Origin of the sequence: Pedococcus badiiscoriae, from assembly GCF_013408925.1 — a bacterium.
GTDB classification, from domain to species: Bacteria; Actinomycetota; Actinomycetes; order Actinomycetales; family Dermatophilaceae; genus Pedococcus; species Pedococcus badiiscoriae.
Genome location: NZ_JACCAB010000001.1, coordinates 570,751 through 1,021,318, shown reverse-complemented (window position 1 = coordinate 1,021,318; position 450,568 = coordinate 570,751). Strand labels below are relative to the sequence as shown.

Sequence of the window (450,568 nt, the reverse complement as noted above, 5' to 3'; positions counted from 1 at the left end):
ACCCCTGACGGTCGCCGCCTGCTCGGGTGGCACGCCCAAGTCGGCCGCATCGAGCGGTGCATCGCACGGCACGCCGTCGTCGACCAGCGCCACGACACCGCCGACCAAGGTGACCGGCGCCGGGCTGCCGGCCGACTTGCTGGCCGTCATGACCTCGGTGTACCTGGGCGGCAAGGTCCCGGCCACGGCGGCGGCCAGTGCCGTCCTGGCCAAGCGAACCCCCGGGAGTGTGGCCCTGGCCGTCACCGGCGGCGTGGGCACGTGGCAGGGCGTGCCGATCGCGGTCGTCGCCCACCAGAATGACGTCACCCTCCTCGTCAAGGACTCCTCCTGGAAGGTCGTGGGTGGCTGGTGGCCCTCGCTCAAGGCGGCCATGGTCCCGACCGCGCCGACGCGCATCCTCGCGGTCGGCTCCGACGCGCGTCCGAACCAGACCCCCGACAAGTGCCGTGCTGACGCCCTGCACATCATCGGCGTGGACGCGCGAGGCGTTGGTGGCATCGTGGGGATCCCCCGCGACTCGTACGTGCCGCTGTCGACGGGGGGCACCGACAAGATCAACGCCGCGCTCGTCTTCGGCGGCACGAACGGCATCGTGCGGACGATCGAGAACACCACGGGCGTGAAGATCGACGGGTACATGCTGACGGGGTTCAAGGGTTTCCGCGCGATCCTCGACGGGGTCGGGGGCATTCCCTACGTCTCCAAGGTGATGCTCAAGAGCGACGGCGGGACCCTGCTGGTCAAGGTGGGGCGCAACCTGCTCGACAGCTCGACCGGCCTGGGCCTGGCGCGCGAGCGACACAGCCTGCCGAACGGCGACTTCGGTCGGTCCGCCAACCAGAATGCCATCCTGCTCGCGGCCATGGCGGTCGCCAAGGCCAAGGGACCGGCCGGACTGCCCAAGCTGCTCACTGTCATCGGTGCCAACGTCAAGACCGACATCAGCGCGACCATGGCCCTCAACCTCGCGTCGTCGGTGTTCCGCACGACCGCGGCGGTGCCGAACCAGGTGGCACAAGGTGGCGTGGCCACCAAGGGTGGCGCCTCGGTGGTGGTCCTCGACAGCAGCGCCAAGGCCCTTTTCGCCGACATGGCGAACGCTCGCCTCGGTGGCTGAGGCGCCGCCCGGCGTCACGGTGCGCGCGGCCCGGACCAGCGACATCCGGACCATCCGCGAGATCGTCCGGCCGCACTCCGACACCCGGGTGCTGGTGTCGAAGGACGCCGTGACCTACTACGAGGCGCTGCAGCAGTTCCGGGTGGCGGAGCTGGACGGCGTCGTCGTGGGCTGCGGGGCCCTGCACGTCATGTGGGAGGACCTCGCCGAGATCCGCACCCTGGCCGTCCACCCGGACGCCAAGGGGCGCGGCATCGGTTCGCTGCTGCTGGAGGCGCTCATGACCGACGCGCGGGAGCTGGGCGTCGAGCGGTTGTTCTGCCTCACCTTCGAGGTGGACTTCTTCACCCGTCACGGCTTCGAGGTCATCGAGGGGCAGGCGGTCGAACCCGAGGTCTACGCTGAGCTGGTGCGCTCGTACGACGAGGGCGTCGCCGAGTTCCTCGACCTCGAGCGGGTCAAGCCCAACACCTTGGGCAACACCAGGATGCTCCGCACCCTCTGACGTCCCCCCGGGACCCTGCCCCCGGATCGATGTAAAAACGCCGGGGGATCCCGGCGTTTCTACATCGACCGCGGGGAAGGGACGTGGCGGCTCATCCTGATCCGCACCGATGCGGCCAGGACGAGCAGCAGCAGCGCTGAGATCACCCCGAACCCGAGCTGGGGGACCAGGGGCAGGGCGATGCCGATCCCGCCACCGATGACCCACGCGATCTGCAGCACCGTCTCGGACCAGGCGAACACCCGGGTGCGTACGGACTCCTCGATGTCACGCTGCACCACGGCGTCGCTGCTCAGCTTGATGAGCTGTGCGCCGAGGCCCGCGACCAGGCCCAGGACGAGCACGGTGGTCAGGGAGTAGAAGAGGGCTGCGGCCAGGGCGCCCACGACGTTGACGATCAGGGCCGCCGCGATGATGAGGTCCGGCCGCAGCCGGCGCAGGGCGTTGCCGATGACGGTGCCCAGGGCGTTGCCGAGGCCGGCGGCGCCGACGACCAGGGCCAGGACGAACGTCCCGCTGTGTCCGGGCAGCGGGTGCTGGCGCATCAGGAAGGCCATGAAGAGGGTGAGGAACCCGGTGAGCAGCCGTGCGCCCACCGCGCTGCAGAGCGCGGTTAGGACCGGGATGGGCAGGGCCGCCACCCGCGCCCGCAGTCGCTGGAAGAGGCCCAGGCGGCGACCGTCGTGCCGCCGGACGGGCACGGGCCCGGAGTCCTCGATGTCCTGCTCGCCGCTGCTGGAGTCCACCCGCGACGGCAGCCGGATGGCCAGCACGGTCCCGACGACGTAGATGACGAAGGCCAGCCGCAGCGACCACTCGGGGCCCACCCGGGCAGCGGCGCCCGCGAGGCCGCCACCGACGGCCATGCCGGCCACCCCGGCCAGGGCGTTGCGGGAGTTGGCGTTGACCAGGCTGAACCCTGGGGGCAGGAGCCGCGGCACCGCCGAGGCCCGCGTGACGCCGTACGCCTTCGAGGCGACCAGGCAGCCCAGGGCGGCGGGGAAGAGCCACACGGAGTCGTTGGCGACGGCGCCCGCCAGCACCCAGCACAGGAAGGCGCGCAGCGCGAGGGTGGTGCCGATGGCCCAGCGGCGGCCGTGCCGGAACCGGTCGAGGAGCGGACCGATGAAGGGGGCGAGCAGGGCGAAGGGAGCCATCGTGAGGACCAGGAACTGAGCCACGTGGCCGCGGGCCTCGTCGGTCGGGATGGCGAAGATCGTCCCTGCGAGCGAGACGGTGAGGGCGGCGTCACCCATGAGGTTGACGAAGTGCAGCTCGACGAGGCGCGCTAGGCCACTCTCGCCGGCGCCGGCCGAGTGCGTGTAGGCGCGGGCCCGACGGGCGCCCGCCCTGCTGCCCCGACCGGCCAGCCTGGCGCCGGCCATCGTGCCTCGACCCACCACGCGCCCGGTGCGAAGGGCCCCGGTGCGCAGGGTCCGGGCGGTCCGCCTCGCGGCGCTCGGTGTGCTACCCGCACTCGACGCAGTGGTGCCACTCGACGCGGTGCTGTCACTCGACGCGGTGCTGTCACTCGACGCGGTGCTGTCACCCGGCGCGGTGGGGGTCATCGCCGGTTCAGCTCGCCTCGCGCGATGCGGGTAGTCGGTAGCGGCCGCCGGCAAGTGGCTCGACCAGGCCGTCGGCGACGAGCGAGTCGAGGCACCGCTCACGCTGGATCTCGTTGTCGGACAACGACTCGAGCGCGGACCGTGGCACGGGCGTGTGGCTGGCGCGAAGAGCAGCGAGCAACGCCCCGCGCAGCTGGCGGTCCGTGCCCTCCCAGGCCTGGCCCTTGCGAGCCGGACCTCGGTATGCCGGTCGGCCGGCGACCTGCCAGGCGCACAGGTCCGCGACGGGACAGGCCGAGCACCGCGGTGACCGCGCGCTGCAGACCAGGGCCCCGAGCTCCATGAGGGCCACGCTCCAGGTGCGGGCCGTGGCGGCGTCCGCCGGGACGAGGTCGGCAGCCACGGTGAGCTCAGCCCTGGTCGGTGAGGGCGCGGCATACTCCTGGCCGGTCACGACGCGCGCGAGGACCCGACGCACGTTGGTGTCGACGACGGTGGTCCGCTCGCCGAAGGCGAACGTGGCGACGGCGGCCGCGGTGTAGGTGCCGACGCCGGGCAGCGCCAGGAGCTCGGCCTCGGTCGCGGGCACGGTTCCCGCATGGCGATCCGTCATGGCCACCGCGGCTGCGTGCAACCGCAACGCCCGGCGGGGGTAGCCCAGCCGTCCCCACGCCCGGACCGCCTCGCCGGGCGAGTCCGCGGCGAGGTCAGCCGGCGTGGGCCAGCGCGACATCCACTCGCGCCAGACGGGTTCGACCCGGACGACCGGGGTCTGCTGGAGCATGACCTCGGAGACGAAGATGCCCCACGGGGTGCAGTCGGGCCGACGCCAGGGCAGGTCGCGCGCGGCCACGGCGTACCAGTCCAGCACCCGGTGGTGCAGCTGCTCGGGACTGGCGCCGGTGTTCACACGTAGCGTTCGAGGATGCTCGACTCGGCCAAGCGGGACAGTCCCTCGCGGACTGCGCGGGCGCGGCCTTCACCGACGCCCTCGACGTCCATGAGCTCCTCGAGGTTGGCGGCCAGCAGCTTCTGCAGGCTGCCGAAGTGCTCGACCAGCCGGTCGACGATGGCGCCGGGCAGGCGCGGCACCTTGGTCAGCAGGCGATAGCCACACGGGCTGACGGCCGAGTCGAGGGAGTCGCCGCCGACGGCGAACCCGACTGCCTTGGCGCCGGCGGACAGGTCGAGCAGCTCGGTGGAGGTGAGCTCCTCGAGCGCGGCCATCGCCTCCTCGAGCGTCAGGTCGGCCCTGGTGACGGGCAGGTAGTCGCGGATGACGAGCTCGCGGTCGTTGCCCAGACCGCCGGTGAGCTCTTCGAGCTGGAGCGTGAGCAGGCGTCCGTCGACCCCCAGCTCGACGACGTAGCCGGAGATCTCGTCGCGGATGCGTCGCACCATCTCGAGACGCTGCAGCACGCTAGCGACGTCGCGGACGGTGACGAGGTCCTCGATCTCGAGGGCGGAGAGGGTGCCGGTCACCTCGTCGAGACGCGCCTTGTAGCGCTCGAGCGTCTGCAGGGCCTGGTTGGCACGGGACAGGATCGCGCTGGAGTCCTCGAGGACGTGCCGCCGGCCGTCGACGTAGATGGCGACGATCCGCATCGACTGGCTCACCGAGATCACCGGGTAGCCGGTCTGCTTGGCGACCCGCTCGGCAGTGCGGTGCCGCGTGCCCGACTCGCTCGTCTCGATCGAGGGGTCGGGGACCAGCTGGGTGGCGGCGCGCAGGATGCGCGAGGCCTCACGGTCCAGCACGATGCCGCCGTCCATCTTGGCCAGCTCCCGCAGGCGGGTGGCCGAGAACTCCACGTCGAGCGGGAAGCCGCCGGTGGACAGCTGCTCCACTGTCCGGTCGTGGCCGAGGACGATGAGCGCACCGGTGCGCCCCCTCAGGATGCGCTCGAGTCCATCACGCAGCTCGGTGCCGGGTGCCACGGCGGCGAGGGTGGCGCGCAGCACCTCGTCCTCGCGAATGTCCACTGGTAAAACCCCTTTGGTGCCGCTGGCGTCGGTCTGGCGCGAGTCTAACTGTGCCCGGGCAGCAACGCCGCGCGCACCGCGGTCCGAATGTCGTCGCACTCGACCACCTGCATGCCCTCGGGCAGGGGAGCGGTGCCGAGGACGCCAGACGGGACGTAGGCGGTGCGAAAGCCCAGGCGCCCCGCCTCCGCCAGTCGACGAGGTATGCCGGTCACCGGCCGGATCTCGCCGGCCAGTCCCAGCTCACCGAAGGCGATGGCATGGTCGGGCAGCGGCTGGTCCTTGACCGCGCTGGCCACCGCGAGGGCGATCGCGAGGTCGGAGGCCGGTTCGGTGAGCCGCACGCCACCGACGGTGGAGAGGTAGACGTCGGCGTTGCCGATCGGGGCCTGTGCCCGCTTGGCCAGCACGGCGATGATCATCGCGACCCGAGCGGAGTCCAGCCCGCTGGTGGCACGCCGAGGGGTGGGGATCTCGCTCTTGGCGACCAGCGCCTGCACCTCGGTCATCAGGGGTCGACGGCCCTCGAGCGTCACCGTCACGCAGGTGCCGGGCACGCTCAGGGTGCCGCGCGACAGGAAGAGGCCGCTGGGGTCGGCCAGCCCGACGATGCCCACGTCGGAGAGGTCGAAGCAGCCGACCTCGTCGGTGGGGCCGTAGCGGTTCTTCACCGCGCGCACGAGCCGGAGCCGGGAGTGCCGGTCACCCTCGAACTGCACGACCACGTCGACGAGGTGTTCCAGGACGCGCGGACCGGCGATCGACCCGTCCTTGGTCACGTGCCCGACGAGCAGGGTGGCGATGCCGCGGGCCTTGGCCACCTGGATCAGCGACGCCGCGACCTCACGGACCTGCGTGACGTTGCCGGCGGCCCCCTCGACGTCGCCGCTGGAGACGGTCTGCACCGAGTCGACGATCACCAGGTCGGGCTGCACCGCGTCGATCTGGCCGAGCACGGTGGCGAGGTCGGTCTCGGCGGCGAGGAACAGCGAGGAGGCCATCGCCTCGATCCGCTCGGCCCGCATCCGGACCTGGGCGGCCGACTCCTCACCGGTGACATAGAGGACGGTGCGGCCGTCCCCGGACCGGGCGGCGCGGGCGGCCACGTCGAGCAGCAGGGTGGACTTGCCGATCCCGGGCTCGCCGGCCACCAGCACGACCGCGCCGGGCACGAGTCCGCCACCCAGGACGCGGTCGAACTCACCGACTCCGGTGCTCACCGCCTCGGCGCGTCGCGCGTCGACCTGACCGATCGGGATGGCGGGTCGATCGACGCGAGTGGCGGCCGTCGTGCGCAGGGTGACGGCGCCGATCTCGCTGACGCTGCCCCAGGCCTGGCACTCCCCGCACCGGCCCACCCACTTGACGGCCGTCCAGCCGCACTCGGAGCAGCGGAAACCGCTCGACCTGGTCGACGTCTTGGCTGCCATGGCCGACAACCTACGGGGGGCCGCCGACAGCGCGGTCCCGCCCCGCCGACAGCGCGGTCCCGCCCCGCCGACCAGCGGGCGCGGGGGCGCGGTCAGCTGCCCGCGACGCTGCCCTCGACGACCTTCTTCAGGCCGTCGAGCATGCCCTGCCAGTTCCGCGAGAACTGCTGCGCCTGCTCCTGGGTGGAGCACCCGTCCTGGGTCAGCTTCACCGAGGTGCCGTCCCCCGAGGGAGCCAGGTCGTACGAGACCGTGTGGTAGTTCTCCGGCACGTCCTCCTCGCCCATCAGCGGGCTGTAGTGCGTGACCGAGAGCCGGATGCCCGGGTCGACCTCCAGCACCTCGCCCTTGTCCCGGTACGGCTTGCCGTCCATCTCGCCGCTCCACGTGATGGGGCCGCCGATCTCCCAGTCGGACTCGACCCGCGAGCCCATCATGTACTGCGCAATCTGCTCCGGGTCGGTGAGCGCTGCCCACACCCGGTCGGGTGCGGCGTCGACCTCGACGCCGGCGGTGGCTTCGTAGCCGGTCATGACAACCTCCATTGGCTCGGGACCTGCCGTGCCTCCCCACCCTGCCGCACCCTCAGAACCGGCGCCACCACAGGTTGACGGCGTAGTCGACCCCGCTGCCCTCATGCTCCGCGAGGATCCCCTCCGCGGCCGTCTCGGGGAACTCGATCCGCAGCACCGACTCGAAGTCTGCGCGCGAGTCGAACGACCAGTCGATCACCAGGCGTTCACGGGACCAGCCCTGGCGTGCCCAGAAGCGTTCCACCGCAACGGGATCGTAGGACGGATGGGTACGCGTGAACCACCTGCCGAAGGTCGAGCGCGTGGGGTCGTTGTCGACGACGAAGGCCGTGCCGCCGGGTCGCAGGACCCGCTCGAGCTCGCGCAGGCCAGGTTCGCAGCCGGCCCCGAAGAAGTAGGCCCACCGCGCGTGGGCGATGTCCACGCAGGCATCGGCCAGCGGCAGGGACTGGGCAGCGCCCTCGAGGACCCGCACGCCCGGCATACCCGAGATGCGTTGCTCGGCAAGGGAGACCAGGGGTGGGTGCGGCTCGATCCCCACGACGCTCACGCACCCGAGGGAGGCGAACCGGGGCAGGTGGAAGCCGGTCCCGCAGCCGACGTCGAGGAGGTCGGCGCCGGCGAAGGGTTGCAGCGAAGCCATCGCGGCCTCGATCAGCCCGGCGCGGTCGACCCCGAGGTTCTCGACCTCGTAGACGTCGGGGAAGTCCCAGATGTTGGGGCTGCGGGTCGGCTCCGGCCGCGGCTCGGTCGGCTCCGGCTCGGTCGGGTCGGGCCCGTCCGAGGTCGGGCTCATCGGGACTTGCGGGACTCTTGCGCAGCCAGCGTCGCGGGATGCACCAGCAGCGGGAGCATCTTGCGGGAGTAGGCGTTGCTGGCGGCCTTCACGCTGGCCAGGTGCGCCTCGCAGCGGATCTCCAGCTCCCCGTACGCCTCCTCGCCCATCAGCTCGACGAGCTCGCCCCGGTTGCTGCGGAAGACGGGCTCGCGGCCGACGTGGGCCTCGGGGTTGGAGGAGCAGTACCAGTCGAGGTCGTGACCACCGGGTCCCCAGCCGCGGCGGTCGTACTCGGTGATGGAGACCTCCTGCCAGCTCGACCCGTCGGGCAGCTCGACCTTGCGGTAGGTACGACGGATCGGCAGCTGCCAGCACACGTCGGGCTTGACCGTGTGGGGCGCCTTGCCGGTGAGGACGCCGTGCTGGTGCAGCGCGCAGCCCGCCCCGGCGGGGAAGCCCGGCCGGTTGAGGAAGATGCAGGCGCCGTCGACGACCTTGGTCTTGAGGGCGTCGTCCTCCGTCTCCGTCCAGGCCGACGCCTTCGTGGAGCCGGGATGCAGCTGCCACTCGTCCTCGCCGAGCTCCTTGACCACCTTCTTGACCCGCTTGATGTCGTCGTCGTCGGTGAAGTGGGCGCCCAGGGTGCAGCAGCCGTCGTCCGGTCGACCGGCGTAGATGCCCTGGCAGCCGCTGCCGAAGATGCAGGTCCAGCTCGAGGTCAGCCACGTCAGGTCGCAGCGGAAGCGCTGTCCGGTGTCGGCGGGGTCGGTGAACTCCACCCAGATGCGGGCGGTGTCGAGCGGGGTCTCGGGCACGTCGCAACCTTACGTCGCGCCCAGCCGATAGCGTGCAGCCATGCGTCTCGGGGTCATCGACATCGGCTCCAACACCGTCCACCTGCTCGTCGTCGACGCGCACCGGGGCGCCCAGCCGCTGCCCGCCACGTCGCACAAGATCGAGCTTCGGCTCTCCGAGCACGTCACCGACAGCGGTGACATCGCCGAGTCGGGCGAGGCCGCCCTGATCGAGTTCATCCAGGAGTGCCTGACGGTCGCCGAGGACCAGGGCGTCGAGGAGGTGATGGCCTTCGCCACCAGCGCGATCCGCGAGGCACCGAACGGTGAGGACGTGCTGGCCCGGGTGCGAGCGCGGACCGGAGTGGCCCTCCAGGTGCTGTCCGGCGAGGACGAGGCGCGGCTGACCTTCCTGGCCGCGCGCCGCTGGTTCGGCTGGTCGAGCGGCACGCTGCTCGTCGTGGACATCGGCGGTGGGTCGCTCGAGCTCGCTGCCGGCATGGACGAGGACCCCGACGCCGCGGTGTCGCTGCCCCTGGGGGCCGGGCGGCTGACGCGCGACCTCCTCCCGGGTGACCCACCCACGGCCGAGGTGGTCCGGGACGCCCGCAGGGCCATCCGGCTGCGGCTCGCCGCGGCCGTGCGACCGCTGGCCAAGGCCGGCGCCGCGGACCGTGCCGTGGGCACCTCCAAGACCATGCGTTCGCTCGCCCGGGTCACCGGCGCGGCGCCGAGCAGCGACGGCCCGTATGCCGCGCGGAGCCTCGAGCGCAGCGCCCTCGCCTCGGTCGTGGCCGAGCTCAGTGGGATGACCGCCCACCAGCGGGAGCGCTTGTCAGGCGTCTCTGCCAGCCGCTCCCGACAGCTGCTCGCGGGCGCTCTCGTGGCTGAGGCGGCGATGGACCTACTCGGCCTGGAGCGCCTCGAGATCTGCCCGTGGGCACTGCGTGAAGGCGTGATCCTCAGCAGGCTCGACGCGATGCGCTGACGCCTGCTCGGTAGGCTCGGTGCATGGCCGGAGCCGTGTCGATCCCAGGAGCCTCGGTCGCCCTCTCGACCGCCTCGGTGTATCCCGACACCTGTGCCTCGGCCTTCGCCACGGCGGCTCGGCTCGGCTATGACGCCGTCGAGGTGATGGTCTGGACCGACCCGGTCTCGCAGGAGGCGGGGGCGCTGGCCGCGCTGTCCCGGCTGCACGGCATACCCGTCGTGTCCGTGCACGCGCCCACGCTGTTGCTCACCCAGCGCATCTGGGGGCCGGACCCGTGGACGAAGGTCGACAACTCGATCGCGCTGGCCCAGGAGGTGGGCGCGTCGACGGTGGTGCTGCACCCGCCGTTCCGCTGGCAGAAGGAGTACGCCAGCGAGTTCGTCGAGGGCGTGGCGCTGCGCGAGCACGAGACCGGGGTGGCGCTGGCCGTCGAGAACATGTTCCCCTGGCGCGCCCGACAGCGGGAGTTCGAGGCCTACCTGCCGCACTGGGACCCGGTGCCGCAGGCCTACGACCACGTGACCCTCGACCTGTCGCACACCTCGACGGCGGGCTCCGACGCCATGGCCATGGCCGCGGCACTCGGGCCGCGCCTCGCGCACGTCCACCTCGCGGATGGGCTCGGGTCCCTCAAGGACGAGCACCTCGTCCCCGGACGTGGCACCCAGCCCTGCGCGGAGTTCCTGGAGATGCTTGCGGTGCAACGGTTCTCCGGTTCCGTCGTCGTGGAGGTCGGGACCCGCAAGCTGACGGCCGAGGAGCGCGAGGTCGACCTCGCTGAGGCCTTGGCTTTCGCCCGACTGCACCTGGCCACCGCGTCGGCGGTGGGCGCGCCGTGAGTCCCCGTGGCCGGCGACCCGGAGGCGTGGACACGAGGCAGGCCATCGTCGAGGCGGCCAGGGTGGACTTCGCCGACCAGGGGTACGACGGCACCTCGCTGCGCGGCATCGCCCGCCGGGCGGCGGTCGACCCGGCCCTGGTGCACCACTACTTCGGTGGCAAGGCCCAGCTCTTCGCAGCGGTGATGGACATCCCGGCCGACCCGGCGGCCCTGATCGGCGCCGTCGTCGACGGGCCCCGGGACCAGGTGGGCGAGGCGCTGGTGCGGACCTTCCTGGGCGTGTGGGACTCCCAGGAAGGTCGGCAGCGATTCCAGGCCCTCATGCGTGCCGCGGTCAGCCACGAGGAGGCGACCCGGATGCTGCGTGAGTTCCTGACCCGCGAGGTGTTCGGCAGGGTGCTCGGGGCGCTGGCAGCCGACGGCCACCGCCCGGCCGACCTCGAGCTGCGGGCAGGCCTGGCGGCCTCCCAGATGGTGGGCCTGGCGATGATGCGCTACATCGTCGAGTTCCCCGCCGTGGTGGACGCGGACCACGACGAGCTGGCCGCCCTCGTCGGCCCAACCATCCAGCGCTACCTCGCTCCGTAGCCCCCGCTCCTTTAGGCCACGCTCCTTAGGCCTTTGCTCCCCAGGCGACCGGCCGTCCGGCACACCGGGGTCTTGTCCAGGGGTCATCCCAGGAGTACATTTCATCGCATGATGAAAAACGCCATCGAGATCACGGACCTCCGGGTGGTGCGCGGCGGTCGTGAGGTGTTGCCCGGCCTGACCATGTCGGTCCCCGCGGGGCAGGTGGTCGGGCTGCTCGGCCCCAGCGGTAGCGGCAAGTCGACGCTGATCCGGGCGGTCGTGGGGGTCCAGGTCGTGGAGTCCGGCGACGTCATGGTGCTGGGGGAGCCCGCAGGCTCGCCGTCGCTGCGCCACCGCATCGGGTACGTCACCCAGATCCCCAGCGTCTATGACGACCTGTCGGTACGGGCCAACGTGCGCTACTTCGCCAGCATCCTGGGCGTGGCGATGTCAGCGGCCGACGAGGCCATCGAGGCGGTCGACCTCGCCGACCATGCCGACTCGCTCGTGGGACGACTCTCCGGGGGGCAGCGGTCGCGGGTGTCGCTCGCGGCGGCCCTCGTCGGCGACCCCGAGCTGCTGGTCCTCGACGAACCCACCGTCGGGCTCGACCCGGTGCTGCGGCGTGACCTGTGGCAGCTGTTCAAACGCCTTGCAGCGCAAGGACGTTCGCTGCTGGTCTCGAGCCACGTGATGGACGAGGCGAGCCGTTGCGACCGGCTGCTCCTGCTTCGCGAGGGCCGGATCCTCGCCGACGAGACGCTGCCTGAGCTGCTCGCCCGCACCGGAGCCGATGACGCCGAGCACGCGTTCCTGTCCCTGATCGACCGCGCCGAGGAGGCCGCCCGATGAACGTCCACCGCACTCTCGTCACAGCCGGCCGGGTCCTGGCCCAGCTGCGCGCCGACCACCGGACCATCGGGCTCATGCTCGTCGTCCCCTGCGTGCTGATCGGCCTGCTGGCCTGGATCTTCAACGGCACCCCGGTCTTCGACGGGCTCGGGGCGCCGCTGCTGGGCGTGTTCCCCTTCGTGGTGATGTTCATCGTCACGAGCGTCGCGACCTTGCGCGAGCGGACCTCCGGGACCCTCGAGCGCCTGCTCACCACCCCGATGGGCAAGGGCGACTTCATGTTCGGCTACGCCCTCGCGTTCGGGGTGATGGCGATCCTGCAGGCCCTCATCGCCACGGCGTTCGCGGTGTACGTGTGCGGCCTGGACGTCGCCGGACCCTTGTGGCTGCTCGTGGTGGTGGCCGTGCTCGACGCCCTGCTCGGGACCGCGGTGGGCCTACTCGCGAGCGGTTTCGCGCGCACCGAGTTCCAGGCGGTCCAGTTCATGCCGGCGTTCGTGCTGCCGCAGTTCCTGCTGTGCGGGCTGCTCGTGGCCCGCGACGGTCTCCCCGACGTCCTGCGCTGGCTCTCCGACGTGCTCCCCCTGTCGTATGCCGTGGACGCCATGAAGTCCGTCACCTCCAGTGCCACTCCCGGAGCCGCCGTCGCCGGTGACGCGGCAGTCATCGGTCTGTGGGTGCTCGTCGCCCTGGTCCTGGGCAGCCTGACCCTGCGTCGCCGCACCGCCTGAGCGGGCGGGGCGCCTGGTCAGGGGCAACGTCAGGGGCAGCGTCAGGGGCGGAGTCAAGGCAGGTCAGGGCAGGTCAGGGGCGGGACCCGCGACGCGGCATACCTGCGGGGCGGTTAGCCTTGTCGGCGGTCGTGACCTCCGCGACCACCGCTAGGAAGGACCGCCGTGGACGCCAGTGACCTGCTGCGCAACAGCCTGCTCCAGCTCTCCAAGAGCGGCGCCGTGCGACAGACGATCGAGAAGGCGCCGGTGAGCCGCAGTGTCGTCCGGCGGTTCGTCCCCGGCGACCGCACGGGGGATGCGGTCAGCGCCACGGCCGAGCTGCGTGCGACCAACCGGCTGGCGACGATCGACTACCTGGGGGAGGACACGACCGACCTCACGCAGGCGATCCGCACCCGTGACCACTACCTCGAGCTGCTCAAGGCGCTCTCGGACGCCGACCTGTCCCAGCACGGCATGGGCGAGGTGAGCCTCAAGCTCTCCGCCCTGGGCCAGTACCTGCCGGGCGACGGCCACAAGATCGCCCTCGACCACGCCCGCGAGATCTGCCAGGCCGCGGCGAACGCCGGCACGACGGTGACCCTCGACATGGAGGACCACACCACGACGGACGCGACGCTGGAGTCGCTGCGCGAGCTGCGCCAGGACTTCCCCTGGGTCGGGGCCGTGATCCAGTCCTACCTGCACCGCAGCGAGGCGGACTGCCGCGACCTGGCCCACGAGGGCAGCCGGGTGCGGCTGTGCAAGGGGGCGTACAAGGAGCCGGAGTCCGTTGCCTACCAGAGCAGCTCGGACGTCGACCAGAACTACGTGCGCTGCCTGAAGATCCTGATGGCCGGCTCCGGCTACCCCATGGTGGCGAGCCACGACCCGCGGCTGATCGAGATCGCCGGCGCGCTGGCCGCGCACCACCAGCGCGACGCGGACAGCTACGAGTACCAGATGCTCTACGGGATCCGGCCCGAGGAGCAGAAGCGGATCGCCGACCGGGGCAACCAGATGCGGGTCTACATCCCCTACGGCGAGGAGTGGTACGGCTACCTCATGCGCAGGATGGCCGAGCGCCCCGCCAACGCGATGTTCTTCCTGCGCGGCCTCGCCACCAAGAACTGACCCCGCCCCGCCGCATACCCACCGGTTCGATGTCAACGCGCCGGAGAATCCCGGCGCGTTGACATCGAACGGCTGAGAGACTGCCCTCATGGGAACTGTCGCAATCCTCGGGGCCGGCGTGATGGGCGAGACGCTCCTGTCCGGGCTGATCCGGTCGGGTCGTCGGGTGGACGAGCTGGTCGTGACCGCTCGGCGCCCGGACCGGGCGGACCAGCTGGCCGAGCAGTACGGCGTGCGTGCCATGTCCAACGTCGAGGCGGCGGAGGTCGCCGACACCCTGGTCCTGGTCGTCAAGCCGCAGGACATGGGTGGCCTCGTCGAGGAGATCCGCGACCACGTGTCGCCGGGCAACCTCGTGGTCAGCCTGGCCGCTGGCATCCCCACCGCCTACCTCGAGAGCCGGCTGCCCGCGGGGGTCGCCGTCGTCCGCGTCATGCCCAACACCCCGGCGCTCGTCGACGAGGGCATGGCCGCCGTGAGCCCGGGGCGCAGTGCGGACCCGGCGCACCTCGAGGAGGCTGCCGAGCTCCTGCGGTCCTGCGGCCGGGTCGTCCAGGTCGCCGAGAAGCACCAGGACGCCGTCACCGCGATCAGCGGCAGTGGCCCCGCCTACATCTTCTACGTCGTGGAGGCGATGATCGAGGCGGGCGTGGTGCTCGGGCTGCCTCGCCCCACCGCCACCGAGCTCGTCGTCCAGACGCTGTTCGGTGCGGCGACGATGATGCGCGAGACCGGCCAGCACCCCACCGTCCTGCGCGAGCAGGTGACCTCGCCCGGGGGCACCACGGCTGCCGCGCTGCGCCAGCTCGACGACCACAAGGTCCGGGCCGCCTTCATCACGGCGATGGAGGCCGCCGCGACCCGATCGCACGAGCTCGCGTCCGGGAATGACTGAGTCGAGCGTGGCCGCAGACTCCGAGGCTGCTCCGCTGCTGTCCGCGTCGCTCGCCGTCGTGGCGGTGGAGCCGTCGCTCTGGCGGGTCGTCCGCGGCGTCCGCCTGGCCATGCTGCTCGACACGCCCCTGGCGTACGGCAGCACCTTTGCGCGTGAGGTCGCGTTCCCCGACGAGCTGTGGGTCCAACGGATGGACGACAGCCACGCGTGGCTGGCGTTCGAGGGCGAGCTGCCCCTCGGGTCGGTCACCTCCTTCCGCCCGCCGGACTAGCCCGACGACGAGACCCGGCTCGTGGCGATGTGGGTGGCCTCGCACGCCCGCGGCCGGGGCGTGGCGGACGCGCTGGTCAACGCCCTGCTCGAGCACGCCCGCGGCGCCGGCCTGCGGCGGGTCGCGCTCGACGTGGCCGACGACAACGACCGGGCGATCGGGTTCTACGAACGTGTCGGATTCACCCGCACCGGGCGGGTCGGTGCCCTGCCGCACCAGCCCCAGGTGGCGGAGTTCGAGATGGAGCACGTCCTCGACGAGGTCCCAGCCGTCTCTGGGTGAACACCCAGCAAACGCCCTGACCCAACCCGCGCTGATCGTGCGAGAGTGGGTCCATGAGCGACATCACCGTGCGGTCTTTGGGTGAGGACGAGTGGGAGCAGTACCGATCGGTGCGGCTCAGCGCGCTCGAGGACTCACCTGACGCCTTCGTGGCCAGCGTCGAGGAGGAACGCGCCTACGACGAGGACTTCTGGCGCACCAGGATGCGGCGCTCGCAGCGACTCATCGCGGAGCAGGATGGCACTGCGGTCGGAGTGGCGAGCGTCGGTCAGGCCCGCCACGAGGGTGAGCGGGACAACGAGAAGGTCGCGGAGCTGTTCGGCCTGTGGGTCGCGCCCAGTGCCCGGGGAACCGGGGTCGCGACGCAGCTGGTCCAGGCGGGGGCGGATGCCGCCCGGCAGCAGGGGCGCAGCCACCTCGCCTACTGGGTGGGGGTGGACAACGGTCGCGCGGTGGCCTTCGCCAGCGGCTTCGGCTTCCGGCCCACCGACAGCCGCCGGCCGATGCGGGTCCAGGGTGCCGGCGACCCCGAGGACGAGGTCGCCATGGTGCTTCCCCTCGGCGAGGACCGCGGCGTCCCCAGGTTCTGAGGTCGTTCTGAACCCCCGTGTGCCGCAAGGTATGCCGCGCGGCCGGCCGCGCGCACACCTCACGTCCCCTGGATCAGGGACGGGCGGCGAGGCGGTCGAGCAGGTCGGTCGGTCCGCTGACGATCAGGGTGTCGTGGGCCGACACCTTGGTCTCCGGGACCGCGTAGGTGAAGTCGGCGCCCGGTGACTTCACGCCCACGACGGTCACGCCGTACTTGCTGCGGATGGCGCTCTGCGCCAACGTGAAACCGATCGACTCCAGGGGGGGCTTCATCTTGACGATGGCGAACCCGTCGTCGAACTCGATGTAGTCCATCAGCTTGCCGTTGAGCAGGTGCGCGACGCGGCGACCCGTCTCGGCCTCGGGGGAGATGACGTGGTGCACGCCGATGCGGTCGAGGATGCGAGCGTGCTCCGGCGAGAGCGCTTTGGCCCAGATCGTCGGGATGCCCGCGTCCACGAGGTTCATGGCGCACAGCACCGACGCCTCGACCGAGGACCCGATGCCGACGACCGCGATCTGGAAGCTGCGCGCCTTGAGGTTGGCGACCGACTGGGGCTGGCTGGCGTCGGCCTGCACGATGCGGGTCACCTTGCCGAGGAACGACTCGGCGAGCTGCGGGTCGCGCTCGACGGCCACGACGTGGTGTCCCAGCCGCTGGAGCTCGATGGCCACGGCACCGCCGAACCGGCCCAGGCCGATGACGAGGACGTCGTCCTCGTAGAGCTTCTTCGCCACTGCGGTCCTCCGGGGCCTGGTGATGCTGAGACCTCCAACGCTAGCGCGTCCCTGCAGGCGGGACCGTGGTGTCCGCGATCGGCTCCTGCCCGGTAGCGTCGGGTCATGCCCTCACAGGTGCGGGTGGTCTGGGACCCAGGCTTCACTGCCTACGACTTCGGGCCGGGTCATCCCATGAACCCGGCCCGCCTCGACCTGACGGCGCGGCTCTGCGAGGCGTTCGGGGTGTTCGACGCGGACGACGTCGAGGTGTTCTCCCCGGCCGTGCCGGACGACGAGGTCCTGGCCACGGTGCACAGCGCCGACTACGTCGCCGCCGTCAAGGCCGCGTCCGCCGACCCCTCGTCGGCCGACCCGGCCTACGGGCTCGGCACCGAGGACGACCCGGCCTTCACGGGCATGCACGACGCGAGCGCCCGCGTGGTCGAGGGGACGCGCCAGGTGTGTGCCGACGTCTGGGAGGGCCGGACCCGCCACGGCGTCAACTTCTGCGGCGGGCTCCACCACGCGATGGCCGGGAACGCCTCCGGCTTCTGCATCTACAACGACGTCGCCGTGGGGATCCAGTGGCTGCTCGACCACGGTGCCCAGCGCGTCGCGTACGTCGATGTCGACGTGCACCACGGGGACGGGGTCGAGCGCATCTTCTGGAACGACCCCCGGGTGCTGACGATCTCGCTGCACGAGTCCGGGCGGGCGCTGTTCCCCGGCACCGGCTTCGCTCGGGACATCGGAGGCCCGCAGGCGCAGGGTGAGGCGGTCAACGTCGCACTGCCGCCGGGGACCGGTGACTCCGCCTGGCTGCGCGCGCTGCACTCCACGGCGCTGCCCCTCGTGCGGGCCTTCAAGCCTGACGTGCTGGTCACCCAGCACGGCTGCGACACCCATGCCCAGGACCCGTTGGCCCACCTCGCGCTGTCGGTCGACGCCCAGCGGATGGCCGCGGACGCGCTGCACCGCCTTTCCCACGAGGTCTGCGACGGCCGCTGGGTCGCCCTGGGCGGCGGCGGCTACGAGCTGGTCCAGGTCGTGCCGAGGACGTGGACGCACCTGACCGCCATCGCCGCGCACCGGCCGATCCCGCTGACCGAGCCGGTGCCGCAGGAGTGGCTCGACCACGTGCGACAGGCTCTGGGCCGCGAGGGCCCCCGCCGGATGGGCGACCTCGACCCTGCGGACGGACCGATCTGGCACCAGCCCTGGGACATGGGATACAACCCCCACGACGAGGTGGACCGGGCGATCATGGCGACCCGGGAGGCCGTCTTCGCACTGCACGGGCTGGACCCCTGGTTCGACTGAGGGGAGTGACATGATTGTGATTTCCGAGGTCATCGCGGCGTGTCGGCTGGACAAGTCCAACCAGTTTTCTCAGTTGGCTTCCCCACGAGTCACATCAGCCCCTACAGTTCCTCTTGCACGAGCGTAGAGGTCCGCCGGACGGGAAGCCGGCGATGCGCGCGTGTAGAAGATCGAGGTAATCATGTCCAACGAGCGACAGCTCGCCGAGGTGCGGTTCCTGACCGTCGCCGAGGTGGCCTCGATCATGCGCGTGTCGAAGATGACGGTGTACCGCATGGTGCACGCAGGAGAGCTTCCCGCCATTCGCGTGGGACGGTCATTCCGGGTTCCGGAGGACGCCGTGCACAAGTACCTGCGCACGTCCTACGTCGACACCGCCTGATTGGTGCTGACCGCACGTCGACGGGGTGGGTCGGGACGACAGTCCCGGCCCACCCCGCCTGTGTGGGTCCGTGTGGGTGCCCGGGCAGAGGTGGGTTTGGGTTGCGGGGACGTGGGCCGCTAGAGTGTCGTGACAGTTCGGCGTGGTGCGTTGGTTCGTTGCCCCGTCCGGCAACACCGACCACGACCAAGAGGACACCATGGGCTCTGTCATCAAGAAGCGCCGCAAGCGCATGGCGAAGAAGAAGCACCGCAAGCTCCTTCGCAAGACGCGCCACCAGCGTCGCAACAAGAAGTGATCGAGGGCCCCCGCACAGCGGGGGCCTTTTGTCTGCCGGGGAGGGCGGTTGGTGTGCGCGGTGGGGGTGGGCGGTCGGCTGCAGATGTGACGAGGCACGCGTCCACGGATGGTGCTTCCCTGCCAGCCGTGGCACCCGTCTCGGTAGGGTTGGCACGGGTCGCGAGCCTCGCGACCATCGGACCCACCGGGAGTGATCGTGGCTGATGTCGTCCTCGTGACGGGCGTCTCGCGGTATCTCGGCGGGCAGTTCGCCAGGGCCCTGACGCAGGACCCGTCGGTCAAGCGCGTCATCGGCGTCGACGTCATCCCGCCGCCCGGTGACATCGGCCGCGCCGAGTTCGTGCGCGCGGACATCCGGAACCCGATGATCGGCAAGATCATCGCGCAGTCCGAGGTCGACACCGTCGTGCACATGAACGTCATCGCCACGCCGACCCACGCCGGTGGCCGCACGTCGCAGAAGGAGATCAACGTCATCGGCACGATGCAGCTCCTCGCTGCATGCCAGAAGGCGCCGAGCATCAAGCGGCTCGTGGTGAAGTCGTCGGCGGCCATCTACGGCTCCAGCCCGCGTGACCCCGCCATGTTCACCGAGGACATGGGCCCGAAGTCCTTGCCCAGAGCGGGGTTCGGCAAGGACTCCGTCGAGGTCGAGGGGTATGTCCGGGGCTTCTCGCGTCGCCGTCCCGACGTCGAGATCTCCATGCTGAGGTTCGCCAACATCATCGGCCGCGGGATCCGCACGTCGCTGACCGACTACTTCGCTCTCCCCGTCGTCCCTGTGCCGTTCGGGTATGACGCCCGGCTGCAGTTCGTGCACGAGAGCGACGCCATCGGCTCCCTGCTGCTCGCCACGACCGGCCCGAGCACGGGGATCACCAACGTCGCGGGCGACGGCGTCATCACCGTGAGCCAGGCGGCGGGGATGGCCGGCAGGCCCATCATCCCGGTGCCGATGCCCGCGGCCGGCATCTTCGGCAACCTGGTCAAGCGGTCCGGCCTCGCCGACTTCAGCGGCGACCAGATCCAGTTCCTGGCCTTCGGCCGTGGCCTCGACACCCGCCGCATGCGTGAGGTGCTGGGGTACGAGCCGGAGTACACGACGCGGGCGGCCTTCGCGGACTTCGCGCAGGGTGTCGGCCCGGTGATCCCGGGCGCGGGGATCTTCCGGTCGGCCGTCACCGGCGCCGCTGAGACAGCCGTCGGCGCGATCAGCCACGTGTGGGCTGCAGGGAGGAACGACTGATGGCCTCGACGCCGAAGAAATCGGCCAAGCCCACCGCCCGCAAGGGTGCCCTCGCAGCCGGCGCCGCCCGCGCCTCCGGGGAGCGGGCCAAGCGGCGCAGCACGCCACTCATCGCGTCGACCGGCGCCGAAGCGCGCGTCGGCGCAGCCACCACGGCGTCGGCCACTCCTACGACGAGTCCCAGGACGACCACTTCCACGACCACCACCACTGCGACGACGAAAGCCCAGGCCAGCGTGGCGACCGGCGGGAAGCACCGGCCCCGACCGGTGGCCAAGGCGGTGCCCACCCGCAAGGCCGTCTCCCGTTCCGGAGCTCGCACTCCCGCAGTCGCCAAGCCGCCCCGCACGCCGCGGGCGGGGACCGGTGCGCGCAAGGCGAGCACCCGGCATACGGCGGAGCCGAAGGTGCGCGCGCTCAAGGCGGTGACCGACGAGACCGTCGTGCCGGTGGCGGTCGCCGAGCCCCCGACGTCCAGGAGCGTCGCGCCGGGCATCGAAGAGCTGCTGACGGCGGGGATCGCCGCGGTCCGGGTCGCCGCTGAGGCGGCGGGCATCTCCTCCGACGACGTCGAGCGTCATCTCGCGTCGCTGCTGTCGTTCGTGCGCCGACGGGTGACCGGCGACTACACCGTCGACGAGTTCGGCTTCGACGAGGACTTCACCAGGCACTTCTACCTGCCCGTGCTGCGACCGCTCTACCGGTCATGGTTCCGCGTCGAGGTGCGGGGCATCGAGAACATCCCCAGTGAGGGTGGCGGCCTGGTCGTGGCCAACCACTCGGGCACCATCGCCATGGACTCGCTGATGACCCAGGTGGCGGTCCACGACGAGCACCCGGCGCACCGCCACCTGCGGATGCTGGGTGCCGACCTCGTCTTCCAGACCCCGGTCGTCGGCCAGCTCGCCCGCAGGTCCGGTTCGACGCTGGCCGCCAACCCCGACGCCGAGCGGCTGCTGTCCGGCGGCGAGCTGTGTGGCGTCTGGCCCGAGGGCTTCAAGGGGGTCGGCAAGCCGTTCAGCGAGCGCTACAAGCTGCAACGCTTCGGCCGGGGCGGTTTCGTCTCCGCCGCCCTGAAGACCGGCGTGCCCATCATCCCGTGCTCGATCATCGGTGCCGAGGAGATCTACCCGATCATCGGCAACATGAAGACGGTCGCCCGGCTGTTCGGTGCGCCGTATGCGCCGATCACGCCCACCTGGCCGCTGCTCGGCCCGCTGGGCCTGATCCCGCTGCCCAGCAAGTGGATCATCGAGTTCGGCGCGCCGGTGGAGACGGCCGACCTCGGCCCCGGCGCGGCCGACGACCCGATGCTCGTCTTCGACCTCACCGACCAGGTCCGCGAGACGATCCAGCAGACGCTCTACTCGCTGCTCATGCAGCGGCGCTCGGTCTTCTTCTGACGGGGCCCGCGGCTCAGGGGAGGGTGAGAGGGCTCAGGGGAGGGTGAGGGTGACGCCCGGCAGCGTGACCGGGCCGAGCGTGCTGCTCGGGAGGGTGGCGCTGACGCCTCCGGTGCCGAGGCTGACTGAGGGCAGTGGCACCGTGACGGGGGCCGACGGGACGATCGGCACCGAGGCGGTCACGGTGGGCAGCTTGATGGTCGCCCCGTGGGTCGACAGGCTGGCGCTCCCACCGCCCCCACGGACGACCACCCCGGAGCTGCTGGACCCACCGGACAGGACGCTGCCACCGGGTGCGGTGACAGCGGTGCTGGGCACGGTGATGCCGGTGGACGTGCCACTGGTGGCCGACCCGCCGGGTCCGGACGTGGCCGCGGATCCCGGTGACGCACCCGAACGGGACGCCGTCACCGCACCCGGCAGCGAACCAGGCCCGATCGTCGACGCGAGGTTGGCGGTGCAGTTGCCACACAGCGCGACCCGTCGCGCGGTGCTCTCCTGCGTGTCGCGCAGCAGTGCCTCGAGCCGACCGAGCTCCAGCTGGGAGCCGGCCGGCACCTCGCTGCGCAGGGCGTCGACCTGGGGCAGCGCCCGCGCCGTGAAGTCGCGCATGGCGAGCAGCGCCTGGGGGTTGCCGGTCGCGGCATACGAGGTGTCGAGGGACTGGCGGCCCTTGCGGACCGAATCGATGGCCCCGCCCAGCGCGACGTTGATGTCGGTGGCGTCCTGGTGCTGCGTCTCGGCGAGCTGGCGGGCGTCGGAGATGTGTCCCTGGGCCTGGTCCAGGTAGGTCTGGCCGCGGTCGAAGTCGTTGTCGGCGAGGCGGACCTCGACGCCGTTGACCCAGCTCTTCACCGGGTACAGGGCGTCACCGGGCACGGCGCTGCGCGAGACGGCGCCCACGACGCCGCCCACCAGGAGCAGCGAGGCGGCAGCGCCGGCGACCAGGCGGGGCAGGCCGCGACCCACCACGACCACCACGGGGGTGGTCCTCGCGGCGGCGCGGCGGGCGGCAGCAGCCCGTGCAGCGACCGGGCTGGGCGCGGGCATCATCGCGGCCTCGCGCATCAGGCGTTCGCGCAGGGTGGTCACGAAGGTGGCGTCCGGCGCCGGGATCGTGGGGACCAGGTCCACGAGGTGGCGGCTGGTCTCGACGAGCTCGACGAGGTGTGCGTCGGTGATGCGCTCGCCGTCGAGGGCGGACTGGAAACGGTCCGCCGCGCGGTTCAGTACTGGCATGCCGGCATCTCCCTCCCCAGCCCTGCGATCTTCCCGGTCACATCGGTACCGAACGTGGTCGTCCCGGTGAGGTGCGTCCGGGTCATGACGGTGCCGTTGCTGATGTCCCGAACAGGTGCGTCGGTCATCGTGCTTCGGTCTGAGAACGAGCGTCCATCGCGGAAGTTACGCTGCGCCGCGTAGCGAAATCCTCGCCGCTCAGATGTCGACATCGGCGAGCTCCCGGTGCAGGGCGCGCACGGCGCGCAGCTGGAGCTGCTTGACGGCACCCTCGGACTTGCCGAGGACCTTGGCGGTCTCCGCGAGGCTCAGCCCCTGGAGGAACCGGAGCACCACGCACTCGGCCTGTTCGGGCTTGAGCCCCTTGACGGCGGCCAGGAGGCGCTGGTCGCGCAGGCGGTCGAGGACCTCCTGGTCGGGCGCGTCCACCCTGCGGTCCGCGTCGAGCATGTCGGCGGTGGTCACCTCCATGCGGAACCGGGCCGACTTGGCGTTGTCGGTGATCAGGTTGCGGGCGATGGTGATGAACCAGGCGGCGATGTCCCGGCCCTGCCAGGAGAAGGAGTCCATCCGGCGCAGCGCGCGCAGGAAGGTCTCGGAGGTGATGTCCTCGGCCAGCTGCTTGCTGCCCACCCGCACGTAGACGTAGCGGTAGACCACGTCGACGTAGCGTTCGTAGAGCATCCCGAAGGCCTCGCCGTCGCCCCGCTGGGCGAGCTCGACGAGGGCCGAGATCCGTTCGAAGTCCTGGGGGGCCTCACCCGGGCCGAAACCGGCGCGTGCGGCCGAACCGCCAGAGCCGCCCTGGTCACCCCGGCCGCCATGGCCGTCGGACAGCGTCCCGGCCTCTCCGACGATGCTCAGCGCGACGCGGAGGCTGCTGAGGAAGTCCGCTGTGGCGGGGCCGAGGCCGTGGTGGCCGTGGTCACCTGCTCCGGCGTAACCCATCGCGGGACGGCTCGTTGCCCAGGTCGCACCACCGAACGCAGACCCGAAACCGGCGCCGAAACCAACGGGCGAGCCCAGCCCCCGGGCAGCACGGGGCACCGCGAGGCGACTCGCGGTACTGCGCGGTGCACGAATCCGGATGAGGACCTCCTGAAGGGAACAGTTTCCCCGATATCGGCCGGATTGTCAGGGGGATGTGTCAGGAGACTTCCACCACATGGGGGCAACGGCCATGCGGCATACCCTGCAGGTATGCCCCAGGACTCCACTGACTTCACTGAAGCCACTGCGGCCCCACGCATCACCATGGTCAGCAAGCCGGGGTGCCACCTGTGCGACGAGGCGAGGGCCGTGATCGAGCGGGTGGCCGCCGATCTGGGCGTGGGCTGGGTGGAGCGCTCGATCGAGGACGACCCCGCGCTCAAGGAGCAGTACTGGGAACAGATCCCCGTGACCTTCGTGGACGGCCGCCAGCATGACTACTGGCGCGTCGACGAGACCCGGCTGAGGAGCGCTCTCACCGGTCCGCAGTGACCTGGCTCACGTGCTCGATGAGACGGTCGCTTGTGACTTTGTGCATCCGTTCACAAAAGCGTAATCTGGCGAGGCTCCCATCCGCCCCAGCCAGGCGCGGACTGCCCGTGATGAGAAGGAGCCGGAAGAGACTGTGTCTGCCGACCCGAGCGCCCGTCGGGGTATACCCGACGCCACGGTCGCACGGCTACCCGAGTACCTGCGTGCCCTGACCGGGTTCGCGGAGCGCGGGATCACGTCGGTGTCCTCCGAGGAGCTGGCCTCCGCGGCCGGTGTCCGCAGCGCCAAGCTGCGCAAGGACCTCTCGCACCTCGGGTCCTACGGAGTGCGCGGGGTCGGCTACGAGGTGGACCACCTCGCCTACCAGATCTCCCGCGAGCTCGGCCTCACCCAGGACTGGCCGGTCGCCATCATCGGGATGGGAAACCTGGGCCACGCGCTCGCGGCCTACAGCGGCTTCGCGACCCGGGGCTTCCGGGTGGTCGCGCTGCTCGACCAGGACTCCGCCCTGCTGGGGCAGCAGATCGCCGGCATCACCGTCCAGCCCATGCACGCGCTCCCGTCACTGGTGGCCGACCAGGGCCTGGCCATCGGGGTCATCGCGACGCCCGCGGCCTCCGCGCAGCACGTCTGCGACCAGCTCGTGGCAGTCGGGGTGCGCTCGATCCTGAACTTCGCCCCGTGCGTGCTCGCCGTGCCCGACGACGTGGACGTCCGCAAGGTCGACCTGTCGACCGAGCTGCAGATCCTGGCGTTCCACGAGCAGCGCCGGGCCCTCGCGGCCGAGGGCGCGCTCGACCCCGTGGCCGAGGCGGTCGGTCGATGAGCCTGGTCATCCTGGGGCTGTCCCACCACACCGCGCCCCTGCCCCTGCTGGAGGCGATGTCGCTCGACGCCGACGGCCGCCGCGCCCTGGCGGCCGGCCTCACCAGACGCGAGAACCTCTCCGAGGCGATCGTCGTGTCCACCTGCAACCGCACCGAGGTGTATGCCGAGTCGACGACCTTCCACGGGGCCGTCACCGACATCGCCGATGCGCTCACGGAGTTCACCGGCGTCGACCGCGAGGAGCTGCGCGAGCACCTCTACGTGCACTACGAGGACCGCGCCATCGCGCACGCCTTCACGGTCGCCTGCGGCCTGGACTCGATGGCCGTCGGTGAGGCCCAGATCCTCGGCCAGATGCGCATCGCCCTGCGCGAGTCGCAGAAGGCCGGACACGCAGGCCCGGCCCTCAACACGTTGTTCCAGCAGGCGCTGCGGGTCGGCAAGCGCGCCCACACCGAGACCGGGATCGATGCGGTGAGCGTCTCCCTCGTGGAGGCCGGCCTGGCCCGCGCCGAGCGGGAGCTGGGGTCCCTCAGCGGGTTGCGGGTGCTCGTCGTGGGTGCCGGAGGGATGAGCTCGCTGGCCGCCACGACCGTCGCCCGCCGCCACGCCGCCGGACTGACGATCGTCAACCGGACCCTGGCCAAGGCGGTCCGCCTGGCGGAGCGCACCGGGGGCACCGCCCGCCCGCTCGACGACCTCTCGGTGGCCCTGGCTGCCGCCGACGTCGTCATCTCCTGCACGGGCTCGACCGGGGTGGTCGTCGACCTCGCGACGGCCGGCGACGCCCAGGTGGCTCGCGCGGGCCGTCCGCAGGCCTACATCGACCTCGCCCTGCCCCACGACGTCGCCCCCGAGGTCGCCTCGCTGAGCGCGGTCACCGTCGTGGGACTGGCCGCCTTGGGCGAGGAGCTGTCCGGCGGTCAGACACCGCCGCAGGTGGCTGAGGTCGCGGACCTGGTCATCGGGGAGGTCGCGGCATACCTCACCTCGCGCGCGGCCGAGACCGTCGCCCCCACGGTGGCCGCGCTGCGCTCGCACGCCGCCGACGTCGTCGCGGGCGAGCTCAACCGACTCGACCAGCGGCTCCCCGACCTCGACGAGGTCACTCGCGCCGAGGTCCAGCTCGCCGTCCACAGGATCGTCGAGAAGCTGCTGCACACGCCGACCGTGCGGATGAAGGAGCGGGCCGTGGGGGGCGAGGGCGCCGACTACGCCCAGGCCCTGCGCGACCTGTTCGACCTGCGCCCCGGCGAAGCCGTCACCGCGTCCGTGCCGCCGCCCGGCCGGGGAGGTATGCCGTGAGCGCACCATCCGTCGCGCCGCTCACCCTGCGGCTGGGCACCCGGCGCAGCGCCCTGGCCACCACCCAGTCCACCTGGGTGGCGGACCTGCTGCGCGCCCGGGGCCACGTCGTCGAGCTCGTCGAGATCATCACCGAGGGCGACACCTCGACCGCCTCGCTCGCCTCGATCGGCGGGACCGGGGTGTTCGCCGCTGCGCTGCGGCGGGCGCTGCTCTCCGGTGAGGTCGACCTCGCCGTGCACTCGCTCAAGGACCTGCCGACCACTCCCGAGCCTGGTCTGGTGGTGGCCGCCGTCCCGGTCCGTGAGGACCCGCGCGACGTGCTCGTCTCCTCGGGCGGTCGCACCCTGGGCGAGCTCGGCGAGGGCGCGGTCATCGGCACCGGTTCGCCGCGCCGCGTCGCCCAGCTCGCGGCCCTCGGGCTCGGGCTGTCGTTCAAGGACATCCGCGGCAACGTCGACACCCGTGTCGGTCTGGTCAGGGACGGCGCCCTCGATGGCGTGGTCCTGGCCCGGGCCGGCCTGGCCCGGCTCGGTCGCCTGGCGGACGTCGCCGAGGCGATCGACCCGCTCCAGATGCTGCCCGCACCCGGCCAGGGTGCGCTCGCCGTCGAGTGCCGGGCCGATGACCGCGCCACCCTCGGGGCCGTCGCCCCGCTCGACGACCCCGACACCCGGGCCTGCGTGACCGCCGAGCGTGCCGTCCTCGCCGCGCTCGAGGCCGGCTGCTCCGCACCGGTCGGCGCACTGGCCGAGATCGTCGAGGGTGAGGACGGGCTCGAGCTCTCGCTGCGGGCCTTCGTGGGTGCCGTCGACGGGTCGTTCGACCTGCGCCGGTCCCTGGTGGGAGGCGTCGACGACGGTGAGGCCCTCGGCCGCCGGCTCGCCGCCGTGCTGCTGGAGGACGGTGCCGACCTGCTCCGGGGACCCGAGGACCGCCCGCCTGCCCGGCCGGTGCCAGCCGGCACGGGTCCCGCCAGCGCCGTCACCGACGCACTGACCCCAGACCCAGCCGAGGCGACCGGACCTGTTCCGCTCGCCGCCCCCGACCGCCACCCCGAACACGACAGCACGGAGCGTGCCCTGTGAGCCCCACGCGCTCGACCCAGCCCACCACCCACCCGACCCCTCGCCAGAGCCGGGTCCCGGGACGCGTCGCCTTCGTCGGCGCCGGCCCCGGCGACTCCGGACTCATGACGGTGCGGTCCCTGGAGTTCCTCTCCGCGGCCGACGTGGTCGTCATCGACCAGGTCGCCCGCGAGGACTTCGTCGCCCGCTACTGCCGGGCCGATGTCGAGATCGTCGACGCCGGCCACGGTGACCACGGCCAGCCGCTGACCCACGCCATGCGGGCCAAGCTGGTCGTCAAGGCCGCCAAGTCCGCGACCGGCGGACTGGTCGTCCGGCTCATGGACGGCGACCCGGGCACCTTCAACGGCCTCGCCGAGGAAGCCCTCGCGTGCCAGAAGGCCGGCATCGGGTTCGACGTCGTCCCCGGCGTCAGCGCCGTCTCGGCCGTCCCGGCGTACGCGGGCATCCCGCTGACCTCGAGCAGCTCGGCGGCCGTCCACGTCATCTCCGCGAACGACCGGCACGTCGACTGGGCCGCCTCAGTGGCCGAGTCGGTCACCGTGGTCCTGCTCGGCCAGCCCGACGACCTCGGGGTCGCGCTCGCGAAGCTCCTGGCGGCCGGCAGGGCGGCGGACAGCCCGGTGGCCCTCACCGAGCGTGGCACGACCATCCGCCAGGCGACCCGGGTCACCACCCTGGGTGAGGTCTCGAAGGTCATGAAGACCCTGGAGTTCCCCGCCCTGGCCGTGGTGGGCACGACCGTGGCACTGCGCGAGAACCTGTCCTGGTTCGAGACGAAGCCGCTGTTCGGCTGGAACGTCCTGGTGCCTCGCACCAAGGAGCAGTCCGGCGCGACCATCGCCCGGCTCGAGTCCTTCGGCGCGACCGCGGAGGTCGTCCCGACGATCTCGGTCGAGCCCCCGCGCACGCCCCAGCAGATGGAGCGCGCGGTCAAGGGACTCGTGACGGGCCGCTACGAGTGGATCGGGTTCACCTCGGTCAACGCGGTCAAGGCCGTGCGCGAGAAGTTCGAGGAGTTCGGGCTCGACGCCCGGGCCTTCGCCGGGCTCAAGATCGCCGCCGTCGGCGGCGTGACCGCCGAGGCCCTGCGCGAGTGGGGCATCGTGCCCGACCTGGTGCCGTCCGGTGAGCAGTCCGCGAACGGCCTGCTCGAGGACTGGCCCCCGTTCGACGAGGTGCTCGACCCCATCAACCGGATCTTCCTGCCCCGGGCCGACATCGCCACCGACACCCTCGTCGCCGGTCTGCAGGGCATGGGCTGGGAGGTGGACGACGTCACGGCATACCGCACGGTGCGCGCCGCGCCGCCGGCCGCCCACATCCGTGAGGCCATCAAGGGCGGGCAGTTCGACGCGGCCGTGTTCACGTCCTCCTCGACGGTGCGCAACCTCGTCGGCATCGCCGGCAAGCCGCACCCGTCCACGGTGATCGCGTGCATCGGCCCGGCGACGGCCAAGACGGCGGAGGAGCACGGCCTGCGGGTCGACGTCCTCGCACCCGAGGCGTCGTCGGACTCGCTCGTCGACGCGCTCGCGGACTACGGCCTCGGGCTGGCGGCGGCTGCGGCCGAGGCCGGCGAACCGGTCGTGCGTCCCAGTGCCAAGAAGGCGGCGTCCCGCCGCCGGGCGAAGTAGCCGTCGCGGATGGCTGACCACACCCACCCGACGGGGCCGGTGATCCGGCCCCGTCGGCTGCGTCAGTCGGCGGCCATGAGGCGTCTGGTGGCCGAGACCCGCCTCGATCCTGCTGAGCTCGTGCTGCCGATCTTCGTCCGCGAGGGGATCGAGTCCCCCCAGCCCATCTCGACGATGCCGCGCGTCGTCCAGCACACGCTGGAGTCGCTCGTCGACGCCGCCCGCGAAGCCGCGGACGCCGGGGTGGGCGGTCTCATGCTGTTCGGCGTGCCGTCGGTCAAGGACGCGGTGGGCTCCGGCGCCGACGACCCCGACGGCATCCTCAACGTGGCCCTGCGCGCCGTCGTCGACGCAGTGGGTGACCGACTCGTCGTGATGGCCGACCTGTGCCTCGACGAGTTCACCGACCACGGCCACTGCGGCGTCCTGGACGCCTCGGGCCGGGTGCACAACGACGCCACCCTCGAGCGGTATGCCGCGATGGGCCTCGCGCAGGCCCGCGCCGGCGCCCACGTGCTGGGGCTGTCCGGGATGATGGACGGCCAGGTCGCCTACGTCCGCGACGCGCTGGACGCCGAGGGCTTCACCGACACCGTCATCCTCGCGTATGCCGCGAAGTACACCTCTGGTCTCTACGGCCCGTTCCGCGAGGCGGTCCAGTCCTCCCTCGTCGGAGACCGCGCGACCTATCAGCAGGACCCGGCCAACGCGACCGAGGCGCTGCGCGAGCTCGAGCTCGACATCGCCGAGGGCGCCGACATGGTCATGGTCAAGCCGGCGACGCCCCACCTCGACATCGTGGCGGCTGCCGCGGCCATGTCGACCGTGCCGGTGGCGGCCTACCAGATCTCGGGCGAGTACTCGATGGTGGAGGCCGCCGCGGCCAACGGCTGGATCGACCGCGACCGGGCGATGATGGAGTCCCTGCTCAACATCCGCCGCGCCGGGGCCCAGGTCATCCTGACCTACTACGCGGTCGACGCCGCCCGGCTGCTGCGCCCCTGACCCGTCGCCCGGCAAAACGGCAGTTGCGTCCGCTTCCGCCCAACTATTGCTGGGCGGAAGTGGACGCAACTGCCGTTTTGCGGGGTCAGTCGCGCATGCTGAGGGCGACGCGGATTCGAGCGAGGAGCACCTGTGGGCGGGTCAGGTCGTCCCATGTCAGGCGGATGACGATGTAGCCAAGCTCGCGAAGCCGGTCCTCGCGCAGCTTCTCGCGCACCAGCGCTTCCCGCCCCTCAGCACCGCCGTACTTGACGGCGCCGTCGAACTCGATCACGCACCGCTCGCCGACGAGGAAGTCGACGCGTGCCACGACGTCGCCGAGTCGGTCCCGGATCTCGGCCTGGGACCGCACCGGCACATCGAGTGCGCGGAGGATGATTCGAGTGCGACTCTCTCCGGGCGACTCGCACAAAGGATCGACATCGGCAAGCATCGAACGCACCCGTCGTCGGCCCCTGAGGCCGCCCAGCAGTCGCTCGGCTGCTTCATGAAGGTCCTCCGTGGTGCACGCCTCGCTGTGCGTTGCTGCGTCCGCGGCGACGAGGCCGCCTTCATAGGACACCGAGGCGGTGGTGACGACTGCGTCCGCAACGTCGAGAAGGGGCAGCCCCAGGAAGCGGGTCGGCGCCACCAGTGCCCGCAACCGCATGAGACGAAGCCCGTTCCACGTGGTCGTCTCCGCGACGTCTGCGGCCAGGACAACCAACGCTCGGTCGACGTGCCAGAGCGGGAGTCCGTGGAGGGCGAGTGCGGAGTGATGACTGGCGGTGTCTTCCGTGCTCCTCGAGCGCATCACCGACATGACGGTGAGCCGGTACCGCTCATCCTGTCTCGAGTGGTGCCACACCCCTCCCTCGACGAACGCCCCACGACGAAGGCGGACCAGCGCGCCCTCGCGAAGCCAGCGCCGCAGGTCGCTGCCGGAGATGCCGAGGGAGGCGAGCTGCGCGCTCGCGACGACTCCGGACTGGGCGCTGAGGAGGGCGCGCACCCTCGAGTCAGGGATGGCCGGGACGACGGAGGTCTGCACCTTGGCACCCTGGACTGCGCAAGGGAACGACGAGCTGGCCGGCACGAGGGCCTGGGGACGGACCGCGCCGGGGACCGGACCTGTGGACATACCCCACGCAAAACGGCGGTTGCGCCCCGTTCCGCCCAGCTGTTGCTGGGCGGAAGCGGACGCAACCGCCGTATTGCGGAAGCTGCTGGGTGCTGGGGTGGTCAGGCAGCCTTGGTGAGCTGGATGTCCAGGTTGAGCTTGACCTTCTCGGAGACGAGCACGCCGCCACCCTCGAGGGCGACGTTCCAGCCGAGGTCCCAGTCCTTGCGGTTGATGTCGGCGGTGGCCTCGAAGCCGGCCTTCTCGTTGCCCCACGGGTCGGTGGCCAGACCGGTGAACTCCAGGTCGAACGTGACCGGCTTGGTCACACCCTTGATCGTCAGGTCGCCGGTGAGCGAGTCAGGCGTGACCTGGGTCGAGGTGAAGCTCATGGTGGGGTTGGTCTCGGCGTCGAAGAAGTCGCCGGACTTGAGGTGGGCGTCGCGGTCCGCGGAGCCGGTGTCGACAGAGGCGATCTGCGCCACGGCGGTGACCTGCGAGTCGGTGATGTCGTCGCCGACCTTGACGGTGCCCTCGAACTCCTTGAACTGGCCGCGGACCTTGGTGACCATGAGGTGACGGGCCACGAAGCCGATCTCGCTGTGCGAGGCGTCGACGGTCCAGGTGCCGGCGGGGAGGTCGTTGATGCTTGCCATGAAAGTCTCCTGTTGCTGGGTCTGCGGCCGGGACGGTCCTGGTCGCTTCATCTCTTCGAACGTAGCACGGTTCATTTATATTTCAACTAACCGTCCACCTGTCATACTTCCTGCTCATGAGCACCCCATCGGGTGAGCCGCAGTGGCTCAGCGAGGACGAACAGCGGGCCTGGCGCGCCTACCTGCGGGGGAGTCGCCTGATCGAGGAGGCCCTCGACCGTGACCTCCAGTCCCACGGTGTCCAGCTGACCGAGTACGAGATCATCTCGATGCTGTCCGAGAGCCCCGCGCGACGCCTGCGCATGTCGAGCCTGGCCGACCTGGTCGTGCAGTCCCGCAGTCGCCTGACCCACACGGCCTCCCGGCTCGAGAAGCGTGGCTGGGTGGTGCGCGAGTCCTGCCTCGACGACAGGCGGGGTGTGGAGCTGGTCCTCACGGACGCGGGGTGGCAAGCCGTCCAGGACATGGCGCGGGTGCACGTGGCCAGCGTCCGGCGCGCGGTCATCGACCCGGTGCCGGCGCCGCTGTTCAAGGCCCTCGGCGAGGCGATGGACGTGATCCGGACCGTGCTGGCGCCTGGCGGCGACGAGGGTGAGCATCCCGCGGTGGCCCGCGAAGCCGTCGCCCTCGAGGCACACGGCCCGAACCAGACACGGATCCCGCAGGCACAGACCCAGGGACAGACACAGCCGCAGACGCAGGCGTAGGCCGCCCCGGACCCCAGGGGAGCAGGCACTCAGGTACGGCTGGGAGACTGGTCCCATGACGGCATACCCCTTCGACGCACCCGCCTCGCAGGCGCTCCTCGAGCGAGCCCTGGCGGTCACGCCCGGTGGGGTGAACTCGCCGGTTCGCGCCTTTCGCGCCGTCGGTGGCACGCCGCGGTTCATGGTGTCCGGCAACGGCCCGTACCTCACCGACGCCGACGGTCGCGAGTACGTCGACCTGGTCTGCTCGTGGGGGCCGATGATCCTCGGCCACGGGCACCCGGCAGTCCAGCGGGCCGTCAGCGACGCCGCGGCGCGGGGTTTCTCGTTCGGCACCCCCTCGGAGAACGAGGTCTCCTTGGGTGAGGAGATCGTGCGCCGGGTCGCTCCCGTCGAGCAGGTGCGCCTGGTGTCCAGCGGCACCGAGGCGACGATGAGCGCCATCCGGCTCGCGCGTGGCTACACCGGCCGCTCCCTCGTCGTGAAGTTCGCCGGCTGCTACCACGGCCACGTCGACTCCCTCCTGGCGCAGGCCGGGTCAGGGGTGGCGACCTTCGCGCTGCCCGACTCGGCGGGGGTGCCCAAGGAGATGGCCGCCGAGACGATCGTGCTGCCGTTCAACGACCTCGACGCCGTGGAGGCGGCCTTCGCCCAGCGCGGTGAGGAGATCGCGGCCCTGATCACCGAGGCGTCCCCGGGCAACATGGGCGTCGTCCCGCCGGCGCCGGGCTTCACCGAGGGGCTGCGCCGCATCACCGCCGCCCATGGTGCGCTGCTCATCTCCGACGAGGTCATGACCGGCTTCCGCTGCAGCCCGGCCGGCTGGTTCGGTCTCGAGGCAGGGGAGCAGGGGTATGCCGCGGGCGCACCCGACCTGTTCACGTTCGGCAAGGTCATGGGTGGCGGTTTCCCTGCGGCCGCGTTCGGCGGCCGGGCTGACGTGATGGCGCTGCTGGCACCCGTCGGCCCGGTCTACCAGGCGGGCACGCTGTCCGGTAACCCGGTCGCGACCGCCGCCGGGCTTGCCACCCTCCAGCAGTGCACCCCGGCTCTGTACTCCCGGCTCGGGGAGGTCGCCGACGCGCTCACCGCCGGGCTCCACGAGCACCTGGGCGCGGCAGGCGTCCCCCACGTCATCCAGCGGGCCGGCAGCATGTTCAGCGTCTTCTTCAGGGACGGCGCCGTGCGCGACTACGACGAGGCCCGGGCCCAGCACGTCCCGGCGTTCGCCGCGTTCTTCCACTCGATGCTGAGCCAGGGGGTCTACCTGCCGCCGAGTGCGTTCGAGTCCTGGTTCGTCAGCGGAGCGCACGACGAGGCTGCCGTCGACCGGGTGCTCGCGGCGATTCCGGCAGCGGCGTCGGCAGCCGCAGCGGCGTTTGCGACAATCGACTCGTGACCAGCCCCACCGACCGCACCGTGGTGCACCTCCTGCGCCACGGGGAGGTGCACAACCCCGACGGCATCCTCTACGGGCAGCTCGACGGCTTCCACCTGTCCGACCTCGGGCACGAGATGGCGCGCGCCGTCGCCGACCACCTCGCCGACCACGACGTCACCCGGGTCGTCGCGTCCTCACTCCTGCGGGCCCAGGAGACGGCCACGCCCGTCGCCGAGGCGCACGGCATACCCATCACCACGGACGACAGGGTGATCGAGGCGGCGAACTCCTTCGAGGGCCAGCGAGTCGGCCAGATGCGCCCGGTGGACTTCGTCAGGCCGGCGCACTGGTCCAAGCTGGTCAACCCGCTCCGTCCGTCGTGGGGTGAGCCCTACGACCAGATCGCCGCGCGCATGACCGCCGCGATCGACGACACCCGGGCCGCCGCCCGTGGCCACGAGGCCGTGATCGTGTCCCACCAGCTGCCGATCTGGACCGCCCGCAACCTGCTGATGGGCAAGCACCTGTGGCACGACCCGCGCAAGCGCGAGTGCCGGCTCGCCTCGCTCACGACGCTGACCTACCTGGGCGACGACCTCGAGTCGGTCACCTACTCCGAACCGGCCGTGTCGTTGCTGGCCCAGTCCCACGGCGGCACCGGATGACCCACCCGCGTATGCCGCGGGCGGCCGTCCTGCTCGCGGCGCCCCTGCTGGTCCTGTCCCTGTCGGCCTGTGGGAGCGACCCGAACTCGATCGCGGCGCAGGCGAAGTCGGGCAACCGGCAGGGCTACATCTCCGGGGACGGCAACGTCGAGACCATTGCCGCGGCCGACCGCCAGCAGCCTGTCGACCTGACCGGGACCACCCTGGACAACGCGCGCTGGTCGTCGCGCGACGTGCTCGGCAAGGTCGCCGTGCTCAACCTCTGGGCGTCCTGGTGCCCCCCGTGCGAGGCCGAGGCGCCGGACCTCAAGAAGGCCGCGGACGCGATCAGGGCCTCGGCCAAGCCGGTCGTCTTCATGGGGATCAACTACCGCGACAACCCCGACTCGGGACGGTCGACGGCGAAGCGCTGGGGGATCCCCTACCCGTCCCTCGACGACCCGGCCGGCACGACCATCCTCGCCCTGCAGGGCAAGGTCACCTCTCCTCCCACGACGATCGTGCTGGACCGCGCCGGACGCATCGCCGCCCGGGTCAGCGGACCGGTCACCGCGTCCACCCTCAGCGGGCTGGTCGACGACGTCCTGGCCGAGAAGTAGAACGCCTCGCTGATGACGGCTGACGCGGCGAACGCGGTGACCTCTGGGGCCCTGCCGGTGGCGATGGCGGTCGCCCTGCTCGCCGGTCTGGTGTCGTTCGCGTCGCCGTGCGTGCTGCCGCTCGTGCCCGGGTTCCTGGGCTATGTCACCGGCCTGTCCGACGAGTCGCTCGCGGAGCGCAAGCGCCACCGGATGGTGCTGGGCGCGCTGCTGTTCGTCCTCGGCTTCACGGTCGTCTTCCTCACCACCACCATCGTCATCGCCGGGCTCGGAGCTGCCCTCATCGAGCACCGCGAGGTACTGATGCGGGTCGGCGGGGTGCTCGTCATCCTGATGGCCCTGGTGTTCGTCGGTGCGGGTTCGCAGCGTGAGCTCAAGCTGCACCGACGACCCGCGGCGGGGCTCGCGGGGGCACCCCTGCTCGGGGCTGTCTTCGGACTCGGCTGGGCGCCCTGCACGGGGCCGACCCTGGGTGCGGTGCAGGTCCTGGCCACCGCCACGGGCGACCAGTCGGCCGTGACCCGCGGGATCGTGCTGGCGCTGGTCTACTCGCTCGGCCTGGGCCTGCCGTTCCTGCTCATCGCCGCGGGCTACGAGCGGTTCGGGCCGGTGTCCGCGTTCCTGCGCAAGCGGCAGCGCGTCATCCAGCTCTGTGGTGGGGCTCTGCTGTTCGTCGTCGGCCTGCTGCTCGTGAGCGGGCTCTGGGAGTCACTCACCCGGTACGTCCAGACCACCCTCATCAGCGGCTTCCGGACGGTGATCTAGGTGACCGACACGATCACCCAGCCCCGGCTGGGCCTGCTCGGGTGGCTGCGCTGGATGTGGCGGCAGCTCACCAGCATGCGCACCGCGCTGTTCCTGCTGCTGCTGCTGGCCGTCGGCGCGGTCCCCGGGTCGATCTGGCCGCAGCGCAGCATCGACGCCGCCCGCACGGCGACGTACATCGCCGACCACCCCACGACCGGCCCGTGGCTGGACAGGCTGGGCTTCTTCGAGGTCTACGCGTCCCCGTGGTTCGCGGCCATCTACCTCCTGCTGTTCATCTCACTGGTCGGCTGCGTGCTGCCCCGCAGCAAGGTCCACTGGAACGCGATGCGGTCGAGCCCGCCCAGGGCGCCGGCCAAGCCGGCCAGGCTGGCTGCGAACGCCACCGTCGAGCTGACGGCCCCACCGGCCGAGGTCGTCGACGCGGCGCGGGAGGCCCTGCACGGCAGGCGGTTCCGCACGGTCTCGCACGACAAGACGTCGGTGAGTGCCGAGAAGGGCTACCTCAAGGAGACCGGCAACCTGGTCTTCCACCTGTCGCTGATCTTCGTGATCGTCGGCGTCGCCATCGGGCACCTGTTCGGGTGGAAGGGTGACGTCATCATCCCGGTCGGGCAGACCTTCGCGAACACGCTCGCGCGCTACGACACGTTCAGCCCGGGCCCCTGGGTCGACCCGAACAGCCTGTCCCCGTTCCAGCTCACCGTCGACAAGCTCGACGCCACCTTCGAGGAGACCGTCACCGGTCGCGGGCAGTTCGGCCAGCCGCGGGACTTCACGGCCCACGTCACCACCAAGGCCACACCCACGGCCCCCGCCGTGAAGTCCACGATCAAGGTCAACCACCCGCTGGAGATGGACGGCGCCGGGGTCTTCCTGCTCGGCAACGGCTACGCGCCCGTCATCACGGTCCGCGACGCGGCCGGGACCAAGGTCTACAGCGGGGCGACCCCGTTCCTCGCCCAGGACAACAACTACAAGTCCGTCGGCGTGGTCAAGGTGACCGGTGCCCAGCCCAAGCAGCTAGGCTTCTCCGGGCTGTTCCTGCCCACCGCCACCGTCGACAAGGACCTCGGACCGATCTCCCTCTTCCCCGATGCCAAGAAGCCTGCGCTCGCGCTGACGGTCTACGAGGGTGAGCTCTTCCCCGGTGGACGCCCCCAGTCGGTCTACCTCCTCGACACGGTGAAGATGACCCAGCTCCGCAACGCCAAGGGCGAGCCGTTGCGCATCTGGCTCGAGCCCGGCCAGACCTACCAGCTGCCCGGGGGCCGGGGCAGCATCAGCTTCGACGGGGTCCAGCGGTTCGCCGGGCTGTCGATCAGGCACGACCCCGGTAAGTTCGTCACCCTCGGCGCGGCGTTGCTCGCGCTGGCGGGCCTGATCGCCTCGCTGGTGATCCGTCGGCGGCGGGTGTTCGTGCGGGTTTCCCCCGGCACCGGCCCCGGTCGTACCGTGGTAGCCGTCGGAGGCCTGGCCAAGGGTGACGACGACGGGCTGCAGGAGGTGGTGGACCGGCTGGTCGCCGCCCTGGAGGCCAGATTTCCCACCGGTCCCGGCACCGACCCGGCGCTCGAACCCGAGCTGGACAGCAGATTGGACGCACGAGGATGACGAACGAAAACCTGGCGGGCTACGCCAACCTCAGCCTCTACTCCGCCATGGCCGTCCTGACCGTCGCCATGGTGTGCCACGCGATCTACCTCGCCGCCCTGCTCCCAGCCCGTGACCGCCTGCGAGATGACCTCACCCCTGCAGTTGCCGACCGCGAGGCTGAGCTGGTGGCGGCCGGCGCCGGCCCCGGCCGCACGCAGTCCCCGGTGGCGCCCACCCGGCATACCGGGGGCGAGCTGTCCCGCCGGGCGCTCACCGCGGCGGGCATCGCGTCCACGACCACCTGGCTGGGTGGTTTCCTGCTCCTGCTCTCGGTCGTCCTGCGAGGCCTCGCGGTGCACCGCTGGCCGCTGGGCAACATGTTCGAGTTCGCCGTGATGGGCTCGATGTTCACCGTGCTGGCGTACTCGATCTGGTCGACCCGGCGCGAGCTGCGGTGGCTGGGCGTGTTCATCACCGGACCGGTGCTGCTCGTGCTGGGGATGGCCGTGGCGGTCTGGTACACCGAGGCGGCAGAGCTGATGCCGTCCCTGCGGAGCTACTGGCTCGTCATCCACGTCACGGTGGCCACGCTCGCGACGGCGGTCTTCACGATCGGCGCGGCCCTGAGCCTGGTGTACCTGCTCAAGGACGCGTTCGAGCGGTCCGGCCGTGCCACCGTCCTCGACCGTTTCCCCGAGACGCCCGCCATCGAGCGCACGGCCTACAGCCTGCACATCGTGGCGTTCCCGCTGTGGACCTTCACCCTCATCGCCGGCGCCATCTGGGCTCGCCAGGCGTGGGCGTCCTACTGGAACTGGGACCCCAAGGAGGTGTGGACGTTCGTCATCTGGGTCGTCTATGCCGCCTACCTGCACTCGCGGGCGACCAGCGGCATCAGCCGCCAGACGGTGTCGTACATCGCGCTGGCCGGGTATGCCTGCATCATCGTCAACTTCGCGGTCGTCAACGTCTTCTTCGTCGGCCAGCACTCCTACTCCGGGCTGTAAGGATTCATCGAGTCATGCTGCGTTACTCCGTCCTTCGCCTGCTGCTCTTCTTCGGCGTGCTGACCTTGCTGTGGCTGCTCGGGCTCCGTGGCCAGGACCAGCAGTGGATGCTGCTCGTCCTCAGCGCCCTGATCTCCATGGTGCTGTCGTTCTTCGTGCTCGCCCGGTTCCGCGAGGAGAGCACCACGGCGATCGCCGAGCGTCTGCAGCGACGCGTCGAGGCCAAGCAGGCGGGCAAGCCGGCCGTGCACGGCGTCGACGAGGAGGCCGAGGACGCCGAGGACGACCGAGGGCCCGCCGAGTACCGCTAGACCGGTCCGCGGGGCCTGCGACCCCTCCGAGCCAACCTCTGCTAGCAGACTTTGGCTCACTCAGCAGACGTTGCAGCCTGCGCTGAGCCGGCGAACCTCTGCTAGCAGAAGCTAGTGAGCGCTGACGGCGACGCCCACGGCCAGGAGCACGGCATACGCGATCTCGAAGAGGCCGGTCGCGGCCAGCACCGGCACGAGGTCACGCCCGGTGGCACCCGACAGCAGGGACCTGACCGGCTTGGCGACGATGCCGAAGGCGAGCAGCCCGAGCAGCGCCCACGGCTGGTCGAGCGCGACGGCCAGCAGCGCGACGGCCGCGACGACGAGCAGCAGGACGTAGAGGGCGCGGGTGCCGCGGTCGCCGAGCCGGACGGCCAGGGTCAGCTTGCCGCTCTCACGGTCGGTGGGGATGTCGCGCAGGTTGTTCGCGACCAGGATCGCCGTGGCGATGGCACCGACCCCGACGGCGCACGCGAGGCCGGTCCAGGTGAGCCGGTGGGCCTGCGTGTAGAGCGTCCCGAGCGTGGCCATCAGGCCGAAGAACAGGAAGACGTAGAGCTCGCCCAGGCCGCGGTACCCGTAGGGGTTGTCGCCCCCGGTGTACTTCCAGGCGGCGACGACGGCGAGCGCCCCCAGCGGGATCATGATCCAGGCCTGGCTGATCGCGACGAGCGCCAGGCCGACGAGGGCGGCAGCCCCGAAGAACGAGAACGCCATCAGCTTGACGTTGCCGGGATCGGCGAGGTGCTGGCCGACGAGGCGGACCGGGCCGACCCGCTCACCATCGGTGCCGCGGATGCCGTCGGAGTAGTCGTTCGCGTAGTTGACGCCGACCTGCAGGCCGAGCGACACGAGGACGGCGAGCAGCGCCAGGCCGAGACTGGCCCGGTCGAGCGGGATGGCTGCGGCGGTGCCGGCGACGACGGGTGCGATGGCAGCGGGGAGGGTGCGCGGGCGGGCGCCGGCGATCCACTGGTTCAGGGTGGCCATTCGGGTGGTGTTCTCACTCGCGATCGTGCGGTCAGGGTCGGTGCTGCGCGCGGTGGTGGGTGGCGCTCAAGTGGCGCGGATCCCCTCTCCGGGCAGGCGGGTGCTCAGAGCCTACGGAGGAAGTCCGGGTCGTCGTCGGGGCCACGCGGGGGCGGCGGCTGGTGAGATGGCCCACGCCCGCGCGGGCCGCGTCCCGTGCTCCCTCGCTGCGGTCGTCCGGCGATGAACCAGCCGATGGCCCCCAGGGCCGGGAAGAGCAGGATCAGCAACAGCCACAGGAGCTTGGGCAGGCCTCTGACCTGCGCATCGTCGGTCTGGATGCAGTCGACGAGGGCGTAGATGGTCACGGCGAGCGTCAGCAGCCAGGGCAGCAGCCGGATCATCTCTCCATGGTGTCACGGGCCGTCGGCGAAGCGTGCGGCGACTGCCGCCCGGTCCGGCTTTCCGGGCCCGCGCAGGGGTAGCGCCGCCAGCACCAGGAGGCGTCGGGGCAGTGCGTGGGTCGGGAGTATGCCGCGCAGCAGCTCGCGGAGCTCGTCCAGCGTGGGTGCCGTCCGGACCGGGCCGGCGGGGTCCTCGCGCAGCACCACCGCCGCGCTGACGGCCTGGCCCCACTGGTCGTCGGGAGTGCCGACGACGACGGCCTCGATGACCCCCGGCAGGGCTGTGAGGGCGTCCTCGACGAGTCGCGGCGCGACCTTGAGGCCGCCGGTGACGATCAGGTCGTCGAGTCGGCCGTCGACGTGCCAGCGCCCGCCGTCGCGGTGGCCGAGGTCATCCGTGCGGAACCACCGCTGCCCGTCGGGGCCGGTGCCGAACGCCTCCGCCGTGAGGTCCGGGCGGCCGAGGTAGCCGGTCGCGAGGGTGGCGCCCCCCAGGTGGATCCGTCCGTCGTCGTCGACGCGGACCTCGGTGCAGGACAGCGGGACCCCGTCGTAGACACAACCGCCGCAGGTCTCGCTCATGCCGTAGGTCGTGACCGCGCGGATCCCGGCCGCGCGCGCCCGGGCCAGCAGCGCGGGTGGGCTGGCGGCACCCCCGACGAGCACGGCGTCGAACCCGGCCAGGGCCGTGGCAGCGCCGGCGTCCTCGAGGAGCCGGAGCAGCTGGGTCGGGACGAGGGAGGTGTATTGGCGAGGGCCGCCGAAGCCCGCGGCCGCCTCCACGAATGCGGCGGCGGTGAACCCCTCGGACAGGTCGACGAACCCGGGCTCGGTGCCCGCCGCGAGGCACCGCAGCAGCACCTGCACGCCGGCGATGTGGTGCGGTGGCATGGCGAGCAGCCAGCCGCCGGGGCCGCCGAGTCGTTCGTGTGTGGCCGTCGCGCTCGCGGCCAGGGCGGTGCCCGGGAGCATGGCGAGCTTCGGGGTGCCGGTGGAGCCGGACGTCCCCACGACGAGCGCCGTCCCGTCGTCGGGGAGGTGCTCTCCGGCGGCAGCGCCGACGCGACGAGCCGCGCCCGGCAGGGGTGGCGGGTGGCCCCCCGCGGCATACGGGAGGACGGCGAACTCCCCGTCGAGGGCCTGACGCAACGTCGGCAGGACTGCCACCGCGGCCCGGCCGGCGGCGATGGCCAGCGGTCGCAGCGACGTCACCCGGTCAGGTTAGCCGCCGGGTGGACGCGCCCGACGCGCGGCGGGACGATGGATCACAGGAGGTGCCATGGACGCCGACTTCGCGGCATACATCGAGCGGGTGCGGGCTCACCGCGGCGAGCTGCGAGACTCGGTCGCGGCGGTGGACGAGGCGCTGGCCTCGCCGATCGCCCGCGGAGGCGCCTGGCGCGAACGGGTCCGGGCGGCGCTCGCGGAGCTGTCCCACGACTTCCGGGACCACGTCGACCTGACCGAACGACCCGGCGGGATCTATGACGGGGTGCGACGCGGGGCTCCACGGCTGATGAGGGCAGTGGACCGGCTGATGGGCGAGCACGAGCAGTATGCGGAGGCGATCGGCGGCTACCTCGCGGTCCTCGAGCACGGCGGCACGATCGCAGACCTTCCTGCCTTCCGCGAGGAGGTCACCACGCTGATGGGCCAGCTGGTCCGCCACCGGCAGCGCGGGGCCGACCTGGTCTACGAGGCCTTCGAGGTGGACCTCGGCGGCTCCGGCTGACGTTCGCACCAAGTCGGTGGAGGCCGCGGGCCCGGTGGGGCAGCATGGCCACCCATGACCTGGACCGTGCCGGCGCCGTTCGTCGCGAACCGAGCTGACGACACCCAACGGGAGTGGGCCCGGTCGCTGGGCTCGGTGGCGGCACGACTCGCGCAGGAGTGGTCGCTCGAGCCTGCCGGTGACCCGATGTGGGGCTATGTCTCCGTGGTGTGGCCGGTGCGTGGGCCGGCGGGGCAGTCCTGGGTGCTCAAGCTGGGGGAGGACGACCCCCGGATGCGTGCCGAGGGGCTCGTGCTGCGTGCCTGGCAGGGCCGCGGTGTCGTCGGGCTCGTCCGGCACGACGCCGAGACGCGCGCGCTCCTGCTGGAGGCTCTGGACGCCGGCCGCGACCTCGAGGGCGAGGCGGACATCGACGCCGCGACGCAGGTGATCGGTGGCTTCATCGCGGGCTTCGCCAAGGTGCCCGCCCCGCAGGGGGTGCCGAGCCTGTCCGAGGAGCTCCGGCGGATCCGCGCACACGTCCACCGGCGTCGCGACTTTGCCGTGGAGGGGCTCACCCGACGCGACGTCGACGGCGCGCTGGACACGCTCTCGGCGGTGGCTGCGCAGATCGATGCCCACGGACCCTGGCCGGCCATCCACGGCGACCTGCACTACTGCAACGTCCTGCACACCCGGGCCGGCGATCCCGACCCCGGCTGGCGGGCGATCGACCCGTTGCCGTCAGCCGGGCCGGCAGAGCTCGACGTGATCGCGGCCATGCGCAACCGGTGGCAGGACGCCCTCGCGACGGGCGACCCGGAGCGCGCCCTGCGTCGCCGGCTGGACCAGCTGGTCGAGGTCGCGGGGCTCGACCTGGCGCTGGCCCGCGCCCTGTGCCAGGCCGTCGCCGTCGACAACGTCTCGTGGATCCTGCTGGAGACGCCGCTGCACCAGGACCGGTTCCTCGACCCGTACCGCGTCATGGCGACCTGGCACTGAGCCGCGCCGGGTCGCCGGACGCTCAGAAGTACCAGGGAAAGGGGGACCAGTCAGGGTCCCGCTTCTCGAGGAACTGGTCGCGCCCCTCCACTGCCTCGTCGGTCATGTAGGCCAGCCGGGTCGCCTCCCCGGCGAAGACCTGCTGGCCCATCAGTCCGTCGTCGAGCAGGTTGAACGCGAACTTGAGCATCCGCTGCGCCTGCGGGCTCTTGCCCATGATCTCCCGAGCGACCTGCAGGGCGTCGGACTCGAGCTCGGCGTGCGCGCTGACGAGGTTGACCGCGCCCATCCGGTGCATGTCGTCGGCGGTGTACGTGCGCCCGAGGAAGAAGATCTCGCGGGCGAACTTCTGGCCGACCATCTTGGCGAGGTAGGCCGAGCCGTAGCCACCGTCGAACGAGCCCACGTCGGCGTCCGTCTGCTTGAACCGGGCGTGCTCGCGGCTGGCCATGGTGAGGTCGCAGACGACGTGCAGCGAATGACCACCGCCTGCCGCCCAGCCGTTGACCAGGGCAATGACGACCTTGGGCATGGTGCGGATGAGTCGCTGGACCTCGAGGATGTGCAGCCTGCCGCCCTCGGCCTTGACCCGACGCTCGTCGACCGTCTCGGCCGTGTCCCCGGCGGCGTACTGGTAGCCCGAGCGACCGCGGATCCGCTGGTCACCGCCGGAACAGAAGGCCCACTTGCCCTCGCTGCCGGTCCCCTCGGGGCCCGGGCCGTTGCCGGTGAGCAGGACGACCCCGACATCCGGCGTGCGGCGAGCGTGGTCGAGCGCCCGGTAGAGCTCGTCGACGGTGTGTGGCCGGAAGGCGTTGAGCACCTCGGGTCGGTCGAACGCGATCCGCACCGCCCCGACTCCGCGGGCCCGGTGGTAGGTGATGTCGGTGAACTCGAACCCCTCCACGGCATCCCACGCGCCGGGGTCGAAGGTCTGGCTCACCACACGCTGCTCGCTCACCTGCGCGAGCCTAGCCGCGCCCAGCGTGAGGTATGCCGCGCGGTTGATGCTGGGCGAAGAACTGGCTGTGGATGACTGGATTTTCGAACAAATGTTCGAATAGAATGGCAGGCATGGGGACAGTGACGACAGTCGAACGACCGGTACCGGTCGCAGCTGTCGCGCGTTCGCCGCGTTCGGCGCCGTTGGTGGTGCGAGCGATGCACGACGTCCTCGATGCCGGGTGGGCTGACGACTGGGGCCTCCCGGTGGGCACCGACCTGGGCGCGGCCCTCAGCGAGGTGGACCGCCTCCTGGCGAGGGTGCAGTCGCTGCGGCTGGCAGTGCTGTCGGCCGCCGAGCGGCACCAGGTCTGCGAGGGGGCTGCGCACACCGACACGGGTGCCTGGGCGGCGACCGTGACGTTGCAGGAGCCGGCTGCGGCGTCGCGTGACGTGGCGTTGGCGAGCAGGCTCGGTGACGACCTCCACGAGACACGGCAGGCGCTCTCGGCCGGGCACCTGTCGGCGGAGCACGCCCGCGTCATTGCCACCTCGACGGCCCAGCTGCCGGGTTCGCTCACGCCCGACCAGCGCGCCACGATCGAGCGGACGCTGGTCGAGGAGTCGCGCCACAGCGACCCACGACGGCTTCGGGCGATCGCTCGGCGAGCACTCGGTGCGGTGACGGCCGACCGGGACGAGGTCGTCCTCCATGAGGACCGCCTCCTGCGTTCCGAGGAGGAGGTCGCCCTGGCCGCGACGAGACTGACGATGCACGACAACGGGGACGGCACCACGACCGGACACTTCACGGTGCCCACGCTCGCGGCAGCGGTGCTGCGCAAGGCCGTGCAGCAACTGTCCTCCCCCCGCCGGCGCCGGGCCCGGCCATCCGGAGCCACCGGTGGCTGGGCTCACGAGCACGGTCTGAGCCTCGTCGAGCTGCTCGAGCACCTGCCCACCGACCGGCTCGCCGGGAAGGTCACGGCCACGGTGGTCGTCACGCTCGACCTGACGACACTTCGCGAGGGCGTGGGGCACGGCCCACCTCGACACCGCCCACGACGTGTCGGCGAGCGAGGCTCGCCGGCTCGCCTGCAACGCGGGCCTGGTGCCGGCTGTCCTCGACGGCGCGTCACTCCCGCTCGACCTCGGTCGCGCAGAACGCTTCTTCACGGAAGCCCAGAGGGTCGCCCTCGCCACGAGGTACGACGCGTGTGCGGCCTTCGGGTGCGATCGACCGTATGCCTGGTGCGAGCTGCACCACGAGGACCCGTGGCACCGCGGCGGCAAAACCGACCTCGCGCTCGCCGTCCCCCTCTGCGGCCACCACCATCGACGCGCCCACGACCCCATCTACCACCATCGGGTCATCACCGATGCGGCCACCGCGCGCAAGACGGTGGCGTTCGTCCAACGCAAGTGAACCGCGCGCAGCCCTTCTAGGCTGGGGTGCATGGCCCTTCGTTGGTACACCACCGTCATCGACAGCCACGACATCGCCGCCCAGGCGCGCTGGTGGGCGGAAACCCTCGATTTTCGGATCGTCTACGAGGACGCACATGAGGTGGCGGTCATCCCCAAGCACATGAGTGAGGACGTGATCGAGGACGGCGCGACGTGGATGCGGCAGGCGCAAGGCCTGGTCTTCGTGCCGGTCCCCGAGGGCAAGACCATCAAGAACCGCCTGCACATCGACCTCGCGCCGCACACGAGCCAGGACCGGGACGCCGAGATCGCTGCCCTGCTCGAGCGGGGCGCGACCCTGGCCGATGTCGGCCAGGACGACGACGTCACGTGGACGGTCCTGGCCGACCCGGAGGGCAACGAGTTCTGCGTGCTGTCCAGCCGCGACCGCTGAGGCCGCGATTGGCGCGTCCGCGGGTCAGGCGGCCTCGGCGAGGGCTTCCTCGAGGTCCTTGGTGATGTCCTCGGGCTTGGTGGTCGAGCCGTAGCGCTTGATGACCTTGCCGTCGCGGCCGACGAGGAACTTGGTGAAGTTCCACTTGATCTTGCTGCCGAGCAGGCCGCCCTTCTCCGACTTGAGCCAGTCGGAGACCGGGTGTGCCTCGTCACCGTTCACGTCGACCTTGGCGAACATCGGGAAGCTGACGCCGTAGTTGCGCTGGCAGAACTCGCCGATCTGGGCCTCGTCGCCCGGCTCCTGTCCGCCGAACTGGTTGCACGGGAAGCCCAGCACGACCAGGCCCTGGTCCGCGTACTCGCCGTAGAGCTTCTCCAGGCCCTCGAACTGGGGGGTGAAGCCGCACTCGCTCGCGGTGTTGACGACCAGGGCGACCTTCCCGGCATACGCGGACAGCGGCTGCTCCTCGCCGGACAGGGTGACTGCGGAGAAATCGGACAGGGTCGGCACGGGTGTCCTCTCGTCTGACGGTTTCAGGGCACCGTCGATGAACTGTTGTCGATGGGGATTCGTAGCACAGAGGTGGGCGGATTCCCGTCTCGCCCCCTTTTTCCCAGGAGGTCCGCATGAACACACTCAAGCAGTGGTGCGTGGTCGCCTCAGCCGCCGGGCTCGGCGCCGTCGCCGTCCTCGGGGCAGGCGCCGTGGCCTCGGCCGGCGACGGCAACCACGGCTCCTTCACGATCACCGAGCGGCTGAGCGGGTACCACGAGACGCCGCTGGCCCTGTCCACGAGCGGGCAGGGCTCGATCAGGCTGCGGATCGACCCCGGTGCCGGCACGATCGCCTACACGGTGCGCTACGCCAATCTCGAGGGCACCGTCACCCAGTCGCACATCCACTTCGGCTCACCGTCACAGACGGGTGGCATCAGCGTGTTCCTCTGCAGCAACCTGGGCAACGGACCTGCGGGCACCCCCGCCTGTCCGACGACCAACCCGGGAGAGGTCAGCGGGACGCTGCGGGCGGCCGACGTGATCGGACCCAGTGGCCAGGGCATCGCTCCGGGGGAGTTCTCGGAGCTGCTCGCGGCGATCCGGGCGGACTCGACCTACGCCAACGTCCACAGCACGAAGTACCCCGGTGGCGAGATCCGCAACCAGCTGAGGCCGCACGACCATCACTGACCGCAGGAATCGCGCCCGGGCCGCGACCAGCGGTCCGGGCGCGTCTGGTGCAATGGAACGCATGACCACCCCGGCGTTGCCTCCGCTCGAGGCGCTGCTGGCCGGGATGCGCGTGGTCGCGATCCCGATGCGGGTGCGGTTCCGCGGCGTCACCGTCCGCGAGGCTGCCCTGGTGCGCGGCCCGTCGGGCTGGGGCGAGTTCTCGCCCTTCCTCGAGTACGGCGCGCAGGAGTCCTCGCGGTGGCTCGCCGCAGCGGTCGAGGCCGGCTGGGGCCAGTGGCCGGCAGCCAGGCGCGCCGACATCCCGGTCAACGCGACCGTTCCCGCCGTGTCGCCCGACGAGGTGGCCGGCGTCCTGGCGCGCTTCCCGGGCGCGGGGACGGCGAAGGTCAAGGTCGCCGAGGCGGGCCAGGACCTCGAGGACGACGTGGACCGCGTGGCCGCGGTCCGCGACGCGATGGGACCCGGCGGGCGGATCCGGGTGGACGCCAACGGGGGCTGGTCCGTGGCCGAGGCGACCGACGCGCTGCGCCGGCTCTCGGCATACGGACTGGAGTATGCGGAGCAGCCCTGCGCGCAGGTGAGCGAGCTGCGCGAGCTGCGGGTGGCATTGGCACGCAACGGGATCGACGTCCTCGTCGCCGCCGACGAGTCGATCCGCAAGACGGAGGACCCGGCGCGGGTGGCCCGTGAGGAGGCTGCCGACGTGGTCGTCGTCAAGGTGGCGCCGCTGGGGGGCGTCGAGCGCGCGCTGGAGGTGGTCGCGGACTGCGGGCTGCCGGCGGTGGTCTCGTCGGCGCTGGACACCTCCGTCGGGATGGCCGCGGGAGTCGCGCTGGCGGCAGCCCTGCCCGACCTGCCGTTCGCCTGTGGCCTCGGCACGGTCGCCCTGCTCGAGGGGGACGTCTGCACGGACCCGCTGGCGCCCCGCGCGGGTGTGCTTCCCGTCGGCCGGGTCGAGCCTGACGAGGCCCTGCTGGCCCGGTGGGCGGCAACGACCGAGCGTGAGCAGTGGTGGCGCGAGCGGGTCGCGGCCGCGCACGGTCGGCTCGTGGCGCCGTGACGCGCACGCGGGCCCGCCTCGGCATAAGGTCGGGTCCGTGAACATCGTCTTCGTCGAGCCGGGGTTCCCCGCCAACCAGCGACGCTTCGCCCTCGCGCTGGCCTCCGTGGGGGCCAACGTCATCGGGATCGGCGAGTCCGACGAGTACACCCTCGACGACGAGCTCCGCGGCGCGATGAGCGGCTACTACAAGGTCGGCTCGGTGACCGACCTGCGGGCGATGACCGAGGCGGTGCGCTTCATCCAGTCCCGGGTCTGGGTGGACGCCCTCGAGGCGACTGTCGAGGCGCACACGATGGTCGCCGCGCAGGTCCGCGAGGCCACCGGCATACCCGGCACCTCGGTGCGCACCACCTGGCTCTGCCGCGACAAGCCCTCGATGAAGCAGGCGCTTCGTGAGGCGGGGGTGCCGACGGCTGCGTCCGCCGCGGTCGACCACGCCCACGAGGCGTGGAGCTTCGCGGAGGCGGTCGGCTACCCCCTCATCCTCAAGCCGCGTGACGGGGCCGGCGCCAAGGACACGACGCGGGTCGACAACGACCACGAGCTGGCCCACGCCCTGACCGAGTTCGGCTCGCACGGGGCCGCGTCGATCGCGATCGAGGAGTTCGTCGAGGGCCACGAGGGCTTCTACGACACCATCGCCCGGGACGGCCGCGTCGTCCACGACTGGACCACGCACTACTACCCCAACGTCCTCGAGGCGATGCGCAACCGCTGGATCTCCCCGCAGTTCGCCACCACCAACCGGGTGGCCGACTCGCCCTTCTACGCCGAGGTGGCGCAGATGGGCGCTCGCGTCATCGAAGCCCTCGGCATCGGGACGAGCGCCACCCACATGGAGTGGTTCCACGGCCCGAAGGGACTGAAGTTCTCCGAGATCGGCTGCCGTCCGCCGGGGGTCGGGTGCTGGGACCTCTACTCCGCGAGCAACGACGTCGACGTGTACCGCGAGTGGGCCCACGTCATCGTCCACGGCGGTCCCGAGCAGCCGATGCGGCGTCCCTACTCGGCTGGGATCATCGCGCTGCGACCCGAGGCCGACGGGAGCATCACCGGCTACAGCGGCATCGACGAGATCCAGGGTCGCTACGGCCAGTGGATCATCGACGGCCACTTCCCGCCGGTGGGCCACCTCACCCAGCCGGTCGAGGCGGGGTACATGGCCAACGCCTACGTCCGGATGCGCCACCCCGACTACGACACCCTGCGCGCCATGCTCGACGACGTGGGCCGCACTATCCACGTCCACGCGGGCTAGTCGCCGCCCCTGATGCGCACCGTCCTCCTCGGGCCGCAACGGTTCATGACCACGGCCGGCACCGCCCTGCGTTCGCTCGGCGTCGACGGCCCTGTCGCGACCATCAACGCGGGGTGGGAGGAGCGCGAGGACGTCGTCGACGAGCTCGACACGGTGCTGGGTGGGGACACCCGCCACCTGCGGCTCTACCACCGCAGCCTCGACGTCATCACCAAGGACGAGGTCTTCGGCGCCGCCGCGCTCGCCTTCCGCGACCGCCACGACGCCCTCCTCTCGCTCTACCGCCTGCGCCTCCAGAACGCCATGGACGGCGTGTATGCCGTGCAGCGCCGCACGCGCGAGGCCGAGGGGCGGGCGCGCGGCGAGGCCACGGCCTACTCGGCCCTCGACGACTCGATCGAGGTGGTTCGCCACGTCGACCAGTGGTACGCCGCCCAGCTCAAGTCGCTGTACGCCGAGCTCGACGCCGCCTCTCCGATCGATGCCAGCAGCGTGATCGGCTGGCACCGTGGTGAGCTCGCCGACCTCTTGGGCCAGGCGGCCGCGGTGGTGCTCACCGGTGGGCACGTGGGCACCCTGCTGCGGACCCTGCGGCTGTTCGCGATCCGCATCCCCGACGAGGTGCCGGTGGTCGCCTGGTCGGCCGGCGCGATGGCCCTGACCGAGCGGGTGGTGCTGTTCCACGACCACGGGCCGGAGGGCAACACCGAGGCCGAGGTCTTCGACCGCGGGCTGAGGCGGGTCCGCGGCCTGGTGGCGCTGCCGCATGCCCGTCGCCGGTTGCGCCTGGACGACCGGGACCGGTGTGCGGTGATGGCACGCCGGTTCACCGACCAGCACTGTGTCCTCCTCGACGACGGCACGGCCCTCGAGCTCACGGCCGACGGTGGTCTGCCCCTGGGCGCTCGGATCCTGGGGATCGACGGCGCGATCCACGAGCTGGGCGCGCCGAACGGGTCGCACGGCGCCAACGGCAGGGGGGCGGTCTCGTGAGCGAGGGACGGCTGGCCATCAACCGGCTGCGCGAACGCCTGCCCGTGGACGGCGCGGCGATCGACCGGTTCGTCGCGCGGTACGGGGCACCGATCATCGAGGGCGAGCGGGCGACCTTCCTCTTCCGGGGGGAGGTCGACGAGGTGCGGGTCCGGCACCGTGTCGTGGGGCTCGCCGACCCCATGCCGATGAAGCGCCTGCCCGACACGGACCTGTGGGCGGTGACCACCGAGCTGCCCACCGGCTCCCGGGTGGAGTACCAGCTGGAGACGCGCCATGGCGACCACTACGAGACCTTCAACGACCCACTGAACCAGCGGGTGGCCCACTCGCCGATGGGGTCGAGCTCGGTCTGCGCCGCGACCGGCTACGAGGTGCCCGACTGGGTGCACCACGACCCGGAGGCCCGTCCGGGAGAGCTCGTCGAGGACACCCTGCGCTCGAAGGCGCTGCGTCGAGAGCAGCCGGTCAAGCTCTACCTGCCGGCCCGGTACAACCCTGCCCTGCGGTATCCGCTGCTCGTGGTCCACGACGGCACCGACTACCTCGACTACGCCGCCATGAAGACCGTGCTGGACAACCTCATCCACCGCCTCGACGTCGCCCCGCTGGTCGCCGCGTTCGTGCCACCCCGGGACCGCCTGAGGGAGTACCCCAACTACGCACCGCACGCCCGGTTCATCGCCCGCGAGCTGCTCCCCACCCTGGCCGAACGCCTGCCACTCATCGACGACCCGCACGCGCGGGCCCTGATGGGGTCGAGCTTCGGTGGCATCGCGTCCCTGTCGACGGCGGTGCGGTACCCGGGGGTGTTCGGGTCGCTGTTCCTGCAGTCCGCCTCGCTGGTCTTCACCGACATCGGCACCGACCACGGCGGGGGGCCGGCCTTCGACCCGGTCGTGAAGTTCGTCAACCGCTACCGGGCCAAGCCCACCGCGCCGGTCGAGCGGATCTTCATGAGCTGCGGCACCTACGAGCCGCTGATCACCCCCAACCGGTCGATGGTGCCGGTCTTCCGCGGGGCCGGGATGACGGTCAAGTACGTCGAGGCGCGGGACGGCCACAACTGGGAGGACTGGCGGGACCGCCTGCGGGACGGCTTGTCCTGGCTGTTCCCCGGACCACAGAAGTTCGTGTACGAGTAGCCGCACCCGACGAGATGGAGCACCGCATGAAGGTCACCGAACGATGGCACTCCGATCGGATGGGCCGGGACATCACCCTGGTCCGCTGGGGCCACTACGGCGTGCCCGTGCTGCTCTTCCCGACCGCGGGCGGGGATGCCGAGGAGGTGGAACGTCACCACCTGGTCGGCAGGCTCGCACCGATGATCGAGGCGGGCAGGATCAAGGTCTACTCCTGCGACAGCGCGGCCGGTCAGGCCCTCCAGCGCAACGAGGGATCGCCGGAGCACCGCATGTGGCTGTTCAACCAGTACCACCAGGCGGTCGCCGAGGAGGTCGTCCCGGCCATCCACGCGGACAGCTCTCCCCAGGCCGTGATCGTGGCGGGCGCCTCGATCGGTGCGTTCAACTCGTTCGCCATGATCTGTCGCTACCCACACCTGTTCGGTGCTGCCATCTGCATGAGCGGCACCTACCACGTGGAGCGGTTCATGGAGGGCGCCGACACCACGCAGGACTGGTACTTCGCCTCGCCGCTGCAGTTCCTGCCCGGGCTCGAGGGCCCCACCCTGGAGCTGTTGCGCCGCCGGTACGTCGTCCTCGCCTCCGGCAGTGGCCGGTGGGAGGACGTGGGTGAGTCGTGGGCGGCCGCTGATGCGTTGGGCCGCAAGGGAGTTCCCAACCGGGTCGACGACTGGGGCGACCGCTACGACCACGACTGGCCCACCTGGTGGGAGATGCTGCCGCTCTACCTCGACGACCTCGTGCCGTGAGTGCCGCGTCCCTGGCTGAGCGCCTCGCCGCCGCGGTCGACGCTGGTATGCCGCGGGTCCGCGACGACCTCGCGCGGCTGGTCGCGCTGCGATCGGTGGCCAACCCGGCGATCGAGCCGCAGAGCGAGTGCCGGGCCGCTGCCGCGCTGGTCGGCGAGCTGTTCACCGAGGCCGGGATCGACGGCATACGGGCGCACGAGACGCCCGACGGGTCGCTCGCCGTGGTCGGGCGCTCGGGCGGCCCTGACGGGGCGCCCCAGGTGCTGTTGTACTCGCACTACGACGTCGTGCCGGTCGGCGTTCCGGCTGACTGGCAGACGCCACCGTGGGAGCTGACCGAACGCGAGGGTCGTTGGTACGGCAGGGGATCCGCCGACTGCAAGGGCAACCTCATGGCCAGCATCCTGGCGCTGCGGGCGCTGCGCGAGGTCCTCGGCGAGTGGCCGGTCGAGGTGGCCGTCGTCTGCGAGGGTTCCGAGGAGCAGTCCAGCGGCGGCCTGGAGGCGCTGGCCCGGGCGCACCCAGAGCTCGTGCAGTGCGACGCGCTGCTGCTCGCCGACACCGGCAACGTCGAGGTCGGCCTCCCCACCCTCACGACCTCGCTGCGCGGCACCGGCAGCGTCCTGATGACCGTGCGCACCATGAGGCACCCGGCGCACTCCGGCATGTTCGGCGGCGCCGCGCCGGACGCGCTGCAGGCGCTCCTGACGGCCCTGGCCAGTCTGCGCGACGCGGCGGGCGAGACGACGGTCGACGGGCTCGACCACAGTGGCGTGTGGGACGGGGCCCCCTTCGACACCGCCAGGTTCCGCACCGATGCGGGGCTGCTCGAGGGGGTTGAGCCGTTGACCGGCACCGGGACCGTGGGGGACCTGTTGTGGGCGCGACCGGCGGCCACCGTGCTGGCGATCGACTGTCCACCGGTCAGCCAGGTCACCGCCGCAGCCCAGGGCGAGGCCCGGGCGGTGGTCAACCTCCGGGTGCCGGCCGACACCGATGCCGCCGCGGCCCAGGGGCTGCTGATCGCCCACCTGCGGGCACACACCCCGTTCGGCGCGCAGGTGGAGATCAAGCCGGTCTCGCTGGGGCACGGGTTCCGCGCGAGGACCGACGGACCGGCCTACGCGGCGATGCGCAGGGCGATGCGGACGGCGTTCGGTCGGGACGCCGTGACCACGGGACAGGGTGGCTCGATCCCGCTCGCGACCGCCCTGGCGGAGCTCGTCCCCGACGCCGAGATCATGCTGCTGGGCGTGGAGGAGCCTGCGGCGCGGATCCACGCACCCGGCGAGAGCGTCGACCCACAGGAGCTGCGGCGGACCGCGCTCACGCAGGCCCTGTTCCTCGCCGACCTGGGCGGCCTGCTCGAGCCCGGGGCCGCAGCGGACTGATCGGTCCACAGCCTTCCCCGACAGGATCCTGAGCCCACAGGCGCCGGACGAGCGGTGTGCGTGGGTTCCTGCGGCGCGGCAGGGTCGTCGCATGGTGGGGGACCCGGACGAGATCAGGGCTCTGGCGGTGCGGCTGAGAGCCGAGGCCGAGCAGGTTCGCAGGCTGGCGTGGCGGGTCGCGCTTGCCCGTGAGGTGACCTGGCGGTCGCCGGCGGCGACGCTGTTCCGCGAGCGCGCCCAGGAGCGTGCGCATGCGCTGCAGCACGCGGCACGCCGGCTCGACGAGGCTTCCCGGCGGGTACAGGCCCACGCCGACGCCGTGGAGGCCGCCCGGGTCGAGCTCCTGCGCGGAGCGGCGCTCGCCGCCGACCTCGCCCGCGCCACGAGCACGCCGGTCTCGCGGCCAGTGGGGAGCTGGTGAACGGGAAGCCGATCCGCGTCCGGGGTGGGTCGTCCGGGACTGCCGTCGGGCTGGACTCGCTCGACGCGGCCGCCGGTCTGTTGGCCGACGTGGCACACGAGGCGGCCGTCGTGGTGTCGCACGTGGCCGCCGTGGCGACCGACCCGGATCTGGTGGCGGGCTCGGTGCTGAGCCCGCTCACCGGGGCGTGGGCCGACGCCGCACTCATCGAGGCGGTCGGGCCGCTCGGACTCCCGGGCGAGATGGCCGCCCTGCTCTCGCTGTCCGTCGCCCTGGCTGCCGCTTCGAGGTCCTACCGGCAGGCCGAGGAGGCGGCGGCCCGCACCCTGGAGCTGGCGCAGGACACCGTCATGTACGCCGTGGGCGCGTGCGCCCCCGCGATCGTCGTGGGCGTGCTGGCGCTCGATGCGCTGGGCGTCGAGGTGGCCCGTCTGCTCGACGAGGCCGTCTTCGCCACCCCCGCCATCGCGGATGTGGCCGGAGGCGCGGAGGGACTGGTCGCCGGGCTGCGGTCGGACCCGCTGACGCGCCCCTTCATCGCGACGCCCCCGCGCACCGAGGGCCTCACCGCCGGGCAGGACTACGAGGTGGCTGTGCGGGCACTGGCCGACGGGGCCGCGCTGTGGGGGTTGTTGTCCGACCGTGGTCGCGCGCGGGTGACCCCGCAGGCCTCGCCCCGCGCCGGAGCCCGCGTCCCGCGCTCGCTCGAGGACCTCGCGGCTGACCAGCGGAACGTGGGCGACAGCGAGGCGTATGCCGGGCACGTCCGGGTCATCGAGGTGCCGCGGGCGCAGGGCTCCGCGTGGATCGTCGAGATCAGCGGCACGCAGGTCTGGGACCCGGGCGCCGGACGCAACCCGTTCGATCTCACGACGGACGTGCGCACCATGGCCCAGGACGGGACGGTGCTCGCCGAGGGAGTCCAGCAGGCCCTGGAGCAGGCGCAGGCCTCATCCGCGCGGGCGTTATCCGCGCAGGCGTCGGCCGCGCAGCCTTCCACGGTGCCGACCCCGGGCCCCGTCATGCTCGTGGGTCACAGCCTCGGCGGGATGGCAGCAGCCGGACTCGCCTCCTCGCCGCGCTTCACCCAGGCGCAGCCGGTGACGCACGTCGTCACCATGGGCTCGCCCGTCGGGCGCATGCCCATCCCGGCAGACATCCAGGTCCTCTCGCTCGAGCACCGGCAGGACGCCGTGCCTCGGCTGGACGGGGTACCGAACCCCGATCGAGCCACCTGGGTCACGGTGTCGCGCGAGCTGGGTGGCGGCGAGGACCCGACCGATCCGGCCGGGCTGGACCGGGCGAGCGAGGCCCATGACACGCGCCTCTACGTGCGCACCGCAGCCCTCGTCGACCAGTCCACCGATCCGGGGCTGGCGGCGTGGCGCAGCGGCGCGAGCGACTTCTTCGCCGGCGACACCCACGGCCCTCCCGTCGTCCGCGACTACACCGTCGAGCGGATCACGTGATGAGGGGCCTCGCGCCGTGCGGGCGGGTGACACAATCCCAGGCGTGAACCCGTCGACCGCGCTCGCGACCGTGCTCGTCGACGAGCTCGTCAGGCGCGGAGTGCGGCACGCGGTCCTGTGTCCCGGATCGCGGTCGGCGCCGCTGGCCTACGCACTGCAGGAAGCCGAGCGGGCGGGACGGCTGACCCTGCACGTCCGCGTGGACGAGCGGTCCGCCGGGTTCCTCGCCCTCGGTCTGGCCAAGCTCACGCGGGTGCCGGCGGTCGTCGTGACCACGTCGGGCACGGCTGTCGCCAACCTGCACCCTGCGGTGCTCGAGGCGCACCATGGCGTCGTGCCGATGGTCGTGCTCACGGCCGACCGGCCGGTCGAGCTGCGGGGGACCGGCGCCAACCAGACCACCGTGCAGCCCGGCATCTTCGGCGATGCCATCCGGTGGTCCGTCGATGCAGACGCCCCGCGCCGGACCACCGGCGAGGTCGCGCGGTGGCGGCAGGTCGCCGCCGACGCAGTCCGCCACGCCACAGGTGCCACGGGTGCCACGGGTGTCGGGGAACCTGGACCGGTCCACGTCAATGTCCAGCTGCGCGACCCGCTCGTCCCGACCGACGACGAACCCTGGCCCGAGCCCATCGACGAGCGGCCGTCCGAGCCAACCGAGCCAACCGAGCCAACCGAGCACACCGAGGCCGTCGTGGCCGCCGCTGGGTCGGCGACGACGATCGACGTCTCGCGTGAACCCGCGCGGACCGTGGTCCTGGTCGGGGACCTCCCCGAGCCCGGCCAGTTCGAGGCTGCCGTCCGGTGGGCCACGGCCCGGGGCTGGCCCGTCCTCGCCGAGCCGTTCGGCACCCACCCGAGGCGTGACGTCATCCCGCACGGTCCGCTGGTCCTGTCCGACCCGCGATGGCTGGACTCGCACGCCCCGCAGCGGGTGATCGCGGTCGGACGGCTGACCCTGTCACGGCCGGTCGCGGCGCTGCTGCGCAGACCCGGTGTCCGGGTGGAGGCCGTGGGCGCGCACGCCTGGATCGTGTCGCGTCCGGACGTCCAGCAGGTCCACCCGATCTCGGTGTTCGACGCTCCGGTCGAGGAGGTGCACGGTGGAGGCGGGACGGCACCCCGCGACGAGGTCTGGAGCGAGGCCTGGCGCGCCGCCGGAGAACGGTTGGCCGCTGCCCTGGCCGAGGACGAACCGCCGTGGAACAGTGGCGCCGCCGTCGCGGAGGCCGTCCTGGCCGGGCTGCCGGTCGGTGCCACGCTCTTCCTCGGCTCGTCGAACACCGCCCGCGACGTCGACCTGTCGGGCCCCCGCCGGGGTGAGCTGCGAGTGGTGGCGAGCCGCGGGCTCGCGGGCATCGACGGCTGCGTGTCGACCGCAAGCGGCCTGGCCCTGGCGGACAGCTCGCCGACCTATGCACTGATGGGCGACCTGACCTTCCTGCACGACTCCAACGGGTTGCTCGTCGGTCCGCTGGAGCCTCGTCCTGACCTCACCGTGGTCGTCACCAACGACGACGGTGGCGGCATCTTCACCCTCCTCGAGCCGGGCGAGCCCGCGCGGGCTCGCGACTTCGAACGGCTCTTCGGCACCCCGACCGGCGTCGACCTGGCCGCGCTGTGCGCGGCCCACGACGTCCGGCACGAGCAGGTCCTGACCCGTGACCAGCTCGTCGACGCCCTGGCGGAACGGCCGTCCGGACTCCGGGTCCTGGAGGTGAGGGTGGACCGTGGCGGCCACCGCGACCTCCACGACCAGCTGCGCCAGCGCGCCGCCGCCGCCCTCCAGGCCTGAGGCTCGGGCCCGCTCAGCCCGCGGTCAGGGCGTCGCGCATCGGCACGAGCTTGGCGTCGGACTCGGCGACCTCGCTCTCGGGGTCCGAACCCGCGACGATCCCGCAGCCCGCGAACAGCCGCATGGACGTGGGGTCGTCCCGCTCGAAGGCTCCGCAGCGCAGGGCGATGCCCCACTCCCCGTCACCCGACGCGTCCATCCAGCCCACGGGACCGGCATACCGCCCTCGGTCCATGGACTCCAGCTCGGAGATGAGGTCGTCGGCCACGGCCGAGGGCGTGCCGCAGACCGCCGCGCTCGGGTGCAGTGACGCGGCGAGGGTCAGCGACGTCGCCCGGTCGGCGAGGACGCCCGCGACGTCGGTCGCGAGGTGCATGACGTTGGACAGGTGCAGGACGAACGGGGACTCGGGCACGTTGGTCGAGGAGCAGTGCGGCCGCAGGGCGTCGGCGACCGAACGGACGGCGTACTCGTGCTCCTCGAGGTCCTTGCTGGAGCGGGCCAGCGAGGCGGCCAGCGCGAGGTCGTGCTCGTCGTCTCCGGTGCGGCGGATCGTCCCGGCCAGGACCCGCGACGTCACCAGGCCCTTCTCGAGGCGGACCAGCATCTCCGGGGTCGCGCCCACGAGGCCGTCGACGGCGAACACCCACGTGGTGTCGTAGCGCTCGGCGAGCCGCGCGAGCAGCCACCGGGCGTCGATGGGCCGCTCGGCGCTGACGCGCAGGTCGCGGGCCAGGACGACCTTGTCGAGGTCCCCGGCGGTGATGCGCTGCACGGCTCGCTCCACGGCCCCGGCCCACTGGGCGGGTGGAAGCGCACCGTCCGCGAACGCCACACCGGACGGCTCACGCGGCTGTGACTGCTGCGGTATGACGGGTGTCGGCAGCTCGTCGCCGGTCCCGATGGTGGTGACCCACCACCGACCGTCCCGGGCACCCACGACCACCTCGGGCACGACGAGGGTGGCTCCGGACGGTGAGCCAGCGGCATACGAGATGGACCCGAAGGTGACCGGACCGGTGCCGGGCAGGCCCACCTCGTTGCGCAGGACGGCACCGTCGACGACCTCGCGCCACCAGGCCTCGGCCCGCTCGAACCGGTCGGGCCCGACCGCCGTGAACTCCAGGGCCCGACCCCATCCCACGAGGCCCTCGCCACGACGTACCCAGCTGAACAGCTCGGCCGGGTCGGCGCGGTCCGGGAGCAGGGAGAGCAGCCTGCCGGGGTCGTGCAGCGCCACGGTGCGGGCGACCACAGGAGCACCGTGGGGTCGACTCGCCGGCTGGGGCGTCGGAAGGCTGGTCATGTCGGGGGCAAGCCTACGGCGCGGCCCCCCGACGACGCCGGGAGGTGGCCGTCGGGGTGGATGGCGCCCGGATGGGAGGATGGCACCATGACCCGCGCCAGCCTGGAGAAGGATCCCCGCGACGTCGCCGCGATGTTCGACGACGTGGCCGGCAAGTACGACCTGACCAACGACGTCCTCTCCCTCGGTCAGGACCGGCTGTGGCGACGGGCGGTGCTCAAGGCGGTGGCCGCCCGACCCGGCGAGACGGTCCTGGACATCGCCGCGGGCACGGGGACGAGCAGCGAGCCGTTCGCCGACCACGGTGTCGACGTCGTGCCGGCCGACTTCTCGCTCGGCATGCTGCGGGTGGGCAACCGGCGCCGGCCCGACCTGGGTTTCACGGCGGCCGACGCGATGCGACTCCCCTTCGCGGACAACAGCTTCGACGCGGTGACGATGTCGTTCGGCCTGCGCAACGTCGCCGGCGTCGAGGAGGCCCTGGGGGAGTTCCTGCGGGTGACCAAGCCGGGTGGTCGCCTCGTGGTCTGCGAGTTCAGCCAGCCGGTCAACGGGGCGTTCCGCAAGGTCTACAGCGAGTACCTCATGCGGTCGCTGCCCCCGATCGCCCGCAAGGTCAGCAGCAACCCCGAGTCCTACGTCTACCTCGCCGAGTCGATCCAGGCGTGGCCGGCGCAGCGCGCGCTGGGGGAGCGCATCGCCGCCGCCGGCTGGGGTGAGGTCGGCTGGCGGAACCTGACGGGTGGCATCGTGGCGCTGCACCGAGCGGTCAAGCCTGCGGGCGCCGGTCCAGCCCGGGAGGCCGGGTAAGGGTCGCCTCACTGGTGACCGGACGGCGAGTCGGGAATAGACTCCGCAGTTGAAGTTCGTGAAGACGTTCACAAGCGTGTGAGGCAGGCGTGACAGACACCATCAGCGAGGCCGTCGGAGGCAGCTCCGCAGCCGGGGCACCCACCGAGACCGCCGACGTCATCGTCGTCGGTGCCGGTCCCGCGGGATCGGCCACCGCGGCATACCTCGCGATGGCGGGGCTGGACGTCCTCGTCCTCGAGAAGACGAGCTTCCCGCGCGAGAAGGTGTGTGGCGACGGGCTCACCCCCCGGGCCGTCAAGGAGCTGATCACCCTCGGCATCCCCACCCCCGAGGACGAGGGCTGGATCAAGAACCACGGCCTGCGGATCATCGGCGGCGGCATGCGGTTGTCCCTGCCGTGGCCGGATCTCGCGAGCTTCCCGCCCTATGGCCTGGTCCGCACCCGGCAGGACTTCGACGACATCCTCGCCAAGCACGCCGTCAAGCACGGCGCGCGCCTCCGCGAGGCCACCAACGTGACCGGCCCCATCCTCGACAGCAAGGGCGCCATCGTCGGCGTCACCGCCCGCGCCATGGACGAGAAGGGCCGGGCCACCGGACCCGAGCTCCGGTATGCCGCGCCGCTGGTCGTCGCGGCGGACGGCAACTCCTCGAGGTTGTCCCTGGCGATGGGTCGCGAGAAGCGCGAGGACCGCCCGATGGGCGTGGCCGTGCGCACCTACTACACGAGCCCCCGCCACGACGACGACTACCTCGAGTCCTGGCTCGAGCTGTGGTCGACCGACGACAACGGCAAGAAGGTCCTGCTCCCTGGCTACGGCTGGATCTTCGGGGTGGGGGACGGCACCTCGAACGTCGGCCTCGGGATCCTCAACACCTCCAGCGCCTTCGGCAAGACGGACTACAAGGACGTCATGCGCCGCTGGGTCGCGACGATGCCCCAGGACTGGACCTACAACGACGAGACCATGGTCGGCCCGATCCGCGGCGCCGCGCTGCCGATGGGCTTCAACCGGCAGCCGCACTACGACAACGGGCTGCTGCTCGTCGGCGATGCCGGCGGCATGGTCAACCCGTTCAACGGTGAGGGCATCGCCTACGCCATGGAGTCCGGCCGCCTGGCCGCAGAGGTGATCGCGCAGGCGTTCGCGCGCGGGACCGACGCACAGCGCGAGCGGGTGCTGCAGTCCTACCCCAGGGTGATGGCGGACGCCCTCGGCGGCTACTACACGCTCGGTCGCTACTTCGCGAAGATGATCGGCAACCCCGAGATCATGCGGCTGGCCACCAAGTACGGACTGCCCCGCACCACCTTGATGAAGTTCCTCCTGAAGGTCATGGCCAACCTCGCCGAACCCCACGGGGGCGACGCGAGCGACCGCCTCATCACGGCCCTGTCCAAGATGGCTCCGGACGCATGACCCGGCGTGCAATCCCCGGCGCCGCCCCTAGGATTGGGCCGCACCGCACGGATGTGAGCGGGGCCACAGCCGGCAGGGACGACGGCAGCAGCACCCAGGACCGAAGCGATCACAGAAAGGGAGTGGCACGGCGATGAGCAACCCCTACGTCCCGCTGCTTTTCCTGTTGGCCATCGGTGGCGGGTTCGCCGTCTTCTCGGTCGGCGCCGCCGCGGTCTCCGGACCCAAGCGCTACAACCGCGCCAAGCTCGACGCCTACGAGTGCGGCATCGAGCCGACGCCGCAGGCGGCCGGTGGCGGGCGAGTGCCGATCAAGTACTACCTGACCGCAATGCTCTTCATCATCTTCGACATCGAGTCGGTGTTCCTCTACCCGTTCGCGGTGGCCTTCAACCAGCTCGGCCTGTTCGCGCTCGTGGAGATGGTGCTGTTCATCCTGACCGTGTTCGTGGCCTATGCGTACGTGTGGCGTCGCGGCGGCCTCGAGTGGGACTGACCAGGGACTGAAGAGGGACTAGGACCAAGCAATGGGAATCGAAGAGAAGCTGCCAGCCGGCTTCCTGCTGACCACGGTCGAGCAGGTCGCGGGCTACATGCGCAAGAGCTCGGTGTGGCCGGCCACGTTCGGCCTCGCCTGCTGCGCCATCGAGATGATGGCCGTGGGCACCCCCGACTACGACATCGCCCGGTTCGGGATGGAGCGGTTCTCCGCGACGCCGCGCCAGGCCGACCTGATGATCGTCGCCGGCCGGGTGAGCCAGAAGATGGCCCCGGTCGTCCGCCAGGTCTACGACCAGATGCCCGAGCCCAAGTGGGTCATCTCGATGGGCGTCTGCGCCAGCTCCGGCGGCATGTTCAACAACTACGCGATCGTCCAGGGGGTCGACCACATCATCCCGGTCGACGTCTACCTGCCCGGGTGCCCGCCCCGCCCCGAGATGCTGCTCAACGCGATCATCACGCTGCACGAGCAGATCCAGGGCTCCAAGCTCGGCGTCAACCGCGTCGCCGCCGCCCGCGCGGCCGAGGCGGCGGCACTGTCCGCGACGCCGACGCACCAGATGACCGGCCTGCTCGCGCAGGGCGCCGGCAGCGGTCACACCCACGCCCACGGCCACCTGCACGGCACGGACGTCTCCCACGGTGGTGTCGCATGAGCGACGACCCGAAGGACGCACCCGTCGAGGACCCCAAGCAGGCCACGGCCAACAGCGACATCGACGGCACGAAGGCCGAGGACGCCGCGGCCGACAAGGGCGACGGCCCCGAGCACCCGGCGCCGGTCGCCGCCGCCTCGACGGTCGGTGTCCAGCCCGGTGAGGTGGTCGAGCGTGACAGCGGCGAGCGCCTCCCCGCGGCCCCCGGCACGACGCCCGACCCCGTCGTGGTCGGCGAGCGACGCGGCATGTTCGGCTCGGCCGACACCGGTGACACCTCCGGCTACGGCGGCATGGTCAGCCCGATCCTGTTCCCCGGCGCGGCAGTTCGTCCGTACGGCGGCTACTTCGACGCCATCGCGGACCAGCTCGAGCGTGGCCTCCTGGGCGGCACCGCCTCCTACGCCGAGGCCGTCGAGCGGGTCGTCGTCGACCGTGGCGAGCTGACCCTCTTCGTCCGGCGTGAGCACCTGCCCGCCGTCGCCCGCGTGCTGCGCGACGACCCGTCGCTGCGCTTCGAGATGTGCACGGGCGTCTCCGGGGTGCACTACCCGCATGAGGCCGGCCGTGAGCTCCACGCGGTCTACCACTTCCTGTCGATCACCCACGGTGGACGCCGGGTCCGCGTCGAGGTCACCGCACCCGACGACGACCCCCACATCCCCTCGATCGTCGAGATCTACCCGGCGAACGACTGGCACGAGCGCGAGACGTGGGACATGTTCGGCATCGAGTTCGACGGTCACCCGTCACTCACGCGCATCCTCATGCCCGACGACTGGCCGGGCCACCCGCAGCGGAAGGACTACCCCCTCGGCGGCATCCCCGTCGAGTACAAGGGCGCCACCGTCCCGCCGCCGGACCAGCGGAGGTCTTACAGCTGATGACTGCCAACTCACTCAAGGACAGGGACATCTACGCCACCTCGGGCGCCGACACGGCGGCCGCGGCGGGAGCCCACGTCTTCAACGCCACCGGCGGCGACTGGGACCAGCTCGTCGACGAGGCCGCGGCCCTCCACGAGGAGCGGATCGTCGTCAACATGGGTCCGCAGCACCCGTCGACGCACGGCGTGCTCCGGCTGATCCTCGAGCTCGACGGCGAGACGGTGACCGAGACCCGCGCGGGGATCGGCTACCTGCACACCGGCATCGAGAAGAACATGGAGTTCCGGACCTGGACGCAGGGCGTCACGTTCTGCACCCGCATGGACTACCTCACGCCGTTCTTCAACGAGGCCGCGTTCTGCCTCGCGGTCGAGAAGCTGCTCGGCATCACCGACCAGATCCCCGAGCGCGCCAGCGTCATCCGCGTCCTCATGATGGAGCTCAACCGGATCACCTCCCACCTCGTCGCCCTGGCGACCGGTGGCATGGAGATGGGTGCCACCACCGTCATGACGGTCGGCTTCCGCGAGCGTGAGCGCATCCTGTCGATCTTCGAGATGGTCACGGGCCTGCGCATGAACAACGCGTTCATCCGCCCCGGTGGCGTCGCCCAGGACCTCCCGCCCGGTGCCATCGACAAGGTCCGCGACACGATCCCGTTGGTGCGCAAGGGACTCGGTGAGCTCGAGCTCCTCCTCAACGAGAACCCCATCCTCAAGGGCCGGACCGTCGACGTCGGCTACCTCGACCTCTCGGGCTGCATGGCGCTGGGCATCACCGGCCCGATGCTGCGCTCGACCGGTCTGCCGCACGACCTGCGCAAGCTCGACCCGTACTGCGGCTACGAGACCTACGACTTCGAGGTCATCACCCGCACCGAGGCCGACGCCTACTCGCGCCTGCGGATCCGCATCGACGAGATGTACGAGTCGCTGAAGATCGCCGAGCAGTGCATCGACCGGCTGCAGGCCGGGTCGGGCCCGGTCATGGTCGAGGACAAGAAGATCGCCTGGCCCGCGCAGCTGGCCATCGGCGGAGACGGCATGGGCAACAGCCTCGACCACATCCGCGAGATCATGGGCACCTCGATGGAGTCGCTCATCCACCACTTCAAGCTGGTGACCGAGGGCTTCCGGGTGCCCCCGGGCCAGGCGTATGCCGCGGTGGAGAGCCCCAAGGGCGAGCTCGGCTGCCATGCCGTGTCCGACGGCGGGACGCGCCCCTACCGCGCGCACTTCCGGGACCCGTCGTTCAACAACCTGCAGGCCACGGCCGTGATGTGCGAAGGCAGCCAGATCGCCGACGTCATCGTCGCCGTGGCATCCATCGACCCTGTGATGGGGGGAGTCGACCGGTGAGCGGCGACAACTACGGGATCCAGCTGGCGGCAGGGCACCTGACCGTCCCTGCGGAGTCCAAGGAGCCGTATGCCGCGGACGTCCTGGCCTCGCTGCACGAGGACGCGGCGCTGGTCGTCGCCCGGTACCCCCAGAAGCGTTCGGCGCTGCTGCCCCTGCTGCACCTGGTGCAGTCGGTGGACGGCTACGTGACCGGCCGGGGCATCGACTTCTGTGCCGACGTCCTCGACCTGAGCACGGCCGAGGTGTCGGGCGTCGCGACGTTCTACACCCAGTACAAGCGGCACCCCAACGGCGAGTACACCGTCGGCATCTGCACCAACACCCTGTGCGCCATCATGGGCGGCGACCAGATCTGGGACGAGGTGTCCGAGCACCTCGGGATCGGGCACGACGAGACGACGCCGGACGGCAAGGTCACCCTCGAGCGGGTCGAGTGCAACGCTGCGTGCGACTTCGCTCCCGTGGTCATGGCCAACTGGGAGTTCTTCGACAACCAGACACCCGAGTCCACCAAGGCACTCGTGGACGACCTGCGCGCAGGCAAGGACGTCAAGCCCAGCCGCGGGCCGGACAAGGTCTGCTCCTTCAAGCAGGTCTCGCGCGTCCTGGCCGGGTTCCACGACGGCCTCGCCGACCAGGGTGTCGGGGCCGGTCCGGCCTCGCTGGTGGGCCTGGAGATCGCCAACGAACGCGGCTGGACCGCGCCCGACGGTGGCGCTGCCAAGGCCGACAAGGGCGCTGCCAAGGCCGACGGCAAGAGCACCGGGAAGGACGAGGCATGAGCACCACGCTGACCCCGATCCTCACGAAGTTCTGGGACGACCCCCAGTCCTGGACCCTCGAGACCTACGAGAAGAACGAGGGCTACCAGGCGCTGAAGAAGGCGCTGGGCATGAAGCCCGCCGACCTCGTCCAGATGACCAAGGACTCCGGCCTGCGTGGCCGTGGTGGTGCCGGCTTCCCGACCGGCATGAAGTGGGGCTTCCTGCCCCCGCCGGACGGTGGGCCGCGCTACCTCGTGGTCAACGCCGACGAGTCCGAGCCGGGCACCTGCAAGGACATCCCGCTGATGATGGCGGCGCCCCAGTTCCTCATCGAGGGCTGCGTCATCACGTCCTACGCCATCGGCTGCAACCACGCCTTCATCTACCTGCGCGGCGAGGTGGTGCACGTCTACCGTCGCCTGCTGCGCGCGGTCGAGGAGGCGTATGCCGCCGGACACCTGGGCAAGAACATCCACGGCTCGGGCTTCGACCTCGACATCACGGTCCACGCCGGTGCCGGTGCCTACATCTGTGGCGAGGAGACCGCGCTGCTCGACAGCCTCGAGGGTCGTCGCGGCCAGCCGCGCCTCAAGCCGCCGTTCCCCGCCGTCGCGGGCCTGTACGCCCGCCCGACCGTCGTCAACAACGTCGAGTCGATCGCCTCCGTGCCCCCGATCCTGCTGCACGGCGCGGACTGGTTCTCGGGCATGGGCACGGAGAAGTCGCAGGGCTTCGGCATCTTCAGCCTCTCCGGGCACGTGAAGCGTCCGGGCCAGTACGAGGCGCCGCTCGGCATCACGCTGCGCGAGCTGCTCGACATGGCCGGCGGCATGCGCGACCCCAACAAGAAGCTCAAGTTCTGGACGCCCGGTGGCTCGTCCACCCCGCTGTTCACCGACGAGCACCTCGACACCCCGCTCGACTTCGAGTCGGTGGCCGCGGCGGGGTCGATGCTCGGTACCCGTGCGCTCCAGATCTTCGACGAGACGACCTGCGTGGTCCGCGCCGTCGACCGCTGGACCGACTTCTACAAGCACGAGTCCTGCGGCAAGTGCACCCCGTGCCGTGAGGGCACCTGGTGGCTCAAGCAGATCCTCGGCAGGCTCGAGCACGGAATGGGGTCCGAGGAGGACCTCGAGAAGCTGCTCGACATCTGCGACAACATCCTCGGCCGCAGCTTCTGCGCGCTCGGTGACGGCGCCACGAGCCCGATCACCAGCAGCATCCAGTACTTCCGCGAGGAGTACCTCGCGCACCTGACGCACGGCGGCTGCCCGTTCGACCCACGAGACTCCACCCTGTTCGCGAAGGATGCGGTGTCCGCATGAGCGTGACCACGAGCCCCAGCGCCGGCGGCAACGCCGTCAGCACCGGGGGCGACGCCTCGATCCCCGCACCCGTCGACCTGGTGAACCTCACCATCGACGGTGTGCCGGTGTCGGTGCCCAAGCACACCCTGGTGATCCGCGCCGCCGAAGAGGTCGGCGTGCAGATCCCGCGGTTCTGCGACCACCCCCTCCTCGAGCCGGTCGGCGCCTGCCGCCAGTGCCTCGTCGACATCGCGACCCCCGGTCCCGACGGCACCCTGCGGGCGATGCCCAAGCCCCAGGCCTCGTGCACCATCACGGTGTCCGAGGGCATGGAGGTCAAGACGCAGGAGACCTCGGCGGTCGCCGACAAGGCGCAGCAGGGCGTGATGGAGCTGCTGCTCATCAACCACCCGCTGGACTGCCCGGTCTGCGACAAGGGTGGCGAGTGCCCGCTGCAGAACCAGGCCATGAGCAACGGCCGCGCCAGGTCTCGCTTCGAGGACGTCAAGCGCACCTACCCCAAGCCGATCAACATCTCCTCCCAGGTGCTGCTCGACCGTGAGCGCTGTGTCCTGTGCGCCCGCTGCACGCGCTTCTCCGACCAGATCGCCGGTGACCCGTTCATCGCCCTCGTCGAGCGTGGTGCCCTGCAGCAGGTCGGCATCTACGAGGAGCAGCCCTTCGAGTCCTACTTCTCGGGCAACACCGTCCAAATCTGCCCCGTGGGCGCCCTGACCGGCGCGGCCTACCGGTTCCGCAGCCGTCCGTTCGACCTGATGTCGACCCAGAGCGTCTGCGAGCACTGCGCGTCCGGGTGCTCCATCCGCACCGACCACCGCCGCGGCGCGGTGCTGCGCCGGATGGCCATCAACGACCCGGCCGTGAACGAGGAGTGGAACTGCGACAAGGGTCGCTGGGCCTTCCAGTACGCGAGCACCGGTGACCGGTTCGACTACCCCCTGGTGCGTGACGAGTCCGGCGAGCTCCAGGTCGCCTCGTGGCCCGAGGCCCTGGCCGTCGCGGCCGAGGGTTTGCGCGGGTCCAAGGGCGTCGGGGTGCTGACCGGTGGACGGGTGTCCGCGGAGGACGCCTACGCCTACGCCAAGTTCGCCCGCGCCGTGCTCGCCACCAACGACGTCGACTTCCGCGCCCGGCCGCACTCGGCCGAGGAGGCCGACTTCCTGGCGTCGTCGGTCGTCGCGACGGGCCCGGATGGTGGCGCGGTCACCTACGCCGACCTCGAAACGGCCAAGACCGTCGTCCTCGTGGGCTTCGAGCCCGAGGAGGAGAGCCCGATCGTGTTCCTTCGCCTGCGCAAGGCGAACCGCAGGAACAAGACCGCCGTGTATGCCGTGGCGCCCTTCGAGACGCGTGGCCTCGCCAAGCTGGGCGGCACGCTGATCCCGGCGGCACCCGGCACCGAGGCCGAGGTGCTGCGCGCCCTGGTCGACGGCGTGACGGGGGACGGAGCGGCCGCCAAGGCTGCCCAGGCCCTCGAGGAGCCGGGCGCCATCGTGATGGTGGGCGAGCGACTCGCCACCGTCCCCGGTGCGCTGTCCGCGGCTGCGGCCCTGGCCACGTCCAACAACGCCCGGCTGGCCTGGGTGCCGCGCCGTGCCGGTGAGCGCGGTGCGCTCGAGGCGGGCGCCCTTCCCACCATGCTGCCCGGTGGCCGCCTGGTCGCCGACGCGGCGGCCCGTGCGCAGGTCGCCGAGGCCTGGGACGTCGTCGGCCTGCCGGACGCGCCCGGCCGCGACGCCGCCGGCATCCTCGAGGCCGCCACGACCGGAGCGATCAACGCGCTGGTCATCGGTGGCGTCGACGCGGCCGACCTGGCCAGCGCGCACGCCGAGGAAGCCCTGGCCAAGACGTTCGTCGTCTCGCTCGACTTCCGGCCCTCCTCCGTGACGGCAGTCGCCGACGTGGTGCTCCCCGTCGCGCCGCACGCGGAGAAGGGCGGGACGTTCGTCGACTGGGAGGGCCGCCCCCGCACCTTCGAGGCAGCGCTGACCAGCGCCGCCCAGTCCGACTACCGCGTCCTGGACATGCTCGCCTCCGAGATGGGCTCCTTCCTCGGCGCGCGCACGCTGGCCGAAGTCCGTCGCGAGATGGCGGCGCTCGGACCGGCCACGGGTGAGCGCCTGCCCGCCCCGTCGGTCCAGGTCGGCGACCTGCCGAGCGCCGGGGCCGGCGAGCTCGTGCTGGCGACCTGGCACCACCTGCTCGACCGGGGCTCCCTCCAGGACGGCGAGCCCTTCCTCGCGGGGACCGCAGCCAAGGCCCTCGCGCGGGTGTCCTCCGCGACGGCCGAGTCGTTCGGCCTCGTCGACGGCGACACGGTCACCGTGTCCACGGCAGCGGGCTCCGTGTCGGCGCCGGTCGCGGTGACCGAAGGCATGGTCGACCACGTCATCTGGCTGCCGACCAACTCCGACGGCTCCACCGTCCGGGCCGCCCTGGGGGCGGTCGCCGGTGACGTCGTCACCGTCACGAAGGGAGGCGCCCAGTGAGCACCCTGACGTATGCCGCACAGGCCCTCACCGGCATACCGCACGACGTGGTCGGCCTCGGCGCCTCGGCGCCGTTCGTGGACAACCCGACCGCGAACTTCAGCGACACCCCGTGGTGGCTGCACCTGGTGAAGGCGCTGCTGGTCTTCGTCTTCCTGCTGATCAACACCCTGCTCGTGATCTGGTTCGAGCGTCGCGTGATCGGCCGGATGCAGCAGCGTCCGGGCCCGAACCGCACCGGACCGTTCGGTCTCCTGCAGACCCTCGCCGACGGCGTGAAGCTGGCCCTCAAGGAGGACCTCACGCCCAAGAACGCCGACAAGGTCGTCTTCGCGCTGGCTCCCGCCATCGCCGGGGCGATGGCCTTCGTGTCGTTCGCGATCATCCCGATGGGGCCGACCGTCTCGATGTTCGGCCACCGGACGCCGTTGCAGCTCACCGACATCCCCGTCGCCGTGCTGCTGGTGCTCGCCGTGGCCGGGGTCGGTGTGTACGGCATCGTCCTGGCCGGCTGGTCCTCCGGCTCGACCTACCCGCTGCTGGGAGGCCTGCGCTCCACAGCCCAGGTCATCTCCTACGAGATCGCGATGGGGCTCTCGCTCGTCGCGGTGTTCCTCTACAGCGGGTCCATGTCGACCTCGCAGATCGTCGGCGCGCAGCGGGACCTCTGGTACGTCCTGCCGCTCATCCCGAGCTTCCTCGTCTACGTCGTGACCATGGTGGGCGAGACCAACCGGCTGCCCTTCGACCTCGCCGAGGGTGAGGGCGAGCTGACCGGTGGCTTCCACACCGAGTACTCGTCGCTGAAGTTCGCGATGTTCTTCCTCGGTGAGTACGTCAACATGTTCACGGTCTCCGCGCTCGCGACGACGATGTTCCTCGGTGGCTGGCAGGCCCCTCCCGGCATCGCGGCCATCAACCACGGCATGTTCAACCACGGCTGGTGGGGGCTGCTCTGGTTCGTCGTCAAGCTGTGGCTGTTCATGTTCTTCTTCGTCTGGCTGCGCGGCTCGCTGCCCCGCGTCCGGTACGACCAGTTCATGCGGTTCGGCTGGAAGTTCCTGATCCCCGCCACCCTCACCTGGGTCGTCATCGCCTCGTTCATGAAGGCCAGCCAGCTGGGCTTCATCCACGGACCGAGCGTCAAGCTCGGCAACCGCCAGTACCCCCTGCTCAGCGTCATCTTCATCGTCGTCCTGGCCGGGGCCGTGCTGCTGGGGACGTGGCTGCGTGACAACCGCAAGATCGAGCAGGAAGCCATCCGCAACACGCCACCGCCGGAGGAGATCGATCCCTTCGCCGGCGGCTACCCGGTGCCCCCGCTGCCCGGCCAGCGGCTCAGGGAGCCGTCCCTGGTGCTCGCGGAGCGGGCAGCCGGCAACGCAACCGACAAGGAGGCCACCCGTGGCTGACGACAAGAAGAAGCCCGGGTTCCTCGCGGACCTCTTCGCCCCCGTCGGCGGGTTCGGCGTCACCTTCGCCACCATGTTCCGCAAGCTGGAGACCGAGGAGTACCCCGAGGAGAAGCGGCCCACCCAGCCGCGCTTCCACGGACGCCACCAGCTCAACCGGCACGCCGACGGGCTCGAGAAGTGCGTCGGGTGCGAGCTGTGCGCGTGGGCCTGTCCCGCGGACGCGATCCTCGTCGAGGGCGCCTCGAACGACGACTCCGAGGGCGGCACCGGCCGGTTCTCCCCCGGTGAGCGGTACGGGCGCGTCTACCAGATCAACTACCTGCGCTGCATCTTCTGCGGGCTGTGCATCGAGGCCTGCCCGACCCGGGCGCTGACGATGACCAACTTCTACGAGCTCGCGGACAACAACCGTGCCGACCTGATCTTCACCAAGGAGCAGCTGCTCGCCCCGCTCCAGGAGGGCATGCTCCCGGCGCCGCACCCGATGGTCGAGGGTCTCGAGGAGCGCGACTACTACCAGGGCAAGGTCGTTCGATCCACGCCCGAGCAGCAGGCCTGGGTGCAGGCGCACGAGGCCGAGCCCCAGGAGGGTCTGGCCCCGAGCGGCGACCCCGTCGAGGGAGTGGACACCGTGACCACCGGACAGCCCGGCCGCGACACCACCGGGGCGGTGCGCCGATGACCATGTCCAACTGGCCAGGCTCGTCGACCTTCCGGGCCTCGCTCCTTCGTCGCTCGTGTCCTCAGGGGGTCCTCGCATGACCGGCCTCGGTGAGCAGATCATGTTCTGGGTCCTCGGGCCGATCAGCGTGCTGGGCGCGCTGGGCCTCATCTTCGCCAAGAAGGCCGTCCACGCCGCCCTCGGCATGGCCCTGGTGATGATCAACCTCGGCATCTTCTACATCGCGCAGCAGGCGGAGTTCCTCGGCATCATCCAGGTCTTCGTCTACACCGGCGCGGTCATGATGCTGTTCCTCTTCGTGCTGATGCTCGTCGGCGTCGACTCCTCGGACTCCCTCGTCGAGACCCTCAAGGGCCAGAAGTGGGCGAGCCTGCTGCTGGTCTTCGGCCTCGCCGCGCTGCTCTTCGCGGCCGTCGGCCGCGCGCAGTTCGGTCCGATGAAGGGCCTGTCGGCCATCAACAAGGCCCCCGGCAACGTGTCGGGCGTCGCCCAGCTGATCTTCGGCAAGTACGTCTGGACGTTCGAGATCACCTCCGCCCTGCTCATCACCGCCGCCCTGGGTGCGATGGTGCTGGCCCACCGTGAGCGGATCGGCACGAAGCCGAGCCAGCGTGCGTGGTCGGAGCGACGGGTGCTGGAGAACCGCAACGTCGCGGGTCTGCCGGCCCCCGGCGTCTACGCCCGCAGCAATGCGGTCGACACCCCCGCCCTGCTGCCCGACGGTTCGCCCAGCGAGCTGTCCGTCTCGCGCGTGCTCACCGCCCGCGAGCAGAACGTCGCCCCCGCGCGCCACGTCGAGTCCGAGCACCACATCGAGCACGAGCTCGAGGAGGGGTCGCAGCGATGAACCTCGTCAACTACATCTACCTCGCGACCCTGTTGTTCGCGATCGGCGGCGCCACCGTCCTCATGCGGCGCAACGCCATCATCGTGTTCATGGGGGTCGAGCTGATGCTCAACTCGACCAACCTGATGTTCGTGACGTTCTCCCGGATGCGCGGCAACCTCGACGGCCAGGTGATCGCCCTGTTCGTCATGGTGGTCGCCGCCGCCGAGGTGGTCGTGGGCCTGGCCATCATCATGGCCATCTTCCGTGCCCGCCGGTCGGCCTCGGTCGACGACGCCAACCTGCTGAAGCTGTAGAAGGAGCCACCAGGTGACCTCCCTCGCCCATCTCGCCACCGCCGCCACCACGTCGGAGACCGCTGCCACAGCGGCCACCGGCGTCACGGCATACGCGTGGCTCTTGGTGGCCCTCCCGCTGCTCGGCGCTGCCGTGCTGCTGTTCGGTGGCCGCGCCACCGACAAGTGGGGGCCGCTGTTCGCCGTCGCGATGTCGTGGGCGGCCTTCGTCGTCGGCTTCGTCGTCTGGATCTCGATGCTCGGCCGTCCCGCCGGGGAGCGGAACGTGCACCTGCACCTGTTCAACTGGGTGCCCGCCGGGTCGTTCAACCTCGACGCCGGGATGCTCGTCGACCAGCTGTCGGTGACCTTCGTGCTGCTGGTGACCTTCGTCGGGTCGCTCATCCACGTCTACTCCCTCGGCTACATGGAGCACGACCCGGACAAGCGCCGGTTCTTCGCCTACCTCAACCTGTTCGTGGCGGCGATGCTGCTGCTGGTGCTGGCGGACTCCTACCTGCTGCTCTACGTCGGCTGGGAGGGCGTCGGCCTGGCGTCCTACCTGCTGATCGGGTTCTGGAACCACAACCCCGCCTACGCCACCGCCGCCAACAAGGCGTTCGTCGTCAACCGCGTCGGTGACTTCGGCCTCTCCGTCGGCATCATGATCATGTTCGCGTCGTTCGGCACGGTCACCTTCGCGGGCGTCCAGCAGGCCGCCGGCCACGGTGCCAGCCAGGGCGTGCTCACGGCGATCGGCCTGATGCTGCTGCTCGGGGCCTGCGGCAAGTCGGCGCAGTTCCCGCTGCAGAGCTGGCTCGGCGACGCCATGGCCGGCCCCACGCCGGTGTCCGCGCTCATCCACGCCGCGACCATGGTCACCGCCGGTGTCTACCTGGTGGTCCGCAGCAGCTTCATCTTCAACCACGCGCCCAACGCCCAGCTGGTGGTCGCGGGGGTCGGTGCCATCACGCTGGTCTTCGGGGCCATCGTCGGCTGCGCCAAGGACGACATCAAGAAGGCGCTGGCCGCGTCGACCATGTCCCAGATCGGCTACATGATGCTGGCCGCCGGGCTCGGTCCCGTCGGGTACGCCTTCGCGATCTTCCACCTGCTGACCCACGGCTTCTTCAAGGCCGGGATGTTCCTCGGCGCCGGCTCGGTCATGCACGGCATGAACGACCAGGTCGACATGCGCCGCTTCGGCGGCCTGTCCGGCGCCATGAAGATCACCTGGGTGACCTTCGGGCTCGGCTGGCTCGCGATCCTGGGGGTCCCGCCCTTCTCGGGCTTCTACTCCAAGGACAAGATCATCGAGGCCGCATTCATCGGTGACGGCTGGCGACCCTGGGTGTTCGGTGGTGCGGCGCTGGTCGGTGCTGGGATCACCGCGTTCTACATGTCCCGGCTGTTCTTCATGACCTTCCACGGCAAGAAGCGCTGGACCGACGAGGTGCACCCGCACGAGTCGCCGCTGACCATGACCGTCCCGATGATGGTGCTGGCGGTCGGGTCCGGCCTGCTCGGGCTCGTCCTGTCCATCCGCGGGACCTTCACCTCCTGGCTCGAGCCGGTGGTCGGTGCGCACGAGACCGGCAAGAACCCGGTCCTGCCGGTGTGGTTGCTGATGACCCTCACCCTGCTGCTGGTGGCCGGGGGGATCGCCCTCGCCTGGATGCGCTACTGGCGTGACGAGGTGCCGCTGGTCCAGCCCGCGGGCTCGCTGGTCACCCGCGCCGCGCGCCGCGACCTCTACCAGGACGACGTCAACGAAGGAGTCTTCATGCGACCCGGTGTCCACCTCACCCGGGCGCTGGTCTTCGCCGACAACCGCGGCGTGGACGGCGCGGTTGGTGGCCTGGCCGCCCTCGTCGGTGGCACGTCCAGCCGCCTGCGTCGCCTCCAGAACGGCTTCGCACGCTCGTACGCCCTGACGATGCTCGCCGGCGTCGTCGTGATCCTCGGTGCCATGTGGGTGATCCAGTGATGACGAACTTCCCCTGGCTGACCGTGGTCGGGCTGATCCCGCTCATCGGTGCTGCCGTCGTGGCCGGGCTGCCGGTCGGGCTGACCGACCGCGCCAAGCACGTCGCCCTCGGCTTCTCGCTGGTCACGCTGGTGTTCGGCATCGCTGCCGCGCTGCAGTTCGACAACGGCTCGCACGCGCAGTTCCAGCTCACCGAGCAGCACCAGTGGATCCCGCAGTTCGGGGTGTCCTACGCCCTCGGCGTCGACGGCATCGCGCTCGTGATGATCCTGCTGGCCCTGGTGCTGACGCCGGTCTGCATCCTGGCCGCCTGGAACGACGTGCCCGAGGGCGGCAAGCGCGAGAAGAACTACTTCGCGCTGATGCTCGTGCTGGCCACCTTCATGGTCGGCGTCTTCGCCGCCACCGACGTGTTCCTGTTCTACGTCTTCTTCGAGGCGATGCTCATCCCGGTGTACTTCCTCATCGGCTCCTTCGGGGGGCCGCGCAGGCAGTATGCCGCGGTGAAGTTCCTGCTCTTCTCGCTCGCGGGTGGGCTGGTCATGCTCGTCGGCGTGATCGCGCTCTACCACTACGGCCCCGGCGGCTCGGACGGCTTCCTCATCTCGAAGCTCACCGGTCTGTCGCTGGGGGCGACGCCCGAGCGGCTCATGTTCGTGGCGTTCTTCATCGCGTTCGCCGTCAAGGCCCCGATGTGGCCGGTCCACACCTGGCTGCCCGACGCCGCGACCGAGGCGCGCCCCGCCACGGCCGTGCTGCTCGTCGGTGTCCTCGACAAGGTCGGGACCTACGGGATGATCCGGTTCTGCCTCCAGCTGTTCCCGGAAGCGTCGCGGTGGGCGACCCCGGTCGTGCTGACCCTGGCGGTCATCTCGATCCTCTACGGCGCACTGCTCGCGATCGGCCAGACCGACATCATGCGACTGATCGCCTACACCTCGATCAGCCACTTCGGCTTCATCGTGCTCGGGATCTTCGCCCTGACGAGGACCGGTGGGGCCGGGTCGACGCTCTACATGCTCAACCACGGGTTCTCGACGGCCGCGCTGTTCCTCATCGGGGCCATGCTGGTCGCGCGCCGCGGCAGCAAGCGGATCCCCGACTTCGGTGGCTGGCAACGCCTGACGCCGGGCCTGGCCGGTGTCTTCCTGGTGGCCGGGCTGTCGGGCCTGGCCCTGCCGGGACTGAGCTCGTTCATCTCCGAGATCATGGTCCTGGTCGGGACGTTCCAGCGCTACCCGGTGCCCGCGGTCATCGCGACGGCCGGCATCGTGCTCGCGGCGCTGTACATCCTGCTGATGTACAAGCGGATGATGACCGGTCCCGTGCCCGAGCTCGACGCCCCGGTCCGGGACATCACGCTGCGCGAGAAGCTCGTCGTGGCGCCGCTGATCGCGGCGTTCCTGGTCCTCGGGTTCTACCCCAAGCTCGCCCTGGACACGCTCAACCCGGCGGTGAGCACCACGCTGAAGTTCGTCGGCGTCACCGACCCTGCTCCTACCGCCCACACCTCCGCTGCTGACGGGAGCACGAAGTAATGCCCGCCATGACGGTCCTGTCCACGCCGATGCTCGTGAGCGCCTTCCAGGCGACCCACGTCGACTACGGCGCCATCGCCCCGATGCTCATCGTCGTCGGGGGGGCCATGGTCGGTGTCCTCGTCGAGGCCTTCGTCCCGCGGCGGCTGCGGCACCCGGTCCAGGTCAGCCTGGCCCTCGTCACGCTCGTCGCGGCGTTCGTCGTCCTCGTCACGGTGTCGACGGGGGCGAGCCACCGCGGTGGCACGCTGGCCCAGGCGGTCATCATCGACGGCCCGGCGCTGTTCCTGCAGGGCGCGATCCTGGCCATGGCTGTGCTCGGTGTCCTGACCATGGCCGAGAAGTTCGGCGGCCAGGGCGCGGACGCGTTCACCCCGATGGGTGCCGCCGTCCCCGGGTCACCGCACGAGGCGGCAGCCCTTCGGGCCGGGCTCGCGACCAGCGAGGTCTTCCCGCTGACGCTGTTCTCGGTCGTCGGCATGCTGCTCTTCCCCGCGGCCGGTGACCTGCTGACCATGTTCGTCGCGCTCGAGGTGCTCTCGCTCCCGCTGTACCTGCTCTGCGGACTGGCGCGTCGTCGCCGGCTCCTGTCGCAGGAGGCCTCGCTGAAGTACTTCCTGCTGGGTGCCTTCAGCTCCGCCTTCTTCCTCTTCGGAGCAGCCCTGCTCTACGGCTACGCCGGTTCGCTGTACCTCGCCGACATCGCGACGGCTGTCAGCGCGGCCAACGGGGCCTTCGAGGGGCTGCTGCTTCCCGGCGTCCTGCTGGTCCTGGTCGGCCTGCTGTTCAAGGTCGGTGCGGTGCCGTTCCACTCGTGGACCCCCGACGTCTACCAAGGCGCTCCCACCCCGGTGACCGGTTTCATGGCGGCCTGCACCAAGGTCGCCGCCTTCGGCGCGATCCTGCGCGTCGTCTACGTCGGCATCGAGGCCAACAGGTGGGACTGGCGCGGCGGGATGATCGCCGTCGCCGCCCTGACCATGGTGGTGGGTGCGGTCCTGTCCGTCACCCAGACCGACGTCAAGCGGCTGCTCGCCTACTCCTCCATCGCGCACGCGGGCTTCATCCTCGTCGCCGTGCTGTCCTTCGACCGGACCGGTGTGTCCGGCACGATGTTCTACCTCGTCGCCTACGGCTTCATGACGATCGCCGCGTTCGCCGTGGTGTCCCTCGTGCGCCAGGCCGGCTCCGAGGCCTCGCACCTGTCGCAGTGGGCCGGCCTGGGCCGCAACCACCCCGTGGTCGCGGGCGTCTTTGCCTTCCTGCTGCTGGCTTTCGCGGGGATCCCGCTGACGTCCGGCTTCGCCGCGAAGTATGCCGCGTTCTCGCCCGCCCTCAACTTCGGCGGCCGCTCCGGGGTGGCCCTGGTCATCATCGGCGTGGTGAGCAGCGTGGTCACCGCGTTCGTCTACGTCCGGCTGATCGTGCTCATGTACTTCACCGAGCCGCCGGCCGGGGACGCCGTGGTCGCGGAGACGGCCTCGCCGTTCACCACCATCGCGATCACCATCGGCACCCTCGTGACCCTCTTCCTCGGGGTGCTCCCGTCTCAGGCGCTCGACCTCGCGGAGCGGTCCTCGCAGTTCCTCGTGCGATGACGCCTGCCGTCTTCGTCCTGCCGGGCACGTCAGAGGAGCTCTCGGCGCGCCTGCAGGCCGGGCTCGACGAGGTCGACTTGCTGCTTCGCCGGGAGGTCGACCACGACGACCCGTTCATCGCCGAGGCCAACACCCACCTGATCGAGGCAGGTGGCAAGCGGTTCCGGCCGCTACTGACCCTGCTGGCCTCCGAGCTGGGCACCGGCATCAACGGTGACGTCGTGGCCGCGGCCGCAGGGGTCGAGCTGACCCACGTCGCGTCGCTGTGCCACGACGACGTCATGGACGAGGCGCACGTCCGCCGTGGCGCCCCCAGCGCCAACGCGAAGTACGGCAACTCCACCGCGATCCTGGTGGGCGACATGCTGTTCGGCACCGCGTCGTCGATCATCGCCGACCTCGGTGCCGATGCCGTCAAGATCCAGGCCGAGACGTTCGTGCGGCTGTGCGCCGGTCAGATCCGTGACGACCGGCCCAGCCCCAGCGGCCAGGACCCGGTCGACTACTACCTCGGGGTGCTGGCCGACAAGACCGGCGTGCTCATCGCGACCGCGGCCCGCTACGGCGCGATGTTCTCCGGGTGCGACCAGCGCACCGTCGAGATCATGCGCGAGTACGGCGAGCGGCTCGGCATGGCCTTCCAGCTCGCCGACGACCTCATCGACGTCTCGTCGGATGCCGAGGACCTGGGCAAGACCCCCGGCACCGACCTGCGCGAGGGCAAGCGCACCCTGCCGGTCCTCTACGCCCTCGCCTCGACGGACCCGGCCGACGAACGGCTGCGTGACCTGCTGCAGGCGGAGCTGCGCGACCAGGGCCTGCTCGACGAGGCGCTCGGCCTGCTGCGCGCCCACCCGGCGATGGAGCGGGCGCGCGAACACACCGCCACCGTGGCCCGCTCGGCTCAGGACGTCCTCGACCCGCTGCCCGACAGCGAGGCGAAGACGGCCCTGCGTGCCCTGGCGACCAGCGTCGTCACCCGCGTCGGCTGACCCGCAGTTCCCGCCCCGGCCCTGACAGTCGTGGATAGGGTCGCGGGTGTGACCCTCTCGTGGGACGCGGCGACAGCGGCCGTGCAACCTCCGTTCGCCATCGTCGACCTCGACGCCTTCGACGCCAACGCCGCCGACCTCGTGCGGCGGTCGCTCGGCAAACCGATCCGGGTGGCCTCCAAGTCGGTGCGTTGTCGCGCGCTCCTGTCACGGGTGCTGGCCAAGCCGGGCTTCGCCGGGGTGATGGCGTATGCCGTGCCCGAGGCGCGCTGGCTGGTCGCGCAGGGACTCGAGGACGTCTTCGTTGCCTACCCCAGCGTCGACCGGGCTGGCCTGGCTGCCCTGGCCTCGGACGCGCGGGAGGCCGCACAGATCACCCTGACGGTCGACTCCCGCGAGCACGTGGAGCTGCTCGCGGGACTGGATCGACCGCACGGGCTGCGGGTCGCCCTGGACGTCGACGCCTCACTGCGGATCGGCCGCCTGCACCTGGGCGTCCGGCGGTCGCCGCTGCGAGAGCCGGCCGACGTGGTGGCGGTGGCTCGCGCCGCGGCGGCCGCTGGTCTGTCCGTCGTGGGGGTGATGTTCTACGACGCCCAGATCGCCGGGCTACCCGACTCCTCACCCGCGGTGCGGTTGGTCAAGCGACGCTCCGCGCAGTCCCTGCTGCGCAGGCGCGCCGAGGTCGTCGCTGCCGTGCGCGAGGTGGCCGACCTCGAGTTCGTCAACGGTGGGGGGACCGGTTCCCTGCACGTCACCGGTCGCGACCCGTCGCTCACCGAGCTGGCGGCCGGGTCCGGGCTGTACGCCCCGACCCTGTTCGACGGCTACGACGACTTCACCCCGCGGCCCGCCGCGGCCTTCGCCCTGCCGGTCGTCCGTCACCCGGGCCCGGGGTTCGTCACCGCGTTCGGGGGTGGCTACGTGGCGTCCGGTCCGCCGGGGTGGGCGCGGGTGCCCGCGTCGTTCGGGAGGTCGGATGCCAGGCTGGTCAGGTCCGAGGGGGTGGGTGAGGTCCAGACGCCGTTGCAGGGCAACGGAGTTCGCGACCTGCGGCTGGGAGACCGCGTGTGGTTCCGGCATGCCAAGGCGGGGGAGATGTGTGAGCGTTTCGACTCCCTCCACCTGGTCAGCGGGGATCGGCTGGTCGAGACGGTGCCGACCTACCGTGGTGAGGGGAAGAACTTCGGATGACCACCTGGACCAACTGGGCCGGCAACCAGTCGTGCCATCCGGCGGAGGTCGCCGCGCCGCGCCGCCCGGACGAGGTGGTGGCGGCGGTCGAACGGGCACACGCCCGCGGCATACCGGTCAAGGCACTGGGGGCCGGGCACTCGTTCACCGGAGTGGCTGCCACGGACGGCCTCCAGCTGAGCCTCGACGGGCTGAGCGGCATCACGCACGTGGACCGGGAGCAGCGCAGGGTCAGGGTGCTGGCGGGGACCCCGCTGCACGTCCTCAACCCGGCGCTGCACGCGCTCGGCCTCGCGCTGCCCAACCTCGGCGACATCGACCGGCAGTCGGTCGCGGGGGCCATCTCGACGGGCACCCACGGCACAGGCATCCGCCTACAGGGGATCGCTGCCGCGGTGTCCGGACTGGAGCTGGTGCTGGCCGACGGCTCCGTGCTGGCCTGCTCGGCGGAGGTCGAGCCGGAGGTCTTCCAGGCTGCGCGGGTGGGCCTGGGGGCGCTGGGCGTGATCACGGAGGTCGAGCTCCAGTGCGTGCCGGCCTTTCGCCTGCACGCCAAGGAGTTCGGCGCCGACCTGTTCGAGGTGCTCGAGCGCCTCGAGGAGGACGTCGAGCGCCATGACCACGTCGACATGCACTGGTTCCCGTTGACCGACCGGGTCCTCGTCAAGCACAACGACCGGGTCCCCGACGGGGAGACCGGCACCCCGCTGCCGCGCTGGCGTGCCGCCCTCGACGACGACCTGCTGTCCAACCGGCTCTTCGAGCTCACCAACCGCGGTGCGTCGCGGTGGCCGGCCGTGGTCCCCCGGCTCAACGCGGTGAGCGCGCGTCTGCTCGGCGCGCGCGAGTACACCGACGACTCGTGGCGGGTGTTCGTCGCCGAACGAAAGGTGCGGTTCAGGGAGAGCGAGTATGCCGTGCCCCGCGCCGCGGTCACGGAGGTCGTCCTGGCCGTGCGGAGCTGGCTCGAGCGACATCGGGCGCCCCTGACCTTCCCGCTGGAGATCCGGTTCATCGGGGCCGACGACATCTGGCTCTCGACGGCATACCAGCGGGAGAACGCGTACCTCGCGATCCACCAGTACCACCGGATGGACGACCACGGGGCCTTCGCGGCGTTCGAGGCCATCGTGGCCGAGCACGAGGCTCGACCGCACTGGGGCAAGCTGCACACCCTCGGCGCCGATCGGCTCAGGGAGCTCTACCCGCGGTTCGACGACTTCGTGGCCGTGCGGGACCGGCTCGACCCACAGCGACGGTTCGCCAACGCCTACCTGGACCACGTCCTGGGCCGATGACATGACTCTGCAGCCCTACACCGCCGACGAGAAGTCGGTCCTGCTCGCCGCACTGCGCAGCCACCGCGACGTGATGCTCTGGAAGCTGGAGGGCCTGTCGGACGAGGAGGTGCGCCGTCCGATGGTGCCCAGCGGCACCAACCTCCTGGGGCTGGTCAAGCACCTCGCCAACGCCGAGTACGGCTGGTTCTGCGAGACGTTCGGCCGGCCCACCGAGCCGCTGACGGACATCTCGCAGGACCCCGAGGCCGACATGCGCGCTGCCGCGGGCGAGACCACCGAGGAGATCGTGGCCTTCTACCGGCGGGCCGCGGCGGCGTCGGATGCGGCGATCCACGAGCTGGCACTGGAGGACACCGGCACGGCCTACACCGGTCGGACCGTCAGCCTCCGCTGGGTGCTCGTGCACATGATCGAGGACACGGTCCGGCACGCGGGCCACGCCGACATCCTGCGCGAGCTGATCGACGGTGGCACCGGCCACCACGTGCCTCGCTGACGCGGGTCAGGGCAGGACGGCCTCGACGTCCGGCCGGCCGCGCCGAGGCAGGTTGCGCAGCGAGTCGTAGCTCAGCACTGCCAAGGCGACCCACACGATGCCGAAACCGATCCAGCGGGTCCCGGACAGGTGCTCGCCGAGGAGCAGGACGCCGCACAGGAGCTGGAGCACCGGCGTGATGAACTGCAGCAGGCCGATGGTGACGAGCGGGACGCGGCGTGCGGCGGCGGCGAACAGCAGCAGTGGGATGGCGGTCGCGACTCCGGCGGCGACGAGCAGCGCGGTGTGCACGCCCCCATGCGTGGTGAAGGTGGTGTCTCCGCGAGCTGTGAGCACGGCCAGCATCACGAGGGCGACGGGCGCGAGCACCGCCGTCTCCGCGGCGAGCGAGTGCATGGCCTCCAGCGACGCGCCGACCTTCTTCTTCACGAGTCCGTAGAGCCCGAACGACATCGCGAGGCTGACGGGGATGAGCGGCACCGATCTTGCCGCGATGCTCAGGTAGATGGCTGCCAGGGCACCGATGGCGACGGCCACCCACTGCAGGGGGCGCAGTCGTTCGCGCAGCACGACGACCCCGAGTGCGACGGTGACGATGGGGTTGAGGAAGTAGCCCAGGGCGGCTTCGGTCGTCTTGCCGCCGATCACGGCGGCCACATAGATCACCCAGTTCGTGGCGATGAGTAGAGCTGCGGCGGTGACCCCGAGGCCGAGGCGCGGCCGCTGCCACAGCTGACGGGCCCAGGCCAGGTCGCGGCGCACGAGCAGGACCAGTGCGCAGAGCAGCAGCGTCCAGAGGATGCGGTGCGACAGGATCTCCCAGGCCCCGGCCGGCTTCAGCGCAGCGAAGTAGAGGGGGAAGGCTCCCCAGATCGCATAGGCCAGCAGCCCGTAGACCGTGCCACGCCTCTCGTCGTCGCGCGGCACGTCAGGCGGGGGCCGCGGAGCGCGTCACGCCACGGTCCAGGTGTCTCGCCCGTGGATGAGCGCGTCGATGTCGGCGTCGGTGGGGCGCCCGCCCGCGGTGTCGATCGCTGCGTCCACCTGGGCCCGGACGAGGTCGTCATAGGTGGGCAGGCTGACACTGCGGAAGATGCCCATCGGGACGTGCGTCATCGCGGGGGAGTCGAGCCGCGACAGGGCGAACGCCTGCGTCGGGTCCGGCGCGGCGGCATCGTGCACGACGACGTCGCGTCCCTGGGCCTGGGCCTGCGGGACGAACTCCATCGCACCTCCCTCGCCGCGCACCAGCACCTGGCGGTCACCCTCCGGCCCGACGCCGACGGGCTGCCCGTCGGCGAGGTGGACGATGCGCGCCTCCTGCTCGGACTGGTCCTTGATCAGGTCGAACGCGCCGTCGTTGAAGATCGGGCAGTTCTGGTAGATCTCGACGAGGGACGTGCCACGGTGCTCGGCCGCCGCGCGCAGGATCCCGGTGAGGTGCTTGCGGTCGGTGTCGGTGGTCCGCGCCACGAAGGTGGCCTCGGCGCCGAGCGCCAGGGACACCGGGTTGAAGGGGTTGTCGACCGAGCCCATGGGCGTCGACTTGGTGATCTTGCCGACCTCGGAGGTGGGCGAGTACTGGCCCTTGGTCAGGCCGTAGATCTGGTTGTTGAACAACAGGATCGTGAGGTTGACGTTGCGGCGCAGCGCGTGGATGAGGTGGTTGCCACCGATCGACAGCGCATCCCCGTCACCGGTGACGACCCACACCGACAGGTCCGGGCGGCTCGTGGCCAGCCCGGTGGCGATGGCCGGGGCCCGGCCGTGGATCGAGTGCAGGCCGTAGGTGTCGAGGTAGTAGGGGAAGCGGGAGGAGCAGCCGATCCCCGAGACGAACACGGTGTTCTCGCGCTTGAGCCCGAGCTCGGGCAGGAAGCCCTGCACGGCGGCGAGGATGGCGTAGTCGCCGCACCCCGGGCACCAGCGCACCTCCTGGTCGGAGGTGAACTCCTTCTTGGTCTGCTTCGGGGCGTCGTCGGCGAGGCGCGGCACACCGGCGGTGCCGCTGCGGACGCCCATGGACGGCATACCCAGGTCGGTGCTCATGGATGTCCTCCCTTGGCGACCACACGGTCTGTGGTGGCGTCCGTGCTGTCAGGGGCGATGGTGTCGTCGCCGGAGGCGAGCGAGACGATGGCGTCGGCGAGCTCGACGGTGGTGAACGGCAGCCCGCGCACCTGGGTGAACGAGTGCACGTCCACGAGGAACCTGGCCCGCAGCAGCAGGGCGAGCTGGCCCATGTTCATCTCCGGGACGAGGACCTTGTCGTAGCGCCGCAGCACCTCTCCGGTGTTGGCCGGGAAGGGGTTGAGATGACGCAGGTGGGCCCGGGCGACCTTCGCGCCGGTGTTGCGGACGCTGCGCGCGGCGGCGGCGATCGGCCCGTAGGTCGACCCCCAGCCGAGGACGAGGACGCGTGCCTCACCGCTCGGGTCGTCGACCTCGAGGTCGCCGATGGTGTCGGCGATGCGTTCGACCTTGGCCGCCCGCAGGCGGGTCATCAGGTCGTGGTTGTCGGGGTCATAGGAGATGTTGCCGGTGATGTTGGCCTTCTCGATCCCGCCGATGCGGTGCTCGAGGCCGGGGGTGCCCGGCACGGCCCACGGTCGGGCGAGGGTCGCCTCGTCGCGCAGGAACGGGTGGAAGACCGGCTGCCCCGAGTCGTCGGTGTCGTTGGGCTCGGTGGCGAACTCGACGGTCAGGTCGGGCAGCTCGGCCACCGACGGGATCGACCACGGCTCAGAGCCGTTGGCGAGGTAGCCGTCCGACAGCAGGAAGACGGGCGTCCGGTATGCCGTCGCGATGCGCACGGCCTCGAGGGCGGCGTCGAAGCAGTCGGCGGGTGACTTCGGGGCGATGATCGGCACCGGTGACTCGCCGTTGCGACCGAACATCGCCTGCAGGAGGTCGGACTGCTCGGTCTTGGTGGGCAGCCCCGTCGAGGGACCGCCGCGCTGCACGTCGACGATGACCAGGGGGAGCTCGAGCGAGACACCCAGGCCGATGGTCTCGGACTTGAGCGCGACACCCGGTCCGGAGGTCGTGGTGACCCCGATGGCGCCGCCGAAGCTCGCGCCCAGCGCCGCGCCGATGCCGGCGATCTCGTCCTCGGCCTGCAGGGTCGTGACGCCGTAGCGCTTGAGGCCCGAGAGGGTGTGCAGGATGTCGGAGGCCGGGGTGATGGGGTAGGACCCGAGCACCAGCGGGATGCCGGCCCGGTGTGCGGCGGTCACCAGGCCGAGCGCGAGGGCGGCGTTGCCGGTGATGTTGCGGTAGGTGCCGGGGCTCATCGCGGCGGGGGCGATCTCGTAGGACACCGCGAAGTCCTCGGTGGTCTCGCCGTAGTTCAGGCCCGCCTTGAGGGCAGCGAGGTTGGCGGCCAGGATGTCGGGCTTGGAGCCGAACTTCTTCTCCAGGAAGGACTCCGTGCCGGTGGTCGGCCGGTGGTACATCCACGAGAGCAGCCCGAGCGCGAACATGTTCTTGGCGCGCTCCTTGTCCTTGCGGGACAAGGAGTCGAAGGCCGCGAGCGCCTCCACCGTGATCGACGTCAGGGCCACCGGGTGCACGTGCCAGGACTCGAGGCTGCCGTCCTCGAGGGGGTTGGCGGCGTAGCCGACCTTGGCGAGGTTGCGCTTGGAGAACTCGTCGGTGTTGGCGATGATCGTCGCGCCCCGGGGCAGGTCGCGCAGGTTGGCCTTGAGCGCGGCCGGGTTCATCGCCACCAGCACGTCAGGGGCGTCGCCCGGGGTGAGCACGTCGTGGTCGGCGAAGTGCAGCTGGAAGCTGGAGACGCCGGGCAGGGTGCCCTGGGGCGCGCGGATCTCCGCCGGGAAGTTGGGCAGCGTGGACAGGTCGTTGCCCAGCGCGGCGGTCTCCGACGTGAAGCGGTCCCCCGTGAGCTGCATGCCGTCGCCCGAGTCCCCGGCGAAGCGGATGACGACGCGGTCGAGCTTCTCGACGTTCTTGCTCATGCGGTCCTGACGGTCGGAGACGAACAGTTCACGAGGACTGTCGCCCCGCAGCGCCGGTGGCGCTGAGCCCCGCGCACGGCTGAGCGCAGCCTGCCCGTCCATCGTACGTCGCCGTGAGTGAGGTAAACCTGACCACCCCGCTTTTGAGACACCAAACGTGGCGTTATGGATCCCGACCCCACCGGAGCGCCGGGAGGTCGCGGGATGGTGGTCGTCAGGCCGTGACGGTGATCTCGTGGATCTCGTCGTAGGGGTGGCCCGCCCGCTCGTGGATGCGCTGGACGGCGTCGGCGTCCGGGGCCTCGGACAGGCAGAACACGTGGCCGGTCTTCGGATCTCCCCAGGCCTTCTGGAAGTCGACGTTCTCCTCGCCCTGGATGGCGACGTCAGCGCGGTGGGCCTCGAGGAGGGCCTCTGCGGTGACCCCTGGCATGTTGGTATGCACGTCCATGAACTGACCCATGGCTACCCTTCCCTGTTTCCTGAGCTGGTGCGGTCACGCTACGCCGGGGCAGGGACCCTTCGGATCCGTCAAATTGGTGGCAGCGCGGACTGCCAGGCATCCCACACCCGCAGGAGGGTCGAGTGGTGCGCCTCCCGCACCAGCTCGCGCGCGACCGCGGCCTCGAGCTTGCGGCCGTCGTGGTGGGACCGCGCCGACGTGGCGCCCTTGTTCCCCGACGACGACTATCACTTGCAACACCTGGCCGAACCAGGCCACGTCGCCGACGTCATCCTGCAGCTCGTCGCGGGGCTCGACGCACGAGCCTGAGCTCAGGCGGCGCGGAAGGCGTGGCGGAAGGCGTGGCGATCCATCGGCCACGTGGTGTGGGTGCGCCCGTCAGGGGCGGTCCAGGTGCAGACGCCCAAGGGGTCCATCTCGACCCGCCAGCCCGCATGGTGCTTGAAGCCGTGGTGGGTCGCGCACAGGGACTGCAGGTTGGTGACGATGGTCGGGCCGTCGGGATGTCGCACCACGTGGTCGAGCTGGCAGCGGCGGGCGGTTGTCGCACATCCGGGGAAGCGGCAGGTGCCGTCGCGCGAACGCACGGCTCGTGCGACGCGGGCACCGGGTCGGTACGTCTGTGGGTCCTGCCAGCGGACAGCTCCCGTGACGGAGTCGCTGCGTGACAGGCGGATGGTGACGTCGGGGTCGGAGAGCAGGGCTGCCACGTCAGCCGGGAGCAAGGAACCAAGCAGTGGGACCTCGGTGTGCGAGGACACGAACCACAGCGTGCCGGCGTGGTCGTGGAGGACGCCGTCGTCGAGCTCCTCACACCCGCCGAGGTCCTCGTAGACGCCGGGACCCGCGGTGGAGCCGCTCTCCGCTGAAGGCCCGTCATCACCGGGATCGGCGCCGGCCGCAAGGCACTGCGCGGAGACGCCGAGGGTCCCCGTCCCCCCTCGCTCGACGCCGACCGGGACGACCAGCTCAACAATGGTGCGGATCGACGCGTTGGCCCCGACCAGGTCGGACAGGGCGTCGGCCCGCGCGGCGCCCATCGGCAGGCCCGGCTGCGCGCGCGAGTATTCGGCGGCCAGTCCGTCCACGGCACTCCAGACGCGCATCGCCACCGGGGTCGGCAGGTCGGCCACGAGGCGGGTCATGCCTGCGCACTCGCCGGGGCGCACCCTGACCTCGCTGCGGCTTCGCGCCAGCCGGGCGAGCTCCTCGGCGTCGTGGGGCGCACACCGGTCGGCGCTGCGGCGGGCGCGTCGGCGCAACGCGGCGCACGTCAGCTCGGTGGCGCCTGCCTCGAGCACGCGCGACTTGAACTCGTGCAGCCTGGTCACAGGCACGGCGCTCGACTCCGTGACCACGGCGTCGACGCGGTAGGGCTCGAGGTCGCCGGACCAGGCCAGCTCCTGGATCCGGGGCAGGGCGCACACGAGCCGTCGCGCGCGGTCGATGCGCGTCGACATGGTGCGTGGTGACACGTGGAGCAGCGCGGCCAGCGACCCGGCCGCGAGGGCCTGACCGGAGAGGTGGCAGGACCGGCCTCCGATGGCACGGGCATCGTGCGCGAGCCGCTCCATGCGCTCGTCGCACCGTCGGGCCACGGTCTCCATCGCAGAGTGCTGGCGGGCCAGGACCGCACTGGCCACCCGCTGGGTCGCGAGGACGAGCGCCTCCGCCTGCTCCACCGGCAGCTCGGCGATCTCGTCATCCGTGAGGGTGAACAGCACGGCCGCGAGCGCGGCCGGGTCGGCCGCCTGCACGTGGTCCACGCTCTCGAACATGTGTCCAGGGTATCGGTGACCACTGACAACCCAAGAGGTCGCGGGGCCCGAAAAGCACTGGGACGAAAGGAGATCTACGACGAGACCGAGGTGAACAACACCCTGCGGGCCTGGCACGACGACGTGGCCGCCCTGCGTCGCTACCTGGTCGAGGAGGGCTTCGTCGAACGTCGCGACGGGCGCTACTGGCGGGCGGGCGGCACGGTCGGCGAATAGCCGACGACCAGTTTGTCCCAGGCTTCGTCGGGTGGTGGCTGGCTGACCCGCCTGCTGCCAGACTCTGGTCATGCTGAGGCTGGATGACCTCTGGGTCTGGGACTCCTGGGTGGCCGACGACGGCGACCTCTACCACCTGTTCTTCCTCCAGGCGCCGCGCGCGCTCGAGGACCCGGGCAAGCGCCATACCTCGGCGACCGTGGGCCACGCCACGTCCCCCGACCTCGTCAGCTGGACCTACCTGGGCGAGTGCTTCGGGCCGGATCGCAGTGGTGCCCAGCGATTCGACGACCTCGCGATCTGGACGGGCTCGGTAGTCAACGACGGTCGGCGCTGGCGGATGTACTACACCGCCGTCTCCCACGCCGGCCACCACGTCTACGACCAGCGCATCGGCTGCGCCGTCTCCGAAGACCTGCACCACTGGCAGCGTGGTGGCCCCGACCCCGTCGTGGGCGTCGACGGGCGCTGGTACAAGAACCTGTCCAACACCCCGGCGCCCACCGAGGGCCCGGACCTGGAAGGGTCGAGCGAGACCTGGCGCGACCCCCTGGTGTTCGCCGACCCCGATGGCGACGGCTGGCACATGCTCCTCAGTGCACGAGCCCGGGACGCGGCACGCAACGACGACGGGGTCGTCGCCCACGCGACCAGTCCCGACCTCGAGACCTGGACGCTCGGGCCGCCTCTCTGCGAGCCGGGGGCGGGCTTCGGCCAGCTGGAGGTGCTTCAGAACAAGCAGGTCGACGGCCGCTGGGTCCTCGTCTTCACCTGCCACCCGCAGGAGATGACTCCGGAGCGGATCGCGCGGACGGGAGAGTTCTGCACCTGGTCCGTCCCCGGCCCGGGACCGCTGGGCCCGTGGGACATCGATGCGGCCCGCCCGTTCACCCCGGAGCCGGACCTCTTCGCGGCGCCGCTGGTCCAGCAGCGCGACGGGTCGTGGGTGCTCGTCGGGTTCCGCAACCTGGAACCGCAGGGGCTCGACGGGTTCGAGATCATCGACCCCATCCCAGTCACCCTCGACACCGACGGCTACCTCGTCGCGCGCTGACCTTGCCGCCCAGCCGAGGTATGCCGTGCCGCCCGGCCCCGGGCGCGGCGGTGAATGACCGGCGCCCACCCGCGCACCGTGCGCTGGGGCTCCCTGCGCGGAGGCCCACGTGCCTCAGGACCCCGTGCGGCCGTCGGCGAGCTCGCGCAGGATGTCGAGGTGTCCGTTGTGGCGGGCGTTCTCCTCGACGAGGTGCAGCATCACCCAACGCAGGGTCGGGCGCTCGCCGGACCGGAACGGCGTGGCCGACCGGTCATCGAGGGCGAGCCCGGCGATGATGGCGTCGGTGCGGGCCGCCTGCTCGGCGTACTCCCGCAGCGTCTGGGCGAGAGGCGTGGTGGCCCCGAGACTGAACTCCCGGTCTGGCTCCTGCTCGGTCCACGGTCCGAGGTCGGGGCCACCGACGAACCGGTTCTCGATCCACGAGTGCTCCACCCATCGCATGTGGTTGACGACCCCCCCGAGCGTCATCAGCGGCGACGTCTCCAGCAGGGCGCGGCCCACCTGCTCCTCGGCGAGGTCGCGACACTTCTCGGCTGCCGTGTCACGGGTGTACTGCAGCATCGTGAGCAGGGTCGTGCGCTCGTCCCAGGCATGGGGGGTGTCGGTTCGCGTCATGGACCGACCCTGTCGCAGTGTCCGACGATGCGCCACTGACTAGTTCAGGTTGTACCCGTGCTCCGGGGAGGGCGGCACCACCCGGAGAGTGGCCGCCAGCTGTCGTTCCCGCCGGACCAGCCGGAGCCCGAGTCGCAGCCGGGTCTCGGTGTCGGGGGCGGCCAGCAGGCGCTGGCGCTCGCCGAGGTCGAGCCCGACCGCCGCACCCACGGCAAAGGACAGCTCCGCCGCCTCGGCGGGCCACTCAGGTTCCTGCGCGCCCACCGTCCGGGCGTACTCGTGCAGCGCGAGGCGCAGGGACTCGGCGAGGCCGGCGACCTCGCCGGGGTCACCACTGACCTCCTCGAGCACGGTCACCTCACCCATCAGGTATGCCGTGCCGGCACCGGCCACGAGCCCGTCGAGGTGGAAGCGCTGGACGCCCGTGCTGAGGACGACGTAGCGTCCGTCGCCGACCGACGCGGCAGTCCTCACCCGGGCCACACAGCCGACCTCGTGGAGGTCATGCACGGAGTCGGGGCCGACCTCGTGGCCCTGGCGGATCGCCACGACGCCGAACTCCGGCACGTCCATAGCGTTGACCAGGTCGCTGAGCAGCTCGATGTAACGAGGTTCGAAGAGCTGGAGCGGCAGTGCGGCCCCAGGCACCAGGACCGTTCCGAGGGGAAACAGCGGGAGGCGCGCCATGTCGTCACGGTAGGTGCCCACGACTCGGCGCAACACCCCCTCGCGGGGACGGGCCACTAGGCTGCCAACCGTGTCGCCCTACGTCGTCATCGCCGCTGTGGTCGCGGTCGGCCTGCTGCTCTTCGTGGCCGCGATGGGCGCGAGGGCGCTGCTGGCTCCCCGGGCGCCGACCCGGGCCAAGCTGACGACGTACGAGTCCGGGGTCGACCCGGTGGGCCGGGACTGGGCCCAGACGCAGGTGCGCTACTTCGTCTACGCGTTCCTCTACGTCATCTTCGCCGTCGACGCGGTCTACCTGTTCCCCTGGGCCCTCGTCGTCCGCGGCAGGCTCGGCGCGGTGTCCCTGCTCGAGATCGCGGTCTTCATCGGCATCCTGCTGGTCGGGCTGGTCCACGCCGCGCGGCGTGGCCTGTTGAGGTGGCTCTGATGGCCACCGCCCAGCCGACCCCGCTGCCGACCTCGCAGCCGACCCCGCTGCCGATGCCGCGGGTGGGGCCGGCCACGGACCTCGCGCCCCAGCCGATCCGGGTCGTGCTGAACTGGGGTCGCCGCTACTCGCTGTGGGTCTTCAACTTCGGCCTCGCCTGCTGCGCCATCGAGTTCATCGCGGCGTCGATGGCCCGGCACGACTTCATCCGGCTCGGCGTCATCCCGTTCGCGCCCGGGCCGCGGCAGGCCGACCTCATGGTGGTGTCGGGCACCGTCACCGACAAGATGGCCCCAGCCGTGCGCCGGCTCTACGACCAGATGCCCGAACCCAAGTACGTCATCTCCTTCGGCGCCTGCTCCAACTCCGGTGGCCCCTACTGGGACTCGTACTCCGTCACCAAGGGCGTCGACACGATCATCCCCGTCGACGTCTACGTGCCGGGCTGCCCGCCCAGGCCTGAGGCGCTCCTGCAGGGAATCCTCAAGCTGCAGGAGAAGATCGCCTCGGAGACGTTGTCCACCAAGGGAATCCGGGCCAAGTATGCCGGCCACCGCCTCGCGTCGGCGGGTGAGGTCAGCCGCCCCCTGGTGCAGCCCCCGACCAAGGACGTCCCGTGAGCGACCCCGCCGCGCTCGACCCCGCCACGCTCGAGCGCGTGGAGGTCGAGCCGGCCGACTGGGTGGCGACGATCACGGCCGCCCGGGACGCGGCCTACACCTTCTTCGACTGGCTCACGGCGGTCGACCAGTCCGACGACGCGCTCGCTCCCGGCCTCGATGTCGTGTGCCACCTCATGAACGGATCCTCCCCGAGGGCGTTGCGGCGCAAGCTGTTTCGCACCCGCGTCCCCGACGGCGCCAGCCTCGGCAGCCTGACGGGGGTGTTCCGGGGGGTCGCGTGGCACGAACGCGAGACGCACGAGATGTTCGGGCTCGAGTTCGACGGCTTCGACGACGGCACCGGTCTCGGGCTGCGCCCGCTGCTGCTCCCGGACGGCTTCGAGGGCACGCCCCTGCGCAAGTCCTTCGTGCTCGCGGCCCGGGCGTCCAAGCCGTGGCCCGGGGCCAAGGAGCCGGGGGAGTCCGAGCACGCCAAGCCCACCGGTCGACGCCGCGTCTCCGCTCCCGGCGTGCCCGACCCCGAGTGGGGGCCGCGATGAGCGACGCCGTCGAGGTGACGCTGCGCGCGGTCGGGGTGCTGGCGGCCTTCCTCGTGCTGCCCCTGCTCGTCGGCCAGACCGAGCACAAGGTGATGGCGCACATGCAGGGCCGGCTCGGCCCGATGTATGCCGGTGGGTTCCACGGGTGGGCGCAGCTGGTGGCCGACGGGGTCAAGTTCGTGCAGAAGGAGGACATCACTCCCGCTGCCGCCGACAGGCGCATCTTCCGGTTCGCCCCCGCCGTGGCTCTCGTGCCCTATCTCGTTGCCCTGGCTGCGATCCCGCTCAGCCCGGACGTCGTCGCCGCGGACCTGCCCGCGTCGGCCGTGTTCGTGCTGGCCGCCACCGCGGTGGGCATCCTCGGCACCCTCATGGCCGGCTGGGCCAGCGCCAACAAGTACTCGCTGCTCGGTGCCATGCGCGCGGCGGCGCAGCTGCTCTCCTACGAGCTGCCGATGGTGCTGGCCGTTGCCAGTGTCTGCCTCGCGGCCGGTTCACTGTCGCTGTCGGGCATCGCGGCCGCCTGGTCGCCCTGGTGGCTCGTCTTCCAGCTGCCCGGAGCCGTCGTGTTCCTCGTCGCGGCCGTCGCCGAGCTCCAGCGTCCGCCGTTCGACATGCCGGTGGCCGACTCCGAGATCGTCTTCGGCGCCTACACCGAGTACACCGGACTGCGGTTCGCGTTCTTCCTGCTGGGCGAGTACGCCGGCATCGTGGTCATGTCACTGCTGTTCGCGGTGCTCTACCTCGGCGGCTGGCGCGGCCTGTTCAGCGACCAGCTCGGCTGGCTGTGGACCCTGCTCAAGGGGTTCTGCATCGCGGTCGTCGTCATCTGGCTCCGGGTGGCCTGGCCGCGACTGCGCGAGGACCAGCTGCAGCGGCTTGCGTGGCTGGTCCTGGTCCCGCTCGCGCTCGCCCAGCTGGCGATCACGGGTGTCTGGGTGGTGACCACCGCATGAGCCAGCAGGCGAAGAAGCCGGGAGGCATCGGCATACCGGGGATCCTCAAGGGTCTGGCCACCACGGCTCGCACCATGTCGAAGCCGGCCCACACGGCCGAGTACCCCGACGCACCACCGCACCTGCCGCCGCGCAGCCGCGGGGTCATCGCCCTGCTGGAGGAGAACTGCACCTCGTGCATGCTCTGTGCCCGCGAGTGCCCGGACTGGTGCATCTACATCGACTCGCACAAGGAGACGATCCCGGCCACGACCCCCGGCGGCCGCGAACGCCAGCGCAACGTGCTGGACCGGTTCGCCATCGACTTCAGCCTCTGCATGTACTGCGGCATCTGCATCGAGGTGTGCCCCTTCGACGCGCTGCACTGGAGCCCGGAGTTCGAGTACGCCGAGCTCGACATCCGTGACCTGTTGCACGAGAAGGACCGGCTCGGGCAGTGGATGCCCACCGTGCCCCCGCCGTCGGCGCTCGACGAGCACTCGGCCGAGGCCGCCGAGATCGGGGCCACCACGCGCCCCGGTCGTCTCGTCCGCACGACGCCGGCCCGCCCCCCGGCCTCACGGGCGACTCCGGCCGGGCAGCAGGCCGAGTCAGCGCCGGACACAGCGCCGGAGACCCCGCCGGAGACCGCGCCGGAGACAGGGGAATGACCGCGCTGGACGTGGCCTTCGCCGCAGCGGGGCTCATCACCGCGGCCAGCGGGCTGCTCGCCGTGACGACACGCCACCTCGTCCATGCCGCCCTGTGGCTGGTGGTCTGCCTCGGTGGCGTGGCCGGCTGCTACCTCGTCCTCGGGGCCGAGTTCGTGGCGCTGGTGCAGCTGCTGGTCTACGTCGGAGCGATCGTCGTGCTCGTGCTGTTCGCCCTCATGCTCACCCGCGCACCCATCGGGCCGAACCGCGAGATCAGCACCAGTCGCCTGCACCGGGTGCTCGCAGCTCTTCTCGGCGCGGGGGTCACGGTCCTGCTGGCAGCCGCCCTCCTGCCCATCGCCGGACCGCCGGTCGAACGCCACGTCAGCTCGACCACGGAGGTGGCCCAGCAGCTCTTCGGCACGTGGGTGTGGCCGTTCGAGGTCCTGTCCCTGCTGCTGCTCGTCGCCCTGGTCGCCGCGATGGCGGTGTCGCGGATGACCCGCCCCGTGCAGGCCGATGACGAGGCGGGGGCCGAGCGCGAGGCCCGGGAGTCCGCATGATCCACCTCGCCGGGCCGTACCTGCTCGCCGCCCTCCTCGCCGGCCTCGGTGCCTATGGGGTCCTGGCCCGACGCAACGCCGTGCTGGTCCTGATCGGGGTCGAGCTCATCCTCAACGCGGCGACCCTGCTGCTGGTGTCGGTCGCCTCCGCGGGTGCCGACCGCTGGGCGGCCGGAAACGTGCTCACGTTGTTCGTCATCACGATCGCCGCAGCCGAGGTCGTCGTCGCACTCGCCGTGGTCCTCGCTGTCTACCGCCTGCGGGGCGACGTCGACCTGGCTGACTCGCTTCCTGGCGATGCGGGTACAGGCATGCCGCCGAAAGGAACGGTCGACGACCGGGCCACCAGCGAGGTGATCCGGTGACCTCCGCCGCCGTACGGCTCGTCGTCCTGGTCCCGGCCGTCGCGGCTCTCGTGGGGCTGGCGCTGGCCCGTCGCGACGACGTCCGCCTACCCCGTGCGGTCGCCGTCGGAGCATCCCTCCTCTCCGTGCTCGCCGCCCTGCTCGAGGTCGTCGCCGTCCATGGCTCGACGAGGGTGACGGTCGTGCACACGATGCCGGGCCTCGACGCCGGGGAGCTGCGGGTCCCGTTGCAGCTGCAGGCGACTGCGGCGACTGCCCTCATCGCCCTGGTGGTCGCCGTCGTCGGCTGGGCGGTCCAGGCCTTCGCCGGCTGGTACCTGCGCGAGGACGACCGCTACGGCATCTTCGCCGCCACTGTCTCGCTGTTCACGGCGGGCATGCTCCTCGTCGTCCAGTCCGCCGACCTCGTGCTCACCCTCGTGGGCTGGGAGGTGATGGGCTGGTGCTCCTACCTGCTCATCGGCCACTGGAGCCGCAAGGAGTCCGCGCGCCGCGCCGCGCTCAAGGCCTTCCTCGTCACCCGGCTCGCGGACGTCGGGTTCGTGCTCGGGGTGGTGATCCTCGCCGCGGGTGCCGGGTCCACGGCATACCCGCAGGTGCTCCAGGTGTGGGCCGGGTCGGACTGCCGGGACGCGGGGCTGTGCGCGGCGCCGAATGCGACCCTGCGCACGGCCGCCATGGTGCTGCTGGTGATCGGGGTGCTCGGCAAGTCCGGCATGGTCCCGTTCCACGACTGGCTGCCCGACGCGATGGAGGGCCCGACCCCGGCGTCCGCGCTGATCCATGCCGCGACCATGGTCGCCGCCGGCACGTTCGTCCTCGCGCAGCTGTTCGACGTCCTCGCCGTCAGTGACGGGGCGCGCTGGCTGCTCGCCCTGAGCGCCGCCGTCACGATGGTGTATGCCGCCGTGCTGGCGTTCGGGCAGAGCGACCTCAAGCGGCTGCTCGCCTACTCCACCCTCAGCCAGGTCGCGCTGATGCTCTCGGCCCTGGCGGTCGCACCCGCGCACGAGGGACCGGGCGCAGGCGTGCTGCACCTGTACTCGCACGCCTTCTTCAAGGCACTGCTCTTCCTCGCGATCGGCTGGCTGAGCGTGACCGTCGGGGGGACCGCCGCGGCGACGATGCGCGGCGGGCTGCGCGGACACCTGTTCATCCGGCCGGCGATGTTCGTGGGCCTGCTGGCGCTGGCGGGGGTGCCTCCGCTGGTCGGCTTCGTGTCCAAGGAGCACGTCCTGGCGGCGGCCGGGGCCGGCGCGGCCGACGGCCAGGTCCGCGCGTGGGTCGTCCTCGTGGCCGGCCTGCTGACCGTCGCGCTCACCGCCGCCTACTGCATGCGCGCGTGGCTGGTCCTCGACGACCTGGCTGCCGCGGACATCGCACGGCACGAGGCCGACACCGCCGGCGCCCCGGTGCGTGCGGCCGTGACGATCCTGGCCATCCTGACGGTGGTCGGCGGGCTGGTCGTCCTCACGCCGCTGCTGCACCTCGGGGGTCACGTCGGCTGGCTGATGGCGGTGCTCAGCGTCCTGCTGCTCGTCGGTGCGGGCCTGGCCATCCGGTCTCTCGCGCGCGGCACGGATCCTGCCGTGCGGGTCGTCGGCGCACGGATGTCGTTGTTCGACAACGGCTTCGGCGTGGACCGCCTCTACGTGCACTACGTCGCCCGCCCGGTGGTCGCCCTGGCCCACCTCGTGGTGTTCCTCGACCGCGAGGTCGTGGACGCGTACGTGCGTGGCGCCGCCGCGGCGGCCCGGCTCGGTGGCACAGGCGGCCAGCACGCCCACCGGGCTGAGCGCGCTGCGTCCGGGCTGGCCTGGGTCGTCGCCGGCGTCGTCGCGGTCGCCCTCGCCGGGGTGGTCCTGTGGTGATCCTCGTCAGCCTCGTGGTCCCGGCGGCGGTCGCCGTCTGGCTGCTCACTGGTGGTCGCGGCGTCTCCCACCGCTCCGCCAACCGGCTCGCGACCGCCGCAAGCGTGGTCGCCCTGGCCGCGGTCGTGATCGCCGTGGTCGTGCGCCCCACCGTCGACCGTGGCTGGGTGCCGTCGCTCGGCCTGCGCTGGGAGCTCGCCGTGGACGGCATCAGCGCCCCGCTGCTGCTGCTGACCGCGGTCCTCGGGGTGGGCGTCGTGCTGCACACCCTGGACCGGCCCCCGCAGGGTGGGACCACCGCGGCCTTCCACGCCTGCCTGCTGCTCGTCGAGTTCGGTGCGCTGGCGACGTTCTACGCCCGCGACGCGGTCCTGTTCTTCGTCGCCTTCGAGCTCGTCCTCGTGCCGATGTGGGTGCTGATCACCCGGTTCGGAGACGCCCACGACCCGGCAGCTCGCGCAGACGCAGGGGGTCGCTTCATCCTCTACACCGCGTTCGGCTCCACCCTCATGCTCGTCGGCATCCTGGCGCTGGTGACCAAGGCGGGCACCTCCGACCTCGACGTCCTCGCCCAAGGCGGTGGCCACGGCATCTCCGTGGGCACCCAGACCCTCGTCGCGGCCCTGCTGGTCGCCGGGCTGGCGGTCAAGGTGCCGGTCTTTCCGCTGCACACCTGGCTGCCGCCCGCACACACCACGGCGCCCACAGCAGGATCGGTGCTGCTGGCGGCCGTGCTGCTCAAGATGGGCACGTACGGCCTCGTCCGCCTGCCGCTCGCCTCACTCCCCGAGGGCTTCTCGAGGGTGGCTCCGGTGCTGGCCGTCCTCGGCGCGGTGGGCATCATCTGGGGAGGCCTCGCCTGCCTCGTCGAGCGCGACCTCAAGCGGCTCATCGCCTACTCCTCGGTCGCTCACATGGGATTCGTCGTGCTGGGACTCTCGAGCGGCACCCGCACCGGCCTCCAGGCAGCCTTGTTCGCCAACGTCGCGCATGGTGTCATCTCGGCCCTGCTCTTCGTCGTGGTCGGTGGGCTCAAGGAGCGGTGGGGCGACGCCGACCTCCAGACGGCTCGGGCTGCCCTGCGCGAGGTCAGCCCACGGCTCGGCTTCGCCCTCATCGTCGGGCTCGCGGCTTCCCTCGGACTGCCCGGCCTGGCCGGCTTCTGGGGGGAGTTCCTCAGCGTGTATGCCGCGTGGTCACCCGCCGACGACCGTCCGCAGGGCCTGTTCCGCGCCCTGGCCGTCGTGGCCGCCCTCGGCACGGTCCTCGCCGGCGCCTACGCGCTGCGCGTCGCCCGCACCGTCTGGGCCGGTGAGCGAACCACCCCGTTCATCGAGGACAGCCGCGCCAGCGAGTGGGGCGTCATCGCCGTCCTCGTGCTGGGCGTGCTGCTGCTCGGTATCGCGCCCGGACCGCTGCTGGCCATGACCGGCCGCGCGGTGAGCACGATCATCGGAGCCGCACCGTGATCGCCCCGACGGCGGCCTCGACCAGCCTGGTGACCTTCGACTGGCTCGTCCTGGGGCCGGTGGTGGTCCCGGCCCTGGGTGCGGTGGCCGTGCTGGTCGCGGACGTCCTCGCCCCTCGTCTGGTCCGGGTGCACGCCACCGTGGGGCTGCTCGCGCTCGCCGCCGGCCTGGCTCTGGCCATGCCAGGTGCGCTGCGCGCGGGGGACGCCCCGCTCCGCACGCTGTGCCTGCCAGCTCCCGACGGTGCGTGCCTCTTCGAAGCCGGACCGCTCGCCAGCGCGCTGCAGCTGGGCGCCATCGGGTCCGCCCTGGTGGTGCTGCTGCTGAGCTGGCCCGGCACGGACCCGCGAGAGCACCTGCGAGGCGGGCCGGCCGTTCTCGTGTCCCTGGTCCTGGCAGCCACGGCCGGGGCGGCCGGGGTGGCCGCCGCCCACGACCTCGGCTCCTGGCTGGTCTGCCTCGAGCTCGCCACGCTGCCCGCCATCGCGCTCGTGGCCCTTCGTGGCGACGTCCACGCCGGTCGCGGAGCACTGGCCCTGTTGACCACTTCGCTGGTCTCGTTCGCGATGGTCGTCCTCGGCGCGGCCCTCTGGCTGGTGTCGACCGGCGAGGCCGTGTTCGCCCCCGGGGCTGCCGCCGACGCCCTGGCCCACCCGCAGCGTCGGGTGGTGCTGCTCCTCGCGGCCCTCCTCCTGCTCGCAGGCCTGGGCTTCAAGCTCAGCCTCGCCCCGTTCCACGTCTGGACCCCGCAGGCGTACGCCGGGTCCACGGAACCCGTTGCTGCCTTCCTCGCGGCCACCTCCAAGGTGGCGGCACTCGCCGCCCTGCTCGTCCTCGTGAAGGCGCTGGTCGGTGCCGGTGCCCCCGTCATCGTCGCCTTCGGTCTCCTGGCGGCGGTGTCCATGACCCTTGGCAACGTCCTCGCGCTGGTCCAGGACGACCCCGTGCGGCTGCTGGCGTGGTCGACGGTCGCCCAGGCGGGGTGGGTGGTGCTCCCGCTCTCCGCCCTCGACGGCAGGGCCGCCGCTGCCTCGGGCGGCTACCTGCTGGCCTACGTGGTCGCCACCCTGGTCGCCTTCGTGGTGGTGCACGTCGTGACGTCGACGCCGCGCCTTGGGGGAGCCGTGGACCACGGACGCACGCTCACGGCATACACGGGCCTGCTGCGGGCCCATCCGCTGCTCGGCGGGGCGCTGGGACTGGCTCTGCTCTCTCTCGCGGGGCTGCCCCCCGGTGTCATCGGGCTCATCGCCAAGGTGGTCGCCCTGCGGCCGGTGGTGGGGCAGGGGCAGTGGGTGCTGGCCGTCGTGGCCGTCCTCAACGCGGTGATCGGCGTCGCGGTCTACCTGCGCTGGTTCGCCGTGCTGCTCCGCGATCCGCAGGAGGGGCCGGCGCAGCCCGTCCTGCGCACGATCCCGCGCCCCGCGCTCGCCGCCCTGGTGCTGGCCGGGCTCGCGCTCGTGGCCACCAGCGTGATGCCCCAGCTGCTGCTGGGCCTGCTCGGCTGAGGGTCGGCAGCCGCGCTCCGACGCGCTCCGACACGCGCCGCCGGGGAAGGCCAGCCCGGGAACGCCAGCACTGGAGGGAGCGTTGAGGCTGACATGCACAACCATTTCAACGGGCTCAAGACAGCAGCCCTCTTCGGGGGGATCTTCGCGCTCCTCCTGGCCATCGGTGGCCTCATCGCGAGCTCCACCGGCAGACCTGGCTTCATCTGGCTGTTCGCCCTGTTCGGCGTCGGGATGACCGCCTACGGCTACTGGAACTCCGACAAGCTCGCGATCAAGGCGATGCACGCCTATCCGGTGAGCGAGGCCCAGGCGCCGGTGATGTACCGGATCGTGCGCGAGCTCTCCACCGCCGCGGGCAAGCCGATGCCCAAGCTCTACATCAGTCCCACCGCAGCGCCCAATGCCTTCGCCACCGGCCGCAACCCCGAGCACGCTGCGGTGTGCTGCACGGAGGGGATCCTCGGGCTGCTCGACGAGCGCGAGCTGCGAGGCGTCCTCGGACACGAGCTGATGCACGTGTACAACCGCGACATCCTCACCGGTTCGGTGGCGGCCGCGGTGGCCGGCATCATCACCTCGGTGGCCCAGATGCTCATGTTCGCAGGCATCTTCGGCGGTGGCGGCAACGACGAGGACCGCCCGAACCCCATCGCGCTGCTGGCGATGGCCCTGCTCGCGCCGTTCGCGGCGATGCTGATCCAGATGGCGATCAGCCGCACCCGCGAGTACGACGCGGACGAGGACGGCGCCAAGCTCACCGGGGACCCGTTGGCACTGGCGTCCGCCCTGCGCAAGCTCGAGGTCGGCGTGGCCCGGGCGCCCCTGCAGCCGACACCGGCGATCCAGAACTCCAGCCACATGATGATCGCCAACCCGTTCCGCCCGCAGGACGTGTCGCGGTTCTTCTCCACGCACCCGCCGATGTCCGAGCGGATCGCCCGGCTCGAGCAGCAGGCCTACGGCTTCCGCCAGCGCTGAGGCGCCCTTGCTGACGCGCACGTCCCGTGCTCCGGGACGCGCACGTCCCGTGCTCCGGGACGAGCCCGTCCCAGCCCCCCGCACGACTCGCGGAGGGCTGGGAATGAAAGTCCAGGCGATACGCGTTACCATGGTCGCAGTTGCAGTTCCTCGTGTGAGTGGGCCCGCCGGAGCGCGGGCCTTTTCCGTAAGCGGTGTATTCCGTGTCGTGGTGATGTCGCAGCTGGTGGTCCGCATCCGCGGCCACATCGGCCAATTAGGAAAAGAGTTATCCCATGGCACAGGGAACAGTGAAGTGGTTCAACGCTGAGAAGGGCTTCGGCTTCATCGAGCAGGACGGCGGCGGCGCCGACGTCTTCGTTCACTACAGCGCGATCGAGTCCGGCGGCTACCGCTCGCTCGACGAGGCACAGCGCGTGGAGTTCGACATCACGCAGGGCCCGAAGGGTCCCCAGGCGGAGAAGGTCACGGTCATCTGACCTGCTTCACCCTCTGAACCAGATCGAAGCCCCCGGCCCTGCGGCCGGGGGCTTCGGCGTTCCCAGCGGCTGGTTGAATCGAGCACATGCCCGCCCTCACCCGCGCCGAAGCCCGCGAGCGATCCACCCTCATCGACGTGACGCGGATGGAGGTCACACTCGACCTCGACCGGGGTGCGGAGAGCTTCGACTCGCGCGTGCGGATCACCTTCTCCTGCACGACGCCCGGGCAGTCCACGTTCCTGGACGTGTTGCCCTCCGAGCTGCGCTCGCTGGTGCTCAACGGCTCGCCGGTCGACGTGTCGGGCCTGCGTGACGGGCGGATCGAGCTCACCGGTCTGAAGGCCGAGAACGTCCTCGAGGCCGACGCGGTGATGACCTACAGCCGAGACGGCCAGGGACTGCACCGGGCGGTCGACCCGGCCGATGGTGAGCACTACGTCTACGGCCACCTCTTCCTCGACGCCGCACCACGGGTGTTCGCCTGTTTCGACCAGCCCGACCTCAAGGCGCCCTACGTCGTCACCGTCGCCGCCCCGCAGGGGTGGATCGTGCTCGGCAACGGCGCGGCGACCCAGGTCGGGCCCGGGAGGTGGGAGCTGGCGCGGACGCAGCCACTGGCAACGTACTTCGTCACGGTCTGCGCGGGGCCCTACGCCTCCGTGCGCGACGAGCACGACGGCATACCGCTCGGGCTGCACGCCCGGGCCTCGCTCAGGGAGCACCTGGAGCGGGAGGCGCCGCAGATGCTCGAGGTGACCAAGGCGAGCTTCGACTACTACCACTCGCTCTTCGGGATCCGGTACCCGTTCGGGGAGTACCACCAGGTCTTCGTGCCGGAGTTCAACGCGGGCGCGATGGAGAACCCCGGCTGCGTGACGTTCCGCGACACGATGATCTTCCGCGGGGCCGCCGCGCGCGACGAGGTGCTCTCCCGCACCAACACCATCACGCACGAGATGGCCCACATGTGGTTCGGGGACCTCGTCACGATGCGGTGGTGGGACGACCTGTGGCTCAACGAGTCCTTCGCCGAGTACATGTCGCACCGCACCTGCGTGGACGCCACGGAGTTCACCGACGCGTGGATCGACTCGACGATGGCCCGCAAGGCTTGGGGGTATGCCGCCGAGCGCACCCCGTCGACGCACCCGGTCGCCGGGGGAGCCGCCCTCGACACCCAGGCGGCGCTTCAGGACTTCGACGGCATCTCGTACGCCAAGGGAGCCGCCACGCTGCGCCAGCTGATCGCCCACATCGGTGACGAGGCCTTCATCGCCGGGGTGTCGGCGCACCTGCGCGAGCACTCCTTCGGCAATGGCACGCTGGCGGACTTCCTGGGGTCCATGGAGCGCGCGTCCGGCCGGTCGCTGGCAGCCTGGAGCAAGGCCTGGCTGCTCACGGCCGGGCTCGACGTGATCTCGGTGGACCCGTCGACAGGTGTCATCGATCGGACTGTGCCGGAACAGTTTCCCGCGGATCGCCCCCACACGATGGACGTCGCGGGGTTCACCGACGGCGTGGAGGTCTTTCGCATCCCGGTGACCGTGACCCAGGACCGCACCACGGTCGAGGCGTTGCGTGAGGCCCCGTCAGCCGACCTGGTCGTGCCCAACGCCGCCGACCTCACCTGGGCCACCGTGACGCTCGACCCTGCCTCTGTCGAAGCGGTCCCCACGGCTCTGGCGGCGGTGCCGGACCCCCAGGCCCGGGCTGTCGTCTGGATCGCCCTCCTCGACGGCGTCTGCCTCGGGACGGTCGACCCGCGCGTGCTCGTCCGGACCTTCGGCAACGCCTGGCCTGCCGAGGACAACGGCTCGGTGCTGAGCCGGACCTCCCTCGCCCTGCTGTCCCGGTTCATCCCGACCTTCCTGCCGCCGGACGAGCAGGCCTGGGCCGAACGGGTGGTGGCGGACGCGGCCGGGCAGCTTCTCCGGTCCGCCCCGCTGGGGTCGACGCGTGCCCTCGTGGCCGCCCGGACCGTCGCCCGGTCGACGGACGACGAGTCCCTGCTGCGCGCCTGGGCCGCAGGCCTGGAGCGGCCTTCGGGGCTGGAGGCGGACTCGGACTTCGGCTGGATCGCGGTGCGGAACCTCGCCTCCCGCGGTCAGGTCGACCGCGGCTTCGTCGAAGCGCGGCGCGCCGAGGACGACACCCTGCAGGGTCGGCTCCACGCGTTGTCCGCGACCGCGGCGCTGCCGGATCGGGAAGCGAAGGCGTGGGCCTGGGCCGAGCTCACGACCAACCGGACGCGCTCCAACTACGAGCTGAACGCACTGGCGCAGGGCTTCTGGCTCGCCGCGGACCTCGACGTGGTGCGCCCCTACGTCGAGCGGTACTTCGCTGAGGTCCCCGCCATGACCGCCTGGGTCGGGGAGGACGCCCTCGCCCGGGTCGCGACCCTGGCCTACCCGGCGCGGATCGTCGAGGCGACCACCGCCGAGCTCAGCGCTGCGGCGGTCGCGAGCGGCCGGCTCAGCGTGGCGGTGCGCCGGAGCGTGGTCGACGCCGAGTCCGAGCTCCGGGAGGCGCTGCGGTCGCGGGCGACCTTCGGCTGAGGGCCCCCTGACGAGCCCCTTCTCGGCGTCTGTGCAGGTCAGAAGGCAAGTCCGAGGACAAGTCGTCCTGCGCTCAAGTGCGCGCGACAGCGGTTTCGGGGATACCATCGTCGGTGGCGAGGGCTTTTGCGATGTCAGTTGACGTTCACCTCCGTCTACGGAGGCATGGGTGGATATCCCAGGATGAACCGACTCAACGAAGGTGACACGCTAGGCGGCCGGTACGAGCTCGGGGTCCGGATCGCCTCCGGCGGCATGGCCGACGTCTGGGCCGGCACCGACACGGTCCTGCGGCGCACCGTGGCCGTGAAGGTCATGCGTCCCGACACCGGCCACGAGGAGCTCTTCGCGCTGCGGTTCCGTGACGAGGCCGTCCATTCGGCCGCGCTGTTGCACCCCAACATCGCGACGCTGTTCGACTACGGCGAGGACGACGGACTGGCCTTCCTCGTGATGGAGCTCGTCAAGGGTGAGCCGTTGTCGTTGCTCCTCAAGCGCCGCGGCCCCCTCGACCCGGCGGAGGTGCGCTCCCTCGTGGGACAGGCTGCGCTCGCCCTGGGCGTCGCCCACGAGGCCCGCGTGATCCACCGCGACGTGAAGCCGGCCAACGTCCTGGTGCGCCCCGACGGGCTGGTGAAGCTCACCGACTTCGGGATCGCGCGCGCTCTGGACGCCGCTGGTCACACCAGGGCCGGCGAGATGCTCGGCACGCCGCACTACCTCAGCCCCGAGCAGGCCATGGGTGCGGCCGCGACCGGCGCCAGCGATCTCTATGCCCTGGGTGTGGTCGCCCACGAGATGCTCTCGGGCAGGAAGCCGTTCGACCGGGGTACCCCTGTCGCCACTGCACTCAGCCACGTCACCGAGCCACCCCCGCCACTGCCGGACGGCGTGCCCGAGGACCTCGCGTCGCTGGTTCGTGACTGCCTGGCGAAGGAACCCGCGGACCGTCCGGCCAACGCGCGCGAGGTCGCCTCGCGTGTCGGCATCGGCGACCACGAGATGGCCGGGCTGGCGCTCGGCCTCGCCAGCGCGCTCGACAGCTGGGCCGAGGACGACGCGCCCGACACGGACGGCTCGGTCATCCGTTTTCCCGACCTGGGTGGCCCAACCCTGGCCATCCAGAGCGAACCGGGCGCCTAGCCCCGTCAAAGCCAGGTGTGCCGCCGTCCCCGGCCGGGGACGGCGGCATACCTGCGTCTTGGCGGCGGGTGAGCCGCCAAGGGCTCAGCGGTAGTTGGTGAACTGGATCGCGAAGTCCAGGTCGTCCTTGCTCTTGAGCAGGGCCTGCACGGCCTGCAGGTCGTCGCGCGACTTGCTGGTGACGCGCAGCTCGTCGCCCTGGATCTGCGACTTGACCGACTTCGGGCCCTCGTCGCGGATGATCTTGCCGACCTTCTTGGCGTTCTCCTGCGAGATGCCTTCCTGGAGGCCGATCTCGAGGCGGTACTCCTTGCCGGACAGCTGCGGGCCGCGCTCCGGGATGTCGAGGTGCTTGAGCGAGACCTTGCGCTTGACCAGCCAGGTCTGGAAGACGTCGAGGACGGCGTTCGCGCGCTCCTCGGTGTTCGCCTTGATGATCACCTTGTCCTCCCCGCTGGCCTCGATCGAGGCGCCGACGTTCTTGAAGTCGTAGCGGGTCGCCACCTCGCGCGCGGCGCTGTTGAGGGCGTTGGCGACCTCCTGGTGGTCGATCTTGCTGACGATGTCGAACGAGCTGTCGGCCATGGTGGCGAGTCCTTCCTGGCCGTCACGCGACAGTCGCCCGGTGGGACGGCTACCGGTTTCGGCATTCGTGGGTGTCCTTGCTATCCTTCCACGCGCACCCAGGCAGGTTGCCCGAGCGGCCAATGGGAGTGGACTGTAAATCCATCGCGAAAGCTTCGAAGGTTCGAATCCTTCACCTGCCACCCAGTGCACGAGAGGGCCCCTGACCAGCATGCATGCCGGTCAGGGGCCCTTCGCCGTTCTAGACCGCGTCCGGCTGCCGGCGGTCTTGAGCGGACTTCTACGGTGGAGGTTGTAAGGGCGCTTGGCGACCAGAGCCCACGGCAGCCCGATGTCGTCGGCCTCTCCTGATCACGCGACAGGGAGGCGGTGACTCAGCTGTCGGCGACGTTCATCGCGACCACGACCTTGCCGGCCCTGGTGCGGCCCTGCTCGACGTACGCCATCGCCTCGAGCGTCTGCTCGAACGGGAACACGGAGTCGATCACCGGCCGCAGGGCACCGCTGTCATAGAGGGCCCCGAGGGTGCGTAGCTGGGACCCGCTGGCGTGCATGAAGAAGAACTCGTAGCTGACGCCCAGGGCCTTCGCCTTCCTGCGCACCTTGCGGCTGATGGCGTTCATGACCAGGCCGAGGATGCCCGGGCCGCCGAGCTGCTTGGCAAACCCGGAGTCCGGGGGACCGGCGACGCCGATCGCACGCCCGCCGGGTTTCAGCACCGTGAGCGACCTGGCGAGGTTGTCCCCGCCGAGGGAGTCGATCACGAGGTCGTACCCGGACAGCACCTCGGCGAAGTCCTCCTGGGTGTAGTCCACGACGACGTCCGCGCCGAGGCTCCTGACCAGCTCCACGGTGGCAGTGCCTGTGGTGGTCGCAACGGTGGCCCCGAGGTGCTTGGCCAGCTGGACGACGGTGGAACCCAGACCGCCGGCGCCCGCGTGGACGAGGACCTTCTGACCGGGCTGGACCTCGGCGCGCTCCACGAGGATCTGCCAGGCGGCCAGCGCCACCAGTGGGACCGCAGCAGCCTCCTGGAGAGTCAGGGACGCGGGCTTGGGCGCGACGTCGTCCTGGTCGATCGCGATCAGCTCGGCGAAGGTCCCGATCCGGTAGTCGCGCGGACGGGCGTACACCTCGTCACCGACCTTGAAGTCCCGCACCTTGGTGCCCACCTGCGTCACCACACCCGCCACGTCGTGGCCGAGCGTGAAGGGCCGCTTGTGCTTCAGGAGCTGCTTGAACTCGCCGTTGCGCACCAGCTTGTCCAGGGGGTTGATGCTCGCCGCGGCAGCGCGGACCAGGACGTCGCGTTCGCCGACCCCGGGCTCGGGCACGTCGGCGGCGCGCAGGCCGTCCTCCCCGTACTTCTCGACGACGAACGCCAACATGTCAACCACCTTCGCAGTGTCTCGCTCCGCTGGGAGCGCCATGGAAACGTCATCAGTTCATCACAGTACGACCATAATAACAAACGCACCGAGGCGCCTCAGGCGTTGGCGAGCATGGCGTGAGCGGACCGGATTCCCTCCTCGAGAACGGCGTTGGAGAGTCTCCGGTCGGACACCGCACGCGCAAGCTGCATGGTGCCGACCATCATCGTGAAGAGAGCTAGGGCGGTGCCGCGCGCGGAGTCGGGGTCCTCGGGGGCCAGGCGGACGCTGATCTCGTCGAGGATCGCCTTTGCCCCCTTGGTGTACGCCCGCTTCGCCTCCGTGTCGGTCCGGCCGATCTCGTCGAGCAAAGCCGCCGAGGGGCAGCCCGCCTCGGGGTGCTCACGATGGTCCCGCGACAGGTACCAGTCGACGAACGCCTCCAGCCCGGCTCGTCCCGGCGGGAGCTCCGCGAACTCCTTCGCCTGGCGTCCGAGCTCCTCGCCGACCACGGTCGCCACGAGGGCGTCCTTGGAGTCGAAGTGCGCGTAGAAAGCACCGTTGGTCAGGCCGGCATCAGCCATCAGGGTGGCGATGCCGGAGCCGTCGATGCCGTCCTGCTTGAAGCGACGGCCGGCGGTCTCGATGATCCGCTTCCGGGTCGCTTCCTTGTGCTCCTTGTTGTACCGCGCCAAGGGGTGCTCCTGTCCAGGTCCACGCCTGCCCGGGCGGGCATCAGTTCCATTGTAGGTCGATCGACAGTTATAACGCGAACGTCGGTCAGCCATTCCTTGCCAGGCGCCCGGCAAGGAATGGCGAGGAGTCAGTCGGCGAGGAACGCTGCCGCGAGGGGTGCGAACTCCTCGTGGAACTGGAAGATGCCCCCGTGGCCCGAGTCGGGGTAGATGACCAGCTCGCTGCCCTTGATCCGGCGGTGGAGGCCCTCGGAGAGCACCGACGGCACCATCCGGTCGTGATCACCGTTGGCGATCAGGGTCGGCTGGGTGAACCGGGAGAGGTCCGAGGGAGCAGAGCGCCCGTACCTCTGGATCGCCTTCAGCTGGGTCTGGAAGGCCCTGACCCCGATCGGCTTGTCGCGGTCCGCGGTGCGCTCCTCCAGCCTTTTCACGAACGCCTTGCCGGCTGCCTTGCCGGCCGCGTTGCGGTTGAAGAACAGGAACTCCTTGGGGTCCGACCGGGTCAGGGTCGCGCGCAGGATGTCCCAGTAGGTCACGCCGACGACCTTGTCCATGTCCTTGCCGCCGCGAGGTCCGGTGCCGGTCAGGACGAGCCTGCGGACCAGATCGGGATGCTTGACGACCAGGTCCTGGGCGATCATGCCGCCCATCGAGAACGAGAACACGTCGACCTTGTCGAACCCCAGGGCAGTGATGAACTCGTAGGCGTGGTCGGCAGCTTCCTCGATCGTGTCGGGGACCCTTCCCGGCGAGGCGCCGACGCCCCGCTGGTCGAAGGTGATGACGTGTCGGCTATTCGCGATCGCGTCGACGATCCGCGGGTCCCAGTTGTCCAGGGTCGCCGCCAGGTGCACGAAGAAGACGACCGGGATGCCGCCCCTCGGGCCGAGCTCACGGTAGGCGTACGTGGCGCCCCGGGTGGTGACGGTGCGGGCCGGCGCTGCGGCATAGGAAGTGATGACGGGTTCGTTGCTGCTCATGGACAGGACTCCTTATTGACTGATGGACGTAAGATTACGACCGACAGGCAAAAAGAGCAAAGAGCGCATCAGTGCCGGCGCTGCACGGACCATGGCGCCAGAGCCCCCGGGGGCTGGCGCTCAGTGCTCGAGTCGACTCAGCTTGAACACGGCGATGGCCAGGCCGACCAGGAGCAGGGCCTGCGCCACGACCGCGCCGGGGGTGGACCTGAGCTGTTCGTCGTAGACGACCACGCCCAAGGCCACGCTCAGCAGGGGATCGACGGTGGCGATGATCGGAAGGCTGGTGTGCAGCGGTCCGGCCCGGAACGCCATCTGGGCCATGAGCAGACCGGCGGCCCCGCAGGTGAGGAGGACCAGGAGCTGCCAGCTCGTCAGCATCGACCAGAGCCCCTTGGTGGCCAGGACCTCGGTGACTGCCTTGATGAGCACCGCGGTGAACGCATATAACGTGCCCACCGCGGTGGCCAGCAGGGCCGCCCGGCGCCCGGAAGGAACGCGCCGAGCCACGACCACGCACGAGATGGCGAGCAGTACCGCCAGGCCGCCGGAGATGGCTGCAGCACCTCGGTCAGGGGCCTGGTGCTGGAGGTGGGGTGAGGATGCGCCAGACACGGTCAGGAAGCCGACGATCGCGAGCACCAGAAGCGCCCCCCACCGCAGTTCGCGATTCGTGACCCGGGTACGGGTGGTGAGGTGGCTCATGAGCAACGAGGTGAGCAACGAGGTGACGAGGAGCGGCTGGACGACGGAGACAGCACCGATGTGCAGTGCGAATGCCTGCAGTCCGAGCCCGCCGGCATCTGCTGCCATGCCGCCGAGCCACCACGGGCTGCTGACCGTCGACGCGACGAAGCGACGCGCACGGGCCGCGGATCCTCCCCGGGTCGCCGGAAGCGTCGCCGCGCTGTGATGCTTCAGCACCGTCGAGACGGCGAAGAACACTGTGGACGCCAGGCTCGCTGCGACCACCAGAGGGTAGTTCACGGCGACCAGCCAGGGCCCACGTCGACCATCAGCCTCGACGGGGGCGAAAGGGTCCTAGTCGCAGACCGCAAGTGAGCATCCTTCCCTGGACAGCACCGTCGCCATGACCGACAGGATTTGGTGTCGGCTGCGGGCCGTCAGACTAACCTTTCGTCTCCCCATCTTCGGTCCGCACGCCAGATTCCGCGAGTCAGAGTGGCCCACGATCATGGCCTTCGCACTCCAGCCTCTCGGGCGGAGTGCCGCACGCCGCGTCCCCGTTCGCCGCGTCCCCGTCCGCCACGTCCGCGTTCGCCACGTCGTCAGTGGACCGAGGCGAGCAGTGCGCCGACGCCGACGAAGAGGCCACCGAAGATGCGGTTGAGCCGTAGCTGTCCCTCCGCGCTGCGGGTCAGCCGTCGCAGTCCGCGCGCGGCGACGGCGAAGACGAACCACATCACGAGGATGTCGACGACGACGACCGTGGCCGCCAACACGCAGTACTGGGTCGCCAGCGGGCGGTCTGCCCGGATGAACTGCGGCGTGAAGGCAAGGAAGAAGACGACCGCCTTGGGGTTGGTGAGGTTGACCAACAACCCCTGGCGCGCCATCGCCCAGGGGGACACCGGGGCACCAGGGTCCTCGGGGTCCACTGGCTGGGGCTGGGCGCGCAGCTGCCGCACGCCGAGCAGGACCAGGTACGCCGCGCCGGCATAGCGGATGACCGTGAAGAGCAGCGGCGAGCTGGCCACCAGGACACCAACCCCCGCGGCGACGACGGCGATGTGCACCAGCAGGGCGAGCTGCTGGCCGAGGATGCCCCAGATCGAGCGCGCCCAGCCCGAGCCGATGGAGTTGGACATCGTGTTGACCGCGCCCGCGCCCGGAGTCAACGAGATCAGCACCGCTGCAGCGAGCAGGGTGAACCACACGGACCAGGACACGGCGGCACACTCTAGCCGCGTCGTGCTGCGACGGGTGCCCTGCTGACGGCGACGCGTACGGTGGCGCGTGGCAGTGGCGCCCGCCGCAGGCCGGAGGGAGGCGTCGTGCGGGTCGTCGTGATGGGCGCTGGAGGGTATGTCGGCAGTCGCCTCGTGCCGGCCCTGCTCGCCGAGGGACACACGGTCACGGCGACCTTCACCGACATCTCATCGGCCGGGCGCTTCTGGTGGTCGGACCAGGTCGATGTCGTCGAGATGGACGTCCTCGACAGGCCTGCGGTGCGAGCGGCGTGCGTGGGCGCCGAGGCGTTGGTCTACCTGGTCCACGGCCTCGGTGGTGACGACTTCGCGACCTGCGACCGCGAGGGCGCCTACAACGCAGCGCACGCTGCCGTCCGATCGGGACTCGAGCGCATCGTCTACCTCGGCGGCCTGGTCCCCGACGTCCCCGAGGGTGACCTGTCACCGCACCTGCGGTCACGGCTCGAGGTCGAGCAGGTCCTCACCGACTCCGGGGTGCCGACCCTGGCGCTGCGCGCCGCGATGGTGGTCGGCAGCGGTTCGACGTCGTTCGAGATCATGCGTCAGATGAGCGATCGGCTGCCCGTGCAGGTGCTGCCCCGCTGGATGGACACCCACGTCGAGCCCGTGGCCGTGACCGACGTGCTCACCGCACTGGTCGGTGCCCTGAAGGCCCCGCCACGCAGCCGCGCCTTCGACCTCGGCAGCGGCGAGCGGATGGCGTATGCCGCGTTGCTGCGGCTCTACGCAGACCGCGCCGGTCTGCGGCGGATCCAGGTGAGCGTCCCCGGCCTGCCGACGGGCCTGGTGTCGAGGCTCGCGCCGATCCTCACGCGTGCGCCGGCTCGCACGGTCCAGTCGCTGGTCGAGAGCCTGCGCCACGACATGGTCTGTCGGGGGCAGGACTTCGTCGACGAGCTGCTGCCGCCGGGCCATGCGCTCACCCCGGTCGAGGAAGCGCTCGACCGAGCCCTGGCGGTCCCCGACGAGGACGTGCCCGACCGCGATCGCGACATCATCGGCCCACTGACGTCCGACCCGCCCTGGGTCGGCGTGGTGGTCCGCTGAGTCAGGAGTCGGGCGCGCTGAGTCAGTTGTGCCCGGCCTTGAGCCGACGCTCGAGGTTGCGCGCGAACCCTGCGCCCATCGCCGCGATGACCGCCTGCATCGACGCCTGGACGGCCGGCTTGGCGAGCCTCGGGAACGGCAGGTCGACGTCGACGCGCAGCTCGATTGAGAGCCGGGTCCCGTCACCGCGGTCGGCGAGGACGTACACGCCCTCGACACCGGCGCGCTCCTGGCCCCGTGGAGCATGGGTGTAGGTGATCCGCTCGCGCGGCGTGAAGTCCATCCGCTCGGTGAAGGCGACCCCGATGCTCTTGCCGAGAACCTCGATGGGCGCGAGCTTCCATAGCCAGGTCTCGCCGTGGTCCTCGATCGACCGCACCATCGGCGTCAGCTTCGCGACCTGGCTGGCGTCGGTCAGGACCGCCCACACGGCGTCCCGGGGGTAGGCCACGTCGGCGGTGGACCTCTTCGAGGCCGAGAAGACAGACATGCACCGAGTGTGGTCCATGCGCACCCGCCCGGCGCGCCGGACTGACCGCGCCGCGACAGACTGGTCGCATGGTCGAGCAGAACTGGGCGGGCAACGTCACCTATCGCGCCCAGGAGATCGCGCGACCCACGAGCACCGCAGAGCTCCAGGAGCTCGTCGGCTCCGCCGAACGGGTCCGGGCCGTCGGGTCGAGGCACTCGTTCACGGAGCTGGCCGACACCGACGGCATACTCGTCGGGCTGTCCGGGCTGCCCGAGGAGGTGACTCTGGACGAGACGGCTCGCACGGTGACCGTGGGCGCCGGCCAGGACTACGCCACGGTGGCCACCGCGATCGAGGCGCGGGGCTGGGCCCTGGCCAACCTGGCATCCTTGCCGCACATCTCGGTCGCCGGTGCCGCGGCCACCGGCACCCACGGTTCGGGTGACGGGCTCCGATCCCTGGCCGGGGCAGTCGCAGCAATCGAGCTGGTCGGGTCCGACGGCGAGCTGCGCACGGTGGCCCGCGGTGACGAACAGTTCGAGGGCAGTGTCGTCGCCCTGGGGGCGCTCGGCATCGTCACCCGGCTCACGCTCGACGTCGAACCCAGCTACACCATGCGCCAGGACGTCTACACCGGCCTGCCCTGGCCCGTGCTCGAGGCGGAGTTCGACGCCATCACGAGCAGTGCCGACAGCGTCAGCCTGTTCACCCGGCTCGATGAGCGCGGGGTGCTGCAGGTCTGGCGCAAGAGCCGGTCGCACGAGAGCCCCGCTGACCTGCACGGTGCGCCCCGCCACCCCGGGCCGGTGCACCCGCTCGACGGTGCCCCGACCGAGGCCGTCACCGACCAGAGCGGGGAGGCGGGGCCCTGGCTCGACCGGCTGCCGCACTTCCGCGGCGGTTTCACCCCCAGCCGCGGTGAGGAGCTGCAGAGCGAGTACCTCGTGGACCGCTCCGTGGCGCTGGACGCACTGGCGGCCCTGCGGTGGCTGGAGCCGCGCATCGCTCCCCTCCTGCAGACTGTCGAGATCCGCACGGTGGCCAGCGACGAGCTGTGGCTGAGCAGCTCCTACCGACGAGCAACCGTGGGGTTCCACTTCACCTGGCACCTCGACGAGCCCGGCGTGTATGCCGTGCTGCCAGCCATCGAGGCGGCCCTGCTGCCGCTGGGGGCCCGCCCGCACTGGGGCAAGTGCTTCGTGGCGGCGGCCGAGGACCTCGCCCCGTCGTACCCGCGCTGGGATGACTTCCGGCGGCTGCGGGCCACGGCCGATCCGGGCGGCAAGTTCGGCAACGCCTTCCTCGACAGGGTGATCGGCACAGCCCAGGCCCTGTGAGAGTCTGGCCAGCGTGAGCGAACCGGCACCAGGGAGCGCCCGGCGTGGGCGTCCCGGCTACGACCAGGAGACGGTGCTGCGCCGCGCGGTCGAGCTCTTCAACGACCAGGGCTATGAAGGCACCAGCATGGGCGACCTCGCCCGGGAGCTCGGCTTCACCAAGTCCGCCATCTACCACCATGTCCCGAGCAAGACCCACCTGCTGTCCCTCGCCCTCGACGAAGCCCTGGACGCGCTGACGCAGGTGATCGAGGAGGCGAGCAGCGGCGTCGCCGGGCGCACGGCATACGAGCGGCTCCGACAGGCGGTCCACCGGAGCGTCCAGGTGCTCGTCGAGCACCAGCCCGCGGTCACCCTGCTGCTGCGGGTCCGTGGCAACAGCGAGGTCGAGCTCGACGCGCTGCGCCGCCGCCGCGAGATCGACGCGCGGCTCGCCGCGCTGGTCAAGGAAGCCATCGACGAGGGGTCGCTGCGCACCGACGTGCCACCGGCGCTCGTGAGCCGGTTGCTGTTCGGCATGGTCAACTCACTCGTCGAGTGGCACCGCGCGGGTGGTGGGGTCGACGGGGCACAGCTGTCCGAGGCAATCACGACGATCGCGTTCGACGGGCTGGCGATCGGGCCGCCTCACCAGTCGATCTCGCCGCCTCACCAGTCGTAGAAGCCGCGCCCGCTCTTGCGACCCAGCTCACCGGCGGCCACCTTGTCACGGAGCAGCTGAGGGGGTTCGAACCGCGGACCCAGCTCGCGAGCCAGGTGTTCGGCGATGGCGAGGCGGACGTCGAGGCCGACAATGTCTGTGGTCTTGAGCGGCCCGACCGGGTGCCGGTAGCCCAGGGTCATGGCGGTGTCGATGTCCGCGGCCGTCGCGACGCCCTCCTCGACCATCCGCATGGCCTCGAGGGCGATGGCGACGCCGAGCCGACTGCTGGCGAAGCCCGGGGAGTCCTTGACCGTGATCGCCGTCTTGCCCAGTGCGGCGACCCAGCTGCCGGCCAGCCCGACGAGTGAGGGCGTGGTCCGGCTGCCCACCACCACCTCGACCAGGTCGCTGGCGGGCACCGGGTTGAAGAAGTGCAGACCGATGAACCGCTCGGGGGCCGTGAGCCCGGCGGCGATGGCGTCGATCGACAGCGAGCTCGTGTTGGTCGCCAGGACCGCCTCCGGCGCGACCTGCTCGACCCGTCCGAAGACGGAGCGCTTGAGCTCGACGTCCTCGGGAACGGCCTCGATGACCAGGTCACTGTCGCCCAGCAGCCCGCCGTCCGCGGTGGCGGTCAGCCGGGCGGCGACCTGGGCGACGGTGCCGTCGAGGACCCCGCGGTCGGCGGCCTTGGCCAGGCTGGTGACGACCCGCTCCCGGGCGGAGTCCGCCGCGTCGTCGTCGCTCTCCACCACCGTGACGGTGCACCCCGCCGCGAGGAAGGTGTGGGCTATGCCAGCGCCCATCCGTCCACCACCGTAGACACCGACGCGGGTGGGCAGGCCGATGGGGGAGTCGGTCATGGGTGCTCCGTTCGTTGCAGGAAAGCGTTGGAGGTCAAGGACGCTCGAGCAGGAGGGCGCTGCCCTGGCCCACGCCGACGCACATGGTCGCGAGGCCGCGGTGGGCGCCCGCGCGTTCCAGGCGGCCGAGCAGCGTGACGACGATGCGGGTGCCGGAGCAGCCGAGCGGGTGGCCGAGCGCGATCGCGCCGCCGTCGGAGTTGACCACATCCTCCGCGAGCCCGAGGTCACGGATGCACGCGATCGACTGCGAGGCGAAGGCCTCGTTGAGCTCGACGGCCTCGAGGTCCTCGACCGTCCACCCGGCCCGCGCGAGTGCCTTGCGGCTGGCGGGCACGGGGCCGATTCCCATGATCTGCGGAGGAACTCCCGCGCTGGCCGCCGCGACGACCCGGGCGCGCGGCTGCAGGCCGTGCTCGACGATGAACCGCTCGCTCGCGACCACGACGGCGGCAGCACCGTCGTTGAGGCCGCTGGAGTTACCGGCCGTGACGAGCCCGTCGGGTCCGTGCAGTGGGCGCAGCGCCGCGAGCCGCTCGAGGCTGGTGTCGGCCCGCGGACCCTCGTCGGTGGTGAACTCGCCGTCCCCGACCGGGACTGGCACGGTCTCCGCCTCGAACCGGCCGTTCTTGATCGCGTCCAGCGCCCGCTCGTGTGAGCGAAGCGCAAAGGAGTCGAGCTCCTCCCGGGTCAGGTTCCACTGCTGCGCGACGCGTTCGGCGGTCTGCGGCATGGTCAGTGTGGTGTCGGCGTCGAAGCGCGGGTTGGTGAACCGCCACCCGATCGAGGTGTCGAAGGTTGCTCCCGGCCGCGCGAACGCCTTGGAGGGCTTCTCGGTCACCCAGGGCGCCCTGGTCATCGACTCGACCCCGCCGGCGACCACGACGTCGGCGTCACCCGCGGCGATCATCTGGCGTGCCGTGGCGATCGCCGTGAGCCCCGAGGCGCAGAGCCGGTTGACGGTGAAGCCCGGCACCGACTGGGGCAGTCCCGCGAGCAGGAGCGCCATCCGCGCGACGTTGCGGTTGTCCTCACCCGCCTGGTTGGCGGCGCCGAACACGACCTCGTCGACGAGCTCGGGGTCGACGCCCGACCGCGCGACGGCCTCGCGCACGACCAGCGCCGCGAGGTCGTCGGGGCGCACGGAAGCCAGCCCCCCGGCATACCGGCCGATCGGGGTGCGGACTCCGTCGACGATGAAGGCCTCGGTCATGCTCTGCTCCTCGGGGACTGGTGCACGTCAGGCATCGAAGTCGACGGTCACGGCGTCGCTGACGGGATAGGACTGACAGGTGAGGACGAAGCCCTGCTCGACCTCGGCCTGCTCCAGGGCGTAGTTGCGCCGCATGTCGACCTCGCCGACCCGCACGAGGGCCCGGCAGGTGCCGCAGACCCCGCCCTTGCAGGCGAACGGGAGATCCGTGCGGGAGGCCTGGGCCGCATCCAGGATCGACTGGCCGCGCGGCATCGGGGTGGTCGAGCTCAGCCCGTCGAGCACCACCGTGACGTCGCTGGTCTCGCCCTCGACGACGGCGTCGGCACGGTGCAGCTCCGGTGGCGGCTCGTCGACGTAGAAGAGCTCGAAGTGCACTCGGTCCTCGGCCACGCCCACTTCGGCCAGCACCTCCCGAGCGGCGCCGATCATGGCGAACGGTCCGCACAGCCACACGTCGTCGATGTCCTCGACCGGCACCAGCAGTGCGAGCAACCGGCGCAACCGGTCGGCGTCGATGCGTCCGGAGAACAGCTCGACGTCGCGGGGCTCGCGGGACAGCACGTGGATCAGCTGGAGGCGGGACCCGTGCCGGTTCTTCAGGTCGGCCAGCTCCTCGGCGAACATCACCGAACCCGTCGTGCGGTTGCCGTAGATCAGGGTCACCTCGGCGTCGGGGTGGCCGAGCATCGTGCTGGCGATGGAGAGCATCGGCGTGATGCCGGACCCCGCAGCGATGCACAGGTGCCGACCGCCGGACGACGGGTCGGCCCGGAAGCTCCCGGACGGCGTCTGCACCTCGATCTCGGTCCCCGGCCCGACCTCGTGGACCAGCCAGCGCGAGAAGAGTCCGTCGGGGATCTCGCGGACGCCGATGCGCGGTCGATCGCCGACAGCGGCGCAGATCGAGTAGGTGCGGCGGTGCTCCTGCCCGTCGATCGTGCGCCGCAGCGTCAGCGACTGACCCGCCTCGAACCTGTATGCCGCGGCGAGCTCGGCGGGCACGTCGAAGCTCACGGCGACCGCGTCGTCGGTGAGCTGCTCGACCGAGTGGACCGTGAGGGTGTGGAAGACGGGGGCGGTGCGACTCCGTTTCGGCAGGAGCAGCGAGCCGGTGGAGGTGGTCACTCAGATCTCCTTCACGTGCTCGAACGGCTCGAGGCACGACGAGCAGCGGTAGAGCGCCTTGCAGGCGGTCGGCCCGAACTCGGACGTCAGCTCGACCGATCCGGAGCCACACTGCGGGCAGTGGAGCGCGCGCCGGATCGGCTTGAGGGACAAGGCGACCGGCCCGGAGCGCGCTGGCGCCGGACCAGGGGCGGACAGCCCGTGGTCGACCAGGGCCTGCCGACCGCGGTCGGTGATCCAGTCGCTCGACCAGGCCGGCGAGAGGGACACCCGGATGCTGACGTCGTCGTAGCCCGCCTCGCCCAGCACCCGCACGAGATCGTCCCGCATGGTCGCCATGGCAGGGCAGCCGGTGTAGGTGGGGGTGATCGCGACCGTCACGGCCCCGGTGTCGGACACCTCGACAGAGCGCAGCACCCCGAGGTCGTCGAGGGTCAGCATCGGCATCTCCGGGTCGGTCACCGTGCGGGCCACGGCCAGCGCGTGGCTGGTGGGGGAGGTGGTCGGGCGCACGGTCACCACTGACCCATGGGGTGGGCCCGGGCGACGACCTGCAGCTCGCCGACGATCCGGCTCAGGGCCTCCGTGTGCATGCCGTCGCGGCCCTGGCGCCCCTGGATCGCGGCGAGCGGGGCGGCGGTCGGCTGCTCGACGCCGCTGAGGGCGAACACCTGCGCGAGGACGACGGACACGTCGTCGGCGACCGCGGCGGGGTCCACGCCCACGCCGGCCTCAGCCACGCGGGCCTCGACCTCGTGTGTCGTGAACTGCTCGGCCTGCAGCGGCCACACCTTCATCAGGGCGGCGTCGAGTCGCCGCCGGGACTCCTGCGTGCCACGGGCCAGGGTGAGGAACCACCGGCCGGCGTAGTCACGGTGGTAGGTCAGCTCCTTGACCCCCTTGGCCGCGACCGCGGCGAGGACGTGGTCCCGGCTCTCGACCAGTCGCTCGAAGAGGGCGATCCGCGCGCTCGAGTTGAGCAGCAGCTTGACGATCGTCACCGCGAAGTCGCCGTTGTCGAGCTCGACGAGGCGCACGTTGCGGAACTGCCGGGCATCGCGGAAGAACGCCAGGGCATCCTCCGGCGGCACCGGCGACCCCTCGGGCAGAGCCGGCACGAGCGTGGGGTCTGCCGCCGCAGCCCGGGCCAGGAGCAGCCGGGCCTGGCCCAGCAGGTCGAGGGCGATGTTGGACAGCGCGATGTCGTCCTCGAGGTCGGGAGCGCGGCTGGTCCACTCGCAGAGCCGTTGCGAGGCAATGAGGGCATCGTCCGCGAGCATGAGGCAGTAGGTCCCGAGGTCGGTCGCGTCGACCCCGTCGGGGATCGTCGTGTCGACCCCGGCCAAGGGGTCCTCGAAGTCGGTGCCGAAGGCCCAGTGCGAGGGGTCGCCACCGAGCAGTCCGTCGTAGACGGAGCCGTGGGCGTCGTTCGGGTCCGGCGCAGGATGGGACGGCTGGTGGACGAGGTCGTCGGCCACCGACTGGATCGCGTCCAGCCCGTTGGGCTGCGGGGTCTGGGGCTGCGGGGACTGGGGCTGCGGGCTCTGGGGCATGGGTCAGCAGCTCACATGTGGGGGACGGAGTCGGGGATCTCGTAGAACGTCGGGTGCCGGTAGACCTTGTCGCCACTCGGAGCGAACATCGGGTCCTTCTCGTCCGGGCTCGAGGCGGCGATGTCCTTGGACTGCACGACCCAGATGCTCACGCCCTCGTTGCGACGGGTGTAGACGTCGCGCGCGTGCCGCAGGGCCATCTCGTCATCGGCGGCGTGCAGCGACCCGACGTGGACGTGGTTGAGCCCGCGCTTGCCGCGCACGAAGACCTCGTACAGCGGCCACTCCGCGCGCACTCGCTCGTCGGCGCTCATGCCAGACCCTCCTCGCGCACCGAAGTCTGCTGCGCGGCATACGCGGTCGCGGCCTCACGGACCCAGGCGCCGTCCTCGTGGGCGGCGCGGCGGTGCGCGATGCGCTGGGTGTTGCACGGGCCGTTGCCCTTGACGACCTGCATGAACTCGTCCCAGTCGGGCTGGCCGAAGTCGTGGGCCTGACGTTCCTCGTTCCAGCGCAGCTCGGGGTCGGGGAAGGTCACGCCGAGCACCTTCGCCTGCGGCACGGACATGTCGACGAAGCGCTGGCGCAGGTCGTCGTTCGTGTTGCGCTTGATGCCCCACGCCATGGACTGGGCCGAGTTGGGCGACTCGTCGTCCGGCGGCCCGAACATCATCAGCGCCGGCCACCAGAACCGGTTGACGGACTCCTGGACCATCGCCCGCTGCTCGTCGGTGCCGCGCATCATGGTCATGAGCAGCTCGAACCCCTGCCGCTGGTGGAAGGACTCCTCCTTGCAGATGCGGATCATCGCGCGGCCGTAGGGCCCGAACGAGGTCCGGCACAGCGGCACCTGGTTGCAGATGGCCGCGCCGTCGACGAGCCAGCCGATCGTCCCCACGTCGGCGTACGACAGCGTCGGGTAGTTGAAGATCGAGGAGTACTTCTGCCGTCCCTCGATGAGCATCTCGGTGAGCTGGCCACGACTCACGCCGAGCGTCTCGCAGGCGGAGTAGAGGTAGAGCCCGTGGCCGGCCTCGTCCTGGACCTTGGCGAGCAGGATCGCCTTGCGGCGCAAGGAGGGGGCCCGGCCGATCCAGTTCCCCTCGGGCTGCATGCCGATGATCTCGGAGTGCGCGTGCTGGGCGACCTGGCGGATGAGCGTCTTGCGGTAGCCCTCGGGCATCCAGTCGCGCGGCTCGATGCGGTCGTTGTGGCTGATGGTCGCCTCGAACCCGGCGAGCAGGTCGGCCTCGCCGCCCGTCCCGGCCGGGGCAGTGGTGGTGTCCGTCATGCGACCCTCCGCAGTGAGGTGAATAACTGACCGAACGGTCTGTAATAGTGTCGCAGGTGCCGTCCGGCTTGCGCAACCACCGTATGCCGCGTGGCTGGGCGACGCCCGCGCGACTCCGGGGCCGCATTACTCGCGAGTCACCCGTGATCGGTGGCAGGCTCGGCAGCGTTCCGCTGTCCGACGTCGCCGGGAGGCCCAACCGATGTTCTCGCGCATCGCCATCGTCAACCGCGGCGAGGCCGCCATGCGGCTCATCCACGCGGTGCGCGACCTCAACGCGCAGGCCGGGCCCGACGGTCACCGGATCGAGACGATCGCGCTGCACACCGAAGGCGAGAAGCGGGCCATGTTCGTCCGCGAGGCCGACCACGCCTACAACCTCGGCCCGGCGGCCAACCGCCCCTACCTCGACTACGCCGTCCTCGAGAAGGCGCTGCGCGAGACGGGTGCCGATGCCGCCTGGGTCGGCTGGGGGTTCGTCGCCGAGGACCCGGGCTTCGCCGAGGTCTGCGCCCGGATCGGCGTCACCTTCATCGGCCCGAGCCCGGAGGCGATGCGCAAGCTCGGCGACAAGATCGGTTCCAAGATCATCGCCGAGGAGGTCGGCGTCCCGGTGGCCCCGTGGAGCGGCGGCGGGGTCGACACCCTCGAGGACGCCAAGGCCGCCGCAGCCCGGATCGGCTACCCGCTCATGCTCAAGGCGACCGCGGGCGGCGGCGGGCGCGGGATCCGGATGGTGGCCTCCGACGCGGATCTCACCGACGCCTACGAACGCACCCGTGACGAGGCCCAGCGTGCCTTCGGCTCCGGGGTCGTCTTCCTCGAGCGCCTCGTCACCGGCGCCCGCCACGTCGAGGTGCAGGTCATCGCCGACGGCCAGGGCACGGCCTGGGCCATCGGCGTCCGCGACTGCTCGATCCAGCGCCGCAACCAGAAGGTCATCGAGGAGTCGGCCTCCCCCGTCCTCGCCCCCGAGCAGGTGGCCGAGGTCAAGGCCAGCGCCGAGCGGCTCGCCGTCGCGGTGGGGTATGCCGGGGCCGGCACCGTCGAGTTCCTCTACCACCCGGGCGAGAAGTTCTTCGCCTTCCTCGAGGTCAACACCCGCCTGCAGGTCGAGCACCCCATCACCGAGGTCACCACCGACACCGACCTGGTGAAGCTGCAGATCCACGTGGCCGCCGGCGGTCGGCTCGAGGGGGAGCGCCCGCGCGAGGAGGGCCATGCGGTGGAGGCGCGGCTGAACGCCGAGGACCCCGACCGCGACTTCGCCCCGTCGCCCGGACGGATCGCCCTGCTCAACCTGCCCTCGGGCCCGGGGATCCGGGTGGACACCGGGGTGGGAGAAGGGGACTCGATCCCCGCCGACTTCGACTCGATGATCGCCAAGATCATCGCCGTCGGACGCGACCGCGACGAGGCGCTGGCCCGGTTGCGTCGCGCGATGGGCGAGACCACGGTCGTCATCGAGGGGGGCTCGACCAACAAGAGCTTCATCCTGGACCTGCTCGACCAGCCGGAGGTCATCGACGGCAGCGCCGACACCGGGTGGATCGACCGGGTGCGCGCCGAGGGTCGGCTCGTGTCCCACCGCCACTCCGGCGTGGCCCTCGTCGCCGCGGGCATCGAGGGATACGAGGACGAGGAGGAGGTCGAACGCATCCGGCTGCTCGAGACCTCGCGGGGCGGGCGACCCCAGGTGCAGCACCGGACCGGCCGTGCGATCGACCTCAAGCTGCGCGGCACGGCATACAAGGTCACGGTGTGGCGCATCGGGCCGCACAAGTTCCGCGTGGCCCTGGCCGCGGGTGCCACCGAGAAGACCGTCGACGCCGACCTCGACCGCCTCGACGAGTACACCAGCCGCCTGACGATCTCGGGGCGCACCCACCGCCTCATCACGGCCACCCACGGTCCCGTGCAGCTCGTGGAGGTCGACGGGGTCACCCACCGCGTCAGCCGCGACGAAGGGGGCGTCCTGCGTTCGCCGGCGCCGGCGCTCGTGGTCGCCACGCCCGTCGCCGTCGGCGCGCAGGTCGCGGCGGGCGCTCCGGTGCTCGTGCTCGAGTCGATGAAGATGGAGACGGTCCTGCCCGCGCCGTTCGCGGGGCGGGTCAAGGAGCTCCTCGTGTGGGCGGGCAGCCAGGTCGAGACCGGCACCCCGCTGGTGCGGCTGGAACCGGTGGGCGACGGCGACGAGGCGGCTGACGCAGGGACGGGCGACGAGGCTGTCGACCTCGACCTGCCCGAGGACCCGACGACCGGGGACGGCCCCGCGGCCGTGGCTGAGCAGGCTCGTTCCGCGCTCGCGGCGATGCTCCTGGGATACGACCTCGACCAGCGCGACGAGGGCAGCACGCTGGCGACCTACCTCGCCGCGCGGGACGAGCTCACCGCCACGGGTGTCTCGCAGGTGTCCGCCGAGGTCGGCCTGCTGGAGGTCTTCGCCGACCTCGCCGAGCTGAGCCGCAACCGGCCGGCCGGCGAGGAGGCCCACGTCGAACACCGGGTGCACAGCCCGCGCGAGCACTTCCACACCTACCTGCAGAGCCTCGACCCCGACCGCGGGGCGCTCCCCGAGCAGTTCCGCGCCAAGCTCTCCAACGTGCTGCGGCACTACGGCATCGACAGCCTCGAGCGCACCCCCGAGCTGGAACAGGCGGTCTTCCGGGTCTTCCTCTCCCAGCAGCGATCTGCCCCCGACGTCGCCCTCGCGACGTCGCTGCTGCAGAGCTGGATGGCCGAGCCCTGCCCCGAACCGCCACTCGACAGCGCCGCGCGCGAGGTCCTCGACCGGCTCATCGTGGCAACCCAGCTGCGCTTCCCCGTGGTCGGTGACCTGGCCCGCAGCGTGCGGTTCCGCTGGTTCGACCAGCCCCTGGTCGACGCCGACCGGGCCAGCATCCTGGGCGGGGTCAGCGACGAGCTGACCGCCCTGGAGGCGATGCCGGAGAGCGAGGAGCGCGCGCGCCGGATCGACGCCCTCGCCGCCATCCCGGAGCAGATCGTGCAGTTCCTCGCCGAGCGGCTGGAGCGTGGGGTGCCGCAGCGCGAGCCGATGCTGGCCGTCCTCATCAAGCGCCACTACCGCGACCACGACCTCACCGGGCTGCGCGAGATCTCCGTCGGGACAAGGCCTTTCGCGATCGCCGACTACACGCTCGACGGCCGCCCCACGCGGCTGGTCACCAGCGTCGGCCGGGTCGACGAGCTGACCCCCGAGGGCGAGCTCGGGGCCGCCGTGGCGGCGCAGCTGGACCAGGCCGCGGCCGGGGCCGACGGGGTGGTCGACCTCTACCTGTCCTGGCCCGACGAGCCGGAGTCGCCCGAGGACGCCTCCGAGCACCTGGGTCGCCTCCTTGCCGGTATGCCGTTCGCGCAGCGGGTGCGCCGGGTGGCCGTCGCCGTGTGCCCCGGTGCCGGACGACCGGTGGCGTACTTCACCTTCCGACCCGAGGGCGACGGCTCGATGGTCGAGGACCGCCTCGTCCGCGGGGTCCACCCGATGGTCGGGCGCCGGCTCAACCTGTGGCGGTTGCGGGACTTCGACGTGACCCGTCTCGATGCCCCGGACGACGTCCTGCTCTACCTGTGCACCGCGCCCGGCAACGAGGCGGACCAGCGGCTGGTCGCGCTCGCCCAGGTCCGACAGCTGGTCGTGGTGCGCGACGAGCAGGGGCGCGTGACCGCGCTGCCCCATGCCGAGCGCGCCATCGCCAACTGCCTGGAGGCGATCCGCCGCGCGCGGTCGGCCCGGGGAGCCGACGGCGCCCGCCTCGACATGAACCACGTGTGGGTCCACATCTGGCCGCCCATCGAGGCCGACCTCAACCAGCTCACCGCCCTCCAGGCCAGGATCGCCCCGCTGACTGCCGGTGCGGGCATCGAGGAGGTCCTGGTGCAGGGCCGGATCGCGACGCCCGACGGCGCGAGCGCCCCGCTGGCGGCACGGTTCCACTACCAGCCCGGATCGGGCGTCGTGACCTCCGTCGAGGAGCCGCCCACCACCCGCCTGAAGCCGCTGGACGACTACGCACAGAAGGTCGTCCGCGCCCGCCGGCGCGGGGTCGTCTACCCCTACGAGCTGCAGGCCATGATCGCCGGCCCCGGTGGCACCGCCACCGAGTACGACCTGGACGACTCGGGTGTGCTCGTGCCGGTGGACCGGCCCTACGGCCTCAACAAGGCGGGGATCATCGCCGGTGTCATCACGACTCCCACCGAGCGCTATCCGGAGGGCATGACGCGCGTGCTGCTGTGCGGCGACCCGCTGAAGGCCCTCGGCGCCGTGTCCGAGGCCGAGTGCGCCCGCGTCATCGCGGCACTCGACCTCGCGGAGCGGATGCGCGTCCCGGTCGAGTGGTTCGCCCTCTCCGCCGGCGCGCGGATCTCGATGGACTCGGGCACCGAGAACATGGACTGGGTCGCGAAGGCGCTGAAGCGGATCGTCGAGTTCACCCAGGACGGCGGCGAGATCAACATCGTCGTCGCCGGGATCAACGTCGGCGCGCAGCCCTACTGGAACGCCGAAGCCACCATGCTCATGCACACCAAGGGCATCCTGGTGATGACGCCGGACAGTGCCATGGTGCTGACCGGCAAGCAGTCGCTCGACTTCTCCGGCGGGGTGTCGGCCGAGGACAACTACGGCATCGGCGGCTACGACCGGGTGATGGGGCCGAACGGTCAGGCGCAGTACTGGGCGCGCGACCTCGCCGACGCGTACGGGGTGCTGATGGCCCACTACGAGCACACCTACGTGCACCCCGGCGAACCCGGTCCACGCCGCGCGAAGTCCACCGACGACATCGCCCGGGACGTCACGACCTACCCGCACGTCATGCCGGACTCGGGCTTCACGACGGTGGGCGACATCTTCTCGCCGACCACGAACCCGGACCGCAAGAAGGCGTTCGACATCCGCATCCTGATGGCCGCGGTGGCTGACCAGGACCACGCGACCCTGGAGCGCTGGGCCGGCATGGCCGACGCCGAGACCGCGGTGGTGCAGGACGCGCACCTCGGCGGCATCCCCGTCTGCCTCCTCGGCATCGAGTCCAAGACCGTGGCGCGACGAGGCTTCCCGCCCACCGACGGACCCGACACCTACACGGCCGGCACGCTCTTCCCCCGGTCGTCGAAGAAGGCCGCGCGCGCCATCAACGCCGCGAGCGGCAACCGTCCGGTGGTGGTGCTCGCCAACCTGTCGGGGTTCGACGGCTCACCGGAGTCGATGCGCAGCCTCCAGCTCGAGTACGGCGCCGAGATCGGCCGGGCGATCGTCAACTTCAAGGGCCCGATCGTGTTCTGCGTCGTCAGCCGCTACCACGGTGGCGCGTTCGTCGTGTTCTCCAAGGCGCTGAACCCGAGCATGACGGTGCTGGCAGTCGAGGGGTCGTTCGCGTCCGTCCTCGGCGGGGCTCCGGCCGCCGCTGTCGTGTTCTCCCGTGACGTCGACGCGCGCACGGCTGCGGATGCACGGGTCAGGGAGCTCGAGTCACGGCTGCGCGACGCCTCCGGTGCGGAGCGCGCACGACTGGCCACCGAGCTCGCCGAGCTGCGCACCGCGGTGCGCAGCGAGAAGCTCGGCGAGGTCGCGTCGGAGTTCGACGGCGTGCACAACATCCACCGGGCGGTCAGCGTGGGATCGGTCGACGCCGTCATCGACCCGCACGAGCTGCGGCCCCGCATCATCGCCGCCCTCGAGGCGGGGCTGCGACGCTGAGCCCCGCACGCCCTGCCCGCGACCCCGCGGCCGAGCCCGCCACCGAGCCGCTGGGCACGCCTCGAGCCAAGCCCCTGACCGAGCCTCTGGCCAAGCCGGCCGCCGGGCTGCTGCTCGCCGCCGGCGGCGGGAGCCGGATGGGCCTGGCCAAGGCGCTGGTGGACGACCCGGCTGGTGGTTCCTTCGTCGAGCGCGGGGTCCGGGTGCTGCGCGATGGGGGCTGCGCGCCGGTCGTCGTCGTGGTGGGCGCGCAGGCCGACCGTGCGGCGGCACTGGCGGCCGCGGCAGGCGCGGAGCTCGTGGTGGAGGCGCGCGACTGGGCGACAGGACAGAGCGCCTCGCTGCGCCGCGGTCTCGAGACGCTCCGGGACACGGACGCCGACGTGGCGTGCGTGCTGCTCGTGGACCTCCCGGATGTCGGGGCCGAGGTGGTCGCCACGGTGCTGGCGGCCGCCGGTGACACGACCGACGCCCTGGCCCGGGCGGCATACCGGGGGCTGCCCGGGCATCCCGTGGTGATCGGTCGGGACCACTGGGAGGCGATCGCCGAGACCGCCACCGGTGACCGCGGCGCTCGTGACTACCTCGCCATCCGAGCCCACCTGGTCGTCGAGGTCGGTCACCAGGCCTCCGGACGTGACGTGGACACCCCGGACGACCTGTGAGGTTGGGGTGCCCCTTCAATTACCCGTCGCCATGAGTGATGCTGGGGACATGGAGCCACGCGAGGCCTTTGAGTCCGCGGGGGAGCTGACGCAGGGGCTTGCCGACACCGGATACCTCGCCGACGACGCCCTCGCCACGGTTGCCTGGCTCGCCCTGCGGCTCCAGCGCCCGCTGCTGCTCGAGGGCGAACCCGGCACCGGCAAGACCGCGCTCGCGGAGAGCATCGCCACCGCGCTCGACCTGCCGCTGATCCGGTTGCAGTGCTACGAGGGCATCGATGCGACCCAGGCGCTGTACGACTGGGACTTCCCCCGGCAGATCCTGCACCTGCGGGCCGTCGAGGCCGTGGCGGCGGGCGAGCACGACGTCGCGGCGGTCGAGGAGCAGCTGTTCGACCAGCGGTTCCTCCTGGCACGGCCGGTGCTGCGGGCGCTGCGTGAGTCGCCGGTGGTGCTGCTGGTGGACGAGATCGACCGCGCCGACGACGAGTTCGAGGCGTTCCTGCTCGAGGTGCTCTCGACCTGGCAGGTGACCATTCCCGAGCTCGGGACGGTGGCCGCCGCGACCCCGCCCATCGTCGTCCTCACCTCCAACCGCACCCGAGAGCTCCACGACGCGCTCAAGCGTCGGTGCCTCTACCACTGGATCGACCACCCGAGCCTCCAGCGGGAGCTCCAGATCGTCAGGACCCGCGCCCCCGAAGTCTCCGAGTCCCTTGCCGCACAGGTGGTTTCGACCGTCCACCGCCTTCGCGACGAGCAGGACCTGATCAAGCCGCCCGGCATCGCGGAGACCCTCGACTGGGTCCGCGCGCTGCGGGAGCTCGGCGCCTCCGAGCTCGACCTCGATGCCGCCTCGGCGAGCCTGGGGGTCGCCGTGAAGTACCGCGAGGACGCCGAGCGCGTGCGTGCGGCCCTCGACCGGATCCTGGCGCGATGACCACCGGCGCGATGACGGCCGGCGCGACGCCTGCCCCGCCCGTGCACGCGGCGGACGAGATCCTGCTGGGCTTCGCGCGTGCGGTGCGTGCCGCCGGCGTCAACGTCACGGCGGACCGCGAGCGCACCTACCTCGACGCGGTGGCGGTCGTCGGGGTGGGGGACCAGTCCGCGGCCTACTGGGCGGGACGCGCCACCCTGTGCGCCTCGCCGGCGGATCTCGAGCGCTACGACCAGGTGTATGCCGCGTGGTTCGGCCTCGAGCGCGCCACCTCCCGGAGGCGTCGCGACGAGAGCCACGCCGTCGCCCACGCGCCCCTCGACGCGGGCCGCGGCAGCGGGGCGGACCCCGAGTCGCCGCAGGACGTGGTGCGGGCGTCGGCGAGTGCGGTCGAGGTCCTGCGCCACCGTGACGTGGCCTCGCTCAGCGGTGCCGACCGCGCTCGGCTGGCGGCCCTCTTCGCGACCCTGCGGCCTCGGGCGCCGCGCCGACCCGCCCACCGGCACACCCCGTCGCGGCGCGGTGGGGTGGATGCCCGCCGCACGCTGCGGGAACAGCTGCGACGGATGGGAGAGCCAGGCCCGATCGCTTGGCGGCACAAGGGAACTCGACCTCGGCGGCTGGTCCTGCTCGTCGACGTGTCCGGCTCGATGAGCGCCTACGCCGACGCACTGCTGCGCCTCGCCCACACCTACGCCGCCAGCGACCTGCCGGTCGAGGTGTTCACCCTCGGCACCCGGCTGACCCACGTCACCCGTCCGCTGCGGCAGCGCGATCCGGAGCGCGCGATCGTCGCGTGCGGTGCCTGCGTGCCCGACTGGTCGGGGGGCACCAGGCTGGCGGAGGGGATCGGGGCCTTCCTCGACCGGTGGGGTCGACGCGGGATGGCGCGGGGGGCCGTGGTCGTGCTGTTCAGCGACGGCTGGGAGCGCAGCGAGCCCGCCGCACTGGGCGAGCAGATGCGCCGCCTGCGCGCCCTGGCCCACCGCGTGGTGTGGGTCAACCCCCATCGCGGCAAGCCGGGGTACGAACCCGTCCAGCAGGGGATCGTGGCGGTGCTGCCGCACGTCGACGACTTCGTCGCAGGTCACTCGATGGCGGCCTTCGAGGAGCTCCTCGAGGTGGTTGCCCGTGCGTGAGGTGCTGCCCGAGCTGCTCCGCTGGTGGCGCGCGGGGGCCACGGTCGGTGTCGGCACCGTCGTCGCCACCTGGCGCTCCGCGCCGCGACCAGCCGGCGCCGCCATGCTGGTGGGGCCCGGTGGCGAGGCCGTCGGGTCAGTCAGCGGCGGGTGCGTCGAGGGGGCGGTCTACGAGCTGGCCCAGGGGGTGGTCGCCGACGGTGTGGCCGTGCTGCAGCGCTACGGCGTCAGCGACGACGACGCGTATGCCGTCGGGCTGACCTGCGGTGGCATCCTCGACGTCTTCGTCGAGCCGGTCAGCCGCACGACCTTCCCTGAGCTGGGGGAGGTGGCGCAGGACATCGAGGCCGGTCGCCCGGTGGCGCTGGCGACCGTCATCGAGCACCCCGACCCGGCCTGGCTCGGGCGCCGGCTGGTCGTCCGACCCGAGGCGGGCTCACCGGGGTCGGCGGCACCCGGGGCAACCGAGGCGATCGGGACGACCGAGGCGACGACGGGCTCGCTGGGATCCTCGCGGGCCGACGACGCTGTGACGGACGACGCGCGGGGCCTGCTGGCGTCGGGTCGCACCGAGACCCTCACCTACGGCCCGGACGGAGAGCGCCGCGGCGAGGGGATGCGCGTCTTCGTCTCTGCGTTCGCGCCCCGGCCGCGCATGCTCGTCTTCGGGGCCATCGACTTCGCCGCGGCCGTCGCCCACCAGGGGCACTTCCTGGGATATCGCGTGACGGTCTGCGACGCCCGCCCCGTCTTCGCGACGGCTTCGCGGTTCCCCTCGGCCGACGAGGTCGTCGTCGACTGGCCGCACCGCTACCTCGCCGCGGAGCGGGATGCGGGCCGGATCGACGCCCGCACCGTGATCTGCGTGCTCACCCATGACCCCAAGTTCGACGTGCCGGTCCTCGAGCTCGCCCTGCGCCTGCCCGAAGTGGCGTACGTCGGTGCCATGGGTTCGCGGCGCACCCACGACGACCGCATGGCGCGGCTGCGCGAGGCGGGCCTCAGCGAGGACGAGCTGGCCCACCTCTCCAGCCCGGTCGGGCTCGACCTCGGGGCGCGGACCCCCGAGGAGACCGCTGTGAGCATCGCCGCCGAGATCATCGCCCTGCAGTGGGGAGGCCGGGGGGACCGGCTGGGTCACCGCGATGGGCCGATCCACCACCACGCCACCGGGCTGGTGGGGGCTTCCACAGGACCGGAGGAGGCCACTGGAAACCACCCGGAATGACAGTTGCCACCACTGGTCACAGCGAGAAGTATCCGAAGCAGTGCCTGGCCCGCTCGGCCAGGGTCCTCAACGAAGGAAGCAGCCCGCACAGGTGTAGTCGTCAAGGTGTTGTCGTCACAGAGAGGTGATCGAATGACCCGCATCAGCGTCACGGTCGACGGAGTCGACTACTCGGACGAGGTGGAGCCGAGAACGCTCCTCGTCCACTACCTGCGAGAGCAGCTGGGCAAGACCGGGACGGTTGTCGGGTGCGACACGAGCAACTGCGGCGCGTGCACCGTGCACCTCGACGGGCGCAGCGTGAAGTCGTGCAACGTGCTGGCGGTGCAGGCCGACGGCCACGACGTCACCACGATCGAGGGGCTGGCGGTCGACGGCGAGCTGCACCCGATGCAGCGGGCCTTCCACGAGTGCCACGCGCTGCAGTGCGGCTACTGCACGCCGGGGATGATCATGCAGGCCATCGACGTACTCACCGAGAACCCGCATCCCACCGAGCAGGAGATCCGGGTGGGGCTCGAGGGCAACCTGTGTCGCTGCACCGGGTACCACAACATCGTCAAAGCAGTTCAGCAGGCAGCGGGCACCTCCTCCGCCTCCGTCGCCGCCGCGGACGGAGCGCAGTCATGACCGCCGTCGAGACCCGTCCCACCGCCGAGGTCGGCAACCGGCGCCTCCGCAAGGAGGACCAGCGCCTCATCACCGGTCGCACCCGATGGACCGACAACATCGTCCTGCCGGGCATGTTGCACGCCGCGATGGTCCGCAGCCCGCACGCCCACGCCATGGTCACCGGCATCGACACCGCGGCAGCGCGACAGGCCCCCGGCGTGATCGCCGTCCTCACCGGGGCGGACGTGAAGGACGGCATGGGGGCCGTGGCCAACGCCTGGCCGATCACGACCGACCAGAAAGCCCCGGCGCACCTGCCGATCGTGCTCGACCACGTCGCGTGCGCCGGTGAGATCGTGGCAGTGGTGGTGGCTCGTTCCGCCGCCCAGGCCCGCGACGCCGCCGAGCTGGTGGACGTCGACTACGACGAGCTGCCGGCCGTCCTGGACGCCAAGGACGCGGTCGAGGACGCCGTGCTCGCCCACCCGGACCTCGGCACCAACAAGTCGGCGCTCTGGCGGCTGGACTCCGCGGAGCAGGGCAGCGGGACCGACGTCGACGAGGAGATCGCCAAGGCCCGCGCCGACGGCATCGTCATCGAGCGGGAGTTCCGCCAGCAGCGCCTGATCCCTGCCTTCATGGAGCCTCGCTCGACGGTGGTCGACCCCACCGGGGAACAGATCACGGTCTGGACCTCCACCCAGGTCCCGCACATCCTGCGGTTCCTCATCGCGGCCACGACCGGCATACCGGAGTCCAAGGTGAGGGTCATCGCACCCGACGTGGGCGGCGGCTTCGGCGGCAAGCTGCAGACGACGGCGGAGGAGTTCGCGACGCTGGCCGCCGCCCGGCACGTCGGCAAACCCGTCAAGTACACCGAGACCCGCTCGGAGTCGCTCGTGTCCGGCCACCACGGTCGCGACCAGTACCAGCAGCTGACCCTCGCGGCGACCAAGGACGGCACGGTCACCGCGCTGAAGGTCGACCTCGTCGCCAACCTGGGCGCGTACGTCGGGCTCGTCGGCGGCGGTGTCCCCGTGCTCGGCGCGTGGATGTTCAACGCCATCTACAAGTTCCGCGCCTACCGGTTCACGGTGCAGACCGTCCTCACCAACACCACCTGGGTGGACGCCTACCGCGGAGCCGGACGCCCCGAGGCGACGTATGCCGTCGAGCGGCTGATGGACGAGCTGGCGGCGGAGGTGGGCGTCGACCCGTTGCAGATCCGCGAGCAGAACTGGATCAAGCACGAGGAGTTCCCGTTCACCTCGGTGGCCGGGATGACCTACGACTCGGGCAACTACGAGGCCGCGACCGCCCGCGCGGTGGAGCTGTTCGACTACGAGGGGCTGCGGCGCGAGCAGCGGGAACGGCGGGAGCGCAAGGACCCCGTCCAGCTCGGGATCGGCGTCTCCACGTTCACCGAGATGTGCGGTCTCGCGCCATCGCGGATCCTCGGCGCGCTCAACTACGGCGCCGGCGGATGGGAGCACGCCTCCATCCGGATGCTGCCGACGGGCAAGGTCGAGGTCATCACCGGCACCTCACCGCACGGCCAGGGCCACGAGACGGCGTGGAGCCAGATCGCGGCCGACCGGCTCGGGGTGCCCTTCGAGGACATCGAGGTCCTGCACGGCGACACCCAGATCGCACCCCGCGGGCTCGACACCTACGGCTCGCGGTCGCTGGTGGTCGGAGGCGAAGCCGTCGTGCGTGCCGCCGACAAGGTCGTCGAGAAGGCCAAGATCGTCGCCGCCCACCTGCTGGAGGCGAGCGTCGACGACCTGGAGTTCTCCCGAGGTCGGTTCACCGTCCGCGGCACGGACAACGGCATCGGCATCACCGAGGTGGCGACCGCGCAGTTCACGTCGCACAACCTCCCGGCCGGCTTCGAACCCGGTATCGACGCCGACGCCACCTTCGACCCGGACGCCTTCTCCTTCCCCCACGGCACGCACCTGTGCGCGGCCGAGGTCGACACCGAGACCGGCCAGGTGACGTTGCGCAAGTACGTCTGCGTCGACGACATCGGCCAGATCATCAACCCCCTCATCGTCGAGGGCCAGGTGCATGGCGGCATCGTCCAGGGCATCGCACAGGCGTTGTGGGAGGAGGCGGTCTTCGACGACCAGGGCACGTTGGTGTCGGGCTCGTTCGTCGACTACACGCTGCCGACCACGGCCGACACGATCTCGTTCGTCACCGAGAACACGACGTCACCGTCGACGACCAACACCCTCGGGACCAAGGGAGTCGGCGAGGCCGGCGCGATCGCCTCCACCCCCGCCGTCGTCAACGCCGTCGTGGACGCCCTGCGCCCCTTGGGCATCACCGACATCCAGATGCCCTGCACACCCGAACGGGTCTGGAAGGCCATCCAGTCGGCCGGCGCCGGTCAGGGCCGCGGCACCACGGACGAGGTCCAGCCGCACTTCGAGGCCGGCTCCCTCAACCAGGACACCTCGAGTACCGGCACCGCGACGAACGGAGCAGACCAGTGATCCCCGCATCGTTCGACTACGTCGCACCCACCTCGGTGGCGGAGGCCCTGGCCGCCCTCGCCGAGGCCGGCGACGACGCCAAGGTGCTGGCCGGGGGCCAGAGCCTGCTGCCCATCCTGCGGATGCGCCTCAACGCCCCGGAGAAGGTCATCGACCTCGGCCGGATCACCGAGCTCCAGGGGGTCAGGGAGGACGGAGACCACCTCGTCATCGGTGCCATGACCACGTATGCCGATGTGCTGGCGAGCGACCTCGTGCGTCAGCACGCGGGGCTGCTCACCGACGCCATCGCCGAGGTGGCCGACCCGCAGATCCGCCACCGGGGGACCGTCGGGGGCGCCCTCGTCCACGCCGACCCGGCCGGTGACGTCGGCGCTCCAGCGCTCGCGCTCGACACCGAGTTCGTCATCACCGGCAGCGGTGGTGAGCGCACCGTGGCCGCCGGCGACTTCTTCCAGGACCTGTTCGAGACTGCCGTGGGAGAGGGCGAGCTGCTCACCGCCATCCGGATCCCCAAGCACACGGGGTGGGGCCACCGGTACGAGAAGTTCGTGCGCGTGTCGCACCAGTGGTCGATCGTGGCCGTCGCGGCGACGGTGCGGGTCGAGGGCGGAACCATCGCCGAGGCCCGGATCGGACTGACCAACATGGGCTCGACTCCCTTGCGAGCCACGGCTGTCGAGCGGGGACTGCTGGGCAAGGCCGCCACCGACGAGGCGGTCCGGGACGCGTGCGCGGCCGCCGCGGACGGCACCAACCCACCGTCGGACCTGAACGGAGACAGCGACTACCGCAGGCACCTCGCGACGGTGCTGACCCGCCGAGCAGTCCTTGCCGCGGCGGGAGGCTGAGCCGGTGGAGCTGAGCCACAGCTTCACCGTGCCGGCGACGGTCGACCGCGCCTGGGCGACCTTCATGGACCTCCCGCTGGTGGGTGGCTGCTTCCCCGGCGCCACGGTCACGGCCGTGACCGACGAGGGCTTCGCGGGCACGGTGAAGGTGAAGCTGGGTCCCATCTCGTTGGTCTACTCCGGCACGGGCGCCTTCGTGGAGAAGGACGACGGCGCCCACCGGGCGGTGATCGAGGCCAAGGGCAAGGACAAGCGCGGCAACGGCACCGCGGGCGCGACCGTGACCATCCAGCTCACCGACGTCGGCGACGGCTCGACCCGCGCCGACGTGCAGACCAACCTCGCCGTCACCGGCAAGCCGGCCCAGTTCGGCCGGGGCGTCATGCAGGACGTGTCGGACAAGCTGCTGGGGCAGTTCGTCAGCTGCATCGAGGGCAAGATCGGCGAGACACCCTCGCCCGAGGCGCTCTCGACAGAGGCCCCCTCGACGGAGGCCCCCTTGAGCGAGGCCCCCTCGAGAGAGCCCAACTTGAGCGAGGCGCCTTTGACGGTGGCTCCCGAGCCGGCACCCGAGCCGGCTCCGGCGCAGCCACGTCACCCGGGTGGCACCAGGCCTGCGCCGGACGACGCGCTCGACCTCGGTGGCACCGTCCTCCCGGTGCTGGTGAAGACCTACGGGAAGCAGGTGCTCCTCGGCGTCGTCGTCGTGGTGGCCGTGATCGTGATCTGGCGGGCACTGAGCTGAGCCGAGCTGAGGCGAGCTGAGGCGAGCTGAGGCGAGCGCCCACCAGCGGGGCGGCTCCGGCCGAACGGGTGATGACGGGATCGTCCGGTCATGTCGACCTCCGGTGGCCTACCCTGAAAGTGGCCGACCGCATGGCAAGGTGGCCGCACCGCAGCGCCGCACCTTCACCCGGCACACCGCAAGCACAGGAGCGCCCACATGAGCCAGCAGACCGTCGTCGTCCTGAACGGACCGAACCTCAACCTGCTGGGCGAGCGCGAGCCAGAGATCTACGGATCCGACACCCTCGCCGATATCGAGGCGCTGTGCCGCAAGGCAGCGAGCCTGGCAGGGCTGGACGTCGACTTCCGCCAGAGCAACCACGAGGGCGCGCTGATCGACGCCGTCCACGAGGTCCGCAAGAGCGCGGTCGGCATCGTCATCAACGCCGGCGCCTACACGCACACGTCGATCGCGCTGCGGGACGCGCTCGCGGCCCTGAGCATCCCGGTCTTCGAGGTGCACCTCAGCAACGTGCACCGGCGCGAGGAGTTCCGGCACCACTCCTACCTGTCCGCCGTCTCGGACGGGGTCATCAGCGGTTGCGGCCCCAGCGGCTACGCCTACGCGATCGCCCGGATCTCCGAGCTCATCGACGACCGGCACTGAACCACCCGGCAGCGACCCACCCTGCAAGACTGCGGGCATGACTGCGCCCGCGCTCGACCCGATGGACCTCGCAGGGATCGACGACCTGCTCTCCGACGAGGAGAAGGCGATCCGCGCCACCGTGCGCGCCTTCCTCGACAAGCGCGTCGAGCCGTTCGTCGCCGACTGGTTCGAGCGCGGCGAGATCGACGACGTCCGCGGCCTGACCAAGGAGCTCGGCTCGCTCGGGCTGCTCGGGATGCACCTCGAGGGGTACGGCTGCGCCGGGATGAGCGCCGTCGACTACGGCCTGGCCTGCCTCGAGCTGGAGGCCACCGACTCCGGCGTCCGGAGCCTGGTCTCGGTCCAGGGGTCGCTGGCCATGTACGCGATCCACCGCTGGGGCAGCGAGGAGCACCGACGGCAGTGGCTGCCGCGGATGGCCGCCGGCGAGGCGATCGGCTGCTTCGGCCTGACCGAGCCTGACCACGGCTCCGACCCCGGGTCGATGCGCACCCGCGCCCGTCGCGACGGCGACGACTGGGTGCTCGACGGCTCGAAGATGTGGATCACCAACGGCTCACTCGCCGACGTCGCCGTGGTCTGGGCGCAGGTTGACGAGGCCGGGACCCGGGGTGGGGACGACCGCAGCGTCGTCAGGGGGTTCGTCGTCCCGACCGACACCCCCGGCTTCTCCGCTCCGGAGATCAAGCACAAGCTGTCGCTGCGCGCCTCCGTGACCAGCGAACTCGTCCTCGAGGGCGTCCGGCTGCCGGGCGACGCCGTCTTCCCCGAGGTCCGCGGCCTCAAGGGCCCCCTGGCCTGCCTCAGTGAGGCGCGCTACGGCATCGTCTGGGGATCGCTCGGGGCGGCCCGGTCCAGCCTCGACACCGCCCGTCGGTACTCGATGGAGCGCCACCAGTTCGGGCGCCCGCTGGCCGGGTTCCAGCTCACCCAGCAGAAGCTCGCCGACATGGCCCTCGAGCTCGTCAAGGGCCAGCTGCTGGCCCTGCACCTCGGCCGTCGCAAGGACGCCGGAACCCTGCGTCCCGAACAGGTCAGCCTCGGCAAGCTGAACAACATCCGCGAGGCCCTGGACATCTGCCGGACCTCGCGAACCATCCTGGGCGCCAACGGGATCAGCCTGGAGTACCCGGTCATCCGGCACATGAACAACCTGGAGTCGGTGCTCACCTACGAGGGCACCGTGGAGATGCACACGCTCGTCGTCGGGCAGGCGATGACCGGCCAGCAGGCCTTCCGCTAGACCGCCTGCGGCGGGTCCCCAGGACCCCTCGCAGCCGCTCGTCGAAAGGCGTTCGCGCGGACCCGGCCACGCGGCATACCCTCGATTTTCGGTGGAGGCATCGGAGCGTGTAGTCTCACCGTCGCACTTCCGCGCGGCTCTCGAGAGCCCCGGGTGGGCAGGCCCCCTTAGCTCAGTCGGCAGAGCGTTTCCATGGTAAGGAAAAGGTCGTCGGTTCGATTCCGACAGGGGGCTCTGGGAACGGCGCCGCGAGGCGCACACCCCATGGCGGGGTAGCTCAGCTGGTTAGAGCGCACGACTCATAATCGTGAGGTCGCGGGATCGAGCCCCGCTCCCGCTACAGCCGCGATTTCAGGATTACCCCTGGATTCGCGTATTCTGATGCGTCGCGCCTTCACGGTGCGCCCACCATCACTCTGTCTTCAGACAGAACAGCGTTGAACCAAGACAGACCACCAGTCAGTTCCGAGAGCAGGTTGCCCCGTGGCCAGCAAGAGCACCGATGTCCGCCCCAAGATCACCTTGGCGTGCGTGGATTGCAAGGAGCGCAACTACATCACCAAGAAGAACCGTCGGAACAACCCCGACCGCTTGGAGATGAAGAAGTTCTGCCCCCGCGACGGCAAGCACACGCTGCACCGCGAGACCCGCTGACCTGACGCTCGTCGACGGCCGCCCCGGACCTCTGTCCCGGGCGGCTTTGTCGTGTCCGGACCCCGGCCCCATAGGGTGGGGCGCATGGCCGTCAACGCAGAATTCGCAGGGCGCAGCTACCCGCCCAGTGGCCCGTATGCCGTGGACGCGGCGATGCTGGCCGCCTTCGCCGCCGCGGTGGGCTCCAAGGACCCGGTCCACACCTCGCCTGACGCTGCCCGCGCCGCCGGCTACCGCGACGTGATCGCCCCGCCCACCTTCGCGGTGACCCTGGCCCAGCAGTGCGACCGCCAGCTGGTCGAGGACCCCGAGGCGGGCATCGACTTCAGCCGGGTGGTCCACGGCGAGCAGCGGTTCGTCCACCACCGACCCATCACCGCGGGCGACGCCGTCCTCGGCACCCTGACGGTCGACTCGGTGCGCGAGGCCGGTGGCCACGCGATGGTCACCACCCGCACCGAGCTCGCAACGCAGGACGGCGAGGCGCTGTGCACCTCGACGTCGACCATCGTCATCCGGGGAGGGGAGTGAGGATGGGCGCGCGCACCCTGGCCGAGGCAGCCGTCGGCGACACCATCGGACCGCGGACCCTCACGGTCACCCGAGAGGCCCTGGTCGCCTACGCCGCCGCCTCGGGCGACCAGAACCCGATCCACCAGGACGAGGCCTTCGCCCGCTCCGTGGGTCTGCCCGACGTCATCGCCCACGGCATGTGGACCATGGGGGCCGTCGGCTCCGTCGTCGAGGAGTGGGCCGGTGACGGTGGCCGGGTCATCGAGTTCGGCACCCGGTTCACCAAGCCCGTCGTCGTCCCGTCCAGCGGTGGCGAGGTCGAGGTGAGCGGGGTCGTGAAGACCGTCGACGAGGACACTCGCCGGGCCTCCGTCGAGCTGACCGCCACGAGCGAGGGCGTCAAGGTGCTCGGCCGGTGCATCGCCGTCGTCCAGCTCGACTGACCGGCCCTCCATGCACGACGAGCACGACGTCCCCCTGGCGTCGCTGACGACCATGCGGGTCGGCGGCCCTGCTGCCCGGCTCGTCACCGCGCAGACCATCGACGAGGTGGTCGACGCCGTCCGCGAGGTCGACGACGCCGACGAACCGCTGCTGGTGATCGGCGGCGGCTCCAACCTGGTCGTCGCCGACGCCGGTTTCGGCGGCAGCGTGGTCCGGCTGGCCACCGACGGGGTCACCGTCGAGTCCGCCGACCTGTGCGGCGGGGTGATGGTGCGCGTCGCGGCCGGCCTCGTGTGGGACGACTTCGTCGCACGCGCCGTGGCCGAGGGCTGGTCGGGCGTGGAGGCCCTCTCGGGGATCCCCGGGTCGAGCGGTGCCACGCCTGTCCAGAACGTCGGCGCCTACGGACAGGAGGTGGCGCAGACCATCGCCTCGGTCCGCGTGTGGGACCGCGCGCAGCAACAGGTCCGGACCCTCGCGGCGGCCGACTGCGCCTTCACCTACCGCCACTCCGCCTTCAAGGCCACGTCGCGGTACGTCGTGCTCGACGTGCTCTTCCAGCTCGTCCCCAGCGAGCTCAGCCAGCCCGTCGGGTATGCCGACCTGGCCCGTCAGCTGGACGTCTCACCGGGGGAGCGCGTCCCGCTGGCGGACGCGCGCGAGGCCGTCCTGGCGCAACGGCGCCTGCGGGGGATGGTCCTGGACGCGGACGACCACGACACCTGGTCCTGCGGCTCCTTCTTCACCAACCCCGTCCTGTCGCAGCGGCGGTTCGCGGCCCTGGAGTCCCGGGCGCGGACCCGGCTCGGCCCGGATGCCTCGACCCCGCCGAGGTTCGCCGACCCGGACGGCAACATCAAGACGAGCGCAGCCTGGCTGATCGACAGGGCCGGGTTCGCGAAGGGCTTCGCCTTGCCCGGCAGCCGGGCCGCCCTGTCGACCAAGCACACCCTGGCCATCACCAACCGTGGTGACGCCACGGCATCCGAGGTCGCCGAGCTCGCGCGGCACCTCCAGCAGGGCGTTCATGACGCGTTCGGCGTCACCCTCGTCAACGAGCCGGTCTTCATCGGTCACGAGCTGTAGGAGTCGCGAGCCAGGCGTCGATGTCCTCCAGGGCTGCCTTCTGCAGCTCTGCGGGCGCCCGCGACGCCGTCACCGAGCCCCGGGCCAGCTCCGCGAGCTCATCGTCGGAGAAGCCGAGAGCGGTGCGCGCCAGCTCGTACTGGTCGGCGAGCCGCGAACCGAACAGCAGCGGGTCGTCCGCCCCCAGGGCCACCGGTATGCCGTGCTCCAGGATCGTGCGCAACGGCACCTGCTGCGGGCTGTCGTAGACCCCGAGCGCGAGGTTGCTCCGGGGACAGACCTCCAGGGCGACGCCGGACTCGGCCACCAGCTCGAGCACCCGGGGGTCCTCCACGCTGCGGACGCCGTGGCCGATCCGGTCAGGGCGGATGGCCTCGAGCGTCTCCTCGACCGCCGCCGGGCCGAGGAGCTCGCCCGCGTGCGGCACGAGGGCGAGCCCGGCGCGTCGCGCGATCTCGAAGGCGGGCGCGAAGTCCGACGTCTGCCCGCGACGCTCGTCGTTGCTGATCCCGAACCCGACGACGGTGCCCGATCCTTCGCCCGCGTGGCGCGCGGCGAGCCTGGCGAGGGTCCTCGCGTCCAGGGGGTGGCGCACCCGACTGGCTGCCACCACGACCGCCACCTGGGTCGGCTCCTCGCGGGAGACGGCCGCTGCCTCGTCCAGGACGATCTCCAGTGCGGGCGAGATGCCACCGACGGACGGGGCGTAGGAGGTCGGGTCGACCTGGAGCTCCAGCCAGCGGGACCCCTCGGCCGCGTCGTCCTGGGCCGCCTCGCGCACGATTCGGCGCAGGTCGGACTCGTCGCGCACGCAGCCCCGAGCCGCGTCGTACAGTCGCTGGAACCGGAACCAGCCCCGCTCGTCGCGACCGCTGAGCACCGGCGGGTAGCCCGTCGTCAGGGCTTCGGGGAGGCGGCTGCCGTACTTCTGCGCCAGGTCCCGTACGGTCCCCACGCGCATCGAGCCGGTGAAGTGCAGGTGCAGGTGCGCCTTCGGGAGGGCGGTCACCAGACGCATGCGGAGCAGTCTGGCAGGGCTAGTCCTCCACGACGTGCATGGCTGCCTCTTCCGGGCTCAGCGGGTCGCCGCTGGGAGCGGACTCGTAGCCGAGGAGCTCGCTGTCCACGTCCGGCCGGTCGCCCTCGTCAGGGTCGGTGAGCTGGCCGACCCCCGCGGCCCCGACTCCGTCGTCGCCCAGGAAGTCGTCCTCCGCCGCGATCGCGTCCGGGTCCGAACCGCCCACGCGGACCTCCGGGTCCAGGCCGCCCTCGTTGTCGGGGGCACCGTAGGCCGAGTCCGGGTCGGGGACCTCCTGCCTGATGCGCTGTTCGATGGTCTCCTCCTGGCCCTGCTCGAACGCCGTCGTGCCCCACTCGGTGGCGCGCGGCTGCAGGTCCGGTGGTGACGACGGTTCGTTGTCGCCCTCGCTCGAGTCGAGCAGCTGGTCCTGCCCACTGCCCGCGTCCACCCCGTCGTCGAGGCTGACGCTGCCCAGGTCGTCCTCGAAGCTCTCCGTGCCCGGTTGATCGCTCATCCCCCCACCCTGCGCGACGTGCGGCGTCGTCGCAAGGTGACTCGGCGGCATACCGCTCAGACCCAGGCCTCAGGTGGTGGCGAGCAGCTTCTCGCTGGTCGCCAGCAGGACGCAGGTGGCCACGGCCTCCATCGCCTCGCTCACCTGCTCCAGTGGGGGGAAGGTGGGGGCGAGGCGGATGTTGCGGTCGCGCGGGTCGTCGCCGTGCGGGAAGGACGCCCCGGCAGGCGTCAGCGCGATCCCGGCCTCCTTCGCCAGCTGCACGACGCGCGCCGCGGTGCCGTCCAGGACGTCGAGGCTGACGAAGTAGCCGCCCCGAGGCCTCGTCCAGGTGGCCACGCCGAGGCCGGAGAGCCGTTCGGTGAGGATGCGCTCGACCTCGGCAAACTTCGGGGCGATGACCAGGCGGTGCTTGGCCATGTGGTCCCGCACCCCCTGGGGGGAGCCGAAGAACTGGGCGTGGCGCAGCTGGTTGACCTTGTCCGGGCCGATGGACCCCTTGCCCAGGTGGCCCGTGTACCACCGGACGTTCTCCACCGAGGCCGCGAGGAAGCCCACGCCCGCACCCGCGAAGGTGATCTTGGAGGTCGAGGCGAACATGATCGGCCGGTGCGGGTGCCCCGCGGCGGCCGCGAGGCTGAGGATGTCGGCACTCTTGGCCTCGTCCTCGGTGAGGTGGTGGAACGCGTAGGCGTTGTCCCACAGGATCTTGAAGTCGGGCGCCGCGGTCTCCATCGCTGCGAGCCGCGCGGCGATCTCCTGGGTGACGACCGACCCGGTGGGGTTGGCATAGGTCGGGACCAGCCACATGCCCTTGACGCTCGCGTCCCGGCCGGCCAGCTCGGCCACCGCCTCGACGTCGGGGCCGTCGTCGTTCATCGGCACGGTCACCATCTCGATGCCGAACCACTCGAGCAGGGTGAAGTGCCGGTCGTAGCCCGGAACGGGGCAGATGAAGGTGACCTTCTCCTCCTGGCTCCACGGGCGCTCGCTGTCGACCGCGCCGTGCAGCCACAGGTCGACCAGCACGTCGCGCATCATCGTCAGGCTCGAGCTGCCACCGGCCACGACCTGCTCCGGCTCGACCCAGAGCAGCTCCGCGAACATCTCGCGCAGCTCCTTGATCCCCTCGAGGCCGCCGTAGTTGCGGGTGTCGACCCCGCTGGCGTCCTTGACGCCGTGGGGCAGCTCGAGCAGGCCCGCAGCGAGGTCGAGCTGGGCTGCCGCCGGCTTGCCGCGGGTGAGGTCGAGCGCCAGGCCCCGACCCTTGAGCGCGGCATACGCCCGCTCCTGCTCGGCGGCGAAGGCCTCGAGCTCCGGGGCGGAGCGCTCGGCGAGGGGAGTGCGGGCGGTGGTCGTCTGCTCGGTCACGACGTCCATGCTCCCAGAGCCGCTCGCGGCGGTGCAGTCGCCGTCCGAGCCCCGGTCACGAGGCGGCGAGTTCGCGTTCGGCAGCAGGCCTCACGTATGCTTTCTGCTCGGTTGACTTTGGCCATGCTTCTGGCGTGCCCGCGAACAGGTCAGGTCGGCCTCCCGGAACCCATCGCCCCCGCGACGAGTTCCGTAGGGCAGTGGCTCAATTGGTAGAGCTCCGGTCTCCAAAACCGGCGGTTGGGGGTTCGAGTCCCTCCTGCCCTGCGTAGCAGGACCTGTGACCGGACCCGGTCACGGCATACATGAGTGAAAGCAGAGGCATCGTGACGGACGTGAGCGCGGACACCCGCGGCTCTGGTCGCACCGGCCGCAAGAGGGACGACGGAGGCAACCCGATTTCGCGGTTCTTCCGCTCGATGAACCTCTTCGTCAGCCAGATCCTCGACGAGCTTCGCAAGGTCGTCCGGCCGACGCGGTCCGAGCTGGTCAACTACACGATCGTCGTGATCGTGTTCGTGACCTTCGTGATGGCGCTGGTCTCGTCCGTGGACTTCGGCTTCACGAAGCTCGTGCTGTGGGTCTTCGGCGGCTGACGCCGCCCTGCCGCAGTCATCCTGCACTCACCCCGGGTTCGCCCGGCGAATACCAGAAGGAAGTAGGTCATCAGCGTGTCCGACCAGTGGACCACCGACAAGGCCGAGCCCGAGACCGACCAGGTCGCGGCTGACGGTGCTGCCTCAGAGGACACCGCCAGCCCCGTCGAGGCCGACAGCCAGGCCGACGTCGAGCGCGACGAGACCGACGAGACCGACGAGGTCGAGCGTGACGAGACCGACGAGGCCGACGCCGGGGCCCACCAGCCCCAGGTCTCGACCCTGACCTTCTCCGGTGACGCAGCCTCCGATGAGGAGGACGCAGACGACGCAGGCACCGAGGCCGGGGACACCGCCGAGGAGTCCGCGGTCGACGCTGCCCCCGCCGATCCCGTGCAGGAGTTCAAGGACGCCCTCGCCGCCAAGTTCGGCGACTGGTACGTCGTGCACTCCTACGCCGGATACGAGAACCGCGTGAAGGCCAACCTCGAGAACCGCACCACCTCCCTCAACATGGAGGACTTCATCTTCGAGGCCGAGGTGCCCATGGAAGAGGTCACCGAGATCAAGAACGGCCAGAAGAAGCTGGTCCGTCGCGTCCGGATGCCCGGATACGTGCTGGTCCGGATGGACCTCACCGACGAGTCGTGGGGCGCCGTGCGCCACACCCCCGGGGTCACCGGGTTCGTCGGGAACGCCCACCAGCCCGTGCCGTTGAGCCTCGACGAGGTCTTCACCATGCTGGCCCCGGCCGACCTGGAGAGCCCCGCGACCGCCGGTGCGACCGGTGGTGGCGCGGGCAAGGCCAAGGAGGTCGCCGTCGTCGACTTCGAGGTCGGCGAGTCCGTCACCGTCATGGAGGGGCCCTTCGAGACCCTTCCGGCCACGATCTCCGAGATCAACCCCGACACCCAGAAGCTCAAGGTGCTCGTCTCCATCTTCGGCCGGGAGACCCCGGTCGAGCTGTCGTTCAACCAGGTCGCCAAGATCTGAGCGCACGGCAGCACCTGTTCCCGGCATCCCGGGAGCATGCAACCGGGTCATCGCCCACGGCGTAGGCCCACCACAACAGAAGGAACACAGCAATGCCTCCCAAGAGCAAGAAGATCTCCGGCTTCATCAAGCTGCAGATCCAGGCCGGCGCGGCCACGCCCGCCCCGCCCGTGGGCCCGGCCCTCGGTCAGCACGGCGTCAACATCATGGAGTTCGTCAAGGCGTACAACGCTGCGACGGAGGCCCAGCGCGGCAACGTCATCCCCGTGGAGATCACGGTCTACGAAGACCGTTCCTTCACCTTCATCACCAAGACGCCGCCGGCCGCCGAGCTGATCAAGAAGGCTGCCGGGGTGCCCAAGGGCTCCGGTGAGCCGCACAAGACCAAGGTCGCCAAGCTGTCGGCCGACCAGGTCCGGGCCATCGCCGAGCAGAAGATGGAAGACCTGAACGCGCACGACATCGACCAGGCGATGAAGATCATCGCCGGCACCGCCCGCTCGATGGGCATCGACACCACCCTCTGACGAGGGTTCCCGGTATGCCGCCCACGCGGCATACCGGGGCACGTGGCAGGACCGCGCTGGTCCGACTGACCACAACTCCACCGCACCACCATTCGAAACAGGAGCAGAAATGAAGCGCAGCAAGGCTTACCGCGAGGCGGCCGAGAAGGTCGACCACTCCAAGATCTACGCACCCCTCGAGGCCGTCCGCCTCGCCAAGTCGTCGGCCAAGGCCAAGTACGACGAGACCGTCGAGGTCGCCATGCGCCTCGGCGTCGACCCCCGCAAGGCCGACCAGATGGTCCGTGGCACCGTCAACCTGCCGCACGGCACGGGCAAGACCGCCCGCGTCCTCGTGTTCGCCAACGGTGACAAGGCCGAGGCCGCCCGTGAGGCCGGCGCCGACTACGTCGGTTCCGACGAGCTGCTCGAGAAGGTCGCCGGCGGCTGGCTGGACTTCGACTCGGTCGTCGCGACGCCGGACATGATGGGCAAGGTCGGTCGTCTCGGCAAGGTCCTGGGCCCGCGTGGTCTCATGCCCAACCCGAAGACCGGCACCGTCACCATGGACACGGCCAAGGCCGTGACCGACATCAAGGGCGGCAAGATCGAGTTCCGCGTCGACAAGCACGCGAACCTCCACTTCATCATCGGCAAGGCGTCCTTCGACGAGAAGTCGCTCGTGGAGAACTACGCCACCGCGCTCGAGGAGATCCTTCGTCTGAAGCCGTCCTCCTCCAAGGGCCGCTACATCGAGAAGGCGACGATGTCGACCACGATGGGCCCCGGCATCCCGCTGGACTACACCCGCACCCGCAACCTGCTGGTCGAGGACGAGGCCACCGCCTGAGTCCCCGCACCACCCGCGAGAGCCCGTCACCCCTGCGGTGGCGGGCTCTCGCGTTCCACCGATTTGGTCCGTGGCCGAGCCACCCGTACTCTGGACCCTGACCAAAGACCGCTCGGTTGTCGCGTGCCACCGCAAGAGGCAGCACGTGACCGAAGGTTCCACTGTGGTGGACGTCCAGCGCAGGCCACGATTCACCCGCAGAGACGGCTCTCCGAGCCCGTTCCGCGTGCGAGCCCCGTGCCCTGTGCACGGGGCTTCTTCCATGTGGGGCCCTCACCTCCGGCCGGTCGACCACACGGAAGGGAGGCCCCATGGCCAAGGCTGACAAGGCTGCCGCCATCGCCGAGCTGTCGGACAAGTTCCGCAACTCCGGCGCGGCCGTGCTGACCGAGTACCGCGGGCTTTCGGTGAAGCAGATCACCACGCTCCGCAACTCGCTGCGCGGGAACGCCACCTTCGCCGTCGTGAAGAACACGCTCACCGAGCTTGCTGCGAAGGACGCCGGAGTCACGGCGTTCGACGGCCAGCTCGTCGGACCGTCCGCCATCGCATTCGTCGATGGTGACCCGGTCGAGGCCGCCAAGGGCCTGCGTGACTTCGCCAAGGCGAACCCCCTCCTCGTGATCAAGGGCGGCGTCCTCGACGGCAAGGCCCTGACTCCCGCGGAGATCACGAAGCTCGCGGACCTCGAGTCCCGCGAGGTTCTCCTGGCCAAGCTGGCCGGTGCCCTTCAGGCGTCGCTCAGCCAGGCTGTCTACCTCTTCGCCGCACCGCTGTCGCAGACCGCTCGGGTCGTCGACGCGCTGCGTGCCAAGGTCGAGGCCGAGGGACCGGTGGCAGCCGCCGCCGCCCCCGCTGCCGAGGCCGAGGCTCCCGCAGTTGAGGCTCCCGCAGTTGACGCTCCCGCAGTTGACGCTGTTGAGGAGACCCCCGCCGAGGCCCCTGTGGCCGAGGCAACCGCAGACGTCGCCGAGGGTGGCGACGAGAGCTGACCCCGCTGGCGGTCGCCGCACGGCTACCCCACGCAGGGCCCAGCTCGCCCACCAAACCGCCACTCACGGCATACGAAGAAATAGAAAGGACGCCCATCATGGCGAAGCTCTCCACCGACGAGCTCCTTGAGGCTTTCAAGGAAATGACCCTCATCGAGCTCTCTGAGTTCGTGAAGCAGTTCGAGGACACCTTCAACGTCACCGCTGCTGCCCCCGTGGCCGTTGCCGCGGCCGGCGCCCCGGCCGGCGGCGACACTGCTGCTGCCGAGGAGCAGGACGAGTTCGACGTCGTCCTCGAGTCCGCTGGTGACAAGAAGATCCAGGTCATCAAGGAGGTCCGCGCGCTGACCTCCCTCGGCCTCAAGGAGGCCAAGGACCTCGTTGACGGCGCCCCCAAGCCCGTCCTCGAGAAGGTCGACAAGGCTGCGGCCGACAAGGCCAAGGAGGCCCTCGAGGCCGCCGGGGCCACCGTCACCCTCAAGTGATCTGAGCTCCCTCCGGGGAGCACCAGCACTGCTCGCCAAGCGGGTCCGACCTCCGGGTCGGGCCCGCTTCGCGTATGCCGGCGGCGTGTTTCTCTGCCATCGGGGATGCCGTGGGGCTTACTGGCCCGTAACCTCAGGGCCACGCGGTCGTTGAACCGATACGAGCCGGGGCCCTCGCGGGCAAGCGATTTTTCACGACGAGGTGAACTGTGGGCGTTGAGATCAAGGTCGAGGGTCTGACCAAGCGATTCGGGTCGCAGGTGATCTGGAACGACGTCTCACTGACCCTTCCCGCTGGGGAGATCTCCGTAATGCTGGGGCCGTCGGGCACCGGCAAGTCCGTGTTCCTCAAGACGCTCGTCGGTCTGCTCAAGCCGGACGCTGGCGCCATCTGGATCCAGGACCGCGACCTGACGCAGCTGCGCGAACACGACCTCTACGAGGTGCGCAAGCTGTTCGGGGTGCTGTTCCAGGACGGCGCGCTGTTCGGCTCGATGAACCTCTACGACAACGTCGCCTTCCCGCTGCGCGAGCACACCAAGAAGTCAGAGTCGGACATCCGCAAGATCGTCCTCGAGAAGATGGACCTGGTCGGCCTCACCGGCGCGGAGTCCAAGCTGCCCGGCGAGATCTCCGGTGGCATGCGCAAGAGAGCCGGTCTGGCCAGGGCGCTCGTCCTCGACCCCGAGATCCTGCTGATCGACGAGCCGGACTCAGGGCTGGACCCGGTCCGCACGTCCTACATCAACCAGCTGTTCATCGACCTCAACGCGCAGATCGACGCGACGTTCCTCATCGTCACGCACGACATCAACTCCACCCGCACCGTGCCCGACAACATCGGGCTGCTCTACCACCGGCACCTGGCGATGTTCGGCCCGCGCGAGATGCTGCTGAGCTCGGAGGAGCCGGTCGTGCGCCAGTTCCTCAACGCCCAGACCATCGGCCCGATCGGCATGTCCGAGGAGAAGGACGCCGACGAGCTCGCCTCCGAGCGTGGCCAGGAGCTGCCGCCCCTGCCGCCCATCCCGCTCCAGCTCGGCACGAGCGACGGCACGCCCCGGCGCGGCGAGCGTCCGCCGGGGGAGTGGTGCCGCGCGAACGGCATCACGCCACCTCCCGGGTCCTTCCAGTCCCACAACGCCGGAGTTCCCGGGGTGCGCCCCACGGAGCCGGTCCAGCCCACCGAGGCAGCGATCTCGTGAACAACCCAGCCATCGGTGCGCTGCGGCAGAGCGGGTCGCTCTTCGCGCTGGTCCTGGATGTCATCCGGTCCCTGCCGAAGCGGCCGTTCCAGACCAAGGAGTTCATCCAGCAGTGCTGGTTCATCGCCTCGGTGACCATCGTGCCGACCGCCTTGGTCTCCATCCCCTTCGGCGCGGTCATCGCCCTGCAGCTCGGCACCCTGACCCGGCAGCTCGGCGCGCAGTCCTTCACCGGTGCCGCCTCGGTCCTGGCCGTCATCCGTGAGGCGTCGCCCATCGTCACCGCCCTGCTGATCGCCGGCGCGGGCGGGTCGGCGATCTGCGCAGACCTCGGCTCGCGCAAGATCCGCGAGGAGATCGACGCGATGGAGGTGCTGGGGATCAGCCCCATCCAGCGCCTCGTCGTGCCCCGGGTGCTCGCCGCGATGGTCGTGGCCCTGCTGCTCAACGGCCTGGTGTCCGTCGTCGGCGTCGCGGGTGGCTACTTCTTCAACGTCATCATCCAGGGCGGCACGCCCGGGGCCTACATCGCGTCGTTCACCGCCCTGGCCCAGCTGGCCGACCTGTGGACCAGCGAGATCAAGGCGCTGATCTTCGGCTTCATCGCCGCGGTCGTCGCGTCCTACAAGGGCCTCACCGCCGGCGGCGGTCCCAAGGGCGTCGGGGATGCCGTGAACCAGAGCGTGGTCATCACCTTCATGTTCCTGTTCGTGGTGAACTTCGTCGCCAGCGCCGTGTACTTCCAAGTCGTCCCCCAGAAGATCTGAGGAGGTGTCCTGACATGAGCAAGGTCCTCGACCTCGCCGGCCGCCCCGTGGAGGCGCTCGACAGCCTGGGTGAGCAGATGCGCTTCTACGTGCGCTCGCTCGCCTGGAGCCCGCGCACCCTGCGTCGCTACAAGAAGGAGGTCATGCGGCTGCTCGCCGAGGTCTCCCTCGGGTCAGGGGCGTTGTCCGTCATCGGCGGCACCGTCGGCGTGATCGCCTTCCTGGCGTTCTTCACCGGCAGCCAGGTCGGGCTGCAGGGCTACTCCTCGCTCAACCAGCTCGGGACGGGCGCCTTCACCGGCTTCGTCTCGGCCTACCTCAACACCCGTGAGATCGCACCCCTGGTCGCCGGCCTGGCCCTCGCGGCCACGGTCGGGTGTGGCTTCACCGCCCAGCTCGGCGCGATGCGCATCTCCGAGGAGGTCGACGCCCTCGAGGTGATGGGCATCCCCTCGCTGCCCTTCCTCGTGACCACCCGGATGATCGCGGGCTTCGTGGCAGTCGTCCCGCTGTACGTGCTCGGCCTGCTGTCGTCCTACGGTGCGACCCGGTTCATCGTCGTGCACTACTTCGGGCAGTCAGCCGGCACCTACGACCACTACTTCCACCTGTTCCTGCCGCCGATCGACGTCCTGTACTCGTTCCTCAAGGTGATGGTGTTCGCGGTCGTGATCATCCTCATCCACTGCTACTACGGCTACAACGCCTCGGGTGGTCCGGCCGGGGTCGGCGTGGCCGTCGGCAAGGCCGTGCGGACCTCCATCGTCGCCATCAACATCGTGGACTTCTTCTTCTCGCTGGCGGTGTGGGGCGCCACGACCACCGTACGGATCGCGGGATGACGCATGGCTGAGTCCTCCACTGGTGTCATGTCGCGACTGGGCAACCGTGCCTACGGCGTGGGCTTCATCGTGGTCGTCGGGCTGCTCGTCGCCCTGTCGGTGGCCGCCTTCCAGAAGCGGTTCACGCCCGTGGTGATGGTCAACCTGATGACCGACCGCATCGGGTCGCAGATGCAGACGTCCTCGGACGTCAAGATCCGCGGGCTGATCGTGGGGGAGGTGCGGTCGATCGAGACGACAGGCAAGGGGGCGGTCCTCAAGCTCGCCCTGAAGCCCGAGATGGTCGACCTGATCCCCGCCGACGTGTCGGCGCGGTTGCTGCCCAAGACCCTGTTCGGTGAGCGGTTCGTGGACCTCGTCGCGCCGACGAACGGTGCTGTGGGACGACACATCGCCCAGGGCGACACGATCGGCCAGGACCGCACGTCGGTGGCGATCGAGCTCGAGAAGGTGTTCGACGACCTGCTGCCGCTGTTGCGCACCGTGCAGCCCGAGAAGCTGTCGGCGACCCTCAACGCCCTCGCCTCCGCGCTGGACGGTCGAGGCACCCGGCTGGGCCAGAACCTGGTCCTGGTCGACAACTACTTCAAGCAGATCAACCCCAAGCTCCCCGTGATCAAGGCGGACATCAGCGGGCTGGCCGACCTGGCCAGCGAGTATGCCGTGGTGGCGCCGAACCTCGTGCGCGCCGCGACCGCCCTGATCACCACGAGCACCACGATCGTCCAGAAGAAGGACCAGCTGGCAGGCTTCCTGGCGGGGACGGCGGGCTTCGCGAACACGACGGCCGACTTCCTGGACGCCAATGGCGGGCGGATCATCCAGGTGGGCCGGGTGCAGCGGCCGACGGTCGAGGTGCTCGCCAGGTACTCCTCGGAGTACCCCTGCGTCGCCACTGCGATGGTCAACTGGCTCCCGCGGATCGACGGAGCCTGGCGCAACAAGATGTTCCACATCACCGTCGAGGTCACCCAGCAGCGGCCGGGCTACAAGCCCGGCGAAGAGCCCCGGTGGGGCGAGACCCGTGGCCCGAGCTGTCAGGGCCTGCCCAACCGGGTGGGCACCCAGGAGCACCCGTGGCGCGGCAACGCGTTCAACGACGGCACCAACCACTCCGGTTCGGGAGCGGCCGGTAGCGCGCTCCCCTCGATGTTCTCCGGCGCCTCCGGGCAGGGCATCGCGCAGGCCGACGCGGGCCTTGCCGGCACTGAGCAGGAGCAGGGCGTCATCGCGGCGCTGCTGTCACGGGACGGTCAGCCGTCGGCCATCACGACGCTCCTGATGGGGCCGATGCTGCGCGGAACGGTGGTGAGCCAGCAGTGAGCACCCGATCCAGCCTGGTGAAGTTCCTCATTTTTGTGGCGGCGACCCTGCTCGCCACCGGCACCCTCGCCGCGACCATCGCGAACACCCAGTTCGGCGACAAGGCGACCTACCGTGCCGTGTTCACCGACGTCACCGGCCTCGCGCCCGGCCAGGAGGTCCGGATCGCCGGAGTCCGGGTCGGTGACGTGGGGTCCATCAAGGTCGCCCCGGACCACGTGCACGCCCTCGTCGAGTTCGCCGTGCTGAGGACCAGCGTCCTCACCCAGGGGACCCAGGCCACCATCAAGTACCGCAACCTCGTCGGTGAGCGCTACATCGCCCTCACCCAGGGGGTCGGTGACGCGGCCCCGCTCAAGGACGGCGCCACCCTCGGTCTGGACCACACGCAGTCGGCCCTCGACCTGACCGTCCTGTTCAACGGGTTCAAGCCGCTGTTCGCGGCGCTGTCGCCCAAGGACGTCAACGAGCTGTCGGCCAACATCATCAGTGTCCTGCAGGGCGAGGGTGGCAACATCAACTCGCTGCTGTCCAAGACGGCGTCGCTGACCTCGACCCTGGCGGACCGCGACGCGGTCATCGGACGGACGATCACCAACCTCAACGCGGTGCTCGGCACCGTGGATGCCCACGACGCTTCCCTCAAGCAGCTCATCGACCAGCTCCAGCGGTTCATCTCGGGCCTGGCCGCGGACCGCACGACGATCGGCGCCTCGTTGACCAACATCAACTCCCTGACCGCCCAGACGGCCGACCTGCTGCAGCTCACCCGCCCCTCCATCAAGGCGGACATCGCCAACCTGCGGGCGCTCACCACGAACCTCAACACGCCGTCGAACACGGCCGTGTTCGAGAAGTTCATCTCGAACTCGCCCGGCAAGATCAACACGATCACGCGGACCGCGACCTACGGCTCCTGGTTCAACTTCTACATGTGCAGCTTCGCCGGGACGATCGTCGTGCCGGCGCCGGCCAAGGGCGCTCCCGCCATCAAGATCCCGGTCAGCAAGCCGGCTGGGCTCTCCGCCGCGAGGTGCTCATGAGCATCCCGTTCCGCGAGCGCAACCCCGTCCCGATCGGCGCCGCCGGTCTGGCGTCCATCGGGCTGGTGCTGTACCTCGCCTTCAACATCCAGAGCATCCCGTTCATCGGGGGCGGCAACCACTACCGGGCCGCCTTCACCGAGGCCGGTGGCCTCATCAAGGGCGATGACGTGCGCATCGCCGGGGTGAAGGTCGGCAAGGTGGAGAACGTGGACCTCGCGGGCAGCCACGTCGAGGTGGACTTCAAGGTCACCGAACCGGCAGCCTTCGGCGACCGGACGGGTGCCAGCATCCGGATGAAGACGTTGCTGGGCGCGAAGTACCTCGCCCTGGAGCCGGCTGGTGGCGGCCAGCTCAAGCAGGACAGCGAGATCCCGCTGGATCGGACCGTCTCGTCCTACGACATCGTCAACGCCTTCAGCGACCTCGCGACCACGTCCGAGGAGATCAACACCGACCAGCTCGCCACGTCGCTGACCACGCTCGCGACCGAGTTCAGGGACAGCCCGCCCGACGTCAAGGCCGCGCTGGACGGACTCAGCCGGCTGTCCACCACGATCGCCTCGCGCGACGGCGAGCTCAAGCGGCTCCTGGCCTCGGCCAACAACGTGTCCGGGACGGTGGCCCAGCGCAACAAGGCCGTGGAGTCGATCATCAAGGACTCCGACCTCCTCCTCGTCGAGCTCAACGCCCGTCGCGAGGCCATCCACACGCTGTTCACCAACACCTCCGCGATGGCGCAGCAGCTCACCGGGCTGGTCCGCGACAACCGCTCCCAGCTCAAGCCCGCGCTCGACCAGCTCACCAAGGTCCTCGCGGTGCTGGAGAAGCACGAGAAGGACCTCGGGGACACCATCACCGCGATGGGCCCGTTCACCCGCCTGTTCGCGAACGTCCTGGGCAACGGCCGCTGGTTCGACACGTACATCCAGAACCTCACGACCCCTGTCTCTGCGGGAGGCCACTGATGAAGCGCCTGAGCGGCCTGCGGCTGCCCTCGCTGCCGACCGCGCCCCGACTGGGCCTCATTCCCAGGATCGTCGCCGCGCTCGTCGTGGTGGCCCTGGTGGCCGGCGCCTACGCATTCTGGCCACGCCAGGACACCGTCCACGTGACCGGTGAGTTCAGCCGGGCGGTGGGCCTGTTCCCCGGGTCGGACGTGCGCATCCTGGGTGTCCAGGTCGGCAGGGTCACGCAGGTGACTCCCCGGGGCGACAAGGTCGAGGTCGCGTTCGAGTTCGACCGCAAGTACAAGGTGCCCGCGGACGCCAAGGCGGCCGTCGTGGCCCCCTCCCTGGTGAGCGACCGCTACGTCCAGCTGCTCCCGGCATACACCGCGGGACCGGTCATGCAGGACAACGCCAGGATCGGCCTGGACCGCACGGCGGTCCCGGTCGAGCTGGACCGCATCTCCACGAGCCTGAACGACCTGCTCGTGGCCCTCGGCCCCACGGGTGCCAACAAGCACGGCGCCTTCGCCGACGTGCTCCACACGGGCGCCGCGAACCTCGGTGGCCAGGGCCAGAAGCTGCACGACACCAACCGCGACCTCAGCCTCGCGCTCGCGACGCTCTCCGGCGGCCGCGACGACCTGTTCGGCACCGTGAAGAACCTGCAGACCTTCACGACCATGCTCGCCACCAACGACAGCCAGGTGCGGCGCCTCAACGGCGACCTGGCCAGCGTGTCGCAGCAGCTCGAGGGCGAGCGCGGCGACCTTGCCGCAGCCCTCGCGAACCTCGCGGTCGCGTTGAGCGAGGTCAGCACGTTCGTCCGCGACAACCGCGCCGGCCTCACCACCAACCTCAGGCAGCTCGCCTCGGTCACCGGCACGGTGGCCCGGCAGCGCGACGCGCTGGCCGAGGCGCTCACCAACGCCCCGGTCGCGGTCAGCAACCTGCAGAACGCCTACAACCACACCACGGGCACCCTGGACACCCGCGCCAACATCAACGAGAACCTGACCCTGCAGAACATGCTCTGCTCGCTCATCGTGCAGGGCGGTCAGCCGGAGTCCTTGTGCAAGACCGTCAGCGGGGCGCTCAAGCCGATCGCGTCCCTGCTCAACCAGCTCCAAGGACTCGGTGTGAAGCTGCCCCTCAACCTGTTGTCCGCACTGCCGCAGTCGCAGGCCACCTCGGTCGGCCAGTCCGGCCAGTCCGGCCAGTCCGACCCCGGCGTGGTCATGGGCGGCGCCGACCCGACCCTGGGCGGCCTGCTGGGAGGGTCCCGATGAACCTCCGGCCAGCACCGAAGCGTATGCCGCGTGCCCGCCAGGCCCTGTCCGGCCTGGTGGTGGGTGCGGTGCTCCTCGGCGTGAGCGGCTGTCAGGGCGCCTTCGACCTGCCGCTGCCCGGCGGGGCGGCCAACAGCGGCGACATCATCCGGGTGACGGCGGAGTTCGCCGACGTCCTCGACCTCGTCCCGCAGTCGGCGGTCAAGGTCGACCAGGTGACGGTGGGTTCGGTCGAGAAGATCGAGCTCAACGGGTGGACGGCCCGGGTGACGCTGCGCCTGCCCAAGAGCGTCAAGCTGCCTGACAACGCCGTCGCGGAGCTCAAGCAGACCTCCCTGCTGGGTGAGAAGTACGTCGAGCTGGCCGCCCCGACCACCACGGCACCCCAGGGCCGGCTGGGCGACGGCGACAACATCCCCCTCGCCCACACCGGTCGCAACCCGGAGGTCGAGGAGGTGCTCAGCGCGATGTCGCTCCTGCTCAACGGTGGCGGGGTGGCCCAGCTGAAGATCATCGAGACCGAGCTGAACAATGCGGCCCGGGGAAACCAGTCGCAGATCAGGGACGTCATCACCCAGCTCAACACCTTCATCGGCGGGCTGGACAGCCAGAAGTCCGAGATCGTCCGCGCCATCGAGAACATCGACACGCTCGCCGCCAAGCTGGCAGCCCAGAAGGAGAACATCGGCAAGGCCCTCGATGCCCTGCCCGGTGGTCTCAAGGTGCTCGCCGACCAGCGCCAGCAGCTGGTCCAGATGCTCCAGGCGCTCAGCCGCCTCGGGGCCGTCGGCACCCAGGTCATCCAGCAGAGCAAGGCGGACACGGCGGCCAACCTCAGGGCTCTCACGCCGATCCTCGGGGAGCTCACCAAGGCCGGGGACAACCTGCCCAAGTCCCTGCAGCTGCTGCTGACCTATCCCTTCTCCGACTCGACCATCGGCGCCATGAAGGGCGACTACACCAACATGTCGGCCACCCTGGACCTCAACCTGGCGAACCTCGCCGGGAACATGGGGCTTCCGACCGGGCCGCCCACGGGCGTCCCGACGGGCCTTCCGACGATTCCCGGCCTGCCGATCCCGACGCCCTCGGTCAGCGTCCCGAGCCTGCCGATCACCCCCAGCCACAGCTCCACCTCGGGCAACTGCGTGCCCGGCATCATCTGCGTGGGCGCTCCGCCACCGTCGAGCTCGTCGGGGTCCTCGTCGTCGGACGAGTCGTGGCGCTCGCTCTACGGAGGTGCCGCATGATCCGCCGGACGGTCAAGATCCAGCTCGTCGCGTTCCTGCTGCTCACCCTCGTCACCGTCTCGGTCCTGTCCGCCCGGTACGTCGGTCTGTACGACCAGGTGGCCGGTGGGCAGTACCACGTCGCGGCAGACTTCGAGCAGTCCGGCGGGATCTTCGTCGGCTCCGAGGTCACCTACCGTGGCGTCACGGTGGGCCGGGTCGACGACCTGAAGCTGTCCAAGGACGGCGTGCTCGTCGACGCGAAGATCCAACGGGGAGTAGTGATCCCGAAGGACACCAAGGTCGTCGTGGAGAACCGCTCCGCCGTCGGTGAGCAGTACCTCGACTTCCAGCCGCGCAGTGACGGCGGTCCGTCCCTGAAGAACGGCGACACGATCGCCCGCAAGGACACGGCCTACCCGCTGCGCGTCGACACGCTCCTGCTGAACCTCGACCAGACGGTCAACTCGGTGAACAAGCAGGACCTGCGCACCGTGGTCGACGAGCTCGGCACGGGGTTCGCCGACGGGGGACAGGACCTCCAGCGGCTGATCGACAGCGGTGACAAGCTGACCAGGTCGGCCACCGAGGCGCTGCCCCAGACGATCAAGCTCATCGACGACGGCCGCATCGTCCTCGACACCCAGCGCGACACCGCCGGGAACGTCAAGGTCTTCGCCAAGAACTTCGCCGACCTGTCCGAGACCCTGAAGTCCTCGGACGGGGACCTGCGCCTGATCCTGGACCGTGGCGTCGTGGCCAGCAAGGAGCTGGAGACCCTGATCAGGGACAACCGGGGCAACCTGGCGGCGCTGCTGGCCAACCTGATCACGGTCGGCCAGGTGACCACGGCCCGGGTCGACGGGATCCGGCAGCTCCTGGTGACCTATCCCGATGTCGTGGCCGGCGGCTACACGGTCGTCCCCGGCGACGGCACGGCCCACTTCGGGCTGGCGCTGGCGCACGACCCGCCGGTCTGCACGCAGGGTTACCAGGGCACCCCCCGCCGCTCGCCGAACCAGACCAGCGACATCAAGGCGAACACCTCCGCCCGCTGCACGGCCCCCCGCGGCTCGGCCACGAGCGTGCGCGGGGCCCAGAACGCCCCCGGCCCGCAGTCGAGCACGAACTCGACCGTCCCGTTCGCGTTCGGTGACCAACCCGTATCCCCCGGCATGGCAGCATCGTTGGGCATGACGACGCCACAGGTATCGGTGCCACTTCCCCCGTCCACAGGTGAGGGCAGCGACGCCTCGTGGTTGTGGATCATGAAGGAGGCTGCTCGATGAGCACCATCACCACCCCCGCCGGGAAGGCGGTGGAGGCGGACGACCGGGTGTCGCCCCCCGACACCCTCGCCGCCGACGCGAGCGACCAGACTGGCGACCACCCCCATGCCGACCGGGCCAGGGCACTGCGCGTGACCCCGACCCTGGTGTGGGTCGTGGTGGCCATCGCGCTGGTCGCCAGCCTCGCCCTGGGCGCGACCCGCGGTCGCGAGTGGTATGCCGCGCGGCAGACCGAGGCGGCGAACGCGGCCGCCGTGGCGGCTGCCAAGCAGCTCGCCATCAACTTCGTCACCGTCGACTACACGAAGGTCGATGCGGACATCGCCAGGGTGAAGGCCGGCGCGACGGGGGACTTCCTCAAGAGCTACTCGAGCTCCGCGAGCGAGCTCACCAAGGTCCTCGTCGCCAACCAGACGGTCTCCTCGGTGCAGCGCACCGAGGCGGCGCTGGTCTCCGGTGACCAGGACTCCGCCATCGCGCTCGTCGGCGTCGTCGCGCCGACGAAGAACACCGCCGTCCCGAACGGCGAGATCAAGACCTACCGGATGCGGCTCGACCTGCGACTGGTCGGCGACGAGTGGAAGGTGGAGAACCTTGAGTTCGTCGGTTGAGACCAGGGCCAAGGCCCGTCCCCGGGTGGCCGGAGAACGGTCCCGCGCACGAGCCCCGCAACAGCCGCAGCCCGTCGACCCGAGCCCCAGCACCCCGGAGGCGGGGGAGCGGCCCGGCCGCCAGCGGAGCTGGCCGCGGCTGCCCAAGCTGCCCACCCGGCATACCTCGTCGTCCACCGCAGCGCCGTCCGAGCGGGCGACCACCGTGGTCGACGGCGGCCGCCGGCGGTGGGTGGCCCCGCTCGTCGCGCTGGTCGCGGCGCTCGCGGTCCTCGGGACGGTGCTGGGCGTCAGCCTGCGCGACTCCAGCGCCCAGGCGGACGCCAACCGGGCTGCCGCCAACCAGGCTCGCACCTCGATCGAGCAGATGCTGAGCTACAACTACAAGACCATCGATGCCCAGGCCGCGCAGATCGAGGGCCTGCTCACCGGGTCGTTCAAGGGTGAGTTCACGTCCGCGATGGACAAGGACATCAAGCCGCTCGCGGTCAAGAACCAGACGGTGGTCCAGGCCAGGGTGTCCGACATCGGCGTGATGAGCTCCTCGCCGACGACCGTCAGGGTGCTGGCGTTCGTCAACCAGGCCCGCGTCGGCAGCGACCAGAAGGCCCCCGTCGTGGACCAGAACAGGGTCATCGCGACGATGACCAAGGTCGGCGACCGCTGGCTGATCAGCAAGGTCCAGGCCTTCTAGCACCGGCCCCCACCTGCGGCGATGCGTCCCCACTCGGGTGCATCGCCGCAGGTCGTTCGGCGCCACACGGGGCGAATGTCTTGACGTGGGGGGTTTCGCGCGTCATCCTCGTCTGCGTCGGATCAGCCCGTGGCTTGTGGCCCGGGCAGGACCCCCGTCGACAGTCGTGGCGCGAGCCCGCTGGACACGGTTGGACGAGGCTGCCCACTTTGTGTATGCTCTTCCTTTGCGCTGCCCTCTTTCTTGATCCCGCCTCAGACCCCAGCCCTTCGTCGTGCCCTGCGGCACGAATTCGCGGCACAGTCTCCTGCGTGGTCATCCCGGCGGTCGGCGCTGCACCGGTTTCGAACCATCAGATTTAAGACAAGGCCCGTGGAAGGACCCCTCCTTGGCTGCCTCGCGCAACGCGACTCAGACTGTGTCCACCGCACGGACGGTTTCAGGCCGTCTGTCGTTCGCAAAGATCCGCGAACCCCTCGAGGTCCCCGACCTCCTGGCGCTGCAAACGGAAAGCTTCGACTGGCTGCTCGGTAACGAGCGCTGGCAAGCCCGTGTCGCAGCGGCCAAGGCCGAAGGCCGCGGGGACGTGCCGGATCGTTCCGGCCTCGAGGAGATCTTCGAAGAGATCTCCCCGATCGAGGACTTCAGCGGCTCCATGTCGCTGTCGTTCCGCGACCACCGCTTCGAGGACGTCAAGTACTCCATCGAGGACTGCAAGGAGCGCGACCAGACCTACTCCGCGCCCCTGTTCGTCACCGCGGAGTTCATGAACACCACGACCGGCGAGATCAAGAGCCAGACCGTGTTCATGGGTGACTTCCCGCTCATGACCGAGCGCGGCACCTTCGTGATCAACGGCACCGAGCGTGTCGTCGTCTCCCAGCTGGTCCGCAGCCCGGGCGTGTACTTCGAGCGCACGCCCGACAAGACGTCCGACAAGGACATCTACACCGCCAAGGTGATCCCGAGCCGCGGCGCCTGGCTGGAGTTCGAGATCGACAAGCGCGACATGGTCGGCGTCCGCGTCGACCGCAAGCGCAAGCAGTCGGTCACCGTCCTCCTCAAGGCCCTGGGCATGACCGAGGCCGACATCCTCGAGGAGTTCGGCGAGTTCGAGTCGATGCGCCTCACCCTGGAGAAGGACCACACGGCCGGCCAGGACGACGCGCTGCTCGACATCTACCGCAAGCTGCGCCCGGGCGAACCGCCGACCCGTGAGGCCGCCCAGACCCTCCTGGACAACCTCTACTTCAATCCCAAGCGCTACGACCTGGCCAAGGTCGGCCGCTACAAGATCGACCGCAAGCTCGGTGTCGCCGCCGACCTCAGCGCCTCGGTCCTGTCGGTCGACGACATCGTGGCCACGATCAAGTACATCGTCTCGCTGCACGCCGGCGAGTCGACGCTCGCGGGCAAGAACGGCACCGAGGTCCCGGTCGAGGTCGACGACATCGACCACTTCGGCAACCGTCGTCTGCGCAACGTCGGCGAGCTCATCCAGAACCAGGTCCGCACCGGCCTGTCCCGGATGGAGCGCGTCGTCCGCGAGCGCATGACCACGCAGGACGTCGAGGCGATCACCCCGCAGACCCTGATCAACATCCGCCCCGTGGTGGCGTCGATCAAGGAGTTCTTCGGCACCTCCCAGCTCTCGCAGTTCATGGACCAGAACAACCCGCTCGCGGGCCTGACGCACAAGCGGCGTCTGTCGGCCCTCGGCCCGGGTGGTCTGTCCCGTGACCGCGCCGGCATGGAGGTCCGTGACGTCCACCCGTCGCACTATGGCCGCATGTGCCCGATCGAGACCCCTGAGGGCCCGAACATCGGCCTGATCGGCTCGCTCGCGTCCTACGGCCGGATCAACCCGTTCGGGTTCATCGAGACGCCGTACCGCAAGGTCGTCAAGGGCAAGGTCACCGACCAGGTGGACTACCTGTCCGCCGACGAGGAGGACCGCCACGTCATCGCCCAGGCCAACGCCGTCATCAACGCCGAGGGCCTGTTCACCGAGGACCGGGTCCTCGTGCGCACCAAGGGTGGCGAGATCGACTACATCCCCGGTGCCGACGTCGACTACATGGACGTCTCCCCGCGCCAGATGGTGTCGGCCGCGACCGCGCTGATCCCGTTCCTCGAGCACGACGACGCCAACCGTGCGCTCATGGGTTCCAACATGCAGCGCCAGGCGGTGCCGCTGGTCAAGTCCGAGGCGCCGCTGGTCGGCACCGGCATGGAGTACCGCGCCGCCCTCGACTCGGGTGACGTCGTCCGTGCCGAGACCGCTGGTGTGGTCACCGAGGTGTCCGCCGACCTCGTCACCGTGGCCGGCGACGACGGTTCGACGCGCACCTACCGGATCGCCAAGTTCGCGCGCTCCAACCAGGGCACGTCCTACAACCAGGTCGTCGTCGTCAACGAGGGCGACCGGGTCGAGGCCGGCGGCGTCATCGCCGACGGTCCCGCGACCGACGGTGGCGAGATGGCCCTGGGCCGCAACCTGCTCGTGGCGTTCATGCCGTGGGAGGGCCACAACTACGAGGACGCGATCATCCTCAGCCAGCGGCTGGTCCAGGACGACGTCCTCTCCTCGATCCACATCGAGGAGCACGAGGTCGACGCCCGCGACACCAAGCTCGGCCCCGAGGAGATCACCCGGGACATCCCGAACGTCTCCGAGGAGGTCCTGGCCGACCTCGACGAGCGCGGCATCATCCGCATCGGCGCCGAGGTCCGCGACGGCGACCTGCTCGTCGGCAAGGTCACGCCCAAGGGTGAGACCGAGCTGACGCCGGAGGAGCGCCTGCTGCGCGCCATCTTCGGTGAGAAGGCCCGCGAGGTCCGCGACACGTCGCTCAAGGTGCCCCACGGCGAGACCGGCACGGTCATCGGCGTCAAGGTGTTCGACAAGGACGAAGGCGACGACCTGCCCCCGGGCGTCAACCAGCTCGTCCGCGTCTACGTCGCCAACAAGCGCAAGATCACCGATGGTGACAAGCTCGCCGGCCGTCACGGCAACAAGGGCGTCATCTCCAAGATCCTGCCCGTCGAGGACATGCCGTTCCTCGAGGACGGCACCCCGGTCGACGTCGTGCTCAACCCGCTCGGTGTCCCCGGTCGTATGAACGTCGGCCAGATCCTCGAGCTGCACCTCGGCTGGGCCGCCTCCCGCGGTTGGGAGATCGCGGGCAACCCGGACTGGGCCAGGCTCATCCCCGAGGACGCCCGTCAGGCCCCGGCCGGCACGCGCGTCGCCTCGCCGGTGTTCGACGGTGTGCGCGAGGACGAGATCGTGGGTCTGCTCGACTCCACGACCAAGACCCGCGACGGCGTGCGCCTGATCGACGGCTCCGGCAAGTCCCGGCTCTTCGACGGTCGCTCCGGCGAGCCGTTCCCCGAGCCGGTGTCGGTGGGCTACATGTACATCCTCAAGCTGCACCACCTCGTGGACGACAAGATCCACGCGCGCAGCACCGGTCCCTACTCGATGATCACCCAGCAGCCGCTCGGCGGTAAGGCCCAGTTCGGTGGCCAGCGCTTCGGTGAGATGGAGGTCTGGGCCCTCGAGGCGTACGGCGCGGCCTACGCGCTGCAGGAGCTGCTCACGATCAAGTCCGACGACGTCCAGGGCCGCGTGAAGGTCTACGAGGCGATCGTCAAGGGCGACAACATCCCCGAGCCCGGCATCCCCGAGTCCTTCAAGGTGCTCATCAAGGAGATGCAGTCGCTGTGCCTGAACGTCGAGGTGCTCAACAGCGAGGGCACTTCCATCGAGCTGAAGGAGTCCGACGAGGACGTCTTCCGCGCGGCGGAGGAGCTCGGCATCGACCTGTCCCGGCGCGAGCCCAGTTCGGTCGAAGAGGTCTGATGCGTATGCCGCGTGGTCACCGCCACGGTGACCACGCGGCCCAGCTCCCCTCACGACCAGCTCTTTAGTTTCAAAGACAAGAGTTTCAAGCAAGAGACACGGAAGAAGGAACCACGTGCTCGACGTCAACTTCTTTGACGAACTGCGCATCGGCCTGGCCACTGCTGACGACATCCGTCAGTGGAGCCACGGCGAGGTGAAGAAGCCCGAGACGATCAACTACCGCACCCTCAAGCCCGAGAAGGAGGGCCTGTTCTGCGAGCGCATCTTCGGTCCCACCCGGGACTGGGAGTGCAACTGCGGCAAGTACAAGCGGGTCCGCTTCAAGGGCATCATCTGTGAGCGCTGTGGCGTCGAGGTCACCCGCGCCAAGGTGCGTCGTGAGCGGATGGGCCACATCGAGCTCGCCGCCCCCGTCACCCACATCTGGTACTTCAAGGGCGTCCCGTCGCGTCTGGGCTACCTGCTCGACCTCGCCCCGAAGGACCTCGAGAAGGTCATCTACTTCGCGGCCTACATGATCACGTCCGTGGACGAGGAGCAGCGTCACAAGGACCTGCCCTCGCTCGAGGCGCAGATCGAGGTGGAGAAGAAGGAGTACGAGAACAAGCGCGACTCCGAGGTCGACACCCGCGCCAAGCGGCTCGAGTCCGACATCGCCGAGCTCGAGGCCGAGGGTGCCAAGGCCGACGCACGCCGCAAGGTGCGCGAGTCCGCCGAGCGCGAGATGAACCAGATCCGCAAGCGCGCCGACATGCAGATCGAGCGCATCGAGCAGGTCTGGGACCGCTTCAAGAACCTCAAGGTCCAGGACCTCGAGGGCGACGAGATCCTCTACCGCGAGATGCGTGACCGCTTCGGTCTGTACTTCGAGGGTGGCATGGGTGCCGCCGCGATCCAGAAGCGTCTGCAGGACTTCGACCTCCAGGCCGAGTCCGAGCTGCTGCGCGAGATCATCGCCACCGGCAAGGGCCAGAAGAAGACCCGTGCCCTCAAGCGGCTCAAGGTCGTCACCGCCTTCCAGGCGACGACGAACAAGCCGTCCGGCATGGTCCTGGACGCCGTCCCGGTCATCCCGCCGGACCTGCGCCCGATGGTGCAGCTCGACGGTGGCCGCTTCGCGACCTCCGACCTCAACGACCTCTACCGTCGCGTGATCAACCGCAACAACCGGCTCAAGCGCCTGCTCGACCTCGGTGCGCCGGAGATCATCGTCAACAACGAGAAGCGGATGCTCCAGGAGGCTGTCGACAGCCTCTTCGACAACGGCCGTCGTGGTCGCCCGGTGACGGGCCCCGGCAACCGCCCGCTCAAGTCGCTGTCCGACATGCTCAAGGGCAAGCAGGGCCGGTTCCGCCAGAACCTGCTCGGCAAGCGCGTCGACTACTCCGGCCGTTCGGTCATCGTCGTCGGCCCGCAGCTCAAGCTGCACCAGTGCGGCCTGCCCAAGCAGATGGCCCTCGAGCTGTTCAAGCCGTTCGTGATGAAGCGCCTGGTCGACCTCGACCACGCGCAGAACATCAAGTCGGCCAAGCGCATGGTCGAGCGCGCCCGTCCGGTCGTGTGGGACGTCCTCGAAGAGGTCATCACCGAGCACCCCGTGCTGCTCAACCGCGCACCCACCCTGCACCGCCTCGGCATCCAGGCCTTCGAGCCGCAGCTCGTCGAGGGCAAGGCCATCCAGATCCACCCGCTCGTCTGCTCGGCCTTCAACGCCGACTTCGACGGTGACCAGATGGCTGTGCACGTGCCGCTGAGCACGGAGGCGCAGGCCGAGGCCCGCATCCTCATGCTCTCGAGCAACAACATCCTCAAGCCGGCCGACGGCCGTCCGGTGACCATGCCCACCCAGGACATGATCATCGGGCTCTACCACCTCACCTCCGAGGTGGAGAACGGCAAGGGCTCCGGCCGCGCGTTCTCGTCGGTCTCCGAGGCCCGCATGGCGTTCGACGCCGGTGAGCTCGAGCTGGGCAGCATCGTCAAGATCCGCCTGCTCGACGTGGTCCCGATCCCGGGGACCGAGCTTCCCGAGGGTGTCGAGGTGAACGAGCAGGGTCAGGTGGCCTCGCTCGTCGTCGAGACCAGCCTGGGTCGCGCCCTGTTCAACCAGACGCTGCCGGTGGACTACCCGTTCGTGGACGCGGTCGTCGACAAGAAGCGTCTGTCGACCATCGTCAACGACCTGGCCGAGCGCTACACCAAGGTGCAGGTTGCTGCCAGCCTGGACGCTCTCAAGGAGTACGGCTTCCACTGGGCGACCCGCTCGGGCACCACGGTGGCCATCTCCGACGTCGTGACCCCGCCGCGCAAGCTCGAGATCCTCGAGGGCTACGAGGTCAAGGCGACCAAGGTCCAGGTGCAGTACGAGCGTGGTCTGATCACCGACGACGAGCGTCGTCAGGAGCTCATCGAGATCTGGACCCAGGCCACCAACGAGGTCGCCAAGGAGATGGAGGCCAACCTCCCGAAGACCAACACCATCTACAAGATGGTGTCCTCGGGTGCGCGTGGTAACTGGATGCAGCTGCGACAGATCGCCGGTATGCGTGGTCTGGTGTCCAACCCGAAGGGCGACATCATCCCGCGACCGATCCGCGCGAACTTCCGCGAGGGCCTGTCCGTGCTCGAGTTCTTCATCTCCACGCACGGCTCGCGTAAGGGTCTTGCCGACACCGCGCTGCGCACCGCCGACTCGGGTTACCTGACCCGTCGTCTGGTGGACGTGTCGCAGGACGTCATCATCCGCGAGGACGACTGTGGGACCGAGCGTGGCCTGACCATGCCGATCGCGCAGAAGTCCGCCTCCGGCGCCCTGGTCGAGCACGACGACGTGGAGACCTCGGTCTACGCCCGGACGCTCGCCGCCGACGTCGAGAAGGACGGTTCCGTCCTCGCCGAGGCCGGCATCGACCTCGGTGACGTGGTCATCGACGCACTCGTCGCCGCGGGCGTCGAGCAGGTCAAGGTCCGCTCGGTGCTCACCTGTGAGTCCCACGTCGGCACCTGCGCCGCCTGCTACGGCCGGTCGCTCGCGACCGGCAAGCTGGTGGACATCGGCGAGGCCGTCGGCATCATCGCGGCCCAGTCCATCGGTGAGCCCGGCACCCAGCTGACGATGCGTACCTTCCACACCGGTGGTGTGGCTGGTGACGACATCACGCAGGGTCTGCCCCGTGTCGTCGAGCTGTTCGAGGCGCGCACCCCCAAGGGTGTCGCCCCGATCGCCGAGGCGTCCGGTCGGATCACCATCGAGGACACCGACAAGACCCGTCGCATCATGCTCACCCCGGACGACGGCTCCGAGGAGCACGCCTACCCGGTGAGCAAGCGCGCGCGCCTGCTGGTCGCCGACGGTGACCACGTCGAGGTCGGGCACCGCATGACGCAGGGTTCGATCGACCCCAAGCAGGTCCTTCGCATCCTCGGCCCGCGGGCGGTCCAGATGCACCTCGTCGACGAGGTGCAGCACGTCTACCGCCAGCAGGGTGTGTCGATCCACGACAAGCACATCGAGGTCATCGTCCGCCAGATGCTGCGCCGGATCACGATCATCGAGTCCGCGGACGCCGACCTGCTCCCCGGTGAGCTGGCCGAGCGTGGTCGGTTCGAGACCGAGAACCGTCGCGTCGTCGCCGAAGGTGGCCGCCCGGCCTCGGGTCGCCCCGAGCTCATGGGTATCACCAAGGCGTCGCTGGCCACCGACTCCTGGCTGTCGGCCGCCTCCTTCCAGGAGACGACCCGCGTCCTCACCGAGGCCGCGATGAACGCCAAGTCGGACCCGCTGCTGGGTCTGAAGGAGAACGTCATCCTCGGAAAGCTCATCCCGGCCGGCACGGGTCTCCCGCGCTACCGGAACGTCAAGGTCGAGGCCACGGAAGAGGCCAAGGCCGCGATGTACTCGATGCCGAGCTACGATTACGACTACCCGGTGTTCGGGCCCGGCTCCGGCGAGGCCATCCGCCTCGACGACGCCGAGCTCGGCCTGGACTGAGCCGAGGGCTCCACCCGCTGAGGGCGGGTATGCCGCGTGGTCACCACGCGGCATACCCGCCCTTTCGGGTTCCTGGCGGCACCTGTTGCCGGCTGGTGGTCACTGACCGCCCACAGGGGGTGCTCGTGACGATCTGCGCGCACCAGGTCGGTGGCCGGGCCCGGGGAACCGATTTGGACCGGTACACCGCAGGCGGTATCTTTGAACACTGTGTCTGAGGTCTGCTCAGGCATGCCGCTGGAGTCGGCGCCGACCAGGACAGATGGACGTCGGCTGCTGGACCAGCACCCCTCTCGCCGGGCACTCCGCAACCGATTCGCACTGGGTCGCGCGTGGAGGGTGCAGGGGAGAGCGCCAAGCACGACACACCCGAGTGCGGGGGTCGGGCGAGGCACCACACCAAGGAGTGTCAGCAGGGCCGCAGCCGCGGCCCGGCGGCACAGAACATCAACTACGTACGGAGAACAGGTTGCCTACGATCAACCAGCTTGTGCGCAAGGGGCGTCAGGACAAGGTCACCAAGACCAAGACTCCTGCCCTCAAGGGCTCGCCCCAGCGCCGTGGCGTGTGCACGCGTGTGTACACCACCACCCCCAAGAAGCCGAACTCTGCCCTGCGCAAGGTCGCCCGTGTGCGCCTCACCAGCGGCATCGAGGTCACGGCCTACATCCCGGGCGTCGGCCACAACCTGCAGGAGCACTCGATCGTGCTCGTGCGTGGCGGTCGTGTGAAGGACCTCCCGGGTGTCCGTTACAAGATCGTGCGCGGCTCGCTCGACACCCAGGGCGTCAAGAACCGCAAGCAGGCCCGCTCCCGTTACGGCGCGAAGATGGAGAAGAAGTAATGCCTCGCAAGGGACCCGCGCCCAAGCGCCCCCTCGTCGTCGACCCGGTCCACAACTCCCCGTTGGTGACCCAGCTGGTCAACAAGATCCTCCTCGATGGCAAGAAGTCCATCGCCGAGACGATCGTCTACGGCGCCCTCGAGGGCGTCAAGGAGAAGACCGGCTCCGACCCCGTCGTGACCCTCAAGCGCGCGCTGGACAACATCCGTCCGACGCTTGAGGTCAAGTCGCGTCGTGTCGGTGGCGCCACCTACCAGGTGCCGATCGAGGTCAAGCCCAACCGCGCGACCACCCTGGCCCTGCGCTGGATGGTCGGCTACTCGCGTCAGCGTCGTGAGAAGACCATGACCGAGCGCCTGATGAACGAGATCCTCGACGCGTCCAACGGCCTCGGTGCCGCGGTGAAGCGTCGCGAGGACACCCACAAGATGGCCGAGTCCAACAAGGCCTTCGCGCACTACCGCTGGTGACAGCGTGCGGTATGCCGCGGGCGCAACGCACGCCCGCGGCATACCGCAGGTGCGTGGTCGCGGCCCGGCCGCACGCACCACCCGCCCGCACCACACAGAACTTTTCGTAACGAGCTGAGACGAGACGATCACATTGGCACTCGACGTCCTGACGGACCTGACCAAGGTCCGCAACATCGGGATCATGGCGCACATCGACGCCGGCAAGACGACGACGACTGAGCGCATCCTCTTCTACACCGGTGTCAACCACAAGATCGGTGAGACCCACGACGGTGCGTCGACCACCGACTGGATGGAGCAGGAGAAGGAGCGCGGCATCACGATCACGTCTGCCGCCGTGACCTCCTTCTGGGAGGGCACCCAGATCAACATCATCGACACCCCGGGTCACGTCGACTTCACGGTCGAGGTGGAGCGCTCGCTGCGCGTCCTCGACGGTGCCGTCGCCGTCTTCGACGGCAAGGAGGGCGTCGAGCCCCAGTCCGAGACCGTGTGGCGTCAGGCCGACAAGTACGACGTCCCCCGCATCGCGTTCGTCAACAAGATGGACAAGCTCGGCGCGGACTTCTACTTCACCGTGCAGACCATCAAGGACCGCCTCGGCGCGGAGCCCCTCGTGCTCCAGCTGCCGATCGGCTCCGAGAGCGACTTCGTCGGGGTCGTCGACCTCATCTACCGTCGCGCCCTCGTGTGGCCCGGTGACGCCAAGGGTGACGTCACCATGGGTGCCAAGTACGAGATCCAGGAGATCCCGGCCGACATGCTCGAGAAGGTGGAGGAGTACCGCCACGCCCTCGTCGAGCGCGTCGCCGAGTCCGACGACGACCTCATGGAGAAGTACCTCGGTGGCGAGGAGCTGACCCCGGATGAGATCAAGGGCGCGATCCGCAAGCTCACGGTCAACTCCGAGCTCTACCCGATCCTGTGCGGCTCCGCCTTCAAGAACCGCGGTGTCCAGCCGATGCTCGACGCCGTCGTCGACTACCTGCCGTCCCCGCTCGACGTCCCCCCGATGGTCGGCCACAAGCCGAACCACGAGGACGTCGAGATGACGCGCCGGCCCGACACCTCCGAGCCGTTCTCGGCACTGGCGTTCAAGGTCGCCACGCACCCGTTCTTCGGCACGCTGACCTTCATCCGGGTCTACTCCGGCCAGATCTCCTCCGGCTCCGCGGTCGTCAACACGACCAAGGGCCGCAAGGAGCGCATCGGCAAGCTCTTCCAGATGCACGCCAACAAGGAGAACCCGGTGGACGAGGCCCTCGCGGGTCACATCTACGCGGCGATCGGCCTCAAGGACACCACCACCGGTGACACCCTGAGCGACCCGAACGACCAGATCGTGCTCGAGTCGATGACGTTCCCGGACCCGGTCATCCAGGTGGCCATCGAGCCCAAGACCAAGGGTGACCAGGAGAAGCTGTCGACGGCCATCCAGAAGCTCTCCGCCGAGGACCCGACCTTCCAGGTCCACCACGACGAGGAGACCGGCCAGACGATCATCGCCGGCATGGGCGAGCTGCACCTCGACATCCTCGTGGACCGCATGAAGCGCGAGTTCAAGGTCGAGGCCAACGTGGGCAAGCCGCAGGTGGCCTACCGCGAGACGATCCGCCGCACCGTGGAGAAGTACGACTACACCCACAAGAAGCAGACCGGTGGCTCTGGCCAGTTCGCCAAGATCCAGATCAGCATCGAGCCCCTCGACACCACCGAGTCCGGCGAGCTGTACGAGTTCGAGAACAAGGTCACCGGTGGCCGCGTCCCGCGCGAGTACATCCCCTCGGTCGACGCCGGTATCCAGGACGCCATGCAGTACGGCGTGCTCGCCGGCTACCCGCTGGTCGGGATCAAGGCGACCCTGCTCGACGGTGCCTACCACGACGTCGACTCCTCGGAGATGGCGTTCAAGATCGCCGGTTCCATGGCGCTCAAGGAGGCCGTCCGCAAGGCCGACCCCGTGCTCCTCGAGCCGATGATGGCCGTCGAGGTGCGTACGCCCGAGGACTACATGGGCGACGTCATCGGTGACATCAACTCCCGCCGTGGCCAGATCCAGGCCATGGAGGACATCAGCGGTGCCAAGGTCGTCCGCGGCCTGGTGCCCCTGTCGGAGATGTTCGGCTACGTCGGTGACCTGCGGTCCAAGACCCAGGGTCGGGCGAACTACTCGATGGAGTTTGACTCCTACGCCGAGGTCCCCAAGGCTGTTGCCGAGGAGATCATCAAGAAGACCCGTGGTGAGTGACCGGTAGCATTACCGGTCGCACTCCACGCAGACGCACCACAGAGCACCAAACCCCCTAATCCGCGCCACGTCCCAACTGGGCAGAAGGCGTTTCACCAAGAAGAGTCCTGAGGAGGACATCAAGTGGCGAAGGCAAAGTTCGAGCGGACTAAGCCGCACGTCAACATCGGCACCATTGGTCACATCGACCACGGTAAGACGACGCTGACGGCTGCGATTTCCAAGGTCCTGCACGACAAGTACCCGGACCTGAACCCGCAGTTCGCGTTCGACGACATCGACAAGGCACCCGAAGAGAAGCAGCGCGGTATCACGATCTCGATCGCGCACATCGAGTACCAGACGGAGAGCCGTCACTACGCCCACGTCGACTGCCCCGGTCACGCCGACTACGTGAAGAACATGATCACGGGTGCGGCGCAGATGGACGGTGCGATCCTCGTGGTCGCGGCGACCGACGGCCCGATGCCGCAGACGAAGGAGCACGTCCTCCTGGCCCGCCAGGTCGGCGTCCCCTACATCGTGGTGGCGCTCAACAAGGCCGACATGGTCGACGACGAGGAGATCCTCGAGCTCGTCGAGATGGAGGTCCGCGAGCTGCTGTCCGACTACGAGTTCCCGGGCGACGACCTGCCGGTCGTCAAGGTCTCGGCGCTCAAGGCGCTCGAGGGCGACGCCGAATGGGGCAACTCGGTCCTCGAGCTCATGGACGCCGTCGACAACCACATCCCGATCCCCGAGCGTGACGTCGACAAGCCGTTCCTCATGCCCGTCGAGGACGTGTTCACGATCACCGGTCGTGGCACCGTCGTCACCGGTCGTATCGAGCGCGGCATCCTCAACGTCAACGCTGAGGTCGAGATCGTCGGCATCCACCCCGGACCGCCGGCCAAGACCACGGTCACCGGCATCGAGATGTTCCGCAAGCTGCTCGACGAGGGTCGTGCGGGCGAGAACGTGGGCCTGCTCCTTCGTGGCACCAAGCGCGAGGACGTCGAGCGCGGCCAGGTCATCGTCAAGCCGGGCTCGATCACGCCGCACACGGACTTCGAGGCCAACGTCTACATCCTGTCCAAGGATGAGGGCGGCCGTCACACGCCGTTCTACGACAACTACCGCCCGCAGTTCTACTTCCGCACCACCGACGTGACCGGCGTCGTGCACCTCCCCGAGGGCACGGAGATGGTCATGCCCGGTGACAACACGGAGATGAGCGTCGAGCTCATCCAGCCGATCGCCATGGAGGAGGGCCTGCGCTTCGCCATCCGCGAGGGCGGCCGTACCGTCGGCGCCGGCCGCGTCACCAAGATCACCAAGTAGTTCAGGACCCCCGGGTTCCTGGACCACCCGGCGACTCGTCGCCAGTGATCTGACGCACCAGCACCACAGAAGGGCCCCGCAGCTTCGGCTGCGGGGCCCTTCGCTGTGCCCGGTGCGTCTGGCTGGGCCCTACGGGCGGGTGGCCGCGAACTCGGCAGCGGTCAGCTCGTACACGACCTCGCCCAGCTCGGCACCGGGCAGCGGCTCGTCCCAGTCCCTGACGTCCGTGCGGACGTGTCGCATGCCCAGGCGTTCGAGGACAGCCCTGGAGCGGACGTTCACGGCCATCGTCTCGGCTCGGATCGTCTCCAGCCCGACGGTGCCGAAGCCGTGCTCCAGCACGCGCCTGGCGCCCTCGGTGGCGAGCCCTCGACCCCACGCCCGTCGACGCAGCCGGTATCCCAGCTCGGCAGCGCCGCTGGCCCCACCGTCGTCGGGGGTCAGGCAGAACCAGCCCACGAAGTCGCCCTCCTCGAAGGCCGACCAGTAGCCCAGCCCGAGGGCGTCGTGGGCAGGCTCGGTCCGGCGCGGCATCCACACCTCGATGACCTCCCGCGCCTCCGTGGGCCGCCCCGTCAGGAACTCCATCACGTCGGGGTCCCCGTCGAGCTCGACCAGCAGGTCGCTGTCGTCGGCCTGCAGCGGCCGCAGCTCGAGACGAGGCGTCCTCAGGTGCGGCCTGGACATCAGGAGGGCGTCTCCAGCAGCCCGGGACCGATCTGCGCCACCGAGCCGACTCCCGACAGGCCCATCGTCAGGTCGAGCTCGGCCACGATGTTGGCCAGCACGTCCCGGACGCCGTCGCGGCCGCCCAGGGCCAGCCCGTAGATGTACGGCCGGCCGATCGCCACCGCGTCGGCTCCCAGCGCGATGGCCTTCACGACGTCGCTGCCGGTGCGCACGCCACTGTCCAGGATCACCGCGAGGTCCGGCCCCACCGCGGCCCGCACGGCGGGCAGGGCGTCCAGAGAGGCGACGGCCCCATCCACCTGGCGGCCGCCGTGGTTGCTCACCACGACCCCGCTGGCGCCGGCCTGCACGGCGCGTCGCGCGTCGTCCGGGTGCAGCACGCCCTTCACCAGGAACGGGAGGTCCGTCCGTTCGCGCAGGGTCGCGAGCTGCTCCCAGGTGAGGCCGGGGTTCGAGTAGATGTCGAGGAAGGCCTCGACGGATGCCCGGGGTGTGGGGGAGCGGAGGTTCGCGCGCAGGTCGCCCGGGTGCTCGCGGCTGATCGACAGCAGCGACCGCAGCGCCCCGACGGTGACCTTCACATCGTCCCGGGGCGCCCCGGCCGCCGCGCCCGCGTGCGTGGCCGCCTCCTTGGCCGCGATCCTGTCGCGGACCACTTCCTGGAAGCGGGGGTCGGACGTGTACTGCGCGATGCCGATCCCCTGCGAGAACGGCAGCGACCCCAGGTTGAGGTCCTGGGGACGCCAGCCGAGCATCGTCGTGTCGAGGGTGACGACGACGGCCTCGGCCCCGCTGGCGGCGGCCCGGGCGAGCAGGCTGTCGACCAGCGGTTCGTCGGTGGACCAGTAGAGCTGGAACCAGCGGGGCGCTGAGCCCATCGCGGCCGCGACCTCCTCCATCGGCGAACACCCCTGGTTGGACAGGATGTACGGCAGTCCGAGCTCGGCCGCCGCCGAGCCGATCATCAGGTCGCTGTCCCGGTGCACCAGCCCGGCGGCCCCCACCGGAGCGAGCAGCACCGGCGCGGGCAGCCGCCGGCCGAGCAGCTCGGTGGACAGGTCGCGCTGGGCATTGCCCGGCAGCAGCCGCGGCACGATCCGGACGCGCTCGAACGCGGCACGGTTGGCCCGCATGGTCGCGCCCTCGCCCGCTCCGCCGGCGACGTAGGCCCAGGCTGTCGGTGACATGGTCGCGGCGGCCCGCCGTTCGAGCTCGGCGAAGTCGGTGGGGACCGCCGGCCGGTGTCCCAGGACCCCTGCGCGGTAGATCAGCCCCTGCCTGGCCCGGCCAGGGCCCTCGGGCGGCGTCGTCATGGCCCGATCCTGCCAGTGGCGGGAGTCCTCCGGGGGCAACGGCGCGGACCTCTGGCCGCGGCATACCTGGACGATCGGCGGCGCGGGCGACGCGCCATCGGAGCGGGTATGCCGTGCGGACCCGCCTCGATTTGGTAGGTCACCGTCGGCTCTGGCACACTGGACCGGTTGCTTGACGCGCGCCGTTGACCCATGTCGACGCCGCCACCCCCGGTGACACACCTCGAACCGTGCATTGATGCGCGGGGCGACACTCCAGGGAAGCGCAAGCCCCGGCTCTGCCGGTCAATCCGATCCGCACGACTGCGTGAAAACGCGTGTCGTCGGGCCGCGAAGCGGGTGCGACACACCCGACCGCGGGGGTCGGAGATGGCCAAGAGCCGGCCATGCACGATGTTCGGCGAGAGAGAGACGTAACGGAGATGGCGGGACAGAAGATCCGCATCCGCTTGAAGTCGTATGACCACGAGGTCATCGACAACTCGGCGCGCAAGATTGTCGACACGGTGACCCGTGCTGGCGCGACGGTAGTCGGCCCTGTGCCGCTGCCCACGGAGAAGAACGTCTTCGTGGTCATCCGTTCGCCCCACAAGTACAAGGACAGCCGCGAGCACTTCGAGATGCGCACGCACAAGCGCTTGATCGACATCATCGACCCGACGCCGAAGGCCGTCGACTCGCTGATGCGTCTCGACCTGCCGGCTGACGTCAACATCGAGATCAAGCTCTGAGGCTGGCGAAATGACCACCACTGCTACCAAGACCGTGAAGGGTGTGCTGGGCAAGAAGCTCGGCATGACCCAGGTGTGGGATGCCGACAACCGGCTCATCCCCGTCACCGTCATCGAAGCGGGACCCTGCGTCGTCACGCAGGTCCGCGCCGCGGCGAAGGACGGCTACGACGCCGTCCAGATCGCGTTCGGCGCCATCGACCCCCGCAAGGTGACCAAGCCCCTGACCGGGCACTTCGAGAAGGCCGGCGTGACCCCGCGTCGCCACCTCGTCGAGCTTCGTACCGCTGACGCCGCCGAGTACACGCTCGGCCAGGAAGTCACGGTCGAGACCTTCGAGGCCGGCCAGGAGATCGACGTCACCGGCACCACCAAGGGCAAGGGCTTCGCCGGCGTCATGAAGCGTCACGGCTTCCACGGCGTCAGCTCCTCCCACGGTGCCCACAAGAACCACCGCAAGCCGGGCTCGATCGGTGGCTGCGCCACTCCGGGCCGCGTGTTCAAGGGCATGCGCATGGCCGGCCGGATGGGTGGCGTGCGTCAGACCACCCAGAACCTCACGATCCACGCCGTGGACGTCGAGCGCGGCCTGCTGCTGGTGAAGGGCGCCGTTCCCGGCCCCCGCAACGGCACCGTCCTCGTCCGCACGGCCGCGAAGGGAGCCTGAACCAGATGGCAACCAAGACCGTCGCAGCTGACCTGCCCGCCGAGATCTTCGACGTCCAGGTCAACGTTCCCCTGATCCACCAGGTCGTCGTGGCCCAGCTGGCCGCCGCACGTCAGGGCACGCACTCCACCAAGACCCGCGGCGAGGTCCGCGGTGGTGGACGCAAGCCCTACCGCCAGAAGGGCACCGGCCGCGCCCGCCAGGGCTCGACCCGTGCGCCGCAGTTCGCCGGCGGTGGCGTCGTCCACGGCCCGCAGCCGCGTGACTACGCCCAGCGGACCCCCAAGAAGATGAAGGCTGCCGCCCTGCGCGGTGCCCTGTCCGACCGGGCCCGCAACGACCGGGTGCACGTCGTCGACTCGCTCGTGACCGGCAAGGCCCCGTCCACCAAGGACGCGGCTGCGCTGCTCGCCAGCCTGACCGAGCGCCACAACCTGCTCGTCGTGCTCGACCGCAGCGACCTCGTGTCGCTGAAGTCGGTCCGCAACCTCGACGGTGTGCACGTGCTCGCCGCCGACCAGCTCAACACGTATGACGTGCTGTGCGCGGACGACGTCGTCTTCACCACCGCCGGCCTGGAGGCGTTCGTCTCCAAGGCCCAGCCGGTGGGCGGGGTCGAGGTCACCATCGTCGACGACGCCGCCGCGGACGAGAAGCCCGCCAAGGCGACCAAGACCGCCAAGACCGCGGCCAAGGCCGAGAAGGCTGAGAAGCCGGCCAAGGCTGACAAGGCCGACAAGCCCGCGAAGGCAGAGAAGGCCGACAAGCCCGCGAAGGCCGCCAAGACGGCCAAGGCCGCCAAGGCCACCGCGGACGAGGAGGAGACCAAGTGAGCACCCAGTCTGCTCTGTACGGCAAGGACCCCCGCGACATCCTGATCGCGCCGGTCGTTTCCGAGAAGTCGTACTCGCTGCTCGACCAGGGCAAGTACACCTTCATCGTCGACCCGCGGGCGAACAAGACGGAGATCAAGATCGCCGTCGAGCGCGTCTTCAACGTCAAGGTTGACTCCGTCCACACCCTCAACCGTGTCGGCAAGACCCGCCGCACCCGGTTCGGCATCGGCAAGCGCAAGGACACCAAGCGTGCGATCGTCACCCTCCGCGAGGGCTCGATCGACATCTTCGGTGCCGGCGCCTGACGGAATCGCTGAAGAGACGTAAGGGATTACGAACAATGGGTATCCGCAAGTACAAGCCGACCACGCCTGGCCGCCGAGGCTCCAGCGTCGCCGACTTCGTCGAGGTCACGCGCTCCACGCCTGAGAAGTCGCTGGTGCGCCCCCTGACGAAGTCCGGTGGACGCAACAGCAACGGCCGCATCACCACCCGTCACATCGGTGGTGGCCACAAGCGCGCGTACCGCGTCATCGACTTCCGTCGACATGACAAGGACGGCGTGCCGGCCAAGGTCGCTCACATCGAGTACGACCCCAACCGCACGGCGCGCATCGCGCTGCTGCACTACGCCGACGGTGAGAAGCGCTACATCCTGGCCCCCAAGGGCCTGGAGCAGGGCGCCAACATCGAGAACGGCCCCTCGGCCGACATCAAGCCCGGCAACAGCCTGCCGCTGCGCAACATCCCGACCGGTACGGTCATCCACGCCGTCGAGCTCAAGCCCGGTGGCGGCGCGAAGATCGCCCGCTCGGCCGGTGTGCGCGTGCAGCTCGTCGCCAAGGACGGCCCCTACGCCCAGCTGCGTATGCCGTCCGGTGAGATCCGCAACGTCGACCTGCGCTGCCGCGCCACGGTCGGCGAGGTCGGCAACGCCGAGCAGTCCAACATCAACTGGGGCAAGGCCGGCCGCATGCGGTGGAAGGGCAAGCGCCCGACCGTCCGTGGTGTCGCCATGAACCCGGTCGACCACCCGCACGGTGGTGGTGAGGGCAAGACCTCCGGTGGACGTCACCCGGTCAGCCCGTGGGGACAGGCCGAAGGCCGCACCCGCCGCCCCGGCAAGCCGAGCGACAAGCTGATTGTTCGCCGCCGTCGTACTGGCAAGAAGCGCTGATAGGAGCCTGGACACATGCCTCGCAGTTTGAAGAAGGGCCCCTTCATCGACGACCACCTTCAGAAGAAGGTCGACGTCCAGAACGAAGCGGGCACCAAGAACGTCATCAAGACCTGGTCGCGTCGGTCGGTCGTGAGCCCCGACATGCTGGGTCACACCCTCGCCGTGCACGACGGCCGCAAGCACGTCCCGGTGTTCGTCACCGAGTCGATGGTCGGCCACAAGCTCGGTGAGTTCGCACCGACCCGCACCTTCAAGGGTCACGTGAAGGACGACAAGAAGGGGCGTCGTCGCTGATGGCCGCCTCTACCGAGAACAAGGACAACGTGATGGAAGCCAAGGCGAGCGCGCGGCACGTCCGCGTCACTCCCCAGAAGGCCCGCCGCATCGTGGACCTGATCCGCGGCAAGCAGGCCGTCGAGGCCATTGCCGTGCTTCGGTTCGCGCCGCAGTACGCGTCCGACCCCGTGCAGAAGGTGCTCGAGAGCGCCATCGCCAACCTCCGGGTCAAGGCGGACAGGGCCTCTGAGGCCTTCGACGAGAACAACCTGGTCATCAGTGAGGCGTTCGTCGACGAGGGTCCGACCATGAAGCGGTTCCGCCCGCGGGCCCAGGGCCGCGCGGCACGCATCAACAAGCGGACCAGCCACATCACCGTGGTCGTCACGCCGAAGACCACCAAGGGAGGCACCCGCTAATGGGTCAGAAGGTCAACCCGCACGGCTTCCGCCTCGGTATCACCACCGAGCACAAGAGCCGCTGGTTCGCTGACTCCACCAAGGAGGGTCAGCGGTACCGCGACTACGTCAAGGAAGACGTCGCCATCCGCAAGCTCATGTCCGAGGGCATGGAGCGGGCCGGCATCTCGCGCGTCGAGATCGAGCGCACCCGTGACCGCGTCCGTGTGGACATCCACACCGCGCGTCCCGGCATCGTCATCGGTCGCCGTGGCGCCGAGGCCGACCGCATCCGCGGTGAGCTCGAGAAGCTGACCGGCAAGCAGGTCCAGCTGAACATCCTCGAGGTGAAGAACCCCGAGGTGGACAGCCAGCTCGTCGCGCAGGGCATCGCCGAGCAGCTCTCTGCTCGTGTGTCGTTCCGTCGCGCGATGCGCAAGGGCATGCAGTCCGCCACCCGCGCCGGCGCGAAGGGCATCCGTGTCCAGGTCTCCGGTCGCCTCGGCGGCGCCGAGATGTCTCGCACCGAGTTCTACCGCGAGGGTCGCGTCCCGCTGCACACCCTGCGTGCGCAGATCGACTACGGCTTCTACGAGGCCCGCACCACGTTCGGTCGTATCGGCGTGAAGGTGTGGATCTACAAGGGCGACGTCACCGCTCGTGAGCTGGCCCAGCAGCAGGCTGCCGCGCCGCGCCCGAGCCGTGGCCCGCGCCGTGACGGCGCCGACCGTCCGGCCCGCGCTCGTCGCGAGCGTCCGGAAGGCGCCACCGAGACCGCTGCTGAGGCTCCCGCCGTCGAGGCGACCGCAGCCGCAGCCAGCACTGAGGGAGAGCAGTCCTGACATGTTGATTCCTCGTCGAGTCAAGCACCGCAAGCAGCACCACCCGGGACGCTCGGGCGCTGCGAAGGGTGGCACCAAGATCGCGTTCGGCGACTACGGCATCCAGGCCCTCGAGCCCGCCTACGTCACCAACCGTCAGATCGAGTCCGCTCGTATTGCGATGACGCGTTACATGAAGCGTGGTGGAAAGGTGTGGATCAACATCTACCCCGACCGCCCGCTGACCAAGAAGCCGGCCGAGACCCGCATGGGTTCCGGTAAGGGCTCCCCCGAGTGGTGGATCGCCAACATCAAGCCTGGTCGCGTGATGTTCGAGGTGAACGGTGTGTCCGAAGAGGTCGCCCGTGAGGCCCTGCGTCTGGCGATGCACAAGCTCCCGATGAAGTGCCGCTTCGTTCGGCGTGAGGGTGGTGACATCTGATGGCAGTCGGATCCAAGGACCTGGTGTCGGAGAACCTGCGTGGTCTCGACGACGAGCGTCTGGTCGACGAGCTCCGCAAGGCCAAGGAGGAGCTCTTCAACCTCCGGTTCCAGTCGGCCACCGGCCAGCTGGACAACCACGGCCGCCTGCGCGCCGTCCGCAAGGACATCGCCCGCATCTACACCGAGCTGCGTGAGCGCGAGCTCGGTATCGGGCAGAGCCCGAGTGTCGAAGCCAAGGAGGAGTCGGCATGACCGAGAACACGAAGGACGAGGCCGTGACGGCTGCAGACCGCAACTACCGCAAGACCCGTCAGGGTTACGTGGTGAGCGACAAGATGGACAAGACCGTCGTGGTCGAGGTCGAGGACCGCGTCAAGCACGCGCTCTACGGCAAGGTCCTGCGACGCTCGAGCAAGGTCAAGGCCCATGACGAGGACAACGCCGCCGGCATCGGTGACCGCGTCTCGATCATGGAGACCCGCCCGCTCTCGGCCACCAAGCGCTGGCGCGTGGTGGAGATCCTCGAGAAGGCCAAGTAAGACACCTCAGCATCCGCCGCCCACGCGGCATACCGCAGCGATAAGCAGGTATGCCGCGGGGGCACGGAAACAAGCCCCCCACAGTTCGGCCAGGCTCACCGCGTGTGAGAACCAGCTCGACGACAGGAGTTAGACAGTGATCCAGCAGGAGTCGCGACTGCGCGTCGCCGACAACACAGGTGCCAAGGAAATCCTTTGCATCCGTGTTCTCGGTGGCTCGGGTCGTCGTTACGCCGGCATCGGTGACGTCATCGTCGCCGCCGTCAAGGACGCCATTCCCGGCGGCAACGTCAAGAAGGGCGACGTCGTCAAGGCCGTCATCGTGCGCACCACCAAGGAGCGCCGTCGCGGTGACGGGTCGTACATCAAGTTCGACGAGAACGCCGCCGTCATCCTCAAGGCCGACGGGGACCCCCGTGGCACCCGCATCTTCGGCCCGGTGGGCCGCGAGCTGCGTGAGAAGAAGTTCATGAAGATCATCTCGTTGGCGCCGGAGGTGCTCTGACCCATGGCTGACAAGAAGAAGATGAAGATCAAGAAGGGTGACACCGTCAAGGTGCTCACGGGCAAGGACCGCAACAGCATCGGCAAGGTCATCGCCGTGTACCCCGAGACCGAGCGCGTGCTCGTCGAGGGTGTCAACCGGGTGACCCGCCACACCAAGGCGGGCCAGACCGCTCGCGGCAGCCGCACCGGTGGCCTGGTCGTCCAGGAAGCCGCGATCCACGTGAGCAACGTGGCCGTCGTGGACCCCGATGACAAGAAGCTCGCCACCCGGATCAAGACCCGCGTCGAGACCGTGGAGCGCAACGGCCGCACCAAGACCGTCCGCACCCGTGTCGCGGTGCGCTCGGGCAAGGACCTGTGAGAACGATGACCGAAACAGAAACCATGACGCAGACTTCAGTTTCCGCAGCGGTGACGCCGCGCCTCAAGCAGCGCTACGCGGACGAGATCAAGGGCGGGCTGCTCAAGCAGTTCGGCTACGACAACGTCATGCAGGTGCCCGGCGTGGTCAAGGTCGTCGTCAACATGGGTGTTGGTGACGCCGCCAAGGACGCCAAGCTCATCGAGGGCGCGATCAGGGACCTGTCCGCCATCACCGGTCAGAAGCCCCTGGTCACCAAGGCCCGCAAGTCCATCGCGCAGTTCAAGCTGCGCGAGGGCATGCCGATCGGTGCGCACACCACGCTGCGCGGCGACCGGATGTGGGAGTTCCTCGACCGCCTCGTGTCGGTGGCCCTGCCGCGTATCCGCGACTTCCGTGGCCTGTCGCCCAAGCAGTTCGACGGCAACGGCAACTACACCTTCGGTCTCACGGAGCAGTCGATGTTCCACGAAATCGACCAGGACCGGATCGACCGTGTCCGTGGCATGGACATCACTGTGGTGACCACCGCCACCAACGACGACGAGGGCCGCGCACTGCTGAAGGCGCTCGGCTTCCCCTTCAAGGAGAACTGACATGGCGAAGACCGCCCTGGTCAACAAGGCCAACAAGAAGCCGAAGTTCAAGGTGCGCGGCTACACCCGTTGTCAGCGCTGCGGCCGACCGCACTCGGTCTACCGCAAGTTCGGGCTGTGCCGCATCTGCCTTCGCGAGATGGCTCACCGCGGCGAGCTGCCCGGCGTCACCAAGAGCTCCTGGTAATACCCACCGATTTCATCCTTACATCGCAGGTCGCTGCACCAGCAGTGAAACCACGGTGAGAGAGGGCCGGAGAAGCCCATGACCATGACTGACCCGATTGCGGACATGCTGACCCGCGTCAGGAACGCCAACTCGGCGCACCACGACGCTGTCTCCATGCCGTTTTCCAAACTGAAGTCCCACATTGCCGAGATCCTCCAGGCGGAGGGCTACATCGCCGCCTGGAAGGTCGAGGACGCCGAGGTCGGCAAGACGCTGACCATCGAGCTGAAGTACGGCCCGAACCGCGAGCGTTCCATCGCTGGCGTGCGCCGTGTCTCCAAGCCCGGTCTGCGCGTCTACGCCAAGTCGACGAACCTGCCCAAGGTTCTCGGCGGTCTCGGTGTGGCCATCATTTCCACCTCGTCTGGTCTCCTCACGGACCGCCAGGCCGCGACCAAGGGTGTGGGCGGGGAAGTCCTCGCCTACGTCTGGTAAGGGGATTCGACATGTCGCGTATCGGACGACTCCCGGTCTCCATCCCTAGCGGTGTCGAGGTCACCATCGACGGCCAGGCCGTCACGGTGAAGGGCCCCAAGGGCGAGCTCAGCCACATCGTGGCCGAGCCGATCACGGTCGAGAAGGGCGACGCTGACCTCGAGGTCAAGCGCCCCAACGACGAGCGCCAGTCCCGTGCCCTGCACGGCCTGACCCGCTCGCTCATCAACAACATGGTGCTCGGTGTGACCGAGGGCTATGAGAAGAAGATGGAGATCCACGGCACGGGTTACCGCGTGGCCAACAAGGGCGGCGACCTCGAGTTCGCGCTCGGCTACAGCCACTCGATCACCGTCAAGGCCCCTGAGGGCATCTCCTTCGCTGTCGAGAACCCGACCCGCTTCGCGGTCCAGGGCATCGACAAGCAGCTCGTTGGCGAGGTTGCTGCGAACATCCGCAAGCTGCGCAAGCCCGACCCGTACAAGGGCAAGGGCGTTCGCTATGCGGGCGAGCACATCCGTCGCAAGGTCGGAAAGGCCGGTAAGTAAGCCATGGCAATGATCGTCAAGCGCGCCAAGGGCAAGTCCGCTGCACGCGGACGTCGCCACCTGCGCCTGCGCAAGAAGGTGACCGGCACGACGGTTCGTCCGCGCCTGGTCGTGTCGCGGTCCACGCGCCACGTCTTCGTGCAGATCGTCGACGACACCCTCGGCAAGACCGTGGCGTCGGCCTCCACCATGGAGGCAGACCTGCGCTCGTTCGAGGGCGACAAGACCGCCAAGGCCCGCAAGGTGGGCGAGCTGCTCGCCGAGCGCGCCAAGAGCGCCGGTGTCGAGGCTGTCGTCTTCGACCGCGGCGGCAACAAGTACCACGGCCGCGTCGCTGCCATCGCCGAGGGCGCCCGCGAGGGCGGACTGGCCCTGTGAGCACCGTGACCGCAACTGTTATCGAGATGAGGAACATCTGATGCCCGGACCCCAGCGTCGAGGCACTGGTGCCGCTGCTGGCGGCGACGCAGCTCGTGGTGAGCGCGGCGACCGCCGCGGTGGCCGTGACAACCGTCGTGACGGCGGCCGTGACCAGGCCGAGAAGAGCGCCTACGTCGAGCGCGTCGTGACCATCAACCGCGTCTCCAAGGTCGTCAAGGGTGGACGTCGCTTCAGCTTCACCGCCCTGGTGGTCGTGGGTGACGGCGACGGAACCGTCGGCGTCGGCTACGGCAAGGCCAAGGAAGTTCCCGCGGCGATCGCCAAGGGTGTCGAGGAGGCCAAGAAGGAGTTCTTCAAGGTCCCCCGCATCCAGGGCACCATCCCGCACCCCGTGCAGGGTGAGGCCGCTGCCGGCGTCGTCATGCTTCGTCCCGCAGCCCCCGGTACCGGTGTCATCGCCGGTGGTCCGGTGCGTGCGGTGCTCGAGTGCGCCGGCATCCACGACGTGCTGAGCAAGTCGCTCGGCTCGGACAACGCCATCAACGTCGTCCACGCGACGGTCGCGGCCCTGCAGGGTCTCGAGCGTCCCGAGGCCGTCGCCGCCCGCCGCGGGCTGCCGGTCGACCAGGTCGCCCCGGCCGCCATGCTGCGCGCCCAGGCTGCCGGTCGCGAAGCTGCCAAGGCAGGTGCGTGATGGCACGTCTGAAGGTGACCCAGACCCGTTCCGAGATCGGTGGCAAGCAGAACCAGCGTGACACGCTCCGCAGCCTCGGTCTGAAGCGCATTGGCGACGTCGTCGTCAAGGAGGACCGTCCCGAGATCCGCGGGATGGTCAAGACGGTGACGCACCTCGTTGCCGTCGAGGAGGTTGACTGACCATGGCCACCAAGGACACCAAGAAGGCCTCGACAGAAGCCGCGCCCGAGGGCACGACCCTCAAGGTGCACCACCTGCGTCCGGCCCCCGGCGCCAAGACCGCGAAGACCCGTGTGGGTCGCGGTGAGGGCTCCAAGGGCAAGACCGCCGGTCGTGGCACCAAGGGCACCAAGGCCCGCTACCAGGTTCCGGAGCGCTTCGAAGGTGGCGCCATGCCGCTGCACATGCGCCTGCCGAAGCTTCGCGGGTTCAAGAACCCGTTCCGCGTGGAGTACCAGGTCGTGAACCTGGACAAGCTGTCCGCCCTGTTCCCCGAGGGTGGCGACGTGACCGTCGCCGACCTCGTGGCCAAGGGTGCGGTCCGCGACAGCTCCCTGGTCAAGGTGCTCGGCACCGGCGAGATCACCGTCAAGGTCAACGTGACCGCTGACAAGTTCTCGGCCACCGCCAAGGAGAAGATCGAGGCCGCCGGCGGCTCGGTCACCTCGGCCTGACCCACCCAGCTGCAGGTATGCCGCGGGCTCACCTCACGGTGAGCTCGCGGCATACCCGTTTGGTGTCCCGGGCCACGGCCCGGGGTAACCTTCCTAGGATTGCCTGACCGTCATCACCGCGGGGCCGAACCGGCCCGCGTCACCAGGAGGACCTGTGCTCACCGCCTTCACCCGTGCGTTCAAGACGCCGGACCTGCGCAGGAAGCTGCTGTTCACCCTCGGGATCATCATCATCTTCCGGCTGGGCTCGCACGTGCCCGTCCCCGGCGTGAGCTACAAGGCTGTCCAGGCCTGCATCAAGGGCGCGAACTCCACGACCGGCGTGCTCGGCCTTGCCAACCTGTTCAGCGGTGGCGCGCTCCTGCAGCTGTCGATCTTCGCGCTCGGGATCATGCCGTACATCACGGCGAGCATCATCGTGCAGCTCCTCACCGTGGTCATCCCGCGGTTCGAGGCCCTCAAGAAGGAGGGCCAGCAGGGCCAGACGAAGATGACGCAGTACACGCGCTACCTGACCATCGGTCTCGCGGTCCTGCAGTCCTCGACGCTGATCACGTTCGCCCAGAACCCCTCGGCTCTGTTCGGCCCGAACTGCACGAGCATCCTGCCGGACAACTCGATCCCGACCCTGGTCATCATGGTCCTCACGATGACCGCCGGCACCGGTGTGGTCATGTGGCTGGCCGAGCTCGTCACCGACAAGGGCATCGGCAACGGCATGTCGCTGCTGATCTTCACCTCGATCGCGAGCTCGTTCCCGTCCTCGCTGTGGGCGATCCAGCAGAAGGACGGGCGGTGGGACGTCTTCATCGGCGTCATCCTGCTCGGGTTCATGATCATCGCGCTGGTCGTGTTCGTCGAGCAGAGCCAGCGGCGCATCCCGGTGCAGTACGCCAAGCGCCAGGTCGGCCGCCAGATGTACGGCGGCACGTCGACCTACATCCCGCTCAAGGTCAACATGGCCGGCGTCATCCCCGTGATCTTCGCCTCCTCCTTGCTCGCACTGCCGTCGTTGCTGGCACAGTTCAACCGGTCCACCACCGGCAACCAGCCCGGCTGGGTGACCTGGATCGACCAGCACCTGGTGCGGGGCGACCACCCGATCTACATGGCCGTCTACATCGTGCTGATCCTGTTCTTCACGTTCTTCTACGTGTCGATCACGTTCAACCCGGAGGAAGTGGCCGACAACATGAAGCGCTACGGCGGCTTCATCCCAGGTATCCGCGCCGGGCGACCCACGGCCGAGTACCTCGACTACGTGCTCACCCGCATCACGGTTCCAGGGGCCATCTACCTCGGCCTCGTCTCGCTGATCCCGCTCATCGCACTGGTACTCGTCGGGGCCAACCAGAACTTCCCGTTCGGTGGCACCTCCATCCTCATCATCGTCGGCGTCGGCCTCGAGACGGTGAAGCAGATCGAGTCGCAGCTGCAGCAGCGCCATTACGAAGGGTTCCTCCGCTGATGCGCCTCATCATCCTCGGCCCCCCGGGTGCCGGAAAGGGCACCCAGGCCGCCAAGATCGCCGAGAAGTTCGGCATCCCCGCGATCTCCACCGGTGACATCTTCCGCGCCAACATCAAGAACGAGACGCCTCTGGGTCTGCAGGTCAAGGAGGTGCTGGCGTCCGGTGGCTACGTCACCGACGAGATCACCAACGCCGTCGTCCGCGACCGCCTCTTCGAGGACGACGCGGAGCAGGGCTTCCTGCTCGACGGGTTCCCGCGCACCGCGGCGCAGGTCGAGACGCTCGATGCGATCCTGGCCGAGCACGGCCACGCGCTGGACGCCGTGCTCGAGCTGACCGTCGACGACGAGGCCGTCGTCCAGCGGCTGCTCAAGCGCGCCCAGATCGAGGGCCGCGAGGACGACACCGAAGAGGTCATCCGCGAGCGGCAGGCGATCTACCGTCGCGAGACAGCCCCGCTGACCGACGTCTACTCCGCCCGCGGCCTGCTCGTGCAGGTCGACGGGATGGGTCCGGTGGACGACGTCTTCACCCGTGTCTCCGACGCCCTCGAAGGGGTTGCTCGATCCTGATGTTCGGCAGGTCCCGCATCGAGACCAAGACCCCAGACCAGATCCTGCGGATGCGCAAGGCCGGCCTGGTGGTCGGCCAGACCCTGCAGCTGATGGCCCAGACGGTCCGTCCGGGCATGACGACCAAGCAGCTCGACGAGCTCGCGGAGGAGCACATCCGCGGATGCGGGGCGACCCCGTCGTTCCTGGGCTACCACGGCTTCACCGGCTCGCTCTGCACGTCGGTCAACGACGAGGTCGTGCACGGCATCCCCGGCTCGCGGGTGCTGCTCGAGGGCGACCTCATCTCCATCGACTGCGGCGCCATCGTGGACGGCTGGCACGGCGACGCCGCGATCTCGGTCATCGTGGGCGGTCGTGACGCCGGGCGTCCCGAGGACCTCGCCCTCATCGACGCCACCGAGGACTCCATGTGGGCCGGCATAGCCGCCCTCGCCGTGGGGGAGTCGCTGTATGCCGTGGGCGCCGGTGTCGAGGACAGCATCGTCGCCTCCGGCACCAGCGACGGGCACGAGTACGGGATCGTCGAGGACTACGTCGGTCACGGCATCGGCACGGAGATGCACATGGACCCGCAGGTGCCGAACTACCGCGTCCGCGACAAGGGGCCGACGGTCCGCTCCGGTGTCACCGTGGCGATCGAGCCGATGGTGACCCTCGGGTCCGCCGAGACCCGGGTGCTGCAGGACGACTGGACCGTGGTCACGGTCGACTCGTCCCGGGCCGCGCACTGGGAGAACACCGTGGCGGTCACGGACGACGGCCTGTGGGTGCTCACCGCGCTCGACGGTGGCAAGGAGCGGCTGGAAGCCGCCGGCGCGGCATACGCGCCTCTGGGCTGACCGGGGACCGAGGGTCCTGAGCACGATTTCGTGCTCAGCGAGTCCTGGCGTAGACTCGTCTGTTGGTGCGCGACCTCGCGCGCCGCATTCGTGTGTGCGCCCCAGCAGGGGGTGCCACGCAACAGATTGTGGAGGATATGGCCAAGAAGGACGGTGTCATCGAGATCGAGGGCACGATCGTCGAGGCTCTCCCGAACGCGATGTTCCGGGTCGAGCTGACGAACGGTCACAAGGTTCTCGCTCACATCTCGGGCAAGATGCGTCAGCACTACATCCGGATCCTCCCCGAGGACCGCGTGGTGGTGGAGCTCAGCCCGTACGACCTGACCCGTGGCCGGATCGTCTTCCGCTACCGCTAGACGCACCACCCGTTAGACCTGCTGGCCCAACCGGACCGGCAGTGCCAGATCGAGGCGAAGCAGAGGCTATGAAGGTTCAGCCGAGCGTCAAGAAGATCTGCGACAAGTGCAAGGTGATCCGCCGTCACGGCCGGGTCATGGTGATCTGCGAGAACCTGCGCCACAAGCAGCGCCAGGGCTGACCAGAAGTACCGCGAGGCCCGGCAGCGGGACTCGCCCCAGCACGACTCGCATCTCTTCGAGAAGCGCAGACAAGTGAATGACCGCAGTACCCGGCCCCTGTGCGCGGCGTCGTCGAAAGACGACACTCACGCCGACCAGGACGTCACCCCCGGCCCGGAGGCCGAGGACCGGTGCCCCGAGGAAAGCTTCGGGAGCAAGCCCGGAACGGTACTGCTCCAGACCTCCGGTGAAACAAAGGAAACACACAAGATGGCACGTCTTGTCGGTGTGGATCTCCCGCGCGAGAAGCGCGTCGAGATCGCTCTCACCTACATCTTCGGAGTGGGTCGTACCCGCTCCCAGCAGGCGCTGGCAGCCACGGGTGTCAACCCGAACACCCGCGTCCGCGACCTGACCGACTCCGATCTCGTCGCCCTGCGCGACTACCTCGAGGCGAACGTCAAGATCGAGGGTGACCTCCGTCGCGAGATCGCCGCCGACATCCGCCGCAAGGTCGAGATCGGCTCCTACGAGGGCCTGCGCCACCGCCGTGGCCTGCCCGTGCGCGGCCAGCGCACCAAGACCAACGCGCGCACCCGCAAGGGCCCCAAGCGCACCGTCGCCGGCAAGAAGAAGGTTGGTAAGTAATGCCTCCCAAGGCTCGTACCGCTGGCGCCAAGAAGGTGCGCCGCAAGGAGAAGAAGAACGTCGCCCACGGGCACGCTCACATCAAGAGCACGTTCAACAACACCATCATCTCGATCACGGACCCCACCGGCGCCGTGATCTCGTGGGCCTCCGCCGGCCAGGTCGGCTTCAAGGGCTCGCGCAAGTCCACCCCGTTCGCCGCGCAGATGGCCGCCGAGGCTGCCGCCCGCCGCGCGATGGAGCACGGCATGCGCAAGGTCGACGTCTTCGTCAAGGGCCCGGGCTCCGGTCGCGAGACCGCCATCCGCTCCCTGACCGCCACCGGCCTGGAGGTCGGCGCGATCAGCGACGTCACCCCCTCGCCGCACAACGGTGTCCGTCCGCCCAAGCGCCGCCGCGTCTGAGCCGTCGGTACAGAACAGGGAGATAGAGAAAACTCATGGCTCGTTACACCGGCCCCATCACCAAGAAGTCGCGTCGCCTCAAGGTCGACCTCGTCGGCGGCGACAAGAACTTCGAGCTCCGTCCCTTCCCGCCCGGCCAGCACGGCCGTCGCCGGATGCAGGAGAAGGAGTACCTCACCCAGCTGCAGGAGAAGCAGAAGGCTCGCTTCACCTACGGCGTCATGGAGAAGCAGTTCCGCGGTTACTACAAGGAGGCCTCACGGCGCTCCGGCAAGACCGGTGAGACCCTGCTGCAGATCCTCGAGTCCCGCCTGGACAACGTGATCTACCGCGCCGGCCTGGCCCGCACCCGTCGTGCGGCTCGCCAGCTCGTCACGCACGGTCACTTCGAGGTCAACGGCGTGCGCGTGGACGTCCCGTCCTACCGCGTCGAGCAGTACGACATCATCACCGTTCGCAAGCAGTCCGTGAACACCTTCCCGATCGAGCTGGCCCGCCAGACCTTCGGCGAGCGCCCCACCCCGGCCTGGCTCCAGGTCGTCCCGGGCACGCTGCAGATCATGATCCACCAGCTCCCGGAGCGTGCGCAGATCGACACGATCCTCACGGAGCAGCTGATCGTCGAGCTCTACTCGAAGAACTGACAACCAACCTCGGTATGCCGCGGGCGCTCCCCGCGCACGCGGCGTACCGAGGCGTTGTGGTCCACACCGCGGACAGAGGTGGCGTGGACAGCCGGTCGGACCGGCACATCATCGGCGTCATATAGCGGTCGCCGAAGAGAAAGGAAACACCCGTGCTCATCGCACAGCGCCCCTCCCTCAGCGAAGACGTGGTTGCGGACAACCGCAGCCGATTCGTCATCGAGCCCCTCGAGCCCGGCTTCGGCTACACGCTCGGCAACTCCATGCGCCGCACGCTCCTGTCGAGCATCCCCGGCGCCGCCGTGACCAGCATCCGCATCGACGGCGTGCTGCACGAGTTCTCCACGATCCCCGGGGTCAAGGAGGACGTCACCGAGATCATCCTCAACATCAAGGGCCTGGTCGTCTCCTCGGAGCACGACGAGCCGGTCGTCATGTACCTGCGCAAGCAGGGCGCCGGCGCCGTCACCGCTGCGGACATCGCGCCGCCGGCCGGTGTCGAGGTGCACAACCCCGACCTTCACATCGCCACGCTCAACGGCAAGGGCAAGATCGAGATGGAGCTGACCGTCGAGCGCGGTCGCGGCTACGTCTCGGCCAACCAGAACAAGTCCGGTGACCAGGAGATCGGCCGCATCCCGGTCGACTCCATCTACTCGCCCGTGCTCGCCGTGACCTACAAGGTCGAGGCGACCCGTGTGGAGCAGCGCACCGACTTCGACAAGCTCATCGTCGACGTCGAGACCAAGAACTCGATGGCTCCGCGTGACGCCATGGCCTCGGCCGGCAAGACCCTCGTCGAGCTGTTCGGCCTTGCGCGTGAGCTCAACGTCGAGGCGGAGGGCATCGACATGGGCCCGTCGCCGACCGACGCTGCCCTGGCCGCCGACCTGGCGCTGCCGATCGAGGACCTCGACCTCACCGTGCGGTCCTACAACTGCCTCAAGCGCGAGGGCATCCACACCGTGGGTGAGCTCGTGGGTCGCAGCGAGGCCGACCTGCTCGACATCCGCAACTTCGGTGCGAAGTCGATCGACGAGGTCAAGGCCAAGCTCGTCGGCATGGGTCTGGCGCTCAAGGACAGCCCGCCCGGGTTCGACCCGAGCGCGATCGCTGACACCTACGGCGACTACGACGACGACTTCGCTGACGACGGCCGTTCGCTGGCCGAAGACGAGCAGCTCTGACCAACCGCCGCTGAGGGGCGGGCGGGAGACCATCCGCCCCTTGCACACCAAGGAGAACCTGAACCATGCCTACCCCCACCAAGGGTCCCCGTCTCGGCGGCGGTCCGGCCCACGAGCGACTGATCCTGGCCAACCTGGCCCAGTCGCTGTTCGAGCACGACTCGATCACCACCACCGAGGCCAAGGCCAAGCGCCTGCGCCCGCTGGCCGAGCGTCTGGTGACGTTCGCCAAGCGCGGTGACCTGCACGCGCGTCGTCGCGTCCTGTCGGTCATCTCCGACAAGGGTGTCGTGCACCGTCTCTTCACCGAGATCGCGCCCGACATGGCCGAGCGTCCCGGCGGCTACACCCGCATCACCAAGATCGGCGCCCGCAAGGGTGACAACGCCCCCATGGCCGTGATCGAGCTCGTCCGCGAGCCGATCGCCAAGAAGGCGACGGTCAAGGAGGCGGAGGCTGCCACCAAGCGCGCCGCCAAGCAGGCTGAGGCCAAGGAGGCCGCGGCTGAGACCAAGGCCGCCGAGGACGACGCCAAGGCAGAGGACACCACCGAAGCCGTGGTCGCGGAGGTGCCCGAGGGCGCCGTCGTCGCCAACGAGGACGGCTCCTCGCCCGACGCGGCCTACACGGTCAAGGGCAACGCGGACTCCGGCAAGTACCACGAGCCCGACGGCCAGTGGTTCGACCAGACCGTGGCCGAGTTCTGGTTCAAGTCCGGTGCCGACGCCGAGGCCGCTGGCTTCACGAAGGCCGGCGCCTGACCCAGGCAGCCACACGGCACGATCGAAGAGGGCCGTTCACCCATCGGGGTGGACGGCCCTCTTCGTGCTTTCAGGACGGCGTGTGCCGGGTGGCCGGCTCGGCGCGGAAGGCACCGGCGAGGGGCAGGATCGCCAGGATGAGGACCATCGGGACGGCGAAGCCGGGACGCAGCGAGTCGGCGCCGACGACGCCGGTGAGGACCGCACCGAGCAGCCCGCCGACGTAGTTGAACTGGTTGAACCGCGCGATGACCGCGTCCACCCTCGCCCGCCTGGCCTCCGGGTCGAGCCCGCCGCCGGCCACGACGGCCGCGGCCGAGAAGGAGAGCGGAGCGATGACGGCCACGGACCCGCCGAGCACCGTGAACCCGAGGACGGCGACGGGCCACGACGGCGAGAAGACGATGACTGCCAAGGCTGCGCAGGCGACGAGTGCGCCGACCCTCACCAGCGCCACCGCCCCGAGCCGCGCGACCGCGGCGTCTCCGGCGAGCCGGGTGGCCAGGCTCGCCACGAGGTAGGGGAGCGTCGCGAGCGGGAGCAGCCAGTCGGGCGCCTGGTGGACCGACTTGAGGAAGACCGGGCCCCAGGTGGTGGCCGCCGTGTCGACCATGTAGAAGAGCACCATCGCGGCGCCCAGGAGGGCGATCTTGCGCCAGGGCACGTCCAGGGCTGCGACGTCCGGGGCCACCGGGGTGTCGGCTCCCGCGGGCAGCAGGGGTGCCGCCAGCAGCCCGAGGGCAAGGACGCACAGGGGCAACAGGCCCGCGACCAGGCCCAACCGCGTCACCGCGATGGTCACGACGGTCGCGACGATGCCGCCGGCAGTCCACGCGCCGTGGAAGGACGGCAGGATCGTGCGGCCGTAGCGGTGCTCGACAGCCACGGCCTGCATGTTGGAGGCGGCGTCGACGATGCCCAGGCCCAGGCCGTAGACGGCCAGTCCTGCGACGAAGACGGCGCGCTGGGGTGCGACGGCCACGGCGCCCAGCCCCACGGCCTGGAGGGCGAACCCGGCTCGCAGGGTGCTGGCGCTGCCCATCCGGGTGGCTGCCAGCTCGGCAAGGGCCGACCCGGCGCCGGCGAGCAGCACCACCATCAGCAGCAGGCCCGAGACGAACAGCTCCGACAGGTCCCAGATCCTCTGGAACCGCGGCAGGCGGGTCGTCAGCGAGATGAACAGCAGGCCCTGCACGGCGAAGGCCGCAGCGACAGCCGCGCGGTGTCGGGACAGCGCGGTGGCGGCCTGGGGCGCGGCGGTGGCACTCCTCACGCGGCCACTCTCGCAGACCCCGGGTCTCGCAGAGGTCAACCACCGGGCGTGGCTAGGCTTGACGCATGGATCAGGAGCAGGGGGAGCGGCCGACCGTGCCCCTGCGGATCCGCCTCGACTTCGGCTACGACGGCACGGACTTCTCGGGGTGGGCCGCTCAGCCGGGCCTGCGGACCGTCGAGGGTGAGCTGTCAGCAGCCCTGACGACGATGCTGCGCGCGGAGCAGCCGGTCCGGCTCACCGTGGCGGGGCGCACCGACGCCGGTGTCCACGCGCGCGGCCAGGTGGCGCACCTCGACGCCGATGTCGACGCCTGGGCTCTGCTGCCCGGCCGGTCGACGCGGACACCGCAGCAGGCGGCGCTGAGCCGGCTCCGCGGCATACTCCCTGCGGACATCGGTATGCGGTCGGTGTCCGTTGCCCCGCACGGTTTCGACGCGCGGTTCTCCGCCCTGCGGCGCCGATACCTCTACCGCTTGGCCGACCAACCGGAGCTGGCCGACCCGCTGCGTCGGCGCGAGACCGTCGTCGTCACCCGAGCCCTCGACGTCGACGCCATGCACGCTGCCGCGCGGCGGCTGGTGGGGCTCCACGACTTCGGGGCCTTCTGCAAGAGGCGGGAAGGGGCCACCACCGTGCGCACCCTGCTCGAGTACTCGTGGCAGCGCGGCCCCGACGGCACGCTCGAGGCCACCGTGGTCGCCGACGCGTTCTGCCACTCGATGGTGCGCTCGCTGGTCGGCGCGGTCGTGCCGGTGGGCGAGGGGCGCAAGGAGGTCGGCTGGCCGGCTGAGGTGATGCAGGCCGCGGTCCGCGACGCCGCCGTGATGGTCATGCCCCCACACGGGCTGTGCCTCGAGGAGGTCGTGTACCCCGACGACGCGGATCTGGCTGCGCGCGCGAAGGAGTCGCGGGTCCGGCGAAACCTCGCCTGACCGGGCCGGGTGCGGGCTAGGACTCCTCGGGCAGGGGCGGCCCCAGGACCTCGAGCCCGTACCTCGGCCCGACGGCGTTCCACCGCGGGATCTCCTGCTCCATGGGTCGCCCATCGGGGCCGGGCAGACGGCGCTCGCTCGCGGGCAGGCCCACCTCGTCGTAGAGCCCGAAGAGATGGCCCGGGTCGGCGAGGCCGACGAAGCGCACCGGCCGGTCGCCGGTGACGCGGAAGGCGTGGGGGAGGTTCGGCGGCAGCCAGATGAAGTCGCCCCCGACCAGATGGAAGACCTCGTCGCCCGCGCGGTACGTCATCGCGCCGTCCAGGAGGAAGAACGCTTCGGCCTCGCGCTGATGGCGGTGCAGTGGTGTCGCGATTCCCGGCGGCTGGGTGACCAGGGCGACGCCGAGGGTCCCGCCGGACTCCTCGGCCGTCAGCAGGTGCTCGAACAACGAGCCCATCGCCCAAGTGGCCCGGGCGGTCCCCCCGGCGCGGAAGACCGCTCGGGGCGGGGGCTCGTCCCCAGCGTCGAGCGGACGGTGCGTGGCGGTCGTCGACTTCTCGGTCATGGGGTTCCTCCCGCATATTCATCCGAAACGGATTCGGGCGAATATTGGTAAGGTAGGCCCGATGAGCGACTCCGTCAAGCCCCGGCGCTACACCTCCCCGGTCCGCGCCGAGCGGGCCGCCCGCACCCGCCGCGAGGTCCTCGCGGCGGCGCGAGAGCTGTTGTCCAGCCAGGGGTATGGCGCCACGACGGTTGCGCAGGTGGCTGCACGGGCCGGGGTGTCGGTCGACACCGTCTACGCGAGCGTGGGCCGCAAGCCCGAGCTGGTGGTGGCCGTCATCGACATGGTCCTGGGATCGTCGGACGAGCCGATCCCGGCCGAGCAGCGCGACTATGTCCGGGCGGTGAGAGCTGCCCCGTCGGGCCGGGACAAGATCGCCGTGTATGCCGCGGCGCTCGGTGCGCTCATGCCTGCGACGGCGCCGCTCATCGAGGCCCTGCGCCACGCCGGGGACCACGACGAGGAGTGCGCCCGGACGTGGACCCGGCTGGTCGAGCGCCGAGCGTCGAACATGCTGCTTTTCGCCGCCGACCTGCGGTCCACCGGACACCTGCGAGCAGACCTCACCGACCGGGAGGTCGCCGACGTGGTGTGGTCGACCAACGCGCCGGAGTACTGGCTGTTGCTGCGCTCGCGGGGTTGGTCCCCCCAGCGCTACGCGGACCTGCTCGAAGACCTCTGGTGCCGCCTGTTGCTCGAACCCGAGCCGCAGGTCAGCCGGTGATCGCGGCGTAGCCACGCGAGTCATGGATCGCCAGGCCGGCGAAGGCAGGGGAGCCCGAGAAGGCATCCCGGACGAGGCTCAGCTGGCTGTCCATCTGCGCCAGGGTCATGCCGTGGAACGTCTGCTTGACCTCGGTCGGCTCGACGCCGAGGTCGTTCGTCTCCTGCCCGATCCGCACCGGCCGTCCGAGCTGGGCGCCGGCGGCGACCCCCGCCGAGGCCACGGCGATGGTGCCGTCCGGTCCGTCGGCATGGTTGCGGTAGGCCATCACGGCGACGGCTTCGGTGCGCCGCATGACCTCGCGGTCGAGGGTCGAGCCGTTCGCGGGGACCTCGTCGAACCAGAAGGGGATGTCCGCCTCGATCGGCGCGCCTGCGGTAGCCGCGTGGAGCCGGTCGAGGGTGGCGAGGTACCTCGTGATGACCGCTCTGCGGTTCTTCGTCCAGGCCGGGGTCGTGTAGGGCTCGATGTCGACGTGGACCCCGGTGAACAGCCCCGTCGCGAGCGCCGGCTGCAGCCAGCTGGTGACCACCCGGGCCGGGTCGTCGACCCAGCCGGGATCGCCGCCGAGGGCGTCGACGCGCACCCTCGCGACGTCGGCCAGCGCGACGAGCCGCTGGAGCTCGGCGAGCTCCGGTGAGCTGTCCACGTGCGCCGGCACGGCGGCATACAGCTGACCGATGCCGCGGGCCGTCGCGAGGCTGACGACCGCCTGCGGGTCGGAGGTGTCCCAGACCCACATGGCGCGAGCCGAGGCGGGGCGAGCCGACCGGTCCACCGTCGGGAGCGGGGCGGCCACCGCCTGACCCGCCACCGTCACACCGAGGGCTCCGACGATCGCCACGAGGGCGACCCTAGCGAGGGAGCAAGAACCAGGAGGCGAGCTGGGATGCTGGGGCGGGTTTCGTCCCGTTCCGCCCGGCCAGAGAACTGAGATGACGCGCGGGGGTCGCGTACAGCACCCTTGACCCCGTGGGACACCTCGACATCAACACCGTGAGCTTCGCCCTGCCCGACGGCAGGCCGCTGCTCAGCGACGTCTCGCTGCGGGTCGGGGAGGGTGCCAAGGTGGCGCTCATCGGCCCCAACGGCACGGGAAAGACGACGCTCGGTCGGATCATCGCCGGGGACCTGGTGGCCCACGAGGGTGCCGTGACCCGCTCCGGTGGCCTGGGGGTGATGCGCCAGTTCGTGGGGTCGGTCCGTGACGAGTCGACCGTGCGTGACCTGTTGCTCTCGGTGGCCCCGGAACCGCTGCGCCGAGCGGCCGCCGAGATCGACCGCACCGAGCTGTTGATGATGGAACGGGACAGCGAGGCCGACCAGATGGCCTACGCGCAGGCGTTGGTCACGTGGGGCGACGTGGGCGGCTACGACTACGAGACGCTGTGGGACGTCTGCACCGTCGCAGCCCTCGGTATGCCGTTCGACAAGGCGCAGTGGCGCAAGGTCACCACGCTGTCGGGCGGTGAGCAGAAACGGGTGGTGCTCGAGGCGCTGCTGCGCGGTCCCGAGGAGGTGCTGCTGCTCGACGAGCCGGACAACTACCTCGACGTCCCGGCCAAGAGATGGCTCGAGGAACAGCTGATCGCCTCCGCCAAGACGGTGCTGTTCGTCAGCCACGACCGCGAGCTCCTCAACCGGGTGGCCACGCGGGTGGCGACCCTCGAACCCGGCGGCGCCGGCTCGACGCTGTGGGTCCACCCCGGTCGGTTCGCGACCTACCAGCAGGCGCGCGACGACCGGAACTCCCGGCTCGAGGAGCTGCGCCGCCGCTGGGACGAGGAGCAGGCCAAGCTCAAGGCGCTGGTGATCATGTACCGCCAGAAGGCGGCCTACAACTCCGACATGGCACCCAAGCTGCAGGCGGCCGAGACGCGGCTGCGGCGGTTCGAGGAGGCTGGTCCGCCCGAGGCGGTGCCGCCTCGGCAGAACGTCCGGATGCGCCTCACAGGGGGTCGCACGGCCAAGCGTGCGGTCATCGCCGAGCGGCTCGAGCTGGCCGGCCTGATGAAGCCGTTCGACCTCGAGATCTGGTTCGGCGAACGCGTCGCGGTCCTGGGCAGCAACGGGTCGGGCAAGTCGCACTTCCTGCGGCTGGTCGCCTGCGGTGGCAGTGACCCGGACGCCGAGCACCGCCCCGTGGGCGACATCCAGCCCACGCCGGTGACCCACACCGGTCGGCTGCGGCTCGGCTCGCGCGTCAGGCCCGGCTGGTTCGCCCAGACGCACGAGCAGCCGGCACTGGTGGGCCGGACCCTGCTGGAGATCCTGCACCGCGGTGACGAGCACCGGACCGGACGACCGCGCGAGGAGGCGGCCCGCGTCCTCGACCGGTACGGCCTGGCCCGCGCCAGCGAGCAGACCTTCGACTCCCTGTCGGGCGGCCAGCAGGCGCGGTTCCAGATCCTGTTGCTCGAGCTGTCCGGCGCCACCTGCCTGCTGCTCGACGAGCCCACCGACAACCTCGACCTGCACTCGGCCGAGGCCCTCGAGGAGGGGCTGGAGGCCTTCGAGGGCACCGTCATCGCCGTCACCCACGACCGCTGGTTCGCGCGGGGCTTCGACCGGTTCCTGGTGTTCGGCGCCGACGGCCGCGTCTACGAGTCGGACGAACCTGTCTGGGACGAGGGGCGGGTCGCCCGCGCCCGCTGACCGGACGCGGAGGTCGTGGCGTGATGTCAGCACTGCCGTGGGACGGTCACCGCCCCGGTGGGACGTCGGGCACGGTGCCCGGCGTCCCACCTGTGGCGGCTCAGAGCTTGTTCGCCCTGTCGAGCCCGACCGCGCCGGACGGGCCGACCGTGGTCGTCACGAGGCCGTGCGAATCCACGTGGACCGGGGGCGCGCCGTTGGTGCAGCCGGACCCGGAGCGTTGGCTCGCCAGGACGTTGCAGTAGTCGCCCCCGGGGAGCCCCGTCTGGACGGTGATGGTCTTCGGCGACGTGCCGTTGTTGAAGGCGGCCCAACCCCGGTTGCCCCGGCTGAAGGCGATGACGTTGTCACCGTCGGTATAGAAGTTGGCCCGTTGCGCCTTCCCGACATAGTTGTGCCAGCCGACCATGCCGACGATGCCCGGGTTCCGGTGCGTGCACGTCCACCGTCCGGTGCCGCAGTCCGCGTCGGTGATGATGCCGTTCGCGTCAGAGGGCGGGGAGTCGTCCGGGCTGCTGAAGGTGAAGCCCGAGAAGACCTGTGGGGAGCCGTAGCCAGAGGCCAGCAGCCACTCGTTGGCCAGGAGGTACCGGCTGCCGTCCTTGTAGCTCAGGGCGTCGCCATTGCGCTCCGTGTCGTGGTTGGTCACGAAGGACAGCGTCCTGTCGCTGGGCGTCAACCCGGACCCGGACCCGAAGACCTGAAGCGTGGCGAGGCTGCCGATGTGCTGGTCGGGGTAGCTCTTGAAGGCGTCGCGGATCTGCTTGACGCCGTCGAGCCCGAGGACGCTCCCGCTGGTGGTGAAGGCCTGGGGCGAGAGGATGCCGGGACCACCGCCGAACACCTCCAGGGCCCAGTACGGGCGCAGTCCGTCCTTGGTCCGGTGGAGCTGCCGGTAGATCGCGTCGAGGTCTGCCTGGCCGATGTGCTTGGCAGCGTCGACGCGGAAGCCCGACACGCCATAGCCGATCAACGTGTTGAGGTAGGCGGCCAGCCGGGACTGCACGCCGGGGTCGGAGGTGTTGAGGTCGGCGAGACCGAGGAGCTCGCACTTGAAGACCTGGTGGACGTTGTTGAAGTCCTCGATGCCGCCCGAGCTCGAGGAGCAGTCGTTCGGGCCGGTGCCCTTCTGGTGGAAGTCGGCCGCGGTGTAGGGGACGGCCGGGTAGCTGAAGTGGGTGTATGACTGGCCCCCGTAGGAGGTGTTGCCCTGGCCGGTCATGTGGTTGATCACGGCGTCGACATAGACCTTGACCCCTGCCTGGCGGCAGGTGCTCACCATGGCGGCGAACTGCGCCGCGGTGCCCATCCGGCTGGTCAGGGTGTAGTCGACCGGCTGGTACACCTCCCACCACGGGTGCAGCACCGTGTCACTGCCGTTGCCGAGCGACGTCCGCTTCAGGGAGTCCGCCGGGGGTGCCACCTGGACTCCCCGGAACCCGGCCGGCCCCAGGTGGTTCGTGCACTCGCGCGCCACCGAGCTCCAGTTCCACTCGAACATGTTGGCGGTCACACCGGGTGCATCGGTGCGGTGGCCATCGTCACCATTGGCGTCTGCCGACGTCGCGAACCACAGGGCGAACCCGGCCGCCACGGCCGCCACCGTGACCATCGCGGTGCGCCGTGTTCCCCACGGTGGACGCAGGCGGGGCGCGTTGAGATCTCGGTCCATGAGCACTCCTTTGTGCTGCAGTCAGGGGACCGCGCGGACACGGCGGTCCTCGTCCATCGTGGCAGTCTCCCCACCCCTCGCAAGTCGGGTGGCTGGACCTGGGCCAGCCCCGGTCGGCCGGGTCAGCTCTCGAGGCCGAGGACGATCTTGCGCAGCAGGACGTTGAGCTGCAGCTTCTCCGGCTCGCTCAGGACCGCCATGGACTGCTTCTCGCGGACCACGGCGAGCTCGAGGGCCTGCTTCCACACCGCACGCCCTGCCGTCGTGGGCCGGACGATGATCCGGCGCCGGTCGAGAGGATCGCTCTCGCGCGTGACGTAGGCCAGGTCGACCAGCCGGTCCAGTCGGGACGTCATCGCGGCGCGCGTCACGTGGCACGCCTCCGCGAGCTGGGCCGGCGTCGTCTCGTTGGGCTCGGGCTGGATGAGCAGGGTGTGCAGGGTGTCGTACTCGGCCGGGCCGAGCCCGAGCTCGTCGAAGGCGGCCGCATTGGCGCGCTTGACGTGCCGGTTGATCGCGCCGATCCGCACCAGGGCCCCCTCGACCTCCGGGTCGAAACCCTTGAAGGTGCGTCGCCACCGCTCGACGTGCTGGTCGACCCAGTCCTGCTCCTGCTCCGCTGCCTGCCGCTTCGCCATGCCACCAGTGTGGCAGATCTGGATACCATCTGAGAATTAGATGACAGATAGTTAGACGGCGTACTAATGTTGACGACATGACCTCCACACCCGCCCCCTCGGCCTTTCGCCTGCTGGCCACCGGCCAGGGTCTGTCGTGGTTCGGCGACGCGTTCGCGCCGATCGCGCTGGCGGTCGCCGTCCTCGCCGGTGGCGGCACCGCCAGCCACCTGGGCCTTGTCCTCGCGGCCACCATGACGGCCCGCCTGGCCGGCACGCTCGTCGGCGGGGTCTGGGCCGACCGGGTGTCTCCGGGCCGCCTCATGGTGGCCAGCGATGGCGTGCGTGCCCTGAGCGCGTTCGCCACTGCCGGCTACTTCGCCACCGGCCAACACAGCGTGCTGCTGCTCTGCGCGCTCGCCGCCGTGACCGGTGGTGCCGCCGCCTTCTTCGGGCCGGCGTTCGTCTCACTGCGTCCGCTGCTGGTCGCGGCCGACCGGCGGCACGCGGCGAACGCCACCCTCAACATCCTCCAGAACTCCGCCTTCATCCTCGGCCCCGCCGCGGCGGGTGTCTTTGTGGCCTGGGCAGGCGCGCCCTGGGCCTTCGTGGTCAATGCCGTCTCCTTCCTCGTCTCGGCGGCCACCGTCGCGGCCATCCGGGTCGACGCACCACGCGCGCCGCGCGCTGGGATGCTCGCGGAGCTGCGGGAGGGCTGGCACGAGGTCACCAGTCGCAGTTGGCTGCTTGCGGGCCTGCTGGCCGCCACGGCATACCACGCGGCCTTCGGCGCCGTCACGGTGCTGATCGACGTCATCGCGGTGCGCGACCTCGGCGGCCCGACGGCGCTCGGCTGGATCTCCGCCGCGTCCGGGGCGGGCGGGCTGGTCGGTGGTCTCTTCGCACTGCGCGTGCCGCCGAGCCGCCCGCTCTTCGTCGGCTGGCCGTGCGTGGCCCTGATGTCGCTCTTCGCAGCGGCATTCGCCTGGCCGGGTCACCTGGGCGTCGTCATCGGCGCGGCCATGGTTGCCTTCGGCGGCCTGATGTACTTCTCGGTCTGCTGGGACACCGCGCTCCAGGACGGGGTGCCGCACGCGGTGCTCGCACGCGTGTCGTCGTGGGACATCCTCACGTCGTTCGTCGCGATCCCGGCCGGAAACGCGTTGGCCGGGCCGCTCGCGCACGCCTACGGGACCAGCCGGGTCGTCCTCGTGGCTGCCGTCGTGATGGCCCTCGCGTCGTTCGCGCCGATGCTGGTCCGGGGGTCGCGTGAGCTTCGTCGAGCGACTGGCCGTCCCGTTGCCGAACCGGCCCTGGCCACGGCCGGCTAGGCAGTGGCGACGTCCTCGACCACCGCCGGCTGGGGGCGGGTGCGCTCGCGGCGCCAGGCCGGCAGGAAGCACACAAAGCCGATGGTGCTGACGGCTCCGGCGACGACCATGGCGGTGGGGATCGAGGTGTGGGCGGCGAGCACGCCCAGCAGGGGCACCGCCACGGCGCCACCGGCCTGCATGACGAGGGAGCCGAGGGACAGGATCGTCGCGCGGTTCGTCGCGCTCGCCTCGCGGTGCAACAGGCCGGCATACGCAGGGCTCGCGGTCCCGTGCAGCGAGTAGGTCACCAGGTAGGCCCCGACCAGTGCGGCGGGTCCGAGGGCCAGACCCATCGCCACGACTCCGAGGCCGTTGAGGAGGCGACCGAGGACGGCGGCCCGCACCATCCCGAACCGGTCCGCGGCGCGACCGCCGAGCCAGGACCCGACCGAGAACAGCGCCCAGCCCCCTGCCGCTGCCGGACCCATCCACGCGCCCGCCGTCGTCGCCGAGCCGAGCAGGTCGGACAGGCGCAGGGGCATCAGCGTCTCGTACGCCGTCATCCCGATGACCCAGAACAGCTCGACGAGGACCAGGCCGGCGAGCACGCGGTTGCGGGTGACCAGGCGGAGTCCGTCGCGCACCACGACCGGGGTCTCGCGGACGGAGTCCACCACCCGGGAGCGGAGCCGGCTGTCGGTGTGGGGCGTCTCGCGCAGCAGGACCAGGGTGGCCACCAGGTGCACGACGCACAGGGCGACGAAGACCTGCACCGGCAACAGCAGGGCGCTCGACCCGGCGAACGGGTGCCACGCGACGAGGGCGCCGGACACCAGGGCGCCGCCGCCCAGGCCGATCCCGACCAGGACGCCCTGCGCCGACATGGCGCGGTGGACGTCGGCGCCAGGCTCGCGCTCGTGCACGGTGTCGACGTACCACGCCTCGAGCGGGCCGGAGTCGAGTGCGCGGTAGACGCCCATCAGGCCCGCTGCGAGCGCGAACTGCCAGAACGAGTGTGCGACGAGGTACGCGACCCCGGCGGCGATGTTCACCACGCCCGCGACGATCAGGAGCGGACGTCGTCCCAGGGCGTCGGCGAGCCCACTGGTCGGCAGCTCGAGCAGGAAGACCATGATCCCCTGCGCGGTCACGTAGAGGGTGATCTGCTGGACCGTGAGGCCGCGCTCGCGGGCTATCAGCGTGAAGATGCCGACGACGAAGCCGACGGGGAGCCACCGGGTCGTGCTGAGGGTGAGGAAGACGCGCCTGGCCGCGGCGGGGGAGAGGGTGGTCACGGCTGGTCCTTGCCGGTGGGGACCCGGTCGAGGTCCAGGGGGTAGATGGCGCTGTAGACGGCCAGGCGCCGCGCCCTCGGGTTCCCCTGCCCGACCCGGCGGTACCTCAGGAGCAGCTCGTCGATCTCGGCCTTGAGCTGTTCGACCTGCTCGGGAGTCGCGACGACGAAGTTGTCGCTCATGCCGGCGGCGTCGCGCCACTCCACCGGCCAGGTGCCCTCCGTGTCCAGCCAGCGCCCGAACTGCTCGGCGAAGTGGCGGGCGTAGTCGCGGACCAGCCAGTTGAGGGCCGTCTCGGAGTCCTCGTCGCCCGCGAAGTCGCTGGGCTCCCACGTGTGGAAGTCGGTGGCCGCCTGCCAGAGCCGGCGCTTGCCCTCGCCCTCGCCGGTGTCCGACACCAGTCCCACCGACTCGAGCTTGCGCAGGTGGTAGGAGGTCGCGCCCGAGTTGGTCGAGAGCCTGGCCGCGAGTCCCGTGGCCGTCGCGGGGCCGTCCACGCGCAGCGCGCTGAGCAGCCGCGACCGCAGGGGATGGGCCAGGACCTTGAGGGCGGCTGCGTCCAGACGCACGCCGGTGAGGTCGCCGAGCTGGGTGCGAGAAGTGGCCATGCGTGCACAATACCTTTGCACAGTCTGTTTGCACAACTGTTGTGCACGACAAGTGTGCGCAGACATCTGCGCAGGTCAGAGGCTGTTCGAGGGGCTGTGCGCAGCGATTTGGGTGCCAGGCGTCGGACCCGTAAACTTGATCACTGTTGTGCCGTGCGCCCTCGACAGGCGACACACCGGACCGCTCCGCGGGCCGGGCGCCTCGGGCGCACGCGGCATGCCGAACCATCGCATTTCCTCATGTACTTCCCGATGTAAAGGTTCAGAACTTTGCGCACCTTCACCCCGAAGCCGGCCGAGGTCACTCGCACCTGGCACGTCATCGACGCCACGGACATCGTCCTGGGTCGTCTGGCGAGCCAGACCGCGATCCTCCTGCGCGGCAAGCACAAGACCACGTTCGCCCCCCACGTCGACGGTGGTGACTTCGTCATCATCATCAACGCCGAGAAGGTCGCCCTCACCGGCTCGAAGCTCGAGCAGAAGAAGGCCTACCGCCACTCCGGCTTCCCGGGCGGCCTCAAGAGCACCTCCTACACCGAGCTGCTCGCCAAGAGCCCGGCCAAGGCCGTGGAGAAGGCCGTCCGCGGCATGCTCCCGCACACGACGCTCGGTCGTGAGCAGCTGACCCACCTCAAGGTCTACGCAGGCTCCGAGCACCCGCACAGCGCCCAGAAGCCCGTCCCGTTCGAGATGACCCAGGTCTCCCAGTAAGGATTTCTTGTGACTGACATCAACACTGAGACCCCGCTCGAGGGTGACGAGGTCGAGCTGACCGAGTACACCTCCGAGTCCGAGGGCCCCGTCTCCGACGAGCCGACGCGTCGCGCGAGCGCCACCGCGCCCGGCGCTGCGACCGGTCGCCGCAAGCAGGCCATCGCCCGCGTCCGCATCGTGCCCGGCACCGGTGAGTGGAAGATCAACGGGCGTTCGCTCGAGCAGTACTTCCCGAACAAGGTCCACCAGCAGATCGTCAACGAGCCGCTCACGCTGCTCGAGCTGGACGGCGCCTACGACGTGCTCGTGCGCGTCCACGGTGGTGGCCCCTCCGGCCAGGCCGGCGCGGTCCGCCTCGGCGTGGCCCGCTCGCTCAACGGGATCGACGAGGAGCTGAACCGTCCGGCGCTCAAGAAGGCCGGCTTCCTCACCCGCGACGCCCGCGTGCCGGAGCGCAAGAAGGCTGGTCTCAAGAAGGCCCGCAAGGCACCTCAGTACTCCAAGCGCTGATCCTGGCTCCTGCCAGCAGCACCGCCCAGGCGGCACCCGAGAACTCGGGTGCCGCCTGCGGCATTCGCAGGAGTAGGTTCGCACCAGTTTCATCCGCGCGCTCGGAGCAGGCCCCTCGAGGTATGCCGGGTGCGCGTCCTGATCGTCGGAAAGGTTCTCCTCCATGCCCACCACGGCACGACTCTTCGGTACCGATGGTGTTCGCGGTCTCGCGAACGTCGACATCACGGCAGAGCTGGCGCTCGGCCTCAGCGTGGCCGCCGCGCACGTCCTGGGTGACGATGCCCGCCGTGCTGGCCGGCGGCCCAAGGCCGTCGTCGGCCGGGACCCCCGCGCCTCCGGCGAGTTCCTCTCCGCTGCCGTGATCGCGGGCCTGGCCTCGGCCGGGGTGGACGTCTACCACGCGAACGTGCTGCCGACCCCGGCGATCGCCTTCCTCACCGCTGACACCCATGCGGACTTCGGCGTGATGCTGTCGGCGTCGCACAACGCCATGCCCGACAACGGCATCAAGTTCTTCGCCGCGGGCGGACACAAGCTGGACGACCAGATCGAGGACGAGATCGCGGCGCGCCTGGACCAGGACTGGGACCGGCCGACGGGGGCCGATGTGGGTCGCGTCGTCAACATGCCCGACGGTCACACCCGCTACATCGCCCACCTGCTGACCGTCCTGCCCAACCGGCTGGACGGCCTCAAGGTCGTCATCGACGGGGCGCACGGAGCTGCCAGCTCGGTCTCGCCCGAGGTGTTCCGGTTGGCCGGCGCCGAGGTGTTCGAGATCGGCACCGAGCCCGACGGGCTCAACATCAACGACGGTTACGGCTCGACCCACCTCGACCACCTCAAGGCCGCCGTCATCCGTCGGGGTGCCGACCTCGGCATCGCCCATGACGGCGACGCCGATCGTTGTCTCGCCGTGGACGCCGACGGCGTCGAGGTCGACGGCGACCAGATCATGGCCATCCTCGCGGTGTCCCTGAAGTCGCGCGGAGCCCTGGCGAAGGACACCCTGGTCGCGACCGTGATGAGCAACCTCGGCCTCGTCCAGGCGATGGAACGTGAGGGAATCGCCATGCGGCAGACCGCGGTGGGCGACCGCTACGTCCTGGAGGACATGCGGGCGTCCTCCTACTCCCTCGGGGGCGAGCAGAGCGGACACGTGATCTTCCTCGAGCACGGCACCACCGGCGACGGGGTGTTGACCGGCCTCATGCTGGCCGCGAGGGTGGCCGAGACCGGTCGGCCGCTGTCCGAGCTGGCCACCGTCATGCGCCGGCTGCCTCAGGTGCTGGTCAACGTCAAGGGCGTCGACAAGTCGCGGGTCGAGTCCGACGAAGAGCTCCAGCAGGCCGTCAAGGCGGAGGAGGTGGCGCTCGCCGGCACGGGTCGGGTGCTGCTGCGCAAGTCGGGCACCGAGCCCGTCGTGCGAGTCATGGTCGAGGCCGGCGAGCAGGAGCACGCCCAGGCTGTCGCCGACCGCCTCGTCGAGGTCGTCAGGGCGCGGCTGGCCCTCTGACGTCGTCCTCCATCTGGAGCAGGCCGACGATGTGGCGGGCGATCTCGAAGGCGCTCGTGGCTGCTGGCGACGGGGCGTTGAGGACGTGCACCACCGACCCTGACCGCTCGATGAGGAAGTCGTCGACCAGGGAGCCGTCGCGCCTCATCGCCTGGGCCCGCACCCCGGCCGGCGCCGGCACCAGGTGCTCGTCGCGGAGGTCGGGCACGAGGCGACGCAGGCTCTCGGCGAACCTGTGGCGTGACAGCGAGCGGGCGATCTCGGCGGACCCGGTGCGGTAGCTCCGTCGCGCCAGGCGCCAGAGACCGGGGTACGTCAGGGTGTCCCACAGCTCGCGCGGACGCACCGTGCGCCAGTCGTACCCCTCCCTCGCGAACGCGAGGACGGCGTTCGGCCCCGCGTGGACGTGCCCGCCGACCCCGCGGGTGAGGTGCACCCCGAGGAACGGGAAGTCGGGGTCCGGCACCGGGTAGATGAGGTTGCGGACCAGGGGGGGTGGCCGCGGGCGTCAGCTCGAAGTACTCGCCCCGAAACGGCACGATCCGCGCGGATGGCCGGTGGCCGAGTCGGCGCGCCACCTCGTCCCCTTGCAGGCCGGCGCACGCGACGACCAGGTCCGCCGCGAAGTCGCCACGGGTCGTGCGGACGATGGTCGTCGGCCCGGACCGGACGGCGCCGAGGACCTCCGCGCCGAGCACCAGGGTGGCGCCGGCCCCCTCGAGGCGCCGCACGAGAGCGGTGCACACGGCGGCGTAGTCGATGATCCCCGCCGCCGGCACATGGAGCGCCGCCAGGGCGTTGACGTGTGGCTCGTGGTCCCTGGCCTGCGCCCCGGTGAGCCGCGTGACGACCAGACCGTTGGCGAGCCCGCGCTCGTGCAGCCGGGCCAGCCCGGCAAGCTCGTCCTCCCGCGTGGCGACGACGAGCTTGCCGCAGATCTCGTGGGGGACGCCCTCCTGCTCGGCGAAGGCGACCATGGACGCGGCTCCGGCGCGGCACATGAGGGCCTTCTTCGAGCCGGGCGCGTAGTAGAGGCCCGAGTGGATGACTCCGCTGTTGCGCCCGGTCTGGTGGGCAGCCCACCTGTCCTCCTTCTCCACGAGGGTGACGTGGGCGCCGGGGTACTCACGGGACAGCCGCTCGGCGACGGCCAGTCCGATGATCCCGCCGCCGACCACGAGGAGGCGCAGCGGCGTCGGCATCCTCCAAGCCTAGGGCGGCGGAATTCGCCGAGCGCCGGGATGGTTGCCACCGACGACGTCCGGTTCGAGGATGTCAGCACCTGCCGCCGACCGAATGCGAGCCGCCATGCCCCACGAGTCCCTGACCGAGCCGCTGTACTCCATCGCCGCCACTGCCCAGGGCGGTCGTGCGGGACACGTCACGAGCGAGGACGGCGTCGTCCACCTCAAGCTGGGCAAGCCCGGCAGCAAGGCGAACCCCAAGGCCAACCCGGAGACGCTCTTCGCCTCCGGCTACGCGGCCTGCTTCGGCAACGCGCTCAACTCGGTGGCGACCGCGATGGGTCTGGACACCTCGGACTCCACCGTCACCGCCACCGTGACGCTGGGCAAGACCGACACCGGCGTCGGGCTCGCGGTGGCGCTCGTCGCCAACGTCCCGGGACTCGATCGCAGCACTGCGCAGCAGCTCGTCGACGCGGCGCACGAGCGGTGCCCGTACTCCAAGGCCGTCCGCGGCAACATCGACGTCACCGTCGCCCTGGCCTGACGGCGACACCGCACCGAGATCGCCTGCCGCCGTGCCGGGTGGTTCCCCGGTGCGCGTCAGACGATCCGGCGTCAGACGGTGCGGCGTCAGACGATCCGGTCGAGCAGGCCCGTGTCGACGTCGTACATGAAGCCCCCCACGGCGACCTGGTCGCCGATCAGGGGGTGTGACCGGACGGCGCGCACGTCGGCGAGCAGGGCCTCGCGCTGGTCGTCGATCACGTGGAAGCCCTGCCAGGAGGCGTCCTGACCGGCGGAGGCGCCGACCCGTTCACGCAGCTCGGCCTCGGTGTGGCTGGCCATCGCGCACCGGGTGTGGGGGACGATCAGGATGCGCTTCACCCCGAGCAGGTGCACCCCCAGGACCAGCGCCTCCAGGGCGTTGGAGGTCACCCGGCCACCGGGGTTGCGGAAGATCTTCGCGTCGCCCGGGGAGAGGCCCACGAGCCGCAGCGGGTCGATCCGCGAGTCCATGCAGGTGACGATCGCGACACCCGCGTGGGCGATGCCGTCGAAGCCGCCCGTCGTGAAGTCGGTCGCGGCGTAGGTACGGTTGGCCTCGAGCAGGTCGTCGAAACCGGTTGCGGTGGAAGCGTTCTCGGTCATGTCAGGGTTCTCCTTCACAGCAGTCCTGGTCGCTTCGGGATGGACATGGCCATCGGTCTGGTCGTGGAGGCGAAGAAGTCGTTGCCCTTGTCGTCGACCACGATGAAGGCCGGGAAGTCCTCGACCTCGATCTTCCAGACGGCCTCCATGCCGAGCTCTGGGTACTCCAGCACCTCGACCGACTTGATGCAGTCCTGGGCCAGCCGGGCGGCCGGTCCGCCGATCGACCCCAGGTAGAAGCCCCCGTGCGCCTCGCACGCGTCGGTGACCTGCTTCGACCGGTTGCCCTTGGCCAGCATCACCATCGAGCCGCCCGCGGCCTGGAACTGGTCGACGTAGGAGTCCATCCGACCCGCGGTCGTCGGCCCGAACGAGCCGCTCGCATAGCCCTGCGGGGTCTTGGCCGGACCGGCGTAGTAGACCGCGTGGTCCTTGAGGTACTGCGGCATACCGAGGCCGTCGTCGAGCCGTTCCTTGATCTTGGCGTGCGCGATGTCACGGGCGACCACCAGCGGACCCGAGAGCGAAAGCCGTGTCTTGACAGGGTATTTCGTGAGCTCTGCGCGGATCTCGTCCATCGGGCGGTTGAGGTCGATGCGCACCACGTCGTCGCCCTCGTCGTCGAGGTGCTCGTCGGTCGTCTCGGGCAGGAACCGTGCGGGGTCCCGCTCGAGGACCTCGATGAAGACTCCCTCGGGGGTGATCTTGCCCAGCGCCTGCCGGTCGGCGGAACACGAGACGGCGATGGCGATGGGCAGCGAGGCACCGTGACGGGGGAGCCGGACGACCCGGACGTCATGACAGAAGTACTTGCCGCCGAACTGGGCCCCGATGCCGAAGTTGCGGGTCAGCTCGAGGACCCGCTCCTCGAGCTCGGTGTCACGGAAGCCGTGTGCGCTGCTCGAGCCGGAGCGGGGCAGCTCGTCGAGGTACTTGGCGGAGGCGTACTTCGCTGTCTTCAGCGCGAACTCGGCGCTGGTGCCGCCGATGACGATGGCCAGGTGGTACGGCGGGCAGGCGCTCGTGCCCAGGGACCGCAGCTTCTCGTCGAGGAAGGCCAGCATCCGCTCGGGGTTCAGGACCGCCTTGGTCTCCTGGTAGAGGAACGACTTGTTGGCGCTGCCACCCCCCTTGGCCATGAAGAGGAACTTGTATGCCGTCTCGTGCCCGGGTGCGGTGTCGGCGTAGAGCTCGATCTGGGCCGGCAGGTTGGAGCCGGTGTTCGTCTCCTCCCACGTCGTCAGGGGCGCCATCTGCGAGTAGCGCAGGTTGAGGCGGGTGTAGGCGTCGAAGACGCCACCGGCGATGGCGCGCTCGTCCGTGCCCGAGGTGAGCACGTGCTGGCCGCGCTTGCCCATCACGATCGCGGTGCCGGTGTCCTGGCACATCGGCAGGACCCCACCGGCGGCGATGTTGGCGTTCTTGAGCAGGTCCAGCGCCACGAACTTGTCGTTGTTGCTCGCCTCCGGGTCGTCGATGATCCGCCGGAGCTGGGCCAGGTGCGCGGGGCGCAGGTAGTGCGCGATGTCGTGCATCGCCGTCTCGGTCAGGGTCCGCAGCGCCTGCGGCTCGACCTGGAGGAACGTGCGGCTGCCGGGGCCCTCGACGGTGGACACGCCCTCGGTGGTGACCAGGCGGTACTCGGTCTCGTCCGGGCCGATGGGCAGGAGGTCCACGTAGGTGAAGTCGGACCCGGTGTCGGGGTCTGCCTCGAGGTGGAGGTCCAGATCGGTCATCGGGCTCAGCTCTCCTTCGTGCGCGAGGTCCGCGGACCCGCCTCGGTCACAGCTCGTCGAGGCCGGGGGCATAGGCCCCGGCCCTGCCGACCGTGACCCCGCTGGTGGCTATGCCGCGTTCGACGGCCGGTCGGACATCCTCCAGTGTCGCGCTGCGCAGGCGCTCGCGTGCACCCGGGTCCCCGAGCAGGCCGGAGGCGAGCAGGCCGGACAGCAGTCCGGCCATGAACGAGTCACCGGCTCCCACGGTGTCGACGACCGTGCGAGCGGCCGTCGGTGCCCGGCTCTCGTCCGGACCGCTCGCGACCCGGTAGGCCACGCCGTCGGGGCCGAGGGTGACGACCACGAGGCTCGGGCCCTGGCCCAGCCACCGGGTCATCACCGCCCCCGCGCTCTCGTCGGGGTAGAGGTAGGCCAGGTCGTCCCCCGAGGCCTTGACGACGTCGCTGAGCCGGACGAGCTCCTCGACCCGAGCCCGCACCGGCTCGAGCTCACCCATGATCCCCGGGCGGATGTTGGGGTCGTAGGACACCGTGCCGTGCTCGCGCCCCCGGACCAGGGCATCGGTGACGCTTTGCGCCCCGGGCTCGAGGATGGTGCCCAGCGACCCGGTGTGGAGGTGGCCGGTGCCGTCGGGCAGGGGGATGGCGGGCAGGTCCCAGTGCAGGTCGAAGGTGTAGGTGGCGGTGGCGTGCTCGTCGAGGGTGGCGAGCGCGGTCGAGGTCGGCAGCTCGCCGAAGCTCTGGGGCAGCACGGTCACCCCGTGCGAGCGCAGGTGGGACGCGATCCGCTCACCGCGCTCGTCCCGCCCGAGGCGGCAGGCGAAGTCCACGTCGTGGCCCAGTCGGGCGAGCCCGATGGCGACGTTGGCCGGGCTGCCTCCGACGTGCTCGGCCCTGGTCCCTGCGCTGTCCAGGACGATGTCGACGAGTGCCTCACCGATGACGAGGTTCCTGACGTGCACGTGAGCTGCCTTTCCTCGGGGGGCTGGCGGTCGGGGCGGCCGAGCGCTGGGCTGCGGTCAGCCGGCGTGGTCGAAGTCGATGGACGAGTACGCCCGCAGCTTGGCGAGCTGGTGGTGGCTCTCGATGAGGCGGATGGTGCCCGACTTGGAGCGCATCACCAGGGAGTGCGTGGTCGCCCCACCGGCGCGGTAGCGAACACCCCTGAGCAGCTCCCCGTCGGTGATGCCGGTGGCCACGAAGAAGCAGTTCTCGCCGGTGACGAGGTCGTCGGTCGACAGGACCCGGTCGAGGTCGTGCCCCGCGTCGATCGCGCGCTGGCGCTCGTCGTCGTCCTGGGGCCAGAGGCGGCCCTGGATGACGCCGCCGAGGCACTTGATCGCGCAGGCGGTGATGATGCCTTCGGGGGTCCCGCCGATGCCGAGCAGCAGGTCGATGCCGGTGTCGTCGCGCGCCGCCATGATGGCGCCCGCCACGTCGCCGTCGGAGATGAACCGCAGCCGGGCCCCGGCATCGCGCACCTGCGCGGCCAGCTCGTGGTGGCGCGGCCGGTCCAGCATGACGACGGTGACGTCCTCGACGGTCTCCTTCTTGGCCTTGGCGATCCGCCTGATGTTCTCGGCGACCGGGAGGCGGATGTCGACGACGTCCGCGGCGTCGGGACCGGTGACGAGCTTGTCCATGTAGAAGACCGCGCTGGGGTCGTACATCGACCCACGGTCCGACACGGCGAGCACGGAGACCGCGTTGGACTGGCCCTTGGCGGTCAGGGTCGTGCCGTCGATGGGGTCGACGGCGACGTCGCACTCGGGCCCGAGGCCGTCGCCGACCTCCTCGCCGTTGTAGAGCATCGGGGCGTCGTCCTTCTCGCCCTCGCCGATGACCACGACACCCTTCATCGAGACGGTGCTGATTAGGGCCCGCATCGCCTCGACAGCGGCGCCGTCGGCGCCGTTCTTGTCGCCGCGGCCGACCCAGCGACCACCCGCCATGGCGGCCGCCTCCGTCACCCGCACCAGCTCCAGGGCGAGGTTGCGGTCAGGTGCCTCGACACCCACGCGCAGGGACGAGGGAAGGTGCTGCTCGGACATGCATCGATCCTTCACGCGGCGACGGGTGAGCGCCCGAAGCCTATCGGTGGCGGGGCCGGTTGGCGCCGGGCGGTGTGGGTCAGGGACGATGGGGGCGTGAGTGAGCCCGCCCCCCGCAGTTCGTACGCCAACGGTTCCGTGGCCAACATCGTCCGGTCCCTGTTGGTCATCGGCGTCATCGTGGCCGCGCTCATCGCGATCGTGCCCCGCGTCAACAGCGTCTCGCAGCCCCCGGTCGACGTCCCCGGCGCCTCTGTCGAGGTCGCCAAGGAGAGTGGCTGGCCGATCGAGCGCCCCGTGGCACTGCCTGACGGCTGGAAGGCGACCAGCGTCCGCTACGTGCGTTCCACGGGTGGGCTGATGACGTGGCACGCGGGCTACCAGACGCCGACCGGCAACTACATCGCGCTGGAACAGACCAAGGACGCGACGGCCGCGTGGGTCGAGGCCCAGACCAACCGCGCCGCGCACACCGGCGAGGTGCAGGCCGGGGGCAGGACGTGGGGCACCTACGTGCGCAGCGGCAAGGTGCAGAACAGCCTGGTCCACCGCGCCCAGGGGCCCACCGAGCTCACCACGATCGTGACCGGCACCGGCACCTTCGAGGAGCTCGAGGCCTTCGCCGGGACACTCCGGCCCGTCCGGACCAGCTGACGCCGGGCTAGCTGACGCCGGGCTAGCTGACGCCGGGCTAGCTGACGCCGGGCTAGTCCTCGTCCTGGTTGAGCGCGGCTTCCGCACCGTCGAGCCATGTGCTGCAGTGCGAGGCGAGGGCCTCGCCTCGCTGCCACAGCCGCATGCTCTCCTCGAGTCCCAGCTGCCCGCCTTCGAGCAGGGCCACCACGCTGATGAGCTCGTCGCGCGCCTGCTCGTAGGACAGCCCCGCGACGTCGGCGTTCGCCGGCTCGTCGGACGCGATGTCGACGCCCGGAGCCGTCACCCTGTCTGCTGCCTTGGCCATGGTCCAGCAGCCTAACCGGCCCGGTCGGGCAGGCCGACGACCCTCGCCGCGAAGTCTCCCCGAGCCACCCGCACCCTCAGCACCTCGTCCACGGCGACGTCGTCCTGGTCGGTGACCACGCGCCCGTCGCGGTGCTGCACCACGGCATACCCACGCTCGAGGGTGGACAGCGGCGACAGGGTCCGGACCTGTGCTCGGAGGTGGTCGATCTGGTCGGCGGCGCGGTGCACGGAGGCAAGCACGCGCCGGTGGGCACGGTCGGTGAGGGCGTCGAGCTCCTGGCGACGGGCGTCGATCATGGCGGCGGGACGTGCCATGACGGGACGTGAGCGCAGCGCGGTGAGCTGCCGTCGTTCGCTGGCGATCCGTCCGTGCAGCGCCCGTCGACCCCGGTCACGTGACTGGCGTATGCCGTGGCGCTCGGCCTGCGCGTCAGGCACCACCCGCTTGCCCGCGTCGGTCGGGGTCGAGGCGCGCCAGTCCGCGACGTGGTCGAGCAGGGGGGTGTCGACGTCGTGCCCGATCGCGGAGACCACCGGCGTGCGGGCGGCTGCCACGGCACGGACCAGGGCCTCGTTGCTGAACGGCAGGAGGTCCTCGACCGACCCACCGCCGCGGGCGATGACGATGACGTCCACCTCGGGGTCGGCGTCCAGCTCCTGCAGGGCCGCCATCACCTCCTGCACGGCCGAACCACCCTGCACGGCGACCTCACGGATCGCGAACCTGACCGTGGGCCAGCGTCTGCGGGCGTTCTCGACGACGTCCTTCTCGGCGGCGCCCGCGCGCCCGCAGACGAGCCCGACGGTCCGCGGCAGGAACGGCAACGGGCGCTTGCGCTCTGCATCGAACAGTCCCTCGGAGGCGAGGGTGCGTTTGAGGTGCTCGACCCGCGCGAGCAGCTCGCCGATGCCGACCGGCCTGATCTGACGTGCGTCGAGCATCAGCGAGCCGCGCTGGGTCCAGAAGACCGGCTTGGCCTGGAGGACGACCCGGGCCCCCTGGGTGAGCGGTGTCGGCATGGCGTCCAGGGCGTTGACCTGGATCGCGACCGACAGGGACATGTCGACGTCCGGGTCGCGCAGGGTGAGGTAGGCGGTGCGCTGCCCGGGGCGCCGCGTGAGCTGGACGACCTGGCCCTCGACCCACAGCACCGACATCTTCTCGACGTACTCGGCGATGCGCATGCTCAGCAGCCGCACCGGCCACGGCGACTCGGCGGAGGTGTCCGCGGCCTTGTCGGGCAGCGTCGGTCGCTGTTCTGGGCCGCTCACGGGCTCACTCTAGGAGGTGGCACCGGCGCCGGCCGGGTTGCGCTATACATCTCGCATGGTGGGGAGTCGCGGGGGTGTTCGGCGCAAGGTCCTGGCGGTCATGACGGCGCTGGTGGCCGTGGTGCTGGCCGCCCAGCCGGCCGAGGCCTATGTCGAGATCGCCCACGCCCCGCCAGGGATCTGGATGTACGAGCGGCTCGCCGGCCCGGGAGAGGTCCGGGCGACGCTCACCCTGGAGAACCTCCGGGCCGGCGAGGCCCGGTTGTTGCGGAGTGAGTCGAAGGTCTCCCACGGGACCCCGGACCGCAACGCCGTGGGACAGAAGATCGCTTGTGGCCGACGCGCCGGCCCCTCGGTCCAGGAGACCTGGGGAGGCACGAACCTGCTGGCTCGCGACGGCGTGACGACGATCGTCGTACGACAGCTGTTCGTCGCACCGGCCGCAGGCACCTGGGTGTGCCGCCTTCTGGTCTACACCGACTCGCACTCGGCGACCATCCCCGCCCGCGTCCGGCTCGAGAGCGCCTTCCTCGGCGACGTACGGGGGCCTGTTGCGGTGGGGGACTGGGCCCTCTCGACCCGCACCGGCGGCGCCGTCTTCTTCCCCGCCTCGGACACCACCGAACGCACTGCCGTCCAGGTGAACGGCTTCCGGGCGCCGGCTGGCGCCACCCGGCTGACGGCGCTCTCCGACATCTTCCTCACGAACTGCTACGGCACGGGCGGTGCCGGGTGCCCCCGCGGGACCTTCCCGCGCTCCGGTTCGACCACCTACGTGCTGCAGGCCTCGCTCCGGGCCAGCAACCCCGCCTGCGTGGGCAAGACCAGCTCTGCTCTCGTGCGGACCTTCGACCAGCTGACCCACCACACGGGGGTGACCCTGGACCTTGCAGTCCCCCTCCCCGCGGGGGTCGACTGCGGTGCGTGGACGAGCCGGGTCACGGCCCGCCGGGGCTCGGGCCTGCCCTTCGTAGTCCAGCTCTACCCCTACTCCAACGCGTCACTGGTGGCCGACTGACCGCGCGGCGCTCCTGACCGTGCGGGCGAGGTATGCCGCGTGGTCTCCACGCGGCATACCGTCCCTGCGGATCGGGCGGGCCCTCGGTGGCCCCACCGCGGATTGGGGCGGCCGCCGGCGGCCACCTACGATGGAGCCATGACCTCGACGACTGACCAGGCCACCAAGCGGGTGCTGCTGGCGGCGCCGCGCGGCTACTGCGCAGGCGTCGACCGGGCCGTCGTGACGGTCGAGAAGGCCCTCGAGCTGTACGGGCCGCCGGTCTACGTGCGCAAGGAGATCGTGCACAACAAGCACGTCGTCACCACCCTCGAGAAGCGCGGCGCGATCTTCGTCGAGGAGACCGACGAGGTGCCCGAGGGCGCGACCGTCATCTTCTCCGCCCACGGGGTCGCCCCGGTGGTCCACGAGGAGGCCAAGGCCCTCAGCCTCAAGACCATCGACGCCACCTGCCCGCTGGTCACCAAGGTGCACCGCGAGGCCGTCCGCTTCGCCAGCGACGACTTCGACATCCTGCTCATCGGTCATGAGGGCCACGAGGAGGTCGTCGGCACCTCGGGTGAGGCACCCGAGCACATCACCCTCGTCGACGGGCCCGACGACGTCGCCAACGTGACCGTGCGCGACCCCGAGAAGGTCGTCTGGCTGTCGCAGACCACGCTCTCGGTGGACGAGACGATGGAGACCGTGCGTCGGCTGCGCGAGCGCTTTCCCTCGCTGCAGGACCCGCCCAGCGACGACATCTGCTACGCCACCCAGAACCGCCAGCTCGCCGTCAAGCAGATGGCTCCGGACTGCGACCTGATGATCGTCGTCGGGTCCCGCAACTCCTCGAACTCGGTGCGCCTCGTCGAGGTTGCCCTCGAGCACGGGTCGAGGGCAGGACACCTCGTGGACTACGCCGACGAGATCGACGAGGCCTGGCTCGAGGGCGTGACCACGGTGGGCGTCACGTCGGGGGCATCGGTCCCCGAGCTGCTGGTCCGGGACGTGCTGACCTACCTGGCCGAGCGCGGGTATGCCGATGTGACGCCGGTCGTGGCGGCCGAGGAGAGCCTGCTGTTCTCGCTGCCCAACGAGATCCGGCGCGACCTCAAGGCCCGCGGCCTCAGCGACAAGATGCGCCACGACGCCGCCTTCGAAGAGGCCGGTTCGCTGCACTGACGTGCCGTCGCCCGCCGAGCGCACGGCACCCTGAGGTCGGACACGACGCGCGCCGCCCGGGACGACGGTGACCGTCAGACCGAGGCGTCGCGGGTACCGTCTGACCCATGATCGGCTTGACGAGTGCGCGAACGCGGCTGACGCAGCGCCTCGTGGCCCGGGCCACTGGGGGCGCACCCGTCGATCTCACGAGCCTGGAAGCGGTGCCGCGCCGACTGCTGCGACCGTTGCGACGGTCCGGGTTGGATCCGGTGTACCGGATCGGCCGCTCGACGCCTGGACCCGTGCACCGTCTGGCCCACATGTTCGGGATGAACATCTGGCTGGTCTCGGGCCAGGAGGAGGTCAGGGCGGTCCTCGCCGACCAGCGGCGGTTCAGCAACGACATCCGTCCCCTGGTCGGGGCCGCCGGGGCGAGTGTCGGCGGCCTGGGGTTCACCGACCCGCCCGAGCACACCCGGCTCCGCTCACTGTTGACACCCGAGTTCACGATGCGCCGGATCAACCAGCTGGCGCCGCGGATCGAGGCGATCGTCGACGAGCAGCTCGAGCAGCTGGAGGCGCGCGGCCCGGTCGTGGACCTCGTCGAGCACTTCGCCTTCCCGATCCCGTTCCTCGTCATCTGCGAGCTCCTCGGTCTGCCGGTCGAGGATCGGGCGCGGTTCATGGCCCTCAGCCATGCCCGGTTCGACGTCACGGCGGGCGGGGCAGGTGCCTTCGGCGCCATCTCGCAGAGCCAGCTGTTCCTCCTCGAGGCCACGCGCAAGCAGCGCGCCGACCGTGGCGACGGTCTGCTCGGCCGGATCCTCGCGGCGGTGGGTGACGATGTCAGCGACGAGGAGGTTGCCGGCCTGGCCGACGGCGTCTTCACCGGTGGCTACGAGACGACCGCGAGCATGCTGGCCCTCGGCTCGCTGGTGCTGCTGCGCGACCGCAAGCACCTCGAGCTGGTCCGCGACGACGACAGCGCGATCGACGGCGTGGTCGAGGAGATGCTGCGCTACCTCAGCGTCGTCCAGATCGCCTTCCCACGCTTCGCGAAGGAGGACCTCGACCTCTTCGGCAAGCGGGTCCGCAAGGGTGACGTCGTGATCGCCGCGCTCAGCCGAGCCGACCGTGACCATCGCGTCGGGCCGGACCTGGGCACCTTCGACCCACATCGGCCACCCTCACCGCACGTCGCCTTCGGCTACGGGTTCCACCGCTGCGTGGGCGCCGAGCTTGCACGCCTCGAGCTGCGGATCGCCTTCCCCCGGCTGGTTCGTCGTTTTCCCGAGCTCGCGCTGGCCGTGGAGCCCGAGGCGCTCTCGTTCCGGGACACCTCGATCGTCTACGCGGTCGACTCCCTGCCAGTCCACCTCGGCGCGTCGAGGTCGTCGAACTCCAGCTGAGGGCGCTCGGCGTCCGCGGTGGCGGCCTCGATGAGCTCCATCGCCGTCAGGACGCGGGGGCCGGCCTCCACCGGCGGGGGGCTGGGCAGCGACTGCTCGACGATGCCTGCCTCGTGCATCCGGCGCGCTGAGACCAGGACACGCGACTCGAGCGCTCCCACCATCTGGTTGTACGCCTCGACGGACCGCTGCAGCGCCGTCCCCATCTTCATCGTGTGGCTGCCCAGGGTGCCCAGCCGGTCATAGAGGTCGCGACCCAGGGTCATGACCTCGCGCGCGTGGGCCGTGAGGGCGTCCTGCTGCCACGTGAAGGCCACCGTGCGGAGCAGGGCCAGCAGCGACCCTGGCCCGACCAGCACGACTCGTCGGGCCATGGCGTCCTCGTGCAGGGCCGGGTCGGCGGACAGGGCGGCGGCGAGCATGGCGTCGCTGGGGACGAAGCAGACGACCATCTCCGGCGAGTTCTCGAAGGCGGTCCAGTAGTCCTTGGCCGCCAGCGCCGTCACGTGCGACTTCAACGACGCAGCGTGGGCTCGCAGGAGGGCGGCGCGCTCACCGGCGGGCAGGTCCTCCGCCTGGGCCGAGAGGAAGGCCGCCATCGGGGCCTTGGAGTCGATGACGAGGTACTTGTCCCCGGGCAGCCGGACCACGACGTCGGGCCGCACCTGCCGCTGGTGCCTGCTCACGCGGCACACCTGCTCGTCGAAGTCGCACCGGGCCAGCAGACCGGCATGCTCGAGGACCCGGCGCAGCTGCACCTCGCCCCAGGCGCCCCTGACGGTCGAGGAGTTGAGGGAACCGGCGAGCGACTGGGTCTGGCGGCCCAGGGCGCTGGTCGACTCACGCACGGCGGCGATCGTGGTCTCGAGCGCCGCGAACTGGCTGGTGCGGTCACGCTCCAGGGTGCCGACCTGCTGCTCGACGCGGACCAGGGCGTCGCGCAGGGGGAGCAGTGCCGCCGCCGTCTGGGCGTCGTCGGAGACAGCCGCCTCGAGGTCGACCACGCGCTCGCGCAGGAGGTCGGCCTCCGTGCGCGCCGACGCGAGCGCGGCGGCACCGGACCCGCGCGCGCCCCACCAGCCCGCGGCGGCGCCGACCACCAGGCCGAGGAGGAGGATGCCCACGAGTTCCATGTGCCGACCATCCCACCCGGCACCGACAGCCGCCCCGCCGACACGACGCGCTGAGGTCCTGGACGTCGGGTCGTCGACGGTGCCGGCCGCGGCCCGCCGCAGCGATAGCGTCGGGTCATGCCCGAGACCGCCGCTGACGACGACCCGCGCCTGCGCGCTCTCCTGACCGACGGCGACGTGGGCCTGCGCGTGATCGAGGACGACGACGGCTCGGGTGACCACGCGTTCGCCGTCATCTGGGAAGGCGAGCAGGTGGGCCGCGTCGAGGTGATCGACGACGAGTCCGGCGATGCCGACCTGATCTGGACAGTCGTCGCGGAGTACCGCGAGGTCGGGATCGTCGAGCGCGCTCTTCGGCTCGCTGTCGGATGGACCTTCGAGACCCTCGACGTGCACCGCATCGAGGCCCGGGTCGACGAGAGCGACCGGGCGGCCGTCCGTGCCGCGTTGCGTGCGGGGCTGCGCAAGGAAGGCGTTGCGCGCGGCGCCCTGGCTGGCCCTGGCGACCGCCGCGAGACGATGGTCCTGGCCCGGCTGCGCACGGACCCGGCGCCGGACAGCCGTGATGGCTTCATCGCCCTGCTCGACTCCTCGTTGCCGACCAAGCGAGCGATCGCCCAGGGGGTCCTGCGCGACTCCCACGGCCGGGTCCTGTTGTGCGAGCTGACCTACAAGGCCGAGTGGGACCTGCCGGGCGGGGTGGTCGACCCGTCGGAGTCTCCCGCCCAGTGCGTGCGGCGCGAGGTCAGGGAGGAGCTCGGGATCGACGTGGAGGTCAGGGGACTGCTCGCCGTCAACTGGCTCCCGCCGTGGCGCGGCTGGACCGACGCCACGGTGTTCGTCTTCGACCTCGGGGTCGCCCCCGACGACCTCATCGCACGAACGACCCTGGAGCGCAGGGAGATCCGCTCGCTGCACTTCGCGGACGAGGAGGAGTGGGAAGAGCGCGTCGCCCCCTACAACCAGCGCCTGCTCGCCTTCCTGGCCGTCCACGCCGGTCCCACGGCATACCTCGAGGACGGGCTCCCTGCCCTGTGAGGTGAGGTCGACCACGTATGCCGCGCGGCGGCGCCCGCTCTGCGTGAGACTGGGCGCGTGAGTGAAATGGATGCGAGTAGTGGGATCGACACGGGCAGTGAAACCCACGCGGGCAGTGAATTCGACACGGGGACAGCGGTTTCGGCGCGCGCCGGCGAGCCGGGAGTCCATGACGCCGCTCTCGGTGCGGGCTGGCTGATCGGCGGCGGAGTCAACGGGGGTGTGCTGCTCGCCATCGCCGGACGTGCCCTGTCCGCCGAGCTCGGCAGCGCAGATGGCGACCGTCCGCCCCACCCCGACCCGCTGGCGATCAGCGCGTACTACCTGACGCCGGGAGTTCCGGGGCCGGCGACCGTGCGGACGTCAGTGGTGCGTCGCGGGCGGGCCGTCTCCACGGGACAGGCGTCGTTGCTGCAGGACGACGGTGCGGGCGGCGAGGTCGAGCGGGTCCGGTTCCTCGCGACCTACGGCGACCTGGAGTCCGTCGACGGCGACCTCACGACCTCGGCGCAGCCGCCGGACCTCCCACCGCCCGACCGGTGCGTGTCGGCTGCCCAGGCGCCGCCGGACTTCCTCAAGCACGCCTCGCTGCTCCAGCGCCTGGACATGCGCCTCGACCCGGCCACCACCGGCTGGGCCATGGGCAAGCCGTCGGGCAACGGCGTCATCCGCGGGTGGCTGCGGATGGCCGACGGGCGCCAGCCGGACCCGCTCCTGCTGCTCCTGGCGGTCGACGCGCTGCCGCCGGTCGCCTTCGAGCTCGGACTGCCCGGCTGGACCCCCACCCTCGAGCTGACCGCGCACGTGCGTGCGCGGCCCGCCCCGGGCTGGCTGAGGGTCAGCCTCACCAACCGCACGCTGGCCGGCGGCTTCCTCGAGGAGGACGCGGAGGTCTGGGACAGCGAGGGGAGGCTCGTCGCGCTGTCGCGGCAGCTGGCGCGCGCGTCCGCCCCGCCGTCCGACCGCCGGTAGACTCCCGGCCTTGTGGCTCTCACTATCGGAATCGTCGGCCTGCCCAACGTGGGCAAGTCCACGATGTTCAACGCCCTGACCAAGAACAACGTGCTCGCCGCGAACTACCCGTTCGCGACGATCGAGCCGAACGTCGGGGTGGTCCCGCTGCCGGACGCACGCCTGAAGCGGCTGGCCGAGATCTTCAGCTCCGAGCGCATCCTCCCCGCGACGGTGTCGTTCGTCGACATCGCCGGCATCGTCCGCGGCGCCTCCGAGGGGGAGGGCCTGGGCAACAAGTTCCTCGCCAACATCCGTGAGGCCGACGCCATCTGCCAGGTCGTCCGGGCGTTCGAGGACGGCGACGTCGTGCATGTCGACGGCAAGGTCTCGCCCGCCTCCGACATCGAGACGATCCACACCGAGCTGATCCTCGCCGACCTGCAGACCCTCGAGAAGGCCGTGCCGCGGCTGGAGAAGGAGTCGCGGATCAAGAAGGAGTCCAAGCCGCTGCTCGACAACGCGGTCGCGGCGCAGAAGGTCCTCGAGGAGGGCCACACCCTGTATGCCGCGGGCGCGGCTGCAGGAGTCGACCTCGACGAGGCGCGGGGGCTGGGGCTGCTCACGACCAAGCCGTTCATCTACGTCTTCAACCTCGACGAGGACCAGCTGGGGGACGCCGACCTGCACGACTCGCTGCGCTCGCTGGTCGCGCCCGCTGACGCGGTGTTCCTCAACGCCAAGCTCGAGATGGACCTCATGGACATGGAGCCCGACGAGGCCATGGAGCTGCTCGAGTCGTTCGGGGCCACCGAGTCCGGGCTCGACCAGCTGGCCCGCACCGGCTTCCACACCCTCGGCCTGCAGACCTACCTCACGGCGGGTCCCAAGGAGTCCCGGGCCTGGACCATCGGCCGGGGCTGGACAGCGCCGCAGGCGGCGGGGGTCATCCACACCGACTTCCAGCGCGGCTTCATCAAGGCCGAGATCGTCTCCTTCGAGGACCTGGACGCCACCGGTTCGATGGCGGCCGCGAAGGCCGCCGGCAAGGTTCGCATGGAGGGCAAGGACTACGTCATGGCCGACGGCGACGTGGTCGAGTTCCGCTTCAACGTCTAGATCGGGCTGAGCGAGCCCCAGACCGCGCGACGCGTTGCTACCGGCGCAGCCACCGCCTCTTGGTGGGTGGTGCGTCGGTCTCGGCCGGAGTCTGGGTCTCGAAGTCCTCGGGCTTGCCCTCGAAGTCCTCGGCCGTGCCCTCGATGGCTATCAGGTTCAGGCTGAGGAAGTAGCCGGACGCCTGATCCCCCGTGACGGACTCGAGCTCGACGTGCCCGTCCTCGGCAAGGAAGTTGAACACGTCCAGGCCTGGTAGGCGCAGCTCGGAGATCCACACGGCCTCCAGGAAGCTGGCCACCTGGCGCTCGCGCGTGCCAGGCCGGTAGCGGACGAGGGCGACGATGAGGCGGTTGGGGTCGTCGGTGACCTCGACCTCGACCCGGGCGAACATGACGCTGGACTCCAGCCGTCGCCGGAGCCTGGCTGCGGCGGCGTCGACCAGGGCTCCGGACGCCGGGGGCAGGTTGGTCGTCAGGCCAGCCCTGAGTCGCACGAATTCCTTGCGGTCCACGGTCGTGACCTTGCCCGAGCAGGCTCGAATCGGCAAGCGGCCCCGCCGAGCCGACGGGTCGTGGTACCTCCTCCATCCGGCGGTGGCGGCCACCGGCATACTCTGACATCGGCTGGGACAAGTGGTCGAGCCGCGCGAAAGGAACACCGATGAAGGCTCTCGTTGTCGAAGACGACGTGGACATCCAGGACATCGTCGCCAGCGTGCTGGGTCGAGCCGGCTACGAGGTTCTCGTCGAGGACAACGGCGACGCGGGGCTGGTCGCCGCGCTGACCCAGCAACCCGATCTGGTGATCCTGGACTGGATGATGCCGGGGCTGAGCGGGGTCGACGTGTGCCGGGGCATGCGTGCGGACCCGCGGGCACAGCACATCCCCGTCCTGCTGCTCACCTCTCGAGCCCAGGAGAGGGACATCGACCAGGCATTCACCGCGGGTGCCGACGACTACATGGTGAAGCCGTTCCGGACCCGTGAGCTGGTCAGTCGGGTCACGGCGCTGGCAGCGAAGAATGTCGGTCGCGTCGACTCCGACGGCTGAGCATCGCCCTGGAGGTCATGGGTCGAGGGTCGTCCGGATGTCATGGGTCGGGCGTCGCCGGCAGACCTAGACTCGGAAGTAGCTTCCCGACCCAGCAAGAAGGCGCCCATGGACGTGTACCTGATCGACGAGTCCGGTCTGACCCGTCGCCCCGAGGAGGAGCTGCCTGACCTGCTCGTGGCGGGCGAGGGTGTGGTCTGGGTGGACATCCCGCAGTGCCGTCTCTACGAGGCGGACGTGCTGGGGCGCGTCTTCGGGTTCAGCGAGATCGCGCTGCACGACTGTGTGAACCGCAACCACGTCTCCAAGATCCAGGCGTATGACGACCACGTGTTCACGGTGCTGCACGCACCCCTGCTCGGCTCCCACGGTCACGTGCACTACATCGAGCTCGACCAGTTCATGGGCACGAACTATCTCGTGACGATCCACGGACCGCTGAACCCCAAGGCGGACCCGGCTGTCGCCTTCCTCGACACCAACGCCGTGATGGAGCGGATCTCCGAGGGCAAGTTCCGCCCGAAGTCGGCCTTCGAGCTGTCCTCGGCGATCATCTTCGCGATGACGCGCCGCGAGATCGACATGATCGCCGGTCTGGCCGAGCAGTCCGGCCACCTCGAGCAGCGGGTGATGTCCGGCGAGGTCATGAAGGACTCGGAGGTGTTCCTGACCGACCTCTTCCAGGTCTGGTACGAGCTGCTCGCCATCCGCACGATCGCCGTGCACAGCAGCGCGACGTACGACCGGATGGCCAGCCTCGCCCGGTTCCTGCCCCCCGACCACGCGCCACTCGTCGCCGATCTGGCGGACCGCTTCGAGATGGTGTCGAGCATGGCCGACGGGCAGCGCGAGTCGCTCCACGGGGTCATCGAGTTCTTCCAGACCCGGGTCAGCACCCACCTGACGATCGCGTCGGACGACCTCGCCCAGATCTCCGTCCGGCAGAACGACGACATGCGCAAGATCTCGGCCTGGGTCGCCATCATCGCCGTGCCCACGGCGGTGACCGGTTTCATGGGGCAGAACGTGCCCTACCCGGGTTTCGGCACCGAAGCGGGCTTCTATGCCTCGACCACCGTCATGCTCGTCATGGCGATCGTCCTCTACGTGTTCTTCCGTCGCAAGAACTGGCTCTGACACCCGGGAACCCCCCTGGCGCCCACGCCCCGACGGCGACCGTATGCCACCAAGTCGCCCGGGCTTCCTCGGTGTGGCAGCCGTCTCCTCGCGCGGTGGGGCAGTAGACCAAGTGGGTGAGCACCCAGATCCACCGCAAGCAGCACCCCGGCGAGGTCCGCCTTCCGGCGGCCCTGGCCGTCCTCGTCGCCATCAGCCTGTACGCCCTGCTACCCGAAGGCCTGCTGCTCGGCCCACGGCTGGCGGTGCCTCTGCTGGAGGCGGCCCTCTTCATCCCGCTGGTGGCGGCCAACCCGCGCCGGATGACCCGTGACAACCGGTGGCTTCGCAGGGTCTCGATCGCGCTCGTGCTGCTCATCGCGGCGACGAACGCAGGCTCTCTCGTGCTGCTGGTGCGGGCCCTGGTCAGCGGTACCGCCCAGAACGGAGCCGGCTTGCTGCTGGCGGCTCTCCAGGTGTGGCTGACCAACGTGCTGGTCTTCGCGCTCGCGTACTGGGAGCTCGACCGCGGTGGTCCCGTCAAGCGCACCCAGACCGCGCGTCCAGGACTGCCGGTGGCCGACTTCCGCTTCCCCCAGGACGAGGACCACGACGCGATCTACGAGGTGGCCGCGAGCTCAGCGGCCAGGTCTGGGTGGGTGCCAGGGTTCATCGACTACCTGTATGTCTCGGTCACGAACTCGTCGGCATTCAGCCCCACGGACACCATGCCGCTCTCGTCGCGCACGAAGGTGCTCATGGGCCTCCAGTCCGTCTCAGCGCTGATGCTCTCGGTCCTCGTCATCGCCCGTGGAGTGAGCCTGCTCAAGTAGCCGGGAGCCCGACCTGACCGAGCCCGACCTGACCGAGCCCCGACCGAGCCCCGACCTGGCTGACGCCGGGGGTCGGCTGTTCGGGCAGGATCACCCGGTTCGGCGAACACCGGCATCCAGCCGACCTACCGTTGCCGAGTCACGCCGTGTCGACCGAAAGCGCCTGTCCCACCTCATGATCCGTCCTCCTGACCTCCACTGGCCCGCCGCTGCCGGCGCGCTGGTGACGGTGCTGGCCGTGTCGGCATGTGGCCCGGCGGCGGCCGGCTCCGCGGACGCCGACGGGGGCAGGACCTCTGCTGCGTCGGGCGTCGTCGCCGCCACCGCGGTGCATCCGACGACCTCGAACGGCACGGGCCCGAACACCACGCCGGGCCCCGCGTCCCTCGCTGCCCCGGCGGTGGCCTCGAGGGCGACGCCCTCGGCGAGCCACACCATCCGGCCCGGCGCGGCGGTCACCACCCTGGCCACCCTGGTCCTCAAGGGGCGGGCGCCCAGGACCGGCTACGAGCGCGCTCGCTTCGGACAGGCCTGGGCCGACGTCGACCGCAACGGCTGCGACACCCGCAACGACATCCTGAGGCGTGACCTGACCCGGTTCACGCTCAAGGCCGGCACCCACGGCTGCCTGGTCCTCAAGGGCACGCTCCACGACCCCTACACCGGCTCCACGATCGCGTTCGTCCGGGGCCCGAGCACGTCGAACGCCGTCCAGATCGACCACGTCGTGGCCCTCTCCGACGCCTGGCAGAAGGGAGCCCAGCAGTGGTCGCTGGCCCAGCGCACCGCCTTCGCGAACGACCCGCTGAACCTGCTCGCCGTGGACGGCCCGACGAACCTGCGCAAGGGTGACGGCGATGCCGCCACCTGGCTGCCCCCGCGCAAGGCAGGTCGGTGCGCCTATGTCGCGCGCCAGATCGCGGTGAAGCATCGCTACCGACTGTGGGTGACCGCCGCGGAGCGGGACGCGATGGTGCGGGTCCTCAGCGCCTGCCCGGGCCAGCCGCTGCCGCTCGCTACCTCGATCCCGCTGGGCGGTGGTCCCGAGCAGTCCGCCACCACGGCCAGTCGGCCAATGCCCACTCAACCGCCGTCCAGCCAGGCAACGCCCAGCAAGCCCTCCAACGGCACCGATCCACGGTTCGGCACCTGCCGCGAGGCGATCGCCGCAGGCTACGGCCCGTACCGCAGGGGCGTCGATCCCGAGTACTCCTGGTACCAGGACCGCGACCACGACGGGGTCGTGTGCGAGCGGTGACACCGCCCGGCCCGAATCGCGCGGGCGACCGGCAGGACTCTGGCAGATTGGGAGCATGACCGTCACGGTGCCCGTGGGCTGTCGGGTGTGGGTCCTGCTCGAAGGGGCCAGCGACGTGGCTGCCCTGCGCGTGGTGGCGCAGCGATCGGGCATCGGCCTCGCCGACGAGGGCATCCACCTGGTCGACATGCGCGGGGTCACCAACATCCGACGCCACCTGCTCGCCGCGACCGAGGCGCCGGACAGCCCGCAGGTGCTGGGCATGTGCGACGCACCGGAGGCACGCTTCGTCGTCCGTGCCCTGCGGCGCGTCGGCTGCGCGGTGGCGGCCGTCGACGAGCTGCCCTGGTGGGGCTTCCAGGTCTGCGACCGGGACCTGGAGGACGAGCTCATGAGGGACCTGGGCGAGAACGGCATCCGCACGGTGCTGGAGGACCTCGGCCTGACCCAGCGGTTCGCGATGCTCACCCAGCAGCCCGCCTGGGTGTCCGAGAGCTTCCACGAACAGGTGCACCGGTTCGCCGGCGCAGCCTCCGGTCGCAAGGAGCTCATGGCGGCGGCGATGGCGGGCGCGCTCGACGTGGCCGCGCTGCCCCGTCCGCTCGCCGGGCTGGTCGAGGCACTGAGCGCCCCAGGGCCGACGTTCGACCAGCTCCGCGGCGCTCCGCCGGACGAGTTCGGCGACCGCCTTGCAGATCGGCGCGGCGACTGACAGGTTTCCTGCGGCGTCTCGCGGAGGGGCCTCAGACCTGGGTGCCGACCAGGGCGCCGATGCCGTAGGTCACCAGCATCGCCAGTGCGCCGCCGGCCACGTTGCGCAGCACCGCTGGTCGCACTGGTGCCTCGCCGAGCCTCGCGCTGCCCCACCCCGTGAGGGCAAGCGCGGTCACGACGGCCACCGCCGTCACCCAGACCCGGGCCCCGGCCGGTGGGAGCAGGACTGCCAGCAGGGGCAACAGGGCCCCGAGGGTGAACGACACCATCGAGGCGAAGGCCGCGTGCCAGGGGTTGGTCAGGTCGTCGGGGTCGATGCCCAGCTCGGCCTCGGCGTGCGCGCCCAGCGCGTCGTGGGCGGTCAGCTGGCGCGCGACCTCGGCGGCGAGCTCGGGCGTCAGTCCCTTGTCCCGGTAGATCTCCGTCAGTTCCTCGAGCTCCTCCTCGGGCATGTCGCGCAGCTCGCCGCGCTCCTTGTCCAGCAGGGCCTGCTCGGTGTCGCGCTGGGTGCTGACAGAGACGTACTCGCCGGTCGCCATGCTCATCGCCCCGGCGGCCAACCCGGCGATCCCGGCGGTCGCGATGCTCGAGCGCTGGGCGGTGGCGGCAGCCACACCGATCACGATGCCCGCCGTGGAGACGATGCCGTCGTTGGCGCCGAGGACGCCGGCTCGGAGCCAGTTGAGCCGGGCCCCGATGCCCTGGACGTGCTCCTCCCCGTCATGCGGCTCGGTCTCGGCAGCTATCGCCTCAGCCATCGGCGGTCGCCTTGAGTCGTGCGGCAGCCTGCGTCACCCGGTGGGCGAGCTCGACGTCGAGCTGCGTGAGCCCTCCCTCGGAGTGGGTCGACAACACGAACTTCACTGTGCGCCAACGGATGTCGATGTCAGGGTGGTGGTCCATGTCCTCGGCCTCCAGCGCGACCTCGTCGACGAGCCGGACCGCGGTGGGGAAGTCCGGCGCCTGGTAGCTCGCGGAGATCTCGCCACCCTGGCGGGTCCAGCCCGGCAGCTCGCCGAGCTGGCGCCCGATCTCCTCGTCAGTCAGCAGTCGGCTCATACCGCCCACTCTGGCAAGGAACTCCACCCGTGTCACCGAAGCCCAGCCTTACCTCACCAGCGTGCCCCCTCAGCGGGTATGCCGCGGACGAGTCAGCTGGTTGTGGTTGTGGTCGTGGTGGTGGCGGTGGGCGCACTGGTGGCAGGGGCGGCCGAGGCAGCGGCGGCCGAGGCAGCGGCGGGGGTGACGTTCTCGGGGAAGTGGCAGGCGACCTGGTGACCGGGGGCGAGGGCGGCCAGTGGCGGCTCCTGCGTGCTGCAGATCTCCTGTGCCTTCCAGCAGCGCGTGTGGAAGCGGCACGCCGGGGGCGGGTTGATCGGGCTGGGCACGTCTCCCTCCAGGCGGATCCGCTCGCGCTTGGCCCGACGGTTGGTGTCCGGGATCGGCACGGCCGACAGCAGCGCCGTCGTGTAGGGGTGCATCGGTCGCGCGTAGAGCTCGTCGCGGTCGGCCAGCTCGACGATCTTGCCGAGGTACATGACGGCGACGCGGTCGGACATGTGCCGGACCACCGAGAGGTCGTGGGCGATCACGACGTAGGTCAGCCCGAACTCGTTCTGGAGGTCCTCCAGCAGGTTGATCACCTGCGCCTGGATGGAGACGTCGAGGGCGGACACGGGCTCGTCGGCGACGATGAGCTTGGGCCGCAGGGCCAGGGAGCGGGCGATGCCGATGCGCTGACGCTGGCCACCGGAGAACTCGTGGGGGTACCGGTTGTAGTGCTCGGGGTTGAGCCCGACGAGCTCGAGCAGGTCCTGGACGGCCCGCTTGGTGCCGTGCTCGGTCTTGACGTTCTGGAGCCGGTAGGGCGCCCCCACGATGGTGCCGACCGTGTGGCGCGGGTTCAGCGACCCATACGGGTCCTGGAAGATCATCTGGACGTCCTTGCGCAGCGGACGCATCTTGCCGGTCGACAGGTGGGTGATGTCCCGGCCCTCGAACAGGATCGTGCCGCCGGTGGGCTCGATGAGGCGCGTGAGCATGCGTCCCGTGGTGGTCTTCCCACAGCCGGACTCGCCGACGAGGGACAGCGTCTCGCCCTTGGCCACGTCGAACGTGAGGCTGTCGACCGCCTGTACTGCCCCTACCTGGCGCTGCAGCAGCCCGCGCCTGATGGGGAAGTGCTTGGTGAGCTCGCTGACGGACAGCAGGGGCTCAGCTCGCGGCGTCGACGTGCTGTCGGCGGTCTCGGTCGGCTGGTTCAAGGGGACTCCCAGGTCGTGCAGTCGGTGGGGGATCGGTGGGGACGAGGGCTGCTCAGAGCTTCGGCAGGATCTCGGTCTCCCAGATGCGGCGACGTTCCTCGGCACTGAGGTGGCAGGCGACGAAGTGGCCCGGAAGGGTCTCCTCGAACTCCGGTCGCTCGGTGCGGGCGAGCCCCCCGGTGCGGTCCTCGAACGCGCACCGCGGGTGGAAGGGACATCCCGAGGGCACGTTGATGAGGCTGGGCGGGGCGCCGACGATCGGCAGCAACCGCTCGGTGCGGACCCGGTCCATGCGCGGCATCGAGCCCAGCAGACCCCAGGTGTAGGGATGCTGAGGGCGCTCGAAGGTGTCGTGGGCGGACGCGTACTCCATGGAGCGGCCGGCATACATGACCAAGATGTCGTCGGCGAGCTCGGCCACGACGCCGAGGTCGTGGGTGATGATGATGACCGCCGAGTTGAACTCGCTCTGCAGGTCGCGGATCAGGTCGAGGATCTGCGCCTGGACCGTGACGTCCAGGGCGGTGGTCGGCTCGTCCGCGATGAGCAGGTCGGGGTCGCAGGACAGCGCCATGGCGATCATCGCGCGCTGGCGCATCCCGCCGGAGAACTGGTGTGGGTAGTCGTCCACCCGCGAGCTCGCCTGGGGGATGCCCACCCGGTCGAGCATGGTGATGGCGTGCTTGCGGGCGACACCGGCACTGACGTTGTTGTGCACCCGGTAGGCCTCGATGATCTGGTGGCCGACCGTGTAGAAGGGGTGCATCGCCGACAGCGGGTCCTGGAAGATCATCGCCATCTTCTTGCCCCGCAGGCCCCGGACCTTCTCGTCCGAGGCCGTGACGAGGTCGGTCCCGTCGAGCATGATCTGCCCCGAGATCCTCGCGTTGCCTCCGCGGTGCAGACCCATGATCGACAGGCTGGTCACGCTCTTGCCCGACCCGGACTCACCCACGATGCCCAGCGTCTGGCCGCGCTCCAGCTGGAACGACAGCCCGTCGACGGACTTGACCAGGCCGTCCATGGTCTCGAACGAGACGTGCAGGTCCCGCACGTCGAGGAAGGGGTCGCTCACTGGATCCGCACTCTCGGGTCGACGACGGCATACAACAGGTCAACGATCAGGTTCGCCAGCACGACGAAGACCGACGCCACGAGGACGACGCCCAGGATACGAGGGAGGTCCTGGTCGCCGATCGCCAGGATGGCGTAGCGGCCCAGCCCGTCGAGGCTGAACGCGGTCTCGGTCAGGACGGCGCCGCCGAGCAGCAGCCCGAGGTCGAGGCCGAAGATGGTCAGGATGGGCGTCAGTGCCGCCCGCAGTCCGTGCTTGACGACGACGTCGCGTTCGCGCAGGCCCTTGGCGCGCGCGGTGCGGACGTAGTCCTCGCTCATCGTCTCGAGCATGCCTGCGCGGGTGAGTCGCGCATACGCCGCCGAGAAGAGGAAGGCCAGGGTGATCCAGGGGACCATGAGGTCGCTGGCCCACAGCAGGGGGTTCTTGGTGATGGGGGTGTAGCTGCCGCCGGGCGGGACCAGGCCCCACTGGTAGGCGAAGAAGGCCAGCGCCATCAGGCCGGTCCAGTAGATCGGGAGCGACACGCCCGCGAGGGAGACGGTCATCGCGGCGCGGTCGAAGAAGGTGCCGCGACGCAGCGCGGACAGGACACCGGTCGAGACGCCCACCAGGAGCCAGATCACCGCTGCGCCGACCGCGAGCGAGAAGGTCACCGGGGCGACGCGCAGGATGTCGGGCAGGACGGCCGACTTGGTCTGGAAGGAGTAGCCCAGGCACGGGGCGGGGCAGTGGTCGATGCCGGAGCCGATGTTGTAGTCGACGCCGGTGAAGATGCCCTTCAGCCAGTGCCAGTACTGCACGTAGATGGGGTCGTAGAAGCCGAGGTTCACGGCCGTCAGGTGAACGGTCGCGGCCGTGGCGGACCGACCCACGTAGCGGGCCGCCAGCGTCTCGGGGGTGGCGCCGGCCAGCCGGGGGAGGAGGTAGAAGATCGCGAACGTGATGAGGGTGACGACCAGGAGGAGGCCGACGGCGGCGAACAGTCGCCGGATGATGTAGGTGATCACTTCGTGTGGCAGGGGGTGGCCGGCCCGGTCAGGACCGGCCACCCGCTGTTGCCTTCACCCGCTCTCTGTGCGGTGGGACGGAGGGACTAGGACTTGCCGAGTGACAGGTAGTCGTAGTAACCGAACTGCTGGTTGATCCACACGTTGGTCAGGTTCTTGCCGCGCAGCAGCAGAGCCTTGGCGTAGACGCCCGGGTAGATCGTGGCGTCGTCCATGACCTGGTGGTCGATCTGGCCCCAGATGGCGTTGCGCTTCGACACGTCCAGCTCGTTCTGAGCCTGGTCGAGCAGCTTGTCCACCGCGGGGTCGCGAACGGAGATGTTCGACGAGCCACCCGTGTCACGGATGACACGCGAGTCGACGATCTGTGCCAGGAAGCCGTAACCGTCGTTCCAGTCGGCACCCCAGCCGTTGACGCACAGGCCCAGGTTGTTCTTCACGACGTACGGCGGGTTGCCGCAGTAGGTCGAGAAGTAGTCCTTCTTCGGGAAGCCCTTCAGCGTCACCGTGATGCCGACCTTGGCCAGCGACTGCTGGAACGCCTCGGCGACGGCCTTCTCCTTGGGCCGCTCGGAGCGGTAACCCATCGTGGTCGCGAAGCCGCTGGGCTTGCCACACTTGGCCAGCTCTTCCTTGGCCTTGGCCACGTCGCCCTTGTTGCCCGGCGTCGGGTAGAGGTCGAACTTCTGGTAGCCCGGGATGATCGGGGGCAGGATGGTCGTCGCGAGCTCGCCGCCGGTGAAGGCGCCGCCGTAGGCGGTCTGGTACGAGGTGCGGTCCATGGCGTACTGGACGGCGACGCGGCAGTCCTTGTTGTCGAAGGGCTTGACCGTGCTCGGGATCGAGACGTACCACAGGCGCGCGATCGTCGGGTTGTCGGCGCGGGCCTTCAGGTCCGGCGTCGTGAGCACGCGGCTCTGGGTCGCGGAGGTGACACCCGTCCCGGTCACGTGGACGTCGAGGTCACCGGCGATGATCCGGTTGTCGATGTCCTCGGCGTTCTGGTTGAACTGCATCTCGATGCGGTCCGGGAGCGCCGGGCGGTTCGGGTCGGTCGCCTTGCTCCAGTTGGGGTTGCGAACCAGGTTGTAGCCCTTGCCCTCGACGTAGGAGTTGGCCTCGAACATGTAGGGACCCGAGGAGATCGGGTGCTCCTTGTACTTCGCACCCGTGTCCTTGGCCTGCGGCACGGGGATCGTCTGCGGCGTCATGACGACGTAGTCGAACCCGGAGAAGGCGGTCTTGAGGTGGAAGGTGATGGTCTGGTCGTCCGGCGTGCTGATGGCCGAGTCCGTGTTGACACCCTTGGACTTGTAGGCGCCCTTGTACCCGGTCGGCCACGCGAGCATGTCGTTGAGGTAGGTCGGCCCGTCCGGGAAGACCTCCTTGTCGTACTGGCGCTCCACCGCGTACTTCACGTCCTTGGACGTGATCGGGGTGCCGTCCTCGAACTTGAGGCCGGAGCGCAGCTTGTAGGTCCAGGTCTTGCCCTGGTCGGGCGAGGTGCCCTTGCCCTCGGCGAGGTCACCCACGAGCTCGGAGCTGCCCTTGCCGGGGACGACCTTGAACATCGTCAGCGCCCGGCCGTACAGGCGGACGAAGTCCCACATGTACCCGTAGTAGGTGTCGCCGGGGTCGGTGCTGTCCGGCTGCGCGTCGTCGGCGTACTTCAGGGTGCCGCCCGCCTTCGTGGACGGGTTGAAGGAAGCGTTGAGCGCAGCGTTGAAGGCAGCCGTGGTGGTGCTGCCGCCTCCGCTGGTGCCGCCGGTGCCCGGGTTCTTGCTGCTTCCTGCGCAGCCACTCAGGCCGAGAGCCGCGACAGCGATCAGGCTGGCGACTCCCGTCAGTTTGGTTCTTTTCATTGAACACCCTTCTGGATACGGAGTTTGGTGCGCATTTCCTCGCACCTAGCGAGCCCGGGGATCGAGCGCGTCGCGCAACCCGTCACCGAACAGATTGAAGGCCATGACCGTCAGGAAGATGGCCACACCAGGCCACACCATGAAGTAGGGCATGGTGTAGAAGTTGACGGCCGAGCTGAGCATGCCGCCCCACGACGCGGTGGGGGGCTGCACTCCGACACCGAGGAACGACAGGGCCGCCTCGAAGAGGATGTTGGTCGGGATCAGCAGGGTCGAGTAGACCAGGATCGGCGCCATCAGGTTCGGCAGCAGCTCCGAGCGCAGGATGGTGAAGTTCCGCGCGCCCAGGCTGCGTGCGGCGTCGACGAACTCACGCTCGCGCAACGACAGGGTCTGCCCGCGCACGATACGTCCGATGTACGGCCAGTTGAAGAAGCCGATGATGAACACCAGCAAGGTGATTCGCAGCGCGTCGCCCTCGAGGCCGAAGGCCCGGTCCGGGATGACGCCGACGAGCGCGATCGCGAAGACCAGCAGGGGGAACGCCAGGAAGATGTCCATGAGCCGACTGATCACGGCATCGACCCAGCCGCCGAAGTAGCCGGCGACGACCCCCATCGCCGTCCCGATGACGACCGACAGCAGGGTGGCGAGGAACGCGATCAGCAGCGAGATCCGCGAGCCGTAGACGATGCGCGCGAAGATGTCGCGCCCGTTCACCGGCTCGACCCCCATCGGGTGCGTCCAGCTCATGCCCCCGTAGGCCGACTTCGGTCCGAGCGTGCCGCCCGCCGTGTCGATGAGGTCCTGGTGGAACTCGTTGGGGTTGCCTCCGACGAAGTGGGTGATCACCGGGGCGAGGATCGCGACCGCGATGAGGAAGATCAGGAAGAAGAACCCCCCGACGGCGACCTTGTCGCGCTTGAGCCGGGTCCACGCGATCTGGCCGAGAGAGCGCCCCTCGATCTTGCCGGCACCCTCCAGCACGCTCTCCGGTGCGGCGGTCGAGGCACCTGGTTCGAGCTCTAGGGGAGCACTCATGAGTGGTGCGCACCTCCATTGGTTGACGACCTTGGGCCTGCTGTTCGTCGGGCAGCGTAGCGTCGCTCCGCCCGTCGATGGGGCCGGACTCGCAGACCCGTTCGGTGGCCATCATCCGGCTCGTATGGGTCCGTCACAACAACCTGATGCCGAATCGTGACGCGGCGACGGAGATCCTTCAGGCGGGTATCGCCCCGCGACGAAATGATCCGGCAGCTCGCCGATCGCCGATCACAGACAAACTGGCACAGTGGGCCCCATGACGACACCACCGGAGGGGACCGCCAGGACGGCCGTCGTCGGCGCTGCCGTCCTCGACAGCCTGGTGCGTCCCACCCGGCTGCTCGCGGCGCGCCGGACCGAGCCGCCGGCGCTCGCGGGCGGCTGGGAGATGCCCGGGGGCAAGGTCGACCCCGGGGAGACGCCGGAACAGGCCCTGCACCGGGAGGTGCGCGAGGAACTCGGCGTCGAGGTGGAGCTGGGCGAGCGGCTGCCGGGCCCCCTCCCCGACGGTCGGTGGCCGCTGGGTGAGACCTTCGCCATGACCGTGTGGCTGGCTCGCGTGACCGCGGGCGAACCGGCACCGATCGAGGACCACGACCAGCTGCGCTGGCTGGAGGCCCACGACCTGTATGCCGTGCCCTGGCTCCCGGCCGACCTCCCCATCATCGACCTGGTCGCCACCTACCTGACCTGAGGGGGTCTTGGCTGGTCAGGCGGCCGTGGTCGGACGGTGCGCGAATTCCTGAGACAATGGTGCTCATGCCCATGAAGACCCGCGGTGACATCCGCAATGTCGCCATCGTTGCCCACGTCGACCACGGAAAGACCACCCTGGTCGACAAGATGCTCTGGGAGGCCGGCGCGTTCGGCGAGCACCAGCACGTCGACGAGCGTGCGATGGACTCCGGTGACCTCGAGCGCGAGAAGGGCATCACCATCCTCGCGAAGAACACCGCGATCCACTACGCCGGGAAGGCCGCCGCCGACGCGGGCCTGGCCGACGGCGCCACGATCAACATCATCGACACCCCCGGCCACGCCGACTTCGGTGGCGAGGTCGAGCGCGGCCTGTCGATGGTCGACGGTGTCGTCCTCCTCGTCGACGCCTCCGAGGGTCCGCTGCCCCAGACCCGTTTCGTGCTGCGCAAGGCCCTGGCCGCCAAGATGCCGGTCGTCCTGTGCATCAACAAGGTGGACCGCCCCGACTCGCGCATCGCCGAGGTCGTCGACGAGGTCTACGAGCTGTTCATGGATCTCGATGCCGACGAGCACCAGATCGAGTTCCCCATCGTCTACGCGTCCGCCAAGAACGGCCGCGCGTCGATGACCCGCCCCGAGAACGGTGGCCTGCCCGACAGCGACAACCTCGAGGCGCTCTTCGCGACGATCCTGTCGACGATCCCCGCCCCCACCTACGACGACGAGGCGCCGCTGCAGGCGCACGTCACCAACCTCGACGCGTCCAACTTCCTCGGACGCCTCGCCCTCCTGCGGGTCCACAACGGCACGATCAAGAAGGGCCAGCAGGTCGCGTGGTGCAAGGTCGACGGCAGCGTCGAGAAGGTCAAGATCACCGAGCTGCTGATGACCGAGGCGCTGGAGCGCAAGCCGGCCGAGTCGGCCGGTCCCGGCGACATCATCGCCATCGCCGGCATCCCCGAGATCATGATCGGCGAGACCCTGGCGGACGCCGAGAACCCCATCCCGCTGCCGGTCATCACCGTTGACGAGCCGGCCATCTCCATGACCATCGGCACCAACACCAGCCCCATGGTCGGTCGGGTGCGCGGTTCCAAGGTCACCGCCCGCATGGTCAAGGACCGCCTGGACAAGGAGCTCGTCGGCAACGTGTCGCTGCGCGTCCTGACGACCGAGCGCCCTGACGCGTGGGAGGTCCAGGGCCGTGGTGAGCTGGCGCTCGCCATCCTGGTCGAGCAGATGCGACGCGAGGGCTACGAGCTGACCGTCGGCAAGCCCCAGGTGGTCACCCGCGAGATCGACGGCAAGACGCACGAGCCGGTCGAGCGCCTCACGATCGACACCCCCGAGGAGTTCCTCGGCCCGATCACCCAGATCATGGCCGCTCGCAAGGGCCGCATGGAACAGATGACCAACCACGGCACCGGGTGGATCCGGATGGAGTTCCTCGTGCCGTCGCGCGGGCTCATCGGCTTCCGCACCGAGTTCCTCACCGAGACCCGTGGCACCGGCATCGGCCACCACGTCTTCGAGGACTACGAGCCGTGGTTCGGCCCGATCGTCACCCGCACCAGCGGCTCGCTCGTGTCCGACCGCACCGGGGTCGTCACGGCATACGCGATGGTCAACCTGCAGGAGCGTGGGACGCTGTTCGTCGAGCCCACCACCGAGGTCTACGAGGGCATGATCATCGGCGAGAACTCCCGCGCCGACGACATGGACGTCAACATCACCAAGGAGAAGAAGCTCACCAACGTGCGCGCCTCCTCCTCGGACAACTTCGAGAAGATCGTGCCGCCGCGCAAGCTGAGCCTCGAGCAGTCGCTCGAGTTCTGCCGCGAGGACGAGTGCGTCGAGGTGACCCCGGAGGCCGTCCGCATCCGCAAGGTCGAGCTCGACCAGACCGTGCGTGCCCGCAGCGCGGCTCGGGCGCGCAACGCCTGAGCGCGTGCCGGGAGCGATGCAGGAACAGCGGATCCCGACGAACGTCGCCCCCAGGGGCGACGTTCTCGGGGACCCGGTCCGCCGGGTTCGTCAGGCCCGGGTTCGTCCCGTCAGCCGGGTTCGTCGGCACGTGGGGGTCGCCGTGGGTCTTGGCGTCGCCGCGCTCGCGGTGAGTGGCTGCACCCCTGTCGGGTCCGGCCAGGACGCCAGCGCCGCGAAGGCCGGTCAGCTGACGGTCCTGTCGCTGGGTCCGGTGGCGACCTGGGACCCGCAGCGCATGTCGTCGGCGCAGGACATCGCCTTCGCCGGCCGGGTCTTCGTGCGCACGCTCACGGCGTTCCCCGCAGGCGGCGACGTGGCCCACCAGCGCGCCGTCGAGGGCGACCTCGCCACCACGGCGGGGTCGGTCGACGGCACCCTGAAGACCTGGTCGTTCACCCTCCGCAACGGGGTGTCCTGGCAGGACGGGTCGCCGGTCACCTGCGACGACGTGCGCTACGGCATCTCCCGCTCCTTCGCCGAGCCGTTCGCCTCCGAGGGGCTGAACTACCCCTTGGCGTACCTCGACATCCCGCGCAAGGCCGACGGCACCTCCACCTACGCTGGCCCTGATGCCAAGGACCCCCAGGGGCAGGCGGCGTTCGACAAGGCGGTCTCGTGCAACGGCTCGACCGTCACATTCCGGCTGAGCGTGCCGATGGCCGACTTCAACCAGGTCGTCGCCCTGCCCGTCTTCGCCCCCTTCAAGAAGGCGATGGACAAGGGCAAGGACGGCACCTTTGCCGTGTTTTCCAACGGTCCGTACCAGCTCACGTCCCCGTGGGACCCGAGCTCCGGGGGCACGTTCGAGCGAAACCCCAAGTGGGACAAGAAATCCGACCCCATCCGCCAGGGCAACCCGACGTCGGTCGACTACGTCGAGGGGACCGAGTCCCAGACCGCCGTGCAAGAGGTGATCAACGACAGCCCGGCGCACCGCCAGTCGGTGACCCTCGACTCGGCCCCACCGGCGATGCAGCAGCACATCCTCTCCGACTCCTCGCTCGCGGCTCGGTCGGTCAACCCGTCTGCACAGTTCGTGGACTACCTGGCCCCGAACGTGATCAAGGGAGTGATGCGCAACGCGAAGGTGCGACAGGCCTTCGCCCTCGCCACGAACCGCGAGGGGTACGTCACAGCACTCGGCGGGGACAGTGCCGCGAGCTCCACCTACACCCTGGTCGGCCCTGGCCTGCCCGGGCACACCGACGCGGACCCGGTCGGGTCCGGTCCATCGGGCGACGCCGCGCGGGCGCGCGCGGTGCTGCAGGCGTCGGGACTGACCCTGCCGGTGAAGGTGCGGGTGGCCTACCGGTCGACGCCGACGGCCGACAAGGCGCTGGCCGCCCTGGTCAACGGGTGGCAGGACGCGGGGTTCGCCATCGAGCTCCAGCCGATCTCCAAGGACTACTTCGCCACCGTGTCGGCGCCCGGACGCACCGACCAGACGGACGTCTTCTGGGCGAACTGGGCGCCTGCGTGGCCGTCCGCATCGACAGTGCTCCCGGCCCTGTTCGACAGCCGGATCAACGTGACCAAGAACGGCAACGGTCGCGACTTCGGCGGCTTCACCGACGAGGCGGTCAACCAGGAGATCACCCGCATCGGTGGCCTGCGCGACCTCACCGGTCAGGCGCAGGCGTGGGCTGCCCTGGATGCGTCCCTGGCCAAGCGTGGCGTCTTCATCGCGCTGGCGCAGCGCAAGGCTCTCTACGTCGCCGGCACCGCGGTGACGGGCCTGGGTGCCAACGAGGCGCTGGGCGGGTTCGTCGACCTCGCCGCGGTGGGTGTGAAATAGCGCCGTGACCCCCGACGTCGAGCGCCTGTTGTTCGTCCATGCCCACCCGGACGACGAGACGCTGACGACGGGCCTCACGATGGCCCACTACCTCCGGGCCGGACACCCCGTCCACGTGCTGACCTGCACGCTGGGCGAGGAGGGGGAGGTGATCCCACCCGGGCTGCTCCACCTCGACGCGGCGCACGACGACACGCTCGGCCTCCATCGGCGGGCGGAGCTGCGGGCCGCCATGGAGACGCTCGGCGCCACCCACGAGGTGCTGGGGGAGGACGCCGAGACAGGGACACCGTCCCGGTACCGCGACTCCGGCATGGCCGGCACCACCAGCGCCGCCAACCCCGCCGCCTTCGTGAACGCCGACCTCGACGAGGCTGCCGAGCTGGTGGCCCGCGTCGTGCGCCGGATCCGTCCGGCTGTCGTGGTCACCTATGACGAGCAGGGCGGCTACGGCCACCCCGACCACATCCAGACCCATCGGGTCACGTGTGCGGCGCTGCGCGGGCTCCCCGAGGACGAGCGACCCCCCCTGTATGCCGTGCTGACGCCCTCCTCCTGGGCGCGTGAGGACCGCGAGTGGCTGGCCGACCACCCACCGGTCGGGACCGGCTGGTCCCTGCCGGATGTGGACGGGGAGTACCCGCCATCCGTCGTGGCCGACCGGCTGGTGACGCACGCGGTCGTCGACCCCGCGTTGGTCCCGGCGCAGGCGGATGCCCTGCGCAAGCACGCCACCCAGGTCAGCGTCGCGGACTCCGGTGACACCTATGCCTTGTCCAACGACATCGCCGCACGACTGCCGGGGCGTGAGGGCTTCGCCCTGCTCGACCCGGTGACCGGACGGCTCGCGACCGCAGCCGAGGACGAGCTGGGGGGCGGACCAGCCGCGGCTCCGCGGCATAGCGGGTTGCTGGGTGGGCGGCGATGAGCCCGCTGGATGCGCAGGGCCCCGGGGACCCGGCGCCGCCGCTGGAGGGTGGGGCCGTCGACCCGGACCAGTTCCGGCTCGCCATGGGACGGTTCGCCACCGGGGTCACGGTGCTCACGACGTTCAGCGGCGGGCACGACCACGCCATGACAGCCAACGCCATCACGTCGGTGTCGATGGACCCCATGCTCATCCTCGCCTGCGTCGAGGTCGACGCGCGGTTCCACGAGGCAGTCCTCGAGTCGCAGGTCTGGGGCGTCAGTGTGCTGGCTGCCGCCCAGCGACCCGTGGCCGACTGGCTGGCCACGCGAGGGCGACCGCTGCACGGCCAGCTCGACCGGATCGCCCACCGTCGCGGCCCGGCGACCGGTGTCGCCCTGCTCGAGGACGCCCTCGCCACGATCGAGGTGCGGACCACCGCCGTGCACCCCGCAGGTGACCACAGCGTCGTGCTCGGCGAAGTAGTCTCCCTCTCGAGCAACGAGCACCCGGCCGATGCGCTGGTCTACTACCGCAGCCGCTACCAAGCGCTGAAGTGAGGGGAGTCCGCCCGTGAGGGACAGCGGTTCATCGGCGCTGCGTCTCGTGGTCGCCGTGGCGGTCCTGCTGGGCGCCTACCTCGGCTTGGCGTGGTTCCTCGGGCGGCACGTCCCGGCCAACTCCACCGTCGAGGGCGTGCCGGTCGGCGGGATGTCCCCGCAGTCGGCCGAGAGCACCCTGCGCCGGGCGCTGGCCGCCAGGGAGACCGCCACGCTGACCCTCAGGGCCGGGGACAAGACCTTCGAGATCGACCCCCGGTCCGCAGGGCTGGCGATCGACTACGCCGGCACGGTGCACGGGCTGTCCGGTTTCAGCGCGCGTCCGGCGGACCTCTGGGACAAGCTCACCGGTGGCGCGGACGAGAAGCTCGTGACCGTGGTGGACCGGGCTCGGCTCGAGGCGGCATTGACGAGGGCCCGGGCCACGCTGGACGCACCGAAGGTCGAGGGCGCGGTCACGTTCCCCGGCGGGAAGGTGTCCGTGGTCCGGCCCAGGACCGGGACGACGCTGTCGGTTGCCGAGACCGCGGACGAGGTGGTCGCTCGGTGGCCCTCGACCTCGGACATCGCGCCTCGCCTGCACCAGGACGCCCCGGCGGTGTCCGCCGACGAGCTCGACCGGGCGGTGGCCGAGTTCGCCACTCCCGCCATGTCGGGCCCGGTGACGGTCAAGGTGGGCGCCAAGTCGTTCGCCCTCCAGCCCGCCGACTACGCGCCCGGCATCTCGATGCGGGCCGACTCCACGGGCAAGCTCGGACCCGTGGTCGACAACGCGAAACTCGTTGCGGCAGTGCGGAAGGCGGCCGCTGTCGCGGGCCTGGAAGCCACTCCGCGGGATGCGAGGATCACCTTCCAGGGTGCCAAGATCGTCGTGGTGCCAGCCGCCGTCGGGGTCACGCTCGACGACAAGTCCGTGGTCGCGGCCTTCGTGCCGGCCATGACCGACCCCGCTCGCACTGCCACGGTCACCACGACCGTGGTGCAGCCCAAGCTGACGACGGCGGCAGCCGAGAAGATCAAGCCGCGGGAGGTGATCTCGACCTTCACGACGAACTTCCCGCACAACCCGCCGCGCACCACCAACATCACCATCGCGGCGCGCACCCTGAACGGCACGTATGTCGGTCCGGGCGAGCAGTTCAGCCTCAACGGCACCCTGGGGGAGCGCACCCCGGCCAAGGGGTATGCGTCGGCGCCGGTCATCGAGGACGGCCGGCTCACGAAGGGGTATGGCGGCGGGGTCTCGCAGGTCTCCACCACGACCTTCAACGCAGCCTTCTTCGCAGGCGTGCGGATCGACCACTACCTGCCGCACAGCTTCTACATCTCCCGCTACCCCGAGGGCCGCGAGGCAACGGTGTCCTGGCCCGACGTGGACCAGAAGTGGACCAACGACACCGGCTTCGGGATCCTCATCCAGGCCTCCGTGTCCGCGAACTCGATCACCGTGACCTTCCACGGCACGAAGGTCTGGGACATCGAGTCCGTCAAGGGCCCGAGGCGCAACGTCGTCCAGCCCAAGACGATCGTCGACAACCGGCCGGGCTGCGTCCCCCAGTCGCCGAGCGTGGGCTTCGACGTGACGGTCGCCCGGGTCTTCAAGAAGGCCGGCACGACGGTCCGGACGTCGACCTTCTCGACGCACTACATCCCCGAGGACCAGGTGACCTGCACGCATCCGAGCGCGGGCTGAGTCCACCGACATTGTCCGCGGCCGCGCTGCGCGCGAGGCCGAGCACGCGGCATACGGTGGGCGCATGTATCTGGAGAACCTCGTCTTCGACGCTGCGGACCCGGGACGGCTCGGCCGGTTCTGGGAGGCGGCGCTGGGCGGCGAACGGCTGACCGACGAGGCGGCCGGCTTCGAGACGCGCCTGGCCATCGAGGGCGGACCCGTGCTCGACCTGTGCTTCCAACCCGTGGCGCAGCCGTCGTCCGAGCCGCCCAGGCTCCACCTCGACCTCGCGGGTGGGTCTGGTCAGTCCGCCGTGGTCGAACGCCTGCTCGGCCTGGGTGCCCGACCCCTCGACATCGGTCAGGGCGACGTGCAGTGGGTCGTGCTCGCCGACCCGGAGGGCAACCCCTGCTGCGTCATGGAGGACCGGGAGGCCTATGCCGACACCGGACCGATCGCGGCCCTTCCGCTCGAGTGTGCCGATCCGGACTCGGCTGCGGAGTTCTGGTCGTGGCTGACCGGATGGACGGAGGTGGCCGGCGTCGCGCCGCGGTCGCTGCGCCACCCCTCGCTGCGGGGACCTCTCCTCGAGCTCTGCCAGGAGCGGACCACCAAGGCGGCGGCCAAGAACGGGCTGCACCTCGACGTGCGCCTGGAGTCGCAGGACGATCCTGACGCCGTGGCAGCGGAGATCCTCGAGCGCGGTGGGCGGGAGCTGGTGGCCGAGTGGGGCGACCTGCCTTGGCGCTCCTTCCACGACCCGTCGGGCAACGAGTTCTGCGTGCTGCCCGCCCGGTCCTGAGGCAGCGGCCGCAGCTAAGGCAGCGGCGCGGTGAGGTAGACGTAGGAGGAGTGCACGTCGAAGCCGAGCCGTCGGTACAGGCGCAGGGCTGCGTCGTTGTCGTGCTCCACCTGGAGGTGCAGGAGGGCGATGTCCTCCTGACGCAGCCGAGCGGCCAGGCCGGCCGTCAGGTGGGCGGCCAGGCCGCGCCCGCGGTATGCCGGGTCGGTCCAGACCGCGCCGAGGCCCGCCCATCCCGCGCCGATCCCGAGTCGTGCCAGCGCGATCGGGGCGGTGCCGGCCGCGTCGGCAGCCCGCAGGCCCAGCTGCTGCGACAGTCCGCCGCCGGGCGTGATGCTGCCGAACAGGACCCGAGGGCTGTCGAGCAGCACCGCCTCCGTGGCGCCGGGAACGGTGGCGCGTGTGCCGCGATGGGCCTCGAGCCACTCGGGGCCCAGCTCGCGGCTGACGGTCAGTGCCGGACCCCCGGGGTCGGCGGCGGCGACGGTCTCGCGCGCGGCGGTGAGGGCGAGGGTGCGGCTGCCGGCGGTGTAGCCGCGGGTCAGTAGTACCGCGCCGAGCGGGTCGCCCGCGGGGTCGAAGCCCTGGGGCCCGGCGAGGGCGAACTTCGCGGGGAGCCCGCGGGCGGCATACCAGGTCTCGACCTCGGTGACGGCGTTGAGCAGCGGCCTGGCGGGGCTGCCGACGGGCACCACGGAGTTGCCGCGCTGGGTGTAGCCCGCGGAGGCACGCAACGCCCAGTCGCCGAGGGTGGCCCGCTCGACGGCACCCCACGACGGGATCATCACGCGCTGGAGGTCCTCGACCGACAGGGCGAGGTGGGCGGCCCCCCGTCGCGACGGCTTCGGTGGGAGCTCCTTGGCCGCCGTGATCCGGTCCCTGGCAATCGTCACCTCGCCCCGCGACGTCTCGACCGACACCGTTGCGGCGTCGCGGCGCACGAGGGTCCCGACGGCATCGGTGAGGGTCGCGCCGGTAGCTGGGTCAGGGACCTCCAGCCGCCACCTGACCACGACTCGGGACCCGAGGGGGAGGTTGCTGACGTCGGTCGACATGCGCCGCATAGTATGTGCGGCATGACGTACGTGATCGCCCAGCCTTGTGTGGACCTCAAGGACAAGGCCTGCATCGAGGAATGTCCGGTCGACTGCATCTACGAAGGTGAGCGGTCGCTCTACATCCACCCGGACGAGTGCGTCGACTGCGGTGCGTGCGAGCCGGTCTGCCCCGTCGAGGCGATCTACTACGAGGACGACACCCCGGAGCAGTGGGCCGACTACTACAAGGCCAACGTCGAGTTCTTCGACGACCTCGGCAGCCCCGGCGGTGCGGCCAAGCTCGGCCTGATCCCCAAGGACCACCCGCTGATCGCCGACCTCCCGCCCCAGACGCACGACGAGTGATCGCGGGACAGGTGCCGGCGTGAGCGTGCGCGCCCTGCCTGACTTCCCCTGGGACTCGCTGGCTCCCGCCAAGGAGCGGGCGATCTCCGTCGCCGCTGGCCTGCCCGGTGGTGGCCTCGTCGACCTGTCCGTCGGCACTCCGGTGGACCCGACGCCCTCGGTGGTGCAGGACGCTCTGCGTGGGGCCGCGGACGCCCCCGGCTACCCGCAGACCTACGGCACCCCCGACCTGCGCGAGGCGGTCTCGGCGTGGTTCGCCAGGCGCCGCGGCGTGCCCGGCGTCGACCCCGACGGTGTGCTTCCGACCATCGGGTCCAAGGAGCTGGTGGCGTTGCTGCCGACCCTGCTCGGTCTCGGTGCCGGTGACATCGTGGGCTTCCCGGGCGTGGCGTACCCCACCTACGACGTGGGTGCCCGGCTCGCGGGGGCGCGACCGCAGGTGGTCGACGGCCTGGCCGCGCTCGGTCCGCTGACCGGTGCCACGACGCCGAAGCTGCTGTGGCTCAACAGCCCGAGCAACCCGACCGGGCGCGTCCTGGGGATCGACCACCTGGCGAAGGTGGTCGCGTGGGCGCGACAGCACGGCGTGGTGGTCGCCAGCGACGAGTGCTACGCCGAGCTCGACTGGCGACCCGACCCCGACCGCGACCCCGGTGCGCCCACGACGCCGAGCATCCTCGACCCGCGGGTCTGCGGTGACAGCCACGAGGGACTGCTCGCCGTCTACTCGCTGAGCAAGCAGTCCAACCTCGCGGGCTACCGTGCCGCCTTCGTGGCCGGGGACGTGGCCCTCGTCCGGCAGCTGCTCGAAGTCCGCAAGCACGCGGGGATGATCGTGCCGTGGGCCGTGCAGCGCGCCCTGACCGTCGCCCTCGGCGACGACACCCACGTCGCCGAGCAGAAGGCCCGGTATGCCGCGCGGCGCACCACCCTGCGCGCGGCCGTGGAGGCTTTCGGACTGCGTGTCGACCACTCCGACGCCGGCCTCTACCTGTGGGCGACTCGGGGCGAGGACGCCTGGGCGACCGTCGACGCACTGGCCGCACGCGGCATACTCGTCGCCCCTGGCAGCTTCTATGGCGAGGCCGGTCGCGAACACGTCCGGATCGCCCTCACGGCCACTGACGAGCGCATCGCCGCGGCGGCCGAGCGTCTCGCCAGGTAGTCGGGGCGATTCCCGGCCCACCCGTGGATTGGGGTAGCGTCGCTGTGCGCGAGAAGCGCCCGGCACGCACCCAGATCCGGGCGCCCCGCATGACGTGGAGGATGAATTTCGGATGACTGACGCAACCGCTGGCGCCACCCTGACGGCCGGGGGCAAGACCCTCGAGCTCCCCCTCGTCAAGGCAAGCGAGGGCAACGACGGGTACGACGTCTCCAAGCTGATGAAGGTGACCGGCAACGTCACGCTCGACTCGGGGTTCGTCAACACCGCGTCCTGCAGCAGCGCCATCACCTACATCGACGGCGACCAGGGCATCCTGCGGTACCGCGGCTACCCGATCGAGCAGCTCGCCGAGAAGTCGAGCTTCCTCGAGGTGTCGTACCTGCTGATCTACGGCGAGCTGCCCAGCCAAGCCGAGCTCGACGACTTCGACCAGAAGGTCCGGCGGCACACCCTGCTGCACGAGGACCTCAAGGCGTTCTTCGGTGGCTTCCCGCGCGACGCCCACCCGATGCCGGTGCTGTCCTCCGCCGTGTCCGCGCTCTCGACCTTCTACCAGGACAGCCTCGACCCGTTCGACAAGGAGCAGGTGGAGATCTCCACGGTCCGCCTGCTGGCCAAGCTGCCGACGATCGCGGCGTACGCCTACAAGAAGTCGGTCGGCCAGCCGTTCCTCTACCCCGACAACTCGCTGTCCCTGCCGGAGAACTTCCTGCGGATGACGTTCGGGTTCCCGGCCGAGCCCTACGACCTCGACGAGGACATGGTCAAGGCCCTCGACCTCCTGCTGATCCTGCACGCCGACCACGAGCAGAACTGCTCCACGTCCACGGTGCGTCTCGTGGGTTCCTCCAACGCCAACCTCTTCGCCTCGGTCTCGGCCGGCATCAACGCCCTGTTCGGGCCGCTGCACGGTGGGGCCAACCAGGCCGTCCTGGAGATGCTCAACACCATCCACCAGGACGGTGGCGACGTGGACACGTTCGTGAAGAAGGTCAAGAAGAAGGAGGACGGGGTCAAGCTGATGGGCTTCGGCCACCGGGTCTACAAGAACTACGACCCGCGCGCCGCCATCATCAAGAAGACCGCCGACAAGATCCTCACCAAGGACGGCGTCTCCGACCCGCTGCTCGACATCGCCCTGCAGCTCGAGCAGCGAGCGCTGGAGGACGACTACTTCGTGGAGCGCAAGCTCTACCCGAACGTCGACTTCTACACGGGCCTGATCTACAAGTCGATGGGCTTCCCCGAGCGGATGTTCACGGTGCTGTTCGCGCTCGGCCGGCTGCCGGGCTGGATCGCCCAGTGGCGCGAGATGATCGAGGACCCGCAGACCAAGATCGGCCGTCCGCGCCAGATCTACACCGGTGCGACCGAGCGCGACTACGTCGCCATGGACGGGCGCTGACCCGCCCCCTGATCGCTCAGTGAGCGCCAACCCACCCTCGGGCCCGACCTGAGAGTGGGTTGGCGCTCACTCACGTGACGAGGGCTCGAAGCATCGCGATCAAGGCGCGCAGCCGGCTGGCGTCGAACAGGTCGAGGCTGGTGATGCGGATGACGCGCAGCCCGGTCTCTTCCAGCAGCCTCGTGCGGGCGATGTCGTTCTGCCACTGACGCCGATCACTGCGGTGCTGGTCGCCCTCGTACTCGACCACGACACCGGCCTCACGCCACAGGAAGTCGACCCGCGCGAGGAAGTGACCGTCGGGTCCGTGGACCGTCGCGTTGAGCTCGGGCTCGGGCAGACCTGCCTCGATGAATGCCAACCGCGCCCTCGTCTCCATCGGCGACCCGCTCCCGGACCGCAACAGCCCTGCAGCGACCCGCAGCTTGCGAGCGCCCCGACGCGGGCCGTCCGCGCGACGCGGCCCCTCTTCGTGACGCGGCCCCTCTTCGTGACGCGGCCCCTCTCGGCCGCCACCCATGGCGACGAGCCCGTCCAGCAGGCGCGGGTCCCGGGTGGCGAAGGCGTCACCCGCGATGACGAGGTCGGTCACGGACAGCCCCGGCAGGCTGGCGAGGTCGGCCCAGGTCCAGGCTTCGGTGGTCGTGGGATGGCCACGCAGGATCCTGGTCTGCCGGTTCTCGAGGCCCCGATGACCGACGAACCCCGGCCTCCGGACCTGGGCGGAGCTGGTCGGCCGCACCACGTGGAGGCGTTCGTGCCGGCTCCAGACGGTCGGCAGCGGGAGCCGGAAGAGACGAGCCGCCGTGAGGTGTGACCAGGCCCAGGGCGGGGGGAGGGCAAGCGCCAGGTCGGCGGCCAGCTCGTCGATGGTGGTGGCTCCGCGATGCGAACGCAGGCCCTTGGCCGGGGTGTGGAGGTCGCGCGCCCGGAGCCGGTACTCAGGAACGTCGGCGGCCACGGCTTCGGCCACAGTGAACGCGCGGCCGACGAGCGAGGAGGGCAGCGGGCGGCGGGGCAGCGGCATCGTCCGAGCATGGCCTCGCAGGGTCGGACGGGGCCGCCCTCCTCCACAGGGCGGGTCTCAGCGAGCGCCAACCCACCCTCTGACCCGGCCTGAGAGTGGGTTGGCGCTCACTCAGAGGCGCGGAGGGGCGGTGGGGCGTCAGCCCGCGAAGGTGACGGTGACCGTGCTGGGGTCGCCGTGGGTCTTGGCCGTATGCCACTGCCAACCCGAGGCGTCGCGCGTGCGCGTCCACTCCCGCGACCCGACGCGCACCGAGGTGGCGCCGTGCTGAGAGGCCTTCGCCACGGCATACGCGCCGGCACTCCAGGCGGCGCGCTCCGAGGCGGCGTTCACCGTGAGCGTCCGGCCACTGACCTCGGAGCTCACGCCCAGCTCGGTCTTCAGGGCGGCCTTGAGCGCCGCCGGGTCGCCGGTCGTCGCGTCGTCGAGCCGGCACCCCAGGCCCGCGGGGGAGTGGCCGCTGAGGGTGGATGCGAGCAGCCGCCCTTCCTTCTCGTGGTCGGCGTAGGCGCCGGGGTTCGCGCTCCGCTGCACCTTCTGGGCGATGTCGGTGATCTTCATGCTCTGGTAGCCGTCGATCTTGACGAGCGCGTCGTAGAACTTGTTGGTCGCGTAGACGGGGTCGAGGATCTGGTTGACCGTGCCCCAACCCTGGCTCGGCCGCTGCTGGAACAACCCCACGGAGTCACGGTCGCCGTACCTGAGGTTGCGCAGCTTGGACTCCTGGATCGCGGTGGCGATCGCGATGGTGGCGGCCCGCGCGGGCAGGCCGCGCTTCTCCGCGACCGCCTCGATCGTGGCCGCGTATGCCGTCTGGCTGGGGTCGAAGTCGACGCTCGAGCCCGTGGCGGTCGCCTGGCAGCGGGGGCCGCCGAAGTTGGTCAGGAGCCCGCGCGCTCCGACGATGCCAGCGCCGACGACTGCGCCGGCGAGGACGAGGATGACGACCCGCGTGACGAACCGGCGGGTCCGGGAGGGTCGCCGCTGCTCGGACAGCACGACCCCGCCGCGCCTAGTCGTTGGCATGGAGGGCCGAGTTCAGGACGATGCCGTGGCCGTCGCGGGCGCGAGCCTCGACCGTCCCGGTCACGGAGTTTCGGATGAAGAGCAGGTTGGACTGGCCGGACAGGTCGCGTGCCTTGACCACCCTGCCGTCGGTCAGCGTCACCTTGGTGCCCGCCGTGAGGTAGAGCCCGGCCTCGACGACGCAGTCGTCACCGAGGGCGATGCCCAGGCCTGACTCGGCGCCGAGCAGGCAGCGCTCGCCGATGCTGACGCGCTCGGTGCCGCCGCCCGACAGCGTGCCCATCGTGGACGCGCCGCCGCCGATGTCGGAGCCGTCGCCGACGACGACGCCCTGGCTGATCCGACCTTCGACCATGGAGTGGCCGAGCGTGCCGGCGTTGTAGTTGACGAAACCCTCGTGCATCACGGTCGTGCCGGGGGCGAGGTGAGCACCGAGGCGGACGCGGTCGGCGTCGGCGATGCGGACCCCCGCGGGCACGACGTAGTCGGCCATCCTCGGGAACTTGTCCACCCCGAGCACCTGCACCGGGCCGCGGGCTCGCATCGTGGCGCGGGTCAGCTCGAAGCCGTCCACGACGCAGGGCCCCTGGGTGGTCCAGACGACGTTGACCAGGACGCCGAAGAGGCCGTCGAGGTTGATCGTGTTGGGTGCGACCAGCGTGTGCGAGAGCAGGTGCAGGCGCAGGTAGGCGTCGGCCGGGTCAGCCGGCGGCGCGTCGAGGTCGATCTCGGTGGTCACGACCTCACGGCGGACCTTGCGCACGTCGTCCTTGCCCACCAACGCCTCCAGCTCGGCCATGGGCCGGCTATCGGCCGGCCGGGCGCCGAGGGCAGGCTGCGGGAACCAGGCGTCGAGCACCGCACCGTCATCGTGCACGGTCGCCAGTCCATGGCCCCAGGCCCTGCGTTCGGTCGTCATGGGGACCAGCCTACGAGAGCAGTGCCCGCCGGCCGGAATCGTGTCATCAGTACTCTCTCAGCATGGCGACCCCCACTCCCCTCGACCTCTCCGCCGACATCGTCAGCCTCACCGCGGCCCTGTGCGACATCGAGTCGGTGTCGCGTGACGAGGCGGCCCTCTGTGACGCGATCGAGGCAGCACTGGCCCCGCTGACCCACCTCGAGGTCACCCGGATCGGCAACACGCTGGTCGCCCGGACCGACCTCGGTCGGGACGAGCGGGTCGTGCTCGCCGGACACATCGACACCGTCCCGCTGACCCAGGACCCGGCCAACCTGCCGACCCAGCTCCACGGCGACGACCTCTGGGGCCGTGGCACGGTCGACATGAAGGGTGGCGTCGCCGTCCAGCTCAAGGCAGCCCTCGTGGCCGAGCCGAGCCGCGACGTCACCTTCGTCTTCTACGAGGGCGAGGAGATCGACAGCGAGTTCAACGGCCTGCTCCACATCCACCAGCAGCGTCCCGACCTCATCGAGGACGCCCACTTCGCCGTGCTGCTCGAGCCGACCGGCGCGATCGTCGAGGGTGGGTGCAAGGGCACCCTGCGCGCCGAGGTCGTGACCAAGGGCATCGCCGCGCACTCGGCCCGTCCCTGGAACGGCCACAACGCCATCCACGACGCCGCCGAGGTCCTGACGAGGCTCGCGACGTACCAGCCCGAGACCGTGGTGGTCGACGGGCTGGAGTACCGCGAGGCGATGAACGCCGTGGGGATCGCTGGGGGGATTGCCGGCAACGTCATCCCCGACCGCTGCGTCGTGACCGTCAACTACCGCTACGCCCCGGACAAGTCGCCGCAGGAGGCGCTTGCCGTCGTGCACCAGCTGTTCAGCGGCTACGTCGTCGAGGTGAAGGACAACGCCCCCGGCGCCCGCCCCGGCCTGCACCTGCCGGCAGCCACCGCGTTCGTCGAGGCCCTGGGAGTCGACGTCGTGGCCAAGCAGGGCTGGACCGATGTCGCCCGGTTCTCCGCCATGGGCGTGCCAGCCGTGAACTTCGGCCCGGGCGACCCGAACCTGGCCCACCACGACGAGGAGCGCTGCCCCGTCAGCCAGCTGGTGTCCGCGGAGGCCGCCCTGCTCCGCTGGCTCGCCTGATCCGGCGCCCAGCGGCCGGCACCCGCGCTCCCGCCGGCTCGCCGAGGTCACCCCTCGAGGGACTCCCCGAAGCCCAGCGGCGCACGGGTGACGAGATAGGTGGCCCAGTTCATCTTCACCACGGTGCCGTCGGCGTCGCGGGTGACCCGGAGCTGCTCGCCCCGCTCGCGCCCCGACACCGTGCGGAAGGTGCTGTCGTCGAGCCGCTCGAAGACCGACGGCGCCCGGTCCGCGGGCGCTGCGTCGGCACGGGCCTCGAGTCGGCCCTCGCGCACCGTGAACGTGTACCCGGAGCCCTCGGAGAACCACCGGCCCAGCAGGGGCTCGAGCTCGGGGGCCACGGACGTCCCGGGACGCCACGGCTCCTGGGGTGCGGGGTCGTGGTCCAGGACGTGCTCGCCCAGGGCGATCGCCAGCGCTGCCGGGTCGGGCGAGGAGGTGCTGTTCATCAGCACGATCCCGCCGGTGCCGCTCTCGCGGTGGGTGAAGACCCCGGACACCTGTCCCGGCATCCCGCCGGTGTGCCCCACCCAGGTCCGGCTGGTGGTCGAGCTGGTCGAGCTGGTCGAGCGCATCAGGAAGAAGCCCAGACCCATCGCACCGCTCCAGCCCTCGGGGTCGACGAGGAGCTGCGGCTGGCACATCTCCTCGAGGGTGTCGGCGGAAAGGACGGCCGGGTCCGGGTCGGCGACGAACCCGGACCACCTGGCGAGGTCGGTGACGGTGCTGGCCAGCGCTCCGCAGGGCCCCATCGCCCGCAGATCGAGCACAGGCTCGACGCGCGGGACGTCGTGGAACGGCGACAGGTGGTAGCCGGTGGCCCGGGGGCCGCCGTCGAACCCGACAGTGGTGCGGGTCATCCCCAGCGGCTCGAGGATCCGGGCTCGCAGCGACTCCTCCCACGGCCGGCCGTCCAGCCGCTCGACGAGCTGGCCGAGCACGGCATACACGATGTTGGAGTAGTGCCAGTGGTCGTGCGGCCGGCCGACGCGCTCGATGGCGTTGAAGTCGCTCATCAGGGTGGCGGCGTCGGGTTGCTCCAGTGTCTCCCAGATGTCGCCGAGCGGCTCGCGGGCCAGGCCCGTGGCGTGGGACAGGGCCTGTCGCACCGTGGCTCGCTGGGTCACCCCGGGCAGGTGCTGGTCGAGGGTGTCGTCGAGGTCGAGCCGTCCCTCGTCGCGCAGCGCCATCACGAGCACCGCGGTGAAGCTCTTGGTGTTCGAGGCGATGAGGAACTGGTCGTCCGGCCCGGGCACGCGCGGGGACGCGACGTCGACGGTGCCGATGCCGTCGGTCCACAGCGGCTCCCCGTGACGGACCACGGCAGCGGCCAGACCCGGCACGCGGCCGGTCCGCTGGCGCTCCAGCGCGAGGTCCCGCAGACGGCGGTGGGTGGTGTCCTGCAGGCGAGTGTCCACCCGCCGACCCTAGCGACGGGACCCGTCGGCGCTCGTCCACCGGCCGCGCTCGCGTAGGTTGGCCGACGTGAGCGACGAAACCCAGACCTCCGGCGCCACCGAGCGCGACTACGACTACCACACGGGTCCGGTGACCCTGCGGGGTTCGCGGGTGCCGGCCTCGACCACCGACCAGCGACTGCTCGACAGCGGTGGCTCGAGCGAGTGGCTGCACACCGACCCGTGGCGGGTGATGCGGATCCAGAGCGAGTTCGTCGAAGGCTTCGGCGCGCTGGCCGAGCTCGGCCCCGCCGTGAGCGTGTTCGGCTCGGCCCGCACCAAGCCCGGCACCCCCTTCTACGACATGGGCACCCAGGTGGGTCGTCGGCTCGTCGAGGCGGGGTATGCCGTCATCACTGGCGGCGGCCCCGGCGCCATGGAGGCTGCCAACAAGGGTGCCCGCGACGCCGGTGGCGCCTCGGTGGGGCTGGGCATCGAGCTGCCGTTCGAGCAGGGCCTCAACGAGTACGTCAACCTGGGCGTGAACTTCCGGTACTTCTTCGCGCGCAAGACCATGTTCGTCAAGTACGCGCAGGGGTTCATCGTGCTGCCGGGTGGTTTCGGCACCCTCGACGAGCTCTTCGAGGCCGTCACGCTCGTGCAGACCCAGAAGGTGACGTCGTTCCCGATCGTCTTGATGGGCACCGAGTACTGGGGCGGGTTGTTCGACTGGCTGCGCAGCACCGTCCTGGACGCGGGCACCGTGAGCCGCAAGGACGTCGACCTGCTGCACCTGACCGACGACGTCGACGAGGCCGTCCGCATCGTCACCGACGCCGAGGAACCGGTCGACCCCAAGTACCCCGAGTAGCCCCGAGCACCCCGCGCACAGAGGGCCTCGGCCCGGGATCTCCATCGCCCGCTGGCATGGACGCGGCGGGCGGCTGGGCCCGATGATGGAGACGTGACCGTCTCGCCCCTTCCGCGACATGGTGACGTCATCGTCGGTCGGGACGTCGCCGGCCGCACGCTGCGCATCTCGGGTCACCCGGATTCCGGGCGCGTGGTGCTGTCGATCTGGCAGGACACCGTCTGCCGCGCCACCCTGCGCCTGTCGCCCGACGACGTGCCGCAGTTCGTCGAGATGCTCACGCGCTGCGCGATCGCGCGGTCCGACACGGCCGGCCCCGCGACCAGCGAGGATGCCGGCCGCGGGCTTCGCGACCTCGGCACGGCGGGCTGACTAGGTCGTCACAGGAGTTCGTGCGACGATCGCCCGGTGATCTGGGTCTTCTTCATCGCGGTCGGCGTGCTGGTCATCGGCGCGTTCGCCGCCCTCGTCGCCGGACGGGTCGGCTACGACCCCCTCGCAGAGGCGACCAGGACCCAGGCCGACCCGGTCCTCACCCAGGACTTCGGCTCCGGGGAGATCTCTGCCCTGCGGTTCGACACGGCTCTGCGCGGCTACCGGATGGACCAGGTGGACGCAGTGCTCGACCAGCTCCAGGCCAGGATCGCGGAGCTCGAGGCCGGCAGCGACCCCCGCCGCTGACCCATGGCCGAACTCCACCTCATCCGCTACTGCGCCGCGCCGTCCCCCACCGTGTGGGACGTCGTGACCGACTTCGCGGCATACGGGGACTGGATGCCGCTCACCCGCATGAGGGTCGACGCGGGCTCTCCGCGGCCGGGCTGGGGTTTCGCGGGTCTGAGCGGGCTGGGGCCCCTGGCGTTCTCCGACTCCATGCTCGTGACGATCTGGGAGCCGCCGGACGCGGCGGGGGTGGGCCGCTTCCGGGTCGTCAAGACGGGTCGGCTGCTCGGGGGCTGGGCGGAGATCCGCGTTGAACCGGTGGGCGACGGCACGCGTCTGGACTGGCGTGAGGACGTCGTGGTGCGGCCCCTGCCGTTCAAGCGCGCCTTCGCGCCGGTGCTGCGCCGGGCGAGCGACTGGCTCTACGGCCGAGCCGTGGACGCCATGATCGCCCGGGCCGACGAGCGCCACCGGTGAGCGGCCTGACGGTGGGCGCCGACGGGCTCGCCCGGTGCGCCTGGGCCGGCTCGGCGCCCGAGTACCTCGCCTACCACGACACGGAGTGGGGTGTGCCCGTCCACGGCGAGCAGCCGCTCTACGAGCGGCTCACCCTGGAGGCCTTCCAGTCCGGGCTCGCCTGGATCACCATCCTGCGCAAGCGCCAGGGTTTCCGCAGGGCCTTCGCCGACTTCGACCCCGAGGTCGTCGCGGCGTTCGGCGAGGCCGACCGCGCGCGCCTGATGTCCGACACCGGGATCGTCCGCAACCGCCTCAAGGTCGACGCCGCCATCCACAACGCCGCGGCCGTGCTGGCGCTGCGGGAGCACGGTGGACTCGACCAGCTCATCTGGTCGCACGTCCCCGAGCACCACGTCGCCCCCGCGACCACGGACCAGCTGCGTGCCACCTCGCCGGAGTCGGTGGCGCTCGCGAAGGCGTTGAAGAAGGCCGGCTTCGTCTTCGTCGGCCCCACCACGATGTATGCCGCCATGCAGGCCTGCGGGCTGGTGGACGACCACCTGACCGGGTGCCACCGGGCCGGTGGGCCCCCGTGATGCGCACCCTCACCGCGAGGGTGGCTCTCGTCTACCTTGCGCTCCGCGCCGTGTCCGCCCTGCTGCTCGTGCTCGCCAGCCACGACCAGGCGGTCATGCCGGACTGGACCGGCCCGACCGTCGAACCCCTCGACATGACGGTGCTGTGGGACGGCAGCTGGTACCGGCACATCGCCGAGCACGGCTACCCGCACGTGCTGCCCGTCGACGGCGCGACCGGTCGCGTCGCGCAGAACGCCTGGGCGTTCTACCCGGTGTTCCCGCTGCTGTCCCGGATGCTCATGTCCGCCACGGGGCTCGGCTTCCCGATCGTGGCGTCGTCGCTGTCCCTGGTCTGCGGCCTGGGGGCTGCGGTCATCATGGCCAGGCTCCTGTCCGACCGGCTCGGCGACCGGGTGGCCCTGGCGACGGTCGCCGTCTGGGGTGCCTACCCGGCCGCCGTCGCGTTGCAGATCGCCTACACCGAGGCGATCGCGATGCTCGTCCTCTGCGCCCTGCTGTGGGCGCTGATGAAGCAGAACTGGCTGGCCACTGGCGCGCTCGCGCTGCTGCTCGGGGTGACCCGGCCCATCGCCGTCCCCGTGGCCGTCGTCGTGGCCGCGATGCTCTGGCTGCGGTGGCGTCGCCGCGCCACGGACCCCATCGACGCCGGGGAGTATGCCGCAGGGGCCTTCGCGCTGGTCGCCTCTGCCGTCGGCGCCGTGGCCTGGCCGCTCATCGCCTGGCAGGTCACCGGGTCGCGGACGGCGTACACCGACACGATGGCGGCCTGGCGCATGGGTGGGCGGATCGAGCCGTTCAAGCCGTGGCTCGGCATGTCGCAGTGGGCCTTCCGCGGCCTCGAAGGGGCCGACGTCTACGGACCGGTGGCCCTGGCGGGCCTCGTCACCACCATCGTCGTGCTCACCTGCGGTCCCTGGGCGACCCGGCTGGGACCTGAGCTGCGCGTCTGGTGCCTGGCCTACCCGGCATACCTCGCCGTGGTCCTCGACCCCTTCACCAGCATCTTCCGGTACGCCATCCCACTCTTCCCGCTGGTGGCGGTGGTGCTCGGCGGCGGCTGGCTGGACCGCCCGGCGAGGTGGCTGTGGACCCGCACCGCCGTCCTGGTCGCCGTCGGCGTGGTGGGACAGATCCTGTGGATCTGGAAGCTGCTCGTCTTCGTCCCGCCGTCGGACTACCCGCCGTGACCGTGACCGGCCTGCGGGCCATCGTGACGTCCCAGGGCCGCAGTGCCCTGGGCCAGTGGGCGCTGCGTCGCCCGGTCGTGTTCCTGCTGCTGGTGTATGCCGTGACCCGGGTCATCGCCTTCGTCGCCATCTGGGTGGCGGCGACGTGGTTCCAGACGCCGGCCGGGGTCGGTCACATCGACCCGTCCGTCGGCGACATCCTGCGTGGCTGGGACAGCATCTGGTACCGGCGGGTCGCGACGCAGGGCTATCCCGTCCCGTTGCCCGCGGATCCCGACACCGGGCTGCTCACCTACAGCGCGTGGGCGTTCTACCCGGCCTTCCCCATGATGGTGCGGGCCCTGATGGCCATCGGGCTGCCGTTCGAGGTGGCCGGGGTGGGGCTCAACCTCGTGCTCGGCGCCGGTTGCACCCTGCTGGTGTGGCGCTGCTTCAACTATGCGGTGCACGCCTCGCCACAGCCGGCGCGTGAGCGGCTGGCGCTGGTCACCGGCGCACTCTGGTGCCTCTATCCCGCGACCAGCATCCTCGTCATGCCATACACCGAGGCCCTGGCCGGAGTGCTCATCGCGGGATCCCTGCTGCTGCTCATGCAGCGTCGGTATGCGTGGGTGGCGGTCGTGACCATCGTCCTGGGTTTCACCCGTGCCGCGGCTCCGGCGATCGCCTGCGCGGCGATCGCGCACCTGGTGCTGCGCTGGCGGGAGGACAAGGCGGCCGGGGTGGTGCCGCTGCGCGGCCAGCGCGTCTCGGCCGCCCTGATGCTCGTGTCCACGGCGGTGTCCTCGGTCGCCTGGCCGGTCGTGGTCGGGGTCATCAGCGGGCTGCCGATGGCCTTCTTCGACGTGCAGGCGGCCTGGGGCCAGAAGCCTGCCTCCGGCCCGTTCGTGCTCTGGCTGTCGTGGGCCTGGGAGGCGCACGGCGTGGCCGGGGTGACGATCCTGGTGGCCCTGGTGGCCACCTACATCGCGCTCATCGTGGGTCGGCACGGTCGGTGGCTGGCGGTCGAGCTGCGGGTGTGGGCGCTGGCCTACCCGCTGTACCTGCTCGCGGTCGTGCGACCGATCACCAGCATGTGGCGCTTCCTGCTGCTGGACTTCCCGATCGCCGCAGTGGTCGCCTCCGTGGCGATGCGCACGTCGACCGGGGCCCGGGTCGTGGCCCACTGGCGTCGCCGGGTCGGGGTCGTCGCGGTGACCCTGCTCATCGGGCTCTTCTGGTTCACCTGCACCCTGCTGACGTACACGCCCTGGGCGTCCACGCCTCCGTGACCGGACGGCATACCTGCTTTTGGGTGCTGTCCCGCCGCTCGTGTCACTCGCCGGTGAAGGTGGGCTTCTCCTTGGCCAGGAAGGCCGCGACCGCGGCGCGGTGGTCGGCGGTCGCCCCGGTGAGGCTCATGTACTCACCCTCCCGCGCAAGGGACTCGCTCAGGCCGTGCCCCGCACTGAACGCCACGGCGCGGCGGATCGAGCCGTAGGCCAGCGTCGGTCCCGCCGCCAGGGTCGTCGCCAGCTCGCGCACCGCCGACTCGAAGTCCTCGGCCGACACGACGCGGGTGACCAGCCCCAGGGCCAGGCACTCGTCCGCCGGGACGGTGCGCGGCAGCAGGAGGAGCTCCTTGGCCCTGGCCGGGCCGACGATCCGCTGCAGCGACCAGGACGTCCCGGAGTCGCAGGACAGCGCGATGCCGGCGAACGCCAGGTTGAAGCCCGCCGTGTCGACCAGGACGCGGAAGTCCGCGGCGAGGGCGAAGCCCGCACCAGCGCCGGCAGCGACACCGTTGACGGCAGCGATGACGGGCTTGTCCATCGTGGCGAGCAGCTCGACGATCGGGTTGTAGTGCTTCGCGACGGTGTCCCACAGGGCCGGGTCGTCGCGCTGCAGGAAGGTGACGTGCTCACGCAGGTCCTGCCCCACGCAGAAGGCTCGACCACTGCCGGTCAGCACCACGCAGCGCACCGTCCGGTCCTCGGCGACGTCGGTCAGGGCTGTGACCAGCGCTTCCTTGGTGGCGATGTCGAGGGAGTTCATCGCCTCGGGGCGGTTCAGCCGCACAGTGGCCACCGCGCCGTCCCGTTCGACGACGACGGGGGACTGCGGCGGGAGGGCGGTGTCGGCGGTGTCGGTCATGCGCGCCATCCTGCCGGACCGTCGTCCGACCCGGATTTCGCCTGTGAGCGGGTTCACGGGATAATGGAGCAAATCTGGCGCGCGCGGGGATGATCACAGGCACTGGCGTGGATCCGCGTGGCCAGCAGCCGACCACGCCAAACGGAAGGACACTCATGGCGGCAATGAAGCCGAGGACCGGCGACGGCCCGCTCGAGGTGACCAAGGAAGGTCGCGGCATCGTGCTGCGCATGCCCCTCGAAGGCGGCGGTCGCCTCGTGGTCGAGATGACCCCAGACGAGGTCCGCGCGCTCGGCGACGCGATCACCAACTGCGAGGGCCTCAAGTAGCCTTCACCGCACGTTTCGAGGACCCCCGGCGGCAGCGACCGTCGGGGGTCCTCGCGCGTCCACCGGGTGTGCCGCGGGCCGACCGTGGGCGGCGTGAGGGGAAGGACGGGCGGTGGGGCCCAGGTGGGTAGGGTCGGGTCCGTGCCTGCACCCGAACTGCTCGATCCCGCGTCCAGCGCCTGGACGACCTCCGCCGAACCCCTGGCGGACGTCCTCGCCGACCTCGATCCCACCGACCTCGTGCTGGCAGTGCCGGTCCCCACCGGCGGCCTGCCCGCGACCGGAGCGGTGCCGGCCGCCCTGGCCCTGGTGGGCCTCGACGCCGGCGACGTGGTGGCAGCGCACGAGCCCACGGCGAAGGCTGGTTCGATCACCCGGATCCCGCTGGTCCCGGGGGAGCGACCCGTCCGGACGGTGCTGCTGGTGGGGGTCGCGGACTCGAGCCCGTCGCAGCTGCGGACGGCTGGTGCCGCCCTCGGGCGGGCCGTGAAGGGCCGCGCCGCCGTCGTGAGCCTGCTCGGCAGTGGTGCGGCCCGTGCCGCGCAGTCCGCCCTGGCGGAGGGACTGGCACTCGGCGGGTACTCCAGCCCGCGGTGGGTCGGCGACAAAGCCACGCCCGCCACCGCCCCCGTGGGGGAGATCGTGCTCGTCGGCTCCTTCGACGACCCGACGGTCCGGCGCTCGGTCGTGCGGGCCCGGGCCACCATGCTGGCCCGCAACCTCGCGGTCGTCCCGTCCAACATCAAGAACCCCGCCTGGGTCGCCGCCCAGGCCAGGACCCTGGCCGGCCGCAGCGGCCTCGACGTGCGCGTGTGGGGCGAGCGCGAGCTGAAGGCGGAGGGCTTCGGCGGCCTGCTGGCGGTGGGCGCCGCTTCCGCGACCCCACCCCGGCTGGTCCAGCTGGACCACGTCCCGGCGGGAGCCACCGCGAGGACGCCGCGAGTCGTCCTGGTCGGCAAGGGGATCACCTTCGACACCGGCGGCCTCGACATCAAGCCCGCCGAGGCGATGCTCCCGATGAAGACCGACATGAGCGGTGCGGCCGTGGTGCTCGCCGTGCTCGCGGCCTGTCGTGAGCTCGACGTGCCGGTGAAGGTGACCGGGCTGCTGGCGCTCGCCGAGAACGGCGTCGGCGGCGCGGCATACCGTCCCTCTGACGTCATCACGCAGTACGGCGGTCGCACCGTCGAGATCGGCAACACGGACGCGGAGGGCCGCATCGTGATGGCCGACGCGCTCGCCTACGCGGACCTGCGCCTCGACCCGGCGGTGCTGCTCGACGTCGCGACGCTCACCGGGGCCGCCCGGGTGGCGCTGGGCCGGTCGATGGCCCCGGTCTTCGGCACCGACGACGCCGTCACCGCCGCTCTCGTCGCGGCGGGTGAGGCGACCGGGGAGCTGCTGTGGCCGATGCCCCTGGTGGAGGACTACCGCGCCGGCCTGGACAGCGACGTGGCGGACATCAACCACATAGCGGGCAGCGGAGGCGGCGGCGGCTCGATCTCGGCAGCATTGTTCCTGCGCGAGTTCGTGGGCGCGCGACGCTGGGCACACCTCGACATCGCCGGGGTCGGTCGCTCGGACGTCGACCGCGGACTGCTGACCAAGGGCGGGACGGGCTTCGGTGCCCGCCTGCTGCTGACCTGGCTGGAGGAGATGTCATGAACGCCGGATACGGACTGAGCGTGCGGTGGTCCCTGGAGGCCGCAGGAGGTGGCGTCGCCCAGGAGCTGCGTGACTACGTCGTGGGCACGTCCATGGCCAAGTTCATGTTCCTCGACGGTCTGGCCTTCAAGACCTGGCGGATGGTCGAGGGCCAGTGGTTCGAGGGCACCTACGTCTTCGACGAGAAGGTCTACCGCGACGACTTCCAGCGTGAGTTCGCCGCGACCGCGGCCGAGTCCGCGGGCAGCGAGATCATCGGTTCCGCCCCGATCCTGATCGAGCCGTTCGAGGTGGTGGCCATCGCCGAGGGCCCCGGTCGGTTCCGCCGCGGGCCGGGCCCCGGCACCGCCTGACCACATGACCGCCTGACCGTCTTGCGATCGGCTCAGCCCGACGGGGTCAGCGCTTGACGGCCGCCAGGACGCCGTCGCCCACCGGCAACAGCGCCGGGATCAGCCGCTCGTCGTCCCGCAGGGCCTTGCCCAGGTCGCGCAGCACCGATGTCTGCTGGTCGCGCGCCGCCGGGTCGGCCACCTTGTCGTGCCAGAGCATGTTGTCGAGCACGAGCACCCCACCCGAACGCAGCAGCCTGACGCCGTGGCTGACGTACTCCGGGTACTCCACCTTGTCGCCGTCGATGACGACCATGTCGTACGCGCCGTCCGTCATCCGGGGGAGCACGTCCAGGGCCCGGCCGGTGATGACCCGGGTGCGCTGGTGGGCGATCCCGGCCTCGGCGTAGGCCTTCTTCGCCACTCCCTGGTGCTCGGCCTCCACGTCGATCGTCGTGAGGATGCCGTCCTCCGGCATGCCCTGCAGCAACCACAGCCCCGACGTACCGGCGCCGGTGCCCACCTCGACGACCGACTTGGCCTTCACCGCGGCCGCCAGCAGGCGCAGCAGCACCCCCGCGCCGTTGCCGACCGGCACGGCACCCAGCTCCTCGCCCCGACGCCGCGCGGACTCGATCACCTCGTTCTCGGTGACGAACTCCTCGGCGTAGGCCCAGCTGGCCGGCTTCTGTGCGCTCATGCGGCAAACCATACTGCCGCAAGCACGACGAACCGGGCACGCGGCATACAGGAAACGCTCAGGTTGTTGGGGAACGATGCAAGCGGTTCGGTCGTCTGGACCGAATGCAGGGTGTGTGCGCCGCCAGGCGCCCGACGGAGGTGAGGGACGTGACCGCGACCGACACGATCGGTTCGGCCCGACAGGATGCCCAGGGGGACGTCCCCGAGGCGCCCGCGTGGGTGCCCCCGACCTGGGAGGAGATCGTCGAGCAGCACTCTGCCCGCGTCTACCGGCTGGCCTACCGGCTGACCGGCAATCCGTATGACGCAGAGGACCTCACGCACGACGTGTTCATCCGCGTCTTCCGGTCGCTGAACAGCTACCAGCCCGGCACCTTCGAGGGCTGGCTGCACCGCATCACGACCAACGTCTTCCTCGACAAGATGCGCCGCAAGCAGCGGATCCGGTTCGACGCGCTCTCCGACGAGTCCGCCGCGCGCCTGCCCACCCGTGAGGCCGGGCCGGAGGCGGCGTTCGAGGCCACCCACTTCGACGACGACGTGCAGCGCGCCCTCGACGCCCTGTCCCCGGACTTCCGGGCCGCGGTCGTGCTGTGCGACATCGAGGGCCTCTCCTACGAGGAGATCGCCGCCACCCTCGGCGTCAAGCTCGGCACGGTGCGCTCACGCATCCACCGCGGCCGGGCCCAGCTGCGCGAAGCCCTCGCCCACCGCGACCCCTCCCTGGCCCGCCCCGCGGTCGACGTCGACCGGGCGCCCGTCGCCAAGCGCCGGCTCCCGGTGCTCGGCCGGGCGGTGCACGGATCGCGATGACGCGCCCCCTGTGGGCAGGTATGCCGGGTGCGGCCCTCGCGGGGGGACGTGGCCGCTGCCTCGGTGACCAGCTGACGGCCTACGCCGACCGCGCCATGGACGATGCGACCCTGCTGCGCTGGGATCGTCACCTCGTCGTCTGCCAGTGCTGCCGCGGTGCCGTCGAGGAGGAGCGCCGGGTGCTCGCCGCGCTGCGGTCCTCCCTCGGCTCGCCCGTGCCAGGCGACCTGCGGGGCATGCTCCTCGCCCTGGGCGCCCAGACCTCGGACCGCGCTCCTGACGGCAGCGCGCCCACCCGCCGCCCCATGCTGCCGCCCATCCCGGTGGCACCGGTGCGCGTCGTCGACCGGGGTGCCCCGGCCCAGCACCGCTCCGCGGGTCGAGCGACCGTCTACGCCGGTCTCGCCGCAGGGGCGACAGCAGCCGCCGCGCTCAGCCTGGTCGTCACGGGTGGCGTCGGCCCGACCAACCCGCCCGCCGCTCCGGCCGTGCAACGAGCCAGGCCGTCGACACCCGGGTACGCCAACGCCTCCTTCACCGTTCCCGGGCTCGGCGCAGCCGCGTTCGCGACCAGGGTGACACCCGCCGTGGGCACAGTCCGCGGTCGTTCGGCACAATCGTCTCCATGAGCGACGAGCGAGACCCGGCGGGCCCTGACCAGCCAGTCTCCGCCGACCCCGGCCAACCGACCCCGGGTGGGTCGGTTGACCCCGAGGGCGGGTCGACCGATCCCGTGGCTGGGTCGGCCTGGGACCCGTGGGCACCCCCGCGCGGCGCCGGCGAGCACACCCAACCGGTGGACCTGTCGCAGACCCAGGAGCTCCACGGCGCCCCCGGCGCAGCAGCGGGCGCACCCGCCTCTGCGGCGGCGTCGTCCGCCCACGTCGATCCCGCCCACGTCGATCCCGCCCCGGTCGATCCCGCCCCCGTCGGTGCTGCGGGCGTGGACCCTGTGTGGGCCGCGGAGCCGACCGGCTGGCCCGGGGACACTGCGCAGGCTCCCGGCACCCCCACCCACGGCGCCTCGGCGACCGGGTACCGTTCAGACCCCGGTGGCTCCCCGGCATACCCGTCCATCGCCCCTGCCGTGCCGGCCGGGCAGGGCTGGGACCCGATCTCCGCCTCCACCGCCGATGCGGGGTATGCCGGCGCGCCGGCACCCTGGGTCGGTCACCGGCCGCCGGAGGCCACCGCGCCGCTGCAGAAAGGCCCCGGCTGGGGCGCCCTGGTCGCGGTCGCCGCCATCTCGGCCCTTGTCGCTGCCGGGCTCGGCGGCGTGTTCGGCGGGTGGCTCGGGGCGACCGGGAGGCTGGACTTCAGCTCGGTGGACCGGACCCCCTCCTCGATCCCGCGCGCCGGGGTCGGAGCCACGTCGCGGCCCGAGGGCTCGATCGCCAACATCGCGGCCAAGGCGCTCCCCAGCGTCGTGACGATCAAGGTCACCGGCGCCGACGGCGGAGGCACCGGCTCGGGCTTCGTGCTCGACCGGGACGGGCACATCATCACCAACAACCACGTGGTCGCGAGTGCCGCCAACGGGGGCACCATCAAGGTGGAGCTGTCCAACGGCACCGAGATCGGCGCGACGATCGCCGGTCGTGACGGGTCGTACGACCTGGCCGTGCTCAAGACCAACCGCACCGACCTGGTGCCGCTCGTCATGGGCTCGTCCAAGGACGTCGTGGTGGGGGACCCGGTCATCGCCGTCGGCGCCCCTCTGGGCCTCGAGTCCACCGTGACCAGCGGCATCGTCAGCGCCCTCAACCGACCGGTGAGTCCCGGTGGGGACGGCAACCAGCAGTCCTTCATCAACGCGATCCAGACCGACGCGGCGATCAACCCGGGCAACAGCGGCGGTCCTCTGCTCAACATGTCCGGCCAGGTCATCGGCGTGAACTCGGCCATCGCGCGGGTCCCCGGGACGACCGACACCCAGTCCGGCAACATCGGCGTCGGCTTCTCCATCCCGAGCGACCAGGTCGTGAAGACGGCCGAGCAGCTGATCAAGACGGGTTCCGCCCAGCATCCGGTGATCGGTGTGGTGCTGGACCGGGCCTACACCGGTGACGGGGTGCGCATCCTGCCCAAGGCCAGCAGTGACAGCGGGCCTCCGGTCGACCCCAACGGCCCGGCGGCCAAGGCGGGGATCAAGGCCGGCGACGTGATCATCGAGTTCGACGGCCGTCGGGTGACCGACCCCGACAACCTCGTGGTGGCGATCCGTGCCAAGAGCGTCGGCGACTCCGTCTCCATGAAGGTCCGCCGCGGGAGCCAGACGATCACGGTCACCCTCACGTTGTCCGGCTCGGGCAAGTAGCGGCGGGGGCTGACATGGCGGGCGTCAACGGCTGGGAGTTCATCGCACTCATCGTGCTGGCCGTGGTCATCCTCGGCCCGGAACGGCTGCCCGAGTATGCCGCGAAGCTCGCCCAGTTCGTCCGCCAGGCGCGGGCCATGGCCGAGGGCGCGAAGGGCCAGCTGCGCGAGCAGATGGGGCCGGAGTTCGACGACATCGACTGGCGTCAGTACGACCCCCGGCAGTACGACCCGCGCCGCATCGTCCGCGAGGCCCTGCTCGACCCGACGCCCGTCCAGCCTGAGGGCATGGGTTCGAGCTTCGCAGCGGGCGCGCGCGGCTTCGACGCGGCCAAGCCGACACCGTTCGACGACGACGCCACCTGACGCCACCGCCACCCCTGTCTCCCCCATCTCGGTCGATGTAAAGACACCGGGACTTCCCGGCGTTCTTACATCGACCGAGGAGAGGTCAGCGGCCGACGGGGTACAGCCCGAGTGAGCGACCAGCGAGCCCGCGCGAGCGGGTCCCCAGACCACGGGCGATGGCGCGCAGCGACACAGCGGCCGGGGACTCGGGGTTGCGGAGGACGACCGGCGTGCCGTGGTCGGCACCCTCGCGCAGGTTGGTGTCGAGGGGGATCTGGCCGAGCAGGGGCACCTGCGCGCCGACGGCCCGGGTGAGCGACTCTGCCACGGCCTGGCCACCGCCCGCACCGAAGATCTCCTGACGGGAGCCGTCGGGCAGCTCGAGCCACGACATGTTCTCGATCACGCCGACGATGCGCTGATGGGTCTGCAGCGCAATGGATCCCGCGCGCTCGGCCACCTCGGCGGCGGCCTGCTGCGGAGTGGTCACGACGAGGATCTCGGCGTTGGGGATCAGCTGGGCGACGGAGATGGCGATGTCTCCCGTGCCGGGCGGCAGGTCGAGCAGCAGCACGTCGAGGTCGCCCCAGAACACGTCCCCGAGGAACTGCTGGAGTGCGCGGTGCAGCATCGGTCCCCGCCAGACGACCGGCTGGTTGCCGGGCACGAACATGCCGATCGAGATGACCTTCACCTCGTGCGCGATCGGGGGCAGGATCATGTCGTCGACCTGCGTCGGCCGGTGCTCCACCCCGAGCATGCGCGGCACCGAGAAGCCGTAGACGTCGGCGTCCACCACTCCCACTCGCAGCCCGCTCTGCGCCAGGGACGCCGCGAGGTTCACGGTGATCGAGGACTTGCCGACCCCGCCCTTGCCGGACGCGACGGCGTACACGCGGGTGAGCGAACCGGGCTTGGCGAAGGGGATCTCCCGCTCGGCGTTCCCGCCCCGCAGCTGGGTGCGCAGGGCGACCCGCTGCTCGTCGCTCATCACCCCCAGGGTGACGTCGACGGCGGTCACCCCCGGCACCTGGGCGAGGGCTGCGGTGGTGTCCTTGGTGAGGGTGTCCTTCATCGGGCAGCCCGAGACGGTCAGCAGGATGGTGACGGACACCCGCCCGGCCTCGTCGACAGCGACGCTCTCGACCATGCCGAGCTCGGTGACCGGCTTGCGGATCTCGGGGTCGATGACGGTCGTGAGCGCCTGGTGGAGCGCGTCGTCGGTCACCGCGGCGGGAGCGTCGGTCGGGCTGGGGGACATGCCCCCATGCTAGGTCGCGCCCAGGTCCTTCGAAGAACCGGTGGCGCCGCTCACGCTGTCATCTGCCTCACGTCGCCGGACCTCGAGCGCGCGGTCCTCGAGCTCCTCGAGCAGGCCTCGCAGCTCGGAGCGCAGGAAGTCGCGGGTGACGGCGTCACCCATGGCGTGGCGCAGCGAGGCCACCTCGCGGGTGAGGTACTCGGTGTCGGCGAGGTTGCGTTCGTCGCGGGCCCGGTCCTGTTCGAGGGCCACGCGGTCGCGGTCGGCCTGGCGGTTCTGCGCGAGCAGGATCAGCGGCGCGGCATACGACGCCTGCAGGCTGAGCATCAGCGTGAGGAAGATGAACGGGTAGTTGTCGAAACGCAGGGCCTGCGGCGAGACGACGTTCCACCCCACCCAGAGCCCCACGAAGACCGTCATGGCGATCAGGAAGTTCGCCGTCCCCATGAAGCGCGCGAACTCCTCGCTCCACCGGCCGAACGTCTCCTGGCTCAGGACGGGTCGGGGCAGCAGAGGGCGGCGGGCCTCGCGGGGCTGGTCCAGCCTGTTGCTGGCCATCCAGCGGTCGCGCTCAGCCATGGGTCACCTCGTGGCGCTCCTCGCGCCAGTCGTCGGGCAGGATGTGGTCGAGCACGTCGTCGACCGTGACCGCGCCGATGAGCCGGCCGTCGCCGTCCACCACCGGGACCCCGACCAGGTTGTAGGTCGCCAGCATCCGCGTGACCTTCCCCAGCGGGGCGTCGGCATGCAGCGGCTCGATCTCCTTGTCGAGGATGCTGCCGACCGCGCCGTGGGGTGGCTCGCGCAGCAACCGCTGGATGTGGACCATGCCGAGGTACTTGCCGGTGGGGGTCTCGTGCGGGGTCCGGCAGACGTAGACGGTGGAGGCCAGCGCCGGCGACAGCTCGACTCGGCGCACCACCGCCAGGGCCTCGGCGATGGAGGCCTCCGGACCGAGGATGACCGGCTCGGTCGTCATCATGCCGCCCGCCGACTCCTCGTCGTAGGTGAGCAGTCGGCGCAGGTCGGCGGCTTCGTCGGGCTCCATGAGCTGGAGCAGCTCCTCCTGCTTCTCGGCAGTGAGGTTGTGGAGCAGGTCGGTCGCGTCGTCGGGTTCCATCGCCTCGAGGACGTCGGCGGCCCGTTCCACCGGCAGCGTCTCGAGGATCTCGACCTGGTCGTCCTCCGGCAGCTCCTCGAGGACGTCGGCCAGCTTGTCGTCGGCCATCGCCTCGGCCACCTCGGCGCGACGCTTGGGCGACAGGTCGTGGATGACGTCGGCGAGGTCGGCGGACTTCAGGTCGTCATAGGTCTCGAGCAGCATCGCGGCCGACTGCCCGGCCGTGGACTGGTGGATGCCGGTGACGTCCTCGACGGGGACGAGCGCCGTGGCGCCGCGGCGCCGCCGGAACGGACCCAGCGTGCCGCGCGCGGAACCGCGGCGCACGTAGACCTTGGACATGGCCCAGTCGCGGCTGCGCTCGCGCTCGATGGCGACGTCCTCGACGGTGGCCTCGTAGGGACCCTCGGGGTCGTTGACGGTGACCGGTCGCTCGAGGATCTCGGCCATCACCAGCACCTCGTTGGTGCGCTGCTCGAAACGCCGCATGTTGACCAGACCGGTCGTGATGACCTGGCCGCCGTCGACCGAGGTCACCCGGGTCATCGGCACGAACACGCGCCGGCGGCCCGGCACCTCGACCACCAGGCCGATGATGCGGGGTCGGCGGCGCGAGGCCCCGAACGTGACGACGACGTCGCGGACCCGACCGACCGGGTCGCCGAGCGGGTCGAACACGCTCAGGCTGACCAGGCGGCCGACGAAGACGCGCGACGGAGTGCTCACGTGGCAAGGCTATCCGGCTGGTCAGCCGTCGTCGGGGAGGCGGTTCCCGCGCCGTCGGCGCGGTCGCCCGCGCCAGTGCCACGGGCGCCAGGTGGCCGTGGTCGCATCGCTCGGCGGCACGGGGGCCGCACCCGACGTCGTGGGGTAGGAACCGGGCGCCTCGAGTGGCGCGCCGAAAGGCTTCAGGGCTCGTACGGTGCACTCGCGGGACCACCGCTCGAGCGCGTCCTGCGGCGCGTTGAGGCGCCCGGCCTTGAGCGCCTCCGTGGCCGCGGCCCAGCTGTCGTCGCCCGGCCCGATCTCGCGCACGGTCGCCTGCACGGTCAGCAGCCGGCCGCCGGTGTCCTTGCTGCGCAGGATCAGCCGGACCTGCTCGGGCAGCCACGGCAACGTCTGCTCGCCGGGACCCGACACGACGTACACGGTCTCGTCGGCCCAGGCGTGCCAGAACGGCCAGGCGCGGTCGTCCGGCGGCTGCACCCACATCAGCCCCGACTTGGTGGCGGCCTCGGCGAACAGGGCGGTGACGTTCAGCGGCGCGGTGACGGGCGGCTGCTCGGTGACGGACGGCTGCGCCGTGACGGGCGGGTCCTGGCGGCTGGCGGGCGTCGTCGCCACGGGCTCTCGCGCGGACTCGGTCACACGTGAACTGTGTCATAACCGCCGCACGACTGTCGCTGCTAGCGTCGCCGCGTGCGCAGCCCCAAGGACTTCTTCGCCCCCCTGGCCGTGGGTGCCCCGGCCCCTCTCACCCAGGTGCCCGCGCGGCCGTCGCGGGTCATCCACTTTTTCGACCCGAGCAACGAGAAGATGGCGGCCAAGGTGCCGGCCATGGTCGGCACCGTCGACGTGCTGCTGGGCAACCTCGAGGACGCCGTCAAGGCCGACCGCAAGGAGGCCGCACGGGCAGGGCTCGTCCAGATCGCACGGGCCACGGACTTCGGTGAGTCGACCCAGCTGTGGTCCCGCGTCAACGCCCTCGACAGCCCGTGGGTGCTCGACGACCTCACCACGCTGGTGACCGAGATCGGCGACAAGCTCGACGTCGTCATGGTCCCGAAGGTGCAGGGGCCCGAGGACATCCACTACGTCGACCGGCTGCTGGCCCAGCTCGAGGCCCGTGCCGGGCTCCAGCGCCCGATCCTCGTGCACGCCATCCTCGAGACCGCGCGCGGCGTGGCGAACGTCGAGGCCATCGCCGGGGCCAGCCCTCGCATGCAGGGACTCTCCCTCGGCCCGGCCGACCTCGCCGCAGACCGCCGCATGAAGACGACCCGGGTGGGCGGCGGCCACCCCGGCTACCTCGTGCGCCAGGACCCGCCGGAGGGTGTCGAGGACGCGGTGCACGCTCCGCGCACGACCTACCAGCAGGACCTGTGGCACTACACGATCGCGCGGATGGTCGACGCCTGCGCGATGCACGGGATCTTCCCGTACTACGGCCCGTTCGGGGACATCGCCGACGTCGTCGCGTGCGAGGACCAGTTCCGCAACGCCTTCCTGCTCGGCTGCGTCGGCACGTGGTCGCTGCACCCCGTGCAGGTCGAGATCGCGAAGCGGGTCTTCAGCCCCTCGGCCGAGGACGTCGCGCACGCGCGCCGCGTCGTCGAGGCGATGGGCGACGGCACGGGCGCGGTCATGCTCGACGGCAAGATGGAGGACGACGCGTCGCTCAAGCAGTGCCGGGTGATGCTCGAGCTCGCCGAACGCCTCGCGGCCACCGACCCCCAGCTGGCCGCCCTGTATGCCGAGCAGCCGGCTCCCGGCGACGGCGACGGTGCCTGACGTGGCCGGGGTGCACGACGCCGGCGCACCGGCATACCGGCCTCGTCGTTCGGTCCTGTACATGCCGTCGTCGAACGAGCGGGCGCTGGCCAAGGCCAAGACCCTGCCGGTCGACGCCCTGATCCTCGACCTCGAGGACGCGGTGGCGCCCGACGCCAAGGACCAGGCCCGGGAGAACGCCTGTGCCGCCGTGCGGTCCGGCGAGTACGGCCGGCGCGAGCTGACCATCCGCGTCAACGGCCTCGGCACCCAGTGGCACGACGCCGACCTGCGGGCCGCGTGCGCCGCGGGTCCGGACGGCATCGTGGTGCCCAAGGTCGGCTCGGCCGACGAGGTCCGCGCCCTGGTCGCCGCCATGGACGCGGCGGGGGCGCCCGCGCACACCCGGTTGTGGGCCATGGTCGAGACGCCCGTCGCCGTGCTGCACGCCGAGGAGATCGCCCGCGCCTCCGACCGCCTGGCGTGCCTGGTCCTCGGCACCAACGACCTCTACAAGGAGCTCGGGGCGTCGTTCGTCCCCGGGCGCAGCGCGGTCTCGACGAGCCTGCAGCTGGTGCTGCTCGCGGGCCGGGCCGCCGGGGTCGCCGTCCTGGACGGCGTCTTCAACGACGTGTCGGACGCCGACGGGTTCCTCGCCGAAGCCAGGCAGGGGCGTGAGCTGGGCTTCGACGGCAAGACCCTGATCCACCCCGGCCAGGTCGACCCGTGCAACGAGACGTTCGCGCCGAGCCCGGCTGCCGTCGACGACGCGCGCGCGGTCATCGCGGCCTTCGAGTCGGCGCAGGCGAAGGGGCAGGGGGTCGCCACGCTCAGTGGCCGGCTCATCGAGAACCTGCACGTCGACACGGCCCGGCGAGTGCTGGCCATCGACGAGGCGATCGCGGCGCTGGCCGGTCAGGACTGAGGCGGGCTTCGCGACCCTCCAGCGGCCTGCGATCGCGCCGCAGGCCCGGGTCACGATTCGGCGGCTGTGTCACGATTCGGCGCGGGCGACAACCGGATCGCCTCGGCATGCGTCACCATGACTGACACGATGTCGCCGGCATACCGTGGTCTGCCGGCCAGGGAAGGGGAGTCGATGGATCGCAGGGACACGCGCGCCCGCGCCGCTCTGGCTGGGTCCGTGCTGGCGGGAGCGCTGCTGCTGAGCGCCTGCGGCGCGATCACCCTCGGCCAGCCCACCGCCGGCACCCCGGTCGCGCACGGCACGGCGCCCGGGGCGGCTCCCACCTCGGCACCCGTCGATCCCACGCCGAGCGACACCACGACGAGCGCGGGGCCCACCACGGGTGTCCCGGCCCCGTCGACCACGCCACCTGCGGCCAAGCCGACGCCGAAGCCGACTCCCAAGCCCACGCCCAAGCCGCCACCGAAGGAGGGTGACACCCTCGTGCCGGGCGACACGGGCGCGTACGTGACAAAGGTCCAGCTGCAGCTCTCCGCCCTCGGCTACTGGAACGGCTCGGCTGACGGGTCGTACGGCGGTCTGACCTCACAGGCCGTGATGGCCCTGCAGAAGGCGGCCGGCCTCGGGCGCGACGGCGTCTTCGGCCCCGCGACCCAGCGCGCCCTCAAGAACGGCGTCCGACCGCAGTCCCGCACCGGTGGCACCGGCATCGAGATCGACAAGGCGCGCCAGCTGCTGCTGGTCGTACGGGGCGGCCGGGTCACCCTGGTCCTCAACACCAGCACCGGCAGCGGCCAGCAGTACACCAGCGAGGGTGCGACGCGCGTCGCGAACACGCCCGCCGGCACCTTCAGCACCTACCGGGTGGTCGACCACCTCGACAAGGGTCCGCTCGGCGACCTGTGGCGTCCGCGCTACTTCAACGGCGGCATCGCGGTGCACGGGGCGGGCAACGTGCCCGGCTACCCGGCCTCCCACGGGTGCGCGCGGGTCAGCAACCCGGCGATGGACATGATCTGGGCCACCAACCTCATGCCGATCGGCAGCACGGTCACCGTCTACTGACCCCTCGCGATCAGTGACGGTCGAACTGCTGACGCAGCCACTGCAGCTGGACCGCGCCGTGGCTCTTCCAGTAGTCGGCGGTGTGAGCCCCGTGGTCGAGGGTGAACGTCGCCGTGGGTAGGGCCTTGGCCAAGGCCTGGTCAGCGGACGCGAACGGGTCCGAGCGACCGCAGTCGAGCCGCACGGGGAGCTGGCGCAGCACCATCGTCCGGCGGGGGGCGAACACGTCGTGGGCTTCGAAGTCCTGGGCGTCGTCGAACGCCCCCGGCGCGCTCAGCCCCGGGGTGGTCCACAGGGCGGCGCTCTCCGCGACCACGGCGGCGACCCGCCTCGGGCCGAGCTGGCTCGCCAGCAGCAGCGACCCGTAACCGCCCATCGACCAGCCGAGGAAGGCGATCTTGCCGGCATACCCCGTCTCGCGCTGGACCAGGGGGAGGAAGTCCTCGAGCACCATGGCGCCGGTGTCCACGCCCGCGCGACGCGCGTGCCAGTAGTAGTCGCCGCCGTCGACCGAGGCGACCGTCAGGCGAGTGGACGCGACGTGGTCCTGGAGGTTGAGCATCCGGAAGGCGTGGCTGGAGTTGCCGCCCTTGCCGTGCAGCACGATGACGATCGGCCGCAGGGCTGGGTCGCCCGCGCTCGGCCGGGCGATCCGCCACGTGATGTCACGCCCCGCCCAGTGCCTGCTGGTCAGCGACCCGGTGCGGATCTCGACCCCGGGCGCCTGCGATCCGCGGCACCCGGCCGTGGCCAGGGCGGCAGCACCGACCGTGCCCGACACGAAGGTGCGCCGGGTGATCGTGACCATGCCTCACCCTAGGGCGGACACGGCCACGCCCCCGGTATGCCGCGTGGGCGGCTACCAGCGCGCCGTCGCCTCCGCCACGAGGTCGCCGAGCAGCTCGCCCTCGTCGACGGCCAGGCCCCTGGCGACGAACCAGCGACACATGTTCGCGACGTCGCGCTCGAGGAACTCGAACCCGCGCGGGTTGCCGATGATGTCCACGATCTGCGGCCAGTCGATGATGACCAGCCGCTCGCCGTGGAGCAGCACGTTGTAGGGCGACAGGTCGCCGTGCGTCCAGCCGCGCCGGGCCAGCGTGACCATCGAGGTGCGCAGCTGCTCGAACAGCTCGGGCAGCAGGTCGGCCGACGGACGCGTCTGCGCGAGGCGGGGGGCGGCAACGCCGGCGCCAGGCTCGCCGATGAGCTCCATCAGCATCTCGCGGTCGCTCAGCTGCACCGGGTAGGGGACAGGCAACCCCAGCTCCCACAACGCGCTCAGGGCCGCGAACTCCGCTTGCGCCCACTGCCCCGAGAGCAGCTCCTTGCCGAACTCGGTGCGCCGCGCCATGGCCCGCATCTCTCGGCTGCGACGGACCCGGCGACCCTCGTGGTACCCGGCGTCCCGGTGGAACATCCGGTGCTCGCCCGTGCGGTAGCGCTTCGCGGCGAGGAACGAGTCGACGGCGGGGGTGGTCGTCCCGTCCGGCATCCAGCGACGGACGATGTGCACGTCCGCCTCCTTGCCCGTCTTGAGGACGCCGAGGTCGGACTCGACCGCGCCGAGTGCCGTGATGACCCAGTCGGGTCGGGGTTTCGGACCGTGCGTGGCACCGTCCCAGCTCGACCAGCGCTCACCCTCGGGGGGCGCGTCGGGAAGGCTGTCAAACGAGAAGGAGAAAGGCTCCTGAAACTGCATGTGTGGACTCCAGACAGGGGAGGGAAAGGGCACGGGAAGCGCCCAGGACCGTCATGGACATCTCGTGCCTCCGTTCCCCGCTGAGGGAGTCGTGCGCGCGACCGGTGTCGCGCGCGATACGCGAGAAGGGTGGCAGACGGGACCGTCGCCTGCCACCCATTTGTTTGAGCAGTCCGTGGTGGGAGTGGTCTGTGGTTGGAGTGGTCCGTGGTGGGAGTGGTCCGTGGTGGCAGTGGTCGACCGGGTGGGCAGGCTCACACGGCCGGAACCTGTGCTGGGACTGGGCCACTCGGCATACTCGCGGGAGGTCCAGATCGCAGTCCCCGAACCGAATCCCCGAACCGCGAGGTGGCGAACCCCATGTCCCGACTCCAGCAGACCGATGGCCTGACCGAGGAGCAGACGGAGCTGGTCAAGCTCGTGCGTGAGTTCGTGAACGAGCAGATCATCCCGGTGGCGCAGCAGCTCGAGCACGCCGACGAGTACCCCACCGAGATCGTCGAGGGCATGAAGGAGATGGGGATCTTCGGGCTGATGATCCCCGAGGAGTACGGCGGCCTGGGCGAGTCGCTGCTGACCTATGCGCTGGTGGTCGAGGAGATCGCCCGCGGCTGGATGTCGGTCAGCGGCATCGTCAACACGCACTTCATCGTCGCCTACATGCTGTTGCAGCACGGCACCGACGAGCAGAAGCAGCGGTACCTGCCGAAGATGGCCACCGGTGAGATCCGCGGCGCCTTCTCGATGAGTGAGCCGGGACTGGGCTCGGACGTGTCGGCGATCAAGTCCAAGGCGGTGCGCGACGGCGACAGCGACGACTGGTCGATCACCGGCCAGAAGATGTGGCTCACCAACGGAGGCAGCGCGAATCTCGTTGCGGTGCTGGTGAAGACGGACCTCGGCGCCGACTCGGTCTACAAGAACATGACGACGTTCCTGATCGACAAGGAGTCCGGCTTCGGCGAGACCGCCCAGGGCGTCACCATCCCCGGCAAGATCGACAAGATGGGCTACAAGGGCGTCGACACCACCGAGATGGTCCTCGACGGCCACCGGACGACCTCGGCGCAGATCCTGGGTGGCGAGCCGGGCAAGGGCTTCTACCAGATGATGGACGGCGTCGAGGTGGGCCGCGTCAACGTCGCGGCGCGCGCCTGCGGGGTCTCGATGCGGGCCTTCGAGCTCGGCATCGCGTATGCGCAGGAGCGCGAGACCTTCGGCAAGAAGATCGCCGAGCACCAGGGCATCCTGTTCCGCCTCGCCGACATGGCGACCAAGGTCGAAGCCAGCCACCAGATGATGGTCAAGGCCGCGCGCCTCAAGGACGCCGGTGCCCGCAACGACCTCGAGGCCGGCATGGCCAAGTACCTCGCCGCGGAGAACTGCGCCGACGTGGTGGAGCAGTCGTTCCGGATCCACGGTGGGTACGGCTACTCCAAGGAGTACGAGATCGAGCGGCTCTACCGCGAGGCCCCCATGTTGCTGATCGGTGAGGGCACCGCCGAGATCCAGAAGATGATCATCGGCCGCCGCCTCCTCGAGGACTTCGCCCTGAAGAAGTGAGCCGACCGGCGCAATCCCCGCAGGCTTTGACACACTGGTGACATGAGCACGCAGCCGAACGCCATGGCGAGGTCACGCGCCGTCCTGGCCCTGGAGTACCCGATGTCCCTGGGTCGCTACGACACGTACGCCAAGGCGCAGAAGGCCGTGGACTACCTGTCGGACCACGAGTTCCCGGTGCAGAACGTCCTGATCGTCGGCACCGACCTCAAGCAGCTCGAGCGCGTGACGGGTCGGCTGACCCGGCAGCGCGTCGCCCTCGGCGGCCTGGTGTCCGGTGCCTGGCTGGGGCTGTTCGTCGGGCTGATCTTCTCGCTCTTCGGCACCGGCGGCGGCGCGGGCCTGGCGGGTGTGCTGCTCACGGTGGTCTTCGGTGCCGGCTTCGGCCTCGTGTGGGCGCTGATCGGCTACGCCCTGACCGGCGGCAACCGCGACTTCACCTCCGTCATGCAGGTGGTCGCGACCCAGTACGAGGTGCTGGTGGAGCACAAGTTCGCCGCGCAGGGGCGCGAGCTGCTGACGAAGATGGACCCCATGGCGGCCGCGCAGGCCCAGGTCGACGCGGCTCGCGAGGCCGAGCGCCAGCGGGCCATGGACCAGCAGCCGCCTCCGCCCACCCCCTGAGCCGCCCCCGCACCCCGCGCCACCGGGCGCGGCAAGGGGCGCGCCGTACTCGCGAGCACGGCATACGCAATCAACCGTAGGCAAGCCCGCGCTGCGGGGAGCACACTGCTAGAGGCATCCGCACGCTGTCTCGCAGCCCGGCTCTCGATGGGAGACTCCCATGGCCCGGTCAGCCGACGTCCCTGTCGACCCCACGCCCTCGGTCGACGCGGCGACGCTCGCGCTGCGGTTGCGCGAGACGCAGGAGCAGCTGGCCGCGGTCAACGAGGTGCTGTCGGCAGTGGGACGGTCCTCGGGGGATCCCGACACGGTGCTCGCCACGATCGTCGACAGCGCCCGGCGCCTGTGTCGCTCCGACGCCGCGCAGCTCTACCTCCTCGACGACGACCGGATCTACCAGCTGATCAAGGCCGTCGGGGTGAGCGAGGAGTCCATCGCGTACATCGCGGCCCACCCGATGCCCCTGGATCGCGACACCCTGGCCGGGCGGGTCGGGGTGGACCGCAAGGCCCAGCAGATCGAGGACGTCGTGGCCGACCCGGAGTACGGGCGTCTCGACCTGCAACGGGTCGCAGGGTTCCGGACCACCATGGGCGCCCCTCTCGTGGTGGACGACGAGGTTGTCGGCGCGATGGTGCTGTGGCGCAACGAGGTCAGCCCGTTCGCCGAGCGGGAGATGTCGATCGTGACGGCGTTCGCCGCCCAGGCAGCGCTGGCCATCAACGGGGTCCGGCTGGTGCAGGAGCTCCAGGCAGGGCGGGCCGAGCTCGCCCGCAAGGTCGACCAGCTCGAGGCGCTCGCGGAGGTCGGCCAGGCGATCAGCTCGACGCTGGACCCGGACGAGGTCCTTGGCACCATCGTGCTGCACGCGGTCGAGCTCTCCGGGGCGGACGGCGGCTCGCTGATGGAGTACGACGAGGAGTCGAGCCTGTTCCGCGTCAGGACGGCGTACGGAACGAGCCCCGAGGTGATCAGGGCCTTGCAGGAGACCCGCATCCACCTCGACGAGACGGTCGTCGGCAGGGCGGCCCTGACCGGCAGCCCGATCCAGGTCCCGGACCTGCGCGACGTCGAGCTGGACCCCCACCTGAGGGTGCTCCACGACGCCGGCTGGCGCTCGCTCGTCGCCATTCCCATGGCCCGGCCCGACCGCATCGTCGGGGTGCTCGTCGTGCGCCGCACGACCACGGGCGCCTTCACCGACGAGACGTGCGACATGCTGTCGGCCTTTGCGAGCCAGTCGGCCGTCGCGCTGATCAACGCCCGCCTCTACCGCGAGCTCGAACGCCAGCGAGCGGAGCTGGCGGTCACGAGCCAGCACAAGTCCGAGTTCCTGGCGAGCATGTCGCACGAGCTGCGGACTCCGCTCAACGCGGTCATCGGGTTCTCGGAGGTGCTGCTGGAGCGCATGTTCGGGGACCTCAACGAGCGGCAGGAGGACTACCTGCAGGACATCCTCAGCGCAGGTCGGCACCTGCTCGACCTGCTCAACGACGTGCTCGACCTGTCCAAGGTGGAGGCAGGCCACATGGAGCTGGAGAAGTCGACCTTCCCGATCGCCGACTCGGTCAACCAGGTCCTGTCGTTGCTGCGTGAGCGGGCCGGACGGCAGGGCGTCACGCTCGTCACCGACCTGACGGCGGGGCCGTCGATGGTCACCGCGGACCCGCTGCGGTTCAAGCAGGTGCTGCTCAACCTGGTCGGCAACGGCGTGAAGTTCACTCCTGCCGGTGGCACGGTGACCGTGGCGGCCCGACGCGACGGGGACGAGCTGACGGTGACCGTGGCAGACACGGGCATCGGCATCGCGCAGGGGGACCAGGAGCGGATCTTCGACTCGTTCCAGCAGGGTGCGCGCTCCGCCTCGATGACCGAGGGCACCGGACTCGGACTCACCCTCACCCGTCGCATCGTCGAGCTCCATGGGGGCCGGGTGTGGCTCACCAGTGAGGTCGGAGTGGGCAGCACCTTCGGCTTCACGCTGCCGCAGCCGACGGCGTGGCAGCGGGAGGAACAGCCGGCCTGGACCCACCCGGACCTGGACGACACCCGTCCGGCGGTCGTGGTCATCGAGGACGACCCCAGCTCGTCCGAGCTCGTCGGCGTCCACCTCGCGGCGGCGGGGCTGCGGGCGGTGCCGGTCCGCAGCGGTGAGGAAGGGCTCGAGGCGATCAGGGCCCTGCGTCCGAAGGCCGTGGTCCTCGACATCCGGCTGCCGGGCATGGACGGCTGGGACGTCCTCAGCCAGCTGAAGGCCGACCCCGAGCTGACCGGTACGCCGGTCGTCGTGGTCTCCGTCCTGCCGGACCGAGGTCGCGGGTTCGCCCTCGGCGCCTCCGACTACCTCGTCAAGCCGGTCGCCCGGGAGGTGCTGCTGGGAGCGATCTGGCGCGCGGTCGCCGACCGGGCCGACCAGCCGGGGACGCAGCAGCGGCGCACGCTGGCGGTCATCGACGACGACCCGACGGCGCTGGAGGTCGTCCGCGCGACGCTCGAGCCGCAGGGCTGGCAGGTCGCGACCTTCGCCCGTGGTGACGAGGCGCTGAGGTCGATGGCGTCCCTGGCGCCGACCGTCGTCCTGGTCGACCTCCTCATGCCCGACACGGACGGGTTCGCCGTCATCGACGCGCTCCGCGCCGACCCCGGCACCGCTGGCGTCCCGGTCGTCGTCCTGACCGCCAAGTCGCTCACCCAGGAGGACCGGGCGCGGCTGCAGGGGCGGATCGAGTTCGTCGCCTCCAAGAGCCAGCTCGACCTCGGCGTGCTTGCTCAACGGCTCGCCCAGGTCGCCACAGCAGGTGCCTCCACCTCCCCGGCCGGGCCGGGGACAGCGACGGAGGTGACCGGATGAGCGAGGGAACCGTCCTGCTCGTCGAGGACAACCCGCGGAACCTGAAGCTGGCGCGGGACGTCCTGGAGTTCGCCGGGTTCGCGGTGACCGTCGCCACGACGGGGGAGGAGGCGGTCACGGAGGCGACCCGCAACGTGCCCGACCTCATCCTCATGGACCTCCAGCTCCCGGGCATCAGCGGGCACACGGCGCTGGCCAGGCTGCGGGACGATCCACGCACGGCGGGCATCCCCATCGTCGCCCTGACGGCCTTCGCGATGAGCGCGGATCGCGATCGAGCCCTGTCGACAGGCTTCGACGGGTACCTCGAGAAGCCGATCAGCGTGCGCGAGTTCCCCGAACAGGTGCGCGCCCACCTGCGCGCCGGGCGGTTGGGAGGCCCCGGTGGGTGACGCCGGCACGACGTCCGACAGGGCTGCCACGACTCTCCCGCAGACCGGCGCGGGGACGGTGCTGGTCGTCGACGACCTGCCCCAGAACCTGCGTCTCATGGAGGCGGTGCTCTCTCCGCGCGGCTACACGGTGGTCAGTGCCGCATCGGGCGAGGAGGCCCTGGCGCTCTTGGCCGCTGAGCTGCCGGACATCATCCTCCTCGACGTGATGATGCCCGGGATCGACGGCTACGAGACCTGTCGACGGATCCGCTCCGATCCCAGCACCTCGTTCCTGCCCGTGGTCATGGTCACCGCCAGCGGTGACGCGCAGCGGCTGCGCGCCCTCGAGGCCGGGGCCGACGACTTCGTCACCAAGCCCCTGCAGCAGGCCGAGCTGCTCGCGCGGGTGCGCTCCCTGGTCCGGGTCAAGCGCTACCACGACACCGTGACCGCCCAGGCCGAGGCGCTCGCGGCGTGGAACCGCGAGCTGGAGGTTCGCGTGAACGCCCAGGTGGAGACCTTGGAGCGCTTCGGACGACTCCGCCGGTTCCTGTCGCCACAGATCGCGGGGCTCGTCGTCGACAGCGGTGACGAGTCGTTCCTGCAGAGCCACCGATGTGAGATCACGGCGACCTTCTGCGACCTGCGCGGCTTCACGCCGTTCGCCGAGACGGCCGAGCCGGAGGAGACGATGGCCGTCCTGAAGGAGTACCACCAGGCACTGGGGGAGCTGGTCTTCGCCTACGAAGGGACCCTGGAGCACTTCGCCGGCGACGGGTTGCTGGTCTTCTTCAATGATCCCGTCCCCTGCCCGGATGCGCCGGAGCGCGCCGTGCGGATGGCCGTCGCCATGCGCGAGCGGGTGACCGAGCTGGCGCAGGCGTGGCGCAGCCGCGGGCACGACCTGGGGTTCGGGGTGGGCATCGCGCAGGGGTACGCGACGCTCGGTCGAGTGGGATTTCCGGGACGGTACGACTACGCGGCCATCGGTTCGGTCACCAATCTCGCCGCCCGGCTGTGTTCGGAGGCCGCGGCCGGCCAGATCCTGGCGACCCAGCGGGTGGTGACCGGTGCCGGTGCTGCGGCGACGAGCCGCAGCGTGGGGCCGCTGGCGCTGCGGGGTTTCAGTCGCCCCGTCGACGTCCACGAGATCCTCGGGCTGACGAGTGCGGAGGTGGCGCCATGACGACCAGGGCAGAGACGAGCACAGCAGGCCTGCAGGACCTGGCCGGCCGCACCCTCGACGACCTCGACGAGGGGGCCCGGAACGCCGCGTTCGACGCCCTCCAGGCGCGGCTGCCCGAAGTCTGGCGGGCGATCGGGACCAACGCCGCGGACGAGTCGGTCGTCGTCATCCCCTCGATGACGGTGGACCGCGTGGTGGCCAGCTCCGGTGGCATGAACCAGGCACTGGAGGAGCGCTTCCTGTTCCTCCTGCTGCTGCTCCGCCAGCCCCGGCTGCGCATGGTCTACGTGACCTCGATGCCGATCAACCCGATGGTCGTCGAGTACTACCTGTCGCTGCTGCCCGGCGTGATCCCGAGCCACGCCCGGGCCCGGCTGTCGCTCGTCCCGGTGGGCGACCCCGGCCCCGAGCCGCTGACCGAGAAGCTCCTGACCCGTCCGCGCGTCCTCGCGCAGATCCGGGGACTGGTCCCGAACCGGCTGCGGTCGCACCTGATCCCGTACAACACCACCGAGCTGGAACGCGACCTTGCGCTCGTGCTGGGGATCCCCATGTATGGCGCCGATCCTCGCCTCTTCCCGCTGGGCACCAAGACCGGCTGTCGGAGGTTGTTCGGTGAGGCGGGGGTGTCGTATCCCGCCGGGTACGAGGACCTCCACACGCGCGCCGACCTCGAGGCGGCCCTGCGGGCGCTGCGCCACGAGCGGCCGAGCGCGACGGGGGCGATGGTGAAGCTCAACGAAGGCGTCTCGGGAGCGGGCAACGCGCTCGTGCGGCTCGACGGCCTGCCCGCCGTGGGAACCGAGGGCGAGGACGCCGAGCTGTCCCGCAGGATCGACGAGATGGAGCTCGAGGACACCCGGATCTCGGTGCAGGCGTACCTCGCCAAGCTGCGCGAGCGCGGGGGGATCGTCGAGGAACGCATCGCCGGCGACGAGCTCCGCAGCCCGAGCGTGCAGCTGCGGGTCACCCCGCTGGGTGAGGTCGAGCTGCTGTCGACCCACGACCAGATCCTCGGTGGGCCCAGCGGGCAGTCCTACCTCGGATGCCGTTTCCCCGCGGACCCGGAGTACGCCGGCCTCATCACCCGCGACGCCCAGCGGGTTGGCGACCTGTTGGCGCGCAAGGGCGTCCTGGGCAGGTTCGCGCTGGACTTCGTGACCGTGCGCGAGGGCGACTCGTGGACGGCGCACGCGATCGAGGTGAACCTGCGCAAGGGCGGGACCACCCACCCGTTCCTCACCCTCCAGTTCCTCACCGATGGGCGGTATGACGCCGACGCCGCCCGGTTCCTGACGCCCAGCGGTGAGGAGCGACACCTGGTGGCCACGGACCACCTGCAGGACCCGAGCCTGCGCGGCCTGCGGGTCGAGGACCTGTTCGACCTCGTCGCGCGCGCCGGGCTGCACTTCGACCAGGCGCGCCAGACGGGGGTCGTCTTCCACATGATGAGCGCCCTGACCGCCTACGGGAGGGTGGGGATGACGGCGATCGGCGAGTCCCCGTCAGCCGCGGACCAGCTCTACGCCGCCGCGGAGGCCGCCCTCCTCGAGGAGGCCCGCGCCGCGCTGCACGCCGACCCCGTACCCACCTGACCGCCCCGGCATGTCCCCTGGGGGCGGTCAGGGGGCGCTCCGGAGTCACGGCGCGATGGCCGTGGCGTGCAGCAGGGCCTCGACGACCACCAGGTGCCAGCTGGGGCGTTCGGTCGCGGTGCGGCAGGAAGCACCACCGCAGCGGCACTCCCACACCCACGTGGCACCCACGCGTCGCACGGTCGGGTGGTGGTGGGCGAGGTCGGGACGACGTCGGGTGACGGTGCTCATGGCGTGCTCCCTGTGGCTGAAGATCCGGTTCCCTGCGGGACACCTCCAATGTCGCGGCGGCGGGACGTGCGGTCTGTGGGCCCTGGTACCTCCCGTGTGTGCCGCCGGTGACACAGGGCCGGTGACACAGGAGCCCGGCCCGTGCTGCACTGGTGCCATGGAGTGGCGGCTGCTGCGCGGTCTCTCGGAGCAGGAGCGCCGGCTCGTCATCGCGGGCACCCAGCGCCACCGCTACCGCACGGGCGAGGTGGTGTTCCACGAGGGTGACCTCGCCGAGTCGATCCACTTCGTCGCAGAGGGTCGACTCGTGGCGAGGCGCACCACGCCGGCGGGTGACAACGCCGCATTCGCCGTGATGGGGCCCGGAGAGGCCTTCGGGGAGATGGCGATGCTGTCGCCGCAGGCGCGACGCACCTCGACGGTCGCGGCCCTGGAGCCAGCGGTGACCCTCACGCTCCGGTATGCCGAGTTCGACCGGCTGCGGGTCGCTCACCCGGGCATCGAGCGGCTCCTCGTCGATGTATTGGCGGAGCGGGTCCTGCGCCTGTCCGACCACCTCGTCGAGGCGCTGTACCTCCCGGCCGAGCAGCGCGTGGTGCGTCGCCTCGACGGACTCTGCGAGCAGTACGGCCCGGCCGAGAACGGGCGGCCCGTCCGGATCCCCCTCACGCAGACGGAGATCGGGGAGCTCTGTGGCGCCTCGCGGGCGACCACCAACCGGGTGCTCCAGGGACTGGTGGCAGACGGACTGGCCACCCTGCACCGCGGACGGGTCGAGGTCCGCGACCGCCGAACGCTGCACGAACGAGCAGCTGCCGGCGGCTGACCCGGCGATGGCCCGGACGGCCAAGCCGAGTCCTGCCGAGTCTTACGAGGCGCGAACCCGGCCACGCGGCATACCCTCGGTGCATGACTGAGCCTGCTGGGGACAAGCCCGCTCTCGCCGAGTTCGGCGACGACTTCTCGTCGGTGCTGTGCGTCGTGGCGCACCCCGACGACATCGAGTACGGCACCGCCGCCGCGGTCGCGAAGTGGACCGCGGCCGGCAAGGCGGTCACCTACTTCCTGCTGACCCGCGGCGAGGCGGGGATCGACACGATGCACCCGGACGAGGCGGCGGGGGTGCGCGAGCAGGAGGAGCGCGACGGCGCCTCGATCGTGGGCGTGAGCGAGGTCGACTTCGGCACCCACCGGGACGGGAACGTCGAGTACGGCTTGGCGCTGCGCCGCGACATCGCGCGGGAGATCCGCCGCCGCAAGCCCGACGTCGTCGTCACCGGCCACTACGGCGACCGGTTCGCGCAGGGGATGCTCAACCAGGCAGACCACCGGGCGGTCGGGCTCGCCTGCGTCGACGCCGTGGCCGACGCGGGGAACCGGTGGATCTTCCCCGAGCTCGTCGAGGAGGGCTTCGAGCCGTGGAACGTCAAGCGGCTGTGCTTCGGCGGGTCGCCCACCGCCACGCACTTCGTCGACGTGTCCGAGCACGTAGGACAAGCGGTGGCGTCACTGGAGGCCCACCAGGCCTACAACGCCGCCCTGCCGGACGACTTCCCCAAGCCTGCCGAGCTGATCAACATGATCCTGGGCTGGGGTGGCCAGGCAGCCGGGGTCGAGAAGGCGATGGCGTTCGACGTGGTCCAGCGCGGCTAGCTCACCCGCGCTGGGTCAGCCGGACTCAGCGGGACTGGCCCCAGCGGGACTGGACCTCGCGGATCCACGCCTCGACGTCGACGGACGTGCGCGGCATGGCCGCCGAGAGGTTCTCGCAGCCGTCGGCGGTGACCAGCACGTCGTCCTCGATCCGGACGCCGATGCCGCGGAACCGCTCGGGCGCCTTGAGGTCGTCGGCCTTGAAGTACAGCCCCGGCTCGACCGTCAGGACCATGCCGGGCTGCAGCTCGGCATCCATGTACTCCTCGCGCGTGGCCAGCGCGCAGTCGTGCACGTCGAGACCGAGGTGGTGGCTCGTGCCGTGCACCATCCAGCGGCGGTGGTACTGGCCGTGGTCCTTGTCGAGGGTGTCCTCCACCGACACGCCCTCGGGCAGCAGGCCCCACGCGTGCAGGTGCTCGGCGATGACCCGGATCGCGGCCGCGTGGACGTCCGAGAACTTGTTGCCCGGCTTGACCGCCGCGAGCCCTGCCTCCTGGGCGGCATACACCGCGTCGTAGACCTCGCGCTGCGCGTCGGAGAAGGTGCCGCTGACGGGGAGCGTGCGGGTGATGTCGGCGGTGAACAGGGAGTCCACCTCGACCCCTGCGTCGAGCAGGATCAGGTCGCCCTCGTGCAGCTCGCCGGTGTTCTTGATCCAGTGCAGCGTCGTGGCGTGGTCGCCGGCGGCGCAGATCGAGTCGTAGCCGACCCCGTTGCCCTCGTGCCTCGCCGTCAGGCCGAACACGCCCTCGACCCAGCGCTCGCCACGGCCGTTGGCGAGCGCCTCGGGCAGGTCGGCGATGACGGCCTCGAACCCGTGGCGGGTCGCCTCGACCGCCTTGCGCATCTCCTCGACCTCCCACTCGTCCTTGGTGAGGCGAAGGTGCGAGAGGAAGTGGGCGAGCTCGTCGTCGGACTCGGTGAGCTCGTCCTGGTCGATCGTCTCGGACGACCGCGCGGCGTCGAGCTCACGGGTCAGGTCGCGGTCGGCGTCGCGCACCATCCGCACGGTGACCTCGCCCGAGTCCTTGACGACGGCATCGGCGAGCTCGTCGATGTGCCGTCCGGTCAGCCCGAGCTCGGTCTCGATGTCCTCGATGGTGGGTCGGGCGCCGACCCAGAACTCGCCGTACCGGGTGTCGGCGAAGAACTCGTCCGTGTCGCGACCGGCGAGCGGGCGGAAGTACAGGATCGCCTCGTGGGTGCCGTCGTCGCGCGGCTCCAGCACGAGCACCGCGTCGGGCTCGCGGTCACCGCCGAGCCCGGTGAGGTGGGCGAACGCGGTGTGCGGCCGGAACACGTAGTCGGTGTCGTTGCTGCGGACCTTGAGCCCACCGGCGGGGATGACCAGACGGTCGCCCTCGAAGGCCGCGCTCACGGCGTCTCGACGCGCCGCGGCATACCTGGCGGCGTCGCTCAGCTCGACGGCGCCCGGCCTGCGCGGCGCCCAGTCCTCGGCGACGAACGCGCGGAACTCGTCGGTGGTCGGTCGGGCGCGGTTCTCGGGCGTCTTCTGCTCTTCGCTCACCGCGCCATCGTATGCCGGGTGCCCGCCTGTCCGCGGGCGCGGCACCACGACCGGTGCCGCGCGCCCGCGCAGGTCGCTCAGTCGTCGCTGAGGAGCGCGAGGACCGCCTTCTCGATCGCCGCCTGGCGGCGCTCGGGGGAGCGGTAGCGCGACGGGTCGACGGCGATGGTCGCGCCGTTCTCGTAGCGGTCGAGGACCCGCGGGTCGATGTAGGAGTTCTTGGCGATGGTCGGGGTGTTCCCGAGATAGCCGGCGACCTCGTCGACGGCGGCCTTGACGGCTCGCTTGCGCGAGGCCTTGGTGTCGCCGGGCTCGTCGCTGGCCGCGAGTGCGACGGCCGCCAGCACGGTCGCGTGCCAGGTGCGGAAGTCCTTGGCGGTCAGGTCGCCGCCGAGCAGGTCGGCGAGGTAGGCGTTGACCGCGGTGGAGTCGAGGTCGGCCCAGCGGCGGGCGTCCTGGTAGGCCAGCAGCCGCTTGCTCGCCGACTTGCGGCGGCGCATCCGGTCCAGTGCGGCGATCGCCGCGGCGTCGTCGATCTCGATGGTGTGCTCGATGCCCGACTTGCCCACGAAGGTGAAGACGATGACGTCGCCGCGGCGACGGACGTGCTGCCGCTCGAGGGTGGTGAGACCGAACGAGCCGTTGTCCTGGGTGTAGGCGTCGTTGCCGATGCGGAAGTACCCCAGGTCGAGGAGGCGGACGGCCGTCGCGGCGGCCCGTCCGCGGGGCATGCCCTCCAGGGCGAGGTCGGTAAGGATCCGGCGCCGGGCCGCGGGCAGCTTGGCCGCCGCGGTGAGCACCCGGTCGAACTTCGTCTGGTCCTGCTTGAGCCGCCAGACCGGGTGGTAGAGGTACTGGCGTCGACCGGCGACGTCGGTGCCCACGGCCTGGATGTGGCCTTGGGGCAGCGGGCAGATCCAGACGTTCTCCCACGCGGGCGGGATGGCCAGCGAGCGGATCCGCGCGACCTCGGCCGGCCCCAGCCGCTCGCCGTTCTCGTCGAGGTAGACGAAGCCCTTGCCGGCACGGCGACGGGTCCAGCCCTTCGACTGGGGCGAGACCCTGCGCAACCTCGACACGTCTACAGCCTGTCGAGCGCAGACTTGAGGGATCGGGCGGTGTCGTTGCCGAGCTTGCTGAGCAACGGCATCGCCACCGGCCACAGCCAGCGTCCGAGCCCGGTGAAGGAGAACTCCGCCCGGTAGTCGACCGAGGAACCCGTGCCGTCGGGGGAGACGGTGATCGTGTCGCGGCTGGTCGTCGTCTCGTTGCGGCCCACGATGACGAAGCCGTGGTCCGAGACGCTCTCGAGGGTGTAGTCGAGGTCGACGGTCCGACCGGCGAACCTCGACACGTTGTGCCAGATGGTGCCCGGCGACCCGTCGCCCGAGAGCAGCTCACAGGTCACGGTGCCGTGGTCCCACTCGACGGCGTTCTCGAAGTCGAGCAGGTAGGGCAGGACCTGGGCGGGGGTCGCGGTGGTCTTGACGGTGCGCTGGACGGTGGGCATCAGGAGCTCCTGGGGTTGCGACGGGCACGGCGGGTGGTGAGGGCGGTGGTGCCCAGGACGAGGGCTGTGGCGCCGACCGAGGCCGCCGTGCGACGCATGGTGTGGCGCCACAGCAGCGGGTCGACCGTGCGCAGCGCCGCCCGGACGGCGTCGTCGAAGTCGCTGAGCCCGCCCGGCGGTGGGCCGATCGCGGTCAGCACGTCGTCCTCGTGACAGACGGCCTCGTGGATGAGGCTGCCGACCAGGGGGCGCGCGATGCCGGCGGAGATCGGCGTGACGAGTCCGACCCACAGCCCGGCCAGGCGGGGGGTCAGGACCGGGACCGACACGATGAGGCGGCGCCCGAGCCCCGCGATCTGGGCATAGCGCTGCATCATCTCGGCGTACGTCAGCACCTCCGAGCCGCCGAGGTCGAACGTCCGGTTGGTCTCCTGCGGCAGGTCAGCCGCCCCCACGAGGTAGTGGACGACGTCGTCCACCGCGATCGGCTGGATGCGGTTGTCGACCCACCGGGGAGCCACCATCGCCGGCAGCCGTTCGGTGAGGTGACGGAGCATGTCGAAGGACGCCGAGCCGTCGCCGAGCACGACCCCGGCCTGCAGCACGGCCGCAGGCACAGGGGCGGCGAGGAAGATCTCTCCGACCTCGACGCGTGACGCGAGGTGCTCGGACAGCTCGCCTTCCGGGTGCAGCCCGCTGAGGTACACGATCCGCCTCGTGCCGGCGTCCGCGGCTGCCGCCGCGAAGCCCTGGGCCATGGTCCGGTCGCGGTGGACGAAGCTGCCCTGACCGTCCATCGAGTGCAGCAGGTAGTAGGCCACGTCGGCACCGTCGAGGGCCCGGCCGAGGTCGTCGCGCGAGGTGGCGTCGCCCTCGACCACCTCCACGTCGTCGCGCCAGCCGACCCGCTCCAGGCCCTCGCGGCTGCGCGTGAGGACGCGGACCGACCAGCCCGCGTCGAGCAGGGCCGGGACGAGGGCTCCACCGATGTAGCCGGTGGCGCCGGTGACGAGGGCGGTGCGGGGGGCCGAGGTGGTCATGGCATCACCTTCCGGTGGACAGGACGGGGGGCAGGAGGAAGAGCATGCCGAGGGACCACGTCAGGTGGGTGATCACCGGGCCGAGGATGCCACCGGTGACGCGCCGCTGCAGCGCCGTGACCAGCCCGAGGAGCGCGGCGGCGAGGACGAGCAACGGTATGCCGGCCCCGGCCGTGGTCAGCGCGTAGACGACCGTGGTGACCGCCACCGCGTGGCGCCGCCCCACCGCCGAGTAGAGGGCGCCACGGAAGTAGAGCTCCTCCGCGACGCCGTTGACCGCGGTCAGCACCGCGACGACGGCCAGGGACCCCAGGCGCGCGTGGTCGAGCAGGTGCTGCACCGGGTCGCGCAGGACCGGGACGTGCGCGACGACCGCCGCTCCGGCGAGGAACAGCAGGAGCAGCAGCGCCCCGAGCGTCAGGGACTGGACGACGGGGCGGGCGTCCTCGCCGCCGGCCCGGGTGTGTGCCCGGCCGAGGTGGAGTGGTCCCGAGGCCAGTGCCCCGGCGCCCCAGACACCGGCAAGGCCGAGCGTGGCGGCGTAGAAGAGCGGGTCGCCCGGACGGATCCGCAGTGCGAACCCGAGGACGAGCGCCCCGACGAGGAGGGTGACCAGCGCGACCAGGCGGCGGCGGTGGAAGGCTGCGTCGCTCTCGGTGTGGTCGCGCGCGACCGGCTGGACCAGGGCAGCCCGGATGAACTCGCGGACCTCCCGGACGGGGCGCACGGTGGTCATCCGCGTGCCGCGTCGTGGCGTCGAAGGGCCTCGCGGCGCTCCTCGGCGTGGTCGACGATCCGCTCGGGGTAGCCGTGGGCGTGCCCGTCGGCGTGCTTCCACGGCTCGTGGGCGGCCTTGCCCGGCAGGTGTGCCAGCTCCGGGACATAGCGCCGGACGTAGTCACCGTGCGGGTCGAACCGCAGGCCCTGCGTCACCGGGTTGAAGACCCGGAAGTAGGGCGAGGCGTCGGTGCCGGTGCCGGCCACCCACTGCCAGCCGTGGTTGTTGGAGGCGATGTCGCCGTCGACCAGGTGGTCCAGGAAGTGCCGCGCACCGACGGGCCACCAGACGTGCAGGTCCTTGGTGAGGAAGCTGGCCGTGACCATCCGCATCCGGTTGTGCATCCAGCCCTCGCGGAGCAGCTGGCGCATCGCCGCATCCACGACGGGGTAGCCGGTGCGTCCCTGCCGCCACGCCTCGACCGCGTCACCGACGTCGTCGTAGTCCATCCCCGACAGGGACCCGCGCAGGTCGTGCCAAGCAGAGGTCGGGTGGTGCCACAGCACGTCGGCGTAGAACTCGCGCCAGGCCAGCTCGGTGGCGAACCGCTCGGCGCCGTCGCCGGGATGACGGCGCCCGTCTGCCAGGTCCGCCAGCAGCGTCCGGGGGTGGACGGCCCCGATCTTGAGGTAGGGCGAGAGCCGGGACACGCCGTCCAGGTCGGCCCGGTCGCGGTCGGTGCCGTAGCGCGCCAGCGCGCCGTCGCGGAAGTCAGCCCACCGCCGCAGGGCTGCGGCCTCACCGGCCTCGGACAGGTCAGGCAGGTCCGCGGCGTCGCGGGCCTGCTGCAACCGCTGCACGGCCGACCGGTCGGAGCGCACCTGCGCCAGGCGCAGCCCCTCCGGCTCGGGCGCGGGCGCAGGCCAGCCGTGGTCCCGCCAGGCGCGCGCGAACGGCGTGAAGACCTTGTAGGGCGCGCCCTCGCCGTTGAGCACCGAACCCGGCCCCACGGCATACGGGGAGCCGGTCTCCACCCACTCGACCCCTGCCTCGGCCAGCGCCGCCGCGACGGCACCGTCGCGACGCCGCCCCGCGGGAGTGGTCTCGCGGGAGACGTGCACCGATCCGGCGCCCAGCTCCTCGGCCAGCCGGGGGAGCACCGTCACGGGGTCACCCTCCCGCACACACAGCCTCCCCTCGTATGCCGCGTCGGCGGCCTCGAGGCTCGCGGCCAGCCACGCGCGGCGCGCGTCCCCGGCGCCCTGCCACAGTGCCGGGTCGACGACGAACACGACGGCGGCCTCACCCGGGCCGTCGTCGGAGCAGGCCGCGTGGTGGGCCGCGCCCAGCGCCGGAAGGTCGCCCCGGCGCAGGTCCCGGCGCAGCCACAGGATGCTCGTCGGGGGCACGCGGACACTCCTTCGCAGGGTCGAGACAGGCTCAGAAGGGCTCAGAGGGGCTGAGGACGGCTCACGGTAACCCGCTGACCTGCAATGTTCAATGTATGTCGAAGGTCAGAGGGTGCCGTCCGGGCCGCTGCGACGGGCCTCGTCGGCAGAGGTGTCGTCGGGCATCGTCTGGCTGACCCGCTCGGCCTCCACCCGGCCGAGGTAGATCTCGACCTCCGCCTTGGTGCGCGCCTCGTCCCACCCGAGGACAGGGGCGACGAGAGCGGCCGCGCCGGGGGCGGCCGAGACGCCGCGGTCCCAGGCCTCGATCGAGATGCGGGTGCGCCGGGTCAGGATGTCCGTGAGGTGCAGGGCGCCCTCGTGCGAGGCCGCATAGACGACCTCGGCCTTGAGGTGGTCCTCGGCCCCCTCGAGGGGCTCCTTGAGCTCGGGTCGCTCGGCGACGAGGTCGAGGATCTCCTGGGTGAGCGAGCCGTAGCGGCGCAGCAGGTGCTCCACCCTCGCGACGTGCAGCCCCGAGGTGCGGGCCAGGGTCTGGCGCTGGTTCCAGGCCGCCTGGTAGCCGACCCCGCCGAGCAGGGGGATCGTGTCGGTCGTGGACTCGGCGATCCGGCCGGGGATGGCCTGGGCTGCCTCGTCGACCGCGTCCTTGGCCATGACGCGGTAGGTGGTGTACTTGCCGCCCGCCACCACGACCAGGCCGGGGGCACTGTGGGTCACGACGTGCTCGCGCGAGAGCTTGCTGGTCGACTCGGACTCGCCGGCGAGCAGTGGTCGCAGCCCGGCGTAGACGCCCTCGACGTCCTCGTGGGTCAGCGGGGTCGCGAGCACCCGGTTGACGTGGTCGAGGATGTAGTCGATGTCGGCGCGGGTGGCCGCGGGGTGCGCCTTGTCGAGAGCCCAGTCGGTGTCGGTGGTGCCGAGGATCCAGTGCCGTCCCCACGGGATGACGAACAGCACCGACTTCTCGGTGCGCAGGATGAGCCCGGTCGAGGAGTGGATCCGGTCGCGGGGCACGACGAGGTGGATGCCCTTGGAGGCGCGCACGTGGAACTGACCCCGCTCGCCGACCATCGCCTGGGTGTCGTCGGTCCACACCCCGGTGGCGTTGACGATCTGCTTGGCGTTCACCTCGAACTCGCGGTCGGTCAGCTTGTCGATGGCCCGCACCCCGGTGACGCGCTCGCCCTGGCGCAGGAAGCCAATGGCAGCAACGCGGTTCGCGACATGGGCTCCGTAGCTGGCGGCCGTGCGCGCGAGCTCCATCGTGTGCCGGGCGTCGTCGACCTGGGCGTCGTAGTACTGCACCGCGCCTGTGAGGGCACTCCTCTTGAGGCTGGGCATCAGGCGCAGCGCCTGTCGTCGCGTGAGGTGCCGGTGGTGGGGCAGGGCCGACCCGCTCCCCGAGCTCATCGCCATGGCGTCGTAGAGCGCGATCCCGGATCCGACGTAGGCCCGCTCCCAGCCGTGGTGCGTCAGCGGGTAGAGGAACGGGACGGGGCGCACGAGGTGGGGGGCGAGCAGCGTGAGCAGCAGACCCCGCTCGTGCAGGGCCTCCCGGACGAGGGCGAAGTCGAGCATCTCGAGGTAGCGCAGGCCGCCGTGGATCAGCTTGCTCGACCGCGAGGAGGTGCCGCTGGCGAAGTCGCGCTGCTCGATCAGGCCGGTGGACAGGCCCCGGGTGACGGCGTCGAGGGCCGTGCCGCTGCCGACCACCCCACCGCCGATGACGAGCAGGTCGAGCTCCTCGCCGCTGCCCAGGACCTCGATGGCGTGCTCACGGCCCTGCGGTGAGAGCGCGGTGTTCGTGCCTGCCAGACCCATCGTGCTTACCCCTCGTCGACATCCACCCAGTCAAGGGTGCGTTCCACGGCCTTGCGCCACCCGGCGTACCCATCGCTGCGCTGCTGGTCCGTCCAGGCAGGTGACCAGCGCTGGGACTCCTGCCAGTTGGCGCGGAGCTCGTCGGTGCCCGACCAGAAACCGGTGGCCAGACCAGCAGCGTAGGCCGCGCCGAGCGCCGTCGTCTCGGCGACCACGGGCCGGGACACCGGGACACCGAGGATGTCGGACTGCAGCTGCATGCAGAGGTTGTTGGCCGTGACCCCGCCGTCGACCTTGAGCACCTCGAGCTGGACGCCGGAGTCCTTGGTCATGGCGTCCGAGACGTCGCGGGTCTGGTAGCAGATGGCCTCGAGGGTGGCCCGGGCGAGGTGGGCGTTGGTGTTGAACCGGCTCATCCCGACGATCGCGCCTCGGGCGTCGGGACGCCAGTAGGGGGCGAAGAGCCCGGAGAAGGCCGGCACGAAGTACAGCCCGCCGGTGTCCTCGACCTGGTTGGCCAGCCGCTCGATGTCGGCGGCGCCGGAGATGATCCCGAGCTGGTCGCGCAGCCACTGGACGGCCGACCCGGTGACGGCGATGGACCCCTCGAGGGCGTACACCGGCTTGGCGTCGCCGAACTGGTAGCAGAGGGTCGTCAGCAGCCCCGAGGCCGAGCGGACGATGTCGGTGCCGGTGTTGAGGAGCATGAAGTTGCCCGTGCCGTAGGTGTTCTTGCCCTCGCCGGGGGCGAAGCAGACCTGCCCGACGGTCGCCGCCTGCTGGTCCCCGAGGTCGCCCGCGAGCGGCACCTCGCCGCCCAGCGGGCCGGTGCCCCGCGTCAGCCCGTAGAGCTCGGGGTCCGAGCTGGGCCGGATCGTGGGGAGCATCGAGCGCGGGATCCCGAAGAACCCCAGCAGCTCCTCGTCCCAGTCGAGGGTCCGCAGGTCCATCAGCATGGTGCGACTGGCGTTCGTCACGTCGGTGACGTGCACGCCGCCGTCCGTGCCCCCGGTGAGGTTCCACAGCAGCCAGGTGTCGATGGTGCCGAAGATCGCGTCGCCGCGCTCGGCTGCCGCGCGGGCTCCGTCGACGTTCTCGAGGATCCACTGGACCTTGCCCGCCGAGAAGTAGGCGGCGGGCGGTATGCCGGCCCGCTCGCGGATCACGTCGCCGCGACCGTCCTGGTCCAGCTGGCGCGCGATGCGGTCGGTGCGGGTGTCCTGCCAGACGATCGCGTTGTGCAGGGGCCGGCCGGTGCGGCGGTTCCACACGACCGTCGTCTCGCGCTGGTTGGTGATGCCGAGCGCGGACAGGTCGCCGGCCTGGAGGTTGAGGTGCGACAGGGCGGAGCCGACCACGGTCTGGGTGCGTTCCCAGATCTCGAGGGGGTTGTGCTCGACCCAGCCGGCTCGCGGCATGACCTGCTCGTGCTCGAGCTGGTGCCGGCCGACCTCCGCGCCGTCATGGTCGAACACCATGAAACGGGTGCTCGTGGTCCCCTGGTCCACCGCACCAACGAAATCGGCCATGACGCGACCCTAGCCGCGCCATGGCGGGTTGCGGCGGCGGAGGCCGAAGTGTGGCGTGCGTATTAGGCACTGGGGTTGTGGATATCCGAAACCCAGGTTCGTTTCACGCACACACTTGTCCTGGGTGCCGATCGAGGGGGAGAGGACCGTGGCTGACGACGAGCTCGACGAGCGGCTCGACCACCTGCCGTTCACCCTGCGAGAGGCCTCGCGCGCGGTGGACGACCTGCTGGCTCACCTGCTGCGCAGCGAGGGCCACGACAGACTGCCGCTGAACGCGTTGCACGCCCTTGTGGTTGCTCAGGACAAAAGGCCGATCGTGTCAGTGGCCGCGCGGCTGCGCGTGTCACCGCAGGCAGCGAGCAGGTTGGTGCGCACCGTGGTGACCGGCACGGTCGGAGAGGACCGACTGGTGGCCCTGGCGGACCAGCTCGCCGAGCTCGCGCTCCTCGACCCCTAGTCCCTCGGGGCGGGCTCGACGAGCTCGGGACGTCCGGGCTGCTCGCCGCCCCGCGCCTCGAGGTACGAGTTCTTGGGCACCATCACCTTGCGACGGAAGATGCAGACGAGGGTGCCGTCCTGGTTGTAGCCCTTGGTCTCCACGTGGACCACGCCACGGTCGTCCTTGGACGTGCTCTCCCACTTGTCCAGGACCTCTGTCTGGCCGTAGATCGTGTCGCCGTGGAAGGTCGGTGCGACGTGCCGCAGCGACTCGACCTCGAGGTTCGCGATCGCCTTGCCGGAGACGTCGGGCACGGACATGCCGAGCAGCAGGGAGTAGATGTAGTTGCCCACGACCACGTTCTTGCCGAACTGCGTGGTGTTCTCCGCGTAGTTCGCGTCGAGGTGCAGCGGGTGGTGGTTCATCGTGATCAGGCAGAACAGGTGGTCGTCGTACTCGGTCACCGTCTTGCCGGGCCAGTGCTTGTAGACCGCGCCGACCTCGAACTCCTCGTAGCTGCGTCCGAATTGCATGGCGCCCATTGTGGTCGATGGCCACCACCCAGGGACACGGGTATGCCGCGTGCGTTCCCTCACAGCCATGGTTCCACGGCATCCTTGCTGCGCGAGCAGTCGAGAAAGCCGTCGAGAAAGCCGTCGAGAAAGCTTGCGACGAACATCGAGAGCGTCGTGCGCCGACCGTCAGGCAGATGACAGGGCCATGTCGGCCACCGACCCGTAGAGGGAGCGCCACCATGAAGTACGTCATCCTCATCCACTCCACCCCGCAGCCGTGGGGCCACCCCACGAGCGACTTCGTCGCCGAGCTCCAGGCCCTGCCCGAGCAGGAGCGGGCGACCCTGCAGGCCGACTTCGAGTCGGTGATGCAGGAGATGGCCGAACGCGGCGAGCTGCTGGGCGGCCAGGCCCTGGGTGACCCCAGCGAGGCCCGGCTGGTCCGCTGGCACGCGGGTCGCAGGAAGATCACCGACGGCCCCTACGCCGAGACGGTCGAGCACTTCGCGGGATTCTTCCTCATCGACGTGGCGTCCCAGGATCGGGCGGAGGAGGTGGCTGCGAAGTTCGCCGGTCCGGGGGAGACGGTCGAGCTGCGTCCTGTGGCGGAGTGAGGCGCCCGGGCGGTCCGGAGGCACGCGCCAGTGGCCCTACCCTTGGCACGTGCCGATCGACCTCCACACCCACTCCACCGCGAGCGACGGCACCCAACCGCCAGAGGCGGTGATCGCCGCCGCCGCGACGGCGGGTCTGGATGTCGTCGCCCTCACCGACCACGACACGTATGCCGGGTGGCCGGCTGCGGTGGCCGCCGCCCACGAGGTGGGCGTGGACCTGGTGCGCGGCGTCGAGATCTCCTGCTCACGGCGAGGGGTCAGCGTGCACCTGCTCGGCTACCTCGTGGACCCCCAGGCTCCCGCCCTGCTCCGCGAGCTGGAGCGGGCGCGGGAGTCGCGGGCGACCCGGATCGACCGCATGGTGGAGCTGATGACCGCGGACGGCATACCGGTGACGATCGAGGAGGTGCGCGCCCAGGCGGGCGAGGGCACCACGATGGGGCGGCCGCACATCGCCGACGCGTTGGTGGCCAGCGGCTTCGTCGGCACGCGCGACGAGGCGTTCACCGACGTCCTGCGCAACGGCAGTCGTTACTACGTCTCGCACTACGCACCCGACCCGGTGCTCGCCGTGGAGCTCGTCCGCCAGGCGGGCGGTGTCCCGGTGATGGCGCACCCGTTCGCCAACGGCCGGGGCTGGACCGTCGACGACGCAGTCATCGAGGAGATGGCGGCGGCCGGGCTCGCGGGCCTCGAGGCCCACCACCGTGACCACCGGCCCGCGGAGGTGCGCCAGGCGGAGGAGCTCGCCGCGCGGCTGGGGCTGTTCGTGACGGGGTCGAGCGACTACCACGGCGCGGGCAAGGAGAACCGGCTCGGCGAGAACACCACGTCGGCGGACGTGCTGGCGCAGATCGAGCACCAGGCAACCAGCGGCATCGACGTGGTCAGGGCGGCACGAGCGTGAGCGACATCATCAACCTGCAGGCATTCGGCTCGGTCTTCGTGACGCTGCTCGTCATCATGGACCCCCCGGGCGCCCTCCCGATCTTCCTGGCCCTGACCGCGTCGCTGACGCAGAAGCAGAAGGTCGCCGCGGCTCGCCGCGCGTCCCTGGTCGCGCTCGGGGTGATCGTGATGTTCGCCGTGTTCGGCCAGCAGATCCTCACCTACCTGCACATCTCGCTGCCCGCCCTCCAGGGAGCAGGCGGCCTCCTGCTGCTGCTCGTGGCCCTGCAGCTGCTCACCGGCTCCGAGCAGGAGCAGCACGCCGACGCGGGCGTCAACGTCGCGCTGGTGCCCCTCGGCACCCCGCTGCTGGCTGGTCCCGGTGCGATCGTCGCGACGATGCTGCAGGTCAAGCGGGCCGACGCGGTCGCCGACTACGTCGCCGTCGCGGCCGGCCTGGTCGCCACGATGTTCGTCGTGTGGCTGTTCTTCCGCTTCGCCAGCCAGGTCCACCGGGTGCTCAAGGACAGCGGCACCGTGCTGGTGACCCGGATCGCCGGCCTGCTCCTGTCGGCGATCGCCGTGCAGATGGTCGCGGACAGCATCCGGGCGTTTGTCAGCGGTACCGCCTAACGTGGGCGAGGTGAGTGCGGGGGAGTTCGTGCAGGAGCAGTTCGTGGGTATGCCGCGGCGCCTCTTCCGAGCCAGCCCCAGCAAGCTGCTGACCTGGGTCGACTGCCCGCGGCGGTACCGGATGCAGTACCTCGACCGGCCTGCGCCGCCCTCGCGACCCCAGCGGGCGCACACGTCGTTCGGTGTGGCCGTGCACAACGCGCTGCGCGACTGGTGGGACCTGCCCACCGAGCGTCGCACCCCGGCGGCGGGCGCCGAGCTGGTGCGCTCGTCCTGGATCGATGTCGGCTTCCGCGACGCCGACCAGTCCCGCGAGTGGCGCGAGCTGGCCCAGCGCCAGGTCGTGGACTACCTCGACGAGGTCGACCCCGCCCACCAGCCGCTCGGCATCGAGCGCACCGTCTCGCTCAAGACGCAGGTGTTCACCCTCCAGGGTCGGATCGACCGCCTCGATGACCGCGGCGGTGAGCTGGCGGTCGTCGACTACAAGACGAGCCGCTGGGAGCCGACCGACGACGACGCCCGCACGTCGTTGCCGCTCGCCCTGTACGCCGCGGCCGCCTGGAAGATGTTCCGACGCAAGTGCGTCCGCGTCGAGCTGCACCACCTGCCCAGTGGGGCCGTGGCCAGCCACGAGCACACCGGCGAGTCGCTGACGCGCAAGATCGCCGAGGCCGAGTCGATCGCCAAGGACGCCCGCCGGGCCGAGGAGGACTACGCCGAGCTCGGCGTCGACTCGAGCCGGTTCCCGGCCACCGTCGGTCCCCTGTGCCAGTGGTGCGACTTCCGGGCCCACTGCCCGGCTGGTCAGGCCTTCGGACCGGAGAAGTCCGACTGGGCGGCCCTCGAGCAGCCCGCGGTCCGCACCTGACAGACTTGCGCCGACCGGCATACGCAACTCTCGAGCCCATCACACAGAAGAAGGGCGGCCTCTGGTGGCCAGGACACCCGCGAAACCGGCCACGATCGTCTCGGTGGCCAACCAGAAGGGCGGCGTCGCGAAGACGACGTCGGTGGCCTCCCTCGGGGCCGCCTTCGCCGAGCAGGGCAAGCGCGTCCTGCTGGTGGACCTGGACGCCCAGGCCTGCCTGACGTTCAGCCTCGGCGTGGACCCGGACGAGGTCGGCAGCTCGATCAACGAGGTGCTGCTCGGACGCGCGTCGATCGCCGACGTGCGGGTCGCCTGTGACGACGGGGTCGACCTCGTGCCCAGCGTCATCGACCTCGCGGGCGCCGAGGCCCAGCTGCTGCCGCGACCCGGCCGGGAGTACATCCTGCGGACGGTGCTGGAGGAGGTGCGCGGCGAGTACGACGTGGTCCTGCTCGACTGCTCGCCCAGCCTGGGAGTGCTGACCCTCAACGCGCTGACCGCCAGCCAGGGCCTGATCATCCCCATGCCGTGCGAGATGCTCAGCCACCGCGGCGTCGGCCAGCTGCTCGACACGGTGACCGACGTGCAGAAGATCCTCAACAAGGACCTCGAGGTCTGGGGCATCCTGCCCACCCTGTTCGACGGGCGCAGCAACCACGCCCGCGAGGTGCTCGCCGACGTGGGCGAGCGCTATGACCTGCCTGTGCTCGACCCGCCGATCCCCAAGACGGTGCGTTTCGCCGAGGCGCCCGCGGTCGGGCGGTCCATCCTGGCGACCTCCCGCACCTCCAAGGGCGCGAAGGCGTACCGCGACGTAGCGGCCGCCCTGGCGAAGAAACTCTGACCTTCGGAACAGCTCGGATCTTCGAAACAGCCCTGATCCTCGGAATAGTCGGGCCCGGTCGGGACTTGTCCCCTGACGGTGACTGAACCCGACCCCCCGAGGAGAATCATGTCCCGCACTGCTGCTCTGTCCACCGCCTCCGCAGGCGCCCCGCTCACAGCCACGACGATCGAGCGCCGCGAGCTGCGTGACGACGACATCACCATCGACATCGCCTTTGCCGGCATCTGCCACAGCGACATCCACCAGGTCCGTGAGGAGTGGGGGAGCGCGATCTTCCCGATGGTCCCCGGCCACGAGATCGCCGGGGTCGTCTCCGCCGTGGGTGACGGGGTGACCCGCTACCAGGTGGGCGACCGCGTCGGTGTCGGCTGCATGGTCGACTCCTGTGGTGAGTGTGAGTACTGCAAGGACGGCCAGGAGCAGTTCTGCGTCAAGGGCGCCGTCATGACGTACAACGGCAAGGGCTACGACGGCGAGGAGACGATGGGCGGCTACAGCCAGCAGGTCGTCGTCAGCGAGCGGTTCGCCGTCCGGATCCCCGACGCCCTCGAGCTCGATGTCGCCGCGCCGCTGCTGTGCGCCGGCATCACCACCTACAACCCGCTCAAGCGCTGGGGCGCCGGTCCCGGCACCAAGGTCGCCGTCGTGGGTCTGGGCGGTCTCGGCCACCTCGGCGTGAAGTTCGCCGCGGCGCTGGGCGCCGAGGTCACCGTGCTCAGCCAGTCGACCGCCAAGGAAGCCGACAGCAAGGCGTTCGGCGCCGTCGAGCACCGCGCGACCAAGGACGAGTCGACGTTCAAGGACCTGCGGGGCCAGTTCGACCTCATCCTCAACACGGTGAGCGCCAACCTGCCGTTCGACCAGTACCTCTCGCTGCTCAAGCCCAACGGGGCCATGGTCAACGTCGGCGCGCCGAGCGACCCCAGCTCGTTCCAGGCGTTCTCCCTCATCGGCGGCAGCAAGGTCCTGGCCGGTTCCAACATCGGCGGCATCCCGCAGACGCAGGAGATGCTGGACTTCGCCGCCGAGCACGGCATCGCGGCTGAGATCGAGACGATCAGCGCCGACCAGGTCAACGAGGCCTACGACCGCGTCGTGAACTCGGACGTGCGCTACCGCTTCGTGATCGACACCGCCACGATCGGCGCCTGACCCGCCCCCGCCCCCGGGGGCCAACCCCGATAGACAGGTATGCCGCGCGGCTCAGCCGCGCGGCATACCTGTCTGCTCTGGGGGTGCGGGTCAGGCCTGGGTGCTGGCCTCTCCGGTGGCACCACCGCGGGTGCGCCGACGGTTGCGGTTGCGCCGCGGCTTGGCCGGGGCGTCGCCGTCCTGGGGTGCGCTGTCCGAGCGGCGTTCGCCACCACGACCGGCGTCACGAGCGGCGTCGCGGCCGCCACGACCGCCACCGTCTCGGACACCGTCTCGGTCGCCGTCACGGCCACCGCGACCGCCGGCGGCCGGGCGACGACCACTGGACTTGCCGGTCTCGCCGAGGTCCTCGAGCACCTCGGCGCCCAGGCCGGCGAGCTTCTGGTCGGCCTTGGGCAGGCGGCCCTTGGCGGTGCGCGGGATGTCGAGCTGCTCGTAGAAGTGGTCCGAGGAGGAGTAGGTCTCCTCCGGCTCGGGGATCCCGAGGTCGAGGGTCTTGTTGATCAGGCCCCAGCGCGGCATGTCGTCCCAGTCGACGAAGGTGACCGCGATGCCCGTGTTGCCCGCGCGGGCGGTGCGCCCGATGCGGTGCAGGTAGGTCTTCTCGTCCTCGGGGCACTGGTAGTTGATGACGTGGGTGACGTTGTCGACGTCGATCCCGCGGGCGGCGACATCGGTGGCGACGAGGATGTCGACCTTGCCGTTGCGGAACGCGCGCAGCGCCTGCTCACGCGCTCCCTGACCGAGGTCGCCGTGGATGGCGGCGGCGGCGAAGCCGCGCTCGGTGAGGTCGTCGGCGACCTTCGCGGCGGTGCGCTTGGTGCGGCTGAAGATGATGGTCAGGCCACGGCCTTCGGCCTGCAGCATGCGGGCCAGCATCTCGACCTTGTCCATCGCGTGGGCGCGGTAGACGAACTGCTCGACGGCCTTGACCGTGTGGGCGTTCTCCTGGTCGTCACCCATGGCGCGGATGTGGGTCGGCTGACGCATGTAGCGGCGGGCCAGGGCGACGACGGCACCGGGCATGGTGGCCGAGAAGAGCATCGTCTGCCGGGCCGGCGAGGTCATCGCGAGCAGCTTCTCCACGTCCGGGAGGAACCCGAGGTCGAGCATCTCGTCGGCCTCGTCGAGCACGACCGACTTCGTGTGCGAGAGGTCGAGGTGACCCTGCTTTGCCAGGTCGATCAGACGCCCGGGCGTGCCGACGACGATCTCGACCCCGGCCTTGAGGGCCTCGATCTGGGGTTCGTAGGCGCGGCCGCCGTAGACGGTGAGCACGCGGATTCCGCGACGCTTGCCGGCGCGCTCGAGGTCGCTGGCGACCTGGACGGCGAGCTCACGGGTCGGGGCGACGGCGAGGGCCTGCGGCTTGCCGGCGTGCGGGAAGGTGTCCCACTCGGCGTCCCCGCGGGCGATCGTGCGGTTGAGCATCGGGACGCCGAAGCCGAGCGTCTTGCCGGTGCCGGTCTTGGCCTGGCCGATGATGTCGTGGCCACCGAGGGCGACGGGCAGGGTCATCGCCTGGATGGGGAAGGGCGTCACGATCCCCGCGTCGCTCAGCGAGGCGACGATGTCGGGGTGGACGTCGAAGTCGGCGAAGGTCGGGTCAGCCGGCGCAGCGACAGGGGTATCGGTCGTGGCGTCGGACGTGGCGTCGGTCGTGGCGTCGGGCACAGTCGTGTCCGGGTTGGTCTCAGTCATGAAGTTCTCTCGATCGGGGCGCTCCCACAGCGGGGTGGCGCTCGCACAGCGGGCCGATCGGAGGTCTTCGTCTTGCGGAGCGCGGACCGGGTCCACGGCTGATTCGTGCCGACCGGGCACCTTTGACCCCCTCAGTCTAGCGGTGCACGCCCGACATGCCCGCATCCGCGACCCTCACGCCGGGGTCGTCCAAGGCCCCGCCGTTAGGGTGACGGGCATGACCAAGGACGACTGGCTGGCCGATCCGCAGTACCGCGACGCCGTCGCCGACCTCCTCGGAGTGCTCGCGTACGGCGAGCTGACAGCGTTCACCCGGCTCGCCGGGGACAGTGAGCTCTCGCCGAGCCAGCCCCTCAAGGCCGCCGTGGCGGGACTGGCGGTGGCCGAGTTCCGGCACTACGAGATCCTCGTGGCGCGACTGGACGAGATGGGCATCGACCCCGAGGTCGCCATGGCGCCGTTCATCGCGCCGATCGACGCATTCCACGAGCGCACCCGGCCGAGCACCTGGCTCGAGGGCCTGGTCAAGGCCTACGTGGGCGACGGCATCGCCACCGACTTCTACCGTGAGATCGCCGCCTACGTCGACCCCTCGACGCAGGCCCTGGTGCACTCGGCCATGGAGGACGTGGGGCAGGCGGAGTTCGTCGTCAAGGTCGTCCGTGAGGCCATCAAGGCCGACCCCAAGGTCGCGGGACGGTTGGCGCTGTGGGGCCGCCGGCTCGTGGGCGAGGCGCTCTCGCAGGCCCAGCAGGTCGCCGTCGAACGCGACGCGCTGGCCTCGCTGATGGTCGGCGGGATCGGCGGCCCGGGCCGCCCCAGTGCCGACCTGGCCGAGCTGGGACGGATGTTCGCGCGGCTCACCGACGAGCACACCCGACGGATGGGTCGGCTCGGCCTCGCCGCCTGACCGGCCAGCCGCCTGACCGGCCCGCCGTCTGACCGGCACCTGCGCCCGAACTGCACGACGAAGGGCCCCGTCCTGGTGGACGGGGCCCTTCGCGGACGTTTGACTCGTCAGACCTTCCGGCGTCCTGTCACGTTGCCGTAGATCACGATCAGGATCGCCGCGACGACGATCCCCACCAGGAACGGGATGAACTCGAAACCACCGTTCGAGTTCTTGTAGCCGAGCTGGAAGACCAGCCACGAGGCGATCAGCGATCCCAGGATCCCGATGATGATGGTCATCAGGAGTGAGATGTTCTGCTTGCCCGGAAGCACGAGACGGGCCAAGGCCCCGATGATGAGACCGCCGATGATGGCGCCGATAATCGTTCCGACCACGGTTGCTCCTTCGTGCGGCTGCGGCGCCGCGTTCAGCCGGGGCCCCCTTCGGCCCCGTGAGAGGACCAGAGGACCACGGATCGTCGCCCCACGCACGCGGAAGGGTCAGACGCGGAAGGTCACACGCAGAGGGCTCAGACGCCGAAGCCGACGCCTCGCTTGTCGGACTCGCCGATCTGGACGTACCCGAGGACCGCTGCCGGGACGAGGAGCTGGCGTCCCTTGTCGTCGACGAGGGTGAGGACGGTGCCCTTCTCGAGGGACGCGCTCACGGCCGCGGCGATGTCGGCTGCGCTCTCGGTGGACTCGAAGACGACCTCGCGAGAGACGTTCTGGACGCCGATGCGGACCTCCACGGTGATTCCCTTCGTGTTGGGGTGGGCACGCGGCATACCTGCGCGTGCGGTGGTGACGCCAAGGCTAACGAGCGGTGCCTCAGGAACCTTCCCCGCCCACCTTCGGGAACGAGCCGAGGCCGCGCCACGCCAGGGCGCCCATCAGCAGGGCCGCCTCGTCCTTGGGCACGTCGGAGTCCTGGGCGAGCCAGTGGCGGGCGCTGACCTGAGCCAGGCCGGTGAGGGCCATGCCGAGCAGTGAGGCGTCCTCGTCGGTGAGCCCGGTGTCCTCGGCGATGACCTCGGCGACGGCCTCCGCGCAGACCAGGCCGACGGCGTCGAGGCGGTTGCGGACGGCGGACTCGTTGGTGAGGTCGGACTCGAAGATGAGCCGGAAGGCCGCCCCGTCGCGCGAGACGAAGTCGAAGTAGGCCGCGATCGTCGCGTAGACCCGCTCCTTGTTGTCCTGGGTCGAGGCGAGGGCCTCGCGGACGAGCTGCTCGAGGGCCTCGCTGTGCTTGTCGAGCAGGGCCAGGTAGAGCTCGAGCTTGCCGGGGAAGTGCTGGTAGAGCACCGGCTTGGAGACCCCGGCACGGTCGGCGATGTCGTCCATGGCGGCCGCGTGGTAGCCGGACTCCACGAAGGCGGCCTGCGCGGCTTCGAGGAGCTGGGCGCGGCGGGCGGAGCGCGGGAGGCGCTGGCCACGGGCGTTGTCGGTGCCTGGAACTGCCTGAAGCGACATGGTGACTCTCTGTTCGGCGGTGGTGCAGCCTGACGGCGGTGTCCTCCACATCGTACGGGTGGGTAACCTGCATCACATGGCGATCCCACCGCTGGTTGCGCCCGGACCGGAGCTCACGACCGAGCAGAAGGCCCGCTACGCCCGTCACATCCTGCTCCCCGAGGTCGGTCTGGAGGGGCAGCGCAGACTGGCCAGCGCACGCGTCCTGGTCATCGGCGCCGGGGGTCTCGGGTCGCCCGCCCTGATGTACCTCGCGGCGGCCGGGGTGGGCACCGTCGGGGTGGTCGACGACGACGTGGTCGACGCGTCGAACCTCCAGCGTCAGATCGTCCACGGGGTCGCCGACGTGGGTCGCCCCAAGACCGAGTCGGCCGCCGAGACGGTCGCCGCCATCAACCCGCTGGTCACGGTCGTCCGCCACGACGTGCGGCTGACCTCCGAGAACGCCCTCGAGATCCTCGCCGACTACGACGTCGTCCTGGACGGAGCCGACAACTTCCCGACCCGCTATCTCGTCAACGACGCGTGCGTCTTCCTCGGGATGCCGCACGTCTGGGGGTCGATCTACCGGTTCGACGGGCAGGTGTCGGTGTGGTTCTCGGGCTACGGTCCCTGCTACCGCTGCGTCTTCCCCGAGCCTCCGCCACCCGACGCGGTCCCGTCGTGCGCGACCGGCGGCGTGCTCGGCGTGCTGTGCGCGGCGATCGGGTCGGTCCAGGTCGCCGAGGCGGTCAAGCTCATTGTGGGACAAGGGGATCCGCTCGTCGGCCGGCTCCTCGTGCATGACGCCCTGCGCCAGACCTGGGACTCCCTGACCGTGCGCGCCGACCCCCACTGCCCGGTGTGCGGCGAGTCCCCGACCGTCACCTCGCTCGTCGACTACGAGCAGTTCTGCGGTATGCCGGGTGCTTCCGCGACGGGGTCCGCGCAGGAGGGTGAGCAGGACCACCGGGACGCCGGCCCTCGGGGCGCGGGTTTCGCCGAGGTGTCGGCGAGGGACCTGGCCGACATGCTGGCGCAGCGGGAGCGCGGTGACCGCGAGCTCGAGCTCGTCGACGTCCGGGAGCCCGGCGAACGTGCCGTCGTGTCGATCCCGGGCGCCCGGGCCCTGCATCTCGACCGGTTCCGGGACGGGACGGCGGCCGCCGAGCTGCCGCCCGGCATACCTGTCGTGCTGATGTGCAAGTCCGGGGTCCGGTCCGCCGAGGCCGCCGGGATCCTCGCCGCGACCGGCCGCGCCGACGTCGCGAACCTGACCGGTGGCGTGCTCGCCTGGGTCAGGGACGTCGACCCGAGCCTGCCGGTCTACTGAGGGACACGATGGTCACCGAGCCCGGGCGGGTCAGTGGTGCCCCCAGCGACTTCGCCGACGATGTGCTCGAGGTGGTCGACACGATCCCCGAGGGGATGGTGATGACCTACGGCGACATCGCCGAGCTGCTCGGTCGCGGTGGGCCCCGTGGCGTCGGCACCGTGATGGCCAGGTATGGCTCGGACGTCCCCTGGTGGCGGGTGATCCGCGCCGGGGGCTACTTCCCGCAGGGGCTCGAGGACGAGGCGCTGGCGCACTACCGGCAGGAGGGCACTCCACTGGTCCGCGGGCAGGTCGACGGGCGCCGGGTCGACCTGGCGCGCGCTCGCTGGCTGGAGGCCCAGCCGCCGGTCCCCCCGGCCTCGTGACGTCGGCTCGACCGCGCGCGGAGCGGGGGTCTGTGCACAGACATCCGTGCCACTTCGCACTGAGCTGGTCTGTGGTCAGAAGGCCGAGGGTCTGTGCACAGACGTGCGCGCCGACGATCAGGCTGTCGTCGTGGGAGTGGCGCGGGTGCCACTGTCGGTCGCGGATGGTGGGATGAACCGATGCTGACCCTGCGCCGAGCTCCGAGCGTGGTGGTGCAGGCGCCCCCGCTGGACGATGTCCAGCTGGCCGCGCTCGCCCACCGCGGCGGACTGCTGCGCGTGCTCGGCGGCCCGGGCACCGGCAAGACGACGACAGCGATCGAGGCCGTCGTGGCGCGCGTCGAGTCGGGGGAGGCAACGCCCGACCAGTGCCTCATCCTGACCTCCTCGCGCGTCGCCGCGGGCAGCCTGCGGGAGCGGGTGACGTCCCGGCTCGGAGGCACCTCGACCGAGCCGCTGGCCAGGACCCACCAGGCGCTCGGTTTCGGCATCCTGCGCCAGGCGGCGGCGCTGCGCGGCGACCCCACACCCCGGCTGCTCAGCGGACCCGAGCAGGACGTCATCCTGCGGGAGCTGCTGGCCGGTCACGCCGAGGAGGGCACGGGCCCCGACTGGCCCGAGCGGGTGCATCTCGCGCTGGGCACCCGCGGCTTCCGGGGTGAGCTGCGCGACCTGCTCATGAGGGCGGTCGAGCACGACCTCGAGCCGGCCGACCTCGTCCGCCTGGGGCGTGAGCACGGCAGGCCCGAATGGGTCGCGGCGGCTGACGTGCTCGCCGAGTACGACGAGGTCACGGCCCTGTCCGCGCCCGGCGCCTACGACCCGGCGTGGATCCTGGGGGCCGCGGCAGACCTCCTGCAGGAGGACCCCGCCGCACGCGGCCGACTGGTCGACGGGCTGCGCCTGGTGGTCGTCGACGACGCCCAGGAGCTCACCTCCGCCGCGGCCCGCCTGCTGCGCACGATCGCCTCGCCAGGGCTCGACCTGATCCTGCTCGGCGACCCCGACAGTGCGGTGCAGACCTTCCGGGGCGCCGACCCGCGCCACCTCAGCGACGGGTGGACGCAGCTGGCCACCGCGGGGGAGCCGCGCACCCTCGTGCTGCCCACGGCATACCGGCTGCCGCAGGCGCTCGTCGACGCGGCGGCCAGGGTTGCTCCCAAGATCGGCGCCCTCGGCGGCGGCCTGCAGCGTGGCGCGGCCGCCGGGCGTGCGGGTGGCCAGGTCGACGTACGGCTGCTGCGCGCGGTGAGCCAGGAGGCCAGCTATGTGGCAGCGGAGCTGCGCGAGGCGCACCTGCGGTTCGGCATCCCCTGGTCGGAGATGGCGGTCATCGTCCGTGGCCAGGGCCGCACCGCCACCCTGCGCCGCGTGCTGATGGCGGCGGGGGTGCCCGTCGCCGGCACGGCCACGGACCTCCCGGTGCGCGACGAGGTGGCGGTACGCCCCCTGCTGGCCCTTCTCGGGGTGGTCCTCGACCTGGCCCGCGGTGCGACGGACGCCCTCGACCCCGAGGTGGCGGTCGACACCCTCCTGTCCCCGATCGGTGGCGCGGACGCGGTCGGGCTACGGCGGCTGCGTCGCGCGCAGCGCAGGATCGAGCTCGGGAACGGCGGAGGGCGCACGAGTGACGAGCTCTTGGCCGCGGCACTGGTCGCTCCTGGTGCCCTGATCGAGCTCGGGCCCGAGGCCATCCCGGCGCGGCGGGTGGCGGCCACCATCGCGGCCGGGGTCAAGGCCGCACGGGGCGCCCTGGACGGTAGCGCCGCGGGCGACGGGGACCCGGTCTGGCGCTGGGAGCCCGGCGTCACCGCGGAGTCGGTGCTCTGGGCCATGTGGGCCGCCACCGGGCTCGGCGCCGAGTGGCAGGCGACCGCGCTCGGCGGTGGCTCGGGCGCCGCGCGGGCCGACCGCGACCTCGACGCCGTGGTGGGCCTGTTCGACGCGGCGGCGAAGTTCGTCGACCGGCTCCCGCAGGCCGGGCCCGAGGAGTTCCTCACCCACATCGGCAACCAGGACATCCCCGGTGACACCCTGGTCGCGCGGTCACCGGTGGGCGAGTCGGTCACCGTCACGACCCCCCAGGCGGCTGCCGGTCGCCAGTGGCACCTTGTCGTCGTCGCGGGGGTGCAGGAGGGCGTCTGGCCGGACCTGCGGCTGCGGGGGTCGCTGCTCGGGTCGGAGCACCTGGTCGACGTGGTGTCAGGTCGGGCCACGACGTTCCGGGCGGCCCAGGCCGCCGTCCGGTACGACGAGACCAGGTCGTTCCTCGTCGCGCTGACCCGGGCGAGCGACCGGGTCATCGTCACGGCGGTCCGCTCCGACGACGAGCAGCCCTCCGTATACCTCGACGTCGTCGACCCGGAAACCATTGCCACCCAAGGGGATCGGCGCTTCGCCGAGGTCGCGCGCACGATGACCCTGCCGACGCTCGTCGGCGAGCTGCGCCGTCAGCTCGTCTCCGCTGACTCCGGCGTACGCGCCACCGCGGTGGCCGCCCTGGCCCGGCTCACCCACGAGGGCGTGCCGGGTGCTGATCCCAGCCAGTGGTGGGCCCTGCGCGAGGTGTCCGACGACCGGCCGCTGCGCGCGCAGGACCAGGAGGTCAGGGTCTCGCCGAGCAAGGTCGAGTCGTTCGGCAGCTGCGGCCTGCGCTGGCTGCTCGGCTCCGTCGGTGGGGACGGGCCGTCCGTGGGGGCGGCGGACATCGGCACGCTCGTGCACGACATCGCGGCCGAGCTCGGTGACGTCGATGCCGACACCCTGGTCGCCGAGGTCGATGCCCGCTGGGGCCGCCTCGGTATGCCGGCCGGCTGGGTCTCGGACCGCAAGCGCCACGAGGCGCATGGCATGGTCCGCAGGCTCGCGACCTACTTCGAGGAGGCCCGGGCGGCCGGCTGGGTGCGGCTCGGCGCGGAGCTCGACATGAAGGTCGTCCTCGGCAGGGCCGTGCTCAGCGGCAAGGTCGACCGCATCGAGGGCACGCCTGACGGGACCGCCCTGCGTGTCGTCGACTACAAGACGGGGAGCAGCAAGCCCCGCGCCGAGGAGCTGGCGCGCCACCCCCAGCTCGGTGCCTACCAGCTCGGTGTCGAGAGTGGCGCCTTCGGTGAGCTGGGTGACCGGTCCGCGGGGGCCGCCCTGCTCCAGGTCGGCAAGGCCGCCCTGGTCAAGACGACCCTGCAGACGCAGGACCCGCTGCGCGACGACGCGGACCCGCAGTGGGCCGCCGACCTCGTGACGGGGACGGCCGAGGGGATGGCCGGTTCGACGTTCGCGGCGACAGTGGGCGACTGGTGCAAGCTCTGCCAGGTCAAGGCGTCCTGCCCGGCCCAGCCCGAGGGGCGGGTGCTCTGATGGCGCGAGAGCTGTTGTCTGCCAAGGAGATTGCCAGTGCCCTGGGCTTGCCGGAGCCCACGGCTGCGCAGGTCGAGGTCATCGAGGCCCCCATGGCGCCCCTGCTCGTGGTGGCCGGGGCGGGGTCGGGCAAGACCGAGACGATGACGGGGCGCGTCGTGTGGCTGGTCGCCAACGGCTTCGTGGAGCCCGACCAGGTCCTCGGCCTGACCTTCACCCGCAAGGCTGCGACCGAGCTCGCCGAACGCATCGGGGCCCGTCTGCGGCTGCTCCAGCAGCGCGACGTGTGGCATCCGCGCACCGACGACGCCGAGACCGGTGCGGAGGTGCTCGGCGGCACACCGACCGTGTCGACCTACCACTCGTATGCCGGGCGGCTCGTGCGCGAGCACGCCCTGCGGCTGGGGTACGAGTCCGAGTCCCGGCTGCTGTCCGAGGCCGCTGCGTGGCAGTACGCCTCCGAGGTGGTCGCTGCCTACGACGGGCCGATGGACGACGTGCAGTTCGCCGAGTCCACCGTGACCGCGGCCGTCGTGGACCTGGCAGGGGAGATGGCTGAGCACCTCGTCGAGGTCGGTGACGTCGCGGCATACCTGGAGCGGGTCCTGGCGGCCCTGGATGCGTTGCCTCCCCACCCGGGGGCGCGTGGCAAGGACCTTCCGGGGGAGGTCAAGAAGATGCGCGAGCAGCTGCGGGCGCGGGCCGGGGTGCTGCCGATGGTGCAGCGATACCTCGAGCTCAAGCGCGGCCGTGACGCGATGGACTTCGCCGACCAGATGGCGCTCGCGGCGCGTCTCGCGATGTCCTTCCCCGACATCGGTGCCATCGAGCGACAGCGGTTCGGCGCGGTGCTGCTCGACGAGTTCCAGGACACCTCAGCCGCCCAGCTCGAGCTGTTGCGGTCCCTGTTCGTGGCACCCGGGGAGCCCTCCCCGGTGACCGCCGTGGGCGACCCGCACCAGTCGATCTACGGATGGCGGGGGGCGAGTGCGACCACCCTCAGCGAGTTCCGCCGCGCGTTCGGCACCCCCACGCACCCGGCTCCCGTCCTGCCCCTGGCGACCAGCTGGCGCAACGACGTGGGGGTGCTCGAGGTGGCGAACGCCGTGGCGGGTCCGCTGCGCGCGGGGTCTAAGGTCCCTGTCGACGAGCTCGCTCCTCGTGCGGGGGCCGGGTCGGGTCGGGTGGCCGTCGCCCGGGTCGAGACCGCCGGCGACGAGGCTGCCCTGGTCGCCTCGTGGCTGGAGGAGCGTCGGGCGGCCGGGGCGAAGTCGGCCGCCGTCCTGTGCCGCAAACGGTCCCAGTTCGCTGCCTTGATCGAGGCGCTCGACTCCCGGGGGATTCCCCACGAGGTGGTGGGTCTCGGCGGCTTGCTGCTCACCCCGGAGATCGAGGACATCACCGCGCTGCTGCACGTCGTCAACGACCCGAGCCGCGGCGACCAGCTCATGCGGTTGCTCACCGGGCCGCTGTGTCGCCTCGGGGCGGCGGACCTCGACGGGCTGATGGCGTGGGCTCGCCACCAACAGGACCTCAGGCTGGGTGTCGAGGACCGGTTCGCGCCGCAGGACGACGACGACGCCGAAGGGGCCGTCGCCGAGGCGCTCGCCCAGCCCGGCGTCGGTGGTGGGTCGGGCCGAGCGACCTCGACGCCTCGCGACCAGGCGCCAGACAGCTCCGACCGCGTCAGCATCGTCGAGGCGGTGGACGATCCGCCGCGCCCCGGGTGGACCAGCTGGGACGGCAAGAGGGTCAGTGACGTGGGGCTGGGACGGCTACGCGGTCTGCAGCAGGCCATCCGCCGCCTGCGGTCCCTGACCGCCCTGCCGTTGGCCGATCTCGTGGGGGAGGCGGAGCGGGCCCTGGGCCTCGACATCGAGGTGCTGGCTCGCGAGGGCTACACGCCGGCCGCGGCGCGGGCCCACCTCGACGCCTTCGCGGACGTCGCGGCGACCTTCACGGTGAGCGCCGACCGGCCCAACCTCGGCGGGTTCCTGGCCTGGCTGACGGCTGCCCTGAAGGAGGAGCGGGGACTCGACAAGGGCTACATCGAGGCATCCTCGGACGCCGTCCAGATCCTGACCATCCACGCGGCGAAGGGCCTGGAGTGGGATGCCGTCGCGGTCCCCGGGCTCGTGGAGGGATCGTTCCCCGCCCTCTCCGCGGCGGTCAGCCGCTCCGACGGGGAGCAGTGGAGCGTGTCGCTGCCCAAGCAGCGCGGCTGGATCGGCGGACTGACCGACGGTGGCATCCCCTACGCCCTGCGGGGCGACCACGAGGGTCTCCCGCTGCTCGACTGGCAGGGCGCCTCGGACTGGAAGGACATGGAGACGCGGGTCGAGGCCTTCCTGCGTGGAGGCGGCGACCACGGGGTCGAGGAGGAGCGCCGACTCGCCTACGTCGCCTTCACCCGCGCCCGGTCCGACATGCTGCTGACAGCGCCGGTCTGGACCGATGGCAAGACCCCCAAGGTCACCTCCAGGTTCCTCACCGAGCTCCTGGAGGCCGAGTCGGCCCTGCCCGTCGACCGCCTCGCGTGGGTCGACCTTCCCGACCCGGCCGTGCCGGAGGAGGCCCTGAACCCGACGGCCGCCGAGGCCCTGTCGGTGCAGTGGCCGGCCGACCCGCTCGCCCAGCGCCGTGCCGCGCTGGCAGCGGGGGCTGCCGCTGTCCGGTCGGCCGTGGAGGCCCAGCGCGAGGATGCCCGCGAGGATGCCGGCGGGCTGGGTGGAACTGTGGAGCAGGGAGTGCTTCCGATGCCGGGCGCCGCCTTGCCGGTGCTCGAGGAGCTGGACCTGCTACTCGAGGAGCGCCGTCGACTCGCCCACCGTGGCGCCGTCACCGTGCTGATGCCGCGGCACCTCTCGGCGTCGGCCGTGGTGGCGCTGGCCCAGGACCCGGCCCGTTTCGCCTCAGCCCTGCGTCGCCCCATGCCCGAACCCCCGGCGCTGGCCGCCCGCCGGGGGACGGCCTTCCACGCGTGGGTGGAGCAGCACTTCGCCCAGGCCGCCATCGTGGACATCCTCGACCTGCCCGGCAGCGCCGACGACGACCCCGGCGACGACGGCGACCTGCCCCTCATGAAGGAGCGGTTCCTCGCCAGCGACTGGGCCCATCGCACGCCGGCAGAGATCGAGATCGCCGTGGAGACCGTCATCGACGGGATCGCCGTGCGCGGTCGCATCGACGCCGTCTTCCCCCGGCCGGGTGGTGGCTTCACGATCGTCGACTGGAAGACGGGTGCCAAGCCTTCGGGTGGCTCCGGAGCGACTCGCGCCCTGCAGCTCGCCGCCTACCGTGTCGCGTTCGCGCGGCTGCGCGGCCTGGACCTCGACGACGTCGATGCCGCGTTCTACTACGCGGCCACGGGCGAGACCGTGTGGCCGGACCTGCCCGATGACCGCTCCCTCGCGACGTTGTTGGCAGGCGTCCCGGAGTAGCGGCGGGGCCCGCCGGCCGCCACCGTCCGGTCGGCTCTACCGTCGCGGGCTGTAGCCGGGCTCGAACTCGGGCCCGGGGTCGTCGCCCTCGATGGGCGTGATGGGGTCGGGGGCCGTGACGGCCTCGTCGCGGCGCCCGGCGGTTCGCAGCTCTGTCACGTCGATCTCGGCCGTGATGTCGTGTGCGTCCGACGCGGAGCGTTCCCGGCCGCCCTCGTCGACCTCATCGAGCCCGTCGTCGTCATCGCCCTCGTCGAACCCGTCGCCCTCGTCGAACCCGTGGCCCTTGTCGCCTGCGCCGAGCGCGTCAACCTCAAAGCCGTCGTCGAGCGTGTCGACGCTGCTGCCGGACGGGTCAGGGTCGCCGGCCGTTCGAGCGAACATGACCTCGACATCGTCCTCGTCGTCTTCGTCGTCCTCGACGACCACTGGCGGCACGAGCACCGGGCTCTTGGGCCGTGCCGGAGCAAGACCGGCCCGCCTGTAGTCGTTGGCCTCTTCCTCCTCCGCGTGCGCGCGAGCGTCCAGTCGGCGCAGGGCAGCGGCGTGGCGTTCGACCTCCAGGCGGTCGCCTCCGGTCACGGCCGACATCAGCTGCGACAGGGTCCGCATCTGGGCGCAGAGCTTGGCGCGGGTCAGCAGGTGGACGTCAGGGCGCTCCGCGCGGGCGTGCGCGTAGGCCTCCATCAGCGTCTCCAGAGCCCTCGGTGGGGCTTGAGTGACCAGCGCGAAGAAGTCGTCGGCCGGGTCGGCGACCTTCGCATCCTCCCAGCCGGTGAACGCCTTCACGCGGCCGGTCGACGCGTCGTCCTCGTCGTCGAAGACCACGAGGACCTGGTCTCCGGTGAGGTCACCGTGGGTCGGTGTCGGAGCGAACCGCCACAGCGTCACGTCCTCGAGGAGCTTCTCCCACCGCGCGAGCAGCCCCGTGGGGACGTGTCCGGTGGCGGCCGCCCGGTCGAGCTCGCTGAGCCGACGGGTGCGGTACGTGTCCGCGTCGTAGGCCGGGAGTCCGGCTTCGTCGAAGAGCCCGTGGTCGGCGTTGTGGAGGGCGGCGATGGCCCGGCCGAGCTCGGCGGCGAGCCCCGGGCCGCCCGGCAGCTGGGCGAAGTCGATGTTCTGCCCCGGCAGGTACGGATAGATGGCGGCTCGGCCGCCCCCCTTCAGGGGCGCGAAACCCTTGGGCGTCGGCACACTGAACGGCAACCGTCGGGCCAGCAGGGTCAGCAGGCCGAAGGTGGACTCCATCTGGGCCGCGGCCGCCTGGCTGCGTGGCACCCGGACGACCCAGCGGCGGTGTTGGGTGTCCTGCACGAACGCCACGTCGTACTGCTGCTCGGGCGCACCGGGGAGGGCCTCGACGCTGGCGGGGTCGAGGCCCGGCACAGCGGCACTGGCGAGTGCGGCGAGGAAGAGGGGGCTGCGGTCCACACCGTCACCGTATGCCGTGCGGGCGCGCCTAGGGTGGAGGCGTGGGCCTCCCGATCGAAACTCTCCCGAATCTGTCGCTCGCCCGTCCCGGCCTGGATCGTCACGCGCTGCGGCGGTCCGAACCCGACCTGCTGCCGCGGCTGTTGGCGCAGCCCACCACCCGGGTGCTGGTCGTGCGCGGCGACACGGTCCCAGTGGTCGCCGGGGCTGGGCAGGACGGGCCGGCGCTGGCGTTGCGACCGCCGACGGAGACGGACTCCACCGCGCTGGTCCTCTACCTGGGGCAGGACGGTGAGGGCACGGCATACCTCGCGGTGGTGGAACCCGCCGCGCCGTCCGGACAGACCGCGTCGGCCGGGTCGTCCGGGTCTGGTGGCGAGGAGGCGGGGGACGAGGGGGAGCAGTGGCGCACGCTGCGACAGATCGGGGCGGACCTGTCCGACCGCGACGCGACGCTCTTCGCCACCGCCCTGGCACTGGCGAACTGGCACGCCACCCACACCCACTGTCCACGCTGCGGTGCCACGACCACGCCCGACCAGGGAGGCTGGCTGCGCCGGTGCGACGCGGAGGGCAGCGAGCACTACCCCCGGACGGATGTCGCGGTGATCATGTCGGTCATCGACGACGAGGACCGCATCCTGCTGGCCAGGGGCGCGGGCTGGGGGACCGGGCGGTTCTCGGTGCTGGCGGGCTTCCTCGAACCGGGAGAGAGCCTGGCTGCCGCGGTCGCGCGCGAGGTCCACGAGGAGGTGGGCCTGGAGGTCCGCGACGTCGAGTACCTCGGGGACCAGCCGTGGCCGTTCCCGAACTCGATCATGGTCGGGTTCACCGCACGAGCGACCGCCAGCGACCTGCGGATCCAGGAGTCGGAGATCGCGGAGGCCCGGTGGTTCACCAAGGACGAGTACCGCGAGATCCTCGCCACCGGGCAGGTGAGTGCGTCGACGCGGCTGTCGATCGCGCGCAGGATCATCGAGCGGTGGCTGGGCCACGACCTCGCGGACGTGGCGCCGGCCTGAGCCCGCCTGAGTTCGCTAGCCCGGCTGAACCCGGCAGCGCCCGGCGCGAGCGTGTCAGGCCTCAGCGCGTCAGGACGCGAGCTTGCGCTTGACCTCGTGGATGGACGGGTTCGTCGCCGAGGAGCCGTCCGGGAAGAGCAGCGTGGGGACAGTCTGGTTGCCGTCGTTGGCGTCCATCACGAACTTCACGGCCTCGGGCACCTCCTCGATGTTCACCTCGGTGAAGGCGATGCCCTCGCGGCCCATCTGTGCCTTGAGACGGTTGCAGTACCCGCACCACGAGGTGCTGAACATCGTCACGGAGCCGGGGGCAGGGGACTTCAGGGCGTTGGCGCTCATGCGTCTCTTTCGCAGGTGGGGCGGTCACGGGGACCGGGGGTTCGTAGTCGACAACACCGACCCGGCGGCTGATCTTCCGGGTCGGCATGTGATCTCTGTGACCATGATGGCTCACCTCGCAGACTCCCGCACCGGACCCCGCCCGTACTCGCAGTGACCGCGGGTCGCAATCTCGGCTGGTCCAGTGACGACCGGCGTCGGTCGCGCATGACAGGATCGCGCCGATGACTGTCCAGCCCCGCGGCATACCCGTGCACGCCTCCGCCGACGACATCCTCGACGCGCTCGACCCCGAGCAGCGCGAGGTGGCCGCGCACCCCCTGGGGCCCATGGTGGTGCTGGCGGGGGCAGGCACCGGCAAGACCCGCGCGATCACCCACCGCATCGCCTACGGCGTGCACTCGGGCGCCTACCAGGGCCCCCGCGTGCTGGCCGTGACGTTCACCGCGCGCGCTGCCGGCGAGATGCGCACCCGGCTTCGCACCCTCGGGGTCGGCGGGGTGCAGGCCCGCACCTTCCACGCGGCCGCGCTGCGCCAGCTGCACTACTTCTGGCCGCAGGCGATCGGCGGTGCGGCCCCCGAGGTGATGAGCCAGAAGGCCGCAGCGGTGGCCCAAGCCGCTGCGTCCCTGCGGCTCGACCTCGCCCGCGACCGCACCGCCATCCGCGACCTCGCCGCCGAGGTGGAGTGGGCCAAGGTCTCGATGCTCACCCCGGAGACGTATGCCGCGGGTGCGCGGGCCGCCCGCCGCGAACCTCCCGGTCTGGACGCGACCGCGATGGCCCGGGTGCTGGAGGCCTACGAGCAGGTCAAGACCCAGCGGGGGGTGATCGACTTCGAGGACGTCCTGCTGCTCACCGTCGGGATCCTCGCGGAGCGCGAGGACATCGCCAGGGCCGTGCGCTCGCAGTACCGGCACTTCGTCGTGGACGAGTACCAGGACGTCAACGCGCTGCAGCAACGCCTGCTCGACCTGTGGGTGGGCGGACGGGACGACCTGTGCGTCGTGGGGGACCCCGCGCAGACGATCTACTCCTTCACTGGTGCGAGCCCACGTCACCTGCTCGACTTCCAGACCCGGCACCCCAAGGCTCGGCTCGTCCGGCTGGTCCGCAACTACCGGTCGACCCCGCAGATCGTGGGACTGGCCAACCTCGTCGTGCGCGGGCCGTCGGGCTCGATGCGCAGCAACGCCGTCCAGCTGCAGGCCCAGGGCGCCGACGGGCCGACGCCGGTGCTGACCTCCCACCCGGACGACCCGGCCGAGGCGGCAGCGGTGGCCCGGGAGATCGCCGCCCTCGTGGCTCAAGGGGTCTCGCCGGCCGAGATCGCGGTGCTCTTCCGCACCAACGGGCAGTCCGAGGCCTTCGAGTCGGCGCTGGCCGAGCAGGAGATCCCCTACCTCGTCCGCGGAGGGGAGAGGTTCTTCGCGCGCCGGGAGGTCCGCGACGCGATTCTGCTGCTGCGCGGGGCCGCTCGCTCCGATGACGCGTCCAAGCCGTTGCCCGAGCTGGTCCGTGACGTGCTGCTCGGGGCCGGCTGGACCCGCGAGCCCCCCGGCTCGGGTGGCGCCGGCCGCGAGCGGTGGGAGTCGCTCAGCGCGCTCGCAGCCCTGGCCGACGACCTGGTCGCCACGACGCCGCAGGCGCGGCTGCCCGACTTCATCCGCGAGCTCGACGAGCGCGCCGCGGCGCAGCACGCCCCGGCCGTGCAGGGCGTCACCCTGGCCTCGCTGCACGCAGCCAAGGGGCTGGAGTGGGACGTCGTGTTCCTCGCCGGCGTCTCGGACGGGTACCTGCCGATCATGATGGCCGAGACCCCGGAGGCGATCGAGGAGGAGCGGAGGCTGACCTACGTCGGGGTGACGCGGGCGCGGCGCGAGCTGAGGTTGTCCTGGTCGGGGGCGCGCACCCCCGGGGCCCGGGCGAGCCGACGACCCTCCCGCTTCCTCGACGGGGCGGCGAGCATCCTCGGCGACGGTGCCCGCTCGACCCCCAAGGGATCCGGCAAGGTCGGGTCCGCGCAGGGTTCCGGCAGAGCCGGTCGAGGCAAGCAGCTCAAGGCCGCCCTCCCCATGCACTGCCGCACCTGCGGCACCGAGCTCACCACGGCGGCACAGCGCAAGACCGGTCGGTGTGACACCTGCCCGCCGACCTACTCCGAGGAGACGTTCGAGCGGCTTCGCGCCTGGCGACTGGCCGTGGCGCGTGAGGCGAGCGTGCCGGCATACGTCGTCTTCACCGATGCGACGCTCACGGCGATCGCCGAGCGCGAGCCCACCTCCGACGGTGAGCTGACTCAGATCTCCGGGGTCGGGGCACGCAAGCTGGGGCTCTACGGCGCGCAGGTGCTGGCGCTCATCGGCGGCCAGGACGTCGATTCTGTGCTCGAAAGTCATTCTGTCGCAACGGATTCCGACGAATAGGCTCGCGTTTACCAATTCTTTGCGGGAAATCTCGTTAAATGCGTTGCTGCCCCGCAGAGGCGTCCCGTACTCTGGAGCAACACACCAGCCCAGGGTGTCGCGCGCGATGCGCTGGGGTCCACGAGCAGCCGAAGGAGGGTAGGTCCCAATGGAGAACTTCACGATGACGATCGACGCGACTCACATGTCCCGCGTCCGTTCCGTGTGCCCCGAGGCCGGCCGTGTCCTCCTCGCAGGCAGCCGTGGATGGGTCCAGGGGACCACTGTGCCCGCGCCCATCACCACGTCCGTGATCACCGATGCTCCGGTCCCGACGTCCTACGTCGGCGCCTTCGGTGCCACCAAGGATCTCGAGTTCCGTCCCTTCGGAGAGCCACCTGTCTAGGCCACCAGCCAGCAGGCCCTCTCCGAGGCCGCGGAACCCGATATCCGGGATCCGCGGCCTTTCTGTTTGTCCAGACAGATTTCTTCCGCACCACCGCCAGCAGGAAGAAGCACCACCACCGATGAAGTCCGACACCGAAGAGAACGGGCCGGCCCCCGACCGGGGACCCACCGGCCAGACGGAACCAGGGAAATCTGCCACCACCGTGGCGGGACGACGAGAGGGAGGTGACACCCGATGCATCTGAGCGCACTCCACGACCTGAACGAGCAGGCCGCGATCGCAGGCGCCGGCATCCCGTGTCGAGAGAACGACGCGGAGATGTGGTTCGCCGAGAGCCCGGCCGACGTCGAGTTCGCGAAGTCGCTGTGCCACACGTGCCCGGCCAGGGCCGCCTGCTTCGCGGGCGCGCTCGAGCGGTCCGAGCCGTGGGGCGTGTGGGGCGGTGAGCTCTTCATCCAGGGCGTCGTCGTCGCACGCAAGCGGCCGCGTGGCCGGCCGCGGAAGAACCCGGTCGCCGCCTGATGTCGTCCATGACGTCCTTCGTGACCACTGGCGGGGGCGCCGGAGGGGTGATCGCGGGGCCAGCCGCAGGAGCTGGCCCCGCGGGACCGACCGTCGATCCCGCCCACCCTTCACCCGCCCACCTTTCACCCCTGCACCTTTCACCCACCCACTTTTCACACACCAGGAGCTTCACCATGTTCCAGGCCTTGTACGCCGACCTGGCGCGCGCCCATCGACGGCGCCGTCAACGGGAGTACCAGCGCCGGCTCGAGGCGCAGGCGCAGCACGAGATGCTGCTCGCCCTGCCTCGAATGCTGGCTCGGTGACCCCCGCGCCCGAACCCGCCGGGACCTTCCGCTCTGGAGGTCGTCCCGGCGGGTTCTCTCATGTCCGGGCGGGTTCCGGCTCCCGACTGGCTAGGGTCCGGGCATGTCTCGCGAAGCCGTCGTCTCGGCCCTGACGGCCCCGGACCTGTCCGCGGTCGTCGACCTCGTGGTCTGGGTCGACGACGGGGTGGCCCATGCCGCCAACCACCTCGGCGCCGTCAGGCTGCACGCCGACGGCACCCACGAGGTCCTGTCCGGGGTGGACCCGGTGGCGAGCGAGGACCCGATGGCGTTCCTGCCGTACGAGGTGGAGCTCGCGACCCCCGGCCCGCGGGTGTCCACCGACAACGCCTACCCGTATGCCGCGCAGCGGATCCTGTCGCTGTTCGCCGATCCCGACCGCAGCCCGGACCTCGCCGTGGTGCACACCCCGCGTCACTGGTTCGTCGACGAGGGCGGCCATGTGGGGGAACACGGCTCGCTCGACGTCATCCAGTCGAGGGCGCCGCTGGTGATGTCAGGCGCGGGTGTGGCCCGCCTGGGGGTCGTCGACGCCCACGCCCGGCTGGTCGACGTGGCGCCCACCCTCGCGGTCCTGGCGGGAGTGCCCGACGATGACCTGCTCGACGCCAACGGTGCGGCGCTCGACGGCGCTGCCCTCACGGCATACCTCGAACAGCGGCCGCACGGGCAGCGGTGCCGCGTCGTCGGCATCCTGTGGGACGGCGCCCACTGCGGTGACCTGCTCGACCTCGCGGCGAACGGCGAGCTGCCCGCGGTGGCGCGCCTGCTGCACCGGGGCACGGCGTTGCGCGGCGGCGCTGTCGCGGAGTTCCCCAGCGTCACCCTGACCAACCACACGTCGATCCTGACCGGGGTCGGGCCCGGGCGGCACGGGGTGCTGGGGAACGTCTACTACGACCGGGCGATGGGTGAGCAGGTCGTGCCCAACAACCCCGAGACGTGGCACCGCAGCGCGCAGTGGCTGCGGCCGGGAGTGCGCACCGTCTTCGAGATGGTGAACGACCATGTGCCACAAAGCAGCTCACCTCGCACCGCGAGCGTCGACGAGGCGATCGACCGGGGTGCGGACTACGGGACCATGGCGCTGCTGCGCATGGCGGGCGGGTTCGAGTCGGCCACCACCGGGATGGCTGACCTGCTGCCCGATCCCGCGACGTCGCCGTTCGTCCAGCAGCCCGACCACCTCGACGACCCCTACTTCCGCTGGTGCGTGCAGGTCGACGACATGGGGCTGCAGCAGGTGCTCGAGCTGTGGGAGACCGCCGACGACGCACCGACGCTGACCTGGTGGGCCAACGTGGTGACCGACGCCGGCCACCACGCGGGTGGCCCTCGGTCGGAGCCCGCCCGGGACTCGCTGCGCCAGAGTGACGCCCGGCTGGTGGCGTTCCTCGACCACCTCGAGGGACTAGGCGTCATGGACGAGGTGACGTTCGTGCTCACCGCTGACCACGGGTTCGAGAGCGCGGACCCGGGTGTCACCGGGTCGTGGAAGCCGGCCCTGGACGCCCTCGGCATCGCGTACCGCGACGAGGGTCCCGGCTTCGTCTACCTGTTCTGAGTTCGTCTGCCTGCTCTGAGTTCGTCTGACTGCTCTGAGCTCGTCCACCTGCCATGTGTCCGCCTACCTGCTGCGGGCGCCTGTCGTTAGGCTGGGCCGCATGGCTACGCAGATCCGGATCGCCCAGGACGAGGCTGCCGACGAGGTGCTGAGCACCGACCCGTTCGCCCTGCTCGTGGGCATGCTGCTCGACCAGCAGTACCCGATGGAACACGCGTTCCGCGGGCCCTGGAAGATCCTGTCGCGGTTCGGCACGCTCGCTCCCGACGCGATCGCGGCCGCGGAGGCGGAGTCGTTCGCCGACCTCTGTGCCACCCCGCCGGCGATCCACCGCTACGGCCGCTCGATGGCAGGCCGCGTGCAGCAGCTCGCGACCGTGGTGCGCGACCAGTACGACGGGCGGGCCGAGACGATCTGGACCGAGGCGAAGGACGCCCGCGACCTGCTGGCGCGGCTCAAGGCACTGCCCGGGTTCGGCGACCAGAAGGCGCGGATCTTCGCCGCCCTGGTCGGCAAGCAGCTGGACGTCCGACCGGCCGGTTGGCAGGAAGCCATCGGTCCGTACGCGGAGGACGGCTCCTACCGCTCCGTGGCCGACGTCGTCGACGCCTCGTCCCTGGCCAAGGTGCGCGAGTTCAAGCAGGCCGCCAAGGCAGCGGCGAAGGCCAAGGACGCCGCCCTCACCAAGGCCGCGCTCACCAAGAAGTAGCCATGGGCGACGCGGAGCGAACAGCGATGCAGCCGCCGGTCTGCGCGACCTGTGGCACCTCGGCCACCGACCCGGCACTGGCCGCGATCACGTGGACCCGGGGCACCGAGAACGGCCGCGAGGTCTGGATCTGCGACCGGTGCAGCCGCGAGCACCTGCGCAGCATCGAGGGCAAGCTCGACTCCGCCTGGTGGTGAGCGTGGGCCCCGGTCACGGGGCGGGCGGCGGTAGGTGACGCAGCTGCATACCCGGCATGTGGTCGACCACGATCTGGCGCGCTGGCACGGTCCCGCCGAGCTGGCACAGCACCCCGATGCCGCCCAGCCAGACCCGGTGGATCAGTAGGTAGCTCGGCGGCAGGTTGAGCTTCATCCCCACCAGGAACTCGGGCCGTCGGATGTCGTTGACGTGCGCGGCCACCCCCCGCAGCCAGGGGCGGCTGAAGGTGAACTCGGCGTGTGTCAGGGGCTCGATGAAGGGCTGGAGGTACTCCAGCAGCGCTTCGGCGTCCAGCGACATCGACGGCTTGATGAACCCCTCGGACCGCAGCCCATTCTCCAGCTCGGACGCCTCCGAGCGCAGGGCCGCGCCCACCAGCGAACCCATCGCCGGTGGTAGGCCCGCGGGCAGCCTGTTGACCGCGCCGTAGTCGATGACGCCGAGCCGTCCGTCGTCCAGCAGCCGGAAGTTGCCCGGGTGCGGGTCGGCGTGCAGCAACCCCGCGCGGGCCGGACCCACCAGCAGGAAGGCCATGTAGCGCGCGGAGGCGTCATTGCGCTGCTGGGGTGTGCCGGACGCGACGATCTGGGACAGCGGGGTGCCGTCCATCCACTCCGAGACGATGACGTGCTCGCTGTTGACCAGCACGTCGGGCACCGCGAAGTGCGGGTCGCCGCGGAACGCCTTGGCGAAGGTGCGCTGGTTGGCCGCCTCGAGGTTGTAGTCGAGCTCCTCGCTCATCCGGGACTTGAGCTCGTCGGTGATCGGCTTGATGTCCATGCCGGGGATCCAGCCGCCGGCCAGGCGGGCCACACGCGCGAGCTGGTTGAGGTCGGACAGCAGCGCCTTGCCCGCCCCGGGGTACTGGATCTTGACGGCAACCTCGCGCCCGTCCCGCCAGACCGCCCTGTGCACCTGGCCGATGGAGGCAGCGGCAGCCGGCGTGTCGTCGAACGACTGGAACTTGGCCGTCCGCCAGCGCGGCCCGAGCTCCTCGGCGAGGACCTTGTGGACGGTGGCTGCGGGCAGCGGGGGCGCCGCCTCCTGCAGCTTGGTCAGGGTGGCCCGGTAGGGGCCGGCCATCTCCTCGGGCAGTGCCGCCTCCATGACCGACATCGCCTGGCCGAACTTCATGGCGCCGCCCTTGAGCTCGCCGAGCACCTTGAACAGCTGCTCGGCCGTGCGGGCCTGGAGCTCGGCCGCGACGGCCTCCGCGGGCTTGCCACCGACTCGCTTGCCGAACCCCATGGCGGTGCGCCCGGCGAAACCCAGGGGCAGGCTGGCCAGTCGGGCCGTGCGGGTGACGGCACGGCGCGGGAGTTCGCTCACCCTGCCATTCTCGCCTGTGCGGAGGTGCCGACGTCAGCGGGTCGCCCAGACGTGTCGGATCCGTGCCTGCAGCCGCACCGCGGGTGCACCTCCCACTGCCGCTGTCGCACCCGCGGCCAGGGAAGCGACACCTCGAGGGAACGGCCCACCGGGAGCACCTGGCCGTCGAGCACCGCCAGGGCCACCATCGCGGTCATCGAGGTGGCCAGCCCGACCAGGGTCGTCTCGCCGCTGACCTCGGTGCCGGCTCCCACCCGGGCGGGCACCAGCTGTCCGAGCAGGGCCGGCCATCCCGGGTCACGGTCGGCGCGGGCGAGGTCCAGGCACCGCAGGCACGGTCCGTGCGGCACGACCACCGGCCCCACGACGGCCTCCAGCCCGTGCAGCACCACCGGCACGACAGGGATGCCGCGGACGCGCCAGGGCCCGGCGGCCGACGCGTCGAGGGCCTGGCTGCCGACCAGGACGACGAGTGCGGGGACTGGCGGCTCCGGTCGTCCGGTGAGCGACTGCTCCCAGTCGTCGGCCACCTCGACGCCCTGGCGCACGGTGCCGACTCCGGCGTGACGCAGCTGGGCAGCCAGCGCGGACGGCAGGCTTCCGCGACCCACGACGAACAGGTGGGCCGCGCGGCGCCTGGCCAGCGCGGCATACCCCTGCAGTGGTGGGGTGGTGGTGCGCAGCAACGCCTGGGCGTCGTGGGTGAGCAGGGCGCGCACCGCTGGGGGCACCGGCACGGGGTCGCCGGTCCGGGCGGTCAGGACGGGGTCGCCGGCCTCGACGACCAGGCCGTGCGCGAGGAGCAGGTCGAGCAGGTCCTGGCCGGCCGGGGAGCGCAGCGACTCAGGCACCGCGCGCGTGCCGTCCAGCGACTGGAGAGCGGTCACCTCGTCGTCGCGCAGCCCGTCGAGGACCACCGCGTGGTCGGGGTCGGTGCCGAACTGCACGCAGCCGGAGCCGCGCTGGAGCACGGGCCACACGGTCTTGAGGAGAGGGCGTCCGGTCACCCGGCCCAATCTCGCACATGGACGCGTGGCGGACTCGGGTCATCCACAGGAGCCGGAGCGGGCAGCTGAGAACGCCGCGAGGGGCGGACCCGACCGATGTCGGACCCGCCCCTCGCGATGGAGAGCCTGGGGTCAGGCCTTGCCGAGAATGCGGTTGAGGTTGGTGCCGCAGACGGGGCAGACGCCCTTGGCCATACGACGGCCGTTCGTCTCGACGACGCGGCCCTCCGCCTCGCGCTTCTCCTTGCACTTCACGCAGTAGAACTCGCCCTTGTAGGTCTCTTCAGCCATCGCCATGTCTCCTTTGTTCGCGGCACACGGTGCGCCGTCGGACTTCGGCCAACTTAGACCATGCTGAGCACAAAATGGCGCAAGGGGGGCCTGTGCGTCGTGCTCAGCGCCCACCCCTAGTCTTCGCCCCATGAGCGCACAGCCGTGGTGGGAGACCGAGCTCGAGGACCTGCGAGCCGACGTGCGGGAGGCGTCGGGCCGGCGGATCGCGGTGGTGACCCTTGACCTTCCGGAGCGCCGCAACTCCATGAGCACCGCGATGACCGCGTCATGGGTGAGGCTCATGGGGTTGTTGCGCACGGATGAGGCGCTCGCGGCCGTCGTCGTGACCGGTGCGGCCCCGGCCTTCAGTGGCGGGGGCGACCTGTCCTGGATCGTCAAGGACCCCGATGCCCCGGTCAGCGAGCTGCGCACGAGGATGCTCGCCTTCTATCGCTCGTGGCTCTCCATCCGCGACCTCGAGGTGCCCACGATCGCGGCCGTGAACGGTGCCGCGATCGGCGCCGGGTGCGCCATCGCCCTGGCCTGCGACATCCGGTATGCCGCCGCTGACGCCACGATCGGGGTGCCGTTCACCTCGCTGGGGCTTCACCCTGGGATGGCCACGACCTGGTCGCTGCCCAACATCGCCGGTCACGCCGTGGCCCGCGACCTGCTGCTCACCGGCCGGCTGGTCAGTGGGACGGAGGCGGTCGGCCTCGGCCTCGTGTCGCAGGCCCTGCCCACGGATGAGGTGCTGCCGGAGGCGATCGCGGCGGCTGAGCGCATCGCGGCCGCTGCGCCGGTCGCCACCAGGCTGACCCTGCAGGCGCTGCGCGACGGTGGGCACGCGACCTTCGACGACGCGCTGCAGTGGGAAGCCCTGGCGCAGGCGGTGACGCTCGCCACCGAGGACCTGCACGAGGGGATCGCAGCGGCAGCGGCCAAGAGGCGACCCACCTTCCACGGCCGCTGACCCGCCCGCCAGTCAGCCCGATCCCTCCCGATCCCTAACTTCTGCTAGCAGAAGTCAGCTGGCTCAGCAGAGGCTGCAACGTCTGCTGAGCCGGCCGAGGTCTGCTAGCAGAGGTTGGGGCCGACCGCACCGGCCCGGTGAGCGTGAGCGTGACTAGGGTCAGGCGCATGGACTTCTCCCTGTCACCGCGTGCCACCGACCTGCGCGACCGCGTCCGGGCGTTCGTCGACACCGAGATCAAACCCGTCGAGGCCAGCGTGCAGGCCGAGATCCTCCGCCGCCGGGAGAGCGGCGGCGACCCGTGGACGCCGTTGCCGGTCATCAAGGAGCTGCAGGCCAAGGCCCGGGCCCAGGGCCTGTGGAACCTGTTCCTGCCCAAGGAGCATGCCGGACGGTATGCCGCGGACTTCGGCACCGACGGTGGCGAGGGGCTGTCCAACCTCGACTACGCACCGGTGGCCGAGGTGATGGGCCGGTCGGCTCTCGCGCCGCTGGTCTTCAACAGCAACGCGCCCGACACCGGCAACATGGAGGTGCTCCTGCGGTACGGCTCGCCGGACCAGCAGCGCGAGTGGCTGGAGCCGCTGCTCGACGCGCGGATCCGCAGCGCCTTCTGCATGACCGAGCCGGACGTCGCGTCCTCGGACGCGACCAACATGGCGGCCACCGCGGTGGTCGACGGCGACGAGGTCGTCGTCAACGGGCGCAAGTGGTTCTCCACCGGGGTGGGCAACCCCGAGTGCAAGATCCTCGTCTTCATGGGACTGTCAGACCCGGACGCTGACCGCCACGCGCGCCACACCATGGTGCTCGTGCCCCGGGACGCCCCCGGCGTCAAGGTCGAGCGGATGCTCTCCACCATGGGCTACTTCGACGAGCCGCTCGGCCACGGCGAGGTGTCCTTCACCGACGTCCGGGTCCCGGCAGCCAACATCCTGCTCGGTCCCGGCCGCGCCTACGAGATCGCCCAGGGGCGGCTCGGCCCGGGGCGCGTGCACCACTGCATGCGCACCATCGGCCTGGCCGAGCGCTCGCTGGAGCTGGCCTGCCAGCGAGCCCTGTCGCGCACCGCGTTCGGCAAGCCGATCGCTCGACTCGGGGGCAACCTCGAGCGGATCGCGGACGCCCGCATCGCCATCAACCGTTCGCGCCTGCTCGTGATGCACGCGGCTTGGCTGCTCGACCAGGGCATGTCGACGCAGGCCTTGTCGGCCGTCAGCGAGATCAAGGTCGAGGTGCCCGCCATGGCCCTGGACGTCATCGACCTCGCGGTCCAGCTGCACGGCGGCGGCGGGATGACCACGGACTTCCCGCTCGCTGCGGCCTGGGTCGGCGCGCGCTCGCTGCGGCTCGCCGACGGCCCCGACGAGGTCCATCGCAGCGTCGTCGGCCGGATCGAGCTGGGCAAGCACCGGTGAGCGCTGTGACCGGCGCGAAGCCGGTGCGCTCCGAGGACGCCTTCGACGTCGACGCCGCGGTCACGTGGCTGCGCGGCCACACCGACCCCCGGTATGCCCAGGGGCTGGCCGGGCGCCCCGAGGTGCTCCAGTTCTCGGGCGGGGCGTCCAACCTGACGTACCTCCTGCGGTTCCCCGGCCTGGACCTGGTGCTGCGTCGCGGCCCCAGCGGCACCAAGGCGAGGGGTGCCCACGACATGGCCCGCGAGCACCGGATCCAGTCGGCCCTCGCGCCGGTTTTCCCTTACGTGGCAACGATGGTCGCGTTCTGCGACTCTCCGGACGTGATGGGGTCCGACTTCTACGTGATGGAGCGCCTCGTCGGGACGGTTCCCCGCCGCGAGATGCCCGTGGACCTGTCGCCCGAGCAGGCCGGGCGGCTGTGCGAGTCCATGCTCGACGTCCTGGCCGAGCTGCACTCCGTCGACGCGCAGGCGTGCGGACTCGACACCCTGGGCAAGGGCGAGGGCTACGTCCGTCGCCAGGTCGACGGGTGGTCGGCCCGCTACCGCCAGGCCCACACCCCCGGCCAGCCCGACTTCGAGGAGGTGATGGCCTGGCTCGACGAAGTCCAGCCCGACGACGTGCGCAGCGGCATCATCCACAACGACTACAAGCTCGACAACCTCGTGCTGTCCCCGGACGACCCGACCCGGATCGTGGGCCTCTTCGACTGGGAGATGGCCACGATCGGCGACCCGTTGATGGATCTCGGGGCCGCCCTGGCGTACTGGGTGCAGGCCGACGACGACGAGGACTTCCACGCCTTCCGCCGGGTGCCGACGCACCTGCCCGGCATGCTGACCCGCGACCAGATGGTGGCCGGCTACTGCCAGCGGATGGACGTCGACATCAGCCCGCGGCAGGCGCTGTTCTACCAGGCCTACGGGCTCTTCCGGCTCGCGGTCATCGCTCAGCAGATCTACTACCGCTACGCCAACGGCCAGACCACCAACGAGGCGTATGCCGTGTTCGGGCCCGCGGTGCAGATCCTCGACCGACGGTTGCGCAGGCTGCTCGACTGACCGGTGGCGGCGCGGATGACCGGGGTTGTCGGGGTGCTCGCCTATCGTGGTGCCATGGGGAGCCCCGACGTCGAGGTCCGGCGCAGCCGCAAGCGCCGTCGCACCGTGAGTGCCTATCGCGAGGACGGTCGCACGATCGTGCTCATCCCGGCCCGGTTCACCAAGGCCGAGGAGCAGCAGTGGGTCGACACGATGCTCGACAAGCTGGCCAAGGGTGACAAGCGCCGGCGCCCCAGCGACGCACAGCTGCGCGCCCGGTCGGTCGAGCTGTCCCAGCGCTACCTCGGCGGTCAGGCCCGGCCCACCAGCATCCGCTGGGTGACCAACCAGAACTCCCGGTGGGGCTCCTGCACGCCGTCGGACGGCACGATCCGGATCTCGACGCGGGTCAAGGGCATGCCCGGCTTCGTCCTCGACTACGTCATCCTCCACGAGCTCGCGCACCTGCTCTCGCCGGGCCACGGCCCGGACTTCTGGGCCCTGCTCCGGGGATACCCGCGCCTCGAGCGCGCGCGGGGGTACCTCGAGGGGGTCGCCGCGACGGCCGGGCTCGACCTGTCCGACGGCGAGACCGACAGCGACGAGCTGGGGCAGGCGGCGCTGGACTTCGGTCCCAGCGACTGAGCCGCCCGGTCGGACTTCCAGGGCTGCCGTCGGTCTTCCAGCGAGGCGACCCTAGGTCGCCAGCACCCGCCTGGCCGCCTGGGCCAGCGGGAGGATCTCACCCGCGCTCGCCTCCGGGAGGGCGTCCACGGGCCACCAGGCCACGTCGAGGGACTCCTCGCTGACGGCATACGCGTCCTGGTCGCGGGCCACCCCGGCATACCTGAGGTCGAGGTGCTCGCTGCACCGACCGAAACCCGCGGCCAGCAGCGAGTGCCGGTCGAGGTGCACGAGCTGTGGGTGCAGCACGAGGTCGGCGATCCCGGACTCCTCGCGTGCCTCGCGGGTCGCCGCCCCCAGCACCGACTGGTCGCCGGGCTCGAAGTGGCCGCCGAACTGGAGCCAGAGCCCGGCCTTGGCGTGCAGGGTGAGGAGCACCTTGTCGAGCGAGGCATTGAGCACCAGGGCGCTCGCGGTGAGGTGCGCCGGTGGGCCCTGCTTCCACAGCGCGTCGGGGTGCGCCGCGCAGTGGTCCAGCAGCTCCACCCTCAGGCGTTCCTGCTGGGGGTCGGGTGCGTGCCACCCCTCCAGCACGTGCTCGGCGTCAGCGCGGAGGGTGAGGTATGCCGTGGGCACGTCCGTCGACCGTGCCGTCACCGTCCGCCCTCGCCGGGGGAGCCCTGCTCGTCGGCGCCGCCGGGGGAGTCCGGACCGTCGGGCGAGCTGGTGCCGCCCGGGCCACCGTCGGCCTCGCCCTGCGTCAGGAGCTGGTCGAGGGCGGCATCGAGGTCGGTGCTCTCCGACGTGCCGTAGCGCTCGACATAGCCCAGGGGGTCGTCCAGGTCGGCGCCGGTGGGTGCGACATCGGGGTGGCCCCAGGCGCCGTCGCGGCCGGCAGCGCCGTGCTTGGCTTCGAGGGCGGCCCAGAGGTTGGCCGCGTCGCGCAGCCGTCGTGGCCGCAGCTCGAGTCCGACCAGGCCCGCGAAGGCCTTCTCGGCGGGACCGCCGGTGGCGCGCCGACGGCGTACCGCTTCACCCAGCGCAGCCGACTGGGGCAGGTGCTCGCGGGTGGTGCGTTCGGCGACGACGTCCACCCAGCCCTCGACGAGCGCCAGGTAGGTCTCGAGGCGCGCCAGGGCGGCGCGTTGCGCGGCACTGGGGTCGGGTCGGAAGAGCTGGTCCTGCAGCGCCGCCTGCAGGGCGTTCGCGTCGCTCGCGTCCACGGACTCCAGCGCGGTCTCGATCCGGTCGGTGTCGATGCTGATGTCACGGGCGTAGTCGCGCACCGCCGCCACCAGCTGTGGCCCGATCCAGGGCACTTCGGAGAACAACCGGATCCTGGCGGCCTCGCGGACGGCGAGGTAGATCCGGACCTGGTCGAGGTCCACTCCGAGCCCCTCCGCAAAGGCCTCGACGTTGGCGGGCAGCAGCGCCACGGAGCGGTCGGGCACGAGCGGCAGGCCGACCTCGGTGCCGCTGACGGTCTCGGCGGCGAGGGCGCCCACGGCCTGCCCCACCTGGAGCCCGAACATGGCACCACTCATCTTGGCCAGCACCGGTTCCATCTGGCCGAGCATCGCCGCGGGGTCGACTCCCGCAGGCAGGATGCCCTCGGGCAGGCCACCCTCGCCGAGCTGTTGCAGCTGGGTGCGCATGGCGTCACCGACCGCGCGCCCGACGCCCTCGGCGACGGGCTCGACGAGCGTGCGCCAGGTCGGCATCGTCGCCTCGACCCATTCGGCGCGGCTCCACGCGTGGGTCGTGATGCCGGGAGCCTCGAACGCGGTCACCTCGTCGAGCCAGAGCTCGGCGACCTGCACCGCCTGGTCGAGCTGGCGGCGAGCCGCCTCGCCGACGACGGCGTCCCCCGCTTCGGACACCGTCTTGCGGGCCGTGTCGGTTGCGAGCGTGAGGTTGAAGACATCGGTGTCAGTGCTGGCGAACATCGACTGCATCTGGCCGACCATCATCTGGAGCATCGCCGGGTCGACCTGGTCGATGCCCATGTCCTTGAGGGCCTTGGCCATGTCGGGGTCCACCTGACCACCGGTGAGCCGCGCCAGCACGGCCTCGATCTCCGGCGACAGCCCGGAGGGGTCGGAGGAGAGGTCGGAGGCGGGATCGAAGGAGCCGGAGGGTGTGTCCTGCTCGTCACCCGGGTCGTCGGGGCCCGAGCCCTCGGGGCCTGGGTCGTGGTCATGGGGATGGTCGGGCACAACTGCTCCTCAGCGGTCCTGAGAGGATGGTCTCTCACTAGACAACCACGCGGAGGCCACAGTGAGTTCCCCCGGGCGGGCTGGACGGGGTCCCGTTCGCTCGCGGCGTAGAGCGATCGATGTCGCGGTGATCGGCACGGCCGGCCCCGCGAGTCGTGCCGTCCTGCGCGCCCTGGTCTCGGCAGCGGCCCGTGGGGGCGCCGCGCCGCAGTCGCACGGCGGCGTCGACGAGGCGCGGATCGGTGCCGTCGTGGCGGTCGACAGCGAACGACCCCCGGTGGGCGGGGTGCAGTTCCGCCACGCCGATCCCGCGGAGCCGGGCCTGGTGGACGCACTCGAGGGGGTCCACGCCGCGGCATACGTGGCAACGAGCACGAACCTCGCTCGCGACCTGGCAATGGGTAGCCGCGCGCGACGAGAACACAGCCTGCGGGTGGCGCAGACCGTCATCACCGCCGCGGCCGCGGCAGGGGTGCGGCACCTGGTCGTCGTCACCTCGGCGCAGACCTTCGGTGCGCTGGCCGACAACCCGGTGCCGCTCGAGGACGACGCGCCGTTGCGGGCGTCCTCGGACGAGGGGCAGGTGGGTGACCTGATGGATGTCGAGCAGCTCATCCGCGTGGCGCGCGACGTGCACCCGGGCCTGGCCATCACGACGCTTCGGCCGGCGGCCCTCGTCGGCGACGGGGTGGACACGGTCCTGACCCGCCACTTCGAGGCGCCGAGGCTGCTCACCCTGCGAGGCGCCGACCCGGCCTGGCAGTTCTGCCACGTCGACGACCTCGGGTCGGCCGTGGCCCTGGTGATGGCGCAGGGAGTCGGCGGCGAGGTCTCGGCGGGCGCGCCGGGTCACCTCAGCCAGAGCGACCTCGAACGGCTCACCGGCATGCGCCGGGTCGAGCTCAGCATGGCCGCCGCCATGGGAACCGCAGACCGCCTCCACCGCGTTGGGGTGTTGCCGGCACCCGCCAGCGACCTTGCCTTCGTGGCCTTTCCCTGGGCAGTCTCTGCCCGCACACTGCTGGGTCGCGGTTGGGTGCCGGTCCATGACAACGAAACCTGTCTCGGGGTGCTCCTGACCACGATCCGGGGTTCGCATGCGGTGGCGGCCCGCAGACTGGACCGCAAGGATGCCGCTCTCGGGGCGGCCAGCGCCGCGGTGGCCCTGGTGGGCACGGCAGCAATCATGCGGCGACGCCGCAGGAAAGGTTCGACAGCATGACCGACCCGGTCACAGAGCTCGACAGCGAGCCCACGGTGGTCCTCAGCGATATCCGCGAGGAACCGCTGAGCGTCGACGAGGTGCTCGCCCTCGTGCAGCACCCCCGGTGCGGCGGGATCGCCCTGTTCGTGGGCGTCGTGCGCGACCACGACCACGGCGCGCCGGTGTCGGCGCTCGACTACTCGGCCCACCCCAGCGTGGCGCAGGAGCTGCAGCGGGTATGCCGCGAGGTCGCCGACCGCCACGACGTCGCCCGCCTCGCGGCGGTGCACCGGGTCGGCCACCTCGAGATCGGCGACCGCGCAGTCGTGGCGGCGGTCTCCGCGCCGCACCGCGGGGAGGCCTTCGAGGCCTGCCGTGACCTCATCGACACGCTCAAGTCGACGGTGCCGATCTGGAAGCACCAGCTCTTCTCCGACGGCAGCGACGAGTGGGTGGGGCTGCCGTGACCAGCCCCTTCCAGCAGCCTTCACCGCCGGACCAGCTGGCCCCGGGACAAGGACCCGTCGTCGAGGACCCGTACCGGCTCAGCCGGCGGTCCACGGTGGCCCTCGTCGGGGTCTTCCTGCTGATCGCTCTCGGCGCCCTGTCGGTGATGATCGGGCTGCCCTACGTCATCATGAAGCCAGGACCGGTCACCAACACCCTCGGCACCCTGGATGGCAAACCGCTGATCACGGTCTCGGGGGCCCCGACCTACCCGACCCAGGGAGCCCTGGACTTCACCACCGTGCGCATTGCCGGTGGCCCCGGCTCCCGGGTGACCGTGTGGGACGTGCTGGAGGCGGCGATCAACCCGGACGAGGCCGTCGTGGACGAGGGGCTCTACTTCCCGACCGGAGTCACCGACAAGCAGGTCCAGGAGGAGAGCACGGCGGAGATGGTCGACTCCCAGCAGGAGGCCGTCGCGGTCGCGCTGAAGGCCCTCGGGAAGAAGGTCATCGAGCACGTCGTCATCGGCGCGGTCGCGAAGGACGCGCCCTCGGCCGCCCTGCTGAAGAACGGCGACGAGATCGTCACCATCGACGGCAAGCGCGTGGCCGACTCCAACGCGGTGCGTGCCGCGGTCAGCCTGCACAAGCCGGGGGAGACCGTGGCACTTGGCCTGGTCCGGGACGGCAAGCCGGTCACAGTCAGCGCCAAGACGCGGGCGGCCGATGGGCGCGCCACGGTGGGCGTCTTCCTGGGCATCCGGTTCGAGTTCCCGATCGACGTCAAGATCAACGCCGGCAACGTCGGTGGCCCGTCAGCCGGGACGATGTTCTCGCTGGCCGTCTACGACACCCTCACCCCCGGACCGCTCACCGGTGGGCAGAAGATCGCCGGCACGGGCACGATGGACGCCGAGGGTCAGGTGGGCCCGATCGGCGGCATCCAGCAGAAGCTCGTCGGTGCCCACGACGGCGGTGCCGCCTGGTTCCTGGCCCCGGCAGCCAACTGCGACGAGGTCGTGGGTCACGTGCCCGACGGACTGCGGGTGGTCCGGATCTCGACCTTCGCCGAGGCCAAGTCCGCCGTCGAGGCGATCGCCGACAGGCGGGGCGGTTCGCTGCCCACCTGCACGAAGTAGCTCAGCCGGCGCTGGTCAACCCACTCAGCGGCTCAGGCCTCGAGGGTGGCCCTGAGTGCGTGGACCAGGCCGGGAGCGATCTCGTCGCCGAGCGCGACCTTGTCGTCGCGGTCGTTGGCGCGCTGGCGCAGCAGGCACCGGCTCTGCCCGTCGCGCGTCACGGCGACCAGCAGCCGGACGTCCTGACGGTCCGGATGGGCCGCGAGTGCGTCGACGGCCGACTCCGTGTGGGCGGGCAGCCCGCGCTCGGCCTCCGGGGGCACCACGATGCGCTCGACGGCCAGAGCGGCGCCGACGACGCTGTCCGGCCACGCGATCCCGCCGAGCAGGCTCTCGAGGTTCGAGGTCGGCGGCAGGCCCTCCTGCTCGATCGCGCTGAGCGCGCCCTCGGCCAGGTCGGAGCCACGCATCTGGGCCTTCAGGTGCGGCTCGCGCTCGAGCAGGTCCGCGGTGGGGACGAGGGCGAACAGGCGGGGGTTCTGGTCCCAGCCGGCCGCGGCGACATGCCTCTCGGTGTCCAGCGCGGCGATGGACAGCGGGTCGGCGACGGGTTGGGAGTTCTGGCTCACGCGCCCATGGTGCCGCATGGCGCTGGGGAGCTGGCCACGCGGCATACCCGCGGCGCTGCCGGGGCATCGGCAGCAGCAGCGCCGGCGGCGTTCAGCGGGGGTGCACAGCTGGTGCCGAGACGTGTCCCAGATCGGGGTGGGAACCACTGGGGCGGTCGGTAAGTTGGACCCACTACAGCAGGCGGCCTCGCTGGGTGGTCGCACGGCAGATCGGGCGTGGCGTGAGTTCTTCTGAATGGTTCGGCCAGGGCGAGCCGGGTGCCGGTGGCGCCCGTCCCGGAGGGACTCCGCGGGGGGCAGGATCGGGCGCCGGTGGACGCCGACCCCCGTCGCTGTCGTTTACCAGGCGCCGTGGACCGCTCGTGCCGACCATCGTGATCCTGGTGGTCCTCGGGTTCCTGGTCTCGATCCTGGCCTCGCTGTGGACCGAGGTGCTGTGGTTCGACTCGGTGGGCTACGAGGGTGTCTTCGTCACCGAGCTGACGACCAAGATCCTGCTGTTCGTCGTGGGCTTCGTCCTCACCGCCGGTGTGGTCGCCTCGAGCCTGGTGATCGGCTACCGCACCCGGCCGATCTATGCGCCGGTGACGCCGCAGCAGCAGAACCTCGACCAGTACCGCGAGGCCATCGAGCCTCTGCGGCGCGCGGCGATGTTCGCCATCCCCGGCCTGCTGGGACTGCTGGCGGGCACGGGTGCGGCCGGGCAGTGGGAGACGTACCTGTTGTGGCGCAACGGAGTTCCGTTCGGGAGCAAGGACGCGCAGTTCCACCTCGACCTGTCGTTCTTCGTCTTCACGCTGCCGTGGATCCAGTTCGTCCTGGGCTTCCTGACCATGGTGCTCGTGATGGCTACGCTGGCCGCAGCGTTCACCCACTACGTCTACGGCGGACTGCAGATCCAGGCGCGGGCGGAGCGCACCTCCAGGGCTGCCCGCACCCACCTCGCGATCCTGGTGGCCGTCCTGGTGCTGATCCGGGCGGCGACCTACTGGTTCGACCGGTACGCGCTCGCGACCAAGGACTCGCCGCTGCTGACCGGCATCCGCTACACCGACGCGCACGCCGTCCTGCCGACGAAGGCGATCCTCGCCGTTGCCGCGCTGATGACGGTGGGCCTGTTCATCGCCTCCATCTGGACCCGGTCGTGGCGGCTCCCGATCGTCGGGGTCGCACTGCTCGTGATCACCTCGATCGTGGTCGGCAGCATCTACCCGGCGGTGTACCAGCGGTTCAAGGTCCGTCCCTCGGAGAAGTCGCTCGAGCAGCCCTATATCGACCGCAACATCAAGGCGACCCGCGCGGCCTACGGCATCGCGAACGTCGACACCCAGAACTACACCGCCACGACGGAGGCGACCTCGGGACAGCTGCGCAACGATGCCGAGACCATTCCCGGCATCCGTCTGGTCGACCCCATCGTGGTCTCCCCGACGTTCAAGCAGCTCCAGTCGGTCAAGTCCTACTACGCGTTCCCCGACGCCCTCGACGTGGACCGCTACAACATCAATGGCAAGGTCAAGGACACCGTGGTGGCGGTCCGTGAGCTCGACCTCAACGGCCTGCCGCAGAACCAGCGCAACTGGCTCAACGACCACACCGTCTACACCCACGGCTTCGGCGTGGTGGCCGCCTACGGCAACCAGCGGGGCGCCGACGGCCAGCCTGTTTTCTACGAGCAGAACATCCCCCAGATGGGACCGCTCGGCGAGTTCGAGCCCCGGATCTACTTCGGCGAGCAGGCGTCCACGTACTCCATCGTCGGCGGTGCCGCGGGGTCCCGGGCGCGTGAGTTCGACTACCCCGACAGCAGCATCGCCGGCCAGAAGAACAACACCTACACCGGCAAGGGTGGGGTGCCACTGAGCTCCTTCCTGCGCAAGTCCGCCTACGCGCTGAAGTACCGCGAGCTGAACTTCCTGCTCTCCGACGCCGTGAACGACAAGAGCCGGCTGCTCGACCACCGCTCGCCGACCGAGCGCGTGCAACGAGTCGCTCCTTGGCTGACCCTCGACGGCAACCCCTATCCCGCGGTCGTGGACGGCCGGGTCCAGTGGATCGTCGACGGCTACACCACGACGGCCGACTACCCGTACTCGCGCCTCACCGAGATCGACAGCGCCACCTCCGACTCCACCACCGCGACCTCGCAGTCGGTGCGCCCCATCGGCACCGGTCAGGTCAACTACATCCGCAACTCGGTCAAGGCGACTGTCGACGCCTACGACGGCTCGGTGAAGCTGTACTCGTGGGACGACAAGGACCCGCTGCTCAAGGCGTGGAGCAAGGCGTTCAAGAACACCGTGCTGCCGATGAGCGCCATCAGCGGCTCGCTGATGTCGCACCTGCGCTATCCCGAGGACCTGTTCAAGGTGCAGCGCACGATGCTCACCCGGTACCACGTGACCGATGCCGACTCCTTCTACGGCGCCGGTGACTTCTGGCAGGTTCCGGAGGACTCGGCCCAGGAGGCCAACGTCGTCCAGCCGCCCTACTACCTCACCCTGAAGATGCCCGACCAGAGCGGGCCGCGCTTCTCCCTGACGACGACCTTCAAGCCGATCGGTGACCGGCAGGTCCTGTCCGGCTTCCTCGCGGTCGATGCGGACGCCGGCTCCACGACGGGTCAGCGCAGCTCCGACTACGGCACGCTGCGGCTGTTGACGCTGCCCAAGGACAGCCAGGTCAGGGGACCGGGTCAGGTGCAGAACGACATCAGCTCGTCCAACCTGACCTCACCCGCGTTCGGCCCCAGCCTCACGCTGTCGCAGTTCCTCAACAACGCCAGGCAGCAGGGGTCTCGGGTCACGCTGGGCAACCTGCTGACCCTGCCCGTCGGTGGCGGGCTGCTCTACGTGCAGCCGATCTACGTCAGCGCCAACAGTGCGTCGGCCTACCCGCTCTCGCGGGCGACGGTGGTGGCGTTCGGCGACAAGCTGGCCTGGTCGGACACCCTCGACGGGGCGCTGGACGGCCTCTTCGGCGGCAACTCCGGTGCGAGCGCCGGGGACTCCGGGACGACGCCGACCACACCGCCCACAGGGACCGGGACGACGCCTCCGACGACGCCCGCACCGGCTGACGCGAAGGCGCTGGCCAAGGCGCTGGCCGACATCCAGGCTGCCTACGCCGCGGGTCAGAAGGCGCTCAAGGCGGGAGACTTCGCGGCCTACGGCGCGGCCCAGAAGCAGCTCGCCGACGCCATCGCGCGCGCGGTCGCGGCGGCCCCGAAGGGTGGGTCGGTCACGGTGACCCCCACGCCGTCCCCGAGCACCACCACGCCGTCCCCGAGCACCACCACCCCGGCGCCCTCCGGGACGTCCACTCCCTAGGTGCTCTGCCGGCCTGACGCAGCCCGATTTGGTTCGGGCGCAGGGGTTCCCGTAAGGTGGTGTCTACCGACGCGGGGTGGAGCAGCTCGGTAGCTCGCCGGGCTCATAACCCGGAGGTCGCAGGTTCAAATCCTGCCCCCGCTACCACGAAGTAGCAGGTCAGAGGCCCTTTCCCTTCGGGGAGAGGGCCTCTGTCATGCCGGGGTGTAGCCATGTGTAGCCAAGGCCCGCGGCTGTTGCCTGATCCTTACGCGCCGTGCAGCGTGGACCGCAGAGCTTCGTAGCGGTCGAGCACGTCCAGGCCCCCGAGCTGCCCCGTCGGCTCGAGTGTTTCCTCGATGCGCACCTTCCAGTCCGGGGGTTGGTCCGCCCCGCTGAGCACCCAGGCCGCCTGCCGGGCCGCGCCCAGGCCGACATACTCTCCTGCAGCAGGGATGGCCACCGGCACTCCGAACAGGTCAGGGGCGATGGCGCGCACGGCGGCGGACGCGGACGCGCCGCCGATGAGCAGGATCCGTGCCACGGGGATCCCGAGGCGGCGCAGATCCTGCACCCCCGCGACGAGGTTGGCCAACATGCCTTCCACCGCGGCGCGGGCGAGGTTCTCGGGGGTGGCGTTGCTGCGAGTGAGGCCGCCGAGGGTGCCGGTCGCGTCTGGAAGGTTCGGCGTGCGCTCCCCGTCGAGGTAGGGGAGCAAGGTCAGTCCGCCGGCGCCGGGGGATGCCGAGAGAGCGAGGTGGTCGAGTCCGGTCAGGTCCGTGCCGAGCAGCCGCGCCGCTGCCGTCAGGACGCGCGCCGCGTTCAGGGTGCACACGAGTGGCAGGTGGCCCCCGGTCGCGCTCGCGAAGCCGGCGACGTGGCCCGTGAGGTCCCGAACAGGCAACGAGTGGTCCGCGAACACGGCCCCGCTCGTACCCAGCGACACCGCCGCATCACCTGCGCGCAGCCCGAGCCCGAGTGCCGCAGCCGCGTTGTCACCTGTCCCGGGCCCCACGATCACGCCCGTGTCGGTCCTCCCTGCTTCCTCCGACGGACCGAGTACTCGAGGCGTGACGAACCCGTGACCCAACGCGAGCTCCTGGATGTCGAGCAGATACGTGCCCTCGGCTGTCGAGAAGTACCCGGTGCCCGAGGCATCTCCGCGATCCGTCACATATTCGCGGAATGCGTTGCCCTGTTTGAGGATCTGACCGGTCAGCCAATCGTGGGGCAGGACGACCTCGGCGACCCGTGCGGCGTTCGCCGGCTCATTCTCGGCCAGCCACCGGACCTTGGTGACCGTGAAGCTCGGGACGGGCACCGAGCCCGTACGCTCCACCCAGGTCGCCGCACCACCCAGCTCCCCAAGCAGGTCCCGCGATGCTTGCGCCGAGCGGGTGTCATTCCACAGCAACGCATCTCGGACGACCGCTCCCACCTCGTCGAGGGCGCACATCCCATGCTGCTGGCCGCCGACGGCGATTGCCGCCACGTCGTCGAGCAGCCCACCGGCTGTGGCGTTGGTGAACGCCTCCCACCAGCGGTCGGGGTGGACCTCGCTGCCGTCAGGGTGCGGCGCGCGACCGGTGCGGACGACCTCACCGGTCGACGCGTCGCACACGACGACCTTGGTCGACTGGGTGGAGGAGTCGACTCCGGCGACCAGCGTGGGGCGAGCGTGTGGCATCAGTCCTCCGTCACGATGCTGATCTTGCCGCTGTGGCCGGCGTCCGCAAGACGGTATGCGAGCACACTCGACGGCGCGTCGCTGCAGTACCGCCGCCAGCCGATCAGCGTTCGTCGATCATGACATCGATGGTGTACGTCGACGACCGGTAGCAGTGGTCGCCGAACTCCACCGCTGCGCCGGCGGCGTCGAAGGCGCTGCGCGACATGGTCAGCACCGGCTCGTGCCCACGGATGCCGAGATGCTTTCGCTCCTTGGCGGTGGGAGTCCGGGCGCCGATGCTCTGGTGCGCGACGACGGGCCGCACTCCGCGCTCCCGTAGCAACGCATAGAGCCCCTCGTCCTCCAGCCGCTCCCGGGTGATGTCGTTGAGTCCCGGTGGGAGCCAGTTCTGCAGCACGGCCAGGGGTGTGTCGCCGGCACTGCGCAGCCGCGCGATGGACAGGAACACCGTGTCGTCGGGTAGGTCGAGAGCAGCTGCCACCCTTTCGTCCTGCACCAGCTCATGGCTCAGCACCTTCGTCGTGGGCCGTGTCCCGGCGCGGGCGAGGTCATCCCAGAGGCTGGTGAGCTCGGCCCGACGATGCACCTTGCGCGCCGCGACGGTGGTGCCCAGACCACGTCGACGAAGCAGGAGACCCTGGTCGACAAGCTCCTGGATCGCCCTGCGCACCGTGGGTCGCGAGAGGTTGAGGCGCGCCACGATGGCCACCTCGTTCTCGAAGGGGTCGCCGGGCTGCAGTTCGCCGCTGTTGATCGCCTCGCCGAGCTGCTCGGCGAGCTGATGGTAGAGAGGCACGGGTGACGTTCGATCGATCATCACGCCCACCTGTTTGGCCACTAGACCACTGTAGCGGGGACACTGCATTTCTCACGTGAGAATGTCCTGACAAAGTGTTGACGTGGCACCCTCCTATGGGCACGCTGGCTCTGCACCCGCCGCGTGCCACATGCCCCGGTTCTTGGCAACGGCGATAGGCTTCGACACCGGACGGGAAGAGCTCCGCTGATGCGCATCGGACTAGCAGGTACAGGACGGATCGGGGCTTTTCACGCCTCGACACTCAAGAGCCTCGACGCGGTCGACGAGGTCATCCTCGTCGATGTCGACGGGCAGGCCGCCCGACGGGTCGCCGGGGAGCTTGGCCTCGCCTGTGCCGCCGACATCGACGAGCTGCTCGGCGCGGGAATCGACGGCCTGGTCATCGCGACTGCGACCCCCGGGCACGCTCCCCTCCTGCGCCACGGCATCGAGGGCGGCATCCCGACGTTCTGCGAGAAGCCGGTCGCGGCCAGCCTCGAAGAGACCCTCGACCTGGCCCGCCTCGTCGCCGACTCGGACACCCCTGTGCACGTCGGGTTCCAACGCCGCTTCGACGACGGCTACCGCAACGCCAAGGCGGCCGTGGCCTCTGGGGAACTGGGCTTCGTCCACACCATCCGGGCCGCGACACACGACCAGGCTCCGCCGCACGCGGCATACATCCCCACCTCGGGGGGGATCTTCCGCGACTGCAACGTCCACGATTTCGACGCGATCAGGTTCGTCACAGGTCGCGAGGTCGCCACCGTCTACGCGACGGGCGCCAACAAGGGTGCGCCCTTCTTCCGGGACGCCGGCGACGTCGACAGCGGTGCAGCCATCCTCACCCTGGACGACGAGACGCTCGTGCTGGTGAGCTCGACTCGCTACAACGGCGGGGGGCACGACGTGCGCATGGAGGTCCACGGAGAGCTGGGCGCCATCGCGGTGGGCCTCGACGACTCGCTCGCGTTCCGGTCGGCCGAGGGTCACGTCGAGTTCCCCCGGGGGCCCGTGAAGCGGTCGTTCATGGAGCGCTTCCTGCCGGCCTACCGCGCCGAGCTCGCTGCATTCTGCGAGGTCGCTGCCGGCAGGCTGCCCACCCCCTGCACCGTCGACGACGCACTGCAGGCCTTCCGCGTCGCAGAGGCGTGCGAGCTGTCGCGGAGCGAGCGCCGGCCAGTCGACCTCTCCGAGATCAAGGGAGCCTGACCGATGACCACCCAGACACCGCCGCTGTCCGACCGCATTGCGGGCGCCCCGATCTCCTGGGGCGTCTGTGAGGTCCCTGGCTGGGGCTGGCAGTACGACCCCGCGACGGTGCTGAGGCAGATGGCAGACGTCGGGCTCGTCGCGACCGAGTTCGGGCCGGACGGGTTCCTGCCCGATGACCCGGAGGACAAGGCGCGCGTGCTCGCCGAGGTGGACCTGGAGGCGATCGGCCAGTTCGTGCCCGTCGTCCTCCACGACCAGGGCCACGACCCGGTCCCCGAGGTCGAGCGGGCCCTGGACAGCCTGGTGGCCGCCCATGCCTCCACGGTCGTGATTGCCGCGGCGACCGGACGGGGTGGATATGACGAGAGGCCCGTTCTCGATGACGCCGGCTGGGCGACCCTGCTGGCCAACCTGGACCGCCTCGACACCGCTGCGGCGGCGCGCGGCATCACGGCCACCCTCCACCCCCACGTCGGCACCATGGTCGAGTCGGGCGAGGAGACCGACCGGGTCCTCGCGGGCTCCACCATCGGGCTCTGCCTCGACACCGGGCACCTCCTCATCGGTGGTGGCGACCCGGTCGCGGTCGCGCGCAGCCATCCCCAGCGAATCGCCCACGTGCACCTCAAGGACGTCAGCGAGGCCGTGGCCCGGCGTGTGCGCAACGGCCAGCTCTCCTACACCGAAGGTGTGCGTGAAGGCCTCTACGTGCCACTGGGGGAGGGCGACGTCGACATAGCCGCCATCGTCGGAGCCCTGGAGGACGGCGGGTATGCCGGGTGGTACGTCCTCGAGCAGGACACCATCCTGCCGGACGACCCCGGAGCGCAAGGGCCGCTCGAAGACGTCGAGACGAGCCTCAACTACCTCCTGGCCCTGGCCGCGCAGCACTCCGGTGTCGGGATCTGACGTGTCCGGCGCCTACGACCTGGTCTCCATCGGTCGGGTCAGCGCCGACATCTACCCGCTGCAGCTCGGCGTCGGGCTCGAGCAGGTGCGCACCTTCGAGAAGTTCCTCGGCGGTAGCGCCACCAACGTGGCCGTGGCCGCAGCCCGTTATGGGCGCCACTGCGCACTGATCACCCGAACGGGGCACGACGCCTTCGGCCGGTACGTGCGCCAGGAGGCCGAGCGCCTCGGCGTGGACCCGGCATACATGACCGAGGTGGACGGACCCCCCACTCCGGTGACGTTCTGCGAGATCTTCCCGCCGGACGACTTCCCGCTGTACTTCTACCGGTACCCGACGGCCCCGGATCTGCTCATCGAGCCGGACACGTTGCCGCTGCAGGAGATACGGGACGCGCGGGTGTACTGGAGCACGGTCACCGGGCTCTCGCAGGAACCGAGCCGGGCCGCGCACTTCACCGCCTGGGAGCACCGCGGGCGGCGGGAGCACACCATCCTCGACCTCGACTACCGCCCCATGTTCTGGGCCGACCCCGCGGAGGCGAGCGAACAGGTCGACAAGGCTCTCCAGCACGTGACTGTCGCCGTGGGCAACCGCGAGGAGTGCGAGATCGCGGTCGGCGAGGCCGATCCGGAGCGCGCCGCCGACGCCCTCCTCGATCGAGGCCTCGAGCTCGCGATCGTCAAACAGGGTGCTCGTGGCGTCCTCGCCGCGACACGCGAGCAGCGGATCGAGGTCCCGTCCTTCCCCGTCGACGTCGTCAACGGCCTCGGCGCCGGCGACGCCTTCGGCGGCGCCCTGGTGCACGGACTCATCGCCGGCTGGCCCCTGCGAGACGTCCTCGAGTTCTGCAACGTCGCCGGAGCGATCGTCGCCTCCCGGCTGGAGTGCTCGACGGCAATGCCGACCGAGACCGAAGTGCGTGAGGCGCTCGCGACAGGAGTGGTGTCGGTGCACCTCGGGGCGCTCGACCACGCGCAGGAGGGGCAGCGATGAGCACCACACCGGCCACCACGAGTCCGAGGCTGGACCCTGAGGCACTCGCCCTGCTCACCGAGACCCGGGTGAGGGCCCCGGGGGCCATCGCGGACCGCTGGCAGGCGCGAACGCGCCGCCCGCTCGTCGGCCCGGACGGGAGGCTGCTGATCGTGGCGGCTGACCACCCAGCCCGTGGCGCGCTCGGCGTGCGTGGCGACAAGCAGGCGATGGGCAGCAGGAGCGAGCTCATCGGCCGACTGGTGGAGGCGCTCTCGCGCCCTGGCGTGGATGGGGTGCTCGGCACCGCGGACATCCTCGAGGACCTGCTCCTGCTCGGCGCCCTGGAGGGCAAGGTCGTGATCGGCTCGATGAACCGAGGCGGCCTCCAGGGGGCGACTTTCGAGCTCGACGACCGCTTCACTGCCTACCGGGCGCAGGACATCGCCGCCCACGGCCTGGAAGGCGGAAAGATGCTCACCCGCATCGCGCACGACGACCCGGGCACGGCGCCAACCCTCGAAGCCAGCGCGAAGGCGGTCACCCAGCTCGCGGAGCACGGGTTGATGGCCATGGTCGAGCCCTTCATCTCGGTGCGGGAGGGCGGGCAAGTCGTCAATCGGCTCGACCCCGACTCGACCATCCTGTCGATGCACATCGCCGCCGGTCTCGGAGCCACCAGCGCGCACACCTGGCTCAAGCTGCCGGTCGTCGACGACCTCGCGCGCGTCATGGACGCGACGACGCTGCCGACGCTGCTGCTCGGAGGTGACCCGCAGACCTGCCCCGACGAGACCTACTCGTCGTGGGGTCAGGCACTTGAACTGCCGTCGGTGCGCGGGCTCGTCGTGGGCCGGGCCCTGCTCTACCCGCCCGACGGCGACGTCGCCGGCGCGGTCGACATCGCCGCCGGCCTGGTCCACGGGGAGGTCGGATGAGCCTCGGTCGCGACAACGACACCTGGGTGCGTCTCGCCGGTACGGCGATGCGGGATGGCTGGGACGTCGTCATCGACGACTCCGTGCCGGGCTGGTTGCACACCGGCCTCTATGCCGGGTCGCTCGCAGAGGGGGAGAGTCGCACTGTCGAGGCGGGCGAGCGAGAGCACGTGGTGGTCCCCCTGTCGGGCTCGGTTCGCGTGGTGGTTTCGGAGTCCGATGACGTGCTGCTGCTCGGCCGCGAGAGTGTCTTCACCGGGTCGACCGACGTCGCCTATGTGGCGCGCGACTCGGCCTTGACGGTGACCGCCGAGGGCGGCCCCGCGCGAGTCGCGGTGTGCGCCGCGAAGGCGACCACGCGGCATACGCCTGCGGTGCGGCACGTGTCGGCAGCCGAGGTGCCGGTCGAGGTGCGTGGCGCCGGGTCCTGCTCGCGCGAGGTCCGCAACTTCGGCATCCCCGAGGTGCTCGACGCGGACTCGATCATCGCCTGCGAGGTAATCACCCCGGCTGGCAACTGGAGCTCCTACCCGCCGCACAAGCACGACGAGGAGCGGCCGGGCGAGGAGACCGAGCTCGAGGAGATCTACTACTTCGAGACGCAGGCATCCGCCGGAAACGACACTGCGGATCCGGTTGGCTACCAACGGGTCTACGGCAGCGACGAGCGACCGATCGACGTCCTGGCCGAGGTGCGCAGTGGCGACGTCGTGCTCGTACCGTACGGGTGGCACGGACCCGCGACGGCTGCCCCGGACGCGGACCTCTACTACCTCAACGTCATGGCCGGCCCGGGAGAACATCGGGCCTGGCTGATCTGTGACGACCCGGCGCACGCCCGGGTGCGCGAGACCTGGACGACGCAGGACGTCGACCCCCGACTGGGCAAGGCAGGCAGCTGACATGGATGGGAACGACACCGCGACGGCGCGGCTCACCGTGGCGCAGGCCGTGGTCCGCTTTCTCGCGAACCAGTGGAGTGAGCGGGACGGCGAGCGCCAGAAGCTGTTTGCCGGCTGCTTCGGGATCTTCGGTCACGGCAACGTCGCGGGACTCGGCCAGGCACTGCTCCAGAACGAGCTCGCCGACCGCGAGGAGCGCCTTCGGTACGTGCTGGCGCGCAACGAGCAGGCGATGGTGCACACCGCGGTCGGCTACGCGCGGCAGAAGGACCGGCTGCAGACCTGGGCGTGCACGGCGTCGGTCGGGCCGGGCTCGACGAACATGCTGACCGGGGCCGCCCTCGCCACGATCAACCGGATACCGGTCCTGCTGCTGCCGTCAGGCACGTTCGCCACCCGCGCGTCCGCACCGGTGCTCCAGGAGCTCGAGGTCCCGTACGCCGCAGACGTGACCGTCAACGATGCGTTCCGCCCGCTGTCGCGGTTCTTCGACCGGGTCAGTCGCCCCGAGCAGCTGGCATCGGCCCTTCTCGGGGCGATGAGGGTCCTCACCGACCCGGTCGAGACGGGGGCGGTGACCATCGCCCTGCCCCAGGACGTCCAGGCAGAGGCGTTCGACTTCCCCGCCGCGCTCTTCGCCGAGCGCGTGTGGCACGTCGCTCGCCCGCCCGCGGAGGCTGCGCGGATCGTGGCCGCGGCAGACGTGATCCGAAGCGCGAAGCGACCGATGGTGGTTGCGGGCGGTGGGGTGCACTACTCCGGGGCGGAGTCGGCGCTGGCAGCGTTCTGCGAGGCGACCGGCATCCCGGTCGGTGAGACCCAGGCCGGGAAGGGGTCGCTGCTGCACGGCCACCCCCAGCTGGTTGGGGCCGTGGGCTCCACCGGCACCAGCGCGGCGAACTCGCTCGCCCGTGATGCCGATGTCGTCATCGGCATAGGGACGCGATGGTCAGACTTCACCACGGCGTCGCGAACTGCCTTCCAGGCCAGTGGGGTCCGCTTCGTGAATGTCAATGTCGCCGGGTTCGACGCCGGCAAGCATGCGGGGCTTTCGGTGGTCGCCGACGCCCGTGAGGCCCTGACAGCCCTCACCACGGCCCTGGAGGCGTATGCCGTTGATCCCGCCTACCGCGAACGGCAGCGCGAGCTGTGGCGGTCGTGGGACCAGGACGTGGAGGCGGCCTACCACCCACCGACGGAGGTGACGGCGAAGCTCGCCGAAGGCGTGCTGACCCAGGGTGAGGTGCTCGGGGTCGTCAACGAGCTGTCGGACCCGCGCGACGTCGTCCTCTGCGCTGCCGGCTCGATGCCCGGAGACCTGCACAAGCTGTGGCGGGTCCGGGACCGCAAGGCCTACCACGTCGAGTACGGCTACTCCTGCATGGGCTACGAGGTGCCGGCGTCCCTGGGGATCCGCCTGGCTGACCCGACCCGCGACGTGTTCGCCATGGTGGGGGACGGCGGCTACCTCATGATGCCGACCGAGCTCGTCACCGCGGTGCAGGAGCGGATCAAGGTCGTGGTCGTCCTCGTCCAGAACCACGGCTTCCACTCGATCGGCTCGCTCTCCGAGTCGCTCGGGTCGCAGCGGTTCGGCACGTCCTACCGCTACCGCTCCGAGGAGTCAGGCCGGCTGGACGGCCGGCTGCTCCCCGTCGACCTCGCGGCCAACGCCCGAAGCCTGGGCGCCCACGTCATCGAGGTGCACTCGCGCGATGAGCTCGAGGCCGCGGTCACAGAGGCCAAGGCGGCGCCCGCAGACGGCGGCCCGGTCGTCATCCACGTGGAGACAGACCCGCTCGTCGGCGCGCCCGACAGCGAGTCGTGGTGGGACGTGCCGGTCTCGCAGGTCAGCGAGCTCGACAGCACGAGATCCGCCTACGCGGCATACGGGAAGCGCAAGGCGACCCAGCGCCCGCTCGTCTCCCCAACCCAGCCGGGGGACCCGCCCTGACCGCTTGGCGGCCCGACGATGGGCCAGGCGCACGGCGGGGGATCCCTGCGGTTCTCAGCATCTCTGTGGTGCTCAGGATGACCGTGGTGCTCGGTCTGGGCTCAGCGCGAGGCTGAGCCCAGACCGAGGTCGTGCCCGCCGGGTCAGGCGGTGGTCCTGGCCTTGACCGCCAGCACCGCGCAGGGCGCGTCGAGCAAGACCTGTTGCGAGGTGCTGCCCAGGAAGAGCTTGCCCACCGGCGTGCGGTGACGAATGCCGATGACGATCAGCTCCGCCGACTCGGCCGCGGCGACGCGCAGGATCTCCTCGGCGGCCCCGAGCCCGCTGGTGGCCTGGAGGACCTCGTGGGCCAGGCCCGCATCGCGCAGCTCGCGCCCGATCGCGTCGATGTCCTCCGCGGTGGCGAAGCTCGGGGTGGCGAAGTCCCCGTTCTGGCCGGTGTTGACGACCACGAGCCTGCACTCCCGGAGCAGCGCTTCCTCCTTCGCCCGCTCGAAAGCAGCGATCCCCTGCGGCGTCGGGATGTAGCCGACGACGACCGTGCCGGTCACGGCGAGCCCTCGAGGCGCTTGGCGCCCGTCATGATGGCGACACCCTCGCCCATGTCGTGCGACTGGGGCGTGATGACCCCGGCCCGGCCACCCAGTCGCTGGATGTGGATGCGGTCGGCGACCTCCCACACGTGCGGCATGTTGTGGCTGATGAGGATGATCGACAGGCCCTTGTCACGCAGCTGCTTGACCATGTCGAGCACCATTCCCGACTCCTTGACACCCAGTGCCGCAGTCGGCTCGTCGAGGACGACGAGCTTGCTCCCGAACGCTGCCGCCCGGGCGACGGCGACGGCCTGGCGCTGACCTCCGGAGAGCGTCTCGACGGCCTGGTTCATGTTCTGGATCGTCTGGATCCCGAGGTCCTGCACCGAGGCACCCGCGCGCTTCTCCATGCCCCTCTTGTCGAGCATCCGCAGCACCGAACCGAGCGGTCCCTTGCGACGTTCCTCGCGGGCGAGGTAGAGGTTGCTGGCGATGTCGAGGGCAGGGATGACGGCCAGCTGCTGGTAGACCGTCTCGATCCCCGCCTCACGGGCATCCTGGGGCTTCTTGAAATGGACCGGTTGACCGTTGAGGGTGATCTCCCCGGAGTCGGGGACGTAGGCCCCGGTGAGGCACTTGATGAGAGTCGACTTGCCGGCACCGTTGTCGCCGATGACCGCGAGCACCTCGCCGGGGTAGAGGTCGAGGTCGACTCCGTCGAGACCGACCACGCGCCCGAACGTGATGACGAGCTTGCGGGCCGACAGGACGGGCTCCTGGCTGTAGACGTGCTCCTTCCCAGCCGGGACGCCACCGTGGGCCACCTCGAGGGTGCTCGTGCTCATGACTTCACCTTCCTGATCCACTGGTCGACCGCGACGGCGAGGATGACGAGCAGGCCCGTCGCGAGGACTCGCCACTGCTGGTTGACCCCCATCTGGGAGAGCCCGAAGTCGAAGGTCTGGACGATCAGCGCACCGATGAGGGTGCCGATCAGCCGACCTCGACCACCGAAGAGGCTGGTGCCGCCGATGACGACGGCCGTGATCGAGTCGAGGTTGGCGGTGGGCGCCGCGTTGGGCGTCGCCGCACCGGCGCGACCGATGAGGATCCAGGCGGCGAGGCCGTAGATCAGGCCGGCCACGGTGTAGACGGCCAGCAGGATCCGCTTGCTCGGCACACCGGAGAGGCGGGCCGACTCGGCGTCGTCACCAACGGCATAGACGTAGCGGCCCCATGCCGTCTGGGAGAGCACGAAAGCCATCACCGCGTACATCACGACGACGAGGACGATGCCCCACGTCAGGCGGAAGTTCCCGATCCCGAAGTCGTTGCCGAGCGCGTTCAGCAGGCCCGGCAGGTGCTCGGCCTGGATGCTCTCGCCGCCGGAGTAGAGCAGGGCGATGGCCGTGAAGATGCTCAGCGTGCCCAGGGTGACGATGAACGGAGGCAGGTTGATGCGGGTCACCAGCAGCCCGTTGAGGAAGCCGGCCACGATCGCGAGGACCAAGCCGATGAGCAGCCCGAGCAGGCCCGGCATCCCGCCATCCTTGGTCAGCGTGGCCATCACCATCATCGACAGAACCATGACGGCGCCCACCGAGAGGTCGATGCCGGCGGTGAGGATGACCAGCGTCTGGCCGACCGCCAGCGCGGCGACGACCGCGGTCTGCTGGAGCAGGATGCCCATCGAGTTTGCGGTGAGGAAGGTGGGTGTGGCGATGAAGAACGCCACGAACGCGACGAGGAGCAGGAAAAGTGGGCTCAGCCACGGCTTGCCGTGCAGCTGGTGCTGCACCCTCTGGACCGGCGACTGCTGTCGCCGAGCGAACTCGGCGGCTGCAGAGGTGACCTGTGTGCTCATGGTCAGTTGCCCCAGCAGATCTTGGAACCCTCGTCGGACGTGATGCTGTCGACGCCGGTCACCTTCTTGTCGGTGACCAGGGCGACCCCGGTGTCGAAGAAGTCCAGTCCGGGAGTGGTCTTGGGCTTCTCGCCGCCGCGGGCGATCTTGGCGATCGCCTCCATCCCGAGGGTGGCCATCTTCAACGGATACTGCTGGGCCGTGGCACCGATGACGCCGCTCTTGACGCTGCCGACGCCGGCGCAGCCGCCGTCGACCGAGACGATGAGGGCCGTCTTGCCGGCAGCCTTGAGGGCTTTATCGGCGCCGACCGCGGTGGGCTCGTTGATCGTGTAGACGAGGTTGATGTTGGGGTTCTTCGCCAGGCACTTCTCCATCGCCGAGCGGCCGCCGTCTTCGGCGCCCTGTCCGGCTTCGTTGCAGACGATCGTGTAGTCGCCACCCTTGCCACCGGTGTACTTGCCGGTCTTGGCCTCGTCGCCGTTCTTCTTGGGGTCGTTCACCGGGATGCCCATGCCCTCGAGGAAGCCCTGGTCGCGGTTGTAGTCCACTGAGACGATCTTGTCGTTGAACAGGTCCAACAGGGCGATGACCGCGGGCTTGCCGTCCATCTGCATCGCGGCCCACTGGCCGTCGAGCTTGCCCGCGTTGCGGTTGTTGGTGGCGAAGGTGATGTCCACGGTGCTGGCCGGGTCGGGCGGGGTGTCCAGCGCGATGACGAACAGGCCCGCCTTGCGCGCCTTCTCGATAGCGGCATTGACGCCGGTGCTCATCGGGGTGATGAGGATTCCCTTGTCGCCGCGGGCGACCGAGTTCTCGATGGCGGTGATCTGACCCTGGTCGTCCCCCTCCTGCTTGCCGGAGGCGACGGTGAGCTTCACGTTGTTCTTGGCGGCGTCCGCCTTGGCGCCCTTCTGCATGGCGACGAAGAACGGGTTGGTGGAGTCCTTGGTGATCAGGCTGACACCGACTGCCGCCTTGCCGCCGCTCCCGGCGGTGTCGCTCGAGCTGGATCGGTTGCAGGCGCCCAGTGCGAGCGCAGTCGAGCCCGCGAGGGCGATGGCGAGCGTCCGCCGAACGGAGCGGTTGTGCAAGGTGCTGTGACGCATGGTGTCTCCCATCTCAAGCGGCTTCCGTGCCGCGTGACAACGTTGTCAAGAGAATTTGTAGTCGGCAGTTGTGCATTTGTCAACGGTTCCTGTACAACTGCACTCGTGATCGTGACATCGTTGTCAAAGACCCAGCGCCGCCCCCCACGTGCCACCATGCGGGAGGTGGCAGCCCTCGCTGGCGTCAGCCTCAAGACGGTGTCCCGGGTGGTGAACCGCGAGGGCGGCGTCTCCAGCGACGTCGTCAGCCGGGTCGAGCGGGCCGTCGCGCAGCTTGGCTACCGCCCCAACCTCGCCGCCAGCAACCTGCGCCGCGGGCACGGCAAGACCGCCATGGTGGGTGCGCTGCTGCAGGATGTGAGCAACTCCTTCTCGGCCAGCCTCCTGCGCAGCCTCGAGGACGCAGCCCGTGACCGCGATGTCGTCATCGTCGCGTCCAGCCTCGACGAGGAGCCCGAACGCGAGCGCGTGCTCGTGGAGAACCTCGTGCGTCGCCGTGTCGACGGCCTGCTGCTCATGCCCGCGACGGCGCGTCAGGAGTACCTCGCGGACGACCTGCGCAGCGGCCTGCCCATCATGTTTGTGGACCGTCGGCCCAACGGGGTCGACACCGACTCGGTCACCATCGACAACGACCTGGGCGCCAGGCTGGCTGTGAACCACCTCATCGCGCACGGTCACCGCCGCATCGCCTTGCTCGGCGACCTGACGTCGATCCAGACGGCCCGCGCGCGGCACGACGGCTATCTGTCAGCACTCCTGGAGGCCGGTATCGAGCCGGATCCCAGACTTGTCGCCACCTCCCTGCGGTCGTCCGAGGACGCGATTGACGCGCTCGGGCGCCTGCTCGACGGAAGGGAGCCGCCGACGGCCATCTTCGCGGCGCGAAACTCGTTGGCAGTGGGTGCTATTCGCACACTGCACCACCGCGGACTGGCCGGACGGATCGCCCTCGTTGGTTTCGACGACTTCCCGTTGGCAGACATCGTCGACCCGCCGCTCACGGTGGTTCGGCAGAATGTAGGAGCCATCGGGGCGCAGGTCGCGGCGCGGTTGTTCGCCCGCATCGACGGCGACACCTCGGCTCCGCGCCATGTCGTGATCAAGCCCGAGCTGATCCCCCGGGGCTCGGGCGAGATCCGCCCCTAAGTCCATCGGCCGGATGGCTTTGGGCGGGGCGTGACGACGGGGCCGCAGCGCCGAGATTTCGTGGCGGCAGGGCAGAGGGCTTCTGGTGGTGCCCCATACAGCCGAATGGCCCCGCGCTGCCGCGGTCAGGAGCTACCGCTCCACGGGGCCGGCGACAGGACCCAGATCATCTCGGCCGTCCTCGAGGCGCTGGTGTTCTCCCAGGTGTGCGGCTCGCCGCCGGGGAACGTCAGCGCATCGCCCGCAGTCAGCCGTTGGCGGCGGTCCGAGAAGACGAGCTCGACCACGCCCTTGAGGACGTACAGGACCTCGAGCTCGCAGTTGATGGTGTACAGGTCGGCCCCTCCGGTGGCGCCCGGCTCCGCGAAGGTGTGAACGAGCTGGACCTTGGCCTGGCCGCGAGGCGTCATGAGCTGCTCGCTGACGCCGGTCCCGCCCAGGTTGATGGCAGGCGCCGACTCGCGGCGGACGAGGGCGACCTCGGGCGCACTGAACAGTGAGCCGACGTCGACGCTCATCACCTCGCAGAGGGTGATGAGGGAGCTGACGCTGAGTGAGGTCTCGTCGCGCTCGACCCGGCTGAGGAACCCCTTGGTCAGCCCTGAGGAGCTGGCCAGCTGCTCGAGGGTGAAGCCGTTGGCCTTCCTCGCTGCGCGCAGGCGCGCACCGAGTCGAACTCCGTTGTGGGTGGGGGAGACGGGGACCGGGCGCATCTGTGGATCCTCTCGCACTGGTGGCGGGCTGCGTCCAAATTCTGCTGCACCCCTTGACATCCCATCATGCCTGCCCGATCCTCAGTGCACAACCTTTGTTGCGTCACACGAAACATCAATGGAGATGACCATGCAGCTTCGACACCTCGCACTCGCCGGCACCATCGCGGCGGTGACCCTCGCGTCCGGCTGCGCAGCCCCGGACCAGAAGGCCGCCGGCGCCAACGGCACCAGCGGCAGCCAGACGTCGTCGGTCGGCTCGCTCGCCAAGGACGACGCCGCGGCCGCCAAGCTCCCGGCCGCGATCAAGTCCTCCGGGACGGTGCGGGTCGCCTCGGGCGTGAGCTTCCCGCCCATGGAGTTCTTCGACACCGACAACAAGACCGTCCTGGGGTTCGACGCCGACCTGGGGGCCGCCCTCGGCCAGGTCCTCGGCGTGAAGTTCGACTTCCAGAACACCAACTTCGACGGCATCATCGGCGGCCTCGACGCCGGCCGGTACGACCTGTCGCTCACGAGCATGATCGACAAGAAGTCCCGCCAGACCACCGTCGACTTCATCGACTACCTCAACTCGGGCGTGACCTTCATGGTCAAGAAGGGCAACCCGGCCCATCTCAAGGACAAGCTCGACCTGTGCGGGAAGTCGGCGGCCGTGGAGAAGAGCGCCACCGGCGACCTGTCCGTCGACGACATCTCCAAGGAGTGCACCGCGGCGGGCAAGCCTGCGGTGAACAAGCAGCCCTTCCCGGACCAGGCCAGTGCCGTGCAGGCGCTGCAGTCCGGCCGCGCGGATGCCGTCGTCGCGCTCGACCTGACACTGGCCTACAACGTCAAGCAGGCCCCCAACGCCTTCGAGGTCCCCGCGAAGCCGTTCGGCACCCTGCCTGTCGGCATCCCGGTGCCCAAGAAGAGCCCTGAGCTGCGAGACGCGGTCCGGGCTGCCCTTCTCAAGGTCATCGAGTCGGGTACGTACGACCAGCTCCTGGCCAAGTGGAACCTGCAGGACCAGGCGCTCAAGGGCGCGCCGCTCAACTCCGGGAGCTGACCATGACCACAGACGTCGCGCAGTCCATCGAGGCGGGGCATGCCGAGGAGCCGGTCGTCCGGCTTCGGCACCCCGGCCGGTGGGTGGCTGCCGCCGTCCTGGTCGTCCTGGCGGCGATGTTCGTCAACTTCGTGGCGACCACGCAGCAACTGCGGCCAGATCTCGTGTTCGGCTACCTCTTCGAGCGGTCGATCCTGCGCGGCCTGCTCGTCACCATCGAGCTCACCGCTGCAGCCATGCTGGTCGGCGTCGTGCTCGGCACCGTGCTGGCCGTCATGCGCCTCTCCGAGAACCCGCTGCTGCGGGGAGTGGCGGGCGGCTACGTGTGGCTCTTCCGCGGGACTCCGATCCTGGTGCAGCTGCTCTTCTGGTTCTTCCTGGGTACGGTGCTTCCGAAGGTCAGCCTGGGGATCCCGTTCGGGCCAGAGTTCTTCAGCATCTCCAGCAACACCCTGATCACGCAGTTCGTGGCGGCCATCCTGGGACTGGGGCTCAACGAGGCGGCCTACATGGCCGAGATCGTGCGGGCCGGCATCGGCTCCGTGGACAAGGGCCAGGCGGAGGCGGCGCAGGCCCTGAGCATGAGCCCGGCCCTGACCTACCGCAGGATCGTGCTGCCCCAGGCAGCGCGGGTCATCGTGCCGCCCACGGCAAACGAGCTGATCTCGATGCTGAAGCTCACCTCGCTGTGCCTGGTCATCGGACTGCCCGAGCTGCTCACCACCGCACAGCTCATCTACGGACGCAACTTCCAGCAGATCCCGCTCCTGATCGTTGCCAGCATCTGGTACATCGTGCTGACCACCATCCTGACGGTGGTGCAGTCACGCATCGAACGCCGGATGAGCAGGGGAGTTCTCGGTGCCCAGGTGCGCCGCAACCGCTTCGCGATCGGAGGTCGCTGATGACCAGCACGACTGCCAGCCCTGCGCCGACGCCCATGGTCGAGGCCATCAACGTGCGCAAGCTGTTCGGCGACAACGAGGTGCTCAAGAGCGTCAACCTGACGGTCCGGGCCGGTGAGGTCGTGTCCTTCCTGGGTCCCTCCGGGTCGGGCAAGTCGACCTTCCTGCGGTGCATCAACCACCTCGAGCGGATCGACGGCGGGGAGATCAGCGTCAACGGCCACCTCGTGGGCTACCGACGCCACCACGGGAAGAAGTACGAGCTGAAGCCGAAGGAGGTCGCGGCTGCCCGGCGCGACGTGGGCATGGTCTTCCAGCGCTTCAACCTCTTCCCACACCTGACCGCGCTGCAGAACGTCATGGAGGCGCCCGTCTTCGTCAAGGGCGTCCCGAAGGCGCAGGCCCAGTCCCGAGCGCGCGAGCTGCTGGACCGGGTCGGGCTGGCCGACAAGCCGGCGGCCTACCCCGCCCAGCTCTCCGGGGGCCAGCAGCAGCGCGTCGCGATCGCCAGGGCGCTGGCCATGGAGCCGGCCCTGATGCTGTTCGACGAGCCGACGTCCGCGCTCGACCCCGAGCTCGTCGGCGAGGTGCTCGACGTCATGAAGAGCCTCGCCGCCGACGGGATGACCATGATCGTGGTGACCCACGAGATCGGCTTCGCCCGGGAGGTCTGCGACCGCGTCGTCTTCATGGATGGCGGCGTCATCGTCGAGGAGGGCAAGCCCCACGACATCTTCAGCAACCCGCAGCACGCACGAACCAAGTCCTTCCTCTCCAAGGTGCTCTGAAACATGACTCGTCATTCGTTCCGCGGTCCGGTCGACGCGACCGTCACTCCCCGCTACGGCGGCCCCGCGACCTTTGCCCGACTGCCCCGCCTCGACGAGGTCGAGCGGGCTGACATCGCGGTGCTGGGGGTCCCGTTCGACTCGGGCGTCAGCTACCGTCCCGGCGCCCGGTTCGGTCCGGGCCACGTGCGGGCCGCGTCCAAGCTGCTGCGCACCTACAACCCCGTCCAGGACATCGAACCGTTCGCGGTGCAGCAGGTGGCCGACGCCGGCGATGTCGCCTGCAACCCCTTCGACATCCTCGAGGCCGTCCGCCAGATCGACGACGCGGCCCGGGAGATCGCGGGCACCGGCGCCAAGCTCATGACGTTCGGAGGCGACCACACCATCGCGCTACCGCTCCTGCGCGTCCTGCACGAGCAGCACGGCGAGATCGCGGTGGTCCACCTCGACGCCCACCTCGACACCTGGGACACCTACTTCGGGGCTCCCATCACCCACGGCACGCCATTCCGGCGCGCCAGCGAAGAAGGCCTGATCGACAAGACGGGCAGCATCCACGTCGGCATCCGCGGCCCCCTCTACTCGCCGCAGGACCTCAGCGACGACCAGGTGCTCGGGTTCCAGGTCATCGGCTGCCACGACATGGACGACCTCGGCTGGAAGGGAGCCGTCGAGCGGGTGAAGGCCAGGGTGGGCGACCGGCCGACCTACGTGTCCCTCGACATCGACGTGCTCGACCCCGCCTTCGCCCCCGGCACCGGCACCCCAGAGGCGGGCGGCCTGACCAGTCGAGAGCTGCTCAACATCCTGCGGGCGTTCAAGGACCTCAACCTCGTGGGAGCCGACATCGTGGAGGTGGCGCCCGCCTACGACCACGCAGAGGTCACGGGGATCGCTGCCGCCCACGCGGCATACGAGCTCATCTCGGCGATGGCGCCACGTGAAGGGGCCGGCTCGTGAGCGAGACCGCCACTGGCGGCGCCGCCGTCATCGACTCCCTGGTGGCCCACGGGGTCACGGACGTGTTCGGCATCCCGGGGACGCACAACCTGGAGCTCTACCGCTACCTGCCCGCGTCCGGGATCCGCCACGTCGTCACGCGGCACGAGCAGGGCGCCGGGTATGCCGCGGACGGCTACGCGCGCGTCAGCGGACGTCCCGGGGTGCTCATCACGACCTCGGGGCCTGGCATCACCAATGCCGTCACCGCCCTCGCGACGGCCTATGCCGACTCCGTCCCCGTCCTCGCCGTCTCGCCCGGCCCGCCCCGCGGACGGGTCGGCGCGGACGTCGGCTGGCTGCACGAGGTGAAGAACCAGCAGGCGGCTCTGGACGCCGTGACCGGGCGCAGCATCCGCGCGGAGTCGGCGGACGACATCCCGGACATCGTCGCGGACATCTTCGAGGGCTTCGCGAGCCGGCGGCCGCGACCGGTGCACCTGGAGGTGCCGGTCGACGTCCTCGAGGGCGCCTGGGCCCGTATGCCGTGCGCTCGCCGCCCGCTGCCGACCGCGTCGCGCCCTGACCGCGCGGCCGTCGACGCGGTCGTGGCAGCGTTGGTCAGCGCCACCCGCCCCCTCATCGTCGCGGGCGGTGGCTCCCGCGCCGCAGCGGCCGAGCTGCGTGCGCTGGCCGGGCTCGGCATACCTGTCCTCACGACCGTCAACGGCAAGGGCGTCCTCGACGAGGCGCATCCTGCGGCACTGGGGGCGGGGGCCAGGCTCACTGCCGCCCACGACGCCGTCAACGAGGCCGACGTGCTGATCGTCGTCGGGTCCGAGCTGGGCGACTCCGACCTGTGGGGCGGGACCGTCGCTCCCGGTCGGCCCGGCGAGCGCACCGTGGTGCGCATCGACGTCGACCCCGGCCAGGCCCACAAGAACGTCCGAGCCGACCACGCCATCGTCGCCGATGCCCGGCTGGCCCTGCGGGACCTCGTGGATGGACTGCGCGACAAGGGGATCCCTGGTTGGGACCTCGCCCGAGCGACGACATTGCGAGGCCAGATCGATGCCGAGGCAGCCCAGTCCGGCGCTGCGTGGGAACCCATCCAGCGGTCCCTGGCGGCAGCGCTGCCCGCCGACTCGGTGGTTGCCGGCGACAGCTCACAGGTCACCTACTACGGCACCGTGCACACGTGGCCGTTCACGCCGGCCAACCGGCTGCTCTACCCGACCGGCTACGCGACGCTGGGCTACGGCCTGCCCGCCGCGATCGGTGCCAAGGTCGCTGCACCCGACCGGTCGGTCGTCGCCCTCTTCGGCGACGGCGCAGCGATGTTCTCCATCCAGGAGCTCATCACCGCCACGGAGCAGGGCCTGGCGATCCCCGTCGTGATCGTCGACAACGGCGGCTACGCGGAGATCCGCGAGCAGATGGTCGACCGGGGCATCCAGCCCCAGGCGGTGGACCTCTACCGTCCCGACATCCCGGCCCTGGCGAGGGCCATCGGCGCTCACGGCGTCGCGGCCACCTCTGTCGACGAGCTCGGACCCCTTGCGGCGCAAGCACTTTCGGCGGATCGGCCGACGGTCATCTACTACCACGTCTGACTGCCACCCACCGACACCTCCGACATCTACGGGAGCTCGTCATGCCTTCCTTGCGCAACATCGTCAACGGGCGGCCCGTGTCGTCGGCCGCCACGATGGAGTTCCACGACCCCGCCACCGGCGCTGTCCTCGGTGACGCACCGCTGTCGTCGGCAGCGGAGGTGGATGCGGCCATCGGTGCGGCCTCAGACGCCTTCGTCGGCTGGCGCCGGACCACCCCGGCCCAGCGCCAGCGCTCCCTGTTGCAGCTGGCAGACCTGGTCGAACAGCACCTCGAGGAGCTGCTGGAGTGCGAGGTCCGCAACACCGGCAAGCCCCGGGCGCTCACCCGCGGGCTCGAGCTGCTGCCGTGCATCGACCAGATCCGGTTCTTTGCCGGGGCGGCGCGGGTCCTGCAGGGTGTGGCCAGTGCGGAGTACGAAGCCGGCTTCACCTCCTCGGTCCGGCGCGAGCCGGTCGGGGTCGTCTCGCAGGTGACCCCGTGGAACTACCCGCTGATGATGGCGATCTGGAAGATCGCGCCGGCCGTGGCGGCCGGGAACACGGTGGTCCTCAAGCCCTCCGACACGACGCCCTGGTCCACCGTCCGGCTGGCCGAGCTGGCACAGGAGGTGCTGCCGCCAGGGGTGCTCAACGTCGTGTGTGGCGACCGCGACACCGGCCGCGCGCTGGTGTCGCACCCGCGACCGGACATGGTGGCCATCACCGGCAGCACCCGCGCCGGATCGCAGGTCATGGCGTCCGCCGCGGAGTCCCTGAAGAACGTCCACCTCGAGCTCGGCGGAAAGGCGCCGGCCGTGGTCTTCGACGACGTGGACCTGGCCGCAACGGCCGAAGCGATAGCGGGCGCCGGCTACTACAACGCCGGGCAGGACTGCACGGCGGCGACCCGGGTCCTGGTGCACCAGCGGGTGCACGACGAGTTCGTGGGGCTGCTGGCGTCCGCTGCCTCGGGGCAGCGGGCCGGACATCCCGACGAGGTCGACGTCGCGTTCGGCCCGGTGAACAGTGTGGCGCAGCAGGCGCAGGTGGAGGGCTTCCTCGAACGACTGCCCGCCCACGCGTCTGTGGTCGCGGGCGGGACGAGTCATGGCCCGGGCTACTTCGTCGACGCCACGGTCGTCGCGGGTGTGCAGCAGGACGACGAGGTGGTGCAGCGGGAGATCTTCGGACCGGTGCTGACGGTGCAGTCGTTCCGGGACGAGGCCGATACACTGGCCAAGGCCAACGGCGTCGACTTCGCCCTGGCCTCGAGCGTCTGGACCCGCGACCACGGCCGGGCGACCCGGTTGTCGGCCGACCTCGACTTCGGGGTCGTATGGGTCAACTGCCACCAGGTCATCCCGTCCGAGATGCCGCACGGCGGATTCAAGCAGTCCGGCGTCGGCAAGGACCTGTCGATCTTCGGGCTCGAGGACTACACCCGGATCAAGCATGTGATGAGCAGCCACGCCTCATGACCCTCACGACGCAGGAGCAGGCCGGGGTGCCCGCCGCCGCGGGGGCGCCACCTGCTCTCCGTAGCGGGCGACGCAGAAGGCGGCCAACCGGGTGGCAAAGCGGCTGATGGTCGCCGCGCCATGGTGGCCGCCATCCCACGCGGTATACAGGCTGATGCCCACCGGCCCGCTCGGCGTGTCAATAGCCAGCGGGTGAAGGTCGAACCGCGGGTCGTCCGAGACCACCGCCACTCCACGACCCGACGCGGCGACGGCCTGGGCCACCTCGGGCGAGCCGAACTCGTGGAGCTCGGTGTAGGCGAGGCGTGCCGACGCCACCGCACTGTCCAGCGCACGACGTGGGTGAAAGTCCTGTCTCTGCGTCAGGAGTCGACGCTCCACCAGCTCCTCGAGGGAGATGTGCCCTCGGTGCGCCCAGTCGTGCGTGCGGGGGACGTAGGCCCACACAGGCAGGTCAGCCAACGCCATCCCGGTGAACGTGACTGGGGGAGGCGTCGTGCCTATCGCGAGGTCGGCTCCTCTCGTCAGGGTGGTGTAGACCGAGGCTGGGACTTCCTCCAGCACGGCGGGCATCGGGTCGTCCGGCTCGAGGGTGGCGAGGAACGGGGCCACGACATCGGTCAGCGTGGTGCCGGGCGCGGCGATGGTGATGTGCTGGAGCCGACCGGCGGCGATCGAGGCGGCGATGCCGTGTGCCGCTTCTGCCTGGGCGACGAGCGAGCGGGCGACGGGGAGGAACTCGGCACCGGCCGCGCTCAACCGCAGCCTGCCCTCGTCGCGCACGAAGAGGTCGACCCCAATCTCCCGTTCGAGCTGGCGTATCTGGCGGGAGAGGGACGGCTGGGTGACGTGCACGGCCGTGGCGGCGGCGGTGACCGAGCCCTCGTCGGCGACCGCGATGACGTACCGAAGCGTGCGGATCTCCATACCATGCCTCCAAGGCATCGGAATCAGGCCAACTAGGTATTGGACAGCATGGCAGGTCGAGCCCGAGGCTGGGAGTCGACCACCCGGCATCCTCAGTCGTTTCCCTGTCCCACTGTCCTTCCCTGTCCACCAAGGAGATTCCATGTCCTCAGCCGTCGAGCAGCGCCGTCGCCTCGTTACCGCCATCCCCGGACCGCGGTCTGTGGCCATGCAGGCGCGCAAGGTGGCGACGGTCGCCGCCGGGGTCGGCACAGGGCTCCCGGTGTACATCGAGCGCGCCGCAGGAGGTGTTCTCGTCGACGTCGACGGCAACCATCTCATCGACTTCGGCTCCGGCATCGCCGTGACCACCGTCGGCAGCTCCGCCCCCCGCGTGGTCGAGCGTGTCCAGGCACAGGTCGAGGAGTTCACCCACACCTGCTTCATGGTGACGCCGTATGAGGAGTACCTGGCGGTCTGCGAGAAGCTCGCCGCTCTCACGCCCGGGACGCACGACAAGCGGTCGGCGCTGTTCAACTCCGGCGCCGAAGCCGTCGAGAATGCCGTGAAGATCGCCCGGGTGTTCACCGGTCGCACGGCTGTCGTGGCCTTCGACCACGCCTACCACGGGCGCACCAACCTCACCATGGCCCTGACCGCGAAGAACATGCCCTACAAGCAAGGCTTCGGGCCGTTCGCCTCCGAGGTGTACCGGGTCCCGATGGCCTACCCGTACCGCTGGGTGGGTGAACGCACGCGGGTGGCCGACGAGGCTTTCGAGGCCTTCACCTCACAGGTGCATGCCCAGGTCGGCGAGGAGAACGTCGCGGCCGTGATCATCGAGCCGATCCAGGGCGAGGGCGGGTTCATCGTGCCCCCGAAGGGTTGGCTCAAGCGGGTCGCCGACTGGTGTCGTGAGCACGGCATCGTCTTCATCGCCGACGAGATCCAGACCGGCTTCTGCCGGACGGGTGACTGGTTCGCCTGTGACCACGAGGGCGTCGTGCCCGACCTCATCACGACGGCCAAGGGGATTGCCGGAGGGCTGCCGCTGGCCGCCGTCACCGGGCGCGCGGAGATCATGGACGCCGTGCACGCGGGCGGGCTGGGCGGTACCTACGGCGGCAACCCGGTGGCGTGTGCTGCCGCCCTCGGGGCGATCGAGACGATGGAGGCCGAGGACCTGTGCGGTCGCGCGCGCGAAGTCGAGGCCCTGTTCACCGAACGGCTGCGGCAGCTCGCGGAGAAGTTCGACGTCATCGGCGAGATCCGTGGGCGTGGCGCAATGCTTGCCGTCGAGCTGGTCGCGGGGGGCGGCGACGAGAGTCCCAACCCGGCGCTCACCTCGCGGGTCAGTGCGTTCTGTCACCAGCAGGGACTGGTCACGCTCACGGCAGGCACCTACGGCAACGTCCTGCGGTTCCTGCCGCCGCTGGCCATCTCGGACGACCTCCTCCACGAGGGTCTCGACATCCTCGAGCAGGCCTTCGTGGCCAACGCCTGAGAGTGAGTCCTGCACAGTCTCGAAAGCCGCTGACCGTTCTCAAAGCCATGAGCCCCAAGGAGATCCGCATGCCCGTTGACCCCGCCGAGGCCGCGCTCGTCGCCTCCGTCCCGACCGGGCTGTTCATCGACGGACAGTGGCGCGAGTCCTCCGACGGCGCCCGGGTCGACGTCGAGGACCCCGCCACCGGCTTGGTCCTCGCCTCGGTGGCCGATGCCACCGTCGCCGACGGTGACGCTGCCCTCAGCGCCGCCGCGGCAGCGCAGGCGGACTGGGCGCGGACGGCGCCGCGCGAGCGCAGTGAGCTGCTTCGCGCGGCATACGAGCTGCTCGTGGAGCGCACCGAGGACTTCGCGACGCTCATGACTCTTGAGATGGGCAAGCCGCTGGCCGAGGCTCGCGGCGAGGTGGCCTATGGCGCGGAGTTCTTCCGCTGGTTCGCCGAGGAGGCGGTGCGCATCTCGGGACGGTGGATGACCGCACCGAACGGCGCGACGCGCCTGCTCACGATGAAGAAGCCGGTCGGCCCCACGCTCATGGTGACGCCCTGGAACTTCCCCCTCGCCATGGGCACCCGCAAGATCGGCCCGGCCATCGCCGCCGGCTGCACCATGGTCGTCAAGCCGGCCACCCAGACCCCGCTGACCATGCTGGCGCTGGCCGAGCTGCTGCGTGAGGTGGGCGTGCCCGCCGGTGTCGTCAACGTCATCACCACCACCCGCACCGCCGAGGTGATGGAGCCGCTGGTGCGCGACGCGCGGGCGCGCAAGCTCACCTTTACGGGCTCGACCCCGGTGGGTCGCACCCTCGTGGAGCAGTCGGCGACCCAGCTGCTGCGGGTGTCCATGGAGCTCGGTGGCAACGCGCCGTTCATCGTCTTCGAGGACGCCGACCTCGACGCGGCCGTCGAGGGGGCGCTGCTGGCCAAGATGCGCAACACGGGCGAGGCGTGCACCGCCGCCAACCGGTTCCTCGTGCACGAGTCCGTTGCCGACACCTTTGCCGCTCGGCTGGCCGAGCGGATGGCTGGTATGCCGGTCGGGCGCGGCACCGAGGACGGCGTCACGGTCGGGCCGCTGATCGACGCCAAGGCAGTCGCCAAGGTGTCGTCCCTGGTCGACGACGCAGTCCGCAAGGGAGCAAGGGTCGCCTGTGGCGGCAAGGAGGTGGGGGACCGTGGCTACTTCTACGCCCCGACCGTGCTCACCGATGTGCCTGCCGACGCGGACCTCGTGCGTGAGGAGATCTTCGGGCCGGTCGCGGCCATCGGCACCTTCACCACAGAGGAAGAAGCCGTGGCGCGCGCCAACGACACCGACTACGGCCTCGCCGCCTACGCCTTCACCCGCGACCTCTCTCGGGTGCTGCGGCTCGGTGAGGTCCTGGAGTACGGCATGGTCGGCGTCAACACCGGCATCGTCTCCAACCCAGCCGCCCCGTTCGGCGGCATGAAGGCCTCCGGCTTCGGGCGCGAGGGCGGCTTCGAAGGAATCGACGAGTACCTGGAGACCACCTACCTGGGCATCGCCCCCTGAGCGGTGGCGATCACCGGACCGAACCCTGGCTGGGTCGAATCGCCAACTGTGGGGGTCAGAGACAGCGTTTGGCCCTGCCACCGCGCAAGGTACGGATCGGTGATCTCGCCGACGAACTGGCCGTTGCCGTCGTGGTTGACGAAAGCGAGGAACTTTGTCTCGCCGCTGCTCCGGTCGTCGATGAACTTGCCGACATAGAGCCGGTCGTCGGTCAGCAGCTGCGCGCTCGCGACGTCGAAGGGTCCCGGCCAGGACGGGGTGGGCAACACCCAGACGCCACCGGTCGTGCCCGTGGCCCGGCGGGCGGTCGAGGCATCCTTGGCCAGGCAGTTGAAGACCAGCACGGGTCGTCCGTCGACGACGGCCGTCTGGAAGACCTCGAGCTGGCCGAACCCTTGTCCGGGTTCCGAGAGTGGCTCGCGCAGCTCCCAGTGCTCGAGGTCGGGCGACCAGGCGTGGCCGACGACTCCGCGGTCGTCCGCCGGCCCGTGGTTGGCCCGCGCGGTGATGAGCATGTGCCAGCCGTTGCCGTCCGGGTCTGGGAAGACCCAGGGGTCTCGGAAGGCTTCGTCGTGCCAGAGGCTGTCGGAGAGCTTCTCGTACCATCGCGAGTCGGCGGTGAGCACCGGTCCCGGGGCCTTGTCCCATGTCAGGAGGTCGACCGAGGTGGCATAGCCGATGGACTGGATGTTGGCGCTGGGAGGCACCAGCGTCGAGCCGGTGTAGAACATGAACCACCGACCGTCGGGATGCCGCACCACGGAGCCTGTCCACGTGGCGCAGTCGTCGAAGGCGGGCGGGTCGCTGCGGACGAGCGCGTCCGCCACTCGTTCCCAGGTGACCAGGTCGGCAGAGACCGCGTGTCCGACCGAGGCCCGGTGATGGCGGGCGTCGGGGTCCTTCAGGGCGCGCGATGCGTACAGGAAGAACAGGTGGTACTGCGTGCCGTCGTCGAGGAGCCAGAAGTCCCAGACCCACGAATCGGGAAGTCCAAACGCCATCTGCCCTTCAGCCCTTCACGCCGGATGAGGCGATGGAGTTGATGAACGCCCGTTGGAACGCGATGAAGAGGATGAGCACCGGGGCGGTGATCATGCTGGCGTACGCCATGATCTGACCCCAGGAGACGTTGAGCTGCTTGAAGTAGTCGATGCCGACCATGACCGGTCGAAGCTCTTCGGACTGCACTGACATCAGCGGCCAGAGGTACTGGTTCCAGGTGGGCAGGAACGTGAGGATGGCGACGGTGGCCACGGCGGGACCGGACAACGGCATGACGATGCTGCGGTAGATGCGGAACCAGCCGGCGCCGTCGACGGTGGCGGCCTCGTCCAGCTCCTTCGGGATGCTGTCGAAGTACTGGTAGAAGAGGAAGATCGAGAAGGCGTTGGCAATGAAGGGGATGATCTGCACCTGGTAGGTGTCGAGCCAGCCCTGTGAGTAGCCGCCGGGCCCGAAGAAGGGCAGCTTGTTGACCCACCACAGCAGGGGGAGCGCCAGGGTCTCGAAGGGCACGATGAGCGTCGCGAGGATGACGCCGAGCACGAACGACCCGCCGCGGAACTTGATGCGGGCCAACGAGAACGCGGCCATGGAGTTGACGATGACCCCGAGCACGACGGTGACCACCGAGATCAGCACCGAGTTGAGCATGAACTGTGCGAAGGGCACCCGGTTGAAGACGCCTATGTAGTTGTCCAGCGACAGGTTTCCCACGGGAAGGAACGAGCGGATCCCGCCGAGGTCGGCGAAGATCTGCGTGTCTGGCTTGAAGCTGGCCACGATCATGAACAGCAGCGGGAGACCGAAGACGAGGCAGAGGACGATGCGCAGGACGAGTCCCAGCACACGTCGGACGGGGAACTGCGTGTCGACCGCTGGGCGGTTCTCGGTTGCCGTGCGCTCGGCGACAGGTGTCAACGTGGTCATGGTCAGGCCTTCTCACGGGTGTAGTAGCGCTGGATGATCGTCACGATCAGGACGAGGACGAAGAAGACCAGGGAGATCGCGGAGGCGTAGCCGGTCTGTTGCTGCTGGAACCCCGTCCGGACGGCCATGAGCACCACCGTCGAGGTCGAGTCCAGTGGGCCGCCCTGGGTCATGATGTTGACCTGGGTGAAGAGCGAGAACGCGGCGATCGTGATCGTGATGAGGATGAAGGTCCGGGTCTGACGCAGCCCCGGCCAGGTGACGTACCGGAACTGTTGCCACTGGCTCGCGCCGTCGAGTGATGCGGCTTCGTACAGGTCGCCCGAGATGGTCTGCAGCCCCGAGAGCCAGATGACCATGTGGAATCCCATGGCCTGCCACGCCGACATGAGGATGATGGCGATGAGCGCGGTGTGGGGGTCCCCCAGCCAGTCGGGCCCGGTGATGCCGCCCTTGGCCAGGACCTGGTTGATGAGGCCGTTCTTCTGGTAGAGGAACAGCCAGAGCATCGACACGACGACCATGGACGTGACCACCGGGAGGAAGTAGATCGTCCGGAAGAAGTTGACGCCCCGCATCTTGACGTTGACGAGCAGCGCCAGCCCCAGGGCGCACGCCGACTGGACGGGCACGATCACGATGGCGAACAGGACCGTGTTGCGCAGCGACTTCCAGAAGGTGTCGTCGCTGAACAGGCGGGTGAAGTTGTCGACCCCGATGAACTGCGCCGGCCTGGGCGAGATGAGCCGGGCGTCGGTGAACGCGAGCCCGAGGGTGAGGCCGATGGGGATCAGCAGGAACGTGATCAGCAGCACGGCTGCCGGCAGGATCATGAGCAGCGCCGAGCGGCTCGAGGATCTGGGGCGACGTGTGGTCGGGCGTCTGCCGGCCCGGGGTATCGAGATGGTCGTCATTGTCCGTCTCTTTCTTCTGCGGTTCGTGCGGTGCCTGCGGTTCGTGCGGTGCCTGCGGTGCCTGCGGTGCCTGCGGTATGCCGCTGGGTCAGCCCAGCGGCATACCGCAGGGGGTCACTTGAAGTAGCCGTTGGACTTCTGGTTGGCGTCGATGTCCTTGACCGCCTGGTCGAGGGCGCCCTTGGGGTCCGCGCCGTTGAGGATGTCCTGCGCGGTCTTGGTGAACTCGGTCGCGATGAACGGGTACCCAGGGGTGATGGGGCGCAGGACCGCGTACTTCTTGGCGTAGTCACGGAAGACCTGGTTGTCCCCGCCCGGGCCGTAGCCCGGGACCTGGGTGGCGGCGGCGTCCGTGGCCGGGATGTTCTTGGTGGCGCTGGAGACGGAGGCGACGTACTTGTCCTGGGCCGCGAACTTCATGTAGTCCATCGCGCCCTTGGGGTCGGCGCAGTTGGTCGAGACGCCCCACTGCCAGGAGCCGCCGCCGATCTTGGGTCCGTTGCCGAGGTCCGCGGGCGGGAGGAACAGCGTGTCCTTGCCGAAGGCCTTGCGGGTGTCCGTGGCCGTCCAGGTGCCGTTGTACAGGATGGCGGTCTTGCCGTTGACGAAGTCCTTGGCGGGGTCGGCTCCGGACTTGAGCGGCGCGAGACCGTCGGTCACCAGGCTGCGGAACCACTTGGCCCACTCGACGGCCTTGTCGCTGTTCAGCGCGCCATCGGCGGACTTGTAGTCGGTGCGGTTGATCAGGTCCCCACCGAAGCTCTGCAGCATCGGCGAGTACGCGTACGGCCACCACTCGCCCGTGAAGCTCGTGGCGATGTCGAGGGGGTTCTGGAACGCACCGGAGGCCTTGATCTTCTTCAGGGCGGCGGTGAACTCGTCCTTGGTCCACGGCTGGTCGATGGTGGGGACCCGGATGCCGTACTTGTCGAGGGTCGACTTGCGGGTGACGTTGACCAGGGCCACGTCGTAGTAGCCGAACGAGTACGTCTTGCCGTTGTACTTGCCGATGACGCTGGGCAGAAACTTCGACAGCGTCGCGTCCATCCCCTCCAGCGGCGCCAGGTAGCCGGCCCAGGCCCAGTTCGGGACGTTCGGCCCGTCGATGTCCAGGATGCACGGGAGCTTCTTGGAGGCTGCGGCCGCGACGACAGACTGGTTGTAGGAGTCCTGCGGGAACGCCTGGATCTTGACCTTGTACTTGGTCTGGCTCTTGTTGTAGTCGTTCACGATCTGCGTGATGGAGGCGAGCTCGTCCTTGTTGCCGGCATTGTGGGTCCACATGGTCAGCTCACCGCCGGCGCCACCGGCTGAGCTGCTTCCACCCTTGGCGCAGGCAGCCAAGGACAGGGGGAGGGCCGCGGCCAGGAGGCCCACGGCGAGACGCTTGGTCGGGTTGAGCTTCACGGGGTTCCTCCGGGGTGAGCTGAAGGTTCAGCGACGTTGCTAAAACCTTTCAGCAAGGAAGGTAGCAGCGGGGAGTGGGGATGGACAAGGGCCTGAGGGCAACTTTCGGCGCGAAGGTAAATCGTTTCCACCTGCGGTTCGACCCTGCTCGGTCGTCCGTGACCGGTAGGGTGGCCTGGGATCTGCCTCACAGGGCGACGATCGGCCCGACATACGTCAATCGGGCCCTGGATGGACGAAGGAGGCCGGAGCCACGTGGATGATCGCCCCACTCTCGCCGACGTGGCCGCTCGCGCCGGGGTGTCGAAGACCGCCGTGAGCCTGGCCCTCAACGACCGGCCCGGGTCGCGGCTCTCTGCCGATGCCGTCCGGCGAATCAAGGAAGCAGCTCAGGAGCTGAACTACCGCCCCAATCCCGCCGCTCGGTCGCTGCGGATCGGCCGGACGAACACCATCGGCTTCATCTCCGACGAGGTCACGGTGACGCGGTTCGCGTCCGCGATGATCCGCGGAATGCTCGATGTGGCCGATGACCGGGACCACGGCGTGCTCATCGCGGAGACGGGCCACCACCCCAAGCAGCTCGCGAAGGCCCTGGAGTCCATGATCGACCGCCAGGTCGACGGAATCATCTTCGGCTCGCTGACGGCCCGGCTCCTCGACCTGCCCGAGCTGCCCGACCGCGTCCGCGCCGTCACGGTCAACTGCAAGAGCGCGACGGTGCCCACGGCGGTGCTGCCCTCGGAGCGGGTGGCTGGCCGCCAGGTGGCACGGCTGCTGCTCGACGCCGGCCACGGCGACGCCGTCGCGGTGATCGGCAACGCGCCCCTCGCGTCCGCCGACCAGCGGATCTCTGTCACGATCGGCGAACGGTTCGCGGGCATCCACCAGGCGCTGGACGAAGCGGGGGTGGTACCCGTCGCGGTGGCGGACTTCGAGATGTGGGAACCCTGGCACGGCTACGACGCCACCAAGCGGGTCATCGAGTCGGGCGCACCCATCACCGCCATGATCTGTCTCAACGACCGCGTCGCCTTCGGCGCCTACCAAGCCCTGGCGGAGCACGGTCTTTCCGTCCCCCACGACGTCTCGATCGCATCCTTCGACGACGACGAGATCGCGTCATACCTCCGGCCCGGTCTGACCACCGCCAGGCTGCCCTACGAAGAGATGGGCCGACGTGCCATGGAGGTGGTCATGGCTCCCGACCCGCCGGTGGGGGACCAGCTCGTACCCATGCCGATCCAACACAGAGAGTCGATCGCTGCGCCTCGGCTCTGACGCGACACCCTCTGAGCGCGAGGGGCCGCGGCCAGCGCTGCGCCGGACTGTGCCTTTCCGTCGCGTCAAAAAGGCCGCGAATAGGTGGAAGGTCGGGCAGACTGGCCAGATGTTCGGGAAGACCCTTCGACTGCACCCGTCCCGCGGATGAGCCTCGCCCCGGGTGCCGTTCCCAACGGTGGCGCTGTGCGCCGGATCCTCGTCGTGGATGACGACGAGCTGATCCTCGAGGTGGCCCAGATGAGCCTGGAGGTGGTCGGCGGCTGGACCGTGGTCACGGCGTCCGACGGGCAGCAGGGCCTCGAGCTGGCCCGGGCGGAGCAGCCTGACGCCGTCGTCATGGACGTGATGATGCCGGGCATGGACGGCCCTACCGCGGCGGTAGCCATGCGGGCTGACCCGGCCACCGCGGGGATCCCGATCGTGTTGCTCACAGCGAAGATCCAAGCTGCGGATCGGACCGCCTTCGCCGAGCTGCCGGTGAACGGCGTGTTGGGCAAGCCCTTCGACCCGATGCTGCTGCCGGCCGAGCTGGCGGCAATCCTGGGGTGGTCCTGATGTCGGCCGACCTCACCCGTTCCGGAGGGGAGGAGACCGCCGTGGACGCTGCGATGGCCGCCTTCCGAGACCGAGCCAGGGACAGGAACCTGGCCCGGGTCGAGGTCATTGCCGACGCCCTGCACGCCATGGGCGACGGTGAGCTGACCGAGGAGGTGCGGCTCGGCGCCTTCGGCGACGCGCACTCCCTCGCGGGGTCGGCAGGGACGTTCGGCTTCGCCGATGCGAGCTCGCTCGGCCGGGAGCTGGAGGCGCTGTTGGGTGACGTCGACGGCGCCGAGGACTCGTCGACTCGGGCTGAGCGGGGTGGCCGGCTCGTGGTGCGGCTGCGCGAGGTGCTGGCCGACTCGGCCGTCGCACCGGCTCCAGCGGCCGGAGATGACCTATCGGGAAATGGGGACGTGTGCGCACACCTGACCTGACGACGTGGCGCCCCCTGCGTCAGGGGCTGTTGCTTGCCGCCGTGGTGGCTGTCGTGGTGCCGCTGGTGGTGGTGATCACCGCCCTGACCGGCTTTGGCCAGGTGCACCAGGCGAACGAGAACGCGTTGCGGCTGACGACGGCCCAGAGGTATCAGCAGGACGCCGACATGCTGCACGACACGCTCCACGCCGATGTCCTGAGCGAGGTCCTCAACCCCGCCGCAGGCGGGGCGGCCACCCCGGCGCGGGAGCGCCCCGTCACCAGTGACGCCGCTCTGCTCGACGCCGACCTTCGGCGTCTGGACGGAGTCAACAGTCCCCGTTCGCTGGCGGCCGAGATCGACAACCTGCGTCCGCGCCTGCGGGAGTACGCCGCGCAGGCGGTGGCGTTGGTCGACCTGGCGGCGTCCAACCCTGCTGCCGCCAGGGCTGGCCTCCCGGCGTTCGAGAGTGCCTTCCGCGCGCTGGAGCAGCCCCAGGCCGACTTGACCAGTCACCTGGCTCGCGAAGCCGCCGCGGAGGCGCGCACGGCCGACAGCCGTGCGACGCAGGCCGTGGCCGAGACCGTCGCTGCGGCTGCGGCAGTCCTCGTGGTGATGCTGTGGCTGGCGTTCTTCCTCTACCGCCTCGGGGCCGGCAACGACCTCCTGGTCCGTCGCCTGAAGGACAACAGCGAGCAGCTGGCGCAGAGCAACCATGAGCTCCAGGACGCGCAGCAGATGGCCCACATCGGCAGCTGGCAGTGGGACCCCCGCTCCGGGGTCACGCTGTGGAGCGACGAGTTCTACCGCATCCTGGGTCTTGCTCCGGGCACCCCCGGAGACCACCGGGACCTGTTCGCGGCACGCGTCCACCCCGAAGACCTGGCTGACGTCATGCGAGACCGCCTGGAGGTCAGCCGGTCACTCACCGACATCCACTCCCAGTACCGGGTCGTGCGACCCGACGGCTCCGTCAGGGAGGTCCTGGGCCTGGGCAAGGCCATCCGCGACGAGCACGGTGAGCTGGTGCGCCTGGTGGGCACCGTCCAGGACATCACCGACCAGCGGGCACTGGAGCGGATGAAGGACGACTTCGTCGGCGTGATCAGCCACGAGCTGCGCACCCCGCTGACCTCGATCCGGGGAGCCCTGGGCCTGATCGCCGGCGGTGCCGTGGGCTCCCTCCCACCCAAGGCGCAACGGATGGCCGACGTCGCCCTGAACAGCTGCCAGCGGCTGGTGCGTCTGGTCAACGACATCCTCGACGTCGAGAAGATGGCGGCGGGGAAGCTCGAGTTCGACCTGGTCCCGCTGCCCGCCACGGAGATCGTCGAGAGTGCGATCGCGGAGATGAGGGCCATGGCGGACCAGGCCGGTGTCACCCTGGCCGCCCTGCCGATGGATGCGGTGGTCATGGCGGACCGGGATCGGATCGCGCAGGCTCTGACCAACCTGATCAGCAACGCCATCAAGTTCTCGCCGGCCGGGGGGACCGTGCTGGTCGCTGCCGGCCCGGCCTCGGAAGGCTCGCAGTCGGGTGACCTCGTCCAGTTCACCGTGACCGACCAGGGAACGGGCATCCCCGCCGACCAGCTCGAGTCAGTGTTCGACCGGTTCACCCAGGCCGATGCCTCCGACACACGTGCCAAGGGGGGCACCGGCCTCGGGTTGCCCATCTGCCGCGGGATCATCGAGGCCCACGGAGGGCGGATCTGGGCCACCAGCGAGCCCGGGCAGGGCGCCACCTTCGCGTTCACCCTGCCCGCGGCCCCCGCTCCCGGTGAGGAGGCGGGCGCCGGGCCGCTGCCGATCGGGGCGGTCCTGGTCTGTGACGACGACCCGGACGTGGTCGAGGTCCTGGCCGCGATGCTGGAGGCCAACGGCTACTCCACGTTGCGCGCGCACAGCGGCCCCGAGGCGCTGGCCCTGGCCGCAGACCAGGCGCCGAGCCTGGTCCTGATCGACCTGCGGATGCCGGGGATGTCGGGATGGGAGACCATCGCCGAGCTGCAGGCCAACCCGGCCACGGCTGACATCCCCATCATCATCCTGTCCGCGCTGGCCCCCGACGACATGGCCGTTCCGGCGGCTTCGTCGTGGCTGACCAAGCCGATCGACCAGCAGGCCCTGATGGCCTCGCTGCGGCGGGCGCTGGGCGCTGGGGCCACCACCAGCGTCCTCATCGTCGAGGACGACGAGGACCTCGCCGAGGTCCTGCAGATGTTCTTCACCGACCACGGCGTCCACGCCCGGGTCGCCCACACCGGCGCGCAGGCCTTGGCTCTGAGTCGTCAGGTCCCCCCGGACCTCCTCGTCCTGGACCTGGGCCTGCCCGACATCGATGGGTATGCCGTGGTGGAGGCGATGCGCCGCGAGGATCGGCTGCGCTCCCTTCCCCTCCTGGTGTACACCGGCTCCCAGCTCAGCCCGGATGACAAACGCCGTCTCCTGCTCGGCGAGACCCGGTTCGTGACCAAGTCGGGGGACTCGGCCGACTTCGCGCGCAAGGTCATCAGCCTGCTGCGCAAGGTCACCAGCGACTCCTGACGCACGACCAAGCTGACGCAGGGCAGTCCTGACGCACGACGGAGGGGTGGCGGCGTGGCGCACCGCCTCCACTCAATCGCGTGCTTGGCGACCGGTGGGAACTCGCACCGCTGACGGCTCCGGCGCGTAGCGCGGCAGGACCAGGTCGAACGCGGTGGTCGGGTGGAGCGCCCGGACCACCCGACCGCCGCAGGCAGCGGCGAGCTTCTCCGCCACGCGCAGGCCCATGCCTTCCCCTGGCGAAGCGCTGTGCCCCGCCCCGAAGCGCTCGGGGGTGCCCTGGTCGACGACCCGCAGCCGCACGCGGTCGGCCCACGCGTCGACGCTGACCTCGACGTCACCGGCACCGTGCTTGAGGGCGTTGTCGATCAGGACGTCGAGCACCTGCGAGGGTGGCCCCGTCGGCGCCGACACCTGGCAGTCGGGCAGCGGGCCCGCGACCCGCACCTCGCGGCCCACCGCGCGCGCCGAGGATTCCCACCGGCGCGTGGCATGGATGGCCACGACCGCCGGATCGGTCTGGAAGGTCCCTGCCGGCAAAGCGCCGCGGCGTGCCAAGGCGAGCAGGTCGGCGACGATGTCGGCGAGACGGTCGACCTCCTGGCGGCACCGGTGCAGGTCCGCCCGCAACCGACGAGGCGTCTCCGGGTGCATCGTCAGCTCCTCGAGAGCCAGCCCCAGAGCCGTCAACGGGGTGCGCAGCTGGTGAGCGGCTTGCCCACCGAACGCCCTCTCCTGCGCCAGCTGCCCGCGCAGACGCAAGGCGCTCAGGTTCATCGCGGCCAAGACCTCAGCGGCCAACCCGGCGACCGGCTGCGGTTCCCGCCCGTTCGGGCTCATCTCGTCGAGCAGCTCAGCATGGGACTGCAGCGCTTCCAACGAGCGCCGGTGCTGGGACTTCAGGACGTGCGTCCGGGCGACGAAGACACCGGACGTCACCGAGCCCACGACCGCGCCCCACACCCAACCGGGGAGGCTCTCCAACTCCGTGGCGCCGAAAGGCAGCCGTCCACCGGTGGCCAGCTCCATCACGCCCACACCGATCACGAGCGCCGCCAGCACGACCAGACCCACAACCCACGCCGGCCACGCCAGCCGCGCCGGCACGGCAGGCCGGCCAGCAACGCGGTGCGTTCTGCTCATCGCTGATCCCTTGCGCAGGAGCCCGGGCTCATGTGTGTGTTCTCGATACGCACAATCTAGGTGAGAGACTCCCGATTTGGCGCCCTTTGTCCCTTCGTGGCACTCGTGACGGTCGAGCCAGCACGGTTGCCGGCTCCGTCTTCAGCGCGGACGTCACGGTCCGGCGGATTTTGGGTCATTTCCCTGCAGAACATGGCGAGGCGCCGCTACCTTGTGGATCCTGTGGCTGTGGGTTTGCTGTGGGTTCACCGCGGTAACCCATCAATACGTCGTCTCGAATCGAGTTGCCTATGTTTCGTCATGATCGCGTTGTGTCCACGACCACACTCGCGGCAAGCGTGGTGGCACTGAGCATCGGCGCGGTCGTGGCGGCCGCCTCGACGGCTTCGGCCATGACCGTCTCGTCCGTGGGCTCCGGGCTACCGGTCCCTGTGCCGAGCTCAGCAGCCGGGGTGGCCCGGCCGCCGGTCACCGTGCCCTCGGTGTCGGCGCCCTCGGTCTCCCTGCCCCCAGTCTCCGTGCCCTCGGTGTCCGTGCCCCCGATCCCAGCGCCCGCGATCTCGGTGCCGCCGGTTTCGGTGCCCTCGGTCGGTGTCCCCGTTCCGGCACCCGTCAGCACCGTCCCGGTTCCGCACCCGGGCGGCAGTCTTCCCGTCCCGGCAGCACCGTCCGCGCAGGTGCCCGCGCACCCGGTCGGCTCGCTCCTGCCGTCGGGAGGAGTGCCCGGAGGGCTCGGGGTCGTCCCTGGCGGGGTTCTCTCAAACCGGGGGGGAAACACGCCGGGCTCGGTGCTGAGCGCTGGTGTCGACGCGTCCCCCGTGGGGAACGCCTGCCTTCAGGCAAGGGGCACCGGCACCGCGCTCGCGAATGTGACCGTGAACGTCGGCGGTCACAACGTCACGGCCCCGCTCGTCCAGGCCCTGCCCGGCGTCCTCGCACCATGCCCGACCGGCGGGACGACCGCGACAGCCGGCCTGAGCGCATCGGTCCTCGGCCTTGTCGGCGCCTGCGTCAGGGCGACGGCACAGCCGCCGATGGAGGCGAGCGTCCTGGTTCTGGACACTGAGCTCATCGGCAGGTTGACCGCCGCCGGCGTGCCCTTGAACCAGGTCGTGGTCTCGTGCCCGGCGGGAGTTGCCAGCGGGCAGCCTGGCACGCCGGGCCACGGGGGAGGCGGTCCCACACCCTCCGTCTCCGGCCCCGCTGCCGCAGGCTCCGCCGGTCCCGGCACCAAGCCCACCGCGGCGTCCCGGGCGCCGCGCGGCGTGGCGGGCACCTGCGCCTCACTGGCCTCGTCAGGGTCGACCACCTTGAACAGCCACACTCTGGCCAGCGTCCTGCCGGGCAACATCCCCCAGACGTTGCCGTGGATCCTGCTGGCCCTCGCGTTGCTCGGCCGCAGACGCCTTGGTCGTGTCGTCCACGCCGTGCGGGGAATCCGTAGCCAGCCGTCACCGACGGTCGCCGTGAAGTGACGCCCGTCCGATGGGGTGACCTGCTGGGCGTTCGCGAGGACGGTCCGGGCACGCTGGCCGACCGACTGGGGGTTGCCGTGTACGCGGCCGAACCCGGACCGACCGGGCAGTGGCTGTATGTCAGCTCGGCCGTCGCCGGCGTCCTGGGGTTCACTCCCGAACAGCTCCTGGCCGACCCGGGCCTGTGGCTGGCCCAGCTCCACCCACAGGACCGTGACATGGTCCTGGCCCGTGAGTCCTCGCTCGCCTCCACCGGGAGGGTGTGCTCGGAGTACCGGTTCACCCGTGCCGACGGGCAGGTGGTCTGGGTGCTCGACGACGCTGTCGTCGAGCAGGGCGACCACGGGGAGGACGTCCTCCACGGTTTCCTCCTCGACATCACTGAGCGCAAGCGCAGCGAGCTGATGCTTGTCGCCCAGGCCGACATCGTCGAGGCCGTTGCGGGTGGCGTCCCGTTGGGCGAGGTGCTGACGACCTTGGCCCAGGCGGTGGAAGGACTGTCCGGGGCCGCCCGGTGCGTCCTCGAGGTGTCCGCCCAGGTCAAGGCCAGCGCTGCTGGTCCGCTCCGGGTCAGCTCCGGCGGGGTCGATGGTCCCTCCGGGCCCGAACGGGACCCAGCTGACGTGGTGCGGAACGCGCCCATCGTGTCCCCGAACGGGCAGACGCTGGGAAGGCTGTCGCTGACCTACCCCTGCGGGACCAGGCTTGGGGAAGCGGACGACGAGCTGTCGGCGTGGGCCGCCGGGCTGGCCGCACTCGCTGTGGTCCGCGCGGCAGAGCATGAAGCGATGGCGACCTCGGTGTCGCTCCTGACGGCGACCCTGGAGTCGACGGTCGACGGGATCCTCGTGGTCGACCGGTCGGGGAAGATCGCTGGCTACAACCAGACGTTCGCGACCATGTGGCGCATCGACCCCGGCCTGCTCAGCTCTGGCGACGACGCCACGGTGATGTCCTCGGTGCTTGCGCAGCTGGTCGACCCTGAGGCATTCGTCGCGCAGGTGAAGCGGCTGTACGCGAGCCCCGAGCAGACCAGCTTCGACGAGCTCGCCTTCCGGGACGGCCGCGTGTTCGAGCGGTACTCCCAACCGCAGCGCGTCCAGGGCGCGACGGTCGGGCGGGTCTGGAGCTTTCGTGACGTCACGCACACGCGGCGCCTGCAGGCCGACCTGCGCGATACCCAGGACAACCTGGGCCTGCTGGTCGGTCAGGTCCGCGACTACGCCATCCTCAACCTGGACCCGACCGGGCACGTGATGACCTGGAACGCCGGTGCGCAGCGGATCAAGGGCTACGCGGAGCCGGAGATCCTCGGGCAGCACATCTCGGTCTTCTACCGTCCGGAGGATGTGGCCGCCGGTATGCCGGTACGCGCCCTCGAGGTCGCGTTGGCTGAGGGGCAGTTCCTGGGTGAGGGCTGGAGGGTCCGCAAGGACGGCTCCCATTTCTGGGCCAGTGTGGTGATCACCGCCCTGCGCGACGAGCAGGATCGGCTGCGCGGGTTCGGCAAGGTGACACGAGACATCAGCGACAAACACCAGGCGGAGCTCGACCTGCAGTCACAGGCGCGGATGCTCGAGCTGCTCGGCGAGGTGGCTACCGCATCGAACTCGGCCTCCACCGTGGAAGAGGCGCTCGAGGCGGCGCTGGCGTCGTTCGCCAAGTTCGGAGACTGGCAGCTCGCCCATGCCTACCTGGCCGACCATGACGACCCCTCGACCCCTCGCCACTCGGTGTGGCACGAGGAGAGCCCCGGTGCGTTTGCCAGTTTCAGGGCGGCAACCGAGGCCGCGCCGGCCCGGGAGTGGACGCTTCCGCAGTCGGTCTTCGTCAGCCCGGCCCCGATCTGGCTGCCCTCGCTGCAGGGTGACCCGAGGTTCGGCCGCGTCAGCGCAGCCGCGAGCGCCGGTCTCGTTGCAGCGTGTGCCTTTCCCATCCTCGTGCGGGACCAGCCGGTCGGTGTCCTGGAGTTCTTCAGCGACCAGCCCCACCCGACACGGCCCGACGTGCTGCAGGTGATGGACCAGATAGGCACCCAGCTCGGGCGGGTCATCGAACGAGACCGCGCCGAGCACCGTCTCGCGAGACACTCCGAGCAGCTGGAGCGGCTGTCCAACCGGCTGGAAACCGTGCTGAACTCGGCCGGGGACGGGATCTACGGGCTCGATGCCCAAGGGGCCGTCACCTTCATCAACGCGGCCGGGGCTCGCCTGGTCGGACTGCCTGCGACGCTCATCGTGGGCGGCCCGGCGACAGACTTCATCGTCATCGAGCCGGAGTCCGAGCAGGACCAGTCGGGCGGGTGCGACCCGGCCGAAGGCGCGCTACAGCTCGGCGTTGACGGCGGATCTCGCGTATGGACCGGGCGGCGCCGCCGCGCGGACGGGAGGCTGTACGACTCGGAGTCGACCACGGCGCCCATCGTGTCCGACGGCCGTGTGGTCGGCGCGGTCGTCGTCTTCCGCGACATCAGCGAGCGGCGGGCCGTGGAGCGGCTCAAGAACCAGTTCATCTCCGTTGTCAGCCACGAGCTGCGCACTCCGCTGACCGGCATCCGCGGCGCTCTGGGGCTGCTCGCGGGCGGAGCGGCCGGTCCTCTGACACCCCCGGCCGCGCGGATGGTGGAGGTAGCCACCACCAGTACCGACCGGCTCATCCGCCTGATCACCGACATCCTCGATCTCGAGCGCATGACCGCCGGTCACCTGCGGGTTCACCCGACGCCCACTGCGGCGCGTCAGCTGATCCAGGCCGCCGTCGAGGAGACCGCCGTCCTGGCCGAGCGCGCTCAGGTCGGGATCAGGGTCACCCACACACCCGGTGAGGTCCTGGCCGACCCCGACCGCATCCTCCAGATCCTGACCAACCTGGTCGGCAACGCGGTCAAGTTCTCCGACCCGGGCACTGTCGTGCAGCTGAGTACCACAGCCGTGGACGGACACGTCCGATTCGACGTGACCGACCAGGGTCCGGGCATTCCCACCGAACAGCTCGAAGTGATCTTCGAGCCCTTCCGGCAGGCCGATGCGTCCGACACGCGCCACCACGGCGGCACCGGTCTGGGACTGGCCATCTGCCGCGGAATCGTCGAAGAGCACGACGGCCGCATCTGGGTGGCAAGCGAAATGGGACGCGGCTCGACGTTCTCCTTCACCCTGCCGCGTACTGACGAGTAGGCACAGGGAGGATCTCGACCTCCCGGGATCACCCTTGGCGCAGAAGGCCCTCGCCCACGGCCGAGGCAAGGGCCGGCGCCAGGGGGAGCCGGGGAATGAGCGTGGCCTGCACCGCGTGGTAGGTGTCGGGCTTGCCCTCCCAGACCAGGGCGCTGGGCTGGTTCGAGGTGTCGAGCTCGTGTCGCCAGGATCCACCTCGGAGGTCGAGGACGACGTCGGCGATGTGGTCCCACCAGGTCTGGTACCACTGTGCATACGCAGCGTCGCCCGTCGCGTCGTGCAGCGCCGCGGCCGCCGCGGTCGCCTCCGCGGCCACCCAGTGCATCCGTTCGCGGACCACGGGTCGGCCCGACCAGTCGACGGTGTAGACGAACCCGGGCGCGCCGTCGACCGACCAGCCCTCGCGGACAGCCGCGTCGAAGAGGCTCCGCGCGTCGTCGAGCATCCAGTCCGGAGCCGCGTCCTCACCCAGCGCCGCGCGCAGGTGCAGGGTCAGGCGCGACCACTCCAGCCAGTGCCCGATCGTGGCGCCGTAGGGCCGGAACGGGTGGGCCGGCGCGTCGGCGTTGTACTCCAGCAGCGGCTGCCACTGCTCGTCGAAGTGCTCGGGGATCCTCCACTCGTGCGACCGTGCCAGGTCGTGCACCACCCGGGCGACGATGCGCAGGGCGTGCTGGAGCAGTCGGTCGTCCGCGGTGGCGCTCGAGGCGGCGAGCAATGCCTCGACGGTGTGCATGTTCGCATTGACGCCGCGGTAGGGGTCCAGGGTCGACCAGCTCCGGTCCCACTCCTCGACGACCATGCCGTGCTCGTCGTCCCAGAAGCGGGTGAGCAGGACCTCGAGCGCCTCCTCCAGCAGGGCCGGGGCGCCGGGACGACCGGCCACCACGGCGCTGGACGCCGCCAGCACGACGAAGGCGTGCTCGTATGCCGACTTCTGCTCGGTGCGCGGCCCGTCGGCGTCGACGGCGGCATACCAGCCTGACCGTTCGTCGTCGTGGAAACGCCCGGTGAGCGCGCCGATGCCGTGGTCGACGAGCGACGCGCAGCCCGGACGGCCCATCAGCGCGCCCAGCGCGAAGACGTGCGTCATCCGGCAGGTGATCCACAGCTGGACTGGGCGGTCGAGCTGGGCCCGGCCGTCATCGTCGAGCCACGCGAATCCGCCCGCGGGATGGCGCGATCCCCGGCTGAAGGCGAGCAGGCGGTCTGACTCGGCCTCGAGCCAGCGGGCGTGCGAAGCGCTGCCCAGCCAGGGCTTCACCCGCCGAACGCCCCGTGGTCGTAGGTGTCGCCGACCTTGTAGGTGGCCACACCCAGGGTGGAGTCGCTCTGGCCGTAGTAGGCGAACCACGTGTCGCGGAAGAACACCAGGCCCTCGACGAAGGTCACGTTGGAGACCAGGCCATGGGTGTCCTCATAGGTCTGCGGCTCGAGCCACGGACGGTTCATCTGCGCGAGGATCGTGGTCGGGTCGTCCGGGGAGAAGAGCAGCTGGCCGCAGGTGTAGCGCACCGTGCCGTCCTCGTTCTTCACGGCGGCGTTGTGCAGCAACAGGATCAGGCCGTTGTTGGTGATGATCGGCTGGGGCCCCACCTCGACGAGGAAGGAGCCGAAGGTGCCGGGCGGGGTGGGCACCATGATCGGCTCGTCGTTGGAGCAGGGCGTCCAGTGGATGAGGTCGTCCGACCACGCGTACCAGATCGAGCCCTCCCCGAAGTACATGAGGTAACGACCGTTGATCGGCACGGGCAGGATGGCCCCGGCCTTGCTCCAGGGCGCGTCCGACCCGTTGCCGACCGGCAGGAACGTGTTGAAGTCCGGGAACATCGGGCCGTGCTTGGTCCACGTGTACAGGTCCGTCGAGGTGGCCAGGCACAGCTGGGCGGACGTGCGGTCCCACCCGGTGTAGGTCAGGTAGTACGTCCCGTCGATCTCCACGACGCGCGGGTCCTCCGCCCCGAACTTCTCGTAGTCCTCGGTCGGGGAGAGCACCGGCTCGGGGTGGCGCTCGAAGTGGATGCCGTCCTCGCTGGTGGCCAGGCCGACGTGCGAGATGATGTCGTCCGCGTGGGCGCGGTAGAGGAGCACCACGCGGTCGTCCTTGACCACGGCGGCTGGGTTGTAGACGCTGGCCGACTCCCACGTGTCTCCCTGCGGGCGCAGGATCGGGTTGCCCTCATGGGCGGTGAACGGTCCGAGCGGGAACTCGGCGTGGGGGAACGCGTGCTGTGTCATGTCTCCTCATTCATTGGGGTACTGGCTGTGGGGTGGGGCCGAGGTGCGGCAGGGATTCGGTGCGGATTCCGGGGATTCGGCAAGGCTTTCGCAAGGATTCGGCGAGGCTGGTCTAGCGGCGCAGGTAGGTGAAGCCTCCAGCGGGCACCCTGACCGGCACCGTCCGCGCCCGGCTGGACCACGAGCTCACGAGGCGGCCAGTGCCGTCATAGGTCTCGATCTGCGTGGACCCGGTGCCGGGCAGCGTGACCTGTGCGTGCTCGACCCTGTGAGACCTGCTCGACAGGATCGCTGTGCTGTGACCGTCTCCGGTCAGGACCAGCCGCGACACCAGTGGCTCGACCATGAGCGCATCCAGCCTGGCCTCGTCCCCGCCGGTGGCGGTGGTGGAGGCTGACAGCTGGGTGGTGCCGGCGGAGACGGTGACGGGCAGCGTCACCGGGAGCAGGGCGCCCGGTGCCGGGGAGTCGCCCTGGGCGCCGATGTCACCTGAACGCACCTGTCCCAGCGCGCGGTCCTCGCTCGTGAACGTCGTGACGGCAGAGCTCCCGGGCTGCAGGTCGAACACCGGCAGCACCAGGGATGCCGGGCCCGCGGGCAGCGTGAACGACACGCGTCCACCCTGGGGCACGCCTGCGTAGCCGGAGCCGGAGAAGAGCGCCTCTCCCGTCCACAGGGACGGCGGGACGACCGCATGCGCTCCGCCACTGAGGCCGGCCGTCTCCGCCTCGATGCTGGTCGTGCCGATGCGCTGGCTGATGGTGGCGGTCCTGGCGAGCGCCGCGACGTCGGGGTGCGCGTCGAGCGCCAGCATCGCGAGCAGCCCGTGGATCGTGGACTCGGCGCCGGAGTTGTGGTTGACCGTGCCGTTCCCGGAGATTCCGTCGTAGGTGACACCGGTGGCAGGGTCGTACATGGGGACGCCCGCCGGGTTGGCGCCGAAGAACCACGCACCCACGATGCCCGCGAGGCGGTGGGCCGCCTGCTGGCGACTGCCCTGGGCGGTCGCGATGAGCGACTCCAGGCGGGAGTCGGCGCCATAGGCGATCTGCGAGCTGTCGCCGCGGGTCGGCAACCGACCGTTGTCCGGGCCGCCCGAGGTCAGCAGCCAGGGGTCGAAGGTGAAGGAGTCGGTGGCCGCGACGTCCGACAGGTGGGGGTCGCCCAGCACCGTCGAGGCTCGGGCCAGTGCCGCCGGCATCTGCGAGGCCCAGGCGTGCCAGATCGATCGGGAGAGCGCCCAGGGGCGGACCGCGCCGAAGGGCCAGGTCTGGGCGTCGCCACCCGAGAGGTCGGCCACGCCCTCGCTGAGTCGGGTCAGTGCGGTCCGCGCCGCCGGCGAGCCTCCGGCTTCGACATACGCGGACAGGCCGAGGACTGCCTCGGCACTGGCGTCGGCGCCGCTGGCGATGAGCCACGCGGGGGCTCGCTGGCCGTCGATGGACAGGTACTGGCCGTAACGCGCCAGGCACTCGCGATCCAGTGCGCTCACGGCAAGGTCGAGTCGCTGGCGCAGGAAGGAGCCGAAGGCAGGGTCGGTCGTCCGGAAGGCGGCGTAGCCCTCGCCCAGGGCCCAGATGGAGCGAGCCAGCCAGTACGACGCGTCGCTGTCGGAGGGGTCCGGCAGCTCCTTCGGCTGGGGGCTGGGGTTGAGCGTGCCGTCCGGTTGCATCCACAGCACGACGTTGCCCGCATTCGCCCCGGAGGAGGTCTGCAGGTACGTCAGTCCTCGGAGGAGCTCGTAGGCACGGGCCCGGCTGGACGACGCGCCGGTGGCTCGCCAGTGACGCAGGTAGACCACCGCGGCTCGGGACATGTCGTCCGCGTTGTAGGCGCCCTGCCCGTAGGTGTTCGTCGCGGGGTCGTAGCTGCCGCCGCCGACGTGGCGGAACCCGCCGGTGCCGGTGGGCTCGGCATACGTCCACAGGGTGCCGATCTGTGGTTCGCCAGCGAGGTGGTAGGTGGTGTGGCCGGACTGGCTCGGCGGCGCGACGCGGGCGCCCAACCAGTCGAGGTGGGCCAGGTTGGTGAGGGGCGCGGTGCTCGACCGCGACGTCGACGCCAGGGTGGTGGAGGCGGTGGAGGCTTGGGCCGGGCCGGTGCCCGCCGACGCCGCGGCGAGGACGACGGTCAGGGTCGCGGCGGCGCCTACCACCCAGCCGCCGAGGCCGGGTCGCCTGCCGGAGCGCGTCGTGGTGGTGCCAGGTCGTCGGTCGGTCGCGAGAGTCATGCGGTCCTCATTCGGGTTGAGGTGCTGCGGAGGTGGTCGGGGATGGCGACAGTCCTGCCGTCGTGGGAGGCACGCGTCGCGGCGGCCGCGACGGCGACCGCGGCGGCTCCCTCGCGAACGGAGCTGTAGGGGGTGGTTCCGGTCGTGACGGCGCTGACCAGGTCGGCCATCGCCGCGCGCACGCTCTCTGCGTAGACCTTGGCCTTGGCGGACGGGCCCCCGAGGGTGAGCTGGACCCGGACGTGGTGGGGGATGTCGAGCGGCAGCCCGCGACCACGGGCGTGTGCCGTGCCCGCAGCGTCACGGTGCACCCTGGCCGTGATCCTGGCCTGGGCGTCGAGGCGGTATCCGTTGACGTGCATGACCTCGGCCACCCGCGAGGGCAGGTGCTCGACGAACCGCGCGCCGTCCTCGTTGGTCCAGGCGTCGATCGCGGCATCGATCGGGATCCACCCGTCGACGCGCACCTCGGCCGCCCCGTGGTCCAGGCGCATCAGCTGCCGCTCGCAGCGGTGGGCGTGGGTGAAGCTGTGCGTGTGGGTCGCCAGGACCTGTTCACCGTGCATGACCGTGGCACTCACCAGGTCGACCGGTCCGGTGTGGCTGCGTCGAGCAGCGCTGGCCTGGACGGCGGTCTCCGGGCGGTCGATGAGCATGGCTGCCGCATCGAAGAAGTGCACGCCGTGCTCTACGAAGATCCCGCCGCTGGCAGCCGGGTCCCAGAACCAGTGGGCCGGATCGAGGTCCTCGTCACTGGCGTCGTTGTCGAAGCTGAAGCTCTGGACCGGGCCGAGCAGGTCCGGCTGGAGCGCGGTCAGCGCCCGAAGGATCGGGTTGTAGCGGAGCACATGGTCGACGACCAGCACCCGGCCGCTGCGCTCCACCAGCTCGATGAGCTCGTGCGCCTGCCCCACATCGGTGGCCAGGGGCTTCTCGCAGAACACGTGACGCCCGGCCTCCAGCGCAGCAGCGGCGATGTGGGCGTGGGTCGCCGGCGGGGTGGCCACGACAACCACGTCGACGTCTGGACCGTCCAGCAGGGCCTCCCAGTCCGGCAGGCTGCGTGCACCGTGCCGGTGGGCCAGGGCCTGCGCCCGCTCGAGCACCGGGTCGGCGACGGCGCGTAGCTCCACACCAGGCAGGTCGGCGGTCACGTCGGCCACGAAGCCGGCGAACCGGCCTGCGCCGACGAGGCCCAGTCCGAGCGACGTCATCCCTTGACCCCCGAGCCGAGGTCGGAGCTGATGAAGTGCCGTTGGAAGGCCACGAACAGGGCTATGGCGGGTGCTGCGAGCACCACCGCACCGGCGAGGATCGCCCCGAACGGGTTGTCGGCCCGGCCGGCGACGTTGCTGATGTAGTTCGCGAGCGTGACGGCCAGCGGCTGCATGTCGGTCTGCTTGGTGACCAGGAAGGGCCACAGGAACTCGTTCCACGGCCCGATGAACGTCAGGAGCACCGCAGTGAGCAGGGCCGGCCTCACCAGCGGGAGGGCGATCGACCACAGGATGCGCAGCTCCCCGGCCCCGTCGAGCCGCGCCGCGGAGAAGAGCTCCTCGGGCAGCTGGAGGAAGAACTGGCGGAACAGGAACACCGCCGTGGAGTTGATCGCGAACGGCAGGATCATGCCCAGGTACGAGTCGGCGAGTCCGTACGTCCGCACGATCATCACGTAGATGGGGATGATGAGCAGCTGGAAGGGCACGATCTGGACGAGCAGCATGATGGCGAAGAGGGTGCCCCGGCCACGAAAGTGCAGCCGTGCCAACGCGTAGCCGCCCAGGATGCCGAACACCACGGTGCTGAGCAGGACCGCGCCGGTGAAGATCCCCGAGTTGACCAGCGACCGGAGCAGGTTCACCCGGCTGTCGATCTGGGCGTAGTTGTGCACGGTCAGCCCGGTCGGCACCAGGCCCTTCAGGGAAGGGTCGGACTTGGCTTTGAACGAGCCGACGAGCATGTAGTAGAAGGGAAAGAGGAACACCAGCGCGCCGAGCAGCAGCGCGGAAAAGCTCAGCCAGTGACCCTTGCGTCGCTTGGCGGGAGTGCTGTCGAGCATGTCAGTCACGCTCCAGAACGCGTCGGTTGATGAGCGAGATGACCAGCACGGCGATCACGAGGATGACCCCGATCGCGGCGGCGATGTCCGGAGCGCCCTGCTCGATGCCCTTCTGGTACATGAGGAACACCGGCGACGTCGAAGCCCCGTTGGGACCTCCGCCGTTGGTGAGCAGGTAGGGCTCGGTGAACAGGTTGGCGCCCGTGATCGTGGCCAGGATGACGACCAGGGTCGTCGCCGGGCGAACCCCGGGAACCGTCACGCTCATGAACGAGCGCACCGGACCGGCGCCGTCGACGGAGGCCGACTCGTAGAGCTCTTTCGGCACGTTCTGCAGGGCTGCCAGGTAGAGCAGGATGAAGAAGCCGAGCTGCTTCCAGGTCACGAAGATCGCGATGACCGGCATGGCCAGGCCGCTGTTGACCAGCCACGAGGGGTTCGGGGCCAGTGGCCCGAGCACGTTGTTGACCATGCCGTTGTTGCTGAACAGGAACAGCCAGACCGCCACCAGCGCCACGCTGGCCGTGACGTACGGGACGTAGTACGCGACGCGCAGGAACGTCCGGATGTGGGTGACCGAGTTCAGGGCGGTGGCGAGCACGAGGGACAGCACCACGGTGAGCGGGACGTTGATGACCAGGAACTCGAGCACGTTGAGGAACGACTGACGCACGGCCGGGTCGCCGAGCACCCGGGTGTAGTTGGAGAACCCGACGAACGGTCGGTCGACCTGGGCGCCGGGTGCCGCGAAGAAGTACCGGTGGAAGCTGATCCACACCGCGAGCCCCAGGGGGTACGCGAAGACCGCGGCGAGGAACACGGCATACGGGGCGGCCATGACGATCCCCAGGGGCTGGCGGCCCACGAGGGCCGTCAGCTTCCGGGGGGCGGGGCTGTGCGTGACAGCCCCGCCCGTTCGGGCAGCTTCAGTGCTCATGGTCTGGGCCCGGTCACGGCTGGCTGGCCAGCTGGTTGATCTTGTCGGCGGCCTGCGAGAGCGCCGCGTCGACCGGGGTCTTGCCGAAGATCACCGACGAGGAGTAGGCGTCACGGAACGTCTGCCAGATGGTCACCGAGTTCGCGATGTTCGGCACCTCGGTGGTCCGGGCTGCCTGGTCCGCGAACAGCTTGTACTCCGGGTGCGACGTGAAGTAGTCCGGGTAGGTCGCGGCAAGGTTCTCGCGCAGCGGCATCTGACCGGTCATCTGGAGCAGCTTGCCGTCCTGGTCCTTGCTGGTGGCGAACTTGAGCAGGTCCCAAGCGGTGCCCTGGTTCTTGCAGGCCGAGTAGATGGCGATGTTCTTGGCGTCGGAGAAGGTGTGGATCTGGTCAGGGCTCTTACCCGTGGAGGTGGGAACCGGCACGACGCCCCACTTGACCTTCTTGCCATACACGGAGATGGCCCAGGGGCCCACCACCGCCATGGCCGCCTTGCCATCGGCGAACGAGTCGCCGTTGTACGCCTCCTTGGGGGACAGCCCCGCGGAGTACATGCTGGCCCAGAAGTTCGCGACCTTCTTGCCGGCGTCGGAGTTGAAGGTGGCCTTGCCCTTCTCCACCAGCTGCGTGCCACCGGTCTCCGCGGCATACAGCGGGTAGAAGTCGAACCACGACTGGAAGAACTCGCTGCTCGGTGCGGGCCAGATGGCTGCCTGCGCCGCGCCGCTCGCCTTGATCTTGCGGCTCGTCGCGAGGAACTGGTCGTAGGTGGCGAGCGGCGGGTTGGTGGTGTCGATCCCGGCCTTCTTGAACAGGTCCTTGTTGAAGAAGATCATCACGGGGTTGGACTTCCAGGGGATCTGGTAGAACTTCCCGTCCGAGGACTTGTACTGGTCCGCTGCCTTGCCGGTGCGCGCCTGCACGTATGCCGCGCCGCCACTGAAGCCGTCGAGCGCCACGAGTCCGCCCTGCTTCTGGAACTGCGGCACCGCCGCTGGTGCCGTGTTGAAGACGAGGCACGGCGCGTTGCCGGCCGTGATGGCCGCGCCGATGACCTCCTCAGAGGTCTTGCCGGCGGGAATCTCCTGGCCGGTGACGGTCTCCTTGGGGTTGGCGGCGTTCCAGGCCTTGATCATGGCCTGGCCCCAGGCGATCTCCTCAGGGTTGTTCGAGAGCCACACCTTGATCGGGCCCTTGGCCCCGGCAGCCGAGCTGCCACCGGTCGAGCCGCCGCCACCTCCGCAGGCCGCTGTCAGGCTCAACGCCACGACACCGACCGTTCCCATCACGAGCTTGGATCTCATTGCTTCTCCATTCGTCCGCGCTCCCGGGTGGAACGTCGTCGTTGTGCGGGCGCGGCGTGTGCCGCACCGGTGCTGACTGGGCCTGTCGATGCCCGGACCACGAGCGCTGGCGGGGCCAGCTCGATCGGGGTCGGCGGTGTGCCGTCGATGAGCTCCAGCAACCGGATGGCTGCGGCCGCGCCCCAGGCGATCGCGTCCTGCCGGACGCTGGTCAGGGCGGGCTGGAGGTGGGCGGCGATCTCCGTGTCGTCGAAGCCGACGATCGACAGCTGACCGGGCACGTCGACGCCACGGGACACCGCCAGCGAAAGACCCGCCATGGCCATGAGGTCGTTGGCGTAGATGACGGCGGTCGGCGGCTCCACGAGGTCGAGCAGCTGTCGCGTCGCCGCGGCCCCCGACTCGGCCGAGAAGTCCGTCTCGACGAACGGCGAGTCGGGCAGCCCTGCCGCGCGCAGGGTGCTGCACCACGCTTGCTTGCGCGACACCCCGTGCACCACGTCGCTCGGTCCGCCCACGTGGGCGATGCGCGTGTGGCCGAGGGCGATGAGGTGCTCGACGGCGGCGACGATGCCCGGCGCGTCGTCGGCGCCGACCACGGGCCAGTACGGGTTCTCGATCCCGGGGCCGACGATGACCGCCGGGAGCCCGATCTCGGCCAGGAGCGCGGGACGCTCGTCGTCCACCAGCAGGTCAGTGACGAAGACGCCGTCGACGCGGCCCTCGTCGGCCAGGCGGCGGTAGCTCTGCCGGGCCTTGTCCGGGTCGGTCACGACCTGCAGGAGCAACGCGTATCCCCGGTCGGACAACACGGTCTCCAGACCGGCGATGAAGGAGGGGAAGAACGGGTCGGCACGCAGGGTCTCGGGGCGCCTGGCCATCACCAGGCCCACCGCCAGGGCTTTCGACACCGACAGCGCCCGGGCCCGCGCACTGGGGGTCCAGCCCATCTCGCGAGCCACCTTCAGGATCCGCTCGCGGGTCGCCGGCGCGACACCGGGCCGGTCGTGCAGAGCGAACGAGACGGCACCCTTCGACACGCCCGCAGCGCGGGCCACGTCGTTGATGGTGGGGCGGGCCATGTCGCCACTAAACCGGTTTAGATGATGGTCTGTCAATGGGTAAACGAGGACGATCCGGAAAATTAGGGCACTGCGGCTCGGCCAAGGTGCTGGCACGACAGGAGGCCCGGACCAGTGGTCCGGGCCTCCTGTCGTGCCGCGCTGCTCAGCTGTTCCGCGTGGCTCAGGTCGTGCCGAGGTGGCATGACTTCCTCCCTGCGGGAGTCATGCCACCGCCGGCAGTCGCTCCGCCAGGAAGTCGAGCAGCGTCTGTCGGTCTTCCGGGCCGAACATGCCCGGACCGGCCACCAGTGCCGTCAGGCCGCTGGGCCGCAGGACGTGCATCCCGCCGACCTCGAGGTCAGCGACCCCGAGGGGGAGGAGGCCGTCGACGAAGCACAGGGCGCCGGTCACCGGGACGTTGTCGAGGCCGGCGGCCACGAGGATCAGCCGCAGCACCTCGACGCGCTGGGCGACGGCCCGCACAGCCGGGTTCATGACCCGCCCTCCGACGACGAGGTCGTCGCCGGAGCCGTCGACCCCGTCCGACGGACGGACCTCGATCGAGGCGTTCTTGAAGTGCAGCGCATCGATGACGTAGACGCCGGACGCCCCGATCGCGATGTGCTCGATGGGGCCGCGCCGACCGGGCACCCGCCGGTTGTGCAGGGTCAGGACGCCCTTCGCGGTCGCCGCGCCCAGAAGGGAGCGCACCGCCACGTGGGACTTGCTGACCTTCGGCTGGGACTGCTGGGTCCGGAACGACCGGACGGTCAGCAGGCGGCTGAACAGGCCCGCCCGGCGGCGGGGCGCCGCCGCAGGCATCGCCAGGTCCTGGACGGCTGCCGCTTCGTGCCGTGAGCGGCGCGTCTGCGCCTCGCCAGCAGCCGGGTCTGCCGTCGACGCCGGGGTCGCTGGAACGTCGATGGCGGGCAGGACCGCCGGCGCGGTCGCGGCTGCCGCGACCTCGGCCGGCAATTCCGCGACCTCGGCCGCCAGCGCGAGTGGCTCGTCCACCGGCTCGGCAACCGCCGTCTCGTCGACCAGCTCGTCAACAACCTCGCCAACGGGCTCGACCGTCCCGTCGAACGGCTCTGCAAACGTGTCATCAAACGTCTCGTCAACGGGGGGCGCGGCGGGGTCGGCCGGCCGTGACTGCTGGGACCGCGGCTTGCGTTGCGGCAGCGTGATCAGCTGGTCCGAGGCTGGGGCGTCCTGCCGCGCCGGGGCATCCGGCCCAGCTGCATCCGGCTCGGCGGAGGCTGGCTCGTCGGCGGGGACCGGTGCTTTGAGGGAGGACCACTCAGTCGGCACGTGCAGGACCTCGGGCGCGGGTTTGCCCGGCGTCGGCCCCGACCCTTCGCGCAGGGCTTTCAGCGTCGCCTCGATGATCATCGCGTCGGTCGTCCAGACGGCAGGAACGACGGCGGGACCGTTCCGCACGGCCTCGACCGGTCTGCTCTCGGGCCACTCGGCGGCCAGGCAGTCCAGGCACATCACACTCTCGTAGGCCGCGGCATACCCCGCCTGCTCGCCCGCCGGGACGAGCTCCCCACATCCGCACACTCCGGCGCGTTCCAACCTGACGATCTGAGGCACCATGGCGCCTACCCCCTTGGGTTTGAGATCGCCAATGTGGCACCGGGCGCTACCATCCGGCGGCCCTTTCTACCCCAAGGGGGCAGATTTGAGTACCAATCTTGTATACGTTTGGTTGAAACGGGTAAGGGTTTGCCCAATTCCGTCGCTGGATTGAAAACCCCGGCGTATAATCTCTCAGCCCTGAGTGCTCAGTGCCGACTCAAACGCCGACTCAATGCCGACTGAGTGCTGGTCGCCGCACTACCAGGTGACTTCCTTGCAGCTCGTGTGGGTGTCGGGCTCGACCTGGAGGGTGGCGTGCTCGACGCCGAACTGGCCGCGCATCACCTGCATGGCCTGGTCGAGCACCCCGTGGGCGTCAGCGTCCTGCGCGGTGACCAGATGGGCCGTCGCGACGTTCATGCCTGACGTCAGGGTCCAGACGTGCAGGTCGTGGACGTCACTCACGCCGGGGACACCGGCGAGGGCCAGGGCCACCGTGTCGGCGTCCATCCCGGCAGGGGCGTGCTGTCCGAGGACCACCAACACCTCACGTCCGAGCATCACGGCCCGCACCGCGACGAAGGCCGCGATGGCCAGGGCGACCCCGGTGTCCCACCAGGCGCTCCCGGTGGCCGCCACCAGCGCGCCGGCAGCGACGACGCCGACCGAACCCAGCGTGTCGGCCACCACCTCGAGGTAGGCGCCCCTGACGTTCAGGGACTCCGCGGCGCCTCCGCGCAGAAGGGTCAGGCACGCGATGTTCACGACCAGACCGACCGTGCCGACGACGAGCATCGGTCCCGAGGCGACCTGCGGGACGACCCCGATCCTCGCGACCGCCTCGACGGCGATGTAGCACGAGACGCCCAGCATGAGCAGGACCGCCAGACCGGAGGCGAAGACCTCCGCGCGGTAGGAGCCGAAGGTCCGCCGACCGGTGGTGTCGGGGCGGGCGGCGATCCGGGTCGCGACGAGCGCGGCTCCGAGGGCCACCACGTCGGCAGCCATGTGGCCGGCGTCGCTCAGGAGCGCCAGCGAGCCGGAGGCAAGGCCGGTGACCAGCTCGACGACGAAGAAGGCGGCGACGAGGACGAAGGCGGTGCGCAGCCGCCATCGGTGAGTCGCACCCGGGCGACCGTGCGTGTGGCCGCTCACGGCGCCACGCCATGCTTCACGCAGCGCATGTCCCGATCGTACGCGCCGCAGAGGTAGTATCGGATGAACCGGCCCCAGGCCGTGCCGCACCACCGGTGACGACTCCTCGAAGCCGTGCGGACCTCGAGCCCTGGTCGTCGGCTGCATGCGTGGGCGAGACGTCGGGGTTGGCCCGCCCAGCTGTCCCAGCACTGCGGGATCGCGGAGCGCACGGTCCTTCGGGCCTGGGCGGCTCGGCGTCCCATACCGCCCGGCCGCGCGACTGCGCGGCACCGTCGTTCCGCCCGGCCCGCTCGACCGCGGGCATCCTGAGGAGGAGTTCTTGGCTCAACGAGGCCAGCGCCAGTCCGGCGGCCAGCGCACCCAGCGGCGTGGTCGTCCCCTCGACAACGAGGGGATCATCCCGGTCCTCGCGCGGGCTGTGCGCGAGGTGGAGACGGACGCGCAGCGCGGACGCGTCAAGCCCGCGGGACGGGTCAAGTTCCAGGTCATCGCCCTGCTGGTGCGCGAGGAGCGGGCGCGGGTCAAGGCCGACCCCACCGTCACCCCCGCCGAGCGCGAGGCGCAGCTCAAGCGGCTCGACGGCGTCGCGACGATCCTGGCCAAGACCGCAGCGCGCGACACCTCGCTGCTCGCCCTGCTGGCCGAGGATGCCGTCGTCAGCGGCGCGGCAGCCGGCCTGCGCCGTGACATGTTGCGCGCCGCCGGTGCCGAGCCGGAGCCCGAGGTGGTCGAGGAGGCCGACCCCACAGCCACGACGGCCCCGCCGGAGCGGCGCGCCGTGCCCCAGTCCGTCGTCGCCCGCCAGCTCGCCAACCCCTTCCTCGCCCCCGACTTCAGCGCGGTCGCCACGCGCCGGCCGACCACGGGCCGACTGGCCAGCTGGGAGCTGCTCGGACCCCTCTTCAGGGCCTTCGAGTACGGCGGCGACTCGTCCTGCATGGACCTGCCCGAGCCGGACCACGTCCTGCGCGGGGCCGGTGAGCTCCAGCTGATGCACCACCAGGGGCAGGTCGTCGCTGCCGCCGCGGCCGGCCACCGGAGCTTCCTCCTCGCGGACGAGCCGGGTCTGGGCAAGACCGCGCAGGCGCTGCTCGCCGCCCAGGCCGCGAACGCCTACCCGCTCCTGGTCGTCGTCCCCAACGTGGTCAAGGCCAACTGGGCCCACGAGGCCGAGCTGTGGACCCCGAGTCACCCCGCGACGGTCATCCACGGCAACGGGGACACCATCGACGGCTTCGCCGACATCGTCGTGGTCAACTACGAGGTCCTCGACCGCCACGTCGGGTGGCTCGGTGACCTCGGCTTCCGCGGGATGGTCGTCGACGAGGCGCACTTCATCAAGAACAAGACCTCGCAGCGCTCGCAGCACGTCCTGCAGCTCGCCGAGCGGATCCGCTCGCGCACCCCCAACCCGTTGCTCATGGCGCTCACGGGCACCCCGCTGATCAACGACATCGAGGACTTCCGCGCGATCTGGCAGTTCCTGGGCTGGATCGAGGAGAAGAAGCCCCGCCACGCCCTCATGGCCGCGCTCGAGGAGACCGGCCTGACCCCCGCGGACTCCGGGTTCTACGCGGCGGCCAGGGCGAGCGTCATCGACCTCGGCATCGTCCGTCGCCGCAAGGTCGACGTCGCCGCCGACATCCCCGCCCGGCGTGTGGCGGACCTGCCCGTCGAGCTCGACGACGACGCCGGCCGGTCCATCCGGGCCGCGGAGCAGGAGCTGGCGCGGCGCCTGGTCAAGCGGTACCACGCGGCGCTCGCTGCCCGCACGTCCGGAGTCGTCGTCGAAGGGATCGACCACGACCTGGTGCGCCGGGTCGCGACCTGGGAGCGCGAGGAGGGGAGCAAGGCCAAGTCCGGCGACAACGTGTTCACCGTCATGCGGCAGATCGGCCAGGCCAAGGCCGGACTGGCCGCCGACTACGCCGGACAGCTGGCGCGCAGCGTCGGCAAGGTCGTGTTCTTCGCCAAGCACATCGACGTCATGGACGTCGCGGAGGAGACCTTCGCCAGGCGCGGTGTCAGGTACGCCTCGATCCGCGGCGACCAGAGCGCCAAGGTGCGCAAGGCGAACATCGACGCCTTCGTCAACGACCCCGACGTCGCGATCGTCGTCTGCTCGTTGACCGCCGCCGGCGTCGGCATCAACCTGCAGGTCGCCTCGAACGTCGTGCTGGCCGAGCTGTCCTGGACGGCGGCGGAGCAGACCCAGGCGATCGACCGCGTCCACCGCATCGGCCAGGACGAGCCGGTCACGGCCTGGCGCATCATCGCCGCCCAGACCATCGATGCCAAGATCGCCCAGCTCATCGACAGCAAGGCCGGGCTGGCTGCCCGGGCCCTCGACGGTTCCGACGACGAGGTGGGCTCGTCGGCGGACGTGCAGCTCGAGGCTCTCGTGGCACTGCTCGTCGACGCCCTCAGCGAGGAGCTCGGAGCCGCCGACGGTGCGGACCGTGTGGTCGACGAACCTGTCGTGGGCGGTTCCACCGTCACGGCCGCTGGGCCGTCCGGCGCTGTGGCCGTGGCTGCGCCCGTCCCGACGCTCGACCTCTTCTCCACGACGGAGCTGTCGGCCACTCAGTAGCCGCGGGCGCCGCGTCGCTAGGCGGGCCAGCGGTTGCGCGTGATCCGGCCGCCCAGGACCGATGCCGTCATGGCGACCGGTCCGTCCGGCAGGACGAACAGCTCGTACTCGCCTTCGGCCACCGACGGGTAGACGAGGGTGTGGATCACGCCATCGCCCTCGGGTCGCGCGACCACCGCGACGTGAGGGTATGCCGGGTGGGCGTGTAGGTGCCTGTCCCCGCCACCGTGCGAGTGGTCCTGGGAGTGGCCCCTGGAGTGGTCGTGCGAATGGTCATGGGAGTGGGCGTGCGAGTGCGTGTGGCCATGCGTGGCACCGACCGGGCGGAGCTCCACCTCGAGCCCTTCGGTGTCCGTCGGCATGACCACCACGAGGGCGCCCACGTCCCCGCCGATGTCGAGCAGGACCGGTCCCTGACCGGCATACGGGTTCTCGCTGTTGCCGCCCATGGCGGCCTCCTTGCTGGTTCGTTGCTGCTGTCGCGGGCCGTGGCGGGCCGTGGCGGCACCCGGCTGGTGGTCCCCGGGCGCCGCCACGACGCTCTCAGCCCCCGGGGGTCCCGGGAGTGGTCTGGTACCCCCCGGCCGGGTGGCCGAGGTAGGGGAACGCGTCGAGATATGCCGCGTTCGTGTTGGAGGTCCCGTCGGTGACGACACTTGCCGCCCCGTCCGGGACGAAGGTCGGGTCGACCAGCGGGATCGTGGCACCGGCCACCGCCCGCAGCTCGATCGTCACGACGTCGTCGATCACCCGCCGGCCGTTGGGGAAGCCGGCCGCGTCACCCGCGACGAGGCCGATCGGGTTGGGGTTGGTCGTGGTCGGGGGCACCGCCACGTTGAGCCGAAGCATGTCGGCCTGGGTGCTTCCGGTGTAGTTCTGGAAGCCGGGCACGACGCCCTTCGGGATGCCGGTGAGCAGGATGGCGAGCAGGTCGGCCCGGTCCTTGGTGTACGCCGCCAGGTGCGGGAACACTCCCGGATAGAGGGCAGGCAGCAGGCGTGCCAGCTCAGGTCTGGCGACGTAGCTCGCGTAGTGGGAGTCGTCGTGGGGCGCGCTGGAGTTCCAGCGGTCCTTCTTGGCCATCGGGGTGATGACCTCGTTGAACAGCGGGTTCCCCAGGCGGGAGACCTGGCTGTACGGCCCGCGCCAGGAGTGGCTTCCTCGCTCGGCGTCCCAGATCCGCGACTTCTGCCGGCTCGCCGTGGCCCAGACTCCGATGACCGAGCCGGGGTCGAGCGGGTCCGTCGGCGTCGTGCCCCGGCGGGTGAGGTCGGAGATCGGGACCTGGAGCGCGATGCTGTGGACGTTGAGGCCCTGGGTGCCGTTCACGCCCACGGCAGCCGCAGACGGGATGAGGTGCAGCATCTGGAAGGGCCGCAGCGTGCCGAGGTCGAAGATGCTCCCGAGGTCGACGTGGAAGCCCTCGGCGCGTTGTCCCGCGAACACGGTGCGGCCACCCTGGATCGAGTGCACCGCCTGACTGGCCAGTGCGGTGTAGCTCGGGGTGCTCCGCGGGCCGATGTTGACCGGGGGACAGGCAAGGTGGCTCGCCAGCAGCCGGGCTCGGTCGCCGCGCGCCACCCGGGTCACGGAGTACGACTGCGGACGGTTCCAGGCCGGGGAGTCGATCGAGTCGATCGGACCGGTGTTGTAGAGGAAGGTGGAGTCGTTGCGGACCTTGGTGCGGAACCGGAACTGGTACGTCACGTCGGGTCTGGCGTCGCCCCGGTTGCTCACGTGGATCTCGTAGAGCACCTCGTCCCCGAACTCGTAGAAGTTCGGCCCGCCCTGGGGGTTCTGGAACGGGATGAAGTTGGCGAGCAGGGTGACCGTGTCGGGCTTGTCAGGGCTGACGAAGGCGTAGACGTCGGTGTTGTCGGCCACCGGGTCCTTGGAGACCTCCGGAGCCTCGCGGTGAGAGGACATGGGTCACCTCCTCGCGGCCCGGGTGAGGCGGCGGACCAGGTCGGCGTCCTGCACGACCACCTCGTCCTCACCGAACAGGATGGCCACGCGACCCGTCGTCACGTCGTCGATGTAGGCGACCAGTGGCTGGCCGTCCGGCTTCGCTGCGTCCGGGCTGGAGGCGTGGGGGGCGGCCAGCGCCCCAGGTGCGGCTGCGACAGCCGCTGCAGCTGCGGCGCTCGACCCGGCCGCAGCCAGGAAGATCCGCCGGGATGTATCGCTCATGTGCTGACTCCTTCAGAGGGCGCGGGCACCCTGAACCCACGCGTGCGGGCGGCCAGGCCAGCGGGGGCATCACCTCGTCGCTGACGTGACCCACCTCACATTCGATGCCGGTCGTCAGACGGATGGGTCCCGCCAAGAGACGAAATTTCTGCGTGCTCTGCCGGATGGGCCGCCGTGTCAGTCGGCGTCGGCCGTACGCAATCCCTCGGCGAGGCGGTGAGCGGCCGCGGCCACGGCGTGGCCCAGGGGGACGGTGCCCTGACCCACCTCGAACTGCGCGCCCCCGCCGACGTGCACGGTGAGCCGCGGCCGGGCCGCGCGCAGCGCCGCCACGGTCTCGCGCGCGGGCAGCACGTCGGCTGCCGTGGGGACCCCGAGGACCACGACGGCCGGCTCGTGGTGCTCGACCACGGCGACCCAGTGCTGCGCAGGCAGGTCGGCGCCGAGGTACACGACGTCGACGCCCGCCCGCCGCAGGACCACCGAGAACGCCAGGATGCCGAGCTCGTGGTGTGACCCGCGGGCCAGGCCGACGGTCACCCGCGGCCCGCGCGGTGCAGTCGACACCGCCTCCATGGCTGCCCCCAGCCGCCGGTGGAGCGTCGCGCTGACGACGTGCTCCCCGGCGACGTCGACCCGCCCGGCCTTCCACTGGTCCCCGAGCATCTGCAGGGCTGGCATCAGCCAGGTGTCCACGACCTGTTCGAAGCTGCCGGCTGCGAAGGCCCGGTCGACCGCCTCGCCCACGGCGGCCGGATCCATCTCGGCGGCGCCGCGGGCCAGCGCCGTGACGTCCCAGGCTCCTGCGGCCACGGGCGCGTCCGGATCAGGCCCACCTCCCGGCGCCCCGGTGCTCCGCACGTCGCCCTGCCCGACGACCCCAGAGCTCTCCGCCGCTGCGCTCGCGGCACCTCCGCTCCCGGCCCCCGTCGTGGCCGACAGGTAGGCATCCCACGGCTGCTGCCGGGCCTGCGACGCGGTGTCGGTGGTGTCGGCGCGCAGGTGCTCGGCGGCCTCGCGCGGCGACCAGCCGGCGGCCACCAGGGCGCCCATGGCCCGGAGCAGCTGGAGTCCAGGCTCGTCGTACAGCCGGTAGCCGCCCTCAGTACGGACCGGCGTGACCAACCCGTAGCGCCGTTCCCAGGCGCGCAAGGTGGCGGACGGCACGCCGGTCAGTCGAGCGGCGTGCCCAATCGTGTACACGGTGGCAGGGTCCCACATCGCTCATGGGCAGCGTCCCGGATCGGCATCCAGCAGCGTCCGGGACCGGTGCTCGGCGACGCTCCGGGAGCGTGCTGGGCGGCGCTCCGGATCCTTGGGCAAACCATGGACAGCAATCGCCTCGTGGGGCTCTGCCTGCTGACAGGATGTGGCCATGAGCCAGCCGGTCCTGCCGCAGCCGGCGGTCGGCTGGGCGGCATACGGGCGGCTGGTGCAGTGACCCAATCCATCCGGTGGGGCGCACCGAACCACTGTCGACCCGTCACCCAGAACGGATGGACCACCATGCCTGCACCACGCCGCGCCGTCATCGGCAGCGGGATCGCCGGACTCGCCGCAGCCCACGTGCTCAGCACGCAGGGTCCGGTCACGCTGTACGAAGCCGACGACCGTCTCGGCGGCCACGCCGACACCCACGAGGTGGAGGTCCATGGCCGCACGATCGGTGTCGACACCGGTTTCATCGTGCACAACGACCGCACCTACCCGACCCTGCTGCGGCTCTTCGCCGAGCTCGACATCGCGACGCAGGAGTCGGACATGAGCATGTCCGTCCGCGACGACGAGAGCGGCCTGGAGTATGCAGGGGCGCGGGCGGCCAGGGGCCTCTTCCCGCGGCTGCGCAACCTGACGGACCCGGCCTACCTGCGCATGCTCACGGAGGTGAAGAAGTTCCACCGCGAGGCGCGAGCGGTGCTGGCCCGGGAGGCCACCGACGCCGACCGCGACGAGACGCTCGGTGCGTTCGCCGCGCGCTGTGGTTTCAGCCCCTACTTCTCGCGCCACTTCCTCGAGCCGGTCGTGGCCGCGGTCTGGTCCTGCGACCCGGCGGTGTCACAGGAGTACCCGGCCCGCTACCTCTTCGAGTTCCTCGACCACCACGGCATGCTCACCGTGTTCGGTTCGCCGACCTGGCGGACCGTCACCGGCGGGTCCCAGCGCTACGTCGAGGCGCTGGCCGCGGGTCTCGCCGACCTCCGGCTGTCCACCCCGGTCCGGTCCGTCCTCGAGACTGCCGACGGGGTCGTCGTCACGGACGCCCATGGTCACAGTGAGTCCTTCGACTCCGTCGTGATCGCGGCCCACCCGCACCAGGCGCTGGCCATGCTGGCAGAGCCGACCCAGGACCAGCGCGACGTCCTCGGGGCAATTCGCTACTCCACCAACATCGCCCAGCTGCACACCGACGAGTCAGTCCTGCCCCGGTCTTCCGGTGCCCGAGCGTCGTGGAACTACTGGCGACGCGCCGGGGTCAGCGGGACCGGCGTGCTGGTCACCTATGACCTCACCCGGCTGCAGCGGCTCGACGTGCCGGATCGTCGCTTCCTCGTCACACTGAACGGCGTGGACTGCGTGGACCAGAGCCTGGTCATCGACACGATGAGCTATGAACACCCGCTCTACACGCCGGAATCCGTTGCAGCGCAGCGGCGTCTGCCGCAGCTCAACTCGGCCCGGGTCGCCTTCGCCGGCGCGTACCACGGATGGGGCTTCCACGAGGACGGCGCCCGGTCGGGTGTCGCCGCGGCGGCTGCCCTCGGGGTTCCCTGGAGCGTCGCAGAGCCCCACGCCGGGGTGGCCGCCGACGCCGACATCGCCGGGGTCGCCGAGGTGACCGGGACCGCCGGACGCGCGCAGCTGCTCGGTGAGCGGGAGGCGGAGGGCGACCTGGAGGAGGTGGGCGCACGGTGAAGGCCTCTGCGTCCACGCGCATCTACGCGACCTCGATCGTCCACTCGCGCACGTCGCCGATCCAGCACCGGTTCACCAACCGCAGCCACACCTGGCTGGTGGACCTCGACGACCTGCCGCGCCTGGGTCTGCTCCGCCGGCTCGCCAGCTTCGAGTCCCGTGACCACCTGGGCACTGCGGCGCGCAGCCTGCGCGAGAACCTCGACACCTTCCTGGCCACCCAGGGCGTCGACCTCGAGGGCGGCCAGATCCTCATGCTGACGATGCCTCGCGTCCTCGGCACGGTGTTCAACCCGATCAGCGTCTACTGGTGCCACACCCCTGACGGCCGCCTCGCCTGCAACGTCGTGGAGGTCCACAACACCTACGGCGACCGGCATGCGTACCTCGTGCACGCCGACGAGCACGGTCACGCCGAGGTGGACAAAGCCCTGTACGTCAGCCCGTTCAACGACGTGTCCGGCCGCTACCGGCTGACCATCCCGGCTCCCGGTGACAAGGTCCACGTCCGGGTCGTCCTCGAACGCCCGGGTCAGGACCCGTTCGTGGCCGGCCTGCGTGGACGCGCCCTGCCGGTGCGGACCGCCACGGTCGTGCGGCTCGCGATCACCCAACCCCTCGAACCCCTTGCCGTCGCAGCGCGGATCCGCTGGCTCGGCATCCGCCTGTGGTTGCGCCGCCTTCCGGTGCAACCGCGCCCTTCCCACCACCAGGAGGCCGTCCAGTGACCACCGCCGCCGCACGCCTGTCCACCCGGCCCGTGATCGACGCCAGCCGCTGGCCCGACCTGACCGCCCGCCGCGCCAAGGCGCGGCGGGCCGTCGAGGGCGCCGTCGCCCGCCGGATCTTCCTCTCCGTCGCGCGGCGCCTGCCGGTCCGCATCCAGCTCGGCCGTGAGGCCATCGTGGGCGGTGCCGCCACCGACCCCCAGGCGCCGCTCATGGTCCTCGACCGCCCCGACGCTTTCTTCGCGGCGCTCGGGGCGGGGGGACTCATCGGCTTCGGCGAGTCGTACATGGCGGGCGACTGGCACGCCGACGACCTCGGCGGCCTGCTCGAGGTGTTCGCCGCCCAGATGGGCACCCTGATCCCCGAGCCGCTGCAGAAGCTCCGCGCCTTCTACGTCGCCCGTGCGCCGCGCACCGAGCGGAACACGACGCAGAACACCCGCAGCAACATCGCCCGGCACTACGACCTGTCCAACGACATGTTCGCCACGTTCCTCGACGCCACCCTCAGCTACTCCTCGGCGCTGTTCACCGGCGACGAGCAGTCGGGTCACGCCGTCGCGGGGGAGAGCGTCACCACGAGCACTCCGCGGCTGGCGCCCACCTGGGACCAGCTCGCGGACGCCCAGCGTCGCAAGGTCGACCGGATGCTGGACTCCGCCGGGGTGGCCCAGGGCTCCCGCGTCCTGGAGATCGGCACGGGCTGGGGTGAGCTCGCCATCCGCGCCGCCGCCCGGGGCGCCACCGTGCTGTCGGTGACGCTCTCGAGCGAGCAGCAGGCCCTCGCGCGTGAGCGCATCGCCGCCGCGGGGTACAGCGACGCCGTGTCGGTCGAGCTGCTCGACTACCGCCTGGTCGAGGGTGAGTTCGACGCCGTCGTGTCCGTCGAGATGATCGAGGCCGTGGGGCACCAGTACTGGGCGGAGTACTTCCGCAAGATCGACAGCGTGCTGGCGCCCGGCGGCAAGGTCGCCATCCAGGCGATCACCATGCCGCACGACCGGATGGTGGCCACGAAGTACACCTACACGTGGATCAACAAGTACATCTTCCCCGGCGGGTTCCTCCCCTCGACCGAGGCGATCGTCGACGTCAACCGCGACCACACCACCCTGCACGTCAGCGAGCGACTGTCGTTCGGGCAGCACTACGCCGAGACGCTGCGGCTCTGGGACGAGCGCTTCCTGTCCTCCCTCGACCGGGTCCGCACGCTCGGGTTCGACGAGGTGTTCGACCGCATGTGGCACTTCTACCTCGAGTACTCGCGGGCCGGTTTCCGCTCGGGCTACCTCGACGTCCAACAGCTCGTCCTGGAGCGGGAGCAGGGCCGATGACCACCATGGACAGAGTCGAGTCCCCTACTGCCGCTGAGGCATCCGGCATCGCGGGCGAGATCGCCGCCGCGCTGGCACCCTTCGTGGGCGGTGACCTGCCCGTGCGCCTCAGCGCCTGGGACGGCAGCGCGGCGGGCCCCGCCGACGCGCCGCACGTCACCCTGCGGTCGCCGCGGGCGCTGCGTCGGCTGCTGCGCCACCCGGGGGAGCTCGGGGCGGCCCAGGCCTACGTCACCGGCGAGCTCGATGTCGAGGGCGACCTCGATGCAGCCCTCACGCACGTGTGGTCGGTGGCCCAGCAGCGGCAGCTCAGCGGCATACGGCCCACTCCTGCGGCGATCGCCGCGCTGCTCAAGGTCGCCCGCTCGGCCGGCGCCATCGGGCTCCCGTTGCCGGCTCCGGCCAGCCAGGCGGTGCTGAAGGGCCGCCTGCACAGCGTGGGGCGTGACCGTGAGGCCATCCACCACCACTACGACCTGTCCAACGACTTCTACAGCCTCATCCTCGATCCGCACATGGCCTACTCCTGCGGCTACTGGCGGTCCACCGCCTCCGACTACACCGTCGAGGACGCCCAGCGCGACAAGTTCGAGCTGGCGGGGCACAAGCTCGGGCTGGGCCCGGAGTCCAGGCTGCTCGACGTCGGCTGCGGCTGGGGCTCCATGAGCCTGTATGCCGCGGAGCACTTCGGCGCGCGGGTCACCGGGGTGACCATCGCGGCCGAGCAGAAGAAGTTCATCGATGCGCGGATCGCGGAGCGCGGGCTCCAGGACCGCGTGGAGATCCGGCTGCAGGACTACCGGGAGGTGCCTGACGACGGGTTCGACGCGGTCGTGTCGCTCGAGATGGGCGAGCACGTGGGCCAGCGCAACTACCGGACGTATGCCGCGGTGCTGCACGACCGCGTGCGTCCCGGTGGTCGCGTCCTGGTGCAGCAGATGTCGCGCCGCGGCCGCCATCCCGGGGGCGGGCCGTTCATCGAGTCGTTCATCGCCCCGGACATGCACATGCGCCCGGTGGGCGAGACCGTCGACCTCATCGAGAGCTCGGGTCTGGAGGTGCGCGACGTGCACGCCCTGCGCGAGCACTACGTGCGCACCGTGGCCGCCTGGCACCGCACGTTCGAGGACAACATCGACCAGGTCGTCGGCCTCGTCGGCGAGGAGGTGGCCCGGGTCTGGCGGCTCTACCTCGTCGGCGGCGCGATGGCTTTCCGCGACGGCCGCATGGGAGTCGACCAGATCCTCGCCGTCCGCCCGGACGACGGCGCCTCCGAGCTCGAGCCGGTGCGTCCGGCGGCCTGGTCCTGATGTTCGACACCACGAACTTCCTTGCGGTGGCCGGCTTTTCACTCCTGGCCGTCGTCGTGCTCATGGTCGGCACCGCTGTCGAGGGCCATCGCCAGGGCCGGGTCAGCGTCGTCGACACGACGTGGGGTCTGGGGTTCGTGGTCGTCGCCGCGGTAGCTGCTCTGGTGGGCGACGGCGCGGGCTGGCGTCGGCTGCTGCTGTTCGTCGTCGTCGCCCTGTGGGGGCTGCGGCTGGCCAGGCACATGCACCAGCGCAACCACGGCAAGGGTGAGGACCCGCGCTACGCGCAGATGCTGGCGCAGGAGAGCGGCAACCCGACGCTGGTCGCGATCCGCAAGGTGTACGGAGTCCAGGGGCTGGCGGTGTGGTTCGTCTCGCTGCCGATCCAGGTCAGCGCGGCGAGCGGCACGGGGGTCGTCCCCGTGGCTGCCGTCGGGCTCCTGCTCTGGCTGCTCGGGGTCACCTTCGAGGCGCTGGGGGACAAGCAGCTGAAGGACTTCAAGGCCGACCCCGCGAACAAGGGCACGGTGATGGACCGCGGGCTCTGGTCCTGGACGCGCCACCCCAACTACTTCGGCGACTCCTGCGTCTGGTGGGGGATCTGGCTGGTCGCGGCGAGCGCCTGGCCCGGTGTCCTGACGGTGCTGTCGCCGGTGGCCATGACCTACTTCCTCGTGTTCGCGACAGGGGCGCGGCTCCTCGAGAAGCACATGGCCGAACGCCCGGGCTACGCGGCCTACCAGCAGCGCACCAGCTACTTCCTGCCGCGCCCGCCACGGCGCTGACCCGCACCAGACGGGGGCAAACTCCCGCAAACCCACGCCAGAACCGCTACTGTCCTCGATTGGCGGGCAGGGCGCCACGAGTCGGGTGAGCGGAGGTGGACTTCGGTGGACGCTGCCGGGCTGGACGCTGCCGTCGCCGCGGCGAGGGAGGGTGACGGAGCCGCCTTCGGGCGGCTGTGGCAGGAGCTCTCCCCGCGGGTGGCCGGGTACCTGCGCTGGCACGGCGTCGCGGACGTGGAGGACGTCACGAGCGAGGTGTTCCTCGCGGTGTTCCGACAGATCGGGCGCATCTCGGGCGAGGGCGCAGCCTTCCGTGCCCTGGTCTTCACCGTGGCGCACCGCAGGCAGGTCGACTGGCACCGCCAGCGGACCCGTCGTGGACCCTGGCTGACGTTGGACGACGCCGGACCCGATCCGTCGGTGCCCTCGGCCGAGAGCACCGCCCTGGCGCTCCTCGCGCAGACCCACGTGCTCGAGGTGCTCGACACCCTCACGCCGGACCAGCGGTCCGTGCTCGTGCTGCGCGTGGTGGCCGACCTGACCCTGGAGGAGACCGCCGCGGTGCTCGGCAAGGACCTGGGCGCGGTGAAGTCGCTCCAGCACCGCGGCCTGGCGGGGCTGCGGCGAAAGCTCTCGCCCGGGCCGTATCCCTCGGACGTGCTCGCTCGATTGAACCCCCGACATGCCTGAACCCGAAGACCTCACCTCCCGCGGACTGCACGTGCCCGCCAGCGACCCGGCGGCGCCAGCCGTCGAGGCGTTGCGCGCCGTGGCATCCCACGGACCGGTGGCGGCCAGCGCCGAGCTGGCCGCGTTCTTGGACGACCCCATCGGTCAGGGCGCCGGCGCCACCCCCCTCTCCAGGAGCGACCTCGTGACCGTTGTCCGACTTCCCATCCGCCGTGCCAGCCGTGTCGCCGTCGCCGTGGGCGCCGCACTCGCGCTCGCCACCATGGGCGGCGTGGCCGTGGCCGCGACCGGTGGCGGCCACCACCGTGAGCCGGCCCAGGTCCGGCAGGACGACCCGGGCGACACCTCGACGACGTCGCAGGCCACCGAGACCGAGACCCCGTCGGGTGAGCCCTCGACGGACACCGAGACCTCGACGGACACCGAGACCACGCACCCCGAGGCGTCGGACACCGCAGATGCCGCCGACCCGGCCGGCGGGACGCACACGGCGAGCGGGACGCACACGGCCAACCCGATCGCGGCGGCCAACCACCACGACGGGGTCGGCAGTGACGACCAGCACGCCGACGTGAACGGGGGCGGTCCGGTGGACCACCACGCCCGGCACTCCGCGACCGCTCACGCGACCGGAGACAGCCACCGGCAGAAGGCTCCGTCCTCGAAGCACGGGGGCGGCTCGCACCGGCACTGACCCACGGGGCGCGGGGCTAGAGTCCGGCCGTGGACTGTCTCTTCTGCCGGATCGTCGACGGCGCGGTGCCCGCGACCGTGGTGCTCGACGAGCCGTTCACGATGGGCTTCCTCGACACCCGGCCGGTCTTCAAGGGCCACGTCCTGCTCGTCCCCAAGATCCACGTCGACACCCTCGTCGACCTCCCCGCGGAGCTGCTGCCGGTCCTGATGGGGGCGGCCCAGCGGATGTCCGCGGCGGTCGTGCGCGGCCTGGGGGCGCAAGGGTCGTTCGTCGCCGTGAACAACGTGGTGTCGCAGTCCGTGCCACACCTGCACGTGCACGTCGTGCCCCGGACCAAGGGTGACGGGCTGCGGGGCTTCTTCTGGCCGCGCACCAAGTACTCCTCGCAGGACGAGGCGCAGGAGTATGCCGCGCGGCTGGCCGCGGTTCTCGCGCCACCACCCGCCTGACCGGGGTCGGGGTCGGGGTTCAGAGCCTCGCTCGTCTGTCGGGGGATGCTGGCAGGATCAGACTCGTGCGCAGCCACTTGGTGACCTCCTCACCGCTCGGAGAGCTGACCCTCGTGGCGCAGGACGGCGCCCTCGTCGCGTGCCTGATGGACCTGCCCGACCGCCACCCGTCGGACGAGAGCCTGGGCGTGCTCGCCGAGGACGGGTCTGGCGACCCGGTGCTGGGTGAGGCCGCTGCCCAGCTCACGGAGTACTTCGCCCGGGAACGCACCGAGTTCTCGCTGCCCCTGGCGCCCGAGGGAGACGACTTCCAGCAGAGGGTCTGGGCGCTGCTGTGCGAGATCCCGTACGGCCAGACCCGCAGCTACGGTGACCTCGCCCGGGTGCTCGGCGACGTCAACCTCAGCCAGCGGGTCGGCTGGGCCAACGGCCGCAACCCCATCAGCATCATCGTGCCGTGCCACCGAGTCATCGGAGCCGACGGCGCCCTCGTCGGGTATGCCGGGGGACTGGAGCGCAAGCGCTTCCTGCTCGGCCTGGAGGAGCCACCCGCGGACGAGGCCGACCGCCTCTTCTGAGACTCGGTCCTCTTCCGAGATTCGGTCCTCCCTGAGACTCGGTCGCCAAGGCGTGAGACGACGGCGTGATGCGCATCGCATTCCCCGCACAGCTGCGTGGCGGCGGCATACCCGGGCTCGTAAGGTGGTTGACGAAAGTGGCTGGTTCACAGCACGCGTCAGCGAGGACGGCACACCCACCCGGGGTGGCCGTCCTTCGACTTTCACAGGAGAGTGTTGGCATGACCGCGCAGCAGGTACCCGCAACACCCCGCCACCGAGTCGTCGTGGTCGGATCCGGTTTCGGCGGCCTGTTCGGCACGCAGGCGCTCAAGCACGCCGACGTCGACATCACGCTGATCGCCAAGACCACGCACCACCTGTTCCAGCCACTGCTCTACCAGGTGGCCACCGGGATCCTCTCCGAGGGGGAGATCGCTCCGGCGACGCGTGAAGTCCTTGCGCGGCAGCGCAATGCGCGCGTCCTGCTCGGCAACGTGACCCACATCGACCTCACCGCGAAGACGGTGACCTCCCGGGTGCTCGACCGCGACACGGTGACCCCCTACGACACCCTGCTCGTCGCGGCCGGGGCGGGTCAGTCCTACTTCGGCAACGACCACTTCGCCCAGTTCGCCCCCGGCATGAAGTCGATCGACGACGCCCTCGAGCTCCGTGGCCGCATCTTCAGCTCGTTCGAGTGGGCCGAGCTGGCGAGCACCACCAAGGAGATCGAGCGACTCATGACGTTCGTCGTCGTGGGCGCCGGACCGACCGGGGTGGAGATGGCCGGCCAGATCGCCGAGCTGTCGCGCCGCACCCTGCGCAGGGACTTCCGCCGCATCGACACGAGCCGGGCGCGCATCGTGCTGCTCGACGCCGCGCCCACCGTGCTGAGCGCCTTCGGTGACCAGCTCGGCGCCAAGGCCGCCCAGCGGCTCGCCGAGATCGGCGTCGAGGTCCAGCTGGGCGCCAAGGTGACCGGGGTCGACGCCACCGGCATCGACGTCGAGGACGCCGACGGCACCCACCGCCGCATCGAGTCCGTCTGCAAGGTGTGGGCGGCCGGTGTCCAGGCCTCCGAGCTCGGCGCGCAGCTGGCTGCGCAGTCCGGGGCAGAGCTCGACCGGGCAGGTCGGGTCGCCGTCAACGACGACCTCACGCTGCCCGGCCACCCCGAGGTGTTCGTCGTCGGTGACATGGCCTCGCTCAAGGGCTACCCGGGCGTGGCGCAGGTCGCCATCCAGGGGTCGCGGTACGCCGCCGAGCAGATCCACCGCCGACTCGCGGGTAAGCCGGAGAAGGGACCGTTCGAGTACCACGACAAGGGCTCCATGGCGACGATCTCCCGGTTCAGTGCGGTGGCCTCCATCGGCAAGCTGCACTTCACCGGATTCATCGCCTGGGTGCTGTGGCTGGCGGTGCACCTCGTCTACATCATCGGTTTCAAGCACCGGCTCACCACGCTCCTGCACTGGACAGTGAGCTTCCTCGGCAGGGGACGGTCCGAACGCACAGTGACCGAGCAACAGGTGTTCGCCCGCACGGCGATCGAACAGCTCGGGTCGGGGTACGCCCCCTCGCTGCCGCGGGTCCCGGCCGACAGGCGACCGCCGACGCAGTCCGTCGCGCAGGCCCGCGAAGAGGGCAGCCGCGCCCTCTGACCGCGTCGCCCGCTGGTTGAGATTTCACGTGCGCGGCCGGGGACTCGCCTAGGGTGGCGCCATGCCGCTGGACTACCCGATCCACGAGATGACGCTGGCCAACGGCCTGCGGGTCGTCGTCTCGCCCGACCCCTCCGTCCCGACCGTCACCGTCAACATCTGGGTGAACGTCGGTTCGCGCCACGAGGTGAGCGGACGCACGGGCTTCGCCCACCTGTTCGAGCACCTGATGTTCCAGGGATCGCGGCACATCGCCAGCGGTGAGCACTTCACCCGGCTGATGGCCGAGGGGGGCCGGCTCAACGCGACGACGTGGTTCGACCGCACCAACTACTTCGAGACGGTCCCCAAGGGTGCCTACGAGCTCGCCCTGTGGATGGAGGCCGACCGGCACGGCTTCCTCCTCGACGCGGTCACCCAGGAGAACCTCGACAACCAGCGGGACGTGGTCAAGGAGGAGAAGCGCCAGCGGTACGACAACGTCCCCTACGGCAACGCCCTGATCGAGGTGTATGCCGCGGCGTTCCCCCCGGGCCACCCGTACCACCACCCCACGATCGGGTCCATGGAGGACCTCGACGCTGCCAGCCTCGAGGACGTGCACGCGTTCTTCCGCCGCTTCTACGGGCCGAACAACAGTGTGCTCACCCTGGTCGGCGACCTCACCCCCGAGGACGGCTTCGCCGCGGCGCAGCGCTACTTCGGCCACCTCCCTGCTTCGGCCGAGCCCGCTCGACCCCCCGTCGCGCCGCTCGAACCGGTCGACGAGCCGGTCCGCGTGGACCGGCTCGGGAACGTGCCGAACGACCGGATGCACATCGCCTTCCGGCTGCCGGTCGACAACACCGACGAGTTCTTCGCCGCGGGACTGGCCATCGACGCCCTCGGCGGCCTCTCGACCTCGCGGCTGGTGCAGCGGCTGGTCCGGCACGAGCAGGTGGCCAACGCGGTGCAGGCCCACGCCATGGGCTTCGTCGACGGGGTGTCGCTCGGCTTCCTGGTCATCGACGTCGCCGACGGGCAGGACCCGGAGGGGGTCGAGGCCGCGGTGGTCGAGGAGCTCGTGCGGTTCGCCGCGCAGGGGCCGACGCAGGTCGAGATGGAGTCCGCGATGGCACAGTCCGAACGCTCGTGGCTCTCGGCGCTCGCCGGCCAGGAGGAGCGGGCCGACCTGATCAGCCAGCACGTCCTGCTCCACGACGACAGCCAGTTCGTCAACACCTTCCTCGACCGCATCGGGCAGGTCAGCGCCGAGGACGTGCGCGCCGCGGCGGCCAGGTGGCTGCGCCCCGAGAGCCGCGTCGTGGTCCGTCACCTCGCCGTCCGCGACGAGGAGGAGGTGGCATGACGACGTCGACCGAGTCAGTCGAGGGACTCGCTGACGGGACCCCGCCGCGCCCGGAGGTGCAGCCCCCCGAGGGGTGGCGCTTCGCCACCCCTGCTCGGGACACCCTGGGCAACGGCATCGAGCTGCTCAGCTACGACATCCCCGGCCAGTACGTCATCTCCGTGCGCACCGTCCTGCCGTTCCCGCTGTCCGTGGAGCCCCGTGAGGTCGAGGGGGTGGCGACCATCATGGCTCGTCTCCTGGACGAGGGGACGGCCGAACACTCGCCGGAGGAGTTCGCGGAGCTGTTGGAGCGCAAGGGAATTGCCCTTGGCGCCTCGGTCACGGACGGGGGTCTGGGCGTCGACCTCGACGTGCCGAAGCGCCATCTCGGCGACGCCCTCGACCTGTTGCGACAGGCTCTCGCCGAGCCCGTCTTCCCCGAGCCCGAGGTGGACCGGCACCGCAAGACCAGGCTCGCCCAGATCGAACAGGAACGAGCGCTGGCGCCGCAACGCGCAGCGCAGGCCTTCATCGCCACGCACTTCGACGAGGGGGACCGCGCGTCGCGACCCACCGCGGGGACGACGTCGAGCATCACGGCGCTGACCCGCGAGGACATCGTGGCCTTCCACGCCGAGCGCGTGGGACCCACCGGCATGACCGCCGTCATCGCCGGCGACCTGTCGGGGCTGGACGTCCGCGAGCTCGCCGAGGCGACGCTCGGCACCTGGGTCAGCCCGACCCACGTCCCGGCGCCGGGGCCGACCGAGGCCCGACGTGCGCAGGACGCCGCCCGGGTGGTCTTCGTCGACCGACCCGGGTCGGTGCAGACCGAGCTGCTGGTGGGATGGACCGGACCGGACCGCCGCGCCCCCGCCGGCTGGGCGGCATACCCCGTGCTGGGGTTCATGGTCGGCGGTTCGCCCAACGCGCGCATCGACGCCGTCCTGCGCGAGGAGAAGGGCTACACCTACGGCATCCGCTCGGTGTTCCGACCCCGCCGCGTCGGCGGCCTGTTCCTCACCTCGGGCTCGGTGCGGGCCGACGCGACCGTGGAGGCGGTGCGCCTGCTCCTGGACCTGCTGGCATCGGGCCGGGATGGCTTCAGCGCCGAGGAGGTGCGGTCCGGCGTCGACTTCATCAGCAAGACCGCGCCCGGACGCTTCGCCACCGCGGACGCCGTCGCCGACGAGGCCGCGACGATGGCGCTGGACGGGCTCACCACCGACTTCACCTCCCAGACGCTCGAGGCGATGCGCGACCTGGACGGTGAGCGCCTCACCGCCGCCTACCGTGAGTGGGTGCAGGGGGAGTGGACGGTGGTCATCGTCGGCGACGCCAGCACGTATGCCGATGGGGTGCGTGAGCTCGGGATCGGCGACGTCACGGTGGTTCCCGCCTGAGACAAGGGTGACGGGTCAGGCGCGGGCGTCCGTGCCCAGCCGGGCCAGGACCTCCTCGTGCAGCAGGCCGTTCGTGGCGAGGGCGTTGCCGCCCCACGGCCCGTCCTTGCCTGCCAGCGAGGTGAACCGGCCGCCGGCCTCGGTGACGATGGGGACCAGCGCCGCCATGTCGTAGACGGCGAGCTCGGGTTCGGCGGCGATGTCGACGGCGCCCTCTGCGACGAGCATGTACGACCAGAAGTCGCCGAACGCGCGCGTTCGCCAGCAGTCGTCGGTGAGCCCGAGGAGCTCCTCCTGACGGTCGACGTGCCGCCAGCCCTTGAGGTCTGAGTAGGACATCGAGGCGTGGGAGAGGCTCGAGACCGCGGAGACATGGATCTGCTTGGCGGCGGCGAGGCTGCGCCCCGACCAGGCCCCGGACCCGTTGGCTGCCCACCAGCGACGACCGAGGGCGGGAGCCGCCACCAGGCCGAGCACCGGCATCTCGTTGTCGACCAGGGAGATCAGCGTCGCCCAGACGGGCACGCCGCGGACGAAGTTGTGGGTGCCGTCGATGGGGTCGATCACCCAGCGTCGGGGGCCGTGACCAGTGGTCTCGAACTCCTCGCCCTCGACCGCGTCCCGCGGTCGGGTCCGCTTGAGCTGGAGGCGCACCATCTCCTCGGCCGCCTTGTCGGCGTCGCTGACCAGCGAGAGGTCGGGCTTGGACTCGACGACGAGGTCGTGCGCCCGGAACCTGGCCATCGTGATGCGTTCGACGGCGTCCGCCAGGACATGGGCTAGGCGCAGGTCATCGTCGTAGGGCACCTTCCCACGCTAGCCCGTCGAGCCTGGCGGACGTGGGAGGCCTGTGTCGCGACCTCTCGCGGCGGATGCCAGGACGGAACGCACCTTTTATCACGAAACACGACCAAACGGGGGCAAAAGCCATCTCGGCCGAAGATCCGCTCACATCTCGGCGGCAGGACGATCACGTTTTTGTCTCGGGTTGGCCCAGAGCGTCGCGTTTGCTTCGTCCTTGCCCTTTCATGGGTGCCACGACACACGAACGCCCTGTGCGTTGCAGGGCTGTGCCCAACTCGGTGCTCAGCCTGGAACGACCGCCCACCATCTGGGCGGCAGACCCTAAGTAGGAGGACGTCAATGCGAGGAATTACTCGCACGGTGGCCCTGGTTGCTGGAATCTCGTCCGTCGCGCTGCTCGCTGCAGCCTGCGGTGGCGGCAACAGCGGCAGCACCACCAGCTCCAGTGCTGGCGGCAAGACCGGCGGCGCTGTCACGGTCCGCGGGTGCAACCCCCAGAACCCGCTCATTCCGAGCAACACCACCGAGACCTGTGGTGGCAACGTGCTTGACGCGATCACCGCCAAGCTCGTGCACTACAACCCTGAGACTGGTGCCCCCGAGAACGACATCGCGGACAAGATCAGCTCGACGGACAACCAGAACTTCACCGTCACCCTGAAGAAGGGCTACAAGTTCTCTGACGGCACCGAGGTCAAGGCCCACAACTTCGTGGACGCCTGGAACTACGCCGCCTACGGCCCCAACGCGCAGTCCTCCGGCTACTTCATGGAGCCGATCGAAGGCTTCGGCGCCACCCAGTGCACCGGCACCGGCACCGACCCGTGCGCGGGCGCCGGCAAGGCCAAGAGCAACAAGCTGACCGGTCTCGCGGTGAAGGACGACTACACCTTCACCATCAAGACGACCGAGAAGGTCTCCAACATGGCCGTCCGTCTCGGCTACTCGGCCTTCGCGCCGCTGCCGGACTCGTTCGCCAAGGACCCGGCCGCCTACGGCGAGAAGCCCGTTGGCGCTGGCCCGTACAAGCTCGACAGCTGGACCAAGAACACCGAGATCAAGCTCAGCAAGTTCGCTGGCTACTCGGGCAAGTTCGGCGGCAAGCTCGACAACATCACGTTCAAGATCTACCAGGACGAGGAGGCCGCCTACAACGACGTCATCGCCAACCAGCTCGACGTCACGGACCAGGTCCCCTCGTCGGCGATGATCGATGACAAGTACAAGACCGACCTGCCTGACCGCAACGCGAACAAGGCTGTCGGCGTCATCCAGACCATCACCTTCGCGCCGACCAAGGTCGACCCGAACTACGCCGACCCGAAGATCCGTCAGGCCATCTCCATGGCCATCGACCGTCCGACGATCATCAAGCAGATCTTCAACAACACGCGTAAGCCCGCCACCGGCTGGGTCTCCCCGGTCGTCGACGGCTACAAGGCCAACCAGTGTGGCGAGTGGTGCACGTTCGACGCAGCCAAGGCCAAGGCCAAGCTCGCCGAGGCCGGTGGCTTCAAGGGTGGCAAGATGACCCTCGCCTACAACGCGGACTCCTCGCACAAGGCGTGGACCGAGGCCACCTGCAACTCGATCAAGACGTCGCTCGGTGTCGACTGTGTCGCGACCCCGGTCGTGGACTTCGCCACCTTCCGCACGCAGATCGCCAGCCGCAAGATGAAGGGCATGTTCCGCACGGGATGGCAGATGGACTACCCGTCCATCGAGAACTTCCTCGCCCCGATCTTCAAGACTGGTGCATCGTCCAACGATGGTGACTACAGCAACCCCGAGTTCGACAAGCTCCTCAACGAGGCTGCTTCCCAGACGGACCCGGCTCAGGCCAACGCCAAGTACCAGCAGGCTGAGGCGCTGCTCGCCAACGACATGCCGTCCATCCCGATGTGGTACTCGACTGCCACCTTCGGCTGGTCCAACAAGGTCACCGGCGTGAAGATAACCGCATTCGGCACCATCGACTTCTCCAGCCTCGCGCTGAAGTAAGTCCCCCCGGACCGCCCACCTCAGGGTGAGCGAATCCAGATAGCGTCGTCGGCCTGCCGGCCTAAGTGCCGGCAGGCCGACGGCCTGTCCGGGGTCAGTCTGGGGTTACCCCTCCGGATGACTCCGACCCGTCCACAACGACTATGTTGTGACAAGCACCGGCGGGCACGTCCCGCCCCACGGCTTGTCCAGCCACGCCACCGGGATCACCCCACCTGATGGCGTCATAGAGAGGGAGGTGACGTGTACAAGTACATCCTTCGGAGACTCCTCCAGATGATCCCGGTGCTCCTTGGATCCACGTTCATTATCTTTGCCATGGTCTTCGCACTGCCGGGAGATCCCACGGCGGGCATGTGCGGTGAGCGCCCCTGCGCCCCCGCCTTCGTGGCCAAGTTCCGGCAGGAGCACAACCTCAACGACCCACTGCTGACGCGGTACGCCAAGTACATGGGCAACGTCGCCCACGGAGACCTCGGCACCACCTTCCGCAACATCAAGGTGGCGGACGAGCTCAAGCAGCGTTACCCCACCACCGCGAAGCTGGCCGGGATGGCGATCCTCCTGGAGACGCTGATCGGCGTGATCGCGGGAGTGCTGGCAGGCATCCGCAAGGGCAAGTTCATGGACAACCTGGTCCTCGTGAGCACCTTGTTCGTGATCGCCATCCCCATCTTCGTCATCGGCGCGACCCTGCAGTACTACCTCGGCGTGCGGTGGAAGATCTTCCCCGTGACGGTGTCGCCGGACGCGACGGTCTACGAGCTGCTGCTGCCCGCCTTCGTGCTGGGGAGCGCCTCGGTTGCCTACGTCGCCCGCCTGACGCGCACCAACCTGGTGGAGAACCTGCGCGCTGACTACCTGCGCACCGCCATCGCCAAGGGCCTGACGCGGCGGCGGGCCATCGGCCTGCACGCCCTGCGCAACTCGCTCATCCCGGTCGTCACCTTCATCGGCGCCGACTTCGGTGGGCTGCTGGGTGGCGCCATCGTCACCGAACGCATCTTCAACATCCAGGGCGTGGGCGGATACCTGTTCACCGGCATCCACAACCGCGACGGCGTGTCCGTCGTGGGCACGGTGACGGTCCTCGTGCTGGTGTTCCTGCTCGTCAACCTGCTCGTCGACCTCCTGTACGGCGTGCTCGACCCGAGGATCAGCCATGACTGAGGCATCGACCATCGCCGTTGGCGCCGAGACCAGCACCCCCGTCCCGGGGCACGACGAGGCCCGTTCGCTCACCTCCGACGCCTGGCGGTCCCTCAAGAAGAACCCCATCTTCTGGATCTCGACGGTCCTCATCGTGGCCTTCGTGCTGATGGCCGCGTGGCCGTCGTTGTTCACCAGCGTCGACCCGGCCGCCGCGGTGCTGAAGAACGCGCGTGAGCGGCCGAGCGCCGACGCCTGGTTCGGACGCGACATCCAGGGCTACGACATCTACTCGCGCACCATCTACGGTGCCCGCGCGTCGATCCTCGTCGGTGTGTTCGCCTCGATCGCGACCGTCCTGATCGGTGGCGCGATGGGTGTCATCGCCGGTTACTACGGTGGCTGGCTCGACGCCATCGTCTCCCGGATCACGGACATCTTCTTCGCCATCCCGCTGCTGCTCGGCGGCATCCTGTACATGGCGACGTTCCCCAACAACGTCGACTCGCCCTACCTCCTCGTGGTGGGCAAGGTCGTCCTCGTCCTGTCGATCTTCGGCTGGCCGGGACTGGCGCGGTTGATGCGCTCCAGCGTGCTGCAGGTGAAGCCCAACGACTACGTGCAGGCCGCTCGCGCCCTCGGCGCGAGCCCGTGGCGGATCATCCGCTCCCACGTGCTGCCGAACGCGCTCGCCCCGATGATCGTCGTGGCCACCATCAACCTGGGTGTGTTCATCGCGACCGAGGCCACCCTGAGCTTCCTCGGCATCGGGTTGACCCCGCCGGCGATCTCCTGGGGTGTGGCGATCTCCGACGCCATCGTGGCGCTGCGGACGACCCCGCACATCCTGCTGTTCCCCAGCCTCTTCCTGAGCCTGGCGGTGCTGGCCTTCATCATGCTCGGTGACGCCGTGCGCGATGCCTTCGACCCGAAGTCGCGCTGAGCGGGAGAGACAGACACATGACAACCTCTGAAACCATGGCCCAGGAGTCTGCGAAGTCCTCCGGCCAGACCTATTCGCCCCAGGACGGGCTGCTGCTCGAGGTGGAGGACCTCCACGTCGAGTTCCACACCCCGGACGGCATCGCCCGGGCTATCAACGGCGTGAACTTCGACCTCCACGAGGGCCAGACCCTGGCCATCCTCGGCGAGTCGGGGTCCGGCAAGTCCGTGACCGCCCAGGCGATCATGGGCATCCTCGACATGCCTCCGGCGGTCATCCCGAAGGGCCAGATCCGCTACTGCGGCCAGGACCTGCTGACGATGCCCGACGAGCAGCGTCGCCGCACGCGTGGCCCGGAGATCTCGATGGTCTTCCAGGACGCGCTGTCCTCGCTGAACCCGGTGTTCCCGGTCGGGTGGCAGATCGCCGAGATGTTCCGCGTGCACCGCGGGATGAACAAGTCCGACGCCCTCGCGCGGGCGGTCAAGCTCATGCAGCGGGTGCAGATCCCGGCCGCCAAGGACCGCGTGGGGGCCTACCCCCACCAGTTCTCCGGTGGCATGCGCCAGCGCATCATGATCGCGATGGCCATCGCGCTCGACCCGGCGGTCCTCATCGCCGACGAGCCGACCACCGCGCTGGACGTCACCGTCCAGGCGCAGATCATGGCCCTGTTGCAGGAGCTGCAGGAGGAGCGCCAGATGGGGCTCATCCTGATCACCCACGACCTGGGAGTCGTCGCCAGTGTCGCCGACAAGATCGCGGTGATGTATGCCGGGCGGATCGTCGAGCGCGCGGACGTGTACGACCTGTACGGCAAGCCGGCCCACCCCTACACCAAGGGCCTGCTGGAGTCGATCCCACGCCTGGACCAGAAGGGCCAGCAGCTCGCCGCCATCGGGGGCCTGCCGCCGAACCTCATGCGCATCCCGGAGGGCTGCGCCTTCAACCCGCGGTGCAAGTACGCCCAGGACATCTGCCGCGAGGACCGTCCCGCCCTGCTCGAGGTCGTTCCCGGCCGCGAGAGCGCCTGCCACTTCGCCAAGGAGGTCCTCAATGGCTGAGGCCATTCTGACCGCCACCGACCTGGTCAAGCACTACCCCATCAGGGGCGGCGTCCTGCGCCGCACCGTGGGCCACGTCAAGGCCGTCGACGGCGTCAGCTTCGAGCTCCTCAAGGGTGAGACGCTGGGCATCGTCGGTGAGTCCGGGTGTGGCAAGTCCACCCTCGGCCGCCTCCTGATGCGCCTGGAGGAGCCCACCGCGGGCTCGGTCGTCTTCGACGGCGTCGACATGTACGCGCAGAAGGGTCGCGCGATGCGCAAGCTGCGTCGCGACATCCAGATCGTGTTCCAGGACCCCTACACCTCGCTCAACCCTCGCAAGACGGTCGGCGACATCGTGGGGGAGCCCTTCGACATCCACCCCGACGTGGTGCCCAAGAAGGGCCGCCGCAGGGCCGTGCAGGACCTGCTCGACCTGGTGGGTCTCAACCCCGAGCACATCAACCGCTACCCCCACCAGTTCTCGGGTGGTCAGCGGCAGCGCATCGGGATCGCCCGAGGCATCGCGCTCAACCCCAAGGTGCTGATCTGCGACGAGCCGGTCTCCGCCCTCGACGTGTCGGTGCAGGCGCAGGTCGTCAACCTGATGGAGAAGCTCCAGGACGAGCTCGGCCTGTCCTACATCTTCATCGCGCACGACCTGTCCGTGGTCCGGCACATCTCCGACCGCGTCGGTGTCATGTACCTGGGCAAGATGGCCGAGCTGGGGGAGGAGGACGACATCTACGGTCGTCCCACCCACCCCTACACCCAGGCCCTGCTGTCGGCCGTGCCGGTGCCCGACCCGACCCTGCGGGACAAGAAGGAGCAGATCGTCCTCAAGGGCGACGTCCCCTCACCCGCCAACCCGCCGTCGGGCTGCCGCTTCCACACCCGGTGCTGGAAGGCGCAGGACAAGTGCAAGACGGACGTCCCGCTGCTCGAGCTGCGTCCTGACGGCGCCGGTGAGCACCTGTCGGCGTGCCACTTCGCCGCGCCGCGCGCGATCATCGAGACCGTCGACGTGTCGGGAGCGAGCACGGTCGAGTTCGACCCGGCCCTGCGCCGGGACTCCTCGCTCGAGCGCGTCGGGGACGGCACCACGGAGTCCTGACCCCGAACCACGCAGTCACGACGACGGCGCCGTCCCCCTGGGGGACGGCGCCGTCGTCGTGCCTCCTCAGAGGCCGGGGTTCAACGAGACCACGGGCGACCCTTCCGGTCAGTCTGCGTCGCCCGAACGAGCACGCAGCAGCCGACGCAGCGACTCCAGTCTCGAGGTGCCTGCGGGGCCGGCCTGACCCGAGGCCACCCACGCGTCGAGCGCGCACTCGGGCTCGTCGTGGCCGCAGCCGCGAGGACACTGGGACGTGCCGGGCTCGAGGTCGGGGAAGTGCTGGATGATCCGCGCGAGGTCGACGTGCGCCAGTCCGAACGACCGGACCCCCGGGGTGTCGATCACCCACCCGGCGCGGTCGGGAAGCCGCAGCGCGACCGCCGAGCTCGAGGTGTGTCGCCCGCGGCCGGTGAAGTCGTTCACGATCCCGGTCGCTCGACGGGCGTCCGGGACCAGACCGTTGACCAGGGTCGACTTGCCGACCCCGGAGTGCCCGATGAACACGCTGACCCGGTCGACGAGCTGCTCGTGCAGCAGCTCCAGGCCCTCGAAGCCGGACTCCCCGGTGGCCGTGACGACGTAGCGGACGTTGAGGGGGGCGTAGTTGGCGAGGAAGGAGTCGGCATCCGCGAGGTCGGCCTTGGTCAGGACGAGCAAGGGGTCCAGGCCGGCGTCGTAGGCGGCGACGAGGCACCGGTCGATCATCCGGGGCCGTGGCTCCGGGTTGGCCAGGGCGGTGACGATGACGAGCTGGTCGGCGTTGGCCACGATGACCCGCTCGACGGGGTCGGTGTCGTCCGCCGTGCGACGCAGCACCGACCGTCGCGGGGTGAGACGGACCACGCGGGCCAGACCGTCGGGGTTGCCCGAGGTGTCTCCGACGAGCTCGACCTCGTCGCCGACCACGATGCCCTTGCGCCCGAGCTCGCGTGCCTTCATGGCGGTGACGATGCGCTCCGGCAACGGGCGCCCACCGGCGTCCTTGCCGCCGACTCCCTTGCCGACGAGGACCGTGTAGCGCCCTCGGTCCACCCCGATCACGAACCCGGGGACGGCGTCCTCGTGGGCTGGACGGTCCTTGGACCTCGGCCGGGACCCGCGCCGGCTGGGACGGATCCGGACGTCGCTCTCGTCGTAGTCCGAGGTGCGCCGACTCATGGGGTGGGACCGTCAGGGTCGACCAGAGCCGTCCACAGGTCGACGAAGGACGGGAGGGTCTTGGCGACCGTGTCGGGATCCTCGACGACGAGGCCGGGCGTACGAAGGCCGAGGACTGCGCCGGCCATCACCATGCGGTGGTCGGCGTAGGTGTGGAACAGGCCCGCCGACAGGGGCCGCGGCGTGATGCGCAGGCCGTCGTCGGTCTCCCTCACGTCGGCACCCCGGTCGCCGAGCTCGCGCGCGAGGGCGGCCAGGCGGTCGGTCTCGTGCCCTCGGATGTGGGCCACCCCGCGGATGACGCTGGGGGAGTCGGCGAGGGCCGCCAGCGCCGCGACGACAGGCGTGAGCTCACTCGCGTCGTGGAGGTCGATGTCGATGCCGTCGATCTCACCGGTGCCGGACACCGTGAGCCCGTCGCGGGCGAGTGACACGTCGGCGCCCATCGTGTCGAGGATGTCACGGATCGCGTCGCCGGCCTGGGTGGTGTGCTGGGGCCAGCCGGGCACGGTGACGCGGCCGCTGGTGACCAGCGCCGCGGCCAGGAAGGGTGCGGCGTTCGACAGGTCCGGCTCGACCTGGACGTCCAGCCCGTTGATCTCGGAGGGTTCGACCCGCCACGTGTTGGGCTCGCCGTCGTCCACGATCGCGCCGGCGTCCCGCAGGGTCTCGACCGTCATCTCGATGTGGGGTTCGGAGGGGACAGGTTTGCCGTCGTGGTGGATGGTGACCCCGGCGTCGTAGCGGGGGCCGGCCAGCAGCAGGGCGGAGATGAACTGGGACGAGGAGGAGGCGTCGAGGGTGACCGAGCCACCCGGCATACGTCCGGCGCCGTGGACCGTGAACGGCAAGGTGCCGCGCCCCTCGTCCTCGACCTGGGCGCCGAGGATGCGAAGCGCCGCCAGCACCGGGCCCATCGGGCGCACCCGCGCCTGCAGGTCGCCGTCGAACGTCACGAGCCCCTGGGCGAGGGCTGCAACCGGCGGGAGGAACCGCATCACGGTGCCGGCCAGCCCGCAGTCGATCTGCGCGCCTCGGTCCAGGGCTGAGGGGGTGACCACCCAGTCGGGGGTGCTGGATCCGGGGGAGCTGACGTCGTCGACCCCGGCGCCCAGCTGGCGCAGGGCCTGCGCCATGAGGAGGGTGTCCCGCGACCGCAGCGGCCGGCGGAGCAGGGAGGGGCCGTTGGCCAGCGCCGCGAGGACGAGGAAGCGGTTGGTCAGGGACTTGCTGCCGGGCAGGGTGACGTCCGCGTCAACCCGTCGCCGGGCGGTGGGGGTGGACCAGCCCGGGAGTGCGGAGACGGGAGCGGTCCGGGAGTGCGATGGGTCAGGTGAGGGCATCGTGGGCCTGGGACGCGGCCAGCCTGGCCTCGCGGCGTGCGGCGCGGGCGGCGAGCTTCGCCTCGCGCTTGGCGCGGTGGGTGGCGCGCTTGGCCGTGTCGCCCGCGAGCCCTGCACGGTAGACCAGCCCGGGCCGGCCTTCCGTGTCGACGCTGGCCAGCAACAGCCCCCCGATGAGGCCGAGGTTCTTGAGGAAGCTGATGCGCTGGGTGCGCTTGACCGCGGGGTCGGTCTCGGCCCAGAACTGGTGTCCCACATAGGTCGTCGGCACCATGGCGCCCACCAGCGCCAGTGAGGCGAGGCGCGGCACCCTGCCGGTGGCGAGGAGCGCTCCGCCGCCGACCATCGTGGCGCCGTTGGCCCGCACGAGCAGCTCGGGGTCGTTGGGGACCCCCAGCGGGGCGAGCCGCTCGGCGAGGGGCGCCACCTTGGGCTTCAGCGCGGAGGGGTGACGCAGCTGCTCGATTCCCTGGACGACGAAGATCGCGGCGAGCAACGGTCGGGCCACGCGACGGACGACGGTCATGTTCACTCCTGAGCTGGTGCGTGGGGCGGTGCGGGGCGGTGCGTGGGGTGGCGAAGTGGGGTCGTGCGCCTCCCTTCCTACCGTATGGGGAGGTCAGCGTCCCTGCGTACCCTGTCCATCATGTGCGGCCGATATGCAGCCACAGCCAACCCCGACGAGCTCGTCGAGGAGTTCGAGGTCGAGCAGGACCGGACCGCCGAGCCGGCGCGCAGCATCCTCAAGAACCCTCAGTCGCCCCCCGCAGGCACACCCGACTTCAACCTGGCCCCGAGCAAGCAGGCGCCCGTGGTGCTCACCCGCGCACCCCGGGCCACCAGCGGCCAGGCGGCCCCAGCCACGAGCGAGGGGCATGCCGATGGCCCAGCGCCGGTGCGCCAGCTGCGGTTGCTCACGTGGGGCTTGGTGCCCAGCTGGGCCAAGGACACCAAGATCGGCATGCGGATGATCAACGCCCGCGCGGAGTCGGTGCTGGAGAAGGGCTCGTTCGCCAAGGCTGCGGCCTCCCGCCGCTGTCTGGTGCCGGCCCAGGGGTGGTACGAGTGGCAGAAGTCCCCGGTGAGCACCGACGCCAAGGGCAACCCGCGCAAGCAGCCCTTCTACATGCACCGCGCCGACGGTGACGTGGTGGCCTTCGCGGGGCTCTACGAGTTCTGGCGTGACCGCGAGATCGCGGACGGCGACGACCCGCAGGCCTGGCTCACGACCTTCACGATCATCACGACCGAGGCCGAAGCCGGGCTCGACCGCATCCACGACCGCCAGCCCCTCGTGCTCGAGCGCGAGGACTGGTCGACCTGGCTCGACCCGTCGCTGTCCGACCCTGACGAGGTCGCGCGGCTGCTGGCCTTCTCGGCGCCGGGCCGGTTCGAGGCCTATCCCGTCGGGACCGCCGTGTCGTCCAACCGCAGCAACGGCCCCCAGCTGATCGAACCGGCGGGCATCGACGAGCTCGACGGCGTCGTCGACCCCCTGACCGGGGAGATCATCGGTGGCGACGCGCAGGCCAGTCCAGCCGAGACGGTCGGAGGGCCGAACCCCGCATGAGCACGGAACGCATGGTGGAGGTCATGGAGGTCCAGACGCCGGGAGGCCCCGCTCGGGTGCACCTGGCTCGACCACCGCGTCCTGCCGGGTCGGTGGTCCTGACCCACGGCGCCGGGGGCAGCATCCGGGCCGGGGACGTGACTGCAGTTGCCACCGGGTTGGTCGAGGCCGGGTGGGCCGTGGCCCTGGTCGAGCAGGCCTGGATCGTGGCGGGGCGCAAGCTGCCGCCCCCCGCACCGGTCCAGGACCCCTCGTGGCTACCGGTGCTGAGTCACCTCACCACGGGGCGCGGCCGGCTGCCGCGGCCGCTGGTCGTCGGCGGCAAGAGCAACGGTGCCCGAGTGGCCTTCCGCACCGCGCACGACACCGGCGCGGACGCGGTCCTCGCCCTGGCCTTCCCCCTGCACCCGCCGGGCAAGCCACAGGCATCCCGGGCGGACGAGCTCCGCGCGCCGGTGACGCACGGCATACCGCTGCACGTCGTCCAGGGCGAGACGGACCCGTTCGGCACGCCCACAGAGGTCAGGGCCGAGCTGCCTGACCCGTCCTGGGTCACGGTCGCGCGCGGCGGGCACGGGTTCACGAGGAGACCGGACGACGTGGTCGCGGCTGTGCTGGCGTTCGTGCGCTCGCTGGGCGCGAGGGACCAGGGAGGCCAGAAGGGCTAGAGGGTGCCCCCGGCGGCGGCCGGCGCCGACGCGTCCTTGCCTCCGTCGAGGACCGCCTCACGGGCGAGGTGGTCCTCGATCTGGAACCAGTCCTCGCCGGCGCGGTCGGCGATGGTCAGCAGCGTGCTCATGGCGGCCACCTCCTCCACCTGCTCCTTGAGGAACCACAGCATGAACTGCTCACCGAGCACGTCCCCCTCGCTGCGGGCCGCCCGGAAGGGCGCCTCGATCTGCCGGGTGACCGACTTCTCCTGGGCGAGCGCCAGCGCGATCGGCTCGTGCGGCTTGTCGAACTCGTTGCGGACCTCGTCCACCCCGGGCACGGTCAGGGCCCAGTCCCGGTCGAGCATGTACTGGACCATCATCATGGCGTGGTTCCGCTCTTCGACGCTCTGCAGGTAGAAGTGCGTGGCCAGCCGCGGCAGGTCGTGGCCGTCGAACCACACCGCGATCGCGATGTACTGCTGGCTGGCGGTGAACTCGTGGCGGACCTGCTGGGTGAGCAGCTCGACGAACGATGCTTCGGAGGCGTGCGGCATACCGGAAACCGTAGTGCCTGGGAATGACCGGGTGAGGCGCCCCGTTGGACTGGGGGAAGGATCGCGACGCGGTCCACCAGCCGAGGCAGCACCAGGAGTCAGCACGTGCCCGTCATGACCGCACCGCCCGATCGCGGCGTCGTGCATCCCGCCTCCGTGGCCCTGGGGCTTTCCGCACCGACCGACAAGCCGGCCAGGGCCGATGCCGGGCTAGGCTGGAGGGTAATGACTGAGACACCTGCCACCGACACCATCATCGACGAGGCCACTCCCGACGCCACCGTCGACGTGGCCAGCGAGACCCCCGCGGAGCGGCAGTCGCGGTTCGAGCGTGAGGCGATGCCCCTGCTCGACCAACTGTACTCCGCCGCCCTGCGGACCACCCGGAACCCCGCCGACGCCGAGGACCTGCTGCAGGAGACCTACACCAAGGCCTTCGCCGCGTTCCACCAGTACCGGCCCGGGACGAACTTCAAGGCGTGGATGTACCGCATCCTCACCAACACCTACATCAACACCTACCGCAAGAAGCAGCGCGAGCCGCTGCAGTCGGACGCCGCCGAGATCGAGGACTACCAGCTCGCCCGCGCCGAGTCGCACACCTCCAGCGGGCTGCGCTCGGCCGAGACGGAGGCGTTGGACCACCTGCCCGACACCGAGGTGAAGCGGGCGCTGCAACAGCTGCCGGAGGACTTCCGGCTGGCCGTCTACCTTGCCGACGTCGAGGGCTTCGCCTACAAGGAGATCGCCGAGATCATGGACACCCCCATCGGGACCGTCATGTCGCGGTTGCACCGCGGCCGGCGCCAGTTGCGGGAGTTGCTGACGGAGTATGCCGCCGAGCGCGGCTTTGCCACCCAGGGAGCGGACTCATGAGCTGCGAAGGACAGGGAGCGGGAGAAGCGGCGGGCTCGGACTGTTCCGAGGTGCTGCACCGCGTCTACGAGTACCTCGACGGTGAGATGACCCAGGACGACACGGTCAAGATCAAGCACCACCTCGACGAGTGCGGACCCTGCCTGCGGGAGTACGACCTGGACCAGGCGCTCAAGGCGCTGGTCAAGCGGTCCTGCGCCTGCGAGGAAGCTCCGGTGGAGCTGCGGACCCAGATCATGGCTCGGATCACGACGATCCGCTACGAGATCTCGGAGTAGTCGCAGGACTGACGCAGGACGGACGCAGTCGCACGCAGGACTGACGCAGTCGCAGCACGACGAAGGGGCGGTCGAACCAGCTGGTTCGACCGCCCCTTCGATGCGTCGTGGCGCAGGCTCAGGCGTTGGGCTTGCGGCCGTGGTTGGCCGCGTTGCCCTTGCGCGAGCGGCGCTTGCGGGCGCGCTTGCTCATGGAGGACTCCGTCAGTGGTGGTGTGGCGCGTGGTGCACCGGGTGCCTCGTCAGTCTCTCACAGCCGGGAGGGGAGGATACGCCGTCAACGCCAAAGCGCCATGCTTGCGGACAAATACGGTCCAAAGGTGCCCCCGTGGGGTGGCAAAGGTGCGATAGGACCTTCAAGGTTTGGCAAAGAACACGCAAGGAGAGCCCCAAGCCCACAGGGTGACCGGCATCATAGTCCTGTCCACGACCCGCACCCCTGGCGGCTAGGGACAAGTGACCGCCTGAAATAGCCGAACGTATGAGTTGGGCATCAGGCAGAAGGAGCATCCGCCATGAAGGCGATCACCACCATCTTCGAGTCCATCCTCTCCGGCAGCGACAACATCGTGTGGTCCCCCGAGGACGTCGACTCCGCGACTGGCGTGACCTCCGTGTGGGGCTGGGGCGGCTGACCCAAACTCTGGCCCTGCGGGCCTAGATTGGGTCCGTGAGCACCGCTTCTGATCCGGGTACGACCCCGCGGAGACTGCACAACCGGGCGACCATCGCCTATGTGTCCGTCGTCGCGTCCGTGGCCCTGGGTCTCGCCGGACTCGGGTGGTACACCACGCGCGGGATCGGCGATGTCTACGCGGTGCTCGTCCTGGCCGGTTTGGGCATCACCAGCTGGTTGCTGCGCGAGATCGACGTCGGAGCGCGCATCCACCTGTCGTTCCTGAGCATCATCCTGCTCACGTCGGCTGTCGTGGTCGGCCCCGTAGGGGCGGCCATCGTGGGTGCTGCCGCGGCTGTGGTCCAGAAGGAGACGCAGCCGCTCATCGTCCGCGCCTTCAACATTGCTCTCTGCAGCTCGATCGGCTCACTCGGTGGGCTGGTCTACCTGGCGGCCGGCGGCCTGGCCAACCCGGGCAGCTCGGACTCAGCGTCTCGCATCCTGCTCGGCGTGGGACTGCCACTCATGGTGGCGGACGTGGCCCAGTGCCTGCTCAATGCCGCGCTGATCTCCGGGGTCGTGCGGTTCTCCGCCGGCGTCCCCATGCGCACCCAGTTCCTCAAGCTCCTCACCACCTCCGGCGCCGCCTACGTCGGGTACGGCGTGATCGGCTTCCTCTTCGTGGTGCTCTGGCTGCCCGCCGGCGTCGGCTGGTTCAGTGCGGTCCTGGTCCTTGCGCCGTTGTTCGTGGCCCGCTGGGCCTTCGTCCAGTACGGCGACGAGCTTCGCGCCCATGACCGCACGTTGCGGGCGCTCGTGACGGCCGTGGAGACCAAGGACCCAGCCAACAGCGGGCACAGCGACCGCACCGCCCAGCTCGCCCAGTGGCTCGCCGAGACCCTCGGCCTGGGGCACAAGGAGATCCAGGACGTCCGCACGGCCGCCATGCTGCACGACATCGGCAAGGTCTGCGTCCCGAGCAAGGTGCTGCGAGCCCGACAGCCGCTGACCGACGACGAGCTGGTCGTCCTCGCAGAGCATGCTCTGAGCGCGGTGGAGCTCGTCCAGGGAATCGACTTCGTGGCCGGCTCGGTGGATGGCATCGCCCACCACCACGAGCGCTTCGACGGTCGTGGCTACCCGGCCGGGCTCAAGGGGGAGGACATCCCGCTCACCGCGCGCCTGGTCGCCGTGGCCGACACCTTCGACACCCTCACCACCTCCCGTTCCTACCGCGAGGCGATGAGCGTGGACGCCGCGTTGGAGATCGTCACCGAACGCGCCGGTGCGCAGTTCGACCCGACGGTCGTCGATGCCCTGCGTCGGGTGCTCGCCCGGCACGAGTGGGTCCCCACGGAGCACACCCCGGAGGAGCTGGCGACAGCGGCGGTGATCCTCGATCACGACGAACCCGAGGTCTCTGACCTCTACGCCGAGCGCCAGGACCTGAGGGTCAAGGTCAAGGGATCCACCACGTCGGTGGTCATGCCGGTCGGAGGAGCTCGATGAGGGCCCTGCGCCGGGTCACCGTCGACCTGCGCTGGCTCCTGGTCCTCCTCGCGATCTTCGTGGTTGGCGAGGCGTCGTGGGCGGGACGTCAGGAGCTGATGTCGCTGCGGGGGGGCGCGCTGGTGTCCGTCTCCCTCTTCTGCGCCGCCATCACCCTCGGCGAGACGGCCAGGCTGCGGATCCTCACCGGCCGGGAGACCGCGCCGATGTCCACGGCCGCCGCCCTCGGTCTGGCGCTGTCCACGGTGCGCGAGCCGGGTGGCGCCGACCTGGGGGCCGCCCCCATCGTGCTCGCGGTGGCCGTCGCGATGGTGGTCGGAGGCCTCGTCCTGCGGGTGTCCGGCTCGGCCGTCTCGTGGGTCGACGTGTCGGCGCGGGTTGCGGGGGTGTCGCTGGCCCCGGTGCTCTACCGGGGCGTCGAGTTCAACGGGCAGACCTTGGTCCAGTGGCAGGGCTCCTGGGCCGGCCAGCGCTGGCTGGTGGGCGTGGTCATGCTCGTGGTCGGTGGTCTGACCATGGTGGCCCAGCTCGTCCTCCAGGCCGCCGCGCACGCCGGTCGGGACCACGCGCCCCTCATCCCGGCCGTCATCGACGAGGTCCGGTCGGCCCTCGCCCTCGGCACCGCACTGGTGACCTCCGGCGCGTTGATCGCGTTGGCCGACGTGGCCATCGGGATCGCGGCCCTGCCGCTGTTCCTGTTCCCCCTGGTCCTCACGTCGTTCGCCGTGCAGCGCAACGCCAGCGTCCGCACCACCTACCGGCAGACGATCGGCGCGCTGTCCTCCCTCACCGACCGCGCGGGCTACACCGTCTCCCACCACGCCCAGCGGGTTGCCGACGTCTCGCTGGCGATCGGCCGCGACATGGGCATGGGCCAGCGCGAGCTCACGGACCTGGAGTATGCCGCGTTGCTCCACGACCTGGGCCAGGTCGCCCTGCGTGAGCCCATCCCTGCCGGGGCGACCGTGATGGCCGCTCCCGCGGACCAGCAGCGGATCGCCCGGGACGGTGCCGAGATCGTCCGCACCACAGGGGTGCTCGACAGTGTCGCCACGATCATGGAGGCACAGACGACCCCCTACCGACAGGTGCGCGAGTTCGGCCAGGACCTGCCGATGTCGAGCCGCATCATCAAGGTGGCCAACGCCTACGACGACCTCTGCGACCCGGGCGGCAGCGACCACCGGGCGATGGAGCGGATCCACCTCGGGCTGGGCTACGAGTACGACCCGAGGGTCGTCGACTCGCTCACCCGGGTGCTCGAACGGCGACGAGGACGGTCGGTCGCGAGCAGCTCGTGACCACGCGGCATACCTCGTCGTCGCGGTGCCCGTCCGCGCCCGCAGCGACGAGAGGCGCTGGGGCCCAAGCGAATCGGGCGGTGTCGAGACCGTGACGAACCGGTCCCGACACCGCCCGACGCGGTGGGATGGGCGCCGCGGCTAGGGTGCCCCGGTGGTGAGGTGCGCGTCCATCGCGAGGTGCTTCTCGACCCGGGGGTCGCCGGCGTCCGCGAAGTAGTCACCCTTGATCGTCTCGTCCGGGCCCCCCGCCACCTTGAGGGCCTTGAGCAGGACCGTGGCGACGGTCGCGATGAGCAGGTTGATCACCAGCGCGGTCATCGCGATGTAGCCCATCTGGCCGATCATGGGGATCATCGCCAGCGAGCCGCCGAAGTGGCCCTTGGTGGTCGGGTTGATGACGTTGTAGGCAGCGATCGTGCCGTAGACCATGCCCACCGCCCAGCCGGCGAGGAGCGCCCACTTGTGGAACCAGCGGGTGTAGAGGCCGACGACGATGGCCGGCAGCGTCTGAAGGATCCAGATCCCGCCGAGGAGCTGGAAGTTGATCGCGTTCTGCTTGTCCAGGGCGAGGACGAAGACGAGCGCGAATGCCTTGACCAGCAACGAGACCAGCTTGCCGACCTTGGCCTCCTGGGCGTGCGTGGCGTCGGGCTTGATCCAGTCGCGGTAGATGTTGCGGGTGAAGGTGTTGGCTGCCGCGATCGACATGATGGCTGCCGGGACCAGTGCTCCGATCGCCACGGCCGCGAACGCGACCCCGGCGAACCAGCTCGGGAACTTGTCCTCGAACAGCTGTGGGATGACCAGCTGCGCGTTCGGCTTGCCGTCCAGGCCGATCGGCTTGGTGCCGGCCGCGATGGCCACCCAGCCGAGCAGGGCCAGCAGGCCGAGCACGAAGGAGTAGGCCGGCAGGATCGAGGCGTTGCGCCGGATCGTGTTGCGGCTCGAGCTCGACAGGGTCGCCGTGATCGAGTGGGGGTACATGAACAGCGCCAGCGCGGAGCCGAACGCGAGCGTCGCGTAGGCCCAGTACTGCTGGTTGCTCGGGATGAACGCACCGGTCGGCTTGGCCGGGTTGGCGACGCTCGGCTTGGCCATCTTGTGCTGCGCCGCACTGAAGATGTGGTCCCAGCCACCCACCTTCGTGGGCAGGTAGATGACCGCGACGATGATGACGAGGTAGATCAGGGTGTCCTTCACGAAGGCGATCACCGCCGGTGCGCGCAGGCCGCTGGAGTACGTGTAGGCCGCCAGCAGGGCGAACGCGATGAACAGCGGCAGGTCCTTGGCCAGCGCGTTGCTGCCACCGACTCCGGCGACCTCCAGGACGGCCTGGATGCCGATGAGCTGCAGCGCGATGTAGGGCATCGTCGCGAGGATCCCGGTGATCGACACTGCGAGAGACAGGCCGCGCGAGCCATACCGACCCTTCACGAAGTCGGCCGGAGTGACGTAGCCGTGGCGGTGGCTGACCGACCAGAGCCGCGACATGAAGATGAAGATGATCGGGTAGAGCACGATCGTGTAGGGCACGGCGAAGAACCCGCTGACCGAACCCAGCGCGAACATGGCCGCCGGCACCGCCACGAAGGTGTATGCCGTGTAGAGGTCACCTCCGAGGAGGAACCAGGTCACCCAGGTGCCGAACCGTCGGCCACCCAGGCCCCACTCGTCGAGGGACTCCATGCTGTCGGCGCGCCGCCAGCGGGTGGCCCAGAAGCCCATGCCGGTCACGAGGACGAACAGCACGATGAGGACGGTCAGGGCGACGCCGTTGACTCCGGTGTGGGCCGCGGTTGGTGCGAGGGCGTTCATCGGCCGGACTCCCTGCTGTCGACGTTCGTCATCGGGCGGTGCGGTCGTGCCTTGAGGACCAGCTTGTAGGCCGTGAACGTCATCGCCGAGCACAGGAAGACCCACATGAACTGGTACCAGATGAAGAACGGGAAGCCCCAGAGCTCGGGATCCTTCTTCGCATAGCTGCCCACCCAGAGGAGGGCGATCATCGGGATGGCCAGCAGGACGCCGGCTACCGCCAGCAGTGCCTTGTTGGCCGGGGGGACGGTGTCGTGATCGACCACGTTGTCGGTACTCACCTTCAAACCTCCGCACGGAGAAGGATCGACTGCCGATGGGCAGCTCGCGATGTACGTTATGCCCGACTCGTCAGTAACTGTGGGATGCCACAAACGTCACCGCAGGTCACGGGCGGGCTCGGCGGCGCCTGAGCGGAAGCGCCCGAGCCGCCGAGCCCCCGACCCTCTGAGCGGAAGTCTGTGCACAGAGGTTGAGGCGTCTGCTCGCTGAGCTGCTCAGCGGGAGGAACTCGGAAGGTCTGTGCACAGAGGTGCGCTCACCCGCGGACTCCCGCCAAGGTCGTGCGGCCCTCGGTCTGGCGAAGGGCGGCCAGCACCCTCTGGGTGACCTGGTCGGGTCGGTCGAGGTCGGACCAGACCAGCCGGATGACGACGTATCCGAGCTCTCGCAGGGCGTCCTCTCGCCGCTTCTCGCGCCAGAGGTCCTCTTCTGCCCGGTTGCCGCTCATGCCGTACTTCATCCGACCGTCGAACTCGACGACCACGTGGGTGCCGACCAGGAAGTCGACGCGGGCCACCTCGCGACCCGACCGGTCGTGGATGACCTGTTGGGGCACGACGCGGGGGCTGCCCGGCATCGCCTGCAGGATGAGCCTGGTGCGGGTCTCGCCGACGGACTCACTCGAGGGATCGACGAGCGAGAAGGCCTGCCGCGCCCGCGAGATGTCGGGTACGTGCGTCATCGCAGTGAGCGTGGACTCGAGGAGATCCGCCGACGTCAGGCCGCGGTGGGACGCGGCGTCCATGGCGACGATGCCGGCCTCCACTCCGTCGGCCATCGCAGTCCCGATGACGGCTAGGGTGGGACTCGTCGCGACAGCGCCGCTCTGCCTGAAGACCACCAGGTTCGTCCTGCCGACGGACTCGTGGATGTGGAGTGTGCCGCGCTTGCGCCCCGAGCGGCCCGTGATGCGAGAGACGTGGAAGACCTCCGGATCGACTCGCCAGAACGGCAGTCCGTGCAGCGCGAGGGCCGAGTGATGGCTCGCCGCCACGCGTTCGCCGAACGACCGGAGGATCGCCAGGGTGCTCAGCCGATGGCGAGCCTCGGGGGTGGTGACTCTCTCGAGAGCGCTGGCGAGCACGTAGGCGCGCGGCGCGACCTTGACGACCGAGCCGGCCTTGAGCAGCGAGCGGAGACCGTTGCGGTCGACACCGACGACGGCTGCATCGGCGCTGCTGAGCACGCCGCCCCACTGAGCCGCCCGCGCAAGCAGGACATCTGACATGGACGCACGGTGCCTCGGTTGGGGATCGCCGAGCCACGGATCGCCGCTGACCCTGTGGATACCGAGCCACGGACGGCGGGACGTGTGCAGGCCGGCGGCCGCTGAGGCGGCGCAACGGCATACCTGGTGGTGCTTGTGCCGCGTGAGCGCGGGTCTGTGCACAGAGGTGTGGGCGTCTGCGCAGTGAGCGGCTCAGGGGGAGGAGGGCGGAACGTCTGTGCACAGACGTGCGCTCCGAGGGGTATGCGGCAGGGCGAGGGGGGAGGGGGCGCGGCGCGGGGCGGGGGAGGAGGTACGCGGCGCGGGGTTGCGGGGGAGCGCGAACGCCCGCCCCGACAGCTCGGGGCGGGCGTTCGCGGAACGGAGCGCGGAGCCTAGGCGGCCTTGGTCTCCTTGAAGATCTTGTCGATCTGGTCGATCTTGGCGAGCAGCTCGTCAGCCTTGGCGGCGTCGAACTCGCCCTTGGTGCCCGACGCACCGGCCAGCTTGGTGGCCTCGTTGAACAAGGTGTGGAGGTCGGGGTACTTCTCGAAGTGCGGTGCCTTGAAGTAGTCGGTCCACAGCACCCACAGGTGGTGCTTGACCAGCTCGGAGCGCTGCTCCTTGATGAGCACCGCGCGGGTGCGGAAGTCGGGGTCGTTGTTGTCCGCGACCTTGGCGATGATCGCCTTGATCGACTCGGCCTCGATGCGTGCCTGCGCGGGGTCGTAGACGCCACAAGGCAGATCGCAGTGGGCGCTGACCTCAGTGGGGCGGAAATGGCGGGAGAGCATGCGAATCCCTTCTGCGAGGTGGATGATCTCGTGCGTCTTCGACCCTACCCCGCAGGTCAGTGGGCCGCACGGCACCCCCGGTGCGTGACCGGCATACGAGCAGTCAGGTATGCCGGTCGGCCCTTTCCGGGGGCAACGGCGGCCGGGTGCCGGGCCGCTCAGCGGGCGAAGCGCCGGACCAGCCGGCGAGCGAGGCGCCGTCCCGGGTACGACGCGGGCAGGCGGAACAGGACCAGTGCCCTGATCTGTTCGCGAGCCAGCGACCCGATGCCGTGGGTCCAGGAGTCGGTCACCCCGGGGGCGGCCTGGTTGTCGCTCTCCACCCAGTAGCGGCTCGGATCGGCCGGGTCGCGCATCGTCACGCGCTTGATGGCGAGGGGCCGGCGGACCCCGTCGGAGTCGTCGGGCAGGCGCACGATGGCAAGGCGCCCCACCCGCGGCGGCGCCCCACGCAGGACGACGAGCCGGTCTCCGGTGTGCAGGGTCGGCTCCATGGAACGACCTCGAACCCGGACCACACCGATCACCGTCACGTAGCCTCCGCCTCGTCGTGCCTTGGGGCCATCATGCCGACCAGGCAGCGGTCGCGCATCCGGGCGCCACATGCCGGTCCAAGGGCCCGGTCCGAGGTGACGAACAGGGCCCGGTCCGAGGCCCGAGCCCGCATCAGGGCTCCTGTCCCGGCTCGGCCTGACCGTGCTCGTGCTCCTGTTCCTCCTGGCGCATCCGGCTCAGGAAGGACTTCGTGCGCGCGTGCTGGGGGTTGGAGATGACCTCGCTCGGCGGACCCTCCTCGACGACGACACCTCCGTCCATGAAGACGACCCGGTCGGCCACCTCGCGGGCGAAGCTCATCTCGTGGGTCACCACGATCATCGTCATGCCGTCCTTGGCGAGCTGGCGCATCACCTTGAGGACCTCACCGACGAGCTCGGGGTCGAGGGCCGATGTGGGCTCGTCGAACAGCATGAGCTTGGGCTGCATGGCAAGGGCACGCGCGATGGCGATCCGCTGCTGCTGACCCCCGGACAGCTGCGCGGGGTAGGCGCTGGGCTTGTCCTTGAGGCCGACCTGATCGAGGAGGGCCAGGGCGCGCTTGCGCACCTCCGACTTCTTCTCGCCCTTGACCTGGATCGGGGCTTCCATGATGTTCTCGAGGGCGGTCTTGTGCGGGAAGAGGTTGAACCGCTGGAACACCATGCCGATCTCGCGACGCTGGGCGGCGATCTGCTTGTCGGTCAGATGGTGCAACGTGCCGCCGCGGTCGGCATACCCCATGAGGTCGCCGTCGACCCAGATGCGGCCGCCGTCGATCGACTCGAGCTGGTTGATGCACCGCAGGAACGTGGTCTTGCCCGAGCCGGAGGGGCCGAGCAGGCAGACCACCTCACCCGGGTGGACGTCCATGTCGATGCCCTTGAGCACCTGGTTGCCGTGGAACGCCTTGGTGACGTTGACGGCGTGGACCAGAGGGGCGCCCCTGTCCGCCGCGGGGGAGCGGGTGTCGTTGGTCGTGTCGGTGCTCATCAGTGGCCTGCCGTGATCGTGGCGAGCTTGCGCCTGGTCGCCTTGGACGGAGCGCCGAAGCCGCGGCCGTAGTAGCGCTCGAGGTAGTACTGGCCGACCATGAGGATCGAGCACACGATGAGGTACCAGAGGGTGGCGGCCATGAAGCCGGGCACGATCTGGAAGCTGCGCTGGCCGAAGCCGTAGGCCTGGAAGTACAGCTCGGTGATGATCGACGCCGCGATGAACAGCGAGGTGTCCTTCACCATGGCGATCGTCTCGTTGCCGGTGGGGGGCACGATCACGCGCATCGCCTGGGGGAGCACGATCCGGCGCATCGTCTTGCCGGGCGGCATGCCCAGGGCGTGCGCCGCCTCGATCTGTCCCTTGTCGACCGACAGGATGCCGGCGCGGGCGATCTCGGCCATGTAGGCGCCCTCGGACAGTCCGAGACCGAGGATGCCGATCCAGATCGAGGACGAGATGTCGTTCCAGCTGAAGCTGAAGAACGTGAGGTCGTTGGACAGGTGTAGGGCGTGAGCCAGCTGCTGGCCGAAGGGGATCCCGATGTGGATCGGGTTGTACAGCACCGCGATGGCGCCACCCAGGATCGCCAGCAGGACATAGCGCGGCATCGCGCGGAAGAACCAGGTGTAGACGAAGGCCACGCCCCGCAGGACTGGGTTGTCCGACAGGCGCATGACCGCCAGCGTGATGCCGATGGTGATGCCGAGCACCATGGCCCCGAAGGTGCCGAAGATGGTGCCCTTCCACAGTCCGTCGATGACCGGACGCTGCTCCATGATCTGGAACGCGAAGGACCAGTTCCAGTTGTCGTTCGTCAGGACCGAGCTCACCATCATCGCGACGAGGACGAGGATGACGGCCACGGCGACCCAGCGCCCGGGGTGCCGGACCGGCCGGGCGTGGATCTTGCCCGGCCGGTCGGTGGTTGCAGCTGGTGTCTCAGACATCAGGGCTGCGGGTTCACGGCGAAGTTGCTGATGGCCCCGCCCTCGGTCTTCCACTTGGTCAGGATGGTCTTGTAGCTGCCATCGGCGTTCATCGCCTTCAGCGCGTCGGCGATGGCCTGGCCGAAGTCGGTCTGGTCCTTGGGCAGGACGAATCCATAGGGAGCCGAGTCGTACTGCTGGCCCAGCAGCTCGAGCTTGCCCTGGGTCGTTGCCACGGCGCTGATGGCCGGGGGCAGGTCGACGAGCATCGCGTCAGCCTTCCCGGTGAGGACGGCGGAGGTCACCTTGGCCTGGTCGGCGTCGACGATCGCCTTGATGGCCGGCTTGCCCGCGTCGGTGCAGGCCTTGCTGCGCTTGGGCAGGTCCGTGTCCGACTGGACGGTGGCCTTCTGGACCGAGATGTTCAGGCCGCAGGCGTTGTTGGGGTCGACCTTCTTGGGGTTGCCCTTCTGGGTGACCCACTGGGTGCCTGCCGTGAAGTAGCTGACCATCGTGGCCTGCTTCTCACGGTCGGCGTTGACGGTGAAGGACGAGACGCCCACGTCGTACTTGCCGCTCTTGACGCCCAGGATGATCTGGTCGAAGCCGGTCGGGACCCATTCGGTCTTGATGCCGAACTTGGCCATGACCGCGTCGAACAGGTCGACGTCCATGCCGATGACCGTCTTGCCGTCGGTGTCGAGGTACTCGTTGGGCTGGTACGTCGCGTCCGTGCCGATCACGATCTTGCCCGCGCTCTTGACCTTGGCGGGGAGCTTTGCCACCAGGGCCTGGTCGACCGCTGCCGTGGTCGAGGAGCTGCTGCTCGAGGTGCTGGTGTTGGTGGACAGCGAGTTCGATCCGCAGGCGGACAGAGCCAGTCCTGCCGTGGCCAGCCCCGCGATCAGGGCAGTGGCGGGGCGCAAGCGATGGGTCATGCGGTGAGGTTCCTTCCTCGTATGCCGTGTGGCTGGCAGGGGAGCCGCGCCACGTGTGGGACTGATCGGCATACTGCCACTCCTCGGGGCGACGCGGGTCACACTCACGTCACGACGGTGGTTTCGCGCGGTTCGGTGTGCCACGATGAACCTGCGGGTAACCCCCGCGCAGTGCGTTTGAGAGGCCACACCCGGCTGTCGTTCGACCGCGGATCGATCCGTGCGCGGTGTGCCCCACGCAAGTCTTCCTCCCCTTTGAGGTGAATCGTCCATGTCTGCGTTCCCGTCGTATCCGTTGTTCGACCCGTCCGACCCGGTCTTCCGGGCGCACGAGGGCGGCAAGCTGGGGGTACACGCCACGCAGCCGCTGCGGGACCGGGTCGACCTCGCGCTGCTCTACACCCCGGGCGTGGCGGCCGTGTCCCGCGCGATCGCGCTCGACCCCTCGCTGGCCGCCCGCTACACCGCTCGGGCCAACACGGTCGCGGTCATCACCGACGGCACCGCCGTGCTCGGGCTGGGCGACATCGGCCCGCTCGCCGCGATGCCCGTGATGGAGGGCAAGGCGGTGCTGTTCAAGCACTTCGGTGGGGTCGACGCCGTGCCGGTGTGCATGGAGACAGGCACCGTCGACGAGCTGGTCGAGGCGATCGTGCGGATCGCCCCGACGTACGGTGGCATCAACCTGGAGGACATCTCGGCGCCGCGGTGCTTCGAGATCGAGCGCCAGCTGCAGGAGCGGCTCGACATCCCCGTCTTCCACGACGACCAGCACGGGACCGCCATCGTCGTGCTGGCCGGACTGATCAACGCTGCACGTGTCGTCGGGCGATCGCTGGAATCTTTGCGGGTGGTCGTCTCCGGTGCGGGGGCGGCCGGCGTGGCGGTCACCAAGCTGCTGGCCCGTGCCGGGGTGGCCGACATCGTCGTGTGTGACTCGCGCGGGATCATCGCGCCGACGCGCGAGGACCTCGCCGACCACAAGCGTCGTCTCGCCGCCACGACGAACCCCCGGGGTCTGTCCGGGTCGCTCGGGGACGCGCTGGTGGGCGCCGACGTCTTCGTCGGGGTGTCCGGCGGTCAGGTGCCCGAGGCGCAGGTGGCGCGGATGGCGCCGTCGTCGATCATCTTCGCGCTCGCCAACCCCGATCCGGAGGTCCACCCCGTCGTCGCGTCGAGGTATGCCGCGGTGGTCGCCACCGGGCGCTCGGACTTCCCGAACCAGATCAACAACGTGCTGGCCTTCCCGGGGATCTTCCGGGGGGCGCTGGACTCAGGTGCCCCGCACATCACCGAGGCCATGAAGCTGGCGGCGGCCAGGGCCATCGCCGGCCTGGTGCCCGAGCCCACAGCGGACGAGATCGTGCCCAGCGTCTTCGCCGACGGCGTGGCCGACGCCGTGGCGCGGGCGGTTGGAGGTAGCGACCGACCTGCATCTCTGCCAGGTCCCTGGGAACAACCCATGAGGGAACCTGCCCCTTAGGACGGGCACACATGGAGAGTGGGTTACGTTCGGCGCATGAGTACGAGTTTTGCGCGCGCGTTGCGCGGTGTCGCGTCCGTCTGGAGCGAGTTGCTGTCGCGGAGCCGGCGCCTCGCCATCAAGCTGCGATACCCAAATGTGGACTTTGAAGGTCGAGTCTTCATCAGCGCCGGTGTGACTGTGCAAGCCGGGCCTGATGCGCATGCGACCATCCGAAATTGCCACATCGGGCGTGGCACCATGGTCACCGCGGGGGCTGGCGCGACGCTCATTCTTGATGCCGACTACGTTGGTCCGAACTCGGTGGTGGTGGCGAGGGAGCGCGTGACCATCGGTGCAGGAACCAAGCTTGCGGAGATGGTCGTGGTCCGCGACGCCAATCACGACCATTCGGTGCCGCTCAGTGCGATGACCTTCACCAGCAGTCCCATCGAGATCGGGCGGGATGTCTGGCTGGGCGCCGGCAGTGTGGTGCTATCCGGCGCCTCGATCGGGGACGGGGCGACGGTGGCCGCTGGCGCCGTAGTCACGCGCAGCGTCGCAGCTGGGGCCACGGTGGGCGGGGTGCCAGCACAGCAGCTGAGAAGGCGATAGTCCATCGGGGGATGCGGCGCGACCTCAGGAGGGCGCGGAAAGCGCCTCCCGATAGCCGTAAACGTAGTTCCGCATCCAGGGCTGTGGATGATCCGGGCGGGTGACCACCCGGAAACCCGCGTCCTTGAGGAGGCTTCGGGTTGCGTCGAAAGTGGGCGGAATCCCTGGGTCGTCGCCCATTGCAAAGTCGTGGCACGAGATCATCACGCGTCGCACCTGATCCAGCGTAGTAAGCGAGCCACGGAGGACGTCTAGCTCCGCCCCCTCAATATTCATCTTCAAAAGGTCGATCTGATGGAGGCCCTGCTGTCGAACGATATCCATGAGGGTGCCCCCCGCGACCGACACTCCACCTTCCCCCGCGTCAATCCGGTTTGCGAGGCCAGACACACCCCGGCCAGTAGTGAGGTGGACTGGGTCGCCAGAACCTGACAGGGCAACCTGCACGAGCCTCACGTTCTCGCATCGGTTGAGGGAGATGGTTTCTTGCAGACAGACCGCCGTCGTCGGGTGCGCTTCGACAGCGATGACCGTTCCGGTGTTGCCGACGGATCGGCTCAGGAAAACGGTTTCGGTGCCCGTGCCGGCGCCGACCTCAACGACCACATCGCCATCCCGGACCAGCTCGCCGGGCGCGAGCATGTCGGCGCAGGCGAGCCTCGATGCCTTCCAGCCGGGTCCGCGTAGGCCGGGGGTGACCAGATAGCCCTGAGACGGAAACCAGCGCACCCACACGCCATCGCGAGGCCTCGCAAACTCGATCTCGCGGTTGCGCATGAGGCTATAAACTGAGCGACCGATGGATCGATATAAGTCTCTCGCCGAGATCATCTGAGCTCCTTCTCCTACATGTGTCGATTGGGGCTTGTCAGCCGATCTGCTCGTGCTGATCCTCACTGGATGGCTGGCGACGAAGAAGGATGAGCGTGGTCGCCGATGTGAGCGCGTACGCCACGAGGGATGCTAATGCGGCGCCCATCTGGCCAAAGGGCGGAATGAGCAGGAAACATGCAGCAGTCGTTGCGGCCAGTGCGACGAGGCCAAGGTAACCAACCTCCCGCATCCGATTGGTTGCTTGCAGCGTTCGGACCCCCATCGTAAAGGGGACCAGGACCAGTTCTGCGACGAGGAGGACGGCAAGGACAGCCACCGAGTCGTCGTACGCAGCTGGCAGGAAGTGGAGGCTGATCAACAGTGTCACGAAAGTGGCCGTCGAGCCGGCAACGGCCATGGCAAAGGCATAGGCCAGGTAGCGACGCGTCGCGGCGCGCCCTGCCCGGTTTGCCGTTGCGTAGTGGGCCACCTGCGCCAGGGCCATGGGGACCAGGCGAATTAGCTCGGCGAAACTGGCAGCCAAGGAGTAGACCGCAACCGCAGAAGCGGACAGATAGCCATTAACGACAAGGCGATCAAGCCTGAAGGCAACCATCATCGCAAGAGTCATGAACGCGATGGGGAGCCCCCCAACCAACAACTCGCAGATTTCGGCCCGGGACAGAAGCGCTGGCGATCGAAAATGGGTTGTCAGCGGGGGAAGGCAGAGAACTGCCGCGAGGATGCCTGTTGCAAGAAATTGCAGCACGACGAAACCGAAGTACGTGAGCCCGACCCCCAAGCACGCGCATGATGCCAAGGCCACCGCTGGGGATACGAGCGAGGCGCGCGCCGCGCGGTGAAAATGACCTCGGGAGAACTCGTATTCGGTTAGCTGCCACAGGAAGAAGAAGGAAGTGCCCGCAACACCGGCGGGGATGGTCAGATGTGCTGTGGAGTGCGGCAGGAGAGCCCAGATTGTAGCGGTCGCCAGACCTGCGATTAGACCTAACGGAAGGGACAGCGTCCAGAACGCCGCAAGCTGCCGCTCATGATGTGCCTGGTCGCGTCGTATCCCGCGGATGACTGCCCCAGTGCCCAGCCCCAGTACCGGCCCAAGGCCGCTCGCCAGAGTGATCAGCACGACGTACTCGCCCCGGTGTGCGGGAGGCAGGGCAAAAGTCGTGACGAGGGCCACCGCGGCATTGATTGCGGCTGCGCCTATCGATCCTGCGGAGGAGTAGGCAAACCGCTTGCGGGCCTCGAACCTAAGACTGGCGCTCATACTCCCACGTTTTCTTCGCTGGAGCGCTCCGGGTCGCCATGTCGGTTTTCATGACAATCCAAACGCCAAGAAGGCCGAGAAGCATCTGCACAGGAACCGGTGCGAAGCTGTTCCTGACGTTGATGAAGAGCGGCAGGGCTATCACCGGAAGTAGTGCGATCTGTTGTTTCTCGAAGCGCGTTGCCAATCCGAGGACGACGCCGATCACGAACATGACGAGGAGTACTCCGGGCATTCCCATCGCATGATTTGCTTCGGCGACGGGGCTCCCACCCACCGCACCCTCCCGAGCCTGCATGACCACATTGAAGATACGCGGATCTGACTCGCCTGGAGGAACAGGCAAACCCAGCAGTCGCTCGAGGAACCGTAGAGGCACGATGTAGAAACTCGAAAAGCCCGCCGGCGGTTCGCCTGAGGCTGACCAGCGCATGGTGGCCACCGTCGGGTATAGCGAAAAGCCAAGTTCTGAAATTGATCCGCTGACAGCGTCCAAGAATGTTTTCGGCACCAACGCGTCGGCCTGAGAGACGCGTGTGGCTCTAACGATCGCGCTCAGGATCAGCGCGCCCACGCCTACGGTTGCAACGAGCCAAAGGGGAGTGCGTCGTCCCAATCGATGACGAGTGGTCAGCCACGTTGCGACCGGAAAGAGGACTGCCCCTCGTAGACCAAGGGGGAATGCCACGAGCGCGAAACTCAAGAATAAGGCCCCACCCATGATACGAGTGCGTGTGTTGCCTAATTGAGACAGGGCTAATCCAAGGCCCAGCGCCCAAGTGCCATATGCGACCATCGGGGTTTGAGCGGACTCAAGGAACTTGAGGTATCCGCCTTGAAGAGCTCGGATTCCTCCGACCGACAGAACGCTGTATCCCCACATCGCAGCTCCCGCGACGCTGATGAGCACACCAAAGACACCCAGGCGCTGCAGTTTGTCGCCCCGCTGCGGTGCGGCCGGTGGGGCCGCTGGAAGGCTCGGCGCAAGCACGAGGCCACAGGTGAAAGCGAGAATCCCCCAACAGGCCAAGATCAGGGCCTGACGCCCTTGGACCGAGTAGATCCACGCCAGGTTCTCCTTTCCGATGGGCCCCAACGCGGCGGCTCCGAGGAAGCCGGTGGTCCACATCAAGCCAAAGTGAAAGAGGCCAAAAATTAATACATATATGGGACCTACGCTCAGGACCATCCTGCTTGACCAGTTAGAAGAGACCGCAAACAACAGGATGAAGATGGACAGAGAGAGTGTTGCCGCTCCCGCCGCCGTGAGCCTGGAGGCGTCAGCAAGAACGAGGGCCACGGCTACTGCGAAGAGCGGAAACCACGTACGCAGATGGCGATTCAGTCCCACAATCCCCTCCAGGCCTTTGCGGAACGTTCCAGCGTGTAATGCGAGGCGCTGACTCCGTGACGCAGCGTCGATGGCGCGAGACCGAGCGACAATACTCTGTTCAGTTCGTCGACCCATTGAGCGGGCGGCGCGTCGATCGGCACCGTGGAGACGCCCGGGAGTTGGTGTTCGAGTTCAACGATGCTGGGGATCCTCGAAGCTACGACTGGTACTCCACATGCGAGGGCCTCAAGTATCACCGTAGGCAGACCCTCGCGGTGCGACGGCAGCAGCAGGACGCTCGCGCTGCCCAAGGTTGCCTCGACGTCATCAGTTGGACCGTCTGCGGAGAGATTCTCCGGCAGCGTCGCATCGCCGAGGTCCTCTCGGCCTCCGGGGCCTACCAGGGAAAAGTCAAGGTGCGGCGCCGCTCGCGCTATGTCGAGGATTGCTCGGCGGTTCTTCACGGGATCCGCCCGCCCGATGTGAACCACCCGAGGCTTCTTGCCGAGCCGCCTACCCTGGCGCGGTCCAATGGCCCCTGTAGAGACGCCATTGGGAATGACGATGCCCTTCAGGCCCGCGAACTCGAGGGCGGAGCGGCTCACGCCGACCACGTCTGTGGCTACGACTCCAAGCAACCCCCGCATGGCGGTCCGGTAGGCGCGCCGCGCAATGGACCGGGATCGTCCGTCCCCTTCGCTGTGGAACAGCGCGATACGTCGTCGGACGCCGGCCAGCCTCGCGATCAGGAGCACGATGCCCGAGAACAGCGAGACGTGTGAGACCACGACTTGGGGTTCGTAGGCCCTGAAGTGTCTTGCCAGGCGCAGCGGGAACGTCGCGAAAGGCGAGATGCCCACCAACGACTCCGTCGCCCCGGCCGCATGGAAGGCTGGCGACAGGACGCCTCTTTCCCCACTGAGAACGACAAAGTCGAAGGCCAGTTCTTCGTCGATCATGTGCCTCGCCATTTGCAGCCAAACACGCTCGGCACCCCCGACCTCGAGTTGATGCAGCACGTGGCACACGCGGAGGCTGTCACGGGCCAAAATCTGGTCGAACGTGGACACCCACTCCTTGCGCGCCTGCGCCCACCGCCTCTGTAGATCGCTCACGCGCGCGAGGTTAGATCTCCCTAGAGTGACCATTTCGTCATGATCGGCCTGCAGTCTCCTGATGCAGATGGCGAGCTGACGATGGTCGTCGATCGCGTAAAGACATTCCGCCGGGAGCAGATGTGGGATGTCGCCCACAGGCGTCGAAAGACACGGAAGTCCGGTCGACATCGCCTCGACGAGCACCCGGGGAAGTCCTTCTGTGTGCGAAGCCATGACGAAGAGGTCGGCCCTCCGCATCTCCGCCAGCACTTCAAAGTGCCGTAAGGAGCCCAAGAATGCCACCCGGTGACTCACTCCGAGTTTAGACGCAAGGGCCCGGAGACTTGGCTGACACCTTCCCGCGCCAACCAACGACAGCGTGACATGGTCTGGAAGGTCTGGAAGCGCACGAATGATCGTGTCGTGACCTTTGTATGGCATTTCCTGGGTTCCGACTGCCAACATCTTGAAACCATCCTCCGTTGGTGATCGGGCGATCGCCAACGATTCCGGGATGTTCACGTCGCTGAAGCTTGCGACGTGAGCGTTCTTCGACGCTGGGTACGAGGCCTGAAGGGAATGTTCCGTCACGTAATGGACGCCGACTGCATGTCGTATCACGAGGCGTTGGAATAGAGCTGCCCCTTGGGCGGAGCGGGGTTTGCCCGCAGTGCGCAGCAACTCCGCAGGGTCCCCCACCATCTCGACCACGAAACGGCGCCCGCGGATGATCAGGAACGGGGTGACCAGGTAGCTCACCGTTCCCGGCATCCTGACCACGAAGACGCCAGATACGCCCGCAAGACGCCAAACGCTGAAGAGCACTTTTGCCAACCTCAGGATCAATTGACGGACTCCATGCCAATACGGCAGAGGGTAAAGATGAAGTCCGGTCGAAGTGTTCGGCGTTGCATCTGGACCGAGCCTGGCTACCAGCAGGACGTGGTCGGGTTCCTCTAGGTAGGGGCTCCACGACGAGTCTTCCGCCGATGCCTCGAGGGGAGCAGGATTCCCGGCAGGGGACAAGCCATAACGCGCTTCCGTCACCAGAATTCGGGTCATCTTCCCGCCAATTCCTTCGAGTAAAAGTCGTGCCACCAGTTTGCGACTATGACCCTGTCGTAGGTGTGCGAGACGAGATCGTAAGCGTTCGCAGCCCGAGTTGCTGACTCCTCGGGCCCTTCCAGCGCGAGCCTCAGGGCGCGAGCAAGGGAATCGGCGTCGCCGACCGAGCATAGGCGACCGGTGGAGGAATCAACGATGTCTCGCGTTCCGGTCGCGTCGGCCGCCACGACCGGAACGCGAGCCGCCATGGCCTCAAGGATCGCGGTTGGCAGTCCCTCTCTCTTCGAAGGAAGGCAGAAGATGTCCATCTGGTCATAGAAGGGGCGGACATCTTGCGCGAAACCGGTCACAGTGATGGCGGGATGGCTCGCCATGATCGCGCTGGTCAGAGGTGATAAGGGGTCGGATTGGTCCGGGGCCCCGATGATCAGGAGCTCCAGGTCGGGATGCGTGCGAAGGAGCATGCAGAAGGCATCTACGAGCTCCTCAAGACCTTTGTCCTTGGCGAGGCGACCGACATAACCCACAACCCGCGGCTCGCGGGCCTTGAGCTTCGCCTCCCTCGGGACCTCGACGCCAACAGCTCCTCCAGGAGCGACGGTCGATCGAGACAGCGACTTCATGAATTCACCCGCCGACACTTTCAGAGAAGGACTGGCGAACACGACACGGGTCGAGAGCAAGGCGGTCAGAATCGTCAGTGCGTGAATCAACCAACGCTTCGGACCCTTGAGTGTCTCCTCCCGGAGGCCGTGAACAATGAAGACGCGACGTGGGGACGTCAACACGGTAGCCATCGCGGCACTCAGCGAGGCCGCCGGTGATCCGTAGATGACAAGGTCAGGACGAAGTCGGCGACCAGCGCGCGCGACGCTCCACGTTGAACGGACGAAACCTCGGACACCAAGCCCCCTGCCGATGGGCAGCCCATGAGCCATCACCGACCGCTCGAGGTGGTGCGTGTCGGCCCCCGAGGCGAAGACATGCAACTCCACGCCTGAGGCGACAAGGAGATCGATGTGCATCCCGTAGTGGTGGCGCAACTGCTCGGCGACCGTCGTGACGAGGAAGACCGTTGGTTTCCCGGGGGTGACACTCATCGGAGCCGACACTCCTCGCCCAAGATCCGAATTGCCAATTCGGGTTGGTTGTAAGTGAATGCCGTATCCCGAGCCCACCCAGCGTCCACGACCTGACCGAACCACAGCACATCCAGCTGGCGCGACAATGCGTGTGCGGCACGGGACTTGTGACCGGCAGTATGGAGTCCGAGTACGGCCGCCTTGAGCACGGGTGCCGGAAGGCACGGGCTGGGACCCCCACGGAAGATTGCTACTACCTGTTCACAAGTGAGCCCTGTCTGAGGTTGCGCGATGACGGGCGGAGGTGGCACCGCCGCGTTGGCTGTGTGGAGGACGAACTCCGCGAGCTGACGGGCGGTGCTCATCGTCGACAACCCTGTGGCAGGGGTCGGCATAACGCACCACTTGCTGGTGGCGGCACGAACAAATCGCCTGGTGATCTTTCGCGAAGGGTCGTGAATCGAAAGGGCGCGCACAGAGGTCGTCGTTGCGCCGAACCCTAACGCCAAGGCCCTCTCGCCCACAGCCTTCGAGGCGGAGTAGGGCGAATGCGGTGCGGTTGGTGTTGAGTCCTCGACTCGCCTGCGGTTTCCGGCAACAGCCACGGAAGAGATGTGAACCAAGCGCGCAACTCCCGCGTGGTGTGCGTACAGGGCGAGCACTGCGGGTGTTAGGGCATTCGCGCCCCACAAACCCGGCTCATCCGCAGCGCCAGGATCTGCGATCCCCGCTGCATTGACCAAGACGTCTGTTGGTTTCAGCTCGCCGAGCCACTGGGGGAGTCTGTTAGGCGGGACTGCGGCAGCTGTCTCGAGGACGTCGGCAGGTGCCGTGGAAGGCTGGCACTCCAGGCGCGGAGAACTGCACCGCAATACCTCGTAGCCCTGCTGGCTGGCACATTCTGAGACTGCAGCTCCCACCAGCCCGCTGCCGACGACCACGACGCGCTCAGAGTTCATGCCCCACCGCATCGGACATGGGGCGGCGCACCATCCAATGGGGTGCAGAAAGGTACAAGCCAATCGCAGCGAGAGAGGCGAGGGCGGCGGCCCAGCCCGGCGCCAAGTACCATGCGACCGTGACTACAGCGGCAACGGTCGCGGCGAAACCAGACACCAAGAGGTGCGGGATCCAACAGGGGCTCGAGGTAAGGCGCTGATAGACGTGGGACCTGTGTGCTTCAAGCAGGGGCTCTCGTCGTCGAGCCCGCACGATGATGGTCGTGCCTGAGTCCGCCACGTAGATCGCGAGGGGCGCCGCCAACGCTGCTCGGGGAGCTCCCTCGGCCCAGCCGATGAGGATGCCGCCAGCTACTAGTGCGCCGAAGAGATAGCTTCCTACGTCGCCCAGGAAGAGCCGGGCGACGGGCGCGTTCCAGGGCAAGAAACCCAAGGCAGCTCCCATCGTGACAGCGCCGATGACTCCCAGGCGCGGCAGATCATGAAGATGCGCCAGCACGATCGCATTCGCACCCCACAGGGCGACGGTCAGCGCTGAAATGCCGTTGATGCCGTCCATGAAGTTCACAACATTGACGATGCCCGAATACAGAATCAAGCCCAGAAGCGCCCCGACGACACCAGCAACGAGCGCCCCGACAATCATCCCCGTGGCGGCCTGCGCGCCGAGCCTCACAAGGGCTGGGAGATCTCGTCGGTCGTCAGCGAAGCCCACGAGCGCCAAGGCCAGAGCGCCGGCCAACAAACCCCAAGAGCTGGGGACGTTTCGAGTCATGGCCACTCCGGTGGCGAGAGCGATGCCCACCACGCAGGCCCACCCTCCGCCGCGTGGAGTCGGCAGAGTGTGAGACGAGCGGTGATTGGGTATGTCGATCACCCCGTTACGAAGCATGAGGGCACGCACGAGGGGGGCCGAACCTGCTGTCGCCAACAGCGCCACCAGAACCAGGAACACCAATCAATCGCCTCGCGCGTACGTGAGAGCAGCATCAGTCGCCTCGTCGCGCATCCACGCTGCCGCGGATCCATGGTCGCCGTGGGACAACTCGGCAACAGAAGCGGAGTCGATGGCTGGAACCTGGACGCTTGCAACGAGCGAGTGGGATGTGGGTCGACGTGCTTCGTGGTCGGAGAACAACTCCTCTCCGATCTTCTCGCCGGGACGAAGACCGGTGTAGACGATGTCGATGTCTCGACGACCCGACATGCGGATCAAGGTGTGGGCCACCTCAACGATCTTCACCTGCTCGCCCATGTCGAGCACCATGACCTCACCATCCGAGCCGATAGATGCAGCCTCGAGGACCAGCTGGCAGGCCTCCGGGATGAGCATGAAGTAACGCTCGACGTCGGGGTGGGTGACCGTGATCGGGCCTCCGAGCTGGATCTGCGCAGTGAATGCGTGGACGACGGAACCTCGGGACCCCAGCACGTTGCCGAACCGCACCGACACGTACCGACCCGGGAAACGGTGGGAGAAGTCCGCAGTGATTCTTTCGGCAATGCGCTTGCTGTAGCCGAGGACGCACGTGGGGTTGGCGGCTTTGTCCGTCGAGATGTTGACGAAGGTGCCCACCCCGACACCCGACGCCGCGTGCAAGACGTTCATGGTCCCGATCACGTTGGTCTTCCAGGCCTCCAGGGGGTGCGCCTCCAGCAGCGGGAGGTGTTTCAGGGCGGCCGCGTGGAACACGATGTCGGGGCGGGCGCTTTCGAAGGCGTGCCTCATGGTCTCGACATCACGAATGTCGGCCAGCACGATCTCGTCGCTGTCGAGCAGGCCGTTGCCGTGCAGGCTCAGCTGAGTCGACTGGAGCCCGGACTCGTCCCGGTCGAGCATGAACAGCTTCGACGGACCGAAGCGGGCGATCTGCCGACACAGCTCCGACCCGATCGAGCCGCCGGCCCCGGTGACCAGGACCCTCTTGCCTGCGATCTGTTCGGCGATGACCGCCATGTCGAGCTCGACGGGACGGCGGCCCAGCAGGTCTGCGACATCGACGTTGCGTAGGTCGCCAGCTGTCGGTCGGCCGCCGATGATCTCGCGCACGGGGGGAAGGGTCAGGACATCGAGCCCGGCGTCCTCACCCAGCAGCGTCAGCTCGCGGATGGTGCGGGCCTCCGCCTGGGGAAGGGCGATGATGAGGGTGTCGGCCCCATGCTTTTGCGCCACCTTGCCCATGGCGGTCCGCGTGCCGCGGACCTTGACGCCCTCGACGCGGAGGCGTGCCTTTGCCGAGTCGTCGTCGAGCAGGGCGACCGGCGTGTAGCCGCTGCCCAGGTCGCGGATGAGGCTCCGGGTCAGGCGTCGGCCAGCCTCGCCGGCCCCGAAGACGATGGCCCGCTGGTCATCACCGTCGTGGAGGGCGGCCTGGCGCGTGCGGATCGAACGGATGATGAAGCGGGCTGCGAACATGCCGAGCATGGCGAAGGCCGGCGCAGTGAACGGCACGCTTCGAGGCACCGGCCTGAGGTGCAGCGCGAAGACCAGCACGGTCAGCACGAGGGTGGTCAGCAGGACCGTGCGACCCACGTCGTAGATCTAGTCGAACGAGCCGCGGTCGTGGCCGACGGCGTACGGGCCGAAGAAGGCTCCGAAGATCACCTGACCCAACACCGCGGCGACGGAGAACCAGAGGATCGGGGCGGTCAGGACGTTCCCGAGAGCAAGGTCATAACGCAGCCAGACGGCAAGGAAGACAGCAACAACCCAGGCGGCCGAGTCGATGACCGCCCACAGCCACCGGTTGAGCCGGTCGCGACGTCTGGCCTGCGCTGTGTCCACGCACGCCCCCTTCCCCGTTGGCCGCAAACATCGGGGAGTTTACATGCGCGGAGACACCAATCGACGCACATGGACGCGTGGCGGGCCCGAACGGGCTCAAATGAACGATACGGGAGCGATTGCTGTCGGAGATTTTGCGCGGATTCGTCCGGACGTACCGCGGTTCGCCCCTCAGGTGAGACCGGCGTAGAACTCGCTGCACGCGGCATACGTGGGCAGGAGGCCTTGCTCCATGGCCTCGGCGAGCGAGGGTGCCGCGTGGTCCTTGGGGGACAGGAGGGGGTCGGTCATCCCGTCGGGGAGCACGAGCCCCACCTCCGGGTCCAGCGGGTGTATGCCGTGCTCGCGGCTCGGTGTGTACGGCGCCGTCACGAGGTACATCGCCGTCGTGTTGTCCTCGAGGGCGGCGAACGCGTGCCCCATCCCCTCGGGCAGGTACACGGCGCGGCGGTCGACCGTGTCGAGCAGCACCGAGTCCCACTGGCCGAAGGTGGGCGACCCGACCCGGATGTCGACCACGTAGTCGACCAGTGAGCCGGTCAGGGCGGTGATGTACTTCGCCTGCGACGGTGGGACGTCCGCGAAGTGGATGCCGCGGACCGTGCCGCGGGAAGAGACGGAGATGTTGGTCTGGACAACCTCCGGGCGGTGTCCGATGGCCTCGGCGAGCAGGTCGCCGCGGAACGACTCGAGGAAGAGCCCACGGTCGTCGCTCAGCTGCCGTGGGGTGATCTCGAAGGCATCGGCGATCGCGAGCGGGCGGATCTGCATCAGGGGGTCTCCGTTCCTGGGTCGTCCAGCAGGCGCTGAAGGTAGCCGCCGTAGCCGCTCTTGGCGAGCGAAGCGCCCGCGGCGGCGAGCTGGGCGTCGTCGATCCAGCCGTTGCGCCAGGCGATCTCCTCAGGGCAGCCGATCTTGAGTCCTTGGCGGCTCTCGACCACGGAGACGAACTGGGAGGCATCCATGAGGCTCTCGAACGTGCCGGTGTCGAGCCAGGCCGTCCCGCGTTCGAGCACGGTCACGGTGAGGTCGCCTCGTTCGAGATAGGCGTTGTTGACGGCGGTGATCTCGAGCTCGCCCCTGGCACTGGGAGTCAGGCCTCGGGCGATCTGCACGACGTCGTTGTCGTAGAAGTACAGGCCAGGAACGGCGTAGTTCGACTTCGGGACGGCGGGCTTCTCCTCGATCGAGATGGCGCGGCCGGACTCGTCGAACTCGACCACGCCATACGCCGTGGGGTTGGTCACGTGGTAGGCGAAGATCGTGCCGCCCACCACCTCGGTGTTGTGCTTGAGCGCGGTGCCCAGACCTGTCCCGTAGAAGATGTTGTCGCCCAGGACCAGGGCCACCGAGTCGTCACCGATGAAGTCGGCCCCGAGGACGAACGCCTGCGCCAGTCCCTCAGGGCGGGGTTGCCCGGCGTAGGTGATCTCGATGCCCCACTGGCTGCCGTCCCCGAGCAGCCGCCGGAACTGGTCCTGGTCCTCGGGGGTCGTGATGACGAGCACCTCGCTGATCCCGGCCATCATCAAGGTCGAGAGCGGGTAGTAGACCATCGGCTTGTCGTACACCGGCATGAGCTGCTTGCTGATCCCGAGCGTGATGGGGTGCAGTCGCGACCCCGTCCCCCCTGCCAGGATGATCCCCTTCATGTGGAGGAAGGCTACCGACTCGGGGCTCCGATAGCCTCGTGACCATGAGAAATCCGGTGCTGTCGGATCCGAGCCGCCGATGACCCGCTGGCTCGTGACGGGCGCGGGCGGGATGCTCGGCCTCGACATGCAGGTGGCCCTGGCACTGGCTGGCGTCTCGGACGACGACGTGACCGGCCTGACGCGCTCCGACCTGGACGTCACCGACCCCGAGGCGACGCGCGATGCCATCCGCGGCCACGACGTGGTGGTGAACTGCGCGGCATACACCCGCGTGGATGACGCGGAGAGCCATGAAGGCCAAGCCTTTTCGGTCAACGCCCTCGGAGCGGCCAACGTCGCCGACGCGTGCCGCACGGTCGGTGCCCGGCTCGTGCACGTCTCGACCGACTACGTCTTCGCCGGCGAGGCGACGGAGCCGTATGCCGAGGACGCGCCTGTCGCGCCGCTGTCCGCCTACGGGCGCACCAAGGCAGCGGGGGAGTGGGCGGTCCAGGCCCGGTGCCCGCAGGCGTGGATAGTGCGGACCGCGTGGCTCTACGGCGCCGGTGGCCCCAACTTCGTCAAGACCATGGCTCGGCTGGCGGACACTCGCGAGACCGTGGATGTCGTCGACGACCAGACCGGACAGCCGACCTGGACCATGGACGTGGCCGGCGCGATCATGCGGCTGGTCGACGACGCCGCGCCGTTCGGCGTGTGGCACGCAACCAGCCAGGGCGAGACGACCAAGTACGGGCTGGCCCGCGAGATCTTCCGAGGTCTGGGGCTGGACCCCGAGCGGGTGCGCCCGACGACGAGCGACGCGTTCCCGCTCCCGGCGCCCCGACCTTCGTACAGCGTCCTGGGTCACGACGCCTGGCGCATGGCCCGCATCCCGCGGCTGCCCCACTGGCAGGAGAGCCTCGCCACGTCCCTGCACGACGTTGTTGAACGACTCGAAAGCAGCTAGCCAGATCAGGCCCCACTGTCGAGGTGGCGTGACCTCAAAGCGGCTGGCGTGGCACGGAGCCCGCGCTGCCACCGTCGAAGGTGCAGCGCCGCCACCTGGCGACGGGTGAGGTCGCTCGCGAGGTGTGATCCGGCAAGGAATTCCCGTCGAGGCAGCAGGGCCCCCAGTGCGAGCTTGGGCCGCTGAGCCCATGGGGTGCGGCGTAGCTCTGCGAGCCACAGCGCTCCGGAGAGGCCACTGGTCTGCTGCCGGAACTGCCAGGCGGCAAGTCGATCGGAGGCGATTTCGGGAGTTGACTGCGCCGCACCTATGGACACCAGGAACTGGTGTGCTGACTCGGACGAGCCTGTCGCAGCCGCCAGTTCGCCCACCTCTTGCGCGAGCTCCGGATGGGCACCGCCCAGTCGAATCGACAGGTACTTCAAGTCCTCGGTATTGCTGTGATTCTCTGGGTCGCGCAGGGCGTGCAGGGCGACCACGAGCGACTGCCCAGTAAAGTCAGGGGCCGGGACCTTCGTGCCGGCTATCGGGACCAAGATGCGCCGCTGCCACAGCGCTTCGAACACGTCCTGGTCGGCGGCTAGGAACCCCGGGAAGTTGAAGTGGACATCAAGGTCGCACGGCCACTCAGTGTGGATGAAATGAGTGGAGTGGTCGAACGCGAGGTCGGCAGCGCGGGAGATTTGCCTTTGTGTGAACCGCCGCCTCCACCCGATGTCCTCAATTGCGTGACACACCTCCTCGAAGGCGACGGGATCCACGAGTACGTCGACGTCGGTGGAGAGCCTGGCGGGTCGGGCACGGACAGCTACCGCGGTGGGTCCCTTGATGAAGAGGATCCGGGCCCCGACGTCCTCCGCGGTCCGGGCCACGAGGGCGTGCGCGAGCAGCACGGCCTCGGTCATGGTCAGCGTGGACTGGGGCACGTCGCAAGTATGATGCTGCCGCGGATAGGGCCGCTTCGTTTGGGTCACCCCTCGGCCGTTCGTGCCATGTGATTTTCGCTAGGGTCGGCGCATGCTCGCTGCCTATGCCGCCCGCCAGTCCGCCGATGACCCGCTGTCCGGTCTGGAGGTGGGGCAGCGGCCGGATCCGCAGCCGCGCGAGGGGTGGACCACGGTCACGCTCAGGACGGCCGGGCTGAACCACCACGACGTCTGGTCGCTGCGGGGCGTCGGGCTGGCGGCCGACCGCCTCCCCATGATCCTGGGCTGCGACGGAGCGGGGGTCGACGAGGAGGGGAACGAGGTCATCGTCCACGCGGTCGTTCCCAGCGAGGGCTGGCGGGGCGACGAGACCCTCGACCCGCGCCGGACGCTGCTCTCGGAGCTGCACGACGGGACGCTCGCGCAGAAGGTTGCCGTCCCGACGACGAACCTCGTGGCGAAGCCCGCGGACCTGCCGTGGACGCACGCCGCCTGCTTGTCGACGGCCTGGCTCACGGCATACCGGATGTTGTTCACCAATGCCGGGCTGACGCCGGGCGCGACCGTGCTGGTCCAGGGGGCCGGCGGCGGTGTGGCCACGGCCCTGGTGCAGCTCGGGTCGGCGGCGGGTTACCGGATGTGGGTGACCACCCGCGACGAGGAGAAGGGCCGGCTCGCGGTGGGGATCGGTGCGGACCGCGCCTTCGCCAGCGGCGAACGGCTGCCCGACCGGGTCGACGCCGTCATGGAGACCGTCGGCGCCGCGACCTGGTCGCACTCGGTCAACTCCCTCAAGCCGGGCGGGACCATCGTCATCTCCGGCGCCACGTCCGGCGACGCCCCGAGCAAGGCCGAGCTGACCAAGATCTTCTTCAAGCAGCTGCGGGTCGTCGGGTCGACGATGGGCACGCGCACCGAGCTCGAACGGCTCACGCAGTTCGTGGTGCAGCGGAAGATCGAGCCGGTCATCGACACGACGCTGCCCCTGAGCCGGGCGCGCGAGGGCTTCGCCAGGATGGCCGCGGGCGAGGTTTTCGGCAAGGTCGTGTTCACCATAGACGCCGATGAGGGCTCCGGCTGAGACGCGCCTGAAAGCGATTAGGCATCTCGGGCGAGGAGGCGTAGTAAGGGACCATGGAACAGTTCCCCTCGTCGCCTGACGACGTGATCGACTCGAGGTGGACCGGCAACCCCCAGGCAGTGCGACCGGCGCCGCACGTCAGCCGTCGCAGGACGCCGCAGGTCGACCTCGATGCCGAGATGCGGGCGGTCATCAACCCCTGGTTGGCCGGCGACAGCGGCGCAGTCGAGACCTTGGCCGCCCTGCGCGACCTGGCCGACCAGCACCTGTAGGTCCGCTTCACCCCGACGGGCGGCCCTACCGGGCGGCCCGGGCTTCTGTGCTGTCAGCTGGGCGAGATCTGCAGCCAGTCGTACCAGCCGTTGTGCAGCACCAACCAGGCGATGAGACCGTAACCGGCCTGGCCCGGGTGGTGCGCGACGCGGCTCGCTGCCAGGTCGCTCTGCCACTGCTCGTGACCGAGCAGCGGCCGGAAGCAGTCGACGAACGGCACGGTCCGGCGCCCGCACACGTCTGCCTGCGCCTCCACCAGCACGTCGAGCTTGGCGTTGAGCTCCTCGTCCTCGGTCGGCGGCGGGCTCACGACGAACGTGCCGATCCCGGCGCTCGCGGCGTCGTCGAGGATGTTGGCGAGGTTGAGCCGGTGCCGGGCCAGCGTGACGCCACCCATGGCGTCGGCGGTGCCCACCGAGATGACGAGCCGCTTCTCCGCGCGGCCCCGCCACCGGGGCGCGCACTCGGGCTTCCACCGGGCCAGCACATCGCCCGTCGTGTCGCCACGGACGCCGAGGTTGTAGGCGGTGAGCTCGAGGTCGGCGCTGTGCGTGCGGCCGACGACGCGGGACACCCAGCCCTGACCCTTGGGGTCGCCGACGCCGGCCACGAGCGAGGCGCCGACGAAGACCATTCCCACGTCCCGCGGACCGTCGGAGGCGACCTGGAACTCGGCGCTCGGGGTGAAGGTGGGGTCGCTCACGCGTCAGTCCTCGTCGTCGTCGAGCCGGGCCAGCCAGGTGGCCAGCCGCTCGACGGGGGTCTCGAATTCGGGGTTCAGGTCCACGAACGTCCGCAGCTGGTCGGCCAGCCACTCGAAGGAGACCTCTTCTTCCCCTCGGCGAGCGACCAGCTCCTCGATGCCGCGATCCGTGAAGTACACGTCTGCAAGGTTAACGGGGGTAGGCCGCGCGGCTGAGCCAGCCACGCGGCATACCGGACGCTATCGGCTGGGGGCACGCTGAGCCGGCGGCAGCAAAGGTCTGTGCACAGACATCCAGCGTTCCTCCCACCGACCTGCTCATGGGGCAGACACCGCCACCTCTGTGCACAGACCTCCGCTCCGCGCGGCCTAGACCGGACGTCGTCCTAGCGGGCGAAGGCCGCTGCGATCAGCTCGGCCTGCTGCTCGGCGTGCCGCTTGCTCGACCCGGTGGCCGGTGAGGCGGATGCCTTGCGCGAGACGACCCGCAGCTGGCGGGTCTCACCCAGCTGGGCGAGGGCCTGCGGCAGGTTGAGCGCCATGAACGGCCAGGCACCCTGGTTGACGGGCTCGTCCTGGACCCACACGACCTCGGCACCGGGGTACTTCGCGAGCTCGGCGGCGATCTCCTTGGCGGGCAGCGGCGCGAGCTGCTCGACCCGCAGGATGGCCGTGGAGGTGTCCTCGGCCTTGTCGCGGGCTGCCTCGAGGTCGTAGACGACCTTGCCGCTGGCGAGCAGGACGCGGGTGACACCCGCCGGGTCGAACGACGCGCGGTCCGGCAGCACCGGCCGGAAGGTGCCCTCGGTGAAGTCGGTCGGCATGCTGCTCGCCGCCTTGAGCCGCAGCATCGACTTCGGGGTGAAGACGATCAGCGGACGACGGGGGCGGGCGTAGGCCTGGCGCCGCAGCAGGTGGAAGTAGCTCGCCGGCGTCGAGGGGTAGGCCACCGTCATGTTGTCCTCGGCGCACATCTGCAGGAAACGCTCGATGCGGGCGGAGGAGTGGTCGGGACCCTGGCCCTCGTAGCCGTGGGGGAGCAGCAGCACGACGGACGAGCGCTGGCCCCACTTCTGCTCCGAGGAGGAGATGAACTCGTCGATGATCGTCTGCGCACCGTTGAGGAAGTCGCCGAACTGCGCCTCCCACAGGACGAGTGCGTCGGGACGTTCGACGGAGTAGCCGTACTCGAAGCCCATCGCCGCGAACTCGGACAGCAGCGAGTCGTAGACCCAGAACCGGGCCTGGCCCTCGCCGAGGTACAGCAGCGGAGTCCACTCCTCGGCGGTGTTCTTGTCGATGAGGACCGCGTGGCGCTGGACGAAGGTGCCGCGGCGGCTGTCCTGCCCGGCGAGGCGCACCGGGGTGCCCTCCATGAGCAGCGACCCGAACGCCAGCAGCTCACCGGTCGCCCAGTCGATCCCACCCTGGCGGGTGGACTGTGCGCGCTTCTCCATGGCCTGGAGCAGCTTGGGGTGCACGGTGAAGCCGGGCGGCGGGTTCACGAACGCGTCACCGATGTGCTGGAGCTGGTCGGCGGGGACGGCCGTCTGGTCCGCTGAACGGGTGGCCCTGTCGGTGGCCTGCGCGGCCGGCGGCTCGAGCCCCGAGTGGCCCTCGGCGTCGGTGCCGGCCAGCGTGGGGTCGCTCGGGTCGGCCGTGGTCGCGGCCTCCTTGAGCGCGGCCTTGGTCTCGACGAACACCCGCTCGAGCTGCTGCTGGTAGTCGCGCAGCGCTGCCTCGGCCTCCTCCTGCCCGATGTCGCCGCGACCGATCAGGGCCTCGGTGTAGAGCTTGCGGACCGAGCGCTTGGCCTCGATGAGGTTGTACATCAGCGGCTGGGTCATCGAGGGGTCGTCGCCCTCGTTGTGACCGCGGCGCCGGTAGCACACCATGTCGATGACGACGTCCTTGTTGAACTCCTGCCGGAACTCGTACGCGAGCTCGGCCACCCGGACGCAGGCCTCGGGGTCGTCGCCGTTCACGTGGAAGATCGGCGCCTGGATCATCCGGGCGACGTCGGTCGAGTACGTGCTCGACCGGGAGGCGCTCGGCGAGGTCGTGAAGCCGACCTGGTTGTTGATCACGACGTGGATCGTGCCGCCGGTGCGGTAGCCGCGCAGCTGCGAGAGGTTGAGGGTCTCGGCGACGACACCCTGGCCCGCGAAGGCCGCGTCTCCGTGCATCAGCAGGGGCAGCACGGTGAAGTCCTCGCCCGCGAGGTCGAGCCGGTCCTGCTTGGCGCGGGTGATGCCCTCGAGGACCGGGTTGACCGCCTCCAGGTGCGAGGGGTTGGCGGCGAGGTAGACCTTGGTCTTGCTGCCGTCCTCGGCGACGAACTCGCCCTCGGTGCCGAGGTGGTACTTCACGTCGCCCGAGCCCTGCACGGACTTGGGGTCCTGCTTGCCCTCGAACTCACGGAAGATCTGGCCGTACGACTTGCCCGCGATGTTGGCGAGCACGTTGAGCCGGCCACGGTGCGGCATACCGATGCAGACCTCGTCCATCGAGTCTGCGGCGGCGCGGCACAGGATGCGGTCGAGCAGCGCGATGACCGACTCGCCGCCCTCGAGGCTGAACCGCTTCTGCCCCACGAACTTAGTCTGCAGGAACGTCTCGAACGCCTCGGCGGCGTTGAGCCGGCGCAGGATCCGCAGCTGCTCGTCGGGGCCGGGCTTGGCGTAGCCGACCTCGATCTTGTCCTGGAGCCAGCGGCGCTGTTCGGGGTCCTGGATGTGCATGTACTCGGTGCCGATGGTGCGGCAGTACGAGTCGCGCAGGATGCCGAGGATCTTGCGCAGGCGCAGCATCGGCGCACCCCCGAAGCCGCCGGTCGCGAAGTCGCGCTCGAGGTCCCAGAGGGTCAGCCCGTGCGAGGTGACGTCGAGGTCGGGGTGGCGCCGCTGGCGGTACTCGAGGGGGTCGGTGTCGGCCATCAGGTGGCCGCGCACGCGGTAGGCGTGGATGAGCTCCTGGACGCGGGCGGTCTTGTTGACGTCGTCGTCGTGGTGGGCCGAGATGTCGCGCACCCAGCGCACCGGCTCGTACGGCAGCCGCAGGCTCTCGAAGATCTCGTCGTAGAAGCCGTTCTCGCCGAGCAGCAGCTGGTGCACGATCCGCAGGAAGTCGCCGGACTGCGCGCCCTGGATGATGCGGTGGTCGTAGGTCGAGGTGAGCGTGATGATCTTCGAGACGGCGTTGCGGTTGATGGTCTCCTGGCTCGCCCCCTGCCACTCGGCCGGGTACTCGAGGGCGCCGACCCCGATGATCGCTCCCTGCCCCGCCATCAGGCGCGGGACCGAGTGGACGGTGCCGATGGTGCCCGGGTTGGTCAGGGTCAGCGTGGTGCCCTGGAAGTCCTCGACGGTGAGCTTGCCGCCGCGGGCCTTGCGGACGATGTCCTCGTAGGCGGTCCAGAAGTGGGCGAAGTCCATCGACTCGGCGGACTTGATGGAGGGGACCAGGAGCTGGCGGGTGCCGTCCGGCTTGGCCATGTCGATGGCCAGGCCGAGGTTCACGTGGCCCGGGACGACCAGGGCCGGCTTGCCGTTCTCCTCGGTGAAGCCGTTGTTCATCTCGGGCATGTGGCCCAGCGCCTTGACGAGGGCGTAGCCGATCAGGTGGGTGAAGGACACCTTGCCGCCGCGGGAGCGCTGCAGGTGGTTGTTGATGACGACCCGGTTGTCGATGAGCAGCT

At 70.3% G+C, this 450,568-nt stretch carries 444 protein-coding genes, 5 tRNA genes and 4 pseudogenes (2 of these 453 running past the window's edge); 292 read left to right on the top strand and 161 right to left on the bottom strand.

The window, feature by feature from the left end:
• Nucleotides 1-1,120, top strand: partial view of an LCP family protein gene (locus BJ986_RS16735; protein ID WP_337794855.1) — the 3' portion only. The gene continues 53 nt to the left of window position 1, outside the view; 1,120 of the gene's 1,173 nt are visible here — the last part of the coding sequence; the start codon falls outside the window, past its left edge; its stop codon occupies nt 1,118-1,120.
• Nucleotides 1,113-1,625, top strand: a complete 513-nt coding sequence (locus tag BJ986_RS16240; protein WP_337794854.1) for an amino-acid N-acetyltransferase — start codon at nt 1,113-1,115, stop codon at nt 1,623-1,625. Before BJ986_RS16735 ends, BJ986_RS16240 begins: the two co-directional genes overlap by 8 nt.
• Before the next feature lie 59 nt (nt 1,626-1,684).
• Here the strand turns inward: BJ986_RS16240 and BJ986_RS04935 are convergent, their stop codons facing one another.
• The 7 genes from BJ986_RS04935 to BJ986_RS04905 form a co-directional block, all read right to left on the bottom strand.
• Nucleotides 1,685-3,010, bottom strand: coding sequence for an MFS transporter (locus tag BJ986_RS04935; RefSeq protein ID WP_238338055.1), 1,326 nt, complete (start codon nt 3,008-3,010; stop codon nt 1,685-1,687).
• 190 nt (nt 3,011-3,200) lie between these two features.
• Entirely contained in the window at nt 3,201-4,103 is a 903-nt protein-coding gene (locus BJ986_RS04930; protein WP_337794853.1) for an HhH-GPD family protein, read from the bottom strand.
• Nucleotides 4,100-5,176 carry a DNA integrity scanning diadenylate cyclase DisA gene (gene disA, locus BJ986_RS04925; RefSeq protein WP_179420979.1) on the bottom strand — a complete coding sequence of 359 codons (1,077 nt, stop codon included), beginning with the start codon at nt 5,174-5,176 and terminating at the stop codon, nt 4,100-4,102. Before disA ends, BJ986_RS04930 begins: the two co-directional genes overlap by 4 nt.
• A 44-nt stretch (nt 5,177-5,220) precedes the next feature.
• Entirely contained in the window at nt 5,221-6,606 is a 1,386-nt protein-coding gene (gene radA, locus BJ986_RS04920; protein ID WP_179420978.1) for a DNA repair protein RadA, read from the bottom strand.
• Between the two features lie 92 nt (nt 6,607-6,698).
• Nucleotides 6,699-7,139 (bottom strand): SRPBCC family protein, encoded by a 441-nt coding sequence (locus BJ986_RS04915; protein ID WP_179420977.1) that lies wholly within the window; start codon nt 7,137-7,139, stop codon nt 6,699-6,701.
• 52 nt (nt 7,140-7,191) lie between these two features.
• The gene (locus BJ986_RS04910) at nt 7,192-7,935 is read right to left on the bottom strand and encodes a class I SAM-dependent methyltransferase (RefSeq protein WP_179420976.1); all 744 of its coding nucleotides are present in this window, start codon (nt 7,933-7,935) and stop codon (nt 7,192-7,194) included.
• Nucleotides 7,932-8,732: a DUF3109 family protein gene (locus tag BJ986_RS04905; RefSeq protein ID WP_179420975.1), complete on the bottom strand. Its 801-nt coding sequence runs from the start codon at nt 8,730-8,732 to the stop codon at nt 7,932-7,934. Before BJ986_RS04905 ends, BJ986_RS04910 begins: the two co-directional genes overlap by 4 nt.
• Nucleotides 8,733-8,772: 40 nt before the next feature.
• Between BJ986_RS04905 and BJ986_RS04900 the strand changes: the two genes are divergently transcribed.
• From BJ986_RS04900 to BJ986_RS04855, 10 genes and pseudogenes are all read left to right on the top strand, one after another.
• Nucleotides 8,773-9,699: a Ppx/GppA phosphatase family protein gene (locus tag BJ986_RS04900; protein ID WP_179420974.1), complete on the top strand. Its 927-nt coding sequence runs from the start codon at nt 8,773-8,775 to the stop codon at nt 9,697-9,699.
• A gap of 23 nt (nt 9,700-9,722) precedes the next feature.
• Entirely contained in the window at nt 9,723-10,541 is an 819-nt protein-coding gene (locus BJ986_RS04895; RefSeq protein ID WP_179420973.1) for a sugar phosphate isomerase/epimerase family protein, read from the top strand.
• 26 nt (nt 10,542-10,567) lie between these two features.
• Nucleotides 10,568-11,131: a TetR/AcrR family transcriptional regulator gene (locus tag BJ986_RS04890; protein WP_337794852.1), complete on the top strand. Its 564-nt coding sequence runs from the start codon at nt 10,568-10,570 to the stop codon at nt 11,129-11,131.
• Nucleotides 11,132-11,239: 108 nt separating this feature from the next.
• On the top strand, nt 11,240-11,965 hold the full coding sequence (locus BJ986_RS04885) for an ABC transporter ATP-binding protein (RefSeq protein ID WP_179420971.1): 726 nt from the start codon (nt 11,240-11,242) through the stop codon (nt 11,963-11,965).
• Nucleotides 11,962-12,696: an ABC transporter permease gene (locus BJ986_RS04880; RefSeq protein ID WP_179420970.1), complete on the top strand. Its 735-nt coding sequence runs from the start codon at nt 11,962-11,964 to the stop codon at nt 12,694-12,696. Before BJ986_RS04885 ends, BJ986_RS04880 begins: the two co-directional genes overlap by 4 nt.
• Before the next feature lie 165 nt (nt 12,697-12,861).
• Complete coding sequence (locus BJ986_RS04875; RefSeq protein WP_179420969.1) at nt 12,862-13,812, top strand: proline dehydrogenase family protein; 951 nt, start codon at nt 12,862-12,864, stop codon at nt 13,810-13,812.
• An 88-nt stretch (nt 13,813-13,900) separates the two neighbouring features.
• Nucleotides 13,901-14,707, top strand: a complete 807-nt coding sequence (gene proC, locus BJ986_RS04870; protein WP_179420968.1) for a pyrroline-5-carboxylate reductase — start codon at nt 13,901-13,903, stop codon at nt 14,705-14,707.
• Nucleotides 14,700-14,978 (top strand): hypothetical protein, encoded by a 279-nt coding sequence (locus BJ986_RS04865; protein WP_179420967.1) that lies wholly within the window; start codon nt 14,700-14,702, stop codon nt 14,976-14,978. The genes proC and BJ986_RS04865 overlap by 8 nt, the downstream gene beginning before the upstream one ends.
• An 18-nt stretch (nt 14,979-14,996) precedes the next feature.
• A pseudogene (locus tag BJ986_RS04860) lies at nt 14,997-15,260 on the top strand (GNAT family N-acetyltransferase); the annotation flags it as partial.
• Between the two features lie 53 nt (nt 15,261-15,313).
• Nucleotides 15,314-15,850 (top strand): GNAT family N-acetyltransferase, encoded by a 537-nt coding sequence (locus BJ986_RS04855; protein ID WP_179420965.1) that lies wholly within the window; start codon nt 15,314-15,316, stop codon nt 15,848-15,850.
• A 73-nt stretch (nt 15,851-15,923) separates the two neighbouring features.
• Here the strand turns inward: BJ986_RS04855 and BJ986_RS04850 are convergent, their stop codons facing one another.
• Complete coding sequence (locus BJ986_RS04850; RefSeq protein ID WP_179420964.1) at nt 15,924-16,589, bottom strand: NAD-binding protein; 666 nt, start codon at nt 16,587-16,589, stop codon at nt 15,924-15,926.
• 105 nt (nt 16,590-16,694) lie between these two features.
• Here BJ986_RS04850 and BJ986_RS04845 point away from each other — a divergent pair, with 105 nt between their 5' ends.
• The 5 genes from BJ986_RS04845 (at nt 16,695) to BJ986_RS04825 (ending at nt 21,222) form a co-directional block, all read left to right on the top strand.
• Nucleotides 16,695-17,891, top strand: coding sequence for an acetoin utilization protein AcuC (locus BJ986_RS04845; RefSeq protein ID WP_179420963.1), 1,197 nt, complete (start codon nt 16,695-16,697; stop codon nt 17,889-17,891).
• A 181-nt stretch (nt 17,892-18,072) separates the two neighbouring features.
• Complete coding sequence (locus BJ986_RS04840; protein ID WP_056915613.1) at nt 18,073-18,273, top strand: helix-turn-helix domain-containing protein; 201 nt, start codon at nt 18,073-18,075, stop codon at nt 18,271-18,273.
• Between the two features lie 199 nt (nt 18,274-18,472).
• Nucleotides 18,473-18,571, top strand: coding sequence for a 30S ribosomal protein bS22 (locus tag BJ986_RS04835; protein WP_003792170.1), 99 nt, complete (start codon nt 18,473-18,475; stop codon nt 18,569-18,571).
• Nucleotides 18,572-18,769: 198 nt separating this feature from the next.
• Nucleotides 18,770-19,819, top strand: coding sequence for an NAD-dependent epimerase/dehydratase family protein (locus BJ986_RS04830; RefSeq protein WP_179420962.1), 1,050 nt, complete (start codon nt 18,770-18,772; stop codon nt 19,817-19,819).
• The gene (locus BJ986_RS04825) at nt 19,819-21,222 is read left to right on the top strand and encodes a lysophospholipid acyltransferase family protein (RefSeq protein ID WP_179420961.1); all 1,404 of its coding nucleotides are present in this window, start codon (nt 19,819-19,821) and stop codon (nt 21,220-21,222) included. Before BJ986_RS04830 ends, BJ986_RS04825 begins: the two co-directional genes overlap by 1 nt.
• Nucleotides 21,223-21,255: 33 nt before the next feature.
• On the opposite strand, the gene BJ986_RS04820 is transcribed toward BJ986_RS04825, so the two are convergent.
• The 3 genes from BJ986_RS04820 to BJ986_RS04810 all read right to left on the bottom strand — a co-directional run bounded on the left by BJ986_RS04820 (nt 21,256) and on the right by BJ986_RS04810 (nt 23,409).
• Nucleotides 21,256-22,461, bottom strand: a complete 1,206-nt coding sequence (locus BJ986_RS04820; protein ID WP_179420960.1) for a hypothetical protein — start codon at nt 22,459-22,461, stop codon at nt 21,256-21,258.
• Entirely contained in the window at nt 22,449-22,589 is a 141-nt protein-coding gene (locus tag BJ986_RS04815) for a hypothetical protein (RefSeq protein WP_179420959.1), read from the bottom strand. The genes BJ986_RS04820 and BJ986_RS04815 overlap by 13 nt, the downstream gene beginning before the upstream one ends.
• Nucleotides 22,590-22,659: 70 nt before the next feature.
• Nucleotides 22,660-23,409: a sigma-70 family RNA polymerase sigma factor gene (locus BJ986_RS04810; protein ID WP_179420958.1), complete on the bottom strand. Its 750-nt coding sequence runs from the start codon at nt 23,407-23,409 to the stop codon at nt 22,660-22,662.
• Nucleotides 23,410-23,661: 252 nt separating this feature from the next.
• Here BJ986_RS04810 and BJ986_RS04805 point away from each other — a divergent pair, with 252 nt between their 5' ends.
• From BJ986_RS04805 to hemB, 6 genes are all read left to right on the top strand, one after another.
• Nucleotides 23,662-23,943 carry a glutaredoxin family protein gene (locus tag BJ986_RS04805; protein ID WP_179420957.1) on the top strand — a complete coding sequence of 94 codons (282 nt, stop codon included), beginning with the start codon at nt 23,662-23,664 and terminating at the stop codon, nt 23,941-23,943.
• Between the two features lie 133 nt (nt 23,944-24,076).
• Nucleotides 24,077-24,769: a redox-sensing transcriptional repressor Rex gene (locus BJ986_RS04800; RefSeq protein ID WP_179420956.1), complete on the top strand. Its 693-nt coding sequence runs from the start codon at nt 24,077-24,079 to the stop codon at nt 24,767-24,769.
• A complete protein-coding gene (locus tag BJ986_RS04795) occupies nt 24,766-26,076 on the top strand; it encodes a glutamyl-tRNA reductase (RefSeq protein WP_179420955.1) in 1,311 nt (436 codons plus the stop codon). The genes BJ986_RS04800 and BJ986_RS04795 overlap by 4 nt, the downstream gene beginning before the upstream one ends.
• Nucleotides 26,073-27,164, top strand: a complete 1,092-nt coding sequence (gene hemC, locus BJ986_RS04790; protein WP_179420954.1) for a hydroxymethylbilane synthase — start codon at nt 26,073-26,075, stop codon at nt 27,162-27,164. The genes BJ986_RS04795 and hemC overlap by 4 nt, the downstream gene beginning before the upstream one ends.
• Nucleotides 27,161-28,801 (top strand): uroporphyrinogen-III synthase, encoded by a 1,641-nt coding sequence (locus tag BJ986_RS04785; RefSeq protein WP_179420953.1) that lies wholly within the window; start codon nt 27,161-27,163, stop codon nt 28,799-28,801. The genes hemC and BJ986_RS04785 overlap by 4 nt, the downstream gene beginning before the upstream one ends.
• Nucleotides 28,802-28,810: 9 nt before the next feature.
• Nucleotides 28,811-29,806 (top strand): porphobilinogen synthase, encoded by a 996-nt coding sequence (hemB, locus tag BJ986_RS04780; protein ID WP_179420952.1) that lies wholly within the window; start codon nt 28,811-28,813, stop codon nt 29,804-29,806.
• A gap of 85 nt (nt 29,807-29,891) precedes the next feature.
• On the opposite strand, the gene BJ986_RS04775 is transcribed toward hemB, so the two are convergent.
• Together BJ986_RS04775 and BJ986_RS04770 are read right to left on the bottom strand one after the other, a co-directional pair.
• A complete protein-coding gene (locus tag BJ986_RS04775; protein ID WP_179420951.1) occupies nt 29,892-30,836 on the bottom strand; it encodes a type IV toxin-antitoxin system AbiEi family antitoxin domain-containing protein in 945 nt (314 codons plus the stop codon).
• A 191-nt stretch (nt 30,837-31,027) separates the two neighbouring features.
• Nucleotides 31,028-31,561 (bottom strand): YceI family protein, encoded by a 534-nt coding sequence (locus BJ986_RS04770; protein ID WP_179420950.1) that lies wholly within the window; start codon nt 31,559-31,561, stop codon nt 31,028-31,030.
• A gap of 116 nt (nt 31,562-31,677) precedes the next feature.
• Between BJ986_RS04770 and BJ986_RS04765 the strand changes: the two genes are divergently transcribed.
• Genes BJ986_RS04765 through BJ986_RS04730 form a run of 8 tightly spaced genes read left to right on the top strand, consistent with a single transcriptional unit; the run spans nt 31,678 to nt 38,592 of the window.
• Nucleotides 31,678-32,268: a MarR family transcriptional regulator gene (locus tag BJ986_RS04765; RefSeq protein WP_179420949.1), complete on the top strand. Its 591-nt coding sequence runs from the start codon at nt 31,678-31,680 to the stop codon at nt 32,266-32,268.
• 55 nt (nt 32,269-32,323) lie between these two features.
• Complete coding sequence (hemL, locus tag BJ986_RS04760; RefSeq protein ID WP_179420948.1) at nt 32,324-33,667, top strand: glutamate-1-semialdehyde 2,1-aminomutase; 1,344 nt, start codon at nt 32,324-32,326, stop codon at nt 33,665-33,667.
• Nucleotides 33,664-34,314 carry a histidine phosphatase family protein gene (locus tag BJ986_RS04755; protein WP_179420947.1) on the top strand — a complete coding sequence of 217 codons (651 nt, stop codon included), beginning with the start codon at nt 33,664-33,666 and terminating at the stop codon, nt 34,312-34,314. Before hemL ends, BJ986_RS04755 begins: the two co-directional genes overlap by 4 nt.
• Nucleotides 34,311-34,913 (top strand): TlpA family protein disulfide reductase, encoded by a 603-nt coding sequence (locus tag BJ986_RS04750; protein WP_179420946.1) that lies wholly within the window; start codon nt 34,311-34,313, stop codon nt 34,911-34,913. The genes BJ986_RS04755 and BJ986_RS04750 overlap by 4 nt, the downstream gene beginning before the upstream one ends.
• Before the next feature lie 12 nt (nt 34,914-34,925).
• Entirely contained in the window at nt 34,926-35,678 is a 753-nt protein-coding gene (locus BJ986_RS04745; protein ID WP_179420945.1) for a cytochrome c biogenesis CcdA family protein, read from the top strand.
• Entirely contained in the window at nt 35,679-37,292 is a 1,614-nt protein-coding gene (resB, locus tag BJ986_RS04740; protein WP_337794843.1) for a cytochrome c biogenesis protein ResB, read from the top strand.
• The gene (ccsB, locus tag BJ986_RS04735) at nt 37,289-38,281 is read left to right on the top strand and encodes a c-type cytochrome biogenesis protein CcsB (RefSeq protein WP_179420944.1); all 993 of its coding nucleotides are present in this window, start codon (nt 37,289-37,291) and stop codon (nt 38,279-38,281) included. The genes resB and ccsB overlap by 4 nt, the downstream gene beginning before the upstream one ends.
• 14 nt (nt 38,282-38,295) lie before the next feature.
• On the top strand, nt 38,296-38,592 hold the full coding sequence (locus tag BJ986_RS04730) for a DUF4229 domain-containing protein (RefSeq protein WP_179420943.1): 297 nt from the start codon (nt 38,296-38,298) through the stop codon (nt 38,590-38,592).
• A 111-nt stretch (nt 38,593-38,703) separates the two neighbouring features.
• Here the strand turns inward: BJ986_RS04730 and BJ986_RS04725 are convergent, their stop codons facing one another.
• From BJ986_RS04725 to menE, 3 genes are all read right to left on the bottom strand, one after another.
• Nucleotides 38,704-39,582, bottom strand: coding sequence for a 1,4-dihydroxy-2-naphthoate polyprenyltransferase (locus BJ986_RS04725; protein ID WP_179420942.1), 879 nt, complete (start codon nt 39,580-39,582; stop codon nt 38,704-38,706).
• A 104-nt stretch (nt 39,583-39,686) separates the two neighbouring features.
• Nucleotides 39,687-39,965 (bottom strand): PLDc N-terminal domain-containing protein, encoded by a 279-nt coding sequence (locus BJ986_RS04720; RefSeq protein ID WP_179420941.1) that lies wholly within the window; start codon nt 39,963-39,965, stop codon nt 39,687-39,689.
• Nucleotides 39,966-39,977: 12 nt separating this feature from the next.
• The gene (menE, locus tag BJ986_RS04715; protein WP_179420940.1) at nt 39,978-41,177 is read right to left on the bottom strand and encodes an o-succinylbenzoate--CoA ligase; all 1,200 of its coding nucleotides are present in this window, start codon (nt 41,175-41,177) and stop codon (nt 39,978-39,980) included.
• Between the two features lie 67 nt (nt 41,178-41,244).
• Here menE and BJ986_RS04710 point away from each other — a divergent pair, with 67 nt between their 5' ends.
• Nucleotides 41,245-41,697 carry a hemerythrin domain-containing protein gene (locus BJ986_RS04710; protein ID WP_179420939.1) on the top strand — a complete coding sequence of 151 codons (453 nt, stop codon included), beginning with the start codon at nt 41,245-41,247 and terminating at the stop codon, nt 41,695-41,697.
• Between the two features lie 54 nt (nt 41,698-41,751).
• Nucleotides 41,752-42,678 carry an aminoglycoside phosphotransferase family protein gene (locus BJ986_RS04705; protein ID WP_179420938.1) on the top strand — a complete coding sequence of 309 codons (927 nt, stop codon included), beginning with the start codon at nt 41,752-41,754 and terminating at the stop codon, nt 42,676-42,678.
• A gap of 22 nt (nt 42,679-42,700) precedes the next feature.
• On the opposite strand, the gene BJ986_RS04700 is transcribed toward BJ986_RS04705, so the two are convergent.
• Entirely contained in the window at nt 42,701-43,639 is a 939-nt protein-coding gene (locus BJ986_RS04700; protein ID WP_179420937.1) for a 1,4-dihydroxy-2-naphthoyl-CoA synthase, read from the bottom strand.
• 71 nt (nt 43,640-43,710) lie between these two features.
• Here BJ986_RS04700 and BJ986_RS16865 point away from each other — a divergent pair.
• The 3 genes and pseudogenes from BJ986_RS16865 to BJ986_RS04685 all read left to right on the top strand — a co-directional run.
• Nucleotides 43,711-44,481, top strand: a pseudogene (locus BJ986_RS16865) (DUF222 domain-containing protein); the annotation flags it as partial.
• Nucleotides 44,482-44,686: 205 nt separating this feature from the next.
• On the top strand, nt 44,687-45,046 hold the full coding sequence (locus BJ986_RS04690; RefSeq protein ID WP_179420936.1) for an HNH endonuclease signature motif containing protein: 360 nt from the start codon (nt 44,687-44,689) through the stop codon (nt 45,044-45,046).
• A 30-nt stretch (nt 45,047-45,076) separates the two neighbouring features.
• Entirely contained in the window at nt 45,077-45,481 is a 405-nt protein-coding gene (locus BJ986_RS04685; protein ID WP_179420935.1) for a VOC family protein, read from the top strand.
• A 24-nt stretch (nt 45,482-45,505) separates the two neighbouring features.
• Here BJ986_RS04685 and BJ986_RS04680 read toward each other — a convergent pair whose 3' ends face one another.
• Nucleotides 45,506-45,994, bottom strand: coding sequence for a redoxin domain-containing protein (locus tag BJ986_RS04680; protein WP_179420934.1), 489 nt, complete (start codon nt 45,992-45,994; stop codon nt 45,506-45,508).
• Between the two features lie 116 nt (nt 45,995-46,110).
• Here BJ986_RS04680 and BJ986_RS04675 point away from each other — a divergent pair, with 116 nt between their 5' ends.
• The 10 genes from BJ986_RS04675 to menD all read left to right on the top strand — a co-directional run bounded on the left by BJ986_RS04675 (nt 46,111) and on the right by menD (nt 56,961).
• The gene (locus BJ986_RS04675) at nt 46,111-46,671 is read left to right on the top strand and encodes a CHRD domain-containing protein (protein WP_179420933.1); all 561 of its coding nucleotides are present in this window, start codon (nt 46,111-46,113) and stop codon (nt 46,669-46,671) included.
• Between the two features lie 61 nt (nt 46,672-46,732).
• A complete protein-coding gene (locus tag BJ986_RS04670) occupies nt 46,733-47,734 on the top strand; it encodes an o-succinylbenzoate synthase (RefSeq protein ID WP_179420932.1) in 1,002 nt (333 codons plus the stop codon).
• Between the two features lie 37 nt (nt 47,735-47,771).
• Nucleotides 47,772-48,995: an ATP-grasp domain-containing protein gene (locus tag BJ986_RS04665; RefSeq protein ID WP_179420931.1), complete on the top strand. Its 1,224-nt coding sequence runs from the start codon at nt 47,772-47,774 to the stop codon at nt 48,993-48,995.
• 12 nt (nt 48,996-49,007) lie between these two features.
• Nucleotides 49,008-49,988 carry a type 1 glutamine amidotransferase family protein gene (locus BJ986_RS04660; protein WP_179420930.1) on the top strand — a complete coding sequence of 327 codons (981 nt, stop codon included), beginning with the start codon at nt 49,008-49,010 and terminating at the stop codon, nt 49,986-49,988.
• Complete coding sequence (locus BJ986_RS04655; protein ID WP_179420929.1) at nt 49,985-51,133, top strand: alpha/beta hydrolase-fold protein; 1,149 nt, start codon at nt 49,985-49,987, stop codon at nt 51,131-51,133. The genes BJ986_RS04660 and BJ986_RS04655 overlap by 4 nt, the downstream gene beginning before the upstream one ends.
• 26 nt (nt 51,134-51,159) lie before the next feature.
• Complete coding sequence (locus BJ986_RS04650; protein ID WP_179420928.1) at nt 51,160-51,885, top strand: esterase family protein; 726 nt, start codon at nt 51,160-51,162, stop codon at nt 51,883-51,885.
• Nucleotides 51,882-53,276 carry a M20/M25/M40 family metallo-hydrolase gene (locus BJ986_RS04645; protein WP_179420927.1) on the top strand — a complete coding sequence of 465 codons (1,395 nt, stop codon included), beginning with the start codon at nt 51,882-51,884 and terminating at the stop codon, nt 53,274-53,276. Before BJ986_RS04650 ends, BJ986_RS04645 begins: the two co-directional genes overlap by 4 nt.
• A gap of 91 nt (nt 53,277-53,367) precedes the next feature.
• Nucleotides 53,368-53,697 (top strand): hypothetical protein, encoded by a 330-nt coding sequence (locus tag BJ986_RS04640; RefSeq protein ID WP_179420926.1) that lies wholly within the window; start codon nt 53,368-53,370, stop codon nt 53,695-53,697.
• A complete protein-coding gene (locus BJ986_RS16730) occupies nt 53,694-55,166 on the top strand; it encodes a PGAP1-like alpha/beta domain-containing protein (RefSeq protein WP_179420925.1) in 1,473 nt (490 codons plus the stop codon). Before BJ986_RS04640 ends, BJ986_RS16730 begins: the two co-directional genes overlap by 4 nt.
• A 43-nt stretch (nt 55,167-55,209) precedes the next feature.
• Nucleotides 55,210-56,961 (top strand): 2-succinyl-5-enolpyruvyl-6-hydroxy-3-cyclohexene-1-carboxylic-acid synthase, encoded by a 1,752-nt coding sequence (menD, locus tag BJ986_RS04630; protein WP_179420924.1) that lies wholly within the window; start codon nt 55,210-55,212, stop codon nt 56,959-56,961.
• 13 nt (nt 56,962-56,974) lie between these two features.
• Here menD and BJ986_RS04625 read toward each other — a convergent pair whose 3' ends face one another.
• Nucleotides 56,975-58,267, bottom strand: a complete 1,293-nt coding sequence (locus BJ986_RS04625; protein WP_179420923.1) for an isochorismate synthase — start codon at nt 58,265-58,267, stop codon at nt 56,975-56,977.
• 87 nt (nt 58,268-58,354) lie between these two features.
• Between BJ986_RS04625 and BJ986_RS04620 the strand changes: the two genes are divergently transcribed.
• The 20 genes from BJ986_RS04620 to BJ986_RS04525 all read left to right on the top strand — a co-directional run bounded on the left by BJ986_RS04620 (nt 58,355) and on the right by BJ986_RS04525 (nt 80,815).
• Nucleotides 58,355-59,077 carry a demethylmenaquinone methyltransferase gene (locus BJ986_RS04620; RefSeq protein ID WP_179420922.1) on the top strand — a complete coding sequence of 241 codons (723 nt, stop codon included), beginning with the start codon at nt 58,355-58,357 and terminating at the stop codon, nt 59,075-59,077.
• 89 nt (nt 59,078-59,166) lie between these two features.
• On the top strand, nt 59,167-60,501 hold the full coding sequence (locus BJ986_RS04615; RefSeq protein WP_179420921.1) for a geranylgeranyl reductase family protein: 1,335 nt from the start codon (nt 59,167-59,169) through the stop codon (nt 60,499-60,501).
• Nucleotides 60,502-60,634: 133 nt separating this feature from the next.
• A complete protein-coding gene (locus BJ986_RS04610) occupies nt 60,635-60,997 on the top strand; it encodes an NADH-quinone oxidoreductase subunit A (protein WP_056924312.1) in 363 nt (120 codons plus the stop codon).
• 31 nt (nt 60,998-61,028) lie between these two features.
• On the top strand, nt 61,029-61,658 hold the full coding sequence (locus BJ986_RS04605) for a NuoB/complex I 20 kDa subunit family protein (RefSeq protein ID WP_238338053.1): 630 nt from the start codon (nt 61,029-61,031) through the stop codon (nt 61,656-61,658).
• Entirely contained in the window at nt 61,655-62,542 is an 888-nt protein-coding gene (locus BJ986_RS04600; protein ID WP_202881174.1) for an NADH-quinone oxidoreductase subunit C, read from the top strand. Before BJ986_RS04605 ends, BJ986_RS04600 begins: the two co-directional genes overlap by 4 nt.
• A complete protein-coding gene (locus BJ986_RS04595; RefSeq protein WP_179420920.1) occupies nt 62,542-63,903 on the top strand; it encodes an NADH-quinone oxidoreductase subunit D in 1,362 nt (453 codons plus the stop codon). The genes BJ986_RS04600 and BJ986_RS04595 overlap by 1 nt, the downstream gene beginning before the upstream one ends.
• On the top strand, nt 63,900-64,688 hold the full coding sequence (gene nuoE, locus BJ986_RS04590) for an NADH-quinone oxidoreductase subunit NuoE (protein ID WP_179420919.1): 789 nt from the start codon (nt 63,900-63,902) through the stop codon (nt 64,686-64,688). The genes BJ986_RS04595 and nuoE overlap by 4 nt, the downstream gene beginning before the upstream one ends.
• A complete protein-coding gene (gene nuoF / locus BJ986_RS04585; RefSeq protein WP_179420918.1) occupies nt 64,685-65,998 on the top strand; it encodes an NADH-quinone oxidoreductase subunit NuoF in 1,314 nt (437 codons plus the stop codon). The genes nuoE and nuoF overlap by 4 nt, the downstream gene beginning before the upstream one ends.
• The gene (locus BJ986_RS04580) at nt 65,995-68,490 is read left to right on the top strand and encodes an NADH-quinone oxidoreductase subunit G (RefSeq protein ID WP_179420917.1); all 2,496 of its coding nucleotides are present in this window, start codon (nt 65,995-65,997) and stop codon (nt 68,488-68,490) included. The genes nuoF and BJ986_RS04580 overlap by 4 nt, the downstream gene beginning before the upstream one ends.
• Before the next feature lie 47 nt (nt 68,491-68,537).
• Nucleotides 68,538-69,902 (top strand): NADH-quinone oxidoreductase subunit NuoH, encoded by a 1,365-nt coding sequence (nuoH, locus tag BJ986_RS04575; protein ID WP_179423487.1) that lies wholly within the window; start codon nt 68,538-68,540, stop codon nt 69,900-69,902.
• The gene (nuoI, locus tag BJ986_RS04570; RefSeq protein ID WP_179420916.1) at nt 69,895-70,587 is read left to right on the top strand and encodes an NADH-quinone oxidoreductase subunit NuoI; all 693 of its coding nucleotides are present in this window, start codon (nt 69,895-69,897) and stop codon (nt 70,585-70,587) included. Before nuoH (BJ986_RS04575) ends, nuoI begins: the two co-directional genes overlap by 8 nt.
• A gap of 76 nt (nt 70,588-70,663) precedes the next feature.
• Nucleotides 70,664-71,434 (top strand): NADH-quinone oxidoreductase subunit J, encoded by a 771-nt coding sequence (locus BJ986_RS04565; protein WP_179420915.1) that lies wholly within the window; start codon nt 70,664-70,666, stop codon nt 71,432-71,434.
• Nucleotides 71,431-71,730, top strand: coding sequence for an NADH-quinone oxidoreductase subunit NuoK (gene nuoK / locus BJ986_RS04560; RefSeq protein ID WP_179420914.1), 300 nt, complete (start codon nt 71,431-71,433; stop codon nt 71,728-71,730). The genes BJ986_RS04565 and nuoK (BJ986_RS04560) overlap by 4 nt, the downstream gene beginning before the upstream one ends.
• A 13-nt stretch (nt 71,731-71,743) precedes the next feature.
• On the top strand, nt 71,744-73,696 hold the full coding sequence (nuoL, locus tag BJ986_RS04555; protein ID WP_179420913.1) for an NADH-quinone oxidoreductase subunit L: 1,953 nt from the start codon (nt 71,744-71,746) through the stop codon (nt 73,694-73,696).
• On the top strand, nt 73,696-75,234 hold the full coding sequence (locus tag BJ986_RS04550) for an NADH-quinone oxidoreductase subunit M (protein WP_179420912.1): 1,539 nt from the start codon (nt 73,696-73,698) through the stop codon (nt 75,232-75,234). Before nuoL ends, BJ986_RS04550 begins: the two co-directional genes overlap by 1 nt.
• 8 nt (nt 75,235-75,242) lie before the next feature.
• On the top strand, nt 75,243-76,832 hold the full coding sequence (nuoN, locus tag BJ986_RS04545) for an NADH-quinone oxidoreductase subunit NuoN (RefSeq protein ID WP_179423485.1): 1,590 nt from the start codon (nt 75,243-75,245) through the stop codon (nt 76,830-76,832).
• Nucleotides 76,829-77,824, top strand: a complete 996-nt coding sequence (locus tag BJ986_RS04540; RefSeq protein WP_179420911.1) for a polyprenyl synthetase family protein — start codon at nt 76,829-76,831, stop codon at nt 77,822-77,824. The genes nuoN and BJ986_RS04540 overlap by 4 nt, the downstream gene beginning before the upstream one ends.
• Nucleotides 77,825-77,872: 48 nt before the next feature.
• A complete protein-coding gene (locus tag BJ986_RS04535; RefSeq protein ID WP_337794836.1) occupies nt 77,873-79,018 on the top strand; it encodes an amino acid deaminase/aldolase in 1,146 nt (381 codons plus the stop codon).
• Complete coding sequence (locus BJ986_RS04530) at nt 79,015-80,316, top strand: D-arabinono-1,4-lactone oxidase (protein ID WP_179420910.1); 1,302 nt, start codon at nt 79,015-79,017, stop codon at nt 80,314-80,316. Before BJ986_RS04535 ends, BJ986_RS04530 begins: the two co-directional genes overlap by 4 nt.
• Nucleotide 80,317: 1 nt before the next feature.
• Nucleotides 80,318-80,815, top strand: coding sequence for a DinB family protein (locus BJ986_RS04525; protein ID WP_179420909.1), 498 nt, complete (start codon nt 80,318-80,320; stop codon nt 80,813-80,815).
• A 6-nt stretch (nt 80,816-80,821) separates the two neighbouring features.
• Here BJ986_RS04525 and rarD read toward each other — a convergent pair whose 3' ends face one another.
• From rarD to BJ986_RS04500, 5 genes are all read right to left on the bottom strand, one after another.
• On the bottom strand, nt 80,822-81,742 hold the full coding sequence (rarD, locus tag BJ986_RS04520) for an EamA family transporter RarD (RefSeq protein WP_179420908.1): 921 nt from the start codon (nt 81,740-81,742) through the stop codon (nt 80,822-80,824).
• Nucleotides 81,743-81,766: 24 nt separating this feature from the next.
• Complete coding sequence (locus BJ986_RS04515; RefSeq protein ID WP_179420907.1) at nt 81,767-82,864, bottom strand: 2-oxoacid:ferredoxin oxidoreductase subunit beta; 1,098 nt, start codon at nt 82,862-82,864, stop codon at nt 81,767-81,769.
• Nucleotides 82,861-84,792, bottom strand: a complete 1,932-nt coding sequence (locus tag BJ986_RS04510) for a 2-oxoacid:acceptor oxidoreductase subunit alpha (protein WP_179420906.1) — start codon at nt 84,790-84,792, stop codon at nt 82,861-82,863. The genes BJ986_RS04515 and BJ986_RS04510 overlap by 4 nt, the downstream gene beginning before the upstream one ends.
• A 214-nt stretch (nt 84,793-85,006) precedes the next feature.
• A complete protein-coding gene (locus tag BJ986_RS04505; protein WP_179420905.1) occupies nt 85,007-85,255 on the bottom strand; it encodes an SCO4226 family nickel-binding protein in 249 nt (82 codons plus the stop codon).
• Nucleotides 85,256-85,566: 311 nt separating this feature from the next.
• A complete protein-coding gene (locus BJ986_RS04500; protein WP_179420115.1) occupies nt 85,567-87,033 on the bottom strand; it encodes an HNH endonuclease signature motif containing protein in 1,467 nt (488 codons plus the stop codon).
• Between BJ986_RS04500 and BJ986_RS16230 the strand changes: the two genes are divergently transcribed.
• Nucleotides 87,013-87,249 (top strand): DUF2087 domain-containing protein, encoded by a 237-nt coding sequence (locus tag BJ986_RS16230; RefSeq protein WP_337794830.1) that lies wholly within the window; start codon nt 87,013-87,015, stop codon nt 87,247-87,249. The two genes, BJ986_RS04500 and BJ986_RS16230, sit on opposite strands and share 21 nt — an antisense overlap.
• A gap of 70 nt (nt 87,250-87,319) precedes the next feature.
• On the top strand, nt 87,320-88,303 hold the full coding sequence (locus tag BJ986_RS04490) for a glycoside hydrolase family protein (RefSeq protein WP_179420904.1): 984 nt from the start codon (nt 87,320-87,322) through the stop codon (nt 88,301-88,303).
• Nucleotides 88,304-88,417: 114 nt separating this feature from the next.
• On the opposite strand, the gene BJ986_RS04485 is transcribed toward BJ986_RS04490, so the two are convergent.
• Entirely contained in the window at nt 88,418-88,921 is a 504-nt protein-coding gene (locus tag BJ986_RS04485) for a DinB family protein (protein ID WP_179420903.1), read from the bottom strand.
• Between the two features lie 39 nt (nt 88,922-88,960).
• Nucleotides 88,961-89,608, bottom strand: coding sequence for an LON peptidase substrate-binding domain-containing protein (locus tag BJ986_RS04480; RefSeq protein ID WP_179420902.1), 648 nt, complete (start codon nt 89,606-89,608; stop codon nt 88,961-88,963).
• 70 nt (nt 89,609-89,678) lie between these two features.
• Here BJ986_RS04480 and BJ986_RS04475 point away from each other — a divergent pair, with 70 nt between their 5' ends.
• The 14 genes from BJ986_RS04475 (at nt 89,679) to BJ986_RS04410 (ending at nt 103,722) form a co-directional block, all read left to right on the top strand.
• Nucleotides 89,679-90,035 (top strand): NADH-quinone oxidoreductase subunit A, encoded by a 357-nt coding sequence (locus BJ986_RS04475; protein ID WP_179420901.1) that lies wholly within the window; start codon nt 89,679-89,681, stop codon nt 90,033-90,035.
• On the top strand, nt 90,035-90,655 hold the full coding sequence (locus BJ986_RS04470) for an NADH-quinone oxidoreductase subunit B (RefSeq protein WP_420372035.1): 621 nt from the start codon (nt 90,035-90,037) through the stop codon (nt 90,653-90,655). The genes BJ986_RS04475 and BJ986_RS04470 overlap by 1 nt, the downstream gene beginning before the upstream one ends.
• Entirely contained in the window at nt 90,652-91,197 is a 546-nt protein-coding gene (locus BJ986_RS04465) for an NADH-quinone oxidoreductase subunit C (RefSeq protein WP_179420900.1), read from the top strand. Before BJ986_RS04470 ends, BJ986_RS04465 begins: the two co-directional genes overlap by 4 nt.
• Nucleotides 91,194-92,153: an NADH-quinone oxidoreductase subunit NuoH gene (gene nuoH, locus BJ986_RS04460; RefSeq protein ID WP_179420899.1), complete on the top strand. Its 960-nt coding sequence runs from the start codon at nt 91,194-91,196 to the stop codon at nt 92,151-92,153. The genes BJ986_RS04465 and nuoH (BJ986_RS04460) overlap by 4 nt, the downstream gene beginning before the upstream one ends.
• A complete protein-coding gene (locus tag BJ986_RS04455; protein WP_179420898.1) occupies nt 92,150-92,803 on the top strand; it encodes a NuoI/complex I 23 kDa subunit family protein in 654 nt (217 codons plus the stop codon). The genes nuoH (BJ986_RS04460) and BJ986_RS04455 overlap by 4 nt, the downstream gene beginning before the upstream one ends.
• Complete coding sequence (locus tag BJ986_RS04450; RefSeq protein ID WP_179420897.1) at nt 92,800-93,348, top strand: NADH-quinone oxidoreductase subunit J family protein; 549 nt, start codon at nt 92,800-92,802, stop codon at nt 93,346-93,348. The genes BJ986_RS04455 and BJ986_RS04450 overlap by 4 nt, the downstream gene beginning before the upstream one ends.
• Nucleotides 93,345-93,713, top strand: coding sequence for an NADH-quinone oxidoreductase subunit NuoK (gene nuoK, locus BJ986_RS04445; RefSeq protein ID WP_202881173.1), 369 nt, complete (start codon nt 93,345-93,347; stop codon nt 93,711-93,713). The genes BJ986_RS04450 and nuoK (BJ986_RS04445) overlap by 4 nt, the downstream gene beginning before the upstream one ends.
• Nucleotides 93,710-95,584 (top strand): NADH-quinone oxidoreductase subunit L, encoded by a 1,875-nt coding sequence (locus BJ986_RS04440; protein WP_179420896.1) that lies wholly within the window; start codon nt 93,710-93,712, stop codon nt 95,582-95,584. Before nuoK (BJ986_RS04445) ends, BJ986_RS04440 begins: the two co-directional genes overlap by 4 nt.
• On the top strand, nt 95,578-97,053 hold the full coding sequence (locus BJ986_RS04435; protein WP_179420895.1) for an NADH-quinone oxidoreductase subunit M: 1,476 nt from the start codon (nt 95,578-95,580) through the stop codon (nt 97,051-97,053). The genes BJ986_RS04440 and BJ986_RS04435 overlap by 7 nt, the downstream gene beginning before the upstream one ends.
• Nucleotides 97,050-98,561, top strand: a complete 1,512-nt coding sequence (locus BJ986_RS04430) for a proton-conducting transporter transmembrane domain-containing protein (RefSeq protein ID WP_337794829.1) — start codon at nt 97,050-97,052, stop codon at nt 98,559-98,561. The genes BJ986_RS04435 and BJ986_RS04430 overlap by 4 nt, the downstream gene beginning before the upstream one ends.
• Before the next feature lie 93 nt (nt 98,562-98,654).
• On the top strand, nt 98,655-99,542 hold the full coding sequence (gene htpX / locus BJ986_RS04425; RefSeq protein ID WP_179420894.1) for a zinc metalloprotease HtpX: 888 nt from the start codon (nt 98,655-98,657) through the stop codon (nt 99,540-99,542).
• Between the two features lie 275 nt (nt 99,543-99,817).
• Nucleotides 99,818-100,021 carry a cold-shock protein gene (locus BJ986_RS04420; RefSeq protein WP_056924211.1) on the top strand — a complete coding sequence of 68 codons (204 nt, stop codon included), beginning with the start codon at nt 99,818-99,820 and terminating at the stop codon, nt 100,019-100,021.
• An 86-nt stretch (nt 100,022-100,107) separates the two neighbouring features.
• Nucleotides 100,108-102,579: an aminopeptidase N gene (pepN, locus tag BJ986_RS04415; protein ID WP_179420893.1), complete on the top strand. Its 2,472-nt coding sequence runs from the start codon at nt 100,108-100,110 to the stop codon at nt 102,577-102,579.
• 183 nt (nt 102,580-102,762) lie between these two features.
• Complete coding sequence (locus tag BJ986_RS04410; protein ID WP_179420892.1) at nt 102,763-103,722, top strand: serine/threonine-protein kinase; 960 nt, start codon at nt 102,763-102,765, stop codon at nt 103,720-103,722.
• An 84-nt stretch (nt 103,723-103,806) separates the two neighbouring features.
• On the opposite strand, the gene BJ986_RS04405 is transcribed toward BJ986_RS04410, so the two are convergent.
• The gene (locus BJ986_RS04405; protein ID WP_179420891.1) at nt 103,807-104,307 is read right to left on the bottom strand and encodes a YajQ family cyclic di-GMP-binding protein; all 501 of its coding nucleotides are present in this window, start codon (nt 104,305-104,307) and stop codon (nt 103,807-103,809) included.
• A gap of 101 nt (nt 104,308-104,408) precedes the next feature.
• Between BJ986_RS04405 and BJ986_RS04400 the strand changes: the two genes are divergently transcribed.
• Nucleotides 104,409-104,489: transfer RNA gene (locus BJ986_RS04400), tRNA-Tyr, on the top strand.
• 192 nt (nt 104,490-104,681) lie between these two features.
• On the opposite strand, the gene BJ986_RS04395 is transcribed toward BJ986_RS04400, so the two are convergent.
• From BJ986_RS04395 to BJ986_RS04375, 5 genes are all read right to left on the bottom strand, one after another.
• A complete protein-coding gene (locus BJ986_RS04395) occupies nt 104,682-105,695 on the bottom strand; it encodes an NADP-dependent oxidoreductase (protein WP_179423473.1) in 1,014 nt (337 codons plus the stop codon).
• A gap of 98 nt (nt 105,696-105,793) precedes the next feature.
• Entirely contained in the window at nt 105,794-106,372 is a 579-nt protein-coding gene (locus BJ986_RS04390) for a TetR/AcrR family transcriptional regulator (RefSeq protein ID WP_179420890.1), read from the bottom strand.
• A 128-nt stretch (nt 106,373-106,500) separates the two neighbouring features.
• Nucleotides 106,501-107,355, bottom strand: a complete 855-nt coding sequence (locus BJ986_RS04385; protein WP_179420889.1) for an alpha/beta fold hydrolase — start codon at nt 107,353-107,355, stop codon at nt 106,501-106,503.
• Nucleotides 107,356-107,475: 120 nt separating this feature from the next.
• Entirely contained in the window at nt 107,476-108,342 is an 867-nt protein-coding gene (locus BJ986_RS04380) for a DMT family transporter (RefSeq protein WP_179420888.1), read from the bottom strand.
• Between the two features lie 302 nt (nt 108,343-108,644).
• Nucleotides 108,645-109,265 (bottom strand): LysE family transporter, encoded by a 621-nt coding sequence (locus tag BJ986_RS04375; protein WP_179420887.1) that lies wholly within the window; start codon nt 109,263-109,265, stop codon nt 108,645-108,647.
• A gap of 105 nt (nt 109,266-109,370) precedes the next feature.
• On the opposite strand from BJ986_RS04375, the gene BJ986_RS04370 reads away from it, so the two are divergent.
• Nucleotides 109,371-110,354: an NAD(P)H-binding protein gene (locus BJ986_RS04370; protein WP_179420886.1), complete on the top strand. Its 984-nt coding sequence runs from the start codon at nt 109,371-109,373 to the stop codon at nt 110,352-110,354.
• 22 nt (nt 110,355-110,376) lie between these two features.
• Here the strand turns inward: BJ986_RS04370 and BJ986_RS04365 are convergent, their stop codons facing one another.
• A complete protein-coding gene (locus tag BJ986_RS04365; RefSeq protein ID WP_179420885.1) occupies nt 110,377-110,844 on the bottom strand; it encodes an SRPBCC family protein in 468 nt (155 codons plus the stop codon).
• A gap of 68 nt (nt 110,845-110,912) precedes the next feature.
• Here BJ986_RS04365 and BJ986_RS04360 point away from each other — a divergent pair, with 68 nt between their 5' ends.
• Nucleotides 110,913-112,163 (top strand): D-arabinono-1,4-lactone oxidase, encoded by a 1,251-nt coding sequence (locus BJ986_RS04360; RefSeq protein ID WP_179420884.1) that lies wholly within the window; start codon nt 110,913-110,915, stop codon nt 112,161-112,163.
• A gap of 13 nt (nt 112,164-112,176) precedes the next feature.
• The gene (locus BJ986_RS04355; RefSeq protein WP_179420883.1) at nt 112,177-112,824 is read left to right on the top strand and encodes a TetR-type transcription factor C-terminal domain-containing protein; all 648 of its coding nucleotides are present in this window, start codon (nt 112,177-112,179) and stop codon (nt 112,822-112,824) included.
• Here BJ986_RS04355 and BJ986_RS04350 read toward each other — a convergent pair.
• Genes BJ986_RS04350 through paaA form a run of 7 tightly spaced genes read right to left on the bottom strand, consistent with a single transcriptional unit; the run spans nt 112,812 to nt 118,854 of the window.
• A complete protein-coding gene (locus BJ986_RS04350; RefSeq protein WP_179420882.1) occupies nt 112,812-113,669 on the bottom strand; it encodes a 3-hydroxyacyl-CoA dehydrogenase family protein in 858 nt (285 codons plus the stop codon). The two genes, BJ986_RS04355 and BJ986_RS04350, sit on opposite strands and share 13 nt — an antisense overlap.
• 34 nt (nt 113,670-113,703) lie before the next feature.
• Nucleotides 113,704-114,882, bottom strand: coding sequence for a thiolase family protein (locus BJ986_RS04345; protein ID WP_179420881.1), 1,179 nt, complete (start codon nt 114,880-114,882; stop codon nt 113,704-113,706).
• A gap of 27 nt (nt 114,883-114,909) precedes the next feature.
• The gene (gene paaE / locus BJ986_RS04340; RefSeq protein ID WP_179420880.1) at nt 114,910-116,010 is read right to left on the bottom strand and encodes a 1,2-phenylacetyl-CoA epoxidase subunit PaaE; all 1,101 of its coding nucleotides are present in this window, start codon (nt 116,008-116,010) and stop codon (nt 114,910-114,912) included.
• On the bottom strand, nt 116,011-116,529 hold the full coding sequence (gene paaD, locus BJ986_RS04335) for a 1,2-phenylacetyl-CoA epoxidase subunit PaaD (RefSeq protein WP_337794822.1): 519 nt from the start codon (nt 116,527-116,529) through the stop codon (nt 116,011-116,013).
• The gene (paaC, locus tag BJ986_RS04330) at nt 116,526-117,563 is read right to left on the bottom strand and encodes a 1,2-phenylacetyl-CoA epoxidase subunit PaaC (RefSeq protein ID WP_179420879.1); all 1,038 of its coding nucleotides are present in this window, start codon (nt 117,561-117,563) and stop codon (nt 116,526-116,528) included. Before paaC ends, paaD begins: the two co-directional genes overlap by 4 nt.
• A gap of 11 nt (nt 117,564-117,574) precedes the next feature.
• A complete protein-coding gene (gene paaB / locus BJ986_RS04325) occupies nt 117,575-117,877 on the bottom strand; it encodes a 1,2-phenylacetyl-CoA epoxidase subunit PaaB (RefSeq protein ID WP_179420878.1) in 303 nt (100 codons plus the stop codon).
• Nucleotides 117,874-118,854, bottom strand: coding sequence for a 1,2-phenylacetyl-CoA epoxidase subunit PaaA (paaA, locus tag BJ986_RS04320; protein ID WP_179420877.1), 981 nt, complete (start codon nt 118,852-118,854; stop codon nt 117,874-117,876). The genes paaB and paaA overlap by 4 nt, the downstream gene beginning before the upstream one ends.
• Before the next feature lie 202 nt (nt 118,855-119,056).
• Here paaA and BJ986_RS04315 point away from each other — a divergent pair, with 202 nt between their 5' ends.
• The 17 genes from BJ986_RS04315 to BJ986_RS04235 all read left to right on the top strand — a co-directional run bounded on the left by BJ986_RS04315 (nt 119,057) and on the right by BJ986_RS04235 (nt 137,848).
• Entirely contained in the window at nt 119,057-124,576 is a 5,520-nt protein-coding gene (locus BJ986_RS04315) for an ATP-binding protein (protein WP_179420876.1), read from the top strand.
• Between the two features lie 50 nt (nt 124,577-124,626).
• Nucleotides 124,627-125,241: a nucleotidyltransferase family protein gene (locus BJ986_RS04310; RefSeq protein ID WP_337795447.1), complete on the top strand. Its 615-nt coding sequence runs from the start codon at nt 124,627-124,629 to the stop codon at nt 125,239-125,241.
• A gap of 49 nt (nt 125,242-125,290) precedes the next feature.
• Entirely contained in the window at nt 125,291-126,181 is an 891-nt protein-coding gene (locus BJ986_RS04305) for an AAA family ATPase (RefSeq protein WP_179420875.1), read from the top strand.
• Nucleotides 126,178-127,320 (top strand): vWA domain-containing protein, encoded by a 1,143-nt coding sequence (locus BJ986_RS04300; RefSeq protein ID WP_238338051.1) that lies wholly within the window; start codon nt 126,178-126,180, stop codon nt 127,318-127,320. Before BJ986_RS04305 ends, BJ986_RS04300 begins: the two co-directional genes overlap by 4 nt.
• Complete coding sequence (locus BJ986_RS04295) at nt 127,313-128,548, top strand: XdhC family protein (protein ID WP_179420874.1); 1,236 nt, start codon at nt 127,313-127,315, stop codon at nt 128,546-128,548. The genes BJ986_RS04300 and BJ986_RS04295 overlap by 8 nt, the downstream gene beginning before the upstream one ends.
• Before the next feature lie 132 nt (nt 128,549-128,680).
• Nucleotides 128,681-129,178: a (2Fe-2S)-binding protein gene (locus BJ986_RS04290; protein ID WP_179420873.1), complete on the top strand. Its 498-nt coding sequence runs from the start codon at nt 128,681-128,683 to the stop codon at nt 129,176-129,178.
• Nucleotides 129,175-131,661: a xanthine dehydrogenase family protein molybdopterin-binding subunit gene (locus tag BJ986_RS04285; protein WP_179420872.1), complete on the top strand. Its 2,487-nt coding sequence runs from the start codon at nt 129,175-129,177 to the stop codon at nt 131,659-131,661. The genes BJ986_RS04290 and BJ986_RS04285 overlap by 4 nt, the downstream gene beginning before the upstream one ends.
• Nucleotides 131,658-132,512, top strand: a complete 855-nt coding sequence (locus BJ986_RS04280; protein WP_179420871.1) for an FAD binding domain-containing protein — start codon at nt 131,658-131,660, stop codon at nt 132,510-132,512. Before BJ986_RS04285 ends, BJ986_RS04280 begins: the two co-directional genes overlap by 4 nt.
• A 4-nt stretch (nt 132,513-132,516) precedes the next feature.
• Nucleotides 132,517-133,257, top strand: coding sequence for an SRPBCC domain-containing protein (locus tag BJ986_RS04275; protein ID WP_179420870.1), 741 nt, complete (start codon nt 132,517-132,519; stop codon nt 133,255-133,257).
• Between the two features lie 198 nt (nt 133,258-133,455).
• Nucleotides 133,456-133,905 carry a type II 3-dehydroquinate dehydratase gene (gene aroQ, locus BJ986_RS04270; protein ID WP_179420869.1) on the top strand — a complete coding sequence of 150 codons (450 nt, stop codon included), beginning with the start codon at nt 133,456-133,458 and terminating at the stop codon, nt 133,903-133,905.
• 37 nt (nt 133,906-133,942) lie between these two features.
• Nucleotides 133,943-135,151, top strand: a complete 1,209-nt coding sequence (locus BJ986_RS04265; RefSeq protein ID WP_179420868.1) for an acyl-CoA dehydrogenase family protein — start codon at nt 133,943-133,945, stop codon at nt 135,149-135,151.
• A gap of 161 nt (nt 135,152-135,312) precedes the next feature.
• Nucleotides 135,313-135,385: transfer RNA gene (locus BJ986_RS04260), tRNA-Thr, on the top strand.
• 32 nt (nt 135,386-135,417) lie between these two features.
• Nucleotides 135,418-135,491, top strand: a tRNA-Met gene (locus BJ986_RS04255).
• A gap of 143 nt (nt 135,492-135,634) precedes the next feature.
• The gene (gene rpmG, locus BJ986_RS04250) at nt 135,635-135,805 is read left to right on the top strand and encodes a 50S ribosomal protein L33 (RefSeq protein ID WP_179420867.1); all 171 of its coding nucleotides are present in this window, start codon (nt 135,635-135,637) and stop codon (nt 135,803-135,805) included.
• A gap of 84 nt (nt 135,806-135,889) precedes the next feature.
• Nucleotides 135,890-136,336: an FAS1-like dehydratase domain-containing protein gene (locus tag BJ986_RS04245; RefSeq protein WP_179420866.1), complete on the top strand. Its 447-nt coding sequence runs from the start codon at nt 135,890-135,892 to the stop codon at nt 136,334-136,336.
• Between the two features lie 2 nt (nt 136,337-136,338).
• Complete coding sequence (locus BJ986_RS04240) at nt 136,339-136,761, top strand: MaoC family dehydratase (RefSeq protein WP_179420865.1); 423 nt, start codon at nt 136,339-136,341, stop codon at nt 136,759-136,761.
• 10 nt (nt 136,762-136,771) lie between these two features.
• Nucleotides 136,772-137,848 carry a UDP-N-acetylmuramate dehydrogenase gene (locus BJ986_RS04235; protein WP_179420864.1) on the top strand — a complete coding sequence of 359 codons (1,077 nt, stop codon included), beginning with the start codon at nt 136,772-136,774 and terminating at the stop codon, nt 137,846-137,848.
• Here the strand turns inward: BJ986_RS04235 and BJ986_RS04230 are convergent.
• The 3 genes from BJ986_RS04230 to BJ986_RS04220 all read right to left on the bottom strand — a co-directional run bounded on the left by BJ986_RS04230 (nt 137,829) and on the right by BJ986_RS04220 (nt 140,754).
• Nucleotides 137,829-138,866 carry an adenosine deaminase gene (locus BJ986_RS04230; protein ID WP_179420863.1) on the bottom strand — a complete coding sequence of 346 codons (1,038 nt, stop codon included), beginning with the start codon at nt 138,864-138,866 and terminating at the stop codon, nt 137,829-137,831. The genes BJ986_RS04235 and BJ986_RS04230 overlap by 20 nt on opposite strands.
• A gap of 19 nt (nt 138,867-138,885) precedes the next feature.
• Nucleotides 138,886-139,383: a DUF5709 domain-containing protein gene (locus tag BJ986_RS04225; RefSeq protein WP_238338050.1), complete on the bottom strand. Its 498-nt coding sequence runs from the start codon at nt 139,381-139,383 to the stop codon at nt 138,886-138,888.
• A gap of 69 nt (nt 139,384-139,452) precedes the next feature.
• Nucleotides 139,453-140,754 carry an aspartate aminotransferase type Ic gene (locus BJ986_RS04220; RefSeq protein WP_337794819.1) on the bottom strand — a complete coding sequence of 434 codons (1,302 nt, stop codon included), beginning with the start codon at nt 140,752-140,754 and terminating at the stop codon, nt 139,453-139,455.
• A 194-nt stretch (nt 140,755-140,948) separates the two neighbouring features.
• Here BJ986_RS04220 and BJ986_RS04215 point away from each other — a divergent pair.
• From BJ986_RS04215 to tuf, 24 genes are all read left to right on the top strand, one after another.
• A tRNA-Trp gene (locus BJ986_RS04215) sits at nt 140,949-141,021 on the top strand.
• Nucleotides 141,022-141,080: 59 nt separating this feature from the next.
• Nucleotides 141,081-141,350 carry a preprotein translocase subunit SecE gene (gene secE / locus BJ986_RS04210; RefSeq protein ID WP_337794817.1) on the top strand — a complete coding sequence of 90 codons (270 nt, stop codon included), beginning with the start codon at nt 141,081-141,083 and terminating at the stop codon, nt 141,348-141,350.
• A gap of 75 nt (nt 141,351-141,425) precedes the next feature.
• Nucleotides 141,426-142,343, top strand: coding sequence for a transcription termination/antitermination protein NusG (gene nusG / locus BJ986_RS04205; protein WP_179420860.1), 918 nt, complete (start codon nt 141,426-141,428; stop codon nt 142,341-142,343).
• 92 nt (nt 142,344-142,435) lie between these two features.
• Nucleotides 142,436-142,870: a 50S ribosomal protein L11 gene (rplK, locus tag BJ986_RS04200; RefSeq protein ID WP_179420859.1), complete on the top strand. Its 435-nt coding sequence runs from the start codon at nt 142,436-142,438 to the stop codon at nt 142,868-142,870.
• 109 nt (nt 142,871-142,979) lie between these two features.
• Nucleotides 142,980-143,699 carry a 50S ribosomal protein L1 gene (rplA, locus tag BJ986_RS04195; protein WP_179420858.1) on the top strand — a complete coding sequence of 240 codons (720 nt, stop codon included), beginning with the start codon at nt 142,980-142,982 and terminating at the stop codon, nt 143,697-143,699.
• Between the two features lie 311 nt (nt 143,700-144,010).
• Complete coding sequence (gene rplJ / locus BJ986_RS04190; protein ID WP_179420857.1) at nt 144,011-144,691, top strand: 50S ribosomal protein L10; 681 nt, start codon at nt 144,011-144,013, stop codon at nt 144,689-144,691.
• 98 nt (nt 144,692-144,789) lie between these two features.
• Nucleotides 144,790-145,176 carry a 50S ribosomal protein L7/L12 gene (gene rplL / locus BJ986_RS04185; RefSeq protein ID WP_179420856.1) on the top strand — a complete coding sequence of 129 codons (387 nt, stop codon included), beginning with the start codon at nt 144,790-144,792 and terminating at the stop codon, nt 145,174-145,176.
• A gap of 209 nt (nt 145,177-145,385) precedes the next feature.
• Nucleotides 145,386-146,381, top strand: a complete 996-nt coding sequence (locus BJ986_RS04180) for an ATP-binding cassette domain-containing protein (protein ID WP_179420855.1) — start codon at nt 145,386-145,388, stop codon at nt 146,379-146,381.
• A complete protein-coding gene (locus BJ986_RS04175; protein WP_179420854.1) occupies nt 146,378-147,148 on the top strand; it encodes an ABC transporter permease in 771 nt (256 codons plus the stop codon). Before BJ986_RS04180 ends, BJ986_RS04175 begins: the two co-directional genes overlap by 4 nt.
• Before the next feature lie 14 nt (nt 147,149-147,162).
• Entirely contained in the window at nt 147,163-147,990 is an 828-nt protein-coding gene (locus BJ986_RS04170) for an MlaE family ABC transporter permease (protein ID WP_179420853.1), read from the top strand.
• A 3-nt stretch (nt 147,991-147,993) separates the two neighbouring features.
• On the top strand, nt 147,994-149,313 hold the full coding sequence (locus BJ986_RS04165; RefSeq protein WP_179420852.1) for an MCE family protein: 1,320 nt from the start codon (nt 147,994-147,996) through the stop codon (nt 149,311-149,313).
• Nucleotides 149,310-150,356 (top strand): MCE family protein, encoded by a 1,047-nt coding sequence (locus BJ986_RS04160; RefSeq protein WP_179420851.1) that lies wholly within the window; start codon nt 149,310-149,312, stop codon nt 150,354-150,356. The genes BJ986_RS04165 and BJ986_RS04160 overlap by 4 nt, the downstream gene beginning before the upstream one ends.
• Nucleotides 150,353-151,324, top strand: coding sequence for an MCE family protein (locus BJ986_RS04155; RefSeq protein WP_179420850.1), 972 nt, complete (start codon nt 150,353-150,355; stop codon nt 151,322-151,324). Before BJ986_RS04160 ends, BJ986_RS04155 begins: the two co-directional genes overlap by 4 nt.
• Nucleotides 151,324-152,592: an MCE family protein gene (locus BJ986_RS04150; protein ID WP_179420849.1), complete on the top strand. Its 1,269-nt coding sequence runs from the start codon at nt 151,324-151,326 to the stop codon at nt 152,590-152,592. The genes BJ986_RS04155 and BJ986_RS04150 overlap by 1 nt, the downstream gene beginning before the upstream one ends.
• Nucleotides 152,589-153,842, top strand: coding sequence for an MCE family protein (locus BJ986_RS04145; RefSeq protein ID WP_238338049.1), 1,254 nt, complete (start codon nt 152,589-152,591; stop codon nt 153,840-153,842). Before BJ986_RS04150 ends, BJ986_RS04145 begins: the two co-directional genes overlap by 4 nt.
• Nucleotides 153,839-155,110: an MCE family protein gene (locus BJ986_RS04140; RefSeq protein ID WP_179420848.1), complete on the top strand. Its 1,272-nt coding sequence runs from the start codon at nt 153,839-153,841 to the stop codon at nt 155,108-155,110. Before BJ986_RS04145 ends, BJ986_RS04140 begins: the two co-directional genes overlap by 4 nt.
• Nucleotides 155,107-155,721: a hypothetical protein gene (locus BJ986_RS04135; RefSeq protein ID WP_238338048.1), complete on the top strand. Its 615-nt coding sequence runs from the start codon at nt 155,107-155,109 to the stop codon at nt 155,719-155,721. The genes BJ986_RS04140 and BJ986_RS04135 overlap by 4 nt, the downstream gene beginning before the upstream one ends.
• Nucleotides 155,705-156,415 carry a hypothetical protein gene (locus tag BJ986_RS04130; protein ID WP_179420847.1) on the top strand — a complete coding sequence of 237 codons (711 nt, stop codon included), beginning with the start codon at nt 155,705-155,707 and terminating at the stop codon, nt 156,413-156,415. Before BJ986_RS04135 ends, BJ986_RS04130 begins: the two co-directional genes overlap by 17 nt.
• Nucleotides 156,416-156,803: 388 nt before the next feature.
• Entirely contained in the window at nt 156,804-160,280 is a 3,477-nt protein-coding gene (rpoB, locus tag BJ986_RS04125; protein ID WP_179420846.1) for a DNA-directed RNA polymerase subunit beta, read from the top strand.
• A 115-nt stretch (nt 160,281-160,395) separates the two neighbouring features.
• Nucleotides 160,396-164,274: a DNA-directed RNA polymerase subunit beta' gene (locus tag BJ986_RS04120; protein ID WP_179420845.1), complete on the top strand. Its 3,879-nt coding sequence runs from the start codon at nt 160,396-160,398 to the stop codon at nt 164,272-164,274.
• 469 nt (nt 164,275-164,743) lie between these two features.
• The gene (rpsL, locus tag BJ986_RS04115; protein WP_056883290.1) at nt 164,744-165,118 is read left to right on the top strand and encodes a 30S ribosomal protein S12; all 375 of its coding nucleotides are present in this window, start codon (nt 164,744-164,746) and stop codon (nt 165,116-165,118) included.
• Nucleotides 165,118-165,588, top strand: coding sequence for a 30S ribosomal protein S7 (gene rpsG, locus BJ986_RS04110; protein WP_056915473.1), 471 nt, complete (start codon nt 165,118-165,120; stop codon nt 165,586-165,588). Before rpsL ends, rpsG begins: the two co-directional genes overlap by 1 nt.
• A gap of 133 nt (nt 165,589-165,721) precedes the next feature.
• Nucleotides 165,722-167,839 carry an elongation factor G gene (gene fusA / locus BJ986_RS04105; protein ID WP_179420844.1) on the top strand — a complete coding sequence of 706 codons (2,118 nt, stop codon included), beginning with the start codon at nt 165,722-165,724 and terminating at the stop codon, nt 167,837-167,839.
• Nucleotides 167,840-167,962: 123 nt separating this feature from the next.
• A complete protein-coding gene (gene tuf / locus BJ986_RS04100) occupies nt 167,963-169,159 on the top strand; it encodes an elongation factor Tu (RefSeq protein ID WP_179420843.1) in 1,197 nt (398 codons plus the stop codon).
• A 129-nt stretch (nt 169,160-169,288) separates the two neighbouring features.
• Here tuf and BJ986_RS04095 read toward each other — a convergent pair whose 3' ends face one another.
• Nucleotides 169,289-169,846: a GNAT family N-acetyltransferase gene (locus tag BJ986_RS04095; RefSeq protein WP_179420842.1), complete on the bottom strand. Its 558-nt coding sequence runs from the start codon at nt 169,844-169,846 to the stop codon at nt 169,289-169,291.
• The gene (locus BJ986_RS04090; RefSeq protein ID WP_179420841.1) at nt 169,846-171,162 is read right to left on the bottom strand and encodes an alpha-hydroxy-acid oxidizing protein; all 1,317 of its coding nucleotides are present in this window, start codon (nt 171,160-171,162) and stop codon (nt 169,846-169,848) included. Before BJ986_RS04090 ends, BJ986_RS04095 begins: the two co-directional genes overlap by 1 nt.
• Nucleotides 171,163-171,584: 422 nt before the next feature.
• Here BJ986_RS04090 and rpsJ point away from each other — a divergent pair, with 422 nt between their 5' ends.
• From rpsJ to rplQ, 31 genes and pseudogenes are all read left to right on the top strand, one after another.
• Nucleotides 171,585-171,893, top strand: coding sequence for a 30S ribosomal protein S10 (gene rpsJ, locus BJ986_RS04085; protein ID WP_009775966.1), 309 nt, complete (start codon nt 171,585-171,587; stop codon nt 171,891-171,893).
• A 10-nt stretch (nt 171,894-171,903) separates the two neighbouring features.
• On the top strand, nt 171,904-172,560 hold the full coding sequence (gene rplC, locus BJ986_RS04080; protein ID WP_179420840.1) for a 50S ribosomal protein L3: 657 nt from the start codon (nt 171,904-171,906) through the stop codon (nt 172,558-172,560).
• Nucleotides 172,561-172,565: 5 nt separating this feature from the next.
• Nucleotides 172,566-173,162, top strand: a pseudogene (gene rplD, locus BJ986_RS04075) (50S ribosomal protein L4); the annotation flags it as partial.
• 227 nt (nt 173,163-173,389) lie between these two features.
• Nucleotides 173,390-173,701: a 50S ribosomal protein L23 gene (rplW, locus tag BJ986_RS04070; protein ID WP_140743532.1), complete on the top strand. Its 312-nt coding sequence runs from the start codon at nt 173,390-173,392 to the stop codon at nt 173,699-173,701.
• 35 nt (nt 173,702-173,736) lie between these two features.
• A complete protein-coding gene (rplB, locus tag BJ986_RS04065) occupies nt 173,737-174,573 on the top strand; it encodes a 50S ribosomal protein L2 (protein WP_179420838.1) in 837 nt (278 codons plus the stop codon).
• 15 nt (nt 174,574-174,588) lie between these two features.
• Entirely contained in the window at nt 174,589-174,870 is a 282-nt protein-coding gene (rpsS, locus tag BJ986_RS04060) for a 30S ribosomal protein S19 (protein ID WP_179420837.1), read from the top strand.
• 32 nt (nt 174,871-174,902) lie between these two features.
• Nucleotides 174,903-175,271: a 50S ribosomal protein L22 gene (gene rplV / locus BJ986_RS04055; RefSeq protein WP_179423459.1), complete on the top strand. Its 369-nt coding sequence runs from the start codon at nt 174,903-174,905 to the stop codon at nt 175,269-175,271.
• Nucleotides 175,271-176,092, top strand: a complete 822-nt coding sequence (rpsC, locus tag BJ986_RS04050) for a 30S ribosomal protein S3 (protein WP_179420836.1) — start codon at nt 175,271-175,273, stop codon at nt 176,090-176,092. The genes rplV and rpsC overlap by 1 nt, the downstream gene beginning before the upstream one ends.
• A gap of 1 nt (nt 176,093) precedes the next feature.
• Nucleotides 176,094-176,513, top strand: coding sequence for a 50S ribosomal protein L16 (gene rplP / locus BJ986_RS04045; protein ID WP_179420835.1), 420 nt, complete (start codon nt 176,094-176,096; stop codon nt 176,511-176,513).
• The gene (rpmC, locus tag BJ986_RS04040) at nt 176,513-176,767 is read left to right on the top strand and encodes a 50S ribosomal protein L29 (protein WP_179420834.1); all 255 of its coding nucleotides are present in this window, start codon (nt 176,513-176,515) and stop codon (nt 176,765-176,767) included. The genes rplP and rpmC overlap by 1 nt, the downstream gene beginning before the upstream one ends.
• Nucleotides 176,764-177,054: a 30S ribosomal protein S17 gene (gene rpsQ, locus BJ986_RS04035; protein ID WP_179420833.1), complete on the top strand. Its 291-nt coding sequence runs from the start codon at nt 176,764-176,766 to the stop codon at nt 177,052-177,054. Before rpmC ends, rpsQ begins: the two co-directional genes overlap by 4 nt.
• 136 nt (nt 177,055-177,190) lie before the next feature.
• Complete coding sequence (gene rplN, locus BJ986_RS04030; RefSeq protein ID WP_056923992.1) at nt 177,191-177,559, top strand: 50S ribosomal protein L14; 369 nt, start codon at nt 177,191-177,193, stop codon at nt 177,557-177,559.
• Nucleotides 177,560-177,562: 3 nt separating this feature from the next.
• Nucleotides 177,563-177,922, top strand: a complete 360-nt coding sequence (gene rplX / locus BJ986_RS04025; RefSeq protein WP_179420832.1) for a 50S ribosomal protein L24 — start codon at nt 177,563-177,565, stop codon at nt 177,920-177,922.
• A gap of 23 nt (nt 177,923-177,945) precedes the next feature.
• Nucleotides 177,946-178,518, top strand: a complete 573-nt coding sequence (gene rplE, locus BJ986_RS04020) for a 50S ribosomal protein L5 (RefSeq protein ID WP_179420831.1) — start codon at nt 177,946-177,948, stop codon at nt 178,516-178,518.
• A gap of 1 nt (nt 178,519) precedes the next feature.
• The gene (locus BJ986_RS04015) at nt 178,520-178,705 is read left to right on the top strand and encodes a type Z 30S ribosomal protein S14 (RefSeq protein ID WP_035902511.1); all 186 of its coding nucleotides are present in this window, start codon (nt 178,520-178,522) and stop codon (nt 178,703-178,705) included.
• Nucleotides 178,706-178,783: 78 nt separating this feature from the next.
• On the top strand, nt 178,784-179,182 hold the full coding sequence (gene rpsH / locus BJ986_RS04010) for a 30S ribosomal protein S8 (RefSeq protein WP_179420830.1): 399 nt from the start codon (nt 178,784-178,786) through the stop codon (nt 179,180-179,182).
• Between the two features lie 11 nt (nt 179,183-179,193).
• Nucleotides 179,194-179,730 (top strand): 50S ribosomal protein L6, encoded by a 537-nt coding sequence (gene rplF / locus BJ986_RS04005; protein WP_179420829.1) that lies wholly within the window; start codon nt 179,194-179,196, stop codon nt 179,728-179,730.
• 3 nt (nt 179,731-179,733) lie between these two features.
• On the top strand, nt 179,734-180,108 hold the full coding sequence (rplR, locus tag BJ986_RS04000; protein WP_272955366.1) for a 50S ribosomal protein L18: 375 nt from the start codon (nt 179,734-179,736) through the stop codon (nt 180,106-180,108).
• Nucleotides 180,109-180,148: 40 nt separating this feature from the next.
• Complete coding sequence (gene rpsE / locus BJ986_RS03995) at nt 180,149-180,805, top strand: 30S ribosomal protein S5 (protein ID WP_179420828.1); 657 nt, start codon at nt 180,149-180,151, stop codon at nt 180,803-180,805.
• The gene (rpmD, locus tag BJ986_RS03990) at nt 180,805-180,987 is read left to right on the top strand and encodes a 50S ribosomal protein L30 (protein WP_035902503.1); all 183 of its coding nucleotides are present in this window, start codon (nt 180,805-180,807) and stop codon (nt 180,985-180,987) included. The genes rpsE and rpmD overlap by 1 nt, the downstream gene beginning before the upstream one ends.
• Before the next feature lie 2 nt (nt 180,988-180,989).
• Complete coding sequence (gene rplO, locus BJ986_RS03985; RefSeq protein WP_179420827.1) at nt 180,990-181,481, top strand: 50S ribosomal protein L15; 492 nt, start codon at nt 180,990-180,992, stop codon at nt 181,479-181,481.
• A gap of 154 nt (nt 181,482-181,635) precedes the next feature.
• The gene (gene secY / locus BJ986_RS03980; RefSeq protein WP_179420826.1) at nt 181,636-182,949 is read left to right on the top strand and encodes a preprotein translocase subunit SecY; all 1,314 of its coding nucleotides are present in this window, start codon (nt 181,636-181,638) and stop codon (nt 182,947-182,949) included.
• Nucleotides 182,949-183,524: an adenylate kinase gene (locus BJ986_RS03975; protein ID WP_179420825.1), complete on the top strand. Its 576-nt coding sequence runs from the start codon at nt 182,949-182,951 to the stop codon at nt 183,522-183,524. The genes secY and BJ986_RS03975 overlap by 1 nt, the downstream gene beginning before the upstream one ends.
• A complete protein-coding gene (gene map / locus BJ986_RS03970) occupies nt 183,524-184,366 on the top strand; it encodes a type I methionyl aminopeptidase (RefSeq protein ID WP_179420824.1) in 843 nt (280 codons plus the stop codon). The genes BJ986_RS03975 and map overlap by 1 nt, the downstream gene beginning before the upstream one ends.
• Before the next feature lie 137 nt (nt 184,367-184,503).
• Nucleotides 184,504-184,725 carry a translation initiation factor IF-1 gene (gene infA, locus BJ986_RS03965; protein ID WP_006946284.1) on the top strand — a complete coding sequence of 74 codons (222 nt, stop codon included), beginning with the start codon at nt 184,504-184,506 and terminating at the stop codon, nt 184,723-184,725.
• 68 nt (nt 184,726-184,793) lie between these two features.
• The gene (gene rpmJ, locus BJ986_RS03960; RefSeq protein ID WP_010148647.1) at nt 184,794-184,907 is read left to right on the top strand and encodes a 50S ribosomal protein L36; all 114 of its coding nucleotides are present in this window, start codon (nt 184,794-184,796) and stop codon (nt 184,905-184,907) included.
• A 250-nt stretch (nt 184,908-185,157) separates the two neighbouring features.
• Complete coding sequence (gene rpsM / locus BJ986_RS03955; protein WP_179420823.1) at nt 185,158-185,535, top strand: 30S ribosomal protein S13; 378 nt, start codon at nt 185,158-185,160, stop codon at nt 185,533-185,535.
• Nucleotides 185,535-185,939: a 30S ribosomal protein S11 gene (gene rpsK, locus BJ986_RS03950; RefSeq protein WP_056883316.1), complete on the top strand. Its 405-nt coding sequence runs from the start codon at nt 185,535-185,537 to the stop codon at nt 185,937-185,939. The genes rpsM and rpsK overlap by 1 nt, the downstream gene beginning before the upstream one ends.
• Before the next feature lie 35 nt (nt 185,940-185,974).
• Nucleotides 185,975-186,583 carry a 30S ribosomal protein S4 gene (gene rpsD / locus BJ986_RS03945; protein ID WP_179420822.1) on the top strand — a complete coding sequence of 203 codons (609 nt, stop codon included), beginning with the start codon at nt 185,975-185,977 and terminating at the stop codon, nt 186,581-186,583.
• A gap of 152 nt (nt 186,584-186,735) precedes the next feature.
• Entirely contained in the window at nt 186,736-187,770 is a 1,035-nt protein-coding gene (locus BJ986_RS03940; protein ID WP_179420821.1) for a DNA-directed RNA polymerase subunit alpha, read from the top strand.
• Nucleotides 187,771-187,835: 65 nt separating this feature from the next.
• The gene (gene rplQ / locus BJ986_RS03935; RefSeq protein WP_179420820.1) at nt 187,836-188,531 is read left to right on the top strand and encodes a 50S ribosomal protein L17, sunset domain variant; all 696 of its coding nucleotides are present in this window, start codon (nt 187,836-187,838) and stop codon (nt 188,529-188,531) included.
• Between the two features lie 70 nt (nt 188,532-188,601).
• Here rplQ and BJ986_RS03930 read toward each other — a convergent pair whose 3' ends face one another.
• Nucleotides 188,602-189,804 carry an MFS transporter gene (locus BJ986_RS03930; protein WP_179420819.1) on the bottom strand — a complete coding sequence of 401 codons (1,203 nt, stop codon included), beginning with the start codon at nt 189,802-189,804 and terminating at the stop codon, nt 188,602-188,604.
• A 65-nt stretch (nt 189,805-189,869) separates the two neighbouring features.
• Here BJ986_RS03930 and truA point away from each other — a divergent pair, with 65 nt between their 5' ends.
• Nucleotides 189,870-190,739, top strand: coding sequence for a tRNA pseudouridine(38-40) synthase TruA (gene truA, locus BJ986_RS03925; protein WP_179420818.1), 870 nt, complete (start codon nt 189,870-189,872; stop codon nt 190,737-190,739).
• A gap of 16 nt (nt 190,740-190,755) precedes the next feature.
• Here truA and BJ986_RS03920 read toward each other — a convergent pair whose 3' ends face one another.
• Nucleotides 190,756-191,307, bottom strand: coding sequence for a cupin domain-containing protein (locus tag BJ986_RS03920; RefSeq protein ID WP_179420817.1), 552 nt, complete (start codon nt 191,305-191,307; stop codon nt 190,756-190,758).
• A gap of 61 nt (nt 191,308-191,368) precedes the next feature.
• Between BJ986_RS03920 and BJ986_RS03915 the strand changes: the two genes are divergently transcribed.
• Nucleotides 191,369-192,031 carry a TetR/AcrR family transcriptional regulator gene (locus BJ986_RS03915; RefSeq protein ID WP_179420816.1) on the top strand — a complete coding sequence of 221 codons (663 nt, stop codon included), beginning with the start codon at nt 191,369-191,371 and terminating at the stop codon, nt 192,029-192,031.
• On the opposite strand, the gene BJ986_RS03910 is transcribed toward BJ986_RS03915, so the two are convergent.
• Entirely contained in the window at nt 192,021-192,875 is an 855-nt protein-coding gene (locus tag BJ986_RS03910) for a hypothetical protein (protein WP_179420815.1), read from the bottom strand. The genes BJ986_RS03915 and BJ986_RS03910 overlap by 11 nt on opposite strands.
• A gap of 128 nt (nt 192,876-193,003) precedes the next feature.
• On the opposite strand from BJ986_RS03910, the gene BJ986_RS03905 reads away from it, so the two are divergent.
• Nucleotides 193,004-194,686 (top strand): ATP-binding cassette domain-containing protein, encoded by a 1,683-nt coding sequence (locus BJ986_RS03905; RefSeq protein ID WP_179420814.1) that lies wholly within the window; start codon nt 193,004-193,006, stop codon nt 194,684-194,686.
• Between the two features lie 100 nt (nt 194,687-194,786).
• On the opposite strand, the gene BJ986_RS03900 is transcribed toward BJ986_RS03905, so the two are convergent.
• Both BJ986_RS03900 and BJ986_RS03895 read right to left on the bottom strand, forming a co-directional pair.
• Nucleotides 194,787-196,358 carry an alpha-amylase gene (locus BJ986_RS03900; RefSeq protein WP_179420813.1) on the bottom strand — a complete coding sequence of 524 codons (1,572 nt, stop codon included), beginning with the start codon at nt 196,356-196,358 and terminating at the stop codon, nt 194,787-194,789.
• Between the two features lie 122 nt (nt 196,359-196,480).
• Nucleotides 196,481-196,996: a MarR family winged helix-turn-helix transcriptional regulator gene (locus BJ986_RS03895; RefSeq protein WP_179420812.1), complete on the bottom strand. Its 516-nt coding sequence runs from the start codon at nt 196,994-196,996 to the stop codon at nt 196,481-196,483.
• A gap of 77 nt (nt 196,997-197,073) precedes the next feature.
• Here BJ986_RS03895 and BJ986_RS03890 point away from each other — a divergent pair, with 77 nt between their 5' ends.
• Complete coding sequence (locus tag BJ986_RS03890; RefSeq protein WP_179420811.1) at nt 197,074-198,306, top strand: MFS transporter; 1,233 nt, start codon at nt 197,074-197,076, stop codon at nt 198,304-198,306.
• Here BJ986_RS03890 and BJ986_RS03885 read toward each other — a convergent pair.
• Together BJ986_RS03885 and BJ986_RS03880 are read right to left on the bottom strand one after the other, a co-directional pair.
• Nucleotides 198,303-199,583, bottom strand: coding sequence for an MFS transporter (locus BJ986_RS03885; protein ID WP_179420810.1), 1,281 nt, complete (start codon nt 199,581-199,583; stop codon nt 198,303-198,305). The two genes, BJ986_RS03890 and BJ986_RS03885, sit on opposite strands and share 4 nt — an antisense overlap.
• Nucleotides 199,580-200,191: a winged helix-turn-helix domain-containing protein gene (locus tag BJ986_RS03880; protein WP_179420809.1), complete on the bottom strand. Its 612-nt coding sequence runs from the start codon at nt 200,189-200,191 to the stop codon at nt 199,580-199,582. The genes BJ986_RS03885 and BJ986_RS03880 overlap by 4 nt, the downstream gene beginning before the upstream one ends.
• Nucleotides 200,192-200,461: 270 nt before the next feature.
• On the opposite strand from BJ986_RS03880, the gene rplM reads away from it, so the two are divergent.
• The 3 genes from rplM (at nt 200,462) to glmM (ending at nt 202,937) form a co-directional block, all read left to right on the top strand.
• Nucleotides 200,462-200,905: a 50S ribosomal protein L13 gene (gene rplM / locus BJ986_RS03875; RefSeq protein WP_179420808.1), complete on the top strand. Its 444-nt coding sequence runs from the start codon at nt 200,462-200,464 to the stop codon at nt 200,903-200,905.
• 9 nt (nt 200,906-200,914) lie between these two features.
• Entirely contained in the window at nt 200,915-201,418 is a 504-nt protein-coding gene (gene rpsI / locus BJ986_RS03870) for a 30S ribosomal protein S9 (protein ID WP_179420807.1), read from the top strand.
• A 163-nt stretch (nt 201,419-201,581) separates the two neighbouring features.
• Nucleotides 201,582-202,937, top strand: coding sequence for a phosphoglucosamine mutase (glmM, locus tag BJ986_RS03865; RefSeq protein ID WP_179420806.1), 1,356 nt, complete (start codon nt 201,582-201,584; stop codon nt 202,935-202,937).
• Here the strand turns inward: glmM and BJ986_RS16575 are convergent.
• Both BJ986_RS16575 and BJ986_RS16570 read right to left on the bottom strand, forming a co-directional pair.
• Nucleotides 202,915-203,403: an FAD dependent oxidoreductase family protein gene (locus tag BJ986_RS16575; protein WP_337795461.1), complete on the bottom strand. Its 489-nt coding sequence runs from the start codon at nt 203,401-203,403 to the stop codon at nt 202,915-202,917. The genes glmM and BJ986_RS16575 overlap by 23 nt on opposite strands.
• 61 nt (nt 203,404-203,464) lie before the next feature.
• A pseudogene (locus tag BJ986_RS16570) lies at nt 203,465-204,139 on the bottom strand (FAD-dependent oxidoreductase); the annotation flags it as partial.
• Nucleotides 204,140-204,245: 106 nt separating this feature from the next.
• Between BJ986_RS16570 and BJ986_RS03855 the strand changes: the two are divergent.
• Nucleotides 204,246-204,668, top strand: coding sequence for an Ohr family peroxiredoxin (locus tag BJ986_RS03855; protein WP_179420805.1), 423 nt, complete (start codon nt 204,246-204,248; stop codon nt 204,666-204,668).
• Nucleotides 204,669-204,754: 86 nt separating this feature from the next.
• On the opposite strand, the gene BJ986_RS03850 is transcribed toward BJ986_RS03855, so the two are convergent.
• From BJ986_RS03850 to glpX, 4 genes are read right to left on the bottom strand one after another with little or no spacing between them, the layout of a single operon-like run.
• Entirely contained in the window at nt 204,755-205,273 is a 519-nt protein-coding gene (locus tag BJ986_RS03850; protein ID WP_179420804.1) for a beta-class carbonic anhydrase, read from the bottom strand.
• 14 nt (nt 205,274-205,287) lie between these two features.
• Nucleotides 205,288-207,009, bottom strand: a complete 1,722-nt coding sequence (locus BJ986_RS03845) for a fumarate hydratase (RefSeq protein WP_179420803.1) — start codon at nt 207,007-207,009, stop codon at nt 205,288-205,290.
• A gap of 46 nt (nt 207,010-207,055) precedes the next feature.
• The gene (locus BJ986_RS03840; protein WP_179420802.1) at nt 207,056-207,973 is read right to left on the bottom strand and encodes a PfkB family carbohydrate kinase; all 918 of its coding nucleotides are present in this window, start codon (nt 207,971-207,973) and stop codon (nt 207,056-207,058) included.
• A 57-nt stretch (nt 207,974-208,030) separates the two neighbouring features.
• Nucleotides 208,031-209,062: a class II fructose-bisphosphatase gene (glpX, locus tag BJ986_RS03835; protein ID WP_179420801.1), complete on the bottom strand. Its 1,032-nt coding sequence runs from the start codon at nt 209,060-209,062 to the stop codon at nt 208,031-208,033.
• A gap of 96 nt (nt 209,063-209,158) precedes the next feature.
• On the opposite strand from glpX, the gene BJ986_RS03830 reads away from it, so the two are divergent.
• The gene (locus BJ986_RS03830; RefSeq protein WP_337794784.1) at nt 209,159-209,716 is read left to right on the top strand and encodes a DUF4245 domain-containing protein; all 558 of its coding nucleotides are present in this window, start codon (nt 209,159-209,161) and stop codon (nt 209,714-209,716) included.
• A gap of 52 nt (nt 209,717-209,768) precedes the next feature.
• Here BJ986_RS03830 and BJ986_RS03825 read toward each other — a convergent pair whose 3' ends face one another.
• Both BJ986_RS03825 and xseA read right to left on the bottom strand, forming a co-directional pair.
• On the bottom strand, nt 209,769-210,023 hold the full coding sequence (locus BJ986_RS03825; RefSeq protein ID WP_179420799.1) for an exodeoxyribonuclease VII small subunit: 255 nt from the start codon (nt 210,021-210,023) through the stop codon (nt 209,769-209,771).
• 11 nt (nt 210,024-210,034) lie between these two features.
• On the bottom strand, nt 210,035-211,210 hold the full coding sequence (gene xseA, locus BJ986_RS03820) for an exodeoxyribonuclease VII large subunit (protein ID WP_238338213.1): 1,176 nt from the start codon (nt 211,208-211,210) through the stop codon (nt 210,035-210,037).
• Nucleotides 211,211-211,352: 142 nt separating this feature from the next.
• Here xseA and BJ986_RS03815 point away from each other — a divergent pair, with 142 nt between their 5' ends.
• The 3 genes from BJ986_RS03815 to BJ986_RS03805 all read left to right on the top strand — a co-directional run bounded on the left by BJ986_RS03815 (nt 211,353) and on the right by BJ986_RS03805 (nt 214,870).
• Nucleotides 211,353-212,315, top strand: coding sequence for a hypothetical protein (locus BJ986_RS03815; protein WP_179420797.1), 963 nt, complete (start codon nt 211,353-211,355; stop codon nt 212,313-212,315).
• Between the two features lie 138 nt (nt 212,316-212,453).
• The gene (locus BJ986_RS03810) at nt 212,454-213,479 is read left to right on the top strand and encodes a 4-hydroxy-3-methylbut-2-enyl diphosphate reductase (RefSeq protein WP_179420796.1); all 1,026 of its coding nucleotides are present in this window, start codon (nt 212,454-212,456) and stop codon (nt 213,477-213,479) included.
• 107 nt (nt 213,480-213,586) lie between these two features.
• Nucleotides 213,587-214,870: a cytochrome P450 gene (locus tag BJ986_RS03805; protein WP_179420795.1), complete on the top strand. Its 1,284-nt coding sequence runs from the start codon at nt 213,587-213,589 to the stop codon at nt 214,868-214,870.
• Here BJ986_RS03805 and BJ986_RS03800 read toward each other — a convergent pair.
• Nucleotides 214,810-216,003 (bottom strand): DNA recombination protein RmuC, encoded by a 1,194-nt coding sequence (locus BJ986_RS03800; protein WP_179420794.1) that lies wholly within the window; start codon nt 216,001-216,003, stop codon nt 214,810-214,812. The genes BJ986_RS03805 and BJ986_RS03800 overlap by 61 nt on opposite strands.
• Nucleotides 216,004-216,120: 117 nt before the next feature.
• Between BJ986_RS03800 and BJ986_RS03795 the strand changes: the two genes are divergently transcribed.
• The 3 genes from BJ986_RS03795 (at nt 216,121) to ychF (ending at nt 219,111) form a co-directional block, all read left to right on the top strand.
• Nucleotides 216,121-217,041: an NUDIX hydrolase gene (locus tag BJ986_RS03795; protein ID WP_179420793.1), complete on the top strand. Its 921-nt coding sequence runs from the start codon at nt 216,121-216,123 to the stop codon at nt 217,039-217,041.
• Between the two features lie 66 nt (nt 217,042-217,107).
• Nucleotides 217,108-218,013: a thioesterase family protein gene (locus BJ986_RS03790; RefSeq protein ID WP_179423455.1), complete on the top strand. Its 906-nt coding sequence runs from the start codon at nt 217,108-217,110 to the stop codon at nt 218,011-218,013.
• A 12-nt stretch (nt 218,014-218,025) separates the two neighbouring features.
• The gene (ychF, locus tag BJ986_RS03785) at nt 218,026-219,111 is read left to right on the top strand and encodes a redox-regulated ATPase YchF (protein WP_179420792.1); all 1,086 of its coding nucleotides are present in this window, start codon (nt 218,026-218,028) and stop codon (nt 219,109-219,111) included.
• 37 nt (nt 219,112-219,148) lie between these two features.
• Here the strand turns inward: ychF and BJ986_RS03780 are convergent, their stop codons facing one another.
• Nucleotides 219,149-219,622 carry a hypothetical protein gene (locus BJ986_RS03780; RefSeq protein ID WP_179420791.1) on the bottom strand — a complete coding sequence of 158 codons (474 nt, stop codon included), beginning with the start codon at nt 219,620-219,622 and terminating at the stop codon, nt 219,149-219,151.
• 149 nt (nt 219,623-219,771) lie between these two features.
• On the opposite strand from BJ986_RS03780, the gene BJ986_RS03775 reads away from it, so the two are divergent.
• From BJ986_RS03775 to BJ986_RS03755, 5 genes are all read left to right on the top strand, one after another.
• Nucleotides 219,772-220,161: a response regulator transcription factor gene (locus BJ986_RS03775; protein ID WP_179420790.1), complete on the top strand. Its 390-nt coding sequence runs from the start codon at nt 219,772-219,774 to the stop codon at nt 220,159-220,161.
• 108 nt (nt 220,162-220,269) lie between these two features.
• On the top strand, nt 220,270-221,298 hold the full coding sequence (locus tag BJ986_RS03770; RefSeq protein WP_179420789.1) for a magnesium transporter CorA family protein: 1,029 nt from the start codon (nt 220,270-220,272) through the stop codon (nt 221,296-221,298).
• A 116-nt stretch (nt 221,299-221,414) separates the two neighbouring features.
• Entirely contained in the window at nt 221,415-222,110 is a 696-nt protein-coding gene (locus BJ986_RS03765; RefSeq protein ID WP_179420788.1) for a DUF1345 domain-containing protein, read from the top strand.
• Nucleotides 222,111-222,285: 175 nt separating this feature from the next.
• Nucleotides 222,286-223,368 (top strand): GmrSD restriction endonuclease domain-containing protein, encoded by a 1,083-nt coding sequence (locus BJ986_RS03760; protein WP_179420787.1) that lies wholly within the window; start codon nt 222,286-222,288, stop codon nt 223,366-223,368.
• A gap of 55 nt (nt 223,369-223,423) precedes the next feature.
• On the top strand, nt 223,424-224,080 hold the full coding sequence (locus BJ986_RS03755; protein ID WP_179420786.1) for a TOPRIM nucleotidyl transferase/hydrolase domain-containing protein: 657 nt from the start codon (nt 223,424-223,426) through the stop codon (nt 224,078-224,080).
• A 31-nt stretch (nt 224,081-224,111) separates the two neighbouring features.
• Here the strand turns inward: BJ986_RS03755 and BJ986_RS03750 are convergent, their stop codons facing one another.
• The 7 genes from BJ986_RS03750 to BJ986_RS03720 form a co-directional block, all read right to left on the bottom strand.
• On the bottom strand, nt 224,112-224,840 hold the full coding sequence (locus BJ986_RS03750; protein ID WP_179420785.1) for a VIT1/CCC1 transporter family protein: 729 nt from the start codon (nt 224,838-224,840) through the stop codon (nt 224,112-224,114).
• Nucleotides 224,833-225,141 (bottom strand): 4a-hydroxytetrahydrobiopterin dehydratase, encoded by a 309-nt coding sequence (locus BJ986_RS03745; protein WP_179420784.1) that lies wholly within the window; start codon nt 225,139-225,141, stop codon nt 224,833-224,835. Before BJ986_RS03745 ends, BJ986_RS03750 begins: the two co-directional genes overlap by 8 nt.
• 92 nt (nt 225,142-225,233) lie before the next feature.
• Nucleotides 225,234-226,346: an ABC transporter ATP-binding protein gene (locus tag BJ986_RS03740; RefSeq protein WP_272955364.1), complete on the bottom strand. Its 1,113-nt coding sequence runs from the start codon at nt 226,344-226,346 to the stop codon at nt 225,234-225,236.
• A gap of 52 nt (nt 226,347-226,398) precedes the next feature.
• Nucleotides 226,399-227,421 carry an ABC transporter ATP-binding protein gene (locus BJ986_RS03735; protein ID WP_337794780.1) on the bottom strand — a complete coding sequence of 341 codons (1,023 nt, stop codon included), beginning with the start codon at nt 227,419-227,421 and terminating at the stop codon, nt 226,399-226,401.
• A complete protein-coding gene (locus BJ986_RS03730; RefSeq protein ID WP_337794778.1) occupies nt 227,418-228,473 on the bottom strand; it encodes an ABC transporter permease in 1,056 nt (351 codons plus the stop codon). The genes BJ986_RS03735 and BJ986_RS03730 overlap by 4 nt, the downstream gene beginning before the upstream one ends.
• Before the next feature lie 44 nt (nt 228,474-228,517).
• The gene (locus tag BJ986_RS03725; protein ID WP_179420783.1) at nt 228,518-230,293 is read right to left on the bottom strand and encodes an ABC transporter substrate-binding protein; all 1,776 of its coding nucleotides are present in this window, start codon (nt 230,291-230,293) and stop codon (nt 228,518-228,520) included.
• 45 nt (nt 230,294-230,338) lie between these two features.
• On the bottom strand, nt 230,339-231,334 hold the full coding sequence (locus BJ986_RS03720) for an ABC transporter permease (RefSeq protein WP_179420782.1): 996 nt from the start codon (nt 231,332-231,334) through the stop codon (nt 230,339-230,341).
• A 259-nt stretch (nt 231,335-231,593) separates the two neighbouring features.
• Between BJ986_RS03720 and BJ986_RS03715 the strand changes: the two genes are divergently transcribed.
• From BJ986_RS03715 to BJ986_RS03685, 7 genes are all read left to right on the top strand, one after another.
• Nucleotides 231,594-232,031, top strand: a complete 438-nt coding sequence (locus BJ986_RS03715; RefSeq protein WP_179420781.1) for a (deoxy)nucleoside triphosphate pyrophosphohydrolase — start codon at nt 231,594-231,596, stop codon at nt 232,029-232,031.
• 65 nt (nt 232,032-232,096) lie between these two features.
• Nucleotides 232,097-233,980 carry a translational GTPase TypA gene (gene typA, locus BJ986_RS03710; RefSeq protein WP_179420780.1) on the top strand — a complete coding sequence of 628 codons (1,884 nt, stop codon included), beginning with the start codon at nt 232,097-232,099 and terminating at the stop codon, nt 233,978-233,980.
• Between the two features lie 142 nt (nt 233,981-234,122).
• The gene (locus BJ986_RS03705; protein ID WP_179420779.1) at nt 234,123-235,817 is read left to right on the top strand and encodes an ABC transporter substrate-binding protein; all 1,695 of its coding nucleotides are present in this window, start codon (nt 234,123-234,125) and stop codon (nt 235,815-235,817) included.
• A 4-nt stretch (nt 235,818-235,821) separates the two neighbouring features.
• A complete protein-coding gene (mshB, locus tag BJ986_RS03700) occupies nt 235,822-236,745 on the top strand; it encodes an N-acetyl-1-D-myo-inositol-2-amino-2-deoxy-alpha-D-glucopyranoside deacetylase (protein WP_179420778.1) in 924 nt (307 codons plus the stop codon).
• On the top strand, nt 236,742-237,284 hold the full coding sequence (locus BJ986_RS03695) for a flavin reductase family protein (protein ID WP_238338047.1): 543 nt from the start codon (nt 236,742-236,744) through the stop codon (nt 237,282-237,284). Before mshB ends, BJ986_RS03695 begins: the two co-directional genes overlap by 4 nt.
• Nucleotides 237,285-237,297: 13 nt before the next feature.
• A complete protein-coding gene (locus tag BJ986_RS16220; RefSeq protein ID WP_179420777.1) occupies nt 237,298-238,977 on the top strand; it encodes a VanW family protein in 1,680 nt (559 codons plus the stop codon).
• Between the two features lie 64 nt (nt 238,978-239,041).
• Nucleotides 239,042-239,761, top strand: coding sequence for a VOC family protein (locus tag BJ986_RS03685; RefSeq protein ID WP_179420776.1), 720 nt, complete (start codon nt 239,042-239,044; stop codon nt 239,759-239,761).
• A 14-nt stretch (nt 239,762-239,775) separates the two neighbouring features.
• On the opposite strand, the gene BJ986_RS03680 is transcribed toward BJ986_RS03685, so the two are convergent.
• Complete coding sequence (locus BJ986_RS03680; RefSeq protein ID WP_179420775.1) at nt 239,776-240,816, bottom strand: GNAT family N-acetyltransferase; 1,041 nt, start codon at nt 240,814-240,816, stop codon at nt 239,776-239,778.
• A gap of 21 nt (nt 240,817-240,837) precedes the next feature.
• Between BJ986_RS03680 and fdxA the strand changes: the two genes are divergently transcribed.
• The 3 genes from fdxA (at nt 240,838) to BJ986_RS03665 (ending at nt 243,737) form a co-directional block, all read left to right on the top strand.
• Nucleotides 240,838-241,164 carry a ferredoxin gene (fdxA, locus tag BJ986_RS03675; protein WP_179420774.1) on the top strand — a complete coding sequence of 109 codons (327 nt, stop codon included), beginning with the start codon at nt 240,838-240,840 and terminating at the stop codon, nt 241,162-241,164.
• Nucleotides 241,165-241,183: 19 nt separating this feature from the next.
• Nucleotides 241,184-242,329, top strand: coding sequence for a succinyldiaminopimelate transaminase (dapC, locus tag BJ986_RS03670; RefSeq protein WP_337794774.1), 1,146 nt, complete (start codon nt 241,184-241,186; stop codon nt 242,327-242,329).
• A gap of 112 nt (nt 242,330-242,441) precedes the next feature.
• Nucleotides 242,442-243,737, top strand: coding sequence for a citrate synthase (locus BJ986_RS03665; protein ID WP_179420773.1), 1,296 nt, complete (start codon nt 242,442-242,444; stop codon nt 243,735-243,737).
• A 70-nt stretch (nt 243,738-243,807) separates the two neighbouring features.
• Here the strand turns inward: BJ986_RS03665 and BJ986_RS03660 are convergent, their stop codons facing one another.
• The 3 genes from BJ986_RS03660 to dapD form a co-directional block, all read right to left on the bottom strand.
• Entirely contained in the window at nt 243,808-244,764 is a 957-nt protein-coding gene (locus tag BJ986_RS03660; protein WP_179420772.1) for a DUF559 domain-containing protein, read from the bottom strand.
• Between the two features lie 138 nt (nt 244,765-244,902).
• A complete protein-coding gene (locus tag BJ986_RS03655; protein ID WP_179420771.1) occupies nt 244,903-245,790 on the bottom strand; it encodes a hypothetical protein in 888 nt (295 codons plus the stop codon).
• Nucleotides 245,777-246,709 (bottom strand): 2,3,4,5-tetrahydropyridine-2,6-dicarboxylate N-succinyltransferase, encoded by a 933-nt coding sequence (dapD, locus tag BJ986_RS03650; RefSeq protein ID WP_179420770.1) that lies wholly within the window; start codon nt 246,707-246,709, stop codon nt 245,777-245,779. Before dapD ends, BJ986_RS03655 begins: the two co-directional genes overlap by 14 nt.
• A gap of 62 nt (nt 246,710-246,771) precedes the next feature.
• Between dapD and dapE the strand changes: the two genes are divergently transcribed.
• The gene (dapE, locus tag BJ986_RS03645) at nt 246,772-247,848 is read left to right on the top strand and encodes a succinyl-diaminopimelate desuccinylase (RefSeq protein WP_179420769.1); all 1,077 of its coding nucleotides are present in this window, start codon (nt 246,772-246,774) and stop codon (nt 247,846-247,848) included.
• 47 nt (nt 247,849-247,895) lie between these two features.
• Here the strand turns inward: dapE and BJ986_RS03640 are convergent, their stop codons facing one another.
• Nucleotides 247,896-249,266 (bottom strand): serine hydrolase domain-containing protein, encoded by a 1,371-nt coding sequence (locus BJ986_RS03640; RefSeq protein ID WP_337794773.1) that lies wholly within the window; start codon nt 249,264-249,266, stop codon nt 247,896-247,898.
• 67 nt (nt 249,267-249,333) lie between these two features.
• On the opposite strand from BJ986_RS03640, the gene BJ986_RS03635 reads away from it, so the two are divergent.
• The 7 genes from BJ986_RS03635 (at nt 249,334) to BJ986_RS03605 (ending at nt 254,295) form a co-directional block, all read left to right on the top strand.
• Nucleotides 249,334-250,116 carry a TIGR00730 family Rossman fold protein gene (locus BJ986_RS03635; RefSeq protein WP_179420768.1) on the top strand — a complete coding sequence of 261 codons (783 nt, stop codon included), beginning with the start codon at nt 249,334-249,336 and terminating at the stop codon, nt 250,114-250,116.
• Nucleotides 250,117-250,209: 93 nt separating this feature from the next.
• On the top strand, nt 250,210-250,488 hold the full coding sequence (locus BJ986_RS03630) for a hypothetical protein (RefSeq protein ID WP_179420767.1): 279 nt from the start codon (nt 250,210-250,212) through the stop codon (nt 250,486-250,488).
• A gap of 36 nt (nt 250,489-250,524) precedes the next feature.
• Nucleotides 250,525-250,797 carry a DivIVA domain-containing protein gene (locus BJ986_RS03625; RefSeq protein WP_179420766.1) on the top strand — a complete coding sequence of 91 codons (273 nt, stop codon included), beginning with the start codon at nt 250,525-250,527 and terminating at the stop codon, nt 250,795-250,797.
• A gap of 3 nt (nt 250,798-250,800) precedes the next feature.
• Nucleotides 250,801-251,256 carry an SRPBCC family protein gene (locus BJ986_RS03620; protein ID WP_179420765.1) on the top strand — a complete coding sequence of 152 codons (456 nt, stop codon included), beginning with the start codon at nt 250,801-250,803 and terminating at the stop codon, nt 251,254-251,256.
• Nucleotides 251,253-251,834, top strand: coding sequence for a DNA-3-methyladenine glycosylase I (locus BJ986_RS03615; protein ID WP_179420764.1), 582 nt, complete (start codon nt 251,253-251,255; stop codon nt 251,832-251,834). Before BJ986_RS03620 ends, BJ986_RS03615 begins: the two co-directional genes overlap by 4 nt.
• Nucleotides 251,834-253,024: a hypothetical protein gene (locus BJ986_RS03610; protein WP_179420763.1), complete on the top strand. Its 1,191-nt coding sequence runs from the start codon at nt 251,834-251,836 to the stop codon at nt 253,022-253,024. Before BJ986_RS03615 ends, BJ986_RS03610 begins: the two co-directional genes overlap by 1 nt.
• A complete protein-coding gene (locus BJ986_RS03605; RefSeq protein ID WP_179420762.1) occupies nt 253,021-254,295 on the top strand; it encodes a hypothetical protein in 1,275 nt (424 codons plus the stop codon). The genes BJ986_RS03610 and BJ986_RS03605 overlap by 4 nt, the downstream gene beginning before the upstream one ends.
• 43 nt (nt 254,296-254,338) lie before the next feature.
• On the opposite strand, the gene BJ986_RS03600 is transcribed toward BJ986_RS03605, so the two are convergent.
• Nucleotides 254,339-255,157: an enoyl-CoA hydratase/isomerase family protein gene (locus tag BJ986_RS03600; protein WP_179420761.1), complete on the bottom strand. Its 819-nt coding sequence runs from the start codon at nt 255,155-255,157 to the stop codon at nt 254,339-254,341.
• A gap of 155 nt (nt 255,158-255,312) precedes the next feature.
• Here BJ986_RS03600 and BJ986_RS03595 point away from each other — a divergent pair, with 155 nt between their 5' ends.
• The 3 genes from BJ986_RS03595 to BJ986_RS03585 all read left to right on the top strand — a co-directional run bounded on the left by BJ986_RS03595 (nt 255,313) and on the right by BJ986_RS03585 (nt 257,504).
• The gene (locus BJ986_RS03595; RefSeq protein WP_082592686.1) at nt 255,313-255,486 is read left to right on the top strand and encodes a DUF3117 domain-containing protein; all 174 of its coding nucleotides are present in this window, start codon (nt 255,313-255,315) and stop codon (nt 255,484-255,486) included.
• A 141-nt stretch (nt 255,487-255,627) separates the two neighbouring features.
• Nucleotides 255,628-257,151 carry a M17 family peptidase N-terminal domain-containing protein gene (locus BJ986_RS03590; protein ID WP_179420760.1) on the top strand — a complete coding sequence of 508 codons (1,524 nt, stop codon included), beginning with the start codon at nt 255,628-255,630 and terminating at the stop codon, nt 257,149-257,151.
• On the top strand, nt 257,148-257,504 hold the full coding sequence (locus tag BJ986_RS03585) for a hypothetical protein (RefSeq protein WP_179420759.1): 357 nt from the start codon (nt 257,148-257,150) through the stop codon (nt 257,502-257,504). Before BJ986_RS03590 ends, BJ986_RS03585 begins: the two co-directional genes overlap by 4 nt.
• 46 nt (nt 257,505-257,550) lie before the next feature.
• Here BJ986_RS03585 and BJ986_RS03580 read toward each other — a convergent pair whose 3' ends face one another.
• On the bottom strand, nt 257,551-258,183 hold the full coding sequence (locus BJ986_RS03580; protein WP_179420758.1) for an O-methyltransferase: 633 nt from the start codon (nt 258,181-258,183) through the stop codon (nt 257,551-257,553).
• 149 nt (nt 258,184-258,332) lie between these two features.
• Here BJ986_RS03580 and sigE point away from each other — a divergent pair, with 149 nt between their 5' ends.
• From sigE to BJ986_RS03560, 4 genes are read left to right on the top strand one after another with little or no spacing between them, the layout of a single operon-like run.
• Nucleotides 258,333-258,998, top strand: coding sequence for an RNA polymerase sigma factor SigE (sigE, locus tag BJ986_RS03575; RefSeq protein ID WP_337794771.1), 666 nt, complete (start codon nt 258,333-258,335; stop codon nt 258,996-258,998).
• A complete protein-coding gene (locus BJ986_RS03570; RefSeq protein ID WP_179420756.1) occupies nt 258,995-259,627 on the top strand; it encodes an anti-sigma factor in 633 nt (210 codons plus the stop codon). The genes sigE and BJ986_RS03570 overlap by 4 nt, the downstream gene beginning before the upstream one ends.
• Nucleotides 259,624-261,315 carry a trypsin-like peptidase domain-containing protein gene (locus BJ986_RS03565; protein WP_179420755.1) on the top strand — a complete coding sequence of 564 codons (1,692 nt, stop codon included), beginning with the start codon at nt 259,624-259,626 and terminating at the stop codon, nt 261,313-261,315. Before BJ986_RS03570 ends, BJ986_RS03565 begins: the two co-directional genes overlap by 4 nt.
• Nucleotides 261,316-261,329: 14 nt before the next feature.
• Nucleotides 261,330-261,680, top strand: coding sequence for a twin-arginine translocase TatA/TatE family subunit (locus BJ986_RS03560; protein WP_179420754.1), 351 nt, complete (start codon nt 261,330-261,332; stop codon nt 261,678-261,680).
• A gap of 85 nt (nt 261,681-261,765) precedes the next feature.
• On the opposite strand, the gene BJ986_RS03555 is transcribed toward BJ986_RS03560, so the two are convergent.
• The 4 genes from BJ986_RS03555 to BJ986_RS03540 are packed head-to-tail and all read right to left on the bottom strand — an operon-like array spanning nt 261,766 to nt 265,411.
• Nucleotides 261,766-262,923, bottom strand: a complete 1,158-nt coding sequence (locus BJ986_RS03555) for an Mrp/NBP35 family ATP-binding protein (protein WP_179420753.1) — start codon at nt 262,921-262,923, stop codon at nt 261,766-261,768.
• A 9-nt stretch (nt 262,924-262,932) separates the two neighbouring features.
• Nucleotides 262,933-263,502: a DUF1003 domain-containing protein gene (locus BJ986_RS03550; protein ID WP_179420752.1), complete on the bottom strand. Its 570-nt coding sequence runs from the start codon at nt 263,500-263,502 to the stop codon at nt 262,933-262,935.
• Nucleotides 263,495-264,769: a magnesium transporter MgtE N-terminal domain-containing protein gene (locus BJ986_RS03545; protein ID WP_179420751.1), complete on the bottom strand. Its 1,275-nt coding sequence runs from the start codon at nt 264,767-264,769 to the stop codon at nt 263,495-263,497. Before BJ986_RS03545 ends, BJ986_RS03550 begins: the two co-directional genes overlap by 8 nt.
• 21 nt (nt 264,770-264,790) lie before the next feature.
• Nucleotides 264,791-265,411 carry a hypothetical protein gene (locus BJ986_RS03540; RefSeq protein ID WP_238338046.1) on the bottom strand — a complete coding sequence of 207 codons (621 nt, stop codon included), beginning with the start codon at nt 265,409-265,411 and terminating at the stop codon, nt 264,791-264,793.
• Nucleotides 265,412-265,462: 51 nt separating this feature from the next.
• On the opposite strand from BJ986_RS03540, the gene BJ986_RS03535 reads away from it, so the two are divergent.
• The 3 genes from BJ986_RS03535 to BJ986_RS16565 all read left to right on the top strand — a co-directional run bounded on the left by BJ986_RS03535 (nt 265,463) and on the right by BJ986_RS16565 (nt 268,526).
• Nucleotides 265,463-266,554, top strand: a complete 1,092-nt coding sequence (locus BJ986_RS03535; RefSeq protein WP_179420750.1) for an aldolase/citrate lyase family protein — start codon at nt 265,463-265,465, stop codon at nt 266,552-266,554.
• A gap of 1 nt (nt 266,555) precedes the next feature.
• Complete coding sequence (locus BJ986_RS03530; protein WP_337794768.1) at nt 266,556-267,458, top strand: HpcH/HpaI aldolase/citrate lyase family protein; 903 nt, start codon at nt 266,556-266,558, stop codon at nt 267,456-267,458.
• A 117-nt stretch (nt 267,459-267,575) separates the two neighbouring features.
• Nucleotides 267,576-268,526, top strand: coding sequence for a L,D-transpeptidase family protein (locus tag BJ986_RS16565; protein ID WP_272955363.1), 951 nt, complete (start codon nt 267,576-267,578; stop codon nt 268,524-268,526).
• A gap of 10 nt (nt 268,527-268,536) precedes the next feature.
• Here the strand turns inward: BJ986_RS16565 and BJ986_RS03520 are convergent, their stop codons facing one another.
• Nucleotides 268,537-269,334 carry an alpha/beta fold hydrolase gene (locus BJ986_RS03520; RefSeq protein WP_179420748.1) on the bottom strand — a complete coding sequence of 266 codons (798 nt, stop codon included), beginning with the start codon at nt 269,332-269,334 and terminating at the stop codon, nt 268,537-268,539.
• Nucleotides 269,335-269,385: 51 nt separating this feature from the next.
• Nucleotides 269,386-270,228 (bottom strand): serine protein kinase RIO, encoded by an 843-nt coding sequence (locus tag BJ986_RS03515; RefSeq protein ID WP_179420747.1) that lies wholly within the window; start codon nt 270,226-270,228, stop codon nt 269,386-269,388.
• Nucleotides 270,229-270,588: 360 nt separating this feature from the next.
• Between BJ986_RS03515 and BJ986_RS03510 the strand changes: the two genes are divergently transcribed.
• From BJ986_RS03510 to BJ986_RS03485, 6 genes are all read left to right on the top strand, one after another.
• Nucleotides 270,589-271,791 (top strand): acyl-CoA dehydrogenase family protein, encoded by a 1,203-nt coding sequence (locus tag BJ986_RS03510; RefSeq protein ID WP_179420746.1) that lies wholly within the window; start codon nt 270,589-270,591, stop codon nt 271,789-271,791.
• A gap of 42 nt (nt 271,792-271,833) precedes the next feature.
• Nucleotides 271,834-272,415 (top strand): YflT domain-containing protein, encoded by a 582-nt coding sequence (locus tag BJ986_RS03505; protein WP_179420745.1) that lies wholly within the window; start codon nt 271,834-271,836, stop codon nt 272,413-272,415.
• A gap of 160 nt (nt 272,416-272,575) precedes the next feature.
• A complete protein-coding gene (locus BJ986_RS03500) occupies nt 272,576-275,266 on the top strand; it encodes a response regulator (RefSeq protein WP_179420744.1) in 2,691 nt (896 codons plus the stop codon).
• Nucleotides 275,263-275,658 (top strand): response regulator, encoded by a 396-nt coding sequence (locus BJ986_RS03495; RefSeq protein WP_179420743.1) that lies wholly within the window; start codon nt 275,263-275,265, stop codon nt 275,656-275,658. The genes BJ986_RS03500 and BJ986_RS03495 overlap by 4 nt, the downstream gene beginning before the upstream one ends.
• The gene (locus BJ986_RS03490) at nt 275,651-276,826 is read left to right on the top strand and encodes an adenylate/guanylate cyclase domain-containing protein (protein WP_337794765.1); all 1,176 of its coding nucleotides are present in this window, start codon (nt 275,651-275,653) and stop codon (nt 276,824-276,826) included. The genes BJ986_RS03495 and BJ986_RS03490 overlap by 8 nt, the downstream gene beginning before the upstream one ends.
• Nucleotides 276,823-278,421, top strand: coding sequence for a peptide ligase PGM1-related protein (locus BJ986_RS03485; RefSeq protein ID WP_179420742.1), 1,599 nt, complete (start codon nt 276,823-276,825; stop codon nt 278,419-278,421). The genes BJ986_RS03490 and BJ986_RS03485 overlap by 4 nt, the downstream gene beginning before the upstream one ends.
• 45 nt (nt 278,422-278,466) lie before the next feature.
• On the opposite strand, the gene BJ986_RS03480 is transcribed toward BJ986_RS03485, so the two are convergent.
• Complete coding sequence (locus BJ986_RS03480) at nt 278,467-278,652, bottom strand: hypothetical protein (RefSeq protein WP_179420741.1); 186 nt, start codon at nt 278,650-278,652, stop codon at nt 278,467-278,469.
• Nucleotides 278,653-278,809: 157 nt separating this feature from the next.
• Between BJ986_RS03480 and BJ986_RS03475 the strand changes: the two genes are divergently transcribed.
• Both BJ986_RS03475 and BJ986_RS03470 read left to right on the top strand, forming a co-directional pair.
• Nucleotides 278,810-279,478 carry a Crp/Fnr family transcriptional regulator gene (locus BJ986_RS03475; protein WP_179420740.1) on the top strand — a complete coding sequence of 223 codons (669 nt, stop codon included), beginning with the start codon at nt 278,810-278,812 and terminating at the stop codon, nt 279,476-279,478.
• Nucleotides 279,479-279,561: 83 nt separating this feature from the next.
• Nucleotides 279,562-280,305 carry a PIG-L deacetylase family protein gene (locus BJ986_RS03470; RefSeq protein WP_179420739.1) on the top strand — a complete coding sequence of 248 codons (744 nt, stop codon included), beginning with the start codon at nt 279,562-279,564 and terminating at the stop codon, nt 280,303-280,305.
• 25 nt (nt 280,306-280,330) lie between these two features.
• Here BJ986_RS03470 and BJ986_RS03465 read toward each other — a convergent pair whose 3' ends face one another.
• From BJ986_RS03465 to glpK, 8 genes are all read right to left on the bottom strand, one after another.
• Complete coding sequence (locus tag BJ986_RS03465) at nt 280,331-281,836, bottom strand: aminopeptidase P N-terminal domain-containing protein (RefSeq protein WP_179420738.1); 1,506 nt, start codon at nt 281,834-281,836, stop codon at nt 280,331-280,333.
• 77 nt (nt 281,837-281,913) lie between these two features.
• Complete coding sequence (locus tag BJ986_RS03460) at nt 281,914-282,915, bottom strand: DNA topoisomerase IB (protein ID WP_179420737.1); 1,002 nt, start codon at nt 282,913-282,915, stop codon at nt 281,914-281,916.
• 2 nt (nt 282,916-282,917) lie between these two features.
• Nucleotides 282,918-283,346, bottom strand: coding sequence for an SRPBCC family protein (locus tag BJ986_RS03455; RefSeq protein ID WP_179420736.1), 429 nt, complete (start codon nt 283,344-283,346; stop codon nt 282,918-282,920).
• Nucleotides 283,346-284,386 carry an NAD(P)H-binding protein gene (locus BJ986_RS03450; RefSeq protein WP_179420735.1) on the bottom strand — a complete coding sequence of 347 codons (1,041 nt, stop codon included), beginning with the start codon at nt 284,384-284,386 and terminating at the stop codon, nt 283,346-283,348. Before BJ986_RS03450 ends, BJ986_RS03455 begins: the two co-directional genes overlap by 1 nt.
• A 4-nt stretch (nt 284,387-284,390) precedes the next feature.
• Nucleotides 284,391-285,122 carry a CPBP family intramembrane glutamic endopeptidase gene (locus tag BJ986_RS03445; RefSeq protein WP_179420734.1) on the bottom strand — a complete coding sequence of 244 codons (732 nt, stop codon included), beginning with the start codon at nt 285,120-285,122 and terminating at the stop codon, nt 284,391-284,393.
• Nucleotides 285,119-286,513, bottom strand: coding sequence for an FAD-binding domain-containing protein (locus BJ986_RS03440; RefSeq protein ID WP_179420733.1), 1,395 nt, complete (start codon nt 286,511-286,513; stop codon nt 285,119-285,121). The genes BJ986_RS03445 and BJ986_RS03440 overlap by 4 nt, the downstream gene beginning before the upstream one ends.
• Nucleotides 286,514-286,618: 105 nt before the next feature.
• Nucleotides 286,619-288,337 carry a glycerol-3-phosphate dehydrogenase/oxidase gene (locus BJ986_RS03435; protein WP_179420732.1) on the bottom strand — a complete coding sequence of 573 codons (1,719 nt, stop codon included), beginning with the start codon at nt 288,335-288,337 and terminating at the stop codon, nt 286,619-286,621.
• 5 nt (nt 288,338-288,342) lie between these two features.
• Nucleotides 288,343-289,866 carry a glycerol kinase GlpK gene (gene glpK, locus BJ986_RS03430; protein WP_179420731.1) on the bottom strand — a complete coding sequence of 508 codons (1,524 nt, stop codon included), beginning with the start codon at nt 289,864-289,866 and terminating at the stop codon, nt 288,343-288,345.
• A 148-nt stretch (nt 289,867-290,014) separates the two neighbouring features.
• Here glpK and BJ986_RS03425 point away from each other — a divergent pair, with 148 nt between their 5' ends.
• Nucleotides 290,015-290,326, top strand: a complete 312-nt coding sequence (locus BJ986_RS03425; protein WP_179420730.1) for a hypothetical protein — start codon at nt 290,015-290,017, stop codon at nt 290,324-290,326.
• On the opposite strand, the gene BJ986_RS03420 is transcribed toward BJ986_RS03425, so the two are convergent.
• Nucleotides 290,323-290,841 (bottom strand): MaoC family dehydratase, encoded by a 519-nt coding sequence (locus BJ986_RS03420; protein ID WP_179420729.1) that lies wholly within the window; start codon nt 290,839-290,841, stop codon nt 290,323-290,325. The genes BJ986_RS03425 and BJ986_RS03420 overlap by 4 nt on opposite strands.
• Nucleotides 290,842-291,062: 221 nt before the next feature.
• Here BJ986_RS03420 and BJ986_RS03415 point away from each other — a divergent pair, with 221 nt between their 5' ends.
• From BJ986_RS03415 to BJ986_RS03390, 6 genes are all read left to right on the top strand, one after another.
• Nucleotides 291,063-291,437 carry a YciI family protein gene (locus tag BJ986_RS03415; protein WP_179420728.1) on the top strand — a complete coding sequence of 125 codons (375 nt, stop codon included), beginning with the start codon at nt 291,063-291,065 and terminating at the stop codon, nt 291,435-291,437.
• 49 nt (nt 291,438-291,486) lie between these two features.
• Nucleotides 291,487-292,347: a PHP domain-containing protein gene (locus BJ986_RS03410; RefSeq protein ID WP_179420727.1), complete on the top strand. Its 861-nt coding sequence runs from the start codon at nt 291,487-291,489 to the stop codon at nt 292,345-292,347.
• Nucleotides 292,344-292,961: a MarC family protein gene (locus BJ986_RS03405; RefSeq protein WP_179420726.1), complete on the top strand. Its 618-nt coding sequence runs from the start codon at nt 292,344-292,346 to the stop codon at nt 292,959-292,961. The genes BJ986_RS03410 and BJ986_RS03405 overlap by 4 nt, the downstream gene beginning before the upstream one ends.
• 10 nt (nt 292,962-292,971) lie before the next feature.
• Nucleotides 292,972-293,832: a RecB family exonuclease gene (locus BJ986_RS03400; RefSeq protein WP_337794761.1), complete on the top strand. Its 861-nt coding sequence runs from the start codon at nt 292,972-292,974 to the stop codon at nt 293,830-293,832.
• A gap of 64 nt (nt 293,833-293,896) precedes the next feature.
• On the top strand, nt 293,897-294,676 hold the full coding sequence (locus BJ986_RS03395) for an AAA family ATPase (RefSeq protein WP_179420725.1): 780 nt from the start codon (nt 293,897-293,899) through the stop codon (nt 294,674-294,676).
• 108 nt (nt 294,677-294,784) lie between these two features.
• Nucleotides 294,785-295,831 carry an NAD(P)-dependent alcohol dehydrogenase gene (locus tag BJ986_RS03390; protein WP_179420724.1) on the top strand — a complete coding sequence of 349 codons (1,047 nt, stop codon included), beginning with the start codon at nt 294,785-294,787 and terminating at the stop codon, nt 295,829-295,831.
• A gap of 90 nt (nt 295,832-295,921) precedes the next feature.
• On the opposite strand, the gene BJ986_RS03385 is transcribed toward BJ986_RS03390, so the two are convergent.
• The gene (locus BJ986_RS03385; RefSeq protein WP_179420723.1) at nt 295,922-297,532 is read right to left on the bottom strand and encodes a DEAD/DEAH box helicase; all 1,611 of its coding nucleotides are present in this window, start codon (nt 297,530-297,532) and stop codon (nt 295,922-295,924) included.
• 217 nt (nt 297,533-297,749) lie between these two features.
• Here BJ986_RS03385 and BJ986_RS03380 point away from each other — a divergent pair, with 217 nt between their 5' ends.
• Entirely contained in the window at nt 297,750-298,442 is a 693-nt protein-coding gene (locus BJ986_RS03380) for a ferritin-like fold-containing protein (RefSeq protein WP_179420722.1), read from the top strand.
• Between the two features lie 107 nt (nt 298,443-298,549).
• Here the strand turns inward: BJ986_RS03380 and BJ986_RS03375 are convergent, their stop codons facing one another.
• The 3 genes from BJ986_RS03375 to BJ986_RS03365 all read right to left on the bottom strand — a co-directional run bounded on the left by BJ986_RS03375 (nt 298,550) and on the right by BJ986_RS03365 (nt 299,896).
• Nucleotides 298,550-298,819, bottom strand: a complete 270-nt coding sequence (locus tag BJ986_RS03375) for a GlsB/YeaQ/YmgE family stress response membrane protein (RefSeq protein WP_179420721.1) — start codon at nt 298,817-298,819, stop codon at nt 298,550-298,552.
• Between the two features lie 134 nt (nt 298,820-298,953).
• On the bottom strand, nt 298,954-299,211 hold the full coding sequence (locus BJ986_RS03370; RefSeq protein ID WP_202881169.1) for a DUF3107 domain-containing protein: 258 nt from the start codon (nt 299,209-299,211) through the stop codon (nt 298,954-298,956).
• Nucleotides 299,212-299,254: 43 nt separating this feature from the next.
• Complete coding sequence (locus BJ986_RS03365) at nt 299,255-299,896, bottom strand: TetR/AcrR family transcriptional regulator (RefSeq protein ID WP_179420720.1); 642 nt, start codon at nt 299,894-299,896, stop codon at nt 299,255-299,257.
• Between the two features lie 76 nt (nt 299,897-299,972).
• Between BJ986_RS03365 and moeB the strand changes: the two genes are divergently transcribed.
• The 4 genes from moeB (at nt 299,973) to BJ986_RS03345 (ending at nt 308,373) form a co-directional block, all read left to right on the top strand.
• Nucleotides 299,973-301,208 carry a molybdopterin-synthase adenylyltransferase MoeB gene (gene moeB, locus BJ986_RS03360; RefSeq protein ID WP_179420719.1) on the top strand — a complete coding sequence of 412 codons (1,236 nt, stop codon included), beginning with the start codon at nt 299,973-299,975 and terminating at the stop codon, nt 301,206-301,208.
• An 8-nt stretch (nt 301,209-301,216) separates the two neighbouring features.
• Nucleotides 301,217-301,576, top strand: coding sequence for an MGMT family protein (locus BJ986_RS03355; protein WP_179420718.1), 360 nt, complete (start codon nt 301,217-301,219; stop codon nt 301,574-301,576).
• Between the two features lie 180 nt (nt 301,577-301,756).
• The gene (locus tag BJ986_RS03350; protein ID WP_179420717.1) at nt 301,757-304,933 is read left to right on the top strand and encodes an ATP-dependent helicase; all 3,177 of its coding nucleotides are present in this window, start codon (nt 301,757-301,759) and stop codon (nt 304,931-304,933) included.
• On the top strand, nt 304,933-308,373 hold the full coding sequence (locus tag BJ986_RS03345; protein WP_179420716.1) for an ATP-dependent helicase: 3,441 nt from the start codon (nt 304,933-304,935) through the stop codon (nt 308,371-308,373). The genes BJ986_RS03350 and BJ986_RS03345 overlap by 1 nt, the downstream gene beginning before the upstream one ends.
• Nucleotides 308,374-308,409: 36 nt before the next feature.
• Here BJ986_RS03345 and BJ986_RS03340 read toward each other — a convergent pair whose 3' ends face one another.
• Nucleotides 308,410-309,804, bottom strand: a complete 1,395-nt coding sequence (locus BJ986_RS03340; protein WP_179420715.1) for a phosphotransferase — start codon at nt 309,802-309,804, stop codon at nt 308,410-308,412.
• Between the two features lie 41 nt (nt 309,805-309,845).
• Between BJ986_RS03340 and nudC the strand changes: the two genes are divergently transcribed.
• On the top strand, nt 309,846-310,826 hold the full coding sequence (gene nudC, locus BJ986_RS03335) for an NAD(+) diphosphatase (protein WP_179420714.1): 981 nt from the start codon (nt 309,846-309,848) through the stop codon (nt 310,824-310,826).
• A 69-nt stretch (nt 310,827-310,895) separates the two neighbouring features.
• On the opposite strand, the gene BJ986_RS03330 is transcribed toward nudC, so the two are convergent.
• Nucleotides 310,896-311,165: a glutaredoxin domain-containing protein gene (locus BJ986_RS03330; RefSeq protein WP_179420713.1), complete on the bottom strand. Its 270-nt coding sequence runs from the start codon at nt 311,163-311,165 to the stop codon at nt 310,896-310,898.
• A gap of 224 nt (nt 311,166-311,389) precedes the next feature.
• Between BJ986_RS03330 and BJ986_RS03325 the strand changes: the two genes are divergently transcribed.
• The 6 genes from BJ986_RS03325 (at nt 311,390) to BJ986_RS03305 (ending at nt 317,300) form a co-directional block, all read left to right on the top strand.
• Nucleotides 311,390-313,591, top strand: coding sequence for an ATP-dependent DNA helicase UvrD2 (locus tag BJ986_RS03325; protein WP_202881168.1), 2,202 nt, complete (start codon nt 311,390-311,392; stop codon nt 313,589-313,591).
• 622 nt (nt 313,592-314,213) lie between these two features.
• A complete protein-coding gene (locus BJ986_RS03320; protein ID WP_179420712.1) occupies nt 314,214-314,501 on the top strand; it encodes a WhiB family transcriptional regulator in 288 nt (95 codons plus the stop codon).
• Nucleotides 314,502-314,677: 176 nt separating this feature from the next.
• Nucleotides 314,678-314,809, top strand: coding sequence for a hypothetical protein (locus BJ986_RS16560; protein WP_272955361.1), 132 nt, complete (start codon nt 314,678-314,680; stop codon nt 314,807-314,809).
• Between the two features lie 103 nt (nt 314,810-314,912).
• A complete protein-coding gene (locus tag BJ986_RS03315; protein WP_179420711.1) occupies nt 314,913-316,394 on the top strand; it encodes an alkaline phosphatase family protein in 1,482 nt (493 codons plus the stop codon).
• 100 nt (nt 316,395-316,494) lie between these two features.
• On the top strand, nt 316,495-317,103 hold the full coding sequence (locus tag BJ986_RS03310; RefSeq protein ID WP_179420710.1) for an HhH-GPD-type base excision DNA repair protein: 609 nt from the start codon (nt 316,495-316,497) through the stop codon (nt 317,101-317,103).
• A 2-nt stretch (nt 317,104-317,105) separates the two neighbouring features.
• Nucleotides 317,106-317,300 carry a hypothetical protein gene (locus BJ986_RS03305; protein WP_179420114.1) on the top strand — a complete coding sequence of 65 codons (195 nt, stop codon included), beginning with the start codon at nt 317,106-317,108 and terminating at the stop codon, nt 317,298-317,300.
• 13 nt (nt 317,301-317,313) lie between these two features.
• Here BJ986_RS03305 and BJ986_RS03300 read toward each other — a convergent pair whose 3' ends face one another.
• From BJ986_RS03300 to BJ986_RS03290, 3 genes are all read right to left on the bottom strand, one after another.
• Entirely contained in the window at nt 317,314-318,651 is a 1,338-nt protein-coding gene (locus BJ986_RS03300) for an AarF/UbiB family protein (RefSeq protein WP_179420709.1), read from the bottom strand.
• Nucleotides 318,648-319,658 (bottom strand): hypothetical protein, encoded by a 1,011-nt coding sequence (locus tag BJ986_RS03295; RefSeq protein WP_179420708.1) that lies wholly within the window; start codon nt 319,656-319,658, stop codon nt 318,648-318,650. The genes BJ986_RS03300 and BJ986_RS03295 overlap by 4 nt, the downstream gene beginning before the upstream one ends.
• Nucleotides 319,659-319,790: 132 nt before the next feature.
• On the bottom strand, nt 319,791-319,949 hold the full coding sequence (locus BJ986_RS03290) for a DUF5679 domain-containing protein (protein ID WP_091788997.1): 159 nt from the start codon (nt 319,947-319,949) through the stop codon (nt 319,791-319,793).
• A gap of 130 nt (nt 319,950-320,079) precedes the next feature.
• Between BJ986_RS03290 and BJ986_RS03285 the strand changes: the two genes are divergently transcribed.
• The 4 genes from BJ986_RS03285 (at nt 320,080) to BJ986_RS03270 (ending at nt 324,010) form a co-directional block, all read left to right on the top strand.
• A complete protein-coding gene (locus tag BJ986_RS03285) occupies nt 320,080-320,904 on the top strand; it encodes an enoyl-CoA hydratase/isomerase family protein (RefSeq protein ID WP_179420707.1) in 825 nt (274 codons plus the stop codon).
• Between the two features lie 167 nt (nt 320,905-321,071).
• Nucleotides 321,072-322,322: an acyl-CoA dehydrogenase family protein gene (locus BJ986_RS03280; protein ID WP_179420706.1), complete on the top strand. Its 1,251-nt coding sequence runs from the start codon at nt 321,072-321,074 to the stop codon at nt 322,320-322,322.
• Entirely contained in the window at nt 322,319-323,386 is a 1,068-nt protein-coding gene (locus BJ986_RS03275; protein ID WP_179420705.1) for a phosphotransferase, read from the top strand. The genes BJ986_RS03280 and BJ986_RS03275 overlap by 4 nt, the downstream gene beginning before the upstream one ends.
• Before the next feature lie 54 nt (nt 323,387-323,440).
• Complete coding sequence (locus tag BJ986_RS03270; RefSeq protein ID WP_179420704.1) at nt 323,441-324,010, top strand: M48 metallopeptidase family protein; 570 nt, start codon at nt 323,441-323,443, stop codon at nt 324,008-324,010.
• Nucleotides 324,011-324,061: 51 nt separating this feature from the next.
• Here BJ986_RS03270 and BJ986_RS03265 read toward each other — a convergent pair whose 3' ends face one another.
• Both BJ986_RS03265 and BJ986_RS03260 read right to left on the bottom strand, forming a co-directional pair.
• Nucleotides 324,062-324,646 carry an NUDIX hydrolase gene (locus BJ986_RS03265; RefSeq protein WP_337794747.1) on the bottom strand — a complete coding sequence of 195 codons (585 nt, stop codon included), beginning with the start codon at nt 324,644-324,646 and terminating at the stop codon, nt 324,062-324,064.
• The gene (locus tag BJ986_RS03260; protein WP_337794746.1) at nt 324,643-326,205 is read right to left on the bottom strand and encodes a zinc-dependent metalloprotease; all 1,563 of its coding nucleotides are present in this window, start codon (nt 326,203-326,205) and stop codon (nt 324,643-324,645) included. The genes BJ986_RS03265 and BJ986_RS03260 overlap by 4 nt, the downstream gene beginning before the upstream one ends.
• 127 nt (nt 326,206-326,332) lie before the next feature.
• Between BJ986_RS03260 and BJ986_RS03255 the strand changes: the two genes are divergently transcribed.
• From BJ986_RS03255 to BJ986_RS03245, 3 genes are read left to right on the top strand one after another with little or no spacing between them, the layout of a single operon-like run.
• Nucleotides 326,333-327,427, top strand: a complete 1,095-nt coding sequence (locus tag BJ986_RS03255) for an NAD-dependent epimerase/dehydratase family protein (protein ID WP_202881167.1) — start codon at nt 326,333-326,335, stop codon at nt 327,425-327,427.
• Nucleotides 327,424-327,876, top strand: coding sequence for a molybdenum cofactor biosynthesis protein MoaE (locus BJ986_RS03250; protein ID WP_179420703.1), 453 nt, complete (start codon nt 327,424-327,426; stop codon nt 327,874-327,876). The genes BJ986_RS03255 and BJ986_RS03250 overlap by 4 nt, the downstream gene beginning before the upstream one ends.
• Nucleotides 327,873-328,997: a YlbL family protein gene (locus BJ986_RS03245; protein ID WP_337794744.1), complete on the top strand. Its 1,125-nt coding sequence runs from the start codon at nt 327,873-327,875 to the stop codon at nt 328,995-328,997. Before BJ986_RS03250 ends, BJ986_RS03245 begins: the two co-directional genes overlap by 4 nt.
• Nucleotides 328,998-329,029: 32 nt before the next feature.
• Here BJ986_RS03245 and BJ986_RS03240 read toward each other — a convergent pair whose 3' ends face one another.
• Nucleotides 329,030-329,584: a PPA1309 family protein gene (locus BJ986_RS03240; protein WP_179423425.1), complete on the bottom strand. Its 555-nt coding sequence runs from the start codon at nt 329,582-329,584 to the stop codon at nt 329,030-329,032.
• Nucleotides 329,585-329,928: 344 nt separating this feature from the next.
• Between BJ986_RS03240 and BJ986_RS03235 the strand changes: the two genes are divergently transcribed.
• Entirely contained in the window at nt 329,929-332,895 is a 2,967-nt protein-coding gene (locus BJ986_RS03235) for a UPF0182 family membrane protein (protein WP_337794743.1), read from the top strand.
• 70 nt (nt 332,896-332,965) lie between these two features.
• Nucleotides 332,966-333,042, top strand: a tRNA-Met gene (locus BJ986_RS03230).
• A gap of 100 nt (nt 333,043-333,142) precedes the next feature.
• Here BJ986_RS03230 and BJ986_RS03225 read toward each other — a convergent pair.
• On the bottom strand, nt 333,143-334,561 hold the full coding sequence (locus tag BJ986_RS03225) for a xylulokinase (RefSeq protein ID WP_179420700.1): 1,419 nt from the start codon (nt 334,559-334,561) through the stop codon (nt 333,143-333,145).
• Nucleotides 334,562-334,664: 103 nt separating this feature from the next.
• Nucleotides 334,665-335,429, bottom strand: a complete 765-nt coding sequence (locus BJ986_RS03220; RefSeq protein WP_179420699.1) for a GntR family transcriptional regulator — start codon at nt 335,427-335,429, stop codon at nt 334,665-334,667.
• 141 nt (nt 335,430-335,570) lie between these two features.
• On the opposite strand from BJ986_RS03220, the gene BJ986_RS03215 reads away from it, so the two are divergent.
• The 6 genes from BJ986_RS03215 to iolD are packed head-to-tail and all read left to right on the top strand — an operon-like array spanning nt 335,571 to nt 342,257.
• Complete coding sequence (locus tag BJ986_RS03215) at nt 335,571-336,575, top strand: Gfo/Idh/MocA family protein (RefSeq protein WP_179420698.1); 1,005 nt, start codon at nt 335,571-335,573, stop codon at nt 336,573-336,575.
• A 3-nt stretch (nt 336,576-336,578) separates the two neighbouring features.
• On the top strand, nt 336,579-337,487 hold the full coding sequence (locus tag BJ986_RS03210; RefSeq protein WP_179420697.1) for a TIM barrel protein: 909 nt from the start codon (nt 336,579-336,581) through the stop codon (nt 337,485-337,487).
• Between the two features lies 1 nt (nt 337,488).
• Nucleotides 337,489-338,484, top strand: coding sequence for a 5-dehydro-2-deoxygluconokinase (iolC, locus tag BJ986_RS03205; protein WP_179420696.1), 996 nt, complete (start codon nt 337,489-337,491; stop codon nt 338,482-338,484).
• A complete protein-coding gene (locus BJ986_RS03200; protein ID WP_179420695.1) occupies nt 338,481-339,401 on the top strand; it encodes a Cgl0159 family (beta/alpha)8-fold protein in 921 nt (306 codons plus the stop codon). Before iolC ends, BJ986_RS03200 begins: the two co-directional genes overlap by 4 nt.
• Nucleotides 339,398-340,303 (top strand): 5-deoxy-glucuronate isomerase, encoded by a 906-nt coding sequence (iolB, locus tag BJ986_RS03195; RefSeq protein ID WP_179420694.1) that lies wholly within the window; start codon nt 339,398-339,400, stop codon nt 340,301-340,303. The genes BJ986_RS03200 and iolB overlap by 4 nt, the downstream gene beginning before the upstream one ends.
• 1 nt (nt 340,304) lies before the next feature.
• On the top strand, nt 340,305-342,257 hold the full coding sequence (iolD, locus tag BJ986_RS03190) for a 3D-(3,5/4)-trihydroxycyclohexane-1,2-dione acylhydrolase (decyclizing) (protein WP_179420693.1): 1,953 nt from the start codon (nt 340,305-340,307) through the stop codon (nt 342,255-342,257).
• 143 nt (nt 342,258-342,400) lie between these two features.
• Here the strand turns inward: iolD and BJ986_RS03185 are convergent, their stop codons facing one another.
• The 4 genes from BJ986_RS03185 to BJ986_RS03170 are packed head-to-tail and all read right to left on the bottom strand — an operon-like array spanning nt 342,401 to nt 345,766.
• The gene (locus BJ986_RS03185; protein ID WP_179420692.1) at nt 342,401-342,808 is read right to left on the bottom strand and encodes a universal stress protein; all 408 of its coding nucleotides are present in this window, start codon (nt 342,806-342,808) and stop codon (nt 342,401-342,403) included.
• Nucleotides 342,805-343,638 (bottom strand): ATP-binding cassette domain-containing protein, encoded by an 834-nt coding sequence (locus BJ986_RS03180; protein WP_179420691.1) that lies wholly within the window; start codon nt 343,636-343,638, stop codon nt 342,805-342,807. Before BJ986_RS03180 ends, BJ986_RS03185 begins: the two co-directional genes overlap by 4 nt.
• Complete coding sequence (locus tag BJ986_RS03175) at nt 343,635-344,657, bottom strand: ABC transporter permease (protein ID WP_179420690.1); 1,023 nt, start codon at nt 344,655-344,657, stop codon at nt 343,635-343,637. The genes BJ986_RS03180 and BJ986_RS03175 overlap by 4 nt, the downstream gene beginning before the upstream one ends.
• A 2-nt stretch (nt 344,658-344,659) precedes the next feature.
• The gene (locus BJ986_RS03170) at nt 344,660-345,766 is read right to left on the bottom strand and encodes a substrate-binding domain-containing protein (RefSeq protein WP_179420689.1); all 1,107 of its coding nucleotides are present in this window, start codon (nt 345,764-345,766) and stop codon (nt 344,660-344,662) included.
• Between the two features lie 156 nt (nt 345,767-345,922).
• Here BJ986_RS03170 and BJ986_RS03165 point away from each other — a divergent pair, with 156 nt between their 5' ends.
• Nucleotides 345,923-346,915, top strand: a complete 993-nt coding sequence (locus BJ986_RS03165; protein WP_179423423.1) for a LacI family DNA-binding transcriptional regulator — start codon at nt 345,923-345,925, stop codon at nt 346,913-346,915.
• A gap of 125 nt (nt 346,916-347,040) precedes the next feature.
• Here the strand turns inward: BJ986_RS03165 and BJ986_RS03160 are convergent, their stop codons facing one another.
• Nucleotides 347,041-347,628 (bottom strand): cupin domain-containing protein, encoded by a 588-nt coding sequence (locus BJ986_RS03160; protein ID WP_179420688.1) that lies wholly within the window; start codon nt 347,626-347,628, stop codon nt 347,041-347,043.
• 130 nt (nt 347,629-347,758) lie between these two features.
• Here BJ986_RS03160 and BJ986_RS03155 point away from each other — a divergent pair, with 130 nt between their 5' ends.
• The 6 genes from BJ986_RS03155 to BJ986_RS03130 are packed head-to-tail and all read left to right on the top strand — an operon-like array spanning nt 347,759 to nt 354,384.
• Nucleotides 347,759-348,676: an ABC transporter substrate-binding protein gene (locus tag BJ986_RS03155; RefSeq protein WP_179420687.1), complete on the top strand. Its 918-nt coding sequence runs from the start codon at nt 347,759-347,761 to the stop codon at nt 348,674-348,676.
• 2 nt (nt 348,677-348,678) lie between these two features.
• The gene (locus BJ986_RS03150; protein ID WP_179420686.1) at nt 348,679-349,581 is read left to right on the top strand and encodes an amino acid ABC transporter permease; all 903 of its coding nucleotides are present in this window, start codon (nt 348,679-348,681) and stop codon (nt 349,579-349,581) included.
• A complete protein-coding gene (locus BJ986_RS03145) occupies nt 349,581-350,369 on the top strand; it encodes an amino acid ABC transporter ATP-binding protein (protein ID WP_272955360.1) in 789 nt (262 codons plus the stop codon). The genes BJ986_RS03150 and BJ986_RS03145 overlap by 1 nt, the downstream gene beginning before the upstream one ends.
• Nucleotides 350,370-350,372: 3 nt before the next feature.
• Nucleotides 350,373-351,332, top strand: coding sequence for an agmatinase (speB, locus tag BJ986_RS03140; RefSeq protein ID WP_179420685.1), 960 nt, complete (start codon nt 350,373-350,375; stop codon nt 351,330-351,332).
• Complete coding sequence (locus BJ986_RS03135; RefSeq protein ID WP_179420684.1) at nt 351,329-352,924, top strand: thiamine pyrophosphate-binding protein; 1,596 nt, start codon at nt 351,329-351,331, stop codon at nt 352,922-352,924. The genes speB and BJ986_RS03135 overlap by 4 nt, the downstream gene beginning before the upstream one ends.
• A gap of 41 nt (nt 352,925-352,965) precedes the next feature.
• Nucleotides 352,966-354,384, top strand: coding sequence for a gamma-aminobutyraldehyde dehydrogenase (locus BJ986_RS03130; protein WP_179420683.1), 1,419 nt, complete (start codon nt 352,966-352,968; stop codon nt 354,382-354,384).
• 3 nt (nt 354,385-354,387) lie between these two features.
• Here the strand turns inward: BJ986_RS03130 and BJ986_RS03125 are convergent, their stop codons facing one another.
• Nucleotides 354,388-355,311 (bottom strand): LysR family transcriptional regulator, encoded by a 924-nt coding sequence (locus BJ986_RS03125; protein ID WP_179420682.1) that lies wholly within the window; start codon nt 355,309-355,311, stop codon nt 354,388-354,390.
• Between the two features lie 142 nt (nt 355,312-355,453).
• Here BJ986_RS03125 and gabT point away from each other — a divergent pair, with 142 nt between their 5' ends.
• Together gabT and BJ986_RS03115 are read left to right on the top strand one after the other, a co-directional pair.
• Nucleotides 355,454-356,794 (top strand): 4-aminobutyrate--2-oxoglutarate transaminase, encoded by a 1,341-nt coding sequence (gabT, locus tag BJ986_RS03120; protein WP_179420681.1) that lies wholly within the window; start codon nt 355,454-355,456, stop codon nt 356,792-356,794.
• A 68-nt stretch (nt 356,795-356,862) separates the two neighbouring features.
• Complete coding sequence (locus tag BJ986_RS03115; RefSeq protein WP_179420680.1) at nt 356,863-358,329, top strand: NAD-dependent succinate-semialdehyde dehydrogenase; 1,467 nt, start codon at nt 356,863-356,865, stop codon at nt 358,327-358,329.
• Here BJ986_RS03115 and BJ986_RS03110 read toward each other — a convergent pair.
• From BJ986_RS03110 to BJ986_RS03095, 4 genes are all read right to left on the bottom strand, one after another.
• Entirely contained in the window at nt 358,308-359,330 is a 1,023-nt protein-coding gene (locus tag BJ986_RS03110; RefSeq protein WP_179420679.1) for a glycoside hydrolase family protein, read from the bottom strand. The genes BJ986_RS03115 and BJ986_RS03110 overlap by 22 nt on opposite strands.
• Before the next feature lie 7 nt (nt 359,331-359,337).
• Entirely contained in the window at nt 359,338-360,258 is a 921-nt protein-coding gene (locus BJ986_RS03105) for an ABC transporter permease subunit (protein ID WP_179420678.1), read from the bottom strand.
• Nucleotides 360,259-360,260: 2 nt separating this feature from the next.
• A complete protein-coding gene (locus tag BJ986_RS03100) occupies nt 360,261-361,091 on the bottom strand; it encodes a carbohydrate ABC transporter permease (RefSeq protein ID WP_238338045.1) in 831 nt (276 codons plus the stop codon).
• Nucleotides 361,092-361,286: 195 nt separating this feature from the next.
• Nucleotides 361,287-362,579, bottom strand: a complete 1,293-nt coding sequence (locus BJ986_RS03095; protein WP_179420676.1) for an extracellular solute-binding protein — start codon at nt 362,577-362,579, stop codon at nt 361,287-361,289.
• 255 nt (nt 362,580-362,834) lie between these two features.
• Here BJ986_RS03095 and BJ986_RS03090 point away from each other — a divergent pair, with 255 nt between their 5' ends.
• The 4 genes from BJ986_RS03090 to BJ986_RS03075 all read left to right on the top strand — a co-directional run bounded on the left by BJ986_RS03090 (nt 362,835) and on the right by BJ986_RS03075 (nt 367,368).
• Nucleotides 362,835-363,860: a LacI family DNA-binding transcriptional regulator gene (locus BJ986_RS03090; protein ID WP_337794725.1), complete on the top strand. Its 1,026-nt coding sequence runs from the start codon at nt 362,835-362,837 to the stop codon at nt 363,858-363,860.
• A gap of 147 nt (nt 363,861-364,007) precedes the next feature.
• A complete protein-coding gene (locus BJ986_RS03085) occupies nt 364,008-364,418 on the top strand; it encodes a response regulator (RefSeq protein ID WP_179420674.1) in 411 nt (136 codons plus the stop codon).
• On the top strand, nt 364,418-364,840 hold the full coding sequence (locus tag BJ986_RS03080) for an Hpt domain-containing protein (protein ID WP_179420673.1): 423 nt from the start codon (nt 364,418-364,420) through the stop codon (nt 364,838-364,840). The genes BJ986_RS03085 and BJ986_RS03080 overlap by 1 nt, the downstream gene beginning before the upstream one ends.
• Nucleotides 364,822-367,368 (top strand): response regulator, encoded by a 2,547-nt coding sequence (locus tag BJ986_RS03075; RefSeq protein WP_179420672.1) that lies wholly within the window; start codon nt 364,822-364,824, stop codon nt 367,366-367,368. Before BJ986_RS03080 ends, BJ986_RS03075 begins: the two co-directional genes overlap by 19 nt.
• A gap of 72 nt (nt 367,369-367,440) precedes the next feature.
• On the opposite strand, the gene BJ986_RS03070 is transcribed toward BJ986_RS03075, so the two are convergent.
• Nucleotides 367,441-368,511 carry a sensor histidine kinase gene (locus BJ986_RS03070; RefSeq protein ID WP_179420671.1) on the bottom strand — a complete coding sequence of 357 codons (1,071 nt, stop codon included), beginning with the start codon at nt 368,509-368,511 and terminating at the stop codon, nt 367,441-367,443.
• Between the two features lie 298 nt (nt 368,512-368,809).
• Entirely contained in the window at nt 368,810-369,130 is a 321-nt protein-coding gene (locus BJ986_RS03065; protein ID WP_179420670.1) for a hypothetical protein, read from the bottom strand.
• A gap of 250 nt (nt 369,131-369,380) precedes the next feature.
• Between BJ986_RS03065 and BJ986_RS03060 the strand changes: the two genes are divergently transcribed.
• Both BJ986_RS03060 and BJ986_RS03055 read left to right on the top strand, forming a co-directional pair.
• Nucleotides 369,381-369,986 (top strand): hypothetical protein, encoded by a 606-nt coding sequence (locus BJ986_RS03060; protein ID WP_179420669.1) that lies wholly within the window; start codon nt 369,381-369,383, stop codon nt 369,984-369,986.
• Complete coding sequence (locus tag BJ986_RS03055) at nt 369,983-373,162, top strand: PAS domain S-box protein (RefSeq protein WP_179420668.1); 3,180 nt, start codon at nt 369,983-369,985, stop codon at nt 373,160-373,162. Before BJ986_RS03060 ends, BJ986_RS03055 begins: the two co-directional genes overlap by 4 nt.
• A gap of 28 nt (nt 373,163-373,190) precedes the next feature.
• On the opposite strand, the gene BJ986_RS03050 is transcribed toward BJ986_RS03055, so the two are convergent.
• The 10 genes from BJ986_RS03050 to BJ986_RS03005 form a co-directional block, all read right to left on the bottom strand.
• Nucleotides 373,191-374,426, bottom strand: coding sequence for an AGE family epimerase/isomerase (locus BJ986_RS03050; protein WP_179420667.1), 1,236 nt, complete (start codon nt 374,424-374,426; stop codon nt 373,191-373,193).
• Nucleotides 374,423-375,400, bottom strand: a complete 978-nt coding sequence (locus BJ986_RS03045) for a glycoside hydrolase family 130 protein (RefSeq protein ID WP_179420666.1) — start codon at nt 375,398-375,400, stop codon at nt 374,423-374,425. Before BJ986_RS03045 ends, BJ986_RS03050 begins: the two co-directional genes overlap by 4 nt.
• Before the next feature lie 112 nt (nt 375,401-375,512).
• Nucleotides 375,513-377,630, bottom strand: a complete 2,118-nt coding sequence (locus tag BJ986_RS03040) for a hypothetical protein (RefSeq protein ID WP_202881166.1) — start codon at nt 377,628-377,630, stop codon at nt 375,513-375,515.
• Nucleotides 377,627-378,844, bottom strand: coding sequence for a Gfo/Idh/MocA family protein (locus tag BJ986_RS03035; RefSeq protein WP_179420665.1), 1,218 nt, complete (start codon nt 378,842-378,844; stop codon nt 377,627-377,629). Before BJ986_RS03035 ends, BJ986_RS03040 begins: the two co-directional genes overlap by 4 nt.
• Nucleotides 378,841-379,689: a carbohydrate ABC transporter permease gene (locus BJ986_RS03030; RefSeq protein ID WP_179420664.1), complete on the bottom strand. Its 849-nt coding sequence runs from the start codon at nt 379,687-379,689 to the stop codon at nt 378,841-378,843. Before BJ986_RS03030 ends, BJ986_RS03035 begins: the two co-directional genes overlap by 4 nt.
• 1 nt (nt 379,690) lies before the next feature.
• Nucleotides 379,691-380,626, bottom strand: coding sequence for a carbohydrate ABC transporter permease (locus tag BJ986_RS03025; RefSeq protein ID WP_179420663.1), 936 nt, complete (start codon nt 380,624-380,626; stop codon nt 379,691-379,693).
• A 13-nt stretch (nt 380,627-380,639) separates the two neighbouring features.
• Complete coding sequence (locus BJ986_RS03020; RefSeq protein ID WP_179420662.1) at nt 380,640-381,932, bottom strand: ABC transporter substrate-binding protein; 1,293 nt, start codon at nt 381,930-381,932, stop codon at nt 380,640-380,642.
• On the bottom strand, nt 381,929-383,014 hold the full coding sequence (locus tag BJ986_RS03015) for a LacI family DNA-binding transcriptional regulator (protein WP_179420661.1): 1,086 nt from the start codon (nt 383,012-383,014) through the stop codon (nt 381,929-381,931). Before BJ986_RS03015 ends, BJ986_RS03020 begins: the two co-directional genes overlap by 4 nt.
• A 204-nt stretch (nt 383,015-383,218) precedes the next feature.
• Nucleotides 383,219-384,595: a hypothetical protein gene (locus tag BJ986_RS03010; RefSeq protein WP_179420660.1), complete on the bottom strand. Its 1,377-nt coding sequence runs from the start codon at nt 384,593-384,595 to the stop codon at nt 383,219-383,221.
• A 240-nt stretch (nt 384,596-384,835) separates the two neighbouring features.
• Nucleotides 384,836-385,732 carry a cation diffusion facilitator family transporter gene (locus tag BJ986_RS03005; protein ID WP_179420659.1) on the bottom strand — a complete coding sequence of 299 codons (897 nt, stop codon included), beginning with the start codon at nt 385,730-385,732 and terminating at the stop codon, nt 384,836-384,838.
• 322 nt (nt 385,733-386,054) lie between these two features.
• On the opposite strand from BJ986_RS03005, the gene BJ986_RS03000 reads away from it, so the two are divergent.
• On the top strand, nt 386,055-388,325 hold the full coding sequence (locus tag BJ986_RS03000; protein ID WP_179420658.1) for a DEAD/DEAH box helicase: 2,271 nt from the start codon (nt 386,055-386,057) through the stop codon (nt 388,323-388,325).
• Nucleotides 388,326-388,342: 17 nt separating this feature from the next.
• Here BJ986_RS03000 and BJ986_RS16550 read toward each other — a convergent pair whose 3' ends face one another.
• From BJ986_RS16550 to BJ986_RS16545, 4 genes are all read right to left on the bottom strand, one after another.
• The gene (locus tag BJ986_RS16550; RefSeq protein WP_179420657.1) at nt 388,343-388,774 is read right to left on the bottom strand and encodes a hypothetical protein; all 432 of its coding nucleotides are present in this window, start codon (nt 388,772-388,774) and stop codon (nt 388,343-388,345) included.
• A gap of 94 nt (nt 388,775-388,868) precedes the next feature.
• A complete protein-coding gene (locus BJ986_RS02990) occupies nt 388,869-390,251 on the bottom strand; it encodes a DUF4331 domain-containing protein (protein WP_179420656.1) in 1,383 nt (460 codons plus the stop codon).
• A 3-nt stretch (nt 390,252-390,254) separates the two neighbouring features.
• Entirely contained in the window at nt 390,255-390,515 is a 261-nt protein-coding gene (locus tag BJ986_RS02985) for a hypothetical protein (protein WP_179420655.1), read from the bottom strand.
• 177 nt (nt 390,516-390,692) lie between these two features.
• Complete coding sequence (locus tag BJ986_RS16545; protein WP_179420654.1) at nt 390,693-391,736, bottom strand: MerR family transcriptional regulator; 1,044 nt, start codon at nt 391,734-391,736, stop codon at nt 390,693-390,695.
• 285 nt (nt 391,737-392,021) lie between these two features.
• Here BJ986_RS16545 and BJ986_RS02975 point away from each other — a divergent pair, with 285 nt between their 5' ends.
• The 12 genes from BJ986_RS02975 to BJ986_RS02920 all read left to right on the top strand — a co-directional run bounded on the left by BJ986_RS02975 (nt 392,022) and on the right by BJ986_RS02920 (nt 404,375).
• On the top strand, nt 392,022-393,428 hold the full coding sequence (locus tag BJ986_RS02975; RefSeq protein WP_179420653.1) for an NAD(P)/FAD-dependent oxidoreductase: 1,407 nt from the start codon (nt 392,022-392,024) through the stop codon (nt 393,426-393,428).
• On the top strand, nt 393,425-394,156 hold the full coding sequence (locus tag BJ986_RS02970) for a DUF1365 family protein (protein ID WP_179420652.1): 732 nt from the start codon (nt 393,425-393,427) through the stop codon (nt 394,154-394,156). The genes BJ986_RS02975 and BJ986_RS02970 overlap by 4 nt, the downstream gene beginning before the upstream one ends.
• A complete protein-coding gene (locus BJ986_RS02965; protein ID WP_179420651.1) occupies nt 394,153-395,490 on the top strand; it encodes a class I SAM-dependent methyltransferase in 1,338 nt (445 codons plus the stop codon). The genes BJ986_RS02970 and BJ986_RS02965 overlap by 4 nt, the downstream gene beginning before the upstream one ends.
• On the top strand, nt 395,487-396,800 hold the full coding sequence (locus BJ986_RS02960; protein WP_179420650.1) for an SAM-dependent methyltransferase: 1,314 nt from the start codon (nt 395,487-395,489) through the stop codon (nt 396,798-396,800). Before BJ986_RS02965 ends, BJ986_RS02960 begins: the two co-directional genes overlap by 4 nt.
• Entirely contained in the window at nt 396,800-397,585 is a 786-nt protein-coding gene (locus BJ986_RS02955; protein ID WP_179420649.1) for a DUF1295 domain-containing protein, read from the top strand. Before BJ986_RS02960 ends, BJ986_RS02955 begins: the two co-directional genes overlap by 1 nt.
• Before the next feature lie 105 nt (nt 397,586-397,690).
• Nucleotides 397,691-398,275 (top strand): sigma-70 family RNA polymerase sigma factor, encoded by a 585-nt coding sequence (locus BJ986_RS02950; protein ID WP_179420648.1) that lies wholly within the window; start codon nt 397,691-397,693, stop codon nt 398,273-398,275.
• The gene (locus BJ986_RS02945) at nt 398,268-398,969 is read left to right on the top strand and encodes a hypothetical protein (protein ID WP_179420647.1); all 702 of its coding nucleotides are present in this window, start codon (nt 398,268-398,270) and stop codon (nt 398,967-398,969) included. Before BJ986_RS02950 ends, BJ986_RS02945 begins: the two co-directional genes overlap by 8 nt.
• Nucleotides 398,970-398,998: 29 nt before the next feature.
• A complete protein-coding gene (locus BJ986_RS02940; RefSeq protein ID WP_179420646.1) occupies nt 398,999-399,421 on the top strand; it encodes an HIT domain-containing protein in 423 nt (140 codons plus the stop codon).
• Nucleotides 399,422-399,486: 65 nt separating this feature from the next.
• Nucleotides 399,487-399,999 (top strand): methylated-DNA--[protein]-cysteine S-methyltransferase, encoded by a 513-nt coding sequence (locus tag BJ986_RS16540; protein WP_337794717.1) that lies wholly within the window; start codon nt 399,487-399,489, stop codon nt 399,997-399,999.
• Between the two features lie 221 nt (nt 400,000-400,220).
• Entirely contained in the window at nt 400,221-401,642 is a 1,422-nt protein-coding gene (locus tag BJ986_RS02930; protein WP_179420645.1) for an NAD(P)/FAD-dependent oxidoreductase, read from the top strand.
• Between the two features lie 61 nt (nt 401,643-401,703).
• Nucleotides 401,704-402,990 (top strand): M16 family metallopeptidase, encoded by a 1,287-nt coding sequence (locus tag BJ986_RS02925; protein ID WP_179420644.1) that lies wholly within the window; start codon nt 401,704-401,706, stop codon nt 402,988-402,990.
• Nucleotides 402,987-404,375, top strand: coding sequence for a M16 family metallopeptidase (locus BJ986_RS02920; RefSeq protein ID WP_179420643.1), 1,389 nt, complete (start codon nt 402,987-402,989; stop codon nt 404,373-404,375). Before BJ986_RS02925 ends, BJ986_RS02920 begins: the two co-directional genes overlap by 4 nt.
• 15 nt (nt 404,376-404,390) lie before the next feature.
• Here the strand turns inward: BJ986_RS02920 and hisN are convergent, their stop codons facing one another.
• Entirely contained in the window at nt 404,391-405,182 is a 792-nt protein-coding gene (hisN, locus tag BJ986_RS02915) for a histidinol-phosphatase (protein ID WP_179420642.1), read from the bottom strand.
• Nucleotides 405,183-405,518: 336 nt separating this feature from the next.
• Between hisN and BJ986_RS02910 the strand changes: the two genes are divergently transcribed.
• From BJ986_RS02910 to BJ986_RS02890, 5 genes are all read left to right on the top strand, one after another.
• Nucleotides 405,519-407,180: a peptide ABC transporter substrate-binding protein gene (locus BJ986_RS02910; RefSeq protein ID WP_179420641.1), complete on the top strand. Its 1,662-nt coding sequence runs from the start codon at nt 405,519-405,521 to the stop codon at nt 407,178-407,180.
• A gap of 243 nt (nt 407,181-407,423) precedes the next feature.
• Entirely contained in the window at nt 407,424-408,350 is a 927-nt protein-coding gene (locus tag BJ986_RS02905) for an ABC transporter permease subunit (protein WP_179420640.1), read from the top strand.
• Nucleotides 408,343-409,272 (top strand): ABC transporter permease, encoded by a 930-nt coding sequence (locus BJ986_RS02900; protein WP_179420639.1) that lies wholly within the window; start codon nt 408,343-408,345, stop codon nt 409,270-409,272. Before BJ986_RS02905 ends, BJ986_RS02900 begins: the two co-directional genes overlap by 8 nt.
• 35 nt (nt 409,273-409,307) lie before the next feature.
• Nucleotides 409,308-410,336: an ABC transporter ATP-binding protein gene (locus BJ986_RS02895; RefSeq protein WP_238338044.1), complete on the top strand. Its 1,029-nt coding sequence runs from the start codon at nt 409,308-409,310 to the stop codon at nt 410,334-410,336.
• On the top strand, nt 410,329-411,429 hold the full coding sequence (locus BJ986_RS02890) for an ABC transporter ATP-binding protein (protein WP_179420637.1): 1,101 nt from the start codon (nt 410,329-410,331) through the stop codon (nt 411,427-411,429). The genes BJ986_RS02895 and BJ986_RS02890 overlap by 8 nt, the downstream gene beginning before the upstream one ends.
• Nucleotides 411,430-411,537: 108 nt before the next feature.
• Here the strand turns inward: BJ986_RS02890 and rsgA are convergent, their stop codons facing one another.
• Genes rsgA through BJ986_RS02875 form a run of 3 tightly spaced genes read right to left on the bottom strand, consistent with a single transcriptional unit; the run spans nt 411,538 to nt 414,459 of the window.
• Nucleotides 411,538-412,590 (bottom strand): ribosome small subunit-dependent GTPase A, encoded by a 1,053-nt coding sequence (gene rsgA / locus BJ986_RS02885; protein ID WP_179420636.1) that lies wholly within the window; start codon nt 412,588-412,590, stop codon nt 411,538-411,540.
• A complete protein-coding gene (gene aroA / locus BJ986_RS02880) occupies nt 412,587-413,933 on the bottom strand; it encodes a 3-phosphoshikimate 1-carboxyvinyltransferase (RefSeq protein WP_179420635.1) in 1,347 nt (448 codons plus the stop codon). The genes rsgA and aroA overlap by 4 nt, the downstream gene beginning before the upstream one ends.
• Nucleotides 413,920-414,459: a DoxX family protein gene (locus tag BJ986_RS02875; protein ID WP_179420634.1), complete on the bottom strand. Its 540-nt coding sequence runs from the start codon at nt 414,457-414,459 to the stop codon at nt 413,920-413,922. Before BJ986_RS02875 ends, aroA begins: the two co-directional genes overlap by 14 nt.
• Before the next feature lie 120 nt (nt 414,460-414,579).
• Here BJ986_RS02875 and BJ986_RS02870 point away from each other — a divergent pair, with 120 nt between their 5' ends.
• Together BJ986_RS02870 and BJ986_RS02865 are read left to right on the top strand one after the other, a co-directional pair.
• Nucleotides 414,580-415,503: an SOS response-associated peptidase gene (locus tag BJ986_RS02870; protein ID WP_179420633.1), complete on the top strand. Its 924-nt coding sequence runs from the start codon at nt 414,580-414,582 to the stop codon at nt 415,501-415,503.
• The gene (locus tag BJ986_RS02865; RefSeq protein WP_179420632.1) at nt 415,500-416,171 is read left to right on the top strand and encodes an alpha/beta hydrolase family protein; all 672 of its coding nucleotides are present in this window, start codon (nt 415,500-415,502) and stop codon (nt 416,169-416,171) included. Before BJ986_RS02870 ends, BJ986_RS02865 begins: the two co-directional genes overlap by 4 nt.
• Here BJ986_RS02865 and BJ986_RS02860 read toward each other — a convergent pair.
• Nucleotides 416,168-416,710, bottom strand: coding sequence for a ferritin (locus tag BJ986_RS02860; RefSeq protein WP_179420631.1), 543 nt, complete (start codon nt 416,708-416,710; stop codon nt 416,168-416,170). The genes BJ986_RS02865 and BJ986_RS02860 overlap by 4 nt on opposite strands.
• 225 nt (nt 416,711-416,935) lie before the next feature.
• On the opposite strand from BJ986_RS02860, the gene BJ986_RS02855 reads away from it, so the two are divergent.
• Both BJ986_RS02855 and rsrA read left to right on the top strand, forming a co-directional pair.
• Nucleotides 416,936-417,586, top strand: a complete 651-nt coding sequence (locus tag BJ986_RS02855) for a sigma-70 family RNA polymerase sigma factor (RefSeq protein ID WP_179420630.1) — start codon at nt 416,936-416,938, stop codon at nt 417,584-417,586.
• Nucleotides 417,583-417,864 (top strand): mycothiol system anti-sigma-R factor, encoded by a 282-nt coding sequence (rsrA, locus tag BJ986_RS02850; protein WP_179420629.1) that lies wholly within the window; start codon nt 417,583-417,585, stop codon nt 417,862-417,864. Before BJ986_RS02855 ends, rsrA begins: the two co-directional genes overlap by 4 nt.
• A 118-nt stretch (nt 417,865-417,982) precedes the next feature.
• Here the strand turns inward: rsrA and BJ986_RS16860 are convergent, their stop codons facing one another.
• Entirely contained in the window at nt 417,983-418,057 is a 75-nt protein-coding gene (locus tag BJ986_RS16860; RefSeq protein WP_369791897.1) for a 50S ribosomal protein bL37, read from the bottom strand.
• A gap of 477 nt (nt 418,058-418,534) precedes the next feature.
• Here BJ986_RS16860 and BJ986_RS16725 point away from each other — a divergent pair, with 477 nt between their 5' ends.
• Together BJ986_RS16725 and BJ986_RS02840 are read left to right on the top strand one after the other, a co-directional pair.
• Entirely contained in the window at nt 418,535-419,989 is a 1,455-nt protein-coding gene (locus BJ986_RS16725) for an HD domain-containing phosphohydrolase (protein WP_179420628.1), read from the top strand.
• The gene (locus BJ986_RS02840) at nt 419,986-421,290 is read left to right on the top strand and encodes an HD-GYP domain-containing protein (RefSeq protein WP_179420627.1); all 1,305 of its coding nucleotides are present in this window, start codon (nt 419,986-419,988) and stop codon (nt 421,288-421,290) included. The genes BJ986_RS16725 and BJ986_RS02840 overlap by 4 nt, the downstream gene beginning before the upstream one ends.
• 141 nt (nt 421,291-421,431) lie before the next feature.
• Here BJ986_RS02840 and mctP read toward each other — a convergent pair whose 3' ends face one another.
• From mctP to BJ986_RS02800, 8 genes are all read right to left on the bottom strand, one after another.
• Nucleotides 421,432-423,108 carry a monocarboxylate uptake permease MctP gene (gene mctP / locus BJ986_RS02835; protein WP_179420626.1) on the bottom strand — a complete coding sequence of 559 codons (1,677 nt, stop codon included), beginning with the start codon at nt 423,106-423,108 and terminating at the stop codon, nt 421,432-421,434.
• Nucleotides 423,105-423,389, bottom strand: coding sequence for a DUF3311 domain-containing protein (locus BJ986_RS02830; RefSeq protein ID WP_337794714.1), 285 nt, complete (start codon nt 423,387-423,389; stop codon nt 423,105-423,107). Before BJ986_RS02830 ends, mctP begins: the two co-directional genes overlap by 4 nt.
• Before the next feature lie 257 nt (nt 423,390-423,646).
• Entirely contained in the window at nt 423,647-424,618 is a 972-nt protein-coding gene (locus BJ986_RS02825) for a PDDEXK family nuclease (RefSeq protein WP_179420625.1), read from the bottom strand.
• A gap of 374 nt (nt 424,619-424,992) precedes the next feature.
• The gene (gene sodN, locus BJ986_RS02820) at nt 424,993-425,391 is read right to left on the bottom strand and encodes a superoxide dismutase, Ni (protein WP_179420624.1); all 399 of its coding nucleotides are present in this window, start codon (nt 425,389-425,391) and stop codon (nt 424,993-424,995) included.
• Between the two features lie 158 nt (nt 425,392-425,549).
• The gene (locus BJ986_RS02815) at nt 425,550-425,996 is read right to left on the bottom strand and encodes a S24/S26 family peptidase (RefSeq protein ID WP_179420623.1); all 447 of its coding nucleotides are present in this window, start codon (nt 425,994-425,996) and stop codon (nt 425,550-425,552) included.
• A gap of 61 nt (nt 425,997-426,057) precedes the next feature.
• A complete protein-coding gene (locus BJ986_RS02810) occupies nt 426,058-426,918 on the bottom strand; it encodes an amino acid ABC transporter ATP-binding protein (protein ID WP_179420622.1) in 861 nt (286 codons plus the stop codon).
• Nucleotides 426,918-427,871, bottom strand: coding sequence for an amino acid ABC transporter permease (locus BJ986_RS02805; protein ID WP_179420621.1), 954 nt, complete (start codon nt 427,869-427,871; stop codon nt 426,918-426,920). Before BJ986_RS02805 ends, BJ986_RS02810 begins: the two co-directional genes overlap by 1 nt.
• Nucleotides 427,871-428,788: an ABC transporter substrate-binding protein gene (locus tag BJ986_RS02800; RefSeq protein ID WP_179420620.1), complete on the bottom strand. Its 918-nt coding sequence runs from the start codon at nt 428,786-428,788 to the stop codon at nt 427,871-427,873. Before BJ986_RS02800 ends, BJ986_RS02805 begins: the two co-directional genes overlap by 1 nt.
• Before the next feature lie 271 nt (nt 428,789-429,059).
• On the opposite strand from BJ986_RS02800, the gene BJ986_RS02795 reads away from it, so the two are divergent.
• Nucleotides 429,060-430,271 carry an NAD(P)-dependent malic enzyme gene (locus tag BJ986_RS02795; protein WP_179420619.1) on the top strand — a complete coding sequence of 404 codons (1,212 nt, stop codon included), beginning with the start codon at nt 429,060-429,062 and terminating at the stop codon, nt 430,269-430,271.
• Nucleotides 430,272-430,307: 36 nt separating this feature from the next.
• Entirely contained in the window at nt 430,308-430,865 is a 558-nt protein-coding gene (locus BJ986_RS16190; protein ID WP_179420618.1) for an acyltransferase, read from the top strand.
• 24 nt (nt 430,866-430,889) lie between these two features.
• On the opposite strand, the gene BJ986_RS02785 is transcribed toward BJ986_RS16190, so the two are convergent.
• From BJ986_RS02785 to rfbA, 11 genes are all read right to left on the bottom strand, one after another.
• A complete protein-coding gene (locus BJ986_RS02785; protein WP_179420617.1) occupies nt 430,890-431,642 on the bottom strand; it encodes an FkbM family methyltransferase in 753 nt (250 codons plus the stop codon).
• Nucleotides 431,643-431,733: 91 nt separating this feature from the next.
• Complete coding sequence (locus BJ986_RS02780; RefSeq protein WP_179420616.1) at nt 431,734-432,963, bottom strand: lipopolysaccharide biosynthesis protein; 1,230 nt, start codon at nt 432,961-432,963, stop codon at nt 431,734-431,736.
• The gene (gene wzy / locus BJ986_RS02775) at nt 432,947-434,263 is read right to left on the bottom strand and encodes an O-antigen polysaccharide polymerase Wzy (protein WP_179420615.1); all 1,317 of its coding nucleotides are present in this window, start codon (nt 434,261-434,263) and stop codon (nt 432,947-432,949) included. Before wzy ends, BJ986_RS02780 begins: the two co-directional genes overlap by 17 nt.
• A gap of 41 nt (nt 434,264-434,304) precedes the next feature.
• On the bottom strand, nt 434,305-436,455 hold the full coding sequence (locus BJ986_RS02770; protein ID WP_179420614.1) for a glycosyltransferase: 2,151 nt from the start codon (nt 436,453-436,455) through the stop codon (nt 434,305-434,307).
• Entirely contained in the window at nt 436,452-437,558 is a 1,107-nt protein-coding gene (locus tag BJ986_RS02765; RefSeq protein WP_179420613.1) for a glycosyltransferase, read from the bottom strand. Before BJ986_RS02765 ends, BJ986_RS02770 begins: the two co-directional genes overlap by 4 nt.
• Entirely contained in the window at nt 437,555-438,499 is a 945-nt protein-coding gene (locus tag BJ986_RS02760; RefSeq protein WP_179420612.1) for an NAD-dependent epimerase/dehydratase family protein, read from the bottom strand. The genes BJ986_RS02765 and BJ986_RS02760 overlap by 4 nt, the downstream gene beginning before the upstream one ends.
• Nucleotides 438,489-439,307 (bottom strand): MraY family glycosyltransferase, encoded by an 819-nt coding sequence (locus BJ986_RS02755; RefSeq protein WP_179420611.1) that lies wholly within the window; start codon nt 439,305-439,307, stop codon nt 438,489-438,491. Before BJ986_RS02755 ends, BJ986_RS02760 begins: the two co-directional genes overlap by 11 nt.
• 150 nt (nt 439,308-439,457) lie before the next feature.
• A complete protein-coding gene (locus BJ986_RS02750; protein WP_337794711.1) occupies nt 439,458-441,032 on the bottom strand; it encodes a nucleoside-diphosphate sugar epimerase/dehydratase in 1,575 nt (524 codons plus the stop codon).
• 9 nt (nt 441,033-441,041) lie between these two features.
• Nucleotides 441,042-441,284 carry a hypothetical protein gene (locus BJ986_RS16185; RefSeq protein ID WP_238338043.1) on the bottom strand — a complete coding sequence of 81 codons (243 nt, stop codon included), beginning with the start codon at nt 441,282-441,284 and terminating at the stop codon, nt 441,042-441,044.
• Between the two features lie 171 nt (nt 441,285-441,455).
• Nucleotides 441,456-442,055 (bottom strand): dTDP-4-dehydrorhamnose 3,5-epimerase family protein, encoded by a 600-nt coding sequence (locus BJ986_RS02745; protein WP_179420610.1) that lies wholly within the window; start codon nt 442,053-442,055, stop codon nt 441,456-441,458.
• Nucleotides 442,055-442,936, bottom strand: coding sequence for a glucose-1-phosphate thymidylyltransferase RfbA (gene rfbA / locus BJ986_RS02740; RefSeq protein ID WP_179420609.1), 882 nt, complete (start codon nt 442,934-442,936; stop codon nt 442,055-442,057). Before rfbA ends, BJ986_RS02745 begins: the two co-directional genes overlap by 1 nt.
• A 79-nt stretch (nt 442,937-443,015) precedes the next feature.
• Here rfbA and rfbD point away from each other — a divergent pair, with 79 nt between their 5' ends.
• Nucleotides 443,016-443,888, top strand: coding sequence for a dTDP-4-dehydrorhamnose reductase (gene rfbD, locus BJ986_RS02735; RefSeq protein WP_179420608.1), 873 nt, complete (start codon nt 443,016-443,018; stop codon nt 443,886-443,888).
• A gap of 5 nt (nt 443,889-443,893) precedes the next feature.
• Here the strand turns inward: rfbD and BJ986_RS02730 are convergent, their stop codons facing one another.
• Nucleotides 443,894-444,814: a nucleotidyltransferase family protein gene (locus BJ986_RS02730; RefSeq protein ID WP_179420607.1), complete on the bottom strand. Its 921-nt coding sequence runs from the start codon at nt 444,812-444,814 to the stop codon at nt 443,894-443,896.
• 91 nt (nt 444,815-444,905) lie between these two features.
• Here BJ986_RS02730 and BJ986_RS02725 point away from each other — a divergent pair, with 91 nt between their 5' ends.
• Nucleotides 444,906-445,895, top strand: coding sequence for a zinc-binding dehydrogenase (locus BJ986_RS02725; RefSeq protein ID WP_179420606.1), 990 nt, complete (start codon nt 444,906-444,908; stop codon nt 445,893-445,895).
• 53 nt (nt 445,896-445,948) lie between these two features.
• Nucleotides 445,949-446,167, top strand: coding sequence for a hypothetical protein (locus BJ986_RS02720; RefSeq protein WP_179420605.1), 219 nt, complete (start codon nt 445,949-445,951; stop codon nt 446,165-446,167).
• 53 nt (nt 446,168-446,220) lie between these two features.
• Here the strand turns inward: BJ986_RS02720 and BJ986_RS02715 are convergent, their stop codons facing one another.
• The 3 genes from BJ986_RS02715 to BJ986_RS02705 all read right to left on the bottom strand — a co-directional run.
• Entirely contained in the window at nt 446,221-446,871 is a 651-nt protein-coding gene (locus BJ986_RS02715; protein ID WP_337794710.1) for a GDSL-type esterase/lipase family protein, read from the bottom strand.
• Nucleotides 446,872-446,874: 3 nt separating this feature from the next.
• The gene (locus BJ986_RS02710) at nt 446,875-447,051 is read right to left on the bottom strand and encodes a DUF6104 family protein (RefSeq protein ID WP_179420604.1); all 177 of its coding nucleotides are present in this window, start codon (nt 447,049-447,051) and stop codon (nt 446,875-446,877) included.
• A gap of 206 nt (nt 447,052-447,257) precedes the next feature.
• Nucleotides 447,258-450,568 carry the 3' portion of a multifunctional oxoglutarate decarboxylase/oxoglutarate dehydrogenase thiamine pyrophosphate-binding subunit/dihydrolipoyllysine-residue succinyltransferase subunit gene (locus BJ986_RS02705; protein ID WP_179423413.1) on the bottom strand. The gene runs 577 nt beyond the window's last position, so only the last 3,311 of its 3,888 coding nucleotides appear in the window; its start codon lies off the right edge, out of view; its stop codon occupies nt 447,258-447,260.

Excerpts from the sequence above, each read along its gene's own strand:
- BJ986_RS03070 (WP_179420671.1), bottom strand. The coding sequence starts at position 368,511 with ATGAGCAGAACGCACCGCGTTGCTGGCCGGCCTGCCGTGCCGGCGCGG.
- rplE (WP_179420831.1), top strand. The coding sequence starts at position 177,946 with ATGACGCAGACTTCAGTTTCCGCAGCGGTGACGCCGCGCCTCAAGCAG.
- BJ986_RS04640 (WP_179420926.1), top strand. The coding sequence starts at position 53,368 with ATGGTGGGGGACCCGGACGAGATCAGGGCTCTGGCGGTGCGGCTGAGA.
- rplJ (WP_179420857.1), top strand. The coding sequence starts at position 144,011 with ATGGCCAAGGCTGACAAGGCTGCCGCCATCGCCGAGCTGTCGGACAAG.
- BJ986_RS03475 (WP_179420740.1), top strand. The coding sequence starts at position 278,810 with ATGGAGTGGCGGCTGCTGCGCGGTCTCTCGGAGCAGGAGCGCCGGCTC.
- BJ986_RS03455 (WP_179420736.1), bottom strand. The coding sequence starts at position 283,346 with ATGCCCACCGTCCAGCGCACCGTCAAGACCACCGCGACCCCCGCCCAG.
- BJ986_RS04170 (WP_179420853.1), top strand. The coding sequence starts at position 147,163 with ATGAGCAAGGTCCTCGACCTCGCCGGCCGCCCCGTGGAGGCGCTCGAC.
- paaA (WP_179420877.1), bottom strand. The coding sequence starts at position 118,854 with ATGACGGACACCACCACTGCCCCGGCCGGGACGGGCGGCGAGGCCGAC.
- BJ986_RS02800 (WP_179420620.1), bottom strand. The coding sequence starts at position 428,788 with ATGACCCATCGCTTGCGCCCCGCCACTGCCCTGATCGCGGGGCTGGCC.
- rplR (WP_272955366.1), top strand. The coding sequence starts at position 179,734 with ATGGCAATGATCGTCAAGCGCGCCAAGGGCAAGTCCGCTGCACGCGGA.
- BJ986_RS03035 (WP_179420665.1), bottom strand. The coding sequence starts at position 378,844 with ATGACGTCGCTCGGACTGGGCCTCGTCGGCGCAGGCCGGTTCGCCGGC.
- BJ986_RS04135 (WP_238338048.1), top strand. The coding sequence starts at position 155,107 with ATGAGCACCATCACCACCCCCGCCGGGAAGGCGGTGGAGGCGGACGAC.
- BJ986_RS04935 (WP_238338055.1), bottom strand. The coding sequence starts at position 3,010 with ATGGCCGGCGCCAGGCTGGCCGGTCGGGGCAGCAGGGCGGGCGCCCGT.
- BJ986_RS03485 (WP_179420742.1), top strand. The coding sequence starts at position 276,823 with ATGACGACCAGGGCAGAGACGAGCACAGCAGGCCTGCAGGACCTGGCC.
- BJ986_RS03025 (WP_179420663.1), bottom strand. The coding sequence starts at position 380,626 with ATGAGCACTGAAGCTGCCCGAACGGGCGGGGCTGTCACGCACAGCCCC.
- BJ986_RS02780 (WP_179420616.1), bottom strand. The coding sequence starts at position 432,963 with ATGAGCGCCAGTCTTAGGTTCGAGGCCCGCAAGCGGTTTGCCTACTCC.
- BJ986_RS03010 (WP_179420660.1), bottom strand. The coding sequence starts at position 384,595 with ATGGTGCCTCAGATCGTCAGGTTGGAACGCGCCGGAGTGTGCGGATGT.
- BJ986_RS03305 (WP_179420114.1), top strand. The coding sequence starts at position 317,106 with ATGGGCGACGCGGAGCGAACAGCGATGCAGCCGCCGGTCTGCGCGACC.
- BJ986_RS03380 (WP_179420722.1), top strand. The coding sequence starts at position 297,750 with ATGACCAAGGACGACTGGCTGGCCGATCCGCAGTACCGCGACGCCGTC.
- BJ986_RS03520 (WP_179420748.1), bottom strand. The coding sequence starts at position 269,334 with ATGGTCACGATCACCCGGCGCACCTTCGTGTCGGGCACGGTCGGTGCT.
- BJ986_RS02960 (WP_179420650.1), top strand. The coding sequence starts at position 395,487 with ATGACCACCATGGACAGAGTCGAGTCCCCTACTGCCGCTGAGGCATCC.
- BJ986_RS16565 (WP_272955363.1), top strand. The coding sequence starts at position 267,576 with ATGACTGACACGATGTCGCCGGCATACCGTGGTCTGCCGGCCAGGGAA.
- BJ986_RS03810 (WP_179420796.1), top strand. The coding sequence starts at position 212,454 with ATGACCTCGACGACTGACCAGGCCACCAAGCGGGTGCTGCTGGCGGCG.
- BJ986_RS04805 (WP_179420957.1), top strand. The coding sequence starts at position 23,662 with ATGCCCCAGGACTCCACTGACTTCACTGAAGCCACTGCGGCCCCACGC.
- BJ986_RS03175 (WP_179420690.1), bottom strand. The coding sequence starts at position 344,657 with ATGAGCACACAGGTCACCTCTGCAGCCGCCGAGTTCGCTCGGCGACAG.
- BJ986_RS02985 (WP_179420655.1), bottom strand. The coding sequence starts at position 390,515 with ATGAGCGATACATCCCGGCGGATCTTCCTGGCTGCGGCCGGGTCGAGC.
- BJ986_RS04470 (WP_420372035.1), top strand. The coding sequence starts at position 90,035 with ATGGCCACCGCCCAGCCGACCCCGCTGCCGACCTCGCAGCCGACCCCG.
- BJ986_RS04150 (WP_179420849.1), top strand. The coding sequence starts at position 151,324 with ATGAAGCGCCTGAGCGGCCTGCGGCTGCCCTCGCTGCCGACCGCGCCC.
- rpsS (WP_179420837.1), top strand. The coding sequence starts at position 174,589 with ATGCCTCGCAGTTTGAAGAAGGGCCCCTTCATCGACGACCACCTTCAG.
- BJ986_RS03660 (WP_179420772.1), bottom strand. The coding sequence starts at position 244,764 with ATGCCGCTGCCCCGCCGCCCGCTGCCCTCCTCGCTCGTCGGCCGCGCG.
- BJ986_RS04505 (WP_179420905.1), bottom strand. The coding sequence starts at position 85,255 with ATGGGTCAGTTCATGGACGTGCATACCAACATGCCAGGGGTCACCGCA.
- BJ986_RS04605 (WP_238338053.1), top strand. The coding sequence starts at position 61,029 with ATGGGAATCGAAGAGAAGCTGCCAGCCGGCTTCCTGCTGACCACGGTC.
- BJ986_RS03720 (WP_179420782.1), bottom strand. The coding sequence starts at position 231,334 with ATGAGTGCTCCCCTAGAGCTCGAACCAGGTGCCTCGACCGCCGCACCG.
- rplO (WP_179420827.1), top strand. The coding sequence starts at position 180,990 with ATGGCCACCAAGGACACCAAGAAGGCCTCGACAGAAGCCGCGCCCGAG.
- BJ986_RS03585 (WP_179420759.1), top strand. The coding sequence starts at position 257,148 with ATGAACGCCGGATACGGACTGAGCGTGCGGTGGTCCCTGGAGGCCGCA.
- nuoH (WP_179420899.1), top strand. The coding sequence starts at position 91,194 with ATGAGCGACGCCGTCGAGGTGACGCTGCGCGCGGTCGGGGTGCTGGCG.
- nuoK (WP_179420914.1), top strand. The coding sequence starts at position 71,431 with ATGAACCTCGTCAACTACATCTACCTCGCGACCCTGTTGTTCGCGATC.
- BJ986_RS04685 (WP_179420935.1), top strand. The coding sequence starts at position 45,077 with ATGGCCCTTCGTTGGTACACCACCGTCATCGACAGCCACGACATCGCC.
- truA (WP_179420818.1), top strand. The coding sequence starts at position 189,870 with ATGGATCAGGAGCAGGGGGAGCGGCCGACCGTGCCCCTGCGGATCCGC.
- BJ986_RS03200 (WP_179420695.1), top strand. The coding sequence starts at position 338,481 with ATGAGCACCACACCGGCCACCACGAGTCCGAGGCTGGACCCTGAGGCA.
- BJ986_RS02865 (WP_179420632.1), top strand. The coding sequence starts at position 415,500 with ATGAGCACGGAACGCATGGTGGAGGTCATGGAGGTCCAGACGCCGGGA.
- BJ986_RS02895 (WP_238338044.1), top strand. The coding sequence starts at position 409,308 with ATGGCCCAGGAGTCTGCGAAGTCCTCCGGCCAGACCTATTCGCCCCAG.
- rpsM (WP_179420823.1), top strand. The coding sequence starts at position 185,158 with ATGGCACGTCTTGTCGGTGTGGATCTCCCGCGCGAGAAGCGCGTCGAG.
- BJ986_RS04855 (WP_179420965.1), top strand. The coding sequence starts at position 15,314 with ATGAGCGACATCACCGTGCGGTCTTTGGGTGAGGACGAGTGGGAGCAG.
- BJ986_RS03915 (WP_179420816.1), top strand. The coding sequence starts at position 191,369 with ATGAGCGACTCCGTCAAGCCCCGGCGCTACACCTCCCCGGTCCGCGCC.
- BJ986_RS03270 (WP_179420704.1), top strand. The coding sequence starts at position 323,441 with ATGGGGAGCCCCGACGTCGAGGTCCGGCGCAGCCGCAAGCGCCGTCGC.
- BJ986_RS04865 (WP_179420967.1), top strand. The coding sequence starts at position 14,700 with ATGACTGAGTCGAGCGTGGCCGCAGACTCCGAGGCTGCTCCGCTGCTG.
- BJ986_RS03845 (WP_179420803.1), bottom strand. The coding sequence starts at position 207,009 with ATGACCGATCTGGACCTCCACCTCGAGGCAGACCCCGACACCGGGTCC.
- BJ986_RS02870 (WP_179420633.1), top strand. The coding sequence starts at position 414,580 with ATGTGCGGCCGATATGCAGCCACAGCCAACCCCGACGAGCTCGTCGAG.
- BJ986_RS04825 (WP_179420961.1), top strand. The coding sequence starts at position 19,819 with ATGGCCTCGACGCCGAAGAAATCGGCCAAGCCCACCGCCCGCAAGGGT.
- BJ986_RS04730 (WP_179420943.1), top strand. The coding sequence starts at position 38,296 with ATGCTGCGTTACTCCGTCCTTCGCCTGCTGCTCTTCTTCGGCGTGCTG.
- map (WP_179420824.1), top strand. The coding sequence starts at position 183,524 with ATGTTCGGCAGGTCCCGCATCGAGACCAAGACCCCAGACCAGATCCTG.
- rsgA (WP_179420636.1), bottom strand. The coding sequence starts at position 412,590 with ATGAGTCGGCGCACCTCGGACTACGACGAGAGCGACGTCCGGATCCGT.
- BJ986_RS04015 (WP_035902511.1), top strand. The coding sequence starts at position 178,520 with ATGGCGAAGACCGCCCTGGTCAACAAGGCCAACAAGAAGCCGAAGTTC.
- BJ986_RS03115 (WP_179420680.1), top strand. The coding sequence starts at position 356,863 with ATGCCCGTTGACCCCGCCGAGGCCGCGCTCGTCGCCTCCGTCCCGACC.
- BJ986_RS03655 (WP_179420771.1), bottom strand. The coding sequence starts at position 245,790 with ATGCCAACGACTAGGCGCGGCGGGGTCGTGCTGTCCGAGCAGCGGCGA.
- BJ986_RS03665 (WP_179420773.1), top strand. The coding sequence starts at position 242,442 with ATGACTGACGCAACCGCTGGCGCCACCCTGACGGCCGGGGGCAAGACC.
- rpmJ (WP_010148647.1), top strand. The coding sequence starts at position 184,794 with ATGAAGGTTCAGCCGAGCGTCAAGAAGATCTGCGACAAGTGCAAGGTG.
- mctP (WP_179420626.1), bottom strand. The coding sequence starts at position 423,108 with ATGAACGCCCTCGCACCAACCGCGGCCCACACCGGAGTCAACGGCGTC.
- BJ986_RS04300 (WP_238338051.1), top strand. The coding sequence starts at position 126,178 with ATGACCACCGGCGCGATGACGGCCGGCGCGACGCCTGCCCCGCCCGTG.
- BJ986_RS04900 (WP_179420974.1), top strand. The coding sequence starts at position 8,773 with ATGCGTCTCGGGGTCATCGACATCGGCTCCAACACCGTCCACCTGCTC.
- BJ986_RS03975 (WP_179420825.1), top strand. The coding sequence starts at position 182,949 with ATGCGCCTCATCATCCTCGGCCCCCCGGGTGCCGGAAAGGGCACCCAG.
- BJ986_RS03445 (WP_179420734.1), bottom strand. The coding sequence starts at position 285,122 with ATGACCACCGTGCGCCCCGTCCGGGAGGTCCGCGAGTTCATCCGGGCT.
- rfbD (WP_179420608.1), top strand. The coding sequence starts at position 443,016 with ATGACCCGCTGGCTCGTGACGGGCGCGGGCGGGATGCTCGGCCTCGAC.
- BJ986_RS04880 (WP_179420970.1), top strand. The coding sequence starts at position 11,962 with ATGAACGTCCACCGCACTCTCGTCACAGCCGGCCGGGTCCTGGCCCAG.
- rplV (WP_179423459.1), top strand. The coding sequence starts at position 174,903 with ATGGAAGCCAAGGCGAGCGCGCGGCACGTCCGCGTCACTCCCCAGAAG.
- BJ986_RS03890 (WP_179420811.1), top strand. The coding sequence starts at position 197,074 with ATGACCTCCACACCCGCCCCCTCGGCCTTTCGCCTGCTGGCCACCGGC.
- BJ986_RS03805 (WP_179420795.1), top strand. The coding sequence starts at position 213,587 with ATGATCGGCTTGACGAGTGCGCGAACGCGGCTGACGCAGCGCCTCGTG.
- BJ986_RS03315 (WP_179420711.1), top strand. The coding sequence starts at position 314,913 with ATGTCTCGCGAAGCCGTCGTCTCGGCCCTGACGGCCCCGGACCTGTCC.
- BJ986_RS02990 (WP_179420656.1), bottom strand. The coding sequence starts at position 390,251 with ATGTCCTCTCACCGCGAGGCTCCGGAGGTCTCCAAGGACCCGGTGGCC.
- rpsE (WP_179420828.1), top strand. The coding sequence starts at position 180,149 with ATGCCCGGACCCCAGCGTCGAGGCACTGGTGCCGCTGCTGGCGGCGAC.
- rplA (WP_179420858.1), top strand. The coding sequence starts at position 142,980 with ATGAAGCGCAGCAAGGCTTACCGCGAGGCGGCCGAGAAGGTCGACCAC.
- BJ986_RS02930 (WP_179420645.1), top strand. The coding sequence starts at position 400,221 with ATGACCGCGCAGCAGGTACCCGCAACACCCCGCCACCGAGTCGTCGTG.
- BJ986_RS04885 (WP_179420971.1), top strand. The coding sequence starts at position 11,240 with ATGATGAAAAACGCCATCGAGATCACGGACCTCCGGGTGGTGCGCGGC.
- rplX (WP_179420832.1), top strand. The coding sequence starts at position 177,563 with ATGGCTGACAAGAAGAAGATGAAGATCAAGAAGGGTGACACCGTCAAG.
- BJ986_RS04450 (WP_179420897.1), top strand. The coding sequence starts at position 92,800 with ATGACCGCGCTGGACGTGGCCTTCGCCGCAGCGGGGCTCATCACCGCG.
- rfbA (WP_179420609.1), bottom strand. The coding sequence starts at position 442,936 with ATGAAGGGGATCATCCTGGCAGGGGGGACGGGGTCGCGACTGCACCCC.
- BJ986_RS16545 (WP_179420654.1), bottom strand. The coding sequence starts at position 391,736 with ATGTGGGACCCTGCCACCGTGTACACGATTGGGCACGCCGCTCGACTG.
- BJ986_RS04675 (WP_179420933.1), top strand. The coding sequence starts at position 46,111 with ATGAACACACTCAAGCAGTGGTGCGTGGTCGCCTCAGCCGCCGGGCTC.
- BJ986_RS03550 (WP_179420752.1), bottom strand. The coding sequence starts at position 263,502 with ATGGCTGAGCGCGACCGCTGGATGGCCAGCAACAGGCTGGACCAGCCC.
- BJ986_RS03170 (WP_179420689.1), bottom strand. The coding sequence starts at position 345,766 with ATGCGTCACAGCACCTTGCACAACCGCTCCGTTCGGCGGACGCTCGCC.
- rpmD (WP_035902503.1), top strand. The coding sequence starts at position 180,805 with ATGGCACGTCTGAAGGTGACCCAGACCCGTTCCGAGATCGGTGGCAAG.
- BJ986_RS04365 (WP_179420885.1), bottom strand. The coding sequence starts at position 110,844 with ATGTCTGTCTTCTCGGCCTCGAAGAGGTCCACCGCCGACGTGGCCTAC.
- typA (WP_179420780.1), top strand. The coding sequence starts at position 232,097 with ATGCCCATGAAGACCCGCGGTGACATCCGCAATGTCGCCATCGTTGCC.
- BJ986_RS03210 (WP_179420697.1), top strand. The coding sequence starts at position 336,579 with ATGACCACCCAGACACCGCCGCTGTCCGACCGCATTGCGGGCGCCCCG.
- BJ986_RS16550 (WP_179420657.1), bottom strand. The coding sequence starts at position 388,774 with ATGGGCGGCAACAGCGAGAACCCGTATGCCGGTCAGGGACCGGTCCTG.
- BJ986_RS04490 (WP_179420904.1), top strand. The coding sequence starts at position 87,320 with ATGCTGAGGCTGGATGACCTCTGGGTCTGGGACTCCTGGGTGGCCGAC.
- BJ986_RS04620 (WP_179420922.1), top strand. The coding sequence starts at position 58,355 with ATGACCCGCGCCAGCCTGGAGAAGGATCCCCGCGACGTCGCCGCGATG.
- BJ986_RS04600 (WP_202881174.1), top strand. The coding sequence starts at position 61,655 with ATGAGCGACGACCCGAAGGACGCACCCGTCGAGGACCCCAAGCAGGCC.
- rpsJ (WP_009775966.1), top strand. The coding sequence starts at position 171,585 with ATGGCGGGACAGAAGATCCGCATCCGCTTGAAGTCGTATGACCACGAG.
- BJ986_RS04895 (WP_179420973.1), top strand. The coding sequence starts at position 9,723 with ATGGCCGGAGCCGTGTCGATCCCAGGAGCCTCGGTCGCCCTCTCGACC.
- BJ986_RS04285 (WP_179420872.1), top strand. The coding sequence starts at position 129,175 with ATGACCGCCGTCGAGACCCGTCCCACCGCCGAGGTCGGCAACCGGCGC.
- BJ986_RS16190 (WP_179420618.1), top strand. The coding sequence starts at position 430,308 with ATGAGTACGAGTTTTGCGCGCGCGTTGCGCGGTGTCGCGTCCGTCTGG.
- BJ986_RS02860 (WP_179420631.1), bottom strand. The coding sequence starts at position 416,710 with ATGCCGCACGCCTCCGAAGCATCGTTCGTCGAGCTGCTCACCCAGCAG.
- BJ986_RS03420 (WP_179420729.1), bottom strand. The coding sequence starts at position 290,841 with ATGCAATTCGGACGCAGCTACGAGGAGTTCGAGGTCGGCGCGGTCTAC.
- BJ986_RS04235 (WP_179420864.1), top strand. The coding sequence starts at position 136,772 with ATGCACGACGAGCACGACGTCCCCCTGGCGTCGCTGACGACCATGCGG.
- xseA (WP_238338213.1), bottom strand. The coding sequence starts at position 211,210 with ATGCGCATCGCCGAGTACGTCGAGAAGATGTCGGTGCTGTGGGTCGAG.
- BJ986_RS03725 (WP_179420783.1), bottom strand. The coding sequence starts at position 230,293 with ATGAAAAGAACCAAACTGACGGGAGTCGCCAGCCTGATCGCTGTCGCG.
- BJ986_RS04835 (WP_003792170.1), top strand. The coding sequence starts at position 18,473 with ATGGGCTCTGTCATCAAGAAGCGCCGCAAGCGCATGGCGAAGAAGAAG.
- BJ986_RS03685 (WP_179420776.1), top strand. The coding sequence starts at position 239,042 with ATGTATCTGGAGAACCTCGTCTTCGACGCTGCGGACCCGGGACGGCTC.
- rsrA (WP_179420629.1), top strand. The coding sequence starts at position 417,583 with ATGAGCTGCGAAGGACAGGGAGCGGGAGAAGCGGCGGGCTCGGACTGT.
- BJ986_RS03790 (WP_179423455.1), top strand. The coding sequence starts at position 217,108 with ATGGATGCGAGTAGTGGGATCGACACGGGCAGTGAAACCCACGCGGGC.
- BJ986_RS03825 (WP_179420799.1), bottom strand. The coding sequence starts at position 210,023 with ATGGCCAAGGCAGCAGACAGGGTGACGGCTCCGGGCGTCGACATCGCG.
- BJ986_RS03280 (WP_179420706.1), top strand. The coding sequence starts at position 321,072 with ATGGACTTCTCCCTGTCACCGCGTGCCACCGACCTGCGCGACCGCGTC.
- BJ986_RS04725 (WP_179420942.1), bottom strand. The coding sequence starts at position 39,582 with ATGGCCACCCTGAACCAGTGGATCGCCGGCGCCCGCCCGCGCACCCTC.
- infA (WP_006946284.1), top strand. The coding sequence starts at position 184,504 with ATGGCCAAGAAGGACGGTGTCATCGAGATCGAGGGCACGATCGTCGAG.
- BJ986_RS04140 (WP_179420848.1), top strand. The coding sequence starts at position 153,839 with ATGATCCGCCGGACGGTCAAGATCCAGCTCGTCGCGTTCCTGCTGCTC.
- BJ986_RS04385 (WP_179420889.1), bottom strand. The coding sequence starts at position 107,355 with ATGAGCAGCAACGAACCCGTCATCACTTCCTATGCCGCAGCGCCGGCC.
- BJ986_RS04515 (WP_179420907.1), bottom strand. The coding sequence starts at position 82,864 with ATGAGCACCGACCTGGGTATGCCGTCCATGGGCGTCCGCAGCGGCACC.
- BJ986_RS03385 (WP_179420723.1), bottom strand. The coding sequence starts at position 297,532 with ATGACTGAGACCAACCCGGACACGACTGTGCCCGACGCCACGACCGAC.
- BJ986_RS03155 (WP_179420687.1), top strand. The coding sequence starts at position 347,759 with ATGCAGCTTCGACACCTCGCACTCGCCGGCACCATCGCGGCGGTGACC.
- BJ986_RS03240 (WP_179423425.1), bottom strand. The coding sequence starts at position 329,584 with ATGCGGCACCATGGGCGCGTGAGCCAGAACTCCCAACCCGTCGCCGAC.
- BJ986_RS16560 (WP_272955361.1), top strand. The coding sequence starts at position 314,678 with ATGTTCCAGGCCTTGTACGCCGACCTGGCGCGCGCCCATCGACGGCGC.
- BJ986_RS03610 (WP_179420763.1), top strand. The coding sequence starts at position 251,834 with ATGCGCACCCTCACCGCGAGGGTGGCTCTCGTCTACCTTGCGCTCCGC.
- rplP (WP_179420835.1), top strand. The coding sequence starts at position 176,094 with ATGTTGATTCCTCGTCGAGTCAAGCACCGCAAGCAGCACCACCCGGGA.
- moeB (WP_179420719.1), top strand. The coding sequence starts at position 299,973 with ATGGCGATCCCACCGCTGGTTGCGCCCGGACCGGAGCTCACGACCGAG.
- BJ986_RS04165 (WP_179420852.1), top strand. The coding sequence starts at position 147,994 with ATGGCTGAGTCCTCCACTGGTGTCATGTCGCGACTGGGCAACCGTGCC.
- BJ986_RS04580 (WP_179420917.1), top strand. The coding sequence starts at position 65,995 with ATGAGCGTGACCACGAGCCCCAGCGCCGGCGGCAACGCCGTCAGCACC.
- BJ986_RS04265 (WP_179420868.1), top strand. The coding sequence starts at position 133,943 with ATGACTGCGCCCGCGCTCGACCCGATGGACCTCGCAGGGATCGACGAC.
- BJ986_RS02745 (WP_179420610.1), bottom strand. The coding sequence starts at position 442,055 with ATGCAGATCCGCCCGCTCGCGATCGCCGATGCCTTCGAGATCACCCCA.
- rpsK (WP_056883316.1), top strand. The coding sequence starts at position 185,535 with ATGCCTCCCAAGGCTCGTACCGCTGGCGCCAAGAAGGTGCGCCGCAAG.
- BJ986_RS03770 (WP_179420789.1), top strand. The coding sequence starts at position 220,270 with ATGGACGTGTACCTGATCGACGAGTCCGGTCTGACCCGTCGCCCCGAG.
- BJ986_RS03560 (WP_179420754.1), top strand. The coding sequence starts at position 261,330 with ATGGCGGGCGTCAACGGCTGGGAGTTCATCGCACTCATCGTGCTGGCC.
- BJ986_RS04510 (WP_179420906.1), bottom strand. The coding sequence starts at position 84,792 with ATGAGCAAGAACGTCGAGAAGCTCGACCGCGTCGTCATCCGCTTCGCC.
- BJ986_RS02765 (WP_179420613.1), bottom strand. The coding sequence starts at position 437,558 with ATGAGTGTCACCCCCGGGAAACCAACGGTCTTCCTCGTCACGACGGTC.
- BJ986_RS03680 (WP_179420775.1), bottom strand. The coding sequence starts at position 240,816 with ATGTCGACCGACGTCAGCAACCTCCCCCTCGGGTCCCGAGTCGTGGTC.
- dapD (WP_179420770.1), bottom strand. The coding sequence starts at position 246,709 with ATGACGACCGAACGCAGGGCCTGGGGCCATGGACTGGCGACCGTGCAC.
- BJ986_RS03365 (WP_179420720.1), bottom strand. The coding sequence starts at position 299,896 with ATGTCGCTTCAGGCAGTTCCAGGCACCGACAACGCCCGTGGCCAGCGC.
- BJ986_RS04720 (WP_179420941.1), bottom strand. The coding sequence starts at position 39,965 with ATGATCCGGCTGCTGCCCTGGCTGCTGACGCTCGCCGTGACCATCTAC.
- BJ986_RS03750 (WP_179420785.1), bottom strand. The coding sequence starts at position 224,840 with ATGGCTGAGGCGATAGCTGCCGAGACCGAGCCGCATGACGGGGAGGAG.
- BJ986_RS03370 (WP_202881169.1), bottom strand. The coding sequence starts at position 299,211 with ATGCCGCGTGCCCACCCCAACACGAAGGGAATCACCGTGGAGGTCCGC.
- BJ986_RS03145 (WP_272955360.1), top strand. The coding sequence starts at position 349,581 with ATGACCAGCACGACTGCCAGCCCTGCGCCGACGCCCATGGTCGAGGCC.
- ccsB (WP_179420944.1), top strand. The coding sequence starts at position 37,289 with ATGACGAACGAAAACCTGGCGGGCTACGCCAACCTCAGCCTCTACTCC.
- BJ986_RS04795 (WP_179420955.1), top strand. The coding sequence starts at position 24,766 with ATGAGCCTGGTCATCCTGGGGCTGTCCCACCACACCGCGCCCCTGCCC.
- BJ986_RS03775 (WP_179420790.1), top strand. The coding sequence starts at position 219,772 with ATGAAGGCTCTCGTTGTCGAAGACGACGTGGACATCCAGGACATCGTC.
- BJ986_RS02760 (WP_179420612.1), bottom strand. The coding sequence starts at position 438,499 with ATGAACTCTGAGCGCGTCGTGGTCGTCGGCAGCGGGCTGGTGGGAGCT.
- BJ986_RS04480 (WP_179420902.1), bottom strand. The coding sequence starts at position 89,608 with ATGGCGCGCCTCCCGCTGTTTCCCCTCGGAACGGTCCTGGTGCCTGGG.
- proC (WP_179420968.1), top strand. The coding sequence starts at position 13,901 with ATGGGAACTGTCGCAATCCTCGGGGCCGGCGTGATGGGCGAGACGCTC.
- BJ986_RS04625 (WP_179420923.1), bottom strand. The coding sequence starts at position 58,267 with ATGACCAGCCTTCCGACGCCCCAGCCGGCGAGTCGACCCCACGGTGCT.
- paaC (WP_179420879.1), bottom strand. The coding sequence starts at position 117,563 with ATGCCCCAGAGCCCGCAGCCCCAGTCCCCGCAGCCCCAGACCCCGCAG.
- hemB (WP_179420952.1), top strand. The coding sequence starts at position 28,811 with ATGGCTGACCACACCCACCCGACGGGGCCGGTGATCCGGCCCCGTCGG.
- BJ986_RS03600 (WP_179420761.1), bottom strand. The coding sequence starts at position 255,157 with ATGACCGACACCGCCGACACCGCCCTCCCGCCGCAGTCCCCCGTCGTC.
- BJ986_RS03165 (WP_179423423.1), top strand. The coding sequence starts at position 345,923 with ATGCGGGAGGTGGCAGCCCTCGCTGGCGTCAGCCTCAAGACGGTGTCC.
- BJ986_RS02720 (WP_179420605.1), top strand. The coding sequence starts at position 445,949 with ATGGAACAGTTCCCCTCGTCGCCTGACGACGTGATCGACTCGAGGTGG.
- BJ986_RS03325 (WP_202881168.1), top strand. The coding sequence starts at position 311,390 with ATGACTGTCCAGCCCCGCGGCATACCCGTGCACGCCTCCGCCGACGAC.
- BJ986_RS03125 (WP_179420682.1), bottom strand. The coding sequence starts at position 355,311 with ATGGAGATCCGCACGCTTCGGTACGTCATCGCGGTCGCCGACGAGGGC.
- BJ986_RS03415 (WP_179420728.1), top strand. The coding sequence starts at position 291,063 with ATGAAGTACGTCATCCTCATCCACTCCACCCCGCAGCCGTGGGGCCAC.
- glmM (WP_179420806.1), top strand. The coding sequence starts at position 201,582 with ATGCCCACCACGGCACGACTCTTCGGTACCGATGGTGTTCGCGGTCTC.
- BJ986_RS03920 (WP_179420817.1), bottom strand. The coding sequence starts at position 191,307 with ATGACCGAGAAGTCGACGACCGCCACGCACCGTCCGCTCGACGCTGGG.
- BJ986_RS03435 (WP_179420732.1), bottom strand. The coding sequence starts at position 288,337 with ATGGGTCTGGCAGGCACGAACACCGCGCTCTCACCGCAGGGCCGTGAG.
- BJ986_RS03350 (WP_179420717.1), top strand. The coding sequence starts at position 301,757 with ATGCTGACCCTGCGCCGAGCTCCGAGCGTGGTGGTGCAGGCGCCCCCG.
- aroA (WP_179420635.1), bottom strand. The coding sequence starts at position 413,933 with ATGCCCTCACCTGACCCATCGCACTCCCGGACCGCTCCCGTCTCCGCA.
- BJ986_RS03565 (WP_179420755.1), top strand. The coding sequence starts at position 259,624 with ATGAGCGACGAGCGAGACCCGGCGGGCCCTGACCAGCCAGTCTCCGCC.
- BJ986_RS03100 (WP_238338045.1), bottom strand. The coding sequence starts at position 361,091 with ATGATCCTGCCGGCAGCCGTGCTGCTGATCACGTTCCTGCTGATCCCC.
- BJ986_RS03310 (WP_179420710.1), top strand. The coding sequence starts at position 316,495 with ATGGCTACGCAGATCCGGATCGCCCAGGACGAGGCTGCCGACGAGGTG.
- BJ986_RS03470 (WP_179420739.1), top strand. The coding sequence starts at position 279,562 with ATGACTGAGCCTGCTGGGGACAAGCCCGCTCTCGCCGAGTTCGGCGAC.
- BJ986_RS03515 (WP_179420747.1), bottom strand. The coding sequence starts at position 270,228 with ATGCAGTTTCAGGAGCCTTTCTCCTTCTCGTTTGACAGCCTTCCCGAC.
- BJ986_RS04395 (WP_179423473.1), bottom strand. The coding sequence starts at position 105,695 with ATGTTGGCGTTCGTCGTCGAGAAGTACGGGGAGGACGGCCTGCGCGCC.
- BJ986_RS03030 (WP_179420664.1), bottom strand. The coding sequence starts at position 379,689 with ATGCTCGACAGCACTCCCGCCAAGCGACGCAAGGGTCACTGGCTGAGC.
- BJ986_RS03215 (WP_179420698.1), top strand. The coding sequence starts at position 335,571 with ATGCGCATCGGACTAGCAGGTACAGGACGGATCGGGGCTTTTCACGCC.
- BJ986_RS02795 (WP_179420619.1), top strand. The coding sequence starts at position 429,060 with ATGTCTGCGTTCCCGTCGTATCCGTTGTTCGACCCGTCCGACCCGGTC.
- BJ986_RS03695 (WP_238338047.1), top strand. The coding sequence starts at position 236,742 with ATGAGCCCGCTGGATGCGCAGGGCCCCGGGGACCCGGCGCCGCCGCTG.
- BJ986_RS03085 (WP_179420674.1), top strand. The coding sequence starts at position 364,008 with ATGAGCCTCGCCCCGGGTGCCGTTCCCAACGGTGGCGCTGTGCGCCGG.
- BJ986_RS04230 (WP_179420863.1), bottom strand. The coding sequence starts at position 138,866 with ATGCGTCTGGTGACCGCCCTCCCGAAGGCGCACCTGCACCTGCACTTC.
- BJ986_RS04345 (WP_179420881.1), bottom strand. The coding sequence starts at position 114,882 with ATGACCGAGGCCTTCATCGTCGACGGAGTCCGCACCCCGATCGGCCGG.
- BJ986_RS04540 (WP_179420911.1), top strand. The coding sequence starts at position 76,829 with ATGACGCCTGCCGTCTTCGTCCTGCCGGGCACGTCAGAGGAGCTCTCG.
- BJ986_RS04305 (WP_179420875.1), top strand. The coding sequence starts at position 125,291 with ATGGAGCCACGCGAGGCCTTTGAGTCCGCGGGGGAGCTGACGCAGGGG.
- BJ986_RS04315 (WP_179420876.1), top strand. The coding sequence starts at position 119,057 with ATGTTCTCGCGCATCGCCATCGTCAACCGCGGCGAGGCCGCCATGCGG.
- BJ986_RS02890 (WP_179420637.1), top strand. The coding sequence starts at position 410,329 with ATGGCTGAGGCCATTCTGACCGCCACCGACCTGGTCAAGCACTACCCC.
- BJ986_RS03290 (WP_091788997.1), bottom strand. The coding sequence starts at position 319,949 with ATGGCTGAAGAGACCTACAAGGGCGAGTTCTACTGCGTGAAGTGCAAG.
- BJ986_RS03480 (WP_179420741.1), bottom strand. The coding sequence starts at position 278,652 with ATGAGCACCGTCACCCGACGTCGTCCCGACCTCGCCCACCACCACCCG.
- BJ986_RS03510 (WP_179420746.1), top strand. The coding sequence starts at position 270,589 with ATGTCCCGACTCCAGCAGACCGATGGCCTGACCGAGGAGCAGACGGAG.
- sodN (WP_179420624.1), bottom strand. The coding sequence starts at position 425,391 with ATGCTCTCCCGCCATTTCCGCCCCACTGAGGTCAGCGCCCACTGCGAT.
- BJ986_RS04245 (WP_179420866.1), top strand. The coding sequence starts at position 135,890 with ATGGCCGTCAACGCAGAATTCGCAGGGCGCAGCTACCCGCCCAGTGGC.
- htpX (WP_179420894.1), top strand. The coding sequence starts at position 98,655 with ATGCACAACCATTTCAACGGGCTCAAGACAGCAGCCCTCTTCGGGGGG.
- BJ986_RS04770 (WP_179420950.1), bottom strand. The coding sequence starts at position 31,561 with ATGGCAAGCATCAACGACCTCCCCGCCGGCACCTGGACCGTCGACGCC.
- BJ986_RS04915 (WP_179420977.1), bottom strand. The coding sequence starts at position 7,139 with ATGACCGGCTACGAAGCCACCGCCGGCGTCGAGGTCGACGCCGCACCC.
- BJ986_RS04815 (WP_179420959.1), bottom strand. The coding sequence starts at position 22,589 with ATGACCGACGCACCTGTTCGGGACATCAGCAACGGCACCGTCATGACC.
- BJ986_RS04820 (WP_179420960.1), bottom strand. The coding sequence starts at position 22,461 with ATGCCAGTACTGAACCGCGCGGCGGACCGTTTCCAGTCCGCCCTCGAC.
- BJ986_RS02825 (WP_179420625.1), bottom strand. The coding sequence starts at position 424,618 with ATGTCAGATGTCCTGCTTGCGCGGGCGGCTCAGTGGGGCGGCGTGCTC.
- BJ986_RS04500 (WP_179420115.1), bottom strand. The coding sequence starts at position 87,033 with ATGTTCGAGAGCGTGGACCACGTGCAGGCGGCCGACCCGGCCGCGCTC.
- BJ986_RS03880 (WP_179420809.1), bottom strand. The coding sequence starts at position 200,191 with ATGGCCACTTCTCGCACCCAGCTCGGCGACCTCACCGGCGTGCGTCTG.
- BJ986_RS03500 (WP_179420744.1), top strand. The coding sequence starts at position 272,576 with ATGGCCCGGTCAGCCGACGTCCCTGTCGACCCCACGCCCTCGGTCGAC.
- radA (WP_179420978.1), bottom strand. The coding sequence starts at position 6,606 with ATGGCAGCCAAGACGTCGACCAGGTCGAGCGGTTTCCGCTGCTCCGAG.
- BJ986_RS04595 (WP_179420920.1), top strand. The coding sequence starts at position 62,542 with ATGACTGCCAACTCACTCAAGGACAGGGACATCTACGCCACCTCGGGC.
- rpsQ (WP_179420833.1), top strand. The coding sequence starts at position 176,764 with ATGACCGAGAACACGAAGGACGAGGCCGTGACGGCTGCAGACCGCAAC.
- BJ986_RS04705 (WP_179420938.1), top strand. The coding sequence starts at position 41,752 with ATGACCTGGACCGTGCCGGCGCCGTTCGTCGCGAACCGAGCTGACGAC.
- BJ986_RS02810 (WP_179420622.1), bottom strand. The coding sequence starts at position 426,918 with ATGAGCACCGACACGACCAACGACACCCGCTCCCCCGCGGCGGACAGG.
- nuoK (WP_202881173.1), top strand. The coding sequence starts at position 93,345 with ATGATCCACCTCGCCGGGCCGTACCTGCTCGCCGCCCTCCTCGCCGGC.
- BJ986_RS04910 (WP_179420976.1), bottom strand. The coding sequence starts at position 7,935 with ATGAGCCCGACCTCGGACGGGCCCGACCCGACCGAGCCGGAGCCGACC.
- BJ986_RS04840 (WP_056915613.1), top strand. The coding sequence starts at position 18,073 with ATGTCCAACGAGCGACAGCTCGCCGAGGTGCGGTTCCTGACCGTCGCC.
- BJ986_RS03285 (WP_179420707.1), top strand. The coding sequence starts at position 320,080 with ATGAGCGCACAGCCGTGGTGGGAGACCGAGCTCGAGGACCTGCGAGCC.
- rplL (WP_179420856.1), top strand. The coding sequence starts at position 144,790 with ATGGCGAAGCTCTCCACCGACGAGCTCCTTGAGGCTTTCAAGGAAATG.
- BJ986_RS04530 (WP_179420910.1), top strand. The coding sequence starts at position 79,015 with ATGACCACCTGGACCAACTGGGCCGGCAACCAGTCGTGCCATCCGGCG.
- BJ986_RS02855 (WP_179420630.1), top strand. The coding sequence starts at position 416,936 with ATGACTGAGACACCTGCCACCGACACCATCATCGACGAGGCCACTCCC.
- BJ986_RS03320 (WP_179420712.1), top strand. The coding sequence starts at position 314,214 with ATGCATCTGAGCGCACTCCACGACCTGAACGAGCAGGCCGCGATCGCA.
- BJ986_RS03850 (WP_179420804.1), bottom strand. The coding sequence starts at position 205,273 with ATGACCGAGAACGCTTCCACCGCAACCGGTTTCGACGACCTGCTCGAG.
- BJ986_RS03020 (WP_179420662.1), bottom strand. The coding sequence starts at position 381,932 with ATGAGATCCAAGCTCGTGATGGGAACGGTCGGTGTCGTGGCGTTGAGC.
- BJ986_RS04420 (WP_056924211.1), top strand. The coding sequence starts at position 99,818 with ATGGCACAGGGAACAGTGAAGTGGTTCAACGCTGAGAAGGGCTTCGGC.
- BJ986_RS03330 (WP_179420713.1), bottom strand. The coding sequence starts at position 311,165 with ATGAGCGCCAACGCCCTGAAGTCCCCTGCCCCCGGCTCCGTGACGATG.
- BJ986_RS04405 (WP_179420891.1), bottom strand. The coding sequence starts at position 104,307 with ATGGCCGACAGCTCGTTCGACATCGTCAGCAAGATCGACCACCAGGAG.
- rplF (WP_179420829.1), top strand. The coding sequence starts at position 179,194 with ATGTCGCGTATCGGACGACTCCCGGTCTCCATCCCTAGCGGTGTCGAG.
- BJ986_RS04090 (WP_179420841.1), bottom strand. The coding sequence starts at position 171,162 with ATGACGACGCCGCCCGAGGGCCCTGGCCGGGCCAGGCAGGGGCTGATC.
- BJ986_RS03815 (WP_179420797.1), top strand. The coding sequence starts at position 211,353 with ATGGTGGGGAGTCGCGGGGGTGTTCGGCGCAAGGTCCTGGCGGTCATG.
- BJ986_RS02770 (WP_179420614.1), bottom strand. The coding sequence starts at position 436,455 with ATGACCCGAATTCTGGTGACGGAAGCGCGTTATGGCTTGTCCCCTGCC.
- BJ986_RS02815 (WP_179420623.1), bottom strand. The coding sequence starts at position 425,996 with ATGTGGCGCCCGGATGCGCGACCGCTGCCTGGTCGGCATGATGGCCCC.
- BJ986_RS02840 (WP_179420627.1), top strand. The coding sequence starts at position 419,986 with ATGAGGGCCCTGCGCCGGGTCACCGTCGACCTGCGCTGGCTCCTGGTC.
- BJ986_RS04145 (WP_238338049.1), top strand. The coding sequence starts at position 152,589 with ATGAACCTCCGGCCAGCACCGAAGCGTATGCCGCGTGCCCGCCAGGCC.
- speB (WP_179420685.1), top strand. The coding sequence starts at position 350,373 with ATGACTCGTCATTCGTTCCGCGGTCCGGTCGACGCGACCGTCACTCCC.
- BJ986_RS03895 (WP_179420812.1), bottom strand. The coding sequence starts at position 196,996 with ATGGCGAAGCGGCAGGCAGCGGAGCAGGAGCAGGACTGGGTCGACCAG.
- BJ986_RS03015 (WP_179420661.1), bottom strand. The coding sequence starts at position 383,014 with ATGGCCCGCCCCACCATCAACGACGTGGCCCGCGCTGCGGGCGTGTCG.
- BJ986_RS04710 (WP_179420939.1), top strand. The coding sequence starts at position 41,245 with ATGGACGCCGACTTCGCGGCATACATCGAGCGGGTGCGGGCTCACCGC.
- BJ986_RS03900 (WP_179420813.1), bottom strand. The coding sequence starts at position 196,358 with ATGGACCGAGATCTCAACGCGCCCCGCCTGCGTCCACCGTGGGGAACA.
- BJ986_RS04810 (WP_179420958.1), bottom strand. The coding sequence starts at position 23,409 with ATGGGTTACGCCGGAGCAGGTGACCACGGCCACCACGGCCTCGGCCCC.
- paaB (WP_179420878.1), bottom strand. The coding sequence starts at position 117,877 with ATGAGCGCCGACGAGCGAGTGCGCGCGGAGTGGCCGCTGTACGAGGTC.
- BJ986_RS04360 (WP_179420884.1), top strand. The coding sequence starts at position 110,913 with ATGGTCGAGCAGAACTGGGCGGGCAACGTCACCTATCGCGCCCAGGAG.
- BJ986_RS04845 (WP_179420963.1), top strand. The coding sequence starts at position 16,695 with ATGCCCTCACAGGTGCGGGTGGTCTGGGACCCAGGCTTCACTGCCTAC.
- BJ986_RS04660 (WP_179420930.1), top strand. The coding sequence starts at position 49,008 with ATGCGCACCGTCCTCCTCGGGCCGCAACGGTTCATGACCACGGCCGGC.
- BJ986_RS04350 (WP_179420882.1), bottom strand. The coding sequence starts at position 113,669 with ATGACCGACTCCCCCATCGGCCTGCCCACCCGCGTCGGTGTCTACGGT.
- BJ986_RS02925 (WP_179420644.1), top strand. The coding sequence starts at position 401,704 with ATGCCGCTGGACTACCCGATCCACGAGATGACGCTGGCCAACGGCCTG.
- BJ986_RS03495 (WP_179420743.1), top strand. The coding sequence starts at position 275,263 with ATGAGCGAGGGAACCGTCCTGCTCGTCGAGGACAACCCGCGGAACCTG.
- BJ986_RS03390 (WP_179420724.1), top strand. The coding sequence starts at position 294,785 with ATGTCCCGCACTGCTGCTCTGTCCACCGCCTCCGCAGGCGCCCCGCTC.
- rpsC (WP_179420836.1), top strand. The coding sequence starts at position 175,271 with ATGGGTCAGAAGGTCAACCCGCACGGCTTCCGCCTCGGTATCACCACC.
- BJ986_RS03505 (WP_179420745.1), top strand. The coding sequence starts at position 271,834 with ATGAGCACGCAGCCGAACGCCATGGCGAGGTCACGCGCCGTCCTGGCC.
- BJ986_RS03105 (WP_179420678.1), bottom strand. The coding sequence starts at position 360,258 with ATGACCACGTTGACACCTGTCGCCGAGCGCACGGCAACCGAGAACCGC.
- BJ986_RS03130 (WP_179420683.1), top strand. The coding sequence starts at position 352,966 with ATGCCTTCCTTGCGCAACATCGTCAACGGGCGGCCCGTGTCGTCGGCC.
- BJ986_RS04670 (WP_179420932.1), top strand. The coding sequence starts at position 46,733 with ATGACCACCCCGGCGTTGCCTCCGCTCGAGGCGCTGCTGGCCGGGATG.
- BJ986_RS04240 (WP_179420865.1), top strand. The coding sequence starts at position 136,339 with ATGGGCGCGCGCACCCTGGCCGAGGCAGCCGTCGGCGACACCATCGGA.
- BJ986_RS04155 (WP_179420850.1), top strand. The coding sequence starts at position 150,353 with ATGAGCATCCCGTTCCGCGAGCGCAACCCCGTCCCGATCGGCGCCGCC.
- aroQ (WP_179420869.1), top strand. The coding sequence starts at position 133,456 with ATGAGCCAGCAGACCGTCGTCGTCCTGAACGGACCGAACCTCAACCTG.
- BJ986_RS04745 (WP_179420945.1), top strand. The coding sequence starts at position 34,926 with ATGACGGCTGACGCGGCGAACGCGGTGACCTCTGGGGCCCTGCCGGTG.
- BJ986_RS04410 (WP_179420892.1), top strand. The coding sequence starts at position 102,763 with ATGAACCGACTCAACGAAGGTGACACGCTAGGCGGCCGGTACGAGCTC.
- BJ986_RS02975 (WP_179420653.1), top strand. The coding sequence starts at position 392,022 with ATGCCTGCACCACGCCGCGCCGTCATCGGCAGCGGGATCGCCGGACTC.
- BJ986_RS03345 (WP_179420716.1), top strand. The coding sequence starts at position 304,933 with ATGGCGCGAGAGCTGTTGTCTGCCAAGGAGATTGCCAGTGCCCTGGGC.
- BJ986_RS04290 (WP_179420873.1), top strand. The coding sequence starts at position 128,681 with ATGACCCGCATCAGCGTCACGGTCGACGGAGTCGACTACTCGGACGAG.
- glpX (WP_179420801.1), bottom strand. The coding sequence starts at position 209,062 with ATGTCCGAGCAGCACCTTCCCTCGTCCCTGCGCGTGGGTGTCGAGGCA.
- pepN (WP_179420893.1), top strand. The coding sequence starts at position 100,108 with ATGCCCGCCCTCACCCGCGCCGAAGCCCGCGAGCGATCCACCCTCATC.
- BJ986_RS02900 (WP_179420639.1), top strand. The coding sequence starts at position 408,343 with ATGACTGAGGCATCGACCATCGCCGTTGGCGCCGAGACCAGCACCCCC.
- dapE (WP_179420769.1), top strand. The coding sequence starts at position 246,772 with ATGGCGACCCCCACTCCCCTCGACCTCTCCGCCGACATCGTCAGCCTC.
- BJ986_RS02955 (WP_179420649.1), top strand. The coding sequence starts at position 396,800 with ATGTTCGACACCACGAACTTCCTTGCGGTGGCCGGCTTTTCACTCCTG.
- BJ986_RS02945 (WP_179420647.1), top strand. The coding sequence starts at position 398,268 with ATGCCTGAACCCGAAGACCTCACCTCCCGCGGACTGCACGTGCCCGCC.
- BJ986_RS03795 (WP_179420793.1), top strand. The coding sequence starts at position 216,121 with ATGCCCGAGACCGCCGCTGACGACGACCCGCGCCTGCGCGCTCTCCTG.
- BJ986_RS03150 (WP_179420686.1), top strand. The coding sequence starts at position 348,679 with ATGACCACAGACGTCGCGCAGTCCATCGAGGCGGGGCATGCCGAGGAG.
- BJ986_RS03570 (WP_179420756.1), top strand. The coding sequence starts at position 258,995 with ATGACGCGCCCCCTGTGGGCAGGTATGCCGGGTGCGGCCCTCGCGGGG.
- BJ986_RS03225 (WP_179420700.1), bottom strand. The coding sequence starts at position 334,561 with ATGCCACACGCTCGCCCCACGCTGGTCGCCGGAGTCGACTCCTCCACC.
- BJ986_RS02875 (WP_179420634.1), bottom strand. The coding sequence starts at position 414,459 with ATGACCGTCGTCCGTCGCGTGGCCCGACCGTTGCTCGCCGCGATCTTC.
- BJ986_RS03745 (WP_179420784.1), bottom strand. The coding sequence starts at position 225,141 with ATGAGCCGACTGCTGACTGACGAGGAGATCGGGCGCCAGCTCGGCGAG.
- rplC (WP_179420840.1), top strand. The coding sequence starts at position 171,904 with ATGACCACCACTGCTACCAAGACCGTGAAGGGTGTGCTGGGCAAGAAG.
- iolD (WP_179420693.1), top strand. The coding sequence starts at position 340,305 with ATGGATGGGAACGACACCGCGACGGCGCGGCTCACCGTGGCGCAGGCC.
- BJ986_RS03595 (WP_082592686.1), top strand. The coding sequence starts at position 255,313 with ATGGCGGCAATGAAGCCGAGGACCGGCGACGGCCCGCTCGAGGTGACC.
- BJ986_RS04565 (WP_179420915.1), top strand. The coding sequence starts at position 70,664 with ATGACCGGCCTCGGTGAGCAGATCATGTTCTGGGTCCTCGGGCCGATC.
- BJ986_RS03355 (WP_179420718.1), top strand. The coding sequence starts at position 301,217 with ATGGTCACCGAGCCCGGGCGGGTCAGTGGTGCCCCCAGCGACTTCGCC.
- BJ986_RS03160 (WP_179420688.1), bottom strand. The coding sequence starts at position 347,628 with ATGCGCCCGGTCCCCGTCTCCCCCACCCACAACGGAGTTCGACTCGGT.
- BJ986_RS03080 (WP_179420673.1), top strand. The coding sequence starts at position 364,418 with ATGTCGGCCGACCTCACCCGTTCCGGAGGGGAGGAGACCGCCGTGGAC.
- BJ986_RS04095 (WP_179420842.1), bottom strand. The coding sequence starts at position 169,846 with ATGTCCAGGCCGCACCTGAGGACGCCTCGTCTCGAGCTGCGGCCGCTG.
- rplK (WP_179420859.1), top strand. The coding sequence starts at position 142,436 with ATGCCTCCCAAGAGCAAGAAGATCTCCGGCTTCATCAAGCTGCAGATC.
- iolB (WP_179420694.1), top strand. The coding sequence starts at position 339,398 with ATGAGCCTCGGTCGCGACAACGACACCTGGGTGCGTCTCGCCGGTACG.
- rplQ (WP_179420820.1), top strand. The coding sequence starts at position 187,836 with ATGCCTACCCCCACCAAGGGTCCCCGTCTCGGCGGCGGTCCGGCCCAC.
- BJ986_RS03040 (WP_202881166.1), bottom strand. The coding sequence starts at position 377,630 with ATGACTCTCGCGACCGACCGACGACCTGGCACCACCACGACGCGCTCC.
- BJ986_RS03760 (WP_179420787.1), top strand. The coding sequence starts at position 222,286 with ATGATCCGTCCTCCTGACCTCCACTGGCCCGCCGCTGCCGGCGCGCTG.
- BJ986_RS03755 (WP_179420786.1), top strand. The coding sequence starts at position 223,424 with ATGACCGTCACGGTGCCCGTGGGCTGTCGGGTGTGGGTCCTGCTCGAA.
- BJ986_RS03450 (WP_179420735.1), bottom strand. The coding sequence starts at position 284,386 with ATGACCACCTCGGCCCCCCGCACCGCCCTCGTCACCGGCGCCACCGGC.
- hemL (WP_179420948.1), top strand. The coding sequence starts at position 32,324 with ATGACGGCATACCCCTTCGACGCACCCGCCTCGCAGGCGCTCCTCGAG.
- nuoN (WP_179423485.1), top strand. The coding sequence starts at position 75,243 with ATGACGGTCCTGTCCACGCCGATGCTCGTGAGCGCCTTCCAGGCGACC.
- BJ986_RS04765 (WP_179420949.1), top strand. The coding sequence starts at position 31,678 with ATGAGCACCCCATCGGGTGAGCCGCAGTGGCTCAGCGAGGACGAACAG.
- BJ986_RS03620 (WP_179420765.1), top strand. The coding sequence starts at position 250,801 with ATGGCCGAACTCCACCTCATCCGCTACTGCGCCGCGCCGTCCCCCACC.
- BJ986_RS04750 (WP_179420946.1), top strand. The coding sequence starts at position 34,311 with ATGACCCACCCGCGTATGCCGCGGGCGGCCGTCCTGCTCGCGGCGCCC.
- BJ986_RS04455 (WP_179420898.1), top strand. The coding sequence starts at position 92,150 with ATGAGCCAGCAGGCGAAGAAGCCGGGAGGCATCGGCATACCGGGGATC.
- BJ986_RS02725 (WP_179420606.1), top strand. The coding sequence starts at position 444,906 with ATGCTCGCTGCCTATGCCGCCCGCCAGTCCGCCGATGACCCGCTGTCC.
- BJ986_RS04525 (WP_179420909.1), top strand. The coding sequence starts at position 80,318 with ATGACTCTGCAGCCCTACACCGCCGACGAGAAGTCGGTCCTGCTCGCC.
- BJ986_RS02910 (WP_179420641.1), top strand. The coding sequence starts at position 405,519 with ATGCGAGGAATTACTCGCACGGTGGCCCTGGTTGCTGGAATCTCGTCC.
- BJ986_RS02785 (WP_179420617.1), bottom strand. The coding sequence starts at position 431,642 with ATGCGCAACCGCGAGATCGAGTTTGCGAGGCCTCGCGATGGCGTGTGG.
- BJ986_RS04650 (WP_179420928.1), top strand. The coding sequence starts at position 51,160 with ATGAAGGTCACCGAACGATGGCACTCCGATCGGATGGGCCGGGACATC.
- rplB (WP_179420838.1), top strand. The coding sequence starts at position 173,737 with ATGGGTATCCGCAAGTACAAGCCGACCACGCCTGGCCGCCGAGGCTCC.
- BJ986_RS04485 (WP_179420903.1), bottom strand. The coding sequence starts at position 88,921 with ATGACGCGAACCGACACCCCCCATGCCTGGGACGAGCGCACGACCCTG.
- BJ986_RS03110 (WP_179420679.1), bottom strand. The coding sequence starts at position 359,330 with ATGGCGTTTGGACTTCCCGATTCGTGGGTCTGGGACTTCTGGCTCCTC.
- BJ986_RS03800 (WP_179420794.1), bottom strand. The coding sequence starts at position 216,003 with ATGGAACTCGTGGGCATCCTCCTCCTCGGCCTGGTGGTCGGCGCCGCC.
- rpmC (WP_179420834.1), top strand. The coding sequence starts at position 176,513 with ATGGCAGTCGGATCCAAGGACCTGGTGTCGGAGAACCTGCGTGGTCTC.
- BJ986_RS03555 (WP_179420753.1), bottom strand. The coding sequence starts at position 262,923 with ATGTCCCCCAGCCCGACCGACGCTCCCGCCGCGGTGACCGACGACGCG.
- BJ986_RS02805 (WP_179420621.1), bottom strand. The coding sequence starts at position 427,871 with ATGTCTGAGACACCAGCTGCAACCACCGACCGGCCGGGCAAGATCCAC.
- BJ986_RS04610 (WP_056924312.1), top strand. The coding sequence starts at position 60,635 with ATGAGCAACCCCTACGTCCCGCTGCTTTTCCTGTTGGCCATCGGTGGC.
- BJ986_RS03220 (WP_179420699.1), bottom strand. The coding sequence starts at position 335,429 with ATGCAGTGTCCCCGCTACAGTGGTCTAGTGGCCAAACAGGTGGGCGTG.
- gabT (WP_179420681.1), top strand. The coding sequence starts at position 355,454 with ATGTCCTCAGCCGTCGAGCAGCGCCGTCGCCTCGTTACCGCCATCCCC.
- rpsD (WP_179420822.1), top strand. The coding sequence starts at position 185,975 with ATGGCTCGTTACACCGGCCCCATCACCAAGAAGTCGCGTCGCCTCAAG.
- BJ986_RS03180 (WP_179420691.1), bottom strand. The coding sequence starts at position 343,638 with ATGAGCACGAGCACCCTCGAGGTGGCCCACGGTGGCGTCCCGGCTGGG.
- BJ986_RS03250 (WP_179420703.1), top strand. The coding sequence starts at position 327,424 with ATGACCGACCCGGTCACAGAGCTCGACAGCGAGCCCACGGTGGTCCTC.
- nuoF (WP_179420918.1), top strand. The coding sequence starts at position 64,685 with ATGAGCACCACGCTGACCCCGATCCTCACGAAGTTCTGGGACGACCCC.
- glpK (WP_179420731.1), bottom strand. The coding sequence starts at position 289,866 with ATGGCCGATTTCGTTGGTGCGGTGGACCAGGGGACCACGAGCACCCGT.
- BJ986_RS03855 (WP_179420805.1), top strand. The coding sequence starts at position 204,246 with ATGCCCCACGAGTCCCTGACCGAGCCGCTGTACTCCATCGCCGCCACT.
- fdxA (WP_179420774.1), top strand. The coding sequence starts at position 240,838 with ATGACGTACGTGATCGCCCAGCCTTGTGTGGACCTCAAGGACAAGGCC.
- BJ986_RS02920 (WP_179420643.1), top strand. The coding sequence starts at position 402,987 with ATGACGACGTCGACCGAGTCAGTCGAGGGACTCGCTGACGGGACCCCG.
- BJ986_RS03045 (WP_179420666.1), bottom strand. The coding sequence starts at position 375,400 with ATGACACAGCACGCGTTCCCCCACGCCGAGTTCCCGCTCGGACCGTTC.
- BJ986_RS03580 (WP_179420758.1), bottom strand. The coding sequence starts at position 258,183 with ATGAGCGCACAGAAGCCGGCCAGCTGGGCCTACGCCGAGGAGTTCGTC.
- BJ986_RS04225 (WP_238338050.1), bottom strand. The coding sequence starts at position 139,383 with ATGAGCGATCAACCGGGCACGGAGAGCTTCGAGGACGACCTGGGCAGC.
- rpsH (WP_179420830.1), top strand. The coding sequence starts at position 178,784 with ATGACCATGACTGACCCGATTGCGGACATGCTGACCCGCGTCAGGAAC.
- BJ986_RS04550 (WP_179420912.1), top strand. The coding sequence starts at position 73,696 with ATGACGAACTTCCCCTGGCTGACCGTGGTCGGGCTGATCCCGCTCATC.
- rpsG (WP_056915473.1), top strand. The coding sequence starts at position 165,118 with ATGCCTCGCAAGGGACCCGCGCCCAAGCGCCCCCTCGTCGTCGACCCG.
- BJ986_RS03715 (WP_179420781.1), top strand. The coding sequence starts at position 231,594 with ATGACGACACCACCGGAGGGGACCGCCAGGACGGCCGTCGTCGGCGCT.